Origin of the sequence: Rhodococcus sp. BP-349, assembly GCF_019835845.1 — a bacterium.
Lineage (GTDB): Bacteria > Actinomycetota > Actinomycetes > Mycobacteriales > Mycobacteriaceae > Rhodococcoides.
Genome location: NZ_JABUDR010000003.1, coordinates 804,786 through 1,253,411, shown reverse-complemented (window position 1 = coordinate 1,253,411; position 448,626 = coordinate 804,786). Strand labels below are relative to the sequence as shown.

The 448,626-nt window shown below is 69.2% G+C and carries 407 protein-coding genes, 6 tRNA genes, 1 rRNA gene, 6 pseudogenes and 2 riboswitches (1 of these 422 cut by a window edge); of the genes and pseudogenes, 181 read left to right on the top strand and 239 right to left on the bottom strand.

What is annotated here, in order from left to right:
• Positions 1–8: 8 nt before the first annotated feature.
• The 25 genes from rrf to HQ325_RS22090 all read left to right on the top strand — a co-directional run bounded on the left by rrf (position 9) and on the right by HQ325_RS22090 (position 23,912).
• Positions 9–125, top strand: a 5S ribosomal RNA gene (gene rrf, locus HQ325_RS22210).
• 119 nt (positions 126–244) lie between these two features.
• The gene (locus HQ325_RS22205) at positions 245–1,279 is read left to right on the top strand and encodes a hypothetical protein (protein WP_222632722.1); all 1,035 of its coding nucleotides are present in this window, start codon (positions 245–247) and stop codon (positions 1,277–1,279) included.
• On the top strand, positions 1,276–2,286 hold the full coding sequence (locus tag HQ325_RS22200; protein ID WP_222632478.1) for an HAD-IIA family hydrolase: 1,011 nt from the start codon (positions 1,276–1,278) through the stop codon (positions 2,284–2,286). The genes HQ325_RS22205 and HQ325_RS22200 overlap by 4 nt, the downstream gene beginning before the upstream one ends.
• A gap of 59 nt (positions 2,287–2,345) precedes the next feature.
• On the top strand, positions 2,346–2,600 hold the full coding sequence (locus tag HQ325_RS22195; protein ID WP_222631329.1) for a hypothetical protein: 255 nt from the start codon (positions 2,346–2,348) through the stop codon (positions 2,598–2,600).
• Between the two features lies 1 nt (position 2,601).
• Positions 2,602–3,435 carry a TlyA family RNA methyltransferase gene (locus HQ325_RS22190; RefSeq protein WP_222632476.1) on the top strand — a complete coding sequence of 278 codons (834 nt, stop codon included), beginning with the start codon at positions 2,602–2,604 and terminating at the stop codon, positions 3,433–3,435.
• On the top strand, positions 3,432–4,376 hold the full coding sequence (locus HQ325_RS22185; protein WP_027505467.1) for an NAD kinase: 945 nt from the start codon (positions 3,432–3,434) through the stop codon (positions 4,374–4,376). The genes HQ325_RS22190 and HQ325_RS22185 overlap by 4 nt, the downstream gene beginning before the upstream one ends.
• Positions 4,377–4,381: 5 nt before the next feature.
• A complete protein-coding gene (recN, locus tag HQ325_RS22180; RefSeq protein WP_027505466.1) occupies positions 4,382–6,151 on the top strand; it encodes a DNA repair protein RecN in 1,770 nt (589 codons plus the stop codon).
• A 111-nt stretch (positions 6,152–6,262) separates the two neighbouring features.
• Positions 6,263–7,447 (top strand): putative cytokinetic ring protein SteA, encoded by a 1,185-nt coding sequence (steA, locus tag HQ325_RS22175; protein WP_027505465.1) that lies wholly within the window; start codon positions 6,263–6,265, stop codon positions 7,445–7,447.
• Positions 7,444–8,391 (top strand): copper transporter, encoded by a 948-nt coding sequence (locus HQ325_RS22170; RefSeq protein WP_027505464.1) that lies wholly within the window; start codon positions 7,444–7,446, stop codon positions 8,389–8,391. Before steA ends, HQ325_RS22170 begins: the two co-directional genes overlap by 4 nt.
• Before the next feature lie 150 nt (positions 8,392–8,541).
• Positions 8,542–10,278 (top strand): CTP synthase, encoded by a 1,737-nt coding sequence (locus tag HQ325_RS22165; RefSeq protein WP_222632474.1) that lies wholly within the window; start codon positions 8,542–8,544, stop codon positions 10,276–10,278.
• Complete coding sequence (locus HQ325_RS22160; protein ID WP_308014750.1) at positions 10,275–10,913, top strand: NUDIX hydrolase; 639 nt, start codon at positions 10,275–10,277, stop codon at positions 10,911–10,913. The genes HQ325_RS22165 and HQ325_RS22160 overlap by 4 nt, the downstream gene beginning before the upstream one ends.
• Positions 10,903–11,829 (top strand): site-specific tyrosine recombinase XerD, encoded by a 927-nt coding sequence (gene xerD / locus HQ325_RS22155; RefSeq protein WP_222632469.1) that lies wholly within the window; start codon positions 10,903–10,905, stop codon positions 11,827–11,829. Before HQ325_RS22160 ends, xerD begins: the two co-directional genes overlap by 11 nt.
• Positions 11,830–11,935: 106 nt before the next feature.
• The gene (locus HQ325_RS22150; RefSeq protein ID WP_051613290.1) at positions 11,936–12,835 is read left to right on the top strand and encodes a ParA family protein; all 900 of its coding nucleotides are present in this window, start codon (positions 11,936–11,938) and stop codon (positions 12,833–12,835) included.
• Positions 12,832–13,680 carry a segregation/condensation protein A gene (locus HQ325_RS22145; RefSeq protein WP_222632467.1) on the top strand — a complete coding sequence of 283 codons (849 nt, stop codon included), beginning with the start codon at positions 12,832–12,834 and terminating at the stop codon, positions 13,678–13,680. The genes HQ325_RS22150 and HQ325_RS22145 overlap by 4 nt, the downstream gene beginning before the upstream one ends.
• Positions 13,677–14,351, top strand: a complete 675-nt coding sequence (gene scpB, locus HQ325_RS22140; protein ID WP_204867272.1) for an SMC-Scp complex subunit ScpB — start codon at positions 13,677–13,679, stop codon at positions 14,349–14,351. Before HQ325_RS22145 ends, scpB begins: the two co-directional genes overlap by 4 nt.
• 9 nt (positions 14,352–14,360) lie before the next feature.
• Positions 14,361–15,398, top strand: coding sequence for a pseudouridine synthase (locus tag HQ325_RS22135; protein ID WP_081821205.1), 1,038 nt, complete (start codon positions 14,361–14,363; stop codon positions 15,396–15,398).
• A gap of 29 nt (positions 15,399–15,427) precedes the next feature.
• Positions 15,428–16,120 carry a (d)CMP kinase gene (cmk, locus tag HQ325_RS22130; protein WP_222632720.1) on the top strand — a complete coding sequence of 231 codons (693 nt, stop codon included), beginning with the start codon at positions 15,428–15,430 and terminating at the stop codon, positions 16,118–16,120.
• Positions 16,117–17,562: a ribosome biogenesis GTPase Der gene (der, locus tag HQ325_RS22125; protein WP_056444408.1), complete on the top strand. Its 1,446-nt coding sequence runs from the start codon at positions 16,117–16,119 to the stop codon at positions 17,560–17,562. The genes cmk and der overlap by 4 nt, the downstream gene beginning before the upstream one ends.
• A 106-nt stretch (positions 17,563–17,668) precedes the next feature.
• Positions 17,669–17,742 (top strand) — tRNA-Pro (locus HQ325_RS22120).
• A gap of 231 nt (positions 17,743–17,973) precedes the next feature.
• On the top strand, positions 17,974–18,579 hold the full coding sequence (locus HQ325_RS22115; protein WP_308014576.1) for a helix-turn-helix domain-containing protein: 606 nt from the start codon (positions 17,974–17,976) through the stop codon (positions 18,577–18,579).
• Positions 18,580–18,662: 83 nt separating this feature from the next.
• Positions 18,663–19,001, top strand: a complete 339-nt coding sequence (locus tag HQ325_RS22110) for a hypothetical protein (RefSeq protein ID WP_222632465.1) — start codon at positions 18,663–18,665, stop codon at positions 18,999–19,001.
• On the top strand, positions 18,994–20,505 hold the full coding sequence (locus HQ325_RS22105) for an ATP-binding protein (protein WP_222632463.1): 1,512 nt from the start codon (positions 18,994–18,996) through the stop codon (positions 20,503–20,505). The genes HQ325_RS22110 and HQ325_RS22105 overlap by 8 nt, the downstream gene beginning before the upstream one ends.
• Positions 20,502–21,161 (top strand): response regulator transcription factor, encoded by a 660-nt coding sequence (locus tag HQ325_RS22100; RefSeq protein ID WP_056444417.1) that lies wholly within the window; start codon positions 20,502–20,504, stop codon positions 21,159–21,161. The genes HQ325_RS22105 and HQ325_RS22100 overlap by 4 nt, the downstream gene beginning before the upstream one ends.
• Positions 21,158–22,663, top strand: a complete 1,506-nt coding sequence (locus HQ325_RS22095; protein ID WP_222632461.1) for an SLC13 family permease — start codon at positions 21,158–21,160, stop codon at positions 22,661–22,663. Before HQ325_RS22100 ends, HQ325_RS22095 begins: the two co-directional genes overlap by 4 nt.
• 28 nt (positions 22,664–22,691) lie before the next feature.
• Entirely contained in the window at positions 22,692–23,912 is a 1,221-nt protein-coding gene (locus HQ325_RS22090; RefSeq protein ID WP_222632459.1) for a glycerate kinase, read from the top strand.
• 18 nt (positions 23,913–23,930) lie between these two features.
• Here HQ325_RS22090 and HQ325_RS22085 read toward each other — a convergent pair whose 3' ends face one another.
• A complete protein-coding gene (locus HQ325_RS22085; RefSeq protein WP_222632457.1) occupies positions 23,931–24,716 on the bottom strand; it encodes a hypothetical protein in 786 nt (261 codons plus the stop codon).
• Positions 24,717–24,950: 234 nt separating this feature from the next.
• Between HQ325_RS22085 and HQ325_RS22080 the strand changes: the two genes are divergently transcribed.
• Positions 24,951–25,247 (top strand): hypothetical protein, encoded by a 297-nt coding sequence (locus HQ325_RS22080; protein ID WP_222632454.1) that lies wholly within the window; start codon positions 24,951–24,953, stop codon positions 25,245–25,247.
• A gap of 92 nt (positions 25,248–25,339) precedes the next feature.
• Here HQ325_RS22080 and HQ325_RS22075 read toward each other — a convergent pair whose 3' ends face one another.
• A complete protein-coding gene (locus HQ325_RS22075) occupies positions 25,340–27,175 on the bottom strand; it encodes an NAD(P)/FAD-dependent oxidoreductase (RefSeq protein ID WP_222632452.1) in 1,836 nt (611 codons plus the stop codon).
• Positions 27,176–27,368: 193 nt separating this feature from the next.
• On the opposite strand from HQ325_RS22075, the gene HQ325_RS22070 reads away from it, so the two are divergent.
• From HQ325_RS22070 to gcvP, 11 genes and pseudogenes are all read left to right on the top strand, one after another.
• The gene (locus tag HQ325_RS22070) at positions 27,369–28,415 is read left to right on the top strand and encodes a 2,3-butanediol dehydrogenase (protein ID WP_222632450.1); all 1,047 of its coding nucleotides are present in this window, start codon (positions 27,369–27,371) and stop codon (positions 28,413–28,415) included.
• 79 nt (positions 28,416–28,494) lie between these two features.
• Positions 28,495–28,638, top strand: a pseudogene (locus HQ325_RS22065) (diacetyl reductase); the annotation flags it as partial.
• A 58-nt stretch (positions 28,639–28,696) separates the two neighbouring features.
• Positions 28,697–30,001 (top strand): GAF domain-containing protein, encoded by a 1,305-nt coding sequence (locus HQ325_RS22060; RefSeq protein WP_222632449.1) that lies wholly within the window; start codon positions 28,697–28,699, stop codon positions 29,999–30,001.
• A 19-nt stretch (positions 30,002–30,020) separates the two neighbouring features.
• The gene (locus HQ325_RS22055) at positions 30,021–30,629 is read left to right on the top strand and encodes a CoA pyrophosphatase (RefSeq protein WP_222632448.1); all 609 of its coding nucleotides are present in this window, start codon (positions 30,021–30,023) and stop codon (positions 30,627–30,629) included.
• Between the two features lie 46 nt (positions 30,630–30,675).
• Positions 30,676–31,296, top strand: a complete 621-nt coding sequence (locus HQ325_RS22050) for a CDP-alcohol phosphatidyltransferase family protein (RefSeq protein WP_222632447.1) — start codon at positions 30,676–30,678, stop codon at positions 31,294–31,296.
• A gap of 109 nt (positions 31,297–31,405) precedes the next feature.
• Positions 31,406–31,810, top strand: a complete 405-nt coding sequence (gcvH, locus tag HQ325_RS22045) for a glycine cleavage system protein GcvH (RefSeq protein WP_027505442.1) — start codon at positions 31,406–31,408, stop codon at positions 31,808–31,810.
• Between the two features lie 186 nt (positions 31,811–31,996).
• Entirely contained in the window at positions 31,997–32,497 is a 501-nt protein-coding gene (gene garA / locus HQ325_RS22040) for a glycogen accumulation regulator GarA (RefSeq protein WP_027505441.1), read from the top strand.
• A complete protein-coding gene (locus HQ325_RS22035; protein ID WP_222632446.1) occupies positions 32,497–33,240 on the top strand; it encodes a MerR family transcriptional regulator in 744 nt (247 codons plus the stop codon). The genes garA and HQ325_RS22035 overlap by 1 nt, the downstream gene beginning before the upstream one ends.
• Positions 33,241–33,364: 124 nt before the next feature.
• The gene (locus tag HQ325_RS22030) at positions 33,365–33,838 is read left to right on the top strand and encodes a bifunctional nuclease family protein (RefSeq protein ID WP_027505439.1); all 474 of its coding nucleotides are present in this window, start codon (positions 33,365–33,367) and stop codon (positions 33,836–33,838) included.
• A gap of 264 nt (positions 33,839–34,102) precedes the next feature.
• Positions 34,103–34,675 carry a MerR family transcriptional regulator gene (locus HQ325_RS22025; protein WP_231476295.1) on the top strand — a complete coding sequence of 191 codons (573 nt, stop codon included), beginning with the start codon at positions 34,103–34,105 and terminating at the stop codon, positions 34,673–34,675.
• 36 nt (positions 34,676–34,711) lie between these two features.
• A riboswitch (glycine riboswitch) is annotated at positions 34,712–34,830 on the top strand.
• Positions 34,831–34,998: 168 nt separating this feature from the next.
• Positions 34,999–37,860 carry an aminomethyl-transferring glycine dehydrogenase gene (gcvP, locus tag HQ325_RS22020; protein WP_222632445.1) on the top strand — a complete coding sequence of 954 codons (2,862 nt, stop codon included), beginning with the start codon at positions 34,999–35,001 and terminating at the stop codon, positions 37,858–37,860.
• 18 nt (positions 37,861–37,878) lie between these two features.
• Here gcvP and HQ325_RS22015 read toward each other — a convergent pair whose 3' ends face one another.
• The 3 genes from HQ325_RS22015 to HQ325_RS22005 are packed head-to-tail and all read right to left on the bottom strand — an operon-like array spanning position 37,879 to position 43,069.
• Positions 37,879–39,021 (bottom strand): metallophosphoesterase, encoded by a 1,143-nt coding sequence (locus HQ325_RS22015; protein WP_222632444.1) that lies wholly within the window; start codon positions 39,019–39,021, stop codon positions 37,879–37,881.
• A 31-nt stretch (positions 39,022–39,052) separates the two neighbouring features.
• Positions 39,053–40,831, bottom strand: coding sequence for a VWA domain-containing protein (locus HQ325_RS22010; RefSeq protein ID WP_222632443.1), 1,779 nt, complete (start codon positions 40,829–40,831; stop codon positions 39,053–39,055).
• Between the two features lie 42 nt (positions 40,832–40,873).
• Positions 40,874–43,069: a malate synthase G gene (locus HQ325_RS22005; RefSeq protein ID WP_222632440.1), complete on the bottom strand. Its 2,196-nt coding sequence runs from the start codon at positions 43,067–43,069 to the stop codon at positions 40,874–40,876.
• Positions 43,070–43,221: 152 nt separating this feature from the next.
• Here HQ325_RS22005 and HQ325_RS22000 point away from each other — a divergent pair, with 152 nt between their 5' ends.
• Positions 43,222–44,097 (top strand): aldo/keto reductase, encoded by an 876-nt coding sequence (locus HQ325_RS22000; protein ID WP_222632438.1) that lies wholly within the window; start codon positions 43,222–43,224, stop codon positions 44,095–44,097.
• A gap of 9 nt (positions 44,098–44,106) precedes the next feature.
• On the opposite strand, the gene HQ325_RS21995 is transcribed toward HQ325_RS22000, so the two are convergent.
• The 9 genes from HQ325_RS21995 to HQ325_RS21955 all read right to left on the bottom strand — a co-directional run bounded on the left by HQ325_RS21995 (position 44,107) and on the right by HQ325_RS21955 (position 54,922).
• On the bottom strand, positions 44,107–45,000 hold the full coding sequence (locus HQ325_RS21995) for a 3-methyladenine DNA glycosylase (protein WP_374107252.1): 894 nt from the start codon (positions 44,998–45,000) through the stop codon (positions 44,107–44,109).
• Positions 44,997–46,085 carry a hemolysin family protein gene (locus HQ325_RS21990; RefSeq protein WP_222632437.1) on the bottom strand — a complete coding sequence of 363 codons (1,089 nt, stop codon included), beginning with the start codon at positions 46,083–46,085 and terminating at the stop codon, positions 44,997–44,999. Before HQ325_RS21990 ends, HQ325_RS21995 begins: the two co-directional genes overlap by 4 nt.
• Positions 46,078–47,475, bottom strand: a complete 1,398-nt coding sequence (locus HQ325_RS21985) for a hemolysin family protein (protein WP_222632435.1) — start codon at positions 47,473–47,475, stop codon at positions 46,078–46,080. Before HQ325_RS21985 ends, HQ325_RS21990 begins: the two co-directional genes overlap by 8 nt.
• Positions 47,476–47,831: 356 nt before the next feature.
• Positions 47,832–49,268, bottom strand: a complete 1,437-nt coding sequence (locus tag HQ325_RS21980) for a GuaB1 family IMP dehydrogenase-related protein (protein WP_222632433.1) — start codon at positions 49,266–49,268, stop codon at positions 47,832–47,834.
• A gap of 58 nt (positions 49,269–49,326) precedes the next feature.
• Positions 49,327–50,190: a DMT family transporter gene (locus HQ325_RS21975; protein WP_308014581.1), complete on the bottom strand. Its 864-nt coding sequence runs from the start codon at positions 50,188–50,190 to the stop codon at positions 49,327–49,329.
• Positions 50,191–50,198: 8 nt separating this feature from the next.
• Positions 50,199–51,647, bottom strand: a complete 1,449-nt coding sequence (gene gndA / locus HQ325_RS21970; RefSeq protein ID WP_027505429.1) for an NADP-dependent phosphogluconate dehydrogenase — start codon at positions 51,645–51,647, stop codon at positions 50,199–50,201.
• Positions 51,648–51,711: 64 nt separating this feature from the next.
• Entirely contained in the window at positions 51,712–53,253 is a 1,542-nt protein-coding gene (locus HQ325_RS21965) for a DEAD/DEAH box helicase (protein ID WP_261778613.1), read from the bottom strand.
• Positions 53,254–53,536: 283 nt separating this feature from the next.
• Positions 53,537–54,490, bottom strand: a complete 954-nt coding sequence (locus tag HQ325_RS21960) for a M56 family metallopeptidase (protein WP_222632431.1) — start codon at positions 54,488–54,490, stop codon at positions 53,537–53,539.
• 42 nt (positions 54,491–54,532) lie between these two features.
• Positions 54,533–54,922, bottom strand: a complete 390-nt coding sequence (locus tag HQ325_RS21955) for a BlaI/MecI/CopY family transcriptional regulator (RefSeq protein WP_027505427.1) — start codon at positions 54,920–54,922, stop codon at positions 54,533–54,535.
• Between the two features lie 130 nt (positions 54,923–55,052).
• Between HQ325_RS21955 and HQ325_RS21950 the strand changes: the two genes are divergently transcribed.
• Together HQ325_RS21950 and HQ325_RS21945 are read left to right on the top strand one after the other, a co-directional pair.
• Positions 55,053–56,351: an alpha/beta hydrolase-fold protein gene (locus HQ325_RS21950; RefSeq protein ID WP_308014583.1), complete on the top strand. Its 1,299-nt coding sequence runs from the start codon at positions 55,053–55,055 to the stop codon at positions 56,349–56,351.
• Positions 56,348–58,951 (top strand): bifunctional lysylphosphatidylglycerol flippase/synthetase MprF, encoded by a 2,604-nt coding sequence (locus HQ325_RS21945; RefSeq protein ID WP_374107251.1) that lies wholly within the window; start codon positions 56,348–56,350, stop codon positions 58,949–58,951. Before HQ325_RS21950 ends, HQ325_RS21945 begins: the two co-directional genes overlap by 4 nt.
• Positions 58,952–58,954: 3 nt before the next feature.
• Here HQ325_RS21945 and HQ325_RS21940 read toward each other — a convergent pair whose 3' ends face one another.
• Genes HQ325_RS21940 through HQ325_RS21930 form a run of 3 tightly spaced genes read right to left on the bottom strand, consistent with a single transcriptional unit; the run spans position 58,955 to position 62,408 of the window.
• Positions 58,955–59,812 (bottom strand): ABC transporter ATP-binding protein, encoded by an 858-nt coding sequence (locus HQ325_RS21940; protein ID WP_056444458.1) that lies wholly within the window; start codon positions 59,810–59,812, stop codon positions 58,955–58,957.
• Entirely contained in the window at positions 59,809–60,876 is a 1,068-nt protein-coding gene (locus tag HQ325_RS21935; protein WP_308014585.1) for an iron chelate uptake ABC transporter family permease subunit, read from the bottom strand. The genes HQ325_RS21940 and HQ325_RS21935 overlap by 4 nt, the downstream gene beginning before the upstream one ends.
• A complete protein-coding gene (locus HQ325_RS21930; RefSeq protein WP_222632427.1) occupies positions 60,873–62,408 on the bottom strand; it encodes an iron ABC transporter permease in 1,536 nt (511 codons plus the stop codon). Before HQ325_RS21930 ends, HQ325_RS21935 begins: the two co-directional genes overlap by 4 nt.
• Positions 62,409–62,580: 172 nt before the next feature.
• Here HQ325_RS21930 and HQ325_RS21925 point away from each other — a divergent pair, with 172 nt between their 5' ends.
• From HQ325_RS21925 to HQ325_RS21890, 8 genes are all read left to right on the top strand, one after another.
• Positions 62,581–63,294: a hypothetical protein gene (locus tag HQ325_RS21925; RefSeq protein WP_156380490.1), complete on the top strand. Its 714-nt coding sequence runs from the start codon at positions 62,581–62,583 to the stop codon at positions 63,292–63,294.
• A gap of 159 nt (positions 63,295–63,453) precedes the next feature.
• Entirely contained in the window at positions 63,454–63,891 is a 438-nt protein-coding gene (locus HQ325_RS21920) for a PaaI family thioesterase (protein WP_222632425.1), read from the top strand.
• Positions 63,892–63,972: 81 nt separating this feature from the next.
• Positions 63,973–64,275: an urease subunit gamma gene (locus tag HQ325_RS21915; protein ID WP_027505419.1), complete on the top strand. Its 303-nt coding sequence runs from the start codon at positions 63,973–63,975 to the stop codon at positions 64,273–64,275.
• 10 nt (positions 64,276–64,285) lie between these two features.
• Positions 64,286–64,618: an urease subunit beta gene (locus HQ325_RS21910; protein WP_222632423.1), complete on the top strand. Its 333-nt coding sequence runs from the start codon at positions 64,286–64,288 to the stop codon at positions 64,616–64,618.
• Positions 64,618–66,339 carry an urease subunit alpha gene (locus HQ325_RS21905; RefSeq protein WP_222632422.1) on the top strand — a complete coding sequence of 574 codons (1,722 nt, stop codon included), beginning with the start codon at positions 64,618–64,620 and terminating at the stop codon, positions 66,337–66,339. Before HQ325_RS21910 ends, HQ325_RS21905 begins: the two co-directional genes overlap by 1 nt.
• Positions 66,339–67,001 (top strand): urease accessory protein UreF, encoded by a 663-nt coding sequence (locus HQ325_RS21900; protein ID WP_222632421.1) that lies wholly within the window; start codon positions 66,339–66,341, stop codon positions 66,999–67,001. Before HQ325_RS21905 ends, HQ325_RS21900 begins: the two co-directional genes overlap by 1 nt.
• A gap of 26 nt (positions 67,002–67,027) precedes the next feature.
• Positions 67,028–67,708, top strand: coding sequence for an urease accessory protein UreG (gene ureG / locus HQ325_RS21895; RefSeq protein ID WP_027505415.1), 681 nt, complete (start codon positions 67,028–67,030; stop codon positions 67,706–67,708).
• 1 nt (position 67,709) lies between these two features.
• On the top strand, positions 67,710–68,489 hold the full coding sequence (locus HQ325_RS21890) for an urease accessory protein UreD (RefSeq protein WP_308014586.1): 780 nt from the start codon (positions 67,710–67,712) through the stop codon (positions 68,487–68,489).
• Between the two features lie 169 nt (positions 68,490–68,658).
• On the opposite strand, the pseudogene HQ325_RS21885 reads toward HQ325_RS21890, so the two are convergent.
• Together HQ325_RS21885 and HQ325_RS21880 are read right to left on the bottom strand one after the other, a co-directional pair.
• Positions 68,659–69,997, bottom strand: a pseudogene (locus tag HQ325_RS21885) (NAD(P)/FAD-dependent oxidoreductase); the annotation flags it as partial.
• A gap of 78 nt (positions 69,998–70,075) precedes the next feature.
• A complete protein-coding gene (locus tag HQ325_RS21880) occupies positions 70,076–71,026 on the bottom strand; it encodes an NADP-dependent oxidoreductase (protein ID WP_222632419.1) in 951 nt (316 codons plus the stop codon).
• A gap of 90 nt (positions 71,027–71,116) precedes the next feature.
• Here HQ325_RS21880 and HQ325_RS21875 point away from each other — a divergent pair, with 90 nt between their 5' ends.
• Positions 71,117–71,992 carry an LLM class F420-dependent oxidoreductase gene (locus HQ325_RS21875; RefSeq protein ID WP_222632418.1) on the top strand — a complete coding sequence of 292 codons (876 nt, stop codon included), beginning with the start codon at positions 71,117–71,119 and terminating at the stop codon, positions 71,990–71,992.
• Between the two features lies 1 nt (position 71,993).
• Entirely contained in the window at positions 71,994–72,671 is a 678-nt protein-coding gene (locus HQ325_RS21870) for an SDR family oxidoreductase (RefSeq protein ID WP_222632417.1), read from the top strand.
• Between the two features lie 6 nt (positions 72,672–72,677).
• Here the strand turns inward: HQ325_RS21870 and HQ325_RS21865 are convergent, their stop codons facing one another.
• On the bottom strand, positions 72,678–73,718 hold the full coding sequence (locus tag HQ325_RS21865) for an AraC family transcriptional regulator (protein ID WP_261769395.1): 1,041 nt from the start codon (positions 73,716–73,718) through the stop codon (positions 72,678–72,680).
• 54 nt (positions 73,719–73,772) lie between these two features.
• On the opposite strand from HQ325_RS21865, the gene HQ325_RS21860 reads away from it, so the two are divergent.
• Complete coding sequence (locus tag HQ325_RS21860; protein ID WP_222632416.1) at positions 73,773–75,302, top strand: NAD(P)/FAD-dependent oxidoreductase; 1,530 nt, start codon at positions 73,773–73,775, stop codon at positions 75,300–75,302.
• Positions 75,303–75,407: 105 nt separating this feature from the next.
• On the opposite strand, the gene HQ325_RS21855 is transcribed toward HQ325_RS21860, so the two are convergent.
• Positions 75,408–76,232: an SDR family oxidoreductase gene (locus HQ325_RS21855; protein WP_037185420.1), complete on the bottom strand. Its 825-nt coding sequence runs from the start codon at positions 76,230–76,232 to the stop codon at positions 75,408–75,410.
• On the opposite strand from HQ325_RS21855, the gene HQ325_RS22710 reads away from it, so the two are divergent.
• From HQ325_RS22710 to HQ325_RS21835, 5 genes are read left to right on the top strand one after another with little or no spacing between them, the layout of a single operon-like run.
• Complete coding sequence (locus HQ325_RS22710; protein WP_261778602.1) at positions 76,231–76,362, top strand: hypothetical protein; 132 nt, start codon at positions 76,231–76,233, stop codon at positions 76,360–76,362. The genes HQ325_RS21855 and HQ325_RS22710 overlap by 2 nt on opposite strands.
• Complete coding sequence (locus tag HQ325_RS21850; protein WP_222632414.1) at positions 76,359–76,853, top strand: SRPBCC family protein; 495 nt, start codon at positions 76,359–76,361, stop codon at positions 76,851–76,853. Before HQ325_RS22710 ends, HQ325_RS21850 begins: the two co-directional genes overlap by 4 nt.
• 27 nt (positions 76,854–76,880) lie before the next feature.
• The gene (locus HQ325_RS21845) at positions 76,881–77,795 is read left to right on the top strand and encodes a TIGR03620 family F420-dependent LLM class oxidoreductase (protein WP_222632412.1); all 915 of its coding nucleotides are present in this window, start codon (positions 76,881–76,883) and stop codon (positions 77,793–77,795) included.
• Between the two features lie 56 nt (positions 77,796–77,851).
• Positions 77,852–78,838: an ABC transporter substrate-binding protein gene (locus HQ325_RS21840; RefSeq protein WP_222632411.1), complete on the top strand. Its 987-nt coding sequence runs from the start codon at positions 77,852–77,854 to the stop codon at positions 78,836–78,838.
• A 59-nt stretch (positions 78,839–78,897) separates the two neighbouring features.
• Positions 78,898–80,226, top strand: coding sequence for a lipase family protein (locus tag HQ325_RS21835; protein WP_222632409.1), 1,329 nt, complete (start codon positions 78,898–78,900; stop codon positions 80,224–80,226).
• A 61-nt stretch (positions 80,227–80,287) separates the two neighbouring features.
• On the opposite strand, the gene katG is transcribed toward HQ325_RS21835, so the two are convergent.
• Positions 80,288–82,468 carry a catalase/peroxidase HPI gene (katG, locus tag HQ325_RS21830; RefSeq protein WP_222632407.1) on the bottom strand — a complete coding sequence of 727 codons (2,181 nt, stop codon included), beginning with the start codon at positions 82,466–82,468 and terminating at the stop codon, positions 80,288–80,290.
• Between the two features lie 92 nt (positions 82,469–82,560).
• Positions 82,561–82,965, bottom strand: coding sequence for a Fur family transcriptional regulator (locus HQ325_RS21825; protein ID WP_261778845.1), 405 nt, complete (start codon positions 82,963–82,965; stop codon positions 82,561–82,563).
• A gap of 159 nt (positions 82,966–83,124) precedes the next feature.
• Between HQ325_RS21825 and HQ325_RS21820 the strand changes: the two genes are divergently transcribed.
• Positions 83,125–83,466 carry a nitroreductase/quinone reductase family protein gene (locus HQ325_RS21820; protein WP_222632403.1) on the top strand — a complete coding sequence of 114 codons (342 nt, stop codon included), beginning with the start codon at positions 83,125–83,127 and terminating at the stop codon, positions 83,464–83,466.
• 35 nt (positions 83,467–83,501) lie between these two features.
• On the opposite strand, the gene HQ325_RS21815 is transcribed toward HQ325_RS21820, so the two are convergent.
• From HQ325_RS21815 to HQ325_RS21795, 5 genes are all read right to left on the bottom strand, one after another.
• Positions 83,502–83,651 carry a hypothetical protein gene (locus tag HQ325_RS21815; RefSeq protein WP_222632401.1) on the bottom strand — a complete coding sequence of 50 codons (150 nt, stop codon included), beginning with the start codon at positions 83,649–83,651 and terminating at the stop codon, positions 83,502–83,504.
• Positions 83,652–83,774: 123 nt separating this feature from the next.
• Positions 83,775–83,975 carry a hypothetical protein gene (locus HQ325_RS21810; RefSeq protein WP_027505403.1) on the bottom strand — a complete coding sequence of 67 codons (201 nt, stop codon included), beginning with the start codon at positions 83,973–83,975 and terminating at the stop codon, positions 83,775–83,777.
• A gap of 5 nt (positions 83,976–83,980) precedes the next feature.
• A complete protein-coding gene (locus HQ325_RS21805) occupies positions 83,981–84,604 on the bottom strand; it encodes an FKBP-type peptidyl-prolyl cis-trans isomerase (protein ID WP_222632400.1) in 624 nt (207 codons plus the stop codon).
• Between the two features lie 15 nt (positions 84,605–84,619).
• The gene (locus HQ325_RS21800; protein ID WP_056444490.1) at positions 84,620–85,096 is read right to left on the bottom strand and encodes an SRPBCC domain-containing protein; all 477 of its coding nucleotides are present in this window, start codon (positions 85,094–85,096) and stop codon (positions 84,620–84,622) included.
• Positions 85,093–85,437: a helix-turn-helix transcriptional regulator gene (locus HQ325_RS21795; RefSeq protein WP_056444493.1), complete on the bottom strand. Its 345-nt coding sequence runs from the start codon at positions 85,435–85,437 to the stop codon at positions 85,093–85,095. Before HQ325_RS21795 ends, HQ325_RS21800 begins: the two co-directional genes overlap by 4 nt.
• A 149-nt stretch (positions 85,438–85,586) precedes the next feature.
• On the opposite strand from HQ325_RS21795, the pseudogene HQ325_RS21790 reads away from it, so the two are divergent.
• Positions 85,587–85,871: pseudogene (locus HQ325_RS21790) on the top strand (dihydrofolate reductase family protein); the annotation flags it as partial.
• 87 nt (positions 85,872–85,958) lie between these two features.
• Here the strand turns inward: HQ325_RS21790 and HQ325_RS21785 are convergent.
• The 6 genes and pseudogenes from HQ325_RS21785 to HQ325_RS21760 form a co-directional block, all read right to left on the bottom strand.
• A complete protein-coding gene (locus HQ325_RS21785) occupies positions 85,959–86,417 on the bottom strand; it encodes a VOC family protein (RefSeq protein WP_222632396.1) in 459 nt (152 codons plus the stop codon).
• Positions 86,418–86,767: 350 nt separating this feature from the next.
• On the bottom strand, positions 86,768–87,457 hold the full coding sequence (locus HQ325_RS21780; protein ID WP_222632394.1) for a hypothetical protein: 690 nt from the start codon (positions 87,455–87,457) through the stop codon (positions 86,768–86,770).
• Between the two features lies 1 nt (position 87,458).
• Positions 87,459–88,049: a YceI family protein gene (locus tag HQ325_RS21775; RefSeq protein WP_222632392.1), complete on the bottom strand. Its 591-nt coding sequence runs from the start codon at positions 88,047–88,049 to the stop codon at positions 87,459–87,461.
• A 515-nt stretch (positions 88,050–88,564) separates the two neighbouring features.
• Positions 88,565–88,888: pseudogene (locus tag HQ325_RS21770) on the bottom strand (VOC family protein); the annotation flags it as partial.
• A 10-nt stretch (positions 88,889–88,898) separates the two neighbouring features.
• On the bottom strand, positions 88,899–89,342 hold the full coding sequence (locus HQ325_RS21765) for a helix-turn-helix transcriptional regulator (RefSeq protein ID WP_222632389.1): 444 nt from the start codon (positions 89,340–89,342) through the stop codon (positions 88,899–88,901).
• 11 nt (positions 89,343–89,353) lie between these two features.
• Entirely contained in the window at positions 89,354–89,932 is a 579-nt protein-coding gene (locus HQ325_RS21760) for a TetR/AcrR family transcriptional regulator (protein WP_222632388.1), read from the bottom strand.
• Positions 89,933–90,048: 116 nt separating this feature from the next.
• Here HQ325_RS21760 and HQ325_RS21755 point away from each other — a divergent pair, with 116 nt between their 5' ends.
• The 5 genes from HQ325_RS21755 (at position 90,049) to HQ325_RS21735 (ending at position 95,802) form a co-directional block, all read left to right on the top strand.
• Complete coding sequence (locus HQ325_RS21755; RefSeq protein ID WP_222632387.1) at positions 90,049–91,434, top strand: cytochrome P450; 1,386 nt, start codon at positions 90,049–90,051, stop codon at positions 91,432–91,434.
• 25 nt (positions 91,435–91,459) lie between these two features.
• Positions 91,460–92,014: a TetR/AcrR family transcriptional regulator gene (locus HQ325_RS21750; RefSeq protein ID WP_222632386.1), complete on the top strand. Its 555-nt coding sequence runs from the start codon at positions 91,460–91,462 to the stop codon at positions 92,012–92,014.
• 91 nt (positions 92,015–92,105) lie between these two features.
• Positions 92,106–93,380, top strand: coding sequence for a lipase family protein (locus HQ325_RS21745; protein WP_222632385.1), 1,275 nt, complete (start codon positions 92,106–92,108; stop codon positions 93,378–93,380).
• A 110-nt stretch (positions 93,381–93,490) separates the two neighbouring features.
• The gene (locus HQ325_RS21740; RefSeq protein ID WP_222632384.1) at positions 93,491–94,939 is read left to right on the top strand and encodes an aldehyde dehydrogenase family protein; all 1,449 of its coding nucleotides are present in this window, start codon (positions 93,491–93,493) and stop codon (positions 94,937–94,939) included.
• The gene (locus HQ325_RS21735; protein ID WP_222632383.1) at positions 94,936–95,802 is read left to right on the top strand and encodes an oxygenase MpaB family protein; all 867 of its coding nucleotides are present in this window, start codon (positions 94,936–94,938) and stop codon (positions 95,800–95,802) included. Before HQ325_RS21740 ends, HQ325_RS21735 begins: the two co-directional genes overlap by 4 nt.
• A gap of 6 nt (positions 95,803–95,808) precedes the next feature.
• On the opposite strand, the gene HQ325_RS21730 is transcribed toward HQ325_RS21735, so the two are convergent.
• Positions 95,809–96,177 carry a hypothetical protein gene (locus HQ325_RS21730; RefSeq protein WP_222632381.1) on the bottom strand — a complete coding sequence of 123 codons (369 nt, stop codon included), beginning with the start codon at positions 96,175–96,177 and terminating at the stop codon, positions 95,809–95,811.
• Between the two features lie 142 nt (positions 96,178–96,319).
• Between HQ325_RS21730 and HQ325_RS21725 the strand changes: the two genes are divergently transcribed.
• Positions 96,320–96,664 (top strand): RNA polymerase-binding protein RbpA, encoded by a 345-nt coding sequence (locus HQ325_RS21725; RefSeq protein ID WP_027505388.1) that lies wholly within the window; start codon positions 96,320–96,322, stop codon positions 96,662–96,664.
• Between the two features lie 78 nt (positions 96,665–96,742).
• On the opposite strand, the gene HQ325_RS21720 is transcribed toward HQ325_RS21725, so the two are convergent.
• From HQ325_RS21720 to HQ325_RS21695, 6 genes are all read right to left on the bottom strand, one after another.
• Positions 96,743–110,269 carry an amino acid adenylation domain-containing protein gene (locus HQ325_RS21720; protein WP_222632379.1) on the bottom strand — a complete coding sequence of 4,509 codons (13,527 nt, stop codon included), beginning with the start codon at positions 110,267–110,269 and terminating at the stop codon, positions 96,743–96,745.
• A 338-nt stretch (positions 110,270–110,607) separates the two neighbouring features.
• Positions 110,608–112,188 carry an apolipoprotein N-acyltransferase gene (lnt, locus tag HQ325_RS21715; RefSeq protein ID WP_222632377.1) on the bottom strand — a complete coding sequence of 527 codons (1,581 nt, stop codon included), beginning with the start codon at positions 112,186–112,188 and terminating at the stop codon, positions 110,608–110,610.
• Entirely contained in the window at positions 112,185–113,774 is a 1,590-nt protein-coding gene (locus HQ325_RS21710) for an amidohydrolase (RefSeq protein WP_308014593.1), read from the bottom strand. Before HQ325_RS21710 ends, lnt begins: the two co-directional genes overlap by 4 nt.
• 43 nt (positions 113,775–113,817) lie before the next feature.
• Positions 113,818–114,369 (bottom strand): FxsA family protein, encoded by a 552-nt coding sequence (locus tag HQ325_RS21705; RefSeq protein WP_222632375.1) that lies wholly within the window; start codon positions 114,367–114,369, stop codon positions 113,818–113,820.
• 77 nt (positions 114,370–114,446) lie between these two features.
• Positions 114,447–115,109: a response regulator transcription factor gene (locus HQ325_RS21700; RefSeq protein ID WP_027505385.1), complete on the bottom strand. Its 663-nt coding sequence runs from the start codon at positions 115,107–115,109 to the stop codon at positions 114,447–114,449.
• Positions 115,110–115,119: 10 nt separating this feature from the next.
• Positions 115,120–116,325, bottom strand: a complete 1,206-nt coding sequence (locus HQ325_RS21695) for a sensor histidine kinase (protein ID WP_051613278.1) — start codon at positions 116,323–116,325, stop codon at positions 115,120–115,122.
• A 43-nt stretch (positions 116,326–116,368) separates the two neighbouring features.
• Here HQ325_RS21695 and HQ325_RS21690 point away from each other — a divergent pair, with 43 nt between their 5' ends.
• From HQ325_RS21690 to HQ325_RS21680, 3 genes are read left to right on the top strand one after another with little or no spacing between them, the layout of a single operon-like run.
• A complete protein-coding gene (locus HQ325_RS21690) occupies positions 116,369–117,136 on the top strand; it encodes a TSUP family transporter (protein ID WP_222632373.1) in 768 nt (255 codons plus the stop codon).
• Positions 117,137–117,146: 10 nt separating this feature from the next.
• On the top strand, positions 117,147–118,673 hold the full coding sequence (locus tag HQ325_RS21685) for a TldD/PmbA family protein (protein ID WP_222632371.1): 1,527 nt from the start codon (positions 117,147–117,149) through the stop codon (positions 118,671–118,673).
• Positions 118,670–120,064 carry a metallopeptidase TldD-related protein gene (locus HQ325_RS21680; protein ID WP_027505382.1) on the top strand — a complete coding sequence of 465 codons (1,395 nt, stop codon included), beginning with the start codon at positions 118,670–118,672 and terminating at the stop codon, positions 120,062–120,064. Before HQ325_RS21685 ends, HQ325_RS21680 begins: the two co-directional genes overlap by 4 nt.
• An 8-nt stretch (positions 120,065–120,072) precedes the next feature.
• On the opposite strand, the gene HQ325_RS21675 is transcribed toward HQ325_RS21680, so the two are convergent.
• The 3 genes from HQ325_RS21675 to cobN form a co-directional block, all read right to left on the bottom strand.
• The gene (locus HQ325_RS21675; RefSeq protein ID WP_222632370.1) at positions 120,073–121,530 is read right to left on the bottom strand and encodes an HNH endonuclease signature motif containing protein; all 1,458 of its coding nucleotides are present in this window, start codon (positions 121,528–121,530) and stop codon (positions 120,073–120,075) included.
• Between the two features lie 81 nt (positions 121,531–121,611).
• Positions 121,612–121,992, bottom strand: a complete 381-nt coding sequence (locus HQ325_RS21670) for a PPOX class F420-dependent oxidoreductase (RefSeq protein WP_222632369.1) — start codon at positions 121,990–121,992, stop codon at positions 121,612–121,614.
• Positions 121,993–122,011: 19 nt separating this feature from the next.
• Entirely contained in the window at positions 122,012–125,647 is a 3,636-nt protein-coding gene (gene cobN, locus HQ325_RS21665; RefSeq protein ID WP_222632368.1) for a cobaltochelatase subunit CobN, read from the bottom strand.
• 57 nt (positions 125,648–125,704) lie between these two features.
• A riboswitch (cobalamin riboswitch) is annotated at positions 125,705–125,769 on the bottom strand.
• Between the two features lie 40 nt (positions 125,770–125,809).
• Here cobN and cobG point away from each other — a divergent pair.
• Positions 125,810–126,943, top strand: a complete 1,134-nt coding sequence (gene cobG, locus HQ325_RS21660; protein WP_222632367.1) for a precorrin-3B synthase — start codon at positions 125,810–125,812, stop codon at positions 126,941–126,943.
• 15 nt (positions 126,944–126,958) lie between these two features.
• On the opposite strand, the gene HQ325_RS22705 is transcribed toward cobG, so the two are convergent.
• Complete coding sequence (locus HQ325_RS22705) at positions 126,959–127,087, bottom strand: hypothetical protein (protein ID WP_261775611.1); 129 nt, start codon at positions 127,085–127,087, stop codon at positions 126,959–126,961.
• A gap of 183 nt (positions 127,088–127,270) precedes the next feature.
• Between HQ325_RS22705 and HQ325_RS21655 the strand changes: the two genes are divergently transcribed.
• Both HQ325_RS21655 and cobJ read left to right on the top strand, forming a co-directional pair.
• Positions 127,271–127,897, top strand: a complete 627-nt coding sequence (locus HQ325_RS21655) for a precorrin-8X methylmutase (protein WP_056444549.1) — start codon at positions 127,271–127,273, stop codon at positions 127,895–127,897.
• Entirely contained in the window at positions 127,894–129,420 is a 1,527-nt protein-coding gene (gene cobJ / locus HQ325_RS21650; RefSeq protein WP_222632366.1) for a precorrin-3B C(17)-methyltransferase, read from the top strand. The genes HQ325_RS21655 and cobJ overlap by 4 nt, the downstream gene beginning before the upstream one ends.
• Here the strand turns inward: cobJ and HQ325_RS21645 are convergent.
• Genes HQ325_RS21645 through HQ325_RS21630 form a run of 4 tightly spaced genes read right to left on the bottom strand, consistent with a single transcriptional unit; the run spans position 129,349 to position 132,901 of the window.
• Complete coding sequence (locus HQ325_RS21645; protein WP_222632365.1) at positions 129,349–130,146, bottom strand: cobalt-precorrin-6A reductase; 798 nt, start codon at positions 130,144–130,146, stop codon at positions 129,349–129,351. The genes cobJ and HQ325_RS21645 overlap by 72 nt on opposite strands.
• Positions 130,147–130,173: 27 nt before the next feature.
• A complete protein-coding gene (gene cobM, locus HQ325_RS21640; RefSeq protein ID WP_222631144.1) occupies positions 130,174–130,923 on the bottom strand; it encodes a precorrin-4 C(11)-methyltransferase in 750 nt (249 codons plus the stop codon).
• Positions 130,920–132,122 carry a precorrin-6y C5,15-methyltransferase (decarboxylating) subunit CbiE gene (cbiE, locus tag HQ325_RS21635; RefSeq protein WP_222632362.1) on the bottom strand — a complete coding sequence of 401 codons (1,203 nt, stop codon included), beginning with the start codon at positions 132,120–132,122 and terminating at the stop codon, positions 130,920–130,922. Before cbiE ends, cobM begins: the two co-directional genes overlap by 4 nt.
• Entirely contained in the window at positions 132,119–132,901 is a 783-nt protein-coding gene (locus tag HQ325_RS21630; RefSeq protein ID WP_307093028.1) for an SDR family NAD(P)-dependent oxidoreductase, read from the bottom strand. The genes cbiE and HQ325_RS21630 overlap by 4 nt, the downstream gene beginning before the upstream one ends.
• Positions 132,902–132,933: 32 nt before the next feature.
• Here HQ325_RS21630 and HQ325_RS21625 point away from each other — a divergent pair, with 32 nt between their 5' ends.
• Complete coding sequence (locus HQ325_RS21625) at positions 132,934–133,335, top strand: PPOX class F420-dependent oxidoreductase (RefSeq protein WP_222632360.1); 402 nt, start codon at positions 132,934–132,936, stop codon at positions 133,333–133,335.
• Positions 133,336–133,390: 55 nt separating this feature from the next.
• Here HQ325_RS21625 and HQ325_RS21620 read toward each other — a convergent pair whose 3' ends face one another.
• From HQ325_RS21620 to HQ325_RS21610, 3 genes are all read right to left on the bottom strand, one after another.
• A complete protein-coding gene (locus tag HQ325_RS21620; protein WP_222632358.1) occupies positions 133,391–133,588 on the bottom strand; it encodes a LuxR C-terminal-related transcriptional regulator in 198 nt (65 codons plus the stop codon).
• Between the two features lie 89 nt (positions 133,589–133,677).
• Complete coding sequence (locus HQ325_RS21615) at positions 133,678–134,436, bottom strand: maleylpyruvate isomerase family mycothiol-dependent enzyme (RefSeq protein ID WP_222632356.1); 759 nt, start codon at positions 134,434–134,436, stop codon at positions 133,678–133,680.
• Complete coding sequence (locus HQ325_RS21610) at positions 134,433–135,557, bottom strand: Xaa-Pro peptidase family protein (RefSeq protein ID WP_222632354.1); 1,125 nt, start codon at positions 135,555–135,557, stop codon at positions 134,433–134,435. Before HQ325_RS21610 ends, HQ325_RS21615 begins: the two co-directional genes overlap by 4 nt.
• A 42-nt stretch (positions 135,558–135,599) precedes the next feature.
• Between HQ325_RS21610 and HQ325_RS21605 the strand changes: the two genes are divergently transcribed.
• On the top strand, positions 135,600–136,562 hold the full coding sequence (locus HQ325_RS21605) for a 5'-3' exonuclease (RefSeq protein ID WP_222632353.1): 963 nt from the start codon (positions 135,600–135,602) through the stop codon (positions 136,560–136,562).
• 1 nt (position 136,563) lies between these two features.
• Here the strand turns inward: HQ325_RS21605 and HQ325_RS21600 are convergent, their stop codons facing one another.
• The 7 genes from HQ325_RS21600 to pafA form a co-directional block, all read right to left on the bottom strand.
• Positions 136,564–137,229: a DUF4333 domain-containing protein gene (locus tag HQ325_RS21600; protein ID WP_261779022.1), complete on the bottom strand. Its 666-nt coding sequence runs from the start codon at positions 137,227–137,229 to the stop codon at positions 136,564–136,566.
• A 46-nt stretch (positions 137,230–137,275) separates the two neighbouring features.
• Entirely contained in the window at positions 137,276–140,005 is a 2,730-nt protein-coding gene (locus HQ325_RS21595) for an RNA helicase (protein ID WP_056445154.1), read from the bottom strand.
• Positions 140,006–140,117: 112 nt separating this feature from the next.
• Complete coding sequence (gene tatC, locus HQ325_RS21590; protein WP_222632351.1) at positions 140,118–141,059, bottom strand: twin-arginine translocase subunit TatC; 942 nt, start codon at positions 141,057–141,059, stop codon at positions 140,118–140,120.
• 155 nt (positions 141,060–141,214) lie between these two features.
• Positions 141,215–141,490: a Sec-independent protein translocase subunit TatA gene (gene tatA, locus HQ325_RS21585; RefSeq protein ID WP_027505364.1), complete on the bottom strand. Its 276-nt coding sequence runs from the start codon at positions 141,488–141,490 to the stop codon at positions 141,215–141,217.
• A gap of 140 nt (positions 141,491–141,630) precedes the next feature.
• Entirely contained in the window at positions 141,631–142,593 is a 963-nt protein-coding gene (locus HQ325_RS21580) for a YafY family protein (protein WP_222632349.1), read from the bottom strand.
• A complete protein-coding gene (locus tag HQ325_RS21575; protein ID WP_222632347.1) occupies positions 142,590–143,606 on the bottom strand; it encodes a YafY family protein in 1,017 nt (338 codons plus the stop codon). The genes HQ325_RS21580 and HQ325_RS21575 overlap by 4 nt, the downstream gene beginning before the upstream one ends.
• 93 nt (positions 143,607–143,699) lie before the next feature.
• A complete protein-coding gene (gene pafA / locus HQ325_RS21570) occupies positions 143,700–145,058 on the bottom strand; it encodes a Pup--protein ligase (RefSeq protein WP_197027762.1) in 1,359 nt (452 codons plus the stop codon).
• Between the two features lie 272 nt (positions 145,059–145,330).
• On the opposite strand from pafA, the gene HQ325_RS21565 reads away from it, so the two are divergent.
• Positions 145,331–146,614: a bifunctional phosphatase PAP2/diacylglycerol kinase family protein gene (locus HQ325_RS21565; RefSeq protein WP_374107262.1), complete on the top strand. Its 1,284-nt coding sequence runs from the start codon at positions 145,331–145,333 to the stop codon at positions 146,612–146,614.
• A 21-nt stretch (positions 146,615–146,635) separates the two neighbouring features.
• Here the strand turns inward: HQ325_RS21565 and prcA are convergent, their stop codons facing one another.
• The 4 genes from prcA to dop form a co-directional block, all read right to left on the bottom strand.
• A complete protein-coding gene (gene prcA / locus HQ325_RS21560; protein ID WP_222632345.1) occupies positions 146,636–147,388 on the bottom strand; it encodes a proteasome subunit alpha in 753 nt (250 codons plus the stop codon).
• Positions 147,385–148,263, bottom strand: coding sequence for a proteasome subunit beta (gene prcB, locus HQ325_RS21555; RefSeq protein ID WP_027505358.1), 879 nt, complete (start codon positions 148,261–148,263; stop codon positions 147,385–147,387). Before prcB ends, prcA begins: the two co-directional genes overlap by 4 nt.
• Positions 148,260–148,451 carry a ubiquitin-like protein Pup gene (locus HQ325_RS21550; RefSeq protein ID WP_027505357.1) on the bottom strand — a complete coding sequence of 64 codons (192 nt, stop codon included), beginning with the start codon at positions 148,449–148,451 and terminating at the stop codon, positions 148,260–148,262. Before HQ325_RS21550 ends, prcB begins: the two co-directional genes overlap by 4 nt.
• Positions 148,452–148,567: 116 nt before the next feature.
• The gene (gene dop, locus HQ325_RS21545; RefSeq protein WP_222632343.1) at positions 148,568–150,067 is read right to left on the bottom strand and encodes a depupylase/deamidase Dop; all 1,500 of its coding nucleotides are present in this window, start codon (positions 150,065–150,067) and stop codon (positions 148,568–148,570) included.
• A gap of 57 nt (positions 150,068–150,124) precedes the next feature.
• Here dop and HQ325_RS21540 point away from each other — a divergent pair, with 57 nt between their 5' ends.
• Entirely contained in the window at positions 150,125–150,655 is a 531-nt protein-coding gene (locus HQ325_RS21540; protein ID WP_222632341.1) for an NUDIX domain-containing protein, read from the top strand.
• Here HQ325_RS21540 and arc read toward each other — a convergent pair.
• Both arc and HQ325_RS21530 read right to left on the bottom strand, forming a co-directional pair.
• Complete coding sequence (gene arc / locus HQ325_RS21535) at positions 150,643–152,436, bottom strand: proteasome ATPase (RefSeq protein WP_222632339.1); 1,794 nt, start codon at positions 152,434–152,436, stop codon at positions 150,643–150,645. The two genes, HQ325_RS21540 and arc, sit on opposite strands and share 13 nt — an antisense overlap.
• Before the next feature lie 138 nt (positions 152,437–152,574).
• On the bottom strand, positions 152,575–153,456 hold the full coding sequence (locus tag HQ325_RS21530; RefSeq protein ID WP_204867433.1) for a tRNA (adenine-N1)-methyltransferase: 882 nt from the start codon (positions 153,454–153,456) through the stop codon (positions 152,575–152,577).
• A 128-nt stretch (positions 153,457–153,584) separates the two neighbouring features.
• Between HQ325_RS21530 and HQ325_RS21525 the strand changes: the two genes are divergently transcribed.
• Positions 153,585–154,472: a RecB family exonuclease gene (locus HQ325_RS21525; RefSeq protein WP_374107250.1), complete on the top strand. Its 888-nt coding sequence runs from the start codon at positions 153,585–153,587 to the stop codon at positions 154,470–154,472.
• On the top strand, positions 154,469–155,272 hold the full coding sequence (locus HQ325_RS21520) for a thioesterase family protein (protein WP_222632337.1): 804 nt from the start codon (positions 154,469–154,471) through the stop codon (positions 155,270–155,272). Before HQ325_RS21525 ends, HQ325_RS21520 begins: the two co-directional genes overlap by 4 nt.
• A 37-nt stretch (positions 155,273–155,309) precedes the next feature.
• Here HQ325_RS21520 and hisG read toward each other — a convergent pair whose 3' ends face one another.
• The 4 genes from hisG to metH form a co-directional block, all read right to left on the bottom strand.
• The gene (gene hisG / locus HQ325_RS21515) at positions 155,310–156,161 is read right to left on the bottom strand and encodes an ATP phosphoribosyltransferase (RefSeq protein WP_222632336.1); all 852 of its coding nucleotides are present in this window, start codon (positions 156,159–156,161) and stop codon (positions 155,310–155,312) included.
• A 60-nt stretch (positions 156,162–156,221) separates the two neighbouring features.
• A complete protein-coding gene (locus HQ325_RS21510) occupies positions 156,222–156,485 on the bottom strand; it encodes a phosphoribosyl-ATP diphosphatase (RefSeq protein WP_027505348.1) in 264 nt (87 codons plus the stop codon).
• A 39-nt stretch (positions 156,486–156,524) separates the two neighbouring features.
• Complete coding sequence (locus tag HQ325_RS21505) at positions 156,525–157,193, bottom strand: HAD family phosphatase (RefSeq protein ID WP_222632332.1); 669 nt, start codon at positions 157,191–157,193, stop codon at positions 156,525–156,527.
• Positions 157,194–157,309: 116 nt separating this feature from the next.
• Positions 157,310–160,879: a methionine synthase gene (gene metH, locus HQ325_RS21500; RefSeq protein ID WP_222632331.1), complete on the bottom strand. Its 3,570-nt coding sequence runs from the start codon at positions 160,877–160,879 to the stop codon at positions 157,310–157,312.
• Positions 160,880–161,077: 198 nt separating this feature from the next.
• Between metH and HQ325_RS21495 the strand changes: the two genes are divergently transcribed.
• From HQ325_RS21495 to HQ325_RS21460, 8 genes are all read left to right on the top strand, one after another.
• Positions 161,078–161,935: a PAC2 family protein gene (locus HQ325_RS21495; protein ID WP_222632702.1), complete on the top strand. Its 858-nt coding sequence runs from the start codon at positions 161,078–161,080 to the stop codon at positions 161,933–161,935.
• A gap of 16 nt (positions 161,936–161,951) precedes the next feature.
• Positions 161,952–163,085: an MFS transporter gene (locus HQ325_RS21490; RefSeq protein WP_222632330.1), complete on the top strand. Its 1,134-nt coding sequence runs from the start codon at positions 161,952–161,954 to the stop codon at positions 163,083–163,085.
• A gap of 90 nt (positions 163,086–163,175) precedes the next feature.
• The gene (locus tag HQ325_RS21485; RefSeq protein WP_222632329.1) at positions 163,176–163,523 is read left to right on the top strand and encodes a molybdopterin oxidoreductase; all 348 of its coding nucleotides are present in this window, start codon (positions 163,176–163,178) and stop codon (positions 163,521–163,523) included.
• Positions 163,523–166,009, top strand: coding sequence for a nitrite reductase large subunit NirB (gene nirB / locus HQ325_RS21480; protein WP_222632328.1), 2,487 nt, complete (start codon positions 163,523–163,525; stop codon positions 166,007–166,009). The genes HQ325_RS21485 and nirB overlap by 1 nt, the downstream gene beginning before the upstream one ends.
• Positions 166,006–166,323 (top strand): Rieske 2Fe-2S domain-containing protein, encoded by a 318-nt coding sequence (locus tag HQ325_RS21475; protein ID WP_056444601.1) that lies wholly within the window; start codon positions 166,006–166,008, stop codon positions 166,321–166,323. The genes nirB and HQ325_RS21475 overlap by 4 nt, the downstream gene beginning before the upstream one ends.
• Before the next feature lie 17 nt (positions 166,324–166,340).
• The gene (locus HQ325_RS21470; RefSeq protein WP_235578918.1) at positions 166,341–167,831 is read left to right on the top strand and encodes a TIGR02677 family protein; all 1,491 of its coding nucleotides are present in this window, start codon (positions 166,341–166,343) and stop codon (positions 167,829–167,831) included.
• Positions 167,828–169,159: a DUF2398 family protein gene (locus HQ325_RS21465; protein WP_222632327.1), complete on the top strand. Its 1,332-nt coding sequence runs from the start codon at positions 167,828–167,830 to the stop codon at positions 169,157–169,159. Before HQ325_RS21470 ends, HQ325_RS21465 begins: the two co-directional genes overlap by 4 nt.
• Positions 169,156–173,298 (top strand): TIGR02680 family protein, encoded by a 4,143-nt coding sequence (locus HQ325_RS21460; RefSeq protein WP_222632326.1) that lies wholly within the window; start codon positions 169,156–169,158, stop codon positions 173,296–173,298. Before HQ325_RS21465 ends, HQ325_RS21460 begins: the two co-directional genes overlap by 4 nt.
• A gap of 78 nt (positions 173,299–173,376) precedes the next feature.
• Here HQ325_RS21460 and HQ325_RS21455 read toward each other — a convergent pair whose 3' ends face one another.
• From HQ325_RS21455 to HQ325_RS21430, 6 genes are all read right to left on the bottom strand, one after another.
• Complete coding sequence (locus tag HQ325_RS21455; RefSeq protein WP_261778587.1) at positions 173,377–174,210, bottom strand: endonuclease domain-containing protein; 834 nt, start codon at positions 174,208–174,210, stop codon at positions 173,377–173,379.
• A 172-nt stretch (positions 174,211–174,382) separates the two neighbouring features.
• On the bottom strand, positions 174,383–175,621 hold the full coding sequence (gene mshC, locus HQ325_RS21450) for a cysteine--1-D-myo-inosityl 2-amino-2-deoxy-alpha-D-glucopyranoside ligase (RefSeq protein ID WP_027505337.1): 1,239 nt from the start codon (positions 175,619–175,621) through the stop codon (positions 174,383–174,385).
• Positions 175,622–175,668: 47 nt separating this feature from the next.
• Entirely contained in the window at positions 175,669–176,508 is an 840-nt protein-coding gene (locus tag HQ325_RS21445) for an SCO1664 family protein (RefSeq protein WP_373425285.1), read from the bottom strand.
• The gene (locus tag HQ325_RS21440; RefSeq protein ID WP_222632324.1) at positions 176,505–177,101 is read right to left on the bottom strand and encodes a DUF3090 domain-containing protein; all 597 of its coding nucleotides are present in this window, start codon (positions 177,099–177,101) and stop codon (positions 176,505–176,507) included. The genes HQ325_RS21445 and HQ325_RS21440 overlap by 4 nt, the downstream gene beginning before the upstream one ends.
• A gap of 65 nt (positions 177,102–177,166) precedes the next feature.
• Entirely contained in the window at positions 177,167–177,895 is a 729-nt protein-coding gene (locus HQ325_RS21435; protein ID WP_222632322.1) for a histidine phosphatase family protein, read from the bottom strand.
• 46 nt (positions 177,896–177,941) lie between these two features.
• On the bottom strand, positions 177,942–178,787 hold the full coding sequence (locus HQ325_RS21430; protein WP_027505333.1) for an undecaprenyl-diphosphate phosphatase: 846 nt from the start codon (positions 178,785–178,787) through the stop codon (positions 177,942–177,944).
• A gap of 161 nt (positions 178,788–178,948) precedes the next feature.
• On the opposite strand from HQ325_RS21430, the gene HQ325_RS21425 reads away from it, so the two are divergent.
• Complete coding sequence (locus HQ325_RS21425) at positions 178,949–179,878, top strand: aldo/keto reductase (protein WP_222632320.1); 930 nt, start codon at positions 178,949–178,951, stop codon at positions 179,876–179,878.
• Between the two features lie 3 nt (positions 179,879–179,881).
• On the opposite strand, the gene HQ325_RS21420 is transcribed toward HQ325_RS21425, so the two are convergent.
• The gene (locus HQ325_RS21420; protein WP_222632319.1) at positions 179,882–180,238 is read right to left on the bottom strand and encodes a hypothetical protein; all 357 of its coding nucleotides are present in this window, start codon (positions 180,236–180,238) and stop codon (positions 179,882–179,884) included.
• A gap of 140 nt (positions 180,239–180,378) precedes the next feature.
• Between HQ325_RS21420 and HQ325_RS21415 the strand changes: the two genes are divergently transcribed.
• From HQ325_RS21415 to HQ325_RS21405, 3 genes are read left to right on the top strand one after another with little or no spacing between them, the layout of a single operon-like run.
• Complete coding sequence (locus HQ325_RS21415) at positions 180,379–181,422, top strand: hypothetical protein (protein WP_222632318.1); 1,044 nt, start codon at positions 180,379–180,381, stop codon at positions 181,420–181,422.
• 48 nt (positions 181,423–181,470) lie between these two features.
• A complete protein-coding gene (locus HQ325_RS21410) occupies positions 181,471–181,689 on the top strand; it encodes a DUF5703 family protein (RefSeq protein ID WP_037185612.1) in 219 nt (72 codons plus the stop codon).
• Positions 181,690–181,744: 55 nt separating this feature from the next.
• Entirely contained in the window at positions 181,745–182,830 is a 1,086-nt protein-coding gene (locus HQ325_RS21405; RefSeq protein ID WP_308014599.1) for a quinone-dependent dihydroorotate dehydrogenase, read from the top strand.
• A gap of 11 nt (positions 182,831–182,841) precedes the next feature.
• Here the strand turns inward: HQ325_RS21405 and HQ325_RS21400 are convergent, their stop codons facing one another.
• Both HQ325_RS21400 and HQ325_RS21395 read right to left on the bottom strand, forming a co-directional pair.
• Complete coding sequence (locus HQ325_RS21400) at positions 182,842–183,372, bottom strand: YbhB/YbcL family Raf kinase inhibitor-like protein (RefSeq protein ID WP_222632317.1); 531 nt, start codon at positions 183,370–183,372, stop codon at positions 182,842–182,844.
• Positions 183,373–183,405: 33 nt separating this feature from the next.
• Positions 183,406–184,770 carry a M20/M25/M40 family metallo-hydrolase gene (locus HQ325_RS21395; RefSeq protein WP_222632316.1) on the bottom strand — a complete coding sequence of 455 codons (1,365 nt, stop codon included), beginning with the start codon at positions 184,768–184,770 and terminating at the stop codon, positions 183,406–183,408.
• Positions 184,771–184,923: 153 nt separating this feature from the next.
• On the opposite strand from HQ325_RS21395, the gene HQ325_RS21390 reads away from it, so the two are divergent.
• The 6 genes from HQ325_RS21390 (at position 184,924) to HQ325_RS21365 (ending at position 191,970) form a co-directional block, all read left to right on the top strand.
• A tRNA-Leu gene (locus tag HQ325_RS21390) sits at positions 184,924–185,009 on the top strand.
• A 78-nt stretch (positions 185,010–185,087) separates the two neighbouring features.
• A complete protein-coding gene (locus HQ325_RS21385) occupies positions 185,088–186,560 on the top strand; it encodes an SDR family NAD(P)-dependent oxidoreductase (RefSeq protein WP_222632315.1) in 1,473 nt (490 codons plus the stop codon).
• A 57-nt stretch (positions 186,561–186,617) separates the two neighbouring features.
• Positions 186,618–188,114, top strand: coding sequence for a glutamate-cysteine ligase family protein (locus tag HQ325_RS21380; RefSeq protein ID WP_222632314.1), 1,497 nt, complete (start codon positions 186,618–186,620; stop codon positions 188,112–188,114).
• Positions 188,115–188,152: 38 nt separating this feature from the next.
• Positions 188,153–189,454, top strand: a complete 1,302-nt coding sequence (locus tag HQ325_RS21375) for a trans-acting enoyl reductase family protein (RefSeq protein WP_222632313.1) — start codon at positions 188,153–188,155, stop codon at positions 189,452–189,454.
• On the top strand, positions 189,451–190,914 hold the full coding sequence (locus tag HQ325_RS21370; protein WP_222632310.1) for a CoA transferase: 1,464 nt from the start codon (positions 189,451–189,453) through the stop codon (positions 190,912–190,914). The genes HQ325_RS21375 and HQ325_RS21370 overlap by 4 nt, the downstream gene beginning before the upstream one ends.
• Before the next feature lie 12 nt (positions 190,915–190,926).
• Positions 190,927–191,970: a nucleoside hydrolase gene (locus HQ325_RS21365; protein ID WP_222632308.1), complete on the top strand. Its 1,044-nt coding sequence runs from the start codon at positions 190,927–190,929 to the stop codon at positions 191,968–191,970.
• Positions 191,971–191,972: 2 nt separating this feature from the next.
• Here HQ325_RS21365 and meaB read toward each other — a convergent pair whose 3' ends face one another.
• From meaB to HQ325_RS21350, 3 genes are read right to left on the bottom strand one after another with little or no spacing between them, the layout of a single operon-like run.
• Positions 191,973–192,983: a methylmalonyl Co-A mutase-associated GTPase MeaB gene (gene meaB, locus HQ325_RS21360; protein ID WP_222632306.1), complete on the bottom strand. Its 1,011-nt coding sequence runs from the start codon at positions 192,981–192,983 to the stop codon at positions 191,973–191,975.
• A gap of 2 nt (positions 192,984–192,985) precedes the next feature.
• The gene (gene scpA / locus HQ325_RS21355; protein ID WP_261778585.1) at positions 192,986–195,265 is read right to left on the bottom strand and encodes a methylmalonyl-CoA mutase; all 2,280 of its coding nucleotides are present in this window, start codon (positions 195,263–195,265) and stop codon (positions 192,986–192,988) included.
• The gene (locus HQ325_RS21350) at positions 195,262–197,193 is read right to left on the bottom strand and encodes a methylmalonyl-CoA mutase family protein (protein WP_222632304.1); all 1,932 of its coding nucleotides are present in this window, start codon (positions 197,191–197,193) and stop codon (positions 195,262–195,264) included. Before HQ325_RS21350 ends, scpA begins: the two co-directional genes overlap by 4 nt.
• Positions 197,194–197,431: 238 nt before the next feature.
• On the opposite strand from HQ325_RS21350, the gene HQ325_RS21345 reads away from it, so the two are divergent.
• From HQ325_RS21345 to HQ325_RS21335, 3 genes are all read left to right on the top strand, one after another.
• Positions 197,432–198,091 carry a TVP38/TMEM64 family protein gene (locus HQ325_RS21345; RefSeq protein ID WP_222632694.1) on the top strand — a complete coding sequence of 220 codons (660 nt, stop codon included), beginning with the start codon at positions 197,432–197,434 and terminating at the stop codon, positions 198,089–198,091.
• 115 nt (positions 198,092–198,206) lie between these two features.
• Positions 198,207–198,803, top strand: a complete 597-nt coding sequence (locus HQ325_RS21340; RefSeq protein ID WP_222632302.1) for a hypothetical protein — start codon at positions 198,207–198,209, stop codon at positions 198,801–198,803.
• Positions 198,803–199,384, top strand: a complete 582-nt coding sequence (locus tag HQ325_RS21335) for a hypothetical protein (RefSeq protein ID WP_222632300.1) — start codon at positions 198,803–198,805, stop codon at positions 199,382–199,384. Before HQ325_RS21340 ends, HQ325_RS21335 begins: the two co-directional genes overlap by 1 nt.
• Positions 199,385–199,387: 3 nt before the next feature.
• Here the strand turns inward: HQ325_RS21335 and HQ325_RS21330 are convergent, their stop codons facing one another.
• The 3 genes from HQ325_RS21330 to HQ325_RS21320 form a co-directional block, all read right to left on the bottom strand.
• Positions 199,388–200,617 carry an SPFH domain-containing protein gene (locus HQ325_RS21330; protein ID WP_222632298.1) on the bottom strand — a complete coding sequence of 410 codons (1,230 nt, stop codon included), beginning with the start codon at positions 200,615–200,617 and terminating at the stop codon, positions 199,388–199,390.
• Positions 200,618–201,049: an NfeD family protein gene (locus HQ325_RS21325; protein ID WP_222632296.1), complete on the bottom strand. Its 432-nt coding sequence runs from the start codon at positions 201,047–201,049 to the stop codon at positions 200,618–200,620.
• Between the two features lie 63 nt (positions 201,050–201,112).
• A complete protein-coding gene (locus tag HQ325_RS21320; RefSeq protein WP_222632295.1) occupies positions 201,113–201,961 on the bottom strand; it encodes a DUF3097 domain-containing protein in 849 nt (282 codons plus the stop codon).
• A 133-nt stretch (positions 201,962–202,094) separates the two neighbouring features.
• Here HQ325_RS21320 and HQ325_RS21315 point away from each other — a divergent pair, with 133 nt between their 5' ends.
• Complete coding sequence (locus HQ325_RS21315) at positions 202,095–202,916, top strand: hypothetical protein (protein ID WP_222632293.1); 822 nt, start codon at positions 202,095–202,097, stop codon at positions 202,914–202,916.
• A gap of 6 nt (positions 202,917–202,922) precedes the next feature.
• Here HQ325_RS21315 and HQ325_RS21310 read toward each other — a convergent pair whose 3' ends face one another.
• The 8 genes from HQ325_RS21310 to HQ325_RS21275 all read right to left on the bottom strand — a co-directional run bounded on the left by HQ325_RS21310 (position 202,923) and on the right by HQ325_RS21275 (position 211,662).
• Positions 202,923–203,975, bottom strand: coding sequence for a ferrochelatase (locus HQ325_RS21310; protein ID WP_222632292.1), 1,053 nt, complete (start codon positions 203,973–203,975; stop codon positions 202,923–202,925).
• A 71-nt stretch (positions 203,976–204,046) separates the two neighbouring features.
• On the bottom strand, positions 204,047–204,871 hold the full coding sequence (gene inhA / locus HQ325_RS21305; protein ID WP_222632291.1) for an NADH-dependent enoyl-ACP reductase InhA: 825 nt from the start codon (positions 204,869–204,871) through the stop codon (positions 204,047–204,049).
• A 68-nt stretch (positions 204,872–204,939) separates the two neighbouring features.
• Positions 204,940–205,698 (bottom strand): 3-oxoacyl-ACP reductase FabG1, encoded by a 759-nt coding sequence (gene fabG1 / locus HQ325_RS21300; protein ID WP_222632290.1) that lies wholly within the window; start codon positions 205,696–205,698, stop codon positions 204,940–204,942.
• A 108-nt stretch (positions 205,699–205,806) separates the two neighbouring features.
• Entirely contained in the window at positions 205,807–206,802 is a 996-nt protein-coding gene (locus HQ325_RS21295; protein ID WP_222632289.1) for a VWA domain-containing protein, read from the bottom strand.
• On the bottom strand, positions 206,799–207,809 hold the full coding sequence (locus HQ325_RS21290) for a DUF58 domain-containing protein (protein WP_374107261.1): 1,011 nt from the start codon (positions 207,807–207,809) through the stop codon (positions 206,799–206,801). Before HQ325_RS21290 ends, HQ325_RS21295 begins: the two co-directional genes overlap by 4 nt.
• Positions 207,806–209,044 (bottom strand): MoxR family ATPase, encoded by a 1,239-nt coding sequence (locus HQ325_RS21285; protein WP_222632285.1) that lies wholly within the window; start codon positions 209,042–209,044, stop codon positions 207,806–207,808. Before HQ325_RS21285 ends, HQ325_RS21290 begins: the two co-directional genes overlap by 4 nt.
• A gap of 95 nt (positions 209,045–209,139) precedes the next feature.
• Complete coding sequence (locus tag HQ325_RS21280) at positions 209,140–210,804, bottom strand: NlpC/P60 family protein (RefSeq protein ID WP_374107249.1); 1,665 nt, start codon at positions 210,802–210,804, stop codon at positions 209,140–209,142.
• A 288-nt stretch (positions 210,805–211,092) separates the two neighbouring features.
• Positions 211,093–211,662: a DUF6676 family protein gene (locus HQ325_RS21275; protein WP_231476272.1), complete on the bottom strand. Its 570-nt coding sequence runs from the start codon at positions 211,660–211,662 to the stop codon at positions 211,093–211,095.
• A 379-nt stretch (positions 211,663–212,041) separates the two neighbouring features.
• Between HQ325_RS21275 and HQ325_RS21270 the strand changes: the two genes are divergently transcribed.
• Positions 212,042–214,846: an aconitate hydratase gene (locus HQ325_RS21270; RefSeq protein ID WP_307806186.1), complete on the top strand. Its 2,805-nt coding sequence runs from the start codon at positions 212,042–212,044 to the stop codon at positions 214,844–214,846.
• A 134-nt stretch (positions 214,847–214,980) separates the two neighbouring features.
• Positions 214,981–215,550, top strand: coding sequence for a TetR/AcrR family transcriptional regulator (locus HQ325_RS21265; protein ID WP_222632283.1), 570 nt, complete (start codon positions 214,981–214,983; stop codon positions 215,548–215,550).
• A 6-nt stretch (positions 215,551–215,556) separates the two neighbouring features.
• Here the strand turns inward: HQ325_RS21265 and HQ325_RS21260 are convergent, their stop codons facing one another.
• Positions 215,557–217,188 carry an ABC-F family ATP-binding cassette domain-containing protein gene (locus HQ325_RS21260; RefSeq protein WP_027505305.1) on the bottom strand — a complete coding sequence of 544 codons (1,632 nt, stop codon included), beginning with the start codon at positions 217,186–217,188 and terminating at the stop codon, positions 215,557–215,559.
• A 139-nt stretch (positions 217,189–217,327) separates the two neighbouring features.
• Here HQ325_RS21260 and HQ325_RS21255 point away from each other — a divergent pair, with 139 nt between their 5' ends.
• The 7 genes from HQ325_RS21255 (at position 217,328) to HQ325_RS21225 (ending at position 223,986) form a co-directional block, all read left to right on the top strand.
• Positions 217,328–218,098 carry an SDR family oxidoreductase gene (locus tag HQ325_RS21255; protein ID WP_027505304.1) on the top strand — a complete coding sequence of 257 codons (771 nt, stop codon included), beginning with the start codon at positions 217,328–217,330 and terminating at the stop codon, positions 218,096–218,098.
• Positions 218,095–219,222 carry a lycopene cyclase family protein gene (locus HQ325_RS21250; RefSeq protein WP_222632690.1) on the top strand — a complete coding sequence of 376 codons (1,128 nt, stop codon included), beginning with the start codon at positions 218,095–218,097 and terminating at the stop codon, positions 219,220–219,222. Before HQ325_RS21255 ends, HQ325_RS21250 begins: the two co-directional genes overlap by 4 nt.
• A gap of 43 nt (positions 219,223–219,265) precedes the next feature.
• Positions 219,266–220,288 carry a Ku protein gene (locus tag HQ325_RS21245; protein WP_222632281.1) on the top strand — a complete coding sequence of 341 codons (1,023 nt, stop codon included), beginning with the start codon at positions 219,266–219,268 and terminating at the stop codon, positions 220,286–220,288.
• 183 nt (positions 220,289–220,471) lie between these two features.
• Positions 220,472–221,722 carry an SDR family oxidoreductase gene (locus tag HQ325_RS21240; protein WP_261778584.1) on the top strand — a complete coding sequence of 417 codons (1,251 nt, stop codon included), beginning with the start codon at positions 220,472–220,474 and terminating at the stop codon, positions 221,720–221,722.
• Positions 221,723–221,762: 40 nt separating this feature from the next.
• Positions 221,763–222,002, top strand: coding sequence for a hypothetical protein (locus HQ325_RS21235; RefSeq protein ID WP_222632279.1), 240 nt, complete (start codon positions 221,763–221,765; stop codon positions 222,000–222,002).
• Positions 221,999–222,799 (top strand): phosphatidylserine decarboxylase, encoded by an 801-nt coding sequence (locus HQ325_RS21230; protein ID WP_222632277.1) that lies wholly within the window; start codon positions 221,999–222,001, stop codon positions 222,797–222,799. The genes HQ325_RS21235 and HQ325_RS21230 overlap by 4 nt, the downstream gene beginning before the upstream one ends.
• A complete protein-coding gene (locus HQ325_RS21225) occupies positions 222,796–223,986 on the top strand; it encodes a GNAT family N-acetyltransferase (RefSeq protein WP_222632275.1) in 1,191 nt (396 codons plus the stop codon). Before HQ325_RS21230 ends, HQ325_RS21225 begins: the two co-directional genes overlap by 4 nt.
• A gap of 7 nt (positions 223,987–223,993) precedes the next feature.
• Here the strand turns inward: HQ325_RS21225 and HQ325_RS21220 are convergent, their stop codons facing one another.
• The 7 genes and pseudogenes from HQ325_RS21220 to HQ325_RS21190 form a co-directional block, all read right to left on the bottom strand.
• Positions 223,994–224,341, bottom strand: coding sequence for a metal-sulfur cluster assembly factor (locus HQ325_RS21220; protein ID WP_222632273.1), 348 nt, complete (start codon positions 224,339–224,341; stop codon positions 223,994–223,996).
• On the bottom strand, positions 224,338–224,808 hold the full coding sequence (gene sufU, locus HQ325_RS21215; protein ID WP_027505299.1) for a Fe-S cluster assembly sulfur transfer protein SufU: 471 nt from the start codon (positions 224,806–224,808) through the stop codon (positions 224,338–224,340). The genes HQ325_RS21220 and sufU overlap by 4 nt, the downstream gene beginning before the upstream one ends.
• A complete protein-coding gene (locus HQ325_RS21210) occupies positions 224,805–226,076 on the bottom strand; it encodes a cysteine desulfurase (protein WP_222632271.1) in 1,272 nt (423 codons plus the stop codon). Before HQ325_RS21210 ends, sufU begins: the two co-directional genes overlap by 4 nt.
• Positions 226,073–226,846: a Fe-S cluster assembly ATPase SufC gene (sufC, locus tag HQ325_RS21205; RefSeq protein WP_027505297.1), complete on the bottom strand. Its 774-nt coding sequence runs from the start codon at positions 226,844–226,846 to the stop codon at positions 226,073–226,075. Before sufC ends, HQ325_RS21210 begins: the two co-directional genes overlap by 4 nt.
• Positions 226,847–226,895: 49 nt before the next feature.
• Complete coding sequence (gene sufD / locus HQ325_RS21200) at positions 226,896–228,113, bottom strand: Fe-S cluster assembly protein SufD (RefSeq protein ID WP_222632269.1); 1,218 nt, start codon at positions 228,111–228,113, stop codon at positions 226,896–226,898.
• On the bottom strand, positions 228,110–229,561 hold the full coding sequence (sufB, locus tag HQ325_RS21195) for a Fe-S cluster assembly protein SufB (RefSeq protein WP_027505295.1): 1,452 nt from the start codon (positions 229,559–229,561) through the stop codon (positions 228,110–228,112). Before sufB ends, sufD begins: the two co-directional genes overlap by 4 nt.
• A gap of 158 nt (positions 229,562–229,719) precedes the next feature.
• Positions 229,720–230,334: pseudogene (locus HQ325_RS21190) on the bottom strand (helix-turn-helix transcriptional regulator); the annotation flags it as partial.
• Between HQ325_RS21190 and HQ325_RS22700 the strand changes: the two are divergent.
• The 5 genes from HQ325_RS22700 (at position 230,333) to HQ325_RS21170 (ending at position 235,242) form a co-directional block, all read left to right on the top strand.
• Entirely contained in the window at positions 230,333–230,488 is a 156-nt protein-coding gene (locus HQ325_RS22700; protein WP_261778583.1) for a hypothetical protein, read from the top strand. The pseudogene HQ325_RS21190 and the gene HQ325_RS22700 overlap by 2 nt on opposite strands.
• A gap of 237 nt (positions 230,489–230,725) precedes the next feature.
• Positions 230,726–232,393, top strand: a complete 1,668-nt coding sequence (gene mptB / locus HQ325_RS21185) for a polyprenol phosphomannose-dependent alpha 1,6 mannosyltransferase MptB (RefSeq protein ID WP_222632683.1) — start codon at positions 230,726–230,728, stop codon at positions 232,391–232,393.
• Positions 232,390–233,364: an ABC transporter ATP-binding protein gene (locus HQ325_RS21180; protein WP_056444673.1), complete on the top strand. Its 975-nt coding sequence runs from the start codon at positions 232,390–232,392 to the stop codon at positions 233,362–233,364. The genes mptB and HQ325_RS21180 overlap by 4 nt, the downstream gene beginning before the upstream one ends.
• Positions 233,361–234,161, top strand: coding sequence for an ABC transporter permease (locus HQ325_RS21175; protein WP_027505292.1), 801 nt, complete (start codon positions 233,361–233,363; stop codon positions 234,159–234,161). The genes HQ325_RS21180 and HQ325_RS21175 overlap by 4 nt, the downstream gene beginning before the upstream one ends.
• A 97-nt stretch (positions 234,162–234,258) precedes the next feature.
• A complete protein-coding gene (locus HQ325_RS21170) occupies positions 234,259–235,242 on the top strand; it encodes a heme A synthase (RefSeq protein ID WP_222632267.1) in 984 nt (327 codons plus the stop codon).
• Positions 235,243–235,252: 10 nt separating this feature from the next.
• Here HQ325_RS21170 and HQ325_RS21165 read toward each other — a convergent pair whose 3' ends face one another.
• Positions 235,253–235,633 carry a hypothetical protein gene (locus tag HQ325_RS21165; protein WP_027505290.1) on the bottom strand — a complete coding sequence of 127 codons (381 nt, stop codon included), beginning with the start codon at positions 235,631–235,633 and terminating at the stop codon, positions 235,253–235,255.
• A gap of 106 nt (positions 235,634–235,739) precedes the next feature.
• Between HQ325_RS21165 and HQ325_RS21160 the strand changes: the two genes are divergently transcribed.
• A complete protein-coding gene (locus HQ325_RS21160) occupies positions 235,740–236,705 on the top strand; it encodes a quinone oxidoreductase (protein ID WP_222632265.1) in 966 nt (321 codons plus the stop codon).
• Positions 236,706–236,718: 13 nt separating this feature from the next.
• Here HQ325_RS21160 and HQ325_RS21155 read toward each other — a convergent pair whose 3' ends face one another.
• Positions 236,719–237,696, bottom strand: coding sequence for a heme o synthase (locus HQ325_RS21155; RefSeq protein WP_037185372.1), 978 nt, complete (start codon positions 237,694–237,696; stop codon positions 236,719–236,721).
• A gap of 337 nt (positions 237,697–238,033) precedes the next feature.
• Between HQ325_RS21155 and tkt the strand changes: the two genes are divergently transcribed.
• The 5 genes from tkt to pgl are packed head-to-tail and all read left to right on the top strand — an operon-like array spanning position 238,034 to position 244,457.
• Positions 238,034–240,133, top strand: a complete 2,100-nt coding sequence (gene tkt, locus HQ325_RS21150; protein ID WP_222632263.1) for a transketolase — start codon at positions 238,034–238,036, stop codon at positions 240,131–240,133.
• Positions 240,134–240,137: 4 nt separating this feature from the next.
• Positions 240,138–241,259, top strand: coding sequence for a transaldolase (tal, locus tag HQ325_RS21145; protein ID WP_027505286.1), 1,122 nt, complete (start codon positions 240,138–240,140; stop codon positions 241,257–241,259).
• A 3-nt stretch (positions 241,260–241,262) separates the two neighbouring features.
• Complete coding sequence (zwf, locus tag HQ325_RS21140; protein WP_222632261.1) at positions 241,263–242,822, top strand: glucose-6-phosphate dehydrogenase; 1,560 nt, start codon at positions 241,263–241,265, stop codon at positions 242,820–242,822.
• Positions 242,819–243,724 carry a glucose-6-phosphate dehydrogenase assembly protein OpcA gene (opcA, locus tag HQ325_RS21135; protein ID WP_222632681.1) on the top strand — a complete coding sequence of 302 codons (906 nt, stop codon included), beginning with the start codon at positions 242,819–242,821 and terminating at the stop codon, positions 243,722–243,724. Before zwf ends, opcA begins: the two co-directional genes overlap by 4 nt.
• Positions 243,717–244,457 (top strand): 6-phosphogluconolactonase, encoded by a 741-nt coding sequence (gene pgl / locus HQ325_RS21130; protein ID WP_222632259.1) that lies wholly within the window; start codon positions 243,717–243,719, stop codon positions 244,455–244,457. The genes opcA and pgl overlap by 8 nt, the downstream gene beginning before the upstream one ends.
• A gap of 237 nt (positions 244,458–244,694) precedes the next feature.
• Here pgl and ppc read toward each other — a convergent pair whose 3' ends face one another.
• The 10 genes from ppc to uvrC form a co-directional block, all read right to left on the bottom strand.
• Positions 244,695–247,463, bottom strand: a complete 2,769-nt coding sequence (gene ppc, locus HQ325_RS21125) for a phosphoenolpyruvate carboxylase (RefSeq protein WP_222632257.1) — start codon at positions 247,461–247,463, stop codon at positions 244,695–244,697.
• Positions 247,464–247,505: 42 nt separating this feature from the next.
• Positions 247,506–248,819 (bottom strand): magnesium transporter, encoded by a 1,314-nt coding sequence (gene mgtE, locus HQ325_RS21120; RefSeq protein WP_222632679.1) that lies wholly within the window; start codon positions 248,817–248,819, stop codon positions 247,506–247,508.
• A 93-nt stretch (positions 248,820–248,912) separates the two neighbouring features.
• Positions 248,913–249,146 carry a preprotein translocase subunit SecG gene (gene secG, locus HQ325_RS21115; protein ID WP_027505281.1) on the bottom strand — a complete coding sequence of 78 codons (234 nt, stop codon included), beginning with the start codon at positions 249,144–249,146 and terminating at the stop codon, positions 248,913–248,915.
• Positions 249,147–249,235: 89 nt separating this feature from the next.
• The gene (gene tpiA, locus HQ325_RS21110; protein WP_222632255.1) at positions 249,236–250,051 is read right to left on the bottom strand and encodes a triose-phosphate isomerase; all 816 of its coding nucleotides are present in this window, start codon (positions 250,049–250,051) and stop codon (positions 249,236–249,238) included.
• A 3-nt stretch (positions 250,052–250,054) separates the two neighbouring features.
• Positions 250,055–251,266 carry a phosphoglycerate kinase gene (gene pgk / locus HQ325_RS21105; protein ID WP_222632254.1) on the bottom strand — a complete coding sequence of 404 codons (1,212 nt, stop codon included), beginning with the start codon at positions 251,264–251,266 and terminating at the stop codon, positions 250,055–250,057.
• A 4-nt stretch (positions 251,267–251,270) separates the two neighbouring features.
• Positions 251,271–252,290 (bottom strand): type I glyceraldehyde-3-phosphate dehydrogenase, encoded by a 1,020-nt coding sequence (gene gap / locus HQ325_RS21100; protein WP_027505278.1) that lies wholly within the window; start codon positions 252,288–252,290, stop codon positions 251,271–251,273.
• Between the two features lie 175 nt (positions 252,291–252,465).
• Positions 252,466–253,443 (bottom strand): DNA-binding protein WhiA, encoded by a 978-nt coding sequence (gene whiA, locus HQ325_RS21095; RefSeq protein WP_222632672.1) that lies wholly within the window; start codon positions 253,441–253,443, stop codon positions 252,466–252,468.
• A complete protein-coding gene (yvcK, locus tag HQ325_RS21090) occupies positions 253,440–254,471 on the bottom strand; it encodes a uridine diphosphate-N-acetylglucosamine-binding protein YvcK (RefSeq protein ID WP_308014606.1) in 1,032 nt (343 codons plus the stop codon). Before yvcK ends, whiA begins: the two co-directional genes overlap by 4 nt.
• On the bottom strand, positions 254,468–255,385 hold the full coding sequence (rapZ, locus tag HQ325_RS21085; protein ID WP_374107248.1) for an RNase adapter RapZ: 918 nt from the start codon (positions 255,383–255,385) through the stop codon (positions 254,468–254,470). Before rapZ ends, yvcK begins: the two co-directional genes overlap by 4 nt.
• Positions 255,382–257,595 carry an excinuclease ABC subunit UvrC gene (gene uvrC / locus HQ325_RS21080; protein ID WP_308014607.1) on the bottom strand — a complete coding sequence of 738 codons (2,214 nt, stop codon included), beginning with the start codon at positions 257,593–257,595 and terminating at the stop codon, positions 255,382–255,384. The genes rapZ and uvrC overlap by 4 nt, the downstream gene beginning before the upstream one ends.
• Before the next feature lie 83 nt (positions 257,596–257,678).
• Between uvrC and HQ325_RS21075 the strand changes: the two genes are divergently transcribed.
• Positions 257,679–259,637 carry a gamma-glutamyltransferase family protein gene (locus HQ325_RS21075; RefSeq protein ID WP_374107247.1) on the top strand — a complete coding sequence of 653 codons (1,959 nt, stop codon included), beginning with the start codon at positions 257,679–257,681 and terminating at the stop codon, positions 259,635–259,637.
• A gap of 6 nt (positions 259,638–259,643) precedes the next feature.
• Here HQ325_RS21075 and HQ325_RS21070 read toward each other — a convergent pair whose 3' ends face one another.
• The 25 genes from HQ325_RS21070 to HQ325_RS20950 all read right to left on the bottom strand — a co-directional run bounded on the left by HQ325_RS21070 (position 259,644) and on the right by HQ325_RS20950 (position 284,971).
• Complete coding sequence (locus tag HQ325_RS21070; RefSeq protein ID WP_222632252.1) at positions 259,644–260,102, bottom strand: PH domain-containing protein; 459 nt, start codon at positions 260,100–260,102, stop codon at positions 259,644–259,646.
• Positions 260,099–260,584, bottom strand: coding sequence for a 6,7-dimethyl-8-ribityllumazine synthase (ribH, locus tag HQ325_RS21065; protein WP_222632250.1), 486 nt, complete (start codon positions 260,582–260,584; stop codon positions 260,099–260,101). Before ribH ends, HQ325_RS21070 begins: the two co-directional genes overlap by 4 nt.
• Positions 260,584–261,855 carry a bifunctional 3,4-dihydroxy-2-butanone-4-phosphate synthase/GTP cyclohydrolase II gene (locus HQ325_RS21060; protein WP_222632248.1) on the bottom strand — a complete coding sequence of 424 codons (1,272 nt, stop codon included), beginning with the start codon at positions 261,853–261,855 and terminating at the stop codon, positions 260,584–260,586. The genes ribH and HQ325_RS21060 overlap by 1 nt, the downstream gene beginning before the upstream one ends.
• An 86-nt stretch (positions 261,856–261,941) precedes the next feature.
• A complete protein-coding gene (locus HQ325_RS21055; protein ID WP_027505271.1) occupies positions 261,942–262,544 on the bottom strand; it encodes a riboflavin synthase in 603 nt (200 codons plus the stop codon).
• Positions 262,545–262,591: 47 nt separating this feature from the next.
• Positions 262,592–263,590, bottom strand: a complete 999-nt coding sequence (gene ribD / locus HQ325_RS21050) for a bifunctional diaminohydroxyphosphoribosylaminopyrimidine deaminase/5-amino-6-(5-phosphoribosylamino)uracil reductase RibD (RefSeq protein ID WP_222632668.1) — start codon at positions 263,588–263,590, stop codon at positions 262,592–262,594.
• Positions 263,591–263,619: 29 nt separating this feature from the next.
• Entirely contained in the window at positions 263,620–264,288 is a 669-nt protein-coding gene (gene rpe / locus HQ325_RS21045) for a ribulose-phosphate 3-epimerase (RefSeq protein ID WP_222632666.1), read from the bottom strand.
• A gap of 30 nt (positions 264,289–264,318) precedes the next feature.
• Positions 264,319–265,044 (bottom strand): SGNH/GDSL hydrolase family protein, encoded by a 726-nt coding sequence (locus HQ325_RS21040; RefSeq protein ID WP_222632246.1) that lies wholly within the window; start codon positions 265,042–265,044, stop codon positions 264,319–264,321.
• A gap of 46 nt (positions 265,045–265,090) precedes the next feature.
• Positions 265,091–266,521, bottom strand: coding sequence for a transcription antitermination factor NusB (locus tag HQ325_RS21035; RefSeq protein WP_308014608.1), 1,431 nt, complete (start codon positions 266,519–266,521; stop codon positions 265,091–265,093).
• A gap of 122 nt (positions 266,522–266,643) precedes the next feature.
• Positions 266,644–267,567, bottom strand: coding sequence for a methionyl-tRNA formyltransferase (gene fmt / locus HQ325_RS21030; RefSeq protein ID WP_222632242.1), 924 nt, complete (start codon positions 267,565–267,567; stop codon positions 266,644–266,646).
• A 5-nt stretch (positions 267,568–267,572) separates the two neighbouring features.
• Positions 267,573–269,540, bottom strand: coding sequence for a primosomal protein N' (locus HQ325_RS21025; protein ID WP_222632665.1), 1,968 nt, complete (start codon positions 269,538–269,540; stop codon positions 267,573–267,575).
• A 110-nt stretch (positions 269,541–269,650) separates the two neighbouring features.
• Positions 269,651–270,865, bottom strand: a complete 1,215-nt coding sequence (metK, locus tag HQ325_RS21020; protein ID WP_222632240.1) for a methionine adenosyltransferase — start codon at positions 270,863–270,865, stop codon at positions 269,651–269,653.
• 105 nt (positions 270,866–270,970) lie between these two features.
• Positions 270,971–272,281 carry a bifunctional phosphopantothenoylcysteine decarboxylase/phosphopantothenate--cysteine ligase CoaBC gene (gene coaBC / locus HQ325_RS21015; RefSeq protein ID WP_222632238.1) on the bottom strand — a complete coding sequence of 437 codons (1,311 nt, stop codon included), beginning with the start codon at positions 272,279–272,281 and terminating at the stop codon, positions 270,971–270,973.
• The gene (gene rpoZ / locus HQ325_RS21010; protein ID WP_027505263.1) at positions 272,278–272,583 is read right to left on the bottom strand and encodes a DNA-directed RNA polymerase subunit omega; all 306 of its coding nucleotides are present in this window, start codon (positions 272,581–272,583) and stop codon (positions 272,278–272,280) included. The genes coaBC and rpoZ overlap by 4 nt, the downstream gene beginning before the upstream one ends.
• A gap of 64 nt (positions 272,584–272,647) precedes the next feature.
• The gene (gmk, locus tag HQ325_RS21005; RefSeq protein WP_056445214.1) at positions 272,648–273,217 is read right to left on the bottom strand and encodes a guanylate kinase; all 570 of its coding nucleotides are present in this window, start codon (positions 273,215–273,217) and stop codon (positions 272,648–272,650) included.
• A gap of 73 nt (positions 273,218–273,290) precedes the next feature.
• The gene (gene mihF, locus HQ325_RS21000; protein WP_027505261.1) at positions 273,291–273,611 is read right to left on the bottom strand and encodes an integration host factor, actinobacterial type; all 321 of its coding nucleotides are present in this window, start codon (positions 273,609–273,611) and stop codon (positions 273,291–273,293) included.
• 192 nt (positions 273,612–273,803) lie between these two features.
• A complete protein-coding gene (gene pyrF / locus HQ325_RS20995; RefSeq protein WP_308014610.1) occupies positions 273,804–274,646 on the bottom strand; it encodes an orotidine-5'-phosphate decarboxylase in 843 nt (280 codons plus the stop codon).
• Positions 274,643–278,047: a carbamoyl-phosphate synthase large subunit gene (gene carB / locus HQ325_RS20990; RefSeq protein WP_222632236.1), complete on the bottom strand. Its 3,405-nt coding sequence runs from the start codon at positions 278,045–278,047 to the stop codon at positions 274,643–274,645. Before carB ends, pyrF begins: the two co-directional genes overlap by 4 nt.
• Positions 278,047–279,201, bottom strand: coding sequence for a glutamine-hydrolyzing carbamoyl-phosphate synthase small subunit (carA, locus tag HQ325_RS20985; protein ID WP_222632234.1), 1,155 nt, complete (start codon positions 279,199–279,201; stop codon positions 278,047–278,049). The genes carB and carA overlap by 1 nt, the downstream gene beginning before the upstream one ends.
• On the bottom strand, positions 279,198–279,701 hold the full coding sequence (locus HQ325_RS20980; RefSeq protein ID WP_027505258.1) for a hypothetical protein: 504 nt from the start codon (positions 279,699–279,701) through the stop codon (positions 279,198–279,200). The genes carA and HQ325_RS20980 overlap by 4 nt, the downstream gene beginning before the upstream one ends.
• On the bottom strand, positions 279,702–281,018 hold the full coding sequence (locus tag HQ325_RS20975) for a dihydroorotase (RefSeq protein WP_222632232.1): 1,317 nt from the start codon (positions 281,016–281,018) through the stop codon (positions 279,702–279,704).
• Entirely contained in the window at positions 281,015–281,974 is a 960-nt protein-coding gene (locus tag HQ325_RS20970; protein WP_308014612.1) for an aspartate carbamoyltransferase catalytic subunit, read from the bottom strand. Before HQ325_RS20970 ends, HQ325_RS20975 begins: the two co-directional genes overlap by 4 nt.
• Positions 281,971–282,546 (bottom strand): bifunctional pyr operon transcriptional regulator/uracil phosphoribosyltransferase PyrR, encoded by a 576-nt coding sequence (pyrR, locus tag HQ325_RS20965; RefSeq protein ID WP_204867541.1) that lies wholly within the window; start codon positions 282,544–282,546, stop codon positions 281,971–281,973. Before pyrR ends, HQ325_RS20970 begins: the two co-directional genes overlap by 4 nt.
• A 90-nt stretch (positions 282,547–282,636) precedes the next feature.
• Entirely contained in the window at positions 282,637–283,197 is a 561-nt protein-coding gene (gene nusB / locus HQ325_RS20960) for a transcription antitermination factor NusB (RefSeq protein WP_051613217.1), read from the bottom strand.
• On the bottom strand, positions 283,198–283,761 hold the full coding sequence (gene efp, locus HQ325_RS20955) for an elongation factor P (RefSeq protein WP_027505254.1): 564 nt from the start codon (positions 283,759–283,761) through the stop codon (positions 283,198–283,200).
• 100 nt (positions 283,762–283,861) lie between these two features.
• On the bottom strand, positions 283,862–284,971 hold the full coding sequence (locus HQ325_RS20950; RefSeq protein WP_222632230.1) for a Xaa-Pro peptidase family protein: 1,110 nt from the start codon (positions 284,969–284,971) through the stop codon (positions 283,862–283,864).
• Positions 284,972–285,113: 142 nt separating this feature from the next.
• Between HQ325_RS20950 and HQ325_RS20945 the strand changes: the two genes are divergently transcribed.
• Positions 285,114–285,707 (top strand): B-4DMT family transporter, encoded by a 594-nt coding sequence (locus HQ325_RS20945; RefSeq protein WP_222632228.1) that lies wholly within the window; start codon positions 285,114–285,116, stop codon positions 285,705–285,707.
• A gap of 12 nt (positions 285,708–285,719) precedes the next feature.
• Here HQ325_RS20945 and aroB read toward each other — a convergent pair whose 3' ends face one another.
• The 14 genes and pseudogenes from aroB to aspS all read right to left on the bottom strand — a co-directional run bounded on the left by aroB (position 285,720) and on the right by aspS (position 304,130).
• Positions 285,720–286,829, bottom strand: a complete 1,110-nt coding sequence (gene aroB, locus HQ325_RS20940; protein WP_222632226.1) for a 3-dehydroquinate synthase — start codon at positions 286,827–286,829, stop codon at positions 285,720–285,722.
• A gap of 188 nt (positions 286,830–287,017) precedes the next feature.
• Positions 287,018–287,548, bottom strand: a pseudogene (locus tag HQ325_RS20935) (shikimate kinase); the annotation flags it as partial.
• 74 nt (positions 287,549–287,622) lie between these two features.
• A complete protein-coding gene (gene aroC, locus HQ325_RS20930; RefSeq protein WP_027505250.1) occupies positions 287,623–288,810 on the bottom strand; it encodes a chorismate synthase in 1,188 nt (395 codons plus the stop codon).
• Between the two features lie 12 nt (positions 288,811–288,822).
• Positions 288,823–289,374, bottom strand: a complete 552-nt coding sequence (locus HQ325_RS20925; RefSeq protein ID WP_222632223.1) for a prepilin peptidase — start codon at positions 289,372–289,374, stop codon at positions 288,823–288,825.
• 78 nt (positions 289,375–289,452) lie between these two features.
• Complete coding sequence (locus tag HQ325_RS20920; RefSeq protein WP_222632221.1) at positions 289,453–290,292, bottom strand: shikimate dehydrogenase; 840 nt, start codon at positions 290,290–290,292, stop codon at positions 289,453–289,455.
• Entirely contained in the window at positions 290,289–291,683 is a 1,395-nt protein-coding gene (locus HQ325_RS20915) for an endolytic transglycosylase MltG (protein WP_222632730.1), read from the bottom strand. Before HQ325_RS20915 ends, HQ325_RS20920 begins: the two co-directional genes overlap by 4 nt.
• On the bottom strand, positions 291,680–292,273 hold the full coding sequence (gene ruvX, locus HQ325_RS20910; RefSeq protein ID WP_222632219.1) for a Holliday junction resolvase RuvX: 594 nt from the start codon (positions 292,271–292,273) through the stop codon (positions 291,680–291,682). Before ruvX ends, HQ325_RS20915 begins: the two co-directional genes overlap by 4 nt.
• A gap of 2 nt (positions 292,274–292,275) precedes the next feature.
• Positions 292,276–294,948, bottom strand: a complete 2,673-nt coding sequence (gene alaS, locus HQ325_RS20905; protein ID WP_222632217.1) for an alanine--tRNA ligase — start codon at positions 294,946–294,948, stop codon at positions 292,276–292,278.
• A gap of 9 nt (positions 294,949–294,957) precedes the next feature.
• Positions 294,958–296,337: a replication-associated recombination protein A gene (locus HQ325_RS20900; RefSeq protein ID WP_222632215.1), complete on the bottom strand. Its 1,380-nt coding sequence runs from the start codon at positions 296,335–296,337 to the stop codon at positions 294,958–294,960.
• A gap of 7 nt (positions 296,338–296,344) precedes the next feature.
• Positions 296,345–297,517 (bottom strand): kinase, encoded by a 1,173-nt coding sequence (locus HQ325_RS20895; RefSeq protein ID WP_222632213.1) that lies wholly within the window; start codon positions 297,515–297,517, stop codon positions 296,345–296,347.
• 236 nt (positions 297,518–297,753) lie between these two features.
• Entirely contained in the window at positions 297,754–298,656 is a 903-nt protein-coding gene (locus tag HQ325_RS20890) for a transglutaminase family protein (protein WP_222632211.1), read from the bottom strand.
• Positions 298,653–301,280, bottom strand: a complete 2,628-nt coding sequence (locus tag HQ325_RS20885) for a circularly permuted type 2 ATP-grasp protein (protein ID WP_222632209.1) — start codon at positions 301,278–301,280, stop codon at positions 298,653–298,655. The genes HQ325_RS20890 and HQ325_RS20885 overlap by 4 nt, the downstream gene beginning before the upstream one ends.
• Before the next feature lie 56 nt (positions 301,281–301,336).
• On the bottom strand, positions 301,337–302,260 hold the full coding sequence (locus HQ325_RS20880) for a DUF389 domain-containing protein (RefSeq protein ID WP_222632207.1): 924 nt from the start codon (positions 302,258–302,260) through the stop codon (positions 301,337–301,339).
• Between the two features lie 49 nt (positions 302,261–302,309).
• Complete coding sequence (aspS, locus tag HQ325_RS20875; protein ID WP_222632205.1) at positions 302,310–304,130, bottom strand: aspartate--tRNA ligase; 1,821 nt, start codon at positions 304,128–304,130, stop codon at positions 302,310–302,312.
• Between the two features lie 144 nt (positions 304,131–304,274).
• Here aspS and HQ325_RS20870 point away from each other — a divergent pair, with 144 nt between their 5' ends.
• Complete coding sequence (locus tag HQ325_RS20870; protein WP_027505242.1) at positions 304,275–305,192, top strand: neutral zinc metallopeptidase; 918 nt, start codon at positions 304,275–304,277, stop codon at positions 305,190–305,192.
• Entirely contained in the window at positions 305,192–306,013 is an 822-nt protein-coding gene (locus tag HQ325_RS20865; RefSeq protein WP_222632203.1) for an MBL fold metallo-hydrolase, read from the top strand. Before HQ325_RS20870 ends, HQ325_RS20865 begins: the two co-directional genes overlap by 1 nt.
• A 9-nt stretch (positions 306,014–306,022) precedes the next feature.
• On the opposite strand, the gene HQ325_RS20860 is transcribed toward HQ325_RS20865, so the two are convergent.
• On the bottom strand, positions 306,023–307,060 hold the full coding sequence (locus HQ325_RS20860; RefSeq protein WP_222632201.1) for an Rv2578c family radical SAM protein: 1,038 nt from the start codon (positions 307,058–307,060) through the stop codon (positions 306,023–306,025).
• 131 nt (positions 307,061–307,191) lie between these two features.
• On the opposite strand from HQ325_RS20860, the gene HQ325_RS20855 reads away from it, so the two are divergent.
• The 3 genes from HQ325_RS20855 to HQ325_RS20845 are packed head-to-tail and all read left to right on the top strand — an operon-like array spanning position 307,192 to position 309,699.
• On the top strand, positions 307,192–308,469 hold the full coding sequence (locus tag HQ325_RS20855; protein ID WP_222632199.1) for an FAD-binding domain-containing protein: 1,278 nt from the start codon (positions 307,192–307,194) through the stop codon (positions 308,467–308,469).
• A gap of 39 nt (positions 308,470–308,508) precedes the next feature.
• On the top strand, positions 308,509–309,012 hold the full coding sequence (locus tag HQ325_RS20850) for a DUF3237 domain-containing protein (RefSeq protein ID WP_222632197.1): 504 nt from the start codon (positions 308,509–308,511) through the stop codon (positions 309,010–309,012).
• Positions 309,013–309,015: 3 nt separating this feature from the next.
• Complete coding sequence (locus HQ325_RS20845) at positions 309,016–309,699, top strand: TetR/AcrR family transcriptional regulator (protein ID WP_222632195.1); 684 nt, start codon at positions 309,016–309,018, stop codon at positions 309,697–309,699.
• Here the strand turns inward: HQ325_RS20845 and HQ325_RS20840 are convergent.
• From HQ325_RS20840 to HQ325_RS20830, 3 genes are read right to left on the bottom strand one after another with little or no spacing between them, the layout of a single operon-like run.
• A complete protein-coding gene (locus HQ325_RS20840; RefSeq protein WP_222632193.1) occupies positions 309,689–310,315 on the bottom strand; it encodes a hypothetical protein in 627 nt (208 codons plus the stop codon). The two genes, HQ325_RS20845 and HQ325_RS20840, sit on opposite strands and share 11 nt — an antisense overlap.
• Positions 310,316–310,317: 2 nt before the next feature.
• Complete coding sequence (hisS, locus tag HQ325_RS20835; RefSeq protein WP_222632191.1) at positions 310,318–311,607, bottom strand: histidine--tRNA ligase; 1,290 nt, start codon at positions 311,605–311,607, stop codon at positions 310,318–310,320.
• Complete coding sequence (locus HQ325_RS20830; protein ID WP_222632189.1) at positions 311,604–312,272, bottom strand: MBL fold metallo-hydrolase; 669 nt, start codon at positions 312,270–312,272, stop codon at positions 311,604–311,606. The genes hisS and HQ325_RS20830 overlap by 4 nt, the downstream gene beginning before the upstream one ends.
• A 191-nt stretch (positions 312,273–312,463) precedes the next feature.
• Between HQ325_RS20830 and HQ325_RS20825 the strand changes: the two genes are divergently transcribed.
• Complete coding sequence (locus tag HQ325_RS20825) at positions 312,464–313,336, top strand: peptidylprolyl isomerase (RefSeq protein WP_222632187.1); 873 nt, start codon at positions 312,464–312,466, stop codon at positions 313,334–313,336.
• A gap of 98 nt (positions 313,337–313,434) precedes the next feature.
• Here the strand turns inward: HQ325_RS20825 and HQ325_RS20820 are convergent, their stop codons facing one another.
• The 12 genes from HQ325_RS20820 to HQ325_RS20765 form a co-directional block, all read right to left on the bottom strand.
• Complete coding sequence (locus HQ325_RS20820; protein WP_261778578.1) at positions 313,435–315,936, bottom strand: bifunctional (p)ppGpp synthetase/guanosine-3',5'-bis(diphosphate) 3'-pyrophosphohydrolase; 2,502 nt, start codon at positions 315,934–315,936, stop codon at positions 313,435–313,437.
• A gap of 95 nt (positions 315,937–316,031) precedes the next feature.
• Positions 316,032–316,592, bottom strand: a complete 561-nt coding sequence (locus HQ325_RS20815; protein WP_027505231.1) for an adenine phosphoribosyltransferase — start codon at positions 316,590–316,592, stop codon at positions 316,032–316,034.
• Positions 316,589–318,310, bottom strand: a complete 1,722-nt coding sequence (locus tag HQ325_RS20810) for an ABC transporter substrate-binding protein (RefSeq protein ID WP_222632185.1) — start codon at positions 318,308–318,310, stop codon at positions 316,589–316,591. The genes HQ325_RS20815 and HQ325_RS20810 overlap by 4 nt, the downstream gene beginning before the upstream one ends.
• A gap of 1 nt (position 318,311) precedes the next feature.
• The gene (gene secF, locus HQ325_RS20805; RefSeq protein WP_222632182.1) at positions 318,312–319,520 is read right to left on the bottom strand and encodes a protein translocase subunit SecF; all 1,209 of its coding nucleotides are present in this window, start codon (positions 319,518–319,520) and stop codon (positions 318,312–318,314) included.
• A gap of 3 nt (positions 319,521–319,523) precedes the next feature.
• Entirely contained in the window at positions 319,524–321,347 is a 1,824-nt protein-coding gene (secD, locus tag HQ325_RS20800; RefSeq protein ID WP_222632180.1) for a protein translocase subunit SecD, read from the bottom strand.
• Between the two features lie 182 nt (positions 321,348–321,529).
• Positions 321,530–321,934, bottom strand: coding sequence for a preprotein translocase subunit YajC (gene yajC / locus HQ325_RS20795; protein WP_222632178.1), 405 nt, complete (start codon positions 321,932–321,934; stop codon positions 321,530–321,532).
• 113 nt (positions 321,935–322,047) lie between these two features.
• A complete protein-coding gene (ruvB, locus tag HQ325_RS20790) occupies positions 322,048–323,085 on the bottom strand; it encodes a Holliday junction branch migration DNA helicase RuvB (RefSeq protein ID WP_056445240.1) in 1,038 nt (345 codons plus the stop codon).
• A gap of 41 nt (positions 323,086–323,126) precedes the next feature.
• Complete coding sequence (gene ruvA / locus HQ325_RS20785; RefSeq protein ID WP_222632176.1) at positions 323,127–323,729, bottom strand: Holliday junction branch migration protein RuvA; 603 nt, start codon at positions 323,727–323,729, stop codon at positions 323,127–323,129.
• Positions 323,726–324,322, bottom strand: coding sequence for a crossover junction endodeoxyribonuclease RuvC (gene ruvC / locus HQ325_RS20780; protein ID WP_027505226.1), 597 nt, complete (start codon positions 324,320–324,322; stop codon positions 323,726–323,728). The genes ruvA and ruvC overlap by 4 nt, the downstream gene beginning before the upstream one ends.
• A 107-nt stretch (positions 324,323–324,429) precedes the next feature.
• Complete coding sequence (locus HQ325_RS20775; RefSeq protein ID WP_027505225.1) at positions 324,430–325,185, bottom strand: YebC/PmpR family DNA-binding transcriptional regulator; 756 nt, start codon at positions 325,183–325,185, stop codon at positions 324,430–324,432.
• A 41-nt stretch (positions 325,186–325,226) separates the two neighbouring features.
• Positions 325,227–325,850 carry a pyridoxal 5'-phosphate synthase glutaminase subunit PdxT gene (gene pdxT / locus HQ325_RS20770; RefSeq protein WP_222632175.1) on the bottom strand — a complete coding sequence of 208 codons (624 nt, stop codon included), beginning with the start codon at positions 325,848–325,850 and terminating at the stop codon, positions 325,227–325,229.
• Entirely contained in the window at positions 325,847–326,698 is an 852-nt protein-coding gene (locus HQ325_RS20765; protein WP_027505223.1) for an acyl-CoA thioesterase II, read from the bottom strand. The genes pdxT and HQ325_RS20765 overlap by 4 nt, the downstream gene beginning before the upstream one ends.
• A 135-nt stretch (positions 326,699–326,833) precedes the next feature.
• On the opposite strand from HQ325_RS20765, the gene HQ325_RS20760 reads away from it, so the two are divergent.
• A complete protein-coding gene (locus tag HQ325_RS20760) occupies positions 326,834–327,445 on the top strand; it encodes a hypothetical protein (protein WP_222632174.1) in 612 nt (203 codons plus the stop codon).
• A 30-nt stretch (positions 327,446–327,475) separates the two neighbouring features.
• Here HQ325_RS20760 and pdxS read toward each other — a convergent pair whose 3' ends face one another.
• The 10 genes from pdxS to HQ325_RS20710 all read right to left on the bottom strand — a co-directional run bounded on the left by pdxS (position 327,476) and on the right by HQ325_RS20710 (position 336,398).
• A complete protein-coding gene (pdxS, locus tag HQ325_RS20755; RefSeq protein WP_222632173.1) occupies positions 327,476–328,411 on the bottom strand; it encodes a pyridoxal 5'-phosphate synthase lyase subunit PdxS in 936 nt (311 codons plus the stop codon).
• Positions 328,412–328,507: 96 nt separating this feature from the next.
• Positions 328,508–329,524: an NUDIX domain-containing protein gene (locus tag HQ325_RS20750; protein WP_222632172.1), complete on the bottom strand. Its 1,017-nt coding sequence runs from the start codon at positions 329,522–329,524 to the stop codon at positions 328,508–328,510.
• Complete coding sequence (locus HQ325_RS20745) at positions 329,524–330,648, bottom strand: glycosyltransferase family 4 protein (RefSeq protein WP_222632171.1); 1,125 nt, start codon at positions 330,646–330,648, stop codon at positions 329,524–329,526. Before HQ325_RS20745 ends, HQ325_RS20750 begins: the two co-directional genes overlap by 1 nt.
• Positions 330,645–331,559 carry a phosphatidylinositol mannoside acyltransferase gene (locus tag HQ325_RS20740; protein WP_222632170.1) on the bottom strand — a complete coding sequence of 305 codons (915 nt, stop codon included), beginning with the start codon at positions 331,557–331,559 and terminating at the stop codon, positions 330,645–330,647. The genes HQ325_RS20745 and HQ325_RS20740 overlap by 4 nt, the downstream gene beginning before the upstream one ends.
• On the bottom strand, positions 331,556–332,239 hold the full coding sequence (gene pgsA / locus HQ325_RS20735) for a phosphatidylinositol phosphate synthase (RefSeq protein ID WP_222632168.1): 684 nt from the start codon (positions 332,237–332,239) through the stop codon (positions 331,556–331,558). Before pgsA (HQ325_RS20735) ends, HQ325_RS20740 begins: the two co-directional genes overlap by 4 nt.
• Positions 332,240–332,246: 7 nt before the next feature.
• The gene (locus tag HQ325_RS20730; protein ID WP_027505217.1) at positions 332,247–332,807 is read right to left on the bottom strand and encodes an HIT domain-containing protein; all 561 of its coding nucleotides are present in this window, start codon (positions 332,805–332,807) and stop codon (positions 332,247–332,249) included.
• Positions 332,804–334,867: a threonine--tRNA ligase gene (gene thrS / locus HQ325_RS20725; RefSeq protein ID WP_222632661.1), complete on the bottom strand. Its 2,064-nt coding sequence runs from the start codon at positions 334,865–334,867 to the stop codon at positions 332,804–332,806. Before thrS ends, HQ325_RS20730 begins: the two co-directional genes overlap by 4 nt.
• A gap of 137 nt (positions 334,868–335,004) precedes the next feature.
• The gene (locus HQ325_RS22910; RefSeq protein ID WP_222632166.1) at positions 335,005–335,760 is read right to left on the bottom strand and encodes a (2Fe-2S)-binding protein; all 756 of its coding nucleotides are present in this window, start codon (positions 335,758–335,760) and stop codon (positions 335,005–335,007) included.
• The gene (locus HQ325_RS20715) at positions 335,739–336,176 is read right to left on the bottom strand and encodes a TIGR02611 family protein (RefSeq protein WP_222632660.1); all 438 of its coding nucleotides are present in this window, start codon (positions 336,174–336,176) and stop codon (positions 335,739–335,741) included. Before HQ325_RS20715 ends, HQ325_RS22910 begins: the two co-directional genes overlap by 22 nt.
• Before the next feature lie 150 nt (positions 336,177–336,326).
• Positions 336,327–336,398, bottom strand: a tRNA-Val gene (locus tag HQ325_RS20710).
• Positions 336,399–336,634: 236 nt separating this feature from the next.
• On the opposite strand from HQ325_RS20710, the gene HQ325_RS20705 reads away from it, so the two are divergent.
• From HQ325_RS20705 to HQ325_RS20695, 3 genes are all read left to right on the top strand, one after another.
• Positions 336,635–336,707, top strand: a tRNA-Gly gene (locus HQ325_RS20705).
• A 49-nt stretch (positions 336,708–336,756) separates the two neighbouring features.
• A tRNA-Cys gene (locus HQ325_RS20700) sits at positions 336,757–336,827 on the top strand.
• A gap of 21 nt (positions 336,828–336,848) precedes the next feature.
• Positions 336,849–336,923, top strand: a tRNA-Val gene (locus HQ325_RS20695).
• A gap of 46 nt (positions 336,924–336,969) precedes the next feature.
• On the opposite strand, the gene HQ325_RS20690 is transcribed toward HQ325_RS20695, so the two are convergent.
• Positions 336,970–337,212 (bottom strand): hypothetical protein, encoded by a 243-nt coding sequence (locus tag HQ325_RS20690; RefSeq protein WP_222632164.1) that lies wholly within the window; start codon positions 337,210–337,212, stop codon positions 336,970–336,972.
• Positions 337,213–337,416: 204 nt separating this feature from the next.
• On the opposite strand from HQ325_RS20690, the gene HQ325_RS20685 reads away from it, so the two are divergent.
• Both HQ325_RS20685 and HQ325_RS20680 read left to right on the top strand, forming a co-directional pair.
• Positions 337,417–337,713: a hypothetical protein gene (locus HQ325_RS20685; protein ID WP_162246766.1), complete on the top strand. Its 297-nt coding sequence runs from the start codon at positions 337,417–337,419 to the stop codon at positions 337,711–337,713.
• 42 nt (positions 337,714–337,755) lie between these two features.
• On the top strand, positions 337,756–338,253 hold the full coding sequence (locus HQ325_RS20680; protein WP_308014622.1) for a GNAT family N-acetyltransferase: 498 nt from the start codon (positions 337,756–337,758) through the stop codon (positions 338,251–338,253).
• 22 nt (positions 338,254–338,275) lie between these two features.
• Here HQ325_RS20680 and zapE read toward each other — a convergent pair whose 3' ends face one another.
• Positions 338,276–339,286 carry a cell division protein ZapE gene (zapE, locus tag HQ325_RS20675; protein WP_222632160.1) on the bottom strand — a complete coding sequence of 337 codons (1,011 nt, stop codon included), beginning with the start codon at positions 339,284–339,286 and terminating at the stop codon, positions 338,276–338,278.
• Between the two features lie 34 nt (positions 339,287–339,320).
• Between zapE and HQ325_RS20670 the strand changes: the two genes are divergently transcribed.
• From HQ325_RS20670 to msrB, 4 genes are read left to right on the top strand one after another with little or no spacing between them, the layout of a single operon-like run.
• Positions 339,321–340,076 (top strand): pyrimidine reductase family protein, encoded by a 756-nt coding sequence (locus HQ325_RS20670; protein WP_374107246.1) that lies wholly within the window; start codon positions 339,321–339,323, stop codon positions 340,074–340,076.
• Positions 340,077–340,080: 4 nt separating this feature from the next.
• Positions 340,081–341,658, top strand: a complete 1,578-nt coding sequence (locus HQ325_RS20665) for an alpha/beta hydrolase (protein ID WP_261778577.1) — start codon at positions 340,081–340,083, stop codon at positions 341,656–341,658.
• A gap of 21 nt (positions 341,659–341,679) precedes the next feature.
• Entirely contained in the window at positions 341,680–342,954 is a 1,275-nt protein-coding gene (locus HQ325_RS20660) for a glycosyltransferase family 87 protein (RefSeq protein ID WP_222632156.1), read from the top strand.
• 9 nt (positions 342,955–342,963) lie between these two features.
• Complete coding sequence (gene msrB / locus HQ325_RS20655) at positions 342,964–343,386, top strand: peptide-methionine (R)-S-oxide reductase MsrB (RefSeq protein ID WP_027505209.1); 423 nt, start codon at positions 342,964–342,966, stop codon at positions 343,384–343,386.
• Here the strand turns inward: msrB and HQ325_RS20650 are convergent.
• Entirely contained in the window at positions 343,364–343,864 is a 501-nt protein-coding gene (locus tag HQ325_RS20650; RefSeq protein WP_222632154.1) for an SRPBCC family protein, read from the bottom strand. The two genes, msrB and HQ325_RS20650, sit on opposite strands and share 23 nt — an antisense overlap.
• 111 nt (positions 343,865–343,975) lie before the next feature.
• On the opposite strand from HQ325_RS20650, the gene HQ325_RS20645 reads away from it, so the two are divergent.
• Complete coding sequence (locus tag HQ325_RS20645) at positions 343,976–344,434, top strand: MaoC family dehydratase (protein WP_056444801.1); 459 nt, start codon at positions 343,976–343,978, stop codon at positions 344,432–344,434.
• Here the strand turns inward: HQ325_RS20645 and HQ325_RS20640 are convergent.
• The 5 genes from HQ325_RS20640 to hemE are packed head-to-tail and all read right to left on the bottom strand — an operon-like array spanning position 344,425 to position 350,619.
• Positions 344,425–346,722, bottom strand: a complete 2,298-nt coding sequence (locus tag HQ325_RS20640; protein WP_222632152.1) for a molybdopterin-dependent oxidoreductase — start codon at positions 346,720–346,722, stop codon at positions 344,425–344,427. The genes HQ325_RS20645 and HQ325_RS20640 overlap by 10 nt on opposite strands.
• 36 nt (positions 346,723–346,758) lie before the next feature.
• Positions 346,759–347,454, bottom strand: coding sequence for an HAD family hydrolase (locus tag HQ325_RS20635; protein ID WP_222632150.1), 696 nt, complete (start codon positions 347,452–347,454; stop codon positions 346,759–346,761).
• Positions 347,451–348,146, bottom strand: a complete 696-nt coding sequence (hemQ, locus tag HQ325_RS20630) for a hydrogen peroxide-dependent heme synthase (RefSeq protein ID WP_027505205.1) — start codon at positions 348,144–348,146, stop codon at positions 347,451–347,453. Before hemQ ends, HQ325_RS20635 begins: the two co-directional genes overlap by 4 nt.
• A gap of 38 nt (positions 348,147–348,184) precedes the next feature.
• Entirely contained in the window at positions 348,185–349,552 is a 1,368-nt protein-coding gene (locus HQ325_RS20625; protein WP_222632148.1) for a protoporphyrinogen oxidase, read from the bottom strand.
• Positions 349,549–350,619: a uroporphyrinogen decarboxylase gene (hemE, locus tag HQ325_RS20620; protein ID WP_222632146.1), complete on the bottom strand. Its 1,071-nt coding sequence runs from the start codon at positions 350,617–350,619 to the stop codon at positions 349,549–349,551. Before hemE ends, HQ325_RS20625 begins: the two co-directional genes overlap by 4 nt.
• A gap of 82 nt (positions 350,620–350,701) precedes the next feature.
• On the opposite strand from hemE, the gene HQ325_RS20615 reads away from it, so the two are divergent.
• The 5 genes from HQ325_RS20615 to HQ325_RS20595 all read left to right on the top strand — a co-directional run bounded on the left by HQ325_RS20615 (position 350,702) and on the right by HQ325_RS20595 (position 357,154).
• On the top strand, positions 350,702–351,310 hold the full coding sequence (locus tag HQ325_RS20615) for a DUF3000 domain-containing protein (RefSeq protein WP_222632144.1): 609 nt from the start codon (positions 350,702–350,704) through the stop codon (positions 351,308–351,310).
• Between the two features lie 26 nt (positions 351,311–351,336).
• Positions 351,337–352,656 carry a ribonuclease D gene (locus HQ325_RS20610; protein WP_222632143.1) on the top strand — a complete coding sequence of 440 codons (1,320 nt, stop codon included), beginning with the start codon at positions 351,337–351,339 and terminating at the stop codon, positions 352,654–352,656.
• A 65-nt stretch (positions 352,657–352,721) separates the two neighbouring features.
• Positions 352,722–353,948 (top strand): thiolase family protein, encoded by a 1,227-nt coding sequence (locus HQ325_RS20605; protein ID WP_027505200.1) that lies wholly within the window; start codon positions 352,722–352,724, stop codon positions 353,946–353,948.
• 5 nt (positions 353,949–353,953) lie between these two features.
• Positions 353,954–356,053, top strand: coding sequence for a 3-hydroxyacyl-CoA dehydrogenase NAD-binding domain-containing protein (locus HQ325_RS20600; protein WP_261778572.1), 2,100 nt, complete (start codon positions 353,954–353,956; stop codon positions 356,051–356,053).
• Between the two features lie 90 nt (positions 356,054–356,143).
• Positions 356,144–357,154, top strand: a complete 1,011-nt coding sequence (locus tag HQ325_RS20595) for an iron-siderophore ABC transporter substrate-binding protein (protein WP_222632141.1) — start codon at positions 356,144–356,146, stop codon at positions 357,152–357,154.
• Positions 357,155–357,160: 6 nt separating this feature from the next.
• Here the strand turns inward: HQ325_RS20595 and dxs are convergent, their stop codons facing one another.
• Positions 357,161–359,050, bottom strand: coding sequence for a 1-deoxy-D-xylulose-5-phosphate synthase (dxs, locus tag HQ325_RS20590; RefSeq protein WP_222632140.1), 1,890 nt, complete (start codon positions 359,048–359,050; stop codon positions 357,161–357,163).
• 149 nt (positions 359,051–359,199) lie between these two features.
• On the opposite strand from dxs, the gene glsA reads away from it, so the two are divergent.
• Positions 359,200–361,044: a glutaminase A gene (gene glsA, locus HQ325_RS20585; RefSeq protein WP_222632139.1), complete on the top strand. Its 1,845-nt coding sequence runs from the start codon at positions 359,200–359,202 to the stop codon at positions 361,042–361,044.
• A 14-nt stretch (positions 361,045–361,058) separates the two neighbouring features.
• Here the strand turns inward: glsA and HQ325_RS20580 are convergent, their stop codons facing one another.
• Positions 361,059–361,838 carry an anti-sigma factor domain-containing protein gene (locus HQ325_RS20580; protein ID WP_222632138.1) on the bottom strand — a complete coding sequence of 260 codons (780 nt, stop codon included), beginning with the start codon at positions 361,836–361,838 and terminating at the stop codon, positions 361,059–361,061.
• A 67-nt stretch (positions 361,839–361,905) separates the two neighbouring features.
• On the bottom strand, positions 361,906–362,589 hold the full coding sequence (locus tag HQ325_RS20575; RefSeq protein WP_308014625.1) for a sigma-70 family RNA polymerase sigma factor: 684 nt from the start codon (positions 362,587–362,589) through the stop codon (positions 361,906–361,908).
• A 347-nt stretch (positions 362,590–362,936) separates the two neighbouring features.
• Between HQ325_RS20575 and HQ325_RS20570 the strand changes: the two genes are divergently transcribed.
• Positions 362,937–364,061: an ATP-binding cassette domain-containing protein gene (locus HQ325_RS20570; RefSeq protein WP_261778570.1), complete on the top strand. Its 1,125-nt coding sequence runs from the start codon at positions 362,937–362,939 to the stop codon at positions 364,059–364,061.
• Between the two features lie 2 nt (positions 364,062–364,063).
• Complete coding sequence (locus HQ325_RS20565) at positions 364,064–364,909, top strand: ABC transporter permease (protein WP_056444823.1); 846 nt, start codon at positions 364,064–364,066, stop codon at positions 364,907–364,909.
• Positions 364,910–364,913: 4 nt separating this feature from the next.
• Here HQ325_RS20565 and HQ325_RS20560 read toward each other — a convergent pair whose 3' ends face one another.
• Together HQ325_RS20560 and HQ325_RS20555 are read right to left on the bottom strand one after the other, a co-directional pair.
• Positions 364,914–366,173, bottom strand: coding sequence for a class I SAM-dependent RNA methyltransferase (locus HQ325_RS20560; RefSeq protein ID WP_222632135.1), 1,260 nt, complete (start codon positions 366,171–366,173; stop codon positions 364,914–364,916).
• Positions 366,170–368,182, bottom strand: coding sequence for an APC family permease (locus HQ325_RS20555; RefSeq protein ID WP_222632133.1), 2,013 nt, complete (start codon positions 368,180–368,182; stop codon positions 366,170–366,172). The genes HQ325_RS20560 and HQ325_RS20555 overlap by 4 nt, the downstream gene beginning before the upstream one ends.
• Positions 368,183–368,305: 123 nt before the next feature.
• On the opposite strand from HQ325_RS20555, the gene HQ325_RS20550 reads away from it, so the two are divergent.
• Together HQ325_RS20550 and HQ325_RS20545 are read left to right on the top strand one after the other, a co-directional pair.
• Complete coding sequence (locus HQ325_RS20550) at positions 368,306–368,968, top strand: TrkA family potassium uptake protein (protein WP_222632130.1); 663 nt, start codon at positions 368,306–368,308, stop codon at positions 368,966–368,968.
• A 59-nt stretch (positions 368,969–369,027) separates the two neighbouring features.
• The gene (locus HQ325_RS20545; RefSeq protein ID WP_222632128.1) at positions 369,028–369,693 is read left to right on the top strand and encodes a TrkA family potassium uptake protein; all 666 of its coding nucleotides are present in this window, start codon (positions 369,028–369,030) and stop codon (positions 369,691–369,693) included.
• A 23-nt stretch (positions 369,694–369,716) separates the two neighbouring features.
• Here the strand turns inward: HQ325_RS20545 and HQ325_RS20540 are convergent, their stop codons facing one another.
• Together HQ325_RS20540 and HQ325_RS20535 are read right to left on the bottom strand one after the other, a co-directional pair.
• Positions 369,717–370,406 (bottom strand): DUF3159 domain-containing protein, encoded by a 690-nt coding sequence (locus HQ325_RS20540; RefSeq protein WP_222632126.1) that lies wholly within the window; start codon positions 370,404–370,406, stop codon positions 369,717–369,719.
• Positions 370,407–370,443: 37 nt separating this feature from the next.
• A complete protein-coding gene (locus HQ325_RS20535; RefSeq protein ID WP_027505186.1) occupies positions 370,444–370,821 on the bottom strand; it encodes an OB-fold nucleic acid binding domain-containing protein in 378 nt (125 codons plus the stop codon).
• Positions 370,822–370,960: 139 nt separating this feature from the next.
• On the opposite strand from HQ325_RS20535, the gene HQ325_RS20530 reads away from it, so the two are divergent.
• A complete protein-coding gene (locus HQ325_RS20530; RefSeq protein WP_222632124.1) occupies positions 370,961–371,662 on the top strand; it encodes an alpha/beta fold hydrolase in 702 nt (233 codons plus the stop codon).
• Between the two features lie 37 nt (positions 371,663–371,699).
• On the opposite strand, the gene HQ325_RS20525 is transcribed toward HQ325_RS20530, so the two are convergent.
• Together HQ325_RS20525 and dut are read right to left on the bottom strand one after the other, a co-directional pair.
• Positions 371,700–372,542: a DUF3710 domain-containing protein gene (locus HQ325_RS20525; RefSeq protein ID WP_222632122.1), complete on the bottom strand. Its 843-nt coding sequence runs from the start codon at positions 372,540–372,542 to the stop codon at positions 371,700–371,702.
• A gap of 2 nt (positions 372,543–372,544) precedes the next feature.
• Positions 372,545–373,012 (bottom strand): dUTP diphosphatase, encoded by a 468-nt coding sequence (gene dut / locus HQ325_RS20520; protein WP_308014758.1) that lies wholly within the window; start codon positions 373,010–373,012, stop codon positions 372,545–372,547.
• 198 nt (positions 373,013–373,210) lie between these two features.
• Here dut and HQ325_RS20515 point away from each other — a divergent pair, with 198 nt between their 5' ends.
• Positions 373,211–373,699, top strand: coding sequence for a DUF3093 domain-containing protein (locus HQ325_RS20515; RefSeq protein ID WP_308014760.1), 489 nt, complete (start codon positions 373,211–373,213; stop codon positions 373,697–373,699).
• Between the two features lie 16 nt (positions 373,700–373,715).
• On the opposite strand, the gene HQ325_RS20510 is transcribed toward HQ325_RS20515, so the two are convergent.
• Entirely contained in the window at positions 373,716–374,018 is a 303-nt protein-coding gene (locus tag HQ325_RS20510) for a DUF4193 domain-containing protein (RefSeq protein WP_222632119.1), read from the bottom strand.
• 647 nt (positions 374,019–374,665) lie between these two features.
• Between HQ325_RS20510 and cei the strand changes: the two genes are divergently transcribed.
• Positions 374,666–375,346, top strand: coding sequence for an envelope integrity protein Cei (gene cei, locus HQ325_RS20505; protein ID WP_222632116.1), 681 nt, complete (start codon positions 374,666–374,668; stop codon positions 375,344–375,346).
• 6 nt (positions 375,347–375,352) lie between these two features.
• Here the strand turns inward: cei and HQ325_RS20500 are convergent, their stop codons facing one another.
• Complete coding sequence (locus HQ325_RS20500; RefSeq protein ID WP_222632652.1) at positions 375,353–376,264, bottom strand: inositol monophosphatase family protein; 912 nt, start codon at positions 376,262–376,264, stop codon at positions 375,353–375,355.
• Between the two features lie 146 nt (positions 376,265–376,410).
• Between HQ325_RS20500 and ppgK the strand changes: the two genes are divergently transcribed.
• A complete protein-coding gene (ppgK, locus tag HQ325_RS20495; RefSeq protein WP_222632114.1) occupies positions 376,411–377,223 on the top strand; it encodes a polyphosphate--glucose phosphotransferase in 813 nt (270 codons plus the stop codon).
• 247 nt (positions 377,224–377,470) lie between these two features.
• The gene (locus HQ325_RS20490) at positions 377,471–378,847 is read left to right on the top strand and encodes an RNA polymerase sigma factor (protein ID WP_222632112.1); all 1,377 of its coding nucleotides are present in this window, start codon (positions 377,471–377,473) and stop codon (positions 378,845–378,847) included.
• A gap of 12 nt (positions 378,848–378,859) precedes the next feature.
• Here the strand turns inward: HQ325_RS20490 and HQ325_RS20485 are convergent, their stop codons facing one another.
• Entirely contained in the window at positions 378,860–379,207 is a 348-nt protein-coding gene (locus HQ325_RS20485) for a DUF952 domain-containing protein (RefSeq protein ID WP_222632110.1), read from the bottom strand.
• On the bottom strand, positions 379,204–380,151 hold the full coding sequence (locus HQ325_RS20480) for a DMT family transporter (protein ID WP_222632108.1): 948 nt from the start codon (positions 380,149–380,151) through the stop codon (positions 379,204–379,206). The genes HQ325_RS20485 and HQ325_RS20480 overlap by 4 nt, the downstream gene beginning before the upstream one ends.
• 242 nt (positions 380,152–380,393) lie before the next feature.
• Here HQ325_RS20480 and HQ325_RS20475 point away from each other — a divergent pair, with 242 nt between their 5' ends.
• Positions 380,394–380,594: a hypothetical protein gene (locus HQ325_RS20475; RefSeq protein WP_027505176.1), complete on the top strand. Its 201-nt coding sequence runs from the start codon at positions 380,394–380,396 to the stop codon at positions 380,592–380,594.
• Positions 380,595–380,707: 113 nt separating this feature from the next.
• Here the strand turns inward: HQ325_RS20475 and HQ325_RS20470 are convergent, their stop codons facing one another.
• Entirely contained in the window at positions 380,708–382,471 is a 1,764-nt protein-coding gene (locus tag HQ325_RS20470; protein WP_222632107.1) for a DEAD/DEAH box helicase, read from the bottom strand.
• A 222-nt stretch (positions 382,472–382,693) separates the two neighbouring features.
• Between HQ325_RS20470 and HQ325_RS20465 the strand changes: the two genes are divergently transcribed.
• Positions 382,694–383,800: a YihY/virulence factor BrkB family protein gene (locus tag HQ325_RS20465; protein ID WP_222632106.1), complete on the top strand. Its 1,107-nt coding sequence runs from the start codon at positions 382,694–382,696 to the stop codon at positions 383,798–383,800.
• Here the strand turns inward: HQ325_RS20465 and HQ325_RS20460 are convergent.
• Entirely contained in the window at positions 383,773–384,009 is a 237-nt protein-coding gene (locus HQ325_RS20460; protein ID WP_027505173.1) for a DUF3039 domain-containing protein, read from the bottom strand. The genes HQ325_RS20465 and HQ325_RS20460 overlap by 28 nt on opposite strands.
• Before the next feature lie 94 nt (positions 384,010–384,103).
• On the opposite strand from HQ325_RS20460, the gene HQ325_RS20455 reads away from it, so the two are divergent.
• From HQ325_RS20455 to HQ325_RS20445, 3 genes are all read left to right on the top strand, one after another.
• Positions 384,104–384,505: a DUF3099 domain-containing protein gene (locus tag HQ325_RS20455; RefSeq protein WP_222632105.1), complete on the top strand. Its 402-nt coding sequence runs from the start codon at positions 384,104–384,106 to the stop codon at positions 384,503–384,505.
• Between the two features lie 87 nt (positions 384,506–384,592).
• Positions 384,593–386,083: a class I SAM-dependent methyltransferase gene (locus tag HQ325_RS20450; RefSeq protein ID WP_222632650.1), complete on the top strand. Its 1,491-nt coding sequence runs from the start codon at positions 384,593–384,595 to the stop codon at positions 386,081–386,083.
• Positions 386,084–386,230: 147 nt separating this feature from the next.
• Positions 386,231–387,199 carry a sigma-70 family RNA polymerase sigma factor gene (locus HQ325_RS20445; RefSeq protein WP_222632104.1) on the top strand — a complete coding sequence of 323 codons (969 nt, stop codon included), beginning with the start codon at positions 386,231–386,233 and terminating at the stop codon, positions 387,197–387,199.
• A gap of 79 nt (positions 387,200–387,278) precedes the next feature.
• Here HQ325_RS20445 and HQ325_RS20440 read toward each other — a convergent pair whose 3' ends face one another.
• Entirely contained in the window at positions 387,279–390,005 is a 2,727-nt protein-coding gene (locus tag HQ325_RS20440) for a bifunctional GNAT family N-acetyltransferase/acetate--CoA ligase family protein (protein ID WP_222632103.1), read from the bottom strand.
• The gene (locus HQ325_RS20435) at positions 389,998–391,263 is read right to left on the bottom strand and encodes an acetoin utilization protein AcuC (RefSeq protein ID WP_222632101.1); all 1,266 of its coding nucleotides are present in this window, start codon (positions 391,261–391,263) and stop codon (positions 389,998–390,000) included. Before HQ325_RS20435 ends, HQ325_RS20440 begins: the two co-directional genes overlap by 8 nt.
• Before the next feature lie 162 nt (positions 391,264–391,425).
• Between HQ325_RS20435 and HQ325_RS20430 the strand changes: the two genes are divergently transcribed.
• Positions 391,426–392,112 (top strand): metal-dependent transcriptional regulator, encoded by a 687-nt coding sequence (locus HQ325_RS20430; protein ID WP_027505168.1) that lies wholly within the window; start codon positions 391,426–391,428, stop codon positions 392,110–392,112.
• Between the two features lie 65 nt (positions 392,113–392,177).
• Complete coding sequence (gene galE, locus HQ325_RS20425; protein ID WP_222632099.1) at positions 392,178–393,161, top strand: UDP-glucose 4-epimerase GalE; 984 nt, start codon at positions 392,178–392,180, stop codon at positions 393,159–393,161.
• 9 nt (positions 393,162–393,170) lie between these two features.
• Here galE and HQ325_RS20420 read toward each other — a convergent pair whose 3' ends face one another.
• Entirely contained in the window at positions 393,171–394,241 is a 1,071-nt protein-coding gene (locus HQ325_RS20420) for a DUF4192 domain-containing protein (RefSeq protein WP_222632097.1), read from the bottom strand.
• 147 nt (positions 394,242–394,388) lie between these two features.
• Here HQ325_RS20420 and dtd point away from each other — a divergent pair, with 147 nt between their 5' ends.
• A complete protein-coding gene (gene dtd / locus HQ325_RS20415) occupies positions 394,389–394,820 on the top strand; it encodes a D-aminoacyl-tRNA deacylase (protein ID WP_222632095.1) in 432 nt (143 codons plus the stop codon).
• A 1-nt stretch (position 394,821) separates the two neighbouring features.
• Here dtd and HQ325_RS20410 read toward each other — a convergent pair whose 3' ends face one another.
• From HQ325_RS20410 to HQ325_RS20395, 4 genes are all read right to left on the bottom strand, one after another.
• On the bottom strand, positions 394,822–395,508 hold the full coding sequence (locus HQ325_RS20410; RefSeq protein ID WP_222632093.1) for a trimeric intracellular cation channel family protein: 687 nt from the start codon (positions 395,506–395,508) through the stop codon (positions 394,822–394,824).
• A 4-nt stretch (positions 395,509–395,512) separates the two neighbouring features.
• Positions 395,513–396,313, bottom strand: a complete 801-nt coding sequence (locus tag HQ325_RS20405; RefSeq protein ID WP_261778565.1) for a sensor domain-containing protein — start codon at positions 396,311–396,313, stop codon at positions 395,513–395,515.
• 125 nt (positions 396,314–396,438) lie between these two features.
• Positions 396,439–397,092 (bottom strand): MBL fold metallo-hydrolase, encoded by a 654-nt coding sequence (locus HQ325_RS20400; protein ID WP_222632091.1) that lies wholly within the window; start codon positions 397,090–397,092, stop codon positions 396,439–396,441.
• Complete coding sequence (locus HQ325_RS20395) at positions 397,089–398,174, bottom strand: S-(hydroxymethyl)mycothiol dehydrogenase (protein ID WP_222632089.1); 1,086 nt, start codon at positions 398,172–398,174, stop codon at positions 397,089–397,091. The genes HQ325_RS20400 and HQ325_RS20395 overlap by 4 nt, the downstream gene beginning before the upstream one ends.
• Before the next feature lie 252 nt (positions 398,175–398,426).
• On the opposite strand from HQ325_RS20395, the gene HQ325_RS20390 reads away from it, so the two are divergent.
• The 5 genes from HQ325_RS20390 (at position 398,427) to HQ325_RS22690 (ending at position 404,355) form a co-directional block, all read left to right on the top strand.
• Positions 398,427–399,422 carry a proteasome assembly chaperone family protein gene (locus HQ325_RS20390; protein WP_222632087.1) on the top strand — a complete coding sequence of 332 codons (996 nt, stop codon included), beginning with the start codon at positions 398,427–398,429 and terminating at the stop codon, positions 399,420–399,422.
• Between the two features lie 109 nt (positions 399,423–399,531).
• Positions 399,532–400,569 carry an alpha/beta fold hydrolase gene (locus HQ325_RS20385; protein WP_222632085.1) on the top strand — a complete coding sequence of 346 codons (1,038 nt, stop codon included), beginning with the start codon at positions 399,532–399,534 and terminating at the stop codon, positions 400,567–400,569.
• A gap of 9 nt (positions 400,570–400,578) precedes the next feature.
• A complete protein-coding gene (locus tag HQ325_RS20380; RefSeq protein ID WP_222632083.1) occupies positions 400,579–403,077 on the top strand; it encodes an RNA helicase in 2,499 nt (832 codons plus the stop codon).
• 10 nt (positions 403,078–403,087) lie between these two features.
• A complete protein-coding gene (locus HQ325_RS20375; protein WP_222632081.1) occupies positions 403,088–403,777 on the top strand; it encodes a PhzF family phenazine biosynthesis protein in 690 nt (229 codons plus the stop codon).
• 47 nt (positions 403,778–403,824) lie between these two features.
• Positions 403,825–404,355: a hypothetical protein gene (locus tag HQ325_RS22690; RefSeq protein WP_261778563.1), complete on the top strand. Its 531-nt coding sequence runs from the start codon at positions 403,825–403,827 to the stop codon at positions 404,353–404,355.
• 13 nt (positions 404,356–404,368) lie between these two features.
• Here the strand turns inward: HQ325_RS22690 and HQ325_RS20365 are convergent, their stop codons facing one another.
• Complete coding sequence (locus tag HQ325_RS20365; RefSeq protein WP_222632079.1) at positions 404,369–405,061, bottom strand: hypothetical protein; 693 nt, start codon at positions 405,059–405,061, stop codon at positions 404,369–404,371.
• A 37-nt stretch (positions 405,062–405,098) separates the two neighbouring features.
• Between HQ325_RS20365 and HQ325_RS20360 the strand changes: the two genes are divergently transcribed.
• The gene (locus HQ325_RS20360; RefSeq protein ID WP_222632077.1) at positions 405,099–405,290 is read left to right on the top strand and encodes a hypothetical protein; all 192 of its coding nucleotides are present in this window, start codon (positions 405,099–405,101) and stop codon (positions 405,288–405,290) included.
• Here the strand turns inward: HQ325_RS20360 and HQ325_RS20355 are convergent.
• The 6 genes from HQ325_RS20355 to HQ325_RS20330 form a co-directional block, all read right to left on the bottom strand.
• Entirely contained in the window at positions 405,287–406,168 is an 882-nt protein-coding gene (locus HQ325_RS20355) for an SDR family NAD(P)-dependent oxidoreductase (RefSeq protein WP_308014630.1), read from the bottom strand. The genes HQ325_RS20360 and HQ325_RS20355 overlap by 4 nt on opposite strands.
• The gene (locus HQ325_RS20350; RefSeq protein WP_222632075.1) at positions 406,165–406,746 is read right to left on the bottom strand and encodes a dihydrofolate reductase family protein; all 582 of its coding nucleotides are present in this window, start codon (positions 406,744–406,746) and stop codon (positions 406,165–406,167) included. Before HQ325_RS20350 ends, HQ325_RS20355 begins: the two co-directional genes overlap by 4 nt.
• 237 nt (positions 406,747–406,983) lie before the next feature.
• The gene (locus tag HQ325_RS20345; RefSeq protein ID WP_222632073.1) at positions 406,984–407,325 is read right to left on the bottom strand and encodes a hypothetical protein; all 342 of its coding nucleotides are present in this window, start codon (positions 407,323–407,325) and stop codon (positions 406,984–406,986) included.
• 5 nt (positions 407,326–407,330) lie between these two features.
• A complete protein-coding gene (locus HQ325_RS20340; RefSeq protein WP_222632644.1) occupies positions 407,331–408,536 on the bottom strand; it encodes an aspartate aminotransferase family protein in 1,206 nt (401 codons plus the stop codon).
• 57 nt (positions 408,537–408,593) lie between these two features.
• Positions 408,594–409,250: a Pr6Pr family membrane protein gene (locus HQ325_RS20335; RefSeq protein WP_222632070.1), complete on the bottom strand. Its 657-nt coding sequence runs from the start codon at positions 409,248–409,250 to the stop codon at positions 408,594–408,596.
• A gap of 48 nt (positions 409,251–409,298) precedes the next feature.
• A complete protein-coding gene (locus HQ325_RS20330) occupies positions 409,299–409,565 on the bottom strand; it encodes a helix-turn-helix domain-containing protein (protein ID WP_027505150.1) in 267 nt (88 codons plus the stop codon).
• A gap of 79 nt (positions 409,566–409,644) precedes the next feature.
• Between HQ325_RS20330 and map the strand changes: the two genes are divergently transcribed.
• Together map and hrpA are read left to right on the top strand one after the other, a co-directional pair.
• A complete protein-coding gene (gene map, locus HQ325_RS20325; protein WP_042572627.1) occupies positions 409,645–410,412 on the top strand; it encodes a type I methionyl aminopeptidase in 768 nt (255 codons plus the stop codon).
• A gap of 20 nt (positions 410,413–410,432) precedes the next feature.
• Positions 410,433–414,359 carry an ATP-dependent RNA helicase HrpA gene (hrpA, locus tag HQ325_RS20320; RefSeq protein ID WP_222632069.1) on the top strand — a complete coding sequence of 1,309 codons (3,927 nt, stop codon included), beginning with the start codon at positions 410,433–410,435 and terminating at the stop codon, positions 414,357–414,359.
• Position 414,360: 1 nt separating this feature from the next.
• Here hrpA and nrdR read toward each other — a convergent pair whose 3' ends face one another.
• Positions 414,361–414,858, bottom strand: a complete 498-nt coding sequence (gene nrdR / locus HQ325_RS20315; protein ID WP_222632067.1) for a transcriptional regulator NrdR — start codon at positions 414,856–414,858, stop codon at positions 414,361–414,363.
• Between the two features lie 112 nt (positions 414,859–414,970).
• Positions 414,971–415,387, bottom strand: a complete 417-nt coding sequence (locus HQ325_RS20310; RefSeq protein ID WP_222632065.1) for a hypothetical protein — start codon at positions 415,385–415,387, stop codon at positions 414,971–414,973.
• Between the two features lie 263 nt (positions 415,388–415,650).
• Between HQ325_RS20310 and lexA the strand changes: the two genes are divergently transcribed.
• Complete coding sequence (lexA, locus tag HQ325_RS20305) at positions 415,651–416,433, top strand: transcriptional repressor LexA (protein ID WP_222632063.1); 783 nt, start codon at positions 415,651–415,653, stop codon at positions 416,431–416,433.
• Positions 416,434–416,494: 61 nt separating this feature from the next.
• On the opposite strand, the gene HQ325_RS20300 is transcribed toward lexA, so the two are convergent.
• Positions 416,495–417,637 (bottom strand): acyl-CoA dehydrogenase family protein, encoded by a 1,143-nt coding sequence (locus HQ325_RS20300; protein WP_042572623.1) that lies wholly within the window; start codon positions 417,635–417,637, stop codon positions 416,495–416,497.
• A 150-nt stretch (positions 417,638–417,787) separates the two neighbouring features.
• On the opposite strand from HQ325_RS20300, the gene HQ325_RS20295 reads away from it, so the two are divergent.
• Positions 417,788–418,093: a hypothetical protein gene (locus HQ325_RS20295; RefSeq protein WP_222632061.1), complete on the top strand. Its 306-nt coding sequence runs from the start codon at positions 417,788–417,790 to the stop codon at positions 418,091–418,093.
• A gap of 54 nt (positions 418,094–418,147) precedes the next feature.
• On the opposite strand, the gene HQ325_RS20290 is transcribed toward HQ325_RS20295, so the two are convergent.
• The 4 genes from HQ325_RS20290 to ptsP all read right to left on the bottom strand — a co-directional run bounded on the left by HQ325_RS20290 (position 418,148) and on the right by ptsP (position 422,290).
• A complete protein-coding gene (locus HQ325_RS20290) occupies positions 418,148–418,771 on the bottom strand; it encodes a YigZ family protein (RefSeq protein ID WP_222632059.1) in 624 nt (207 codons plus the stop codon).
• Positions 418,772–418,780: 9 nt separating this feature from the next.
• Positions 418,781–419,215 carry a hypothetical protein gene (locus tag HQ325_RS20285; RefSeq protein WP_222632057.1) on the bottom strand — a complete coding sequence of 145 codons (435 nt, stop codon included), beginning with the start codon at positions 419,213–419,215 and terminating at the stop codon, positions 418,781–418,783.
• 23 nt (positions 419,216–419,238) lie between these two features.
• On the bottom strand, positions 419,239–420,522 hold the full coding sequence (locus HQ325_RS20280) for a solute carrier family 23 protein (protein WP_308014632.1): 1,284 nt from the start codon (positions 420,520–420,522) through the stop codon (positions 419,239–419,241).
• Positions 420,523–420,595: 73 nt separating this feature from the next.
• A complete protein-coding gene (ptsP, locus tag HQ325_RS20275; protein ID WP_222632053.1) occupies positions 420,596–422,290 on the bottom strand; it encodes a phosphoenolpyruvate--protein phosphotransferase in 1,695 nt (564 codons plus the stop codon).
• A 184-nt stretch (positions 422,291–422,474) separates the two neighbouring features.
• Here ptsP and HQ325_RS20270 point away from each other — a divergent pair, with 184 nt between their 5' ends.
• The 4 genes from HQ325_RS20270 to HQ325_RS20255 all read left to right on the top strand — a co-directional run bounded on the left by HQ325_RS20270 (position 422,475) and on the right by HQ325_RS20255 (position 426,640).
• Positions 422,475–423,242 (top strand): DeoR/GlpR family DNA-binding transcription regulator, encoded by a 768-nt coding sequence (locus tag HQ325_RS20270; RefSeq protein WP_222632643.1) that lies wholly within the window; start codon positions 422,475–422,477, stop codon positions 423,240–423,242.
• Positions 423,239–424,222 carry a 1-phosphofructokinase family hexose kinase gene (locus HQ325_RS20265; protein WP_222632051.1) on the top strand — a complete coding sequence of 328 codons (984 nt, stop codon included), beginning with the start codon at positions 423,239–423,241 and terminating at the stop codon, positions 424,220–424,222. Before HQ325_RS20270 ends, HQ325_RS20265 begins: the two co-directional genes overlap by 4 nt.
• 35 nt (positions 424,223–424,257) lie before the next feature.
• Positions 424,258–426,309: a fructose-specific PTS transporter subunit EIIC gene (locus HQ325_RS20260; protein ID WP_222632048.1), complete on the top strand. Its 2,052-nt coding sequence runs from the start codon at positions 424,258–424,260 to the stop codon at positions 426,307–426,309.
• A 73-nt stretch (positions 426,310–426,382) separates the two neighbouring features.
• Entirely contained in the window at positions 426,383–426,640 is a 258-nt protein-coding gene (locus HQ325_RS20255) for an HPr family phosphocarrier protein (protein ID WP_222632047.1), read from the top strand.
• A 63-nt stretch (positions 426,641–426,703) separates the two neighbouring features.
• Here HQ325_RS20255 and HQ325_RS20250 read toward each other — a convergent pair whose 3' ends face one another.
• From HQ325_RS20250 to HQ325_RS20225, 6 genes are all read right to left on the bottom strand, one after another.
• Positions 426,704–427,750 carry a hypothetical protein gene (locus HQ325_RS20250; protein WP_261778558.1) on the bottom strand — a complete coding sequence of 349 codons (1,047 nt, stop codon included), beginning with the start codon at positions 427,748–427,750 and terminating at the stop codon, positions 426,704–426,706.
• The gene (gene hflX / locus HQ325_RS20245; protein WP_222632045.1) at positions 427,747–429,210 is read right to left on the bottom strand and encodes a GTPase HflX; all 1,464 of its coding nucleotides are present in this window, start codon (positions 429,208–429,210) and stop codon (positions 427,747–427,749) included. Before hflX ends, HQ325_RS20250 begins: the two co-directional genes overlap by 4 nt.
• Before the next feature lie 84 nt (positions 429,211–429,294).
• Positions 429,295–430,167 carry a diaminopimelate epimerase gene (gene dapF, locus HQ325_RS20240; RefSeq protein WP_222632043.1) on the bottom strand — a complete coding sequence of 291 codons (873 nt, stop codon included), beginning with the start codon at positions 430,165–430,167 and terminating at the stop codon, positions 429,295–429,297.
• Between the two features lie 4 nt (positions 430,168–430,171).
• The gene (locus tag HQ325_RS20235) at positions 430,172–431,026 is read right to left on the bottom strand and encodes an RNA methyltransferase (RefSeq protein WP_222632041.1); all 855 of its coding nucleotides are present in this window, start codon (positions 431,024–431,026) and stop codon (positions 430,172–430,174) included.
• A complete protein-coding gene (gene miaA, locus HQ325_RS20230) occupies positions 431,023–431,937 on the bottom strand; it encodes a tRNA (adenosine(37)-N6)-dimethylallyltransferase MiaA (protein ID WP_222632639.1) in 915 nt (304 codons plus the stop codon). The genes HQ325_RS20235 and miaA overlap by 4 nt, the downstream gene beginning before the upstream one ends.
• Positions 431,934–432,683, bottom strand: coding sequence for a hypothetical protein (locus HQ325_RS20225; protein ID WP_222632039.1), 750 nt, complete (start codon positions 432,681–432,683; stop codon positions 431,934–431,936). The genes miaA and HQ325_RS20225 overlap by 4 nt, the downstream gene beginning before the upstream one ends.
• 129 nt (positions 432,684–432,812) lie before the next feature.
• Here HQ325_RS20225 and HQ325_RS20220 point away from each other — a divergent pair, with 129 nt between their 5' ends.
• On the top strand, positions 432,813–434,276 hold the full coding sequence (locus tag HQ325_RS20220) for a DUF349 domain-containing protein (protein WP_222632037.1): 1,464 nt from the start codon (positions 432,813–432,815) through the stop codon (positions 434,274–434,276).
• A gap of 43 nt (positions 434,277–434,319) precedes the next feature.
• Here the strand turns inward: HQ325_RS20220 and HQ325_RS20215 are convergent, their stop codons facing one another.
• Positions 434,320–434,901, bottom strand: a complete 582-nt coding sequence (locus HQ325_RS20215) for a hypothetical protein (RefSeq protein WP_222632035.1) — start codon at positions 434,899–434,901, stop codon at positions 434,320–434,322.
• Positions 434,889–436,430, bottom strand: a complete 1,542-nt coding sequence (gene miaB / locus HQ325_RS20210; protein WP_222632033.1) for a tRNA (N6-isopentenyl adenosine(37)-C2)-methylthiotransferase MiaB — start codon at positions 436,428–436,430, stop codon at positions 434,889–434,891. The genes HQ325_RS20215 and miaB overlap by 13 nt, the downstream gene beginning before the upstream one ends.
• Positions 436,431–436,614: 184 nt before the next feature.
• Here miaB and gluA point away from each other — a divergent pair, with 184 nt between their 5' ends.
• From gluA to HQ325_RS20190, 4 genes are all read left to right on the top strand, one after another.
• Complete coding sequence (gluA, locus tag HQ325_RS20205; RefSeq protein WP_027505130.1) at positions 436,615–437,343, top strand: glutamate ABC transporter ATP-binding protein GluA; 729 nt, start codon at positions 436,615–436,617, stop codon at positions 437,341–437,343.
• Positions 437,344–437,380: 37 nt separating this feature from the next.
• Positions 437,381–438,214 carry a glutamate ABC transporter substrate-binding protein gene (locus HQ325_RS20200; RefSeq protein WP_222632032.1) on the top strand — a complete coding sequence of 278 codons (834 nt, stop codon included), beginning with the start codon at positions 437,381–437,383 and terminating at the stop codon, positions 438,212–438,214.
• A gap of 86 nt (positions 438,215–438,300) precedes the next feature.
• Positions 438,301–438,981 carry an amino acid ABC transporter permease gene (locus HQ325_RS20195; RefSeq protein WP_027505128.1) on the top strand — a complete coding sequence of 227 codons (681 nt, stop codon included), beginning with the start codon at positions 438,301–438,303 and terminating at the stop codon, positions 438,979–438,981.
• Positions 438,978–439,901, top strand: a complete 924-nt coding sequence (locus HQ325_RS20190; RefSeq protein WP_222632031.1) for an amino acid ABC transporter permease — start codon at positions 438,978–438,980, stop codon at positions 439,899–439,901. Before HQ325_RS20195 ends, HQ325_RS20190 begins: the two co-directional genes overlap by 4 nt.
• Positions 439,902–439,905: 4 nt before the next feature.
• Here the strand turns inward: HQ325_RS20190 and HQ325_RS20185 are convergent, their stop codons facing one another.
• The 9 genes from HQ325_RS20185 to pgsA (HQ325_RS20145) all read right to left on the bottom strand — a co-directional run bounded on the left by HQ325_RS20185 (position 439,906) and on the right by pgsA (HQ325_RS20145) (position 446,568).
• Complete coding sequence (locus tag HQ325_RS20185; RefSeq protein ID WP_222632030.1) at positions 439,906–440,547, bottom strand: regulatory protein RecX; 642 nt, start codon at positions 440,545–440,547, stop codon at positions 439,906–439,908.
• Between the two features lie 17 nt (positions 440,548–440,564).
• Complete coding sequence (recA, locus tag HQ325_RS20180) at positions 440,565–441,611, bottom strand: recombinase RecA (protein WP_027505126.1); 1,047 nt, start codon at positions 441,609–441,611, stop codon at positions 440,565–440,567.
• A 166-nt stretch (positions 441,612–441,777) separates the two neighbouring features.
• A complete protein-coding gene (locus HQ325_RS20175) occupies positions 441,778–441,972 on the bottom strand; it encodes a DUF3046 domain-containing protein (RefSeq protein ID WP_222632637.1) in 195 nt (64 codons plus the stop codon).
• A 35-nt stretch (positions 441,973–442,007) separates the two neighbouring features.
• Positions 442,008–443,186 carry a glycosyltransferase gene (locus HQ325_RS20170; protein ID WP_222632029.1) on the bottom strand — a complete coding sequence of 393 codons (1,179 nt, stop codon included), beginning with the start codon at positions 443,184–443,186 and terminating at the stop codon, positions 442,008–442,010.
• A 35-nt stretch (positions 443,187–443,221) separates the two neighbouring features.
• On the bottom strand, positions 443,222–443,395 hold the full coding sequence (locus HQ325_RS20165; protein ID WP_222632028.1) for a hypothetical protein: 174 nt from the start codon (positions 443,393–443,395) through the stop codon (positions 443,222–443,224).
• Between the two features lie 186 nt (positions 443,396–443,581).
• Positions 443,582–444,421 carry a hypothetical protein gene (locus HQ325_RS20160; RefSeq protein WP_261778555.1) on the bottom strand — a complete coding sequence of 280 codons (840 nt, stop codon included), beginning with the start codon at positions 444,419–444,421 and terminating at the stop codon, positions 443,582–443,584.
• A gap of 31 nt (positions 444,422–444,452) precedes the next feature.
• Positions 444,453–445,271, bottom strand: a complete 819-nt coding sequence (pspA, locus tag HQ325_RS20155) for a PspA/IM30 family protein (protein WP_222632027.1) — start codon at positions 445,269–445,271, stop codon at positions 444,453–444,455.
• 161 nt (positions 445,272–445,432) lie between these two features.
• Positions 445,433–445,783 carry a helix-turn-helix domain-containing protein gene (locus HQ325_RS20150; RefSeq protein ID WP_222632025.1) on the bottom strand — a complete coding sequence of 117 codons (351 nt, stop codon included), beginning with the start codon at positions 445,781–445,783 and terminating at the stop codon, positions 445,433–445,435.
• Between the two features lie 200 nt (positions 445,784–445,983).
• Positions 445,984–446,568 carry a CDP-diacylglycerol--glycerol-3-phosphate 3-phosphatidyltransferase gene (gene pgsA, locus HQ325_RS20145; RefSeq protein WP_308014763.1) on the bottom strand — a complete coding sequence of 195 codons (585 nt, stop codon included), beginning with the start codon at positions 446,566–446,568 and terminating at the stop codon, positions 445,984–445,986.
• 158 nt (positions 446,569–446,726) lie between these two features.
• On the opposite strand from pgsA (HQ325_RS20145), the gene HQ325_RS20140 reads away from it, so the two are divergent.
• Positions 446,727–447,305 (top strand): amino-acid N-acetyltransferase, encoded by a 579-nt coding sequence (locus HQ325_RS20140; RefSeq protein ID WP_261778554.1) that lies wholly within the window; start codon positions 446,727–446,729, stop codon positions 447,303–447,305.
• Between the two features lie 37 nt (positions 447,306–447,342).
• The gene (locus HQ325_RS20135; RefSeq protein WP_222632019.1) at positions 447,343–447,627 is read left to right on the top strand and encodes a YciI family protein; all 285 of its coding nucleotides are present in this window, start codon (positions 447,343–447,345) and stop codon (positions 447,625–447,627) included.
• Between the two features lie 78 nt (positions 447,628–447,705).
• Here HQ325_RS20135 and HQ325_RS20130 read toward each other — a convergent pair whose 3' ends face one another.
• Positions 447,706–448,626, bottom strand: the 3' portion of a protein-coding gene (locus tag HQ325_RS20130) for a TerC family protein (protein WP_222632017.1). 183 nt of this gene lie beyond the right edge of the window; the window shows 921 of its 1,104 coding nt (coding positions 184–1,104); its start codon lies off the right edge, out of view; its stop codon occupies positions 447,706–447,708.

Below are 448,626 nucleotides of genomic sequence, written 5' to 3'. Positions count from 1 at the left end.
CACAGAGTTTCGGTGGCCATAGCGGAGGGGAAACGCCCGGACCCATTCCGAACCCGGAAGCTAAGCCCTCCAGCGCCGATGGTACTGCACCCGACAGGGTGTGGGAGAGTAGGACACCGCCGAACAATCCGTTCCGAAAGGGGACCCATTCACATGGGTCCCCTTTCGTGTTTCTGCACTCCGATCGTGAGTGCGGCATGATGACACCACCGGTGACGAGCGGGAGAGCTCGGTCGCCGATCGATTGAAAGGAACCACCGTGCCGGAAGAGCCGTCATCGGAAGGTCGTGCGTCCGATTCGGACCGCCGGCCGCCCGCGCGCGACAACCGAGCACCTCGCCGCGACACCGCGGGGGACCGCGGTTCGTTCCGTTCATCGGCCCCTCGTTCCGGTGACCGTTCCGGGAGCCAGGACGAACGCCGCCACACGGGCGACCGTGGACGCTCCGGTGATCGCTCGACGTCCGGCGACCGCAGGCAGGGTTCCAGCAGGGGCCAGGCACCCGACCGCACTCGAGGACAGGGTGCACCTCCCCGCCGTCGCGGCGGTGAAGGGAGCGCCGGTCCGCGCGCCGGCGGTGGGCGAGGACCTGATTCCCGCGCTCCCCGTCCGGTCGAGCCCGATCTGCCGGACGACGTCGACGCGAAAGACCTCGAGCCCGGAGTCCGCCGAGACCTGTTGAGCCTCGACAAGAGCAACGCGGAAGCTGTTGCGCGACACATGGTGATGGTCAGTCAGCTGATCGGAGACGATCCCGCCGCAGCACTGCTGCACGCGCGAGCGGCGCGGCAGCGTGCCGGCCGCATCGCCGTGGTCCGAGAGACGGCCGGCATCGCCGCGTACCACGCAGGGGAGTGGGCGGAGGCTCTGTCCGAGCTCCGCGCTGCCCGACGTATGGCCGGTGGTCCGGGCCTGCTGTCCGTCATGGCTGATTGTGAACGGGGCCTCGGTAGGCCCGAGCGCGCCATCGAGCTCGGACGCAGCGACGAGGCTCGCCAGCTGACGGGTGACGATGCGTCCGAACTGCGCATCGTCGTCGCGGGTGCCCGCATGGACATGGGGCAGTACGACCAGGCGGTGGTGACGCTGCAGACTCCGGATCTCGAGGGAGATCGCACGGGGTCGGCGGCAGCGCGGTTGTACTACGCCTACGCCGACGCTCTCGTGGCCGCCGGTCGAGCGGACGACGGGGTGCAGTGGTTCCTCCGGGCCGCCGCCGCCGACGTCGAGGGTGAGACGGACGCCGAGGACCGAGTCGACGAACTGACCGGTCAGTGACCCGTCTGACCGACGCTCACGACGCTCTGCTGCTCGATCTCGACGGGACTCTGTACCGGGGTCCCGATCCTATCGACGGTGCCGTCGACATTCTCCGCGAGTGCTCCTCGCAGCTCTGCTACGTCACCAACAACGCCAGTCGATCTCCCGCTCAGGTGGCCGAGCACCTACGCGATCTCGGTTTCCGTGCGCCCGACGAGTCGGTGGTGACGAGTTCCCAGGCGGCAGGGCGGCTTCTCGCTCGTCTCCTGCCCGCAGGTGCGTCCGTGCTGGTCGTCGGGACCGAAGCTCTCGAGGCAGAGGTGTCCGCCGCCGGCCTGGTGCCGGTCCGTACAGCGGACCCCACTCCGGACGCGGTCGTCCAGGGACATTCCCCCGAGACGGGGTGGGCGAACATCGCCGAGGCGACCTACGCGGTCCGTGCCGGCGCACGCTGGGTGGCCACGAATGCCGACACCAGCCTGCCGACTCCTCGCGGTCTCGGGCCGGGAAACGGTGCCATGGTCGCGGCGGTCGCCGCAGCGACGGGGGCCACCCCGATCGTGGCGGGCAAGCCCGAGGCACCTCTCATGAAGGACGCGCTCGAGCGCAGCGGGTCGACCACGCCGCTGGTGGTGGGTGACCGTCTGGACACGGACATCGCGGGGGCCAACGAGGTGGGTGTGCCGTCACTCCTCGTGCTCACCGGAGTGAGCACCGTGCACGATGTGCTCACTGCCGTACCGCACGAGCGCCCCACGTACCTCGCGTCGTCCCTGTCGGCTCTGCTCGAGGAGCCGGCCGCGTCTCTCGTTCCCTCCGAGCCTTCCGACACCTGGTCGGTGTCGCTGTCCGGTTCCGTGCTGCGAGTCGAGACCACGGGCGACGGCGACGCCGACGCCGACGCCGACCTCTGGATCGAGGCACTGCGCGAAGTTCTCCCCGCGGTCTGGGCGCTCGGCGGCTTCGACACCGTCGAGGGCGCCTCCGGTGCGGCTGCGGATGTCGTCGCGCGGTGGACCGCCTGACACTGACGGTCACCACCGCCGACCGACGTAGTCGGGGGTATCGGCTAGCGTTGTCCGCGATGAGCACGCCCGTTCCCCGCCCCGGTCAGCACTTGCCGTCGCACTCCGATGTCGAGGGCACGTCCGTCGATCCCGACGCCGTCGTCTCGGCTGTCGACGCGCTGGTCGCCGAGGCGGACGTTGCGGCGTCGGCGCCGTTCGGCGAGGGTACGGACGACCCGCACGGCCTGGTCACGCTGACGCGGCAGGCCCGCATCCTCGACCGCGCGCACGAGGTACTCGTCGACGCGCTCGCGTCCGTGGACAAGAACTGACATGGCTCGTCGCGCTCGGGTGGACGCCGAACTCGTCCGCCGCGGTCTGGCCCGATCTCGGGATCACGCCTCGGAGCTCATCTCGGACGGCCGAGTGCTGATCGCCGGCACCGTGGCCACGAAGCCCGCCACCGCGGTCGAGCCCGGCACGGCGCTACGGGTCACCGAGGTCTCCGACGAGGTGTCGTGGGCCTCTCGAGGTGCACACAAGCTGCTGGGCGCGCTCGCCGCCTTCGAGCCACGCGGTGTCACGGTGGAGGGTGCGCGGTGTCTCGACGCGGGTGCGTCCACCGGTGGGTTCACCGACGTGCTGTTGTCCAAGGGTGCACGCGAGGTCGTGGCGGTCGACGTCGGCTACGGACAGTTGGTGTGGCGGCTACGGACCGACGAGCGGGTGCGAGTCCTCGACCGTACGAACGTCCGCGGCATCGACGCCGAGGCCATCGGCGGGCCGGTCGACCTCGTGGTCGCCGACCTGTCCTTCATCTCGTTGGCTCTCGTACTCCCGGCGTTCGCCGCGTGTGCCCGTCCGGGTGCCAGCATCCTCCCGATGGTCAAGCCCCAGTTCGAGGTCGGCAAGGATCGCGTCGGTGCAGGGGGAGTGGTCCGCGATCCCGCCCTGCGCGCGGACGCGGTGCTGGGAGTCGCACGCGCCGCGGCCGACCTGGGCCTGGTCACGTCCGGTGTGGAGCCGAGCCCACTGCCCGGTCCGTCCGGCAACGTCGAGTACTTCCTGTGGCTCACCGTTCCGGGTCCGGACCACGATCCGAGCACAGCCCAGTCGACGTCCGTCGAGCAACTGGTGTCCGACGCCGTGGAGAAGGGGCCTCAGTGAGCGAGTCGACCGTGCCCGAGCGCACCATCCTGCTGGTCGCGCATCCGGGTCGCCCGGACATCGAGCAGACGGCTCTGCGCGCGGCGAAGGTGTTCCACGATCACGGGATCGCTCTGCGCGTGCTCGTCGACGAGCACGACACGTCGCGGTTGGAGTCGACGTCGGGGATCGATGCGCTCTCCACACCGCAGTCCGACGTCTCCGTCGTGGAGTTCGGTCCGTCGGCGGCGGTGGGCTGCGAGCTCGTCCTCGTCCTCGGCGGCGACGGAACCTTCCTGCGCGCTGCGGAACTCGCGCGGGTGGCGTCCATCCCGGTGCTCGGCGTGAACCTGGGACGCATCGGATTCCTCGCCGAGGCGGAGGCCGACGATCTCGAGGAGACCCTGGCCATCGTGGTGCGCCGCGAGTACCGCATCGAACCGCGGATGACGCTGGACATCACCGTGCACGTCGACGGCGAGATCATCGAACGTGGGTGGGCGCTGAACGAGGCCAGTATCGAGAACGGGTCGCGGCTCGGGGTGCTCGAGGTGGTGCTCGAGGTGGACGACCGTCCGGTGTCCTCGTTCGGGTGCGACGGTGTTCTGCTGTCGACCCCCACCGGGTCCACCGCCTATGCGTTCTCGGCCGGTGGTCCGGTCGTGTGGCCGGAGCTCGAGGCGATCCTCGTCATCCCCAGTAACGCCCACGCGCTGTTCGCGCGGCCCCTGGTGACCAGTCCCGAGTCACACATCGCCATCGAGACCTTCGACGGCGGACACGACGCGGTGGTCTTCTGCGACGGCAGGCGCACCCTGCGCCTGCCCGCCGGTGCTCGCGTCGAGGTGGTGCGAGGATGTGAGCCGATCAAGTGGATCCGGCTCGACTCCGCGCCGTTCGCCGATCGACTCGTACACAAGTTCGCCTTGCCGGTCACCGGCTGGCGGGGGAGGGTGACGTAACCGACGTGTTGTCCGAAATTCGTATCGACGGCCTGGGAGTCATCGCCGAGGCGACGGCGTCGTTCTCGGAGGGTCTGACGGTGCTCACCGGTGAGACCGGTGCCGGCAAGACGATGGTCGTCACCAGCCTGCATCTGCTCTCCGGCGCGCGCGCCGACGCCGGTCGTGTCCGTGTCGGCGCCGACCGCGCGGTGGTCGAGGGGCGTTTCACCACCGACCACGTCACCGACCAGGTCCGCGGTGACGTGGAGCAGTTGCTCGAGTCCACCGGCGGTCGGCGCGACGAGGACGACAGCATCATCGCCCTCCGGACGGTCGGGAGCGACGGCCGATCACGTGCTCATCTCGGCGGCCGCAGTGTGCCCGCAGGCGTCCTGTCGGAGTTCACCGGATCGTTGCTCACGGTGCACGGACAGAACGATCAACTGCGTCTGCAGCGCAGCGATCAGCAGTTGGCCGCTCTGGACCGCTTCGCTGCGGACGCCATCGGGCCGCTGCTCGAGACGTACCGCACTCGTCGCTCCCAGTGGGTCGCTGCGGTGACCGAACTGCGGGAGCGGACGGAGAAGGCTCGCGAACTCGCGCGCGAGGCGGACCAGCTCACGTTCGCCCTGAACGAGATCGACGCGGTCGCACCGGCACCGCACGAGGACACCGACATCGCGGCGACCGTCCGGCGGCTCAGCGATCTCGACTCGCTCCGCGATGCGGCGTCCGCCGCGCACACGGCGCTCACCGGTGGCGACGACCCCGGCGACGTGTCCGTCATGGCGCTGTTGGGCGAGGCCCGCGATCGACTCGCCTCGACCGACGACGAGATTCTCTCGGCCGTCGGCCCACGTCTCGCCGAGGCTATCGCGGTGGTGACCGACGTCGGTGCCGAGCTCACCTCGTACCTCGAGGATCTGCCCGCCGATCCGGAGTCACTGGACACGCTGCTCTCGCGTCAAGCGGAGCTCAAGAGTCTGACTCGCAAGTACGCCGCCGACGTGGACGGAGTGCTCGCGTGGGCGGAGGACGCACGAACCCGCCTGACGGGACTGGACGTCTCCGCCGACGCCGTGGCAGCGCTGACCGAGCGCGTCTCCACCACCGGAGCAGCGACCGCCGAGGTCGCACGCAAGCTGTCGGCCGCGCGGGTGAAAGCTGCGGCGAAACTGTCCAAGGCGGTCAGCGCCGAACTCGCCGGCCTGGCGATGGGCAAGGCCAAGCTGGACGTCGAGGTGCGCCCCCGCGCTGCGGGTGCGGACGATCGGTCGGCGCTGTCCGTCGACGGAACCGCGCTGCACGCCGGGTCGACCGGCACCGACGAGATCGAGTTCCGTCTGTCCGCGCACAGCGGTGCGCAGTCGCTGCCGCTCAACAAGAGCGCGTCCGGCGGTGAGCTCTCCCGCGTGATGTTGGCGCTCGAGGTGGTCCTCGCGCGATCGGATGCCGGAGCGACCATGGTCTTCGACGAGGTCGATGCCGGCGTGGGTGGTCGCGCCGCCGTGGAGATCGGCAAGCGGCTGGCACGCCTGGCCAGGACGCACCAGGTCATCGTCGTGACGCACCTCCCGCAGGTCGCGGCGTTCGCCGACACGCACCTGGTGGTGAACAAGACCGACGGAAAACGTGGCGGCCCCAACAGTGGTGTGCGCACTCTGACGGATTCCGAGCGTGTCGTGGAACTCGCGCGCATGCTCGCCGGGCTCGACGACACCGAGACCGGCCGGGCACATGCCGAGGAACTGTTGCGCACCGCGACGGCGGAACGGGAGTCCGCGACCGCCTGAGAGCGATGTGCCGGTGTGACTCATGTGCCGGTGTGACTCATGTGAATGATGTGGTAGTTGTTACGGCGCGCCTCCGCCGATGCTGCCGTGTTGTTGTCCATCATCGTGTGCATGAAGATGCCGGCTCTGCTCTCGCGTAGTCATGACTCACTTCCCGGAGTCACGGGAATCGCTCGGGTCGATCGCTCCACGGCCAAGCTCCTGCGCCGTGTCGGTCCCGGAGACATCGTCGTTCTCGACGAACTCGACCTCGACCGGATCACCGCCGACCTGCTGGTGCAGGCCGGCGTGACGGCCGTCGTCAATGCCTCCGCCTCGATCTCGGGGCGGTACCCCAATCTCGGTCCGGAGGTGCTCGTCGCCAACGGCATCGAGCTCATCGACGAGGTGGGCTCCGACGTCTTCAAGAAGGTCAAGGACGGTTCGAAGATCCGCCTGCACGACGGCAACGTGTACGCCGGGGAGCGACGTCTCGCCACCGGCACCGAGCAGTCCGAGGCCGACATCTCCGACCGCATGATCGAGGCCAAGTCCGGTCTGATCGATCACCTGGAAGCGTTCTCGGGCAACACGATCGAGTTCATCCGCACCGAGTCGCCGCTGCTGATCGACGGCGTCGGAGTGCCCGAGGTGGACGTCGACATGAACGGTCGTCACGTCGTGGTCGTCGCCGAGGGCACCGACCACGTGGCCGATCTCAAGTCGCTCAAGCCGTTCATCAAGGAGTACTCGCCGATCCTCATCGGTGTCGGCGCCGGCGCCGACACGCTGTCGGAGGCGGGATATCGCCCCGACCTGATCGTCGGCGACCCGGACGACGTGAGCAGCCGCACGCTGAAGTCCGGCGCCGAGGTGGTGCTCCCCGCCGATTCCGACGGCCACGCCAAGGGCCTCGAACGCATCCAGGACCTGGGCATCGGAGCCATGACGTTCCCGGCCACGGGCACCCCGGCGGACCTCGCGCTCCTGCTCGCCGACCACCACGGCGCCTCACTCATCGTCACGGTCGGATGTGCCGCGTCGCTCGACGAGTTCTTCGACGCCAGCAAGCGCGCAGACACACCGTCGACGTTCATGACCCGACTCAAGGTCGGTCCGAAACTGGTGGACGCCAAGGCCATGGCGACGCTGTACCGCAGCCGGGTCTCCGGTGGCGCGGTGGCGTTGCTCGTCCTCGCAGCCCTCATCGCCGTCATCGCGGCGCTCGTCGTGACCAACGGCAGCGGTGCGACTCTGGACTGGGCGATCGAGACCTGGAACAGCTTCGCCCTGTGGGTGCAGGGGCTGCTTCAGTGATTTCGCTTCGTCAGCACACCATCTCGTTGATCGCGGTGTTCCTGGCGCTCGCGGTCGGAGTCGTCCTCGGCTCGGGCCTGCTGTCCGGTCGAGTGCTGTCCGGACTGCGCGACGACCGGGACGATCTGCAGACCGAGGTGAACGACCTGCAGTCGGCGAACAACGCACTCGGTGAGCAACTCAACGCCGCCGACGGTTTCGATGCGGCCGTCGCGACCCGGGTGGTCGCGGGAGCGCTGGCCGACCGCACCGTCGTGCTGGTCACCACGCCCGACGCAGACCCCGCCGACGTGGAGGGTGTGCAGCGCACCATCGCCGACGCGGGCGGGTCGGTGACCGGACGAGTGGGGCTCACCGAGGCGTTCGTGTCCGCCGCCAGCGGCGACGATCTCCGCACGCGCCTCACCAACGTGGTTCCCGCAGGCGCGCAACTGCGTACGGGATCGGTGGATCAGGGCAGCCTCGCGGGCGATCTGCTCGGTACGGTGCTGTTGCTGAACGCGCAGACCGCCCAACCGCAGAGCACGCCGGAGGAACTGGGCCTGGCCCTCGACACCCTGCGCGGCGGCGGTTTCATCACGTACGACGACGGCGCCGTGGCACCGGCACAGCTCGCGGTGGTGGTCTCCGGACAGGCCGCCGACTCGGGTGAGGACGGCAACCGCGGCGCGATCGTGGCTCGCTTTGCCGGCGCTCTGGACGGGCGCGGAGCCGGAACCGTGCTCGCGGGCCGTGCCGGTTCGGCCGAGGGTAGCGGTCCCATCGCGGTGGTGCGGTCGGATTCCGCCCTCGCAGCCGGGACCAGCACCGTCGACGACGTCGATCGCACGTCGGGGCGCATCACCGTCGCCTTGGCACTCGGTGAGCAGCTCGCCGGTGGCACGGGTCGGTACGGAACGGGTCCTGCCGCGACGGCCGTGACCGTGGGAGCGACCCCGAGCTAGATGCTCCAGCCGTCGTCGCCCGCGTGGTGTCGACCGAACTCGCGTGAAGGTGTTACCGTGAAGTCCCGTGGGTCGGCCAGGTTCCGAACCACTCGATGTTGAGCGATTCGCTCGCTGTCACCATCGGGTCGCACCGTCACGGGAGTCTCTTTGCAGTCACGCATTCACACGCGGGCCGACATCAAGCACATCTTCGTCAGCGGCGGCGTCGCGTCGTCGCTCGGCAAGGGGCTCACGGCCTCGAGCCTCGGTCAGCTTCTCACCTCACGTGGCCTTCGCGTCACGATGCAGAAGCTCGATCCCTATCTCAACGTCGATCCCGGAACGATGAACCCGTTCCAGCACGGCGAGGTCTTCGTCACCGAGGACGGCGCGGAGACCGACCTCGACGTCGGCCACTACGAGCGGTTTCTCGATCGGGATCTCTCCGGCTACGCCAACGTGACCACCGGCCAGGTGTACTCCACGGTGATCGCCAAGGAACGTCGTGGCGAGTACCTCGGCGACACCGTCCAGGTCATCCCGCACATCACCGACGAGATCAAGGCCCGCATCCTCGCGATGCGCGGACCGGATCTGCAGGGCCAGGAGCCCGACGTCGTCATCACCGAGATCGGTGGCACCGTCGGCGACATCGAGTCGCAGCCCTTCCTCGAAGCGGCGCGTCAGGTCCGCCACGACGTGGGCCGGGAGAACGTCTTCTTCCTCCACGTCTCGCTCGTTCCGTTCCTCGCGCCCTCGGGTGAGCTCAAGACCAAGCCGACGCAGCACTCGGTGGCGGCGTTGCGCAGCATCGGTATTCAGCCCGACGCGCTGATCCTGCGATCCGACCGCGACGTGCCGCAGGCCCTCAAGGCGAAGATCGCGCTCATGTGCGACGTGGACGTCGACGGGTGCATCTCCACCCCCGACGCGCCCTCCATCTACGACATCCCGCGCGTGCTGCACGGCGAGGGTCTCGACGCGTACGTCGTGCGGCAGCTCGGACTGCCGTTCCGGGACGTCGACTGGACCGTGTGGGGAACCCTCCTCGAGCGAGTGCACCAGCCTCGCGAGACGGTGCGCGTCGCCCTGGTCGGCAAGTACGTCGATCTGCCCGACGCCTACCTGTCGGTGACCGAGGCGCTGCGGGCCGGCGGTTTCGCCAACCGCGCTAAGGTCGAACTCGTGTGGGTGCAGTCCGACGACTGCGACACCGCGGCCGGCGCCAAGCTGGCGCTCGCCGACATCGATGCCGTGGTGATTCCCGGCGGCTTCGGCATCCGCGGTATCGAGGGCAAGCTCGGCGCGATCACCCACGCCCGGACGCACAAGATCCCGACGCTCGGGCTCTGCCTGGGTCTGCAGTGCATGGTCATCGAGGCGGCGCGGTCCGTCGGTCTCACCGATGCGAACTCGGCCGAGTTCGAGCCCGAGACGACACAGCCGGTCATCTCGACGATGGCGGACCAGGAGCAGGCGGTCGCCGGCGAGGCGGACCTGGGCGGCACGATGCGCCTCGGGGCCTACCCCGCCACGCTCACCAAGGGGTCGGTGGTGTCGCAGGCCTACGGCAGCGAGTCCGTCTCCGAGCGTCACCGCCATCGCTACGAGGTCAACAACAGCTACCGCGACCGCATCGCGGAGAGTGGACTGCAGTTCAGCGGCACGTCCCCGGACGGCCACCTGGTCGAGTTCGTCGAACTGCCGCGGAGCGCGCATCCGTTCTTCGTCGGCACGCAGGCGCATCCCGAACTCAAGAGCCGGCCGACGCGGCCGCACCCGCTCTTCGCGTCGCTGATCTCCGCTGCGCTCTCGTACAAGTCCGAGGAGCGGCTTCCCGTCGACGTCCACGGCGACGAGTCCGACACGGCGCAGCCGGCCGAACCCGCCGCGACGAAGGCCTGACCATGGCCGATCGTCACGAGTTCGAGATCCTCGAGTCGTCCGTCGAGTACCAGGGTGCGATTCTCGCGCTCCGGCTCGACCAGGTGACGATGCCCGGCGGTCGAAGGGCCGAACGTGAGGTCGTCGAGCATCACGGTGCGGTCGCCGTGGTCGCGCTGGACGACGACGAGCGCATCGTGCTGATCAGCCAGTACCGGCACCCTCTGGGGCGTCGCCTGCTCGAGCTTCCCGCGGGTCTGTTGGACGAGCCGGGGGAGGATCCCGTCGAGGCCGCGAAGCGTGAGCTGACCGAGGAGACGGGGCTCGCCGCGACGTCCCTGTCGTTGCTGGTCGACGTGGCGGCGTCACCCGGGTTCACGGACGAGACCGTTCGGATCTACCTGGCCGACGAGGTGACCGAGGTCGATCGACCGGAGGCACACGACGAGGAGGCCGACATCGAGCTCGTCCGCGTCCCGGTGGACGAGGCGGTGTCGCGCGTGTTCAGCGGCGAGATCGTGAACGCTTCGGCGGTGGCGGGCATCCTGGCGCTGGCGGCGGTGCGGTCACGCTCGGTTCCGTTGCGGCCGAGCGATGCACCCTGGCGTGATCGACCCACCGCCTTCGAGAAGCGCAAGGGCGCGCATGGCAGCTGACTCGCCGGGCGAGGTGATCGCGACCTATCTCGATCACCTCGCCGTCGAGCGCGGGTCAGCTCGCAACACCATCACCTCGTACCGCCGCGACCTCTCGCGCTACGCCAGCCATCTGGATGAACTCGACCGGAACAGCCTCCGCGACGTCACCGAGGTGGACGTCGCGGAGTTCGTGACGGCCCTCCGGTCCGGCAACGAGCTGTTCCCGCCGCTCGCGGCGAGCAGTGCCGCGCGCACGGTCATCGCCGTTCGCGGAGTCCACCGCTTCGCGCTGGCGGAGGGCATAGTCGACGTCGACGTCGCTGCCGGGGTCAAGCCGCCGGCGCCGGGCCGCCGGCTCCCGAAGTCGCTCTCAGTGGAGCAGGTGTTCGCGCTCCTCGATGCCGTCGCCGGGGAGGCTGCGGACACCCCGCGCGGTCTTCGCGACCGGGCGCTGCTCGAGCTCCTCTACTCCACCGGTGCGCGCATCTCCGAGGCCGTGGGCCTCGACGTCGACGACATCGACTCCGACTCGCGGTCCGTGGTCCTGCACGGCAAGGGCGGCAAGGAGCGCATCGTGCCCATCGGCCGTCCCGCACTCGACGCCGTCGACGCGTACCTCGTCCGTGGTCGACCCGCACTGGTGTCACAGGGCACGCCCGCGCTTCTGCTGAACGTGCGGGGCGGCCGGTTGTCACGCCAGAGCGCGTGGCAGGTCCTGCAGACCGCGGCGGAGCGCGCCGGGATCGGAGCCAGCGTCTCCCCGCACACGCTGCGGCACTCCTTCGCGACCCACCTGCTCGACGGCGGCGCGGACGTACGTGTGGTGCAGGAACTTCTGGGTCACGCCTCGGTGACCACCACGCAGATCTACACACTGGTCACCGTCACGACGTTGCGCGAAGTGTGGGCCGAGGCGCATCCGCGCGCACGGTAGCGTGTCCGCACGAAGCTGCACCCGACACGCGGTAGCGTTCAGAGGAACTGCAGCACGAGGTGAGGATGGAGGTCCGGTGGTGTCAGCGGCGCACGACGACGGAGCACTGTTCCGCACTCGTCAGCCCGAACCGGAACATCCCACGCTGGCCCACCCGTCGGGCATGGGTCCGACGGGCCGCCCGTATCGCGACATCCCGGATCCGCAGCCGCTGTCCTCGCACGGACCGGCGACGGTCATCGCGATGTGCAACCAGAAGGGCGGCGTCGGCAAGACCACGTCGACCATCAATCTGGGTGCGTCGCTGGCCGAGTACGGACGCCGAGTCCTGCTGGTCGACCTCGATCCGCAGGGCGCGCTCTCCGCGGGTCTGGGTGTGCCACACCACGAGTTGGACCTCACGGTGCACAACCTGCTGGTGGAACCGCGGGTGGCGATCGACGACGTCCTCATGCGTACGCGGGTGGACGGGATGGACCTGCTCCCCAGCAACATCGATCTCTCCGCGGCCGAGATCCAACTGGTCACCGAGGTCGGCCGCGAGCAGACGCTGGGACGCGTGCTGCACCCGATTCTCGATCGCTACGACTACGTCCTCATCGACTGCCAGCCGTCGCTCGGCCTGTTGACGGTCAATGCCCTCGCGTGCGCCGATTCCGTGCTCATCCCGATGGAGTGCGAGTACTTCAGTCTGCGCGGACTCGCGTTGCTCAACGACACCGTCGACAAGGTGCGCGATCGCCTCAATCCGCGGCTGAAGCTCGAGGGCATCGTGGTCACCATGTTCGACGCCCGCACGCTGCACTCGCGAGAGGTCATGAATCGCGTGGTCGAGGTGTTCGGCGACGTCGTCTTCGACACCGTCATCACGCGCACCGTGCGTTTCCCGGAGACGAGCGTCGCCGGCGAGCCGATCACCACGTGGGCGCCGAAGTCCGCGGGTGCCGACGCGTACCGGTCGTTGGCCCGCGAGGTCATCCACCGGGACACCGCACCCCAGTCTTGACCGACGGGACGGTCGTGACGGACACGACGGTCGGGGACGCGCCGACGCCCACCGGATTCCAGGTGCGGCTCACCAATTTCGAAGGACCGTTCGACCTGTTGCTGACCCTGATCGGGCAGCACCGACTCGACGTCACCGAGGTCGCACTGCACACCGTCACCGACGACTTCATCGCGTACACCCGCGCGATGGGCGCGGAGATGGGTCTCGACCAGACCACCGAGTTCCTGGTGGTCGCGGCGACCCTGCTGGACCTCAAGGCCGCCCGCCTCCTGCCGTCGGGCGAGGTGGACGACGCCGAGGACCTGGCACTGCTCGAGGTGCGGGACCTGTTGTTCGCGCGGCTGCTGCAGTACCGGGCCTACAAACAGGTGGCGCAGTTGTTCGGCGAACTGGAGAACGCCGCGCTGCGGCGCTATCCGCGATCGGTCTCGCTCGAGGACTCGTTCGCGTCGTTGCTGCCGGAGGTGTTGCTCGGTGTGGATCCGCGCCGCTTCGCCGAGATCGCCGCGGCGGCGTTCACCCCGCGCGAGGTGCCGACGGTCGGTCTCGGCCATCTCCACGCGTCGGCGGTGTCGGTCCCGGAACACGCGCGAGCGATCCTGGCGATGCTGCGCGACCGCGGAGTGGGTGAGTGGGCGACGTTCGCCGACCTGGTCCGCGACTGCGAGGTCACCGTCGAGGTGGTCGCACGGTTCCTCGCGCTGCTCGAGTTGTACCGCGAGAAGGTCGTCGCGTTCGACCAACCCGAGGCGCTGGGCGATCTCGCGGTCACCTGGACCGGGGACGACGACGCTGCCGACATCGACCGGATGGACGTCTCGAGGATGGAGGACTACGGATGACAGCGAGCGAGGACGCTCCCGACGCCCTGTCGGACACCGAGGTGCGCGCGGCGCTCGAGTCGGTGCTGCTCGTCGTCGACACCCCGGCGTCCGTCCCGCAGCTCGCCTCGGCCCTGGACTGTGACGAAACGCGCATCCGGCAGGCACTGACCGCCATGGCCGCCGACCTCACCGCCCGCGGCAGTGGCATCGACCTGCGGTTCGCCGGTGACGGGTGGCGTTTCTACACCCGCACCGAGTACGCGCCCTACGTCGAACGGCTCCTCCTCGACGGTGCGCGGTCCAAGCTCACCCGAGCGGCACTGGAAACCCTCGCTGTGATCGCCTATCGTCAACCGGTTACCCGCGCACGAGTCAGTGCTGTGCGCGGAGTGAACGTGGACGGCGTGATGCGCACTCTCCTCGCGAGAGGTCTCATCGCCGAGGCGGGTCCCGACCCGGACTCTGCGGCGACGCAGTACGTCACCACGGAAATGTTCCTCGAACGGTTGGGGTTGGCGTCACTGTCCGACCTCCCCGAACTTGCTCCGCTGCTTCCGGGCGTGGACATGATCGACGACATCAGCGACAGCATGGACTCCGATCCGCGGGTCCTGCGTGCCGAGCGTCGACGAGAGAACACCGAGTCGAACTCGACCACCGAGTTCGGCACCGACACCACAGACGAATAGGTAAGAAACGTGAACGACTCCGCTCGCCGTGATGGCACACCGGACCGGGACGGCGCATCCGACGCCTCCACTCCCGAACGACAGAAGAAGCGCCCCAACAAGAAGGTCGCCGCTGCTGCGTACAGCAAGCGCACCGAGAGCCGTAAGCCCGGCGGCAAGTCCGGGTACCCCCGGGTGGCTCCCAAGAACAGCGGCTCCAAGCCCGGCAAGTCGCCGAAGCCGGAGCGCAAGACGACGGCTGCTCCGACCATCAGCAACGCCAAGCCCGCCCGCCACCAGCACACCGACGGCCCGCGGCCGCACGTGGCTCCGGAGGACGGTGTGCGCTTGCAGAAGGTGCTCGCCCAGGCGGGCGTCGCCTCCCGTCGCGCCGCCGAGCAGCTCATCGACGAGGGACGCGTCGAGGTCGACGGTCGCATCGTCACCGAGCAGGGTGTCCGCGTCGACCCCGAGGTGGCGGTCGTGCGGGTGGACGGCACCCGTGTGGTCATCAAGGCCGATCTGGTCCACATCGCGCTGAACAAGCCGCGCGGATGGCAGTCCACGATGTCGGACGACCTCGGTCGGCCCTGCATCGGCGACATCGTCTCGGAGCGGGTCCAGGCAGGGCAGCGGCTCTTCCACGTCGGCCGACTCGATGCCGACACCGAGGGTCTGATCCTGCTCACCAACGACGGCGATCTGGCCCATCGGCTGATGCACCCCTCCTTCGAGGTGTCCAAGACGTACCTCGCCACGGTGCAGGGTGTCCTGGACCGCGATGCGGGCAAGAAGCTGCGTTCCGGAGTCGAACTCGACGACGGACCGGCGAAGGTGGACTCCTACGCGGTGCTCGACGTGAACGAGGGCAAGACGCTCGTGAAGGTCGTGCTGCACGAGGGTCGCAAGCACATCGTGCGCCGACTGTTCGACTCGGTCGGGTTCCCGGTGAAACGCCTGGTGCGCACCGACATCGGGGCCGTCGCCCTCGGCGACCAGCGACCCGGCACGCTGCGGGTGCTCGGTCGCGGCGAGGTCGGCAGCCTGTACGGGGCGGTCGGCCTGTGACCGCGTCGGAGGATCGACTGATCGTCGCGATGGACGGCCCGTCCGGTACCGGCAAGTCGTCCGTCTCGCGCCTGTTGGCGACCCGGCTCGGTGCGTCCTACCTCGACACCGGTGCGATGTACCGCGCGGCGACGGCATGGGTGCTGACGAACGACGTCGATCCCGGAGACGCCGACGCCGTCGCTGCGCTCACCGAGTCCATCGACCTCTCCATCGGCACCGATCCCACGGGGGAGCAGGTCGAGGTGTCGGGCGAGGACGTCACCGGTCCGATCCGCGGGTCCGCCGTGACGGCGGCCGTCTCCGCGGTGTCCGCCGTGCCCGCTGTGCGCGAGAAACTCGTTGCGCTGCAACGAGAGATCGCGGACTCTGCCGGTCGGATCGTCGTGGAGGGTCGCGACATCGGCACCGTCGTCCTCACCGACGCACACATCAAGATCTATCTGACCGCGTCCGCGGAGACGCGCGCCACGCGTCGTAACGACCAGAACATCGCCGAGGGCCGCGGGGACGACTACGACGCCGTGCTCGCCGACGTCCAGCGTCGGGACCACGCGGACTCCACGCGGGCAACGTCCCCGCTGCGACCCGCGGACGACGCGGTCACCGTGGACACCAGCGACCTCGACAGGGACGCGGTGATCGACGAATTGATGCGTCTGGTCACCGAGCGTCTGGACATCGGGCGTCCGACTCATGCCCCGGAAGGAGCACGCTCATGAGCGACAACACATTCGACACGCTCGACGCAACCGAGGTCTACGCCTCGGACGGCATCTGGTCCGAGGAGTCGGACTGGGAGGACATCGACTTCGAGGGTGACGGCGAGGCCGAGGCCGAGGTCGCCGTTCCCACCCTCGCCGTCGTCGGTCGGCCCAACGTGGGCAAGTCCACGCTCGTCAACCGCATCATCGGCCGCCGCGAGGCCGTGGTGGAGGACGTTCCCGGCGTCACCCGCGACCGTGTCTCGTACGAGGCCAACTGGTCCGGACGCCGATTCATGGTGCAGGACACCGGCGGTTGGGAGCCCGACGCCAAGGGGATGCAGCAGTCGATCGCCCGGCAGGCCGAGATGGCGATGCAGACGGCGGACGCCATCCTGCTCGTCGTCGACGCCGTCGTCGGTGCGACGGCGACGGACGAGGCCGTGGCACGAGTCCTGCGTCGGTCGAAGACGCCGGTCATCCTGGTGGCCAACAAGGTCGACGACGAGCGCACGGAATCCGAAGCGGCACTGCTGTGGTCGCTGGGTCTCGGTGAGCCCCGTCCGGTCAGTGCGACGCACGGTCGCGGTACGGGCGATCTGCTCGACGACGTCCTGGCCGTCCTGCCCGAGACGCCCCGCGAGGGAACCGGTGTCGCCGGCCCTCGTCGTGTCGCCCTGGTCGGCAAGCCGAACGTGGGCAAGTCCAGCCTGCTGAACAAGCTCACCGGTGACGAGCGATCGGTCGTGCACGACGTCGCCGGCACCACCGTCGACCCGGTGGACTCACTGGTGGAACTGGGCGGCAAGGTGTGGCGTTTCGTCGACACCGCGGGGTTGCGCAAGCGCGTCAGTCACGCCAGCGGCGCCGAGTTCTACGCCTCGCTCCGCACCAAGGGCGCCATCGACGCGGCCGAGGTCGCGATCCTGCTCCTCGACGCGTCCGAGGTCATCTCCGAGCAGGACCTGCGGGTGCTCTCGATGGTCGCTGATGCCGGCCGCGCGCTGGTCATCGCGTTCAACAAGTGGGACCTCGTCGACGACGACCGTCGTGGGCAGCTCGAGAAGGAGATCGACCGGGACCTGATGCGCGTGCCGTGGGCGCAGCGCGTCAACGTCTCCGCCAAGACCGGTCGTGCGGTGCAGAAGCTCGTGCCCGCCCTGGAGACGTCGCTCGCGTCGTGGGACAAGCGCATCTCGACCGGTCAGCTGAACTCCTGGCTCAAGGAGGTCGTGGCCGCGACGCCGCCGCCGATGCGTGGCGGTCGACTGCCGCGCGTCATGTTCGCCACCCAGGCGAGCACGCGCCCGCCGACGTTCGTGCTGTTCACCACCGGTTTCCTCGAGGCCGGTTATCGCCGGTTCCTCGAGCGCCGACTGCGTGAGGAGTTCAACTTCGACGGCAGTCCGGTGCGGATCTCGGTGCGTATCCGGGAGAAGCGGGACCGCAAGAAGAAGTAGGCGACTGCCCCGGTGGTGCTGCTGAGGCGATTGGCGTCCAGCGTCGCCACTGGGGTAGTGTTTGCTCGTTCCCTTCGGGGCACACACGATCCCTTTCGAGGGATCGCGGGCTGTGGCGCAGCTTGGTAGCGCACCTGACTGGGGGTCAGGTGGTCGCAGGTTCAAATCCTGTCAGCCCGACACAGAAATGGCTCCGGACCGTTGTCCGGGGCCATTTTTCATGTTCGCGTCCAGTGTCGCGGGCGCACCGCACGTCGATCAGCGCAGGATGCAGCGTGCGCGGAGGACCGTGCGGTGCGCGCGGAGGCCGCGCCCGTGGTCGTCGACTTCCTCGGCAGCTGAGAAAGCCTCCCGTGGGAGAATGACGGGAGTACATCACCTGTCAGGAGAGCGCGAAGGAGGGCAGTGGCGGTGTCTTCCTCCCCGGCGATGAGTCGTCGAGAACGGAACAAGCAGGACAAGCTCGACCGCATCACCACGGCGGCGCGCGACCTCTTCGCCGAGTACGGCGTGAGTGAGGTGACCACACAACAGGTGGCCGACCGCGCCGACGTGGGAACCGGAACCGTCTTCCTGTACGCGAAGAACAAGGGTGAACTGCTTCTCCTGGTCCAGAACTCGGACTACGCGAACGCGCTCGAGCGGGGCATCGCCGCTGCCGCCGACGTCGTGGATCCGGTCGAGGCTGTCATGGCCGTCCTCATGCCGGTCGTCGAGTGCAACCGCAAGCAGATCGAGAACGGCCGGACCTATCAGCGAGAGGTCGTGTTCGGTGACGACACGGAACCTCATCGTCGTGAAGCGTTGTCACTCGCCGCGCGGACCGAGGCGGTCGTCGCGGAGATCCTCGGCCGCGACGACGACGACGCGACGCACCACCCGGACCGGCAGGTGCAGGCCCACATCGTCTCCGCCATCCTGTTTCTCAGCATGGCTCTGACGGCGAACGCGACCAAGAGTGTCGCGGACGTGGCGGCAGAGATCGAGATACAGATCGGTGTCCTGCTCGGCCGTTGACGCCACTCACGGCGTGTCGAACATGAAGGAACCTTCATCGTCGTCTCATGGGACGGTCATGGACCCCCGGCATAGTTGCTGTCATGCGCTCCTCCCGCCCACTCGCCGCGGCCGCCGTCCTGGTGGCCATCGCGTGCGTTCTCGTCGCCGGGGTCCTGGTGACGCGATCACCGGCGCCACGCCTCGACCCCTCGCCCGTCGTGGTGAGTGTGGCGCCGGAGCCGACGCCCGAGGTGATCGCTCCCACACCTGATGTCCCGCCCGCCTCTCCCGCGCCCGCGCCGGCCGCTCCCGCTCCGATCACACCGCCGCCAGTTCAGGCTCCCGTGCCGGCGCCGCCGATCGTCGACTTCTCCGACGACGACGCGGACGACGGGGACGACGGCGCCGACGACGTCGACGGCGGTGACGACGATGAGTGACGCCGCCGGTGTCCCGGCTCGCCGCGGATCGGCTCTTCCGGCACGGTGGAAGATCACCGCCTGGATCATGTTGACGACCCTTCTTCTGTTGGTGGTCGTGCTGGTGACCGCCCGCAATCTGCTGTTGCGCGACGTCGACGTGCGCGCCAACGGGGACGTCGCGCAGGAAGCCGAGGAGTTCCGGACCTTCGCGTCCGAGGGGGTCGATCCCACGACGACGCAGCCGTTCGTCTCGGTGGAGCGACTTCTCGAGGTGTACCTCGCCCGGCAGTCGGCCGGCACGGGTGAAGTGATGTTCGGCGTCGTGGACGACTCGGTACTGACTCAGCCCGGCGTCGATGTGCCGACCGTGCTCGCACCGGGGTCACCGATCCTGACGACGGTCGTGCAGTCGGCCGAACCCGCCGGAGTGCTGGACACCGACAACGGCGAGATGCGGTGGGGGCACGTCGTCATCGACGACGCGACCGGCCGCGCCGGCACGTTCGTCGTCACGGCGTTCACCGGTGCGAACCGTGATCTCGTCGATCGGACCATGCGAACCATGGCAGTGGTCAGCGCCGTCGGACTGCTGCTGACGACAGGAATCGCGTATCTCGTCGCTGGTCGCATTCTCGCTCCCGTCCGCACGGTGCGCACGGTCGCGGCCGAGATCGGGGAGACGGATCTGACCGCGCGCGTCCCGGTCCACGGGCGCGACGACATCTCCGATCTCGCCGAGACGTTCAATGCGATGCTCGACCGGCTGGAGCAGGCGTACACCACCCAGCGACAGTTCGTCGACGATGCCGGACACGAACTGCGCACGCCGATCACGATCGTCCGGGGGCATCTCGAGCTCATGTCGGAGGACCCGGAGGAGCGGCGGCGTACGTTGGCGCTCGTCGACAGCGAGCTCGCCCGCATGGGGCGGATCGTCAGCGATCTGCTCATGTTGGCCAAGGCCGAGCAGCCCGATTTCGTCGTGCCCGCCCCCGTCGATGCGGCGCAACTCGTCCTCGACATCGAGTCGAAGGTGCAGACGCTCGGCGATCGGCAATGGTTGCTGATGCAGGTCGCGGAGGGCTCGTGTGTTCTGGACGCCCAGCGCGTCACGCAGGCCATGGTGCAGCTCGCGGCCAACGCCGTCGGGCACACGGAGGACGGGAGCCGCATCCGGCTCGGATCGACCTTCCACGACGACCGGGACGCTCGACGATTGTCGCTGTGGATCGCCGACGACGGGCCCGGCGTCCGCCCCGAGGACGCGCCCGTCATCTTCGACCGTTTCCAACGCGGATCGCCCGCCGACCGGACGTCACCGGCAGCGCGGTCGGGAGCCGGCCTCGGACTCGCCATCGTCCGTGCCATCGCCGACGCCCACGGCGGCTCCGCCTGGGTGCGCAGTGTGCACGGCGAGGGGGCGACGTTCGGCCTCGACCTCCCGGCTCCGGGCCACAGCCCGCGGTCCGAGACCGGCCCGACGCTCACGACAGACGATGCACTCACGAAGGAGATCCGATGAGCCGAATCCTGATCGCTGAGGACGACATCCACATCGCCTCCTTCGTCGGCAAGGGTCTGCGGGCCGCCGGGTACACCACCGAGCACGTCGCCGACGGCGAGACCGCGCTCATGATGGCGCGTGGCGGCGGCTTCGACATGGTGGTGCTCGACATCGGCCTGCCGGCGATGGACGGGTTCACGGTGCTCCGACAGTTGCGCGGCGAGGGTGTGTCGACACCCGTGGTGGTCCTGACCGCTCGGGACAGCGTGCGCGACACCGTTGCCGGGCTCGAGGGCGGCGCCAACGACTACATGACCAAGCCCTTCCAGTTCGCCGAGCTCCTCGCACGGGTGCGCCTGCGGTTGCAGGACGACACCGCAGGTTCGGCGGACAACTCACTGACCTCGGGGGACCTCCGCCTCGATCTGCGGTCACGCCGTGTGCACGTGGGGGAGTCGGTGGTCGATCTGACGGCGCGCGAGTTCGCTCTGCTCGAGACGTTCCTGCGCCACCCCGACCAGGTGCTCTCCCGTGAACAGATTCTCGGGCAGGTGTGGGGATACGACTTCGATCCGGCCTCGAACGTGGTCGACGTCTACGTGCGTGCGCTGCGCGCGAAGATCGGCGCCGAGCGCGTGGAGACCGTGCGCGGGATGGGATACCGCGTCCGATGACCGTCACCGAGTTCGCGACGACGCCGCCCGGGCGGCGCACTCCCACCAGTCCTGTCCCGACCCGGACGCCGCGGCGAGTTCCGACCCCGTCGCCGCGGACCGTCGTCAGTGCCGTGGTCCTCGCGGTGCTCGCCGTCGGTGTCGTCCTGGCGGGAGTGGCCGGCGATCTGACCGCACACGGGACCATCACGGTGCTGGTCTTCCTCGTCGCGGTGTGGATGTGGATCTTCTCGCCCCTCGACGACACCCACGTCGCTCTGGGCGCCGCTCTGACGTTGGTGATCCTGGGTCCCGTGTCCACCGAGACCTTCACGCGCACACTGGGTGACACCGTGATCTGGCTGTTGGTCGGGTCGTTCGTCGTTGCCGCGGCGGTGACGGCCAGCGGCCTGTCCGCGCGAGTGGCGGCGCGCGTGTTGTCGGTCGCCCGGTCACCGCGGCAGCTCGTCCATCTGGTCACCCTCGTGCTGCTCCTGACGACCTTCGCGATCCCGTCGACGTCGGGCCGGGCCGCGCTCGCGCTGCCGGTGTTCCTCGCTCTGGCGACCGTTCTGCGTGAACGGCCCCGAGTGGTGCTGACGCTGTCCCTGGTCTTCCCCGCGGTGATCCTCTGCTCCGCGGTCGGGTCACTGCTGGGGGCCGGAGCACACCTCATCACCAGCGAGATCGTGCGGACGACGACCGGATCGGGCATCGGGTTCCTGCAGTGGGCGATCCTCGGACTGCCGCTCGCGATCGTGTGGTCGCATCTCGCGGCGGAGATCGCCCTGTCCCTGTTCACCGATCGAGCGGAACGACGCCGACCGCTCTCGGTGACACGCGACGCGTTCGGCGGGTCCGCCGGACCACTCACCGTCCCGCAGAAGCGTGTGCTGCTCGTCCTGGTCGCGGTCGTGACCCTGTGGTGCACCGAGCCGGTGCACGGTGTCGAACCGGCCATCGTCGCGATGATCGGTGCCCTGCTCGCGTCGGCACCGTTCGTCGGGGCCACCACGCTGCCTGCCGCCGTCCGCACCATCCCGTGGAGCCTGCTGCTCTTCATGGCCGGAACACTGTGTCTCGGAATGGCGTTGACCACGACGGGTGCGGCGGAGTGGTTCGCAGACCTGGTCTTCGGGCCCATCAGCGCGCTCGGGTCGTCCGCCGCGACCGTGTTCGTGGTCGCGCTAGTGCTGGTGTCGCTGCTGTCCCACCTCGTGGTGCAGTCACGGTCCGCCCGCTCCGCGGTGCTCGTCCCCGTCATCGTCGCCACTGCGCCGGTGCTCGGCATCGATCCCGCCGCCGCGGCGTTCGCGTCCACCGCTGCCGCCGGCTTCTGCCTCACCCTCACCAGTTCGGCCAAACCGGTGGCGATGTTCGCCGCGAGCGACTCCGTCCCGGGGTTCTCGGCAGGCCACCTTCTCCGCCTGTCCGCCGCGGTCGCCCCGGTGTCCGTCGCTCTCGTTCTCGTCTGCTCGGTCTGGCTGTGGCCTGCCCTCGGTCTTCCGCTGTACCTGCCCTGACTGCTCCCACCCCTATCTCAGGAGAACCATGTCCACACGAGTTCCGCAGCGCATCCTCGTTGCCCCCAGCGGTTTCAAGGAGAGCCTCTGCGCCGAGTCCGTCGCGTCCGCCATCGCATCAGGGGTGCGGCGCGCACTACCCGGAGTTCGGGTCGACACCGCGCCCATCGCCGACGGCGGTGAGGGAACGGCACGCACGCTGGCGGCCGCGACACGCGGCACCCTCCACGAGACGACGGTCGTCGGACCGGTGGGGGAGCCGGTGGCCTCGCACTGGGCCCGACTCGGTGGCTCCGAGCGCTCCGTCGCCGTGGTGGAGATGGCGGCTGCGGCGGGGCTCTCCCTCGTACCGCACGATCGGCGCGATCCCGGCGCGACCACCACCTACGGTGTCGGCCAGCTCATGGCCGCGGCGCTCGACGCGGGCGCGGACACGATCCTGGTGGGGTGCGGCGATTCCGGCACCTGCGACGGGGGAGCCGGGGCACTGCAGGCGCTCGGCGCCCGGATCCTCGACGTGCAGGGCCGTGAGATCGGCCGCGGCGGTCGAGAACTGATCCGTGCGCACCACCTCGATCTGACGGCGCTGCATCCCCGTCTCGCCGAGGTCGACGTCGTGCTCGCGTGCAATCCGCACAACGTGCTGTGCGGACCCAGCGGTGTCGCCCGCGTGTTCGGACCGCAGAAGGGGGCGTCCCCGGATCAGGTGGACGAACTCGCCGCCGCCCTGGACAACTGGGCGCGCGTCCTCGAGCGGGACGGTGTGGCCACCGGCGATGTGGCGACCGGAGCGGGCACGGGAGCGTCGGGCGGACTGGGTGCAGGACTCGCGGCCGGGGTCGGGGCGCAGTTGCGGTCCCGCTTCGATGCGTTGCTGGACTCGGGCCTGTCGGGAATCGACCTCGACCGCCGAATCCGCAAGGCGGACCTCGTCATCACTGCCGAAGGGTCCATCGACTTCCAGACCCCGCGTGGCAAGGTCCCGGCGGAGGTGGCGCGGCGCTGCCAGCAGTTCGGCGTGCCGGTGATCGCGTTGGCGGGATCACTCGGTCGAGGAGCGCCGGCGGTGCACGACGTCGGCATCGCTGCCATCGCGTCCATCATCACGGTGCCGATGCCGTTGTCCGAGGCGGTCGCGAACGGCGAGCGGTTGCTCACCGACGCCGCCGAACGGACCATGCGCATGATCCTGCTCGGTGGTGCGGTCTCCGCTCGATCCGGTAATCGGAGTCGTAAGAAGTCGGCGTGAGGCCGGTCGGTGCCAGTGTCAGCGAATGCCGAGGATGGCGTCCAGCAGCGACGGAACACTCGGCGCGGTCACGATCGCCGGGGTCGCCAGATCGAACGCCCCGAGCGCGGTGCGTACGTCGTCGCTCTGGGTCGCCGCGCCGCCGTAGGTGTTGGCCGCGACCGTGAAGTCGTCACCGATGGAGGCCGAGGCAACGACGCTGGACCCGTCGTCCGCCCAGCCCCACTTCGTTCCGGTGGCGGCGGCGAGTCGACCGGTGCCCCAGTCCTGGACCGTGCCGTCGGCCGCGACCGGTAGCGCCGTGGTCATCCACGTGAGGACGGGGCTGCCGGGATCGGTGCGCTTCTTGGTGTCGAGGAAGCGCACAGTGTCGGCCGTGCTGGTGTAGGAGTCGCCCCAGAAGCTGCCTCGCGACGTCGCGGTCAGTCCGTACTCGCGCGCCGCGGCGTCGATGGCGCCGGGGTACTTGCTGTCGAGCAGCGAGGCGGCCCAGTCGTCGCTCACCTGGATCATGCGAGCGGCGAGGTCGCGGTCCTCGGCAGACGAATCGCCGTGTCGGAGCACGTGATCCGCGAGGTAGAGCTTGACCGTGGAGAGTCCCGGCCGTGCCTCGTTCTCGTTGGCAGTGCCGACGTGGACGCCCGTGGAGAGCGAGGTGTACGACAGGGAGGTCCGCTCCGGGACGCCGGAGAAGTCACCCGGTGCGGGGGCGGCGCTCGCGGGGGCCGCGAGGGCGGTGACCAGTGCGACGCCCACTGCCGCGGTCGCGAACCAGGTGGCCGGTCGTCTGTGTCGAACGTTCATCGTGCTGCCCCTCCGGCGGTCGTGCCGCCGACGAGCGACGAACACCGTCGAATCTATTGCCTCCGCTACCGGAACGGCGGACGACGCCGCGGTGGCGTGGTGGGGATCACATACCCACACACGCCGGTGTTCACGCTGTCCCGAAGCGCACAGCCGCTGAGAAATTGCTGTGACTCGTCGGCATGTTCATCGATCCGTCACCGCAGTGTCGGATCGATGGGCAATACTCTCGTCGTGACACGCACACCCTTCCCCGCCGCCTCCCGGTCGACGACGCCCGGCGCTGCACCTCTGGCCACCGATCCGACCGATCCGTCGGAGACCGACCTCGCGATGGTCGCCTTCCTGCGGCGGTGGTACGTCTACGGCGGAGGCCGCGCCGAGGACATCCTCGTGGAGTTCGGGCTGGCACCCCTCGAGTTCTTCGGTCGTGTGAAGGTGTCGCTCGAGAACGGCGTTCGGGTCACCGACCGCGCGCTGGTCGAGCCCATGCTCGCCGTCTGCCGAAAGCGGCTCTGGCTCGGTCAGTGACGACCTGCCTCACACCGACCGTGGAGTGATTTCTCTCGCTCCGACGACCACCGTGTGCGTGTCCAGGGACACGCACACGGCGCACGCGTCGGTCAGCGCAGGTGATGGACCTCCTGCAGCCCGTACACGGGGGTGTCCAGGCCTTCGTACCGAGCCTTCAGCTGCAGGCCGAGGTAGAGCGAGTAGTGCCGCGACTGGTGCAGGTTGCCGCCGTGGAACCACAGGTTGTCCTGCTGCGTCGGCTTCCACATGTTGCGCTGCTCGCCCTCCCACGGGCCGGGGTCCTTGGTGGTGTCGGAACCGAGACCCCAGCACTTGCCCACCTTGTCGGCCGTCTCCTGGTCCACCAGGTCGGCCACCCAGCCGTTCATCGATCCGTAGCCCGTCGCGTACACGACGAGATCGGCCTCGAGTTCCGTCCCGTCGGACAGCACCACCGCGTTCTCCGTCAGGTGGTCGACCTGGCCGCCGACGAGGTGGATGCTGCCGTCCGCCACAAGCTCCGAGGCGCCGACATCGATGTAGTAGCCGGAGCCGCGCCGCAGGTACTTCATGAAGAGTCCGGAGCCGTCGTCTCCGAAGTCGTGCTGGAAGCCGGCCTTCTCGAGGCGGTCGTAGAAGTCCTTGTCCTTCTCCGCGATCTGCTGGTACACCGGGATCTGGAACTCGTGCATGATGCGGTACGGCAGTGAGGCGAAGGTGAGATCCGCTTTCTGCGTGGTCATTCCGGATTCGACGGCGCGCTCGGAGTACAGGTCGCCCAGCGCGATCTCGCACAGCGAGTCGGACTTGACGATGTGAGTGGACGATCGCTGGAGCATCGTGACGTCGGCGCCCGTCTCGAACAGCGCCTTGCAGATGTCGTGCGCCGAGTTGTTCGAGCCCACCACCACGACCTTCTTGCCGACGTAGGCGTCCGGACCGGGATGCTGACTCGAGTGATGCTGCTCGCCTCGGAAGACGTCCATTCCCGGGAAGTCGGGGATGGAGGCCTTGCCGGACATGCCCGTCGCCATCACCAGCTGCTTCGGTCGCAGCGTCACCTCCTCGCCGTCACGATCGACCACCACGGTCCATTCCCCGTCCGCCTCGTCGAAGGTCGCCGACAGGGCAGTCGTCTTCGACCAGTACGGCACCTCCATGACCTTCGTGTACATCTCGAGCCAGTCGCCGATCTTGTCCTTCGGGGCGAACACCGGCCAGTTGTCCGGGAACGGCAGGTAGGGGAGGTGGTCGTACCAGACCGGATCGTGGAGGCACAGCGACTTGTAGCGCCCTCGCCACTGGTCACCGGGACGCTCGCCGCGATCGACGACGATGGCCGGGACGCCCATCTGACGCAAGCGAGCGCCCAGAGCGATGCCGCCCTGGCCGCCGCCGACGACGAGGGCGTAGGGCTGGATGCCGTATCCCAGTTCCTTCTCCTCCGACTCGCGTCGCTCGGCCCAGGTCTTCGTCTCCTTGTTGGAGCCGTGCACAGCCCCCATCGGTCGCGCGTGCCCGCGCGGTTCCTCGTACCCCTTCAGTTCCTGCATCGTCGTGAGCAACGTCCAGGCGAGCGACTGACCGGACTCCGCGTCGGTGCGTAGCCGCAGATGTCCCTTGCCGCGTGCCGTCGCGGTCTCGAACTCGATCCATGCGGAGGTGACACCGTCGGCCTCGTCGGGTGTCTCGGTCGTGCGGAAACCCTGCGGACCGACGTCGGCGAGCCGTGCCGTCAGCATGTCGGCGATACCGTCGCGTCCCTCGACCGTCTTGAGGTTCCAGGTGAACGTCACCAGGTCGCGCCAGAAGCTGTCGACGGCGAACATCGCGACGACTCGATCGATGTCCCGCGCAGCGAGCCCCGCTTCGAAATCGGCCAACCATGCGTCGACTCGCTGCTGCGGCGAGATGCTCTGCGTGGGTGGCTCGAGGGTCTGGGTCATGACAACTCCGTCTTCGTCGTTCCGTGGTCGTGCTCGTGTGATGCACAGCACACGCCGTGGACGCGGTCCGAGGAAGAGTTGCAGCGGGTTGCAGTCGCAGGTGCAACCGACTGCAACCCTGTCGGGCTGTGCCGCGTGTCACATAGAACGGTGATCACGGCCGTCGCTGGGACGGCCGGTGAGGAGTCGAACGATGCGCGCAGCGGTGTACCACGGGCCCGGCAAGGTCGAGATCGCCGACGGCCCGGAGCCCGATCCGGGACCGGACCAGGTGAAGATCGCCGTCGGGGCGAACGGCATCTGCGGTACCGACCTGCACGAGTACTACGCCGGTCCCATCTTCATTCCCACCGAGCCGCACGCCCTGACCGGTCAGCAGATGCCGCTGATTCTCGGCCACGAGTTCTCGGGCACCATCACCGAGATCGGCGCGGGAGTGACGGGGTGGTCGATCGGCGACCGTGTCGCCATCGAACCGCTGTACCGCTGCGGGCACTGTGGTCCGTGTCGAGCCGGCAACTACAACGTGTGCCAGTCGATCGGCTTCCACGGACTGATGTCCGACGGCGGTATGGCCGAGTACACGGTGGTGCCGACCGACATGCTGCACGCGCTGCCGGACTCCGTGTCCCTCGATCTGGGTGCGCTGGTGGAGCCGATGTCGGTGGCCTACCACGCCGCGACTCTGGGTGAGGTGCGCGAAGGCGACACCGCGATGGTGTTCGGGGCGGGACCGATCGGCATCGGGCTCTGGTTCGCGCTGCGCGGCAAGGGGCTCGACGACATCCTCGTGGTGGAGCCGTCCGCGACCCGGCGGGCGGCGATCGAGGCGCTCGGTGCACGCACTCTCGACCCCGCGTCCGTCGACGTCCCCGCGTTGGTGGCCGACGAGACGGACGGGCGCGGCGCCGACGCCGTGTACGACGCGGCCGGTGTCGCGCCGGCGGTGGCGACCGCGCTGGCGTGCGTGGGGTCGCGCAAGCCGATGGTCAGCGTGGCGATCTACGAGAAGCCGCTCACCACACCGCTTCTCGATCTGGTGATGAAGGAGGCCCGCATCCAGGGGTCGCTCTGCTACACCTCCGCCGACTACGACGCCGTCATCGCTCTGATGGCCGACGGCGTGTACGACCCCACCGGGTGGGTGTCGCGCATCGGGATGGACGCGGTGATCGACGACGGCTTCGAGGCACTGCACGCCGGCACGAAGATGAAGGTCCTCGTCGATCCGTCGCTCTGACCTCCGTCCCCACCCACGATCACACGAGAAGGAGACACGCATGAGCATCGACGGACAGGTCGCACGGGCGCACCCCCACGAGACGTTGGTGGGCGGTATCGCGTCGGGCCGAGCCGAGGCTCGCGACGACGTCGCGGGACACGTCTCCTATCTCGCCGGACCCGACGCGGCGTACATGACCGGTCAGGCCGGTCTCATCGACGGCGGACTCGTCTACCGATGACCGATCGGGACAGACCCGGGGATGACGCGCACTGTGATGTGGAGCACAATCGGTGTCGATGACTCGAACCTCCGAACCCGAGCCCGCCGTCGCGGCAGGTGAGGACCCACGTCGGTACGCGCAGCTGCTGTCCGCCGTGTACGACGCGACCATGTCGGGTGCCCGCGCGCCGGCTCGCCCCCGCGACGTCATCGGTGACTCGTGGCAGCGCGTGATGAACCTGGGTGTCGACCCGGAGAACCGCGGACCCGCCGATGCTGTCGACGCCGCGGCACTCGAGCAGATGCGTCGGGACTCGGGGCTCGTGGAGATCCTGCCGGAGCTGACCGGGAGCCTGCGTTCGGTCCTGCAGGACTCCGACAACCTACTGGTGGTCGCGGACCGGCTCGGGCGGGTGCTGTGGCGCAGCGGGGCGCCCTCGGTGCTCGACCGCGCCGATCGGCTCGGCTTCGTCGAGGGGGCCGACTGGGCCGAGGACAGTGTGGGAACCAACGCCATCGGCACGGCACTGGTCTCGCGCTCGGCGGTGCAGATCTTCTCCGCCGAGCACTTCGTGCGCACTCACCACGCGTGGACCTGTGCGAGCAGTCCCATCAAGGATCCGCGTACCGGCCGGGTGCTGGGCCTCGTCGACGTCAGCGGACCCGCAAGTTCGGTGCACCCGACCACGCTGGCGCTGATCGATGCCGTGTCTCGACTCGCCGAAGCGCAACTGCGCGAACAGCATCGACGCACGCTCGACAACCTGCGCTCGGTGGCCGCGCCGATGCTGGCTCGGTCGGAGACGCCCGCGCTGGCCGTCGACGGGCACGGGTGGGTCGCGGCGGTGGCGTCGGTCCCGGTGCGCAATCGGGTGCTGCTCCCCGACGAGGTGGCGCCGGGCCGACTGTGGGTACCGACGCTCGGCGTGTGCGATCTGGAGCCGCTGCCCGGTGGCTGGATGGTGCGACCGGCGTCCTCGCAACGCGACGGAGTGGTCGACGGGGAGTCGACGCCGACGAACATCCGCATCGACGTGTCCGACCCCTCGCGCACCCTGGTCGAGGTGTCGAGTCCCTTCGGAACCTGGTCCCACGAGCCGACACCTCGGCACGCGGAGATCCTCTTCCTGCTCGCCGCGAGGAGGGACGGGCGCACCGCGGCAGAACTCGCGACGGAACTGTTCGGCGACAACGGCCGTGCCATCACGGTCCGGGCCGAGATGTCACGGCTGCGCAAGGCCTTCGCCGGCGTGGTGCTCGCGCAGCCGTACCGGATCGACGAGTCCGCTGTCGTGGAGCTGGCCCTTCCGGCGGATCGCTCGCGCATCCTGCCGTACTCGGCGGCGCCGGCCGTGCGGGCGCTGCGCGCACCCGCCCGGTGAGCCTGGTTACTGTCGCCTGATGGACACGCGCCTCGAACGTGCAGAGATCGTGCGGACGCTGGACGGTTTCGAGAGTCGACTCATCGAGGGCGGTGACGAACGACGCGCCTCGGTCGTGGTGGCTGTCGGCGGGGAGGTCGGAGATCGCCACGTGCTGCTGACGAAGCGGCCCTCCCGGATGCGCGCGCATCCGGGCCAGTTCGCGCTGCCCGGCGGGCGTGTCGACGACGGCGAGACACCGGTCGAGGCCGCCCTGCGCGAACTCGACGAGGAGATCGGCATCCGAGTCGGGCCGGACTCCGTGCTCGGGACGCTCGACGACTATCGGACCCGCTCCGGCTACGTCATCCGGCCGTTCGTGGTGTGGATCGCGGACTGGACCGGGGACGCGGTGCCCAATCCGGACGAGGTGGAGTTCCTCTACCGCGTCACCGCGGACGAGCTCGACGTCGACGCCCGGTTCGTGTCGATCGCCGAGTCGCCGCGACCGGTGGTGCAGTGGCCTTTTCGCTCGAGCCTGGTGCACGCGCCCACGGGCGCGGTGGTGCACCAGTTCCGCGAGGTGGTGCTCGGTGGGCGGCACACCCGCGTGCACGACTACGAGCAGCCGGTCTTCGCCTGGCGGTAGCGGCTCGTCGGGTCCGGACGGCGCGCCCGTGTGGAAAGCTCGGGGGATGACCGATCCGGCGTCCGACAGCCCTCGCGACGTGGTCGCCGGTGTCGTCGGCGATCGCATCCTGACGGTGCCCAATGCTCTGAGTGTCGTTCGTCTGCTCGGGGTGCCGGTGTTCCTGTGGTTGCTGCTGGGGGAGCAGGCGTACGGCTGGGCGCTGGTACTGCTCCTGCTCAGCGGGGCCACGGACTGGTTGGACGGCAAGCTCGCCCGGCTGCTCGACCAGTCGTCTGCCCTGGGTGCTCTGCTGGATCCGTTCGTCGATCGCCTGTACGTCGTCACCACACTCGTGGGGTTCGCCCTCGCGGGCATCCTCCCGTGGTGGGTTGCCGTGGTCCTGATCGCGCGGGACGGCATCCTCGCACTCACCCTGCTGCTCTACCGGCGGCGGGGACTCGCTCCGCCCGAGGTGATCTACCTCGGCAAGGCTGCGACGTTCGTCCTGATGAGCGCACTGCCGTTCCTCCTCGCCGCGAGGGTGGACTGGGTCGGCGCCGATGTGATCGCGGTTCCCGCGCAGGCTCTGCTGGTGTGGGGGACCGCGCTGTACCTCTACACGGGCGCGCTGTACCTCGGCCTGGCGCTCGGTCCGGTCCGACGCCTCCCGCTCGCCGCACGATGAGCCGGGGAGCGCCCGCCTTGCGGAGGCGGAAAGCTCGCCAATACGCTCAGCGCGAGTGCGGTTCTCCTCGTCCGCACCGCGACAACGCCTGCGAAAGGACCCGGTTCACGTGAGCCAGACCGATATCCCCACCGAGTTGCGGTACACGGCCGAGCACGAATGGGTCCAGCGGACCGGCCCCACCACCGTGCGCGTGGGCGTCACCGACTACGCACAGTCGCAGCTCGGCGACGTCGTCTTCGTTCAGCTGCCCACCGAGGACGATGCGGTGTCGGCCGGTGAGTCGCTCGGCGAGGTGGAGTCCACCAAGAGCGTCTCCGATATCTACGCCCCGCTGTCGGCCAAAGTGGTTGCGGTCAACGGTGAACTGGACGGCGACCCCGAACTGGTGAACAGCGATCCGTACGGCGCCGGCTGGCTCGTGGACCTGTCCGTCGACTCCGAGAGCGATCTCGACGACGCCCTCGAGGCGATGATGGACGCCGAGGGGTACGCGTCGATCACGACCACGTAACAGCCGTGCCCGGCGGGCGGGCAAGCACGCCCGGGCGACGGTGTGTGCAAGGTACGGTCGGTAAGGTCCTCACGTGGTTCGGCGGCACCCCGGTCGGGGAACCGCGGAACCGTTCAGACAAGCGTGACAAGAGAATGTGCTGAATCGCCTCGTGGGTGAGGGGCGATCAGATCGAGGAGGAGAAACGTGAGCGATAACGGCAACGACGGCGTCTACGGAGAGTCCCCCGCGGAGACCACCTCGGTCTTCCGAGCGGACTTCCTGAACGAGATCGATTCCGCAGCGGCGCCCCAGGGCTCCTCCGACGCACCGGTCTCCGGGGTCGAGGGTCTGCCCGTCGGTTCCGCCCTGCTCGTCGTCAAGCGTGGCCCCAACGCGGGCTCGCGCTTCCTGCTGGACCAGCCCACGACGTCCGCGGGACGCCACCCGGACAGCGACATCTTCCTCGACGACGTCACCGTGAGCCGTCGCCACGCGGAGTTCCGTCAGGACGACGAGGACTTCCAGGTCGTCGACGTCGGCAGCCTCAACGGCACCTACGTCAACCGTGAGCCCGTGGACTCCGCCGTTCTGGCGAACGGCGACGAGGTGCAGATCGGCAAGTTCCGCCTCGTGTTCCTGACCGGCCCGAAGGGCCAGTCCGCAGGCGGTCAGCTCGGCGAGACGTCTGCCGGCGCAGGTAGCTGATGACGGCAGTCGGGCAGCAGTCCGGTGGCGGCATGTCGATCGGGTCCGTACTCGATCGACTGCGCCCGGACTTTCCCGACGTCACCATTTCGAAGATCCGTTTTCTCGAGGCCGAGGGACTGATCTCCCCGGAACGAACGGCGTCGGGTTACCGGAGATTCTCCGTCGAGGACTGCGAGCGTCTGCGCTATGTCCTCACGGCGCAGCGTGATCACTACCTTCCGTTGAAGGTCATCAAGGAACAGCTGGACGCTCTGGACAACGGCATCCGTGCCGTGGGTCCCGACGGTGTCACCACGTCACCCAAGGGTCCACGCGTCCTGGCTCTGGCGCCCGGAAGTGTCTCGCCCACCGAGTTTCTCGGGGAGCGGCGCGTGCGGATGAGTCGTGCCGACCTGCTCGAGCGCACGGGCGTGGACGAGCCGTTCCTGCTCGAACTGCAGAAGAGCGGCCTCGTCTCGGCGGGTCCGGCCGGCTTCTACGACGAGGAAGCCGTGGTGCTCGTGCGCACCGCGTGGGCGATGGCGCAGTACGGGCTCGAGGTGCGGCATCTGCGCGCGTTCAAGCTCGCGGCGGACCGCGAGGCGAACCTGCTGGCTCAGGTCGCCGGGCCGGTGGCCCTGGGCCGTGACGCGGGCGCGCGCGACCGCGCCGAAGAGCTCGTCCGAGAGCTGGCCGCGTTGTCGCTGTCATTGCACACGTCGTTGGTCAAGTCCGCGGTGCACGGGATACTGGACAAGTAGTCCCGAGGGCGTGCGTCGGCCGCTCGCACGGCCGGTCGTCGGCGCCGCGGGTCAATACACTGGAGAGCACGTCCGCCCCGTCGAGTGCGCGGGCGACGAGTCACAGCAGCTGGGAGGCGGCGCGATGGGCGAGATGCGCGTGATCGGTATCCGGGTGGAGCAGCCACAGAATCAACCTGTTCTGCTGTTGCGGGAGTCGGACGGCGAACGGTACCTGCCGATCTGGATCGGCCAGACGGAAGCCACGGCGATCGCACTGGAGCAGCAGGGCGTACAACCGCCGCGTCCGCTGACCCACGATCTGATCGGTGACATCGTCACGGCCCTGGGGCGATCCCTGAAGGAAGTCCGGATCGTCGATCTCCAGGAGGGCACCTTCTACGCCGATCTGGTCTTCGACCAGGACGTGCGCGTCTCGGCGCGCCCGTCGGACTCGGTCGCCATCGCTCTGCGAGCCGGCGTGCCGATCTTCGCGGAGGAGCCCGTTCTGGCCGAAGCGGGTCTGGTCATGCCCGACGAACGCGAGGACGAGGTGGAGAAGTTCAAGGAATTCCTGGACACCATCTCGCCGGACGACTTCAAGGCGACCGACGGTTAGGTAACGATCGAGTCTCACCCTTGAGTTGAGGTTGAGGCTTACCGCGTGGCGCGTTGCCTCACGGCTCCGCGGTCCATAGCGTTCGGGTCGATGAAGGACGTGCCGCTCACCGCGGCGAGGGCGTATTCTCGACCTCGCCGAGCGTCACGGATGTCATCGTCGTTCTCACCGCGCATGCCGAACAGGTTCGCGGACGAGGACTCCAGGCGGACCATCCGAGAGGGAGAGAAACACGTGGCAGATCAGCCGCAGGAGCCGGAGCAGATGAGCCTGCTGGCATCGAACGACGTGGACGAGGTGCAACCCGGTCTCTTCCCCGACGATTCGGTTCCGGACGAGTTGGTCGGCTACCGCGTTCCCAGTGCGTGCCAGATCGCCGGCATCACCTATCGGCAACTCGACTACTGGGCCCGCACCGGCCTCGTGGTGCCGTCCATCCGCGGCGCGGCTGGATCCGGCAGCCAGCGGCTGTACTCCTTCAAGGACATCCTGGTCCTCAAGATCGTCAAGCGACTGCTCGACACCGGCATCTCGCTCCAGAACATCCGCGTCGCCGTCGACCACCTCCGTCGTCGGGGCGTGGCGGATCTGGCCCGCATCACGCTGTTCTCGGACGGCACCACCGTCTACGAGTGCACGTCCGCCGAGGAGGTCGTCGACCTGCTGCAGGGCGGACAGGGCGTCTTTGGGATCGCGGTCAGCGGCGCCATGCGCGAACTGACCGGCGCCATCGCCGACTTCCCCGCCGAGCGTGCCGACGGCGGCGAGAGCCAGCCGACGCCCGAGGACGAGCTCGCCTCCCGCCGCAAGAATCGCGCGAGCCGCAAGACCGGCTGACCCGCCGGCGTCCGCTCCCATATACTGAGGAAGCGTCGACGCCGCACGGGAGAGCTTCGCCGGGACACGGTCAGTCACAGGACCGAGCCCGACGAGCGCCGAAGGAGCAGCACCTCTCCGTCAATCTCTCAGGCACCCGGGACCGTGCGGGCTCCGACGCCTCTGGAAAGTGGTGGAATCGTCCACCCGCCCACGGGGAAAGGCGCCGTACGCGGCGGCCGAATCTCTCAGGCGCCCGGTGGTCTCGGGCATCACGACAGAGGGAGAGGGGCGTCCCTCCCTGCGTGTGGGGCGTGCACCTCGCCACCACCACGGGAGATCACGTGACCGCCGAACACCGCTCGACCTCCGGACTCCGTATCTTCGTCGACCGCCACATCGGGCCCGACGCGGAGCAGACCGCGCGACTCCTCGACGTCATCGGTGTGGCGAGCCTGGACGATCTCGCTGCCGCCGCGGTTCCAGCCGACATCCTCGACGCGGCCGTCGACGGCATCGCGGACGGTCTGGACGCTCTGCCCGCGCCGGTCTCCGAGCACGAGGCACTCGCCGAACTGGCCGCGCTGGCCGCGAGCAACACCGTCGCGACGTCCATGATCGGCCAGGGTTACAGCGCCACGCTCACTCCGCCCGTCCTGGTGCGCAACATCCTCGAGAACCCGGCCTGGTACACCGCGTACACGCCGTACCAGCCCGAGATCAGCCAGGGCCGGCTCGAGGCACTGCTCAACTTCCAGACCATGGTGTCCGACCTGACGGGCATGGACATCGCCAACTCCTCGATGCTCGACGAGGGCACCGCCGCGGCGGAGGCCATGACGCTGCTGCGCCGAGCCGGCAAGTCCAAGTCGGCCCGCCTGGTCCTCGACACCGACCTGTTCCCGCAGACCCGCGCCGTCATCGCGACGCGCGCGGAGCCGCTGGGCATCGAACTCGTCGACGCCGACCTCGCGACGGGCCTGCCCGACGGAGAGTTCTTCGGCGTCGTGTCGCAGACGCCGGGAGCATCGGGCCGCATCGTCGACCTGACGTCGGTGATCGCCGAGGCGCACGACCGGGGCGCCCTCGTGGCCGTCGGCGCGGACCTCCTCGCCGCCACTCTCGTCACGTCACCCGGCGAGCAGGGGGCCGATGCGTGCTTCGGCACGTCGCAGCGGTTCGGTGTCCCGATGGGCTTCGGTGGACCCCACGCGGGGTACCTGGCCGTGCGCACCTCGCACGCTCGTCAGTTGCCAGGCCGACTCGTCGGCGTCTCCGTCGACGCCGACGGATCGCCCGCCTACCGCCTCGCTCTGCAGACACGTGAGCAGCACATCCGCCGAGAGAAGGCGACGTCCAACATCTGCACCGCGCAGGTGCTCCTCGCCGTCGTCGCCGCGATGTACGCGAGCTACCACGGTGCCGACGGTCTCACGGCCATTGCGCGCCGCGTCGCCGGCCACGCGGCCTCGCTGGGTGCCGCACTGCGCGCCGGTGGCGTCACCGTGGTGCACGAGGACTACTTCGACACCGTCCTCGCCCGTGTGCCCGGCCGCGCGGCCGAGGTGGTCGCCGCCGCGAAGACGACCGCGGCGATCAACCTCCGCTTCGTCGACGACGACCATGTCGGCATCTCCTGCGACGAGGCCACGATCGACGCTCATGTGGAGGCCGTGCTGCAGGCCTTCGGTGTCGAGCCGGCCTCCGGCTCCGCGTCGATCGCCGTTCCCGACGCCCTCTCCCGTACATCGGAGTTCCTGACGCACCCGGCGTTCACGCGGTACCGCACCGAGACCGCCATGCTCCGGTACCTCCGCGCGCTGTCCGACAAGGACATCGCCCTCGACCGCAGCATGATCCCGTTGGGCTCGTGCACCATGAAGCTCAACGCCACCGCGGAGATGGAGCCCATCACGTGGCCGGGCTTCAACGCCCTGCACCCCTTCGCGCCCGCGGACGATGCTCCCGGGATGGCGCGCATCATCACCGACCTCGAGGAGTGGCTCGTCGCGGTCACCGGCTACGACGCGGTGTCCCTGCAGCCGAACGCGGGCAGCCAGGGCGAGTACGCAGGCCTGCTGGCGATCCGCAACTATCACCGCAGCCGCGGGGACGACGCACGCACCATCTGCCTCATCCCGTCCAGTGCCCACGGCACCAACGCGGCGTCCGCCGTGATGGCCGGGATGAAGGTCGTGGTGGTGGCGTGCCGCACCAACGGTGACGTGGACGTCGACGACCTGCGTGCCAAGGTGGCCGAGCACGCCGAGTCGCTGGCCGCCATCATGATCACCTACCCCTCGACGCACGGCGTCTACGAACACGAGATCGGCGACATCTGCGCCGCGGTGCACGACGCGGGTGGCCAGGTGTACGTCGACGGCGCGAACCTCAACGCTCTGGTCGGCGTGGCGCGCCCCGGTCGCTTCGGCGGCGACGTCAGCCACCTGAACCTGCACAAGACGTTCTGCATCCCGCACGGCGGTGGCGGCCCCGGCGTCGGTCCGATCGGCGTCCGCTCCCACCTCGCGCAGTTCCTGCCCGGACATCCGTTCGTACAGGGTCTCGGTGAGACCGGTGCGATCTCGGCCGCGCCGTACGGTTCGGCGTCCATCCTGCCGATCACGTGGGCCTACATCCGCATGATGGGTGCCGCCGGTCTACGGCGCGCGACCCTCACCGCGATCGCGTCGGCGAACTACATCGCCCGCCGACTCGACGAGTACTTCCCGGTGCTCTACACCGGCGATCGCTCGATGGTCGCGCACGAGTGCATTCTCGATCTGCGGCCCATCACCAAGCGCACCGGGGTCACGGTCGACGACGTTGCGAAGCGGTTGGCCGACTACGGTTTCCACGCACCGACGATGAGCTTCCCGGTGTCGGGCACCCTCATGATCGAGCCGACCGAGAGCGAGAATCTCGACGAGATCGACGCCTTCGTCGACGCCATGATCGCCATCCGTGCGGAGATCGAACGAGTGGCGTCGGGCGAGTGGACCGTGGACGACAACCCGCTGCGGGGCGCTCCGCACACGGCGCACTGCCTCGTCACGGACTGGACGCACCCGTACACGCGCGAGGAGGCCGTCTACCCGGCCGGCACCTCGCGCGCCAAGGTGTGGCCGTCGGTGCGGCGGATCGACGGCGCACACGGCGATCGCAACCTCGTGTGCTCGTGCCCGCCGATCGAGGCCTTCGCCTGACCCACTGACGCGACGTGATCAGCGCGCCGTCCGGAGCTCCAGCAGGGAGATCTCTGGCGGCGCGCCGATGCGCACCGGGGGACCCCAGGCGCCGACGCCGCGGGTGGTGTAGAGCGTGGTGTCGCCGATGGTGTCGAGGCCCTGGACCGAGGGCTGTTGCAGCGGTACGAGATACACGATCGGCCAGATCTGTCCCCCGTGGGTGTGGCCGGAGACCTGCATGTCCACACCGAGATCGGACGCTTGCGTCGCCTGCTTGGGCTGGTGCGCCGAGAGCAGCTGGAAACGGGCCGGGTCGGTGCCCTCGAGGGCTGCCGCCAGATCCGGCTCGTACGGTTCCGGCGCCGTGAGGTCCTCGATGCCGACCAGGTCGATCGTGTCGACGCCCCGGGTGAGCGGGACCGTCTCGTTGCGCAGGACCCGCAGTCCCAGCGAGTCGTACAGGTCGAGCCACGCGCCGCCGTCGCCGGCATAGAACTCGTGGTTGCCGCTGGTGACCACGACACCCAGCGGCGCCGACAGTCCGCTCAGCGGAGCCAGAGCCGGGCCCACGAGGTCCACGGTTCCGTCGACGAGGTCCCCGGCGATGATGACGAGATCCGGCTTCTCGGCCATGAGCGTGTCGACGACCCCCTGCACGAACGCCTCGCCCCGCGCCGGCCCGACGTGCAGATCCGACACCAGGCCCACTCGCACACCGTCGAACGACGCCGGCAGTGCGGCGAGTTCGACCGTCGTCCGGGTCACCTTCGGGGTGGCGGCAGCGACGACTCCGTACGCGACGGCCACCACGGTGCCGAGGACGAGAACGGCGGTGGCGGGACGCACGAAGGTGCGCCGTGCGGACACCCCGTCGCGGTGGGCGACACGCGCTCCGATCCGCACCACCAGGGCGCCCACGGCGATCAGCAGGGAACCGAGGCAGAGATACAGGAGTGCGGCGAGCCAGGTCAGACCCGGGTACGCGATGTAGCGGGCCCACGAGGGATCCAGTACCTCACCGCTGCCGATCCCGACCACCGCGGCGGCCCAGAACGCCACGAGAACGGCATCTGCGGCGAGGCGCGCGGCACCGGTGAGTCCGGTGGCCACCACCAGACGGCGGTGCAGGACGAACGTCACGATCGCCAGGAGCACGGCGAACGTCAGCATACGAATCACGGGGAAGCCCTTCGGCATTCGGTGGAGATCGTCACCGGTCGGAGGACAATCGGTCGAGCGTGGCGGTGAGTGTGGGGTCGGAGGAGGACACCTCGACGAGGTCGCCTCCGGTCTGGCCAACGAGGCTGCGCAGCGTCGCGATGTCCGAGTTCTGGGTCAGCGACACCACGTCGATGCGGACCGGACGCGCAGGGTCCGACGCGGCAGCGATCGACTGGAGGAAGGACGCGGCGGAGATCGAGGTGTCGTCGTTCGGGCCGTCGGTGACGAGAAGAACCGAGTTGGTCCCGTCGCCCGACCAGTTCTGCACGGCCGATTCGTAGGCTGCCTGCACGGAGGCGTAGGTCGACGTGGCGGTGGCGGGGGACAGACCGGCGAGAGAGCTGTCCAGTGCGGCGCGGGACTCGGAGTCCGCCTCGGTGATCGGTACCTCCACCCGGTAGGGCCGGGATCCGTCCAGTGCCCGGCTGTACGTCCACAGGCCGATCCGGCTGGTGTCCGGAACCGAGCCGACCACCTGACGCAGGGCGGACGTCACGTTGGTCAGGCGCGTGGCGGACCCGTCGATCGACTCCATCGACCCGGACACGTCGAGCAGGACGGTGGTGCTCGACGGGCGGGTGGGGGACGCCAGGGTGTCGAGCACCGCCGTGCGCGCCGCCGGTTCAGGCGATGCGGCGGGCTGACCGATGGCAGGGAAGGTCAGTCCCGCCACCGGCGAGGGTGTCGCTTCTGCCGTTGTGTCGGCGGAGGGAACGCGGAATCCCTGCTGCAGGAACGCCTGCTGCTGATCGGCTCCGCGGGCGAACTCCGCGAACTCGGCCGCAGCCGCGCGTTGGGTCGCATCGCTGTCCGAGAGCACCACCGCGGGATGGTCGGCACTCGGCGTCGATCCGGCCGGGCGGAAGGCGGCCAGTTGCTGGCCCTCGGTGATCCGGCCGTACAACTGCTGTTCGGTGACCGGGACGGCGTGGACCGTGGCGACCGCGGGGTCGCCGCCCTGCACCATTGCATCGAGAGCGGCCGCAGCGTCGGCGGGTGGGGTGGGACTCGCGTCCGTCGCCGCGCGGGAGAGCGCGGAGATCGCCGACACGACGGGAGCGGACGTGGCCTGATCGGCTGTCAACGACGCGGTGGAGGCGGTGGGATCGGCGACCGCTGCAGCCACCGACACCAGAGCGGCAGCGGTGGTCGACCCGGCCGGTAGAGCCGGTCGCAGGGATCCCCAGCCCGCGGCGCCGATGGCGTCGAGCGACTCGGGGGTGGCGGCGAGACGAGGCAGATCGGCCCACCCCACGGCCGCCGCTCCCAAGGTGTCGGCGAGCGCCGGTGCGACACCGAGGACGACGGGACTGGTGGCGAGAGACCGGGGGGTGCTGTCGACCCGCCGCGCGTCGATCAGCGGCGCCGCATCCGCCGAGGTCGCCGGGATCCACAGCGACGGACGAGGACCGGCCGCCGCGTCGTACGGATCGGCCGCGAGCGCCGCTGCCGCGACGTCCGACGCCGTCTCGGTCACCGTCGTGGTGACGCAGTGATCGCGCACCACCGGCGCCGTGGCGTCCCACGCCGCGGCGACCGTACGCACGGCGTCGGCGATGTCGGGATCGGCCGTGACGGCCAGTACGGCGTCACCCTCCACACAGGCCTTCGCGGCCTGCTCACCCTCGTCGGTGATGCGATCGCGCAGGGCGAACCAGCCCAGGACGGCCGCGACGAGCAGCACGAGAACGACGACGACCACGACGGGTCCGCGGCTCACACCGCGACGACCACCCGACGTGGACGCGGTGCGACGATGCTCTCCCACCCTCGGGACCCGTCCTCTCTCGTGCTGCTCCCGGCCTCCCTGTCAGGATGCCTGGTTCGCAGCCTGGTTCTCAGCAGCCTTGTACTCGCGACGGCGCGCGTGGAGGATCGGCTCCGTGTACCCGTTCGGCTGCCGGGTTCCCTCGAGGATGAGGTCCTTGGCGGCGTTGAAGGCGATGTTGGAATCCGAGTTCTCCGCGAGCGGTCGGTAGGTCGGGTCGCCGGCGTTCTGCCGATCGACCACCGGCGCCATGCGCGTCAGGGAGGCGACGACGTCCTGCTCGGTCACGATGCCGTGGCGGACCCAGTTGGCGAGCAGCTGGCTCGAGATGCGCAGCGTCGCACGGTCCTCCATGAGCGCGACGTCCTCGATGTCCGGAACCTTGGAGCAGCCCACGCCGTGGTCGATCCACCGGACGACGTATCCCAGGATCGACTGGCAGTTGTTGTCGAGCTCGCGCTGCTTGTCCTCGTCGCTCCAGGAGGTGTCGGCAGCCAGTGGGATCTCGAGGATGTCGTCGACCGTGGCGCGGCGAGCCTTCGCGATCTCCTCCTGGCGGGCGAAGACATCGACCTGGTGGTAGTGGGTGGCATGCAGCGTGGCCGCGGTGGGCGACGGGACCCAGGCGGTGTTCGCACCCGCGCGCGGGTGGCCGATCTTCTGCTCGAGCATGTCGTGCATGAGATCGGGCATCGCCCACATTCCCTTGCCGATCTGCGCCTTGCCCTCGAGGCCCGCCGCAAGACCGGTGTCGACGTTCCAGTCCTCGTAGGCGGCGATCCACTTCTGCTTCTTCATCTCGGCCTTGCGCACGACGGCTCCGGCCTCCATGGAGGTGTGGATCTCGTCGCCGGTCCGGTCGAGGAAGCCGGTGTTGATGAACACGACGCGGTCCTTCGCCGCGAGGATGCAGGCCGCGAGGTTGACCGTCGTACGACGCTCCTCGTCCATGATGCCGACCTTGAGGGTGTTGCGGGGGAGGCCCACGACGTCCTCGACCCGCGCGAACAGCTCGTTCGTGAAGGCGACCTCGTCGGGACCGTGCATCTTGGGCTTCACGATGTAGAGCGAGCCGGTGCGGCTGTTGCTCAACGCGACGTCGTCCCGCAGGCTGTGCTTGCCCGTCAGGGACGTCATGATGGCATCGAGAATGCCCTCGGGGATCTCGTTGCCGTCCTTGTCCAGGATCGCGTCCGTGGTCATCAGGTGCCCGACGTTGCGGACGAACAGAAGCGACCGGCCGTGCAGCACGAGGTCCGAGCCGTCCAGAGCGGTGTAGACGCGATCCGGATTCATGGTGCGGGTGAAGGTCTTCCCGTTCTTCGACACCTCCTCTGCCAGATCGCCGCGCATGAGGCCGAGCCAGTTGTGGTAGCCGAGCACCTTGTCGTCGGCGTCCACGGCGGCGACGGAGTCCTCGAAGTCCATGATCGCGGTGACCGCGGACTCGAGCAGCACGTCCTTCACGCCCGCGGCGTCGGTGCTGCCGATGGGACTCTCGGCGTCGATCTGCAGTTCGAAGTGCAAGCCGTTGTGGACGAACAGGATTCCGGTCGGCGCGGACGGCTCACCCGTGTAGCCGAGCAGCGCTTCCGGTGACGCGAGACCGACGGTGTCGCCGGAGGACAGGGTGACCGCCAGGGCGGACCCGTCGACGACGTACGACGTGGCGTCCGCGTGCGAGCCGGACGTCAGCGGCACCGCGTCGTCGAGGAACGTGCGAGCCCACGCGATGACCTTGTCGCCGCGCACCTTGTTGTAGCTGGTGCCCTTCTCCGCGCCGCCGTCCTCGGAGATGGCGTCGGTGCCGTAGAGCGCGTCGTACAGCGAGCCCCACCGGGCGTTGGAGGCGTTGATCGCGAAGCGTGCGTTGAGGACGGGGACGACCAGCTGCGGGCCGGCCGTCGTGGTGATCTCGGTGTCGACGCCCTCGGTCGTGATCGCGAACGCGGCAGGCTCGTCCTGCAGGTACCCGATCTCCTGCAGGAACGCCTTGTACTGCGCGCGGTCGTAGCCGGCTCCGGGGTGCTCGGAGTGCCAGGCGTCGAGCTTGCCCTGGATCTCGTCGCGGGCCTCGAGGAGCGCCCGGTTACGGGGCGCGAGATCCTCGAGGAGGGACTGCACACCCGCCCAGAACGCATCCTGATCCACACCCGTGCCGGGCAGAGCCTGCTTCTCCACGAACTCGTGCAGCACTGCCGCCACCTGCAGATCGCCGACCTGGACGCGTTCCGTCATCACAGCCCCTCACTTGACTCTCGCCTGTCGCGGCGTCGTGCCGCGCTGGATCGCCCCGATGTTACCCAGTGGTAGTACGGAGCCCGCCGGTGGTGGCGCGCGGGACGACCACGAGCAGGAATACCTGCGACCGCCACGGCGTCGTACTCGCCATGACGACATCGACGACTTCCCGCCCCGCCGACGCGAGCGGCACCTTCCTGCTCGGTGGAGACCTCGAGATCACCCGGCTCGGTTACGGCACCATGCAGCTGCCCGGAGAAGGCGTATGGGGGCCGCCGCGTGACCGGGACGAGGCGATCCGCGTGCTGCGGCGATCGGTCGAGTTGGGCGTGACCTTCTTCGACACCGCAGACAGCTACGGCCCCGAGGTGGCCGAGGACCTGCTCGCCGAGGCGCTGCGTCCCTACGCCGACGACGTCGTGATCGCGACCAAGGCCGGGCTCACCCGGCAGGGCCCCGGGCAGTGGACCCCGGTCGGTCGTCCCGCATACCTCCGCCAGCAGGCCGAGTTGTCGCTGCGCCGTCTCGGTGTGGACCGCATCGACCTGTTCCAGCTGCACCGCATCGACCCGGACGTCGCGCTCGAGGATCAGGTCGGCGAACTGAAGGCGCTGCAGGACGAGGGCAAGATCCGGCACATCGGCCTCAGCCAGGTGTCCGTCGAGGAGGTGACACAGGCGCAGAGGGTCGCTCCGATCGTGTCCGTCCAGAACCTCTTCAACCTCACGGACCGCTCCTCCGAGGAGCTCCTCGACTGGTCGACCGAGCAGAACATCGGCTTCATCCCGTGGTTCCCGCTCGCCACCGGAAAGCTCACCGGCGAGGGCAGCCCGCTGACTGAGCTGGCCCAGCGGCACGGCGTCTCCGCGTCGCAGCTCGCCCTCGCGTGGCTGTTGCGTCGATCCCCGGTGATGCTGCCGATTCCCGGAACGTCGTCGGTGTCCCATCTCGAGGACAACGTCGCCGCCGCGAGCATCGAGCTCAGCGACGAGGAGTTCGCCGAACTCTCGGCCGTGGGCGTCTGACCCGAACCGTCAGCGCAGATCGGCGAGCAGGCCGCCGATCGCGACTCGCAGAGCGGCTCCTCGTTCCGCGATCGACGACTGGGCGCGCACGTACTCGGCGCGCCCGGTCGGGGTCTCGACACGCACGGGGGAGTAGCCGTACGCCGTGAGGTCGTACGGGCTCGCCCGCATGTCCAGTTCGCGCGCCGTCATCGACAGCGCGAAGCAATCGAGCAGCAGTTCGGACGGCAACAGCGGTCCGAGCTTCGCCACCCACTTGTACAGATCCATCGAGGCGTGCAGGCAGCCCGGCTGTTCCGTCAGGAGCCGGTGCTCCGGCGTCAGCTCGAGCGCGTTCCGCGGGACCGCGTCCGGGGTGAAGAAACGGAACGCGTCGTAGTGGGTGCAGCGCAACGGCATCGACTCCACCACCGCGTCGGTGCCCTCGTGACCGAGGCGCAGCGGCACGTCGTGACGCAGAGCCTCGTCCCCGCCGCGGTAGACCATCGCCCACTCGTGCAGACCGAAGCACCCCAGCTGCGCGGGGCGGGTGGCCGTCCGGCCGATCAGGGTGCTCACGAACTCGATCGCGGACGACCGCCGGTCGAGGAACTCGGACGACACCGTGACGCCGGGTCGCCCGCCCACGGCGACGTCCACGTACCCGGAGCGTCCGCGGTAGTCCTCGATGCCCGCCCCGGTCAGTACCGAGCCGTGACCGGGGTGCCACCGGCGCAGATGGCCCGGCTTGAGGCTGTAGTAGGTGAAGAGGAAGTCGAGCACCGGATGCGGCTCGCCGACCGCGCGCCGCTCCAGGTAGGCACCGATCATCTCGTCCACCCGCTCGCCGTGAGCGTGCCGCCGAGGATGCCACCCGTCCGGTCCGAGAACGACGAGATCGGTGTCCGACACGACGGACGTCACGGCGCGTCGGGTCCGGGGACGACGTCCTCCACGAGGTGGGTGCCGTCGCGCACCGTGCCGACGAACTCCTCGACGAGGTCCTCGAGAGCGACGATGCCGATGGTGCCCTTGCCCGTCTCCACCACGGCGCCGAGGTGACTGCGGCGGCGGCGGAGACCGGCCAACGCCTCGTCGAGAGGGGTGCGCGCGTCGATGATCGGCAGAAGGCGGACGTCCGAGCGCGGGATGATGGTCTCCGAGTCGGCCAGCGGGTCCGCCATCAGATCGAGGACGTCCTTGATGTGGAGATACCCGATCATGCCGTCGGTCTCGTCGCGGACCGGGTACCGCGAGAAACCGGTCTCGCGGACGGCCTTCTCGATCGCACCCAGCGTGGGTCCCTTGGGTCCGCAGACCACCGTGCGGGCCTTGTCCAGCGGGATGAGGACCTCCCGCACGGTGCGACCCGACGTCTCGAGAGCCTGCGTCAGCCGGCGGTGCTCCTCCTCGTCGATGAGTCCCTCCGAGCGGGACTCGCCGATCATGTCGGAGAGCTGGTCCGCCGACACCGACGAGTCCAGCTCGTCCTTCGGCTCGACGCGCAACAACCGCAGTGTGCCGTTGGCGCACAGGTTGTAGAACGAGATCAGCGGCTTCGCGACGCGCAACCACCACAGATGCACGGGCACCAGCAACATCGCCGTCGCTTCCGGTCCGGCGATCGCGATGTTCTTCGGCACCATCTCGCCGATGAGGATGTGCAGGATCACCACGATGCCCAGGGCGAGGGCGAACCCGATGGGGTGCAGCAGGGAGTCGGGTACGCCGAGCAGCTCGAACGGACGCTCGATCAGGTGGGCCACGGCGGGTTCCGCCACGCGCCCGAGCAGGATCGAGCAGATGGTGATGCCGAGCTGCGCGGCCGCGAGCATCATCGACAGGTTCTGACCGGCCTCGATGACCGTCTGAGCCCGTTTCTTGCCCTGCACCACCAGACTCTCGAGGCGGTCGCGGCGTGCCGAGATCAGAGAGAACTCGGCACCGACGAAGAAGGCGTTGAGGAGCAGGAGGACGACCGCGAGGCCGACGGCGAGAAGGTCACCCATCGAGGGCCTCCCGGTCGTGCTCGCGGACGGTCTCGGCGCGCAGGCGGACGATCTCGTCCTCCGCGGCCGGGCGTACGAGGATCCGGTCGATCCGGCGCCCGTCCATCGCGTCCACGCGCGCGACCCAGCCGCCCTCGTCGGACTCGAGGTCTCCGCTCGGGGGCGGCAGGATGACCTGGTCGCCGGCGTCGGGGATGCGTTCGAACTGTGTCAGCACCAGGCCACCGAGGGTGTCGTACTCGCCCTCGGGTGCCGCGTACCCGGTGAACTCGGTGACCTCGTCGATGCGCAGGAGTCCGGAGCAGAGCCACCCGTCGGCGACGCGTTGGACGTCGACCTCGCGGGTGTCGTGCTCGTCGCGGACGTCGCCGACGATCTCCTCGATGAGGTCCTCCATGGTGACGATGCCCGCGGTGCCGCCGTACTCGTCCACCACGATTGCGACCTGCATGCCGTCGGCGCGCACTCGTTCCATGACGGTGTCGCCGTCCAGGCTCGAGGGGACGTTGGGGACACGCTGGGCGAGGGAGCTCACCGTGGTGCCGGCGCGGCGCTCGGCGGGCACGGTGAACGCGTGCTTGATGTGGACGATGCCCACGGTGTCGTCGAGATCGCCGTTGACGACGGGGAACCGGGAGAACCCGGTGCGGGCCGCGGTGTCGATGAGGTCGGCGACCGTGTCGTCCGCGGCGAGGGTCTCGATCTTCACGCGGGGGGTCATCAACTCCTCCGCCGTGCGCTCGCCGAACTGCAGCGAGCGGTCGACGAGGAGAGCGGTGCGCTGGTCGATGGAGCCGTGTTCCGCGGAGGAGCGCACCAGCGACCCGAGTTCCTGGGGCGAGCGCGCCGAGCGCAGTTCCTCCGCGGGCTCGACGCCGAGGCGGCGGACCACCCAGTTCGCGGAACCGTTGAGACCGTTGATGGCCCAGCGGAAGACGAGGGAGAACCCTGCCTGCAGGCCGGCCGTCGCCCGCGCCACCTTCATCGGATTGGAGATGGCCATGTTCTTGGGCACCAGCTCGCCGAACACCATCGACGCCGACGTGGCGATGACGAGCGCCAGCACCAGTGACACGGCGCCGGCGAGCGAGTCGGACGCACCGAGCGCCGTGGCGGCGGGGGTGATGAACCGCGCCAGCACCGGTTCGGCGATGTAGCCGGTGATCAGCGTGGTGATGGTGATACCGAGCTGCGCACCGGAGAGCTGGAACGACAGCGTCTTGTGCGCGTGCTGGACCTGGCGGGAGCGCATGTCACCCTCGCGGGCCGCCGCGTCGACGGTGCTGCGCTCGAGTGCGGTGAGGGAGAACTCCGCGGCGACGAAGATCGCTGTGCCCGCCGTCAGCGCGACGAAGCCCACGAGGGACAGGATCGGAACGAGAACGGTCACGAGGGACACACCTCGCTGCGACTCGAGGTGGTCATCGGGGAAGCGCCGGGTGAGCCCGGCGACCTAGAGGAGCCCTCCGGAGAGAGACCGCCGGACGACTCCCCGTCGGGGGAGGGGCGGTCTCGGGACGGTCGGTCCGGGGACGGAGTGCCGGACCCGGGGGTCGGCGTCGTCGTGGGTGCCTCGGGCACCGGTGTCCTTCCTGTCGTGTGGCGTTCGCGTGGAGGCGACGCCTGCGCCGCAGAATCGGCGCGTGTCACAGCAGTACCCGCTCGGGGGCGCCGCTATCGCACACATCGTATCGTCGCCGACCCGGAATCACCGAGTCGGCGGCGTGAGCACGAGTGCGGCCGAGATCACCACCCGGACGGGAGCGGCCGCCCCTCGGCGAAGCCCGCCGCGGACTGGATGCCGAGCACGGCATCCCGATGCAGCTCCTCGAGCGAGCGCGCACCGGCGTACGTGCAGGTGCTGCGCACACCCGCGCAGATGTGATCGATGAGGTCCTCGACACCGGGCCGCTCCGGATCGAGGCGCATCCGCGAGCTGGAGATGCCTTCCTCGAACAGGCCCTTGCGCGCCTGGCCGAACGCGCTGTCCGCCGCGGTGCGTGCGGCCACGGCTCGCTTCGACGCCATGCCGAAGCTCTCCTTGTAGGCAACCCCGGCGGCGTCGACGCGGAGATCTCCGGGCGACTCGTGGGTGCCGGCGAACCAGGACCCGATCATGACGTTGGAGGCACCCGCAGCGACGGCGAGCGCGACGTCGCGGGGATGTCGGACCCCGCCGTCGGCCCACACGTGCTTGCCCAGCTCGCGCGCCGCGGCGGCGCACTCCTCGACGGCCGAGAACTGCGGACGGCCCACGCCGGTCATCATGCGGGTGGTGCACATGGCACCGGGGCCCACACCGACCTTGACGATGTCCGCGCCGGCCTCGATCAGGTCACGCGTACCCGCTGCGGACACGACGTTGCCGGCGACCAGGGGCACGCCCAGATCGAGTGCCGCGACGACGGCCAGAGCATCGAGCATCTTCTGTTGGTGGCCGTGGGCGGTGTCGAGCACCAGGACGTCGGCGCCGGCCTCGACCAGGGCGGCGGCCTTCGCGCCCACGTCACCGTTGATGCCGACGGCGGCGGCGATGCGCAGGCGTCCGTCGGCGTCGGTGGCGGGACGGTAGATGCCGGCGCGCAGCGCACCGGTGCGGGTGAGCACTCCCGCGAGTGCGCCGTCCGGTCCGGTCAGCACGGCGAGGTTCTCGTGCCGGGCCTCGAGCTGCTCGAAGATCTCGCGGGGACTCGTGTCCACGGAGGCCGTCACGAAGTCCTCGTCCATCACCGTCGAGAGGCGCGCGAAGCGATCGACGTCCGTGCACGCCGCCTCGGAGACGATGCCCACGGCCGTGTCACCGTCCACGACCACGACGACGCCGTGGGCACGCTTGGGCATGAGGGCGAGAGCGTCGGAGACCGAGTCCTCCGCCGTCAACACGACCGGGGTGTCCGCCACCAGGTTCCGGCTCTTGACGAAGGAGACCGTCTCGGCGACGGCTGCGGTCGGCAGGTCCTGCGGGATGACGACGATGCCGCCACGCCGCGCGACCGTCTCCGCCATCCGGCGGCCGGCCACGGCGGTCATGTTGGCGACGACGATGGGAATGGTGGTCCCGGAGCCGTCGACACTCGCCAGATCGACGTCGAAACGGGACGTGACCGTCGTGTGGTTCGGGACGAGGAACACGTCGTCGTACGTCAGGTCGTAGGGCGGGCGCTGGTCGCGAAGGAAATGCACGGGACGCCAGCGTACGCGACCGACGGATATATCTTGCGGCGGCGACGTCGAGGGTGGGTCAGACAACCGGGGCGGCGTCGTCCGCGCGCCCCTGCTCCCGCGAGAGAACCACGGTGGTCACGATCATGACGATCACGGCGGAGGCGACGACCACGCCGCGCAGTCCGTCGAGGCGGAGCCGTTCGTCGAGCACCACGATGCCGAGGAACACCGCCGCCAGCGGCTCGCACACGGTCACCGCCGGCAGCGACGCCGCGAGCGGACCGGCCTGGAAAGCACGCTGCTGCAGGTAGAAGCCCGAGACTCCCGCGGCGATCAACGCGTACGTCTGCCACGCGGTGAGGGCGCCGAGCAGATCGGACTCCACCAGGTCGGTGACGTACTTGGTGAAGGCGACGGCGACGCCGAACAACAGCCCACCGCCGATTCCGAGCAGCAGCGCCGCACGACCGGGCTCGCGCGTGAGCACACCGGCGACAGCGCCGACCAGCGCCACCGCCACCACGGCGGCCAACGGCAGAGCCCACACCGACAGCGGCGCGTCGGCGGTGCCCTCGGTGGGATCGCCGACCGCGACGAACGCGACCAGGGCGACCGTGAGGCCCACGGCCGAGATCCAGGTGGCGCGCCGCATCCGCAGACCGGAGTACTTCGCGGCGAGGGGGAGCGCGAAGAGCAGCATGCTCACGAGTAGCGGCTGGACCACCGAGACCGATCCGACCGCCAGGGCCGCCACCTGCACCAGGTAGCCGCCCAGATCGCCGACCACCCCGGCCCACCACCGCGGGCTGCGCACGAGGCTCGAGATCAACGAGTCCCCGTCCGCGACCGCCGACGCCGCCGTCTGCTGAGCGACGGCGGCGCAGGCGAAGAGGAATGCCGCGACGAGCGAGAGCCCGACCGCGAACACGGACGAACTCACGGCGGAGGTCAGGCCTCGATCTCGGACCTGTCCTCGCTCCACAGCGTGTGGAACTTGCCGTCGGCGTCGATGCGCTCGTAGGTGTGCGCTCCGAAGAAGTCGCGCAGACCCTGCGTCAGCGCGGCGGGCAGACGCTCGGCGCGCAGTCCGTCGTAGTACGACAGGGCGGAGGCGAAGCCGGGCACCGGGATTCCGAGGAGTGTCGCGGTGGACACGACGCGACGCCAGCTGTCGACGGCGTTCTCGACGGCGTCACGGAAGTACGGCGCCAGCAACAGCGCGGGCAGTTCCGGGTTCTCGTCGTAGGCGTCCTTGATGCGGTTCAGGAACCGGGCCCGGATGATGCATCCTCCGCGCCAGATGGTGGCGAGATCGCCGGGGTGCAGATTCCAGTCGTACTCGGCCGAACCGGCGGCGATCTGATCGAAACCCTGCGAGTAGGCGACGACCTTGGAGGCGTACAGCGCGGAACGGATGTCCTCGGTGAAGGTCTCGATGTCCTCGGGCTTCGCCGAGAGCGTTCCCGACGCCAGACCCTTGGACGCCTCGCGCTGGCCGCGCGCGCCCGAGAGTGCTCGGGCGAACACCGCCTCGGCGATGCCGGTGACGGGGACTCCGAGATCCAGCGCGGACTTGACGGTCCAGCGACCGGTGCCCTTCTGCTCGGCGGCGTCGACGATGACGTCGACCAGCGGCTTCCCGGTCTTCGCGTCCTTGTGGGCGAGCACCTGCGCGGTGATCTCGACGAGGTAGCTCTCGAGGTCGCCCTCGTTCCACTGCCGGAAGACGTCGGCGACCGCGTCCGGATCCATGCCCAGCGCGTCGCGCAGCAGGTTGTAGGCCTCACCGATGAGCTGCATGTCGGCGTACTCGATGCCGTTGTGCACCATCTTCACGAAGTGCCCGGACCCGTCGGGGCCGATGTGGGTGCAGCACGGGGTGCCGTCCACGTGCGCCGAGATCGACTCGAGCAGGGGCCCGACCGACTCGTACGACTTCGCGGGGCCACCGGGCATGATCGAGGGGCCGTTGAGTGCACCCTCCTCGCCGCCGGAGATGCCGGCGCCGACGAAGAGAAGGCCGCGGTCCTTCAGCGAGGACTCGCGGCGGATGGTGTCCGTGTAGAGTGCGTTGCCGCCGTCGATGATGATGTCGCCCTCGTCCATGACGCCGGCGAGTTCCTCGATGACCGCGTCCGTGGGATCACCGGCCTTGACCATGATGACGACCTTGCGTGGCTTCTCCAGGCTGGCCACGAAGTCCTCGATGCTCTCCGACGCGACGAAGGTGCCGTCACTGCCGTGCGCGTCGAGCAGAGTCTGTGTCTTGGAGTAACTCCGGTTGTGCACCGCGACCACGTGTCCGTGGCGGGCGAAGTTCCGCGCCAGGTTGGACCCCATGACAGCGAGGCCGGTGACACCGATCTGGGCGAGAGGTGAAGAATCCGAGGAAGTCATTCCCCCAGCTTTCCCTGCCCGGCCCCGACGCGAAAGTCGGGGCCGGACAAGGACGGGAGAGCTGTCAGTCGCGCGCGGTGCCCGCAGCACGGCTGCGGAACCCGCCGGTGCGCGAAGCCGTTGCGCCCGTGCGGTTCTCGTCGCGGCCCTTGTAGCCACCGGTGGACTCACCGCCGCGGTAGCCGCCGGTGCGGTTCTCGTCGCGGCCCTTGTAGCCACCGCTCGACTCACCGCCGCGGTACCCACCCGTGCGGTTCTCGTCGCGACCCCGGTATCCGCCGGAGTCGCCGCCGCGGTAGCCACCGGTGCGCGGGGATCCCGAGGCGCCGAAGCGCGAGGGGCCACTGGGACGCTCGCGACGCGGTGCCTCACGCACCGGCTCGCCGGACGGAGCCTTGGCTCCGGTGATGGAACCGAGCTCCACCGAACCGGGGGAGACGTCCACCGAGGTGACCTTCACCCCGGCCTGGCCGGTCAGCCGGCTGATGATGCGGCGCTGGTTGGGCAGCGCGATGGCGACGACGGTGCCCGCCGCACCGGCACGTGCCGTACGGCCGGCGCGGTGCATGTAGTCCTTGTGATCCGCGGGCGGATCGACGTGCACGACCAGGTCGATGCCGTCGACGTGGATGCCGCGTGCGGCGACGTCGGTGGCGACGAGCACGGGGGTGCGGCCGCTCTTGAATCGGTCGAGCACGCGGGTGCGCTGGTTCTGAGCCTTGCCGCCGTGCAGCGACTCGGCGTGGATGCCGACGGCGCGCAGGCGATCGGTGATGCCGTCGCAGCCGAGCTTGGTGCGGGCGAACATGATGGTCCGGCCACCCTCGCGAGCGGCGATCTCGGACAGGACGATGTCCTTCTGTCCACGGCCGACGTTGAGGATGTAGTGATCCATCGACTCGACGGCGGCCTTGCTGTCACCGGTCGAGTGCTGGACGTGGTCGGCCAGGAACTGGCGGACCAACGACTGGACCTCGCGGTCGAGCGTGGCGGAGAACAGCATGCGCTGGCCACCGTTCGCGGTCTGTCCGAGGATGTCGCGCACCTCGGGCAGGAAGCCCATGTCGGCCATCTGGTCGGCCTCGTCGAGTGCGGTGATCTCCACGGCCTCGAGGACACAGGTGCCCTGACGCAGGTGGTCGCCGAGGCGACCGGGGGTGGCGACGAGCACGTCGACGCCGCGGCGGAGCTGATCGGCCTGACGGCCGAAGGGGGTGCCGCCGACGGCGGGGCGCACGCTCAGCCCGAGGACGGTGGCGTACGACTGCAGCGAGTCGACGACCTGGAAGGCGAGCTCGCGGGTGGGGACCAGCACCAGTGCGCGGGGACGCTTCGCGGCGGGCTTGGTGCCGGTCGACGCCAGGCGCGCGAGCATCGGCAGGCCGAAGGCGAGCGTCTTGCCCGATCCGGTCTGTGCGCGGCCGAGGACGTTACGGCCGGCGAGGGCGTCGGTGATGGCCATCTTCTGGATGGGCGAGGGAACGGTGATGCCGTTCTTGGCGAGTGCCGCGACGATGGCCGCGGGAAGTCCGAGATCGGAGAACGTGGTCTCGGATGCATCGGGAGTGCTGGTGGCAGAAGCAGAAACGGGGGTGGCGCTGGTCAACGCGGTGGTACCTCTCGGGTTGCAGGCGCGTCGGTGCACAGCAACGATGAATCACCGCGCAGCGTGACGAGCCAGGGCACACATCACCTGGTCATCGATGCGCAAGCGGAGCTCGGGCGCAATGTGAGGTGTCTTGTCACCGGTACGACTCCATGGCGTCCACGAGGGAACGGATCGGAGCGACGGCGAAATTTGTGCCATATCGACTAACGGATGGTTCTCTTGAACCACTGGTGACACTACGCGACGTGTGGTGCGGATGCCGACTCGTGTGAGCCAGTAGTCACGAACCGTGTCGCGCGAGGCGCGTCAGCTCGGTCAACCACGGCACTGCGACGTAGATGGTCGGCACCACGAGGATGGCTGCCGACGCGAGATAGGCGAGAGCCGCCACACCGGGGGTGGAACCGGGAGTGGCCAACCGGCGCACCCGCACCAGCGTGCTCGGCCCACCCGCGGCCAGCGCTCCCCGCGGCGCCGACGATCCGGAGCAGGCCACGAGAGCGCGGGCGAGGGGGCGAGGACCCGTGACGCGCACCGCGGAATCGTCCGCGAGCAACTCGACCAGCAGCTGCACCGACCCCAGTGCGGACCGGCTGCGTACGACGTGCGGGAACGCCTGGTTGACGGCCATGAACGCCTCGAGAACGAGATCGTGCCGCGCGCGCAGGTGAGAGCGTTCGTGGGTCAGGATGGCCGCCAGCTCGTCGTCGTCCAGGTTGGACAACGTGCCCTCGCTGACCACGACGCGTTGCCGCAGTCCGGGCAGGCAGTAGGCGATGGGGTCGAGGCTCTCGAGGACCCGCACGTCGGTTCCGTGGGCGCTGGTCTCACCCGCGCTGCGATCGAGGATGTCGACCAGCGTGCGGTGTCGCGCACGCCGTCGCCGGGTCTTGATGGCCACCAGGGACGTGGCCCAGACGAGTCGCGCACCGATGACGAGGGTGATCGCGAGCACCGTCACGTAGAGGATCCACAGCGGGAGGCCGAGGGCGTCGATCTCGGCCGTCGGCGCCGTGGTGGGCCGGCCGTCCGGTCCGGGGACGAGCAGCTGGCTTGCGATCGCGAGACCGGAACTGAAGGCCGAGAGCACCGCGGCGAGTGCGATCGCCTGCCACAGCACCAGGGCGGCGCGCGGTGTCCGGTGCGGCCACGTCGCACGGGACAGCATCGCGGGAACCGGTCCCGTCAGGATCAACGCGAGTACCGCGAAGACCAGTGCTGTCGGTGCGTTCATGTCCTCACCGTCGTGTGGGAGGGAGTGTCGAGGGTCGAGAGGTCAGGCGTTGGAGGAACCGTCGTCCTGCGTCTCCAGTGCCGCGAGGGCCTCCCGGAGTGCGGCGGCCTCGTCGGCACCGACCCGACCCACGAAGTGGACCAGGGCCGCAGCCCGTCCGCCGGAGCGGTCGGCCTGCTGGAGGGCGTCGACCATGAGGCTGGCGACAAGCTCTTCGCGCCCATGTACCGGAGCGTACCGATGCGCGCGGTCGTCCCGCTGCTGGGTGACGAGCTTCTTCTTCGCCAGACGCTGCAGGACCGTCATGACCGTCGTGTAGGCGAGTTCACGCTTCGACGCCAGGGCCTCGTGGACCTGGCGAACGGTCTGCGGCTCCGAACTCGACCACAAATGTTCCATCACTGCTCGTTCGAGATCGCCCAGGCCTGCCATTCGACAGATGATACGGCCCCTCCGACGCAAATGCGTACTACACGACGTAGCAGCGGGTCGTCGCACGTGGGCGCGCCTGACCCGGCACGGAACCACGCGTCGAGAAGCGCCGCGCGGCTACTGTTGCGCCGTGGCATTCCTCGACACGTCGTTGGTCAGTGGACCGGTCCCGATCGTCGTCACGGTCGTCGGAGTGCTCGGACTCGTCTGGCTCGTGCTCGCGCGGCGTCGGCGGCACCTCACCCGCGCGGTCCCGGTGGCCGTCGCGGTGGCGGCCGTCCTCACGGTGGCGGCGTGGTTCGGTATCGAGAAGATCTGGCAAGTCTTTCCCGATCCCGTCGAGACGTCGGTGTACGTCTGGGTCGGTCTCGGAGTCCTGGGCCTGTTTCTCGTCGTGCCGCGAATGCTGGCCGCGACGCGGTGGTGGACCCGCGTGGTGACGGTGATCGCGACGGTGGCCGTGGTCGCGACGTCCGCGGTGCAGGTCAACCTCGTCTTCGACGCGTACCCCACCGTCGGCACCGCCCTGGGGATCTCGTCCGTGCAGGAGGTGAACGTCGACGACGTCACCGGCCGCACCGCCGACCCGATCACCGGTACACCTCTCGCGAGCGCGTGGACCGCCCCCGCCGACATGCCGACCGGTGGTCGCATCCTGGACACGCCGATCCCGGGCACGGAGTCCGGTTTCTCCGCCCGGAACGCGAAGGTCTATCTGCCGCCCGCGTACTTCACCGAACGCCGGCCGCTGCTGCCCGTCCTCGTGCTGCTCGCCGGCCAACCCGGAGCGCCCGACGACTGGCTCACCGGCGGCCGGTTGGTCCAGACGATGGACGCCTTCGCCGCCGATCACGCGGGTCTCGCACCCGTCGTGGTGGTGGCGGACGCGACCGGGTCCACCATCGCCAATCCGCTCTGCGTCGACTCTCCGCTCGGCAACGTGGCGTCCTATCTGGCGAAGGACGTGCCGGCGTGGGTGAACGCGACCCTGCAGGTGGACACCGATCCGGCGCACTGGGCGATCGGCGGGCTCTCCTACGGCGGTACCTGCGCGATGCAGATGACCACCAATTACCCGCAGCTCTACCCGACCTTCCTCGTTCTCTCGGGGCAACTCGAACCGACGTTGGGGGACAAGCAGCGCACGCTGGACGCGGCGTTCGGCGGAAGCGAGGCCGCGTTCGAGGCCGTGAACCCGATGAACCTCATGGCCACACGCCAGTACCCCACCAGCGCCGGCGCCTTCGTCGTCGGCGCCAGTGATCCCGATTATCAGAACTCGGCGAAGCAGCTGCTCGCCGCCGCACAGAAAGCCGGAATGGACGTGCGCTATGCCGAGGTCCCGGGTGGACACAGTTACGAGACGTGGTCTGCGGGCCTGAAGCTGGAGCTGGACTGGCTCTGCACTCGGCTGGGATTGACGTCGTGACCGCTCCGTCCGCCGAAGGATCTCCCGCACCGGGTCCGGTCGCCCGTGCGCGGACCGACGTCGCCGCGTGGTGGGGACGAACCCGTCGCCAGGGCGCCCGGTTGTGGTCCACGATCGCCTACGGCGCCAAGGGAGCCCCGGTCAGCCTGGCGCTGCTGGCCGTCATGTGGGTGGGCCTCGTCGTGCTCTCCCTCACCACGCGCAGCTATCGCAGCTTCCTCGACCACCACACCGCGCTGGGCATCGTTCCGATCGAGAACCTGCGGCTCTGGACCCCCGTCACGTCGGGGCTCTTCGCCGTGGGGGTGGCCGCCTTCGTCGTCGCCACCGCGTTGTTCCTCGTCGTGGCCGCGCCGATCGAGCACCGGATGGGTACCCGGCGCTTCGCGGTCGCCGTCCTGGTGACCCAGGTGGGCGGCTCGCTGCTGGGTCTCGCGCTGGCCGGTCTCGGGCAGTTGCTCGACGAGGGGTGGGGCTTCCAGCTCCATCTCGGTGTCACCTCGGGCCCCACGGCCTGGATCCTCGGCACCTTGATGGTGGCCAGCGCGAACATGGGAACGCTCTGGCGTCGGCGGGTGCGGGTGGGCCTCGTGGCGCTGACCGTCGTGATGGCCCTGTTCGGTGGCCATCTCGCCGACATCACCGCGCTCGGCTCGGTCGTGGTCGGCGCAGTGGCGGGTCCGTTGATCGTCGGACGATCCTCTCGCGCCACCCATCTCGCCGGTACCCGCCGCGAGGGTCGGGTGCTGGTGGCCCTCATCGTCGCGGCGTCCGCGATCGGCCCGATGATCGCTGCCTTCTCGCCCAATGCGGTGGGCCCGTTCGCCGTCCTGCGCGAACTGTTCCGCAGCCAGGAGTGGACGCTCGACGAGGTGAACCTGGTCTGTGGTGCAGATCCGGGGTCCACCGACTGCCGACGCGGGCTGCTCGATCTCCGACTCGGCGGAGTGGGACCGGTGCTGGCCAGCGTCATGCCCTCGGTCTATCTGCTGGTCCTCAGCGACGGACTGCGCCGCGGGCGTCGGTTCGCCTGGATCGGTGCGATGGTCTCGCAGGTAGTGCTCCTGGCCCTGGCGCTCGCCAACTACCTGATCCGCTTCGCCGATCTGGACAACGGCGACACGCTGTTCTACGGCGTCGCAGATCCGACGCTCTACCGCACCGCCGTCCCGTTCGTCGTCCCCCTGGCGGTCATGGCACTGCTGGTGGTCACGCGCACGAACTTCGACGTGTCCGCGCCTGCCGGTACGTACACGCGACTGTGGGCCACCGTGGTCGGGGCCGGCGCGGTTCTCGCCGTTCTCTACGTCGCCGTCGGCGCGCTGATCCGGTCCGGCTTCGACGGCAGCCCGGGAGTGCTGACGCTGCTCGGCGACTTCCCGCAGCGGCTCGTGCCCCCGGTTCTGCTGCAGTGGTTCGACCCGCCCTTCCTGCCGACGAGCTGGCTCGCCACCGTGCTCTACGAATGGACCGGCATCGTGTTCTGGGCGGTGCTGGTCGTCGCGACCGCGGGGTCGTTCGTGAGACCGGCGTACGGCGTGGAGACCGACGCCACCGAGCGCGCCCGGGCGGTGCTGACGAGCAGCAGCGGCAGCGCCCTGTCCTGGATGACGACGTGGCGCGGCAACCGGTACTGGTTCTCGCCCGACGGTCACAGTTATGTCGCGTTCCGGGTGATCTCGGGCATCGCCCTCACCACCGGCGATCCGGTGGGTCCGCCCGCGGACCGGGAGGCGGCCATCGTCGGCTTCTCCGAGTACGCCGCCGCGAACGGATGGTCGCCCTGCTTCTACTCGGTGACGCCGGACGTCGCGGCGATCACCGGCGCTCTGGGTTGGGAGAGCATCCAGGTGGGGGAGGAGACCGTGCTCCCGCTCGCGGATCTCGCGTTCACGGGCAAGAAGTTCCAGGACGTCCGCACCGCGGTGAACCGGGCGAAGAAGGCCGGTGTCGAGGCCGAGTGGATCTCGTTCCCGACGGCGCCGCTGGCGATCACGGACCAGATCACCGCGATCTCCGAGGAATGGGTCGCCGACAAGGGCATGCCCGAGATGGGCTTCACGCTCGGCGGCCTGGACGAGGTCGACGATCCGCAGGTCCGGTGCCTCATCGCCGTGGACGAGCAGCGCACCGTGCACGGCATCACCTCGTGGATGCCGGTGTACCGCGACGGCGTCGTCGTGGGCTGGACCCTGGACTTCATGCGCCGTCGGTCCGAGGGCTTCCGGCCCGCGATGGAATTCCTCATCGCGTCCGCCGCACTGTCCCTGCAGGAGGAGGGCGCGCAGTTCCTCAGTCTGTCGGGAGCGCCGCTGGCCAAGGTGGGCGATCCGACCGAGGACACGGCACAGACGTCGACACTCTCGGGGATGCTCGAGCGTCTGCTCGACGTCGTGGGCCGCACGCTCGAACCGGTCTACGGCTTCCGGTCGTTGCTGGCGTTCAAGTCGAAGTTCCAGCCGGTGTACGAGCCGATGTACATGACGTTCCCCGATCCGGCTGCGCTACCGAGCATCGGCAACGCCATCGGACGGGCCTACCTGCCGGACGTGTCCTTCGGTCAGAGTGTCCGGCTCGTGAAGACGATGATCGACCGCTGACCGTCAGGCCGGTCGGATGCCGGCGCCCGCCCGGACGTGGCGGGTGCCGATGGGCACGATCAGCGGACGATCGGAGACCGGGTCGTCGATGACGGCCGCGGACAGGCCGAAGACGTCGAAGAGCATCTTCTCGGAGATGACCTCGGACGGCGTACCGCTGGCGACGATCGCTCCCTCGTGCATGACCACGAGACGGTCGCTGTAGCGGACGGCCAGGTTGAGGTCGTGCAGCACCATCACCACGGTCCGGCCCATCTCGTCGTGCATCCGGTCCACCAGGTCGAGGACCTCGATGGAGTGCGCGAGATCGAGGTAGGTGGTCGGCTCGTCGAGGAGCAGGACGTCGGTGCCCTGCGCCAGTGCCATGGAGATCCAGGCACGCTGGCGCTGTCCTCCCGAGAGCTGGTCGACGGGACGTTCGGCGAGATCCTCGATACCGGTGAGCTTCAGCGCACGCGCCACCTCGGACTCGTCGTCGCGGGACCACTGCCGGATCCAGGACTGGTGGGGATGGCGGCCTCGTGCCACCAGGTCCGCCACCGTCAGCCCCTCCGGAGCGATCGGCGACTGCGGGAGCACCCCGAGAGTGCGCGCGACGTCGCGGGTCTTCATGTGGCCGATCGCCTTGCCGTCCAGCGTCACCTGGCCCTGGCGCGGGGACAGCAGGCGGCCGAGAGCGCGCAGCAGAGTCGACTTGCCGCAGCCGTTGGGTCCGATGACCGTCGTGACGACGCCGGTGTGGATCTCGAGGTCGAGCCCCTCGATGATGATGCGGTCGCCGTAGCCGACCGAGATGTTCTCCGCGGCGAGACGGTGCGGAGGTGTGGCTCCGGTGATCTCCGGATGCGCGTGCACGCTCATACTGTCGCCTTTCGGTTGACTCGGACCAGCAGATAGAGGAGGAAGGGTCCGCCGAGGACGGACGTGACGATGCCGACGGGGAGCTCGACCGGCAGAATCGTGCGCGCCACCAGGTCGGAGCCCACCACGGTGACGGCGCCGGTGAGGGCCGAGGCGATCAGCGGAGGCTCGGCGCACCGGGTCAGCCGCAGAGCGATCTGCGGCGCGGCGAGGGCCACGAATCCGATCGGGCCGGCGACGCTCGTGGCGATGGCGGCCATCGCGACCGAGATGACGAGCAGGACGGCCTGGGACCGCTGCACGTCCACGCCCAGCGAGCGGGCGGTGTCCGGTCCGAGCCGCATGGCGGACAGTCGGAACGACATGATCACCGAGCCCGCTCCGAGAACGACCACGGCGGCGGTGACGGGCCACACCTGCGACCACGTGGCGCCGGACAGCGTCCCGGTGAGCCACAGCTGGGCGCGGGTGACGTCGGTGATGTCGGCGTTGACCAACATCCAGCCGATCAGCGCGACCATCATGGCGTTGATCGCGATGCCCACGAGCACCAGCCGCATGCCCTGCACTCCGCCCCGCCACGACAACAGGTACACCAGCGCCGCGGTGAGCAGCCCGCCGACGAGAGCGGCGAGGGTCACGCCGAGCGTCGCGAACAGGCCTACGGCCGTGCTGGTGCCGCTCAGGACGATCAGCGAGATGGCGGCGACGCTCGCGCCGGACGTGATGCCGAGGATGTCCGGGCTCGCGAGCGAGTTGCGGGTGATCGACTGCATCAGCGCGCCGGAGACAGCGAGCGCCGCGCCGACGAGCGCGCCCGTGAGGGCACGCGGCAGGCGGAGGTCCATGACGACGAAGCGCTCGATCCGCGAGCCGCCGCCCACCAGCACGTTCACGACGTCCGGGATCGACAGCGGATAGTCGCCGCGCCCGACGTTCAGACAGAACACGAGGAACAGCACGATCGCGAGGCAGAGGGTGACGAGCACCCGAGCGGGGCGACGCACCGTGGACAGCGGGCCCAGGCGGAAGGCCGGGCGACCCGCCACCGACGGCGCGGTCACAGCGACACCAACGTCCGACGGCGTACCAGGGCGATGAAGAACGGCGCGCCGATCAGCGCGAGCACGATGCCGACCTGCAGTTCACCGGGCCGCACGACGACGCGACCGATGACGTCGGCGAGTACGAGCAGGACACCGCCCAGCGCGCCGGCGAACGGGAGCAGCCAGCGATAGTCCGGGCCGGTGATGGCACGCGCGATGTGGGGCACCACCAGTCCGACGAAGGCCACGGGCCCACACGCAGCGGTCGCCGCGCCGGTCAGAAGTGTGATGGCCACGATGCCGACGACGCGCGTGAGGGTGATGTTGGTGCCCAGTGAGCGGGCGACGTCGTCACCGAGGCTGATCGTGTTGAGGGCGGGCGTGCCCGCCACGGCGATGATCAGCCCGATGACGATGAACGGGAGCACGGTCCAGAAGATGTCCGGCCCGCGTCCCGAGACGGAGCCGACGACCCAGAACCGGTAGCTGTCGAGGGTGGTCTGATCGAGCAGCACCACCGCGTTGGTCATGGCCTGCAGGAAGAACGCGATCGCGGCTCCCGCGAGGGCCAACGACAGCGGGTTGGCCCGCGCCCCGCCCAGAGACGCGGTACCGAACACGACGATGCTGGCCGCGGCAGCGCCGGCGAAGGCGAACCAGAGGTAGCCACCGGGGGACGTGATGCCGAAGAGGTAGATCGCCATGACGACGAAGAAGGCGGCACCGGCGTTGAGGCCGAGCAACCCGGCATCGGCGAGCGGATTGCGGGTGTGGCCCTGGATCAGGGCGCCGGCGACGCCGAGTGCGATGCCCACGACGAGTCCGAGGATCGTGCGGGGGAGGCGTAGCGACCGGACGATCACGTCGGTGTCGGTCCCGGTGGCGGAGAACAGCGCGTGGAAGATCTCGGCGAAGGTGAGCGGCCGCGCACCGACGGCCACGCTCATGAGCGCGACGAGCACGATGGCGGCGACGAGGATGATCAGTCCGGAGGTGCGCCGTCGACGGGTCGCTGCCGAGGAAGTGTCCGGAGCGACCGGTGCGAAGTCCTCCGCGACCGCGACGGTGAGCCGGACGGTCTCGACACCGGGCTTCCGACGCAACGTCAGAGCAGGTCGGACGCCCACCGCGTCACCGGTCTCGGCGCCCCGCAGCACGAGGGCGAACAGGGACTTTCCGACGCTCTGTCCGGCGCGACCGTCCCGGAAGCCACGGTTCCACACCAGCACACCCGCAGCCGCGAGCACGGCGATGACGCCGAAGACCGCGCGGTCGACCTGGCCGCCGCCGTTGTCGTCGGCGAGCGATCGGACGACGACGAGGCCGAGCACGAGGGGGAGCAGGACGACACCGACGTCGACCGCTGCGGCTGCCGCGACGGTCACCCGGCCGGGCGCCCGCCGATCCGCGTCGGCGATCGAGTAGTCGCGATCGGGACGGACCGTGGTGCCGGGCTCGGGGAGGTCGTTCGAGCCGGGGTGAGATGCGAGAGGTCCGGACGCGGTGTCGGTCACGCGGTCCTCCTCGATCGGTGTGGTGGTGTCTCTCATGGAAGGTTACGCAAGCCTAAGCAGTCGTGTGGCGGCGCGGTCTCGCGGTGATGCGAACCACACCCGGTTGTGTTCGATGTGTTGGTTAGGCTTACCTTATGATTCGACCGGCCATGTGGATCGGTCGGTGTGTGTCACCGCCCGGGCACCCAGAGACGAGGAGTTCCATCCGATGACAGTCACGATCGACACCGTCGTCTCACCGCACGATCGTCGCGCCGCGGTGTCCACCGCCTTCCGGCACACCATGACCGCTCTGCGACACCTCGATCCGGAGGCCCCTCGCGTGTACGCCGTCGCGGACATGGCCGAGCAGAGCAAGCGTCGCTGGTGGTCGTTCGCCACCGGGCTCGAGTCGGGCCGCTTCGAGGCTCTCCTCCGCCGGTCGTCGCTCGACCATCCGGACCCGCGTCGTGCGGTGGACCAGGTGGCGGCCGCACTCGTGCACGCGGTCGTGGGACGTTCGGCCGCGGCGTTCGTCGGATGCGGACGCGTGTGGGATCCCGGCCCCGAGAATCTCTGGATCCATCTCGACAGCGACGTGGGCATCGACTGGGCGGGCGTGCGGGACACGGCGCTGCGCTCGGTGTCCGGCTCGGGCGCGACCGCGGGAACGGTGGTCATGCCGTGCGACGAGGCGCTCGCGGCCTGGACCGCGCATCGCGCCGCTCGCTCGCTCGAGGTCGCCGCGGCAGGGTTGTCCGCGCTCGGTCCTCTGGACGCCACGCAGATGAGCCGCATCGTGGGCGAGTCGGTCCTCGGCGCCTCGGCACGAGTTCCGTTGCTGGGTGGCGTGTCTCGTGACGGCGGCTGGCGCAGGGGGCAGATGCTCCTCGATGCGTTCGTCGACGCGGGGTGGCGCGTTCGGTTACGGCGACCTGCGTGACTTAGGCAAGGCTATCCTGTATAGTTCGAGCCACACCAACTTCGGATCGTGCCGACGTCCTGAGGGCTGCAGCGACGTCGGCGTCCGTGCCCCGGCGGGCCTCGCGACACACTGCGAGGCCCGCCGCTTCGTGTCCGTCCGCGTGATTCACTGAACGCCATGAGCGATGTGTCACCGTCGGTGTCGGACGAACTTCGAGAGCAGCTGGACAGCGGTTTCGGGAAGGTGCTGGGTCTGCAGTTCCGCGAACTGGGACCCGATCGGGTCACCGCGGAGTGGACCGTGCGCCCGGAACTCCTGCAGCCGTTCGGAATCGTGCACGGCGGCGTGCACTGCGCCGTCGTCGAGTCGCTGGCGAGCACGGCGGGCGCCCTGTGGTTGGGAGATCGCGGCCACGTCGTCGGAGTCAACAACACCACCGATTTCATCCGCGCCGCCCGCGAGGGCGTGCTCACCGCCGAGGCACTGCCCGTGCACCGAGGGCGGACTCAGCAGATCTGGACCGTCACCATCACCGATGCAGCGGACCGTCTCATCGCCCGCGGCCAGGTCCGACTGCAGAACATCGAGGACACGGGGCGGATCGGCGCGTCCTGACGCGCGTCCGGCGAGCGCGACGGCCGAGGTCGTGCCAGCATTGCCTGTCGCCGTCGTTCGCCGCGAAGGGAAGTGTCCCCCATGAGGTTGTCTCCGCACGAGCAGGAGAGGTTGCTGCTCAGCTACGCCGCGGAACTGGCGCGTCGCCGGCAGCAGCGCGGACTCCGGTTGAACCATCCGGAGGCGATCGCGCTGATCACCGACCACCTGCTCGAGGGCGCACGCGACGGGCGGTCCGTGGCGGAACTGATGTCGTCGGGCCGTGAGGTGCTGACCCGCGCCGACGTGATGGACGGCATCCCGGAGATGCTGCACGAGGTGCAGGTGGAGGCCACGTTCCCGGACGGCACCAAGCTCATCACCGTTCATGACCCGATCTCGTGAAGGAGTGCGCGTGATTCCCGGAGAGATCATCACCGAGGACGGGTCGATCGAGCTCAACGCCGGTCGTGCGTCGCTCACTCTCGACGTCGTGAACGACGGCGATCGGCCGGTGCAGGTGGGCAGTCACGTCCATCTCACGCAGGCCAACGCGGCTCTGACGTTCGATCGAGTCGCCGCGCACGGGAAGCGGCTCGACATCCCGGCGGGCACCGCGGTGCGGTTCGAACCGGGTATCGCACAGGAGGTCGTGCTCGTCGACATCGGCGGTCTCCGCGAGGTTCACGGCATCTCACTCTCCCCGCCCGGCGCACTGGACGACACGACGCCCCGGGACGGTCACTGATGGCGTACCTCGATCGTTCGCGCTACGCGGAGCTGTACGGACCCACCACGGGTGACCGGATCCGCCTGGCAGACACCGACCTGCTGATCGAGATCACCGAGGACCGCAGCGGTGGGCCGGGTCTCGCCGGCGACGAGGCCGTGTTCGGCGGCGGCAAGGTGATCCGCGAGTCGATGGGACAGTCGCGGGCCACGCGGGCCGACGGTGCGCCCGACACCGTCATCACCGGTGTCGTGGTGCTCGACCACTGGGGCGTGATCAAGGCCGACGTCGGACTGCGTGACGGACGGATCGTGGCGCTGGGCAAGGCCGGGAACCCGGACACCATGCCGGGAGTGCATCCCGGTCTCGTCATCGGGCCGTCCACCGAGATCATCGCCGGCAACGGCAAGATCCTGACCGCCGGCGCCATCGACTGCCACGTGCACCTCATCGCCCCCCAGCTCATGGAGGAGGCGCTCGGCGGTGGCATCACCACCATCATCGCCGGTGGCACCGGCCCCGCCGAGGGCACGAAGGCGACCACTGTGACCCCGGGTGCCTGGCATCTGGCGCGGATGCTCGAGGCCATGGACGGGTGGCCGCTGAACGTGGCGCTGCTGGGCAAGGGCAACACCGTCTCACCCGACGCGATGTGGGAGCAGTTACGTTCCGGCGCATCGGGATTCAAGCTGCACGAGGACTGGGGCTCGACCCCGGCCGCCATCGACGCGTGCCTGCGGGTCTGCGACGAGGCCGGTGTGCAGGCGGCGCTCCACTCGGACACGCTGAACGAGGCGGGCTTCGTCGAGGACACCCTCGGCGCGATCGCCGGTCGCGGCATCCACTCATACCACACGGAGGGTGCGGGCGGCGGGCACGCGCCGGACATCATCACGGTCGCCTCGCAGCCCCACGTGCTCCCGAGTTCGACCAACCCGACTCGGCCGCACACGGTCAACACACTCGACGAGCATCTCGACATGCTGATGGTCTGTCACCACCTCAGCCCGTCCATTCCCGAAGACCTCGCCTTCGCCGAGAGCCGCATCCGCCCCTCGACCATCGCGGCCGAGGATCTGTTGCACGACATGGGTGCCATCTCGATGATCGGCAGCGACTCGCAGGCCATGGGACGCATCGGTGAGGTGGTCATGCGGACGTGGCAGACGGCCCACGTGATGAAGAAGCGTCGTGGCTTCCTCGCCGGTGACCACCGTGCGGACAACAACCGCGCGATGCGGTACGTCGCGAAGTACACGATCTGCCCGGCCGTGGCGCACGGACTCGACGGCGAGGTCGGATCCGTCGAGCCCGGCAAGTTGGCCGACCTCGTGCTGTGGGAGCCGGCGTTCTTCGGTGTCCGGCCCCATCTGGTGATCAAGGGCGGCATGATCGCGTGGGCCACCATGGGCGACGCCAACGCCTCGATTCCGACACCGCAGCCGGAACTGCCGCGACCGATGTTCGGTGCGGCACCCAAGGCGGCGGCCGCCACGTCCGTGCACTTCGTCGCGCCACAGGCGCTCGAGGACGGGCTGGCCGATCGGCTCGACGTCGCGCGTCGACTCGTTCCCGTCGGGAACGTCCGCGGCATCGGGAAGGCACAGATGGTGAACAACGACGCGGTTCCCCGCATCGAGGTGGACCCGGACACCTTCACCGTCCGCATCGACGGCGACGTCTGGACCGAGCAGCCGGCGACGGAGCTGCCGATGGCGCAGCGGTACTTCCTGTTCTGATGGCGATTCCGCATTCCGGTGTCGGCCTCGCCACGTTGCTCACCCTCGCCGACTCACGGCTCCCGATCGGTGGGCACGTGCACTCGGGGGGAGTCGAGGAGGCGATCACCGAGGGACTCGTCCGGGACCTGCCGACCCTCGAGGCGTATCTGCTGCGGCGCATGCGCATCAGCGGCGCCGTCGCGGCGTCGGTCGCTGCCGCCGTGGCTGCCGGTGTCCTGCCCGCGGACACCGCCGATCGCGAGACCGACGCTCGCACGCCGTCTCCTGCGGCTCGCGCCGCGTCCCGCGCCCAGGGGAGGGGGTTGCGTCGCCTCGCCGAGACGGTATGGCCGGACCACGACTGGACGGCGGTCGGACGGCGCCCGCACCTGCCCGTCGTGGCGGGAGTCGTCGGTGCCGTCGCCGGCGCGGGACCGTACGAGACGGCGTCCGTGCAGATCTACACAGCCATGACGGGCGCCGCCATCGCGGCCCAGCGACTTCTCGCGTTGGACCCGGGCGCCGTGGCGGGGTGCACCGTGGCGCTCGCGGCCGAGTGCGACCGGATCGCGGCCTCGGTCGCACGCGCGCTCCCGGCTCTGTCCGACGAATCGGATCCGCTGCTGGACCACCTCGGCGAACGTCACGTCCGGCGCGAACGCCCCCTCTTCGTCTCCTGATCACCCCACAGAAAGAGAGAACACCCATGCCTCCGCATCTCATCGACGGCGAGCCCCACTCCCACGCCCTGGACCGGCCCAAGCGCGTCCGCACACCCGGAGAGGCGCTGCGCGTGGGTATCGGCGGGCCCGTCGGATCGGGCAAGACCGCTCTGGTGGCGGCGCTGTGCCGCCAGCTGCGCGAAGAACTGTCGCTGGCCGTGCTGACCAACGACATCTACACGACGGAGGACGCCGACTTCTTACGCCGTCACGCAGTTCTGCCGGACGAGCGCATCACGGCCGTGCAGACCGGCGGCTGCCCGCACACGGCGATCCGCGACGACATCACGGCGAACCTGGATGCCATCGACGACCTGGTCGACGCCAATCCGCCGCTCGATCTGATCCTCGTCGAGTCGGGCGGCGACAACCTCACCGCGACCTTCTCGTCCGGGCTGATCGACGTGCAGATCTTCGTCGTGGACGTCGCCGGCGGCGACAAGGTGCCGCGCAAGGGCGGTCCCGGCGTGACGTTCTCGGATCTGCTCGTGATCAACAAGACCGACCTCGCCCCCATGGTGGGTGCCGATCTCACGGTCATGGAGAACGACGCGGTCCGGGTACGTGAGGGTCGTCCCACGGCTCTGATCTCGCTCACGGAGGATCCTGCCGCGACGGTGGTGCTCACCTGGGTGCGCGAGCAGCTCGCTGCCGTCGCCGCCTGACGTGACGACGCACGGCGCCCTGCGCTCGACGGTGCTCGTCGTCGCGTCGCGGAGCAGGTCACCGCGCATCGAGGCGGTGGGTGGACTCGCCGTGCGGCGGACCGGTGTCGATCGGGTCCACCTCGTCGGCTCGGCTGCGACCCCGCTGGGTGGGGACACCATCGACGTCCGGATAGTGGTGGAGGCGGGGGCGCGGCTGCACGTGTGCAGTGTCGCCGCCTCCGTGGCGTTGCCCGGGCGCTCGACCGACGTGTCGCACGCGTCGTGGACCGTGGAAGTCGAGGACGGCGCCGAGGTGATCGTGGACCCGGAACCCACTATCGTCGCCGGATCGGCGGACCACCGATCGTCGGTGTCGCTGCATCTCGGTGACCGGGTACGCGCCGCCGTGCGCGAACGGATCCAGATCGGCCGCAGCGGGGAAGTGGACGGCCGGTGGTCGGGTCTCTTTCGAGTGGACGGTGCTGCCGGTCCGGTGCTCCGCCACCGACTCGACCTGGGTAGGGGCGCCGCGGGGCACGACGCGCTCTTCGCGCCGACCGCGTCGATCAGTACGTTGACCTGGCCGGAGTGTCTGGCGGAGAACCCTTCCGGAGACACCGTGACCGGTCTGGAGACGACGATGCCGATGGCCGGAGGCGGAACACTGTCCACCTGGCTCGGCCATCGGCTCCCGGTCACCCGGTCGGTCGCTGCGCTCTCGGCGCGGGAAGGTCAGCCCGCGCGCTTGGCCTCCGCAGTCTCTGCCACTCCGTCGTTCGCGGACGGTTCCTCACCCTGACGCTCCGCCGGCGTGGGTGAGGCACCGGAGGCGGCCCGCTTCTCCGTGCTGTCGAGCTGCTTGCTCTGTTCCGCTGCGTCGGCCGTGGCACCGGACTCGCGGTCCGCCGCCTTCGAGGTCGCCTCGACCGTGCGGGTGGGGATCGCCACGCCGTCGACGCGGTTCTCCTGCTCGAGAGTGTGGAGTTGCTCGATCGCGAGGCGCGCGAACACCTGCTGTTCGGTGGACGCCATCTGCGCCCGACCCTTGCCCAGGAAGGTGACGAACCAGGAGATCACCGTCGTCAGACGGTTACGGTATCCCACCTGGTAAAAGAGGTGGAGTCCGAGCCATGCGACCCAGGCGATGAATCCGCCGAACTCCAGCTTGCCGACCTTGCACACGGCGCTGAATCGCGACACGGTGGCCATCGATCCCTTGTCGAAGTACGAGAACGGCTTGCGCTCGGTCGGGTTCTGCCCGTCTAGTGAGGCCTTGATCTGCTTCACCGCGTACTTGGCGCCCTGGATCGCGCCCTGCGCCATACCGGGAACGTCCTTGACCGACATCATGTCGCCGACCACGAACACGTTGGGGTGGCCCTTGACGGTCAGGTCCGGCTCCACCACGACACGTCCCGCGCGGTCGACCTCGGTGCCGTCGGACTGGTCGGCGAGCTGCTTGCCCAGCGGGCTGGCCTGCACGCCGGCGGACCAGACCTTGCACTGCGCCTCGATCCGGCGCTCGGTGCCGTCCTTCTCCTTGACGGTGAGGCCGTCGTTGTCGACGCCGGTGACCATCGCGTTGAGCTGGATGTCGACGCCGAGCTTGGTGAGGCGCTTCGCGGCCTTCTCGCCCAGCTTCTTGCCCATCGGGGGGAGCACGGCGGGCGCAGCGTCGAGCAGCACCACCTTCGCGTCCTTGGCGTCGATGTTGCGGAAAGCTCCGTCGAGTGTGCGCGTCGCGAGCTCGGAGATCTGGCCCGCGAGCTCGACGCCGGTGGGGCCGGCGCCGACCACGACGAACGTCATCAGGCGCTCGCGCTCGGCCGGATCGGTGGACAGCTCGGCCTGCTCGAACGCGCCGAGGATGCGTCCGCGCAGTTCCAGGGCGTCGTCGATCGTCTTCATGCCGGGTGCGAACTCGGCGAAGTGGTCGTTGCCGAAGTAGGACTGCTGTGCGCCCGCAGCCACGATGAGGCTGTCGAACGGCGTCACGGTCTCGCGCTCGAGCAGCCGCGAGGTGACGGTCTTGTTCGTCAGGTCGATGGTCTCGACGTCACCCATCAGGACCTCGGCGTTCTTCTGCTTGCGCAGGATGACGCGGGTCGCGGGGGCGATCTCGCCGACCGAGAGGATGCCCGTGGCCACCTGGTAGAGCAGTGGCTGGAACAGGTGGTGGGTGGTCCGCGCGATGAGCGTGACGTCCACATCGGCTCGCTTGAGGGCCTGTGTGCCGAAGAGGCCACCAAAGCCGGAACCGATGACGACGACGCGGTGGCGCTTCTTCTCGTTCGTCTCGACGCTCATGTATCCGCTCCTAGATGTCTATGCGTTCTGAGCTCAACGGTAGTCTCCCCACCCCCGCGCGTCTCCGCGAGGCCGTCGTCAGGGGACGAGGACGTACTTGCCGCGCGGGTGGTGCGTCTGCAGTGCGCGGTGGGCGGTGGCCGCCTCCGTGAGGGGAAACGTCCCGGCCACCGTCACGGTGATCACCGATCCGGCCAACTCGAGCAGAGGTAGACGCGCCTCCTTGCGACGTGCGGCGCTCTCGCTGTTCCCGCCGCCCGCGGATCGGAAACCCTCGTCGGCTGCCCGACCGAAGGCAGTGATGGTCACGATGCGCGTCCGGTCCTGCACCACCGCCAGGGACACGTCGATCGCCTCGTCGGTGCCGGCCGTGTCCAGCGCGGCATCCACGCCGTCGGGCGCCGCGGTGCGTACCCGCTCGAGCAGACCGTCGCCGTACGCGACCGCGACGGCGCCGAGGGCGCGCACCGCGTCGAGGTTGCGGGGACTCGCGGTGCCGATCACCTGTGCTCCGCGGTGCAGGGCGAGCTGGACCGCCTGCGAGCCGACGGCGCCGGATGCTCCGTGGACCAGGACGCAGTCGCCCTCCCCGACGCTCGCGAGCTCCGCCATGTCGTAGGCGGTGGCCGCAGTGAGGGAGTACCCCGCCGCTTCCTCCCAGCCCAGCGCCTGCGGTTTCGGCAGCACCGCGTCGGCATCGACGAGAAGGCGATCGGCGTAGGCGCCGTCTGCCAGAACGATGACCTCGTCGCCGACACGGACGGGACCCGCCGGTCCGACGGCATCGCGCCCCACCCCGGACACGACGCCCGACGCCTCGCTGCCGAGGTGCAGCGGGAGTGTGCTCTCGTCCGTCCCGAACGCGCCGCTGTAGAGCTTGTGATCGAACGGATTGACGCCGGCGGCGCGAATGTCCACGACGACCTGTCCGGGACCCGGTTCGTCGACCACCTCGTCGCGGATCGCCAGGACGTCGGGTCCACCGAAGGCCGTGGCCACCACGGTGCGTGTCGTTCTCGGACCAGTCATACGAGGACCAACGGTGCCCGGTGCTCCGAATGTTCCCCGGGAGCGCCCCGCGTCGGCGGAGTGCTGATCCGACCATCGAGGAGAACCATCGTGCAGTTGGCAGTCCACTATCCCTACTTCACCCTTCCGGGTGGCCCCACGGCCACGGCGGGACTGCTCTCCGACTCCGCGCGCGCTGCGGAGGACGGCGGGTGCACGCTGTTCACGCTCATGGACCACTGGTTCCAGATGGAGAATCTGGCGACCGCGCAGGACCCCATGCTCGAGGGCTACACCTCGCTGGGCTTTCTCGCGGGCCGGACCGAGAGCATCCGCCTGGGTCTGCTGGTCACGGGCGTGACCTATCGGCATCCGGGGCTCCTGGCGAAGACGGTGACGACCCTGGACGTGCTCTCCGGCGGTCGAGCGATGCTCGGCATCGGCGCGGCCTGGTACGAGCGCGAGCATCGCGGTCTCGGTGTGCCGTTCCCGTCGACGTCCGAGCGGTTCGAGCGTCTGGAGGAAACGCTGCGCATCTGCAGACAGATGTGGAGCGACGACGACGGACCCTTCGAGGGCACGCACTACTCGCTGGCCGAGACGCTCTGCGAGCCGAGGCCGTTGCAGAATCCGGGTCCGCCCATCATGGTCGGCGGGTCGGGGGAGAAGAAGACACTCGCGTTCGTCGCGCGGTACGCCTCGCTGTGCAACCTCTTCGCTCCCGACCAGGAGACCGTGGCACACAAGCTCGACGTGCTGCGCGGTCACTGCGAGCGCGAGAACCGCGACTACGCGGAGATCGAGAAGACCATCATCACCTCGCTCGACCCGGTGGCCGACGAGGCCGGCTTCCTCCGGGAGATGGAGGGGTTCGCCGCGCTCGGAGTCGACACCGTGTGCGTGAGCCCGCAGGGACAGGACCCGGTGACCTGGACCCGGTCCGCCACCGCAGCCGTGGTCGACACACTCGCAGGATTGGAGAACTGACATGGACCTCGCGGGCAAGCACTTCCTGGTGACCGGCGCTTCCGGCGCTCTCGGATCGCGCATCACTCGCCGCCTGCTCGACGCCGGCGCCACCGTCACCGCGTCCGGCCGCTCGGAGCAGACGCTGGCAGGTGTCGACCTGGGCAGCGCGCACCTCGTGGCGTCGGACCTGTCTCACCCCGCGGCCCCGGCCGACCTGATCGCGGCGGCCAAGAGCCACACCGGAACGCTCGACGGCGTTGTGATCGCCTCGGGCGTGGTGGCGTTCGGACCCGCGGCCGAGGTGGACGACGACACCGTCGACGATCTGCTGCTGGTGGATCTGCTGGCGCCACTGCGGCTGGTGCGATCGGCACTCACCGAGGTGGAGTCCGGCGGCGTCGTCGTCAGCATCAGTGGGGTGATCGCGGAGAAGCCCGTCGGCGGGATGGCGGCGTACTGCGCGGCGAAGGCCGGCATCAGCGCGTTCGTCGAGGCGGCTCGACCGGAAGCGCGTCGGCGGAAGCTGCGGGTCGTGGACGTACGTCCCCCGCACACCGAGACCGGTCTGGCAGGGCGCGCGATCGCGGGTACGGCGCCCACCATGCCGGACGGTCTCGATCCGGACGCGGTCGCCGACCGGATCGTCAAGGCCGTCGTCGACGACGAGAAGGACCTGGCATCGACCGACTTCGGCTGAGTCGGGTCAGAGAGCGCCGCGGCGGACGGTGGTGGGTGTCGCGTTCCACCACCGTCGGCACGCGCGAGTGAAGGCGGACTGCTCGGACAGTCCCACCGCGGCCGCGATCTGGCTCATCGGCAGCGACGTCGTCGTGAGGTACCGATGGGCTTCCGTGCGGCGCACCTCGTCGACGATCGCGGCGAACGACGTTCCCTCCCCGGCCAGTCGGCGTTGCAACGTCCGCGGGTGCAGGTTCAGCAGATGTGCGGCACCGTCGATGTGCGGTGGCGTGGTGCCGAGGGACTGCTGCAGGATGGTGCGCACCCGCGGCGCCACCTCGGTGGTGGGTCCGGCACCTTGTCGGGCGAGGAAGGCGAGGGCCAGCCGTTTGAGGTTCGAGTCCCCGCCGTGGAGCGGTCGGTTCTGGAGTGTGGCCGGGACCCGGAGGACGGCAGCGGGACGGCCGACGCTGACCGCGACGCCGAAGAAGTTCTCGTAGACCGACACCGGAGCCGCCGGCACGTAGGGGAGCTCGACAGAGCGGAGCCCGTACGACCCGCCGACCAGTGCGATGGTGGCGCGGTGGAGGAACCCGAGCCCCATGTCGGTGCCCTGGACGGGCGCGACGACCCCGGGCTTCGTTCCGTACCGCAGCGCGACGATCCCCGGCGTCCCGTACGGGTCGGGTTCGGCACGCAGGCTGAGCGACTGGGCATGGATGAACAGGTAGTGCTCGGTGCACTCGAGTGCCTCGCCCACGGTCGAGGAGTTCTGGATCGCGAGTGCGAGCGGCCCGAGCATGCCGAGATCCTGGCGCCGTGCGATCCGCAACCCCAGATCAGGGCACGCCAGCTCCGCCGCGGCGATCTCGAGAACCGCGGCCATGGCAACGTCCTCGACGAGGAGGTCGTCGGCGTCGAGCGCGTCCACGGGCAGCCCCGCCGCGACCGCGTACGCCTCGGCGTCCCCGCCCAGTTCGGCCACGGTCGCGCGGAAGCCGCGGAGACCGGCGGAGCGGATGGCGGGCACAGCGCTCACCTTGGGGTAGCTGTCGTCTGAAGTCAACTAGTTGTCGTGTGGTGTCAAGCCATCGGGTGGTGGCACGAGGACACTGGAGTCATGACGTCCACCACCGATCGACTCGACTCGTCCCCGACCGACACCACCCTCGAGCATCTCGACGTGATCGTCGTCGGCGCCGGGCTCTCCGGCGTCGGTGCGGGCTACCGCCTGTCGACGGAGCATCCCGGCAAGTCGTGGGCCATCCTCGAGGCGCGGTCCTCGATGGGCGGCACCTGGGATCTGTTCCGCTACCCCGGTGTGCGCTCGGACTCCGACATGTACACGCTCGGCTACCAGTTCAAGCCGTGGCGCGAAGCGAAGTCCATCGCCGACGGGCACTCGATTCTGTCGTACATCGAGGAGACCGCTGCGGAGTTCGGGATCGACGAGCACATCCGGTACGGGACCCGCGTCGTCGGCGCGGATTTCTCCACCGCGGAGGCTCGCTGGACCCTGACTCTCGACGTGACCGACGAGTCGGGCACCTCGCAGCAGCAGATCACCTGCGGCTTCCTGTACTGCTGCTCGGGCTACTACGACTACGCCAAGGGCTACAACCCCGACATCCCGGGGCTCGACACGTTCGAGGGCACCGTGGTGCATCCCCAGTTCTGGCCCGACGATCTTGACTACGCCGGCAAGAACGTCGTCGTGATCGGCAGTGGCGCCACCGCGGTGACTCTCGTGCCGTCGATGGCGCGCGACGCCGGTCACGTCACGATGCTGCAGCGTTCACCCACCTGGATCAGCGCGGTCCCCGGACGGGACAAGCAGGCGGACAAGATTCGTGACCTTCTCCCGGCTGGTCTGGCGCACAGCGTGATCCGGGTCAAGAACATTCTGTTCAGCACCGGCTTCTATCAGTTCTGCCGGCGTCGTCCGCAGGCGGCACGGAGGCTCCTCACCAACCTCTCGACCAAGATCCTGGGTGACGAGAAACTGGTGGCCGAGCACTTCACGCCCGAGTACAACCCGTGGGATCAGCGACTGTGCGCCGTCCCCGACGCCGATCTGTTCAAGGCGATGAAGAAGGGGAAGGCGTCGGTGGTCACCGACCGCATCGCCTCCGTGCGCCCCGACGGCATCGACCTGCAGTCGGGCGCCTCGTTGCCCGCCGACGTGATCGTCACGGCGACGGGGCTGCAACTGCTCGCCTTCGGCGGCATCGAGCCCAAGGTGGACGGCGTGACCGTCGATCTGTCGAAGCAGTTCGTGTGGCAGGGCGCCATGATGACAGGTGTGCCCAACTTCGCCATCTGCATCGGATACACCAACGCGTCGTGGACTCTGCGCGCCGATCTGACGTCGCGTCTCGTGTGCCGCGTGCTCGGCTACATGGACGACAAGGACTTCGCGTCCATCGTCCCGCAGCCCGACGGCCCGCTCGAGGAGCGTCCGCTGCTGGACCTGCAGTCCGGCTACGTCCAGCGCTCGATCGACGCCTTTCCCCGGCAGGGCGATCACGGCCCGTGGCTGGTGCGTCAGAACTACATCCTCGACTCCATCACCACGCTGCGGGGCGACCTCGGCAAGACCCTCTCGGGTACGCCGCGTCGGTCGGTGCGACGCGCCGCCGGGGTCGCCTGACCTCGACGCGCAAATGACTCGTCGTCGACGCACAGTGACGACGGGTCGAGTGGAGACCGACCCCGCTGCCGCTCTCGATCTGTCCTGAGAGCGGCAGCGCGTCCGTCACATGCCGCGGCGCATCACGGCGTAGTAGGCGGACGGGAACACGCGGGCGAGGATGTCGACGGTGTGGGCACTCGCGGCGATGAGGACCCGTCCCTTGCGCTTCTCGACCCCGTCGAGGATGCGGAGTGCAGCCTTGTCCGCGGGATAGGTGAGCAGTTTGGCGAAGGTGGCCTTGCCGTCCGCGATCTCCTTGTCCGTCGCTCCGGCGGCCGAACCGGCCGTCTCGGCGATGCGGGTCTTGATGCCGCCGGGGTGCACCGACGTCACGCCGATCGTCGGCGCCAGTTCGTGGCGCAGGCACTCGGTGAACCCGCGGATGGCGAACTTCGACGACGAGTAGGCGGACTGCCCCGGAGGCGCCACGATGCCGAACAAGCTCGACACGTTGACGATGTGCGCGCCCGTGGATCGGCGCATCGTCGGCAGCAGACGACGGGTGATGTCCACCGGCGCATGGAAGTTGATGGTCATCACCGAGTCGAAGTCCTTGGCGGTGAGTTGCTCGAACGAGCCGCCGAACGCGATACCGGCGTTGTTGATCAGCAGGTCGATGCGCTCGTGCCGCTCGATCACACCGTCGATGACCACGCCGAGCGCGTCGAGGTCGGAGAGGTCCGCGACGACGACGTCGACGCTGCGTGCCGGTGAGGCGGACTCGATGGCGCGTGCGACGTCGGCGAGCCGATCGGCGTCCCGGTCGAGCAGGATCAGATCCGTGCCGCGTCGCGCGAGCTCGTGGGCCATCTGCTCACCCATGCCACTGGCGGCGCCGGTGACGAGCGCGGTGGCGCCGGGAAAGCGGAAGGGGGGCAAGGACGACATGACAACTCCTGAGCTCGGCGGTACCAACGTCTCGATCATCGCCGACATCCTGCTGCCGTTCTTGACTCCAGGCGACACCGTCGTCGATCGCCCGTATCGAGGCGGTCGGGTCGCTACGGTGCATCGATGACGCCCGACTCGACCGCTCCGCTCGCGTCCGGATCCGTGACGGTCCGCGCCGACGCCGCCGATGTGTACGCCCTCCTGACCGATCTCGACCGGCTCGCCGATCTGGCGGACGAGACGCACTCGATGCGGTGGGTGGGGAGCTCCGGCGCCCGTCCCGGTGCATCCTTCGTCGGTCGGAACCGCAACGGTCTGCATCGATGGTCGACCACGTGCACCGTGACCGCCGCCGATCCCGCATCGGCGTTCGCTTTCGATGTGCACTACGGCCCGTTCTCGCTGCCGATCGCGCACTGGCGCTACGACATCGACGGCGCCGGCGACGGCGGCGAGACCACGGTGACCGAGCGGATGTGGGACCGGCGGCCGCGGTGGTTCGTCGGCGTCGGCGGCCTCGCGACGGGTGTCCGCGACCGCGCCACCGTCAACGGCGATCACATCGCGGCGACACTCGAACGGCTCCGGCAGACCGTCGACAGTCCCCGGGATTCGTAGGGTGCGAGTGCGGGCACACTGGACGCCATGACTGGACACGCGACGATCGGCATCTGGACCGGAACGCTCGACGGGGTCTCCGCCTCCGCGGTTCCCGACGTGGTGGGGGAGGTGGAGTCGCAGGGCTGGCACTCGCTGTGGTTCGGCGAGGCCTACGGCCGCGAGGCGCTCACCGCCGCGCAGATGTACCTCGGCGCCTCGTCGTCGCTGATCGTCGGTACCGGCATCGCGAGTATCTACGCCCGAGACGCGGTGGCCACCGCATCGGCGGCCCGTACCCTGCACGCCGTCTCGGGTGGTCGGTTCGTGCTGGGACTCGGCGTGTCGCACGCTCCGCTGGTCGAACGCATGCGCGGTCACAATTACGGCAAGCCAGTCGCGGCGATGCGGGAGTATCTCGACGCACTCGACAACGCACCCGCGGCAGTGGCAGGGGAGGAGCAGAACCCGCCACGACTGCTGGCGGCGCTGGGTCCGAAGATGCTCGAGCTGTCCCGCGATCGCACCGCCGGGGCGCATCCCTACCTCGTCACACCGGAGCACACGGCGATGGCCCGCGAGATCCTCGACGCCGGGGACGGCGAGAAGCGCCCGGAACTGGTCGTCGAGCAGGCGGCGGTGGTGGACCCGGTCGCCGACACCGACGCGGAGGTGTGGGCCGAACGCGCGCACGCGCATCTGAACATCTATACCGGGCTGCCGAACTACCGGAACAACTGGGAGCGTCTGGGTTTCGGGCAGGACGACTTCGTCCGCGGCGGCAGCGCGAAGCTCGCCGAGGCGATGGTGACGCGGGGACTGGACGCGACCGTGGCCCGAGTGCGCGAGCACATCGAGGCAGGGGCGACCAGCGTCCTCGTCCAGGTCCTCGGATCCGCGATGAACGTTCCGCCGGTGGACGACTGGCGTCGACTCGGTGAGGCCCTCGAGCTCTCCCGTTGAGCTGAGGGTAGCCTTACCGCAAGCCTGCTCCACCAGCCGTCCTCGAAAGGTTCTTCATGCGCGTCTCCGTCGGTGTGTCCGTCGCGGCCACGGTTCTACTTCTCGGCACGGCGGCGTGCAGCTCGTCGGACACCGATTCCGCACCGACAGAGTCGAACGGTGCCTTCCCGGCTCAGATCACCGACAAGTTCGGCACCGTGACGGTCGACGCCGCGCCGGAGCGCCTGGTGACCGCCGGGTACAACGACCAGGACTTCGCGCTCTCGCTGGGCGTCACGCCAGTCGCCACGCGCGGTTTCTCCGGGTACGACTACGCGACCCGTCCGTGGGCGCAGGACCAGCTGGCCGGCAACACCATCACCGAGGTCGGCAGTGACACGCTCGACGTCGAAGGCGTCGCGGCGGCCGAACCGGACCTGATCATGGCCACCTACGCGTACCTCGAGGAGCCGGAATATCAGCAGCTCGGTCGGATCGCGACCACGGTGGGCGATATCGCCGGTTCGGACGGGTCGGAGACACCGTCGTGGCGGGATCAGCTGGCGGCCTACGGAACTGCGCTCGGCAAGACCGCCGAGGCGGACACCGTGCGCACGGAGGTGAACGCGAAGTTCTCCGACGCCACCGCGCAGAACCCGTCGTTCGAGGGTCGCACCGCCGCGGTCGCTCTGTACCTCGACGGCACGTTCTACATCCTCGACAGCGGAGATCCCCGCAACCGCTTCTTCACCGACCTCGGATTCACCACTCCGGAGACCACCGGACTCGTCAGCGCCGAGCGCTACGACCTGCTCGATCAGCAGACACTCGTCCTCCTCGGTGTCACACCCGAGGACGTCGCGGGCAACGCGTTGCTGCAGAGCCTGAACGTCGTGAAGGACGACCGGACGGTGTACGTCGGTGAGTTCGGCACACCGGTACCCGCTGCGCTCGGCTTCGCGAGCCCGCTGAGCCTCCCGTACGCCGTGGATGCACTGGTTCCGGTGCTCGCGCGGGCTTCGGACGACGATCCGGCCACCCGCGTCGGCACCGTCGAGGGCTGATCGGTCCTGCTCACGGGTCGGGAGGTTAGTGTGACCCGACGACAGGGGTAACCGTGGGCATGAGCATCGAGCAGCACGACGAGGACGCGGGCGGCCCGCCCGAGACCGAGCACTGGTCGGAGGGTCCGGTCACCACCCCGGAGCGGGATCCGTTCTACGTCGCACCCGACGGTTTCGAGAGTGCCGCGTGCGGCGACGTTCTGCGTACGAGGCCCGTGCGCATCGGCGTGTTCGGTCGGGTGCGGCAGCGTGTGCAGGCCTGGCAGTTGCTGTATCGCACCGAGGACCTCGAGCGCGTGCCGCGCGTGAGTGTCACCACGGTGCTGCTTCCTGCCGGAGCCGTTCCCGACGCGACGCGTCCGCTCCTGTCGTATCAGTGCGCCATCGACGCCGTCTCCGGTCGATCGTTCCCGTCGTACGCGCTCCGGCTCGGGTCACGTGCGCGCGGCACGGTGCCGCAGTACGAGTTCCTGCTCGTCCTGCACGCCCTGCGCTTGGGTTGGGCGGTCTCGATCCCGGATCACGAAGGTGCCGAGGGGCATTGGGGCGCCCCGCTCGAGCCCGGGTACTGCACTCTCGATGCCGTCCGGGCCGCGCTCTCGTTCGACGAGCTCGGTCTCGACACGACCACACCGGTCGGACTGTGGGGATACTCGGGTGGTGGGCTCGCGTCGTCCTGGGCGGCAGAGGCCGCGGAGGAGTACGCACCCGAGATCGATGTCGTCGGAGCCGTTCTCGGGTCGCCGGTGGGTGACCCGGCGTCAGCGTTCTTCCGGCTGAACGCCACCCGCTACGCCGCGCTGCCGACTCTCGTCATAGAGGGGCTGCGGCGTACCTACCCGGCCCTGGACGACGTCATGCAGGAGTTCGTCACCGAGGAGGGTCTCGAGCTGCTGGCGTCGACGAACAAGATGACGACGATGCAGGCCATCATCGCGCTTCGCGGATTCGACCTCGACGACTACTCGACCATTCCCATCGCCGACGTCATGGCTCGTGCGGAGATGGTGACGATCTTCGAGGAGATCCAGCCGGGCCGCTCGGCGCCCGGGTTCCCGCTGCTCGTCCTGCAGGCGACGCACGATCAGATCATCGCCGTGGACGACGTCGACGGGCAGGTGACGCGCTACCGGGACGAGGGTGCCTCCGTGCAGTACATCCGAGACCGGACCAGCGAACACATCACGCTGCTGCCGCTGTCGGTCCCGCTGACGCTGCGATGGCTCGACGACCGGTTCGCCGGGCGTCGACCGGGACCCGCGGCCACCAGGACCGTCTTCTCGGTGGCGGCGTCGTGGCGCAGCGCCGCGGGCTATCTGGCCATGGCAGGCTCGGCGGCGAGAGCGCTGACCGGGCTCCCCATCTCCGTCCGCCGCACCCGACGCTGAGACGACACCACCCCCGCACCGAGGATTCGGTGCGGGGGTGGTGTGGTGTTCAGGAGCGAGATCAGGCCAGTTCGAAGCGATCCAGCATCATGACCTTGTCCCACGCGGCGACGAAGTCCCGGACGAACTTGTCCTTCGCGTCGTCGCAGGCGTACACCTCGGCGATGGCGCGGAGTTCGGAGTTCGAGCCGAACACCAGGTCGTTGCGGGTGCCGGTCCACTTCGTCTCACCGGTGGCAGCATCCTTGGCCTCGTAGATGCCGTCCTCCGACGTGGGAACCCACTCGGTGCCCATGTCGAGAAGGTTCACGAAGAAGTCGTTGGACAGTGTGCCGACCTTGTCGGTCAGAACGCCGTGCGACGAGTTCTGGTAGTTGGCACCGAGAACACGCAGACCACCGACGAGGACCGTGAGCTCGGGTGCGCTGAGCGACAACAGGTTCGCCCGGTCGACGAGGGAGTACTCCGCCGGCAGCTTCTGGCCCTTGCCGAGGAAGTTACGGAAGCCGTCGGCCTTCAGCTCGAGGTCCGAGAACGAATCGACGTCCGTCTGATCCTGCGTGGTGTCCATGCGGCCCGGGGTGAACGGAACGCTGACGCCCGATGCCTTCTCGAGCGCCGCGACGCCGCCGAGGACGACGAGGTCGGCGAACGAGACCGTTCCGGAGAACGACTCCTGGATGCCCTCGAGCACGCGGACGACCTGTGCCAACTCGTCGGGCTCGTTGACCTCCCAGCCGGCCTGCGGCTGCAGGCGCAGGCGACCGCCGTTGGCACCGCCGCGCTTGTCGCTGACGCGGAAGGACGACGCTGCGGCCCACGCGGTCGAGATGAGCTGCTCGGTGCTCAGACCGGACTCGAGGATCGTGGACTTGAGCTCGGCGATCTGTGCGTCATCGATCAGCTCGTGGTCGACGGCCGGGATCGGGTCCTGCCACAGCAGGGTCTCCGACGGCACCTCGGGTCCGAGGTACCGGCTGACAGGTCCCATGTCGCGGTGGGTGAGCTTGAACCACGCCTTCTGGAACTCTTCTGCGAGCTCCTCCGGGTGGTCGAGCCAGCGACGGGTGATCTGCTCGTAGATCGGGTCGACGCGCATCGCGATGTCCGAGGTGAGCATCGACGGGTGGCGACGCTTCGTCGGGTCGGCGGGGTCGGGAACCAGGTCCGCACCCTCGCCGTTCTTCGGACGCCACTGGTGGGCGCCGCCGGGGCTCTTGTAGAGCTCCCACTCGAAGCCGTAGAGGGTCTCGAGGAAGGTGTTGTCCCACTGCGTCGGGGTCGGGGTCCAGATGACCTCGAGACCACTCGTGATCGCGTCTGCGCCGACACCGCTCTGGAAGCTGTTCTTCCAGCCGAGGCCCATCTGCTCGATCGGGGCGCCCTCGGGCTCGGCACCGATGTGCGCGTCGGGATCGGCTGCACCGTGGGTCTTGCCGAAGGTGTGTCCGCCGACGGCCAGTGCTGCGGTCTCGACGTCGTTCATGGCCATGCGGCCGAAGGTCTCGCGGATGTCCAGTGCGGACTGCACGGGATCCGGGTTGCCGTTCGGGCCCTCGGGATTGACGTAGATCAGACCCATCTGCACGGCGGCCAGCGGGTTGTCGAGGGTCGTGCGATCACCGTTGTAGCGCTCGTCACCCAGCCAGGTCTGCTCGGGGCCCCAGTAGACGTCCTCGTCCGGCTCCCAGGCGTCGACGCGACCGCCGGCGTAGCCGTAGGTCGGCAGTCCCATGGACTCGATGGCGACGTTGCCGGTGAGCACGATGAGGTCGGCCCAGGAGAGCTTGCGGCCGTACTTCTGCTTCACGGGCCAGATCAGGCGACGGGCCTTGTCGAGGCTGGCGTTGTCCGGCCAGCTGTTCAGCGGTGCGAAGCGCTGCATGCCGGCTCCGGCCCCGCCGCGTCCGTCCTGCTTGCGGTACGTGCCGGCAGCGTGCCACGCCATGCGGATGAAGAAGGGGCCGTAGTGGCCGAAGTCCGCGGGCCACCAGGGCTGCGAGTTCGTCATGACGGCTTCGATGTCGCGCTTGACCTCGGCGAGATCGAGCGAGTTGAACTCGGCCGCGTAGTCGTAGTCGGCGCCCATCGGATCGCCGACAGCGGGGTTCTTCTTCAGAATCTTGAGGTTCAGCGCCTTGGGCCACCACTCGTGGTTGCTGCCACCCTCGACCGGCATCGGCATCTTGTCGTGCATGACAGGGCAGCCGCCGGATGCGTCCTGCGGCTGGTCCTGGTTCATCTCTTTTTCGCGTGTTGTGTGGTCCTCGGACACGAGTTTCCCTCCAAGAGAAGATGAATGAACTGATTCCGCGGCGCCTTCGCGCCTCGAGATCAGGGGCTGACGCTGGTGGAGCAGTTCTCGCACACGCCCCAGTAGATGACCTCGGCTTCGTCGACGACGAAACCATGGGCCTCCGACGGAGTGAGGCACGGAGCCTCGCCGACGGCGCATTCCACGTCGGCGATGGTGCCGCACGCGCGGCACACGACATGGTGGTGATTGTCGCCGATTCTGCTCTCGTACCGCGAGACCGAGCCGGACGGCTGGATGCGCCGTACCAGTCCTGCGGTGGTGAGAGCGTGGAGCACGTCGTACACAGCCTGGCGGGAGACATCGGGCAGGGTGGCCCGAACGGCTCCGTAGACGGTGTCGGTGTCGGCGTGCGGATGTTCGTGCACCGCGTCGAGCACCGCCAGACGGGGGCGGGTGACTCGGAGCGCGGCACCACGCAGCATCTCCGGGTAGTTCGACGATGGGCTCACGTCGAACAGTATGCACGACTTTTCTGGAATGAGTCAGGAAACGGGGCGCGAACACCGGTCGAACGGCGTGTCGTCCGGCCCCCGCGGGGGCATGATGCGAGGCGACATCCAACGCTCGCAGGGGGTACGAAGATGACCGCGTTCCAGACCGTCGCCAACGCCGCGAACCAGGTCGTTCGACCGCTGATGCGACTGCCCGTGTTGTCCGCCGTTCTCGGGCGTGGCCTGGCCACCATCACCTATACCGGTCGACGGTCGGGCCGTGCGATCTCGCTGCCCGTCTCCTACCGGCGATCGGGCGAGACGGTGACCGTGATGGTCGCAGCACCGAGTCAGAAGGCATGGTGGCGCAACTTCCATCCCGATCCCGCCCCGGCGACCGTCGACATCGCGGGGGACCAGCATCGGGGGAGCGCACAGGCGGTGGTCTCCGACAAGGGGGGCGTGCGTGTCGTGATCACCCTCGACAGCTGATCAACGGAGTACGACGAGCTGCTGGGTCGCGCGGGTCATCGCCACGTAGCGATCGACGGCGCTGTCCGCACGGCCCAGAGGTCGGCGACGAGATCGGGAGCATCGATCACCGTCCACGACGACTCCACTCGGTCGCGAAGCTCGTCGATCTCACGCAGCGACGACGCCAGCTCGCCGGCCGGCACGTTCGCGACGAGGCGGTCGACGAGGATCTCGCCCAGAACCGCCCAGATCTCCTCTCGCGCATCGTTGTGCGGAGTCTCCGCCTGCGGTGCCGCAGTGCCGCGTCGATTCTGGCGAGGTTCCCCTCATCGCCGATCGTCGCGTGCCTCGGCCAACCGCCTGATCGCGGACGGCCCCACTCCGTGTAGCGCGGACAAAGTCGCGAGGTTAGCCGGGAGGTCGTGCACCGTGCGATACCCCGCGTCGATCAACGCACCGGTCGCCGGCCGGCCGATGCGGACACCGTCGAACAGCGGTCCGCGGTCGACCGGCACGTCCCTCGTCATCTTGCTCAGCTGACTCCGAGAACCTTGATCGCGAAGATCAGAGAATCGCCCTGCTGGATGCCCGCGCGCGGCTGACCGTTGGGGTAACCGTCCGCGGAGGTCACCGCGACGCCGATGGTCGATCCCACGGTCTGGCCGGCGATGGCCTTCTGGAAACCGGCCACGACACCGTCGAGGGGGAATTCGACCGGGGCGCCGCGCTCGTAGCTGCTGTCGAAGGTGGATCCGTCGCGTCCGTTGACGCCCATGTAGCAGACGGAGACGGTGGCGTCCGCCGCGACGACGGGGCCGTCGCCGGCCTGCAATGTCTGCACCTGCGTCTCCGCGACGCTGAAGGGTGCCTCGACGGTGACCAGGGGAGCGGCATCGTCGGTGGACCCGGTCACCGCGATGCTGCCGGTGTCACCGTCGAGGTTCCACTCGGCCGCGGCACCGGACTCGGGCGCCGCGGTGGGGCACGACTCGGCAGCTGCGGTCGACGACGACCCCGCGGACGAGGATGCGGCGCTGGAGGAAGTGGCGGCAGATGGCGTGTCGTTGTCGGAGCTGCATCCGGACAGCACCAGGACGAGCGACGCGGACGAGGCCAGCAGGACACCGAGGGTACGAGAGGAGTTCACGCCCGACACGCTACAGCCGCCCGACTACTCGACCAGCCGGGCGAGTGCTGCGGTGACCGAGCCCCACCCTTCGGCGAACCCGAGGCTCGCGTGACGATCGCGTGTCGTCGGATCTCCGTGACGGACGACGGCCCGGTATGCAGTGCCGCGCGGGTGGTCGGTCAGGGTGATCTCCGCTGACATCGCGACCGGCTGCGGCGACGCGGGGCGCCACCCGCTGTCGAGAGTGTTGGTGAACACCAGCCGGGTGTCGGGCTCGACGACGAGGAATACGGCGTCGGTGTGGGGCACGAATGTCGTTCCGTCGTCGCTCATCTCGGTGACGAACGCCCCGCCCGGTCGCACCTCCAGGTGGTCCACCCGAGTGACGGTGGGTGCCGGTGTCCACCACTGTGACAGCAACGACGAGTTCGTCCATGCCTCCCAGATGCGGTGACGAGGAGCCGCGATGACGCGATCGAGTACGAGGTCGAGGGCAGGATCGATCGGGAGCGCGGTCATGAGTCTTCTTCCGTCGGAGTCGGGGAGGTGACGAGTTGTTCGAGCCGATCCGTGCGGCTCTCCCAGAGGTGTCGTTGATCGTCGAGCCAGTCCTGGACGAGGTCGAGTCGTTCCCTGTGCAGAGTGCACGTCCGGACGCGTCCTACTTTGGCCGTGCGAATGAGCCCGCTCGACTCGAGACTGCGGACGTGTTTGAGGAAGGTGGGAAGCGCGATCGGGAACGGCGCCGCCAGTTCACCGACGCTTGCCGGGCCGGCACCGAGACGCCGGACGACTGCTCGCCGCGTCGGATCTCCGAGGGCGGTGAGCACGGCGTCGAGTTCTGCCGTATGGTTAGCCATAAGGGTAAGTATTACAGGCGATCCGGGGTGTGGCGCAACCGATGACTTTCGACGTGTGCGTCGGTCGGAGTGTTCGTGGGCCGACCAGCGCCCACGGGGAACGAAGGAGTGCACATGCGCATGTTGATCGTCACCGCGTTCGTCTCGCGCGGCTCGTCACAGGTGACGCCGTGGCGGAGATCGTCCGTCTGAAGGCCGGCGACGGTGGCCCGATGGACATCGGCGGCGCCACACTGGCCGCGGCGGCGATGCGGGCCGGGCTGATCGCCGAGTACGTGATCATGACGCATCCCGTTCTGGTGGGCGCCGGTACGCCGTTCTTCACGGTGCTCGACGAGTGGGCGGGCCTGGAGTTGGCGGAGACGCGGACGTTCTCGGGGGGACTGCGCCTGACGAGGTACCTGACGCGGCAAGGGGCGGGAGATTCACGATAGTTGACATAATGTCGATTATCGGCACTTACTGTCGATACCGATTATCTCCATCGGACGTCGCCCTTCCTGCGCAACCCGGCCTCGTCGTCACTGCGGTGGCTCCATGAATTCGATGGTCTCGCCATCCGGGCCCACTGCGTATACGACTCGGGTGCCCACCTTGGTGCCGCCGGCGATCGGTTGTGGAGTTCCCTGCGCCCTCCATCCGAACTCCGCGATACGCGTCAGGACCGCATCGATGTTGTCCACCTCGAAAGCGAGATGTGCGAAACCCGGATCGTAGGGTCGAGACGACCCCCGCTGTCCCTGCACGTTGCGATATTCCAGCAGCTCGATCGTCTGACCCGCAATGGAAACCACCGCCATCCGGACTGCGGCCCCGTGCGCTCCGGTGACCTCTCCGAGAAACTCTCCACCCATCTCACCGATGCGTTCGAGGGTCGCTCCGAGACCGTCGATCCAGAACCGAAGGGCGTCATCGAGGAAACCGACGGAGAATCCGACATGGTCGGAACGGTGCAGTCGAAACGACGTCGTATCAGCCATGGAACCGATTGTGGCCCAGATCGATTGTGCCGATAGCGCCGGGTCTTGAGACCACGGTGAGGCCTTCGCGTGGTGCGCTCACGAGTTGCGCTTCTGTTCGGCTCGAATCAAGCCGCCGCCGATGATCGACTGCTCGATCCCTCGACCACGATGCGGACGGACGGCCCGTCCTGAGTGATGACGGCATCCACTCGCTGCCAGTCGGTATCGCAGAGAAAGGCGGTGTGGATGCCCGCAAACTGCGTCTGGGGCGTCAGTCTGCCGGGAGTGAACCCCTCCCAGAATCGTTTGCTGGTGGCGAGCGACCAGGGCCCGACAACCTCATGGACGGTCTCGAGTCGAGTCATGGATCAGGCCTCGTCGCGTCGAGTGCCGGCATAGCCGTCCGACCGTTCCTCGAAAAGCATTGCCTCCCCGTCGGAATAATGGCTGTTCACGCTCATGTGCTCGGCGAAGCGCGCATCGTTGAACGCGGCGGTCAGGTCGGCAGCTGAACGCCATTGCACGTACTCGACGATTCGATCGCTCCGGAGATCGCGGAAGAAGCTCGCCGAGACGAAGCCCTCGAGATGGCTGATGTGGTCGCGCGTTTCGCTTTCGTTGTACTCGCCGACCCATCCTTGTTTGCCGTTCACGGGTGCCATCCTGATGATCTCGTGGGCCTGGGCGTCCTGAGTGCGCACCCGGGTCGCTTCGTCGGGGTTCGCGGTGACCGTGGCGCTGAAGCGATAGATCCCGTCGTCTACTGCGACGCCGTCGAACTCGCTATTCTGTTGCGTGCGAGTCAGTTCCGCCGCGAACGCCTCGGCGTCGCTTCTACTGCGCCAGAAATGCAGTCCCATGAGCACTTCGGTGTCCGGGGTGGAGGGCGGTCCGAGCACTCGGCCATGCGCCAGCCAGACGGCGCCGCCGTACCCTGCCCGCGACCGCGCCTCTGCGGACCTCACGAGGCCGGTCGATCCAACCCCTGCGTCCCCGGGGTCCACGGCTGCGCTGACCGCAACGACGAAAGGAGACTTGTCGAAGTCGGTGTCGTCCATCTCAGCGATCTCCAGCTGTTTCTGTGACCGCATCATCGTCATGGTCGTGCAGCAGACGGGCCGTGATGTCGAGCTCGATGGAGATACGGTTTCCCGCCAAGACTCCCTGTCGATCCAGCGGAACTCCGAAGCGGACCCCGAAGTCCTGACGGTTCACCTGCCCCGTCGCACGGAATCGAACGTCATGGCGTCCGTCGGCGTCGCGCTCGAATCGAAGCTGCGCCGCCGTCAGCACTACCGGGCGGGTGACGCCGCGAATGGTGAGGGTTCCGTCGACTCGAACGTCCGAATCGCTCGGTCTGATCGCGGTCGACGTGTAGGTGACAGCTGGATGGTTCTGCGCATCGAAGGGGTCCTTGGCGAGCGTCCCCTCGTCACGTCGGGCATTGTGGGTATCCATCGAGCGCACCTGGACGCTTGCCTCGACGGAAGATTCGGTGACGTCGGTACGAGTCACGATCCGGCCGTCGAACTCGGTGAACTCCCCCGGCACTGTCATGACGATCAGGTGGCTGATCGAGAACTTCACCGCACTGCGGTGCGGATCTATCACCCACGTGCCCACCACGTAGTCGTCCAATGTTCGTGTCATATGTCTAGGCCTCCAGGTCGTTCGGCACGTGCCGCTCTGATCAACCGGACCGCACCCGCGGCCCGGATCACTCGTCCCACGGTAGCCATGGACGTACTCGCGACCGACCGCCGCTGCGACCGCATTTGCGCTGATCACAGGGTTGCAAAACCGGAAAATGTGTGAGCTAGGAGCGGCCGGACACTTCGAGTTCGACTAGTCCACGACTATCGATATTCGTTGCGGCACAGCGTATTCAGGTTCTTCAGAAGGTCATGACGGCTCATCGCCCCACCTGTGAGTTACGACGCCCGATCGGCGAATTCGACCCCGTTGCACACAGGACGCTTTGCCTGTCCTGCTTTTCGAGCGCGATAGATGTCATAGAGGCGACACACGCGGCGAGATCGTTCTGCGCGCATTCAGACTCCGTTCGACTCGTTGTCGTCATGGACGACGTAATCCTCCACGCCGCGACACGAACCGGGCACGACCGATCTGTACTCGGGGACGGTGAGTTACATTCCGATCTCGCGCTGGGATTTGTCCGCGTCGGCGGCCTGCAGCGCGTCGAAGGTCTTCTCGAGGTCGTCGCTCGCGAGCAGGATGCCGCCGTACGTGCCCTTGGCCATCATCTCGGTGATGGTGCGGCGCTCGTCCTCGGTGATGGCGGGGTCGACCGCGGGCGGTGTCAGAACGATGGCGGTGTCCGGCTGCCCGGGCGGGCCGACGGTGAGCCACCGCAGGTTCTCGTACCCGACGTCGAGGCGGACCTCGAAGCCGAGAAGGTCGCGGTAGAAGGCCAGTGCGGCCTCCGGATCGTCCTGCGGGAGGAAGCTGGAGGCGATGGTGAGTGTCATGGCGACGACACTAGGTTCGCCTGGCGCGGTCCGCTTCTCGATTCCTGATCGGTCGGGTGACCACCTTCTCGACACACGACGGCGCGCCGGCCTCCGTGGACTGGTTCTGCTGCCGATACGCGGACGGGGACAGTCCGGTCAGTTCGGAGAACCGGGTGCTGAAGGTGCCCAGTGAGGAGCACCCCACGGTGAAGCAGATCTCCGTCACCGACCTCTCCGACCCCCGGAGCAGCGCCATGGCTCGTTCGATGCGCCGCGTCATCAGGTACGCGTAGGGCGACTCTCCGTACGCGGCGCGGAACTGCCGGCTCAGGTGCCCCGCGGACATGTGCGCGTCGCGCGCCAGGGTCTCGAGGTTCAGAGGCGTGGCGTACTCGCGGTCCATTCGATCCCGTACTCGACGGAGACGACGCAGATCGTCGAGGTGTCGCGAGTCCGCACGGGTGTCGGTCACGCGTCCTCCTCTCAGGAATGCCGCAGCAGTCCGTGCAGTGCGCGCATGCAGAGATCATGCACCTCGTCGGCCGAGATCGACTGCCGGTCCACCCAGTCCACGCACACGGCGCGAACGAACGACACCCACCCGGCCACGGCGACCCGAGTCACCTCGTCCGCGCCCTCGTCGGGTCCCAGAGCCGCCAGGATCCGCTGCTGCTGCGTCTCGAACTCGGCCGTGAGGATCGCCTGGATACCGACGTCGCCCGACATCGTTCCTCGATTGATGGCCCGTAGTCCGTGAGCGTGATCGGTGGAGTAGCGGATGTAGGCGCGCAGTCCGGCGGACACCTGGTGCTCGACGGGCAGCGTGGTGTCGGGAGCCGTGATCTCGACCATCCGAGCGGATTCGAGCCGGATGATGTCGGCGAAGAAATCCCTCTTGGACGAGAAGTAGTGATACATCAGCCCACGCGAGACGCCGGCCAGGTCGGCGACCTCCTCGATCCACACCTCGTCGTAGGGCCGTTCCGCGAACAGTCGTGACCCGATCTCGAGCAACTGGTGCCGACGCTGATCGGGTGACAGGCGTCTGCGGGGAGTGGTCATGACCTGCGCCATGCTACGGGACTGCTCGTGATACTTGACACGCGTTCAGTAGGGGGTACCGTCCGCTGTTGTATCCCGGTTCAGTACGCCGGCCACCCACGCGAAAGGGTCCGACCGTGGTCACCACGATCTCGTCCACTTCTCCGCTTCCCCATCCCCCTCGACGACTCCCGGTGCTGGGCGACGTGCTGGGCGTACACGCGAGCACCCCGGTGCAGGACTCGGTGGCGCTGGCCGCGCAGCTGGGCCCCATCTTCGAGCGGGTGGTCCTGGGGCGCCGGTTCGTGATCGTGTCGGGCGCCGATCTCGTGGAGGAACTCAGCGACGAGTCGCGGTTCGTCAAGCACGTGGCACCCGCGGTCGCCGGACTGCGATCGATCGGCGGGGACGGACTGTTCACGGCGTACTCGCACGAACCGAACTGGCGCAAGGCCCACGATCTCCTCCGGCCGGCGTTCACGCAGTCGGCCATGCGGAGCTACCACGACATCATGGTGGACGTCGCCGGACAGCTGGTGTCGCACTGGTCGTCCCGTGATCGGGTCGACGTCTCCTCGGACATGACCAAGTTGACGCTCGAGACCATCGGCCGTACCGGGTTCAGCTACAGCTTCGACTCGTTCACCCGTGCCGAGACGCACCCGTTCGTCCGGGCCATGGTGCGGACCCTGCAGCACAACCAGCGCCGCGCACTGCTGCCGCTCCCGGTCGTCGGCGACTTGGTGTTCCGGCGTCGCGAACGGCGGAACGACGCCGACAAGGCCTTCATGGCCGAGCTGCTCGACGACATCGTGAGGGCCCGCCGCGACGGCGAGACGAGTGGCGACGGCGATCTGCTCGACATCATGCTCCAGGCGGCACGCGACGGAGATCCCAACGCGCTGGACGAGGTGAACATCCGGCACCAGATCGTCACCTTCCTCATCGCCGGACACGAGACCACCTCCGGCTCACTGTCGTTCGCTCTGTACTACCTGTCGAAGCATCCCGAGATGTGGGCTCGTGCGCGTGCGGAAGTGGACGAGGTGTGGGGTGCGGACACGCCTGCCTTCGAGCAGGTGGCGAAGCTGCGTTTCGTCCGCCGTGTTCTCGACGAGGGACTGCGCCTGTGGCCGACTGCGCCCGGCTACGCGCGGGAGGCACGCCACGACACGACGGTCGGCGGGCGTCCCATGGCCGCGGGCGACTGGGCCCTGGTGTTGATCCCGGGTCTGCATCGGGATCCCGTCTGGGGACCGGATCCGGAGGTGTTCGACCCGGACCGCTTCCTGTCGGCGAACGTGCGGGCCAGGCCGCCGCACGCCTACAAGCCGTTCGGCACCGGCGAGCGTGCCTGCATCGGGCGCCAGTTCGCTCTCCACGAGTCGCTGCTGGTGCTGGGTACGATCCTCCAGACTTTCGACGTCGCTCCTGATCCGGCCTACGACCTCGCCATCGAGGAACGCCTCACCCTCATGCCGGCCGGGTTCGAGCTCGAGGTGGCTCGGCGCGACCGCAGCTGACGGAAAGATCCCGCACACTGGTCCCATGCGATCGCGCGGCAAGATCATGGAGGCCACCCTCGAGGTGATCGCGGAGCACGGTTTCGACGGCGTCACCATCGCGGGTGTGTCCACCGCCGCCGGGGTCTCCCGGCAGACCGTGTACTCCATCTTCGGCACGCGCGAGGTGTTGGTGACCCGCACGATGGAGCACCTGGCGGTCGAGGTGATGACCGAGATCCGCTCGCGCCTCGACGGCCCGGAGACCGTGCGCGACTACGTCGTGGAGATGGTGATCGGTGGCCGGCGGGCGGTGCGCGACATTCCCGCGATGGCAGCTCTCCTGCGGTTGCACGGCATCAACCCGGTGCTGCATCCCGATGTCGTCCAGCACGCCATTCCCGTCGTGCGAGATCTCCTCTCCCCGCTGACCGCACTCGACCCCCGGGTCGCGGAGGTGTTGGACGACATCGTCCTCATCACCACTCGTCTCGGACTGTCCGTCGTGTTGTTCGACGATCCGTCGATCGCGGACGACGACGACCTCCGCGCCTTCCTCCTGCGGTGGCTCCCGGCGTCGATGACCGTGCCGCCGGAGTGACGGGCTTCACCTCGCGACCTTGACACCTGGTGCCGGAACTGTCTAACTTCAGGGCGCTTGCCGGGGGGTCCGCGCAGCGGAGAGGGAGTCGATGACAGTGTCACGCAGTCTGATCGTGGGAGCGGTGCTCGTGGCACTGGTCGGTGCCGCACCCGCGCACGCAGCGCCCGGTGACGACTTCTACCTCCCGCCGACGGAGATCGCGGGTGCGCCGGGCACGGTGCTCCGCACCGAGCCGATGTCGCTCTTTCTCGCCGCGCCGGGAGTGGACGGTCGCTACCCCGCCACCGCGCAGCGCGTCATGTACACCTCGCGGACCGAGAACGACGAGCCCGTCGCGGTGACCGGAACGTTCATCGACTCGGCCGTTCCCTGGCGCGGCGCCGGCCCCAGACCCACCGTCGTGGTCGCTCCGGGGACGGTGGGGCAGGGCGACCAGTGCGCGCCGTCGCGGGCTTTCCCGCTCGGGCTGAACCTCACGACGGACCCGCTGTCACTCTCGGCGAACCAGGAACTCGTGTCGTCGACGCTCTGGGGGTCGATGGGCGCGCGCGTCTTCGTGACCGACTACATCGGTCTCGGCACGCCGGGGTTGCACACCTACGTCAACCGGCCGGAGGAGGCGCACGCGGTGCTCGACGGTGCGCGAGCGGCGAACGCGCTGGCGGGCGACCCCGACTCCCCCATCGGTCTCTGGGGCTATTCGCAGGGCGGCGGCGCCACGGCCGCCGCGGCCGAGTCGGCGGCGAGTTACGCACCGGAACTGAACATCAAGGGCACCTGGGCGGGCGCACCGACGGCCGACCTGCTCGACGTGCTGAACACGGTGGACGGCACTCTCATCGGTGGCGTCATCGGGTACGCACTGAACGGAGTCCTCGAGCGGAACCCGTCTTTGCGGGCCCGCGTCGAGGAGCGCGTCTCCGATCACGGCAAGGCGGTGCTGAACGACCTGTCGACCCAGTGCATCGCCGACACGATCCTCACGTACCCGTTCCTGCGCACCGAGACGCTGACGAAGGACGGGCTGTCGATGTCCGAGAACCTGCGGTCCGTTCCGGAGGCAGGCCCCATCTTCGACAAGCTGCGCACGGGCACCCTGCGGCCGTCGGCCCCGGTGTTGATCACCAGCGGCATCAACGACGACACGGTGCCGTACGGACAGGCGCGGACCCTGGCGGACGAGTGGTGCGGTCAGGGTGCGTCGGTGACGTTCCGGTCGAACCCGCTACCGCCGATCCTGCCGGGTGCGGTGCTGCCCAACCACTTCGGTCCGCAGATCATCGACGGCTACGGCGGTGCGGCCGCGGCGTATCTGATGGATCGGTTCGCCGACGTCCCCATCGCCGGGTGCGACATCGCCTGACGGTCGGTTCGGGTCACCGACCACGGTCGGCTCGGTCATTGTCGTGGACGGCGATCAGCCATAGTGTCACCGATCACAGTGGATCATTCGGCTGACTGAGGGGTACACACATGACCGTCCAGCACTCTCCGGAACGCACCGCGGCACCGACGCCGTCCGACGGAGAGGTGCACGCGGCCGTCGCCCGCGCGCGTGACGCGGCACTGTGGTGGGGCGCTCTCGATTTCACGGATCGCAAGGGGTGGCTGCTCGAGTTCCGATCCACGATCGCCCGGACGTCGGCGTCGCTCGTCGACACCGTGCGCGACGAGACGGGTAAGCCGAAGGACGACGCCCTGCTCGAGGTCATGCTGGCGGTGGAACATCTCACGTGGGCCGCGAAGAACGCCCGCCGTGTCCTGCGGGAGCGGTCCGTCTTCCCGGGTCTGGTGAGCATCAATCACGCTGCCTCCGTGCGGTATCAACCGATGGGTGTCATCGGCGTGATCGGCCCGTGGAACTATCCGGTCTACACGCCGATGGGGTCGGTCGCGTACTCGATGGCCGCCGGCAACGCCGTCGTCTTCAAGCCCAGCGAGCTCACTCCCCGCACCGGTACCTGGCTGGCCGACGCCTGGGCGTCGCTGGCGGCGCCGCACCAGGTGCTGCAGACCGTCACTGGTGACGGTCGGGTCGGCGAGTCGCTGTGCCGCTCGGGAGTGGACAAGCTCGCGTTCACCGGGTCCACCGCGACGGCGAAGAAGGTCATGGCGGTGTGCGCGGAGACGCTGACGCCGATCGTGGTCGAGGGCGGCGGCAAGGACGCACTCATCGTCGACGCCACTGCCGACCTCGAGGCCGCGGCGACCTTCGCCGCCTTCGGCGCCATGGGCAATGCGGGCCAGACCTGCGCGGGCGTCGAGCGCATCTACGTGGTCGAGGAGGTCGCCGATCGTTTCGTCGACATCCTGACCTCCCGCGTACGCGGCCTCCGGGTCGGCGACGCGGACGATGCGCAGTACGGACGCATGACGTTGCCGAAGCAGGTCGACATCGTGCGGGACCAGGTCGAGGACGCCCTGGCTCGCGGTGGTCGCGCCGTCGTCGGCGGACTCGAATCCGTCCGGGCGCCGTACGTCGATCCGATCGTGCTGCTCGACGTGCCGGAGGACAGCTCGGCCGTCGCCGAGGAGACCTTCGGTCCGACCGTGGTGGTCAACCGCGTCCGCGATCTCGACGAGGGCATCGAGCGTGCCAACGCGTCGAAGTACGGGCTGGGTGCATCGGTCTTCACCGCGTCGAAGGCTGCGGCCGAGCGGGCGGCGGACCGGCTGCGCGTCGGCGTGGTGACCGTCAACTCCGTGTTGGGTTTCGCGGCGGTGGGCGCACTGCCGTTCGGCGGAGTCGGCGACTCGGGCTTCGGACGGATCCACGGCGCCGACGGGTTGCGGGAGTTCTCCCGGGTGAAGTCGGTGACGAAGCAGCGCTTCGCCGCCCCGCTGGGCCTGGTGACGATGACGCGCAAGCGACGCGACGTCGCGGTCGCACGACTGTTGCTGACCAAGGTCTACGGGCGATGACCACCCTCCCCCGACCGCGCTTCGGGCGGTTCGGGTGGGTGCGGGTGATCGACGAGCTGGATCCGGTGGCGGACGCGGCCACCGTCCTCAAGATCACGGCGGGCTGCGAGTTCCCCTGGGACTATCAGCGCGCGTTGGAGTTCGCGTTGTTCCGCACCTATTGCGTGCCCACCATCTCGGCGTTGCTCCGCAAGACAGGTGAGTTCGAGCACCGCCCCCAGAAGCGGTACGACGACACCGCGCTGCTCATGTCGGAACTCGTGGAACACGGGTACGACTCCGAGCGCGGACGGGCGTCGCTCCGTGCGGTCAACCGCATGCACGCGCGCTACGACATCTCGAACGACGACATGCTGTACGTGCTCTCCACCTTCGCGTTCGATCCGCTGGACTGGATCGACCGCTACGGGTGGCGGCGCCTGCATCCGCACGAACGGATCGCGAGCGTCGCGTTCTACCGCGAGGTCGGGGTCCGGATGGGCATCCGGGACATCCCGGCGTCGACAGCGGACTTCCACGCCTTCAAGGTGCGGTACGAGCGCGAGCAGTTCGTCTACTCCGACGACAACAGGGCCATCGGCGAGTACACCCGCGACCTGCTGGCGTCGTGGTACCCGCGCCCGGTCCGCTCGGCGGTGCGCGGTGCCGTGCTGTCGATGATCGATCAGGACATGACCCGCGCCTTCGGGTTCGGCGACCCGGTGCCCGCCGTGCGCCCGGCGCTCGAGTCGGCGCTGCAGGCCCGAGGCCGCGTGGAGCGTCTGCTGCCCAAGCGGACGGCATCGCGGTCGGCGCAGGATCCGCGCAACCGGACCTACCCCGGCTACCCACAGGGCTACCACCCGAGCGACCTGGGTGTCTGATCAGGATCAGCGCAGTCGTTCGGCGTCCTTCGCCAGGGTGACCAGTCGGTCGCAGAGCTCGGCGAGCTCGGCTGCGTCGGCGCCCTCCGCGACGGCCGTGGCGACGTCCTCCGCGGCGCACCGGACTCCGAACGCGCGATCGGCGGCGGCACCGGCCTCGGCCTCCGTGAGCACCACGGCGTCGTCCGCGACGGCGGTGTCCTTCAGCGACGTCCGCTGTTCGTAGGCGCGCTGACGGCAGGACTGGCGGCAGTACCGTCGGCGCCGACCCGCAGCACCCTCGACCACCGGCCGACCGCACCACAGACACGTGCTCGGGCGCCGTGCGCGGGACCGACCGACCCCACCGCTCACCGACCCGAATTCACCCCGCATCGACCCGACGATACCGACGTGCGCGGACCCTGCCGCATCACCGGTTAGAATGGGGCGTTCGCGTGCGGGAACGTTCCGCGCACCACGCGCGTTGAATCCAACGGACGCGACATGCGTACCACGATCGAGAGAGGACTCCACCATGGCAGATCGCGTTCTACGAGGTAGTCGACTCGGAGCGGTGAGCTACGAGACCGATCGCGACCACGACCTCGCACCCCGGCGCATGGCTCGCTACCGCACGGACAACGGCGAGGAGTTCGACGTTCCCTTCGCCGACGACGCCGAGCTGCCCGGCACCTGGCTGTGCCGCAACGGTCTCGAGGGCAGTCTGATCGAGGGCACAGCGCCCGAGGCCAAGAAGGTCAAGCCCCCGCGCACCCACTGGGACATGCTGCTCGAGCGGCGTTCGGTGGAGGAGCTCGAAGAGCTGCTCAAGGAGCGGATGGATCTGCTCAAGGCGAAGCGTCGCGGCGCCGGAGTCTGACCGCCTCTCCCCTGTCGTCACCGAGGGCCCCGGAGCATCTGCTCCGGGGCCTTCGGTCTGTCTCGGGTCCGACCGAGGTCAGCGCAGGTGCTGCGCGACGATCGGTCCGATGATCGCGAGTGCCTGCGGATCGGTCATCGCGGAGTGTGCGACCGGCACCGCGTGATCGTGGATGGCACCGCGGACGTGTCGACGCCACGCCGAGGCCGTCCGCCGTACGTCGTTCCGGTTCACCTCGTCCTCGGTCGCGGTGAAGAACTGCACGTCGCAGTCCACGACTCCCGGTGAGTACCCGTGCGCCAGCGAGGTCCCGTTGACGTAGCCCGCGTACAGCCGCTCGAGGGTGTCCACGGTCATCGCCGCCATCGGACCGCCCTCGGACTGCAGCGCGGCGGCGGCCTCGGCTACGGTCGGCTCCACGCCGGCCGGCAACTCGCGGCCGGTGAACTCCTCGATGAGGTCGCGTACCGACGGCGTCGACTCGAGGTACTCGTCGGCGAGCACGTAGCTGTCGAGCATGGTCAGCGTCGCCACGCGCTCCCCCACCCGCTGCAGCTCGACGGTCATCGCGTGGGCGATGAGGCCGCCGAGCGACCAGCCCAGCAGGTGGTACGGACCGTGCGGCTGGATCGACCGGATCTCGCGGACGTAGTACCGCGCCAGCTCCTCGATCGTGTCGAACTCCTCGGTGCGTCCCGAGACGACGGGTGACTGCAGGCCGTACACCGGTTGATTCGAGTCGAGGTGGGCGAGCAGACCGCTGTAACTCCAGGAGAGTCCGAACGCCGGATGGATGCAGAACACCGGTGACGCGGAACCCTGCGGGCGCAGCGGCAGCAGCATGTCCAGTGACGCCGTGGCCGTCGCCGCGACCTCGTCCGCCGACAGGTGCGCGGTGTCGTCGATGCGCGCGGCGAGAGCGCCCGGCGTGGAGTCGGTGAACAACCACTGCATCGGAACCGTCGTGGCGAGGGTCTCCTCGAGTCGGGCCACCACGCGCGTCCCCACCAGCGATGTGCCGCCGAGCTCGAAGAAGCTGTCGTCGAGTCCGATGCCGGTCACCCCCAGGATCTCCTCGTAGACAGCGCAGACCGCGAACTCGGTCGCGGTGCCCGGGTCGCGATGCTCCCCGGTGACGGCGAACTCCGGAGCGGGCAGCGCCCGCCGATCGAGCTTGCCGACGGAGGTCAACGGCAGCTCGTCGAGCAGCATGATCGACTGCGGCACCATGTAGCCGGGCAGGCGCTCCTGCAGATGACGACGCAGTGACGCCGTGTCGATCGACGACTCCCGGTGCGGCAGCACGTAGGACACCAGCACGGTGTCCCCGGACGGCCGGACGTGGCCCATCGTGGTCGCGAAGTCCACGCCGTCGTGCACGTCGAGAGCGGCGTCGACCTCACCCAGTTCGATGCGGAAGCCGCGGATCTTGACCTGGTGGTCGGTGCGGCCGACGTAGGACAGAGTCGGGCTGCCGTCGGCGGATTCGCGCCAGCGCACCAGATCACCGGTGCGGTAGAGGCGCTCACCCGGCTTGCCGTGCGGATCGGCGACGAAACGCGACGACGTCAGCGCGGTGCGCCCGAGGTATCCGCGAGCGAGTTCCGGTCCGGCCAGGTACAGCTCGCCGACGACGCCGAACGGCACCGGTTGCAGCTGCCGGTCGAGTACCTGCGCCGCGACACCGCGGATCGGTCCACCGATCGCGACCTGACCCTTGGGCACCATCGGCGCACTCATCGTCGTGACGATGGTCGTCTCCGTCGGCCCGTACACGTTGTACAGCGAGCGTCCCGGAGCCCAGCGCTCCACCAGTTCCGGTGGGCACGCCTCGCCGCCGACGAGGATGTGTCGCAACGACGTCGCGCTCGCCGGGTCCGCGGTCGACAATGCCGCGGTCGTGATGAAGGCGTGCGTGATGCGTTCCGATCCCAGCAGGTCGCCCAGTTCGCGGCCGCCGTACACCCCGGGCGGGGACACGACGAGTGTCGCGCCGGATCCGTACGCGAACAGCTGATCCATGACGGCCGCGTCGAAACTCGGTGTCGCGAAGTGCAGCACGCGCGCCGTGTCGTCGACCTCGAATCGATCGCGCAGCTCGCCGGCGAAGTTCGACAGGCCGGCGTGGGTGACCACGACGCCCTTCGGTGTGCCGGTCGACCCCGAGGTGTAGATGACGTACGCGGGGTGCACGAGGCCGGTGGGTCCGAGAAGCTCTGCGGGTGTGAGGGGTTCATCGGACGTACGAGCGAGCTCGGCCAGGGTGTCCGCGTCGTCGAGCACGAGCCACCGTGTCGACGAGACTCCGTCCACGGCCGCCAGGTGCTCCGCGGTCGTCAGTCCCCACGTGGTCGCCGAGTCCGTCAGCATGTGACGGACGCGGTCGGCCGGGTAGTGCGGGTCGACCGGGACGAAGGCGCCGCCGGCCTTCGCTACTGCCAGCACCGCGACGAGGGAGTCGAAGGATCGCGTGAGGCCCAGGGCCACCAGCGATTCCGGTCCGACGCCGCGCCGGACGAGTGCTCGGGCCACCGTGGTCGAACGCCGATCGAGTTCGCCGTAGGTGATGTGGGCGCCGAGGTACTCCGCCGCGATGCTGTCGGGAACCCGGCGTGCGGTCTCCTCAAACACCTCGGACAGGGTGAGCGACGGATCGGGATCGGTCTCGCCGCCGTGCACGGGCACCAGATGGGCTCGCTCCTGCGAGGTCAGCATCTCGACGCTGCCGACGCTGCGGTCGGGTTCGGTGGCCAGGACGCTCAACACGCCCACCAGACGTTCGAGCATGGTGGTCACGGTGGCGGCGTCGAACAGATCTGTCGCGTAGTCGGCGGTGACGGTCAGCCCCGCCGGCTCCCGGTCGTCGGTGCGGCGGTCGGTGACCGTGAACTGGATGTCGAACTTGGCGACGGCGACGTCCACCTCGGCCGCGTCGACGGCCACCTCGCCCATGCGAGCGGTCGTCGGAACGTCGTCCTGCAACGACAACATGATCTGGAACAACGGGTGATGGCTCGTGTTGCGCTGCGGGTGCAGCACGTCCACGAGACGTTCGAACGGAACGTCGGGGTATGCGAACGCGTCCAGATCGACCGCACGCACGTGCTGCAACGCCTCGGTCAGCGACGCGGTCGGGGAGACCCGCGTGCGCAGCACCAGCGTGTTGACGAACATTCCGACCAGGGCGTCCAGCGCCTGATCGCCGCGGCCGGCGATCGCGGTACCGACGGACGTGTCGAAGCGGCCGGCGAGTCGACCGAGCACGACGGCGAGGGCGGTGTGGACGGCCATGAACAGCGTCGCGTTCTCCCGCCGTGCGAGCTCGACCAGCCGGCGGTGCGTGTCGACACTCACCGTGATGGTGGCCACCGCGCCGCGGTGGGACGGCACGCTCGGCCGCGGGCGGTCGGTGGGGATGTCGATACGGTCGGGAGCTCCGGTCAACGCGGCCGTCCAGTACGCCAACTGGGTCGAGACGAGGCTCGACGGGTCGTCCTCGGAGCCGAGCCGGTCACGCTGCCACAGCGTGTAGTCGGCGTACTGCACCGGCAGTGGTTCCGTCGCGGGTGCCGTGCCGGTGGACCGCGCGGTGTAGGCGGTGAGCAGGTCGGCGGCGAGCGGCGCCAGCGACCAGCCGTCCGCGGCGATGTGGTGCAGGGTGACCACGAGGACGTGCTCCTCTCCGGCCGTCACCTCGAGCAGGTCCACCCGCAGCGGTGCCTGCGTGGTCACGTCGAACCCGCGGGCAGCGCTCGTGACGACCGCGGCCGTCACCGCGGAGGGCTCGGTCACGACGGGCTCCAACACCACCGGCACCTCGTGCGCCGGCAGGATCACCTGGTGCGGGCCCTCGGGCGAGTCCGGGTACACGGTCCGGAGCACCTCGTGGCGTTCGACGAGGTCGCGCAGCGCGGCCTCCAGCGCGGCGATGTCGAGCGGTCCCGTCAGGCGCACCGCGAAGGGCACGTTGTACGCCCCCGACGCACGGTCGAACCTGTTGAGGAACCACAGGCGTTGCTGCGCCGAGGACAGCGGGATCCGGTCGGGTCGAGGCCGTGCCTCGAGAGCGGGGCCGGCGGACTCGGCCAGCCCGTCGACGTGCGCGGCGAGGGCTGCGACCGTCGGGTGCTCGAAGAGTGCCCGGACCGGAACCCGAACGCCGCGAGTGGAACCCAGGCGGGACGCGACCTGTGTGGCCAGCAGGGAGTTGCCACCGAGTGCGAAGAAGCTGTCGTCGCGTCCGACCTCGACGTCGAGGTCCAGCACTGCCGCGACGATCTCGGCGACGGTCCGCTCGGTCTCGGAGGCCGGCGCGTCGTGAGTGCGGTCGACGGCCACGACGACGGGGGCGGGAAGCGCCCGCACGTCCAGCTTGCCGACAGGAGTGAGAGGGATGCGCTCGAGAACCGTCATCGATGCCGGCACCATGTGGCCGGGCAGGACGGAGCGGACGCCGCCCGTGACCGCGTCGACATCGATGTCGTGTCCGGTGGCGGCGACGACGTAGGACGCCAGCGAGGCGCGACCGGAGGCATCGGTGTGCACCAGAGTGTGCGCGAAGCCGACGGACGGGTCCCTCGTCAGTGCGGCGTCGATCTCACCGAGCTCGATGCGGAATCCGCGGATCTTGACCTGGGTGTCCGAGCGTCCGACGTAGTCCAGCCGGCCGTCCGCAGTCCACCGCACGACATCGCCGGTGCGGTACATCCGCTCCCCCGCGGTGCCGTACGGATCGGCCACGAACCGGCCCGCCGTCAGTCCCACGCGGTCGAGGTAGCCGCGAGCGACGCCGACACCCGACAGGTACAGCTCACCCGTGACGCCGACCGGCACCGGACGCAGACGCGCGTCGAGCACCACGGCGCGGACTCCGGCGATGGGTGTACCGATGGTGACCGGTTCGTCGGCACGCAGTTCCGCGATGGCGGCGACGATGGTCGCCTCCGTCGGGCCGTACCCGTTGTACAGCGAACGTCCGACCGACCAGCGCCGCACCAGGTCCGCGGAGCACGTGTCGCCGCCCACCACCACGGTGGTGAGACTCGGCAGTGATCCGGCGGCGACGTCGACGGTCGCGAGCGCGGCCGGGGTGACGAAGGCGTGCGAGACCGACTCGCGGTCGATCAGTTCGGCCAGTTCCGCGCCGCCGTAGACGTCGCTCGGGGCGACGACCACGGTGGAGCCGGCGCCCATCGCCATCAGGATCTCGAGCACCGACGCGTCGAAGCTCGGCGAGGCGAAGTGCAGGGTCCGCGATGTTCCGGTGATACCGAACCTCGTGCGCTGCACCTCTGCGAACGAGGAGAGTCCCGAGTGCGTCACGGCGACGCCCTTGGGCAGTCCCGTCGATCCGGAGGTGTAGATGACGTAGGCCGGATGGTCGACCCGCAGCGTGGACGTCCGGTCACGGTCCGTGACGGGTTCCGTCGACCGGGTCGCGATGTCGGCGACGGTGGCCGGGTCGTCGAGCACGATCCAGTCGACGTCCCGTCCTGCCGCCGGGCGGTCGGCCGCGGTGCAGACACCGAGGTCGGCCCCGCTGTCGGTGAGCATGTGGTCGATGCGGTCCGCCGGGTAGCGCGGATCGACGGGGACCCAGGCCGCGCCTGTCATCGCCACGGCGATCATCGCAGCGACGGACTCCGCCGACCGGGTGAGCGCCAGGGCGACGACACGCTCGGGTCCGGCTCCGCGTTCGAGGAGGACCCGAGCGAGACGAGTGGCGTCGGCATCGAGCTCGGCGTACGTGCGCGACAATCGAGCCGTGACGTCGACGCCGTGGGACGGATCATGCACCAGCGCAGTGGTGTTCGCGTTCTCCCGCGCGACGGCGGCCCACAGGTCGGGCAGCAGTACCGGTGCGTCGGGACGCTCGCCGGCCCGTGTCGTCAGCTCGCGGGACTCCTGATGGGACAGGAGATCGATGTCGCCCACGGTCACCGACGGGTCTCGGGCCACCGTGGTGAGCACGGCGCTGACACGGTCCGCGAAGGCGGCGATGGTGCGCTCGTCGTAGAGATCGCGCGTGTAGGTGACGCGGAACCGCCACGACCGCTCGCCGTCGGCGTCGGTGCTCTCCGTGACGGCGAGCTCGACGTCGAACTTGCTGCGCTGCAGGTCGATCTCCGACGCGGTGACGGTGAGACCGTCGAGTTCGCCGCTGGTGACACCGTCGGACTGGAAGGCCAGCACGACCTGCACGAGCGGGTGCCGACCGGCCGTCCGCGACGGCGACAGAGCGTCGACCAGACGCTCGAACGGCAGGTCCGCGTGGGCGAACGCGTCGAGATCGGTGCTGCGGACCCGGCCGAGAAGGTCGGCGAAGGTGTCGGACGGCGCCACGTCGGAGCGCAGGACCAGGGTGCCGACGAACATGCCGACCAGCTCGTCCAGCGCGCGATCGCGTCGGCCGGCGATCGGGGTGCCGATCACCACGTCCCGAGTGTCGGCGAGCCGAGCGAGTGTGACCGCGAGTGCGGCGTGCATCGCCATGAACGTGGTGCCGCCCCGGCGCTCGGCGACGGCCGACAGTGCGGTCATCACGGCCGGATCGACGGCGAATTCGTGGACGCCGGCCCGGTGAGACGGCGCCGCCGGGCGGACGCGATCGCCGGGCAGGGTGCACTCGTCCGGAAGGTCGGCGAGAGTGTCGGTCCAGAAGGAGAGTTCGCGGTGTGCCCGGCTCTCCGGGTCGGCCTCGTCTCCGAGCACGGCTCGCTGCCACAGCGTGAAGTCGCTGTACTGCACCGGAAGTGGGGTCCACTGCGGGGCAGCTCCGCGGGTACGGGCCGCATAGGCGACCATGACGTCGCGGGTCAGCGGTCCGAGGGACCACCCGTCCGCGGCGATGTGGTGCACGACGAGACCGAGCACGTGCTCCGTCTCGGAGATCGACAGAAGAGTGGTGCGCAGCGGGGTCTCGACCGTGAGATCGAACCCGCGACGGGCGAACCGGGTCAGCGCGTCCGCGACGTCGCCGCGGTCCACGACTGTCGTCGTGAGCGGTGCGGGTGCTGCCGGTGCGACGACCTGGTGCGGTCCGTGATCGCTCTCGGGAAACACGGTCCGCAGGCTCTCGTGCCGTTCCACCACATCGGCCAACGCCAGTGCCATCGCGGGGGTGTCGAGGACGCCGTCCAGGTGCACCGAGAACGAGATGTTGTAGGCGTCGGAGGTCGGGTCGAAGCGGTTGAGGAACCACAGCCGTTGCTGCGGTGACGACAGCGGAATCCGGTCCGGACGGCTCGCCGCCGGGATCGCGACGAGCGGGATCCGCGATGCCGCAGCGCTGTCGGCGTCGAGGTGAGCCGCGAGCGCCTCGACGGTCGGGGCCTCGAAGAGAGTGCGCACCTCCACCTCACGGCTCAGCGCGGCGCCGATCGCACTCGTGACACGGGTAGCCATCAACGAGTTGCCACCGGCGTCGAAGAAGCTGTCGTCCAGACCGACCCGGGGCACCGTCAGGACGTCCGCGAACACGCGGGCGACGGTCCACTCGGTCTCGGTGCGGGGCTCGCGGTACGCCGTCTCCGCCGTCTCCGGTGTGGGCATCGGCAGCGCACGGCGATCGAGCTTGCCCGACGGGGTGAGGGGCACCTCGTCGAGCACGACCACCGCGGACGGCACCATGTACCCGGGCAGGGTGCGGCGGGCGTGCTCGAGCACCGGCTCGGTTCCGGCGGTGCCCGGCGCGAGCGTGAGGTGCGAGACCAGGCGGGCGTCGGCCCGGCCCGCGTTCTGCACGCTCGTGACGGAGAACGTGACCGACGGATGACGCTGGAGCACCGCGTCGATCTCGGCGAGTTCGATGCGGTGACCCCGCACCTTGACCTGGTCGTCGGCTCGGCCGCGGAACACCAGTTCGGTTCCCGCGGTGGTGGTCACGGCGGCGACGACGTCGCCGGTGCGGTACATACGGTCACCCGGCGTGCCGAACGGATCGGCGACGAAGCGGGTCGCGGTCAGCGGCAGGCGCCCGAGGTACCCGCGGGCCAGCGCCGGCCCGGACAGGTAGAGCTCGCCGGGAACTCCGGGGACCACCGGGCGCAGACGACGATCGAGCACCCGCACGTCGACACCGCGGCGCGGGGCGCCGATGGTGACGGGCGAGCCTGGCGCCATCGGCGGTGTCAGGGTCGCGACGACGGTGGCCTCGGACGGCCCGTACAGGTTGAGCATGCGGCGGCCGGGCGCCCACCGTCCGACGAGGGCGGGACTGCAGACGTCGCCGCCGACCCCGACGAAGGTGAGAGCGTCGAGGTCCGCAGGGTCCACCGTCTCGAGAGCAGCAGGGGTGACGAAGGCGTGGGTCACCCGCTGATCACGCAGCAGTGCGGTGAGGCGGTCGCCGCCGTAGACGTCGGTACCGGCGACCACGACGGTCGCGCCCGCGGCGAATCCCATGAGCAGTTCCAGGATCGAGGCGTCGAAACTCGGCGAGGCGAAATGCAGTGTGCGCGATAGCGGTCCGACTCGGTAGGTCGCCACCTGCTCGCGGGCGAAGTCGGCGAGGCCGCGGTGCGGCACCACGACCGCCTTGGGGGTGCCCGTGGATCCGGACGTGAAGATGAGGTAGGCCGGGTTCTCCGGGCGCACCCGTACGGGCAGTGCCGCCGAGGACTCGTCGGATCGGTGATCGACGGTGACCCACCGGACCGCAACGGGCAGTGCGGCTCCCGCGGCAGCGATGCCGAGGGACGCGGCGACGTCGGTGACCATGCGCTCGATGCGGTCCGCCGGGTAGCGCGGATCCACCGGGAGGAAGGCGGCGCCGGTCTTCGTCACGGCCCAGGTCGCGACGATCGAGTCGATCGAGCGCTCGAGGCACACGGGCACGATCGATTCCGGGCCGACTCCCTCGGCGATCAACGCGTGCGCCAGCAGGTCCGACGCGTCGTCGAGTTCGCCGTACGTGACGCAGCCGTCCGCCGTGACGACGGCGGTGGCGGACGGATCGCGCCGCGCGGCCGAGACGAGGATGTCGGCGAGCGACGAGGTGGGCCCGGCTGCCGCGCCCACGAGGACGGCAGGAGCGTCGGTGGACGTGGACAGGTCGATGTCGCCGATCGCTCGGGTGGGATCCGCCGCGACCGATCGCATGACGGACACCAGTCGCTGCGCCATCGTCGCTGCTGTCGCGTCGTCGAACAGATCGCGGGCGTAGCCCAGGCGCGCATCGACCGCGTCGGGCCGACCGTCGACCGTGGTGCGCTCCGAGAGCTGCAGTGTGAGGTCGAACTTGGCGGTGCCGGAGTCGATCTCGGCGACCTCGACATCCAGTCCGGCCATCTCGACGCGGACCGGCGCGAGGTTCTCGAAGGAGAGAACGACCTGGAACAGCGGGTGGCGCGACGTCGAGCGTTCCGGTGCCACCGCGTCGACGACACGCTCGAACGGGACGTCCGCGCGGGCGAACGCCTCGAGGTCGTGATCGCGTACCTCGCGGAGGAGGTCGGTGAACGGGACGTGCGGCGCGGGCGTCGACCGCAGCACCAGTGTGTTGACGAACATGCCGACGAGTCCGTCGAGCGCGCGGTGGCCGCGACCGGCGATGGGCGACCCGATCGCGACGTCGTCCGAGTCCGCGAGCCGTCCCAGCAGCGCGGACAGTGCCGCGTGCAACACCATGAACAGGCTGGCCGAGGTGTCCGATGCGAGCACGAGGAGCTGTTGGTGCAGATCGGCGTCGATGTGGAAGTCGTGGGCGCCGCCGCGGTGCGACGGTGCAGCGGGACGGGGGCGATCCGTCGGCAGCTCGAGCGTGTCGGGCAGGCCGTCCAACCGCGCGGTCCAGTAGTCGATCTGACTGCGTAGGATCGAGGTCGGATCGTTCTCGTCTCCGAGTGCGGCGTGCTGCCAGAGCGTGAAGTCCGCGTACTGCACGTCGAGCGGTGCCCACAGCGGCGCACTCCCCTGCGTCCGCGCAGCGTAGGCGGTCATGACATCGGTCGCGAGGGGGCCGAAGGAGAACCCGTCCGACGCGATGTGGTGCAGCACCACGGCCAGCGTGTGCGACGTCGGCGAGGTGCGGAACAGGCGGACACGGACCGGGTGCTCCCGCGTGACGTCGAATCCGTGAGACGCGAACTCCCGCACGGTGTCGGCCAGCGCCGAGTCGTCGGTGTCGATCGGCGCGAGGTCGTGGTGCGCGGGGTCCTGCACCACCTGGTGCGGACCGTCGGCGGAGTCGGGATACACGGTGCGCAGCGTCTCGTGGCGCTCCAGGACGTCGGCGAGCGCGACACTCAGAGCGTCCGCGTCGAGGTCGCCGTGCAACGTGATGGCGAACGGCATGTTGTACGCCGGGGACGCCGAGTCGAACCGGTTCAGGAACCACAGTCGCTGTTGGGCGAGCGAGAGGGGAATGCGATCCGGGCGAGGTCCTGCGACCAGCGGCGGCCCGGTGGTGACCACGGGCGCATAGGCGACGCGATCCGCCAGACGTGCCACGGTCGGCGCCTCGAAGAGGTCCTTGATGCCCACGTCGGCACCGAGCTCGGCGCTGATGCGCGAGACCACGCGCGTGGCCAGCAGCGAGTTGCCGCCGATCTCGAAGAAGCTGTCGTGGACACCGGGAACGGGGACGTCCAGCACGTCGGCGATGGTCTCGGCGATGCGTCGCTCGACCTCTGTGCGCGGTGGGACCGAGGGCACGTCGGCCCGGCGGCGCACCGGTTCCGGCAGTGCCTTGCGGTCGACCTTGCCGTTGGCGCTCAACGGAAGTGCGTCGAGAACGATCACCAGCGACGGCACCATGTAGGACGGGAGGCGGTCGGCGACGGTCGCGGCGACAGCGCGGACCTCGATGCTCGCCGCGTCGGTGCCGGGCTCGGGTGCGACGTACGCGACGAGCGTGGTCTCGCCGCGCTCGTCGACGTGGGCCACGGCCACCGCGTGGTGCACGGCGGGATGCGCGACCAGAGCCGCCTCGACGTCGCCGAGCTCGATCCGCAGTCCGCGGATCTTGACCTGGAAGTCGGTGCGGCCCAGGTACTCGACGGCGCCGTCGGCCCGCCAACGCGCCAGGTCGCCGGTGCGGTACATGCGGGTGCCGTGCGCCGACAGCGGGTCGGCGACGAACCGGTCGGCGCTCAGATCGGGCCGACCGACGTAGCCACGGGCGAGCTGGTCGCCCGCGAGGTAGAGCTCGCCCGCCGTTCCCACCGGAACCGGCTCGAGCCGGGCGTCGAGGATCTGCAACGCGGTGTTCCACACCGGCCGTCCGATCGGCACCGTGACGGCGTCGGCGTCGGTCACCTCCCAGTAGGTGACGTCGACTGCGGCCTCGGTCGGTCCGTAGAGGTTGTGCAGCGCGGACCCGGTGAGCGAGCGGAATGCCGATGCCGTCTCCGCGGTCAGTGCCTCACCGCTGCAGAACACCTGACGCAGGTCACCGAGCCGGGCGTCGGACGCGCGCAGTTCAGCGACGAAGGCGCCGAGCATCGAGGGTACGAAATGTGCCGTGGTGACGCGTGATCCGGCGATGATCGAGGCGAGGTAGCGCGGATCGCGATGCCCGTCGGGCTCCGCGATCACCAGGCGGGCGCCGACCTGGAGCGGCCAGAAGAACTCCCACACCGAGACGTCGAACGTCGCCGGAGTCTTCTGCAGCACGGCGTCGTCGGCGCCGAGGTAGTACTCGTTCTGCATCCACAGCAGTCGGTTGACGATCGCCTGGTGCGACACCCCGACACCCTTGGGGCGGCCCGTGGAACCCGACGTGAAGATCACGTACGCCAGCGAATCGGGTCGCAGAGTCGCCGTGCGCTCACTGTCGCCGACCGGTGTGTCGGCGAGGCCGGCGAGATCGAGCATGTCGACGTCGACGCGCGCAGCGGTGTCGGGCAGGACGACACCCTGCGTGGACACCGTCAGCACGCATGCGGGCCGGGCGGTGTCGAGGACGTGGCCGAGACGCTCGGCGGGATGATCGGGGTCGAGCGGTACGTAGGCGCCGCCGGCCTTCTCGATCGCGTACATCGCGACGACGAGGTCGAGCGAGCGCTGCATGGCCAGGCCCACGAGCATGTCGGGTCCGACGCCGCGGGCGATCAACGCCCGCGCCAGGCGGGACGAGCGACGATCGAGTTCCGCGTACGTCAGTGCGGTGCCGGCGAACTCCAGGGCCGTCGCGTCCGGGGTGCGCCGCACCTGTGCGTCGAACAGCGCGGGCAGCGTGGTCCGCGGAACGCTCACGGCTGTGTCGTTGAACTCGGTGACCACACGGTCGTACTCGTCGGGCAGCACGACGTCGAGACCGGAGACGCGAGTTCGTGCCCCGCGTCCCAGGAAGTTCTCGAAGAAGGCGAGGAACCGCCGATGATGGGCGGCGAGGGTGTCCTCGTCGTACAGCGACGGGTTGCCCTCGAAGTCGATGTTCAGCGAGTTGCCGCCGCTGTTGTAGACGTTGAAGGTGAAGTCCTCGATGGGACCGCTGGAGAGCAGGTGCAGCCGGCCCACCAGATCGCCCAGACCGACGGTCCAGTCGAACAGCATGATGTTCACCATGGGTCCGAAGAACCCGCGGTGCATGGTCGAGCTGCCGTGGTCGCGGCGGATGTCCTCGTGGCGGTATTTCTGGTGGCGCAGCGCACCAGTGATCTCGAGGGTCACCGACGACACCAGGTCGCCGATGTTCATGTCGGGCGAGATGTGCACGCGGATCGGTACGACGTTGGACACCATGCCGCCCGAGCGGCGCAGCGCCGCGGTGGTGCGGACGGACACCGGCAGACTCATGACGACGTCGGCGCGCCCGGTGACCCGGTGCAGGTAGGCGGCGAAGGACGCGGCCACGACGGCGGCGGCACTGGCGTCGAATCGCTCCTCCGCGGAAGTGAGCATGTCGCCGACGGTCTCGTCGGTGACACCGTTCAGTCGGAGGCGACTCGGCGCGGCCGGGGCGGTGCGATCGGCGAGGGAGAAGGTGTCCGGCAGACCCTCGAGCGTGTCCTGCCAGAAGGCGCGGTCGGTCTCGAACCTGGTGGAGGTGCGGTACGCGCGTTCTGCCGCGTACAGCGTGGCCAGGTCGCCGGCCTTGCTGTCCGGGGTGGGAACGCCGGCCTGTTCGTTGGTGTACAGCTCGGCGACGCGCTTCATGGCGGTGACGGCGCCGTATCCGTCACCGGCGATGTGGTGCATGCGGGTGTACCAGAAGTAGCGGTGGTCCTCGACGCGGAAGACGACGTTGACGGTCAGCGGATCGCGGTCCAGATCGACCGGGGAGCGCATCTCCTTCTGCATCCAGTCCAGGGCCGCGGCGATCGGGTCCGCCTCGGACCGGACGTCGAGCCGAGTGGTGCGTACGGTGGCTGCCGGATCGACGACCTGATACGGCTGACCGTCGATCTCCACGAGCCTGATCTCGCCGGACTGGAGTTCCGCGGCCGCGCGGGCACCCACGCGCTCGAGCAGGTCGATGTCGAGGTCACCCTGCACGTCGACGTACTGCGCGACGGTGAGGGGAACCTCGGGAGCGAGCTTCTGGGCGAACCACAGGCTGGCCTGCGCCGGGGAGAGCGGGAAGGGATCGGCCGCTGTCCGGTTCACGGTAGGTGCCGTGTCGGCCGGTTCGGTGGTTCTCGGTGCGCTGTCCGACGTCGTCATCGTTCGCTCCTCCTCGTCGGTCCCGTGGCCGAGGAGCGGTCCTGCTCCCCGGGCTGTGCGAGACGACGCACACTTCCACCGAACGGACGCAGAGAGCATCGACGCCGCGGCCGATCAGGCCGCACGTCTATGTGCTGTGTGTGACTTCCGGTGTCCCCGACCGTGGTCGCACTCTGTACTAAGCTGTATGTGGCATTCGCTCAACCACCCGCCGTGGATGGGTGAGACTTACCAACTTCTCGGTTTGCGGACCCGAAACGTTACGTCCATCGCGGTGACAGATCACGAAAAGTGCGGAAAGACCGCCCCGACCAGCGGACGCGGAGCCGTGTGCCCGGTCAGCGGGCCCGGCGCCGTCGAACGTTCGGTATCGTGGCGCCGATCACACTCAGGACGCCGAGGGCCACGAACACGTACTCGACGGTGGATCCCAGCCGTGTCGCGAGTGTGGTGTCGGTGCGCAGACCCACCGTGGCGACCAGATGGTCGGCGTCGAAGAGAGCGGTTCGCGAGGTCACGGAACCGTCGGGCGCGATGACGGCGCTGACCCCGCTGGTGGCGGCGACCACGACGGTCCTCGAGTGCTCCACCGCCCGGACTCGCGACATGGCCAGCTGCTGGTAGGTCATCTCCGTGTCGCCGAAGGTCGCGTTGTTGGTGGGCACCGCGAGAATCTGGGCGCCGGCGCGCACCGCCTCGGTGGGTGCGCGGTCGAAGGCCACCTCGTAGCAAGTCGCGACTCCCACGGCGAGAGCCCGCTGCTCGCGATCCGTGCCGGCGGGCACGTGCACGACGCCGTCGCCGTCGCCGGGCACGAAGTTGCCCGCCGAGTCGGCGTACGAGGAGAACAGCCGGAAGAAGCTGCGGTACGGCAGATACTCCCCGAACGGTTGGACGATCTTCTTGTCGTGGCGCTCCCCCGGTCCGGCGGCTCCGTCCCAGGCGATGACCGAGTTGGTGGAGGTGCCGTCGGCATTCGACAGCACCGCGCCCACGAGAATCGGTGCGTCGATCCGGACGGAGGCGGCCGTGATCTCGGCCGCTGCGGTCGCGTCGCGGGTGGGATCGACGTCCGACGCGTTCTCCGGCCAGATGACGACGTCGGGCTTCGGGGTCCGCCCCGCCTCGACCTCCTCCGCCAGCCGGAGAGTCTCGTTCACGTGGTTGTCGAGCACCTGGCGGCGTTGCGCATTGAAGTCGAGGCCCAGCCGGGGAACGCTGCCCTGGATGGCCGCGACGGTGATCGTGTCGTCACCGTCCTGCGGACCCGCGAGCGTGGGGCGCACGACGAGCGCGACGACCGGCGCCACGGCGGCGAGCGCGACCAGCCCGGCGACCGAGGTGACGGCGACGCCGGTGCGCAGCGTCCTGCACAGCAGCGTCAGGCACACACCGATCAGTGCCACCGCGGCGCTGAGCAGCGGGGCGCCGCCGAGTGCGGCCAGCGGAAGCAGGGGTGACTCGGACTGACCGAAGGCCAGACGGCCCCAGGGGAATCCGCCGAACGGGACCGTGCTGCGCAACCATTCCGTCAGTGACCACACCATGGTGATCCACACCGCGGCGAACGGCAGGCGGGACACCACCACGGCGAGCAGTCCGAACAGACCGAGGAACAGTGACTCCGCGACGGCAAGCGCGATCCACGGCAGCGGTCCGACGTACACGCCGATCCACGGGAGCAGCGGCAGGAAGAAGCCGAGGCCGAAGGCGAACCCGTACAGGAAGCCGCCCTTCAGCGACAGGGCGCGCGCCGGATCGTCGACCCGCCGCTCGGTCAGGACGAACGTGACGAGCGCCAGGGCGACGGGCGCGAGAAACCACAGTGATCGCGGTGGGAACGACGCGAACAGGAGCGCGCCGGCGCCGGCCGAGAGAGCGAGCCGCGCCGGCGCGACAAGTCGAGCGGGAGCGCTCACGCGCGGAACACCGTGGTGCCGCGGTGCACGGTCTCGAGGCACACCGGGTCCGGCGCGTCGGGATCGAGGCGAGGCAGGGCCGGAACCCGTGACCGCGGGTCGGTGGACCAGCGCTGCACCGAGTCCCGTGGTGCGCTCACGACCAGTTCCGCGGCGTCCCACAGCGCATAGCTGGCCAGCGCGCCCGGCACCAGCGTGCCGGCCAGGCCGTCGCGCACTCCCCCGGCGCGCCAGGCGCCGCGCGTCGCCGCGGAGAATGCGGCGCGGGGCGAGACGGCACTGCCCGGTGTGCGGTGGTTGACCGCTCCGCGGACACCGCGCCACGGCTCGAGCGGCGTGACGGGCGCGTCCGACCCGATGGCCAGCGACACCCCGGCGGAGGCCATCATCGCCAGCGGGTTGAGTGCGCGAGCGCGCTCCGAGCCGAGTCGGGTGGCGTACAGGCCCTCCTCACCGCCCCAGTAGGTGTCGAACACCGGTTGCACGCTCGCGATCACACCCCACGCCGCGAGGGCGTCGGCCTGCTCGGACGACACCATCTCGATGTGCTCGAGGCGATGGCCGCGAGACGCCACGGCGGGGCCGCCGAGCTCGGACACGACCCGTCCGAATGCCTCGACCACAGCACTGGTGGCGGCGTCGCCGATGACGTGGAAGCCGGCCTGGATCCCGGCGCGGGTGCAGGCGGAGACGTGCGCCGCGATCGCGTCGACGTCGAGATACGAACGGCCGCAACCGGAGTGGTCGGCGTAGTGGTCGTGCAGCCAGGCGGTGTGCGAGCCGATCGAACCGTCGACGAAGAGGTCGCCGCCCAGGGCGTGCGCACCGGTCGCGGCCAGGAGTGCCGTCGCCTCGTCCGGGGTCGAGACGGCTTCGCCCCAGTAGGCGCGCACCTCGACGCCGTGCTCGAGGGCGAGGAGTTCGGCCAGGTCGACGCGGCCGGAGATGTCGGGGCCGGCGCACTCGTGCACGGCGGCGACCCCGTGCGCGGCAGCATGATCGAGCGCGGCGACGCGGGCGCGGTGCCGGCCCGCGGGGCTCAGCAGGTCCAGCGCCCGGGTGCGCACGGCATGGTGCGCCTCCGCGATGAGCGGCCGTTGCGGATCTGCGGTGGCGACCACGTCTCCAGCGGCGCGACGCAGCACCGTCGAGCACGCCGCGGAGTGCGCGTCGATGCGCGAGAGGTACACGGCCCGTCCGGGTGCTGCGGCGTCGAGCTCCGCGGTGGTGGGGCCGCGCCCCTCCGGCCACGTCGACTCGTCCCAGTTCTGCCCCCAGATCAGGGTGCCCCCGTCCTCGGCCGCGTACGCCGCGAGAGCACGCAGGCACTCGTCGAGAGACCGAGCGCCGCTCAGATCGAGTCCGATGAGCGCCAGACCGGTGGCGGTGGTGTGGACGTGGGTGTCCACGAACGCGGGAGTCACGAACTCCCCGTTCAGTTCCACCACCTCGGCGTCGGGATGCAGCGCCCGCGCGGGGCGATCCTCACCGATCCAGACGACGGTGCCGTCGGTGACGGCCATGGCTGTTGCGTCGGGCGCGGACGGGCTGTAGATCCGTCCGCCGACCAGCAGATGCGTACTCACGCTCGCCAGTGTGCCCGGTGTGGGGCGGCCGGGGTGTCGGGGGTCAGCGCTCGTCGCGGCCGGTGGTGCCGTCGATCACACCGCGGGTGTCGCGAGGGGCCGAATTCCCGCGGTCGGGCATCACGTCGCCGTCGATGACCACGTGACCGGCCCCGAATCCCCGCGGCCCGAATCCCCGCGGCCCGAATCCCTGCGGCCCGAATCCACCGGGCGGGAACGTACGGCCCGAGGCCACGGCCGTCTCGACGCGCCGGGCGGCGGACCGCGCGATGACCGGACGCAGCAGCGCGCGGGTCAGCGGGATCATCAGCAGCAGGCCGAGGACGCTCGAGACGAGACCGGGGATCGTCAGCAGGACCGAGCCGAGGGCCACGAGCGCACCGTCCGCGACCGCGCCGCCGGGTGAGCGGCGTCCGGCGTTGGCCGAGCGCAGTTCCGAGAGCACGCGCCGACCCTGGGAGCGGATCGCGACCATGCCCAGAGCGGACAGTGCGATCACCACGAACACCGTCCACAGGATGCCGATCGCCGAGCCGAGCCACACGAGGGCGCTGATCTCGACGACGACGTAGAGGAAGAAGTAGAGCAGTGGCATCGCGGGAGTCCTTTCGGCGACTGGTCGAACCCGTCTGCCGTGTCAACGCGCGACCGCCTCGTTTTTCTCCCGGCCGGTCAGGCGCCCGGAGTGACCAGTCCGAGCTCGTAGGCGAGCACGACGGCCTGGACGCGATCGCGCAGCCCGAGCTTGGTGAGCATGCGGCCGACGTGGGTCTTGACGGTCGCCTCGGACAGGAACAGCTCGCCCGCGATCTCGGCGTTCGACTTGCCGGCGGCGATGAGCAGCAGCACCTCGCGCTCACGGTCGGTGAGCGACTCGACGGCGGCAGATCGTCCGGGAACGTCGCGCGGCTGCCCGGCGACGATGCGGGACAGGAGGCGCCGGGTGACCCGCGGTGAGACGACGGCGTCCCCTGCCGCCACGCTGCGGATCGCGGACACGAGGTCCTCCGGAGGCGTGTCCTTGAGGAGGAATCCGCTGGCACCGGCACGCAGTGCGCCCAGGGCGTGTTCGTCCAGGTCGAAGGTGGTCATGACGATGACCCGCACCTCGGGTTGAGCCGCAATGATGCGTTCGGTGGCCGAGACACCGTCGATGCCGGGCATGCGGACGTCCATCAGCACGACGTCCGGTTCGAGGCGCGCGGCCGCGGCGATCGCGGAGGCGCCGTCGGGCACGTCGCCCACCACGTCGATGTCGGGCTGCGCGCCGAGAACCATCGACAGGCCCATGCGCATCAGTTCCTGATCGTCGACCAGGAGCACCGAGATGGACACGGGAGACAACCTAGCGGTCCGGGTGGTCCTGGTCGACGCCCAGCGCGGCCTTCAGTTCGAGGGGCAGCGTCGCGGCCACGCGCCACCGGCCGTCCGGCAGCGGACCGGCGCGGAGCTCTCCGCCCAGCACGGCGACACGTTCGCGCATGCCGATGACGCCGAAGCCGCTGGTGGTGGGTGCGGCGTGGATGTCGACGGCCGGGCCGGTGTCGTCCGAGGAATTGATCACCGACACCGTCACCGCGGACGGTTCGCGGCGCACGGCCACCACGGCTCGGGGCCGCTCACCGCCGTGGCGCAGCACGTTGGTGAGCGATTCCTGCACCAGCCGGTGCACCCCGAGCGACACCGCCGGCGGCAGGTCGTCGAGTTCGCCCGTCTGCTCGATGGACACCCGCAGCCCGGCGGCGCGCATCAACTCCACGATCTTGGCGAGGGCCGCGGTGCCGTACTCGGGGTGGGACTCGGACGACTCGTCGGTCCGCAACAGCGACACCGTGCGTCGGAGTTCGGTGAGTGCGGTGCGGCCGGTCGCGGAGATGTTCGCGAGTGCCGCCGCGGCCCGCTCCGGGTCCGACCGCAGCGCGTAGGACGCCCCGTCCGCCTGCACGATCATGACGCTCACCGCGTGGGCCACCACGTCGTGCAGTTCGCGGGCGATGCGGGTGCGCTCGGCGGACACCGCCTCGACGGCGCGTCGGTCACGATCGGATTCGGCGACGGCGAGCCGTGCGCTGACCTCGGCGACGTAGGCCCGGCGAGTCCCGAGGAACTCCGCCGTGATGTAGGCCAGGGCGTAGAGGAGGACGAAGAAGATGGTGGAGGTCCAGTCGGACCCGAGCACGAGTCGCACGACGACGATGTCGGCCGCGAGGCCCAGCGCGAAGAGGAGGGTCGTGCGCCGGTCGGTGTACACGGCCAGCGTGTAGAGCATCACCACGAAGCCGAGCTGCCCGGGCGGCAGCGTGCGCGGTTCCTCCGATGCCCACACCATCAGAGTCGCGACCTGACCGAGTGCGAGCGCCGTCCAGGCGGCGGCCACCGGGTAGCGGCGGCGCCAGGCGATCGGCGTGGACACGGCGACCGCCATCGCCACGTAGACGAGTGGCTGCTCCACGGCAGCGACGGCCGTGAGCTCGATGAGGAAGAGTGACACCGCCAGCGCACAGTCGACCGCGAACGGACGGTGGCGGAGCCATTCGCTGAATCGGCGCATCGTGGTCGAAGCGTAACGCGAGTGCTGTGATCGAATGTCCGCCATGGGTGCTGGTGACTGGTCGGTGTTGCTGGCTGCCGCATTGGCGGCGGGCTGGGTGGACGCCGTGGTCGGTGGCGGCGGGCTCATCCTGCTGCCGGCGCTCCTGTTGGTCACGCCGGCCGCCACGACGCAACAGACGGTGCTGGCGACCAACAAGCTCGCGTCCGTCGCCGGCACCACCGCCGCGGTGCTGACCTTCTCCCGCAAGGTCCCGATGAACTGGCGTCTCCTCGCTCCCGCCGGAGTGGTGGCCGCAGTCGGCGCGGCGTTCGGCGCCGCCACGGTCAGCCTCATCGACAAGGACCTCTTCATCCCGATCGTGCTGGTCGTGCTGGTCGGTGTCGCCGTGCTGGTGACACTCCGACCCACAGTCGGCGTCGTGGTGGGTGATCCGCCGACGCGGCGCCGCATCACCATCGTGGTGGTGGTGGCCGCCGTCGCCATCGGGTTCTACGACGGCATCCTCGGCCCGGGCACCGGCACCTTCCTCATCATCACGTTCGCCACCCTGCTCGGCACCGAGTTCGTGCGCAGCGCAGCGATGGCGAAGGTCCTGAATCTGGGATCCAACATCGGCGCCCTCCTGTACTTCTCGGCGACCGACGACATTCTCTGGTTGCTCGGCCTCGCCATGGCCGTCGCGAACGTCGCGGGGTCGCTGGTCGGCTCACGCATGGCGATCTCACGTGGTGCCGGGTTCGTGCGCGTCGTGTTGTTGGTGGTGGTGTTCGCGCTCGTCGTCCGACTCGGGTGGCAACAATTCGGCTAGCGTCACCGGTGTGAGAGACGTCGACAGCGATTTCGTCGCCCTGCCGCTGCATGCGCTCGCGGACGCGGCACTGACAGCGGCACGCGCGTCCGGTGCCACGCACGCGGATCTTCGCGTGCATCGGCTCCGGACTCAGTCGCTCGCGCTGCGCGACGGTGAGGTGCAGTCGAGTGTCGAGGCGACGACGCTGGGCTTCGCGGTCCGGGTGGTCGTCGACGGCACCTGGGGCTTCGCATCGGGAGCCGTGCTGTCGGTGGACGAGGCAGTCTCCGTCACCTCGCGCGCCGTGCTCGTCGCACAGGCGTTGCGAGACCTGAACCGAGACTCCGTCGTGCTCGCCTCCGAACCGGTGTACGAGAACGTGTCGTGGGTGTCGGACTACGAGATCGATCCCTTCGACGTCCCCACCTCGGACAAGGTCGACCTACTGGGCGAGTACTCCGGTCGTCTGCTGACCTCGGACGGCGTCGATCACGTCAGTGCCTCTGTGCTGCAGGTCAAGGAGCAGACGTTCTACGCCGATATCGCCGGGTCACGCATCACGCAGCAGCGGGTACGGCTCCACCCGCAGATCGACGCCGTGTCCGTCGATTCCGCGTCCGGTGGCTTCGACTCGATGCGCACCCTCGCTCCCCCGACGGGACGCGGCTGGGAGTACCTGACCTCCGACGGGACCGGCGCCGACGGACTGTGGGACTGGGACGACGAACTCTCGCGCATCCCCGACTGGCTCGCCGAGAAGACAAAGGCCCCCGGCGTGGAGCCCGGGCTCACCGATCTGGTGATCGACCCGACCAACCTGTGGCTCACCATCCACGAGTCCATCGGCCACGCCACGGAGTACGACCGTGCGATCGGGTACGAGGCCGCCTATGCCGGAACGTCCTTCGCGACGCCCGACCAGCTCGGCACGCTGCGCTACGGCAGTGAGTCGATGCACGTGACCGCCGACCGCACCGAACGCCACGGGTTGTCCAGCATCGGGTGGGACGACGACGGCGTGGCGTCGCAGTCGTGGGATCTGGTGCGTGACGGTGTTCTCGTCGGCTACCAGCTCGACAGGGTGTTCGCCCCCCGCCTCGGGCTCGAGCGGTCGAACGGGTGCTCGTACGCGGACTCGCCCCATCACGTCCCGATCCAGCGGATGGCCAACGTCTCGCTGCAACCGGACCCGCACGTCGATCGCAGCGTGGACGATCTCATCGCCGACGTCGAGCACGGCGTCTATGTGGTGGGCGACAAGTCGTGGTCGATCGACATGCAGCGCTACAACTTTCAGTTCACCGGCCAGCGCTTCTTCCGCATCGAGAACGGGGCTCTCGCGGGCCAGGTCCGGGACCTGGCGTACCAGGCGACGACCACCGATTTCTGGGGCTCGATGGAGGCGGTGGGCGGACCGTCCACGTGGCGTCTGGGCGGCGCGTTCAACTGCGGCAAGGCGCAGCCCGGTCAGGTGGCGGCGGTGTCGCACGGCTGCCCCGCTGCTCTCTTCCGTTCGGTCAACGTCCTCAACACACGAACGGAGGCGGGTCAGTGAGCGTCAGCACTCCCCTCGGCGGCCACGATCTGGTGGAGCGTGCGCTGTCGTACGCCACCGTCTCGGACACCGTCGTGATCGTCGCCGACATCTCGGAGGCATCCCTGCGGTGGGCCGGGAACTCGATGACCACCAACGGCGTGGGTGACTCGAGGTCCTGGACCGTCGTCTCGATCGTGCGGGACGGCACGGCGGCGCGGGTGGGAACGGTCTCGTCCACGAGCATGGATCCGGATGATGTCGCCGGCGTCGTGGCAGCCGCCGAGGACGCCGCTCGTGCGGCTCAGCCCGCCACCGATGCGATGCCCCTCGTCGAGGGCGCCCCGACGCCGGACTCCGGCTGGGGCGACGTCCCGCTCCGCACGGGGATCGACGTGTTCGACTCCGTGGTACCGGGCCTGGCGCGGGGATTCGACGGAGCCGATGCGTTGTACGGCTTCGCGCATCACACGGTCCGCACCGTGTGGCTGGGCACGTCCACCGGGGTACGGCGGCGCGTCGTCGAACCTGTCGGATCGCTCGAGATCAACGGTAAGAGGGGTGGTCTCTCGGGCGGTGCCAGTGCCTGGGTGGGCACCGGTACCCGAGACTTCCGCGACATCGATCTGGATGCGTCCCTGGCCGAACTGACGCGCCGGCTCGACTGGTCCGCCCGGACCGTCGACCTTCCCGCGGGACGCTACGAGACGATCCTCCCACCGTCCGCGGTCGCCGATCTGATGATCGATCTGCTGTGGTCGATGGACGGCCGGGGCGCGCAGGAGGGCCGCACCGCCCTGTCCGCTCCCGGCGGTGGCACCCGCGTCGGTGAGGTGCTCGGACACCTCGGTCTCACGCTGTACTCCGACCCGTCCGAGAACGGCCTCGAGTACGCCCCGTTCGTGGTCACCGGATCCTCGAGCGACGCGGTGTCGGTGTTCGACAACGGAATGGACGCAGGCCGCACCGACTGGATCCGCGACGGTGCAATCACCTCCCTTGCCTACCCACGTTCCGCCGCAGCAGAATTCGGGGCAACACCCACTGTGCCCGGTGACAACCTCGTCATGGTGGGCGGCGCCGGCGGTTCCGTCGACGACCTCGTCGCGCGCACCGAACGAGGACTGTTGCTGACGACCCTCTGGTACATCCGCGAGGTGGACCCGACGACCATGCTCCTCACCGGGTTGACCCGGGACGGCGTCTACCTGGTCGAGGATGGCCGAGTCACCGCTGCCGTCAACAACTTCCGGTTCAACGAGAGCCCGCTCGACATCCTGCGCCGCGCGACGGAGGCGGGTACGACCGTTCCCACCCTGCCGCGTGAGTGGTCGGACTGGTTCACCCGCGCAGCGATGCCCCCGATGCGGATCCCCGACTTCCACATGTCGTCCGTGAGCGCGGCCCAGTAGGAGGAGCCTCACTCGCCGGGTGCGGTGAAGTAGTCGGTGCCGTGAGAGTCGCGGACATGGACGATCCCGTCCCGGAGCATGCGGTGGTGCCACTGCCGCCGGGTTTTCAGGCCGTGGTGTCGACGGCACAGCGGCGCGAGGTTGCCGGTCACGGTCCATCCGCCTCTCCGGGGGTCGGTGTGGTCGAACGGGACGACGTGGTCGAGGTCGCAGTCCTCGCTGGGCACACCACATCCGGGATGGATGCACGTCGGATACAGCGCCGTCACCAGGGCGGCGACCGCCTCGGACGGCCGGTACGTCAACGCACCCGTCGGGGGTACGGCGAAGCCGCCGTGCCCGTCGGGGTTGGCGACGGCACGGTCCACCGCAGAGGGTGGGAGCGCGCGAAGGTACTCGACCTGCTCCCGGAGTTTTCGGTTTTTCGTCCTGCCCAGTTTCCCCGTGGTCGGTGTCCAGCCTGCGGGCATGCGGCGGGTGCGGCGAACCTCCCGACCGTCGATCGGCACGGGCGGGGCCGGTGAGTCGGGGATTGTGGGTGGGTCGTGCTGCGGGCATGGGCAACTGCACCCCGCCCGCGGTTCGGGGACCGTCGCGGCGGTGATGAGTGCCTGCCACGTCGCATCCCCGGCGATTCTCCGGGCCACATCGGCAGGAACCGGACCCCAGCCGACGAGATGACCGGGCTCCCCCGCCAACCCCGCCGCCGTGGCCGCATCGAGCACGATCACCGCAGTGGCCTCGGTACAGGAGACCGTCTCCCGCCGTTCGCAGTCCTGGCCAGCACATTCACACGCGACAGCTCCGCCGGCGAGCACAGCGTGAGCCGCATCGAACGACCGCGCCGGCAGCGGCCGCGGATCCGTCGCGCACACCCCCCGCGCCGCCTCGACGATGGCCCGCTTCATCCCGGCGATCTGCTCTGCGGGGCCACGAACCTTCAGCTCGGCTTGACCTCGCGGCAGCTTCCTGACAGAGACGTACCGTTCCGTCGTCGCGCGCTCCCGAGCCTTCCGGTGCCACTCCGCGTCGAACTCCGCGAGAATTCGATCGACCGCCACGACGACCGCACCCGGAGTGCAACTCGACGCGGCAGCGATCACCCGCTGCAGCAGTGCCTCGGTGGCGTCCGGGACCCCGGCCACCGACCTGCACACCGTCCGGAACGCCGCATACGCCAACCGGCCCGCATCGAACGCCTCCGCCACCGCAGGATGCGCGGTGCGGGTCAGGAACAGCCACTCGGTCACCGTGCGCGTCGACACCGCCAACGCCGCCGCGACCTCCGCCACCGCACAGATCTCAGCAGCCTCGGCATCGAACACCCCACCCGGCCCCAGCACCGCCGGCCGACGCGAGGACTCCTGCACGTACGCACACGACGCCGACACGGTCCGGGCGAACGACGCCTGAGCATCGACCTTCGACGACACCAATAGATCCGTCGAAACCACTGTGTCGTACACGAATTCACCCCCCGGTGATGCCCCGATCAGACCGCCCCCCGACGACCTGAACAGACAGTAACGGACACCACCGACACGGAATCAGGCCGCGCGCAACGCCAACCCGACGGTGCTGCTCTTACCCTTGAAGAGCGAGCTCATCGTCACCACGATGCGGCCGGTGATGCCGTACTTCTCGATCACCACGTCGCGAGCTCGCGCGGTGCCCGCGTCGTCGAGCACTTCGGCAACAGCGTCCATGGCCGGGCCCACGTTCTTTCCACTGCGATCGCAGGTGGCCACCGTGACGCGCGGCGTGTTGCGGATCCGCTTGACTTTCCACGACTCCCGTTGCGTCCACATGAGGAGCCGGTCCCCGTCGAGCGCCGCCCAGATGGGTGTCGGCTTGGGGGTGCCGTCCTTGGTGAACGTGGTCAGGAGGACGTACTTCGCGGTGCCGACGTCACCGAACGGGTTGCTCATACGAGACAGGATAGGCCGGTCAGTCGCCCTCGAGCTCGCCTTCGCTCTCGAGGTAGGCCGCACGGAGGTCCGCGAGCACTGCCGGGTCCGGTTCCGCCCACATGCCGCGTTCCACGGCCTCGAGCAGTCGCTCGGAGATTCCGTGCAGCGCCCAGGGATTGGACGTCGACATGAACTTCCGATTGGTCTCGTCGAGGACGTACTCCTGCGTGAGCTTCTCGTACATCCAGTCCTGCACGACTCCCGTAGTGGCGTCGTACCCGAACAGGTAGTCGACCGTCGCAGCCATCTCGAATGCGCCCTTGTACCCGTGCCGCCGCATCGCGTCCATCCAGCGCGGGTTGACGACGCGCGCACGGAACACGCGGGACGTCTCCTCGTGCAGCGTGCGGGTGCGCACCGATTCCGGGCGGGTGCTGTCGCCGATGTACGCCTCGGGAGACGTGCCGGTGAGCGCACGCACGGTCGCCACCATGCCGCCGTGGTACTGGAAGTAGTCGTCGGAGTCGGCGATGTCGTGCTCGCGGGTGTCGGTGTTCTTCGCCGCCACCGCGATGCGCCGGTAGGACGAACGCATGTCGTCCGCTGCCGGGACGCCGTTCAGTCCGCGGCCGTACGCGAAGCCGCCCCACGTCGTGTAGACCTGCGCCAGATCCTCGTCACTGCGCCAGCTCTTGCTGTCGATCAACTGCAGCAGTCCGGCGCCGTACGTGCCGGGCTTGGATCCGAAGATGCGGGTGGTGGCCCGGCGGTCGTCGCCGTGCTCCGCGAGATCGGCCTGTGCGTGCGCACGCACGTAGTTCTGCTCGTCGGTCTCGTCCAGACCGGCGACCATGCGGACGGCGTCGTCCATCATCGCGAGCACGTGCGGGAACGCGTCGCGGAAGAAGCCGGAGATGCGGACCGTCACGTCGATACGCGGCCGTTTCAGCTCGTCCAGAGCGATCGGTTCGAGGTGCGTGACGCGGCGCGACGCCTCGTCCCACACGGGCAGCACGCCGAGCAGTGCGAACACCTCGGCCACGTCGTCACCCGAGGTACGCATGGCGCTGGTCCCCCACACCGACAACCCGACAGAGCGCGGGTACTCGCCGTGATCCTGCAGGTAGCGGGCCACGAGCGACTCTGCCATCGCCTGGCCGGTCTCCCACGCGAGCCGCGACGGCACCGCCTTGGGGTCGACCGAGTAGAAGTTGCGGCCGGTCGGCAGCACATTGATGAGTCCACGCAGCGGCGACCCGCTGGGACCGGCCGGGATGAACCCGCCGTTCAGCGCATGCAGCACACGGTCGATCTCCTGGTCGGTCCCGCGCAGACGCGGAACCACCTCGGTGGCCGCGAAGCGAAGGATCTCGGCGACCGTGTCGGGCAGTCCCGCGGCGATGCCGTCGACGGCGTCCACCGACCAGTCGGCGCGATGCAGCGCGGCCACCAGATCGCGTGCCTGCTTCTCGACGGCATCGACCGATGTCCGAGCCTCGTCGCCGTCCTCGCTGAGACCCAACGCTTCCCGCAGACCCGGAACGGTGCGCTCCCCGCCCCACATCTGACGAGCCCGCAGCATGGCCAGGACGAGGTCGACCTCCGCCTCACCGCGCGGAGCCTGCCCGAGCACGTGGAGCCCGTCGCGGATCTGCACGTCCTTGATCTCGCACAGCCAGCCGTCGACGTGCAGCAGCATGTCGTCGAACACCTCTTCGTCGGGGCGTTCCTCCAGGCCGAGGTCCTTGTGCATCTGGGCCGCGGTCATGAGCGTCCAAATCTGCTGACGGATTGCCGGCAGCTTCGCCGGGTCCAGAGTCGAGATGTTGGAGTGCTCGTCGAGCAACTGCTCGAGGCGGGTGATGTCGCCGTAGCTCTCGGCGCGGGCCATCGGCGGGATGAGGTGGTCGACGAGAGTCGCGTGCGCGCGGCGCTTGGCCTGTGTCCCCTCACCCGGGTCGTTGACCAGGAACGGGTAGATCAGTGGCAGATCGCCCAACGCGGCGTCGGTGCCGCACGAAGCGGACATGCCGAGAGTCTTGCCGGGCAACCACTCGAGGTTGCCGTGCTTGCCGAGGTGCACGACGGCGTCCGCGGCGAAACCGCCGTCCTCCTCCGGGGCCGCGAGCCAGCGGTAGGCGGCGAGATAGTGGTGGCTGGGGGGAAGATCCGGATCGTGGTAGATCGCCACGGGGTTCTCGCCGAACCCGCGAGGCGGCTGCACCATGAGGACGACGTTGGAGAAACGCAGTGCGGCGATGACGATCTCGCCCTCCGGATCCGCCGATCGGTCGACGTACAGCTCGCCCGGTGCCTCGCCCCAGTGTTCGACGACGCCGGATCGCAGGTCCTCCGGCAGCGTGTCGAACCAGCGTCGGTAGCGCGCGGCGGAGATACGGATGGGGTTGCCCTCGAGCTGCTCGGCGGTGAGCCAGTCGGCGTCCTGTCCACCGGCGGCGATGAGCGCGTGGATGAGGGCGTCGCCGTCCTGCGCGGCGAGGCCGGGCACCGCGTCGTCACCGTCGACGGGTCCGATGTCGTAACCCAACTCGCGCATCCGCGTCAGCAGACCGATCGCCGACGCCGGGGTGTCGAGACCGACCGCGTTGCCGATGCGGGCGTGCTTGGTCGGGTACGCGGACAGCATCAGCGCGATGCGCTTGTCGGCTGCGGGAATTCGGCGCAGTCGAGCATGCCGGACCGCGATGCCGGCGACACGCGCACAGCGCTCGTGGTCGGGTACGTACGTGCTGAGGCCGTCGGCGTCGATCTCCTTGAACGAGAACGGAACGGTGATGATGCGACCGTCGAACTCGGGCACCGCGACCTGGGTCGCGACGTCCAGCGGGGACATGCCGTCGTCGTTCGCGTCCCACATCGCGCGGGAGCTGGTGAGGCACAGGCCCTGCAGGATCGGCACGTCGAGCGCGGCGAGCTCGGCGACGTCCCAGGCCTCGTCGTCGCCACCGGCGCCCACGTTGGCGGGACGGGTTCCGCCGGCCGCGAGCACGGTGACCACCATGGAGTCGGCTTCGCGCAACGCCTCGAGCAGTTCGGGTTCCGCGCTGCGCAGCGACGCACAGTAGATCGGGAGCGCTCGGGCGCCCTTCGCCTCGATGGCGTCGCACAGGGCATGGATGTAGTCGACGTTGCCCGCGAGGTGCTGGGCTCGGTAGTACAGGACGGCGATCGTGGGCTCTGCCCCCGTGCGCCTTTCGCGTACCTCTGGATGTGCAAAAGGCGCACGGGTGCGCAGCACACCCCAGGTGGGGAGATGGGCGGGCGGCTCGAATCCGTGACCGGTGAGCAGAACGGTGTCCGACAGGAACCACGACAGCTCGCGGAGATTGTCCGCGCCACCCTCGGCCAGGTACTGGTGCGCCTGCGCTGCCACATTCGCGGGAACCGTCGACAGTTCCATCAGCTCGGCATCAGGAGCCTGCTCGCCGCCCAGCATGACCACCGGAACGGGGCCGCGGAGCACCGCGTCGATACCGCTCTCCCACATCCGGCGCCCGCCGAGAATGCGCACGACCACCAGGTCGACACCGTCCATGAGCGTCGGCAGATCGGCGTCGACGAGGATGCGGGACGGGTTGGCCCAGCGGTACTCGGCGCCGGACGCACGTGCGCTCAGCAGGTCGGTGTCGGATGTCGAGAGCAGCAAGATCACGGTGGTGGAGCCTTCCCTGGGGTTTTCGCGCCCCGTCGGCGTCGGTGTGCACCCCAGGTCTGACTTCTCCGGAGACGCTGGAGTCACAGTGGCGCGACCGCGCCGGAGTCTCACCGGCTTCCGGGGTGCTTCGCGATGATCGTACGTCGTAGCCTGGACTGCATGAGTGATGCCGGGGACAGGAGCAGACGGGACGCCTGCCCCGGGGCGCTCCAACTGCACGAGGCGAAGGACGGCTTGCTGGCTCGGGTGCGTTTGCCCGGCGGCGCGCTCAGCGCCGAGCAGATGGGTGTGCTCGCGGCGGCGTCGACAGATTTGTCCGACGGTGAGTTGGTGCTCACCTCCCGGGGGAACGTCCAGCTCCGCGCGGTACGCGATCCCGACGACCTGGCCGACCGACTCGCGGCCGCGGGACTGCTGCCGTCGGAGACCCACGAGCGGGTCCGCAACATCCTGGCGTCGCCACTCTCGGGTCGTCTCGGCGGAACGGCCGACGTCCGCGACCTGGTGTCCTCGCTGGACACCTCGCTCACGAGTGATCCTGAGCTGGCCGACCTGCCGGGTCGGGTGCTCTTCTCGGTCGACGACGGCCGCGGCGATGTGACGGGTTTCGGCGCCGACATCGGCGTCCACGCCGTCGACGAGGACTCCTTCGCCCTCATCCTCGCGGGCGCCGACAGCGGCGTCCGGGTCCCGCGGGCCGACGCGGTCGCGGTGATGCTCGACGCAGCGCGCGGGTTCCGCCGCGAACGGCAGGGGCACTGGCGCGTCGCGGAGATGCCGAACGGCGTGGAGGCCGTGCTCGGTCACGTCGACCACGCTGTCGGCGACCACCCTCGGGTCGCCGTCGAGACGTCGGTGGAGCCGCCGATCGGATGGTTCGTGCAGGACGACGCCACGGTCGCACTCGGTGCCGCACTCGCCCACGGCGTGCTGCCGGCCCGCACCGCCCTCTTCCTCGCGGCGGTCGAGAAGCCGATCCACGTCACGCCGTGGCGCGGCATCGTGCTCCTCGATCTCGACGAGGGCGTCGCCGAGCAGGTCGTGCGTGTGTTGGCCCCGATGGGGTTGATCTTCGACGCGGAGTCACCGTGGGTGCGGGCCAGCTCGTGCGTCGGCTCTCCCGGCTGCGCGAAGTCGCACTCCGACGTGCGCGCCGATCTCGACGCCGCCGTGGAGAACGGCGAGGTGGGCGACGGCCGGGAGCACTGGGTCGGGTGTGAGCGCCGATGTGGCCGACCCCGCGGTGAGGTCACCGACGTGGTCGCGACCGAGAGCGGTTACCAGCGCTCCTGAGCCGCCTGCATCCGATCAGGAGCCCGGTGCGGTCACGATCAGGTAGTACAGCGTGGCACCGATAGCCAGTATCTGTTGGCCCGGGAAGGCGTAGTTGTCGACCAGCCAGTGGCCGGCGAGGTCGAACAGATCGCTCGGAAACATGGTTCGGCTCCGTTCTCGTCGACGACCCCGCGGTCGTTCGTCTCGGCAACGTTACGGACGATGCAGCGCGACCGGAACAGACCGAGCGTCACGATTCGGTGTCGATCCGTGGTGCCTCTCCCCCGTGCCGCGGCGCCGGACCCTGGCCGACCGCGGCGCCTCATCGCTCCCTATCGTGGAGCCATGCACGACTACATTCGCGACGGCGACGAGATCTACCGGCGCTCCTTCGCGACCATTCGCGAGGAGGCCGACCTGTCAGCCTTCTCCGATGATGTGGCCCAGGTCGTCGTGCGCATGATCCATGCCTGCGGCGAGGTGAACCTCGCGCAGTCGATCGCGTCCACGCCCGACGTCGTGGCCAAGGGTCGCGCGGCACTCCGCGCCGGGGCCCCGGTGCTGTGCGACGCGACGATGGTCGCGTCCGGCATCACCCGCCGACGGCTCCCGGCCGACAACGAGGTGATCTGCACCCTCAACGCACCGGACGTCCCGGAGATGGCGCGCGAGCGCGGCACCACCAGAACGGCCGCAGCGGTAGATCTGTGGGTCGACCACCTCGACGGCGCCGTCGTCGCGATCGGCAACGCACCCACCGCACTGTTCCGGCTCATGGAGTTGATCCAGCAGGGCGCTCCGCGCCCGTCCGCGATCCTGGGTGGGCCCGTGGGCTTCATCGGCGCCGCGGAGTCGAAGGACGATCTCGTCGCCTCCGGTCTCGGCCTCGACCACCTGCTCGTCCTCGGCCGCCGCGGTGGCAGCGCCATCGCCGCAGCCGCCGTCAATGCCATTGCGACGGAACGCGAATGAGCGGCAAGCTCTGGGGTGTCGGTATCGGCCCTGGTGATCCCGAGCTGGTGACGGTCAAAGCCGCGCGGGTCATCACCGCCGCCGACGTCGTCGCCTTCCACAGCGCCCGGCACGGCAAGAGCATCTCGCGCCGCACCGCGGAGCCGTACCTGCGCGAGGGGCAGATCGAGGAACACCTGGTCTACCCGGTGACCACCGAGGGCACCGACCATCCCGGCGGGTACGACGGCGCGCTCGCGGACTTCTACGTCGAAGCGTCCGAACGTCTGGCGGCGCACCTCGAGGCCGGGCGCTCGGTCGCGCTGCTCGCCGCCGGCGACCCGATGTTCTACAGCTCGTATCAGCACATGCACGTTCGTCTCGCGCACCGCTTCGACACCGAGGTGATCCCCGGCGTCACGTCGGTCAGTGCCGCGTCCGCGGCGGTGGGGGAACCGCTCGTCGAGGGCGATGAGGTCCTGACGATCCTGCCGGGAACCCTGCCTCGCGCCGAGCTCACCCGGCGACTGAAGGACACCGACTCCGCCGCGATCCTGAAGCTGGGCCGCACGTATCCCGCTGTGCGCGAAGCCTTGCGCGACAGCGGCATGATCGACCGCGCCCGCTACGTCGAGCGCGCGAGCACCACCGGCGAACGCGTTCTCGCCGCCGACGACGCGACGGACGTTCCGTACTTCTCCATCGCCGTGGTCTCGAGCCCGTCCTACGTGGTCACCGAACCCGCTGCGTCGGGCGAGGTCGTCGTCGTCGGACTCGGGCCCGGCTCCGCCGAGTGGACCACGCCGGAGGTGCGCGATGAACTGCTCCGCGCCACCGATCTCGTGGGCTACACCACCTACATCGACCGGGTGCCCGTTCGAGCGGGCCAGCGTCGACACGCGAGTGACAACCGAGTCGAATCGGAACGTGCCGAGATGGCACTCGATCTCGCGTCTCGCGGCGGTCGGGTCGTCGTCGTGTCCTCCGGCGATCCCGGCGTGTTCGCCATGGCCGCAGCGGTTCTCGAGGTGGCGGCGCAGGACCGATGGCGCCACGTTCCCGTGCGCGTCTGCCCCGGGGTCACGGCCGCCAACGCGGTCGCGAGCCGCGTCGGCGCTCCCCTGGGCCACGACTACGCCGTTCTGTCCCTGTCCGATCGCCTCAAGCCGTGGGACGTGGTCGAGCGCCGCATCCGCGCGATCGCGGCGGCCGACATGGCGTTCGCCGTCTACAACCCGGCCTCGCGCTCGCGGACCTGGCAGGTGGAGGCGCTCAAGACGCTCGTGCTCGAGCACCGTGGCCCGGACACTCCCGTCGTCGTGGGCCGCGACGTCTCGGGACCCGAGGAATCGGTGACCGTCGTCCGGCTCGGGGATCTCGACCCGGCCACGATCGACATGCGCTGTCTGCTCATCGTCGGAGCGTCCACCACGACGGTCGATCACACCGCGGACGGCCCGCGGGTGTTCACGTCACGGCGTTACGACACCGTCGATCCCATCGCCCGCGTCGGGAGCGGCGCGGGGAGTGCGTCGCTTCAGTAACCAGGTCACGCACTTGTCGGCAGTCGGCACCACGGGCACGTCGTCCTGAACGGGCGGCCGTTCCACCATGACGACGGGGATGCCGCGCTCGCGGGCGGCCTGAAGCTTGGCCGACGTGAGCTTGCCGCCGCTGTTCTTGCTCACCACCACGTCGATGCGGTGCTCGTCCAACAGCTCGCGCTCGCCCTCGAGGTCGAACGGCCCGCGTGACTCCAGAATGCTCGAGTGCGCGGGGACCTCACCCTCGGGCGGATCGATGCACCGCACGATGAAGTGCCGGTCGTCCAGGGACGCGAAGTGGTGCACGCCCTGTCGGCCGATGGTGAGCAGGACGCGGGCGAGAGCGGGTCGGTCGGCGAGTGCCTGCGCTGCCGCCTCCATCGACGGCACCGTGATCCAGTCGTCCTCGGCCAGCGGGCTCCACGGCGCGCGACGCACCAGCACCAGCGGCACGTCGGCCGCCGTGCAGACCTCGACCGCGTGCGCCGTCATCGTCGCGGCGTAGGGATGCGTGGCGTCGACGACGTGCGTCACCTCGTGCTCCGTGACCCACTCGCGCAGACCGTCCACTCCACCGAAGCCGCCGATCCGCACCTCCCCCACCGGGAGCACGGGATCGGCCACTCGGCCGGCGAGCGAGGAGGTCACGGTGGTGCCGTGCAGTCCGTCCAGCTTGATCGCGAGCTGACGTGCTTCGGACGTGCCACCGAGAACCAGAACATGCATTGGGGCGACCTTACCGGCCCCGGACGGTCAGTGATCGAGCCGTCGCCGGGCCGCCGAGTACAGGAAGCTGTCCGGGAAGCCTTGGGCCGACAAGACGCGGCCCACGACCACGACCGCCGTCTTGACGATGCCCGCCGCCACCGTCGCGTCCGCGAGATCGGCCAGGGTGCCCCGCACGATCACCTCGTCCGCGCGGCTGGCGAAGGCCACCACCGCTGCGGGACAGTCGGATCCGTAGTGCGGCACGAGTTGCTCGGTGATGCTGTGGATCTGGCGCGCACCGAGATGGATGACCAGTGTCGCCCCGCTTCGTGCCAACGTGGGCAGATCCTCGCCGTCGGGCATGGCCGTCGACAACGTCGACACCCGCGTCAGCACCACGCTCTGCGAGATCCCGGGCACGGTGAGTTCGCGACCCAGCGCGGCCGCAGCCGCGGCGAACGCCGGAACACCCGGCACGATCTCGTAGTCCACGCCCGCCGCGTCGAGCCGTCGCGCCTGCTCGGCGACGGCGCTGTACAGCGACGGATCGCCGGAGTGCACGCGGGCGACGTCGAGGCCGTCACACGAGGCGGTGACGAGTTCGTCGACGATCGCGTCGAGCGTCATGCGAGCGGTGTTCACGACGCGGGCGTCTGCCGGGCACGTGTCGAGCAGTTCGCGTGGCACCAGCGACCCGGCGTACAGGCAGACCGGGCTCGACGCGATGATGCGGGCTGCGCGGACGGTCACGAGATCGGCTGCACCGGGTCCCGCGCCGACGAATCTGACGGTCACGCTGTCTCCTTCTCGTTCTTCGCGACGCTCCACTGCGTCACCGGCATCTGCGGACGCCACCCGGTGAATCCGCCGAGCGGTTCGCCGCGATGCACCTGCAGTCGTCGCAGCAGACCACCGTGCCGCTGATACCACTGCAGGAGAAGCGATTCCGACTCGGCGGTGACGGCATTGGCCACCAGCCGCCCACCCTCGGGCAGGGCGTCCCAGCAGGCGTCCATGACTCCGGGTTGGGTCGCGCCGCCCCCGACGAACACGGCGTCGGGTTCGGGCGCACCGGACAAGGAATCGGGTGCCGCGCCGCGGACGACGAGCGACGGAACGCCCAGGGCGACAGCGTTGGTCCGGATGGTCGCGGATCTGGACTCGACGCGCTCGAACGCGATCGCGGAACATGCCGGATGCGTGCGCATCCATTCGATCGCGATGCTTCCCGACCCGCCGCCGACGTCCCACAGACGTTCACCCGGTGAGGGCGCGAGGGCGCTGAGAGTCAGCGCCCTGACCTCGCGTTTGGTCAGCTGACCGTCGCCGACGTAGAGCGCGTCGTCGAGTCCGGGTGCGCGCGAGACGGTGTGGCCCCGCACCTCGAGCGCGACGACGTTCAGTGAGTCGACGTCGCGCGCGTGCACCCAGTCGGTGACGGGCAGCGCACGCACCCGCTCGCGCGGTCCCCCGAGTTGCTCGAGCACGGACATGGCACTGGAGCCGAGGTCACGGCTCAGCAGCAGAGTCGCGAGTTCGGCTGCGGTGCTGTCGTTCTCGGCGAGCACGAGGACGCGGCGTCGGTGTGTCAGGGCGGGCAGTACGGTCTCGATCGGCCTGTTCACCAGGGACACCACCTCGACGTCGTGGAGCGCCCAGCCGAGACGGGCGCACGCGAGCGACGCCGACGACGGGTGCGGAAGGACGCGCACCGCATCGGCGCCGAGGAGCCGCGTCAACGTCACGCCGATCCCGTGAAACATCGGGTCACCGCTCGCGAGCACGCATCGCCGCGTACCGGCATGCTCGTCCAGCAGACCGGTCAGAGCAGGCAGCATCGGGGTGGGCCACGCGATTCGCCGAGCCGCGGTGCCCGGCACCGCGTCGAGTTGACGCTCGGAGCCGAACAGGACGTCCGCGGATTCGACGGCGTCACGGGAGGTCGGCGACAGCCCGGCCCACCCGTCGGCGCCCACGCCCACGACGTCGATCATCGCGGCATCCGGCGCCAGATCGGACGTGGGAGGACGCGCATCAGGGCGACGAGTAGGCGCAGACGGCCGGGCACCCACACGACGTCGGTTCGCGAGCTCAACGCGCGGACCACCGCGTCGGCCACCTGGCCGGGTGTGCTCGACATCGGTGCGGGAGACATCCCCTCGGTCATCCGGCCGATGACGAAACCCGGTCGGATCAGCAGCAACCGCACGCCGGTCCCGTGCAGCGCGTCGGCGAGACCGGACGCGAATCCGTCCAGTCCGGCCTTCGCCGACCCGTAGACATAGTTCGCTCGGCGGACCCGAGCGCCGGCGACGGAAGAGAAGACGACGAGCCGGCCGGATCCCTGCTCGCGCAGCGCCGTCGAGAGATGTGTCAGCATGCTGACCTGCGCCACGTAGTCCGTGTGGACGACGGCCACCGCGTGCGCCGCATCCGTCTCGGCGCGCGTCTGATCGCCGAGGATGCCGAAGGCCAGGACCGCCGTGTCGATCGGCCCGTGAGCCAGAACCGACGTCACGAGACCGTCGTGCGACGCCAGGTCGTCGGCGTCGAACTCGAGGGTCGTCACCCGGCTCGCGCCGGCCGCGCGCACTCGTTCCGACTCGGCGACCAGATCGTCGGACCGCCGGGCGGCGAGGACGACGTGGCGGCCGCGCGCGAGGCGCTCCGCGATCTCGAGACCGATGTCGCTGCGACCACCGAGGAGCAGCAGAATGCCGGTGCTCGACTGGTCGGGTGTGGTCAGGTCACGGCCGGCCGGTGGGTGGGTCACGGCGTCCAGTGTCCTCGATTATCGTGGCGGTCATGCCCGCCACCCCCTCCTCGCTGAACGCCGACGCCGGAACCTTCCTCACCGAGCGTCATCTGGCAACGCTGGCCACGAAGCGTCAGGACGGCACACCGCACGTGGTGGCGGTGGGATTCACGTGGGATCCGGAGGCAGGTCTGGCGCGAGTGATCACGCGGGACGGATCGCAGAAGGTGCGCAACGCCGAGCGCGGCGGCTACGGCGCCGTGACTCAGGTCGACGGGGCGCGATGGCTGACCCTCGAGGGGCCGGCGCGCATCCTGCGCGAACCCGATGCCGTGCATGATGCGGAGAACCGGTACGCCCAGCGCTACCGGACGCCGCGGGAGAACCCGGAGCGCGTGGTCATCGAGATCACCGTCACCCGGGTGATGGGCTCCCAGTCGTTGCGGGACTGAGCAGTCGGACGGCGGCCTCCGGGACGAGCCACCACCAGGTGTGCGTCGACCTCTGTCAGACCAGCCCGAGTTGGTGAGCGACAATGGCGGCCTGCACGCGATTGGTTGTGTCGAGCCGAAGGAAGATCGACGCGACGTGGGTCTTGATGGAGCTTTCAGCGAGGTGCAACTGATCGCCGATCACGGGTATCACCACAGGCCGTATCGGACGAGCGCTGGTGACTGCACTCGCCGTGTGGATGATCGCGCTCACGCCGCACATGCTGCGAGCGTTCTCCTAGTCTGGTCGGCCGAGGCTGTGGTGACACCCCACCCTCAGCTGAACAGCCTCGTGACCTGACGTCAGAAGCGGGACGCGTCCAGCAGTGACTCCGCGACCGAAGTGTCACCGAAGACGGTGAGCACGTCGAGTGGTCGACGACGGCAGAGCACCAGCAGCAGGTGCTCTGCCGTACCTCGCAGTGCCACATCGGCTTTCCCGTGTCCGCGCGCACTGGTGAGGCCCTCGGCCCCGAGCGTGAACGTCCACTCCAGGTCGTCCACGTCCGTACCGTGCACGTGTACGGTGCGCCCGATCGACTCGGGCGTCAGGCGGTCGAGGAGCAGTCGGTGCGGATACTGCACCTCCGTCAGCTCGGCCACGGCGTCCGCGGCCGCATCGGGATCGAGCGCCTCGGGCGCCACTCCCCCGGCGGCGCGCACGGCGTCGGCGGCGTCGATGCGATGCACGGCGACCTCGTGTGCCTGCCGTCGGAGCCACCACGCGGCCGTGCGTGCGCCGACGAACGTCTCCACGACCGCCTCGGGATCCACCGACTCGAACGTGGCGACCATCGCCTCCAGCGACGACCGGTATGCGGGGAGACACTCCGGGCCCTTGGGCAACGACTCGACCTGCTGTTTCGCCACCGCTCCCGTGTCCGCACCCGGGCCCGCGAGGATCACCGCGTTCGCCCACCGGTGGACCTTGCCCGTGTGTCGGACCACGTGCTCGAGCGTCCATCCCGGCACGGTGGGTACCGGAGCCGTCAGGGCGTCGACAGGCATCGACGCGAGGCGGTCGCCCTCGCGTCGCAGTGTGGCGAGGAGGTCGAGGCTCATCGCACCGGAAGCACGGTGAGACCGTGCGGGCGCGTGTTGACCGACTCGCAGCCCTCCGGGGTCACGATGACGATGTCCTCGATGCGGGCGCCCCACTCGCCGGTGAAGTACACCCCCGGCTCGATGCTGAAGGCCATCCCCACCTCGAGCGGAATGTCGTTGCCCGCCACGATGTACGGCTCCTCGTGCACCGAGAGGCCGATGCCGTGCCCGGTGCGGTGCACGAACACGTCGCCGTAGCCGGCGTCGACCAGGATGTCGCGCGCGGCGGCGTCGATCGTCTCCGCGGTGACTCCGGGACGGACTGCATCGACGGCTGCCTGCTGCGCGCGCTCGAGGACCGCCACGGTCGCAGCGACCGAGTTCGACGGCTCGCCGATGCTGTAGGTCCGGGTGGAGTCCGAGTTGTAGCCCGGCTCGACGGGGCCGCCGATGTCGATGACGACGACGTCGCCCTCCTCGATGACGCGCTCGGACACCTCGTGGTGCGGGTCGGCGCCGTGCGGTCCGGAGCCGACGATGACGAACGCCGCCTCGGTGTGCCCCTCCTCGAGGATCGCGGCCGAGATGTCTGCAGCGACCTGAGCCTCGGTACGTCCCGCGGCGAGGAACTCACCCATACGGGCGTGGACGCGGTCGATGGCCGCGCCCGCCGTGCGCAACGCGCCGATCTCCGCGTCGTCCTTGGTCATCCGGAGCTCGCGCAGGACCGCCGTCGCCAGGACGGGCATCGCGCCGAGCGCCTCGGTCAGCGGAACGAGATGCAGGGCGGGCATGGCGTCGGTGACAGCCGTCCGGGCCGGGCCGGGAAGCAACGCCGCGACCGCCTGATGCGGATTCACGCCGTCGACCCAGTCTCGCAGCTCGATTCCGAGGTCGGCCGCAGCCGAGTCCTTCAGCGCCGCCAACTCGATACGAGGCACCACCACCGATGCGGGCGTGCCGCCCGCCGGGACGACGAGGCAGGTCAGTCGCTCGAACGACTCGACTCGCGAGCCGAGCAGGTAGCGCAGGTCGGGTCCGGGCGTGATCAGCAGCGCGTCGAGACCGGCCTCGGCGGCGAGAGCCGCCGCGCGGTCGAGGCGGGTGCGATACACGGAGGAGGGAAACCGAGACGTCATGACGCCAGGCTATCGACTCCGGTGCCGCCCACATGCGGCAGGATGTGGCGCATGACGGCCGAGAGCAGAGACACGGTACTTCTCCTCGATGCGGCGAGCCTGTGGTTCCGGGCCTTCCACGCGTTGCCCGAATCGATGACGGCGCCCGACGGTCGGCCGGTGAACGCGGTGCGTGGTTTCACCGACATGGTCGCGTCCCTCATCACGCGGACGGGTGCGTCCCGACTGGCCGTGTGCCTCGACCTCGACTGGCGTCCCACCTTCCGGGTCGATCTTGTGCCGTCCTACAAGGCGCACCGGGTGCTCACCGAGTCCGCCGCGGGCCCGGACGCAGAGGAGGCACCCGACGCACTGGGTCCGCAGGTGAACCTGATCCTGGAGATTCTCGAGGCCGCGGGCATCGCGACGGCCGGAGCGGAGGGTCTCGAGGCGGACGACGTGTTGGGCACGCTCGCCGCCACCGAGCGCGACGGCACCGTGGTGGTGGTCAGCGGAGACCGCGACCTGTTGCAGGTCGTCTCCGACGATCCGGTTCCAGTGCGCGTGCTCTACGCGGGACGCGGACTGGCGAAAGCCGAGCTGTTCGGCCCCGCGGAGGTGGCCGCGAAGTACGGGGTGCCGGCGGACCGGCCCGGGCCGGGCTACGCGGAACTCGCTCTGCTGCGCGGTGATTCGTCCGATGGGCTGCCGGGGGTCAAGGGTGTCGGGGAGAAGACCGCGGCGTCTCTCATGCAGAAGTTCGGCTCCCTCGAGGCGTTGCTCGACGCCGCCGACTCGGGCGATCCCGAGATGTCGGCCGGGGTGCGCGCGAAGATCCAGAGCTCCCGCGACTACATCGACGCCGCACTCCCAGTGGTACGGGTGGTGACCGATGCGGACATCATCTTCTCGCGCCCCGACGTGCTGCCGCACGAACCCGTCGATCCGGAACGCCTCGCCGCACTGGCCGAGGAGCTCGGCGTGCAGAACTCCGTCGGCCGTCTGCTCACCGCGATGGCGCGGTGATCTACTGGGGCCGGCCGACCTCGTAGGTGCCCTGGTCGTCCTTGACGGTCACCGTCACCGAGCGAGCCTCACCGTCCACCGTCAGGTCGCAGGAGAAGGTCGTGTTCGCCTCCACCTTCTGGCCCGACGGGCAGGACACCGCGGAGACGTCGATCGCGCCGTAGGACTCGGTCACGATCTTGGCCACTCCGCTCTGCACCGCGGAGTTGTCCAGAGTGTCGCCGCCCAGCGACGTGGCCGCGTAGATCCCACCCGCCACGACGATCGCAGCGATGACGACCCCGCCGACGATGAACGGCACCTTCGACTGCTTCTGCGCCGGCGCGGCGTTCCACTGCTGGTTGCCCTGCGGGTAGCCCGGCTGACCGTAGGGCTGCTGGCCGTACGGGGGCTGTTGGCCGTACTGGGGCTGCTGGCCGTAAGGCGGCTGCCCGTACTGGGGTTGCTGGCCGTAGGCCTGCTGGTCGTAGCCCGGCTGTTGACCGTAGGGCTGTTGACCGTAGGGCTGTTGACCGTAGGGCTGTTGACCGTAGGGCTGCTGACCATAGGGCTGTTGACCGTAGGCCTGCTGGTCGTACCCCGGCTGCTGCCCGCTCGGGTACTGGCTGGTGGGCGTGTCCTCACCGGCCGAGGAACGGTCGTCGGGGTTGTACGGGCCGCTCATCATCGCCTCCGGTGGGTGCCTGTGGTGACTGCTGTGACTGTGGTGACCATCATGCGGCATCGACGGCGACGACTCCGCGCCGTATCGCCGAGATCGCCTTCGTGGCGGTCGCGGTGACCTCGTCGTCGGGGGACGCCGAGCGGATCTGGTCGAGCAGATCGATGACCTGGCGGCACCACCGCACGAAGTCTCCGCCGGAGAGGGCGCGGCCGTGCTGACCCGCGGCGAACAGCACGTCCTCGAGCGACTCCTTGCGAGCCCACTTGTAGACGGCCACCGCGAACCCGGTGTCGGGTTCCCGCGTCGGAGGCAGCTTCAGTCGGATCTCGTCCGCGCGGAGCTCGTGCCACGCGGCGACGGTGCGGGTCAACGCGTGTCGGATGTTCCCGGTCGGGCCCTGCTCCGCGCTCTCACCCTCCTGGCGCGACTCGTACACGACGGTCGAGACCACGGCGGCGAGCTCGGCCGGCCCGAGGCCGCGCCAGATTCCCTCGGCGAGGCACTCCGCGACCAGCAGGTCCGACTCCGAGTACAGACGTCCGAGCTTGGCTCCACGGTCGGTGACCGCGACCTCGCCGTCAGGACCGGCGGCCAGATAGCCGCGCTCGGTGAGCAGCGCCAGGATGCGATCGAAGGTACGGGCCAACGAGTTGGTGGTCGCGGCGACCTTCTGCTTCATCGCATCGGTGTCACGTTCGAGCCGGCTGTACTTCTCGGCCAGCCGGGCGAGATGCTCACGATCCGGCCAGGTGTGGCACGGATGCGAGCGGACGGCGCGGCGCAGCACTCCGAGCTCGCGATCGTCGCCTGCCGACGACTGCCGGCGCCGACCGCGTCCCGGCGCGCTGATCCCCGTTCCCCGGAGCGCGGACGCCAGGTCCCGACGGGTCTGCGCCGTGCGGTGATCGACGTGGCGGGGAAGGCGCATGTGGCCGAGAGCCGACACCGGTGTGGGGAAGTCCGCCGACGACACGCGCCCCGCCCACTTGTCCTCGGTGAGCACCAGCGGCCGCGGGTCCACCGAGTTCGCGTCGGTCTCCAGGACGACAGCCAGTCCGGAGCGTCGACCGGACGGGATGGAGATGACGTCGCCGCGCCGCAGCGACACCAGCGACGTGACGGCATCGTTGCGACGATCCGTGCGACCCTGACGCTCGAGCTCGCGTTCGCGCTCCTTGAGGCGCGCGCGCAGGGCGGTGTACTCGACGTAGGGCGAGTCCTCGCCGCCCAACTTGCCGAGCAACTCGCGCCGAGCCACGGCGTTCTTCTCGATACCGCGCACCAATCCGACGACGGACGCATCGGCCTGGTACTGCGCGAACGACCGTTCGAGCAGCATCCGGGACGCGTCGACACCCATCCGGTCGACCAGATTCACCGCCATGTTGTACGACGGGCGGAACGAACTCCGCAGGGGGAACGTACGGGTGGAGGCCAACCCGGCCACCTCGGTCGGCTCGACACCCGACTGCCACAGCACCACCGCATGACCCTCGACGTCGATACCGCGACGACCGGCGCGGCCGGTGAGCTGCGTGTACTCCCCCGCCGACAGGTTGGCGTGCGCCTCACCGTTGAACTTCACGAGGCGCTCGAGCACCACCGTCCGCGCCGGCATGTTGATTCCGAGGGCGAGGGTCTCCGTCGCGAAGACCGCGCGGACCAGACCGCGGACGAACAGTTCCTCGACCGTGTGCCGGAACACCGGCAGCATTCCTGCGTGATGCGCGGCGATGCCCCGCTCGAGGGCGTCGCGCCACTCCCAGTAGCCGAGCACCTCGAGGTCGCTGCGCGGGATCTCGGCGGTGTGGCGTTCGACGACCTCGGTGATCTCGCGCGCCTGCTCCTCGGAGGTCAGCCGCAGTCCCGATCGAAGACACTGATCGACGGCGCCGTCGCACCCGGCGCGGCTGAAGATGAACGTGATGGCGGGGAGCAACCCCTCCTCGTCGAGGAGCTTGATGACGTCGGGCCGCGGGATCGGACGAGATTCCGGCCGGCCGGGGCGGCCACCCGACCGACCCGACCGCGGGCCACGGCCGCGTGGGGCCTCCCAGGCGCCCATGCGCTCGGCCTGCACTCGTTCCTTGACGTACCGGACGAGGTTCTTGTCCACGACCACGCCGCCCGGAGCACCGTTGTTCGCCTCGACGTCGAAGAGGTCGAACAGGCGGCGACCGACGAGGATGTGCTGCCACAGCGGAACCGGGCGGGTCTCGTCGACGACGACGGTGGTGTTGCCCCGCACCGTCTCCATCCAGGCGCCGAACTCCTCGGCGTTGCTCACCGTCGCCGACAGGCTGACGAGCCGGACGTCCTCGGACAGGTGCAGGATGACCTCCTCCCACACGGCGCCGCGGAACCGGTCGGCGAGGTAGTGCACCTCGTCCATCACCACGTGCGAGAGTCCGCGCAGCGCAGGCGATTCCGCGTACAGCATGTTGCGGAGCACCTCGGTGGTCATGATGACGATCGGTGCGTCCGAGTTGATGCTCTGGTCACCGGTCAGCAGGCCGACGTAGCCCTTGCCGTAACGCGCGACGAGCTCGGCGTACTTCTGGTTGCTCAGTGCCTTGATGGGGGTGGTGTAGAAACACTTCGCGCCGCTGGTGAGTGCGAGGTGGACGGCGAACTCGCCGACGACGGTCTTGCCGGCTCCGGTCGGCGCGCACACCAGTACGCCGTGCCCGTCCTCGAGGGCCGAGCACGCACGGATCTGGAAGGGATCGAGCGGGAACGGAAGCGACGCCGCGAACTCCGTCAGCTTCGGCCCGTCCACGAGCCGAGTCCGGATGTCCGGGTTCTGCACGTCCTGCTGCCCGCTGTGATTGGCCACGACTCCAGATTAGAGGGTGTCCGCGAATGGGGGTCACTCAGACAGCGTGGGCGACTCAGAGAGTGTCGGAGTAGTCGGCGTCGGCGTCGTGACGCACCGGGACGGGACTGCCGACCGGGGCGGCGGAGGTGTCGAGAGGCGACGCCTCGTCGTCGGAGACGTTCCCCCACTCCTCGGTCTCGCGTCGTGCGCGCCGTCGATCGTTGACGCGGGCGATCTGGATGGCGAACTCGACGAGGATACTCAGCGCGAGTGCCAGCGCGGTCATCGAGAAGGGGTCACCGCCGGGCGTGACCACGGCGGCGAAGGCGAACATCGCGAAGATGAGCCCGCGGCGCCAGCCGCGGAGCTTCTCGTACTTCAGAACGCCGACGGCGTTGAGCGCGACGATCAGGAGCGGGATCTCGAAGCTGACGCCGAAGATGACGAGCAGGTTGATGACGAAGCCGAAGTACTCGGCGCCGCTGAGGGCGGTGACCTGGACGTTGTCGCCGATGGTCAGCAGGAAGTGCAGGGCCTTCGCGACGACGATGTAGGCGAGGACGGCGCCGGAGACGAAGAGCACGGCCGCCGCCGTGACGAACGAGATGGCGTAGCGCCGTTCCTGGCGGTAGAGGCCCGGGGTGATGAACGCCCACACCTGGTAGAGCCAGATGGGGCAGGCGAGCACGACACCCGCGGTGATGGCCACCTTGAACCGGAGCATGAACTGCTCGAACGGTCCGGTGGCGAGCAGCCGACACGTGCCGTCGTCGGTGAGCTCGGCTCTACTCTCGGACGGGAGCGAGCAGTACGGCCCGCGGAGCAGGTCACCGAGCGACTCGATGCCCAGCAGGGAGTGCGAGTACCAGAAGAACCCCACGATCGTAGTGAGGACGATGGCCAGCATCGACCACAGCAGTCGCGTGCGGAGCTCGTAGAGATGCTCCACCAACGACATGGTGCCGTCGGGATTGACGCGACGCCTGCGCTGTCGCGGATCGAACGGTATGCGCACGGTGACTCTTCGCCTGTCGACTGCGGTGCCTGGACTGAAGACTGTGGTTCGCGGTGACGGGTACCGAGGGGCGCACGCCGCTGCGGGCGCGAACCTCGGTCACCACCCACGAAACGGCCGAGGCGACATCGCCCCGACCGTGGTGCCTGCGAGTGTCAGGCCGAGCGCGGGTGCTGCTCGTGCGTCGGTTCGGTCGACGCGACGGTCGGGGTGACCGTGTTCGGGGACGGCAACTGCGACTGCGGTGCCGGCGCCGTGTTCGTGGTGGTGTCCGGCTTCTTGCCGTCGTTCTGCATCTCCTGCACTTCACTCTTGAAGATGCGCATCGAGCGTCCCAGGCCACGTGCGGCCTCGGGCAGCTTCTTCGATCCGAACAGCAGTACGAGCACGACGATCAGGACGATCCAGTGCCAGGGTTGTAACGCACCCATGAAAACCTCCCAGTTTCGGTGGACTCGATGCTACCGGACCGGAGGTCTCGCACCCGGCGTCCGGTGGACCCGCGTACCGACCGTTCGCCGAGAGTTCACCGGACGAGTCCTGCGGGTCTCGACTACCAGAGACAAGCCGGTCAGTCGCTGGAGACGGCGCGGTAGACGTCGAGGGCGTCGCGCGACCGGGCGGTGACCTCACGGACCAGTGCGGGCGGTCCGAGCACCCGCACTCCCGAGCCCAGACCCAGTGCCAGGCGGCTCATCCAGTCGAGGGTCGCGAACCGCATCGAGACCTCGATCGAGCCGTCGTCGTGCGCGGCGGTCTGCGTCATCGGGTAGTAGTCCAGGATCCACACGTGGTCGGGTGCGACGACGAGCCGTGCGAGCGGCAGCGACGGATCGTCGTGGAAGAGATCGAGTGCGTCCCCACCGGTCCGGGCCTGCTCGGGCGGTGCGGACGGCTCGTCCAGCTCGGTCGCGGCGTCGATGCGGTCCAGCCGGAACAGCCGGACGCCCTCCGCGTCGCGGCACCAGGCCTGCAGGTAGCTCTGATCGTCGACGAGGACGATGCGCAACGGATCGACGGTCCGCTCGGACACCACGTCCCGCGATGCCGAGTAGTAGGTGATGTGCAGCGCGCGACCGTGGGCGAGGGCCCCCCGGACGGTCGTGACACTGGGACTCTCCTGCGGCTCGGGCGTGTCGTCCGGCCCCTCGGCTGCCGCGACACCCGCAGCGGCCTCGATCTTGGCGATGGCTCGGTACGCCGCGGACGGGTCCACCATGCCGGGCATCTCGACGAGTGACCGCAGCGCGATGAGCAGCGCGGTCGCTTCCGTGGACGTCAGGCGCAGCGGCCTGTCGATACCGGCGGAGAACGTGACCTCGATGCTGTCCTCGGAGAACGACAGGTCGATGAGATCGCCCGGACCGTATCCGGGCAGTCCGCACATCCACAGCTGGTTCAGGTCGTCCATCAGCTGTTTGGTCGTGACCCCGAGCTCGGCCGCGGCGTCGGCCGCGCTGATACCCGGATTGGCGATGAAGTACGGCACGAGGTTGAGCAGCCGGGCCAGCCGCGAGGACAGGCGAACACTCATGAGTTGCTCCCGGGCGAGACGGCGTCGGTCGGCGCGCGGTGCGCGCTCACGGACAGGGTGCCGACGACGATGTCGCGGAGTTCCGTCGGCGACAGCACGATCGCGTCGGCGCCGTGGCCGGCCACCACCCGGGCGATCCACTCCCACGACCGCACCGGGATGCGGACCACGGAACCGCGGCGCCCCACGAGATCACGGGTTTCCACCTCGGTGCCGAGTCGGCGCAGCTCGAGGCCGCGTCCCTCCGACACCCAGACGTCGGCGCTGCCCGCGACGTCACCGCTGGCGGCGGCCCGAGCCACGATGACACCGAGATCGACGTCGTCGGGCTTGCGCACCGCTCCCACCGGTCCGAAGGCCACGACGTCGTCCCCGATCCGCGACAGGCGGAAGGTACGGACGGCGTCGCGGTCGGTGTCGTGTCCGACGAGGTACCAGCGGCCGGAGTGGGTGACCACTCCCCACGGCTCGACGGTGCGTTCGCGGAAGGGAGCGGCCGGGGTGGAACGATGCGAGAACCGCACGGACCGGCCGGCGTCGATCGCGGCGAGAAGCTTGCCCAGTGCAGGCTCGGAACCCCGGCTGCGGGACGGAACAGCGGTCACGGCGGCCGGCGAGTTCTCGGTGTCCACCTGCACGCCCGCGGCGCGCAACTTCAGCATCGCGCTCTGGGCGGCGGAGGTGAGCTCGGGTGACTCCCACAGCTGGACGGCCACGGCGACCGCCGCGGCCTCGTCGCTGGCCAGATCGATGTCGGGGAGTTCGTACCGATCGCGGTTGATGCGGTATCCCTCGACCGTGGAGAAGCGGGTGACCTGACCGGTTTCGAGCGGGACGCCGAGATCACGCAGTTCGTTCTTGTCGCGCTCGAACATGCGACTGAAAGCCTCGTCGCTGGCCGAGTCCTCGTATCCGGCGACGGACTCGCGGATGCGCTCGGCGGTCAGGTACTGCCGTGTCGAGAGCAGGCAGATGACGAGGTTCATCAGCCGCTCGACTTTGGAGATCGCCACCGACCCAGCCTAGTGGCTGCGCGGGTCCCCACCCGCGCGCATCGCCGGGGTGGGGAGAACGTGCCACCTGTGGAGAAGGAGGACCGTCGGCCTCTACATCGACGCGATCAGGCGCTCCACACGCTCGTCGACCGAGCGGAACGGGTCCTTGCACAGCACCGTGCGCTGGGCCTGATCGTTGAGCTTGAGATGCACCCAGTCGACGGTGAAGTCGCGGCCCGCCTCCTGCGCGGCGCTGATGAACTCCCCGCGCAGCTTCGCGCGCGTCGTCTGCGGCGGCGTGTTCACCGCCTCGTCGATCTGGTCGTCCTCGGTGACGCGCTTGACCAGACCCTTGCGCTGCAGCACGTCGAAGACGCCGCGGCCGCGCTTGATGTCGTGATAGGCCAGGTCGAGCTGGGCGATCTTCGGGTCGGACAGGTCCATCGAGTACCTGTCCTGATAGCGATCGAACAGCTTGCGCTTGATCACCCAGTCGATCTCGGTGTCCACCTTGGCGAAGTCCTGCGCCTCGACGGCGTCGAGGGTGCGACCCCACAGGTCGACGACCTGCTCGATCTGCGCATCGGGCTCGCGGTTGCGCAGGTGCTCGACGGCGCGGGCGTGGTACTCGCGCTGGATCTCGAGTGCACTGGCCTGGCGTCCCCCCGCGAGACGGACGGGGCGCCGACCCGTCGAGTCGTGGGACACCTCGCGGATGGCGCGAATAGGGTTGTCCAGGGCGAAGTCTCGGAACGAGACGCCCGCCTCGATCATCTCCAGGACGAGCGCTGCGGTGCCGACCTTGAGCATGGTCGTCGGCTCGGCCATGTTGGAGTCGCCGACGATGACGTGCAGGCGACGGTACTTCTCGGCGTCGGCGTGCGGTTCGTCGCGAGTGTTGATGATGGGCCGTGAGCGGGTGGTCGCGGACGACACGCCCTCCCAGATGTGCTCGGCGCGCTGCGACAAGCAGAACGTGGCGGCCTTCGGTGTCTGCAGGATCTTGCCCGCGCCGCAGATGAGCTGGCGGGTGACCAGGAACGGCAGCAGCACGTCGGAGATGCGGGAGAACTCACCGGCGCGCACCACGAGGTAGTTCTCGTGGCAGCCGTAGGAGTTCCCGGCGGAGTCGGTGTTGTTCTTGAACAGGTAGATGTCTCCGCCGATGCCCTCCTCGACGAGACGCTGCTCCGCGTCGATGAGCAGATCCTCCAGAACACGCTCGCCGGCGCGATCGTGCGTGACCAGCTGCAGGAGGCTGTCGCACTCGGCGGTGGCGTACTCGGGATGAGAGCCGACGTCGAGGTAGAGCCGCGCACCGTTGCGCAGGAACACATTGGAGCTGCGACCCCAGGACACGACGCGCCGGAACAGATACCGGGCCACCTCGTCCGGGCTGAGTCGACGATGCCCGTGGAACGTGCACGTCACACCGAACTCGGTCTCGATCCCCATGATTCGTCGCTGCACACTTCGACAGTACAACGGCTTCGACCGCGGCATCGGCTACCAGGGCCGCTGGCAGCCGTAGTGTGGCGCAGGTGAATCCCCGATCGCTGCGCGGCCGTACCCGTTCCGTCGATCTGGCGCTGGTGAAGGCCAGTTTCGCGTCGCGACCGTCGGGGTTGGACCCGGCGCTGCGCACGCTCACCGGGCTCGCCGATCACAGCGTTCTGTGGGCGATCGTGGCGTCGGCGCTCGCCGCGTCCGGCGGCCCCCGACGACGCGGTGCCGTCCGCGGCATGCTCGCCGTCGTCGGCGCCAGCTCGCTCGCGAACGGGGTGCTCAAGCCGCTGCTCCCCCGCGATCGTCCGCCGGCCGCGTCGGTCCCCGCGCTCCGGCGGATCATGACACCGCCCGTGTCGTCGTCGTTCCCGTCCGGCCATGCCGCCTCGGCCGCGGCGTTCGCGACGGGCGTGGCGCTCGAGGCTCCGCTCGCCGGGCTGCTGGTCGCCCCGCTGGCCGCGACGGTCGCGTACTCGCGCGTGCACGTCGGTGTGCACTGGCCGTCGGACGTGGTGGTGGGCGCCGCCCTCGGGGTCGCGGTCGCGCTGTCGACCCGGCGCTGGTGGGCCGTGCGCTCCACCGAGTCGGCCGAGCTGGGCCCCTCGGGTCTCGCACCCGCCCTGCACGAGGGTGAAGGGATGCTCGTGCTGGTCAATCCAGGCGCGGGCACCCACAACTCGGAGGTCGTCGCCGACGTGGCGAAGGCTCTGCCGAGGGCGCGGTTCCTCGAGCCGGACGCCGACGACGACTTCACCGCGCAGTTCGTCCGCGCCGCAGGATCGGACGCGCTCGCGCTCGGAGTCTGCGGAGGCGACGGCACGGTGGCCGCCGCCGTCGCTGCCGCGGTGCAGACCGGGCTCCCACTCGCGGTGTTCCCCGGCGGCACGCTGAACCACTTCGCTCGGGACGTCGGCGCGGTCGAGGTGTCGGTCACCGCCGAGGCCGTCACCCGGGGCGCATCCAGCCGGGTCGATCTCGGTGGGGTGAGCATCGACGGGGGTGAGGAGATCCTCTTCGTCAACACCGCCAGCATCGGGGGTTACCCGGATTCCGTTCGGCTGCGGGACAAGTGGAGCTCACGCATCGGCAAGTGGCCCGCGGCCGCGGCGGCGATGGTGGCGGTCCTCGCGGTGGCCGAACCGATGCGTGTGGAGATCGACGGACGCCGCGACTCGGTCTGGATGATGTTCGTCGGCAACGGTATGTACACGCCGGGCGATCAGGTGCCCATGTCCCGGCCGTCGATAGCGAGCAGTGTGCTGGACGTGCGGTTCCTGCGCGCGCACATGCGGTTCTCGCGCACCCGCCTCGCACTCGCCGCGATGACCGGGACACTCGGCACCTCGCCCACCTACCGGCATCTTCGGGTGCCGGCGGTCTCGGTGCAGAACCTGCAGACCACGGTCGCGGTGGCGGTGGACGGGGAGGTGGCGGGCGAGGGCCGGGCCTTCGACTACCGGGCCCGGCCCTCGCTGCTCACGCTGTACGGGACGGGCACCGCCGACGCGCCGCGCGCGTGACGGTGCCCCGCAGCCGGCAGGTCAGGTGCCTGCCGGTTCCGTACCGGGAGGCAGCAGCGCCTGGAGCGCCGCTCCGGAGATCCGCCGGAACGCACGCCTGGGCCGCGTCTGTTCGAGAACGGCCACCTCCAGGCTCGTGACCTCGAGGACGCGCTTCTCCGCGGGCTCGCTCGCGGCACCGGTGGTCGGCGGCGTCGACGTGGAGTCCTGGAGCGCACCGACTGCCAGCGCGACCGCCGCGTCGAGATCGAGCCCCGAGCGGTACTTCTCGCGCAGGACCGTCGAGATCGGTTCGGTGGCACCGCCCATGACCACGAAGTCGACCTCGTCGACGATCGAGCCGTCGTACGTGATGCGGTAGAGCTGGGACCGGGGGCTCTCGTCGACGGCACCGACCTCGGCCACGCAGATCTCCACCTCGTACGGCTTGAGCTGCTCGGTGAAGATGGTGCCGAGCGTCTGCGCGTACGCCTTGGCCAACGATCGCCCGGTGACGTCTGCTCGGTCGTAGGTGTAGCCCTTGGTGTCGGCGTGCACGATGCCGGCGCGGCGCAAGTTCTCGAACTCGTTGTACTTGCCCACCGCGGCGAAGCCGAGGCGGTCGTACAGCTCGCTCACCTTGTGCAGTGCGGAGGACCGGTTCTCGGCGACGAAGAGCACGCCGTCCGCGTAGGTCAGCACGACCACGCTGCGACCGCGAGCAATTCCCTTGCGCGCCAGTTCCGAACGATCGCGCATGATCTGTTCGGCGGACGCGTAGTACGGCATCGTCATCGGCGCGCACCCCCTTCTTCCGATCGGTCCTGCAGTACCGCACGGGCCAGAGCCTCGATGCGGTCCGATCCCACCAGGTTCGCTCCCCCGGCACCGATGGCCACCGCCGTCGGGTAGATGCCGCGGGTCAGGTCCGGTCCGCCGGTCGCCGAATCGTCGTCGGCAGCGTCGTACAGCGATTCGACCGCGACGCGCAGTGCCTCGTCCTCGGTCATGTCCTCGCGGTAGAGCTTCTTCATGGCCGACTTCGCGAACAGCGATCCCGATCCCACCGCGTGGTAGCCGGACCGTTCCTCGTAGCGGCCACCGACCACGTCGTAGGACACGATGCGCCCCGCATGGCGGGCGTCGGCGGCGTCGAGGTCGTAGCCGACGAGCAGCGGGACCACGGCCAGACCTTGCATGGCCGCACCGAGATTGGCCCGCACCATGGAGGACAGCTTGTTGGCCTTGCCGTTGAAGGTGAGGGAGACGCCCTCGATCTTCTCGTAGTGCTCGAGTTCGACCGCGAACAGCCGCACCAGCTCGATCGCCATGCCCGCGGTACCCGCGATGCCGGCGGCCGAGTAGTCGTCCGTGACGTACACCTTGTCGACGTCGCGACTGGCGATGAGGTTGCCCATCGTCGCGCGGCGATCACCCGCGAGGATGACGCCGCCGTCGAAGGTGACGGCCACGATGGTGGTGCCGTGCGGTGCGATGTCGGACTGCATCGTCGCCTCCGGGGACAGAGCGAGATCCGCACGAAAACGGTTCTCGGGCAACAGGTGCGGTGCGTAGGCCCGCAGGTGTTCACTGAAGGAGGAGAACGGCGACCCGTAGCGCAGGGTGGTGTCGCTCTCGTGGGGACGGGGAACGGAGTTCGCGTCCGTCACTGGCCGCCCTTTTGCACGTAGGCGCGGACGAAGTCCTCCGCGTTCTCCTCGAGCACGTCGTCGATCTCGTCGAGGAGATCGTCGGTCTCCTCGGCGAGCTTCTCGCGTCGTTCCTGACCCGATGCGCCCTCGGCCGAACCGTCGTCGTCATCGCCACCGCCGGAGCGTGTGGTCTGCTCTTGTGCCATAGCCGACCTCCTCGTCACGAACCGCGTGTTCTCTCGACACGCAGCGAAACTTCACCCTACCGAGCATGCGCCGTCACAGGGCGACAACCCACCGTACGTCCGGCACGGGCGGACCGTCAGGTGGTGAGCTGGTCCACCAGTTCTGCGGCCGAGTCCACCGATTCGAGCAGAGCACCGACGTGGGCCTTGCTCCCCCGCAGTGGCTCGAGGGTGGGGATACGCACCAGCGAGTCCCCACCGAGGTCGAAGATGACCGAGTCCCAGCTCGCGGCCGCGATGTCGCGGCCGAACTTGCGGAGGCACTCGCCGCGGAAGTACGCGCGGGTGTCGGTCGGGGGGTTCGAGACGGCGTCCATGACGTCCTGCTCGGAGACCAGCCGTTCCATCGATCCGCGCGCGACGAGCCGGTTGTAGAGACCTTTGTCGAGGCGGACGTCCGAGTACTGCAGGTCCACGAGGTGCAGTCGCGGCGCCGACCAGCCGAGTCCCTCGCGGTTGCGGAACCCTTCGAGCAGCCGCAGTTTCGCCGGCCAGTCGAGGAGGGACGCGCAGTCCATCGGGTCGCGCTCGAGCTTGTCGAGGATCATCGCCCACTTCTCGACGACGTCGGCGGCGCGCGGATCCTTCTCGCCCTGTGCGTCGAGATGCGCGGAGACGCGCTCGAGGTAGATGCGCTGCAGTGCCAACGCCGTCAGCTCGCGACCGTCCGCGAGCGCGACCGTGCGGCGCAGCGTCGGGTCGTGACTGATATGGTGCACCGCCGTCACCGGACGGGCCAGCTGCAGATCGGACAGGTCCACGCCGGCCTCGACGATGTCGAGCACCAGGGCCGTCGTTCCGACCTTGAGATAGGTCGCCATCTCGGCGAGGTTGGCGTCACCGATGATCACGTGCAGGCGCCGGTACTTGTCGGCGTCGGCGTGCGGCTCGTCGCGGGTGTTGATGATGCCGCGCTTGAGCGTCGTCTCGAGACCCACTTCGACCTCGATGTAGTCGGCGCGCTGCGAGAGCTGGAACCCTGGCTCGTCGCCGGACTGACCGATGCCGACGCGGCCCGAGCCGGTGAACACCTGCCGGGAGGCGAAGAACGGCGAGAGCCCGGCGATGATCGCGGAGAACGGTGTCTCGCGAGACATCAGGTAGTTCTCGTGGGTGCCGTAGGACGCGCCCTTGCCGTCGACGTTGTTCTTGTACAACTGCAGGCGCGGGGCGCCGGGCACGCTCGAGGCATGGCGCGCAGCCGCTTCCATGACGCGCTCCCCCGCCTTGTCCCAGATGACGGCGTCGAGCGGATCGCGCACCTCCGGTGCGGAGTACTCCGGGTGGGCGTGGTCGACGTAGAGACGAGCGCCGTTGGTGAGGATCATGTTGGCCGCGCCGACCTCGTCGGCGTCGATGATCGGCGCCGGGCCACTGAACCGGCCCAGGTCGAACCCGCGTGCGTCACGCAGCGGGGATTCCACCTCGTAGTCCCAGCGCGTCCGCTTGGCCCGCGGCACACCCGCCGCGGCGGCGTACGCCAGCACCGCCTGGGTGGACGTCAGGATCGGATTGGCGGAAGGCTCGGTAGGAGAGGAAATTCCGTACTCGACCTCGATGCCGATGATGCGCTGCATGCTCTCGACCCTAGGCTATCGACCCTGTGACCCCTGATCGAGTGGGAGCGGTGACGCATGCCTGACGACGAGATCGTGGCCGTGTACGACGAGCGTGGCCACGTGGTGGGCGCGGCGCCGCGCACCGAGGTGTACGAGCGCGGCCTGTGGCACGCGAGTGCCGGCGTGCTGGTGCGATCCACCGACGGGTCACGCGTGTACGTCCACCGCCGCACGACGACCAAGTCGGTGTTCGCGGGGATGCACGACGTTCTGGCCGGTGGGGTCGTCGATGCCGGGGAGGACCCTCGACGGACCGCCTCGCGAGAACTCGCCGAGGAGCTCGGCGTCGTCGCGGACGTGACGGGCGACCCGGTGGTCGGCCGCTGGACGGGGCGATCCGGCGCTGCGACCGTGCGCTGCCACCTGTTCGCGTACGAGGTGCGCCACGACGGGCCGATGCACCACCAGCCGTCCGAGATCGCGGACGGCTGGTGGTGGTCGGACGTCGAGGTGCTGACACACCTGGACGATCCCGCGTGGCCCTTCGTTCCGGACACCCGCGTGATCGTCTCGGCGCTGCTACCGGTGGGCGGTCAGAGGTACTGACCCGTGTTGGACTCGGTGTCGATCGAGCGGCTCGCACTGGCGTTCTTACCGGTGACGAGCGTGCGGATGTAGACGATCCGCTCACCCTTCTTGCCCGAGATGCGGGCCCAGTCATCGGGATTGGTGGTGTTGGGCAGATCCTCGTTCTCGGCGAACTCGTCGACGATGGAGTCGAAGAGGTGTCCGACGCGCAGACCCGGTGTCCCGGTGTCGAGCACCGACTTGATGGCGTACTTCTTCGCGCGGTCGACGATGTTCTGGATCATCGCGCCCGAGTTGAAGTCCTTGAAGTACAGGACCTCCTTGTCACCGTTGGCATAGGTGACCTCGAGGAATCGGTTGTCGTCGCTCTCGGCGTACATGCGCTCGACGACGCGTTCGATCATGCCGCGGATGCAGGCGGCGCGATCGCCGCCGAACTCCGCGAGATCGTCGGCGTTGACGGGCAGCGAGTCGTCGAGGTACTTCGAGAAGATGTCGAGCGCGGACTCGGCGTCCGGCCGCTCGATCTTGATCTTCACGTCCAGACGGCCCGGGCGCAGAATGGCCGGGTCGATCATGTCCTCGCGGTTGGACGCACCGATCACGATGACGTTCTCGAGGCCCTCGACACCGTCGATCTCGGCCAGCAGCTGAGGAACGACGGTGGTCTCCACGTCGGACGAGACGCCCGACCCACGGGTACGGAAGATGGAGTCCATCTCGTCGAAGAACACGATGACGGGAGTGCCCTCGGACGCCTTCTCGCGAGCCCGCTGGAAGATCAACCGGATGTGGCGCTCGGTCTCACCGACGAACTTGTTGAGCAGCTCGGGGCCCTTGATGTTGAGGAAGTAGGACTTCGCGTCGCGTGCGTCCTGCCCCCGTGCCTCGGCGATCTTCTTCGCCAGTGAGTTGGCGACTGCCTTGGCGATGAGCGTCTTGCCGCACCCGGGAGGCCCGTAGAGCAGCACACCCTTGGGCGGGCGCAGCGAGTACTCACGGAACAGATCCTTGTGCAGGAAGGGCAGTTCCACGGCGTCGCGGATCTGCTCGATCTGCCGCCCGAGGCCGCCGATGTCCTCGTAGCCGACGTCCGGGACCTCTTCCAGCACGAGATCCTCGACCTCGGCCTTGGGAATGCGCTCGAACGCGTAGCCGGCCTTGGTGTCGACCAGCAACGAATCGCCGGGCCGCAGGCGACGCGACGGCCCGTCCGGGTCCTCCGGTGCCTCGTCGTCGGCCATCTCCTGCAGCGGCGTCGCCAACCAGACGACACGTTCCTCGTCGGCGTGGCCGACGACGAGTGCGCGCTTGCCGTCCTCGAGGATCTCGCGCAGGGAGCTGATCTCGCCGACGCGTTCGAACTCGCACGCCTCGACGATGGTGAGGGCCTCGTTCAGACGCACGGTCTGGCCGGGCCGGAGTTCGGTGGCGTCGACGTTCGGTGAGCACGTCAGGCGCATCTTGCGGCCCGAGGTGAACACGTCCACCGTCGAGTCGTCGTAAGTGTGCACCAGGACGCCGTAGCCGCTGGGCGGTGCGCCGAGGCGATCGACCTCCTCGCGCAGGGCGATGAGCTGCTGTCGCGCTTCCTTGAGCGTCTCCAGGAGCTTGGTGTTGCGTGTGGACAGCGAGTCGACGCGCGACTCGAGATCACGCACGTCGGAGTTGCGGGTGTCCGCCGACGGCGACCCCCCACGGGAAGCGTCGAGTTGTCGGCGCAGAACGGTGGCCTCGGCTCGCAGGGCATCGAGTTCGGCCAGGACTGCGGACTGGTCCGGGTTGTCTGTAGGGCTCATGCAGGACTCCTCCCAAAGCGATTTCTCAACGCTACCGGGCGAAACGCAAACGTGTGTGACGACCGTGGTCAGACACTGTCAGGGACCACCGACAGACTTCGGGCGAACGACACACGGTCGGTGCATGAACCGCGGGTGTCAGGCGGGTTCGGTGGGAGTCTTGCCGGCCCGTCGCTGCGGCTTCGGGGTGACGGTGCCCTCGGCGAGACGACGCGCACTGACCAGGAACGCGGTGTGGCCCTGCATCCGGTGCTCGGGTCGCACGGCCAGCCCGACGACGTGCCACCCGCGCACGATCGACTCCCACGAGCGCGGCTCGGTCCAGCACTCCTGGGCGCGCAGGGCCTCGACGACCTTGGACAGCTGCGTGACGGTGGCCACGTACACGATGAGCACGCCGCCGGGAACCAGCGCACCGGCGACGGCGTCGAGCGCGTCCCACGGTGCCAGCATGTCCAACACCACCCGATCGACCATGCCCTCGTGACGCGCGACGTCGAACGCGGCGACGTCGTCGATCACCAGGTCCCAGTTCTCGGGCCGCTCGCCGAAGAAGGTCTCGACGTTGCGCACCGCGTGCACGGCGTGGTCCTCGCGCACCTCGTAGGAGATGACGCGACCCTGCGGGCCGACGGCACGCAGCAGCGAACACGTCAGGGCGCCGGAACCGGCACCGGCCTCGAGCACGCGGGCACCCGGGAAGACGTCGCCCTCGTGCACGATCTGGGCGGCGTCCTTGGGGTAGATGACCTGCGCGCCGCGCGGCATCGACAGCACGTAGTCGACGAGGAGCGGACGCAGGGCGAGATACGGGGTGCCGTTCGTCGACTTCACGACGCTGCCCTCGTCTACACCGATCAGGTCGTCGTGCCGGATTCCGCCCCGGTGGGTGTGGAATTCCTTGGCCGCGTCGAGCACCACCGTGTAGTGCCGCCCCTTGGCGTCGGTGAGCTGCACGCGATCGCCGACGCGGAACGGTCCGCTCGCGCGCGGAGACGTGTCGGTGTCGGTCGGTTCCACGGGTGGTCCTCTTTCCGGTGCACTCTGGTCCCGCCCACGAAGCGGGGCGCTCTCGGGGCGCGACGCGCCCCGGGGAACTGTAGGGCAGATACCGGATCGTGTCGGTGAGCGGGCATAGTGTCGGCGCCGTGAGCATCTCGACCGAAGACCCCGTCGTCACCGACGTCGCTGCGGCGGCACCCTCAGCGGAACCCGGCCGTCCTCGCCGTCGCCCGGCGCTGTCGCCCTCGCGCGCAGCGGATTACAAGCAGTGCCCCCTGCTCTACCGGTTCCGGGCCATCGACCGCCTGCCCGCACCGCCGTCGAGGGCGCAGTTGCGCGGCACCCTCGTGCACTCCGCCCTCGAGTCGCTCTACGCGCTGCCTGCGGCGGACCGGGTCTCGACGCGGGCCGGCACCCTCGTGCAGGAGGAGTGGGACGCGATGGTCGTGTCGCACGAGTACGCGGCCGATCTCGTCGAGGAGCACGAGCGCGAGCAGTTCGTCGCCGAGGCGCAGTCGCTCGTGGCGTCCTACTACTCGCTCGAGGACCCCACACGGTTCGACCCCGAGTCGTGCGAGCAGCTCGTCGAGACCGAACTGGACGACGGCGTGCTGTTGCGCGGCTACATCGACCGCATCGACGTCGCGCCCACCGGGCAGCTGCGCGTCGTCGACTACAAGACGGGCAAGGCGCCGCGCGAGATCGCCGAGGCCAAGGCGTTGTTCCAGATGAAGTTCTACGCGGTGGTGCTGATGCGCACGCGCGGCATCGTTCCCGCGCAGCTGCGCCTGCTGTTCCTGAAGGACAGCCAGATTCTCACCTACGCCCCGGACGAGGACGAGCTCCGCCGGTTCGAACGGACGCTGTCCGCCATCTGGACGGCCATCCGGTCCGCCGGCGAGACGGGCGACTTCCGCCCCAAGCCCGGAAAGCTGTGTGGGTGGTGCGACTTCCAGGCCCTGTGCCCGTCCTTCGGCGGCACTCCGCCCGAGTACCCGGGCTGGCCGGGCGAGCCGACGGAGGTCACCGCGTGAGCGAGGATGCCCTCTTCGTCCCTGTCGAGGAAACCGGTCGCTATCGCGCCACCCGGCTGACGACCAGTGTGTGGGCGGAGACCATGCAGCACGGCGCTCCCCCGTCCGCGTTGCTCGCGCGTGCGCTGGAACAGTGTTCGCCGATGCCGGGCACCCGCCTCGCGCGGGTGACGATGGAGATCCTCGGGCCGATACCCGTCGGAGAGCTCGCCGTGCAGGCTCGCGTCGAGCGCCCCGGTCGCCGGGTCGCCATGCTGTCGGCCGACCTCGTCGCGGATCTGCCCGACGGGTCCACCAGGGCGGTCGCGCGTGCCACGGCCTGGCGCGTGGCGATGACCGACACCTCGGCGGCCGGACAGACTCTCGATCCACCGCTGGTGCCCGGTCCGGACGAGTCCGAGGCCGGGTGGGCCTTTCCGGACCACTGGCACGGCGGGTTCCTCGACAGTCTCGAGTTCCGGGGTGCCCGGCCGGTGACGGCGTCCGAGCCCGGTCGGGTGTGGGCACGTCCGAAGTATCCCGTGGTGGCGGGCGAGAAGACGTCGCCGATCGTCGGACTGTTCGCCGTGGCCGACATCGCCAACGGCGTCGCGGCGCTTCTCGATCCGACGGAGTGGACGTTCCTCAACACCGATCTGACGGTGCAGATCGTGCGCGAACCCGTCGGCGAATGGGTGGGTGTGCAGGCCCGCACCGCGATCGGCGACGACGGCATCGGGCTGTGCACCTCGACGTTGTACGACGCGACGGGGTCGGTGGGCCGCACGTTCCAGACACTCGAGGTGCGCGCCCGCCCCTGACGTCGGGGTGGGGGTAACGAGACCGAGACGTGCAGACTCAGAACGCGCGACACGACCGGATGTCGGACGCCAGGATCGCCTTGGCACCGAGCTCGGCGAGCTCGTCCATCACGGCGTTGTGTCCCTTGCGCGGAACCATGGCACGAATGGCCACCCACGCCTCGTCCGCGAGCGGGGACAGCGTCGGCGACTCGAGTCCGGGCGTCACCTTGACGGCGTCGTCGAGGATGCTGCGCGGGCAGTCGTAGTCGAGCATCAGGTACTGCTGGGCGAAGACGACGCCCTGGACACGCGCGATGAGCTGGTTGCGCGCCTTGTCGTCGACGGGCGAGCCCGCCTGCTCGATGAGCACGCCCTCCGAGTCGCACAGTGATTCACCGAACGCCACCAGGTTGTGTTGGCGCAGTGTGCGTCCCGAGCCCACGACGTCGGCGATCGCATCGGCGACACCCAACTGGATGGAGATCTCGACGGCTCCGTCCAGACGGATCACGGTGGCCTCGAGGCCCCGCGCCGCGAGGTCCCGGCGGACCAGGTTGGGGTACGACGTGGCGATGCGGAGCCCGGCCAGATCGTTCGGGGTCCACTCCTTGCCGGCCGGCGCGGCGTAGCGGAAGGTGCTGTTGCCGAATCCGAGTGCGAGCCGCTCGGTCACGGGTGCGCCCGAGTCGAGCGACAGATCCCGGCCGGTGATGCCGAGATCGAGCTCACCCGAGCCCACGTAGATAGCGATGTCCTTGGGGCGGAGGAAGAAGAACTCGACGTTGTTGGCGTTGTCGAGCACGGTGAGATCGCGGGAATCGGCGCGGCGGCGGTAGCCGGCCTCGCTCAGAATCTCTCCGGCGAGCTCGGACAGGGAACCTTTGTTGGGGACGGCGACGCGAAGCATGGTGAGACTCCTGGAGTGCGGGGAGGGTGGTGGTGCTGGAGGTGGTGGGTGGTGGTCCGCTCACAGATGTCGGTAGACATCCTCGAGGGAGAGGTTCTTCCCGACCATCAACACCTGGATCCAGTACAGGAGCTGGGAGATCTCCTCCGCCAGCGCTTCGTCCGTCTCGTGCTCCGCGGCGATCCACACCTCGCCGGCTTCCTCGAGGATCTTCTTGCCCTGCTGATGCACACCCGCGTCCAACGCGGCGACGGTGCCCGAGCCCTCGGGCCTGGTGGCAGCGCGGTCGGTGAGCTCGGCGAACAGGGACTCGAAGTTCTTCACGGGTGTTGATTGTTCCACGACGCGGCCCGCGGACCGCTATCAGTGTCCCCCGGCGCGCGCAGACCGGAGATCGTCGAGGGTGAGTCCCTCGAGAGTGGTGCGGAACGTACGGCCCGGCCCGTCGGGCACCTGCACCTCCGAGGGCACCACGACGACGGCACACCCCGCCGAGACGGCGGACTCGGTGCCCGTGGGCGAATCCTCCACCGCGACACACGAGGCCGCGTCGACGCCGAGTAGCTCTGCACCCCGGCGGTACGGATCGGGCGCCGGCTTCGCGTGCGTCACCTCGTCGCCGCACACGGTGGCATCGAAGCGGTGGCGGCCGAGAGTCTCCAACGCGATCTCCGTCAGCATGCGCTCGGTGTTGGTGACGAGGGCGCACCCCAGACCGGCCGACTTCACCAGATCCAGCGCCGCCTCCGCACCTGGACGCCACGGCAGGCCGCCGGCGAACAGCTCGACCACACGGCTGTTCAGCCAGGCAGCCGACTCCGCCAGGTTCTCCGGCGACGCCTCCCGTCCCACGTGCGCGTAGACCTTCGCCAGCGCGCCCATCATGGAGTTGCCCAGGGTGGACTCCCGCACCTCTGGTGTGAGTTCGCGCCCCAGGGACTCGGAGAGCTCGTACACCGCGATGTCCCACAGGCGCTCCGAGTCCAACAGCGTCCCGTCCATGTCGAACAGAACGGCGTGCAGCTCAGCCATCCGACCGGCCTCCGGCCTTCCCGCTAGACATCCGCCCGGCCTCCGGCCTTCCCGCTAGACATCCGACCGGCCTCCGGCCTTCCCGCTAGACATCCGCCCGGCCTCCGGCCTTCCCGCTAGACATTGAAGTACTTCGCCTCCGGGTGGTGCAGCACGAACGCATCCGTCGACTGCTCGGGGTGCAACTGCAACTCGTCGGACAGATCCACCCCGATGCGCTGGGGTTCGAGCATCGCGACGAGCTTGATGCGGTCCTCGAGATCGGGGCACGCGCCGTACCCGAACGAGTACCGGGCACCGCGGTACTCGAGCTTGAAGTACCCCTCCACGTCGGACGGATCCTGATCCACCAGGGAGCGGCCGCCGGGCAGCACCAGTTCCTCGCGGACGCGGCGGTGCCAGTACTCCGCCAGCGCCTCGGTGAGCTGCACGCCGATGCCGTGCACCTCGAGGTAGTCGCGGTACGCGTCCGCCTTGAAGAGCTCGTTGGCGAAGTCGGCGATGGGCTGACCCATCGTCACCAGGTTCATCGGCAGGACGTCGACCACCCCGGTCTCGCGGGCGAGGTCTCGCGACCGCACGAAGTCCGCGATGCAGAGGAACCGGCCGCGGTCCTGGCGCGGGAAGGTGAACCGGAAGCGCTCTGCCGCATCGGGTTCCGGAGACTCGAGGACCACCACGTCGTCGCCCTCGGACAATGCCGGGAAGTATCCGTACACCAGTGCCGCGTGCGCGAGGATGCCGTCGGTGCTGAGGCGATCGAGCCAGTACCGCAGGCGCGGACGGCCCTCGGTCTCCACCAGGTCCTCGTAGGAGGGGCCCTCACCGGCACGTGCGCCGCGCAGACCCCACTGACCGAGGAACAGGGCACGCTCGTCCAGGAGCCCCGAGTACTCGGACAGCGAGATGCCCTTGACGATTCTGCTGCCCCAGAACGGCGGTGCGGGCAGATCCTTCTCGACGGAGACGTCGGAGCGCTCCGGAACGACGACCGGTGTCTCCTCCGCCTTACGCTTCTCGGCGATACGCCGGGAGCGCTCGTGCCGTTCCTTGCGTTCCGCGGTCTTCTGCGCGGCGGCGAGTGCCTCCGCACTGTCCGCAGCCGGCGCCACACCGCGTTTGGTGTTCATGATCGTGTCCATCAGGCGCAGGCCCTCGAACGCGTCGCGCGCGTACGACACCTCACCCTCGTAGACCTCGGCGAGATCGTTCTCGACGTAGGACCGGGTGAGCGCTGCGCCACCGAGCATGACGGGGAACTTCTCGGCGACGCCCTTGGCGTTGAGCTCGAGCAGGTTCTCCTTCATGACCACGGTGGACTTCACCAGCAGACCGGACATCCCGATGACGTCGGCACGCTTGTCCACCGCGGCATCGAGGATTGCCGAGATGGGCTGCTTGATACCGAGATTGACCACCTCGTAGCCGTTGTTGCTCAAGATGATGTCGACGAGGTTCTTGCCGATGTCGTGGACGTCGCCCTTGACGGTGGCGAGGACGATGCGACCCTTACCGTCCTCGTCCGACGCCTCCATGTGCGGCTCGAGATGTGCCACAGCGGCTTTCATCACCTCGGCGGACTGCAGCACGAACGGCAGCTGCATCTGCCCGGACCCGAACAACTCACCGACGGTCTTCATGCCGGACAACAGCGTCTCGTTGATGATCGCGAGCGGCGGCTTCTCCTGCATCGCCTCGTCGAGATCGTCGCCCAGGCCGGCACGCTCACCGTCGACGATGCGACGCTCGAGGCGATCGAACAGGGGAAGGCCGGCCAGTTCCTGCGCCCGCGACTCGCGTGCGGACGCCGCGGAGACGCCTTCGAACAGCGCCATGAGCGCCTGCAACGGGTCGTAGCCCTCGCGGCGACGGTCGTACACGAGGTCGAGCGCGACCTGGCGCTGCTCCTCGGGGATACGCGCCATGGGCAGGATCTTCGACGCGTGAACGATGGCCGTGTCCAGCCCGGCCTCCGTGCACTCGTGCAGGAAGACCGAGTTGAGCACCTGCCGCGCAGCAGGATTGAGGCCGAACGAGATGTTGGAGATACCCAGCGTGAAGTGCACGTCGGGATGGCTCTCGTGCAGTCGACGGATGGCCTCGATGGTCTCGATGCCGTCCCGCCGGACCTCTTCCTGGCCCGTCGAGATGGGGAACGTCAGGGTGTCGAGGATGATGTCCGATTCCGGCAGACCCCAGTTGTCCCGGATGTCGGCGATGAGCCGCTCCGCGATGCGGATCTTCCAGTCCGCCGTCCGGGCCTGACCCTCCTCGTCGATCGTCAGCGCGACGACGGCCGCACCGTGCCGCTTGACCAGCGTCATGATGCGCTGGAAGCGCGAATCGGGCCCGTCGCCGTCCTCGTAGTTGACCGAGTTGACAGCGCTGCGACCGCCGAGGTGCTCGAGACCGGCCTCCAAGACCGCCGGCTCGGTGGAGTCGAGCATGATCGGGAGCGTCGACGAGGTGGCCAGGCGCGAGGCGAGAGCCGACATGTCGGCGGCACCGTCGCGGCCGACGTAGTCGACGTTGAGATCGAGCATGTGTGCGCCGTCGCGCGTCTGGTCCTTCGCGATGTCGAGGCACTTCTGGTAGTCCTCGGCCAGCATCGCGTCACGGAACGCCTTCGAACCGTTGGAGTTGGTGCGCTCGCCGATCATGAGGATGCTGGCGTCCTGCTCGAACGGCACCGCGGCGTAGAGAGACGAGACACCCCTCTCCGGCTTCGGATCACGCACTCCGCGGCGTGCGTCGTGCACCGCGTCGGCGACCTGGCGGATGTGCTCCGGCGTGGTGCCGCAGCAGCCACCGACCAGCGAGAGGCCGAACTCGGTGACGAAGCCGCTGAGCGCCTCGGCCAGCTCGTCGGGGCCCAGCGGGTACTCGGCACCCGTGGGGCCGAGCTGCGGCAGGCCGGCGTTGGGCATGACGGAGACCGGCACGGTGGCATGCCTGCTGAGGTGACGCAGGTGCTCGCTCATCTCGGCGGGGCCGGTGGCGCAGTTGAGACCGATCAGGTCGACCCCCAGCGGCTCGATGGCCGTCAGTGCCGCCCCGATCTCGCTACCCAGCAACATGGTGCCGGTGGTCTCGACCGTCACGTGCGTGATGATCGGGATGCGGATACCCAGCTGCTCCATCGCGGCCTGACTGCCGAGGATGGCGGCCTTCACCTGGAGCAGGTCCTGGCACGTCTCGATCAGGACGGCGTCGGCGCCACCGTCGATCATCCCCAGCGCGGCTTCGGCGTAGGCGTCGCGCAGCGCCCGGAACGGGGCGTGGCCGAGGGTGGGCAGCTTGGTGCCCGGCCCCATGGACCCGAGCACGAAGCGGCCCATGCCGTCTCGTCCGGTACCCATCTCGTCGGCCACCTCGCGGGCCAGGATCGTTCCCTTGTACGACAGCTCGCGGATGCGATCCGAGATGTCGTAGTCGGCGAGGTTGGGGAGGTTGCACCCGAAAGTATTGGTCTCGACGGCGTCCGCGCCCGCCTCGAAGTACTCCCGATGGATCTGACGGAGCACGTCCGGACGCGTGTCGTTGAGAATCTCGTTACAGCCTTCGAGGCCCCGAAAATCGTCCAGCGTCAGGTCCGCGGCCTGCAGCATCGTTCCCATGGCACCGTCGCCGATGACAACACGCTGGGACAGCGCATCGAGCAGGCGTGATCGGAATTCGACAGGCATGCCCCCAAGCGTAGTGGTCTGTCCCGACAACTCTGGTCGTAGGCTGGGTGGGTGAGTGCGCCAGAAACGCCCGAGGGCGATCTCCCCGTGGTCCAGGACCCCCCGACAGACCTCGCCGCCGGCGTCGCTGCCGAGCTGGTGGCCGGTGTCGGAGCGGACGATCAGGACTCCGCGACGGACGAGTCCGAGCTCGACGAGATCCTGCCGACGCTGCGCAGCCCGATCCTCGTCGCGGCATTCGAGGGATGGAACGACGCGGGCGACGCCGCGAGCGGCGCGGTAGAGCATCTCGAGCTCATCTGGGACGCGACTCCTCTGGCGGAGCTGGACTCCGAGGACTACTACGACTACCAGGTCAACCGGCCCACCGTGCGTCAGGTCGACGGTGTGACCCGGGAGATCGAGTGGCCGTCGACGCGGTTGTCGGTGTGCTCCCCTCCCGGCAGCGACCGTGACGTGGTTCTCCTGCGCGGTATCGAGCCCAACATGCGCTGGCGGAGCTTCTGCGACGACCTGCTCGAGTTCATCGACCAGCTCGGCGTCGACACGGTCGTCATTCTCGGCGCGCTGCTCGCCGACACACCGCACACCAGGCCCGTTCCGGTGACCGGCACCGCGTACAGCACCGAGTCGGCTGAGCAGTTCAACCTCGAGCAGACCCGGTACGAGGGCCCGACCGGCATCACCGGTGTCCTGCAGGACGAGTGCGTCAAAGCGGGGATCCCGGCAGTCTCCCTGTGGGCGGCGGTCCCGCACTACGTGTCCCAGCCGCCGAACCCCAAGGCCACGGTCGCCCTGCTCCAGCGTGTCGAGGACGTCCTCGACATCGAGGTGCCGCTCGGCGAACTTCCCTCCTTGGCCGAGGACTGGGAGGAGTCGGTCACCGAGATGACCAAGGACGACGACGAGATCGCCGAGTACGTGCGCACCCTCGAGGAGCGCGGCGACGCCGAGGTCGACATGTCCGAGGCCGTCTCCAAGGTGGACGGTGACGCACTGGCCGCCGAGTTCGAGCGCTACCTGCGCCGACGCGGGCCGGGCAGCTTCGGGCTGTGACGCGCGCTCGTCACCGGTGAGCGCGCGACTCGCACGGCTCCGCATCGGCGCTCTGTACGCCGGTGGCTTCCTCGGCCCGTTCGGCGGCGGAGTGGTGTCGTCCATGCTGCCCGAGATGGGCACCGATCTGGGGGTGTCCACCGGGTCGGCGGCGTCGACTCTCAGCGCGTACCTGTTCCCGTTCGCGCTGGCCATGCTCGTGTCGGGCACCCTCGGCGCACGGTGGGGCCGGGTGCGCACGGTGCGTCTCGCCTACCTTCTCTACGTCGTCTCGTCCCTCTTGTGCGCGGTCGCGCCCACGCTCGACCTGTTGCTGGGTGCGCGCGCTCTGCAGGGCATCGGCAATTCCTTCACGACGCCGCTGCTCCTCGCGTCACTGGCGGCCGTGACTCCGCGCGAGCGCCTGGGACGGGTTCTGGGTACCTTCGGTGCACTGCAGGCGGCAGGTCAGACCAGTGCGCCGCTGGTCGGTGGCCTCGCCGCCGAGTTCGACTGGCGGTACGCGTTCGTCGTGCTGGCCGTCGTCGCTGCGATCCTCGGACTCGTCGGACTCCCCGCGGCGACCCCGCCGTCAACCCCCGGCTGTCGTCCCGAACGCCTGCGCGACGCCCTCACCGTCCCGGTCCTGCGCGTGGCGGTGGTCGCGCTCCTCGGCTGGGGCGCCTTGGGCGGACTCAACTTCCTCGTCGCCTTCCGTGCGGAGGACACGTTCGGTCTGTCCTCCACCCAGCGCGGACTGCTGCTGACCGTGTTCGGGGTCGCCGGAATCCTGGTGGCGCGACGCGTCGGTGGACTGATCGACCGCATCGGGTCACGCCGAGCGATCGTGGGCGCTGCTCCTGTCGGCGCAGTCCTCGTCGCCCTCGCCGGCACGATGCCCAGCCTGGTGGTCGTCGGCCTCGTCTGGGCGGCAGCGGGTGTCGCGAGCCAGTTCATCCTCGTCGGCGTCAACGCCGCTGTCCTCGGCTCGTCGGGGGCGAACCGCGGTGGCGCCGTGTCGGTCGTCCAGTCGTTCCGGTTCTCGGGGGCGGCCTTCGCTCCTCTCGCGCTCACCCCGCTGTACGGGGTGCACCCGATGTCGGCCTTCGTCATTCCCGCCGTCCTGCTGGCAGTGGTCGCGCCGCTGGTGATGACCGGGCGGAAGACCTGACACTGCGGCGGCCGCGCTCGAGAGTGAATGATGACGCCGCCGTAACACAGGCGCAGCAGTGCCGTCACCGCGTGCACGGACAGTCGTCCCATGGCCAGCACTCCGAAGTTCATCCAAGGCGTCTTTCCCTTCGTCGGGCACGGCCTGGGCAAGTCCGAGCTTCTCGACGCCGCCACGGCGTACACCGTTCCGTCGGGCCTGACCGCGCAGCCGCTCTACTTCCGCGGCGGTAACTCCTCCGACGAACTGGTCGTCGTCACGCTCACGCGCGACGGAGAGTCGATGCGTGTGTTCCCGATGGGCGCGAAGGCGAGCGTCAACGTTCCCCTGCGCGTCGTCGAGGACGTCGATCCCGACTCGGTTCTCGAGCTCACCATCGCAGCGCCCGACGGTTGCAGCGGCGAGGTCGTCGTCGACTTCGGGATGATGATCTTCTGATGTCGCCTGCAGCGGAACGGCACCGGCTGCTCGTCGTCGGCAACGGAATGGCGGGGGCTCGCACCGTCGAGGAGATCCTCGGCCGCGACCGTGAGAAGTTCGACGTCACGATGATCGGCGACGAGCCGTACGGCAACTACAACCGCATCATGCTCTCGCACGTGCTCTCGGGCGAGTCGTCCATCGACGACGACGATCTGATGCTCAACCCCATGGCCTGGTACCGGGAGAACGGCGTCACCCTCCACGTCGGAGACCGGGCGGTGGCGTTGGACCGCTTCGCCAAGAACGTGACGTGCGAGAGCGGACGCGTCGTCCCCTACGACACCGTGATCATCGCGACCGGGAGCACGACGTTCTTTCCCAACATGGACGGACTGCGTGAGGCCGACGGCAGACTGGCGCGCGGCGTCTTCGGTTTCCGGACGATCGAGGACACCAACGGCATGCTGCAGATGGCGTCCTCCCGCGACGGCATCCGCGCCGTCGTCATCGGTGGCGGCCTGCTGGGCCTCGAAGCCGCCTACGGTCTGCGCACGCAGGGCATCGACGTGGACGTCGTGCACTCCCCCGGTCACCTGATGAACCAGCAGCTCGACGAACGTGGTGGACGCGTGCTGCGCAACAAGATCGAGGATCTCGGCGTCGGCGTGTACACGTCCAAGCGCACCACGGCTGTGTTGCGGGACGAGAGCGGTGCCGTCACCGGGGTCGCGTTCAACGACGGCCCCACCCTGCCCGCGGACATGATCGTCGTGACGGCCGGCATCCGCCCCAACGTCGACCTCGCGCGGCGGGCCGGACTGGTGATCGAGCGCGGCATCGTCGTCGACGATCAGATGCGGTGCGAGGACGAGGGAGCGATCCACGCTGTCGGGGAATGCTGTCAGCACCGCGGTGAGGTGTACGGCCTCGTGGCCCCGCTGTGGGAGCAGGCGTCGGTCCTGGCCGACGTGCTGACCGGCGCGAATCCGGCTGCGGCATATCATGGTTCGAGGCTGACGACGAAGCTGAAGGTCGCGGGCGTCGACGTTGCGGCCATGGGCGTCAAGGGTCCCGAGCGGGACACCGACGAGTTCGTGCAGTTCTACGAACCCCGCAGCGGCACCTACAAGTCGGTGGTCGTGCGCGACAACAAGCTGATCGGCGCGATGCTGCTGGGCGACATCAGCAAGGTGAGCTTCCTGACTCAGGCGTTCGACGAGAAGGTACCGCTTCCCGACGAGCGCATCAGCATGCTGTTCGACATGGGTACGCCGAGCACGGAGACCGGCGCCGCCGAACTGTCCGACGATGTCCAGGTGTGTAACTGCAACGGGGTCACGAAGGGCGACATCGTCGCCTGCGTGCAAGGCGGGGCCACCACCGTCTCCGAGGTCGTGGGAAAGACCCGTGCGGGCAAGGGATGCGGATCCTGCAAGGGCTTGGTCGCCGACATCGTCGCCTGCGCCGCCGGTGGAGCGCTCGCGGTCGATCCCGCGGCGGACTGGTATGTCCCCTGTATCCCGATGTCCAAGCCCGAGCTGATCGAGGCCGTCCGCTCGCAGAACCTCCGGTCAGTCTCCGCAGTCTTCGATGCGTTGGCCGACGCCGAGGACGCGACCGCGAAGATGCCGCTGGCCTCGCTGCTGCGCGTGGTCTGGGGACCCGACTGGGTCGACGAGCGAGGCGCGCTGTTCATCAACGACCGCGTGCACGCCAACATCCAGCGAGACGGCACCTTCTCCGTCGTTCCGCAGATGAAGGGCGGCGTGACCACCCCGGACCAGTTGCGGCGCATCGCCGATGTAGCCGACAAGTACGGGGTCCCGCTGGTCAAGGTCACCGGTGGACAGCGCATCGACCTGCTCGGAATCAAGAAGGAGGACCTGCCGAAGGTGTGGGGCGATCTCGACATGCCGTCCGGGTACGCGTACGGCAAGAGCATGCGCACCGTGAAGACCTGTGTCGGTAGCGATTTCTGCCGTTTCGGACTCGGTGACTCCACCGCACTCGGCATCGCGATCGAGGAACGGTTCCAGGGTCTCGAAACACCCGCGAAGCTCAAGCTGGCCGTGGCCGGATGCCCCCGCAACTGCTCCGAGGCGCTCTGCAAGGACTTCGGTGTGGTGGCCGTCGGCGACGGCCGCTGGGAGATCTACATCGGCGGCGCGGCCGGCGCACACATCCGCAAGGGCGATGTCCTCGCGACCGTCGACTCCCCCGAGGAGGTCCTCACCCTCGCGGGCCGGTTCATCCAGTACTACCGCGAGGAGGCGAAGTGGCTCGAGCGGACCTACGCCTTCGTCCCGCGGGTCGGCCTCGAAACGTTGCAGCGACTGCTCGTCGACGACGCCGAGGGTCTCTGTGCAGGACTCGACGAGCGCATCCAGATATCCATCGACGGCTACACCGATCCGTGGAAGGAACGCGCGGCGCCGCGGTCACCGGCACAGTTCGCGCCCTCCCTCCCGCTTCTCCCGCTGCCTCAGGTGCCGGTTCGATGACGACGGCACAGGCGACCGTGGTGGGAACCGTCGACGATCTCACTCCCGGCGAGGGCCGGACCTATGTGGTCGACGGGCGACAGATCGCCGTCTTCCTCCTGACCGACGGGACGGTCCGCGCCATGGACGCGGTGTGCCCCCATCGCGGCGGGCCGCTGGCGGACGGGCAGATCGACGGGGCCGTCGTCGTGTGTCCCCTGCACCAGTACCAGTTCTCACTGGACACCGGCCGGTGCACCACCGACGGCATCGGAACGGTCGCGACCCACCGTGCCGACGTCGTCGACGGGCAGGTGGCCGTCCGACTGTCCTGACCGCCTACCCTGTTGCAGTGACCGAATCCGCCGACTCCTTCGTGGTGGACGACAGGCTCCGGCTCTTCTCGTTCGCGACAGCCGAGAAACGGGCCGACTACCTGCGGGTTCTGCGCGCTTTCGAACATGCCCGCACCGGCTATGTCGTTCTGCTGCACGCCGGCGAGGTGGCCGAGATCCTGGCCCGCACCGACGGCGGCGACACTCTGACCGGCGTCGAGATCGGCCCGCTGCTCGAACAGTTGCACACGTGGGGCGTCCTCGAACGCAGCTACGACGGCACCCGCGCGGCCACGCTCGCCGAGTACCGCAATCGCCACTACGTCTACCAGTTCGGTCAGGTCGGCTACCAGGCCTACCGCGCCGTCGAGGACGTCCTGGCCGCCCGCCCCGAGGACGCCTCGCTCTCGCGTCTGGTGTTGCCCGAGCTGCTCGCCGACCTGGAGGATCTCGCGGCGGCGAACCTCGCCGGGGACGCCGACCTGGTGTACCGCAAACTCGATCGGCTCGATACCGCTCTCAACGACATGGCCACCCGCGCCGCGCACTTCTACTTGTCGCTGGGCGACCTCGTCCGCACCACGGACGTCACACCCGAGTCGTTCCTGGCACACAAGGACGCATTGCTCTCCCACATGCGGGAGTTCTCCCTCGACCTCGCCCGGTTCGGCCCCAAGCTCACCGCCGCCATCGAACGGGTGGACGCCACCGGACTCGACTCGCTGCTCGACCGGGTGGCAGCCAGTGACGAACGCGTCTTCCTCAGCCGCGAGGAGCGCCGCGCCGACTGGGCGGGCCGGTGGACCGGTCTCGTGCACTGGTTCACCTCCACCGACGGCGAGCTCACCGAGTCGGATCGTCTGCGGGAGGGCACCATGAGCGCCATCGCCGCCGTGCTGTCGCTGCTGCGCCGCGTCACCGAGACCCGCAGGGGCGGAGTCAGTCGCGAGTCCCAGCTGCGACATCTGGCCGGGTGGTTCGCGTCCGCTCCCTCCGAGGAGTCCGCCCACGCCCTGTTCGGTGCCGTGTTCGGCCTCGGCCGGCCTCGTCACCTGTCGATGGTCCACCCCGACGACGACATCATTCCCACCACGCGATCGTGGTGGGACGCTCCGCCCGTCGAGATCTCGCGCACGCTCGCCGAGACCGGTCGGCCCCCCGCCGCCGGTGCTCCTGCCAGGGTGCACCGCAACGACGCCGGTGTCCGGCGTCTGCGCGAGGAACAGCTGAGCGTGCAGCGTCGCCGCGCTCAGGCCGCGCGATCACTCGCCGAACACGGTGTGTACGAACGGGATCTGACCAACGAGGAGACCGACGTGCTGCTCGGGCTGCTCAACGCCGCCCTCACCGCACGCGTCCCGGTCAGCGGCCGCGTGGGCAGCTCGACCGGATCCGAGGGTGGCGTCACCCTGACACTGGCACCGCACGAGCAGTCCACCGTGGTGCGCACCGAACGCGGTCTGCTGCACCTCGAACGGCTGTCACTCACCATCGGCGCGCGGCGATGAGAGCACGCACCATTCCGAGCCTGGCACTCGACTCCTACCAGCGCGCCGCCCGAGTCGTGTTGTCCCACCACCTGATCACCCGCACCTACCCGGACCGCATCGCCCTGCCCCTGGTTCGCCGATGGGCCACGGAACTGCGCGAGGACATGCTCGATCTCTTCGGATACCGACTCGAGGTCACGGAGACCACGGCCCGGCTCTACCCCGTACTCGACCGGTTGGACGCGAGTCGACCGGCCCGCACGACCTCCGACCGCGTCTTCGACCGTCGCCGCTACGCATTCCTGGCGCTCACCCTGGCGGCACTCGGTCGCGCGGGTGACCAGATCACGTTGTCCGAGTTGGCGGTTCAGGTCGCCTCCGACGCCGGACGGGTGGTCGGGGTCGACCTCGACACCGAACGCGCGACCGACCGGGACGCCTTCGTCGACGCCGTCGGCTGGTTGTCCGTTCGCGGTGCGATCACCCTGGCCGACGGCGATGCCGGCGGGTGGGCGCACAACCCCGACGCGGGAGAGGCCTTGTACGACATCGACCGATCCGTCGTCGTGGCCCTGTTTCGTCCACCGCGCGCGCTCCAGCATCTGCGCAGCACGGCACACCTGCTGCACAGCACCACGGACGACCCGGCCGATCGCGCTCGCCGTGCCCGCCGTGCGCTCGTCGAGCAGCCCGTGGTCCACGGCCCCGACTCGGTGCCGGACGACCGGTCCGTCGAGGATGTCCGGCTGCTGACCGGACTGTCCGTCGAACGCCGGGCGGAGGGCATCGCGCTCATCGACACGTCGGGACGCTTGTCGGACATCAGGTTTCCGTCCACCGGCACGGTCGCGCAGGTCGCCCTTCTCCTCGCCGGTGAGATCGCGGAGCGGGTACTCGATCCCGATGCCGACGATCGGACCACGCTCGAGGCGGACATCGATCCTACCGACGCGCTGCTCGCGGCCCTCGACAGCGCGATCCCGGACGGCGGCGTCGTGGACGACCTGGTCGACGACTCGGTCGCCCCGGACACGGTGGAGGCGTCGGACGAGACGATCCGGCACCCGTTCGTCGCGGACTCCTGGCTCGACGAGACCGTCGGCGCCCTCGTCGACGCCTACGGCCGCACCTTCGCCGCTCAGTGGCAGGCGGACCGTGCCGGGGTTCGCGCGGCCGCTGTCGCACTCCTGACGAACCTCACTCTGGCGGCACCGGTACGCGGGGGCATCGTCGCGTTGCCGGCCCTGGCGCGCTATCGGGGAGTGGTCGTCACCGTCCGAGAACAGGCGTCCAACGGCCTCTTTCCCACCGATCACACGAGCACCCTCGAGGAGCACACCCCGTGACGCGCAGCACCCGATTCCGGCCCACGCGCGCCGGCATCATCAATCTCTGGGACTACCGCGATCAGGAGTTCTCGTTCGCCGACGGTCGGCTGGTATTGCGTGGCCCCAACGGATCCGGCAAGACCAAGGCACTAGAGGTGCTGTTCCCGTTCGTGTTCGACGGCCGGATCGAGCCGCGTCGCCTCAATCCGTTCGCGGGTGAGGAACGCACCATGAAGTCCAATCTGCTCTACCGCGGCCAGGATTCGGCGCACTCGTACGTGTGGATGGAGTTCGCACGTGGCGATCGGGACGAGCCCGAAGCGGTGACCGTCGGCATCGGCATGCGTGCGACACGGTCGGCGGACAAGGTGACGCGCTGGTACTTCGTCGCCGACGGCCGCGTGGGCGTCGACTTCTCGCTGCTGGGCACCGACGACAGGCCGCTGACGAAGAAGCAACTGGCCGAGCAGATCGGGACCGACGCCATCGTCGATCGGCCGGTGGACTACCGCGCCGCCATCGACGCGCGACTGTTCGGTCTCGGCGCCGAGCGGTACGACCAGCTCATCACCCTGATTCTCACGCTGCGACGCCCGCAGTTGGCGAAGAACCTCGACCCGAAGGGCTTGTCCCGTGCGCTGTCCGACGGACTGCGCCCCCTCGACGAGCACCTCGTCCTCGAGGCGGCGCGCTCCTTCAGCGACATGGAGGAGGTGGGCCGCGCCCTCGAGGGACTGGTGCAGGCCGACCACGCGTCGAAGAGGTTCGTCGAGGTCTACTCGAAGTACCTCGCCGTCCAGGCGCGCACCGACGTCGATCAGGTCGGTCGACGTCTGGAGGCCGTCGACCACGCCACCGTCGCCCTCTTCGCCGCCAAGGGCTTGCGTGAACGACGACGGGTCGAGCGCGTCGAGGCGGAGAAGAGGTACGAGGCAGCCGAGCGCGCACTCGATCTCGCCGTCGCCGACCAGCAGACCCTGCAACGTTCCACCGCCTACGAGGGCAAGCAGCAGCTCGACGATCTCGCGGATGCGGTCCGCAAGCTCGAGGTGTCCACCGCGCAGCAGCGCGACAAGGCTCGCAAGGCGACGGAGGCCGTCGACGTCCGGCGACGAGAGGCAGACGAGGCCGCAGTGGCGCTGCGGGAGTCGACCGCGTCGATCGTCCGCGCCGAGGACGAGCTCCTCGCGGCCGCCGAGGACGCCGGCATCGCCTGGACGCCACTCCCCCGCGACGCCCGTACAGACCAGATCACGGCAGCGGTACGCGGTCATGCCGAGGAGCGGGACGGGGACGTCCGGGCCGTACGTGCCGCGCTGTCCGTCGTCGACCGTGCCACCACCGAGCGTGCCCGTACCGAACGGGCCGCCGACCGCGCCCACACACTGCACGACGCCGCGGTGGCCTCCGTCCGCGAGGCCGAGGCCGCCGTCGAGTCGTCCCGTGCCGCGACGGCGGAAGCGCTGCGCGCGTGGTGGGCCACGCACGCCTCGGTGCTGGACGACGGCAAGATCCTCGAGTCGTTGCACACCGCGCTCGCACGCATCGGCGAGGACGACGCACCCACACTCGGCGAGGTACTCGGCGACGGAGTTCGCGAGCTGCTCGACACGGTGCGGGACCGACGGAGTGCTGCACTGCAGGACCGGGACGACGCGGCGCGCACCATCACCGAGTCGACGGCCGAGCGCGCGTCGGTCGCCGCCGAGCACGACGACGCTCCCCCGGCGCTGCGCACCCGTACCGGCGACCGTGCGGGTCTCGACGGCGCACCGTTCTGGACACTCGTCCGCTTCGCCGACGACGTCAGCGCCGACGATGCCGCAGCCCTCGAGGCCGCGCTCGACGCGGCCACCCTGCTGGACGCGTGGGTCGCCGACACGGCTCCGACGGGGCTCGTCTCGGATCAGTACCTGACCGCCGGCGCACCGGTGACCGGGCGATCGCTGGCCGACGTCCTCGTCGTCGAAGACGACATCCCCGTGCAGCACAGCACCGTGCGGGCGATCCTCGACTCGATCGCTCTGGACGACGTGGGCAGTTCTGCGGGGGTCGGTCGGGACGGGAGCTTCGCGCACGGTCTCGTGCGCGGCGCGCATCACAAGGACGCCGCCGAGTACATCGGCGCGACGGCTCGGGCTGCACGGCGCACGTCCCGCATCGCGGAGATCGACGAGGCCCTCGAGGTGGCCACCGCGCGGCGCGACGAGGCCGTTCGAGTCGCCGAGCAGTGTCGAGAACGTCTCGACTCGATCCGCGCCGCCGTCTCGACGGTTCCTCGTACGTCGGAGGTCACCGCGGCGCTCCGGGCGGTCACGTCGGCCGCCGGCGCTCTCCGATCGACGACCGAGTCGGTCGCGTCCGCCGACCGAGAACTGGACCACGCGATCGCCGAACTGTCTGCCGCTGAACGACGTCTGCGGACGGACGCCGTCGCGCGGCGGGCCCCGTTCACGCCGCGAGACCTCGACGCGCTCGCGGCGGCGATCCGCCACTTCGAGAACACCGGTTCCGCCATCCTGCGCCACCGCGGCGACGCGGACCGGTCCGCCGAGCGCGACCGGGAAGCTGCCGGGCGCCTCGACGAGGCCATGATTCTGGCCGAGGAGTACGCGGAGGAAGCGGCCATCGCCGAATCCGACTACGAGCAGCAGCATGCCAAGTTGGAGATGCTGCGGGACTCGCTCGGTGCGAGCGCCGAGAAGATCGACGCCGAACTCGACGCGATCAGGATGCGCATCGAGGCGTGCAAGACCGAGCAGCGCGCCGCCACGAAGGCGGACCGTGAATCGGGCGAGGCCATCGGCAAGGCGGAGGGTGCGCACGAGACGGCCGTCGCCGGACTGACGACCGCGTTGACCGAAGCGCTCAGCGACGCCGCGCGACTGGCTCCGTACGCGCACCGCGATCTGCTTGCTGTGCTCGGTGCGGCGCGCGACTGCTCCTGGCCGGCGAGCGACGCGGCCTGGTCGACGGTCGAGCAACTGCTCTACCGAACCGACACGGCTGCCGGGCCCGACGAGGCCCCGGACGTGCTGCCCCCGGAAGTGCACCGACTGCACACCGAGCTCACCGAGGCAACGACGCAGGTCAAGGTCAGCGATGCGAGCCGCCGTTCCACACGCAGCGCACTGACGGCGGCGTTGCAGGAGTTCGACGCTCAGCTGGCCGCGTCGGGTCAGGATTTCCGGCTCAGTTGGGACGCGGCCGACGGGGTCACCGTGGTGCGGGTGCAGGACGAGCAGGGCCACTCCACCATCGCGGACTTCGCGGATCGCATCGACGCGGCACGACGCGACCAGGAGACGCTGCTCACCGATGCCGAGCGCAGGATCCTCGAGGACGCTCTGCTCACCGGCCTGGCGCAGCAGATCCACGAGCGCACGGTCGACGCCCGCGAACTGATCGCCCGCATGGGATCGGAGATGAAGCAGCGCCGCATGTCGTCGGGCAACACCATCGGCGTGCACTGGGTGCTCGCGGACAACCTCGACGACAGCACCCGTGCCGTGTCGAAGCTGCTCGAACGGGACGCCTCCGCACTCGGGCCCGAGGAACTGGCCGAGATGCGAGTGCACTTCGCAGCGCAGATCCGGACGGCGCGAGCGCAGCATCCCGAGCGCTCGTACCCCGAGATCCTGAGTGCCGCACTGGACTACCGGCAGTGGCGCGTCTTCGCGTTCACGCTCATCTCCGGTGACGGCTCCGAGGACAGGCTCACCGTCGCACGCCACAGTGCGCTCTCGGGCGGCGAGCAGTCGGTGTCGCTGCACCTCCCGCTCTTCGCGGCGGCGCACGTGATGCTGTCGTCCGCGGACCCGCACTCACCGCGCTTGCTCGCACTGGACGAGGCGTTCGCGGGTGTCGACGACAACGGCCGCAGCGAGCTCCTCGGCCTCAGTGTGCAGTTCGACCTGGACTTGTTCATGACCGGCTACGACCTCTGGATCACGTACCGCGACGTGCCCGGGTGCGCCCACTACGACCTCGCGCACTCGACGGTCGAGAACACCGTCAGCGCAGCGCTTCTCGTGTGGGAGAACGGGGAGTTGCTCGCGGAGCACGACGGGTCCGACCTGGCGGCGGCACTGGGCTCGCCGTTGAGCCGCCGCGTCGACCTCCCCGCGGAGGGTGGGCTGGACTTCGCCGAGGTGTGATGGTGGGTGTGGTGTTCCACTATCGGGTGTTCTCGGCGGGAACCCGCCCGCTCAGGCCGGCAGTGGTACGGGACTCCCTCAGCGACGAGCGTGCCGACGCCTTCTGACCTCGTGGGCGATCTGTCGAGCGATGCTGTCCGGATCACGCAGCACATCGAATGCCGCGTAGCGGAGCACACGGAATTCTGCCAGGACCAGCATGTTCTGGCGCACGCGATCTCGTCGGAAGACATCCCCGTCGATGTGGAACTCCCGGCCGTCCACCTCGATGATCACCCGCGACGCCTCGTCGTAGAAGTCGACGATGAACGCCCCTACCCGCGCGTTGACCTTCAGGCGCAGCCCGACGGCGATGAGGGCACGGTCCAGAACCCGTTCGGGCTCGGATGCGAACCTCGTCGAGGCAGATCTGAGTTGCTCGGTCAGGCGAGCGTTCCCCGAGCGCCCCGGTGCCGACGCGACGAGTCGCCGAACGGAATCCCGTGTCATGCCCGCGGCCAGCCGATGATCGACGAGTCGACCCGCGGCACGAGGTTCCATGATCGCGACGCAGTCGAGTAGTGCCTGCTCCTCGGTGACGACGGGGAGGTCGTCGACCCGTGTGACGACATCGTCCGCCAGATCGCGTCGATGGACAATGAGCCACGTCGGAGTCCGGCATTTCCTCATCCGCGGGACAGTGGCCTCGACGATGAGCGGCTCGTCGATCCACCCGTGCAGCCTGGCTGCCGTTCTATGACTGAGGACGGAATCCGGTCGCCACAACGAGACGGCAGCGCACCGTCCGATCCAAGTCGGTTCGACGAGGGAATAGATCTGGGGCAACACGCGGTGGTAGTCCCGCGAGATGCTGCTGCTCGAGATTCCTGCCGCCAGTAATCGGCGACGCCTCGTCATTCCATGCGTGGTCATGCTCGAGATCGTGGACGAGTGTGCGCGACCGTCAGCTCAGACGACCAGGGCCGATAGAGAAGCTGTGGATCGTGCGGCCCTGTGGACGACGTGGGCGTGGTGTTCCACTCGATCGGTCACAGCGCGGAGAACCGCGTCCATGACGCATGAGTGGAACACCACTCCCGGCGAGCTAGAGCTTCACACCCAGCAGCGCGTCCACCGCCAGCGACACCAACCCCGGCGCTGCGGGGTCGGAGCCGCCGAGCGTCACGGCGTCGTGTGCCCACGCATCGATCGCGTCGAGTGCCTTGGCGGAGTCGAGATCGTCGGCCAGGTGCTGGCGCACGCGGGCGACGGTGTCCTCGGCGGACTGTGCCGACTCGAGTGCGACGGCCTTGCGCCACAACGCGAGTCGGTCCTGTGCAGCGGCGAGGATCTCGTCGGTCCAGGTGCGGTCCTGCCGGTAGTGGCCGGCGAGGAGACCGAGGCGGATGGCACCGGGATCGACACCCGCAGCGGTGAGCTTCGAGACCAGGACGAGGTTGCCCAGCGACTTCGACATCTTCTCGCCGTCGAGGCCGATCATGCCGGTGTGCACGTAGTGCCGCGCGAAACGGTCTGCACCGGTGAGAGATTCGGCGTGGGCGGCGGAGAACTCGTGGTGCGGGAAGATGAGGTCGCTGCCGCCGCCCTGCACGTCGAAGCCGGATCCGATGCGGTTCAACGCGATCGCCGCGCACTCGATGTGCCAGCCGGGGCGTCCCGGGCCGAACGGCGAGGGCCAGGACGGTTCGCCCGGGCGCTCGGCCTTCCAGACGAGGGCGTCGAGAGGGTCGCGCTTGCCGGGCCGGTCGGGATCTCCGCCGCGCTCGGCGAAGAAGGTGTCCATCGTCGCCCGGTCGTACCCGGACTCGTAGCCGAACTGCTCGGTGGCGTCCGCGCGGAAGTACACGTCGGGGTACTCGGCGTCGTCCACCACGTAGGCAGCGCCCGAGGCGACGAGCTTCTCGACGAGCTCCACGACCTCGGTCACGGACTCGACCGCGCCGATGTAGTCGCGCGGCGGGATGACGCGGAGCGCGGTCATGTCCGACCGGAAGAGGTCGGTCTCGCGCTGTCCGAGCGACACCCAGTCGTCGCCGTCGCGCGCCGCGCGCTCGAAGAGCGGGTCGTCGACGTCGGTGACGTTCTGGACGTAGTGCACGTCGTGGCCGGCGTCGCGCCAGACCCGGTTGACGAGGTCGAACGTCAGGTAGGTGGCGGCATGGCCCAGGTGCGTCGCGTCGTACGGGGTGATGCCGCAGACGTACATGGTGGCGGTCGAACCGGGCGCGACGGGACGCACGGCGCGATCGGCCGTGTCGTACAAACGGAGCGGCGGGCCCTCGCCCGGCACGCTGGGAACGTCCACTTCGGGCCACGACTGCATGGGTGAAGACTATCCGGTCGGGCCGGAGCCGCCGCCGCGTGCCCGGTCTAGAACGCGGGCCAGGGAATGGGCCTGCTGGAGTCGGGCGCCGGCATGACCGGTTCCGCGAGCAACCGCGACACGCGACCGGCCAGCGCCTCGATCTCCTCGTCGGTGATGTGCGGCGCGAGGGTGTCCCCGAAGGCACCGCGCAGGTCGCGGGAGAAGTCGACCAGGTCGGCCACCAGAGCGGCGTCGACGGGTCGACCGGCCCACCCCCACAGCACGGTCCGCAGCTTGTTCTGCCGGTGCAGGGCGATGCCGTGGTCCACGCCGTACACGGAGCCGTCGAGTGCCTCGAGCACGTGTCCGCCCTTGCGGTCGGCGTTGTTGATGACGACGTCGAGGACGGCCATCCGGTGCAGCCGCGGATCGTCCGCGTGCACCAGTGCCACCTCGTCGCCGGCATCGTCGTAGGCCCGGAGCACGGGGATGTAGGACGAGGGCACGAGGTCGGGGCGGCAGAGGTCCACCATGTCGTAGCCCTCGCCCTTCTCGGGGAGGCGCTCGACGGTGTCGATCCACCGCTGCACCATGCCGACGCCGAGCGGGCCGTCCCGTAGCACGGTCGTGGGCACGACGCCCCAGCCCAGTGCGTCGGAGATCAGGTAGGACGAGATCTCGCGGCCCGCCAGCGTGCCGTCGGGGAAGTCCCACAACGGCTGTTCCCCGCGCACCGGCTTGTAGACACAACGCAGTGCCGGCGCCGGATCCTCACGCTCGATCTCGCACACGAGCGTCGCGTTGGACGCCTGCACCACGCGACCGACGATGGTCATCTCGCCGTGCGCGAGCAGGTCCGTGTCGTCATCGGTCCAGGGCGCGGTGGCGTCGCCGGCGGAGGTCAGGACTCGTCCCCGAACTCGGTGGTGTCGCTTCCCAGCACGGTGCCGCGCCGGTACCCGTTGGTCCGCACGCACATGTGACCACCGGGCGCGAGGGGCTCACCGCAGAGCGGGCACGGGGGCCGACCGGCCGCGATGACGCGCTCGCTGCGCGCGGCGAACTCACGGGCCTGCTCCGGACTCAGGAACACCCGCACGGCGTCCGGACCCTCGTCCGTGTCGTCGAGCACCACCGACTCGTCGATCTCGGTCTCGGTGATGGCGAGCAGCTCCACCACGACCGCGCCGGCGTCGGCGTCCCAGCCCAGACCCATGGTCCCGACCCGGAACTCGGCGTCCACGGGCATCACCAGTGGGTCGACGTCGCTCGGATCGGCTTCCTCGGGTGGCACCTCGGTACCGAAGCGCCTCGCCACCTCGTCGAGCAGGAGCCCGACACGGTCGGCCAGGACCTGAACCTGCTGCTTCTCGAGCGCTACCGACACCACTCGGGCGTCGTGCACTGCCTGGAGGTAGAAGGATCGATCGCCGGGCTCACCCACCGTTCCGGCGACGAACCGGTCGGGGGTGCGAAAGACGTGAATCGCGCGTGGCATATCTGCACCTCCAAAGATCGCGCCGCCGAACTGCCGCGGCTGTGACTCTCATTATCCGCGTGTTGTCACTGTCCGGTGGAACCACCGGGGACGGCGTCCGATTCCGACGCGGTCGGAGCCTGGTCGGACGGGGCCTCGGCAGTGGTGTCCGTCTCGGCGGGCGGCGTCGGAACGAACTGCGTCAGATCCCCACCGAGATCGCCGAGACGATGGACGAACGGCCGCGTCTCGGTGTACCGGACGACACTGATCGACGCCGGGTCCACCACGATGCGCTGGAACTGGTCCAGGTGCGACCCCAGAGCATCGGCCAGGACGGACTTGATGACGTCGCCGTGCGAGCAGGCCACCCACAGCACGTCGGAGCCGTGCTCGGCGGCGAGCCGCGCGTCGATCTCGCGGATCGCGCGCACCGCCCTGATCTGCACGTCGGCGAGGCCTTCACCCCCGGGGAAGACGGCAGCGGACGGGTGCTGCTGCACCACCTTCCACAGCGGCTCCCCCACGAGATCCTTGATCGGCTTGCCGGTCCACTCGCCGTAGTCGACCTCGAGCAACCGATCCTCCACGACGGGGTCGAGCGCGCGCGCCGCAGCGAGGGGCGCGACCGTCTGTTCGCACCGGAGCAACGGTGATCGCACGATCGCCGCGAGCGGAAGCACCTCGAGACGGGCGACGACACGCTCCGCCTGCTCCCGACCGAGATCGTCGAGTTCCACGCCGTCCGACCTGCCCGCGAGCGTGCCGGCCGTGTTGGACGTCGAGCGTCCGTGGCGCAGAAGTATGACCGTCATGACCTCAGCCTAGTGAGGCGCCGGCACCGTCCCCGTCGCGGTGGCGTCAGTTCGCTGCGACGACGCCGGTGGCGAGGAGGCCGAGAACCGCGACCCCGACGACGATGCGGTACCCGACGAACCAGTACAGCGAGTGGTTCTCGACGAAGCGCAGCAGCCAGGCGATGGAGGCGTACCCCAGTACGAAGGCCACGAGCGTCGCCACGACGAGCTGCGATCCCGATGCCTGCAGACCTTCGCCCGCCGGTTCGAAGGCATCCGGCAAGGAGAAGAGTCCGGACGCGGTGACGGCCGGGATCGCGAGCAGGAACGAGAAGCGGACCGCGGCGGCACGCGTCAGGCCCATGAACAGACCGGCACTCGTGGTGGCGCCGGATCGGGACACGCCCGGGATGAGCGCGAGACACTGCGCGGCGCCCATGACGAGGCCGTCGCGGGTGGTGAGCTTCTCGATCGGTCGCGTCTGTCGGCCGACCTTCTCCGCGACGGCGATGACCACGGCGAACACGATGAGCAGCGTCGCGATGATCCACAGGTTGCGCGCGCCCGTCCGGATCGCGTCCTTGAAGACGAAGCCGAGCACGCCGATCGGGATGGTGGCGAAGATGACGTACCACCCCATGCGGTAGTCCAGCGTGTCGCGCTGGGACTTGTCGGCGATGCCGCGGAACCACGCCGCGACGATGCGCCCGATGTCGCGGGCGAAGTAGAGCAGGACCGCGGCCTCGGTACCGAGCTGCGTCACCGCGGTGAACGACGCGCCGGCGTCGTCACCGAAGAAGACCTCGGAGACGATGCGCAGGTGTGCCGAGGAGGAGATGGGGAGGAACTCGGTCAACCCCTGCACGGCGCCGAGCACGAGGGCCTGCACCCAGGACATCGATTCCGCGATCATCGCTGTTCTCCTGCCGTCCGATTCCGCGGCGCGCAGACGCCACCGACGAGGTTTCCTGTCGAAGTCACGAGGCACGACCGTACTAGGGTCGTGCCTCGACCACCGTGTCGGCAGGACGGGACACGGACGGAACACGGCGAAACGGATGCACTGCCTTCATGAAGCACAGAACGGTCGGGAGCAGCGGGCTGCGGGTGTCACGCCTGGGGCTCGGAACGGGTGAATGGGGACGCGGAGTCGACGGTGACGACGCCGCGGCACAGGTGACGGCGTTCGTCGACGCGGGCGGGACCCTCGTCGACGCGTCCGCCTCCTATGGAGACGGACGCGCGGTGCGGGTGTTGGCCGAGATCGTCGACGACGTGGTTCCGCGCGGTGACCTGGTGCTCAGCATCGATTCCGGCGTCTCGCGTCCGGACACCTCGGGGCACTGGACCGTCGACTGCTCGCGGCGCGCGCTCCTCGCAGACCTGGACAGGACACTGCGCGAGCTCGGCACCGATCACCTCGATCTCTGGAGCGTCGGCGCGTGGGATCCGCAGACCCCTCTCGGTGAGGTGGCGGCGACTCTGGAGCACGCGGTCTCGTCCGGGCGGGTCCGCTACGCGGGTGTTCGCGGCTTCACGGCGTGGCAGCTGGCCACCGTGTCGGCGGCCGTCGACATCACCGCGGCGCAGGCGGAGTACTCCCTGCTCGCGCGCGGCGCCGAGGACGAGCTGTTCCCTGCGGCCGACCACCACGGCGTGGGCATTCTCGCGGTGTCGGCTCTGGCGAGCGGCGTGCTCACGGGCAAGTACCGGGACGGTGTGCCCGCGGATTCACGCGGCGCGGACGATCACCGACGCCACGCGCTCGCACCCTTCCTCGGTGAGGACGGCGGGAAGGTGGTCGAGGCCGTCATCACGGCGGCCGACGGTCTGGGCACGTCGCCGCTCGCGGTGGCTCTGGCGTGGGCTCGAGATCGCCCCGGTGTCGCGTCCGTCGTGGTCGGAACGCGAGACATCGGTCAGCTGACGGGCGTGCTGGCCGCCGAGGAGGTCGCGCTCCCCTCGGCCATCACCTCGGCGCTGGACGACGTCAGTTCCTGACCGTCATGACGGGTCGATCGCGTTGCCCAGCCGCCCGAGCAGCGATCGCAGGAGCGTGGTGTCGGGCGGCTGCGGCGAGTCGAGCGGACGGACGTCGGCGACCGCGTCCCGGACCGCGGCGACGATCGAGCGCTCGTCCGAGAGGTCGACGTCCGTGACATCGCGCTCCGCGACCGCATCGACGTCGAGATCGTCGGGAACGGCCTGCGTCAGGTCGGCGCGGTAGACCTCCACGCGCAGCGACTTGCCGCGTACCCGGAAGGCGAAACTCCGCCCGTCCGGAGTGGACCCGAACCCGTGGGCGTGCGCCCCCACCGACACGTCCTCCATCGAGAACTCCGCATTGCTCGGCCCGCTCATGCGCCCTCCCTCGTTCCCTCTCGTCGACAGGCACTCGTCGAAACGTACAGCCGCGTCATGGCGGCCACATCCCTCCCCTGTGCTCGCGCCGGGACGGCGAGATGATCGGATGAGAGAAGACCTGAAGGAGAATCACCCCCATGGCACCCCGACCGACCAGTGCCCACCCGGCACGACGCAGCAGTACCCGTTTCGTCCTTCTCGGCATCGCCCTGGTGACGACGGTCACAGCAGGATGCGCGAACTCCGACGATCCGGAGCAGCTGAACACGCGTGAGCCGGAGGTCGCCGCGGTGTCCCCCGACACGACCGTCACGCCGGCGGGCGTCACGGCCGACCCGCGCTTCGGCGGTCCGGCCACCGTCGACGGCCTCGCGATCGAGCCTCGCGACCGGATCGCCGGGATCCTCACCGACGACGGTACGACGCTGCTGCTGACCCCGCTCGACTCGGAGGAGGATCCGCGCTCGGTGCGACTCTCCGCACCCGGCACGTCCGTCTCCGCCGGTAGGGACGGCGAACTGCTGGTCACGACGTCGTCGGGCATCAGCCGGGTGGACGCGCAGTCCGGTGCGACGACGGACGTCGCGGTCGACGGCGGCGCCGCCTCGGTGACGCCGTGGGACGACGGGTACGCCGTCGGGACGCCGACCGGAACCGTCGCGATCACGGGAGCCGACGGCTCGGTCGAGAGCACCGTCACCGGTCAGGCGTCGGTCGACGGTCTCGTGCGCACGGGAGACGATCTGGTGTCCCTGGACACTCGGCAGACGTCGGTGACGTCCGTGAACGTCGGCGCCGAACGTCTCGGCGCCGCGCTGCGCGCAGGCGACGGGGCCACCCGCATGACCGGGTGCGCCGACGGTGCCGTCGTGGTCGCGGACACGACCGACGACGAACTGCTCGTCTTCACGGGCGACCCCGATCTGATCATGCGTCAGCGCTACCCCGTCGCCGGTTCCCCGTTCGCCGTCGCGTGCGAGGACGACGGCACCGTGTGGGTGACCGTGACTGCACTCAACGAGGTGGTGGGATTCGACATCACTTCCGGAATTCCTGTCGAGTCGGCACGGTTCCCCACAGTGCGCCAGCCCGATTCGCTCGCCGTGGACTCGCAGTCCGGCGAACTTTTCGTAGGCTCGAACAGTGGCGCCGGGGTCCAGGTGATCCCGACCCGGGCGTGAGAACCCGCGAGGACGAGAGCGAGATCCGTGAACCGGAACAACCGTGCGATGCCCGTCGGCTGGGAGACCCAGTCGGACGACTGGGAGTACGTGCCCATCAAGCTGCCGCCGGACGTCACCCGAGTGACGGCCTCGATGCGGCTGGCCATCTCCGCCGAGTTCGGTGGGTGGGAGCTCTCCCGGGTCCGGCTGTACACCGACGGCAGCAGGCGAGTACTTCTCAAGCGACGCAAGACCGCGCACCACGTGCCCGATCCCGGTCTCTGACCGAGTGGCGGCGCCGCACCACCGACGAGATTCCCCGACGAGAGGTTTCCAGGCTGTGAGCCCGTACCGGCTGCTGCTCCGCGCGATGTTCCTGCTCCCTCCGGAACGCATTCATCACCTCGCATTCGCGGCGATGGTCGCGGTGACTCGTTTCGCGCCCCTGCGTGCGCTGGTCTCGCGCGTGCTCTCGGTCCGAGATCCGGTACTGCGGACGACCGCCTTCGGCGTGACGTTCCCCACCCCGGTCGGCCTGGCCGCCGGTTTCGACAAGACCGGTGAGGGTGTCGACGCGTGGGGTCCGCTGGGGTTCGGTTTCGCGGAGGTCGGCACCGTGACCGCGCAGGCGCAACCCGGGAACCCACAGCCTCGACTCTTCCGGCTTCCCGCCGACCGAGGCCTGCTCAACCGCATGGGTTTCAACAATCCGGGTGCGGCGGCCGTGGCCGAGCGTCTGCGCGGACGACGCGGGGACATCCCGGTCGGCGCCAACATCGGCAAGACCAAGGTGGTTCCCGCGGCGGACGCCGCGATCGACTACACGGAGAGTGCGCGGCTGCTCGGCCCGCTGTCGGACTTCGTCGTGGTCAACGTGAGTTCGCCGAACACCCCCGGACTGCGGGATCTGCAGGCGGTGGAATCGCTGCGGCCTCTGCTGGCCGCCGTGGCGAGCGTTGTGACGGTGCCCGTCCTGGTGAAGATCGCGCCCGACCTGTCGGACGACGACGTCGACGCAGTGGCAGACCTGGCCATGGAGCTGGGATCCGCCGGCATCGTGGCGACCAACACGACCATCGGACGCGACGGGCTGAGGACGGCCGGGGCCGCGAATCTCGGAGCGGGTGGCGTCTCCGGCCCGTACGTCGCGGACCGATCACTCGAGGTGCTGCGCCGACTGCGTGCACGCGTCGGGGACTCGATGACGCTGATCTCGGTCGGCGGTGTCGAGACCGCAGACGACGCGTGGGAACGCATCCTCGCCGGTGCCACCCTCGTGCAGGGGTACACCGGCTTCGTCTACGGCGGTCCGTTCTGGGCGCGCCGCGTCGCCGTCGGCCTGGCTCGACGAGCCCGGGCCGCGGGATTCGCCTCGGTGGCCGACGCGGTCGGCACGGAGACGGTCCCGCGGCCCGGACCGCGCTGACTCAGGTCTCGTCAGCTCTGCTCGTACGTGCCCACGATGACGGCACGCGCGAGGGCGTGGCTGAAGAGGTTGAATCCGAGGTACGCCGGTGACGCACTCTCATCGATGTCGAGCTTCTCGACGTCGACGGCGTGCACTGCCACGAAGTAGCGGTGCGGTCCGTGCCCCTGCGGGGGTGCGGCACCGATGAATCGCGCCAGGCCCGCGTCGTTGCGCAGAGTGATGGCCTCGTTCGGCAGTCCGGTCGATCCGTCGTCGCCTGCGCCGGTGACCAGGGTGGTGGTCGAGACGGGGATGTTCGCGACGGCCCAGTGCCAGAAGCCGGACGCCGTCGGCGCGTCGGGATCGTAGGCGGTGACGGCGAAACTCTTGGTCTCCTCCGGGAATCCCGACCACGACAGCTGCGGAGAGTTGTCGTGGCCGCCCGCGCCCATGATGCCGCTGACCTGGTCCTCGTGGAGCGGCTGACCGTCGGTGACGTTGTCCGACGTGAGCTCGAACGACGGTAGTGACGGAAGTGCGGCGTAGGGATCGTGTGACATGAGGTCCTCTCGGGGGTGGTCTGTTCGGATGAGTCAGCTGTGCAGGAGGAAGTGCTCGAAGACCTTGGTACCGAAGATCAACGACTCGACGGGTACCCGTTCGTCGACGCCGTGGAACAACGCCGCGAAGTCGAGTTCCGGCGGCAGCTTGAGCGGAGCGAATCCGAAGCACCGGATGCCCAGCTTGGCGAACGCCTTGGCATCGGTGCCGCCGGACAGCATGTACGGCACCGTGCGCCCGTTCTCGTCGAACGCCAGGATCGCGTCGTTCATCGCGTCGACGAGGTGCCCGTCGAACGTGGTCTCGTACGGCTCCAGGTCGGTGATCCAGGACCGTTCGACGTGCGGACCGATGAGCGCGTCGACCTCGCGCTCGAACTCGGCCTTGCGTCCCGGCAGGACGCGGCAGTCGATGGTGGCGGAGGCGGTCTGCGGAATGACGTTGGCCTTGTACCCGGCCGAGAGCATCGTCGGGTTGGCCGTGTCGCGCAGTGTCGCGCCGACGATGCGGGCGATGCTGCCGAGCTTGGCGAGGGTGCCGTCGATGTCGGGCGACTCGGGGTCGAAGGCCAGTCCGGTCTCCGAGCTCACGGCGGCGAGGAACTCGGTCACCGAGTCGGTCATCACCAGCGGGAACTGGTGGTTGCCCAGTGCTGCAACAGCTTCGGCGAGGTATGTCACGGCGTTGTCCTCGTGCAGGAACGATCCGTGACCGGCGCGGGCCTTGGCCGTCAGACGCATCCAGGCGAGGCCCTTCTCGGCGGTCTCGACGAGGTAGAGGCGACGCTCGTCGCCCTCGGGGGTGGACACCGTCAGTGAGAAGCCGCCGACCTCGCCGACAGCCTCGGTGACACCCTCGAACAGATCTGGCCGGTGCTCGACGAGCCAGTGCGACCCGTACCTGCCGCCGGCCTCCTCGTCGGCCAGGAACGCGAAGACGAGGTCGCGGGGCGGGACGGTGCCGGCCGACTTGAACTGTCGGGCCAGCGCCAGGGCCATGCCGACCATGTCCTTCATGTCGACGGCGCCGCGTCCCCACAGGTAACCGTCCTCGACGGCACCCGAGAAGGGATGCACGCTCCAGTCGGCGGGCTCGGCCGGAACGACGTCGAGGTGGCCGTGCACGAGCAACGCGCCGCGTGAGCTGTCGGCGCCGGCCAGTCGGGCGAAGACGTTGCCGCGGCCGGGCGCACCCGACTCGACGTACTCGGTCTCGTATCCCACGGCCTCGAGCTGGCGCGCCACCCATTCGGCGCACTCCTTCTCGCCGGCGGTGGTCTCGAGCTCCCCGGTGTTGGAGGTGTCGAAGCGGATCAGCGACGAGACGAGGTCGACGACCTCGTCCACGGCCACGGTCTGCTTCTCGGTCTGGTGGTCGTTCTCTCCTGTTGCGGACACAGCTCGTTCCTACCACTCGTGGCGTCTCGGCAGGTGCTCCGACGTGCGGTTTTGGTCCAGGGCGCGGTATCGGCTAGATTTAGCGACCGCACCGAGAACACGGGTGCGACGTGCTCGTGAACTGCGTATGGCCAGCAGTGTGTGACGCGTGATGTCCGAGTGGCGGAATGGCAGACGCGCTAGCTTGAGGTGCTAGTGTCCTATTAACGGACGTGGGGGTTCAAGTCCCCCCTCGGACACCGAAGACAGACCGACGAGAGCCCCGATTCCTCACGGAATCGGGGCTTTCGTCATGACACGGGAGCGTGGAGGCGGCGATGACGGAGCACAGCGTGACGGGCATCGACCCCGACGAACTCGCCGCATGCCTGCGCGTACTGGACCGCGCCGCAGCCCTGGACGACGACCACCCCGACGCCGTGACCGTGCAGCGCGCCACCGCCGGCATGTTCAAGGCCGCGAAGAAGCGTCGCCGCCTCGAGTCGCGCGCCCGGGTGGCCGACGCCGACCGCGCCGTCGTCGCCGCCACGGCGACCGGGTCACCCGACCGCATCGACGACGAGACCGCCGGACTGGCGCTCACGTCGGCCACCACCACCGAGACCGCGGGCACACTGCAACGCGCGCGTCCCTGCTACATCTGCAAGCAGCGGTACACGACGGTGGACGCGTTCTATCACCAGCTCTGCCCCGAGTGCGCCGCCCTGAACCACGCGAAGCGGGACGCCCGCACCGATCTCACCGGCCGCCGCGCGGTGCTCACCGGCGGGCGCGCGAAGATCGGGATGTACATCGCGTTGCGCCTGCTGCGCGACGGTGCTCACCTGACCATCACGACGCGCTTCCCCGCGGACGCGGTGCGCCGGTTCTCCTCGATGTCCGACAGCCACGACTGGATGCATCGACTGTCCGTCGTCGGCATCGACCTGCGTGATCCCGCGCAGGTGGTCGCGTTCGCGGACGCCGTCGCGGCGGAGGGCCCGCTCGACATCCTGATCAACAACGCCGCTCAGACCGTCAAGCGGTCCGCCGGCTCGTACACCGCCCTCGAGGACGGCGAGCACGGCGCCGATCTCGCAGCGCTCGGGGTGCGCACGTTCGGCGCGACGAGCGATGCCCACCCGGCCGCGCTGGTGGGGGCGTTCGGCGAGACCGACGGCGACACTGTCGCGCTCGACACCGCCGTCATGGCGAACATGGGGCCGTCGCAGGTGACCTCCATGGCCCTCGTCGCCGGTTCGGCGTCCCTGCAGCGCATGGCTGCCGGAACGGCGATCGACGCGGGTGGGCTGGTACCCGACGAGGCGCCGACCAACAGCTGGGTGCACACCGTCGACCAGGTGGATCCCGTCGAGCTGCTCGAGGTGCAGCTGTGCAACTCGGTGGCGCCGTTCATCCTTGTCTCGCGCCTGCGCGCCGCCCTGGCGGCGTCGCCGCATCGCCGTTCCTACGTCGTCAACGTCTCCGCGATGGAGGGCCAGTTCGGCCGCGGCTACAAGGGACCGGGGCATCCGCACACCAACATGGCCAAGGCCGCACTGAACATGCTGACGCGCACCAGTGCGAACGAGATGCTCGACGACGGCATCTCGATGAGCGCGGTGGACACCGGCTGGATCACCGACGAACGCCCACACCCCACGAAGATCCGCCTCGCCGACGAGGGCTTCCACGCGCCCCTGGATCTGGTGGACGGCGCGGCCCGCGTCTACGACCCCATCGTCCAGGGTGAGCTCGGTGTCGATCTGCACGGGAAGTTCCTCAAGGACTACGCGGCCTCGCCCTGGTGACACCGCCGAACCCCCGTGTCGTGCGCCTGGCGGCCGCCCACGTGGTGCAATGTCGTGATGGGCGACGAGGTCGAGCAGCGCACGTTCAGCCGTAAGGACCGGCAGATGTTCCGGCACAAGGTGCAGGAGTGTCTGGACGCCCTGGCGGCGATGTTGGCGGACGACACCTTCCGGGTGGACGAGCCGCGCCTCGGCATGGAGATCGAGCTCAACCTGGTGGACGAGTCGATGCAGCCGGCCATGGCCAACGCGGCCGTGCTCGAGGCCATCGCCGATCCGGACTTCCAGACCGAGCTGGGCCAGTTCAACATCGAGATCAACGTGGCCCCGGAACCGCTGGCGGGCGACCGGATGCGCATCCTGGAGGACGGATTACGCACCTCTCTGGACACCGCGGACGCCCGTGCTCGTGAGCAGGGATGCGCCCTGGCGATGATCGGGATGCTGCCCACGCTGGGCAAGGATCACTTCGCCCACCAGTGGTTGTCCAGCAATCCGCGATACGACCTGCTCAACCAACAGATCTTCGCGGCGCGTGGCGAGGACATCGAACTGTCGATCACCGGGGTCCCGCTGCCCGGCAGCCACGACATCGAGTCGTTGAACGAGATCTCCGACACTATCCTCCCCGAGGCCGCGTGCACCTCCGTGCAACTACACCTGCAGGTCTCGCCGACGGAGTTCCCCGCGCACTGGAACGCCGCGCAGGCGCTGGCGGGAGTGCAGGTGGCACTGGCCGCCAACTCCCCCTTCCTCGCCGGCAAGGCACTGTGGCACGAGACCCGGATCCCCCTGTTCGAACAGGCGACGGACACGCGCCCCCAGGAACTCAAGAACCAGGGAGTACGACCCCGCGTGTGGTTCGGCGAGCGCTGGATCACGTCGATCTTCGATCTGTTCGAGGAGAACTCGCGGTATTTCCCCGCGCTGCTTCCGGTCGTGTCCGACGAGGATCCGATGGCCGAACTCGCGGCGGGCCGAGCGCCCGGCCTGACCGAGCTGAAGATGCACAACGGCACCGTCTACCGATGGAACCGTCCGATCTACGACACCTCGAACGGCGAGCAGCACATCCGCCTCGAGAACCGTGTTCTTCCCGCGGGGCCGACCGTTCTGGACGTCCTCGCCGACGCGGCGCTGTACTACGGCACCCTGCGGTCGCTGGTCGACGCGGATCGGCCGGTCTGGACGCAGATGTCGTTCGACGCCGCCGTGGAGAACCTCCACTCGGCGGCGCGCGGCGGATTCGACTCGCGGCTCTACTGGCCGGAGGTCGGCTGGATCTCGCCGCAGGAGCTGGTCCTGCGCCGACTGCTGCCCATGGCGGAGGCCGGTCTCGCGTCGTACGGCGTGGACACCGAGGTCCGCGACCGCTACCTGCGGGTCATCGAGGGTCGATGCCTGCGCCGGCAGTCCGGATCGGTGTGGCAACGCAATGCCGTCGTCGCACGCGAGCGTGCCGGAGAGTTGCGCGAGCGCGCCGTGGCCGGCATGTTGTCCGACTACCTGCAGCTCATGCACGAGGGCGAGGCCGTCCACACGTGGTCGTGGTGAGTGGTGGTGGGTCACAGGAGCGCTTGTAGGCTCGGGTGATGGCCGAGACTTCCGCACCTGACCCATCCGAACTCGACACTGCGTCCGATCTCGACACGGCAGGGGATCGCGAGTTGGACGTCGTCGTCTACGGCGCCACCGGTTTCGTGGGCGCGCTCACCGCCGAGTACCTGGCGAATCACGCCCCGCAGGGCACGTCGATCGCACTCGCGGGCCGGTCCCGATCCAAGCTGGAGTCGACCCGTCGCGGTCTGCCGTCCCGCGCCGCCGACTGGCCGCTGCTCGTCGCGGACGCGGACGACGAGGCCGCGCTCACCGACATCGCTTCTCGCACACAGGTCGTCATCACCACGGTCGGGCCGTACGCGAAGTTCGGACGCACGCTCGCGCACGTCTGCGCGGCGCAGGGCACGGACTACGTCGACCTCACCGGCGAAGTGCTGTTCGCTCGTCTCAGTGCCGACCAGAACCACGATCTCGCACACTCCACCGGCGCTCGGATCGTGCACTCCTGCGGCTTCGACTCGGTGCCGTCCGACATCGGCGTGCACGCGCTCTACTCCAAGGTCCACGAGGACGGAGCAGGCGACCTGACCGACACCACCCTCGTCGTGACGTCGATGAGCGGCGGGGTCAGCGGCGGCACCATCGACTCGCTGCGCGGCCAGATCGACGAGATCACGAAGGACCGCGCCGCGGCGAAGATGGCGGCGAGCCCCTACTCGCTCAGCCCCGACCGCTCGATCGAGCCGGATCTGGGACGCCAGAGCGACACCCCCATCGTCAAGGGCGCCGACATCCACCCCGATCTCAAGGGGTGGAAGGCACCGTTCGTGATGTCCTCGTACAACACTCGGGTCGTGCGCCGCACGAACGCGCTGCTCGGATACCCGTACGGCAAGAACTTCCGCTACAGCGAGGTCATGAGCGTCGGCTCGTCGCCCGCCTCCCCGGTGATCGCCGGTGCCGTGCTCGCCGGGCTGGGCGCCTTCGTCGCGGGCATGGCCTTCAAGCCCACCCGTTTCCTCCTCGACAAGGTCCTGCCCAAGCCGGGCGACGGTCCAAGCGAGAAGACCCGGCAGAAGGGGCATTTCACGATCGACGTCTACACCACCACCAGCAGCGGTGACCGGTACGTCTCGCGCGTGAAGGCGAAGGGAGATCCCGGCTACGCGGCCACCGCCATGATGCTGGGCGAATCGGCACTGGCGCTCGCGCTCGACCGTGACGCACTCCCCTCCGTCGGCGGCGGCGTGCTCACCCCGGCATCCGGCATCGGTGACGCGCTGATCCACCGACTCCGCGGCGCCGGCATGGAGATCTCCGCGCGCAAGGTATGACCGACCTGCTGCACCGGTACCAGGCCGACCTGGGTCTCGCTCAGGCCGCCGACATCACCGTGCGACCCGTGTCCGAGGGCGTGTTGTCGTCGACCCTGCCGGTGGCCGCGCTGGCCGTCGGTGCGGTCGCTGCACTCGGTTCCGCGGTCGACCGGTTCCGCGTCGTTTCGGGGCTGGCCGCTCCGTCACCGCGCGTGGTGGTCGGCGACCGGGTCGCCGCGTCGTTCGCGGGAGACAGACTGTTGCGCATCGACGGGCGGCCGGTCGCAGGGTTCGCCGCCCTGTCCGGCTTCTTCCGCACCGCGGACGGGTGGGTGCGCACCCACGCCAACTACCCGCACCACCGGGCGCGACTGCTCTCGCTCCTCGAACTCGCCGACGACGCCGACCACACCGCCGTCGCGGCCTCACTCCTGCGCCACGAGGCTCTGGACGTGGAGGAGCGTGCAGCAGAGCTCGGCGCGCTCGTCGTGGCGGTGCGGACCCCGGACGAGTGGTTCGGCTCGGCGCCCGGCCGTTTCACGCGTTCCGGCCCCATCGTCTCGTCCACCGTGCGTCCCGACGGTCTGCCGTCGCTCCCCGAGCCCCCGACCGACCCGATGCGACCGCTGGCCGGGGTGCGCGTGCTGGATCTCACGCGGGTCATCGCCGGCCCGGTCGCCACGCGCGATCTGGCCCTCCTCGGTGCATCGGTACTGCGGGTCGACTCGCCCCTGCTCCCGGAGATCGAAGCCCAGCACCTCGACACCGGCGCGGGCAAGTACTCGACCCTCCTGGACGTCCTCGTCGACGATGACGACGAGCGACTGACGGCGCTGATGTCGTCGGTGGACGTGGTGGTCGGCGGCTACCGGCCGGGCTCCTACATCGACGAGCACCTCCGCACGCACCGGCCGAGCGGAGCGATCATCGGGACGGTGAGTGCGTGGGGCGGCCGGGGGCCGTGGGCACGGCGGCGCGGATTCGACAGCCTGGTACAGGCGGCGTCCGGCATCGCGCACATGTGCGGCGGGAAGGCCGGAGGCCGGTCGGATGACGGCGGGAAGGCCGGAGGCCGGTCGGATGACGGCGGGAAGGCCGGAGGCCGGTCGGATGACGGCGGGAAGGCCGGAGGCCGGTCGGATGACGGCGGGACGACCGGGGTTCCGGAGGCGCTGCCGGTGCAGGCGCTCGACCATGCGTCCGGCCACCTGCTGGCGGCGGGAATCATCGACGCTCTGACCCAGCGCCTCGACGGTGGCATCGGTAGGACGGTGTCGGTCTCGTTGGCACGCACTGCCGCCTGGCTGCTCGATGCCGACGGCAGGGTCGACACTCCGGCCGACCCCGTGCTGCCGACGGACGAGCACACCGTCCTCCACGACGACGTGCGCACGGCCCGACCGGCGCTCGCGGAGTACGACGATCACCCCTTCCCGGCCCGCCCGTGGGGACGCGACGAGCCGCGCTTCCCGTCCTGACAGGATGGCGGCATGACCGACGTCGACTCCCCCGCCCGCACTCGACTCCTCGTCGACGTCGACACCGGAATCGACGACTCCCTCGCTCTGGTCTACCTGGCGGCGAGTCCCGAGGCCGAGATCGTGGCCGTGTGCTGCACGGCGGGCAACGTGCCCACCGCGCAGGTGACACGGAACACGCTGTCCTGGTTGGAGATCTGTGGTCTGACCGACGTGGAAGTGGCGGTCGGCGTCGACGCACCGCTGGTCGCCCCGCTGATGACGACGGAGGACACGCACGGTCCGCTGGGAGTGGGCTACGCGGATCTGCCGGCCCCCACCATGACCGTCTCCGATCGGACGGCGGCGCAGGCGTGGGTGGATCTGGCGCGCGAGAATCCGGGCGAGCTGGTCGGGCTGGTGACCGGTCCGATGACGAATCTGGCTCTGGCACTGCGGCTCGAGCCCGCACTGCCCGTACTGCTGAAGCGTCTGGTGATCATGGGCGGCAGCATGGATCACCCGGGGAACACGACGCCCACCTCCGAATGGAACGTGGCGGTCGACCCGGAAGCCGCGAAGGAGGTGTTCGACGCCTTCGACGCGGTGCCCTCGGGACGGGAGCCGATCGTGTGCGCCCTGGGCCTGACGGAACGGATCGAGATGCATCCGTCGCACGTCGTGCGTCTCGCAGAGATCGCGGGATCCGTTCCGGTGGAGCACCTCTCGATCGACGAGGTGGGCGCACGTTCGACAGCGTCCGTGCCCGTGGTGCGGTACCTGACCGACGCGGTGCGGTTCTACATGGAATTCCATCACGCACAGGGTGAGGGATACCTGGCGCACATGCACGATCCGTTCGCGGCGGCCGTCGCACTGCACCCGGAGATCGCCGAGTACGCCCTGGCCACCGTCGACGTCGAACTCGTCGGGACACTCACGCGGGGAATGACGGTGGCCGACCGGCGCTGTTTCTGGGGACGCCGCCCCAATGCCGCGATCGCCGTGTCGACCGATCCGGACTCCTTCTTCGACCACCTGCTCGAGACGGTCGGGGCGTTCGCCGCCGGGCGCTGAGGTCAGCCGTCGAAGGCGGTCAGAATCTCCTGCGCACCCAGAGCCGCGGTGAGCGACCCGTCGGCCACGCGCCTCTCCACGTCGGCGCGGACGGCGGTCACGGCAGGGTTCGACGACAGCCGGCGCATCAACTGGTCCTGCACCATCGTCCACACCCACTGCACCTGCTGGTCGCGGCGGCGGGCATCGAAGTCGCCTGCCGCGGTGAGGACGTCGCGGTGGCGGCACACGGTGTCCCAGAACTCCGTGAGCCCGGTCTCCTCGATCGCGCTCATCGTCAACACGGGCGGGGTCCACAGCGCGTCGTGCGGGTAGATCAGTCGGAGCGCTCCGGCGAGTTCGCGCGCAGCACCCTTGGCGTCGCGGAGATGATTGCCGTCGGCCTTGTTGACGGCGACCACGTCGGCGAGTTCGAGGACGCCCTTCTTGATGCCCTGCAGCTGATCTCCCGTGCGCGCGAGCGTCAGGAAGCAGAAGGTGTCCACCATGCCCGCGACCGTGATCTCGGACTGCCCGACCCCGACGGTCTCCACCAGCACGACGTCGTACCCGGCCGCCTCGAGCAGCACGATCGTCTCGCGGGTCGCCTTCGCGACACCGCCGAGGGTGCCCGACGTCGGGGACGGCCGGATGTACGCCTCGGGCGCGACCGTGAGCCGTGCCATCCGCGTCTTGTCCCCGAGGATGGAGCCCCCGGTACGGGTCGACGACGGATCCACAGCGAGAACCGCGACGCGGTGGCCCTTCTCGATGAGCGTCATGCCCAGGGCGTCGATGAACGTTGACTTGCCGACTCCCGGTACGCCCGTGATGCCCACCCGATGTGACCCCCCGGCGTGCGGAAGGAGCTCGAGCAGCATCTGTTGGGCGAGGTCGCGATGGTCGTCGCGGGTGGACTCGACGAGCGTGATGGCGCGCGCCAGCCCGGCACGCTCTCCGGCCCGCACCGAGGCCACGAGCGCGTCGAGATCGATCGCCGGACGCGTGGGACGTGCTGCGGTCGCGTCGGACATGCTCAGGCGTTCGCTCCTGCGTCCGAGACGGCCGCGCCGTGACCCAGGCTCTCCGCGAGCTGGCCGATGAGATCGACCGCGGCGTCGGCGATCACCGTGCCGGGCGGGAAGATCGCGGCCGCCCCGGCCTCACGCAGCGCGTCGAAGTCGCCCGGCGGGATGACGCCGCCGACCACGACCATGATGTCGGACCGGCCGACGGCGGCGAGTGCTTCCCGCAGCGCCGGAACCAGCGTCAGGTGACCGGCGGCGAGCGACGACACCCCGATGACGTGGACGTCGTTGTCGGCGGCCTGGTTCGCCACCTCCTCGGGGGTCTGGAACAGGGGGCCGACATCGACGTCGAAGCCGATATCGGCGAACGCCGTCGCGATGACCTTCTGCCCGCGATCGTGTCCGTCCTGCCCCATCTTCGCCACCAAGATGCGGGGTCGGCGGCCCTCCGCCTTCGCGAACGCCGTCGCCAGCTCGCCTGCATGCACCATGTTCGTGGCCTTCCCCGCCTCGTCCCGGTAGACACCGCTGATCGTGCGGATCTCGGCGCGGTGCCGTCCGTAGACCTTCTCGAGAGCGTCGGAGATCTCGCCCACCGTCGCCATGGCCCGCGCCGCGTCGACTGCGAGGGCGAGCAGGTTGTTCTCCATCCCGCCGTCGGTGGACGCGGCCGCCGCCGTGAGAGCGGACAGCGCCGCCTCGACGCGGCCGGGGTCGCGCTCCTCGCGCAGCCGCTCCAGCTTCTCGATCTGCTCGGTGCGCACCCGCGAGTTCTCGACCTTGAGCACCTCGATGGCGTCGGGCTCGTCGGGAACGTACTTGTTGACGCCCACCAGCGGCTGCCGACCGGAGTCGATGCGCGCCTGCGTCCGCGCCGCCGCCTCCTCGATGCGGAGCTTCGGGATGCCCTCGCCGATGGCCTTGGCCATTCCGCCGGCCTCCTCGACCTCGGCGATGTGCGCGCGGGCCCGATCGGCGAGCTGGTGGGTCAGCCACTCCACGTAGTACGAGCCGCCCCACGGATCGATGGGCCGCGTCGTGCCGGACTCCTGCTGCAGCAGCAGCTGGGTGTTACGGGCGATGCGCGCGGAGAAGTCGGTCGGAAGTGCCAACGCCTCGTCGAGCGCGTTGGTGTGCAGTGACTGCGTGTGTCCCTGCGTCGCGGCCATCGCCTCGATACACGTGCGGGAGACGTTGTTGAACACGTCCTGTGCCGTCAGCGACCAGCCGGACGTCTGCGAATGTGTGCGCAGCGACAGCGATTTCGCGCTGGACGGGTCGAACTTCTGCACCAGCTCCGCCCACAGCAACCGGCCTGCGCGCAGCTTGGCGACCTCCATGAAGAAGTTCATGCCGATGGCCCAGAAGAAGGACAGCCGCGGGGCGAACGTATCGATGTCCATGCCCGCGGCCAGCCCGGCGCGGATGTACTCCACCCCGTCGGCGAGGGTGTACGCGAGCTCCAGATCGGCCGTCGCGCCGGCTTCCTGGATGTGGTAGCCGGAGATGGAGATCGAGTTGAACTTCGGCATGTGCGTCGAGGTGTACGCGAAGATGTCGGAGATGATCCGCATCGACGGCTCGGGCGGATAGATGTAGGTGTTGCGCACCATGAACTCTTTGAGGATGTCGTTCTGGATGGTGCCGGCCAGCTTCTCCGGCCCGACGCCCTGCTCCTCCGCCGCGACGACGTACAGCGCCAGGATCGGCAGCACGGCGCCGTTCATGGTCATCGACACCGACACCGACCCCAGGTCGATCCCGTCGAAGAGTTGGCGCATGTCGTAGATCGAGTCGATCGCGACACCCGCCATGCCGACATCGCCCTGCACGCGCGGGTGGTCACTGTCGTAGCCGCGGTGCGTCGCGAGGTCGAACGCGACCGACAGCCCCTTCTGACCGGCCGCGAGGTTGCGTCGGTAGAAAGCGTTCGACTCCGACGCCGTCGAGAACCCCGCGTACTGACGAATCGTCCACGGCTGGTTGACGTACATCGTCGGGTACGGCCCCCGCAGGAACGGAGCCGTGCCCGGGTAGGAGTCGAGCGGGTACCCGGCCTCGGCCGCCTCTGCCCGATCGGCGCCGGTGTACAGGGGACGGACGTCGATGCCCTCGGGGGTGGACCACACCACCTGCTCGGGCGTGTAGCCGTGAGCCGACGCGGCGGCCTCGACGTGTGCGCGCGCATCGTCGGCCGCCGGCGCTGCCGCCTGCGCGCCGTGGGGGTCGACGAGCGGAACGTCCGCGAAACTGCCCACGGGGCCCATGTCACCAGCGTCGTCGGTCATGCGGTGTGTCCTTCCGTACGAGCCTCGCCGGTGAGTGCATCGAGGAGAGCACTCAGTTCGGCGACGGCATCGATGGTGAGCGTGAGATGTCCGTCCGGGGTCTGCTCCGGCGACGCGTCTGCGAAGGCCGAGGCACCGCCGGCGACCAGCACCGTCCGCACCCCCGCCGACCGCAGGGCGGCGACGGCGTCCGCACCCTCGGCGGCGTAGCGCTTGTCGGTGCCGCACAGCACGGCGATCGGCGACGCGGTCTCGCGCGCCACCGCGGCGAGATCTGCTCCCGCACCGGGGTTCACCGCCTCGATCCCGCCCGACGCCATGAGGTTCGCCGCGAACGTGGTGCGTCCGTTGTGTTCCGCGACGCTGCCCAACGGCGCCAGCAGCACCACCGGGCGACTGCCCTTGTCCGCCAGCACCGCGTCGCTGCGATCACGCAGCGCCTCGAACTCGGCGGCATACCGCGCTGCGGGACGTCCGGCGACGGTGCCGTTCCCCGAGGCCGCGGGCGACGGCTCCTGCAGGTTCGGGAACTCGTTGACACCGGTGACCGCGGTGCGTCGGTGGGCGATGTCGCTCGCACGAACAGCGCGGGTCTCCTCGACCCGGCGCGCGATCTCACCGGACTCCAGCGCGGCGCGGTAACCGCCGGCCGCCTCCACCGCCTGCAGTACCGACCACGCCGAGTCCGCCAGTGCGTCGGTGAGCGACTCGACATACCAGGACCCACCGGCCGGATCGACTACCCGACCCAGGTGGGACTCCTCGAGCAGGAGCAGCTGGGTGTTGCGCGCGATCCGTGCGGCGAAGGTCTGCGAGACGTCCGCGGCGCCGCCGGGAATCGCGGCGTCGAACGGCAGGACGGTCACCGCTTCGGCTCCGCCCACACCGGCGCCGAACGCGGCCAGCGTCGTGCGCAGCATGTTCACCCACGGATCGCGCTGCGTCATCATCGCCGCCGAGGTGACGGCGTGCTGGGGGGCCCCGCCGTGCCCCGGCGCCCCGAGGACCTCGGCCACCCGGGCCCAGACCCGACGGGCGGCGCGGAACTTGGCGATGGTCTCGAATTGCTCGTCGGTGGCCGCGAGGCGGAACTCCACCTGTCCCAATGCCTCGGCAGCGGACAGTCCCGCCGAGGTGAGCGCACGCAGGTATTCGAGTCCGGCCGCGGCGGCCAGGCCGACCTCCTGCGCGTCCGCCGACCCCGCGGCGTGGAACACGGTGCCGTCCAGCGTGATCGCGCGCACCCGCTCGGTGCGCGCCGCTGCCCGCACCGCGAGATCGATCGCGTCCTGCTCGCTCGCACCCGCGATGTCCGCGAATCGATCCGTCAGCGGCGACGCCCCCAGTCGGACGTCGGCGGCGGCGCCGCGCTCGTCGAGGAGCGCGAACAACGCGTCGGCCACCGCTGCGACGTCCGCACCCGCGTCCAGCGTCAGCGGCGCGAGGTCGAGCAGGACCCCGTCGAGTACACGGGCCAGGCCGTCGGCGCCCACGGATGCGGTGTCGAGCCACAGCGCGCTCGTACCGTTCTGCAGCGCGTCCAGGAGCTGGTCGTTGAGCGTCGCCACGTCGGTCTCGCGACCGGCAGGACGGCCGAACCGGCCGGCGACGAGCCACCCGACGTTGACGTCGCGATGCGCGTCCGTGCCGCGCGTGAAGGGGAAGGTGCCGGGCAGCGGCGCCTCGGCCGTCTCGTCCAGCGGGCCGTACAGGGGCCGCACCGTGACCCCGTCGTACGTCGTCACCTCGAGCAACGTCTCGGGGTGCTCGGGGAGCTCCGAGACGTCCACCCGCCGAGCTTTGGCCAGCACACCGGCCACACCGCGCCGCCAGGTCGCGAAACCTTCCTCGGCGCTGCTCACCGGTACGGCCGCGCCGACGTCCTCGGCTGCGACGGAGTCCGGTGTCCCGGTGTGTGACGTGGCCATGTGTCCCTTTCGCGCCTGCGGATGCTGTGATGTTAACCGCACTCCGGGCACGCTATCCCGAGTCCCATCACAGTGCCCTGAGACAAACTTCACACTACTAGGGCGTCCGAGCATCGGTCCTCCTAGTGACCGCCCCGACCACGTCGACGAGCACCGCTCGCGGCGCTCTTCGGTAGCGTGAGCGGACGTGACGACCCCCGACACCGAACCGCACGACACCGTGCCGTCGGAGGAGTCGATCGTCGTCGGAAGTCGCCGCGCGCTCGCGCTGCGCGTCGCCGCGACCGTCACCGTGCTCGCCGCCCTGATCGTCGTGGCGCTGCTCGTCCCCCTCCCCACCATCGACCGCGTGCGGGAGTGGGCCGTCGCCGTCGGGCCGGCCTTCCCCCTCGTCTTCTTCGCGGCGCACGCGATCATCACGGTGGCGCCGATCCCCCGCACTCTGTTCACGGTGTCGGCGGGTGTGCTGTTCGGACCCGTGACGGGGGTCGGTGTGGCGGTCGCGGCGACGACCGTGAGTGCGGTGTTCGCGTTCCTGCTGGTCCGAACACTCGGCCGCGACGTGGTGACCGCACGCTGGGACCATCCGGTGATCCGGGCCGTCGATTCTCGTCTCGCGCGACGGGGATGGTTGGCGGTGGGGAGTCTTCGACTCATCGCGCCGGTGCCGTTCTCGGTGGTCAACTACTCCGCCGGCCTGTCCTCGGTGGCCGTGGTGCCGTTCGCGCTGGCGACGGTGGTCGGGGTGATCCCGGGGACGGTCGGCATCGTGTTGCTCGGCGACGCTCTGGCCGGTCACGGCGATCCGATCCTGCTCTCGATCTCGGGGGTCTGCATCGCCGTCGGCGTCGTCGGATTGATCCTCGACGCGCGGATGCCGGTGGTCGGCGACCGGTGAGGTCAAGGTCATGGACTTGATATGGGCAGATCAAGCCTGTCGGCACACGTCAGCCTGCGCGCGAAGTCAAGACTTGAGGCTTGATTACGGAAGATCAAGCTTCTAGGGTTGATCGATGTTCGTTCTGACCGTGGACCAACGAGGAAGTCGACGTGACATCGACCGTGTCGCCGACATCCTCGACCGTGCCACCGACCTGACGCGCCCGTTCGAACGCACGGCCGGCGACGAGGTCCAGGGTGTGACCGACGACGCGTCGGTGGCACTCGACCTCGCACTCGACTTCCTCGAGGACGGGCACTGGAGCGTCGGGATCGGGGTGGGCGCGGTGGAGGATCCGTTACCGCGCTCCACCAGAGCGGGACGGGGCCCGGCGTTCGAAGCCGCCAGAGACGCCGTCGACAGCGCCAAGAGCGCCGTCGCCCACATCGCGGTCCGCGGCGGTGACGCCGAGTCCGCCGGCGATGCCGACGCCGTCGTGGCGCTGCTCGCACTGCTCTTGGTCCGGCGCACCGAGCAGGGTCGCGCCGCGGTCGACAGCGTCCGCAGACTCGGATCGCAGACCGCCGTCGCCGAGGAACTGTCCATCACACCGCAGGCCGTGTCCCAACGACTGGCCGTCGCGGGATGGCAGGCCGAGCGTGCGGCACGACCGGTCGTCGCGCGGATGCTCGCCCTGGCCGATCTGCGCGCACGCGGAACGGCCGCCTGATGGCGGCCGCCCTCGCGCTGCTCGCGCTCATGCTCTCCGCCGGAGCAGCACTCCTGCCCGCCCGACCGGTGCCGACGATCCCACCGACGGCTGCACCGGGACGACGCGTCCGGTGGCTGCCGCCGCTGCGCTGGTGGTGGGTCCCGCCACTTCTGTCCGCCGGAATGCTCGCACTGGCAGGTCTCGCCGCCGCGATCGTCGATGCACCGGTCACGGGGCCACCACTCGTCGCCGCGCTGGTCCTGGTCGTCGCGGTCGCCGTCACCGGCGGCACCGTCGTCGTTCCCGCGGTCTTCCACCTCGCGCGCCGACGGCCCGAGCCCGGAGACGGCGATGCCGACGACGAGCGCCCCGTCCTGCGTGGGGGGCTCGTCATCGGCACACTCGAACGCATCGCCGTCGTGGTCGCGGTGCTCACGGGATGGCCCGAGGGCATCGCCGTGGTCCTCGCGGTCAAGGGACTCGCGCGCTACCCCGAACTCCGCGACCCGCGGGCATCGGAGTACTTCATCATCGGCACCTTCACCAGCGTGCTCTGGGCTCTCGCCGCGGGCGGCGTGGGCGTGGGTCTGGCGGCCTGACCGTCAGCGGTCCAGTTCGCGCGCTGTCTCGTCGCCCGCCCCGGACCCGTCCGGAGTGGAGGCCTCGACCGCCTTCGCGGGCTCCGGAGCCGAGTTCCTGGCCGGGTTCGGTGCGGCGGCCAACGACGTGTCGACAGGCTTGCGTGCCACGGCCTCGGCGTCGGCGACCGCCCGAGCGATGGCCGGGTCCGTCTTCGTGTCGAACCAGTCGGCCACCTCCGCGGAGTCGTCCTCCGGCTTGGAGTGCGTCTCGCCCTGGTCGCTGGGCTCGAAACGGAAGACGCCGTCGTCGCCCGGCGCGCCGAGATTCTTGGCGAAGCCCTTCAAGGCATCACCGAAGTCGGACGGCACCACCCACATCTTGTTGGCATCACCCTGCGCCATCTTCGGCAGCGTCTGCAGGTACTGGTAGGCGAGCAACTCGGGCGTCGGCTTGCCGGCCTTGATCGCCTCGAACACCTTCTCGATGGCCTTCGCCTCACCCTGCGCGTTGAGGTACTTCGCCGCCCGCTCACCCTGCGCACGCAGGATGCGGGACTGACGCTCGCCCTCGGCGGAGAGAATGGCGGCCTGCTTGGCACCCTCCGCGGACAGGATCTGGGACTGCTTGTCACCCTCGGCCGTCTTGATGGACGACTCACGGTGTCCCTCGGCCGTGAGGATGGTGGCGCGCTTCTCGCGGTCCGCCTTCATCTGCTTCTCCATCGACTCCTGGATGGAGGGCGGCGGATCGATGCTCTTGAGCTCCACTCGGGCGACACGCAGGCCCCATCGACCGGTGGCCTCGTCCAACACCCCGCGGAGCTGGCCGTTGATGGAGTCACGCGAGGTGAGCGTCTCCTCCAGTGTCATGCCGCCGACCACGTTGCGGAGCGTCGTCGTGGTGAGCTGCTCGACACCGACGATGTAGTTGCTGATCTCGTAGACCGCGGCCTGCGGGGTGGTGACCTGGAAGTACACGACGGTGTCGATGGACACCGTCAGGTTGTCCTGCGTGATCACCGGCTGCGGCGGGAAGGACACGACGCGCTCGCGCAGGTCGACCTTCGCTCGGACACGGTCGACGAACGGCACGAGGAACGTGAGCTGCCCGGAGACCGTCTTGGAGTACCGGCCCAGGCGCTCGATCACCGCGGCCTCGGCCTGCGGCACGAGCGTCACCGACTTCGCCACCACCACGGCGACGAACAGCACCACCACGGCAAGGGCGATCAAGGCGGCATAGTCACCCATCTAGGGTCCTTTCCACACGACGGCCGTGGCGCCGTCGATCTTCATCACGGTCACGGTCGTTCCGGCCGTGTACACCTCGGTGGGATCGAGCGGACGAGCCGTCCACACGTCACCGTCCAGCCTCACCGTGCCGGAGTGCTGATCGATGGCATCGATCACCTGCGCGGATCGCCCGGTGAGCGCGGCGATCCCGGTGGGAGTCGGCGGGGGCGTCGAGAACCGGCGGGTCAGCACCGGCCGGACACCCAGGATGAGGGCTCCGGACAGGATCGCGAACACGATCGCATCGCCCCACACGGGGAAGTCGGTCAGCGCCGAGATGCCCGCGGTACCCAGGGCTCCACCGGCCAGCATGAGAAGGAAGAAATCTCCGGACAGCGCTTCACCCGCAGCGAGAATCACCGCTCCGACGAGCCACAGAAGTGCAACCACGAACTCCACAGTAGCGACGAACGACGAGCCCGTGGGGTGCGCGCGACCGTCGTGGGGAGATCGTTACCGACCTGTCTCCCCGTTCTCGTCACCCAGGGTGACGAAGTCGACGAGGCGCTCCACCGCACCGATGAGCGGCGCCTCGAGATCGCGAAAACTGGACACCGCACCGTAGACCCGGCGCCACCCGTCCTGCGGTGTGCCCCAACCCAACTCGCGGCAGATACCGGTCTTCCAGTCGGTGCCGCGCGGGATTCGCGGCCACGCCTCGATGCCCACCGCGCCGGGCTTCACCGCTTCCCACACATCGATGTAGGGGTGTCCCGTCACCGTCACGTACGGGCCGAGCGACCGCGTCAGACGGTCCTCCTTCGAGCCGTCGACCAGGTGGTCGACGAGGACCCCCACCCTGCGCCCCGGTCCGGGCCCGAACTCCTGCAAGCGGTCTGCCAGGTTGTCGAGTCCCTCGAGATGCTCGACGACCACACCCTCGACCCGCAGATCGTGGCCCCAGACCCGTTCGACGATGGCCGCGTCGTGGATGCCCTCCACCCAGATACGGCTGGGCAGAGCCACTTTCGCTCGTACGTTCTCCACCCGCGTCGACCCGGAGGCCGAGCGGGTCGGAGCGACGGCACGGGTCGGTGCCGGACGCGTCAGCGTCACCGGGCTTCCGTCGACGAGGAAGGCGGCCTCGCGCATCGCGAAGAGCCTCCGTACACCTCGGCCGTCCTCGAGTCGGACGAAGTCACCGTCGTACGTGCGCTCGAAACCCACCACGGCGCCGCAGAATCCGGTCGCCGCGTCCTCGACCACCACATCCCGTTCGGCCGCCATCGTCGGGACCACGCGTCGCGCTCGCCTCGCGTGCCCGGCGAAGATGTCGCCGCCGTACCGGTTGTCCGCTGTCATCGTCTTCCCTCGCCCTCCGCGCCCACTCCCGGGACAGGACTGTCGGGTCACCGGGCCGTCCCACGGTATCGGCGCCGCGCACTCCCCGACCGCAGCCACGCCGGTCGCCTCCGACGCCGCCTATGATCGGACGGTGTCGTCCCCATCCTCGAGCCTCGCCATCTGGTGCGGCGCCTGGCTCGCCGGAGCCGCGCCACCCGACGACGTGATCGATGCTCTCACCGAGTGGGCACCGTTGGCCCTCGTCGTCGCCGCCGATCCCGAGACGGCGGAGCGGCACGACCTCCCGTGGCCCACTCCCCGCGACGTCGGCATCGCCCAGTTGCTCCGCGTCGTCCGGGCCGCGGCGCCCGTCGGCGAGCGCGAGGTGACCGTCGACATGGTTCTTCCCGCTCCCGGTGACGTCGCCGGGCTGCCGACCGACTCCACGTTCTCCTCCGCCGCCGTGCTCGCGGGGGAAGGCGTCGTCATCGGCGTACCGGGGCGGACGGGTGTCGGACTGGTCCCCACCGACGAGGGCCCCGACGTCATGCGGTGGACGGTGTTCACCGTCACCGTGCCGGTCACCTACCAGGAGCTGGCGCTCGGGGAGATCGAGTACTCGATGCGGGACACCGTCCGGAGTGCGGCCGAGGCCCTCACCTCGGTGCAGACGGTCGACACCGGCCGTTCCGGCGGCGACCCGCACACGATGATCGCCGAGCGCCTCGCCATCGCGAGCCGCCACCGCTATCCGCCGCTCCCCGAACGCACCACCCGAGTTCTCGACACGGCCGACAGGGTGGACGCCATCCTCGCGGCGGCGCAGACGTCGGCGCCCTCGGAGGCACCCAGCAGCAGCGGCGCCGAGGCCCGCGAAGCAGTGCTTCGACCGTTGCGTCGCGCCGTGCGCGCCGCGCGACGCGCCGCGGTGCGTGCCGCCGTGGACGGGTACCTGTCCCCCGATCGCCGCTGACTCGGATCAGGCCGGGCGGCGACGCACCGGGGGCTCGCAGCAGCCGGGATTGCACGGCGTTCCGTCGACGGTCGTCCCGAAGGCGGGCTCGGAACCCAGACGCAGCGGCGCCGTGCCCGCAGTGCGTTCCTCGACCAGCGTCCGCACGAGCCGGGCGAATCGGGGGTCCGCACCCGGCGTGCCTGCGCGCTCGAGAGCGATGCCCAGTTCCCGCGCCTTCTCGACGGCCTCGGTGTCCAGGTCCCACACCACCTCGAGGTGATCCGAGACGAAGCCGACCGGGCAGATCACCACGGCGTCGACCCCCGTCTCCGCCAGTGCTTCGAGGTGATCGCAGATGTCGGGATCCAGCCACGGGATCTGCGGCGGTCCCGACCGGGACTGCCACACGACGTCGAAGTCGTCGACACCGGCTGCGGCGGCGCACAATCGGGACGCCTCGGTGACCTGACGGCTGTACAGGTGACCGCCCGCCGACGGCGGACCTGCGGCCTCGTCCGCCGAGACGGGCACCGAGTGCGCCGTGAAGACCACGCGAGCACTGGCCCGGCGATCCGCCGGAAGCCGGCCGATCGCAGCGCGGATCGCGTCGGCGAAGGCATCCACCATGAGCGGATGGTCGTAGTACTGACGCAGTTTGGTGAGCTGTGGAGCGCCCTCCCCCGCGGCGGCACGGGCGCGGGCGATGTCCTCGTGGTACTGCCGACAGCCGGAGTACCCGCCCCAGGCCGAGGTGGGGAACACCAGGGCGTTGCGTACGCCGTCGGCCTGCATGGCGGCGACGGTGTCCTCCGCCATGGGATGCCAGTTGCGGTTGCCGAAGTACACCGGCAGATCGATACCCGTGAGGGCGAACTCGGTCTCGACCGCGGCGATGATCTCGCGGTTGAGTCGGTTGATCGGCGACACCCCACCGAAGTGGTGGTAGTGCTCGGCGACGGCATCGAGGCGCTCGGGCGGGATTCCACGGCCACGGGTGACGTTCTCCAGGAACGGCCGCACCTCGTCCGGCCCCTCGGGCCCACCGAAGGACAGCAGCAGAAGCGCGTCGTAGTTCATGGCGCCATTGTGCCGGAACCCGTTTCGGTGGACCCGAGAGGATGCTCGGACCGAGTCCGAGTGTCAGAGAATCAGAGGTTCTCGGGGAGCCAGGTGTTGTGGCTCGCGCCGCCGTCGACGTAGATGATCGATCCGGTCGTCGCCGGCAGCCAGTCCGACAGCAGCGCACAGATCGACTTGGCCACGGCCGTCGGGTCGTTGAAGTTCCAGCCGATCGGGGATGCGCCGTCCCAGTACTCGTTGAGCTGGTTCATCTTGTCCGCGTCACCCGTCGCGGTACCTGCGATGGCCTTGGCGGCGAGCGTCTTGATCGGACCCGCGGCGACCAGGTTGGAGCGCACCTTCTTGGCCTCGCCGACCTCGCGGGCGACGTAGCGGTTGACCGACTCGAGCGCGGCCTTCGCCACACCCATCCAGTTGTAGAACGGCATCGCCGTGCGCGGATCGAAGTCCATGCCGACGATGGATCCGCCCTCGTTCATGACGGGAAGCACGGCGCGGGCGAGTGAGGCGTAGGACCAGGCGGAGATCTGGAAGGCGGCGGCAGCGTCGGGACCCGGTCCCTCGAGGAACGGCTTGGACCCCGGGCCCATCAGGGTGCGCGGAGCGAACGCGATGGAGTGCAGAACGCCGTCGATCCCCTCCGGAGCGACCTCGGAGATACGACCGGCGAGTGCCGCGAGGTGCTCCTCGTTCGTCGCGTCGAGCTCGATCGCCGGCGGCACGGGCTCCGGCAGACGCTGGGCGATCCTGTCGATCAGTCGCAGCCGGTCGAACCCGGTGATGATGACCTTGGCGCCCTGCTCCTGCGCGACCTTGGCCGCGTGGAACGCGATGGACGCGTCGGTGATGATCCCGGTGATCAGGATGGTCTTGCCTTCGAGCAGTCCGCCCATGTGCGTGTGCCTTTCGTGTGAAGTCTGGTGTGCCCGAGTCGATCGGGCAGGAGTCGGGACCAGGTGGGTTAGTGGCCCATGCCCATACCGCCGTCGACCGGGATGATCGCGCCCGAGACGTAGCTCGAATCGGGTGACGCGAGGAAGCTCACCACCGCGGCGACGTCCTCGGGAGTGCCGAGACGCTTGAGCGGGATGTACTCGCGTGCGGTGTCCCGGAGTTTGTCGTCGAGCTCCGCAGTCATGTCGGTCTCGATGAAACCGGGGGCCACGACGTTCGCGGTGATCGAGCGCGAGCCGAGCTCACGAGTGAGCGAGCGCGCCATGCCGACGACACCCGCCTTGGAGGACGCGTAGTTGATCTGGCCGGGTCCGCCGGCCTGACCGACGACGGAACCGAGGAAGACGAACCGTCCGAAGCGTGCGCGCAGCATCGAGCGGCTCGCGCGCTTGGCCACCCGGAACGCGCCGGTGAGGTTGGCGTCGATGACGGAGGTGAACTGCTCCTCGGTCATCCGCATCAGCAGGGTGTCGTCCGTGATGCCCGCGTTGGCGACGAGCACCTCGACGGGGCCCTGATGCTTCTCCACCTCGGTGAACGCGGCATCGACGGACGCGGTGTCGGTGACGTCGCACTGCACCCCGAACAGTCCTTCCGGTGCACCCGAGCTGCGGTGCGTGACCGCGACCTTGTGGCCGTCCGCGGCGAGTCGGCGGGCCACGGCCAGGCCGATGCCCCGATTACCGCCGGTGACGAGCACGGACCGGGAGACGAATCCCCCGCCGGCCGTCGCGTCGGGTGTCGCGGACTCGGGCGCAGAGGACATACGGATGAACCTTCTCTCTCGGGGGTGCTGCTCGCAGCAACGGCCAGTCGGTGGGCGATCACGGACGTCGTCGATCGCCTCGACCCGCGCGTACTTTACCGATGTGCGTCAGGGGACTCGCTGGCGTAGGGACAATGCTGTGACAAGTCCCGCCGACACGAACAGCACTCCGGCTATCAACCAGGGCCGACTCGCGTCACCACGGGTGGTCTCGTAGCCGATCTGCTCCTCGAGCGTGTCGTACACCTCGGTGAGCTCTTCGAGACTCGACGCCGTGAAGAAGGTGCCACCGGACAGGCGTGCGATCTCCTCGAGCGACGGGTCGTCGACGGGCACCGCGACGCGCTGGGTGTCGCCCTGCTCGTCGGTGATGTCCACCGTGCCGTAACTGGTGCCGAACGAGATCGTCGAGACCGGAATGCCCTTCGTCTCCGCTTCGCGGGCAGCCGTGTACGACCCGCGCGGGTCGTCCTCGTTCTCGGGCACGGTCTGCTTCCCGTCGGACAGCAGCACGATGCGCGCGGGCGGCGCCGCGTCCGATCCACCGAGCACCGCGCCCAGTGTCTCGATCGACTGCATCGCCGTGAAGATGGACTCGCCCGTGGCGGTCCGCTCGGCCAGCTGCAGCCGATCGATGGCCGACTTCGTCGCCTCACGATCGGTGGTCGGCGAGACCAGCACCGATGCCGTGCCCGCGAACGCGACGAGGCCGAGGTTGATGCCGGGGGTCAGGCCGTCGGCGAACTGCTTGCCGGCCTCTTGCGCCGCTGCCAGTCGCGTCGGCTGGACGTCGGTGGCCTCCATCGACAACGACACGTCGATGACGAGCATGACGGTCGCCCGATTACGCGGAACCCGTTGATCGGACGTCGGTCCGGCCAGTGCGACGGTCAGGAAGAGAAGCCCCACGAGCACGAGCGCCGTGGGGACGTGGCGCACCAGCCCGGGGCGCTGCGGTGCGACGCGCTCGAGCAACTCCATGTTGGTGAAGCGCATGGTGTTGCGCTGACGGCGGCGCTGGGCGAGCACGTAGGCGACCACCAGGCCCGCGACGACGAGGAGGAAGAGCAGCCACCAGGGTGACGAGAAATCGGACAGGCTCACCGCGTACTCGCTCCCATGCTCGCGCCGTGGCGTCGTCGGGACACGAAGCGGACGACGTCGGCGATCCAGTCGCCGTCCGTCCGCAGGGTGAGCCGAGGCGCGTTGCAGCCACGCAGAATCTTCTCGACGTTCGCGCGGTGCGCTGCGGCGGCCGCCGCGAAGTCCTCGCGCAATCGGGGTGTCGTGCTGAACTCCCGCGTCCGTCCCGTCTCCGGGTCGTGCAGCACCACGTCACCGACGTCGGGCAACTCGAGGTCGCGAGGGTCGACGACCTCCACCGCCAGCACGTCGTGGCGCGCCGCGAGGGCTCGGAGCGGACGCTCCCAGTCCGTCGGACCGAGGAAGTCGCTGACGACGACCACCATGCCGCGTCGACGTTCCGGCCGTCGCAGAGCATCGATCGCGCCGACGAAGTCGCCGCGAGTGCCGTCGGGTGCGTGCGGTGTGGTGGCCACGGTGCGGAGCAGGGACTGGATGTGCGCCCGACCGCCCCGAGCGGGAACCCGGACGACACGCTCGCCCGTCGCGACGACGGCGCCGATGCGATTGCCACCGCCGCTGGTCAGGTGCGCGATGGCCGACGTGGCCGCGACGACGAGATCCCTCTTCTCGCACCCTGCGGTGCCGAAGTCGAGTGACGCCGACAAGTCGATCGCCATCCACGTCTCGAGCTCGCGGTCCGCGACGCTCTGACGGACGTGGGGGTGCGTCGTCCGGGCGGTGACGGACCAGTCCATCTGACGCACGTCGTCGCCCGGCTGGTACTCACGTGCGTCGCCGGGTTCCGATCCCGGGCCCGGTATGAGACCCAGATGATCGCCGTGCAACACACCGTCGAGTCGGCGGCGAACGGTCAGCTCGAGGGTGCGCAGCGCAGCCGACAACCGGGGATCCTCCAGCGACCCCGAGGCAAAGGACGGAGGCGCGCCGCGCAACGACTGTTGCACGGCGGGCGCGCCGAACACCGGATCACCGGGCCGGCCACCCGTGGGTGACGCCATGGTCACCGCGTGGGATCGGTCGCGGAAGTCTGCTTCTGCATCCACGGCGCCGGGCCACCCTGCTGGGGACCGTTCTGCTGAGGACCACCCTGCTGAGGCGATGCGTCGGGACCGGGCTGGAACTGTTGCGGTCCGCCCTGCCCCTGCCCCTGCCCCTGCTGCTGGGGCCCGGTCTGCTGGGGCCCGTTCTGCTGGGGCCCGTTGTGCTGGGGCCCGTTGTGCTGGGGAGCCTGCGGCTGGATCGGCTGCGCGCCGACCTGCGGCAGGCCCACGGTCTGGAGTATGCGCGTGATGATCTGCTCGGGCGTGATCTCGTCGGCCAGGGCGTCGTACGAGAGCACGAGACGGTGCCGCAGCACGTCCGGCACCACGTCGAGGACGTCCTGCGGCACGACGTAGTCCCGTCCACGCAGGAACGCCAACGCACGGGAAGCACTGATGATGCCGAGGGTCGCTCGGGGCGACGCGCCGTAGGCGATCCAGCCGGCCACGTCGTCGAGGCCCACGTCGCGCGGAGTACGGGTGGCGGCGATGACGCGCACCACGTAGTCGACCAGAGCGTGATGGACGAACACGGAGGCCGCGACGTTCTGGAGGCGCACCAACTCGACCGGATCGAGGATCTGCTTGGGCTTCGGTGCCGCGACGCCCATGCGGTAGACGATCTCGCGCTCCTCCTCGACCGTCGGGTAGTCCACGACGATCTTGAACAGGAAGCGGTCGCGCTGCGCCTCGGGGAGGGGGTACACACCCTCGTTCTCGATCGGGTTCTGCGTCGCCATGACCAGGAACGGATCCGGCATGGGATACGTGTGACCACCGATGGAGACGTGGCGCTCGGCCATGACTTCGAGGAGAGCCGACTGCACCTTGGCCGGAGCGCGGTTGATCTCGTCCGCGAGCACGAAGTTCGCGACCACTGGGCCGAGCTCGGTGTCGAACTCCTCCTTGCCCTGACGGTAGATGCGCGTTCCGATGAGATCGGTGGGCACCAGGTCGGGCGTGAACTGCACGCGGGAGAACGAGCCGCCGACCACTGTCGCGAACGTTTCCACCGCCAACGTCTTCGCCACACCGGGAACACCCTCGAGCAGGACGTGCCCGCGTGCGAGAAGCCCGACGAGGATGCGTTCGACCAGTCGGTCCTGACCGACGATGACGCGTTTGACCTCGTAGACGGCCTTCTCGAGCGTCTGCACGTCCCGAGAGATGTCGGTCGTGTCGGTCTCTCGTGACGTCACCTGTGGAACCACCGCTTTCTACCCGGACTCTGCTGCCGAGCACCACTATTGCAGGTGGCGAGGACACATGACGTTCTACCTGCTCGGACGGGGTGTCACTCCACCATGCGGACGGCGTACGGCGTCATGCCGTCGAAACGCACGGGCGACACCTTCACCACCGATCCCGACTGCGGGGCCTCGAGCATCTTGCCGTCACCGAGGTAGAGGGCGACGTGCTGCGAGGCGCCCGGACCGTAGAAGATCATGTCGCCGCGGCGCATCTGGGACGACGGCACCTGCTTGCCGGCCGTGTACTGGTAGCCGGTGTAGTGCGGGAGCGAGATCCCGAGACCACCGAAGGCGTACATCATGAGGCCGGAGCAGTCGAAGCCCACCTTGTTGTAGTCGCCGTAGCTGTCGGCGACACCGCCGTCACGGATGCCCTTGGTCGGTCCGTTCTCGTTGCCGCCACCCCACGAGTAGGGGGTGCCCAACACGGACATGCCGCGGTCGATGACGAGTTCGATGGCCGCGGACCCGGTGAGCGACGGATCCTTCGTGGCGGTCCCGCGACCGCCGCCGGACGTGCTGCCAGACGACGTGCTGCCCGACGACGTGCTGCCCGACGACGTGCTGCCCGAGGACGAGGTACCAGACGACGAGGTACCGGAGGACGTGCTCCCCGACGACGTACCGCCCGACGACGAGCTACCCGACGAGCTACCCGACGACGAGCTACCCGATGACGTGCTCCCCGACGAGGTGCCGCTCGACGTCGATCCGGTCAGGTCGGTGTGGTCGCGCTCCCCGTCCACCAACGCTGCGGCACGATCGGCGGCGGCCTGGTTCGCGGCCACCCGGGCGGCCGCGGCCACCGCTGCCTCCTGCGCTGCCTGCGCGGCTGCCGCGGCGGCGGCTTCCTCCGCCTGACGCTGCTGGTCCCACTGCGAGTACGCGTCGCGCTGTCCCTCGAGCCCCGCGGCGTCGTTGCGCGCCTGCTCGAGCTCGGCGGAGGCGCTGTCCCGCTGTGCCTCGACGGCCGCCTTCTGCGCTGCCTGCTCCTGCTGTGCGGACACGGCCGCGGCGATGGCCTGTTCCGCCTCGTCCTTCTTCGCGTCCGCTTCCGCGGAGGCACGGTCGGCCTCGATCTTGCTCTGGCGTGCGGTGGAGTCTCGGTTGGCCTCCTCGGTACGCGCCCGCTGCAGGCTGTCCAGGGTGGCGTTCTGCTTGGCGGACAGCATCCGCAGGATCTGAGCGCGATCGAGCACGTCCTGCGGCCCCTGCGCGTCCAGGAGTGAGGAGACACCGGCGGACCCGGTGCCCTTGACGTAGTCGGTGACGGCGAAGGCGTCGAACTTCTTCTGCGCGTCGGAGATCATCTGGCCGGCGTCGCGGAGGGCCTGTTGCGCGATGCCGACGGCCGCGGCGGCGGCGTCGGCGACGGTACGAGCGTTCTGCAGGTCGACGAGGGCCTTGTTGACGTCCTCGCGCTTGACGGCCACCTGCGCGTCGATCGCGGCGAGTTGCTGGTTGGCCGAGGCGACCTGGTCGATGAGTCGACCGACTCGTCCGAGCTGGTCCCCCACGCGCGCGCCGGCGGCGGCGATGTCGGAGTCGGAGGGATTGGGCGGGGGCGGCGGCACGGCGGACGCGAGACTCGGTGCGAGGAACCCCGTCCCGGACAGCAGCAGCGTCGTCGCGACGACGGCGCCCCCGATCGTGCGACGCAGAGCCCGCGATCGACCGACGTGCCGTCGACCTCCGGAGTATCGCTTCACCTGTTCGTCTCCCTCACGTCCGCAGTGCGGATTCACCCACCGCACGCGTGGGGAGGACACGACGCAGCGTGACAGGATCCCGGACCACAGCCGACAACGGCCGACCCGGGAGCAACGATCAGCCCCTCTGCGACACTTCTTCCCCAAGCAGTGCCATGCGAACCGTACGACACTTCGAACGCTTAAGGAACTCCAGTCACAAATGACACATGTGTCATTCCGCCGACCGCATCCGCGCTGATCAGGACGTTGTCCGAGAAAGATTCGTTGAGACTTTTTTGGGAACGGTCACTGCCCGTCGGGCGTGACGGCCTCTCGATCGGTGACATCTCCCGAACGATGGCGGCGTTCGTTCACCCACCAGGTGCCGCCGAGCACGGCGACGACCACGAGAACGAGGCCCAGAGTGATGCCGGTCCACGGTGGGCCGGGCTCGACGAGCACGTCGAGGAAGTTGTCCGCGGACTGCACCGCGTTGCCGGTGTACGCCTGATCCTGACCCGCTTCGAGCGTCACGCGATCGATCGAGTCGCTGAACGTGCCGACCTGTCCCGGACCGATCACGAGGACCGTCCCACCGTCGGTGGCACCGACCGACGTGGCGAGATCGCGGAGCTGCGAATCGAGCGGCGCCGGCGCGTCGAGCACGACGATGCTCAGGTCGATACCGTGCTCGCCGGCGCGCGCCACGACACCCTCGAGCCCGACGACGTCCTGACCCGGCGCGGCCACCCCGTCGTCCGCGACGTCGGCGAGGGTCGCCTGCAGGTCGACGAACGTCGGCACCTCGCTGATCATCGGGAGGGCGACCAGCGGCTGATCACTCAGCGGTAGGGCCGGGAGAGGAGAGAGAGACATCGTCCGTCCGTTGTCGTCGATCGCGAGGCGATGCGGTGGATCGCGAGGCGATGATGGTCGAAGTGTGTGCGCCGTCGAGCGGGACCCTACGGGACGGAACCGTCGCCGAGTCCGAGGCGCACCGAGGTGCACGGAGGCAGCCCTTCGTTGCGCCCGGAACGCTGCCGGGGAACGATGAGTGCGCACCACGGTGAGAGCGACACGGCGATTCGGCCACTCGTTCTCACAGGACAAGCGTACTGTTAGAATCGAAACACCGAGACTGCGGCGGCCTCGACGCCACCCGGGTGCACCCTCACCCACGGCGATGTCCGCCCGCTCTCGCCACGCCGTCGACACAGCCCCGTCGACGGCAGCCCAGAAGACGAGTGGAGCTGACGTGACCGCAAGTATCGATTCGTTCGGCGCCAAGGGAACGCTGGAGGTCGGAGAGAACTCGTACGAGATCTTCCGCCTGAAGGCCGTCCCCGGCACCGAGAAGTTGCCCTATGCCCTCAAGGTCCTCGCGGAGAATCTCCTGCGTACCGAGGACGGCGCGAACATCACCAAGGACCACATCGACGCGATCGCCGCGTGGGACCCGTCCGCCGATCCGAGCATCGAGATCCAGTTCACGCCGGCCCGCGTGATCATGCAGGACTTCACCGGTGTCCCCTGCATCGTGGACCTCGCGACCATGCGTGAGGCCGTCACCGCTCTCGGCGGCGACCCGGAGAAGGTCAACCCGCTCGCTCCGGCCGAGATGGTCATCGACCACTCCGTCATCATCGACGTGTTCGGCCGCGCGGACGCCTTCGAGCGCAACGTCGACATCGAGTACCAGCGCAACGGCGAGCGCTACCAGTTCCTGCGCTGGGGCCAGGGCGCGTTCGACGACTTCAAGGTCGTCCCCCCGGGCACCGGCATCGTGCACCAGGTCAACATCGAGCACCTCGCCCGCACCGTCATGGTCAGGAACGGTCAGGCGTACCCCGACACCTGCGTCGGCACCGACTCGCACACCACCATGGTCAACGGCCTCGGCGTGCTCGGTTGGGGCGTCGGCGGCATCGAGGCCGAGGCTGCCATGCTCGGCCAGCCCGTCTCCATGCTCATCCCCCGTGTCGTGGGCTTCAAGCTCAGCGGCGAGATCAAGCCCGGCGTCACCGCGACCGACGTCGTGCTCACCGTCACCGACATGCTGCGCAAGCACGGCGTCGTCGGCAAGTTCGTCGAGTTCTACGGCGAGGGTGTGGCCGAGGTCCCCCTGGCCAACCGCGCGACGCTCGGCAACATGAGCCCCGAGTTCGGTTCCACCGCCGCGATCTTCCCGATCGACTCGGAGACCGTCGACTACCTGCGCCTGACCGGACGCTCCGACGAGCAGCTCGCGCTCGTCGAGGCGTACGCCAAGGAACAGGGCATGTGGCACGACCCCGAGAACGAGGCGACGTACTCCGAGTACCTCGAGCTCGACCTCGGCGACGTGGTGCCGTCCATCGCCGGACCGAAGCGTCCGCAGGACCGAATCCTGTTGTCGGAGTCCAAGATCGCGTTCCGCAAGGACATCCACAACTACGTGGGTGGCGAGGACGTCGACGCCACCCCGTCGAAGCTGGACGAGGCACTCGACGAGACGTTCCCGGGCTCGGATCCGGCCACGCTGTCCTTCGCCGACGACGATGCGGCTCCGCTGCACTCCGCCGCCGGCAACGCCGAGGGTCGCCCGACCAACCCGGTGCGCGTCGACTCGGACGAGCAGGGCTCGTTCGTCCTCGACCACGGCGCCGTCGCCATCGCGTCGATCACCTCGTGCACCAACACCTCGAACCCGTCGGTCATGCTCGGCGCTGCCCTGCTGGCCAAGAAGGCCGTCGACAAGGGTCTGACCAGCAAGCCGTGGGTCAAGACCTCGATGGCGCCGGGCTCACAGGTGGTCACCGACTACTACGACAAGGCCGGCATGTGGCCGTACCTGGAGAAGCTCGGCTTCTTCCTCGTCGGATACGGCTGCGCCACGTGCATCGGTAACTCGGGACCGCTCGATCCCAAGATCTCCGAGGCCATCCAGGACAACGACCTCACGGTCACCGCGGTCCTGTCCGGTAACCGCAACTTCGAGGGTCGCATCTCCCCCGACGTGAAGATGAACTACCTGGCGTCCCCGCCGCTCGTCATCGCCTACGCGCTGGCCGGCACCATGGACTTCGACTTCGAGCACGACGCTCTCGGTCAGGACAACGAGGGCAACGACGTCTTCCTGAAGGACATCTGGCCCTCGCCCAAGGAGATCCAGGACACGATCGACTCGTCCATCTCCAAGGAGATGTACACCAAGGGCTACGCCGACGTCTTCAAGGGCGACGAACGCTGGCGCGGACTGCCCACCCCGGACGGCAAGACGTTCGAGTGGGACCCGCAGTCGACCTACGTGCGGAAGCCCCCGTACTTCGACGGCATGCCCAAGGACCCGGAAGCCGTCACGGACATCTCCGGTGCGCGCGTGCTGGCGTACCTCGGAGACTCGGTCACCACCGACCACATCTCCCCCGCCGGCAACATCAAGGCAGGAACGCCTGCTGCGCAGTACCTCGACGAGCACGGTGTCGAGCGCAAGGACTACAACTCCTTCGGCTCGCGTCGCGGCAACCACGAGGTCATGATCCGCGGAACGTTCGCGAACATCCGGCTGCGCAACCAGCTCCTCGACGACGTCTCGGGTGGCTACACCCGCGACTTCACGCAGGACGGTGGCCCGCAGGCCTTCATCTACGACGCGTCGCAGAACTACCAGAACGCCGGCATCCCGCTGGTCGTCCTGGGCGGCAAGGAGTACGGCTCCGGATCCTCGCGTGACTGGGCTGCCAAGGGCACCCGCCTGCTCGGCGTCAAGGCCGTCATCACCGAGTCGTTCGAGCGCATCCACCGCTCCAACCTCATCGGCATGGGCGTCGTCCCGCTGCAGTTCCCCGCCGGCGAGTCGGCGGCGTCGCTGAAGCTCGACGGCACCGAGACCTTCGACATCTCGGGCATCACCGAGCTGAACGAGGGCCGCACGCCGAAGACGATGCACGTCACCGCGACGAAGGAAGACGGCTCTGCCGTCGAGTTCGACGCCGTGGTCCGCATCGACACCCCCGGCGAGGCGGAGTACTACCGCAACGGCGGCATCCTGCAGTACGTGCTGCGCAACATGATCGGCTGATCACCGCAGTGATCACTGCCCCGTGAGGGGAGCAGAACGCGCACGACCGCGCCGCGATACCGCGTGTATCGCCGGTTCGGTCGTGCGCGTTCTGCGATCAGCACGATGTCCCCAGCACACGACAGGAGCACCGAGTGCCGAAGGTCAGTGACGACCATCTCGCGGCGCGCCGAAGTCAGATCCTCGACGGCGCGCGCCGCTGTTTCGCCGAATACGGTTACGAGGGCGCCACGGTGCGGCGACTCGAGGAGGCCACCTCGCTCTCGCGAGGAGCGATCTTCCACCACTTCAAGGACAAGGACGGGCTGTTCCTCGCGCTCGCCCGCGACGACGCGCGCCGCATGGCCGACGTCGCCGCCGAGCAGGGGCTCGTCCAGGTGATGCGGGACATGCTGGCCGCTCCCGACCAGTTCGACTGGCTCGGTACACGTCTGGAGATCGCCCGACGGCTCAAGACCGACGCCGAGTTCCGGGCCGGGTGGTCGGAGCGCTCGGTCGAGCTGCAGGACGCCGTCCTGTCACGTCTCGAGCGTCAGAGGTCTGCGGGCCGACTGCGGGACGACGTGCCCACCGCCGTACTGCTGGGATACCTCGACCTCGTCATGGACGGTCTCGTGACCCGCATCGCATCGGGCCAGGGCACCGAGAACCTGTCGGCCGTCCTCGATCTGGTCGAGGAGTCGGTCCGTCGCGATCGGCCGTGAGCCGACTCAGGCGAGCGTGATCAGGTCGAGGTAGTCCTGCGACCAGTGGTCCTCGTTGCCGTCCGGCAGGAGGATCACTCGTTCGGGAGAGAGTGCCTCGGCCGCACCCGGATCGTGCGTCACCAGCACGACGGCGCCCTTGTAGCTCCGCAGCGCCTCGAGGACCTGCTCACGCGAGATCGGGTCGAGGTTGTTGGTCGGCTCGTCGAGGAGCAGCACGTTGGCCGCCGACGAGACCAGGCCGGCGAGCGCGAGTCGCGTCTTCTCACCGCCGGAGAGAGTGCCGGCCGGCTGCTCGAGCTGCGGGCCGGTGAACATGAACGCACCGAGCAGCGACCGCAGCTCCTGCTCCGGGGTGTCCGGTGCCGCGTGCCGCACGTTCTCCCAGACCGACGCCATGTCGTCGAGGGTGTCGTGTTCCTGGGCGAAGTAGCCGATGCGCAGACCGTGACCGGGCTCGATCTGGCCCGAGTCGCTCTTCTCCGTGCCCGCGAGGATGCGCAGCAGCGTCGTCTTGCCGGCGCCGTTGAGTCCGAGCACCACGACGCGGGAACCGCGGTCGATGGCCAGATCCACACCCGCGAAGATCTCCAGCGACCCGTACATCTTGGTGAGATTCGACGCCATGAGCGGCGTCTTGCCGCACGGTGCGGGCTCGGGGAAGCGGATGTGTGCCACCCGGTCGGACACGCGTTCCTCGTCGAGGTTCGCCATCAGCTTGTCGGCACGCTTGGCCATGTTCTGGGCGGCCACGGCCTTGGTGGCCTTCGCACCCATCTTGGCGGCCTGGGCGCGCAGAGCGCCGGCCTTCTTCTCCGCGTTGGCACGCTCGCGGCGACGACGCTGCTCGTCCGTCGAGCGCGCGTCGAGGTACTTCTTCCAATTCATGTTGTAGACGTCCGGCTCGCCGCGGACGGCATCGAGGAACCACACGCGGTTCACGACGTCGTTCAGCAGCTCCACGTCGTGACTGATGACGATGAGCCCACCCTCGTGGCTCTGCAGGAAGCCGCGGAGCCAGGTGATCGAATCGGCGTCGAGGTGGTTGGTGGGCTCGTCGAGCAGCAGCGTGGTGGCCGAGCGACCACCACTGCCGTCGGACGCCGCGAACAGGATGCGTGCCAACTCGACGCGGCGGCGCTGACCGCCGGAGAGGGTGCGCAGGGGCTGCGCCAGGACACGGTCGGGCAGTCCGAGGCTGTTACAGATGCGCGCCGCCTCGCTCTCGGCCACATAGCCGCCGAGCGAGGCGAAACGCTCCTCGAGCTCGCCGTATCGTCGGACGGCCTTGTCGAGGCGATCCTCATCGGCCACCTCGGCCATGAGCGCCTGCTGCTTCTCCATGTCGTGCAGCAAGGTGTCGAGTCCGCGGGCGGACAGGACACGATCCTTGGCCAGCAGGTCGAGGTCGCCCTCCTTGGGGTCCTGCGGCAGGTATCCGATGTCTCCGGTGCGGGTGACCGAGCCGGCGTAGGGCTCACCCTCACCCGCCAGGATGCGGAGGGTCGTGGTCTTCCCGGCGCCGTTGCGGCCCACGAGGCCGATGCGGTCGCCGGCCTGCACGCGCAGGGCGGGCCCGGGGGCGGACAGAAGAGTACGCACGCCAGCACGAACCTCCAGGTCGGTGGCGGTGATCACGGTGCGAACTCCTCGATCGTCGTAGTTGTCCGGTGGCAGACCGGGCGCAGCGGGACTCGACTGCGCAGCAATCCCTCATTTTAACGCCTCCACGGGCTCCCACGGTCCATGCAGACGTGACTCCGCTAACGTTCGACGCATGGAGAAGGAACAGGATCTGCAGGGGCGTGTCGCCGTGGTCACCGGTGCGAGCCGCGGAATCGGTCGGGCCATCGCGGCCGACCTCCTCGCTCGCGGCGCCGCCGTGACGGTGACGGCCCGCAAGAAGGAGCAGCTCGACGCCACCGCCGAGGAGTTGCGCGCCGCGGTACCGGGGGCCACCGTGCTCGCCATCGCCGGCAACGCAGGGGACGAGGAGTCCCGCCGCGAGACGGTCGACCGCACGGTCGCCGAGCTCGGCTCACTCGACATCCTGATCAACAACACCGGCATCAATCCGGTGTACGGATCGCTCATGGAGGCCGACCTCGCCGGCGTCCGCAAGATCTTCGAGGTCAACGTCGTCGCGACACTGGGCTTCATCCAGGAAGCGCACCGCGCGTGGATGGGCGAGCACGGCGGCTCGGTCGTGAACCTCGCCAGCGTGGCGGGAATCCGATCCACCGGAGTCATCGCCGCGTACGGCTCGTCCAAGGCGGCGCTCATTCGGCTGACCGAGGAGCTCGCGTGGCAGCTCGGACCGTCTATCCGCGTGAACGCCGTGGCCCCGGGCGTCGTCAAGACCAAGTTCGCCGAGGCACTCGTCGCCAACGGCGAGGAGGCGGCGGCCGCCGGCTACCCGATGAAGCGGCTGGGAACGCCCGAGGACGTGGCCTCGCTCGTGGGGTTCCTCGTGTCCGACGCCGCGTCGTGGATCACCGGTGAGACGGTGCGCGTCGACGGCGGACTGCTGGCGACGGGAACGTTCTGACCGACGTCCTCGTCGTCGGCGCCGGCCCGTCCGGTCGCGCTGCGGCACATCGCTGCGCGGCCGCGGGCGCAGCGGTGACTCTCGTCGACCCGCATCCGGATCGTCGCTGGATCAACACGTACGGGATGTGGACCGACGAGATCCCGGACTGGGTGCCGGAGTCGACGCGCGCGACCACGTCCGGCTCGCCCGTCGTCGTCGGTACACGCCGACACGTGGTGGACCGGGAGTACTCAGTGCTCGACACCGGACGACTGCAGGACGGCCTCGCACTCGACGGAGTGTCGGTGGTCGCGGAGTCCGCGGCGGAGGTCACGTCCACGTCGGTGACCCTGCGGAACGGCACCTCCCTGTCCGGCGGCACGGTGATCGACGCCCGCGGCTCGGCGGTCGGACCCGGCGTTCCCGAGCAGACGGCCCACGGGGTCGTGGTCGACGAGGACACCGCCGCGCGCGCCTGCGGCGGCGAGTCCGCGGTGATCATGGACTGGCGGCGGGACAACGGTGCGGACGCGGACGCGGTGCCGTCCTTCCTGTATGTGGTGCCGCTCGGCGGCGGCGCGGTCCTGCTCGAGGAGACCTGCCTGGTCGGTCGGCCCGGCCTCACCTCACCCGAGCTCGCGCGTCGGCTGCTCGCACGGCTGGCTGCGCGGGGTGTGACTCTCCGCGGCGACGAGCCCGTCGAACGGGTGCGCTTCGCGATGCGTCCGCCGACCCGTCCGACGCGCGGGGTCGTCACCACCGGGACGCGGAGTCCGGCTCTGCACACCGCCACCGGGTACAGCGTCGCTGCCTCCCTGCGCCGAGCGGACGTCATCGCGTCGGCCGTGCTGCACGGCGGCGGCGTCGACTCGGCGGGATCGCGGGCGGTCACACGGCTGCGGTCGGTGGGCGCGGACGCTCTGCTGTCCTTCCCGCCGGATGCCCTCGCGCCGTTCTTCGACCGCTTCTTCGAGATGCCGTCGACGCTGCAACGGGCCTATCTGTCGTCGGACGACGACGTCGCCGGCATGTCCCGGGCGATGCTGACGCTGTTCTCCCGGATCGGATCGTCGGACCGCCGCGTGATCCTCGGAGCGGTGCGTCGGGCGATGTTCTCCGCGGCGGTGGGGACGCGTTCGTGACGGGTGGTGGAAATGTGACCGGGCGTACCCCAAGATTGGACACATGCGATCGATCTGGAAAGGCTCCATCGCCTTCGGCCTGGTGAACGTCCCGGTCAAGGTGTACACGGCCACCGAGGACCACGACATCAAGTTCCATCAGGTCCACGGCAAGGACGGCGGTCGCATCAAGTACGACCGGAAGTGCTCCGTGTGTGGTGAGTCGGTGCAGTTCGCCGACATCGACAAGGCCTACGAGACCCCCGACGGCGACCGGGTGATCCTGACCGATCAGGACTTCTCGTCGCTGCCCGCCGCCGAGAAGCACGAGATCCCGGTTCTCGAGTTCGTGCCGACCGACCAGATCGATCCCATCCTGTTCGACAAGAGCTACTACCTGGAGCCGGACTCGACGTCCCCGAAGGCCTACGTGCTCCTGCGGGAGACCTTGTCCACGACCGATCGCACCGCACTGGTGCACTTCACGCTGCGACAGAAGACGCGCCTCGCGGCCCTACGCGTGCACGACGACGTTCTGATGATCCAGACGCTGCTGTGGCCCGACGAGGTGCGGGCGGCCGAGTTCTCCTCGCTCGACGACGTCACCGCGCCCCGCCCCAACGAACTGAAGATGGCGGGGGCACTCGTCGAGAGCATGTCGGGCGACTTCGACCCGTCGGAGTACACCGACGACTACCAGATCGAACTTCGCAAGGTCCTCGACGAGATGATCGAGAACGGCGGCGAGAAGGTGGTGCACGCCGAACCGGAGGACGCCGACTCGGGCGAGGACGCCGAGGTCGTCGACCTGGTCGCCGCACTCCAGCGCAGCGTCGAGGCGGCCGGCCGGTCCGGCCGCGGTCGTCGCGGCGACACCGACTCGGGATCGACGAAGGACGAGTCGGGGAACGAGGAGTCCGCGACGAAGGCTCCGGCGAAGAAGGCGGCAGCCAAGACAGCACCGGCCAAGAAATCGGCCGCGAAGAAAGCACCCGCCAAGAAGACGGCCGCGAAGAAGACGGCCGCGAAGAAGGCCGGGAGCGGCACGTCGTCCGGCGACGATGACCAGCAGCGCAAGGGAGCGTGAGGTCTCACGACCACGTCGTGCGCGCGCGCACGGCCCTCACAATCAAGTGCCCACGGAACCGTATGTCTCACAACGCCAAACGTGGTTGATCACCCCGCGGATGCTCTTAAGGTCTCTGGAGAGACACAGCGAGTCGTCCCGGTCACACCCGGGACGGGTGCCGCATCCATCGGGGGAGATCACATGTTCGACGATTACACGTTCACCACTGTCGCCAACGACGCGCACCTGGTCAGCCCGGTCGTCGCTCTGACGGGCGACGCTCCGTCGCTGTTGTTCCCGCGCAAGTACGCGGACGTCGCGGCACTGTCCGCCGGCGACCACGAGTTGCTGCGACCGATCGTCGATCCGAGCACCGCCGAGCAGGTGCGCTCCATGGCGCCGCCCGCAGACGAGGTCGCACTCGTGTTCGGCGCCAACGGTTTCGTCGGAGCGCATCTCGTCGCAGAACTCTCCCTGCGACCGGGCATCACGACGGTCTACGCCGGCGTCCGCTCCGCCGGCGACTCCACGGCCACCGAGCGTTTCGAGGAGACGGTGGCCCAGTACTCGATCACCGGAATCGATCTCGGGAAGATCGTCGTCATCGAGGCCGTTCCGACCCAGTCGAACTTCGGTCTCGACGAGGCCACCTACCTGCAGCTCCGCCGCACCGTGGACCAGGTGTTCAACTCGGCCAGCTCCACGGACTACGACTCGAGCTACCTCGAGCTGCGACAGGACTGGTTCGTCTCCCTGCTGCGCGTGGTCCAGTTCACCCTGGAGGATCGCCGCAAGCACCTCACCTACATGGGGTCGATCGGCGCCTTCATCTACACCAGCCCCGAGGACTTCCTGCGTCCCGATTCCTGGTGGTACTCGGGCTACTGCCAGATGAAGTGGATCAACGGTCAGCTCCTGGGGTGGCTCGCGCGGGACGGCGTCGCATCCGTGACCCTGGTCGAGTCGCCGTACGTGCTCGGCAGCACCACCGTCGGCAAGGACCCCGGTCGCGTCTACAGCTTCTGGCGTGCGATCGAGCTCGCCGACAGTGTCGGTGCGATGTGGGACGGCCCCGGCATGAACTATGCGCCTGTCGACGTGCTCGCGGCCGTGCTGGCGGACAACGCTCTGGGCGACGGCACGCTCCCCCACCTCGTGCCGTCCAATCCGGTGCCCTACAGCAACGCCGTCCTGGCATCGGCTCTCGGCCTGGACCTCGTGCCGTGGGCGGAGTTCAAGGCGATCGTCGACAGCAAGATCCCGGCGGAGAAGACCGCGTCCCTGCTCGGGTCCGACGTCAACGACCTCATCCGCCGTTCCAACGCACCGTCGCTCATGCCGCCGTCCTTCGACGCCTCCACGTGGGACCACGATGTCCTCTTCGCGCTGTACCTGTCGGTCATCCAGTTCCGCGACGCGACCGCTCGTCGACCGCGACTGGTCACCGCGTGAGCAGCAGCGCACAGACCCGCGACGCCCCCGGTCGTGCACGATGAGTCGCGTTCCACCGCAACCGATGTTCCTGGAATCCGGCACGCGGTACCGGGTGCGAGTCTTCCTGGGCGACTTCGTGAACTTCACCCTCGGCATCGTCTACTACGTCGCCTGCGCGACCCTCGGGGTGCTCGCCATCGCCGTCGACGCCATGCTCCGCACACGTCTGTACGACGCGTTCATCGCCCTGGTCGAGCGGATCGACCACGGCAAGGAGACGGTGGTGGAGCCGTCGTGACCAGAGCAGCCACCACCGCCGGAACCGTGGCTCTCGCCGCGCTCGTCGGTGGGTACTCGTACTGGCGCAGCGCCGCCTTCCTCCGCGATCCGGATCGATCGGTGCCCCCGGACCCGTCGTCCATCGTGTCGGCGGCCGACGGGTACGTCACCTACGTCAAGCGCGTCGAGTCGGGGCAGATCCCCATCGCCGTGAAGAAGCGGCGCACCATCCGGCTGTCCGAGTACGCCGGGGTCGACTGCGACGCCAGTGGGTGGCTGATCGGCACCTACATGACGGAGCACTCGGTGCACCGCAATCGCACGCCCGTGGAGGGCGACGTGGTGTTGCGAGAACACCGCGGTGCGGCGCCGTTCAATCGGTCGATGGCCCGTATGACGGCCAACCTGTTCCTGCACCGCACACCCTACGACGAGGGCTGCGAGTACCTGCTGACCAACGAGCGGCTCACCATCGGTGTGCGACACGCCGGCGGTTCCACGGTGTTCGTGACGCAGATCGCCGATCTGTGGGTGGACCGGATCGTCGCCCACGTCGAGGTCGGTGACCACCTCGCCCGCGGCGAGCAGTACGGACTGATCCGCTTCGGATCGCAGTGCGACGTGTTTCTTCCCGATGCTCTGCTCGACGGCGGCCGCGACGCCGTCCTGGTACGTCCGGGGCAGTACGTGTGGGCCGGCGAGTCCGTTCTCGCCCGGTCCGTTCTCGCCCGGTCCGTTCTCGCCCGGTCTGTCGAGAACCTCGCTCCGACTCCCCCGAGTCCGATCCACGACGACCTCGAGGAGGCCCTGCCGTGACTGCACGTACGGATTCCCGTCCCGTGACCACCGACGCCGTGACCGTCACCGCGGTCCACACCCGTCGCGACTGGTCCGCCTTCGCGAAGGTGCCGTTCGTCGTCTACCGGGACGACCCGAACTGGATTCCCGGCGATGTCGCCGACGTCGGGTCGACGCTGCGTCGGCCGTCGGAGAAGACGCGGAGCCGGATGTCGAGTCAGGCCTTCCTCGCGTATCGCGGTCGGCGACTCGTGGGCCGGATCGCGGCCATCGCCGACCTGGTCTTCATCTCGCACTACGAGGAGCCGACCGCGTACTTCGGCTACTTCGAATGCCTCGACGATCCCGAGGCAGCACACGCCCTCCTCGACGCCGTGGCCGACTGGGCACGCGACCGGTCGCTGAGCACGGTGGTCGGACCGATGAGCCCGTCACTTCTGTGGAGCGCCGGAGTGCTGGTGCACGGCAACGACATTCCGCCACTCGTCGGCATGCCGCACAATCCGGCGTACTACGAGAGACTGCTCGAGTCGTGGGGCATGACCGGCATCAAGGAGTTCCACAGCTTCTTTCACGAGGACCCGCACTCTCTGGTGCAGACGCCACAATTCGCACGGAAGTACGCGTTGGGCCAACGGTGGAAGGAACGCTCGTCGGTCGTCGTCCGGCCGATGAATCCGGCCACGTTCGACGAGGACGTCACGAAGCTGCGCGTGCTCTACAACGCAGCGTTCGCGTCGTTCTGGGGTTTCACCCCGGTGGAACGGGACGAACTCGACGCACTGGTCGCGACGATGCGTCCGATCCTGGACCCGGAGATCGTGCTGTTCGCCGAACTCGACGGGGAGGTCGTCGGTTTCGTCATGGGAATCCCCGATGTGAACAAGGCGGCCCTGGGGGCCGTGCGCTCGCGGTTCGGCATCGTGCGCGATCTGCACACGATCGCGCGGTGGCGTGGGCCCGGCGGACGGAGACGTCGCACGCACGTGCGGCTCGACATGATGTTCGTGGACCCGGCCTGCCCGGACAAAGGCACGTCGGCGCTGCTCATCTTCGAGCTGTTCCAGCGCATCCAGGACCAGGGCTACGCCTCGGTGGAGGCGGCTCCGGTTCTCGCGGACGGCGGATGGTTCCGATCGGTGCGGTCGTCCTACCCGGTGGACCCGAGCAGGACGTACCGCATCCTCTCACGCGAGATCGGGTGAGCCGGCTCTAGACGGTGAAGCCGAGCGCGCGCAGCTGCTCGCGGCCGTCGTCGGTGATCTTGTCCGGTCCCCACGGCGGCATCCAGACCCAGTTGATCTTGAGGTCCTCGGCCAGACCGCTGCGTACGAGGGCCGTACGGCTCTGATCCTCGATGACGTCGGTCAACGGACACGCCGCTGACGTCAGCGTCATGTCGAGCGTGACCACGGCCTCGTCGTCGATGGTGATGCCGTACACCAGGCCGAGGTCGACGACGTTGATGCCGAGCTCGGGGTCGACGACGTCACGCATGGCCTCCTCGAGGTCCTCGATGACGGAATCGGGCGCCGCAGCGCCGTTGTCGGTTTCGGTCATGATCGTCCTCCACTGTTCGCGTGCTCGTCCTGAGTCTCCACAGTACGAACAACGGCGTCCTTGAATGCCATCCATCCGAGCAGCGCGCACTTGACGCGTGCCGGGTACTTCGCCACACCCGCGAAGGCGATGCCGTCGCCGATGACGTCCTCGTCACCCTCGACGGTTCCGCGGCTGCCGACCATCGCCGAAAAGGCGTCCACGGTGAGAAGGGCGTCCTCGACGGACAGTCCTACGACCTGGTCGGTGAGCACCGACGTGGCCGCCTGACTGATGGAGCACCCCTGCCCGTCGTACGACACGTCGGCCACGACACCGTCGGCGACATTCACGCGCAGCGTGACCTCGTCACCGCACGTGGGGTTGACGTGGTGCACCTCGGCGCCGAACGGCTCGCGCAGCCCGCGACCGTGCGGGTGCTTGTAGTGATCGAGGATCACTTCCTGGTACATCTGTTCCATTCTCACGCGGCACCACCGGCGACGCCGAAGAACGACTGCGCCGTACGGATCGCGTCGCGGAGCGCGTGCACTTCCTCCACCGTGTTGTAGACGGCGAACGAGGCGCGGGCCGTCGCGGCGACGCCGAAACGACGGTGCAGCGGCCAGGCGCAGTGGTGCCCGACTCGGATGGCGACACCCTCGTCGTCGAGAATCTGGCCCAGATCGTGCGCATGGATGCCGTCGACGACGAACGACACGGCTCCCCCGCGGTCCTGTGTGTCCGTCGGCCCGATGATGCGGAGCCCGTCGATGGTGGCCAATTCCGACAGTGCGGCAGCCGTGAGCGTCTGCTCGTGCGCGGCGACGGCGTCCATCCCCAGCGCGTTCAAGTACTGCACGGCGGCACCCAGACCGACGACCTGCGACGTCATGGGAACACCGGCCTCGAACCGCTGCGGGGGCGGGGCGTAGGTGGTCTGTTCCATCGTCACGGTCTCGATCATCGAGCCGCCGGTGATGAAGGGAGGCATGTCGGCCAGCAGGGCCGCCTTGCCGTAGAGCACACCGACTCCGGACGGTCCGAGCATCTTGTGCCCGGAGAACGCCGCGAAGTCGACGTCCAGCGCGGAGACGTCCACCGGCATGTGCGGTACCGACTGGCACGCGTCGAGGACGACCAGCGCGCCGACCGCCCGAGCACGGCGGACGAGTTCCTCGGTGGGAGCCACCGCGCCCGTCACGTTGGACTGATGCGTGAACGCGACCACGCGCGTGCGGTCGGTGAGCTCGAGCGAATCGAGATCGATCCGGCCGTCGTCGGTGACTCCGTACCACCGGAGCGTCGCACCGGTCCGACGTGAGAGCTCCTGCCACGGAACGAGATTCGCGTGGTGCTCGAGTTCTGTGATGACGATCTCGTCGCCGGGACGCAGCGACCGCGCGAAGCGGTCGTCGCCCAGGACGTGCGTCACGAGGTTCAGCGACTCGGTCGCGTTCTTGGTGAACACGATCTCGTCCGCACGGGCGCCCACGAACGCTGCGATGCCGGCACGGGCGCCCTCGTAGGCGTCCGTGGCTTCCTCGGCCAGCTGATGCGCCCCGCGGTGCACGGCTGCGTTGCAGGTGGTGAGAAAGTGCCGCTCGGCATCGAGCACCTGTACCGGGCGCTGCGAGGTCGCGCCGGAATCGAGGTAGACGAGTGGCTTGTCGTCGCGCACGGTACGACCGAGGATCGGGAAGTCCTCCCGAAGCCTCGCGACGTCCAGGGCGCCGACCGACGCGACTGCCGTCATGCGCCCGCGGTGGTCTTCGTGAAGCGCTCGTATCCGTTGGCCTCGAGCTCGTCGGCCAACTCGGGTCCACCGGACTCGACGATGCGGCCCGCAGAGAACACGTGCACGTGATCGGGCGTGATGTAGCGCAGGATGCGGGTGTAGTGCGTGATCAGGAGGATGCCGCCGTTCTCCCGCTCCTTGTAGCGGTTGACACCCTCCGAGACGACGCGCAGAGCATCGACGTCGAGGCCCGAGTCGGTCTCGTCGAGAATCGCGATCTTGGGCTTGAGCAGCCCCAGCTGCAGGATTTCGTGGCGCTTCTTCTCGCCACCGGAGAAACCTTCGTTGACACTGCGCTCGGCGAAGGCCGGATCGATGTCGAGCTCGGTCATCGCCTCCTTGGCCTCCTTGACCCAGTGCCGCAGCTTCGGGGCCTCGCCGCGCACGGCAGTCGCCGCAGTGCGGAGGAAGTTGGACATGGAGACACCGGGAACCTCGACGGGGTACTGCATCGCGAGGAACAGGCCGGCGCGAGCACGCTCGTCCACGGACATCTCCTGGACGTCCTCACCGTCGAGCAGGATGGTGCCCGACGTGACGCGGTACTTGGGGTGGCCGGCGATCGCGTAGGAGAGCGTGGACTTGCCCGAGCCGTTGGGGCCCATGATGGCGTGCGTCTCGCCCGACGAGACCGTCAGATCGACGCCCTTCAGGATCTCGATCGGCTGCGCGGCGTCGTCGGTGTTCGCGACGTCGACGTGCAGATCGCGGATTTCGAGAGTGGACATGATGTTCCTTGCCTGTCTGTGAATCGGGAGAAGGTGGTCGCGCGAGGGGTCAGACGCCGGTGATGGCGAGTTCCGCCTCGACCGCGTCGGAGAGACGCTCACGGATCGACGCGACCGGGATCTTCGCGATGATGTCGTGGAAGAAGCCGCGCACGACGAGCTTGCGTGCCTGGTCCTCCGGGATGCCGCGCGCACGGAGGTAGAAAAGCTGCTCGTCGTCGAAGCGACCCGTGGCACTCGCGTGACCGGCCCCGACGATCTCGCCGGTCTCGATCTCGAGGTTCGGCACGGAGTCCGCGCGAGCGCCGTCGGTGAGAATCAGGTTGCGGTTGAGCTCGAACGTGTCCGTGCCCTCCGCCTTCGCACCGATGACGACGTCGCCGACCCACACGGTGTGGGTATCGGGCTTCTTCGACGCCGGGTCGCCCTGCAGGGCGCCCTTGTAGACCACGTTGGACTTGCAGTGCGGTGCGGTGTGGTTGACCAGCAGGCGCTGCTCGAGATGCTGACCGTCGTCCGCGAAGTACAGGCCCAGCAGCTCGGCATCGCCACCCGGACCGGTGAAGTTCACCGTCGGGGTCAGACGCACCAGATCGCCGCCGAGGCTGACCGACACGTAACGCAGGACGCTGTCGCGGCCCACCTTCGCGTGATGCGACGCGACGTGCACCGCGTCGTCGTCCCACTCCTGCAGCGCGACGACCGTGAGGTGTGCGCTGTCCGCCACGACGAACTCGACGTTCTCGGCGTAGGTTCCGCTGCCGCGCTGCTCGAGCACGACGGTCGCCTTGGCGAACGCCTCGACGCGGATCTGGACGTGGCCGTAGGCGACGACGTCCGCTCCCGGACCGTCGACCGTCACGATCAGCGGATCCGCGAGCTCTGCCTCGGTGGCCACCGTGACGACGGTGGCCGAGTCGAAGGACGAGTACGCCTGTGCGGCGACGCGATCGGCCGGCGCACCGGCGGTGCCGAGCCGCGTGTCGTCGCGACCGACGGTCTCGACGCGCACGGACTCGGGCGCGTCGGAGACCGTCACGGTCGCGGAGCCCATGGCCACGGCCGTGCCGTCGTGGAGACCGCGCAGGCGACGCAGCGGTGTGAAGCGCCAGATCTCGTCGCGGCCGGACGGCACCTCGAAGGCGGCGACGTCGTAGGACGAGAACTGCGCGCCCTTGTTCGCGACGATCGCCCGCTTGTTCTCGGTGGTGGGGTTCTCGCCGGTGACGGCAGCCTTCACCCCGGTGTCGGTGTGGGGCAGGGTCATCCGACCGATCCCTCCATCTGCAGCTCGATCAGGCGGTTGAGCTCGAGGGCGTACTCCATCGGGAGTTCCTTCGCGATGGGCTCGACGAAGCCGCGCACCACCATGGCCATCGCCTCGTCCTCGGTCATGCCGCGGCTCATCAGGTAGAACAGCTGATCGTCGCTGACCTTGGAGACGGTGGCCTCGTGGCCCATCGTCACGTCGTCCTCGCGGATGTCGACGTACGGGTAGGTGTCGCTGCGGCTGATCTGATCGACCAGGAGTGCGTCGCACTTGACGGTGGACTTCGACCCGTGCGCGCCCTTGTTGATCTGGATAAGGCCGCGGTACGACGCCCGGCCGCCGCCGCGAGCGACGGACTTGCTCACGATGTTGGACGACGTGTTCGGCGCGAGGTGGAGCATCTTCGAGCCGGTGTCCTGGTGCTGGCCCTCGCCGGCGAACGCCACCGACAGAACCTCGCCCTTGGCGTGCTCACCGGTCATCCACACGGCCGGGTACTTCATCGTGACCTTCGAGCCGATGTTGCCGTCGATCCACTCCATCGTCGCGCCGGCCTCGGCCTTCGCGCGCTTGGTGACGAGGTTGTAGACGTTGTTCGACCAGTTCTGGATGGTGGTGTAGCGGCACCGACCACCCTTCTTCACGATGATCTCGACGACCGCCGAGTGCAGCGAGTCGGACTTGTAGATCGGCGCGGTGCATCCCTCGACGTAGTGCACGTAGGCACCCTCGTCGACGATGATGAGCGTCCGCTCGAACTGACCCATGTTCTCGGTGTTGATACGGAAGTACGCCTGCAGCGGGATGTCGACATGGACGCCCGGCGGCACGTAGATGAAGGACCCACCGGACCACACCGCGGTGTTCAGCGCGGAGAACTTGTTGTCACCGGCCGGGATCACCGAGCCGAAGTACTCCTGGAACAGCTCCGGGTGCTCACGCAGACCGGAATCGGTGTCCAGGAAGATGACGCCCTGCTCCTCGAGATCCTCGCGGATCGAGTGGTAGACGACCTCGGACTCGTACTGAGCGGCGACACCCGACACGAGGCGCTGCTTCTCCGCTTCCGGGATGCCGAGGCGGTCGTACGTGTTCTTGATGTCGGCGGGCAGATCGTCCCACGTCGCGGCCTGCTTCTCGCTGGACCGCACGAAGTACTTGATGTTGTCGAAGTCGATGCCGTCGAGGTTCGAACCCCAGTTCGGCATGGGCTTGCGCTCGAACGTGCGCAGCGCCTTCAGTCGTGCCTCGAGCATCCACTCGGGCTCGCTCTTCTTGTCCGAGATGTCGCGGACGACGGCGTCGCTGATGCCGCGCTTGGCGCTCGCACCGGCGACGTCGGAGTCGGACCAGCCGTATCCGTAGGTCCCGAGAGACGCGATGGTCTCGTCCTGCGTGAGTGTCGCGGGCACCGTGGGGGTCACCTGGTCTGGTGTGACGGTCATGCGGGCTCCTTCCGGAGACGATCGAGCGGGCTGTTCGGGCTGGAGCTGGTGGAACGGGCCGAATCAAGTTCTGCGCGGCCGCGGTGGGCCGTGCCGCTGTCGGCGGCATCACTGCGTGCAACGCCGACATCGTCGTCGGTATTGCCTGATTCGGCAGTCGAGGGTGTGCGAAGGGGCACATGGGTGGTGCACGCGCAGTCACCGTTGGCGATGGTGGCGAGACGTTGCACGTGCGTTCCGAGCAGGTCCGCGAACGCTTCACGCTCGGCGGTGCACAGCTCGGGGAACTCGGCCGCGACGTGCGAGACCGGGCAGTGGTGCTGGCAGATCTGCACCCCGTTGCCCACCGGGCGGGTCGAGGCGGCGAAGCCGGACTCGGTCAGCGCCTCGGCGATGGCGTCGGCCGTCTCCGAGACGGACTGCTGCGACGACGTGTCGGCCGGCTCGACGTCGCCGACGATCGACTGGATGCGGCGGCGAGCGAACGTGCGCACCGCGTCGTCGCCACCGATCTCCCGGAGTTGCCGCATGGCGGCACCGGCGAGATCGTCGTAGGAATGCCCGAGCCGAGAGCGGCCGTGCGCGGTGAGGGAGAACAGTTTCGCGGGGCGACCACGGGTGCGGGCACCGGGGCGCGAGGTCATCGTGACGCGCGCGTCGCCGGCATCGATGAGAGCATCGAGGTGGCGGCGCACGCCGGCTGCGCTGATCCCGAGACGGGACCCGACCTCGGTGGCGCTGATCGGACCCTCCTCGAGCAGGAGCGTCACGATGGACGACCGCGTGCGGCCTTCCGACGTTGCCGAGACTGACGTTGCCGAACCCGACGTTGCCGAAGTCGGGGTGACGGTGACCGACGCGACGTCGGCGCGGGCGCGGATGCGCTCGCCGGAACGTTCGGTAGCCGTTTTCACAACACCAGTGTGACCGAATTACCGCAGAGGTTCCAGCAAGGGCACCCTGGGTAGCAGGGCCGATGCTGCGGCGACGTTCGTGATCGGCGCCGGTGTCGATACGCTCCGTTCTGTGCCCGCACCTGCCGACGACTCCGCGCCCGCCGCGCCGGTGACACCGTCCGACGCCTCGGCGACCTCCGCGGACGGCACCGACGACGTGGTCACAGTGGGTACGTCGGGACCGACCGGTTCCGGCACGGCCGCCAGGATGCGCGCGACGGCACGTCGCGCGACGCGTCGGGTGCTGGGGCTCGAGGGGTCTCCGCGCAGCGACCGCGTGGCGTTCCTGCACGACAACGAACCCGAACGCCCCGAACTGAACGCCGCCGAGGTGCGCGATCTCGCACGGATCCGCCGCTTCGGTGCCATCGGCGCCGCGATGATGGCTCTCGGCGCACTCGGCGCCGGAGCCCAACCGGTCCTTCAGAACCCCGTCCAGGGCGTTCGTGTTCTCGGGCTCTTCGCTCGCGCGCTCCCCGCCGCACTCACCATCACGATGATCGGCACCGCCGTCGTGGTGCTCGCGTGGCTGCTCCTCGGTCGCCTCGCCGTGGGGTCCTTCGGCACGCAGTCGTCGCCGCGCCGGATGTCTCGGTCCCAGCTGGACCGCACACTCGCGCTGTGGATCGTGCCGCTGTGCGTCGCGCCACCGATGTTCAGCAAGGACGTCTACTCGTACCTCGCGCAGAGCGAGATCACGGCCCGCGGACTCGATCCGTACGCCATCGGTCCGCAGGCCGCACTCGGCGTCGACCATGTGCTCACCAGGACCGTGCCGACCATCTGGCGCGACACTCCGGCGCCCTACGGACCGTTCTTCCTGTGGATCGGTCGGGGCATCACCGCGCTCACCGGTGACGACATCGTCGCCGGGATCTTCCTGCATCGCATCGTCGCGCTGATCGGCGTCGCGCTCATCGTGTGGGCTCTCCCCCGCCTCGCCGCCCGGTGCGGAGTGTCCAGCGTGGCGGCGCTGTGGCTCGGTGCCGCCAATCCGCTCCTGCTCTTCCACCTCGTCGCCGGGATCCACAACGAGGCCGCGATGCTGGGCCTGATGCTCGCGGGGCTCGAGCTGTCGTTCCGTGCGGTCGAGTCCGCAGCACCACTGCGGGGCCGTACCGGCGTGCTACTGCTCGCCGGCACGGCGGTCATCGCCTTGTCCGCGACGATCAAGATCCCGTCGGTGCTCGCGCTCGGATTCGTGGGCATGGCCCTGGCCCGTCGATGGGGTGGTCGGCCCCGCGACGTCGCCGCCGCCGCCGCCCTGCTCGGCGCGGTGACCGTCGCCGTGATCCTGGGCGTCAGCGCCGCGAGCGGGCTCGGATTCGGCTGGCTGGACACCCTGGGCACGGCCAACGCCGTGCGCAGCTGGATGTCGTTGCCCACACTGCTCGGCCTCGCCACGGGAGGCGCCGGCGTCCTCCTCGGCATCGGCGACCACACCACGGCCGTGCTGTCCCTCACCCGCCCCATCGCCTCCCTGGTGGCCGCGCTGATCATCGTGCGGATGCTGGTGTCGGTCCTGCTGGGTCGGCTCCACCCCATCGGAGCCCTCGGCGTGTCGCTCGGGGCACTCGTGCTGCTCTTCCCCGTGGTCCAGCCCTGGTACCTGCTGTGGGCCGTCACCCCGCTGGCCGCCTGGGCCACCCGACCGGCGTTCCGGGTGCCGGTGATCGTCTTCTCCGCGTTCGTCTCGCTGATCGTCATGCCGACCGGCGGTGAGGTCCAGCCCTTCGTCATCGTCCAGGCGGCGGTGGCGACAGTCCTGACGATCGCCGTGCTGTACGCCTCGACGAGGCGACTGCTGCCCTGGCGGGCACGCGATGGGGCGGCGGCGCCGGACCGTCCGTCGGACGCCTACGCTGGATCATCGTGACCGCCCGACCTGTCCCTCCGCCCACGGCGTCCGATGCCGGGACGCCGACGGACTCTCCGGCGGTGTCGCTCCGCGGTGTGGTCAAGCACTTCGGTGACGTCGCGGCCGTCGACGGACTCGACATCGAGCTGCAGCGCGGCCGGGTGCTCGCACTCCTCGGTCCCAACGGGGCCGGCAAGACCACCACCGTCGAGATGTGCGAGGGCTTCCACACGCCCGACTCCGGTGAGGTCCGCGTACTGGGGCTCGATCCCATCGTCGACTCCGACCGTCTCAAGCCGCGGATCGGGGTCATGCTGCAGGGCGGCGGCGCCTACCCCGGCTCGCGTGCGGGCGAGATGCTCGACCTCGTCGCCGCGTACTCGGCCGACCCGCTCGATCCCGCATGGCTCCTCGGACAGTTGGGGCTCACCGATGCCGTCCGCACGCCGTACCGACGACTCTCCGGAGGTCAGCAACAACGCCTCTCGCTGGCCTGTGCGCTGGTCGGCCGCCCCGAACTCGTGTTCCTCGACGAGCCGACCGCCGGGCTCGACGCACAGGCCCGGCTCCTCGTGTGGGACCTCGTCGAGGCGCTGCGGCGCGACGGCGTGAGCATCCTGCTGACCACCCACCTCATGGACGAGGCCGAGCACCTCGCGGACGACCTCGTGATCATCGACCACGGCCAGGTCGTCGCCTCGGGGACGCCCACCGAGCTCACCCGACGGGGCGCCGAGGGCCAGTTGCGCTTCTCCGCGCCCTCCGGCCTCGACCTGTCGTTGCTGCAGATGGTGCTGCCCGAGGGGTTCGATCCGGTCGAGAGTTCGCCGGGCTCGTATCTGCTCGAGGGGACCATCGACCCCCAGGTGCTCGCGACGGTGACCTCGTGGTGTGCTCGACTGAACGTGCTGGCCACCGATCTCCGTGTGGAGCAGCGCAGCCTCGAGGACGTCTTCCTCGACCTCACGGGGCGGGAACTGAGAGGGTGAGCGTGACATCACGGTCCGAACGTGCGTCCGACCGATTCGCACCGGGGACGTTCACACCGGATCCCCGGCCCGCACCGCGCCGCCGCATGCTGCTGGCGCAGAGTCGCCTCGAACTGCTTCTGCTGCTGCGCAACGGTGAGCAGCTGCTGCTGACGATGTTCATCCCGGTGACCTTGCTCATCGGCCTCACGCTGCTGCCGTTCGGCGACTTCGGCACCGAACGCGTCGGCACCGTCGTGCCCGCCGTGATGACCGTCGCGGTGATGTCGACCGCGTTCACCGGTCAGGCCATCGCCGTCGGCTTCGACCGGCGCTACGGCGCTCTCAAGAGACTCGGCGCCACCGCTCTGCCGAAGTGGGGCGCGATCGCCGGGAAGTCGATCGCCGTCCTCCTCGTGGTCGTGCTGCAGTCGGTACTGCTCGGCGCCATCGGCCTCGCCCTCGGGTGGCGTCCGACTCCCGGCGGACTCGTGCTGGGCGCGCTGGTCATTGCTCTGGGCACCGTCACCTTCGCCACGATGGGCCTCCTGCTCGGCGGGACGCTGCGGGCCGAGATCGTGCTCGCCCTCGCCAACATCGCGTGGTTCGTGATGCTCGGCATCGGCAGCGTGGTGTTCGCGAACGAGGCACTTCCCGGCGGCGTCCGCATGATCGCGCGACTGATCCCGTCGGGCGCGATGGCGGAGACACTGGAGCAGGCCGTCGTGGGGCGAGCCGATCTGTTCGGCATCCTGGTCCTCGTCGTGTGGGCGGCGATCTGCGGCTTCTGGGCGACCCGCAAGTTCTCGTTCACCTGACACCGAGGCCGCAGGCCAACTACCCGAAGCCGCAGGCCAACTACCCGAAGCCGCAGGCCAACTACGCAGCGTAGGAGATGCCGTCTACCATCGACGTGTGCTCTCCCGTGCGTACTTCTCCGTGGTCGACCGCCTCCCGGTCCCCTCCGTTCGCGTCCAGCGAATCATCGCGTTCGTCGTGATCCTGACGCAGGGCGGTATCTCGGTGACGGGCGCCGTGGTCCGGGTGACGGGCTCCGGGCTCGGGTGCCCCACGTGGCCGCAGTGTTTCCCCGGCAGCTTCACGCCCGTCGGCGTGTCCGAGGTGCCCGTCCTGCACCAGGCGGTCGAGTTCGGCAACCGCATGCTCACCCTCGCCGTGGTCCTCACCGCGGCTGCCATCGTCCTGGCGGTGACACGGGCACGGCGCCGCCGCGAGGTGGTCGTCTACGCGTGGCTCATGCCTGCGGGCACGGTGCTGCAGGCCGGCGTCGGCGGCATCACGGTGCTCACCGGGCTGCTGTGGTGGACCGTGGCGGTGCACCTCGTGATCTCGATGCTGATGGTCTGGCTCGCGACGTTGCTGTTCCACAAGATCGGTGAGAAGGACGAGGGCGTAGCGGTACCCGCCGTGCCCGCGCCGCTGCGGTGGTTGACCGTGCTGTCTGCGGCCCTTCTCGCCGGAGTTCTGGTGGCGGGCACCATGGTCACCGGCGCGGGACCGCATGCCGGTGACGCGGACGTGGCTCGGCTCGAGGTGGAGATCGTCACGCTGGTGCACCTGCACGCCGAACTTCTGGTGGGGTACCTCGCGCTGCTGGTGGGGCTCACGTTCGCCGTCTACGCCGTCAGTCCGTCCGGAGCCTCGGCCATCAAGAAGCGTCTGCAGGTGGTCATCGCGATCGTCGTCGCCCAAGCGTGCGTCGGCATCGTCCAGTACTTCACCGACGTCCCCGCGGCCCTCGTGGCCGTCCACGTCGCCGGTGCTGCCGCGGCCACGGCCGCCACGGCCGCGCTCTGGGTGTCTCTGCGGGAGCGGGAGACCGTGCCGGCAGCCGAGGACACCGACGTGACCTCGCCGCGGCTGGCCCGCGCGGACTGATCGGACGCGGTCAGAGACCGTTGCGCGCCTTCGGGAAACGCGACTGACGCGCCACCCATCCCGCCATCTGCGCGAAGTGACCCTTGCGCGGGGTGACGATGCTCGTCAGCTCGCGGTCCCAGTCACCGAGGGTCACGGAGTCGAGCGAGTCCACCACCGCGTGCGCGATGCGGAGATTGCCGGCGACCCGGTCCCCCAGGATCCCGTCGGCACCGACCAGGGTCATGCGGACACCGGCGCGGCCGAGCGGCTGCAACACCACCGTCGCGGACCCGCCGTGCGCTGCGACGAACGACTCGATCGAGGACACCAGGTTCGACGGCGGGGCCGCCGTCTCGGTGCTCTGCCCGGAGTCACCCTTGGGTGCGTTCTCGATGCTCTCGGTGCTCATGATCGTGAGAATACCCGGTCCGTCCCACGCGTCCCTACTGGCCGGTAACTCAGCGGTGGGTCTGCCACCGCCCCCGCTGTCGCGGGCGCGGTGGCAGACTTTTCCCATGCGCGCTGTACTCGTGACCAGAACCGGCGGACCCGACGTCCTCGACGTGACCGACGTCCCCGATCCGGTACCCGGCCCGGCCGATCTACTGGTCCGGGTCCAGGCCTCCGGGATCAACTACATCGACACGTACTTCCGTAGCGGGTCGTACCCGCGGGACCTGCCGTACGTCCCCGGCGACGAGGGCACCGGCGTCGTCGAGCAGGTGGGCTCGGAGGTGTCCGAGTTCTCGGTCGGCGACCGCGTCGCATGGGCCGCGGCGCCCGCGAGCTATGCCGAACTCGTGCGGGTCCCGGCCGCCTCCGCCGTCGCGGTGCCGGCGGGTGTGGATCCCCCTCAGGCGGCGTCCGTGCTGCTCCAGGGCATGACGGCGCACTATCTGATCGAGTCGACGTACCCCGTGCAGTCCGGCGACGTGGTGCTGGTGCACGCCGGCGCGGGCGGAGTCGGGCTGATCCTCACGCAGCTCGTCAGGGCGAAGGGCGCGACCGTGATCACCACCGTGTCCACCGACGAGAAGGAGGCGTTGTCGCGCGAGGCAGGCGCGGCTCACGTTCTCCGCTACGACGACGACATCCCGGCACGCGTGCGCGACATCACCGACGGTGTCGGCGTCGCGGCGGTGTACGACGGCGTCGGCGCCTCGACGTTCGACGCGAGCCTCGCGAGCGTGCGCATCCGCGGGACCGTGGCCCTGTTCGGCGCTGCCAGTGGGCCGGTACCGCCGGTGGATCCGCAGCGCCTCAACACGGCCGGTTCGGTGTTCCTCACCCGTCCCACCCTCGCGCACCACATCCGCGACCGGGCAGAGCTGGAATGGCGCGGCGGAGACGTGGTGCGCGCGCTGGCGAACGGAACGCTGACGGTCCGCGTCGAGCATCGCTATCCGCTCGAGCAGGCCCGGCAAGCCCACATCGACCTCGAGAGCCGACGGACGGCGGGATCGATCGTGCTGGAACCCTGACGCGGAGCGGGTGTCAGGAGAAGAAGTCGGAGACCGTGGACATCCCGAGCACGGAGTCGACAGCGAGACCGATGAAGACGACCGCGAGGTAGTTGTTCGACTGCAGGAACAGGCGCAGCGGCTTCACGGCCTCGCCGCGTCGCACGCCCGAGTAGAGCTGGTGCGCCATGAGGAGGAACCAGGCACCCGCCGCCAGGGCGACCGCGGCGTAGACGACACCGGCCGCCGGGATCAGCGCAGCAGTGGCCGCCACCGTGGCCCAGGTGTAGAGGACGATCTGCCGGGTGACGACCTGCTCGGTGGCGACGACGGGCAGCATGGGCACGCCCGCCGCCTTGTAGTCGTCCTTGTAGCGCATGGCCAGCGCCCACGTGTGGGGCGGAGTCCAGAAGAAGATGACGAGGAACAGGACGATCGCCTGCCACCCGACGGTCCCCGTCACGGCGGACCATCCGACGAGTGCGGGCATGCATCCCGCGGCACCGCCCCAGACCACGTTCTGCGATGTCCGGCGCTTGAGCACCATCGTGTAGACGAGGACGTAGAACAGAATCGTCGCGACGACCAGAACTCCGCTGAGGAGGTTGGCCGCCCACCAGAGCCAGAGGAACGATCCGACTCCGAGGAGCGCGCCGAAGACGAAGGCGTGCGACGTCGGCACCGCCTCGCGGGCCAGGGGCCTCCGCGCGGTGCGCTTCATGACCTTGTCGATGTCCGCGTCGACGACGCAGTTCAGCGTGTTGGCGCTGGCCGCACCCATCCACCCGCCGAACAGCGTGGCGAACAGGAGCGGGAGGTTCACCGTGCCGCGGTCCGCGAGAAGCATCGTGGGGATGGTCGCGACCAGGAGAAGCTCGATCACGCGCGGTTTCGTCAGCGCGATGTAGGCGGCGGGCTTGGCCGTCAGCCGGCCGAGTCTCGACGTGGGAGCGGTCGACACGTCCCGGGTCGGACTGTCGGTGAACCCGTGTCCGCTCGGGCTCTGCCGCATACCCACTCGAATCTCCCTCTCGCACCGTCCGCTCCACCACCCGGCCCAGTTACCGAGCGGAATGGTGCTACTACAAGCGATGGTAGACGCCGCCTGTGTCATCACCCCAATCGGCGGGTAGTCGGATGGCTCGGGCGTCGCGTGACGGATCGGCGGCGGACCACCCGCCGCGGAACCAGCGAGGCGTCCCGGACGGAACTAGGCTCGACCGTGAACCGGGTATCCCCGACCGATCCGCCGGGGAACTAGGCTCATCACGCGCGGAGCGGCGACGAGTGCGCCGCGTCCGTGCACTACTGGCCACCCCCACCCCGACAGTGTCAGGAGATCTCCACCCGTGTCGATCACAGACGACATCACCGTTCTCACCAGCGCGCACCATCCGAGCGACTGGACCGATCTGGACACACGGGCGGTGGACACTGTGCGTGTTCTCGCTGCCGACGCGGTGCAGAAGGTCGGCAACGGCCACCCCGGAACCGCCATGAGCCTCGCTCCCCTGGCGTACTCGCTCTTCCAGCGCACGATGCGCCACGATCCCACGGACACCACGTGGATCGGCCGCGATCGCTTCGTGCTCTCGTGCGGCCACTCGAGCCTCACGCTGTACATCCAGCTCTACCTGGGCGGCTTCGGCCTCGAGCTCGCTGATCTCGAGGCGCTGCGCACGTTCAAGTCGAAGACCCCCGGCCACCCGGAGTTCCGCCACACCAAGGGCGTCGAGATCACCACCGGCCCGCTCGGTCAGGGCCTGGCCTCGGCCGTCGGCATGGCCATGGCGTCGCGCCGTGAGCGTGGACTCTTCGACCCCGAGCCCGCGTGGGGCGACAGCCCGTTCGATCACTACGTCTACGTCATCGCGTCCGACGGCGACATCGAGGAGGGCATCACCTCCGAGGCGTCCTCGCTCGCCGGCACGCAGCAGCTCGGCAACCTGATCCTGTTCTACGACGACAACAAGATCTCCATCGAGCACTCCACCGACATCGCGCTGTCCGAGGACACCGCCAAGCGCTACGAGGCGTACGGCTGGCACGTGCAGGTCGTCGAGGGCGGCGAGAACGTCACCGCCATCGAGGAGGCGGTCGAGGCGGCCAAGGCCGTCACCGACAAGCCCTCGATCATCGTGCTGCGCACCATCATCGGCTTTCCTGCCCCCACGATGATGAACACCGGCGCCGTCCACGGTGCCGCTCTGGGTGACGACGAGGTCGCGGCCGTGAAGAAGGCGCTCGGCTTCGATCCCGACAAGACGTTCGAGGTCACCGACGAGGTCATCGAGCACACCCGTGGTCTGCAGGCGCGTGGCCGCGCGGCGCACGAGGCGTGGAGCAAGGACTTCGACGCGTGGAGCGAGCGCGAGCCCGACCGTCGCCGCCTGCTGGACCGTCTGACCGAGGGCACGCTGCCCGACGGATGGACCGACGTGCTCCCCACCTGGGAGCCGGGAGGCAAGGCCATCGCGACGCGCGCCGCGTCCGGTGAGGTCCTCAGTGCCGTCGGCCCGGTCCTGCCGGAGCTGTGGGGCGGCTCCGCCGACCTCGCCGGCAGCAACAACACCACCATGAAGGGCGCCAAGTCCTTCGGCCCGACGTCGATCTCCACCGACGACTGGGACGCGGAGCCCTACGGCCGCACGCTGCACTTCGGAATCCGCGAGCACGCGATGGGCGCGATCCTCTCCGGCATCGTCATGCACGGACCGACGCGTGCGTACGGCGGCACCTTCATGCAGTTCAGTGACTACATGCGTCCCGCGGTGCGCCTCGCGTCCCTGATGGACATCGATCCCATCTACGTCTGGACCCACGATTCCGTCGGTCTCGGCGAGGACGGCCCGACGCACCAGCCGGTCGAGCACCTCGCGGCGCTCCGCGCGATCCCGAACCTCTCGGTCGTGCGCCCCGGCGACGCGAACGAGACCGCCCACGCCTGGCGCGCGGTGCTCGCGCGCTCGTCGAGCAGCGGCCCCGTCGGCCTCGCGCTCACCCGTCAGGGCATCCCGATTCTCGACGGCACCAGCTACGAGGGTGTCTCCAAGGGCGGGTACGTCCTGGTCGAGTCGTCCAAGGCCGCACCCGACGTGATCATCGTCGCGACCGGTTCCGAGGTGCAGTACGCCGTGGAGGCACAGAAGCTTCTCGAGGCGCAGGACATCGCGGCGCGCGTCGTCTCGATGCCGTGTGTCGAGTGGTTCGAGAGCCAGGACCAGAACTACCGCGACCAGGTCCTTCCGCCCACCGTGAAGGCCCGTGTCTCCATCGAGGCCGGCATCGCGATGCCCTGGTACAAGATCGTCGGCGGCTTCGGCGAGATCATCTCGCTCGAGCACTTCGGCGAGTCCGCGGACGCGGCGACGCTCTTCCGCGAGTACGGCTTCACGGCCGAGGCCGTCGTGGCCGCAGCTCAGCGCTCCATCACCAACGTGAAGGGATGACAGCATGACTCAGAACCAGAATCTCGCAGACCTGTCCGCCGCCGGAGTCTCGGTCTGGCTGGACGACCTCTCCCGTGACCGGATCTCCTCGGGCAACCTGAAGGACCTGATCGACTCCAAGTCGGTCGTCGGCGTCACCACGAACCCGTCGATCTTCCAGGCCGCCCTGTCGAAGGGCACCTCGTACGACGAGCAGGTGAACGAGCTCGCCGCTCGCGGTGCCGACGTCGATTCCGTCATCCGCACGGTCACCACCGACGACGTCCGCAATGCGTGCGACGTGCTCGCACCGGTGTACGAGGCGACCAACGGAGTCGACGGACGGGTGTCCATCGAGGTCGATCCCCGCCTGGCCCACGACACCGACAAGACGGTCGCGCAGGCGATCGAGCTGTGGAAGATTGTCGACCGGCCCAACGTCCTGATCAAGATCCCCGCCACCGAGGCCGGCATCCCCGCCATCGCCAAGGTCATCGGCGAGGGCATCAGCGTCAACGTCACGCTCATCTTCTCGGTCGAGCGCTACGAGGCCGTCATGAACGCCTACCTCGAGGGACTCGAGTCGGCGAAGGCCGCGGGCCATGACCTGTCGTCGATCCACTCGGTCGCGTCGTTCTTCGTCTCGCGCGTCGACACCGAGATCGACAAGCGTCTCGACGCCATCGGAACACCGGAGGCGACCGACCTGAAGGGTAAGGCCGCACTGGCCAACGCACGCCTCGCGTACGTCGCCTACCAGCAGGTGTTCGAGATCGGGTCGCGTTTCCAGGGCATGCTGACCGACAACGCCCGGCCGCAGCGCCCGCTCTGGGCCTCCACCGGTGTGAAGGACCCGACCCTGCCCGACACGCTGTACGTGTCCGAGCTGGTCGCCCCGAACACCGTCAACACCATGCCCGAGAAGACGATGGACGCCTTCGCCGACCACGGCGAGGTCACCGGCGACACCATCACGGGCAAGGGTCAGGAGTCGCAGGCCGTCTTCGACGCCATCAGTGCACTGGGTATCGACCTGACCGACGTCTTCCTCGTGCTCGAGAACGAGGGCGTCCAGAAGTTCGAGGCGTCGTGGGGCGAACTGCTCGACGCCACCTCCGAGCAACTCTCCGCCGCGTCGAAGAGCTGAACCGTGGCGACGGAGTCAGCCACACCCTGGGTGAATCCGCTCCGTGACAGCAGAGACAAGCGTCTCCCGAGGATCGCCGGGCCCTGCAGCCTGGTGATCTTCGGTGTCACCGGCGACCTGGCGCGCAAGAAGTTGATGCCGGCGGTGTACGACCTCGCGAACCGTGGGCTCCTACCGCCCGGGTTCGCGCTGGTCGGGTTCGCCCGGCGTGAATGGTCGGACCAGGACTTCGGCACCATCGTGCACGACGCGGTCCGGGAGCACTCCCGGACGCCGTTCCGTGAGGACGTGTGGGAACGGTTGTCGGAAGGCATCCGCTTCGTGCAGGGGTCGTTCGACGACGCCGCGGCATTCGATCAGCTCACGCGCACGCTCGCGGAACTCGACGTCGAGCGCGGAACCGGTGGGAATCACGCGTTCTACCTGTCCATCCCGCCGGGTGCGTTCCCGACGGTGCTCGAGCAGTTGTCGGCGTCCGGCCTCGCCACGGGACCGGAGTCCGAGGACGAGGCTCCGCGGCACTGGCGCCGGGTGGTCATCGAGAAGCCGTTCGGCCACGATCTCGAGAGCGCGCAGGAGCTCAACGCGATCGTCAACCGGGTGTTTCCGGAGGATCGTGTCTTCCGCATCGACCACTACCTCGGCAAGGAGACGGTCCAGAACATCCTGGCGCTGCGCTTCGCCAACCAGCTGTTCGACCCGATCTGGAACGCCCACTACGTGGACCACGTGCAGATCACGATGGCCGAGGACATCGGCCTGGGGGGTCGAGCCGGGTACTACGACGGCATCGGCGCTGCGCGCGACGTGATCCAGAACCACCTGTTGCAGTTGCTCGCCATCACCGCGATGGAGGAGCCGGTCAGCTTCAGCCCCAGCGAACTGCAGAGCGAGAAGATCAAGGTCCTCTCGTCGACGCGCCTGGCGGAGCCGTTCGCGCAGACCGCTGCCCGGGGGCAGTACACCTCGGGGTGGCAGGGCAGCCAGAAGGTGAAGGGGCTCAAGGAGGAGGAGGGGTTCGACGCGGAGTCGAACACCGAGACCTACGCGGCCATCACCCTCGAGGTGGACACCCGGCGGTGGGGCGGCGTGCCGTTCTACCTCCGCACGGGAAAGTCGCTCGGGCGGCGCGTGACCGAGATCGCGATGATCTTCAAACGCGCACCGCACCTGCCGTTCGACGCCACGATGACCGAGGAACTGGGCCAGAACGCACTCGTCATCCGCGTGCAGCCCGACGAGGGCGTCACGCTGCGCTTCGGATCGAAGGTGCCGGGGTCCAGCATGCAGGTGCGGGACGTCAGCATGGACTTCAGTTACGGCCAGGCCTTCACCGAGTCGTCGCCCGAGGCGTACGAGCGGCTCATCCTCGACGTGCTGCTCGGTGAGCCGTCGCTCTTCCCGGTCAATGCCGAGGTGGAGCTGTCGTGGAAGATCCTCGACCCCATCCTCGACTACTGGGCGTCCGGAGGCGCGGCCGATCCGTACGAGGCCGGCACGTGGGGCCCCGACTCGGCCAACGAGATGATGCAGCGCACCGGACGCGAATGGAGAAGGCCGTGATCGTCGATCTGCCCGCCACCACCACCGGTGCCGTCTCGAAGAAGCTGGTGGAGCTCCGCGAATCGGGCGGCGCCGTCACGCTGGGGCGAGTGCTCACCCTGGTGGTCGTCATCCGTGATCCGGCGAAGTTCGAAGCCGCCATCGAGGCGGCCAACGAGGCCAGCCGTGAGCACCCGTGCCGTGTCATCGTGTTGGCCCGCGGCGACCGCGACGACGACGACGTGCTGGATGCGCAGATCCGCGTCGGCGGCGACGCGGGCGCGTCCGAGGTCGTCTTCCTGCGGCTGCGAGGCGAGCTGTCGGAACACGAGCAGAGCGTCGTCCTCCCCTTCCTGCTGCCGGACACCCCCGTGGTGGCCTGGTGGCCGAGCGGAGCACCGGCAGTCCCGAAGGAGGACCCGGTGGGCCGGCTCGCCATTCGCCGGATCACCGACGCGACCAATTCGCCCGACCCACGCGCCACCATCTCGTCACGACTCGAGTCGTATGCGGAGGGCGATTCCGACCTCGCCTGGTCGCGCATCACCTATTGGCGTGCGCTGCTCACCACGGCACTCGACCAGCAGGCCGAACCGGTGCGATCGGTGACAGTGTCGGGTCTGCGCGAGGAGCCCGCACTGGACATCCTCGCCGGGTGGTTCGCCGCCCGCCTCGACGTGCCCGTGGTGCGCAAGGTCGGCGACTTGCGTGTGGAAATGGTGCTGGCCGACAGCACCGTGTCCATCAGCAGGCCGCAGACCGGCACCACGGCCACCCTCATCCGCACCGGACAACCGGACACGCTGGTCTCACTCGCCCGGCGGGAGACCCGCGACTGCCTCGCGGAGGAGCTGCGTCGACTCGACCGTGACGAGATCTACGAAGAGGCCCTCGCCGGCCTGACGAAGGTGACCTATGAGTGAGACACGACCGGAGATCCACCGTTCCGACGACACGGCGGCGCTCGCCCGCGCCGCAGCCGAGCGATTCGTGTCGGTGGTAGTCGACGCCCAGCGAGCACGCGGTACCGCATCCGTCGTGCTGACCGGTGGCGGCACCGGTGTCGCCACCCTGGCGGCCGTCCGCGAGCTCGGCGGCGACATCGACTGGTCCGCCGTCGACGTCTTCTTCGGTGACGAACGGTTCCTCCCCGAGGGCGACCCGGAACGCAACTACGTGCAGGCCCGCGACGCCCTGCTCGATCACGTCGGGGTCGATCCCGATCGCGTCCACGTCATGGCGCCGTCCGACTCGCCACTGGGCGACGACGTCGAGGCCGCGGCGGTGACCTACCTGCAGTCGGTGGCAGCCTTCGCACCGGAGGACGGACCCGCCTTCGACATCCACCTGCTCGGCATGGGCCCGGACTCGCACGTCAATTCCCTCTTCGCGAACGGTGACGCGGTGCAGGAGGAGTCACGCTGGGTCGTGGCCGTGACCGACTCCCCCAAGCCGCCTCCCGTGCGCATCACACTGACGCTCCCGGCGGTGAACAGGTCTCGGCACGTGTGGTTCCTCGTGTCGGGCGAGGGCAAGGCCGATGCCGTGGCCGCCTGTGTCGGGGGCGCGGATCCGATCGAGCATCCGGCGGCCGGCGCACACGGACTCGAGTCCACCGTGTGGTTCCTGGACGCGGGGTCGGCGTCCCGCCTCTGAGCGACGCGGGGTCGGCGTCCCGCCTCTGACGTGACTGTCAGGCCGGCGGGCGTCCCGGCTGACCGTCCTTCGGCCGGACGGGCACCGAGGCCGCTGCTCGACGCCGGGGCACTCCCCTGCGCCACGCGGATCCGGTTGCAGTGCAACGGTGTTCGTTTTGCGGAGTCATGACGGAGGTCCTCCCGGCGTCGAATGGGTCTGTTCTGTTCGACGCCGGAGAGGTCCCCGCGGTTCCCTCTACCCGCTGTTGCGCAGCGCGGTCGCGAGCCCGTTCATGGTGAGCAGGATGCCGCGCTTGACCTGTTCCCGGTCGTCTCCCGCCCGCAGCTGCTTGAGCAGTTCCACCTGCAGGTGGTTCAGCGGTTCGAGGTACGGGAAGCGGTTGAACACCGACCGCGCCAGCGCCGGGTTGTCGTCGAGCAGCCCGTCGTGGCCCGTGATCTTCAGGTACATCGACACCGTCTTCGCGTGCTCGGTCGAGATCATGTCGAACACGGTCTTGCGGAGCTGCTCGTCCGGAACCAGTTCGGAGTACCGGGCGGCGAGCCCCAGATCCGACTTGGCCATGACCTGCGCCATGTTGGAGAGCACAGTCCGGAAGAACGGCCACCGCCGGTACAGATCGGTCAACGTGGCCAGCCTGTCCGCGTCGCCGCCGACCCACTCCTCGAACGCGGTACCCACTCCGTACCAGCCGGGCAACATCACGCGCGACTGACTCCACGACATCACCCACGGGATCGCCCGCAGGTCGTACACCGAGTTGGTCGGCTTCCGCGACGCCGGACGGCTGCCGATGTTGAGCTCGCCGATCTCGGCGACCGGTGTGGACATCCGGAAGTACTCGACGAATCCCGGCGTCTCGTGGACCAGTGCCCCGTACGCGGCCTGGGCGCGTGCCGCCAGATCGTCGAGCAGCGCGTAGGCCGGCTCGGCGTCGTCCCCGAGCCCCTCGACGTCGAGCAACGTGCTCTCGATGGTGGCCGCCAACAGCGTCTCGAGATTGCGGCGCGCCAGGCGGGGTTCCGCGTACTTCGCCGCGATCACCTCGCCCTGCTCGGTGATCCGCAGCGAGCCGGTGACCGCGCCGGTGGGCTGCGCGAGGATGGCGTCGTAGCTCGGGCCACCGCCGCGGCCCACGGTGCCACCGCGGCCGTGGAACAGTCGCAGCCGGATCCCGGCGGCGCGTGCGGCCTCGACGAGATCGAGTTCGGCTCGGTAGAGCGCCCAGTTCGCGGCCAGGTAGCCCCCGTCCTTGTTGGAGTCGGAGTACCCCAGCATCACTTCCTGGTTGTCCCCACGGGACGTCACCAGCGCGCGGTAGACGGGGATGGACAACGTCGCGGTGAGGGTCGCCGCACCCTGCTGGAGATCGCCGATCGTCTCGAACAGCGGCACCACACCGACGGGTGAGGACGGGGCCGTCCCGGCGTCGCCGGGATCGAGGATGCCTGCCTCCTTGAGCAGCACCGCGGCCTCGAGCATGTCGCTCACCGACGTGCACATGCTGATGATGTAGTTCGGCACCGCGCCGCCGCCGAAGGTGCGCACGGCGTCCGCGGCGGACTCGACGATCGCCAGCTCCTTGGCCGTCTGCTCGCTGAACTCCGCGCGGGGACCGATGAGGGGACGCCGCGTCTCGAGCTCGGCGGACAGGATCGCGACGCGCTCGTCCTCGGACAGTGACGCGTAGTCCGCATGAACGCCCGCCCAGGCCAGCAACTCCGCCACGACCTGTTCGTGAATCTCCGAGTTCTGCCGCATGTCGAGTCCGGAGAGGTGGAACCCGAAGGTCTCGAGCGCCTGCCGCAGCGTCGCGAGTCGGTCGTCGGCGATGACGCCGTTGGCCGTACGGCGCAGCGAGCGGTCCAGCAGGTCCAGATCGTCGAGCATCTCCTGCGGAGCCGCGTAGGGCTCGAGTTCCGGCGAGTCGAGGGTGTTGTCGGGTACCACGTCCAGCATGCGGTGCGCCGTCGCCGACAGTCGCCCGCGGATACCGCGCACGGCTCGTCGGAAGGGCTCGTCCGCACGGAACGCCGACTCGTCCTTCGATGCGTCGGCCAGGGCCTGCAGGTCCGCGTCCACGTCGATGAGCCGAGCCGACATGGACAGCTCGTGCTCGAGACCGACGAGATCGGCGAGGTATCGGGTGAACGCGACCTGCGCGGCGCGGTTGGTCGCGCGGTGGACGATCTCCCCGGTGACGAAGGGGTTGCCGTCCCGGTCGCCGCCGATCCACGATCCGGGACGCAGCATCGGCCTCGTCAGCAGGTCGGCATCCGGCCAGCGGCTGCGCAGCGCCGCACGGAGTTCGGTGTTGATGCGCGGGATCACGTCGAAGAGCGACATGTCGTAGTAGCGCAGTCCCACCTCGATCTCGTCCTGGATCCGCAAGCGGGACAATCGGATCAGTGCCGTCTGCCACAGGGCGAGGATCTGCCGCTCGATCTTCGCGTCGGTCTCCGCGATCTCCGTGTCGTCCAGTTCCGTGCGCTCGCGGAAGCGCATCAGGTCGGTGATGCGGCTCTGGATCTCCGACACCGTGCGGCGACGCGTCTCGGTGGGATGCGCGGTGATGACCGGCGACACCAGCGCGTCACGGAGCAGGTCCTCCACCGTGGCGGCGTCGAGGCGTGCTGCATCGAGCTTGCTGTAGGTGGAGGCAAGGCTGCTGTCCTGCGGCGGCTCCCCGGCGCGCACGTGCACGGCGCGGCGGCGCTCCCGGTGAATGTCCTCCGCGAGGTTGGCGAGCAGGGAGAAGTGACTGAACGCCCGGATCACCGGGATGGCCCGCGTGATGTCGATGCCGTCGAAGAGCTGAGCGAGCTCACCGCGGTCGATCTCCGACCGCCGCACCCGGAACGACTCCACGCGGGCCTGCTCGACGAGGTCGAAAGTCTGCTCTCCCTCGTGGTCCCGAACGACGGAACCGAGAATTCCGCCGAGGAGCCGAATGTCCTCGCGCAGAGGTTCGGTGGCGGGCAGACCTGGATCCACGACTGTCATGGGGACAGTATCGTCGGCGCCCCCCCGGATCGCAGCGCGGGGCTAGAGCCCCAACACCGCCCGCGCGATGAGAAAGTAGACGATCAATCCGGTCGCGTCGACGAACGTGGTGATGAACGGGTTCGAGAACACCGCCGGGTCCACCCGGACGGCCTTGCCGATCAGCGGCATCGCTCCGCCCACGGTCGCGGCCATCGTGCAGATGCTCAGCAGGGTGAGTCCGATGACGGTGCCGATCGACGTGTCGTAGACCAGGGAGGCGACCGCGAACCCGACACCACCGAGAAGCAGGCCCAGACTGACACCGACACGCATCTCGCGTCCGACGACGGCGAGGATGTCCCGCGGCCGGACGTCGTCGAGTGCCAGGGCCCTGGTCACGGTCGTCGCCGCTTGGTTTCCGGTGTTGCCGCCCGTGCCGATCAGCAGCGGCACGAACAGCGACAGCACCACCTTCTGTTCGAGCGTCGCCTCGAAGATCTCGAGCACGTGGACGGTCAGCGTGGCTCCGATCGCCAGTACGAGAAGCCACACCACCCGGGACCGGACGACCGACAGGACCGGTGTCGCGAGGTAGGGCCGCCGCAACGGCTCGTATCCACTCAGGCGCGCCTGGTCCTCGGACTCTGCCTCCTCGAGGATCGCGAGGGCGTCGTCCACCGTCAGGATGCCGACGAGCCGGGCCTCGGCGTCGACGACGGGCAGCGCGAGCACTTTGCGGTCGGCGCAGCGTCGTGCCGCGGATTCTGCATCGTCCGTCGCGAGCGCCGAATACGCCTCGTGCACGAGTTCCTGCACCAGCGCATCCGCGGGTGCCACCATCAGGTCGCGCAGGCTGACGACGCCGATCAGGCTGCGGCCCTCGTCCACGACGGGCAGCGTGTAGACCGTCTCGGCATCGGCGACGCGGGCGCGTACTCGGTCGAGGCACTGGGCTGCCGTCATGTCCGGCCTGCACGAGACGTACTCGGGACTCATGCGTCGTCCGATGGACCCGGCCGGGTAGCCCAGCACCGCTGCGGTGAGGTCACGCTCGGCCGGCGGGAGTCCGAGCATCAACCGGGTGGCGACCGAGGCGGGGAGCTCGTCGAGGAGTCCGACCCGATCGTCGGGATCGAGTTCGGCGAAGACCGACGCGACATCCTCGTCGCGAAGTCCGCGGACGAGGTCGCTCTGCAGCGTGCCGGGCAGGCCCTCGAAGACGGCGAGGGCACGATCTTTCGGCAACAATCGGAACACGAGTGCGCGGTGCTTCAGGCTCAGGCGCTCGAGGAGATCGACGGCCTGGTCCACCGAGACCCGGGACAGCCCGACCGTGACGGCGGACAGATCGTGATCAGCGAGGGCGCGATCGATGCGCGCGGAGACGTCGTCGGGAAGAGACGTGTCCGGGTCAGGCGTGTCGGGGGGTACGAGACATCGCGGTCGACCGGGCCTCACGTCACCTGATCAGGCGAACTTGATCTCCAGGCCGATTCCCAGGATGCAGATGAGCCACACGACACCGGTGAAGACGGTGACACGGTCGAGGTTCTTCTCGACGACGCTGGACCCCGACAGAGACGACTGCACGCCACCACCGAACAGGCTCGACAGGCCGCCGCCCTTGCCGCGGTGCAGCAGGACGAAGACGAGCAGGCCGATGCTGGTGACCACCAGCAGGATGTCCAGGAACGTGCGCATGATGGGCAATGTTACAGGCCGCGCGCCGCCGAACGACGAAGGGCACGTCGCGTGTGCGACGTGCCCTTCGATCGGTGATGCGCGGTGGGTCAGGGAAGCGGTCCCCCGGCGGCGATGGCACACAGGGTGGCGAACTCGTCCGCCTTCAGCGACGCTCCGCCCACCAGTGCACCGTCGACGTCGGTCTGGCCGACGATCTCGCCCACGTTCTTCGAGCTGACCGATCCGCCGTACAGCACACGGACCGCCGCCGCGGTGTCGACGTCGGCGAGCGACGCCAGCTCCTGACGGATGGCTCCGCAGACCTCCTGCGCGTCCGCGGCACTGGCCACGCGGCCGGTACCGATGGCCCACACCGGCTCGTACGCGACGACGATCTTCCCGATCTCCTCGGCACTCAGACCCGCGAGGGACCCGCGGAGCTGCTCGACGTTGAACGCGACGTGCTCGCCGGCCTCGCGCACCTCGAGACCCTCACCGATGCAGACGATCGGCACGAGTCCGTGCTTCAGTGCGGCCTTGGTCTTGGCGAGCACCGTCTCGTCGGTCTCGCCGTGTCCGGCGCGACGCTCCGAGTGACCGACCACGACGTACGTGCACCCCAGCTTGGCCAGGAAGGCACCGCTGATGTCGCCGGTGTACGCGCCGGAGTCGTGCGGCGAGAGATCCTGTGCGCCGAACGTGAGCAGGAGCTTGTCGCCCTCGATCAACGTCTGGACACTGCGGATGTCGGTGAACGGCGGGATGACCGCGACGTCGACCTTCTCGAAGTACTTCGCGGGCAGGGAGAAGGCGATCTTCTGTACCAGCGCGATGGACTCGAGGTGGTTCAGATTCATCTTCCAGTTGCCGGCGATGAACGGGGTTCTGGCCTTACGGTCGAGCGAAGCTCGTGGAGATGTCATGGTTCAGCCCTCCAGTACCGACAGGCCGGGGAGCTGCTTGCCCTCGAGGTACTCGAGGGAGGCACCGCCACCGGTGGAGATGTGCGAGAAACCGGCGTCCGGGAGGCCCAGTGTGCGCACGGCCGCGGCGGAGTCGCCACCGCCCACGACACTGAACGCGCCCTTCGTGGTCGCCGCGATGATCGCCCGGGCGATACCTTCGGTGCCCTTCGAGAACTTCTCGAACTCGAAGACGCCGGCGGGTCCGTTCCAGAAGATGGTCTTGGCGTTGCTCAGCACCGCCTCGAACCGGTCCACCGAGTCGGGTCCCACGTCCAGACCCATCCAGCCGTCGGGGATCTCCGACGCCTTCACCGTCTTCGACTCGGCGTCGGCGGAGAAGCTGTCGGCGACGACGACGTCCGTCGGAAGGTGGATGACGTCACCGAAACGCTCGAGCAGGTCTTTGCACGTCTCGACGCGATCTTCCTGCAGCAGCGACGTGCCCACCGAATACCCCTGCGCTGCAAGGAAGGTGAAGGCCATGCCGCCGCCGATGACCAGCGTGTCGACCTTCGGCGCCAGCGCCTCGATGACACCGATCTTGTCGGACACCTTGGAGCCGCCGAGCACCACGGCGTAGGGACGCTCGGGGGTCTCGGTCAGCTTCGTCAGGACGTCGACCTCGGTCGCGACGAGCGTGCCCGCGTAGTGCGGGAGCAGCGTCGCGACGTCGTAGACCGACGCCTGCTTGCGGTGCACCACACCGAAGCCGTCGGACACGAACGCGGCGTCGTCGCCGGCCAGCGTGGCCAGTTCCTTCGCCAGCGCCAGCCGCTCGGCATCGTCCTTGCTGGTCTCGCGCGGGTCGAAGCGGATGTTCTCCAGCAGAAGAACGTCTCCGTCGGTCAGACCCTCGGCGCGAGCCTCGGCGTCCTGACCGACGACGTCACCGGCGAGCTGGACGTGGCGTCCCAGCAGTTCGCCGAGCTTCGCCGCGACCGGAGCCAACGAGAACGCGGCGTCCGGCTTGCCCTCCGGCCGGCCGAGGTGCGCGGTCACGATGAGCTTGGCACCCGCCTCGAGCAGCGTCTTCAGCGTCGGGAGAGACGCCTCGATACGGCCGGCGTCCGTGATCTGCCCGTCGTCGAGCGGGACGTTGAAATCGGCACGGACGAGCACGCCGCGTCCGTCGACGCCCTCGTCGATGAGATCCTGCAGTGTCTTGACGGCCATCGGGTCAGAGCGACTTTCCGACGAGTCCGATAAGGTCGACGAGACGGTTGGAGTAGCCCCACTCGTTGTCGTACCAGGAGACGATCTTGACCTGGTCCTCGATGACCTTGGTCAGACCCGAGTCGAAGATCGACGACGCCGGGTCGGTTACGATGTCCGAAGAGACGATCGGTGCGTCGGTGTACTTCAGGATGCCCTTCAGCGGGCCCTCGGCTGCTGCCTTCATGGCGGCGTTGATCTCCTCGACCGAAGCGGTCTTGCGCACCTGCGCGGTGAGGTCGGTGACCGAGCCCGTGGGGATCGGGACGCGCAGCGCGTAGCCGTCGAGCTTGCCGAGCAGCTGCGGGAGCACCAGGCCGATGGCCTTCGCGGCGCCGGTGCCGGTGGGCACGACGTTGAGCGCGGCGGCGCGGGCGCGACGCAGGTCCGAATGCGGGCCGTCCTGCAGGTTCTGGTCCTGGGTGTACGCGTGGATCGTCGTCATGAGGCCCTTGACGATGCCGAACTCGTCGTCGAGCACCTTGGCGATGGGGCCGAGGCAGTTGGTGGTGCACGAGGCGTTGGAGATGATGTTCTGGCTGCCGTCGTACTTGTCGTCGTTGACGCCCATGACGATGGTGATGTCCTCGCCCTTGGCCGGCGCGGAGATGATGACCTTCTTGGCACCGGCGTCGATGTGGCCCTGAGCCTTCGACGCGTCGGTGAAGATGCCGGTGGACTCGACGACGACGTCGACGCCGAGGTCTCCCCACGGCAGGGCGGAGGGGCCTTCGCGCAGCGAGAGCGCCTTGATCTTCCGGTCGCCGACGACGATGGTGTCGTCGCCCTCGAGCGAGACGTCGTGCGGGAGGCGACCGAGGATGGAGTCGTACTTGAGCAGGTGAGCGAGCGTTGCATTGTCGGTGAGGTCGTTGACCGCAACGATCTCGATGTCGGTGGTGCCGAGCGCCTTCTGCGCATCGACCGCCCGGAAGAAGTTACGTCCGATACGACCGAAGCCGTTCACGCCAACCCGAACCGTCACTGTTCGCTCCTTTGTGTTGAAACTCGTGTTCCGCGTCGGTGCACGGGTCGTGCACCGCTTTCCTCTACCGCACGTGATGGTGCGGACGTGTCCGTCACGGGCGCCCGGGGCGCTCCGTGACCTGTGATCACCCTAATGGTTCCGGGTGATGCAGTTCTCGGTCAGGCACTCGAGGTCACGCCTCGTCGAGCAGGTCGGCGGTGACGGCCGACTCCGTGTCCGGGATACCCGAGTCCTTGGCCTTGCGGTCGGCCATGGACAGCAGTCGACGGATCCGGCCCGCCACCGCGTCCTTCGTCATGGGCGGATCGGCGAGCTGCCCGAGCTCCTCGAGCGACGCCTGGCGGTGCTGCACGCGCAGGTGACCCGCCGCGGCGAGGTGGTCGGGAACATCCTCGCCGAGAATGGCGAGCGCCCGCTCGACTCGCGCCGCGGCTGCGACGGCCGCCCGTGCGGAGCGTCGGAGATTGGCGTCGTCGAAGTTCGCGAGACGGTTGGCCGTGGCCCGCACCTCGCGGCGCATGCGGCGCTCCTCCCACGTCAGTCGGGTGTCCTGGGCACCCATCCGGGTGAGCAGGACACCGATGGCCTCGCCGTCACGCACGACCACGCGATCGGCGCCGCGCACCTCGCGGGCCTTGGCCGACACACCGAGCCGGCGGGCAGCGCCGACCAGTGCGAGGGCTGCCTCGGGTCCGGGGCAGCTGACCTCGAGCGCCGACGACCGGCCGGGTTCGGTGAGCGAGCCGTGCGCGAGGAAGGCGCCGCGCCAGGCCGCCTCGGAGTCGGCGACGGTGCCGCCCACCACCTGGGCGGGGAGTCCGCGCACCGGCCGACCACGCATGTCGAGAAGCCCGGTCTGGCGCGCGAGAGCTTCGCCGTCCTTGGCTACCCGCACGATGTAGCGGGTCGACTTGCGCAGACCGCCGGCGCCTATCGAGTGCACGTCCGCGTTGTAGCCGAACAGATCGAACACCTCACGCTTGAGCCGTCGGGCGATGGACAGCTGGTCCACCTCCGCCTCGACGACGACGCGACCGGCCACGATGTGCAGCCCCCCGGCGAAGCGCAGCAACGCGGCGACCTCCGCCTTGCGGCAGCTGACCGCCGTGATGGTGAGGCGGCTCAGTTCGTCCTTGACATCGGCTGTCATGGCCACGACGTCGATCCCTTCCTGCTGTCGATGCTGCTGTCGAGGTCGGCCCGATCGGCGCCCTCGAGAACAGCGGCGAACACGGCCGCGAGCTTGCTCGGGTCGTGTGCGTGTGGTGTCGCCCCCGCGACGTCGGCGTGGATCACGTCGGCGCCGAACACCGCGGCGGCCCTCGCGAGGTGATCACGCTCGGACCCCGGTGGCACCGACGTCGAGTCGACCACCACGTGATGCACCCGAAAACCCGGCGCGTGTTGGGACAGTACGTGCAGATGGCGCTCCGCCGAGAATCCCGTGGTCTCCCCCGGCTCCGGCCCGAGATTGAGCACCAGCACCTTGCGGGCCTCCGTGGCGCGCAGCGCCGAGGCCAGCTCGGGCACGAGGACGTGCGGCAACACGCTGGAGAACCAGGACCCGGGTCCGAGCACGACGAGGTCGGCGGCACCCACGGCGGTGACGGCCTGCTCGGTGGCCGGCGGATCGGACGGTCGCAGTCGGACGCGCCGCACCTTGCCCGGGGTGGTGGCAACGGCCACCTGTCCGCGGATGACGCGACTCACCCGGGGATCGGATTCGAGTCCCGACACGTCCGCCTCGATGTCGAGGGCGATGGGCGACATCGGCAGCACCCGACCGTCGACACCGAGTAGCCGCGCGGCCTCGTCGAGTGCGGCGACCGGGTCACCGAGCACCTCGGACAGTCCGGCGAGCAGAAGATTGCCCACGGAGTGTCCGGCGAGCGCGCCGCTGCCGCCGAAACGGTGCTGCAGGATGTCGGCCCAGAGTCTGCCCTGCGGCGTCTCCGCGGCCAGCGCCGCGAGCGCCATGCGCAGATCGCCGGGCGGGATCATGCCGAGCTCCGCGCGTAATCGGCCGGACGACCCGCCGTCGTCGGCCACGGTGACCACCGCCGTCACCCGGGTGGAGAGCGACCGTACGGCGGAGAGAGTGGCGTAGAGGCCGTGTCCGCCGCCGAGCGCGACGATGTGCGGAGCGTCGTCGTCGCCGCGTCCGCCGTCCGCGCTCACTCTCGACCCAGGTCGCGGTGCACGACGCGGACACTGGTGTCGGCATCGGCCCGCAGCCGTTCGGCGAGCGCCTCGGTCATGGCGACGCTGCGATGCTTGCCGCCGGTGCAGCCGACCGCGACGGTCATGTACCGCTTGCCCTCGCGCCGGTAGCCGGCGAGCGTCATGTTCAGCAGGCGGTGGTACAGCTCGAGGTACTCCTCGGCGTCCGGCTGGCCCAGCACGTAGTCCCGCACGCCGGCGTCCTTGCCGGTGAGCGGGCGCAGCTCGGGGATCCAGTGCGGGTTCGGGAGGAAGCGCATGTCGCACAGCACGTCCGCGTCGAGCGGTACCCCGTACTTGAAGCCGAAGGACTCGACGGTGACGGCCACGGTGCCCACCACGTCGTCGCCGAACGCCGCGGCGACGCGATCACGCAGTCCGTGCACGGAGAGCGAGCTCGTGTCGATGACGATGTCCGCGGCCTCCTTGACTGTGGCCAACCGTGCCCGCTCGTCCGAGATGCCCTCGGTGAGGGTGCCGTCCACGCCGTAGTTCTGCAGTGGATGACTGCGGCGCACCGACTCGAATCGCCGGATCAGCACGTCGTCGGACGCATCCAGGAACAGCACCCGCGGGCGCACCCCGTCGGCGGCCAGATCAGCCAGCAGGGTGCCGACGTCGCCGTTGAACAATCGGCTGCGGACGTCGACCACCAATGCGAGTCGCTCGATGCCCGGGTCCGACGTGCGACCGATCTCGATCATGCGAGTGATCAACTCCGGCGGCATGTTGTCGGCGACATACCAGCCCAGATCCTCGAGGACCTTCGCCGCCGTGCCGAGCCCGGCCCCGGACAGCCCTGTGACCAGAGCGACGTCGATGTCGGAGTGCGGTCGAACGGGGTCACCCACCTGCTCTCGCTGCACGTTCACTCGTCCCGGTGTCCTGTTCCTCGATGCGCGGCCACCGACAGCGGCTCACCGGACGATGCCGGCATCTCGTCACGGTCGCTGCCGTCGGTGCGTTCATCATGTCGTACCGGGGCGCTGTCCGCTTCGTTGTCGGGGACCGCGGTCGGTTCCGACGAGACCGCGGCAGCCGGCGCGTCCTGGTCCTGTGGAACTCCCAGTGCCTCGAGGACGGCGCGTGCCGTCGTCTCGCCGATACCCGGCACCTTGACGATCTCGGACACCTCGGCCTGCTTGAGGTTGGCCACCGAGCCGAAGTGCGTCACCAACGCCGTGCGACGCGCCTCGCCGAGCCCGCGCACCGAGTCCAGCGCGGACGCCGTCATGCGCTTGGACCGCTTGCTGCGATGGAACGTGATGGCGAAGCGGTGCGCCTCGTCGCGAACCCGCTGAAGGAGGTACAGCGACTCGCTGGTGCGCGGCAGGATCACGGGGTCGCTCTCCCCCGGCACCCACACCTCCTCGAGTCGTTTCGCGAGACCCACTACCGCGACGTCGGTGACACCCAGCTCGTCGAGCACCTCGGCCGCAGCGGCAACCTGCGGAGCGCCGCCGTCGACGACGAAGAGGTTGGGCGGGTAGGCGAAGCGGCGGGGCCGACCCGTCTGCGGGTCGAGGGAGGCCTCGGGAGCCAGATCGCCGCCGGAGTCCTTGCCGTGACGCAGGAACCGTCGGCGTGTGACCTCGGCGATGCTCGCGACATCGTCCGAGTGACCGTCTCCCGCAGCCTCCTTGATGGAGTAGTGGCGGTAGTCGCTCTTGCGCGGCAACCCGTCCTCGAACACCACCAGCGACGCGACCACGTCGGTGCCCTGGACGTGCGAGATGTCGATGCACTCGATGCGCAACGGTGCACTGTCGAGGTCGAGCGCTTCCTGGATGCCCTGCAACGCTGCGGAGCGCGACGTGAAGTCGCCCGCTCGCTTCATCTTGTGCTGCTGGAGCGCTTCGACGGCGTTGCGATACACCGTCTTGGCGAGCTCCTTCTTGTCGCCGCGACGAGGCACCCGTAGCTGCACCGCGGACCCGCGCAGCGAACTGAGCCACGCCTGCACCTCGTCGGCGTTCGGCGGCAGCACCGGAACGAGCACCTCGCGGGGTACGGCGTTGGCAGCGGCGTCCTCGGTGGACGACGACAGCGAGGCCTGCTCGCCGTAGAACTGGGTGAGGAACTGCTCGACGAGCGCCGGCAGATCGGACGCCGCCTCCGCGTCCACCGGAGCGTCCTGCGCCTCGGCACGGTCGTCGGCCCCGGCGGACGTCGCCTCGGCCGCGACCGCGGCGTCGATCACCTCGCCTGCCTTCTCCACGACCCACCCGCGCTGGCCGCGCACGCGACCGCCGCGGACGTGGAACACCTGGACCGCCGCTTCGAGATCGTCGCTCGCGAAGGCGACGAGGTCGGCGTCCGTGCCGTCGCCGAGCACCACGGCCTGCTTCTCCAGCGCGCGCCGCAGAGCCCCCACATCGTCGCGCAGCCGAGCCGCCGTCTCGAAGTCCAGGTCCTCCGACGCCTTCTGCATCCGGTTCTCGAGCTCGCGGACGAGCTTGTCGGTCTTGCCGGACAGGAAGTCGCAGAAGTTCTCGACGGTCGCACGGTGTTCGGCCGCCGACACGCGTCCGACGCACGGCGCCGAGCACTTGTCGATGTACCCGAGCAGACAGGGCCGACCGATCTGGTTGTGCCGCTTGAACACTCCAGCGGAGCACGTCCGCGCCGGGAACACCCGCAACAGCAGGTCCAACGTCTCGCGAATCGCCCACGCGTGCGCGTACGGGCCGAAGTAGCGCACACCCTTGCGCCGAGGCCCGCGGTAGACGAACAACCGCGGGTACTCCTCGTTCAGCGTGACCGCGAGCATCGGGTAGCTCTTGTCGTCCCGGTACCGGACGTTGAATCGAGGATCGAACTCCTTGATCCAGTTGTACTCGAGCTGGAGCGCCTCCACTTCGGTGGTGACGACGGTCCATTCGACGCCGGCAGCCGTGGTGACCATCTGACGAGTGCGCGGATGCAGGCCGGCGATGTCGGCGAAGTAGGAATTGAGACGGCTTCGCAGGCTCTTCGCCTTGCCGACGTAGATGACGCGGCCGTGCGGATCACGAAATTTGTAGACCCCTGGCTCGACCGGAATGGTTCCGGTGGCCGGGCGGTACGTAGCGGGGTCGGACACACCTCCACGGTAGTCGTCGTGACCGACAGTCGAAATCCGCCGTTCGGGCTGCGAACCACGCGAGGACGCGGTGTCATGGAACGGTGACTCCCCGCCGATCACTGACCCGTCCTCTCGCCCTCGCGGCCGTCGTCGCCCTCACCGCCGTGTCCTGCTCCTCGGGCGGCGGTGACGACGCTGCCGACTCGACCCCCTCGTGCGTCGCGGGCGGAGGCGGCACCCCCGTCATCGCGGACGCGGGCACGGGACCGGACGGTGCGCCGGAGGTCGCCACCGGCTACCGCACCGGAATGACCGCGGTGCGCACCGCCACGTACGCGGTGTCGACCGCCAACCCGGTGTCGACGGAGGCGGCGTGCGAGGTGCTGCGCGACGGCGGCACCGCGGCCGACGCGCTGGTCGCGGCACAGACGGTGCTCGGACTGGTCGAGCCGCAGAGCTCCGGTATCGGCGGCGGCGCCTTTCTCCTCTACTACGACGCGGAGTCGAGCAGTCTGCGTGCCTACGACGGCCGCGAGACGGCGCCCGCTTCGGCCACCGCGAACTATCTGCGCTTCGTCGACGACACGGCTGCCCCGGGTGCGCCCGCCGATCTGTCCGTGCCGAAGCCCGATGCCCGGTCGAGCGGACGCGCGATCGGCGTCCCCGGCGTCGTGCGCATGCTGGACGACGTCCATCGCGATCACGGCAGCAAGGAGTGGCGGTCACTGTTCGATCCGGCCATCGCGCTGTCCGACGACGGCTTCGAGATCAGTCCGCGGATGGCGTCGTCCATTGCGGACTCGGCGCCGAAACTCGCACTCGACCCCGCCTCGCGTGAGTACTTCCTCGAGCCGGACGGCAGCCCGAAGGCGGCGGGGACGACGCTGACGAACCCCGCGATGGCCAAGACGCTCGGCGCGATCGCCACCGAGGGTGCCGACGCGTTCTACACCGGCGCGCTGGCGCAGTCGATCGTCGACGCGACGGCGGACACGACGGGCGGGCGCACGCCCGGCCGGCTGACACTCGACGATCTCGCCGGATACGAGGCGAAGGAGCGGGACGCGGTGTGCGTGCCGTACCGCGACACGGACGTGTGCGGCATGCCGGGCCCGTCGTCGGGTGGTATCGCGGTCGCGTCCACGATGGGCATCCTGTCCCACTTCGACATGGCGCAGTACGCACCCGCCTCCCCCGATGCCGACGGCGGAGTCCCCGACGCGGAGGGCGTCCATCTCATCGCCGAGGCGGAGCGCCTCGCGTACGCCGACCGCGACAAGTACGTCGCCGATCCCGACTACATCCCCCTGCCCGGCGGCAGCCCCGCCGCGTTGCTCGATCCGGACTACCTCGAGCAGCGCGCCCGCATCATCGATCCCGCCCGCAGCATGGGCACGGCTCAGCCGGGCGACTTCGGTCCGATACCCCTGAGCAGCTACGCCGGACCGGAGGCAGGGACCAGTCACCTCAGCATCGTGGACAGCGCGGGGAACGTCGCGTCGATGACCACCACGGTGGAGTCGGCGTTCGGCTCCTTCCACATGACGGAGGGCTTCCTTCTCAACAACCAGTTGACCGACTTCTCCGCCGCACCCGAGGGGCCCGACGGAGTGCCCGTGGCCAACCGTGTCGAGCCCGGCAAGCGTCCCCGCAGTTCCATGGCGCCGACGATCGTGTTCGACCGGGGGGACGACGGCGCGCGAGGCGACGTGCGACTGGTGACCGGATCACCCGGCGGTTCGGTGATCATCCAGTTCGTCGTGAAGAACCTCGTCGGCATGCTCGACTGGGGTCTCGATCCGCAGCAGGCCGTGTCCGCCGTCAACGTGGGTGCGGCCAACGCCCCGACGACGAACGTGGGCGGCGAGCATCCGAACATCGACGCGCAGAACGACGGTGCCGCGGACCCGCTGGTGTCGGCTCTGCGGTCGATGGGCCACCAGGTGTCGGTGGCCGATCAGTCCAGCGGCTCGAGTGCGCTCGTCCGAACGGACGACGGCTGGATCGGCGGCGCCGATCCCCGACGCGAGGGCGTCGTCATGGGAGACGGGATCGGGTGAGCGCGGTCAGCTCGCTGCGGCGTACTTCCGCTCGAGAGAGCGGAATGTACGCGCGGCGTGCACCGCGTACTCGCGATCGTTCGACTGGATCGCCATGACCGGCACGTACTCGTCGTCGGGTAGTTCCACGCGAGCCCAGCTCGATCCGGGCGAGAAGGACAAACCCCGCACCAGGTCCCACGGGATCAGTTTCTCGGTGACGAGGTTGCGCACCAACACGCCCTGCGCGCCGACCTTGATCCGGGGACGAGTGAGCAGCAGCACGCCCGCAGCCATGCCGCATCCGATGGCGATCATGGCGAACTGATCCACGCGCTGGAAGAACACGCCGGTGTTGCCGGTCCGCAGCAGGATTCCCAGGGTGGTGTGCACGATGACGAGGAGTGCGGCGACGCCGACGGCGTACTTCGCGCTCTTGCGCGGCCGCGCCTCGAGTTCCCACTGCGGGCCCGACGGTTCGGTCACGACGGACTCCCGTGACGCAGCCCCTTCAGCGTCAACGCCGTGTCGACGGCCGCTGCGACGGCTTGCGCACCCTTGTCCTCCTTGGACCCCGGAAGACCTGCGCGATCGAGTGCCTGCTGTTCGTCGTTCACGGTGAGCACCCCGTTGGTGACCGGAGTGGACTCGTCCAGGGACACTCGGGTCAACCCGGCGGTCACCGCGTCGCACACGTACTCGAAGTGCGGGGTCCCGCCCCGGATCACGACGCCCAGTGCGACCACCGCGTCGTGCGTGCGAGCGAGCTGCTGTGCGACCACGGGGATCTCGATGGCTCCGGCGACGCGCACGAGTGTCACGTTCCGCAGCCCCACCTCGTCGGCCTTACGGAGTGCGCCGTCCACGAGTGCGGCGCTGACCTTCTCGTGCCACTGGCCCGCGACGATCGCGACCTCGAGATCCTCGGCGCCCGAGAGCTGCAGCACGGGTTCGCCCTCGCCGCTCATCAGAGGCCACCCGCGTCGGGGGTGACCGCCGGTGTCTCGAAATCGTCGAGTCCCACGAGATCGTGGCCCATCCGGTCGCGCTTGGTGCGCAGGTAGGTGAGGTTCTCGGCGTTGGCACGCAGCGGCATCGGCACCCGCTCGGTGATGTGCAGGCCGTAGCCGTCGAGGCCGACCCGCTTGGCCGGGTTGTTGGTCAGCAGACGCATCGACGAGATGCCCAGGTCGACGAGGATCTGCGCTCCGATGCCGTAGTCCCGCGCGTCGGCGGGCAGACCGAGCGCGAGGTTCGCGTCGACGGTGTCGGTACCGGCGTCCTGCAGCTGGTAGGCCTGCAACTTGTGCAGCAGGCCGATGCCACGGCCCTCGTGACCGCGCATGTAGAGCACGACTCCGCGACCCTCCTGCGCCACCATGTCCAGCGCCGCGTCCAACTGCGGACCGCAGTCGCAGCGCAGGGAGCCGAACACGTCACCGGTCAGACACTCGGAGTGGACACGGACCAGCACGTCGCTGCCGTCGCCGTCGGGTCCGGCGATGTCGCCGCGCACCAGGGCCACGTGCTCGACGTCCTCGTAGACGCTCTGGTAGCCCACCGCGCGGAACTCGCCGTGCGCCGTCGGGATGCGTGCCTCGGCGATGCGCACCACGTGCTTCTCGTGCTTGCGCCGCCACGCGATGAGGTCGGCGATGGAGATGAGTGCGAGGTCGTGGTCGTCGGCGAACACACGGAGCTCGTCCGTCCGGGCCATCTCGCCCTCGTCCTTCTGCGACACGATCTCGCAGATGACGCCGGCCGGGCGCAGATCCGCCATCCGGGCGAGGTCGACCGCGGCCTCGGTGTGGCCGGGGCGGCGCAGCACGCCGCCCTCCTTCGCCCGCAACGGGACGACGTGACCGGGACGGGTGAAGTCGTTCGCGCCGGTGTCGGGATCCGCGAGCAGACGCATGGTCGCGGCGCGGTCCGAGGCCGAGATGCCCGTACCGATACCGACGCGAGCGTCGACGGTCACGGTGTACGCGGTGCCGTGCTTGTCCTGGTTCGTGGAGTACATGGGAGGCAGGCCGAGGCGATCGCAGTCCTCGCCCGACAGGGGAACGCAGAGGTATCCCGAGGTGTACCGCACCATGAAGGCCACCAGCTCCGGTGTTGCCTTCTCTGCGGCGAAGATGAGATCGCCCTCGTTCTCGCGGTCCTCGTCGTCGACGACGACGACGGCCTTGCCGGCGGCGATGTCGGCGACAGCGCGCTCGATGGTGTCGAACCTGGTCACGCCGTGCGCTCCCCACGTCTGCTGCCCGCAGTGTCGGGCAGATCCTGTGTTCTCAAGACTACGACCCCCGCTGCGGGGGCCGATGTTCAGTCGACCTTCTGCAACCGCTCGACGTACTTGGCGATCACGTCGACCTCGAGGTTGACCTGCGTTCCCGCCTCGGCCTCGCCCAGTGTGGTGAGCGACAGGGTGGTAGGAATCAGGGAGATCTCGAAGTACTGATCGTCCTTCTCGCCGCCCAGTGCGGACACCGTCAGCGACACCCCGTCGACCGTGATGGACCCCTTGTGCACGACGTATCGCGCGATGTCACGGGGCAGCGAGATGCGTACCACGGTCCAGTTGTCCGACGGGGTGCGCGAGAGCACCACCCCGGTCCCGTCGACGTGGCCCTGGACGAGATGCCCACCGAGCCGCGACGCGAGCGAGGCGGCACGCTCGAGGTTGACCGGTGACCCCACGGCCAGGGACTGCAGTGACGAACGGTTCAGTGTCTCCTGCATCACGTCGGCCGTGAACGCGCCGTCCGCTACCTCGACGACGGTGAGGCACACACCGTTCACGGCGATCGAATCGCCGTGCGACGCATCGGAGGTGACCAGCGGGCCACGCACGGTGAAGCGAGCCGCGTCCGCCAGATCCTCCTTGGCGGTGACACTGCCCAGTTCCTCGACGATTCCGGTGAACATGCTCGTCATCCTCTCGGCACCAGCTGGTGCAGTGATCTCTGTTCGGCTCAGTGGTCGGACGACCGTAGCGGAGCCAGTTGGACGAGCAGATCGTCGCCCAGCGTCTCCACCGACTCTCGTCGGAACCTCAGCGCGTCGGCAATTGTTCCGACACCTGTCCCCCGCACGGCGGTCGGGCCCTCACCCAGCACGACGGGGGCGATGTACGCCGTGACGCGGTCGACGAGGCCCGCCGACAGGAACGCTCCGGTGAGGGTCGATCCGCCCTCCAGCACCACGTCGGTCAGATCCGCGAGGGCCTCCATCACCGCGAGCGGGTCACGGGTCCGCACGATGCGGGTGGGGGCGGAGTCGTCGAGGATCCGAGACCCGGCAGGGATGTCGCGAAGCCCGACGACCACGCGGACCGGCTGGTGTGCGGCGAGCGACCCGTCGGGCAGTCGCGCCGTCAGCACCGGATCGTCGGCGAGCACGGTCCCGGTACCGACGACGACGGCGTCGACCCGGGCGCGCTCGGCGTGGACGTGTGCGCGAGCGATCTCCCCCGTGATCCAGCGGCTGGTGCTGTCCGGTGCCGCGGTGCGGCCGTCGAGCGTGGCGGCGTACTTCCACGTGAGCATCGGCCGCCCGGTGCGCTGCCGATGCAGCCAGGCACGCATCGGCCCGGCCGCGACGAGATCGGCGAGGACGCCGGACCGTACGTCGACGCCGGCACGGCGCAGCGTCTCCGCGCCGCCCGACGCCACCAGGTTCGGATCGCGGAGCGCGTGCACGACGCGGACGACACCCGCACGCAGCAGCGCCTGCGAGCACGGGCCCGTGCGCCCCGTGTGGTCGCACGGCTCCAGCGTCACCACGGCGGTGCCGCCGCGCGCGCGTTCGCCCGCCTCCGCGAGCGCGGCGACCTCCGCGTGGGGGCCGCCCGGTGTGGCGGTGGCGCCGACCCCGACGACCAGCCCGTCCCGATCCAGGACGACGGCGCCGACGGGAGGATTGGGAGTGCTGACACCGCGGGCGGCGACCGACGCCTCGATCGCCCGCCGCATCGCGGAGTCGATCGGGTCGAGGCTTTCGGTCACCGGCCGGACAGGTGGGGCGACGCGCTCGCGGCGGACTCACGCAGCGAACGCACGGCACCCGCGGGGTCACTGGTCGAGTACACCGCCGAGCCCGCGACGAAGCAGTCGATGCCCGCGGCAGCGGCCTGCTCCACGGTGTCGGCGTTGATGCCACCGTCGATCTCGATCACCAGCGTCAGTTCACCCGAATCGACCAGCCGGCGGACGGCGCGAGCCTTGTCCAGCACCTCCGGCATGAAGCTCTGGCCGCCGAATCCCGGTTCGACGCTCATGATCAACAGCGTGTCGAAGTCCTTCAGGACCTCCAGGTACGGCTCGATCGAGGTACCGGGCTTGACCGACAGCCCGGCCTTCGCGCCCGCCGCCCGGATGTCGCGAGCGACGGCGCGCGGATCGTCGGTGGCCTCGGCGTGGAACGTCACGTTGTACGCGCCGGCTTCGGCGTAGGGCGGCGCCCAGCGGGCCGGGTCCTCGATCATGAGGTGGCAGTCGAGCGGGATGTCGGTCGCCTTCAGCAGGCTCTCCACCACGGGCAGACCCAGGGTGAGATTCGGGACGAAGTGCGCGTCCATCACGTCGACGTGCAGCCAGTCGCTGCCCGCGACGGCCGCGGCCTCGTCGGCGAGCCGCGCGAAATCGGCGGACAGGATGGACGGTGCGATCATCGGGTGCTGCGGAGTCGGGGCCACGGGCGATCAGCCTAGTAGGTCCGGATCCAGCTGCATCAGAGCGTCGTCGATGTGACCGGCGAGGAGGTACTGACCCTCGTCGGTCGGGTGATCACCGTCGTCCTGGATGATCAGCGGGTCGGCCAGCCACTCCTGCGGCAGCGCGTCGACGTAGTCCAGCCCGGCCGACACCGCGGCGGCGGAGACCGCGGCGTCCACGTCCCACATCTCCTCGCTCACCGGCTCCCCGCTCCAGATCGGTCCGATGACGACGATGCGGGCCTCGGGTGAGCGCTCGCGCAGCGACGCGTACAGGTCGGTGGCGTCGGCGAGCACCTCCGCCGGATCCGCGTCGACGTCGTTCTCGCTGCCGACCACGAGGATGACCGTCGGGTTCTCCTCGGTGGCGTAGGCGACCTGGTCCGCGAAAGTGCCGAGATAGTCGTCGCCCGCCTCGTAGCCGGCGCCGCCCAGGCTCGCGTTGGTCACCTCGAATCCGTGTTCCTCTGCCAGGACGTCCGGCCAGACCACGTCGTTCATGGAGCCGGCGGAGAACGAGTCGCCGATCACCGACACGCGGACCGCGCTCCACTCCGACTCTGCCGCGACCACCCGCTCCGCGTCGGCGGTCCGCGCCGAGGCTGTCCCTGCCGTCACCGACGGGGACAGCGAGCAGCCACCCAGCACCGCGACCGAGGCGAGGGCGGCCACCGCTGCCCCGGCCGCGCGGTGTCGAAGGAGTCGCGGAGTCACGTTCCTGTTGTACCCGCGAGTCGTTGCCGACCGGTAACGAGCGCGGTCAGGAGGCATCCTTGCGCAGCGCGGCGAAGAACATCGCGTCCGTTCCGTGCCGGTGCGGCCACAGCTGCACCGACGTTCCCGAGGCCGCCCGCGGTACGCCGGGGGCGAGTGTCGCGGTGTCGAGCGCGGTCAGACCGTGACGTCGGACCGCATCGGCCACGACGCCGACCGTCTCGGACAGATGCGGCGAACACGTCGAGTAGACGACGACTCCGCCCGGCCGCACCAGCTCCACTGCTGCGGCGAGCAACTCGCGTTGCAACGTCACCAGACCCGCCACGTCGCTCGCCTGACGACGCCACCGCGCCTCGGGGCGACGACGGAGTGCGCCCAGGCCCGTGCAGGGCGCGTCGACCAGGACGCGGTCGTACCCGGCGTCCAGTCCGCTCGCGCGGCCGTCCACCGCGTGCACCGTGACCGGGAGATCGCGCACCGTCTTGCGCACCAGCTCGGCCCGATGTTCGGACGGTTCCACGGCATCGACCTGTGCACCGTCGATCGCTGCGATGGCGCCGAGCAGCGCGGCCTTGCCGCCGGGACCGGCGCACAGATCCAGCCACCGACCTCCGTCCGGCCCGTCGAGCTCCGCGAGCGTCAGAGCCCGAGCGACCAGCTGACTGCCCTCGTCCTGGACGCCGGCCAGCCCCTCACGCACGGCGTCGAGACGACCCGGATCACCGCCACTGTCCAGATGCACCGCATAGGGCGACCACGGTCCGGGCTCACCGCCGGTGATCGACGCGAGCTCGTCCGCCGAGATCTCGCCGGGCCGCGCCACCAGGTGCACCAGCGGGCGGGCGTCGTCGGCGGCGAGCGCCTCGTCCAGCTCCGCAGCGTCCGCTCCCAACGCATCGTTGAACGCCTGTGCGATCCAGGCGGGATGCGCGTGCCGGAACGCCGAGTGGCCCACCGGGTCTCGCTCCGCATCGGGAGCCAGCAACGCGACCCACTCTGCTTCCGTGCGCTCGGAGACCCGGCGCAACACGGCGTTGACGAATCCTGCCTGCCCCTGCCCGGCCTCGCTGCGCACCAGGTCGACCGACGTCGCCACCGCCGCGTGCGGGGCCACCCGCGTGCGCAGCAACTGGTACGCACCGAGCCGGAGGACGTCCAGCAGTCGACCGTCGATGTCCGATACCGGACGCGAGGCCGCGTGTTCGACGACCGCGTCCAACACTCCCTGTGCGCGGGCCGCGCCGTACGCCAACTCGGTCGCAAGTGCCGCGTCACGCTCGTTCAACCGGCGGTCCCGGAGCAGACCCGGAAGCACCAGGTTCGCGTACGCGTCACGCTCCCGCACCGCGCGCAGGACGTCCCGTGCCGCGATCCGGGCGGGGTCCAACCCCGCCTCGGCCGGATTCGGGCGACCCGGCTGCTTCGGGCGCGAATTCCCCGAGCGCCCACCAGCCTTGCCCGAACCCCCGGCCACCCCCGGCCGGCCTCCGGCCTTCCCGCCATCCGGCCGGCCTCCGGCCTTCCCGCCATCCGGCCGGCCTCCGGCCTTCCCGCCACGCTTACGAGGACCGCCGGACCCTGGTGTCTGCTCACCGCTCATCGTGCAGTCGCTCCGTTCACATCGCGGGCGCCGCGCGCCCAGTCGGTCGCTGCCATCTGCTTCTTTCCGTGCGGCTGCACGAGCCCGAGCGACACGGCCGTCGTCGCGGTACCCACCAGGACCGACTTCTTCCGTACCTCGACGAGCCCGGGTTCGAGCTCCTCGTCGGTGATCGTCACCGGACCGATCTTGACGCGGACGTCGCCGATCTCGGTCCACGCTCCGGGTGCCGGTGTCACACTCCGGACGTGCCGGTCGATCAGGTGCGCCGCGCGACCGAAGTCGATGCGGGCCGATTCCACGGTCACCTTGGGCGCGTGTGACACGCCGTCGCTCGACTGCGGAACCGCCTGCAGTGCACCGTCGTCGATCCCGTCGAGGGTGGAGGCGAGCAACTGGCTCCCGCTGTCCGCGAGCCGGGTCAACAGATCTCCGGCGGTGTCCGTGGGGCGCACCCTCTCGGTCACGACGCCGTACACCGGACCGGTGTCCAGCCCCTGCTCGAGGAGGAACGTCGACGCGCCGGTGACCTCGTCACCCGCGGCGATCGCGGCCTGCACCGGCGCGGCCCCGCGCCAGGCCGGCAGCAGGGAGAAGTGCAGATTGATCCAGCCGTGTCGCGGGACGTCGAGCACCGGCTGCGGCAGCAGCGCGCCGTAGGCGACGACGGGACAACAGTCCGGTTCCAGCTCGCGGAGCGCGGCCATCGCCTCGGGGTCGGACGGCTTCGCGGGCTGCAGCACCGGGATGCCGTGCTCGTCGGCCAGCATCGCGACGGGCGATCGCACGACCTTGCGCCCTCGACCGGCCACCGTGTCGGGTCGGGTGAGCACACCGACCACCTCGTGACGGGAGGAGTCGAGCAGTCGCCGCAGCGACGGGAGAGCGGGGTCGGGAGTACCGGCGAAGACGAGGCGCACGCCGTTCACCCTATGCGGAGCGGGTCGACCTGGATTCGCAGCGCCGACGCGGTCTTCTTCGCCCCCACGACGGCCCGTGCCTCACCGAGTGCGCGGGAGAGGGCGGCACCGGACGATCGCGGGACGCGGACCAGCATCCGCTCGACGGGCGCGGACGAGTCGGCGTCGATCTCGCTGCCGAACGGCAGCCGCTCGCCGGGTGGCAGGTCCACGGGTCCCAGCGTGACGGCGTCGTCCGGGAGCCGCGCCGAGTCCAGCAGGGCGCGCAGCGATTCGGTGGTGCCGTCCACGGCGGCGATGTGCACCGCGGGTGGAAACCCGACCTCGGTGCGTTCGGAGAGTTCGGTGCGCGCGTGTCCGACGGGGTCCCACCGCACCAATGCCTGCACGGTGGGCAGTCCCGAATCGGCGACCACGACCACCTCACCGCCCTCGGCCGACGGGCGCACGAGGGTGGCGGCGGCCATCCAGCGGCGAAGGGTCTGCTCGGTGGCGCGCAGATCCGCTCGACCCAGCAGCGCCCACCCGTCCAGCAGCAGCGCGGCACCGTAGCCGCCGTCCGCGACGGGTTCGGCGCCCACGGTGGACACGACGATGGCCGGGCCGGCCGGCACCGTGTCGAGCACCGAGGTGCCGCCGGACTGTCGCACGGTGACGCCGCTGAACGCCCGGCCCAGCTCCTCGGCGGTTCGTCCCGCGCCGACCACGACGGCGCGCAGTGCTCGTGAACCGCACGTGGGGCACGAGTACGACGGGTCGGCGGTGCCGCACCACTTGCACGTGGGGCTGCCCGCGCCGTCGGCGCCGGGCGCGGACGGCAGCGCCAGGGGTCCGTGGCACCGTCGGCACCGGGCGGGCGTCCTGCACTTGGAGCAGGCGAGGGAGGGCACGTACCCGCGCCGCGGGACCTGGACCAGCACGGGGTGCCCGGCGGTGAGCGACGCTCGGGCCGCCGCGAAGGCGATGGCCGGGAGTCGCGCCGCGCGCGCACCGGGGTCGCGGGCGAGCGCGTGGTCGCTGTCCGCGAGAGCGGTCACCCGTGGAACGCGCCCACGGACGGTGTCACGGGTGGCCACGAGATCGTGCGCCCACCCCGTCTCGACCAGAGCCTGCGCCTCCGCCGTCCGGGAGAATCCGCCCACCACGGCGGCGCACCCGGCTCGGTGCGCACGCAGCAACGCGACCTCACGGGCGTGGGGGTACGGCGCACGCGGCTCCGACAGCGAGTCGTCGCCGTCGTCCCAGACGACCACCAGTCCCGGGTCGTGCACCGGGGCGAACACGGCGCTGCGCGTGCCGATCACGACGCGAGCGCGGCCCCGCGCAGCAGCCAGCCAGCGTCGGTAGCGTTCGGCGGGACCGAGTCCCGCGGCGAGCGCGACCACCGCGTCGTCGTCGAGGACGGCTCGGCAGGCCGTGTCCACGCGATCGAGATCGCGCTGGTCCGGGACGACGAGAACGGCTCCCCGTCCCGACGACACGGCCACGGCTGCCAGGTCGGCGAGCCGGGCGGCCCAGTCCTCCCCCGGCAACGCCTGCCAGACCGCCCGCGGCGCCCGACCGCCGCCGAGCGCGTCGAGGAACTCGGTGCCGTGCCGGTACGCGGACCACTCGTCGCGGCGAAGGACGGGGATCGACTGCACACCGGAGGCGAGGGATTCGTTCTCCACTCGTGCGTGTCGGGGTGGAATCGCGAGACGAAGAACGTCCGGACGGGTGCCGGCGTAGCGCGTCGCGACGGCGTCGACGAGTCCGAGCAGTTCGGGGCCGAGCACCGGCTCGGCGGAGACCACCTTGTCGAGGAAGCCGAGCTTTCCCGGGTGGTCGCTGGTGTCGAGGCGGGCGAGCAGGAACCCGTCGACCAGACGCCCGGCGAAGCGCACGCGGACACGCACGCCGGGTTGCGCCACGTCATCGAGTTCGGCGGGGACGACGTAGTCGAAATCACGATCGAGGTGGGACAACGGGAGCATGGGAAGCACGCGGGCGATGGGCCTGGTGGGGGCCGGTGAGCGCACACCGGATGCGGTGGCACTCACCGACCGACCCCTTTCAGACGATGATCACGAAGTGGAGCGAGACGTCACAGACCTGCGGCGGACCGCAACTTCTCGGCGCGATCGGTGTTCTCCCACGGCAGATCGATGTCCGTGCGCCCGAAGTGGCCGTACGCCGCGGTGGGCGCGTAGATCGGACGCAGCAGGTCCAGATCGCGGATGATCGCGCCGGGACGCAGGTCGAACACGTCGTTGATGGCGGACTGGATCTTCAGCGGATCCACGTTCTCGGATCCGAACGTCTCGACGAAGAGACCGACGGGAGCGGCCTTGCCGATGGCGTAGGCGACCTGCACCTCGACGCGCTCCGCCAGGTCCGCGGCCACGACGTTCTTGGCCACCCACCGCATCGCGTACGCAGCGCTGCGGTCGACCTTCGACGGATCCTTGCCCGAGAACGCGCCGCCGCCGTGGCGGGCCCAGCCGCCGTAGGTGTCGACGATGATCTTGCGACCGGTCAGGCCGGCGTCGCCCATCGGCCCGCCGAGGACGAACTTGCCGGTGGGGTTGACGAGCAGGCGTACCGACGAGGTGTCGAGCGAGTCGTGCCCGAGCTCGGCCAGTACGGCCTCGAGGACATGGGTCCGGATGTCCGGGGTCAGCATGTTGTCGAGATCGATGTCGGCCGCGTGCTGCGTGGAGATGACGACCGTGTCGAGGCGAACGGCCTTGTTGCCCTCGTACTCGATGGTGACCTGGGTCTTGCCGTCGGGACGCAGGTACGGCAGCACCTCGGTCTTGCGCACCTCGGTGAGGCGACGCGACAGCCGGTGCGCCAGTGCGATCGGCAGCGGCATGAGCTCGGGCGTGTCCTTGATGGCGTAGCCGAACATCAGGCCCTGGTCGCCGGCACCCTGACGGTCGATCTCGTCGTCGGTCAGACCCTCGACGCGGGACTCGTGCGAATTGTCGACACCCTGGGCGATCTCGGGCGACTGCGCGCCGATGGCGACGTTGACCCCACAGGAGTTGCCGTCGAAGCCCTTGGCCGACGAGTCGTAGCCGATCTCGAGCACCTTCTCGCGCACGATGTGCGGGATGTCGGCGTACGCGGTGGTGTTGACCTCACCGGCGACGTGAACCTGCCCGGTGGTCACCAGGGTCTCGACGGCGACGCGTGCGCGCGGATCGTCGGTCAGGAGCGCATCCAGGATGGAGTCGCTGATGGCGTCACAGATCTTGTCGGGATGACCCTCGGTGACGGACTCGCTGGTGAAGAGCCGACTGGCGGACGTGCTCACAGATGTTTCCTCTCGTACACGCATGAATGTGTCGACATGATCGAACCGCTCCCCGAGACGCCAGTCGACGATAGACGGAGCCACCGACGTCTCGAGTACTGCGGGTCACCGCGAGTCGTCGGCGCTCGTACACTCCTGCGACGTCGGTGACGGTTGACGCACGCGCAACAGGGGCACCAACGCATCGATCACACGAGACGACATGAGCGCCTTCGATCCGTGTTCGAGCGCCAGCTCGGTCCCGTCCGCGGACAGGATCCAGCCGTCGTTGTCGTCCATCTCGAATGCTTTACCCTCACCGACCGCATTCACAACCAGGAGGTCGCACTTCTTGCGTTCCAGCTTGGCGCGGGCGTGCGTCAGCACGTCGCCGTGCTGGTCGCCGGTCTCGGCCGCGAAGCCGACGATCGCGGCGTCGGCGGCCAGGTCACCGGCATCGCGTGCGGCCACGAGCCCCGCCAGGATGTCGGCGTTGCGCGTGAGCGGGATGGTGTCCGGCTCGTCGGCACCCTTTTTGATCTTGCTGGTGGCGAGCGTCGTCGGCCTGAAATCGGCGACGGCGGCGGCCATGATCACGGCGTCGGCACCGACGGCGGCGGCCGTGACCGCGGTGCGCATGTCCTCGGCGGTGCGGACCGTCTCGACGCGGACACCGGCAGGAGTGGACAGGTCGCTGGTGTAGCCGGAGATCAGCAGCACGTCGGCACCGCGCTGGGCGGCGACCCGCGCGAGCGCGTAACCCTGCTTGCCGGAACTGCGGTTGCCGAGGAACCGCACCGGGTCCAACGGCTCGCGCGTGCCGCCGGCGGAGACGACGACGCGCCGCCCCTCGAGGTCACGAGGCAGCGCATCGGGTCGTTCGAGCAGCAGCTCGGCGATGCCGGCGATCTCGTCCGGCTCGGGCAGACGGCCCGCTCCGGTGTCCTTGCCGGTGAGCCGACCCGAGGCCGGCTCGATGACCGTGACACCGCGGCGGCGCAACGTCGCGACGTTCTCGACGGTCGCGGGGTGGTCCCACATCTCGGTGTGCATGGCCGGCGCGAACACGACCGGGCACCGCGCGGTGAGCAACGTCGCCGTCAACAGGTCGTCGGCGCGTCCGGCAGCAGCCCGTGACAGCAGGTCCGCCGTGGCCGGGGCGACGACGACGAGGTCGGCGTTCTGACCGAGGCGGACATGCGGTACCTCAGGCACGTCGGCGAACACTCCGGTGTGCACCGGGTTCCCCGACAGCGCCTCGAAGGTGGCCCGACCGACGAACTGCAACGCGGACTCGGTGGGGACGACGCGGACGTCGTCACCCGCCTCGGTGAAGTGGCGGATCAGCCCGCACGCCTTGTACGCAGCGATCCCTCCCCCGACACCGACCACGACGTGACGCCGCCCCGTTGTGTCCGAGGGAGACAGGGAACTCACTCGCCTTCGACGTGCTCGAGAAGGTCGGCGTGGATCTCGCGCATGGCGATGGACAGCGGCTTCTCCTGCAGACCCGGCTCGACGAGGGGGCCGACGTACTCGAGGATGCCGTCACCGAGCTGGTTGTAGTAGTCGTTGATCTGACGCGCGCGCTTGGCGGCGTAGATGACCAGCGCGTACTTCGACGACGTCCGGTCCAGCAGCTCGTCGATGGGCGGGTTGGTGATGCCCAGCGGGGTGTCGTACGTCGCCACGTCGATGCGGGAGAAGGAATCGGACACGTTCGCCAAGGGACTACTCACAAATGCTCCTGAAGATTCACCGGGGCGGATGCCTCGGAAGAGAAAACTGGTGTTACCTGTGCGGTCACGCGGTCCCGAACTCACCGTTCGGGACGCCACCGACCAACAAGGATACCAACTCCGCGCACGCTCGGTCGACATCGTCGTTCACGATGACCGTGTCGAACTCGTCGGAGGCCGCCAATTCCTCGCGCGCGGTCTCGAGCCGACGCTCGATGACGTCCTGCGGTTCGGTGCCGCGGCCGGTGAGTCGACCCACCAGCACGTCCCACGACGGCGGCGCGAGAAACACGAGCAGAGCCTCCGGGGCGGCGGCACGGACTGCGCGCGCACCCTGCAGGTCCACCTCGAGGAGAACCGGTTCACCGGCAGCGAGCGCGCGACGCACGGGCTCGGCGGGCGTACCGCTACGGTGCAGGCCGCGGTGGATCTCCGCCCATTCGAGCAGATCACCCGCCTCGATCATGCGATCGAACTCCGCGGCGTCCACGAACCGGTAGTCCTGTCCGTGCACCTCGCCGGGGCGGGGATCGCGCGTCGTCGCCGACACGCTGAAATACAGATCGGGAAGTTGCTGACGCACCTTCGCGACCACACTGGACTTACCGACGGCGGAAGGGCCGGCCAGTACCACCAGCCGGCCCTTCCTGAGCGAGGAGTCCTCGCTCGACACTGCCGTCGACTCGTTGTCGGTCGACACGTCGCTGTCAGGCCTCGAAGTCGAACCTGGCGAGAAGCGCCTTGCGCTGACGATCGCCCAGTCCGCGCAGACGGCGGGTGGGTGCGATCTCCAGCTCGGTCATGATCTCCTGCGCCTTGACCTTGCCGACCTTGGGCAGAGCCTCGAGCAGTGCGGACACCTTCATCTTGCCGAGGATCTCGTCCTCTTCGGCGTCCTTGAGGACCTGCTTGAGGTCCGTTCCGCCCCGCTTGAGGCGTTCCTTGAGCTCAGCCCGGACACGACGAGCTTGTGCCGCCTTCTCCAAGGCAGCAGCGCGCTGCTCATCGGTCAACTGGGGAAGGGCCACGGTTCCTCCGTCTCATCGGTGAATCTTTGTCGAGAAGTGCATTCCGTACCCGCGTCACGCGATGTGCGCGAGCCGTCCGTTCTGGTACATCCAGTCACTGCCACCGGATTGACCAGCGGCGATAGCGACCGTACCCGGGCAGGGCGCCGATTGCGAACTTGCCCCCCGCCGTCGTGTCGCCTCGATGGTGGTCTATGCGAGGGCGTGCTCGACGGTGTCGCGAGCGACGATCGCCGCCTGCCGCAGAGCGGCCACGTCCGGACCGTGCCGCAAGACGTCGCGGGAAGAGTTGGGCAGCAACAACTCTGACGAGCCCTCGAACAGGGACGGCAGGTCCTGCGCGGTGGCACCCTGGGCGCCGAGTCCGGGCGCGAGGATCGGCCCCGAGAACGTCCGCAGATCGAGACCGTGTCCGCGTGTCGCACCCACCACGAGACCCATGACGTCGTCGTTCGCCTGCAGATTGACCGCCGCGGCCTCGTCGACCACGTCCTGCGCGACGCTCGCACCAGTGGAGGTGACCGCCTGTTGCAACATCGCGCCCTCGGGATTCGACGTGCGTGCGAGGACGAACAGGCCGCAACCGTGCTCAGTCGCCTGCTCGACGAACGGCGCCAGCGCACCCACCCCGAGGTAGGGCGAGACCGTGACGGCGTCCGAGGCGAGTGGTGAGGACGGGTCCAGCCACGCCCGGGCGTACGCCTCGGACGTGGAGCCGATGTCCCCCCGCTTCGCGTCCGCGACGACGAGCACCCCCGCGGAGCGCAGGTCGGCGATGGTGCGCTCGAGCACGGCGAGTCCCCCGGACCCGAAACGCTCGAAGAACGCCACCTGCGGCTTGACCACCGCGATGTCCGACGCGAACGCCTCGACGCAGAGCCCAGCGAAGCGGTCGAGGCCCGCCACGGTGTCGTCGAGGCCCCACGACGCGAGGATCGCCGCGTGCGGATCGATGCCCACACACAGGCGTCCCCGAGACCGGACGGCCGCGGTCAGCGTCCCGCGCCAGACGCCGGCCTCCGGACCACCCGTCACCGAGGGGTGACCGGTTCGGTCGTGGCCGTCGGACCGGTGCCCGCTCGCAGGTACGTCGTGAGCGAGCTGTGCAGATCCTGGAGCGACTGCACTCCGATGTCGCCGCGGATGCTCGCCTCGATCCCCTGCACCGCGGCCGCGGCACCCTGCACGGTGGTGATGCACGGGATGTTGCGCGCCACCGCGGCGCTACGGATCTCGTACCCGTCGACGCGCGGGCCGGAGTTGCCGAACGGTGTGTTGAACACCATGTCGACCTCCCCTTCGCGGATCAGGTCCACGATGGTCCGCTCACCGTCCTCGAGCACGTCGGAGTGCTTGCGCACCACGTCGCTGCTGATGCCGTTGCGGCGCAGCATCTCCGCCGTTCCCTCGGTCGCGAGGATGCGGAAGCCGAGATCGGCGAGCCGCTTGACCGGGAACACCATCGACCGCTTGTCGCGGTTCGCGATGGACACGAAGATCGACCCCGTCGTCGGCAGCGAGCCGTACGCGGCGGTCTGGCTCTTCGCGAACGCGGTACCGAAGTCCGCGTCGATTCCCATGACCTCGCCGGTCGACTTCATCTCGGGGCTCAGGAGGGTGTCGACGCCACTGCCGTCCGCCTTGCGGAACCGGTTGAAGGGCAGCACGGCCTCCTTGACCGCGACCGGTGCATCGAAGGCAGCGTGCCCGCCGTCACCGGTGGGCGGCAACACGCCGTCCGCCCGCAACTCCGCGATGGTCGCGCCCAGAGCGATCCGGGCCGCGGCCTTCGCGAGCGGCACCGCCGTGGCCTTGGAGACGAAGGGCACCGTGCGGCTCGCACGAGGGTTGGCCTCGAGCACGTAGAGCACGTCGTCCTTGAGGGCGTACTGCACGTTGAGCAGCCCGCGGACCCCGATCCCGAACGCGAGCGCCTCCGTCGATCGGCGGACCGCGTCGATGTCGGTGCGGCCGAGCGTGATCGGGGGCAGCGCGCACGCGGAGTCGCCGGAGTGGATGCCGGCCTCCTCGATGTGTTCCATGACGCCGCCGAGGTAGACCTCGGTGCCGTCGCACAGGGCGTCGACGTCGATCTCGATCGCGTCCTCGAGGAACCGGTCCACCAGCACGGGGTGCTCCGGCGTGAGCTCGGTGGCGCGGGAGATGTAGTCGTCCAGCGACGCCTCGTCGTAGACGATCTCCATGCCGCGTCCGCCCAGCACGTACGACGGACGCACGAGCACGGGGTAGCCGATCTCGCTCGCGATGCGCTTCGCGCCGTCGAACGTGGTGGCCGTGCCGAACTTCGGCGCGGGGAGACCGGCGGCGACGAGCACCTCACCGAACTCCTTGCGGTCCTCCGCCAGGTCGATCGCCTCGGGCGACGTGCCGACGATCGGCACACCGGCGTCCTGCAGTCGCTGCGCGAGACCGAGCGGCGTCTGCCCACCGAGCTGGCAGAGGACACCGACGACACCGGGTCCACCCTCGCCCGACTCCTTCTCCGCCAGATACACCTCGAGCACGTCCTCGAACGTGAGCGGCTCGAAGTACAGACGATCCGCCGTGTCGTAGTCGGTGGAGACGGTCTCGGGGTTGCAGTTCACCATCACGGTCTCGTAGCCGGCGGCCGAGAGCGTCGTGGCCGCGTGCACGCACGAGTAGTCGAACTCGATGCCCTGGCCGATGCGGTTGGGACCGGAGCCCAGGATGAGCACCTTGCCGAGCGTCGTCTGCGGGGCCACCTCGGTCTCCGCGCCGGGATCGAGCTCGTAGGTGGAGTAGTGGTACGGCGTCTTCGCCTCGAACTCCGCGGCGCACGTGTCGACGGTCTTGAACACGGGCCGCACTCCCAGCCGGTGGCGCAGCGAGCGCACCCCGTCCTCCCCCGCGAGCTCGGGACGCAGTGCCGCGATCTGCCGATCGGACAGGCCCGAGTGCTTCGCCCGGCGCAGGAGGTCCTCGTCGAGAACCGGAGCGTCGAGCAGCCGGGTCCGCAATTCCACCAGACCGGCGATCTCGTCGATGAACCACGGGTCGATACCGGACGCGGCGGCGACCTCCTCGACGGTGCCGCCGAGGCGCAGTGCCAACTCGGCGTCGTAGATGCGTCCCTCGGTGGGGACCTTCAGGTCGGCGAGCACCGCCTGCAGATCGTGCGCCCGCTCCCCCGCCAGCACCTCGTCCGACGTGGTCCAGAACCCGGCGGCCTTGGTCTCGAGCGACCGCAGCACCTTGCCGAGCGCCTCGGTGAAGTTGCGGCCCAGGCTCATCGCCTCGCCGACCGACTTCATCGTGGTCGTCAGAGTGGCGTCGGCTCCGGGGAACTTCTCGAAGGCGAAGCGCGGGGCCTTGACGACGACGTAGTCCAACGTCGGCTCGAAACAGGCCGGCGTCTCGCCCGTGATGTCGTTGACGATCTCGTCGAGGCTGTAGCCCACCGCGAGCTTCGCCGCGATCTTGGCGATCGGGAACCCCGTCGCCTTCGAGGCGAGTGCACTCGACCGCGAGACGCGCGGGTTCATCTCGATGACGATCAGACGACCGTCCTTCGGATCGATCGCGAACTGGATATTGCATCCGCCGGTGTCGACACCGACCTCGCGCAGAATGGCGATGCCCAGATCGCGCATCTTCTGGTATTCGCGGTCCGTGAGCGTCATCGCCGGAGCGACCGTCATGGAGTCGCCCGTGTGCACGCCCATCGGGTCGACGTTCTCGATGGAGCACACGATCACCACGTTGTCGCGGTTGTCGCGCATCAGCTCGAGCTCGTACTCCTTCCACCCGTGGATGGACTCCTCGATGAGCACGTTCGCGGACGGCGACGCAGCGAGTCCGCCGCCGGCGAGACGCTCGAGATCCTCGGTCGTGTACGCCATGCCGGAGCCGAGCCCGCCCATGGTGAAGCTGGGCCGGATGACGACGGGCAGGCCGAGTTCGGCGACGGTGTCGTGCACCTCGGCCATCGTGTAGCAGACCCGCGACCGGGCGCTCTCGCCGCCGACCTTCGCGACGATGTCCTTGAACTTCTGGCGATCCTCACCGCGCTGGATGGCCTCGAAGTCGGCTCCGATGAGCTCGACGTCGTACTTCTCGAGGATCCCCTGCTCGTGCAGAGCCACCGCGCAGTTGAGCGCCGTCTGGCCGCCGAGGGTGGCGAGCACCGCGTCGATCGGATGGCCCTCGGCCTTCTCCTTCGCGATGACCTTCTCGACGAACTCCGCCGTGATGGGCTCGACGTAGGTGGAGTCCGCGAACTCGGGGTCCGTCATGATCGTCGCCGGGTTCGAGTTCACGAGGCTGACCCGCAGGCCCTCCTCGCGGAGCACCCGGCAGGCCTGCGTTCCGGAGTAGTCGAACTCGCAGGCCTGACCGATGACGATCGGTCCGGATCCGATGACCAGGATGTGCTGGAGGTCTGTGCGCCGTGGCATTACTGGCCGGCTTTCTTGTCGAGGAGCTGCAGGAAACGGTCGAAGAGGTACTCGGCGTCGTGCGGACCGGCCGCGGCCTCGGGGTGGTACTGCACCGAGAACGCCGAGTCGTCGAGCAGGCGGACACCTTCGACGGTGCCGTCGTTCGCGCACGTGTGGCTGACGATCGCCCGGCCGAACGGGGTGTCGAACTCCTCGCCGGCCTCGCCCTCGAGCGCGAACCCGTGGTTCTGGGCCGTGATGGAGATGCGGCCCGTGCCGTGTTCGATCACCGGGATGTTCATGCCACGGTGACCGAAGGTCATCTTGTAGGTGGAGCGGCCGAGTGCGCGGCCGAGGATCTGGTTGCCGAAGCAGATGCCGAACAGCGGGGTGCCGTCGCCGAGCACCTGCTCGGTCAGCCGCACCACGGAGTCCGCGGTGGCCGGGTCGCCCGGTCCGTTGGACAGGAACACGCCGTCCGCGCCGAGTGCCCGCACCTGGTCGATGTCGGCGTTCGCCGGGACCACGTGGACCCGGATTCCCCGCTGCGCGAACATGCGCGGCGTGTTCGACTTGATACCGAGGTCGACCGCGACGACCGAGTACCGGGGCTCGCCCTCGGGGTCGACCGTGTAACCCTCGGTCGTGCTCACCTCGCCCGCCAGATCCGCACCCACCATGCTCGGCTGACTGCGCACGGTCTCGATCAGCGCGTCGACGTCGGTGAGGGCCTCACCGGAGAAGATGCCCGCCTTCATCGACCCGCGGGTGCGCAGGTGGCGCACCAGCGCGCGGGTGTCGATCTCGGCGATGCCGACGACGTCCTGCCGCTCCATCTCCTCGCCCAGGGTGCCGGTCGAGCGCCAGCTCGAGCTGCGGCGGCTGGGGTCGCGCACAGCGAACCCGGCGACCCACATCCGGGAGTCGTCGGCGTCGCCGGTGCGACCGACGGACTCGTTGTCCTCACCGTTCCAGCCGGTGTTGCCGATCTGGGGGGCCGTGGCCACCACGATCTGACGGTGGTAGCTCGGATCGGTCAGCGTCTCCTGGTAGCCGGTCATGCCGGTGCAGAACACAGCCTCGCCCAGGGTCGAACCCCGAGCTCCGAACGCGGTGCCACGGAAGATGCGCCCGTCCTCGAGGACCAGTGCCGCGGCGTCCTGGGTGCTCACGCGGTCTCCTTCTCGTCACTGCTCGTGTCGTCCACCCACTGCGGGTAGACCGTCTTGTCGTCGGCTCGGAAGCCGGTGTCGATCTCGGTGCCGGTGGGCAGTTCCCAGCGGACGACCAGCAGGCCGTCCCTGGTCATGACCTTGCCGGCGAGGCCACGCTCGGTTCGCACGGCGCGGAGCGAGTCGGCGGGCATCCAGATGTCGGACTCGCCCGTGCGCTCGAGCAGGATGCCCGTCTCGTAGCGCGTCAGCGTTCCGGTGGCGCGATGGCCCATGTCGCCCACGGCGATCCGGTTCTGCCAGCTCGGGGCCAACGTCGATCCCACGTACAGACCGGTGCAGGCCGGGGTGACGACGGCGCCGAGCTGCTCCGGCACGGCCGGGAGGGTTCCGATCGCGTCGGCCTGACGCTTCTGACGGTTCTTCCAGCCCCAGATGATCAGGCCGATCATGGCGACCCAGAACACGAGGAAGCCGACCACCAACAGCACTCTGTCCATCTAGTTCATCCCTTCCGATGGCGCTGCCGCGATTCCGTCGCGGCTGGTGAGCCGTCCGCGCAGCAGCGTCGCGGTGACCTTCGCGGGCAGCTCGAGCGACTCGTACGGGGTGTTGGCGGACAGCGAGGCCAGATCCTTCGGGATGACGGTCCACCGGACGTCCGGGTCGACGATCGTCAGGTTGGCTGGCTCTCCGACCGCGATGGGCCGACCCTGGTCGGTGAGCCCGACGATCTCGGCCGGGCGCTCGCTCATGACCCGTGCGACGCCGCGCCAGTCGAGCAGACCGGTCTCCACCATGGTCGTGACGATCACCGACAGGGCGGTCTCGAGGCCGAGCATGCCGGGTCGGGCCTGCGAGAACTCGCAGCACTTGTCCTGCTCGGCGTGCGGCGCGTGATCGGTGGCCACGCAGTCCACGACACCCGAGGCCAGAGCCGCGCGGAGCGCCTGGACGTCGGAGGCCTCCCGCAACGGCGGGTTCACCTTGTTCACGGCGTCGTAGGTCTCGAGACGCGAGTCGTCCAGGAACAGATGGTGCGGTGTCACCTCGGCCGTGATGGCGATGCCCTGCTTCTTCGCCCAGTCGAGGAGCTCGACGGTGCCGGCGGTGGAGGCGTGGCAGATGTGGACGCGGCTGCGCGCGTCCCGCGCCAGGATCGCGTCGCGGGCGACGATGGACTCCTCCGCGGACCGGGGCCATCCGGTGAGACCCAGGCGCGCTGCGGTCGGACCCTCGTGTGCGACGGCACCTTCGGTGAGCCGCGGCTCCTCGGCGTGCTGGGCGATGAGCACTCCCAGACCGGCCGAGTACTCGAGGGCGCGGCGCATCAACAGCGGGTCGGCGACGCAGTGACCGTCGTCCGAGAACATCCGGACCGCGCCGACACCGGCGTTCATGGTGGCCATCTCCGCCAGGGCCTTGCCCTGCAGGCCCACCGTGACGGCGCCGACGGGATGGACGTCGACCAGCCCGACCTCCTGGCCGCGACGCCACACGTGGTCGGTGACCACCACGGAATCCGCGACCGGCGAGGTGTTGGCCATGGCGAAGATGGCCGTGTATCCGCCGAGAGCAGCTGCGGCGGAACCGGTCTCGATGGTCTCGGTGTCCTCGCGGCCCGGCTCCCGGACATGGGTGTGCAGATCGACGAAGCCGGGCAACAGAACGCCGCCGGCACCCTCCACGATCTCGGCACCCTCGGGAACGGTGGCATCCGCGCCGATCGCCTCGACGACTCCGTCGGAGACCACCACGTCCACAGGATCGCCCTCGCCGTAGGGGCGCACCGAGCGCAGCACCACGGTCCCGCTCATCGCGCGAGTCCCGGTGTCGGATCAGACCCGATGAGCAGGCGGAACAGCACTGCCATACGCACGTGCACTCCATTCTGGACTTGTTGCAGGACGGCGGTCTCGGGTGCATCGGCGACCGAGAAGCCGATCTCCATGCCGCGCAGCATCGGACCGGGGTGCAGCACCACCGCGTGATCGGGAAGCAGATCGAATCGCTTCTGCGACAACCCGTATCCGATGGAGTACTCCCGCGCCGACGGGAAGAAGCCGCCGTTCATGCGTTCGGCCTGGACGCGCAGCATCATGACGGCGTCGAGCGCCGGCAGCTCGGAGTCGAGCGACGGTGCCACGGTGACGGGCCAGGTCTCGATACCGACCGGCAGCAGAGTGCGCGGCGCGACGACCACGACCTCGGCACCGAGGGTGGCCAGCAGGAACGCATTCGACCGGGCGACGCGGCTGTGCAGGACGTCACCGACGATGGCGATGCGGCGGCCCTCGATTCCGCCGAGACGCTGGCGCAACGTGAGCGCGTCGAGCAGAGCCTGGGTGGGATGCTCGTGCGTGCCGTCGCCGGCGTTGATCACGGCCGGACCCGATCCGTCGGGCAGGGCCGTCCACTGAGCGATGCGGTGCGCCGCACCGGACGCGGGGTGCCGCACGATCAGGGCGTCCGCGCCGGCGGCTCGCAGTGTGAGAGCGGTGTCGCGCAGCGACTCGCCCTTCGACGCGGACGAGCTGCTCGCGCTGACGTTGATGACGTCCGCGCTCATCCACTTGCCCGCGACCTCGAACGACACCCGGGTGCGCGTCGAGTTCTCGTAGAAGACGGTCATGACCGTCTTGCCGCGCAGAGTGGGCAGCTTGCGCACGTCGCGACCGAGCAGCGCCTGCTCGAAGCGTTCCGCCTCGTCCAGGATGTCCGTCGCGTCGTCGCGGCTCAGGTCCATCGTCGACAGCAGGTGCCGGGTGCTCACGAGAGCTCCACCCCGTCACGACCGTCGTGCTCGTCCAGCAGGACCGAGACGTCCTCGGTGCGCGCGGTCGGCACGTTCTTGCCCACGTAGTCCGCGCGGAGCGGGAGTTCGCGGTGGCCGCGGTCGATGAGCACCGCGAGCTGCACGGCCCGCGGACGCCCGAGGTCGCGGAGAGCGTCGAGCGCGGCGCGCACCGATCGGCCGGAGAACAGCACGTCGTCCACGATCACGACGAGAGCGCCGTCCACGCCGGTGTCGGGCATCGACGTGCGCTCGAGCGCACGATGGGGCTTGCTGCGCAGATCGTCGCGGTAGAGCGTGATGTCCAGAGACCCCACCGGCGGTCGGAGGCCGGAGTACTCCTCGATCCGCGCCGCGAGGCGAGTGGCGAGAGTGGAACCGCGAGTGGGGATTCCCACGAGAACCAACGGGGCGGCGTCGGCCGAGCCGAACGCGGTCTTCTCGATGATCTGGTGGGCCATCCGCGCGATGGTGCGGCCGACGTCCGCGGACGACAACAGCTCGCGGGACTGGCCTGCTGAACCGGGGGTACCGGGCTCGTCTGAGGACACGAGAACAGGTGACCTCCTTCTCCGCCTCACTGGACGGATCGTTAAAGGATGTCTGACGCGGTGACTATACCAACCACGCCGGGCTCGAACTCAGCTCGAGGCGGGTGGTACGGCGTCGTCGGCGGTGTTCTCCGTCACGGGCCGACTCTGCGCCGCCGGACGCGCCGCAGCGGCAGCGCGCACCTGGGGTGCGACGAGCACGATCTGGCCCAGCACCCCGTTGACGAAGGACGGCGAGTCGTCGGTGGAGAGTTGCTTGGCCAGCTCGACCGCCTCGTCGACGGCCACCACCGGCGGGACGTCGACCGCGTTGAGCAGTTCCCACACCGCGACGCGCAGGATCGCGCGGTCGACGGCGGGGAGACGGTCGAGAGTCCACTGGTGCAGGTGGTCCCCGATGACCGAGTCGACGCGGTCGAGGTTCTCGGCCACGCCGGTCACGAGAGTCGTGGTGTACGCATTGACCGGCGCCACCGTCTCCTCGTGAGCCGACAGCTCGCCGCGCTCGGTCGCGAGCACCACGGGATCGAGATCCCGAGCCTCGGCCTCGAAGAGGAAGTCGACGGCGCGCTTACGCGCCTTGTGCCGTGCTCCGAGCTTCTTCGCCGCCGGCTTGCCCGGTGCGGCAGGGTTCTTGGAGGGCTCGCTCACTCAGGAATTCACGCGCCCGAGGTAGTTGCCGTCGCGAGAATCCACCTTGAGCTTGTCGCCGGTGTTGATGAAGAGGGGCACGTTGATCTCGGCGCCCGTCTCGAGGGTCGCCGGCTTGGTGCCACCGGTGGAGCGGTCGCCCTGCAGACCCGGATCGGTGTGCTGGACGATCAGCTCGACCGTGACCGGCAACTCGACGTACAGCGGCAGACCCTCGTGCATCGCCACCTGGACCTTCATGTTCTCGAGCAGGAAGCGCGAGACCTCGCCGATGGTCGCCTCGGCGACGGAGATCTGGTCGAAGGTGTCGCCGTCCATGAAGACGTAGTCCGAACCGTCGTGGTAGAGGTACGTCATGTCGCGTCGGTCGACCGTCGCGGTCTCGACCTTGACGCCCGCGTTGAAGGTCTTGTCGACGACCTTGCCCGACGTGACGTTCTTGAGCTTGGTGCGCACGAAGGCCGGTCCCTTACCAGGCTTGACGTGCTGGAACTCGATGATGGACCACAACTGGTTCTCGATGTTGAGAACGAGTCCGTTCTTGAAATCACTGGTGGAAGCCACTTGCTTCGCGTCTCCTCGTCGACTGTCGTCTCGGTCTCTCGGCACCCGGACGCCGCGCACGGCCTCCGGGCCTGACAAGTACTGGTCGGCAGGCCCTCGCCTACAGAACGGTGAACTCTTTGCTGGTGAGCGTCAGCAGTTCCGGCTCGTTCTCTCGAACGATGAGCGTGTCCTCGATCCGTACGCCTCCGCGACCGGAGAAGTACACGCCGGGCTCGACTGTCACCGCAGCACCGCAGAGCAGTGTACCGGTGCCGGTGGCACCGATTCCCGGCGCTTCGTGGATCTCGAGTCCCACGCCGTGGCCGAGTCCGTGCAGGAACTTGTCCCCGTGCCCCGCGTCCACGATGACCGAGCGAGCCGCTCCGTCCACCGCCTGCACGTCGGCGCCGGGGAGGACGGCCGCGCGTCCGGCGGCCTGGGACTGTTCGACGAGGGCGTACAGCTCGCGCTGCCAGTCCGCGGGGGTGCCCAACACGTAGGTCCGCGTCATGTCGGAGTGGTACCCGTCCACCTCCGCGCCGAAGTCCAGCTTCACCAGGTCACCCTGCTCGAGCACCGCACCGGTGGGCCGGTGGTGCGGCACCGCCGAGTGTGCGCCCGCGGCCACGATGGTCTCGAACGAGATGGCGTGCGCTCCCAGCTCGAGCATGAGGAACTCCAGATCGATCGCGACCTGCTTCTCGGTCCGTCCTGCGCTGATGCCGCCCCGCTCGATCAACGCGGCCAGCGCGGCGTCGGCGACACCGCAGGCGCGTCGCAGCGCGTCGATCTCGCTCTCGTCCTTGATCATCCGCAGCTTCTCCACCAAGCGCGGCATGCGCTGGAGCGAGAGCGCGGACGCCGCGTCGGACCATGCCTGATGCTCGTCGACGGACACGACGTGCGATTCGAATCCGACGGTCTGCCCGCCCCGCGCACCACCCGCGTCCTGCAGCAGACGTACGGGACCCGCCCGGTCGATCACCGCCGCGAGATCGGGCACCTGCTCGGCCACCTGGGTCACGTACCGACCGTCCGTGCACACCACGGTGCCGGACTCGTCGGAAGCGGAGTCGTGGGCGCTCAGCAGCAGCGCGGCATTCGAACCGGTGAACCCCGTGAGGTAGCGGACATTGAGCAGATCGGTCACCAGGAGCGCGTCGGCCTCCCGGTCGCGGACGAGTTCTCGGAGGGCGTCGCGCCGTGCGGCGCGGTCGGAGGACGGCATCTCTCGAACCTACCGTCGCCGTCACCGACGGCCGCGACACCGCTCCGACACCGCTCCGACACCGCTCCGACACCGGCGACACCACACCCGGATATGTGGGCAGAAGCACACGCGCCCGACCGGGGTGATTACTGTGTGCAGCATGACTGGGTGGGTGGTTCGCGGTGTGGGGATGGCGCTGGTTCATGTGGTGGCACGAGTGCTGCTCGCACTGGCGGTCTCCGCCTGGCCCGCGCAGGGGTCCGTCCTGCGCATGATCACGCTGGCCGCGGTGATTCTCGTGGCGGTCGTGTGGGGCGGGATCGACGGCATCAACGCGCATCGCCGCGGTGATCACGGCGAGGACCGGACCGACTACACGATGCTGTGGCTGAAGGCGTCGGTCGTGGCCGGTGTGCTCGCCGGGCTCGTCTGCTGGGTGTTCTCGGCGGTGGCGAACCTCGCGGTCAGCAGCAACTCCCTCTTCTTCGAGGTCACCTCCGGCGCTGCCTTCACGATCCTGCTCGTCTTCATCCCCACGGTCATCGCCGTCACGGTGGGCCGGTGGCTGGCCGGACGCGGCGACGACAAGCAGGAGGACCTGCGGCCGGGCAAGAAGGAGGACGCGACCGAGCGCGATCGCGTGACCTCCGGCGCTCCCGCACAGGGCCAGTCGGACGCCGACACCGAGGTCTTCGCGCCGGTCCGGGACTCCGATCAGCGCCCGAACCTCGCGAAGGGCGACCGCTCCTCCTGACCGACCCCGTCGTCAGAGGAAGATCGACGACCCCGTCGTCGGCTCCTCACGTGCCACCGCGGAGTACGCGGCGGCCAGGAGCGCCGGATCCGGGCCCTCGAGGCGCCCCGGCTTGGCCAGTCCGTCGAGCACGACGAAGCGCAGCAACCCGTTGCGGTTCTTCTTGTCGGTCTGCATGCCCGACAGCAGGTGGGCGAACGCGTCCGCGTCGTAGCTGACGGGCAGCCCCACCGCCTGCAGGATGCTGCGGTGCCGGTCGGCGACGTCGTCCGACAACCGCCCCGCGAGACGTCCGAGCTCGGCGGCGAAGACCAGACCGACGGACACCGCGGCGCCGTGCCGCCACTTGTACTTCTCGCGACGCTCGATCGCGTGCCCCAGGGTGTGGCCGTAGTTCAGGATCTCCCGAAGATCGGACTCCCGGAGGTCGGCCGCGACGACCCGAGCCTTCACCTCGATGGAGCGACGGATCAGCTCCGGCAACACGTCACCCGTCGGATCCAGCGCGGCAGCGGGATCCGCCTCGATGAGATCGAGGATGACCGGGTCGGCGATGAAACCCGTCTTGATCACCTCGGCGAGACCGGCCACGATCTCGTTGTGCGGCACCGTCTCGAGTGTCGCCAGATCCACGAGAACGGCCGCGGGCTCGTGGAAGGCACCGACGAGGTTCTTCCCGGCGTCGGTGTTGATGCCGGTCTTGCCTCCCACGGCTGCGTCGACCATGGCGAGCAACGTGGTGGGCACGTGCACGATGCGGACACCGCGCATCCAGGTGGCCGCGACGAAGCCGGCCAGATCGGTGGCCGCGCCGCCGCCCAGGCTCACCACGGCGTCGCTCCGCGTCAGACCGATGCGGCCGAGCACCTCCCAGCAGAAGCCGGCGACGGCCAGTTCCTTGCCGTCCTCGGCGTCCGGGATCTCGATGCGATGTGCGTCGATCCCGTTGTCCGCCAATGCGGCTCGGACGGCCTCGGCGGTCTCGGCGAGCGGAGGCTGATGGAAGATCGCGACCGTTCGAGTGCCCGCGAGCTGCTCCACCAGGTCGGTGAGCAGACCGCGACCGATGATCACGGGGTACGGGTTAGCAGTCCGGACGTCGATACGAACAGGTTCTGTCACGAGAGCGTCTCCTGTGCTGGGGGTGGGTCCTGCGGTGGTCGGGTACGGCCGGTCCGTGGTGCCGGTTGCCGCGGCAACGGTCCCGGATCGGTGGGGATCGGACGTCCGCCCTTGCGCCGGATCCGACGCCGCGGCGAGGCCCGCTGCGGTGCGGCCGGCGTGGGGACGCGGTCGGCGGGGGCGACACCGAGACGGCCGAGGACCGCGGTGACGACGCGAGCGGGGCTACGGCCGTCCGTGCGGACACGGATGGTGGACACCTCGCGGTACAGCGGACGCCGAGTACGCATGAGCTCGCGGTACTTCGCCCGCGGATCCGAGCCTGCCAACAGCGGTCGCGAGGCGTTGGCGCTGGACGCGCCGGTACGCCGCAACCCCTCGCCGACACTGATCTCGAGGTAGACGACGATGTGACCGCGCAGCGCCGCACGGGTACGCGGCGACAGGATCGCCCCACCGCCCAGAGACACGATGCCCGGGTACGTGCGCAGCGCGTCGAGCACGATGCGCTCCTCGATGGCCCGGAACTCCGCCTCACCACTCTCGGCGAAGATCTGCGGGATGCTGCGGCCGGTGTCCTCCTCGATGGCCACGTCCGTGTCGTACACCTGGGTGCCCAGCGCTCGAGCCAGCCGTCGGCCGATGGTGGACTTCCCGGCACCGGGTGGCCCGATCAACACCGCCCGCGGCGGACCGGAGACTTCCCCGGTTCCCCCCACCCCGGCCTGCCCGGGCTCCTCCGAACGGCCTCCGGCCTGCCCGGCATTCTGCGACCGGCCCCCGGCCTGCCCGGTCATCGCGGCGGACGGGCTTGCGCGTTCTCCACGTAGCGGCGCACGTTGCCGGCGGTCTCGGCGACGGAGTCGCCCCCGAACTTCTCCAGCGTGGCGCGGGCGAGCACCAGAGCCACCATGGTCTCCGCGACGACACCCGCGGCCGGCACGGCGCAGACGTCGCTGCGCTGGTGAATGGCCACCGCACCCTCGCCGGTGGACATGTCCACCGTCGCCAGGGCACGCGGAACCGTGGAGATGGGCTTCATGGCCGCACGCACCCGCAGCGGGGCGCCGTTGGTCATGCCGCCCTCGATGCCGCCGGCGCGGTTGGTGGTGCGGACGATCCCGTCCGGGCCGGGAAGAATCTCGTCGTGGGCAGCGCTGCCGCGGCGGCGCGCGGTCTCGAACCCGTCGCCGACCTCGACACCCTTGATGGCCTGGATGCCCATGAGTGCCGCGGCAAGCTGTGCGTCGAGCTTGCTGTCACCGGTGACGAACGAGCCGAGTCCCACGGGAAGGCCGTGGACGACCACCTCGACGATGCCGCCGAGGGTGTCACCGTCACGCTTGGCCGCTTCGATCTCGGTGATCATGGACTGCTCGGCCACGGCGTCGAACGCCCGCACGGGGCTGGCGTCGATCGCCTCGATGTCTCCCGCCGACGGCTCCGGGCCCTCGTACGGGTCGGACGCGCCGATGGAGATGACGTGCGACAGGACATCGACGCCCAGGACCTGCTTCAGGAACTGTCGTGCGACGGTGCCGACCGCGACGCGGGCGGCGGTCTCCCGTGCGCTGGCGCGCTCGAGCACGGGCCGGGCGTCGTCGAAGCCGTACTTGAGCATGCCCGAGTAGTCGGCGTGGCCGGGGCGCGGACGCGTCAGCGGCGCATTGCGCGCGAGGTCGGCGAGCACGGCGGGATCGACCGGGTCGGCCGCCATGACGGTCTCCCACTTCGGCCATTCCGTGTTGCCGATCTCGATGGCGACGGGGCCGCCGAGCGTCGAGCCGTGCCGGACGCCGCCGATGACGGTCACCTTGTCGGCCTCGAACTTCATGCGGGCGCCGCGGCCGTAGCCCAGGCGTCGTCGGGCGAGCTGAGCTCCGATGTCCTCGGAGGTCACCTCGACTCCGGCCACCATGCCCTCGAGAATGGAAACCAGGGCAGGGCCGTGAGATTCTCCGGCAGTGATCCATCGCAACACGGGTCGATCTTTTCACGTCCCGGCGTTCACCCACGCCACCAGGGTCGCCGCGCACAGAGCGGGTCCGTGCGGAATCCCCGCCGCTCCCCCGGTTCGTGCCGTCATCGCCGCCAGCACCAGCGTCGTCGTCGGTGCCAGCACGGCGGCCACCATCCACGTGGACGGCCCCGAGGTCGCGCCCAGCCCACCGAGCGCGAGACACAGCTTGACGTCACCGCCACCCATGGATCCCGATGACACCACCGACCCGACCAGATGAACGGCGGCCAGGGCCAGGCCGCCGAGAAGCGCCACCTGACCGCCGCCCTGGTGGGCCGCCGCCACGAGCACCGCGGCCGCGGCGGGCAGCGTCAGGTCGTTCGGCAGGCGGTGTCGGTTCAGGTCGACGAGAGCGACGGCACACGACCACGCCCCGACCGCGAGGATCGCCACCTCGTCGGTGACCGCGCCGAGCGCGGCGCCGACAGCGGCGGAGGCGAGCAGATCGGGCACCGTCGGCGTCACCCACCGACCGACGGTGAGAACAGCGAGGCAACACAGCGCTGAGCCGAGGAGGACGGTCATGGAGTCACAGTGGCACCGACGAATCCGAAGACTCGGGCCACGGAGAGCACCCGGGGATGACGACGCACCCGGGGATGGTCAGGACTCCCGCAGGGCTCGCTCCATCGCAGCACGCGGGGCCGGCTGACCGGTGAACTGCTCCACCTGGCCGAAGGCCTGGTGCAACAGCATCTCGAGGCCGCCGACCACGACGCCGCCGGACTCCTCGACCGCGGCGGCCAGCGGCGTGGGCCACGGATGGTAGATCGCGTCCAGCAGCACGCGTGCCCCCCGCAGTGCGTCGATCATCGCCGCGCCGCCCTCGGGCGGAACGGTGGACACCACGGCTTCCGCGTCCGCGACCGCTCGGGGCAGCGCCGCGTCGTCCGGCGCGCTCCACCGGGCGGTCAGACCAGCGTCGCGAGCGCAGGCCAGCGCTCCCCCGGCCCGTTCCTCGTCCCGCGAGACGACCGTGACCGCGATCGCTCCCAGACCGCGCAGCGCGATCAGCGCCGGGCGCGACGTTCCGCCCGCCCCGACGACGACCACCGACGCACCCGGCAGGTCACGGACACCGACCGTGCCGAGGGCGCCCGTGACACCGTCGACATCGGTGCAGTCGGCACGCCAGCCCGAGTCCGTGCGCACGAGCGTGTTCGCCGAGCCGACGGCGACCGCGCGCTCCGTCCGTTCGGTCGCATACGCAAGGGCCGCGAACTTGCCCGGCATCGTCACCGACAGTCCTACCCACTCGGGTCCGAGGCCGTCCACGAACTCGGGAAGCTGTTCCGCGCGGCACTCCACCCGCTCGTAGGTCCACCCGGCGAGCCCGAGCTCCCGGTACGCCGCCGCGTGCAGGATCGGTGACCGCGAGTGCGCCACCGGGGACCCGAGAACGGCCGCACGCCTCGGCGACGAGGCGGACGGGACGGAGGTCACCGGCCGCTGTCGAGGAACCCGCCCTCGACCTTCGTGATGTTGTCCAGATGCACCTGGTAGTCGTCGGTGAAGAGCGTCTCCCCGGCGGCGTTGATGGTGACGAAGTAGAGCCAGTTACCGGGCTCCGGTGCCTCGGCGGCCTGCACCGCTGCCACGCCGGGAGAGCAGATCGGTGTCGCCGGCAGCCCCTCCTTGGCGTACGTGTTCCACGGTGTGACGTTCGCGCGGTCGGCGTCGGTGGTGGCCACCTCGGTGGTGTCCAGCGAGTAGTTGACCGTGGAGTCGAACTCCAGTCGCTGCCCGATGGCGAGCCGATTGAGGATCACACGCGCCACCTTGGCGAAGTCCTGGGGCAACGCCTCGCGCTCGATGAGGGACGACGCCACCAGCACCTGGTACGGATCGAGTCCCGAGGAGGCGCCCGCCTCGAGCAGACCGGTGTCCTCGTAGATCGCGGCACTCTCGGACACCAGCTGACGCAGGATGTCCGTCGGTGCGGCACTGGGGTCGAAGTTGAAGGTGCCCGCAGCGATGAGCCCCTCGAGCTGACGATCGCGATCCGGCACCTGCCGCACCGCGTCGGTCGCCCAGTCGGCGACACCGAGTGCGGACGGGTCGTCCCCGGCACCCGCGAGGTCGAGATCGTCGTACGTCACACACGGAAGACCTTCTCCGACAGCGCAACTGGCCTCGGAGATCAGCGTGTAGATGCCCTTGCGGACGGCGCCGGTGTTGACGTCGGTCGAGTCGTGCAGCTGACGGCCCTCGGCGATCTGGATCTGGCCGACTCGCGATGCCGGGTCCACCAACGCGGAGACGGCGTCGGACGCCGCCATCTGTGAGCGCATCCGATAGAAGCCGGGCTGCACGGAGGTCATCGCGGTGTTCTGGACCGCAGCCTCGTAGAAGGCCGCCGAGCTGGCGGTGACGTCCTTGTCCGCCATCTCGGTCGCGATCTCCTGCGCGGTGTCGCCGGAGGCGACCTGAACCACCACGGCGTCGCCGCCGGGACCGGGGTAGTCCTCCGCGACCGCGGCGCCGCCGCCGGTGAACTTCGACACTCCCCACACACCTCCGACGGCCACGAGGCCGACCAGGACCAGCACACCGAGACCGCCGATGATGCGCGAGCGACGTTTGCGACCGACCGCGGCGCGGTCGCGTCGGGTGTCCGCACGGCTCGCGCGGCTCGGGCGGTCACCGGGACCCGACGCCACTCGGGCGGGGCGGGCGCGGCCGTCATCGGCCGATGCACCGCGCTCGGATCGACGTGGCGCGCGGCGGTCGTCGGCGAGCGGCTGACGGCGTAGGTCGTCGACGGGAAGGTTCAGCTCGTCGGTGTCCCACTCGTCGCGCCGGCCGGGCCGCTGTCCACGACCGTCGTCCGTCACGGGGTCGTCCCCGGTGTGTTCGACCCCGCTGTGTCCTGCTCCGGACCGTGATTCTCGGGCACCGTTGCCCCCTCCTCGTTCGCCTGTGCGCGAACCGCTCGCTCCAGAACACTGCGGCGCTCGTCGAGCCACCCTTGCAGGATGGCGACCGCCGCCGCCTGGTCGATCATCGACCGTTGGTCTCTCGCGCGGACGCCGCTGTCTCGAAGACCACGCGCGGCACTCACCGTAGTCAAGCGCTCGTCGGACAGCCGCACCGGCACACCGGGCAGCGCACGGTGCAGAACTCGGGCGAAACGGACAGCCAGCGTGGCGGCCGTCCCGCGCTCGCCGCGCAGCGTGCGCGGCAGACCGACGATGATCTCGACGGCCTCGTACTCCCCGGCGAGCGCGACGATTCGCTGGACGTCGGCCGAGTCGGTGTGTGTCTTCGCCGCGCGCGGGACCGTTTCGACGGGTGTGGCGAGGGTGCCGTCGGGATCGGAGGACGCCACTCCGACGCGCACGCTCCCGACGTCGATCGCGAGTCGCCGCCCCCGCCCCGGGTCGTCGGCGCCCGGCCGGTCGGGCGCGGAGCTGCCGGCGGCCACCGTCAGGAGTTCCCGGCGATCTCGGTGACGCGAGCGAGCAGGGCGTCGATCGCCGCGGGAATGCCGGTCGCGTCGGATCCGGCACCCTGAGCGGTGTCGGCCTTGCCGCCGCCTCGGCCACCGATGCTCGGACCGAACGCTCCCACGAGTTCGCCGGCCTTCACGCCGAGTTCCTGCGCTGCCTTGGTCGTCGACACGACGAACGGCACCTTGCCGTCGACGTCACCGAACAGAGCCACCACCGCGGGCTGCGTTCCGAACCGGCCGCGAACGTCGCCGACGAGGGTGCGCAGATCGGCGGCACCGACGCCGACCGGCGCGGGCTCCGCGACGACGAGCAGCGATCCGACCCGGCGCGCCGTGTCGACGTAGGACCCGGCGGACGAGAGCACCGCGGCGGCGCGAGTGGCCTCGAGCTCCTTCTCGGCGACGCGGAGCCGTTCGACGAGGTTCTCGATCCGCGCGGGCACCTCGTCGGTGGGCACCTTGAGGGACGAGGCGACACCGGCGAGCAGCGCGCGCTCCTTGGCGAGGTACTTGTACGAGTCGAGGCCGACGAAGGCCTCGACGCGTCGCACGCCCGACCCGACCGACGACTCGCCGAGGAGCGTCACCGGGCCGATCTGCGACGAGTGCTGGACGTGGGTGCCGCCGCACAGTTCCATCGAGAACGGTCCGCCGATCTCCACGACTCGGACCTCGTCGCCGTAGTTCTCGCCGAACAGCGCCATCGCTCCCATGGCCTTGGCGTCGTCGAGATCGGTGACGAAGGTGTTGACCGCGAAGTCGGATGCGACCGCGTCGTTGGTGACGGACTCGATGTCCTCGCGCTGCGACTCCGACAGCGCACCCTGGTACGTGAAGTCGAATCGCAGGTAGCCGGGCTTGTTCAGCGATCCGGCCTGTACCGCGTTCGGGCCCAGGATCTGGCGGAGTGCGGCGTGCACCATGTGCGTGCCGGAGTGTCCCTGGGTGGCGCCGCGGCGCCACTGCTGATCGACGTGCGCGGTGACGACGTCGCCCTCGGTGAGCTGCCCCTCGTCGACAGTGACCTTGTGCACCCACACGGTCTTCGCGATCTTCTGCACGTCGCCCACGGTGACACTCAGACCCGGGCCCGTGAGGGTACCGATGTCCGCGAGCTGTCCGCCGGACTCGGCGTACAGCGGGCTGCGGTCGAGGATGACCTCGACCTTCTCCCCCGCAGCGGCGGTGGGCACCCGCACGCCACCGGCGATGATCGCGAGAACCGTTGCCTCGCTGTCCAGCTCGTCGAAACCGGTGAACTCGGTGGGACCACGGTCGACGAACTCCTTGTACACCGTCAGGTCGGTGTGCGCGTGCTTGCGCGACTGCGCGTCGGCCTTCGCGCGGTTGCGCTGTTCCGCCATGAGCGTGCGGAATCCGGCCTCGTCCACCTGCAGGCCCGCCTCGGCCGCCATCTCGAGCGTGAGGTCGATGGGGAAGCCGTACGTGTCGTGCAGGACGAAGGCCTCGTCTCCACTGATACGGGTGCCGCCGGACGCGGTCACGGCCTGAGCAGCGTTGTCGAAGAGACGCGATCCGGACGTGAGAGTCGCGAGGAACGCCTTCTCCTCGCCGACGGCGACCGACTCGATACGCGCGAAGTCCTCGACCAGTTCCGGGTACGACTCGGCCATCGTGTCGCGGACGACCGTGACGAACCGCGCCATCGAGGGATCCTCGGCGCCGAGGAGTCGTGCGCTGCGCACGATGCGGCGCAGCAGACGCCGCAGCACGTAGCCACGGCCGTCGTTGCCCGGCGTCACGCCGTCGGCGATGAGCATGACCGCGGTGCGGGCGTGATCGGCGATGACGCGGAACCGCACGTCTGCGTCGTGGTTCTCCCCGTACCGACGGCCGGACAGCGCCTCGGCCTCGGTGATGACGGGGCGGACCAGATCGGTCTCGTAGACGTTGTCGACGTCCTGCAGCAGGAACGCCACGCGCTCGACACCCATGCCGGTGTCGATGTTCTTGCGCGGCAACGGTCCCAGGATCTCGAAGTCGTCCTTCGACGTCCCCTGTCCGCGCTCGTTCTGCATGAACACGAGATTCCAGATCTCGATGTAGCGGTCCTCGTCCGCTTCCGGACCGCCCTCCTTGCCGAACTCGGGTCCGCGGTCGTAGTAGATCTCCGAGCACGGCCCGCAGGGTCCGGGAATGCCCATGGACCAGTAGTTGTCGGCCATGCCTCGGCGCTGGATGCGCTCGTCGGGCAGACCGGCGACGTCCTTCCAGATCCGGATGGCCTCGTCGTCGTCGAGATACGCTGTGGCCCAGATCCTCTCGGGATCGAAGCCGTAGCCACCGTCCTCGACGGACGAGGTGAGCAGTGACCACGCGAAGCCGATGACCTCGCGCTTGAAGTAGTCGCCGAACGAGAAGTTGCCGGCCATCTGGAAGAACGTGTTGTGGCGGGTGGTCACGCCCACGTTCTCGATGTCGCCGGTGCGCACACACTTCTGGACACTCACGGCTCGCGCGAACGGCGGGGTGCGCTGCCCGAGGAAGTACGGGACGAACTGCACCATGCCGGCATTGATGAACAGCAGATTCGGGTCGTCGAGGACCAGCGAGGCGCTGGGGACGGGGGTGTGTCCCAGCTTCTCGAAATGGTCGAGGAAACGACGGCGAATCTCGTGAGTCTGCACGGAAACACCCTAGCGCGCGAGAGCACGCACGATTCTGCGGAGCTTGCCGACGCGCGTCTCGAGGTCGCGCTCCGCTCCGTGGTGGGTGGGCCGGTAGTAGTCGGTGCCCACCAGCTCGTCGGGCGGGTACTGCTGGGCGAGCACACCGTCTGGGTCGTCGTGCGGGAACTTGTAGCCCACCGCGTTGCCCAGGGAGGCGGCTCCCGTGTAGTGCCCGTCGCGAAGGTGCGGCGGCACGGTGCCTGCCTTCCCCGCCGCGATGTCGGCCATCGCCGCGGACAGCGCACTGGTGACGGCCCCGGACTTCGGTGCGGTGGCGAGGTGGATGGTGGCCTGGGCGAGGGCGAGCCGCGCCTCGGGCATCCCGATCGTCTGCACCGCCTGCGACGCCGCCGTGGCGACCAGCAACGCGGTGGGGTCGGCCATGCCGATGTCCTCGCTGGCGTGCACCACGAGCCTGCGGGCGATGAAGCGTGCATCCTCACCGGCGGTGATCATCCGGGCGAGGTAGTGCATGGCCGCGTCGACGTCGGAACCGCGAATCGACTTGATGAACGCGCTGATGACGTCGTAGTGCTGGTCACCGTCCCGGTCGTACCGCACCGCGGCGCGGTCGACACTCTTCTCCACGGTCTCGAGATCCACGGTGCCGCCCGCACCCGCCGTGTCGGCGGCCGCCTCGAGCGCTGTCAGACCCCGTCGAGCGTCACCGCCGGCCAGCCGCACGAGGTGTCCGAGCGCCTCGTCGGTCACCGTCACCGACCCGCCGAGACCGCGCTCGTCCGCCAAAGCCCGCGTGAGCACCTCGCGGATGTCGTCGTCGGTGAGCGATCGGAGCTGCAGCACCAGGGACCGTGACAGCAGCGGCGACACGACGGAGAACGACGGGTTCTCCGTCGTCGCGGCGACGAGCAGCACGATCCGGTTCTCGACGGCGGCGAGCAGGGCGTCCTGCTGGGTCTTGGAGAACCGGTGCACCTCGTCGATGAAGAGGACGGTCTGCTCGTTGTTCAGCAGCCGGCGACGCGCCAGATCGATGACGGCCCGGACGTCCTTGACGCCCGCGGAGAGCGCGGACAACGCCTCGAACTTGCGGCCGGTGGCACCCGAGATCAGGGATGCGAGCGTGGTCTTGCCGGTGCCGGGTGGGCCGTAGAGCATGACCGACGCTGCCCCGGATCCCTCCACCAGGCGGCGCAGCGGGGCACCCGGGGTGAGGAGGTGGCCCTGGCCCACCACCTCATCCAACGACCGTGGACGCATCCGCACGGCCAGCGGCGCACCCGGTGTGCTCGTATGCGGGGACGGGACGAACGCGTCCCCGTCGGGAGCAGCGGTGTCGTCGTCGAAGAGGGAGTCGTCGGCACTCATCGGACGGTCGGCGCTCATCGGACGGTCAGGACGCGGCGGCGGGCCACCGCGCCGCGAGTGCCTGCCGGACACCGCCCGCGAAGTCCGCGAGATCGTGGTGCCCGACGAAGCGCGCGTACTCCGAGAGGATGGACCACCTCGTGGTCAGCGCGGCGGCGCGGGGCACCGAGAGGTGGTGCCGACGCAGTGCGGCGTTGCGGGTGTCGTCGTCGGGAAGGAACCAGTGCGTCGTGAGCCAGGCCCACACCAACTGGGCGTCCAACAACTTGGCGTGCAGCACGTCGTCGTCGGCGAGGTGCGGCCAGATTCCGACCACCTCGGCGCGCCACGCATCGACCATGGCCTCGGCGCGTTCCGGCGTGAGATCGAGACGGCACAGGCAGCCGGGATAGGACAGGAGCGTGTACGCGACGTCGAGAGTGGCGTCCCGGAAGCCGCCCCACTCGTAGTCCAGGAATCGCACGCCCTCGTCGTTGACGATGATGTTGTCCGGGCACAGGTCCGACGGACTGAAGGCGCGGTGTCCGCCGGAACCGAAGAGTTTGGCCGCGCGGGCGACGGCGGCGGCGACCGCGGGCGGCACCTCGATGCCGAGATCCGCCGCGAGCATCGCCGGGACGTCCGACTGGGCCACCGCGACCTGATCGGCCAGACCGTCTCGGGAATCGGCGACGCCGGCGCGCCCGAGGAGCGCCCCGAAGTCTTCCTCGCGACCGAACGTGGCGGCGTGCATCCGCCCGAGTGCCTGGGCGAGCGCCATGAGCGAGTTCGTGACGGCGGACGGATCGGGGTTCGCGATCAGACTGGTGAACGGCGCGGCATCCCCCAGGTCACTGAGGACGAGGAGCCGTTCCTTCAGGTCGTACGCGATGAGGGACGGGCCCGGACGGGTGTGCGTCGCGAGGGCGGTGGCGAACTGGTATGAGACCGCTTCGCGCAGGAACGCCGTGTGGTCGCCGGCGCCGAGCCCCGTACGGGACACGGACTCCGTCGTCGTCTCACGGACCTGCTTGATCACGAGCGTGCGCGGCAGTTGGAACGGGTTCTCGGCCACCCGGACACGGATGACCACGGTGCGACCGCTGCCGCCGAGATCGACCGGATCGACCAGGGTCACCGACGCTCCCGTGCGTCTGGTGAGGAGTTCTCGTGCTGCTGCCACTGCTTCGGTGACCGGATCTGCCAACATTGCCGTCATCGATTGTCCGACCCACCTCGTCCGTGAACGGGCAGGTCATTCCTCGTTTCCGTACTCGCGCCGGCCCTTCGCGGACCGGCTGTGGTGCTGTGTGCGTACTGCAGGAGCAGGATCGGGTTCCCCGCTCCGCAGCCGATGAAACGGGCTCGCTGTTCGGTTTCTCGACCCTATCGCACTCGCCTGACAGCTCGGGGCGCCAGCAGGACGGCGGCGCTCCCGAGCGGGAACGACCGAGGTCAGACGGCGCGGACGATCGGCGCGACGTCGACCGACACGGCGATGCGGCTCCCCGCGGACTCCGTGTAGATGATGCCGCGCAGCGGTGGGACGTCGTCGTAGTCACGGCCCCACGCCACCGTCACGTAGCGCTCGTCGACCCACTGGTCGTTGGTCGGGTCGAAGGCCAGCCACGAGCCGTCCGGGACTCGCACCGCGGCCCACGCGTGGGTGGCGTCCACGCCCACCATGCGTTCCTTGCCCGGCGGCGGCTGCGTCGCCAGGTATCCGGAGACGTAGCGTGCGGCGAGGCCGTGCGAGCGCAGGCACGCGACGGCGACCCGCGCGAAGTCCTGACACACACCGGTCCGGGCGGCGAGGACGTCGGCGACGGTCGTCGAGATGGTCGTCGACCCCGACAGGTAGGCGAAGTCGGTGTGGATCCGGTGGTTGAGGTCGAACACCGCCTCCACCAACGGGCGGCCCTCGGTCAGCGAGAGCGCGGCGTACTCGTGCACCTCGTCGGTGATCTCCGGTGGCACCAGATCGAGCACGAAGTCGACGTCCAGGGCCCCGTCGATCCCGGTGGGGCGGGCACTCTCCCACGCCGTCGTCGCAGCCCGGGTGGTGAGGCGAGCGGGGTCGGGAGGGTCCACGGCGACCAGGGCGCGCGCGGTCACGCACAACCGGTCGTGATCGGTGGTGACGTGGAAGTAGACGTCCTCGTTCCCGAAGAGGTCGACACCGGTGGACCGGTCGGTCGGCGTCGGCGTCACGGTGACGGAGGCGTCGAGACACCGCTGCTCCGAGGTCGAGCGCGGGAAGAGGTGGCCGCGGCCGTACGACGAGGACACGGTGCCCTGATAGACGTACTCGGTGCGGTGGGTGATGGCGTACCACCGCGCACCCTCGTGATCGGTCACGACAACACCCGTCCGCCGCCGCGTCCCCACAACGGCTGCGTGCCGCCGGGCAGCGTCAGGTGCGCCGCGGTGATCGAGTCGGAGAGGTCGAGCAGATCGGTGTGCACCGACCTGACGACGTCGTCGAACTCCGACCGGGTCCCGGTGGCGTCGACGTCCTCGAGATCGGACGGGTCGACTCGGCGCAGTGTCGCGACGATGCGCTCGAGCGCCCGATCGGTGCGGGAGGTCCCCGTCGAACCGGGCAGCGACGCGAGGTTCACCGCGGCTCGTTCCACCGAGTGGATGACCGAGCGCGGGTTGCCGCCGTCGAAGAGCACGAGCTCGGCCACGGCACCCACCTCGGGAGCACCGCGATAGCGGCGCCGGTAGGTGACCGACGAATCGGCGGCGTTCAGCACGGCCCCGAGCACGGCCTGTTCGACGGCCGGCGGGCGTGCGGTGCCCACGGTCTCGGCGAGCAGGGCGGTGATCTGCAGAGCACGTTCGATCCGCTTGCCCGTGTCCATGAGAAACCAGCCCGGATCGTGCACCATCGACTCGGCCGACAGACCGGCGACGGCGAGCATCGACCCCACGACACGGCTCTGCGTCGACCAGAGTCCCGCCTCGTCGGACGCCGGCGACGCCGCACACTCGGCGAGCGCGGTGTCGAGTCGGTTGAACACCGCCCAGGTGTCCTCACCCAGTTGATCCCGTACCGCGCGGGCGCACGTCTGCAACGCCGCCACGGCGTGTGCGAGCGACCCGGTGCGGCGCGTCCGCACCGTCAGGGACCGGAACTCGGCGAGCAGGTCCGCCCGCGTGGTCGCAGCACGGAAACCCGGCGCCGTCGCGGTCACCGCGGTCACCGCGTCGAGCACCACGGCCAGGGCGACGTCCGCATCGGACCGCGCCTGTTTCCCGAACGGCGTCTCGCCGCGATGATCGCGGACCATCTGGTTCGCGGCCACCAGCAGGCGGGCCGTCGCCTCGGCACGCTCGCCGTAGCGACCCATCCAGTACAGGTCGTCGAGCACACGCGGCGTGCTCACCGAGTCGATGACACGGGGACGGCGTCCACCCATCGGACGCGGTGCGTCGACGGCGCTCGACACGTCCGGCTGATCCGACCGGCCGCGACGCTCGGCCAGCACCCACACGTCCTTGGCAGCGGTCGTGGCCATGGGCTCCGACGGCGGATCCGTGACCAACACCTGGGCGAGACCGCCCGTCATCGGGGTGTAGCCCCGGCGCCCGGCCACGTCGAACAGTCGGATGCCGACGGGCCTCGGCAGCACGGCGGCGTCGTGCCGGCGATGACCGACCGGCCCGACGGGCGACGTCGCCAGGTCCGGTATCGCCCGCGCCGCCCACCCCGTCGGGTCCGCCCCGATCCGCCGCACCAGCTCGTCCCGTTCGCGCATGGACAGCGCGGGACCGACGACGCTCTCGTGCGAGCCGATCGCGTACACCACGAGCGAACCGATGCGAGAGACGATGTGCGCCAAGCCTTGTGGATCCCCCGCCCAGAAGGCCGGGACCGAGTCGAGCAGGGGCTCCTCACCGAGCAGCGCCCGGCCGAGCTCCGGCAGCCGTCCGAACAGCGCCGCGTTCTCGAGGACGCCGCTACCGATCGTGTTGACCACGGTGACGGCTCCGCGCCGCGCGACCTCGAGCAGTCCCACGACCCCGAGGCGTGACTCGGACCGCAGATCGAGCGGATCCACGTAGTCGTCGTCGACGCGGCGCACCACGACGTCGACGCGGCGCAGGGTGCCGAGCGAGCGCATCCACAGGGCGCCGTCGCGGACGACCAGATCGGCGGACTCGACCAACGGGAATCCGAGCACCGAGGCGAGATGCGCCTGATCGAACGCCGTCTCCGACCAGACACCGGGACTGAGCACCACGACGAGCGGATTCTCGGCGGCGGCCGGCGCCACCTCGACGAGGGCCACGCGCATGGCACCGACGTACGTGCTCGCGGGACGAGGCGCCACCCGGCCGAAGACAGCCGGTACCGCGCGCGCGACGATCGACCGGTCCGCCAGGGCGTAGCCGGCGCCCGACGGTGCCTGGGTGCGGTCGGAGAGGACTCTGAACTCGCCGTCGGTGCATCGGGCGACGTCCGCCGCGTGGAAGAACAGCTGATGCGGGCCGGGGATGGTGATGCCGTGCGCGGCGCGGAGGTAGCCGCGATGCCGGAAGACGATCTCCGGCGGCAGCAGCCCGCGGCGGATCAGGGTGCGCTCGCCGTACAGATCGGTGAGCACCGCGTCGAGGATGCGCGAGCGTTGCAGCATGCCGGCCTCGAGCCGGTCCCAGTCCGGCGCCGACACCACCGTCGGCACCACGTCGAGTTCCCACCGCGCACCGGACTGCGTCGACGACGGTGTCTCGGGCGACGCGTCCGCCGTGTCGTTGTAGGTGATACCGGAATCGTCCACGAGACGGCCCACACGCAACTGCGCGGCGGCGAGGTCGGAAGCGGTCACGTCCTCGGTGCCGACGAGCGTCGCCCACCGATCACGCAGTCGCGGGCCGCCCTCGACAGGGTTCTCCACGAGATCGTCGTGGCCGTCCGGGCGCATCTCCTCGAGGTACCCCGCGAGCACGGGAGATGTGGCCTCACCCTGCTGCACGCAACTCCCCCTCCGCAGACGACCGGCACCGCGCTCGGCGCACGTCCGCGAGAAATCTACCTGTCCGCCTGTGCCCGAGCCGATCGCCGGTGCAGGGAGAGCACGAAGGTCGCCGCGACGACGATGCCGAGGAGGTTGATACCCAGCTGTCCCGCGGACAGAGCGGCGATGCGCCAGCTCCCCACCGTGGCCGCGACGACGGCGAAACCTGCTGCCGGAACGGTGGTCACGGAGATGAAGACCCCGACCAGGGCGGCCGATTTCGCCGACACGAGCGCGAGCATGCCGGCGGCGCCGGCGAGCAGAGCCACGACGAGAGAGAACGGACCCACCTGGTAGATGAAGTCGACCTGCTGCAGGTCGTCCATCGCCTCCGGTCGGATCCATCCGAGGGCCTCGGCCCCGAACGCCCCCAGCGCCGTGATGACCATCGCGGTCGGGAAACCCACGAGCAGCGCCAGCAACGATCGACGGATCAGTGATCGCTGACGACGCACCAGGCCGACCGACAGCGCTGCCAGCGGACCGAACTCGGGTCCCACCACCATCGCACCGACGATGGTGACCGGCGAGTCGGTCACGACGCCGATGGCCGCCAGCAGCAGCGCGATGGTCAGGAAGGCGACGAACGTCAGGGTGAGGGACGATTCCTCCCGCGTACGTCCGACCAGTTCGTCCCAGACGATCGAGTCGTCCGGGTCACCGGGCGCGTCCTGTTCCGCGGTGCGCGCCGCGTCCGACAGCACCGTCTCCACGGGTTGCATGGTGATGGCTCCGTCGTGGGTCAGGCGCAGCGAACGCAGACCGTCGAGAACCTTATTCGCGCACTCCCGCACGACGACGGCGTCCACGACGTCGCCCTCCGGGCGCACGGCGGCACCGCGCAGAACGACGACGTGTGCGACGCCGGGAGTCTCGTCGAGCACCCGCAGCACCTCGTCGGTCCGGTCCGCCGGACTGACCACCCTGAGGTTCTGCATGCACTCTCCGTCCGCGCGTCGTCGACGCGTGACCGGCGACGCCTCGACCCTAGGTCGTGGGGCCCCCCGACGCGGGCTTCTCGCCCGATGCGCCACCCGGCGTCTGACGAGGAACCGGCTTGGCGTCGATACCCGACTCCTTGCGCTGCGCCGGGGTGATCGGAGCCGGCGCGTCGGTCAGCGGATCGACGCCGCCGCCCGACTTCGGGAATGCGATGACCTCACGGATGGAGTCCACCCCGGCCAGCAGGGCCGTGATGCGGTCCCAACCGAAGGCGATACCACCGTGGGGCGGCGCACCGAAGGCGAAGGCGTCGAGGAGGAAGCCGAACTTCTCCTGCGCCTGCTCCGCGTCGATGCCCATGATCGCGAAGACGCGCTCCTGGATGTCCTTGCGGTGGATACGGATCGAGCCGCCGCCGATCTCGTTGCCGTTGCAGACGATGTCGTACGCGTAGGCCAGGGCGTTGCCGGGGTCGGTGTCGAAGGTGTCCATCGACTCGGGCTTCGGCGAGGTGAAGGCGTGGTGCACGGCGGTCCACGATCCGGAGCCCACCGCCACGTCACCGCTGGCGGTGGCATCGGACGTCGGCTCGAACAGCGGCGCGTCGACGATCCAGACGAAGGCCCACTCGTTCTCGTCGATGAGGCCCTGCTTGCGGGCGATCTCACCACGGGCGGCACCGAGCAGCGCGCGCTGCGCCTTGGCGGGGCCGGCTGCGAAGAAGACGCAGTCACCGGGCTTCGCGCCGACGTGGGCGGCGAGTCCGTCGCGCTCGGCGTCGGACAGGTTCTTGGCGACGGGACCACCGAGGGTGCCGTCCTCCTGGACCAGGACGTACGCGAGACCCTTGGCTCCGCGCTGCTTCGCCCAGTCCTGCCACGCGTCCAGCTGACGACGCGGCTGCGACGCACCGCCGGGCATGACGACAGCGCCGACGTACGGCGCCTGGAAGACGCGGAACGGCGTCTCGGCGAAGTACTCGGTGCACTCCACGAGCTCGACTCCGAAGCGGAGATCGGGCTTGTCGGAACCGAAGCGGCGCATCGCGTCCGCGTAGGTCATGCGCGGGATGGGTGTGGTGATCTCGTGGCCGATCAGGTTCCACAGCGAGGTGAGGATCTCCTCGGCGAGGACGATGACGTCGTCCTGCGTGACGAAGCTCATCTCGACGTCGAGCTGGGTGAACTCCGGCTGCCGGTCGGCGCGGAAGTCCTCGTCGCGGTAACAGCGGGCGATCTGGTAGTACCGCTCGATGCCGCCGACCATGAGCAGCTGCTTGAACAGCTGCGGGCTCTGCGGCAGCGCGTAGAAGCTGCCGGGCTGCAGTCGCGCGGGCACCAGGAAGTCGCGTGCGCCCTCGGGGGTGGACCGCGTGAGGGTGGGGGTCTCGACCTCGACGAACTCGTGGTGCGCGAGCACCGACCGCGCCGCCGCGTTGACCTTGGAACGCAGGCGGATGGCGTGGCCCGGTCCGGGGCGACGCAGGTCGAGGTAGCGGTACTTCAGGCGAGCTTCCTCGCCCGGAGTCTCGTCCAACTGGAAGGGCAGCGGGGCACTCTCGCCGAGCACCTCGAGTTCGGTGACGTTCACTTCCACGGCGCCGGTGGGAATCTCGTAGTTCTGGTTGCCCTCGGGCCGGATCTCGACCGTGCCGGTGATCTTCACGCAGAACTCCGCGCGCAGGCGGTGCGACTGCTCGGCGGCCGGACCGTCGCGGAACACGGCCTGGACCACTCCGGAGGCGTCACGCAGGTCGATGAAGATGACTCCGCCGTGATCGCGCCGTCGAGCGACCCAACCGGTCAGGGTGACGTGTCGGTCCGCGTGCTCGGCTCGAAGCGAACCGGCGAGGTGCGTGCGCAGCACAGGAGTCCTTCCAGAAGTAGACGAATACAGCTGGTGATCCTACGGACCATCCGAGCCCACCCCGACGCCGGGAGAAACAGCGCTGTGTCGGCGGCGGCCACGTGCGAAGCTGTGATCCGCACACGCCGACGAAAGTGGTGACTCATGACGTTCGACCCCGACGCCAGGATCGACTCCTCCCGGGTTCGACGGTCCTCCGGTGGCCGCGGCAAGGGCATCGCCGTCGGCGGCGGTCTCGGCGGCATCGTCATCGTGGTGATCACCCTGCTGCTCGGTGGCGACCCGTCGTCGGTGATCGGGCAGCTCGGCGGCGGTGAGGCCACGTCGCAGGACTCGGGCAGCGGTGCCATCGAGAACTGCGACACCGGAGCCGACGCCAACGCGAACGTCGACTGCCGGGTCACGGCCACCGTGAACAGTCTCGATCAGGTGTGGGACGCCGAACTGGCCGCGCAGACGGGCGTGCCGTACGAGCGTCCGGAGGTCGACATCTTCTCCGGTCAGGTCTCCACGGGGTGCGGCGCCGCGACGTCCGACGTCGGCCCGTTCTACTGCCCCGCGGACTCGACGGCCTACTTCGACACCGGCTTCTTCCAGGTGCTCGTCGACCAGTTCGGTTCCAGCGGCGGCCCGCTCGCGCAGGAGTACGTCGTGGCCCACGAGTTCGGCCATCACATCCAGAACCAGCTGGGCGACATCGGCCGGGCGCAGGCCGACCCGAACGGGCCCGAGTCCGGCGCCGTGCGCACCGAGCTCCAGGCCGACTGCTACGCCGGCGTGTGGGCGAACAAGGCCGACGACGTTCCCGCACCCGGCAGCTCCGAGCCGCTGCTCGATCCGCTCACCGACCAGGACGTGTCCGACGCATTGTCGGCCGCGTCGTCCGTCGGCGACGACCGGATCCAGCAGGCCTCGACGGGCCGCGTGAACCCGGAGGGCTGGACGCACGGCTCGTCCGACCAGCGACAGGCGTGGTTCGACGCCGGTTACCGCACGGGAGCGGTCGCCGCCTGCAACACCTACGACGCGTCGGACCTGAACGATCCGTCGTCCGTCCGCTGATGTCGTCGCGCACGGAGCTGCCGGTCTGTGAGACGTGCGGGGTGCAGTTCGACCGCGTCGATCCGGACGAGTGCCCGATCTGCACCGACGAACGACAGTACGTCGGACGCGACGGGCAGCGATGGACCACCGTCGCCGAGGTGTCGGCCTCGCATCGGACCGTGGTGCGCGAGGAGTACCCGGGCCTGTGGGGCATCGGCACCGAGCCGACCTTCGCGATCGGTCAACGTGCGCTGCTGGTCCCCGGCGACGGTGGAAACCTGCTGTGGGACAGCGTCACCACGATCGACGACGCCGCGATCGCCCGTGTCACCGAACTGGGCGGCGTGTCGGCCGTCGCTCTGTCCCACCCGCACTACTACAGCGCGATGGTCGAGTGGAGCGAGGCCTTCGGCGACGTGCCGATCTACGTGCACGAGTCCGACCGTGCGTGGTTGCCCCGCGCCGGCAACATCCGCACCTGGTCGGGCGACTCGCTGGAGATACTGCCGGGCCGGACACTGATCAACACCCGGGTGCACTTCGCCGGCGGTTCGGTGCTGCACTGGCCGGGCACCGACGGCCGCGGCGCGCTGTGCACCGGGGACATCGTCCAGGTGGTGTCCGACCGCCGATGGGTCTCGTTCATGTACAGCTACCCCAACCTGATCCCCGAACATCCCGACACGATCCGCCGGACGGTCGCCCTGCTCGAGAACGTGGCCTTCGAGCGCATCGTCGGGGCGTGGTGGGGCCGGGTGGTCGAGGAGGACGCGCACGGCGCGGTGGTCCGCTCGGCTCGGCGCTACCTCGAGCACATCGGCGTCACCCCCGGCTTCTGACCGGTCGACTCAGAACAGCGTCATGGCCGGTTCCGGAGCGGGCTCCGCGGGGGCCGCCCTGGCCACGCGCCGCGCACCGGCCGGATCGAGTCCCGTCAGAGAGTGCTTCTCTCGCAACGGTTCCACTTTGTCGCGGAGCCACTCCTTGTACTCCGGGCTGACGTACGCCCCGCGGCCGTACAGCACCCGATAGCGGCGCACGAGAGCCGGATGATGCTCGGCGAGCCAGCTCATGAACCACTCCTTGGTGCTGGACCGCAGGTGCATCGGCAGCGCGGTCACACCGGTCGCGCCGGCTTCCTCGAGGGCCGCCATCAGGGCGCCGAGGTGTTTGGGGCTGTCGGTCAGGAACGGGATGACGGGCGCGATGAGCACGTGGCACGACAGACCCGCATCGGTGATGGCGCGGATCATGTCGAGGCGAGCGCGCGGTGACGGCGCCCCCGGCTCCAGCGACTTCTGCAGATCCTCGTCGTGAAAGGCGAGACTGACACTCACCTGCACGTTCACCTGCTGGGCGGCGAGGGTCAGCAGCGGCAGATCCCGCCGCAGCAGCGTGCCCTTGGTCAGAATCGAGAACGAGGTGCCGGACTCGGTGAGCGCCCGGATGATGCCCGGCATGAGCTCGTAGCGACCCTCCGCGCGCTGGTACGGGTCGGTGTTGGTGCCCAGGGCGACCGGGTCACGTTTCCACGAGGCGCGGGCCAGTTCCTTGCGCAGCACCGAGACGATGTTGGTCTTGACCACGATCTGCGAGTCGAAGTCGCGGCCGGCATCGAGGTCGAGGTACTCGTGGGTCGGCCGGGCGAAGCAGTAGCGGCACGCGTGCGAGCACCCGCGCGCGGGGTTGATGGTCCAGCGGAACGGTAGTGCCGACTCCTCGGGCACCCGGTTGAGGGCGCTCTTGCAGAGCACCTCGTGGAAGGTGACGCCCTCGAACTCGGGCGTGCGGACGGTGCGGACCAGACCGGCACGCACCAGCCCGGTGCGCTCGAGGCCGGGAAGCGCCCCGTCGGGAGCGTCGAGTGTCTGACCGTCCCACCGCATGACCCCTCCTGTTCTCCGGCGACCCTGTTCTCCGGCACGCCGATGCCTCGAACACACGATCGATCGACGAATCGCAGACAGTCGAACATCCGTTCTATCGAGGTGTCAACTCTTCGGTAGTGTCGGTGGACATGGCCCTCCTCCCGTCTCCCCCGTCACCTGCGGACGGCGCCCGGTCCGACGACGTCGTCGCCTGGGTCGCCGAGCACCTCGGTGACCTCACCCTCGAACAGCCCGAGGAGATCCGGGCGGGCGGTCTGCGCGGCGGACAGTCGGCGGCCGACGCCGCTCTCGCGAGCCTGGACATCACGGGCTACGCCCGGTCCCGCAGCACGGTGGAACCGCCGTCGCGGCGCGGGGCGAGTCGCATGTCGCCGTACATCCGGCACGGCCTGCTCACGCTGAGCGAGGTGTGGGATGCGGTGGCGGACGCGCCGACCCGCGACCGGTCGCGCTACCGCGACGAGTTGCTGTGGCAGGAGTACGCCCGCCACCTGTACGCACGGGTGGGCTCGCACCTGGGGGCGTCACTCACGCGCGAGCAGCCCCGTCCGACCGTCTCGGCGCACGACACCTGGTCCGACGATCCGTGGCCGGCCCGGATGCGCTGCATGGAGTCCGTCGTCGACGAGCTGCACGAGGACGGGTGGCTGGTGAACCAGACGCGCATGTGGCTGGCGTCGCAGTGGGCCGTGCGGGCCGGCGCGACGTGGCGGGACGGTGAGGACGAGATGTTCACCCATCTCCTCGACGGCTCGAGGGCGGCCAACCGACTCGGCTGGCAGTGGACGGTCGGTACGGGCAGCGGCAAGGTCTACGGGTTCAGTCGCTGGCAGGTGGAGAAACGCGCACCCAGCCTGTGCCGATCGTGCGCGCTGTCGTCCGCGTGTCCCATTCAGGACTGGCCGACGGCCGCGCTCGGCCCGTCGGTCGACGGACCGAGCCTGGCTACCGGCGACACCCCGGCCGGCCCCGCGGAGACCGTGGGCGAGGGCGGCGACGAGGTGTGGCTGACGGCGGAGTCGCTCGGCAGCGCGGATCCGGCCCTCGCGGCCGACGACGCCCGTCCCGCGGTGTTCGTGTTCGACGAGCCGCTGCTCCGTCGGTTGCGGTTGTCCGGCAAGCGGCTGGTCTTCCTCGCCGAGACGCTCGGCGAGCTCGCCGCCGTCCGGCCTCTGGAGGTACGGCGCGGACGGGTCTCCGAGGAGCTCGCCGGACGGCGCCTCGCCGCGACCCATGCCCCGGTACCGGGGTGGGCACGCATCGCGGCCGCCCTCGATCCGGTGGAGGTGCACCCGTGGCCGTGGTTGGTGCGTCCGACCCGATCGTCGGTGCGGTCGTTCAGCGCGTGGCGCCGGGCGTCGGAGCGTGGGTCGGAGCGTGGAGGCCGGAGGCCGGCCGGAAACTAGGCGGGGAAGACAGTAGGTGGATCGGATACGGTCGAGCGCGTGACCGAACCCACGGACCCGTCCGCGTCGATCGAACCGACCGCTCCCACGCTCGAGCCGCTGCTGCGCATCGTGCTGCGCACCGCGGATCCGGTGCAGCTCGGCGATACTCCCGTCGGCGCGGAGTCCGTGGCACCCGTCGTGGGCGGTGTGCTGAGCGGGCCCGGAGTCGAGGCCGTGATTCGCGCCGTCGGTACCGAGCACGCCCACGTCCGTGCGGACGGGTCGACCACGTACTCCACCGATCTGTTGGCCGACGTCGAGTCGGACGACCCGGGCGCCGTGATGCGGTTGACGCTGCACTCCGTCCGCTTCGGATCGGCCGAGGTCATCGAGGCCCTCGATCGCGGGGAGGACGTCGAGTCCGCGCTCTACTACTTCCGCGGCACCCTCACGGTGTCCACGTCGATCCGGACGCTCGCCTACCTGAACAGGGCCGTGATCGTCACCTCCGGTTCGCGTCAGGGCACCCAGTCCGTGGTCGACGCGTTCCTGGTCACGTAATCGATGACCACCACCGGTGCCGGGCGTCCCCGTCTCACCACTCGCAAACGACCGGGAGCCACGGCGCGGGAGGAGATCCTCGACGCGGCGGCAGAGCTGTTCACGACGCGGGGGGTGACCAGCACGTCGACCCGCATGATCGCCGACGCGGTCGGGGTCCGGCAGGCGTCGCTCTACCACCACTTCGCGACCAAGGACGACATGCTCGCCGCGCTCCTGGTGGGGACCGTCGATGCACCCCTCGCCTGCGCGCAGGCGCTGCGCGATGCCGCGGCCGACGCGCCGAGCACGCTGCATGCCCTGGTGTTGTTCGACGCGGACCAGCTCATGACCTCGCGGTGGAACCTCGGCGCGCTGTACCTCGTCCCCGAACTGCGCAGCGAACGCTTCGAACAGTTCCGCACCCGACGGTCCGACCTCATGGCGCTCTACGCCTCGCTGTCGCGGGACGCTCTCGTCGACATCGGCACGCTGGCGGTCTCCGACGAACTCACGCACCTCCCGTTCCGCATCGTCGAATCGGTGATCAGTGCCCGCTCCGATGCGGAATCGACGCGGCAGTCCCTCGCGACGCCCGACACGATCGCCGACGCCGCGGTGCGCGTGCTGGGGTGGACGGGGTCGACGACGCCGCTGCGTGACACGGCGACGACTCTGCTCGACGCCGCTCGGCCGATCAGTCGGTGAGGGCCGCGACCTCGGCATCGGTGAGCACGGTCGCCGGGGCGCGCCCGGACGTGCGGACCACGTCGATCGCCCGATAGAGCGGGCGTTCCGACAGCCCGGCCTCGCGTGCCTCCGCGCGCAGCTGGGTCACCAGCACCGACGACAGCGCCAGAGCCGGGGCGAGCGGGGACGAGGCGAGTCCGTCCGCCACCGCGCGCAGCGCGATCGGCTGCAGTTCGCGACCGCCGTCGGACGTGTACATCGCCACGCCGACCGTGACGTCGCCGGACGAGTCGCCGACACGGATCAGCACCTGGCTGACGCGCGCGACCCGCACGAGAACCTCGACCTTCGTCGCGTCCGAGAGGTTGACCCGTCGCACGCGGAACGACCCGCGCCGGCTCACCACACCGTGATCGATCCACACGCGTCTGCGGCCGCCCGACACGACGGCGAATCCGGCCGTGGCGACGAGCGCAGCACCCAGCGCGACACCGACGAACGGCGAGATCAACAGTCCGGCGACGACACCGAGCACGGCACCGACGACGGCGAACACCGCACCGGCGACGCGGAGCCGCGGAACGATGAGCTCCGGTGGCACCAGATCGAGCGCCACCAGCCCTCTGTCGGCCATGATCAGCCCACTGGCGACAGCGTGGCACGCACGCGAGCGGTGGCCTCGGACAACGGGATCGACGACTGCTCGCCGGTGGCGAGGTCCTTCAGGCCGATCTCTCCGGCCTCGAGATCGCGATCACCGAGCACGAGTGCGAGGCGAGCACCGGAACGGTCGGCAGCCTTCATGGCACCCTTCATTCCGCGGTCGCCGTAGGAGAGGTCCACGCGGACGCCGGCGGCCCGCAGTTCCCGGGCGATCACCGCGAGACGCAGCTTGGCCTCCGGGCCCATGGGCACGCCGTACACCTCGCACCGGGCCGTCGACGCGGGCGCGACGCCCTCGGCCGCGAGAGCGAGCACCGTGCGGTCCACGCCGAGACCGAAACCGATCCCCGACAGGGGCTGCCCGCCGAGCTGCGCCATGAGGCCGTCGTACCGTCCACCGCCGCCGATGCCGGACTGCGAGCCGAGACCGTCGTGGACGAACTCGAAGGTGGTCTTGGTGTAGTAGTCGAGACCGCGCACCATGCGCGGATTGACCACGTACGGCACGCCCATCGCGTCGAGATGCGCACGCACGGTGTCGAAGTGGACGCGTGCCGACTCCGACAGATGGTCCATCATCAACGGTGCGTCGGCCGTCATCTCACGGACGTGCGGTCGCTTGTCGTCCAGGACGCGGAGCGGATTGATCTCGGCGCGGCGACGCGTGTCCTCGTCCAGCTCGAGACCGAACAGGAAGTCCTGCAACAGCTCCCGGTACTGCGGGCGGCAGGTCTCGTCACCCAGCGAGGTGAGCTCGAGCCGGAAACCGGTGAGGCCGACGCTCCGGAACCCATGGTCGGCCACGGCGATCACCTCGGCGTCGAGGGCTGGATCGTCGACTCCGATGGCCTCGACGCCGACCTGCTGCAGTTGCCGGTACCGACCGGCCTGGGGGCGCTCGTAGCGGAAGAACGGGCCGGAGTAGCTGACCTTCACCGGGAGCGCACCACGGTCGAGGCTGTGCTCGATGACCGCGCGCATCACGCCGGCAGTGCCCTCGGGTCGCAGCGTGACGCTGCGGTCACCCTTGTCGGCGAAGGTGTACATCTCCTTGCTCACCACGTCGGTGGACTCACCCACGCCGCGCGCGAACAGCCCCGTGTCCTCGAAGATGGGGAGCTCGATGTGGCCGTAACCCGCGGCGCGAGCGGCGGCGGTGAGACCGTCGCGCACGGCCACGAAGGTCGCGGAGTCGGGCGGCAGGTAGTCCGGAACGCCCTTGGGGGCAGCGAACGGCTGGATGCGCGGTGCGTCGCCGGTCATCGCACACCACCGAGTCCCACGAGGAACGGGTTGCTGCCGCGTTCCGCGCCGATGGTGGTGGACTCGCCGTGTCCGGGCAGCACAGCGGTCTCGTCGTCGAGGCACAGCAGGTGCTCGGCGATCGAGGCGAGCAACTGCTCGTGATCGCCGCCGGGCAGATCGGAGCGGCCGATCGATCCCGCGAACAGCGTGTCTCCCGAGAAGATCACCTGCTGCTCGCCCCCGTCGAGACGGAAGACGACGGAGCCGCGGGTGTGGCCGGGCGTGTGCGCGACGGTGACATCGAGTCCGGCCACGTCGAGAACGTCGCCGTGCTGCAGTTCCACCACCGTCGCGGGCTCCTCGAAGGTGGAGTGCGCGATCAGCGGCGCCAGGACCGGGCCGATACCGGACGCCGGATCGGTGAGCATGTGCCGATCGTCGGGATGCACGTAGAGGGGGATGTCGAAGCGCGCGCACACCGGCGTCGCGTCCCACATGTGATCGAGGTGGCCGTGAGTGAGGAGCACCGCGGTGGGCGTCAGCCCGGCGTCGTCCAGAAAAGAGTAGAGCGGCGCCGCGGCGTCCTGGCCAGGATCGACGACGACGCAGTCCGTCCCCTCGTCCCGACTGACGACGTAGCAGTTCGTCTGGAACATGCCGGCGGGGAATCCGGTGACACGCACAGTGAAGGACTCCTCATGCTTTGCGGTGCAGCGATCCGCGATCGGACGAATGCCCCCAGCGTAGGCGGTGCGATCGGGTGACTCGGAACGTGGGGCACGCACCTCGGCCGTCCACCGGGTCAGGTGCCTCTCAGGGAAGCCTGGCACACTTCTGCTGCTCACCCGCTCCAGCGAGAAGAGGAACGCCAACCGTGCCGACGAACGAACAACGACGTGACGCTGCCAAGCGCAAGCTCGAACGCCAGCTCGAGAACCGCGCCGCTCGGGCGCGACGACGCAAGCAGGCGACCATCGCCGCCGCCGTCATCGGACTGGTCGTCGTCATCGGCGGCGTCGCTGTCGCCATCGGTGTGACACGCAGCGACGACGACACCGCCGTCGAGGCCTCCGACTCCCCCACCAGCGAGAACGCGACGCCGGAGGGCATGCTGCCCGCCGGCCGCTCGGAACCGCTCCCCGAGACCGTGAGCTGCTCCTACCCTGCCGGCGGCGCGGCCGCGAAGCCGGCGAACGCTCCGCAGACCGAGAACGTGCCCACCACGGACGACAACGTCAGCGTCAGCATGGACACCTCGCAGGGGCCGATCGGCCTGTCGCTCGACGCCACGAAGGCGCCCTGCACCGTGAACAGCTTCGCCTCGCTGGCCGGGCAGAACTACTACGACGCCACTCCCTGCCACCGTCTGACCACGGCCGACAGCCTGAAGGTCCTGCAGTGCGGTGACCCGACCGGCGCCGGAACGGGCGGCCCGGGCTACCAGTACGCCAACGAGTTCCCCACGGACCAGTACGCCGACGATCCGGCCGCGCTGCAGTCGCCCGTCCTGTACCCCCGCGGAACCATCGCGATGGCGAATGCCGGCGCCGACACCAACGGCAGCCAGTTCTTCCTCGTCTTCGGCGATTCGCAGCTGCCCCCGAACTACACGGTGTTCGGCACGATCGACGAGACCGGTCTCGCGACGCTCGACAAGATCGCCGCAGCGGGTGTCGAGGGTGGCGCGCAGGACGGCGCGCCTGCTCTCGCGACCACCCTGAACACGGTTCAGCTCGACCTGGCCTGACGGCTCACCCCGCACACTTCCGCGAGTACGCCCACAGTGTCGTGATTCCGGACGGGACCACGACACGTCGAACGTACTCGCCGGGGGTGTGTCGAGCTCTAGGCCGCCGAGGTCAGGCGGTACACGTCGTACACGCCCTCGACGTTGCGCACCACGTTGAGCACGTGGCCCAGATGCTTGGGATCACCCATCTCGAAGGTGAACTTCGAGATGGCGACCCGATCGCCCGAGGTGGTCACCGACGCCGACAGGATGTTGACCTTCTCGTCGGCCAGCGCCTTCGTGACGTCGGAGAGCAGACGGTGGCGGTCGAGCGCCTCGATCTGGATCGCGACGAGGAACACCGACGACGGCGACGGTGCCCACTCGACCTCGATCAGCCGCTCCGACTGCGTCTGCAGCGACCCGGCGTTGGTGCAATCGGTGCGGTGCACGCTCACCGAGCCACCGCGGGTGACGAAGCCCATGATGTCGTCCCCGGGAACCGGGGTGCAGCACTTCGCCAGCTTGGCGACGACGCCGTCCGCACCCGACACCATGACGCCCGCGTCACCGACGCGGCGCGGACGGGTGGGGATGGTCGACGGGGTGGACCGCTCGGCCAGTTCCTCCTCGACATCGCCGACACCGCCGAGGTGAGCGACGAGACGCTGCACGACGTGTTGCGCCGAGACGTGGTTCTCCCCCACCGCGGTGTAGAGAGCCGAGACGTCGACGTACCGCAGCTCGTGCGCGATGGCAGACATGGACTCGCCGTTCATCAAGCGCTGCAACGGAAGTCCCCCGCGCCGCACCTCCTTGGCGATGGCGTCCTTGCCGGCCTCGAGCGCTTCCTCGCGGCGTTCCTTGGCGAACCACTGGCGGATCTTGGTCTTCGCACGCGGCGACGCGACGAAGGTGGCCCAGTCGCGGCTCGGCCCGGCCGTGGGGGCCTTCGAGGTGAAGACCTCGACCACCTCGCCGTTGTCGAGCTGACGCTCCAACGCGACGAGGCGCCCGTTGACGCGGGCACCGATGCACCGGTGTCCCACCTCGGTGTGCACGGCGTAGGCGAAGTCCACGGGACACGATCCGGCGGGCAGCGTCACCACGTCGCCCTTGGGGGTGAAGACGAAGATCTCCTTGACCGCGAGGTCGTACCGCAGCGACTCGAGGAACTCCCCCGGATCCGCGGCCTCCCGCTGCCAGTCGAGCAGCTGGCGCATCCACGCCATGTCGTCGAGCTCGGTGGCGTCACCGGAGTGACGACCCTTCGTCTCTTTGTATCGCCAGTGCGCGGCGATGCCGAACTCGGCGGTGCGGTGCATGTCGCGGGTGCGGATCTGCACCTCGAGAGGCTTGCCCTCGGGACCGACGACGGTGGTGTGCAGCGATTGGTAGACCCCGTAGCGCGGCTGCGCGATGTAGTCCTTGAAACGTCCGGCCATCGGCTGCCACAGCGAGTGGACCACGCCGACGGCGGCGTAGCAGTCCCGGATCTCGTCGCACAGGATGCGTACGCCGACCAGATCGTGGATGTCGTCGAAGTCGCGACCCTTGACGATCATCTTCTGGTAGATCGACCAGTAGTGCTTGGGCCGACCCTCGACCACGGCACTGATGCGGGAGGCCGACAGGGTCGCGTTGATCTCGGCGCGCACCTTGGCGAGGTAGGTGTCGCGTGAGGGTGCCCGGTCGGCGACGAGGCGCACGATCTCGTCGTACTTCTTGGGGTGCAGGATCGCGAATGCGAGGTCCTCGAGCTCCCACTTGACTGTCGCCATGCCGAGGCGGTGCGCGAGCGGCGCGATGACCTCGAGGGTCTCCTTCGCCTTGCGCGCCTGCTTCTCCGGCGGCAGGAACCGCATCGTGCGCATGTTGTGCAGCCGGTCGGCCACCTTGATGACCAGCACCCGCGGATCCCGCGCCATCGCGATGATCATCTTACGGATGGTCTCGCCCTCGGCGGCGGTGCCGAGCGCGACCTTGTCGAGCTTCGTCACGCCGTCGACGAGATGGGCGACCTCGTCGCCGAACTCGGTGCGCAGCTGGTCCAGCGAGTAGCCGGTGTCCTCGACCGTGTCGTGCAGCAGCGCCGCGACGAGCGTCGTGGTGTCCATTCCCAGTTCGGCCAGGATGTTGGCGACCGCGAGCGGGTGCGTGATGTACGGGTCACCCGACTTGCGCATCTGCGTGGCATGCCGCTCGTCGGCGACGTCGTACGCGCGCTGGAGCAACCCGAGGTCGGCCTTCGGGTACATCGACCGGTGCGTGCCGGCCAACGGCTCGAGCACGGGCTTGACCGTGGTGTTGCGCTGCGCGGTGATGCGGCGGGCCAGCCGCGCACGGACGCGTCGGGACGCGGACGACGGCGCAGTGGGGGTGGCGGAGGAGGGTGCGGGATCGGGCACGGGCTCCGCGGCGGGTGCGACCGGCTCCGGTGTCAGGGCATCGGTCCGCGCGGTCGGATCGGCAGGCTCGACCCCGGAGGGCACGGGCTCCGTATCGGCCTCCTCAGCAGCTGCGTCGGCAGGCAGGACGGCGTCGGACGGCAGGGACTCCCCCGCGGCAGGCGGCACTGCTGCGGACTCCTCGGCGGTACGACCGATGTATCGCGTCATGATCGACACCTCCTCAGCTGCTCGAGAGACCCGACTCTATCCGCCGTCACCGGAGCGCACAGCGCACGCCCTCACATCTTCTCGAGGTCGGATGCTCAGACGACGCCCAGTGTCGTGAGCGGTCCATGCTTCCAACGCTCGCGGCCGCCCAGAACTTCCACCTCGAGAACGACGGCGGCACCCACCACGATCGCTCCGCACCGCGTCAACAGTTCGGCGGCGGCCTCCAGTGTGCCGCCGGTAGCGAGCACGTCGTCGACGACGAGTACGCGGCGCCCCTCGAGCGCGATGCCCTCGGCGGAGATCTCGAGCTCCGCCGTGCCGTACTCGAGTTCGTACGACTGCCGGTGCACCGGCGGGGGCAACTTCCCCGCCTTGCGGACGGCGATCACGCCGGTGTTCAACGCCAGCGCGACGCCGGCACCGAGCAGGAAGCCGCGCGCGTCGATACCGGCCACGACGTCGGCGTCACGGCCCGCCTCGGCGAGCGAGTCCACCACGGTGCGCAGCCCCTCCGCGTCGGCGAACACGGGCGTGAGGTCGGCGAAGCGCACGCCCGGCGTGGGGAAGTCGTCGGCCCAGCGCGTCAACCGGGCGACGACGTCCGATCCACCGGGTGCGCTCGTGGTGGGGCTGCTCGATCCGGGTGTACTCATCCGACGAGTATCCACTTGTCCATGTTCCAGCCCGCACCCGCGACCGTCGGGTTCGTCTCCACACCGCGCATTCCGGCCGCCACCGCGGTGACGCGTGGAGCGTTGTAGAGCGGCAGGGTGGGCATGTCGGTCCACAGGATGTTCTCGGCCTCGACGGCCGCCGAAAGCACGGTGGCGTCGGACTGATCGACGGCCAGGCGATCGATCAGCTCGTCGAGACGCCCGTTGGCGTAGCCGCCGACGTTGACGCCCTGGCCGCCGCGCAGGGCGAAGCGGCCGGGATCGGCGGAGGACGTGCCGGACGCACCCGCCTGTCCAGCGGTGGAGGCCAGGACGGCATCGACCTCCCCGGCGCGCAGAGCGAGCGGCGTGAAGGTCGGCGACGACGCGTCCACGATCTCGATACCCAGGGGTGCGCAGGACGACGCGATGGCGGCGACGACGGCCGCACGGCGCTCGTCGGGCCCGAGGTAGCCCACGCGGACGACGGGGTCGGTGAGACCTGCCTCGGCGAGACCCGCGGTCACCCCGGCGACGTCCGCGGTGCGGTACCGCTCCGCCGCGGTGGCCGCCACCGAGCGGTAGGGCAGGGTCGACGGGAGGGTCGTCCGGCTGTCGACGATGCCGGACCCACGGCCGGTCTCCGCCTCGTATTCGGGGTGGCCGTGCTGTGCGTACAGCTCGCCGCGGGGAACGCACGCAGCGAAGGCGCGGCGTGCGGCCGGATCGACGAAGACACCGGACGTGGCCATGATCAACTGCTCGACGCCGAAGGACGGCTGAGCCGTCGACGTGAAGCCGTCGGGAGTCGCCGTGCCGCCGTCGGCGTCGACGACCTCGATGTCACCCGATGCCGCCTTGGCCGCGATGTCGGCGCCCTTGGGCCACACGACGACACGATCCGTGGCGGCGGGAACACCCCACCACCGTTCGTTGGGAACGAGCGCGAGACCGTTCGCGACCGAGTACGACTCGATGCGGAAGGGCCCGGACGACACGAAGACCGCCGGGTCGACGGTTCCGACGTCCTCCCCCTCCGCCGGGGTGAGGTTCCATCCGGTGTTCCAGACGTCCGCGACACGGCGCAGTGCGTCCTGGTCGCCGCCCGCGAGGGTGCTCACCACGTCGGGCACGCCGGCGATACGGGCCGCGACGTGTGCGGGCATCATCGTCCCGGCGCCGAAGAGGGACTGCCACTCGACGTACCCGCGTCCCGAGCGGAACGTCACCGTGGCGACCTTGTCCGAGGGAGCGCAGTCGATGCGCTCGATGTCGGTGTAGCCGGCGGTGGACGCGGCGTCGAAGAGCGGCGCTCCGTCCGTGGCGGTGCGACCGCTGCGTGCCGCCCACGCCAGCACGAGGTCGTCACAGGTCATCGGCACACCGTCGGACCACATCGCGGGCTCGGCGAGCGTGTAGGTGACCACCTGCTGCTCGCCGGGTACCTCCACGGCCGTCCCGATGTCGGTGTCGCTCACGGCGCCGCCGCTCGGAGCGGTGAGTGCGAACCCGGGCAGAACTCGCGAGAAGGCCTGCGGCGCAGCCGAGACCGATCCGGCGGTGGTTCCGCCGTTGTACGTCGTGACGGTGTTGTCGACGGCATAGCCGATGGACGGGATGCGGGTGTCCTCGTCGCCGCACGCCACGAGTGTCGTGGCCGCGACCGCTGCGAGAGCCGCCGCTGCTACGCCTGTCCTGACCCCTGACGACGCGCGCATGTCAGCTCCTCCGCTTGCCGCGCTTACCCGTCGGTCGCGCGCCTGCGCGAGGCGCTGCGGCCGCAGTGGGTGCGGTCCGGGCCGGAGCATCCGTGGCCGTGGCCGTGACGGTCGCGGTGGCCGTGGCGCCGGCCGGAACCGCGCTCTCGGCGCGCGGACGCGTGGTGCCCTCACGCTTCGCGAGCACCTTCTTCGTGTGCGCGGCGACCGGACCCCACCGTTCCTTCAGCGTGACCACCAACGGCGTCGCGAAGAAGATCGACGAGTAGGCACCGATGACGATGCCGACGAGCTGGACCAGCGCGAGGTCCTTCAGCGTTCCCACACCCAGCAACCAGACCGCGATGACGATGAGGGCGATGACGGGGAGCACGCTGATGACGGTGGTGTTGATGGAGCGCATCAGTGTCTGGTTCACCGCGAGGTTGGCCTGCTCGGCATAGGTTCGCCTGTTGAGGTGCAGGATGCCGCGGGTGTTCTCCTCGACCTTGTCGAACACCACCACGGAGTCGTACAGCGAGAAACCCAGAATGGTCAGCAGTCCGATGACGGTCGCGGGGGTGACCTCGAACCCGACCAGCGAGTAGACACCCGCGGTGACGAGGATGTCGAAGAACAGGGCCGCGATACCGGCGAGCGCCATGTCCCGCTCGTACCGGACGGCGATGTAGATGCTCACGATCACCAGGAACACCACGAGCGCGATCAGCGCCTTGTCGGTGATCTGGGAACCCCAGGTCTCGCTGACATCGGTGAAGGAGACGGCGTCACGCGTGGTCTCGCCCTCCGCGTTGGCGGGCTGGAACGCGTCGAACAGGGCCGTCTGCAGCGCGGACGCCTGACCCTGGTCCAGCGCCTCGGAACGGATCTGCACGGTGGCGCCGGACCCGGTGCCCACCGTCTGCACGGCGACGGCGTCCTGACCGAGGGCCTCGGTGTAGATCTCCTCGACCTGCGCGGTGTCGACGCCCTGCGGAGCCGGGAACTGCACGCGCGTGCCGCCCTCGAAGTCGATGCCGAGCGTGAAGCCGCGGACGGCGATCGACAGCAGCGACACGAGCACGAAGGCCGCAGTGACGCCGTACCAGAGGCGACGGCGTCCGATGATGTCGAACGCTCCGGTGCCCGTGTACAGCCGCGACAGCAGTCCGCGTCCCGCCTCGGCCGCGTCGGGAACGGTGTCCTCGGTGGTGGTGGTCGTCTCGGCCATGGGTCAGGCCTCCTTGCTCGGGCCGGCTGCCGCGGTAGCAGCATCGCGGGTGGTCTTGGCGGCGGCGCGTTTGCGTGCGCGAGCGATCTCCTGGACCGCACCGAGACCGTTGATCGACGGCTTGGACCAGAACTCGGACCGCGAGGCGAGGTTGACCAGTGGCCACGTCACGAGAATCACGATGACGATGTCCAGCAGGGTCGACAGGCCGAGCGTGAACGCGAAGCCGCGCACCTGACCGACGGCGAGCACGTACAGCACCGCGGCCGCGATGAAGCTCACCGCGTTGCCGGACAGGATGGTGCGCCGCGCCCTGGCCCAACCACGTGGAACCGCCGAGCGGAAGCTGCGGCCCTCGCGTATCTCGTCCTTGATGCGCTCGAAGAACACCACGAACGAGTCCGCCGTCATACCGATACCGATGATCAGACCGGCGATCCCGGCGAGATCGAGCGTGAAGGAGATCCATCGACCGAGCAGTACGAGGATGCCGTAGATGGCGACCAGCGACAGCACCAGCGACAGCGCCGTGAGGATGCCGAGCATGCGGTAGTAGAGGAGGCAGTAGATCAGGACGAACACGAGGCCGATGGCGCCGGCGATGAGGCCTGCCTCGAGCGACGCGAGTCCCAGCGTCGCCGACACGGTCTCCGCCTCGGAGGCGGCGAACGACAACGGCAGCGATCCGTACTTCAGCGTGTTGGCGAGCTCGCGGGCACTGTCGGCGGTGAAATTGCCGGTGATCTGTGTGGCGCTGCCCGCGGGGGTCGCGCCCTGGATGACCGGTGCGCTGACGACCTTGGAGTCGAGCGTGAACGCGGCCTGCTTGCCGATGTTCGCCGACGTGAACTGAGCCCAGGTGTCGCTACCCTCGGTGGTGAAGCTCAGGGAGACGACGTTGCGGGACTGCTGGGTGTCGAACTGCGAGCTGGCATCGGCGATCTGCTGTCCGTCGATGATCGACGGCTCGAGCACGTAGACGGCGGTGCCGTCCGTGGAGCAGGCGACGAGCGGAAGGGCCGGATCGTCGTTGCCCTGCAGGGGGTCGGGAGCGGAGCAGTCGATCGTGGCCATGGCTCGTTGCTGCACGGTCGGGTCGGTGCTCTGTCGCTGCGCCTTCGCCTCGGCGATGGCATCTGCGGTCTCGTCCGCCGACGACGCGGGCGGGGCGGCACCGGGCTCGGAGGCGGAGGTGTCCGACGGCGCGGGTGTCTCGGACGGAGCAGATGTCTCCGACGGGGCAGATGTGTCGGACGGAGCGGGGGTGTCCGTGGGGTCCTGCGCCGGGAAGGGGCGGTTCTGCGGCGCCGGTGTCGCCGGAGCCGTGGTGGCCGCAGGGTCGGCAGCCGCGGGGTCGGCTGCCGCGGGGTCGGCAGCCGCGGGGTCGGCAGCCGCGGGGTCGGCAGCGGGATCGGTCGCCGCGGGAGCGGGAGTGCCCGCCGGAGTCGGGGCCTGGGACGTCAGCACCGGGCGGATGTACAGCCGGGCCGTCTGACCGAGTGTGCGTGCCTGCGAGCTGTCGTCGCCGGGAACCGTGATGACCAGGTTCTGACCGTCGACGACCACCTCGGAGCCGGAGACACCGAGACCGTTGACGCGGGTCTCGATGATCTGCTGCGCCTGACGCAGGCTCTCCTGGCTCGGGGCGCTGCCGTCGGGCGTGCGCGCGGTGAGCGTGACGCGTGTTCCACCCTGCAGGTCGATGCCCAGCTTGGGAGTCGGGGACTTGTCACCGGTGAAAAAGACCAGGACGTACACGAGGGCGATGAAGACGCCGAACACGGCGAGATACCGCACCGGATACGAGGATCCGCTGGATGGGGCCACGGTGAGTGCTTCTCCTGAGTGAGACGGACCGGCTGGAGGAGACGGACCTGCTGCTGGTCGGACGGGGGTGGATCACGGCGGCGGCGGGCGTCACGGACGGCCGGAGCCTGACCGACCGTACCCTCTCCACAACGACGCACCGCCCCCGAGGACGACCTCGGGGGCGGTGTATCCGCTTTGTCTCACTCCTTGGTGAGCCGTGCCTGCGATCGGCCGTCGTCCGCGCCGCCGAGGCCGTTCTCCAGGCTGTCGACGCGCGATCCAGCGTCGCTGTGGTCCTCGAAGTCGCTGGTCGGACCGGCGTTCTCCGCACCCGACTCGTCCAGCTCGTCCTCGTCGGGCAGCACGTCGCGCACGACGGCACGCGACCAGGTGGTGATGATGCCGGGAGCGATCTCCAGGTCGACGGTGGTCTCGGTGAGTCCGTCGACGAGACCGTGCAGCCCGGACGTGGTCAGGACGCGATCGCCGATGGACAGCGCTTCCTGCAGCTCGACCGTCTTGGCCACCTCACGCTTCTGACGGCGGATGCCGAGAAACATGGGCACGAGCAGGGCGAGAACGAGAAGCGGAAACAGCAGTTCCATCAGAAACGTCAATCCTTAGATCTTGGGACTCGGAACCTTCAGTGTGCCACGTTCGGTCGGACGATCGGGCGTGTCGACCGCCCGAAACGCCGCGATCGTCCGGATCTGGCGACTCAGGTCTCGTCGAAGAGCGTGCGTTGCGGTTCGTTCGTCCGCACCGAGATGCCGCCGACCGCGAGATCCGGCGGCGGTGTGAGACCCATCCGCTCCCACGCGGCGGCCGTCGCGACGCGACCGCGCGGCGTCCGCGCGATCATGCCCGCACGGACGAGGTAGGGCTCGCACACCTCTTCCACGGTGGCCGGTTCCTCCCCGACCGCGACCGCGAGCGTCGAGACACCCACGGGTCCGCCGCCGAAGCTGCGGACGAGTGCCCCGAGCACGGCTCGGTCGAGGCGATCGAGACCGAGCTCGTCCACGTCGTAGACCTCGAGCGCCGCACGGGCGACCTCGAGCGTCACGCGGCCGTCGGCACGCACCTCGGCGTAGTCCCGCACCCGGCGCAACAGGCGGTTGGCGATACGGGGTGTGCCGCGCGATCGTCCCGCGATCTCCGCGGCAGCATCCGCCTCGATGCGCACTCCGAGGATTCCCGCAGACCGCGTCAGGATGCGCTGCAGTTCACGGGGGTCGTAGAAGTCCATGTGCGCGGTGAAGCCGAAGCGGTCGCGCAGCGGGCCGGTGAGGGCGCCGGACCGGGTGGTGGCACCGACGAGCGTGAACGGTGCGACATCGAGGGGGATGGAGGTGGCGCCCGGCCCCTTGCCGACGACCACGTCGACGCGGAAGTCCTCCATCGCCAGGTACAACATCTCCTCGGCCGGCCGGGCGATGCGATGGATCTCGTCGATGAACAACACGTCACCCTCGACGAGGTTGCTCAGCATCGCCGCGAGGTCTCCCGCTCGTTCGAGAGCCGGCCCGGACGTCAGGCGCAGAGCCGAGTTCAGCTCCCCCGCGATGATCATCGCCATGCTGGTCTTGCCGAGTCCGGGCGGGCCGGACAGCAGTATGTGGTCCGGTGTGCCGCCGCGTTGCGTGGCGCCCTGCAGAACGAGCTGCAGTTGCTCCCGCACGCGGGGCTGACCGATGAAGTCGTCGAGCGACTTCGGCCGCAGACTCGCATCGAGATCGCCGTCGTCCGGCACCATCTCGGCGGTGACCAGGGACTCGTCCGTGCCGTCCGGGTCCGTCACCGCGACCTGCCCAGGCTCACCAGGGCCGAGCGCAGAGCCTGTGCCGTCCCGATGGCGGGATCGTCGGCCAGCACGGCATCGACGGCGGGCTCGGCCTGCTTGGCCGGGAACCCGAGGCCGAGGAGTGCCTCGACCACCTGATCACGCACGGGACTCGACGAGTGACCGGGCGCCGCGGCACCGGCGGGACCGGACACCACCGCGTCCACCTTGTCGCGCAGTTCGACCACGAGACGCTCGGCGCCGCGCTTGCCGATACCCGGTACCCGCATCAGGGCCGTGACGTTGCCGTCGGTCAGCGCGGTGCGCAGCGCATCGGGTTCGAGCACCGCCAGTACGGCCATGGCCAGCCGGGGACCGACGCCGGACACCGTCTGGAGCAGACCGAAGAGATCGCGCGACGTGGCGTCCGCGAAGCCGTACAGCGTCATGGAGTCCTCGCGCACGATCATCGAGATGACCAGTCGCGCCTCGGTTCCGCGAGAGAGACCGGCCAGGGTCGCCGGCGTCGCGTTGACGCGATACCCGATGCCTGCCGCTTCCACCACCGCGTGGTCGAGGGCGATCTCGAGCACCTCGCCCCGTACCGAGCTGATCATCGCGGCTGCGCTCCCGTCCTCGCGGCGGCCCGTACGGCCGCGCGCTGCTGCTTCAGTTTCTTCTCGTACGCGGCCTTCGCCGCGGCTGCCTGCGCCTCGGCGGCGGCCATCCGCGCCATCATGGGTGCCCGCCAGCAGTGACAGATCGCCAGGGCGAGAGCATCGGCGGCGTCGGCGGGGCGAGGAGCCTGCTGCATGCCGAGGATGCGGGTCACCATCGCCGTCACCTGAGCCTTGTCCGCGGTGCCGTTCCCTGTCACCGCGGCCTTGACCTCGGACGGAGTGTGGAAGGCGACCGGAATGCCGCGCCGGGCGGCGGCGAGGGCGATCACTCCCCCGGCCTGCGCGGTGCCCATCGCGGTGCGCACGTTGTTCTGGGAGAACACCCGCTCGACGGCCACCACCGTCGGCCGGTGGGTGTCCAGCCAGTACTCGGCGGACTCGGCGATCAGGAGGAGTCGCTGCGCGAGCTCCATGTCGGCCGGTGTCCGCACCACGTCGACATCGAGCGCCGTGACCGCTCTGCCTGCCCCGGACTCGACCAGACTCAGTCCACACCGGGTCAGCCCGGGGTCGACTCCCATGACACGCAACGTCCACTCCCTCACCGGATTCGGCCGCTCCGGACCTTCGAACACCTAGAACTGTTGTTCGATACCTTAGCGGCGAGCCGGTGACGAGCGTGGGCGGCGCGCTGGTGTCAGTCCTCGTCGAGCTGCGCGAGCACCTCGTCGGACAGATCGACGTTCGACCACACGTTCTGCACGTCGTCGCTGTCCTCGAGGGCGTCGATCAGCTTGAACACCTTGCGCGCTCCGTCGACGTCGACGGGCACGCTGACCGACGGCTGGAAGCTGGCCTCGGCGGAGTCGTAGTCGATGCCCGCCTCCTGCAGCGCGGTGCGCACGGCCACCAGGTCGGTCGGCTCGGAGACCACCTCGAAGGTGTCGCCGTTGTCGTTGACCTCCTCGGCGCCCGCGTCGAGCACAGCCATCAGGACGTCGTCCTCGGACTGACCGTTCTTCTCGAGCGTGACGACGCCCTTGCGGGAGAACAGGTACGACACGGAACCCGGGTCGGCCATGTTGCCGCCGTTGCGGGTCATCGCGACACGGACCTCGCCTGCCGCGCGGTTGCGGTTGTCGGTGAGGCACTCGATGAGGACGGCGACACCGTTGGGCCCGTAGCCCTCGTACATGATGGTCTGCCAGTCGGCTCCGCCCGCTTCTTCACCGGCGCCGCGCTTGCGTGCGCGCTCGATGTTGTCGTTGGGGACCGAGGTCTTCTTCGCCTTCTGGATGGCGTCGTACAACGTGGGGTTACCGACGGGGTCACCACCACCCGTGCGCGCGGCGACCTCGATGTTCTTCACCAATTTGGCGAAGGACTTCGATCGGCGGGCGTCGACGACAGCCTTCTTGTGCTTCGTGGTCGCCCATTTGGAGTGGCCGCTCATCGGCAATAGCCCCTTTCGTACCGGCAGAGAACGTGCCCAGCTTACGCGGGCGTGGACAGGGTTCTTCGCTCCCGCACCATGTCGGCGAACAGGGCGTGGACCCGGCGGTCCCCCGTGACCTCGGGATGGAACGACGTCGCGAGCACGTCGCCCTGCCGTACGGCGACGACGCGGCCCACCGCGGGACCCTCCGGGACGGTGGCCAGTACCTCGACTCCGTCGCCGACCCGCTCGACCCACGGTGCCCGGATGAACACCGCGCGCATCGGCTCGCCGCCCACCCGGGCGACGTCGAGGTCTGTCTCGAAGGAGTCGACCTGACGCCCGAACGCGTTGCGTCGCACCGTGATGTCGAGGCCGTTCAGGTGCACGGCATCCGGTGTGGTGTCGAGGATGTCCGAGGCCAGCAGGATCATTCCGGCGCAGGACCCGTAGGCGGGCATGCCGGCGGCGAGGCGCTCGCGGAGCGGATCGAGGAGGTCGAAGATCCGCAGCAGCTTCCCCATCGTGGTCGACTCGCCGCCCGGCAACACCAGACCGTCGACGGCGGCGAGCTCCTCGGGACGGCGCACCGTCACCGCGCTCGCACCGGCGGCGGTGAGCGCCTCGAGATGCTCCCGCACGTCACCCTGCAGAGCGAGCACTCCGATGGTCGGAGCGATCACCGCGACGTCTCGAGGCCCGGCGTGTGCTGCGCCGAGCGGTCGTAGCGCATCAGACCCTCCTGCGTGACGGCCGCGACCATCCGACCCTGACGGTCGTAGATCCGCCCCTGGGTCAACGCGCGGCCGAGGCCGGCGGAAGGCGACGTCTGGTCGTACAGCAACCACTCGTCCGCACGGAACGGGCGCAGGAACCACAACGCGTGATCGAGCGACGCGGTCTGCGTGGCGACGTCCTCGTGCGGGACCTTCGCCGAACCCAGCAGCGTCATGTCAGACATGTACGCCAGAGCGCACACGTGGAAGACCTGGTCGTCCGGCAGCGGGTCGCGGTAACGGATCCAGACCTGTTGCTGCGCAGCAAGACTGGAGCTTCGAGTGATGCGGTCCTGCGGGACGAGCCGCACGTCCCACCTGTTCCACTCCTTGTAGAACATCTTCTGCCGCAACGCCTCGTCCTCGGCGACGTCGGGAAGGTCCTCCGGACCCACCACTGCCGGCATCCGGTCCTGATGCTCGATGCCCTCGTCCTCCACGTGGAACGACGCCGACATCGTGAAGATCGCCTTGCCGTCCTGGATGCCCGTGACCCGACGCGTGGCGAACGACCGACCGTCGCGGATGCGGTCGACCGTGAAGACGGTGGGCTCGTTCGGGTTTCCGGGGCGCAGGAAGTATCCGTGCAGCGAGTGCACGCGGAACGCTGGATCCACCGTCTTCGCCGCGGACACCAACGACTGCCCGGCGACCTGGCCGCCGAACGTGCGCTGCAGCTGACTCGGGACGGAACTCCCGCGATAGATGTCGTTCTCGATGCGCTCGAGCTCGAGGATCTCTTCGATTCCGGCCATGATCACCCTTTCCGGTCGGGACAGACGGGACCTGCCCCGCGAGTACGGCAGAAGTGTCGCAGAATCGGGCCCCGGAACGACACTTCGGCCGTACTCGCGGGGGGCGGAGGCGGCGCGTCGGGCAGGATCGAGGCCGTGCCCCGCTTCTCCCCCACCACTCCCGACGCGGTGGTGGACCACGTCGTGGACCGCATCGACGCCGTCGACGGACGATGTGTCGTGGCAGTGGACGGTGCGGACGCCGCCGATCCGGTGGCCTTCGCGCAGCGCGTCGTCGCCCGGCTCCGCGCGAACGGCCGCGCCGCCGATCTCGTCTCCCTGCACGACTGGGTGCGGCCCGCGTCGCTGCGACTCGAGTACGGGCACGAGGACGAACTCTCCTACCGCACCCTGTGGTTCGACTACGACGCACTGACGCGCGAGGTGGTCACGGCGGTGCACACGCGCGATCAGTGGCTTCCCGCGCTGTGGGACGAGCGGGCCGATCGCTCCGCTCGCGCTCGGCCGCGATCGGCGGCGCAGAATCAGGTGGTGGTCGTCGCGGGCCCCATGCTGCTCGGGCGTGGCCTCGATCTCGACGTCACGGTGGCGCTGACGCTCACCGAGCGCACCGCGTCGCGCCTCACCCCGGAGGACGAGCGCTGGACGGTGCCTGCCCTGACGGCGCACGCGGAGCACGGCGAACGGGCGGACGTCGAGGTGCGGATGGACCACCCCGACCGCCCGGCCCTGCTCGTCGAGCGCTGACCACCCCCGCAGACCGGAGGTGGCGTCAGATCACCAGCCGCGCTCGGCGAGGCGGTGCGGCTGCGGGATCTCGTCGACGTTGATGCCGACCATGGCCTCGCCCAGGCCGCGGGAGACCTTGGCCAGCACGTCCGGGTCGTCGAAGAAGGTGGTCGCCTTGACGATGGCGGCCGCACGCTGTTCGGGGTTGCCGGACTTGAAGATGCCGGAGCCGACGAAGACACCCTCGGCGCCGAGCTGCATCATCATCGCGGCGTCCGCCGGAGTGGCGATGCCGCCGGCGGTGAACAGAGTGACGGGGAGCTTGCCGTTGCGGGCGACCTCGACGACCAGATCGTAGGGAGCCTGCAGCTCCTTGGCGGCGACGTACAACTCGTCCTCGGGTAGCGACGTCAGGTGGCGGATCTGGTCACGCAGGGTGCGCATGTGCGTGGTCGCGTTGGACACGTCGCCGGTGCCGGCCTCGCCCTTCGAGCGGATCATGGCCGCGCCCTCGGTGATCCGGCGCAGCGCCTCGCCGAGGTTGGTCGCACCGCAGACGAAGGGGACCGTGAACTTCCACTTGTCGATGTGGTTCGCGTAGTCGGCGGGGGTCAACACCTCGGACTCGTCGACGTAGTCGACGCCGAGGCTCTGCAGGATCTGAGCCTCGACGAAGTGGCCGATGCGCGCCTTCGCCATGACGGGGATGCTGACCGAGGAGATGATGCTGTCGATCATGTCGGGATCACTCATCCGCGAGACGCCGCCCTGTGCGCGGATGTCCGCGGGCACCCGCTCGAGGGCCATGACGGCGACGGCGCCGGACTGCTCGGCGATCTTCGCCTGCTCGGCGGTGACCACGTCCATGATGACGCCACCCTTGAGCATCTCTGCCATGCCGCGCTTGACGCGGGCGGTTCCGGTGGACGGCGTGGCGTCCTGCTCGGACGGGAGGGTGGTGGTCACGGTGGTCTCCTCAGGCATGCGGGAATGGGTGCACCGCGAGCCTAGGCTCGGCTGGACCTCGTCGCGATAACCACTTCGACCACACTGGCCCGCTATGGCCGCCATCACACCAGGTCAGTGAATGGCGCGCACGTCCGGATCGGTCCGCAGAGCCAGCACCGTGTCCGCCTCGTCGAGCAGTTCCGCCATCGCGCGCGGATAGACTGCGTCGCCCGAGGCGGCCAACGACCGGATCTCGTCCGCAGTGCACCAGCGGTGTCCGGTGACGACGCGTCGCTCGAGCTCGGTGAAACCTGTGCGCACCGGTTCGAACGCCTCGGCGCGGAGCGCGAAGAACAGCTCCTCCGACCGGATCACGACGCCGTCGAAGGAGAACGTCGCGGTCCGACGCCACATGGGCCCGCGCAGGTCCTCCGCCGAGGCGACCATGCCGGTCTCCTCTCGAAGTTCTCGAACGGCGGCGTCGCGCAGCGTCTCCCCCACCTCCACGCCCCCGCCGATGGTGAACCAGAAGTGCACGTCGGGCACCGACGGATCGTGACCCCGCAGGAGCAGCACGCGGCCGCGCCCGTCGAGCAGCACGACGCGCGCCGAGGTCCGGGTCGACGCTCCGTCGACCTCCTCGAGCGTCGCCTCGCGCTCGGTGAGCTCGAAATAGGTGGGCATCGGAGCCGTCCCGCCGAGACGGAGCAGACGCACGGGTCGCCGCGATCGCAGTGCGACGGTGTCGCGGACCGCGTCGTTGTGGAACCGCCGGGCGATCTGCACCCGCGCCTCCGCGTCGGCGAGTTCGGAGATCATCTGCGGGTTCAGCCGGGCGAGGTCGATACGGCCCAGCGCGACGGACACCGCGTTCTCGGCGCGCTCCCGGTCGGCGCGCTCTGCTCGTTCCGCGCGATCCGCGAGCGTCGTCAGGGTGCGGCTCTCCACCGATCCCGGCGCGTCCAGGGCGGCGGCGACCGCACGTGTCACCACCGACCGACGGGCCAGGGCGGCCTCGAGCGACTGCCAGGACCGGTCCGAGCGCACGTGCAGCCGGTCGAGACGGTGCGCCGTCGAATACGCCCACAGGCCGAGGAACAGGACCAGCAGTGCCACGACCACGACAGCGGCGGCCACCCAGAACGTCATCAGTCGATCACCTTCACCGTGCGACCGGCCACCGCGACCGCTTCGTACACCCGGACGATCTGCTCCGCGACGACCGGCCAGTCGTAGGACACGGCGGCGCGGCTGGCCTGGCGCACCAGCTCGGCTCGCTCGTCGTCGTTCGACAGCACGCGGATCACCGCGTCCGCCATGGCCTCGGAATCTCCCACCGGGAACAACACGCCGGCCGTGCCGTCCCGCAGCACGCGGCGGAACGCGTCCAGGTTGCTCGCGACCACGGGCGCGCCCGCGGCCATGGCCTCCACCAGCACGATGCCGAAACTCTCGCCGCCGGTGTTCGGGGCGCAGTAGATGTCGGCGCTGCGCAGTGCCGACGCCTTCTCCGCGTCCGTCGTCTGGCCGAGAAAGCGGAAGTGCTTCGCCAGATCGCCGGCCTCTCGGCACAGCTTCTGCTCGTCGCCGCGGCCCACGACCAGCACCTCGATGTCCGGGAACACCGCGGCGATGGGCCGGAGCGCGGCCAGCAGGGTCTGCATGCCCTTGCGGGGCTCGTCGTAGCGGCCGATGAACACCAGCGTCCGGCCCGGCCGGGGATACCCGGGCAGCAGGGGCGCCGTCGCGAACGCGGGGACGTGGACCCCGTTGGGGATCTCCACCGCATCGGACCCCAGAGCCTCCACCTGCCACCGTCGCGCCAGTTCCGAGACGGCGATGCGCCCGGCGATCTTCTCGTGATAGGGGCGCAGCACACCCTGAAAAGTGCTCAGCAACAACGACTTCGTGGTCGAGGCGTGGAACGTGGCCACGATCGGACCGTCCGCGATCTTCAGCGACAGCATCGACAGACTGGGTGCGTTCGGCTCGTGGATGTGCAGGACCTCGAACTCACCCTTCTCGATCCACGCCCGGATGCGGGTGTAGGTCACCGGACCGAATGCCAGGCGCGCCACCGAGCCGTTGTACGGGAAGCTCAGGGCCTTGCCCGTCGAGACGACGAAGTCGGGCAGCGCCGTCTCGTCGCTCGCCGGTGCCAGGACGCTGACACGGTGACCGCGCTGGATCAGTACCTCGGCCAGTTCCGCGACGTGCGCCTGCACACCACCCGGGACGTCGAACGAGTACGGGCAGACGATGCCGATCTTCACCGGTCGGCCTCACCGGTCATGCGGTCACGCCGGCCCTGCGAGAGGTCGTCCCACCACAGCGGCTGCAGCATGTGCCAGTCGGCCGGATGCGCGGCGATGTTGGCGGCGAAGTGGTCGGCGAGCGACTGGGTGGCCTGCTCGACGCCGGCGGAGACGTCGATCGGGGGCTCGACCGAGAAACCCCAGCCGGTGGGGGTGAACCAGCAGTGCACCGGGAGCAGAGCCGCACCGGTGTCGATCGCGAGGCGCGCGGGTCCGGCCGGCATGCGCGTCGGCTCCCCGAAGAACGTGACGGGCACCCCGTGGCGGGCGAGGTCGCGCTCACCGAGGAGGCACACGACCTTTCCGTCTCGCAGGCGCTCGGAGAGTTGCTCGAACGGCGGGCGTTCGCCGCCGCTCAGCGGGAAGATCTCGAACCCGAGGGACTCGCGGTACGCGACGAAGCGTTGGTAGAGCGACTCCGGCTTCAGTCGTTCGGCCACCGTCGTGAACTGGCCGCGGGTGCGCGTGAGCCAGACGCCCGCCATGTCCCAGTTCCCGCTGTGCGGGAGCGCGAGCACGGCGCCGCGGCCGGACGCCAGCGCCGCGTCCAGATGTTCCTGGCCGACGACGGCGTCGTCGATGGCCGCGGCCTGTGCCGCGAGATCCATGGACGGCAACCGGAACGCCTCGCGCCAGTACCGCGCGTAGGAGCGCACCGACGCCTGCACGACGTCGTCCGGTACCGCGTCCGCGGTGGTGCCCAGCACGCGGGCGAGGTTGCGGCGCAGCTGCTCCGGGCCACCGTTGCGGCGCGCGGCGAGATCGGCGCCGGCGTCGAAGAGTCGAGTCGCGACGCCGTCGGGCAGCGCCCGGACGACCCGCCATCCGGCGATGTATCCCGCGGCGCCGAGCCGCTCCGACAGACTCATCCAGCCGTGCTGTCCGGCTCGATCCGGTTGGCCTTCGGCTGGATCGGGATGATGTCGCGGGCGCCGGCGGAGTTGCGGACGGCCAGAACACGCTGGAACACCGTGACGATGCTCGCGGCGGCCAGGAAGTACGTCGCGACGGGCAGCGCGAATTGCAGCCAGGCGAGATCGGCGAGTTGGCCGATGCCGGTGAGCCCGGATCCGACGAGGACGATCACCAGGCGGTCCGGACGTTCGATGAGCCCACCGTCGGCGGACAGTCCGCTCGCCTCGGCACGGGCCTTGGCGTAGGAGATCACCTGCGACGTCACGAGGCACACGAGCATCGCGACGAAGAGTGGCCGATCGTTCTGGTGGAAGACCGCCCACCACGACAACCCGGCGAAGATGGCGCCGTCGGCCACGCGGTCGCACGTCGCATCGAGCACGGCGCCGTACTTGCTGCCGCCGCCCCGGGCACGTGCCATCGCACCGTCGAGCATGTCGAACATGACGAACAGCCAGATGACCAGCGTGCCGATGAACAGATGGTCCGTGGGGAACAGCGTGATCGCGGCGACGACGCTCGCGACGGTGCCGATGATGGTGACGGAGTCCGGCGTGAGACCCGTGCTGTTGAGGGCGCGGCCCAGTGGCGCGGTGACCTTGGACGCCGATGCCCTACCGAAGATGCTCAGCACGACGGAGTCAGTCCTTCCACGCGGCGGCGAGCAACGCGCGAGTGTCTCGGAGGAGTTGCGGCATGACCTTCGCACCGCCGATGACGGTGATGAAGTTGGCGTCACCGCCCCATCGCGGGACGACGTGCTGGTGCAGGTGCTCGGCGAGCGAACCGCCCGCGGGCGCACCGAGATTGAGCCCGACGTTGAACCCGTGCGGGCGTGAGACACGCTTCATCGTGCGGATCGCGTGCTGCGTGAATCGCATCAGCTCCACACTCTCCTCGTCCGTGAGGTCCTCGAGGTCGGCCACCTTGCGGTACGGCACCACCATCAGGTGACCCGGGTTGTACGGGTAGAGATTCAGCACCGCGTACACGTGCTCTCCGCGCGCGACGATGAGCCCGTCCTCGTCCTCCAGCGTGGGGATCTGGGTGAACGGCTCCGACGCCATCTTGTCGTCGACCTTCGGAGCCGTCGCGATGTAGGACATCCGGTGCGGCGACCAGAGCCGCTGAAGGCGGTCCTCGTCACCCGTCCCGGTGTCCACGATGGCTCCCGCGTCGGCGGTGGCGTCGTCCTCGCTCATGCTCCGTCACTCCCGCCGGGGATGGTGTCGAAGGTGTCCGCCGTCGGGGACTCGTTGCGGCGCTGCGCCACCCAGGAGGCGACCGCCGCGACCGCGTCGTCGACGGGGACACCGTTGATCTGGGTGCCGTCGCGGAAACGGAAGCTCACCGCACCGGCATCCGCGTCGTTCTGCCCGGCCAGCAGCATGAACGGCACCTTCTGCGTGGTGTGGTTGCGGATCTTCTTCTGCATGCGGTCGTCACTGGCGTCGACCTCGGCGCGGATGCCCGCCTTCCGCAGCGCGGCGTTCACACCGAAGAGGTGGTCCGCGTACGCCTCGGCGACGGGGATGCCCACCACCTGCACGGGGGCGAGCCACGCCGGGAAGGCGCCCGCGTAGTGCTCGGTCAGCACACCGAAGAAGCGTTCGATGGAACCGAACAGTGCGCGGTGGATCATGACCGGGCGCGTCTTCACACCGTCGCTGCCGGTGTACTCGAGGCCGAAACGATCGGGCAGGTTGAAGTCGAGCTGAATGGTCGACATCTGCCACGTCCGGCCGAGCGCGTCCTTCGCCTGCACCGAGATCTTGGGTCCGTAGAACGCGGCGCCGCCCGGATCGGGAACGAGGTGCAGCCCGGACGCGGTGGCCACCTCGGCGAGGGTGGCCGTCGCTTCCTCCCACACCTCGTCGGAGCCGACGGACTTGTCGGGGTTACGGGTGGAGAGCTCGAGATAGAAGTCGTCGAGGCCGTAGTCCTTCAAGAGTCCGAGCACGAAGTTCAGCGTGTTCGTGAGCTCCTCGTGCATCTGCTCGCGAGTGCAGTAGATATGAGCGTCGTCCTGCGTCATACCGCGCACACGGGTCAGGCCGTGGATGACGCCCGACTTCTCGTAGCGGTAGACCGACCCGAACTCGAAGAGCCGCAACGGAAGTTCGCGGTACGAGCGGCCGCGGGAGTCGAAGATCAGGTTGTGCATCGGGCAGTTCATCGGCTTCAGGTAGTAGTCCTGGCCGGGCTTGCGCACCGTGCCGTCCTCGGCCAGCTCCGCGTCGAGATGCATAGCCGGGAACATGCCGTCCTTGTACCAGTCGAGGTGACCGGAGACCTCGTACAGCGTGCTCTTGGTGATGTGCGGTGAGTAGACGAACTCGTAGCCCTGCTCGACATGGCGCTGGCGCGAGTAGTCCTCGAGCTCCTTGCGGACGATGCCGCCCTTCGGATGGAACACCGGCAGGCCGGATCCCAACTCGTCGGGGAAGCTGAACAGGTCGAGCTCCGACCCCAGCTTGCGGTGATCGCGACGCTCGGCCTCCGCGAGGAGCTCGAGGTACGCGTCGAGCGCCTCCTGCGACTCCCAGGCGGTGCCGTACACGCGCTGTAGATCGGCCTTCGACTGATCGCCGCGCCAGTACGCGGCCGAGCTGCGGGTGAGCTTGAACGCCGGGATGTACTTGGTGGTGGGCACGTGCGGTCCGCGGCACAGATCGCCCCACTCGCGATCGCCGGTCCGCGGGTTCAGGTTGTCGTAGGCGGTGAGCTCTCCCCCGCCCACCTCCATGACCTCGGGATCGTCGACCGAGCCCTTGTCGTCGACGAGTTCGAGCTTGTACGGCTCGTCGGCCAGCTCGGCCTTGGCGGCGTCGAGGGAGTCGTAGACGCGCCGCGAGAACCGCTGACCACTCTTGATGATCTGCTTCATCTTCTTCTCGAGCTTGGTCAGGTCCTCCGGCGTGAACGGGTTCTCCACGTCGAAGTCGTAGTAGAAGCCGTTCTCGATGGGCGGGCCGATGCCCAGCTTCGCGTTCGGGAACATCTCCTGGACCGCCTGGGCCAGCACGTGCGCGGCCGAGTGGCGGATGACGCTGCGGCCGTCCTCGCTGTCGGCGCGCACGGGCTCGACCTCGGTGTCCGCCTCGGGCGCCCACGACAGGTCGCGAAGTCGACCCTCCTCGTCCCGGACCACCACGATGGCGTCCGGCCCCTTGTTGGGAAGGCCGGTGTCGCGCAGCGCCGTTCCGGCGGTCGTCCCTGCGGCCACGCTGATGCGAGGTGCGAGGACAGCGGAATCGGGCATGCTCACGGTGTTGCGCTCCTACGGACGTGGGTCGGTGCCGCCCGGGTGGGGCGGCGGCGACAGGGGTGGGTCGGGTGTCGTGCACAGCGTATCGGCATCGGGGACGCGGCAGACACCTCGCCCGAGCGCCTGGCGCGTCAGAGAAGGGCCGACCACCGTCGGGCTCTGTCCTCGGGGGTGCGGCGCGGGCAGCTGACACACATGTCGACCCCGGCCTCGAAGACCAGACAGCACGATCCACGACGGACGACGCGGCGCGAGTGCACATCCGGCGCACTCTCGGTCGCCGGTGTGACGATCGCGTCCGCCGTCACGTCCACGAAACGCGGTTCGGGGAACCGATGCGTCCGAGCCTGCGACGTGAGGAGCCGCGCCACCGCGGTGGCGTCGGCCACGCGTCCGAGTGCGGAGGCCACGTCGAGCACCCGGTTGGCCACGGAGTCCGAGGCGATCGCCCACAGGCTCGGTGCGGACAGCCCCGGCACGCGCTGTGCGAGCCCCCGGACCAGGCGCTCGACCAGGTCCGCCATGGCTGTGTCCGCCGACGTCGACACCGTGGGCGACGTCAGTGCGGCAACGGTCCCGGTGTCGCCGATCGCCACCACCGCATCGGGATCCGACGGGTCGACGCAGTGCCCGGTGACGAGCATCTGAGCGCCGAGGACCAGTGCGAGCGTCGAGCTGGAGCCGTACCACCACAGCGTCGCGCACGTGGTGTCCGAGACGTCGGGCCACCGCGCGGCGGACCGAGCCAGTGCGACGTCCAGCAGCGCTGGATCGGGGATGTCCCACCCGTCTCCGGTCGGGACCACCATGAGGTTCGCCGTCCACGGCAGCGCCCGCGCGGTGCGCGTGACGACGTCCGCGGCGGTCAGAGTGGGCTCTGCAGCCACGCCCAGTCCAGGCCCACCCAGCCGGCGACCAGCTCGAGGGCGCCGAGCAGCCACAGCGTGGCGAGCACGACCACGGTGGTCAACAGTGCGCCGAGTCCCTTGACGACGATGTTCTGCCGACCGAACCACTCCATGAACGTGTCGTACCGGGCCCGCACCCAGTGCAGGACGGTCTTGGCCCACGCGAACTCCGAGGCGAGGATGCCGAGACCGGCGAACACGATGAGCCAACCGGGACCGGGATACGGGATGGCGACGATGCCGAGGGCGAGGACGACGGTTCCCACCGCGGCCACCGCGATGCGGTAGGCACGATCCACGGTCGGGCGGGAGGCGATGCCGTCACGCCACTCGCGGTACCGGCTGCGCTCCTCGCGTCCGCGGGTGCCGCCTCGGCGCGATCCGGAGTCCGTCACCGCGGACGGGTCGGCAGTCGCTGCTCGCTCTGCGGGGGCGACCCTGTCTGCGGGGGCCTTGTCGGTACTCACCAGGTCACCATACCCAGGAGCACCGACCTCGGAACGGCGAAAGGCCACCGCTGCAGCGAGGGCCTGTCGTCTTCTCTGTGGTCCCGGCTGGGATCGAACCAGCGACCTTCCCGGTGTGAACGGGACGCTCTTCCACTGAGCCACGGGACCGGGCCGCGTGCGAGCACGCCGTCCGAACGAGGGGAAACGTTAACACGTCTCGGAGGGTGCTCCCAACACGGACCCCGACCCGCGCCGGCCACCACTCGGGCCGATCGACCCTGCGGCGGTCGTGACAGGAGTGACGGTAGGGAAACACGGTGTGAACAGCGGATTTGTGACTTCCGGCCGACGTGGGCTAATGTTTCGAACCGCACCACGGAGGCGGAAACGCCACCGAGGAGTGTGCGGACGTGGCGCAGCTGGTAGCGCACAACCTTGCCAAGGTTGGGGTCGCGGGTTCGAATCCCGTCGTCCGCTCGAGGGTATCGAGTCCCCGGTTCTCACGAGCCGGGGTTCTCGTCACCACGGTGGAGTGGCCGAGTGGTGAGGCAACGGCCTGCAAAGCCGTGCACACGGGTTCGATTCCCGTCTCCACCTCGTCACCCGTCACCGGGTCCCGCGCGATTAGCTCAGCGGGAGAGCGCTTCCCTGACACGGAAGAGGTCACTGGTTCAATCCCAGTATCGCGCACCATCACACGAAGCCCCCGTCCTCGGACGGGGGCTTCGTGCATTCCGCCTCATCCCACGCGGTACCGCTCGAACAGCTCGTCGAGGTGCCGCGTCGTCGTCTCGTCATCGACGTAGTCCACGTCGTCGCGCGTCGTCACGTGCACGTGATCGTGGGCGTACTGGATCCACTCGAAATCCGCCACCAGCTGATCGCTGCCGTACGCGCCGGCCTCGTCGACTGCCTTCTGGACCGCCGCCTTGACCCGGTCCACGCGACCCGTGAAGTACTGCACCGTCATCTGTTCACTCATGTCGATCCTCTCGTCGTCGCCACGCTGCGGCGTCGTGACCCTGCGCCGCCGTTCGTCCGTTCCGTCGTCATCCTCCGCCTACCCGGTCGACTGGTGTCGTGAACGACACGTCTCCGATGTCGGGAGTGAGAAGACACAACGGCGATCGCCCGCCGATCACCCGAATCGCCGTGTGCGTCCGGCGCAGGGTGATTGACTTGCCTCATGCCTACCTGGGGTTGGTTCGTCGTGGCTCTCGTGGTCATCGATCTCGCCGTCGTCGTCACCTGGTTCGCGCTGCGACACCGCACCGCCGCCGCACGGACGGAGACCGTCGACCGTCATCCCGTCGACGCCGAGACGCACACCGCCGTGGCCGCTCTGGTGCACGCGCGCAAGCCGGCGCAGGCGATGTCGCTGCTGCGCGATCGCACGGGAATGCCTCTGCGACAGGCGAAGAACGTGGTGGACGCCGTGGAGGCGACGGACCGCCCCCACGCCGCCCACCCTCGATCGGCCTGACGGGTGGCGACACAGCCCACGAGACGCGCCACGCACGCCGACGTGCCGGCCCTCGCCGATCTGGCGGGACGGACCTTCCCCCTGGCGTGTCCACCCGGAACGCTGCAGGAGGACATCGACCACTTCGTGGCGACCGTGCTGTCGGAGTCGGCGTTCCGCACCTACCTCGACGACGACGAGCGCATCGTGCGGGTGGCGCCTCAGGGCACCGCGTTGGTCGGGTACACGATGCTCATCCTGTCGGCGTCGACCGACCCGGACGTCTCGAACGCCCTCACGGCCCCGGACGCCGTGGAGGTGAGCAAGATGTACAGCGACCCCGCGGCCCACGGCACGGGAGTTGCTGCGGCGCTCATGGAGTCGGCCGCCGACGAGGCTCGACTGCTCGGACGCAGCGCGCTGTGGCTGGGAGTGAACCAGCAGAACGCCCGCGCACTGGCGTTCTATCGGCGCAGCGGCTTCCGACAGCTGGGAGAGAAGCGTTTCGCGCTGGGAGCCGTGCTGCACGAGGACTTCGTCATGCAGCGCGACCTCACCTGACGCCGACTCGGACGGTAGCGACTCAGACGGAGGCGAAGCGCGAGAGCGCCAGCAGACGCGACGTCGCGCGCAGGTACTTCTTCCGGTATCCGCCCTGGAGCATCTCCTCGGTGAAGAGCTCGTCGAGCTTCGCACCCGACACGGTGACCGGCGTACCCGCGTCGTACAGGCGGTCGGCCAGCACGACGAGGCGCAGGGCCACGGACTGGTCGGGGGCCGCGTGGACGTTCTCGATGAAGACGGCCGTGACACCGTCGATCAGCTTCCCGTAGCGCGACGGGTGCAGGGTGCTCAGGTGCTTCACCAGCGCATCGAAGTCGTCGAGCGTCGATCCCTCGACGGCTGCCGCGGCGGCCTCGATCTGGTCCGCGCCGATCGGGTCCGGAGCCGGAGGCAGGTCGCGGTGCCGGTAGTCGGGACCGTCGACACGAATGGACTCGAAGATCGAGCCCAGCTTCTTGATCTCACGCAGGAAGTCCTGAGCGGCGAAGCGACCCTCACCCAACTGGCCGGGCAGCGTGTTGGACGTCGCGACGATGGAGACGCCCTTGGCGGCCAACTCGGTGAGCAACCGCGACACCAGCATCGTGTCGCCCGGATCGTCGAGCTCGAACTCGTCGATGCACAGCACGCTGTGACCGGACAGCTCGTCGAGTGCCTTGGTGAACCCCAGTGCTCCGACGACGTGCGTCAGCTCGACGAAGGTGCCGAACGCCTTGGGCTCCGGCGACGCATGGAAGATCGACGCCAACAGGTGGGTCTTGCCGACGCCGAATCCGCCGTCGAGGTACAGACCTGCACCGGAGGCCGGGGTCTTCTTGCCGAACAGTCCGCGCTTGCCGCCGGACCGGATCTTCGCGACCTTGCCGGCGAACTCCTCCGCCTTCTGCACGGCCTCGGCCTGCGTCGGCTCGTTCGGGTCCGGGATGTAGGACGCGAAACTCACATCGTCGAACATCGCCGGCGGCACCATCTGGGCGATCAGTTGGTCGGCGGGCACCACGGGATCGCGGTCGACGAGGCGTTGCGGCATGGGACGAGGTTAACGACGTGGTGTGATGGCTTTTGTGCAGCGTATCGATAATGGGACCTACCTCACAGTGACCGATGACGATCTCACCGATCTCTACGCGTATCCGGCGGAGCTCCACTCCCCCTGGATCCGCGTCAACTTCGTGGCGGGCATCGACGGTGCGGTGTCGCAGGACGGGGTGTCCGGTGGTCTGGGGACCCCCGCCGACAAGGCTGTCTTCGGCGAACTGCGCGCGCTCGCCGACGCCGTCCTGGTGGGATCGGGCACTGTCACGGCCGAGAACTACGGCGGCGTCGAGGTGTCCGACGCGGTGCGCGCCGCGCGCACCGCGCGGGGTCAGAGCGAGGTCCCCCCGATCGTCGTGGTGACCGGCTCGGCGAACGTCGATCCGGAATCGGCGGTCGTCACGGGCGCGGAGGTGCCGCCGATCGTGCTGACCACCTCGCACGCGCCCGAGGACAAGGTGCAGCGGCTGCGCGACGCCGGCATCACGGTCGTCCGCGCCGACGGCGACCTCACCGGCGACGTCGTGGTCATGCTGCTGCAGGATCTCGGCCTGCACCACGTGCTGTGCGAGGGCGGTCCCGGCCTCTTCGGATCGCTGCTCGCAGCAGATGTCGTCGACGAGGTCTGCGTGACCACGTCACCGACCCTCAGCGCCGGATCTGCGGGCCGGATGGCCACGTCCGACGCCGCCGTCGACCGCCCGATGACCCCGGGCCACATCCTGCTCGACGACGACGGAACCATCCTGGTGCGCTGGGTACGTGCGCGCGAGATGGCACGCTGAACGTATGCAGATGTCGAGGTTCGGGTCACGGCTCGCTGCCCTGACGGCCGTCGTCGTGGTCGCCGCAGCATGCGGGGCCGGACCGTCGACGCGTCCGGACGTGGCGATCGAGGGAGGATCGGCCGGATCGGACGGTGGGCCCGCGACGACCGAACCCACCGACGAGGGGCCGCTCCCCCTGGAGGCACCGGTCACCGACCTGAACTGGACCGACTGCACGGCCCGCACCACCGCGGCTCGCGGAGTCACGGCCGCGCCGGGCGTGCTGGTGGACTGCGCGACGTTCCCCGCTCCGATCGACCGCACCGTTGCCTCCGACGGCACGTTCGAACTCTCCGCGGTCCGCGTGCGCACGGCCGCCACGCCGGCGGACGCGGCGCCGCTGGTCTACACGTCCGGCACCGATCGACCGTCGTCCGCGGACATGGCGGCGCTCGCCGCGCAGCCGGACACCGCGCTCCTCGACGCCCACCCGATCGTCGGCGTCGATCGGCGCGGCATCGGCAATTCCGCGCCGTTCGACTGCTATTCGGGTGCCACGTCCACCCGCGACGCGCTGACCGACCTCGGGCAGTACTCACCCGGCACCGACGCCGCGGACAAGCTGGCGACCCTCGCCCGCGACGCGACGATCGCGTGCACCGACTTCCTGCTTCCCGAGGCACTCATCTTCGGGGTCACCAACAGCGCCGACGACCTCGAGGCGCTCCGGGAGGCATGGGGAGTGCGGGCCCTGTCGCTCCTGGGGTCGGGCAACGGCGCCCTCGTCGCGCTCGGGTACGCGGCCGCGTACGGCGACCACGTCGCTCGGGTCGTCCTCGACTCCCCCACCAGTGTCATCACGGACGCCGTCACCACCGCCGAGCAGACCGTGCGCGGCGAGGAGGCCGCCCTGACGGCGTTCGCCACCCGATGCTCGGCCGTCGGATGCTCGCTCGGGGCGGATCCGCGGTCACAGGTGGTGGAGCTGTTCCGCCGCGCCGACGCCGGTGATCTCGCACCGTTGTCCGGTGCCACCGTTCGACAGGCAGTCGTCCACCTGCTGGCGTATCCGTCCACCGCCGACGGCGCCGCGCGGGTGCGCTCCACGTCGGACGTGGTGGCAGGTGCGCTCGCCGGGAACACCACCGCACTCGACGACGCGGTCGACGAGGTGCGTGCCCTGACCGAGACCGACGGTCATTTCGTGAGCCGCTGCACCGACGGCCAGCAGTGGCCCGCGCCCGACCGGGTCCGCGAGCTGCAGACATCGTGGTCCGGCCAGTACCCGGCCTTCGGTGCGACGGCGGCGCTGAACCTCCTCACCTGTTCGGCGTGGCCGGCGACCACCCCGCCGCCCGTCCCCTCCACGCTGGGGCTGCCGGTTCTGGTACTCAGCGGGAACGCCGACGCCGTCACCGGTACGGAGCCACTCCCGGCGGTCACGGGAGCGTTGGGCGCCGCCGGCGCGGCCACCACGACGATCACCTGGGACGGCATCGGACACCCCGTGTCGGTGGGCTCGGGGTGCGGGCGCGCGGCCGTGGCGGCGTACCTCGAAACGGGCGACGTGCCGGACGGCGGTAATGCGTGTCCGGCCTAGTCGCCGGGGTACCGTCTCCGGGTGTCGTTCCGTCATCTCGAACCGCGAACAGGTGAGACCACCGCGCAGGTGATCCGTTTCGCGTTGTGGCCCATCGCCATCCTGACGGTCCTCAACCGCGTGATCGTCAAGGCCGTCAACGGCAACATCACCGACGATTTCCGCCCGGTCTACAACGCCGCGTTGGCATTCCTGAACCGACGCGAGGTCTACACGGCGAACTTCGACTCGGTCGATCCGCACTATCTCTACCCGCCGAGCGGCACGCTGATCATCGCGCCGCTGGCCGTGCTGGACCCCGAGCGCTCGCGCTGGTTGTTCATCGGGGTCAACGCGATCGCCGTCATCGTCGCGCTCTACCTGCTGCTGCGCATGTTCCAGCTCGGCCTGTCGTCGGTGGCCGCACCCGTGGTGCTGCTCGCCGCGTTCTCCACCGAGACCGTCACGAACACACTGATCTTCACCAACATCAACGGCCTGATCCTGCTCGGCGAAGTGCTGTTCATGATGCTGCTCCTGAAGCGGCATCCGTACTGGTCAGGCGCCGCCATCGGCCTGACGATCGCCGTCAAACCGACCCTCGCACCGCTGCTTCTCCTGCCGCTCGTCCGCAAGGAGTGGCGCGTCTTCGTCACCGCCGTCGGTATCCCGGTGGTCCTGACGTTGCTCGCCCTCCCGCTGTCGGTCGACCCGATGGCCTTCGTCTCCCACACGGTCCCGTACCTCCTCGAGACACGGGACTACTTCAACAGCGCGATCGTCGGCAACGGCCTCTACTACGGACTGCCCACCGCATTGATCCTCGTACTCCGGGTCGTCTTCGCGGCCATGGTGCTCGTGTCGCTCTGGCTGTTGTGGAAGTACTACCGCCACGACGAACTGTTCTTCGTGACCACCGCGGGTGGGCTGCTGCTGGTCGCATCGTTCCTGCTCGCGTCGCTCGGCCAGATGTACTACTCGATGATGCTGTTCCCGCTGATCATGTCGGTGGTGCTGCGCAACTCGGTGATGCGCAACTGGCCGGCGTGGCTCGCCGTGTACGGGTTCCTCAGCTACGACAGCTGGCTCGTCGGCCGCTTCCCGGAGTTCGGACGCTCCATCGAGTACCTCCGCACGACGTGGGGTTGGTCGCTGATCATCGTCGTGATCTTCGCCGTGCTCGTCGGTCGCTATCTCACCGCGCGCCGCGAGGGCCGGCTGGACGGCGGCATCGATCCGGCGTTCCTGCTCGACGAGAACACGACCTCACCGAAGCCTGTACCTGCGACGACAGCGGGAACCGCGGCCACGCATTAGCGTGGAGGCATGAGTTCCGCACCAGAGAAGAAGCCCACGTTCGAGTTGTCCGACGACGAGTGGCGTACCAAGCTCACCGCAGCCGAGTACGCAGTGCTGCGCAAGGCCGGCACCGAGCGGCCGTTCGTCGGCGAGTACACCGACACCACCACCGAGGGCGTCTACAAGTGCCGCGCCTGTGACGCCGAACTGTTCCGCAGCACCGAGAAGTTCGAGTCCCACTGCGGGTGGCCGTCCTTCTTCGATCCCAAGGACACCGACGCCGTGATCCTGAAGGTCGACCGGTCGATGGGCATGAAGCGCACCGAGGTCCTGTGCAGCAACTGCCACAGTCACCTCGGCCATGTCTTCGAGGGCGAGGGCTACCCCACCCCGACCGATCAGCGGTACTGCATCAACTCGATCTCGCTCACGCTGGAGCCGAAGGGCTGAGTGAGCCGTAGTACCCACACTGGGACGGGTGGTAGTCGTCGAAGGACGGCGACCACCCTTCCGTGTGTGTGGAGACCAGCATGTCGAGGTAGTACTCCCATCCCGGGCCGATGTCCACGAGGCCGTCCGTCGTCGTCAGGTGGTGCCGGAACGTCAACGTGGTCCCGTCTCCCGTGGTCCTGAGCGTCACGTCGAACGTCCACCCGTCGGACTCCAGTGCGAGATACCTCGGTGCGTCACACGCCAGGATCGTCAGGTCGGAGGCGGGTGCGTTCTCCTCGAACCCCATCGTCACCCGCACGGTGCTGCCGGCTCCGGGCGTTCCCTCCCAGCTGCCGTACCACCGCGCGGTGCGCTCACTGACGGTGAGACTGTCCCAGACGTCGTCGATCGGTACGTCCAGGACGCGCTCCAGCACGAGATCGACACCCGTCTCGGCGCGTTCGAGCCGGCCGGTGGGTTCCGGATGTGATGTCATCGGCGCATCGTACTGCGCTCCGCCTGCACACAGGCCGGGTCCGCAGGGCCGGATGTGGCGCCCCGACAGAGGTTCTGTGCAGAACGGCTCGCCGCCGCTAGTGTCGGCTCCATGCGTACCTTCACCTCCGCGGACGACATCGTGTCCGCCCTCGGCGAGACCATCGGCACCAGCGACTGGCTGGAGATCACGCAGGAGCGCGTGAACCAGTTCGCCGACGCCACCGGCGACCACCAGTGGATCCACGTGGATCCCGAGCGCGCCGCGAAGGAGAGCCCCTTCGGTGGGCCCGTCGCCCACGGGTACCTCACGCTGTCCCTGTTGCCGGCCCTGTCGTGGCAGACCTACACGGTCGAGAACTCCACGATGGGAGTCAACTACGGCAGCAACAAGGTTCGCTTCGTCAATCCCGTGCTCGTCGGGTCGCGCGTTCGTCTGACGGCCGTCCTCGCCGCAGCAGATCGGCTGGACGGCGGAGCGGTGCAGATGACCGTCGACTCGACCATCGAGATCGAGGGTGCGACGAAGCCCGCACTGGTCGCCCAGGTCATCAGCCGCGTCTACTTCTGACGCACGTCCCCACGATCGACGAACTCCGGCTGATCGTGCGCGCGGATCGGCGGCAGTTCGCCGGTCCACTTCTCGACGTCCACCAGGACGTGCTGGCCGGTGGACCCCTGCGCGAGCGACGACGTGCCGCGGTCGGCGGTGAGTACGTTGGGGTTGCCGTGCACGCACATCGAGCGCGGGTCCGACGGATCGAGCGGGTCGTACCAGGCGCCGGTCGACAGCTGCACCACGCGCTCGCGCAGGCGGTCGTCGACGACGAGCCCCGCGAGGCACGAGCCACGGTCGTTGAACACCCGCACCACGTCGCCGTCGCGGAGTCCGCGGGATGCGGCGTCCGCGGGATGCATCCGCATCGGCTCCCGGCCCTGGATCTTCGACGCGAGGCTCGCGGCGCCGTGATCGAGTTGGCTGTGCAACCGGGTCCGCGGTTGATTCGCGATCAGGTGCAGCGGGAACGCCTGTGCTCGTTCACCGCCCAGCCACTCGTCCGGTGCGTACCACCGTGGGTGTCCCCCGCAGTCGGCGTAGCCGAACGACTCGATGTCGGCCGAGAAGATCTCGATGCGCCCGCTCGGTGTCCGCAAGGGGGCCCGCTCGGGATCGTCGCGAAAATCGGACAGCAGCGTGAGACCGTCCTCGGTGTCCATCCGGAACGTTCCCTCGGTCCAGAACTCGTCGAACACCGGGGGCGTCACCCGTCCCGCATCGGACACGAAACGTCGCCACTGGTCGTAGAGGTGCCGCAGCCAGTCCGCGGACGAGCGCCCCTCCGTGAATTCGTACTCGACGCCGAGCTCTCGCGCGAGCAGCGCGAAGGTGTCGTAGTCGTCGCGGCTGTCGGCGAAGGGCGGGACGGCGGCCTGCATCGCCACGAGCAGCGGGTCGTTGCGGGTGCAGCTCAGGTCGTCGCGCTCGAGGGTCGTCGTCGACGGCACCACGAAGTCGGCGTGCCGTGCCATCGGTGTCCAGTACGGCTCGTGCACCACGACGGTCTCGGGGCGAGCCAACGCGGTGCGCAACCGGCCGATGTCCTGGTGGTGATGGAACGGGTTGCCGCCGGCCCAGTGCAGCAGCCGGATGTCCGGATACGTCGACGCGGTACCGTCCGCGTCGTACTGCCCACCCGGGTTCAGCAGCATGTCCGAGATCGCGGCGACCGGAATCGACGTCGACACAGCGTTGAGGCCCTGGGGCAGCGTGGGCAACGGATACGGCACGGGCGCCAGGCCAGGTTCGTTCATCGAGCCGTAGCCGTGGCCGAAGCCCGCGCCCGGCAGACCGACGCCGCCGAGCATCGCGGCGAGCGTGAGACCCATCCACGGCGCCTGCTCCCCGTGGCGGATGCGCTGCAGTGACCAGGTGACGGTGACCAGCGTGGTGGCGCGAGCCATGCGCCGCGCCAGGGCGGTGATGTCCGACGCCGGGACGCCCGTCAGACTCTGCGCCCAGTCCGGCGACTTCGGGACGCCGTCCGTCACGCCGAGCAGGTAGCGCTCGAAGACGTCGTACCCGGTGGTGTACCGCTGCAGGAACGCGGTGTCGTGCAACCCCTCCGCGGCGAGCACGTGCGCCAACCCCAGCATGAGGGCGACGTCCGACCCGGGTACGGGCGCGATCCACTCCGCCGCCCCGTCGGTGTCGTCACGCAGCGGTGAGATCGAGACGATCCGGCCGCCGCGGGCACGGAGGCGGTGCAGCGCGTCACGTGTCGGATGATCGCTGGTGCCACCGTGATTGACCGATGTGTTCTTCAGAGGAACCCCGCCGAAGGCGACCAGCAGATCGGTGTGCTCGGCGATCACGTCCCACGAGGTGGAGCGGGAGAACATCTTCCAGTGCGTCCCCATGACCCGTGGCATGATCGTGCCCGTGGCGCCGAGGGAGTAGCTGCCCACCGACCGCGTGTATCCACCCAGGGTGTTCAGGAACCGGTGAACCTGACTCTGCGCGTGGTGGAACCGGCCCGCGCTGCCCCACCCGTAGGACCCGCCGAAGACGGCCTCGTTGCCGTGCTCGCGCACGACTCGACGGAGCTCACCGGCGAGCAGGGGGAGGAACTCGTCCCACTCCATCTCGACGAACGCGTCGGCGCCACGCACGGTGGACGGTCCGGGGCCGTTCTCGAGCCAGCCCCGACGCACCGCCGGTCGACGGATGCGCGAGCGATGGGTCACCGACCCGGGAACGTTGCCCAGGATCGGGGACGGATCGGCGTCGCCCGTCGGCGGACGGACCGCGACCACGTCCCGGCCGTCCGTGTCGGCGGTGTACATGCCGAAGTGGGCCATGTGCTGCACCCCACGGCGCGCGGACGTCACGGCGCCCTACGCGAGCGCGAGACCGTGCGCCGCCACGGCGTCGAGCAGCGCCGACGGTCGTTCGGACGTCGGCAGTGGATCGAGCAGCGCGAAGGACATACCGAGTGCCCGCGCTCCGCCGTCGGCCTCCTCGCTGTCGCCGACCATCAGGCACGAGGCGGGGTCGACGCCCATAGCGTCCACGGCGGAACGGAAGATCGCGGCATCGGGTTTGACGGCGCCCACCTCGAACGACAGTGCGTAGTGCGCGACGGTGTCGTGCACGCCGAGCAGATCGAACGCCGCGCGCAGGTCGAACGCGATGTTGCTGACCACCGCCACGGGAACGCCGCGGTCGGCGAGGCCGTGCAGCACTCGCGCCGTGTCGGGGTACGGCGTCCACGAGGACGGGTCGATCACCTTGTCGTACAACGCCTCGGCGTGCTCGACGCGGTGGACCCCCGACGCCTTCAGCACTGCCAGGTAGGCGGCCCGGTGCATCGCGGGGTCGAGATCGCGAGCCTCCCAGGCCCGGTGGCCGTCGTCGTCCAGGGTGACCACCGACCCGACGGGCTGGGTCATGCGGCGCATCAACTCGGCCTGGAGATGACCGTCGATCTGCTCGTCGTCGCCGACGCGCAGATCGGTGAACCAGCTCTCGTCCTCCTCGAGACGGAACAGCGTGCCGGAGAAGTCGAAGAGCACCGCGGCCGGCGTGGTCACGGAAGTGACTCGACGAGCGCCTCGACCGTCACCCGGGGTCCGCTGAAGAACGGAACTTCCTCCCGCACATGACGTCTGGCCTCGGTCGCACGCAGATCACGCATCAGGTCGACGATGCGGTCCAGCGTCGGAGCCTCGAACGCGAGAATCCACTCGTAGTCGCCCAGGGCGAACGACGGGACGGTGTTGGCGCGCACGTCCTTGTAGCCGCGTGCCGCCTTGCCGTGGTCGGCGAGCATCGTGCGACGCTCCGCGTCGGGCAGCAGGTACCAGTCGAGCGAGCGGACGAACGGGTACACGCAGATGTAGGCGCCCGGCTCCTCGCCGGCGATGAACGCCGGGACGTGCGACTTGTTGAACTCCGCGGGGCGGTGCAACGCGGCGTTGCTCCAGAACGCGTCGCACGCGCGGCCGAGAGCCGTGGACCGACGGAAGCGCGCGTACGCCGCCTGCAGGTCCTCGATCTTCTCCGCGTGCCACCAGATCATGAAGTCGGCGTCGGCGCGCAGTCCGGCCACGTCGTAGATCCCGCGCACCACGACGTCGGTCTCGTCGAGACCGTCGAAGAACGCGCGGGCCTCGGCGAGCACCGCCTCCCGATCCTCACCGAGGGCGCCCGGCCGAGCCGTGAACACCGAGTGCATCGAGTAGCGCAACGTGGAATTGAGTGCTTCGAAATCGAGACGTGCCATGACACCCATCGTGCCACCCGGCCGTCCCGATCGGGCCGTCAGGCCAGCGCCTCCGCCAGCCGGGCCGCCGCCGCGGATGCCGTCGCGACGCACGCGGGAACTCCGACGCCGTGCAGGTACGCGCCCGCGAGTTCGAGTCGGCGCACCGCCGAGGCGGCGTCCTCGACGCGGGCCACGAGGTCGGTGTGGCCGGGGCGGTACTGCGGCAGTCCGCCGTGCCAGCGTTGTACGAACGTCGTCGTCGGCTCCTCGTCCACACCGAGCACCTCACGCAGATCCGTGCGGGCCGCCGACACCAGGTCGGCGTCGGGCCGGTCGACGATGTCCGCGTCCCCGAAGCGTCCGAAGGAGACCCGCACCAGCTGGCCACCGCGCTCGGCGAGATGCGGCCACTTGCGGCTCGACAGCGTGAAAGCTTTGGCGCGCAACGGGACACCGGAGGAATCGAGCTCCCCCGTGGCGACCAGGACACCCGAGTTCTGCGGTAGTCCCCCGTCCTCGAACCCGAGGGCCACTACCGCCGACGAGGCGAGTTCCACGTCCCCGAGTTCCCGCGCGAGTGCCGGCGCCGTGTCGAGCAGCATCGAGACCGTCTGCGGTGCGGGCGCGGCGAGGACGACGCCGTCCACCACCCCGACGCCGTCGACGTGCCACACGCCGCGGTCGTCGGACGTCACGCGCCGCACGTCCGCGGCGACGAGTTCGGCACCGGAAGCGGCGAGCAGCGCGTCGAGAAGCACGCCGTAGCCACCGCGCAGTCCGCCGAACACCGGTCCCGGCGCCGGCGTCGGGCGGGCGCGCTCGACGGCGTCCACCAGCGAGGGGGCACCGGCGTCGAGGGCCGCGGCGAGCGTCGGCACCGCGGCCCGGATGCTCGTGGAGACAGCGAGTCCGGAGTAGACGCCGCCCAGCAGTGGGTCGACGCTTCGCGCGGTCACCTGGGGGCCGAACCGCTCGGACACCAGGTCACCAACCGACGCGTCGTCGCCGGGTGTCCACCGCAGTGGCCGGTCGCGGTCTGTGTCGATGCGGCGGCACGTGGCGTCGTCGACCAGGGACCGCACCGACTCGGACGTGGCCGGGATGCCCATCAACGTCCCGGTCGGCAGTCCGTGCAGCATGCCCCCAGAACGCAGGAGCGGGCGGGCGGCGGGCGACGGCCGCACGAGCTGATCGGCGAGTCCGAGCTCGTCGAGCAGAGCGGGAACCTCGGGACGACGCGCGATGAACGCCTCGGCACCGACGTCGACCGGGCCACCCGCGAGGTCCACCGACCGGAGTTTGCCCCCGATGCGCGGCGCCTTCTCGACCAGCACGATCCGCGCGGCGGGTCCCAGCGACTGCCGCAGCCGGTACGCGGCCACCAGTCCACTGATGCCCGCTCCGACGACGGCGACCGAGGTCACAGCGAGTGCACCAGCTCCACCACCGACGTCACCACGTCGGGATCGGTGGCGGGCAGGACCCCGTGGCCCAGGTTGAAGATGTGCCCGGTGGCGCCGGCCGCGAGTGCGGCGTCCGCTTCGCCCACGATGCGGGTGACCTCGCGGCGCACCGCGTCGGGGCCCGCGAACAACACGGCGGGATCGAGATTGCCCTGCAGAGCCTTGCCCGGACCAACCCGACGAGCGGCGACGTCGAGCGGGATCCGCCAGTCGACACCGACGACGTCCGCGCCCGCCTCACCCATCGCACCGAGCAGCTCGCCCGTCCCGACGCCGAAGTGGATGCGCGGCACCCCGGCCGACGCCATGGCCTCGAACACTCGGCTCGAGTGCGGGAACACGAACTCGCGGTACTCGGCGAGGGACAACGCCCCGGCCCACGAGTCGAAGAGCTGGACCGCGTCGACGCCGGCATCGGCCTGCGCGGTGAGGAAGGCGATGGTCATGTCGGCCAGCGACGAGAGCAACGCGTGCCACGTCTGCGGATCCGAGTGCATGAGCGCCTTGGTGCGCTCGTGGTTACGACTCGGACCGCCTTCGACCAGGTAGGACGCCAGCGTGAACGGTGCGCCCGCGAAGCCGATGAGGGGCACGTCCTTCAACTCGGCCAGGAGCAGGGAGATGGCCTTCGCGACCGGCTCGATCTGCTCCGACTGCAGGACCGGCAACGACTGCACGTCGGCCACGGACCGCACCGGGTTCGCCACGACGGGACCGGTGCCGGCCACGATCTCGAGGTCGACGCCGGCCGCCTTGAGCGGCACGACGATGTCGGAGAACAGGATCGCCGCGTCGACCCCGTGCCGCCGGACCGGCTGCATCGTGATCTCGCAGACCATCTCGGGGTCGAAGCACGAGGCGAGCATGGAGGTGCCCTCCCGCAGCTTGCGGTACTCGGGCAGCGACCGACCTGCCTGACGCATGAACCACACGGGCCGACGCGACGGCGTCCGTCCCGTCGCGGCCGCGAGGAAGGGAGCTTCGGGCAGGCTTCGACGCGGGCCGACGGCGTCAGGGGTGGTGTTCATCGGCGTCCATGCTGCCAGAGACGCACACCTGCCCGGCGCGCCTCCTCCGCTGGGCCGACGGTCGCGGCTAACGTCCGCACACGTGACCACGTCCGAGAGCGCCTCGCAGCCTGCGCCCTTCCGCGCCGCCATCGACGCGATGCACCGGGCGACGGTCCACCCGAACATCGAGGTCGGGCCGATCCGGCCTCCGCAGCGCCTGGCACCGTTCAGTTACGCACTGGGGGCCGAGGTGCGCCACTCCGAGACGGAGTCGGTGCCCGAGCAGAGCGAGGGTGACGCTTTCGGGCGCCTCATCCTGTTGTACGACCCGGACGGCGACGAGGCGTGGAACGGCACCATGCGCCTGGTCGCCTACATCCAGGCCGACGTCGATGCGTCGCTCGCGTCGGATCCGCTGCTGCCCGAGGTGGCGTGGAGTTGGCTGGTCGACGCGTTCGAGGCGCGGTCCGAGCCGCTGACGGCGCTGGGCGGCACGGTCACCTCGACGAGTTCGGTGCGGTACGGGGACATCGCCGGCCCGCCGCGTGCCCACCAACTCGAGCTGCGGGCATCGTGGACCGCGCTCAGCGAGGAACTGTCGGTGCACGTGGAGGCGTTCGGTGAGGTTCTCGCCTACGCCGCGGGCCTGCCCCCGGCGGGCATCACGGCGCTGGGTGCACGCGCCGACTCGGGCAGCTCCGACGCCTGATCGTCGGACAGCCTAGAGTTCGAACAATGCCCGACACGCCCGACTCGACTCCTGCCTTCTCCGGCGACACCGCCGTCGAGCCGGAGGCGACTCCCCTTCTCGCTCCACGCGAGGGGGTCCCGCCGTTGACGGACACGGCGGACGCGGTGCGAGCGGCCGCGGAGCTGCTGGCGTCGGGAACCGGACCGTTGGCCGTCGACGCGGAACGCGCATCGGGTTTCCGATACTCGGCTCGCGCGTATCTGCTGCAGTTCCGTCGCCGGGGTGCGGGCACCGTCCTGCTCGATCCGATTCCGGTGGTCCGCGACGGTGGTGTCGAGGCGCTCGCCGGCTTCGCCGCCGTCGTGAACGACATGGAGTGGGTACTGCACTCCGCCGATCAGGATCTGCCGGGGCTCGCCGAGCTCGGCATGACGCCCGCGTCGCTGTACGACACGGAGCTGGCGGGCCGACTCGCCGGCTTCGACCGTGTCGGTCTGGCGGCCATCGTCGAACGGACGTTGGGCCTGTCGCTGCAGAAGGGTCACGGTGCGGCGGACTGGTCCACCCGACCGTTGCCCGACACCTGGCTCAACTACGCGGCACTCGATGTCGAGGTGCTCGTCGAGTTGCGTGACGCCATGGCCGAGGAGCTCGAGAGCCAGGGCAAGACCGACTGGGCCGCACAGGAATTCGAGTACATCCGCACCGCACCCCCGGCGCCTCCCAAGCCCGACCGCTGGCGCCGCACCTCCGGTATCCACACCATCAAGAACGCACGGACACTCGCCGTCGTCCGCGCTCTGTGGACCGCCCGCGACGATCTCGCGCGCCGCCGCGACATCGCGCCGAGCCGCGTCCTGCCGGACTCCGCGATCGTCGCCGCCGCGCAGAGGAACCCCGCCACGGTGTCCGAGCTGAACGCGTTGCCCGTATTCGGCGGACCTCGTCAGCGTCGCCAGGCGCGTGTGTGGATGGACGCGATCGAGCACGCACGCGCACTTGCCGACGACGCGCTGCCCCCGGTGACCCAGCCCTTCGTCGGGCCTCCGCCGGTCAGTCGGTGGGCGCGGCGCGATCCGGAGGCCGCCGGGCGTCTGTCCGCCGTCCGCGACGCGCTGGCCGCCCTGTCCGCGGAGGTCGCCGTTCCGGTCGAGAACCTGCTGACTCCCGATCTCGTCCGTCGCATCTGCTGGGACCATCCTGCTCTCGTCGCGGAGTACGGGACGGACGAGGACGTGCTCGTCGACCGCCATCTCGCGGCGCACGGGTCGCGGCCCTGGCAGCGCGAGGTGGCGGGTCCCGCCGTGGCAGCGGGCCTGCGGACCGCCGCGGAGTCGACGACGGCCGAAGTTACCGACGAGTAGGCACGGGTTAGAGTGGGCGCGCGAGCCGGGCGTCCGGCTCGTTCCAGCGCCTGCCGGAAGGAACCATGTCTTCTCCGAAATCCGCTCCCGCTCGATCCGCGTCCAGTCGTGGCGTCGCGTTCGTCGACGGTGTTCGTACGCCGTTCGGCAAGGCCGGCCCCAAGGGTATGTACGCGGACACCCGAGCGGACGACCTCGTGGTCAAAGCCATCCGTGAACTTCTCCGCCGCAACCCCGAGCTGCCACCCGAGCGCGTCGACGAGGTCGGCATCGCCGCCACGACGCAGACCGGTGACCAGGGCCTGACCATCGGCCGCACGTCGGCACTGCTCGCCGGGCTCCCCCGCAGCGTGCCCGGCTTCGCCGTCGACCGGATGTGTGCGGGCGCGATGACCGCGGTGACCACCACCGCGTCGGGCATCGGCTTCGGACAATACGACGTGGTCATCGCCGGCGGCGTCGAGCACATGGGCCGGCACCCGATGGGCGAGGGCGTCGACCCGAACCCGCGCTTCCTGGCCGACAAGCTCGTCGATCCCAGCGCGCTCGTCATGGGCAACACGGCCGAGAACCTGCACGACCGCTACCCGTCCATCACCAAGGACCGCACGGACGCCTACGCCGTCGCGAGCCAGGAGAAGTACGACGCGGCGAAGAAGGCCGGACTCATCGGCGAGACGCTCGTTCCCGTTGCGACCAAGTCCGCCGCCGGGTGGGGCCTCGCCACCGAGGACGAGCCGCCGCGCCCCGGCACGACCCTGGACGATCTGGCGAAGCTCAAGACTCCGTTCCGGCCCGCCGGACGCGTCACCGCCGGCAACGCCGCCGGACTCAACGACGGTGCGACAGCGGCGATCCTGGCCGGCGAGGACACCGCCGCGGAACTCGGCCTGAAGGTCGGGATGCGCATGGTGGGCTTCTCGTTCGCCGGCGTCGATCCGGCCGTGATGGGCATCGGTCCCGTCCCCGCCACCGAGAAGCTGCTCGGACGCACCGGCCTGTCCATCGAGGACATCGGCCTCTTCGAGATCAACGAGGCCTTCGCCATCCAGGTCCTCGCGTTCACCGAGCACTTCGGTATCGCCGACGACGACGCCCGGATCAACCAGTGGGGCGGCGCCATCGCCTGCGGCCATCCCCTCGCGTCCTCGGGCGTTCGACTGATGACCCAGCTCAGCCGGCAGTTCGCCACTCGCCCCGATGTCCGCTACGGCCTCACCACCATGTGCATCGGCCTCGGCATGGGCGGCAGCGTCATCTGGGAAAATCCCGCCTACGACGGAAGCAAGTGATTGCCATGACTTCTGCCTTCTCCGATGAAGTGGTGACCCACGCGTTCACCAGGATCGTCACCGTGCCCGGCCTCGACGGCCCGGTCGCCATCGTCACGCTCGACAACGGCTTCGACCACACCAAGCCGTCCACCTTCGGACCCGCCGGACTCACCGAGCTCGATGCGGCACTGGACGCGGCCTACGCGGCGAATCCGGTGGCCGTCGCGGTGACCGGGAAACCGTTCGTCTTCGCCGTCGGCGCAGACCTGAACGGCGTGCCGAACATCTCCGACCGGGCGGTCGCCCTGGAGATCGGCACGCTGGGACACAAGGTGTTCCGACGTCTTCGCGAGTCGACGGTTCCGACGTTCGCGTTCGTGAACGGCGCCGCTCTGGGCGGTGGACTCGAGATCGCGCTGCACTGCCACTACCGCACCGTCGCGGACAACGCTGCGGCTCTGGGGCTCCCGGAGACATTCCTGGGTCTGGTTCCCGGCTGGGGCGGAACTCAGTTGCTGCCCAACCTGATCGGGCCGGCCAATGCCGTCACCGTGGTGATCGAGAACGCACTCAACCAGAACCGGATGCTCAAGCCTGCGGACGCGCTGAAGCTCGGGATCGCCGACGAAGTCTTCGGCGGCGCCGATTTCCTCGAGCAGTCCCTGCTGTGGGCCGCGAAGGTCGTCTCCGGGGACGTCACCCCCGCCCGCCCCGAGATCGACCGCGGCCAGGGCTGGGACGACGCGATCGCGCGCGCGAAGGCCATCGTGTCCGGCAAGACGGGAGACCACGCACCGGGACCGGTGCGCGCCGTGCAGCTGCTGGAGCTGGCCAAGTCGACCGACATCACCGACTCCGCGTCGCTCGACGCCGCCTTCGCTGCCGAGGACGAGGCGTTGGCCGACCTTCTCATGGCCGACGAACTGCGGGCCGGGCTCTACGCATTCGACCTCGTGCAGAAGCGTGCCAAGCGGCCTGCCGGAGCGCCCGACAAGTCGCTGGCTCGGAAGGTCACCGGCGTCGGCATCGTGGGCGCCGGCCTCATGGCCAGCCAGCTCGCCCTGCTGTTCGTACGTCAGTTGAAGGTGCCGGTGATCCTCACCGACATCGACCAGGAGCGCATCGACAAGGGCGTCGGGTACGTCCACGCCGAGATCGACAAGCTGCAGGGCAAGAAGCGACTCTCCCCCGACGCGGCGAACCGTCTCAAGGCGTTGGTGTCCGGATCGCTCGACAAGTCCGCTTTCGCGACGACCGACTGGGTCATCGAGGCCGTCTTCGAGAACCTCGACGTCAAGAAGAAGGTGTTCGCCGAGCTCGAGGAGTTCGTGTCCCCCGAGACGATCCTCGCGACGAACACGTCGTCGTTGTCGATCACCCGAATGGCGGCGGAGCTGAAGCACCCCGAGCGGGTCGTCGGATTCCACTTCTTCAACCCCGTGGCCGTTCTTCCGCTGTTGGAGATCGTCCGCGGCGACAAGACCGACGACGCCACGCTGGCAACGGCATTCGCGACGGCCAAGTCTCTGCGCAAGTCCGCGGTCCTGATCGCCGACAAGCCCGGCTTCGTCTTCAACCGCTTGCTCACCCGCGCCCTCGGCGAGGTCATGAACGCGATCGACGAGGGCACGCCCTTCGACGTCGCGGACAACGCCATCAGCGAGCTCGGCATGCCGATGAGCCCGCTCACGCTGCTCTCGCTCGTCGGCCCCGCCGTCGCACTGCACACCGGCGAGACCATGGCCGAGTATTACCCGGAGCGGTTCCACGACTCCCCCGGCCTGCAGGCGATGGTCGCGAACAAGAAGTCCGCGGTGTGGACCTACGGCGCCGACGGAGCCAAGACCGTCGACCCCGAGATCGCCGATCTGTGGCCGCAGGGCGACTCACCGTCGACGGCCGAGCAGGTGCTCGATCGCACCCGCCGCGCCTTCGCGGAGGAGATCGACATCATGCTGCAGGAGGGCGTCGTCGCAGCCGCCCAGGACATCGACCTCTGCCTGATCCTCGGCGGCGGATTCGGGTTCTGGAACGGCGGCATCGTGCCGTACCTCGATCGCACGGGCACCTCCGAGGCCGTCACCGGTCACCGGTTCCTCGACAAGGGTGTCGCGAGCGTCTGATCGGGCTGCGCCCTCGTGCGCCCTTTGCGCATCCCTGGATACGCGAAGGGCGCACGGGGCCGGAGGCCATACATAGGTTAGGCTAACCATGTGAAACGCTCTCGCCTTCTCCCCGCCGTCGCGGCCACTGCCGCGCTCGCCCTCGTCGCCGGATGTTCGTCCGATGCCGACTCCGACGCGCCCGCCGCCGCGTCGGGTGGCGCGTTCCCCGTCACCATCGATCACGCCTTCGGTTCGACCACCATCGACGCCGCACCGGAACGCATCGTCACGATGGGCTGGAACGCACAGGACATCCTCGGCGCCCTCGACATCACGCCCGTCGGCCAGCCGAAGTACACCTACGGTGCCGACGAGAACGGCGTGATGCCGTGGGCGCAGGAGTTCTACGACGCGGACGCCACCACCCTGTACGAGGATCCGGCTGCGGGTGAGCCCGACGTCGAGGCCCTCGCGACCCTGGCGCCCGACCTGGTGCTCGCGCCCTACGAGGGTTTCCCGCAGTCGTATTACGACACGTTGTCCGCTGTCTCGCCCGTCGTCGCCTACCCCGGTGAGGCCTGGCAGACGACGTGGCAGGACCAGACCACGATGATCGGTGAGGCAGTCGGGAAGCCCACGGAGGCACAGGCTCTGATCGACGGTATGGGCCGGCGGCTCGCCTCGGAAGCCGAGGCCAATCCGGAGTTCGCCGGCAAGACCGTCGCGGTGGTGAACCTGGACACGGACGCCGGTCAGGCGAACGTCTACATGCCGTCCGATCCTCGCGTGCAGGTTCTCAACGAGATGGGCTTCGTCAACGCCCCCGGCGTCGTGGCACTCGACGAGGCCGACTCAGCGGACACCTTCTTCTCCACCGTGTCTCTGGAGAACGTGCAGAGCTTCGACGCCGACGTGATCGTCGCGTTCACTCCGGAGGGCTTCGACCTCGCCTCGGTCCCGGCTGTGGCGACGCTGCCCGCGGTCGCCTCCGGATCCGCGGTCGCGCTCAGTGACGAGCAGGTCATCGCCGGTCTGAGCAACGTCAACCCGGTGAGCACCCCGTGGGTACTCGACCGGATCCTCCCGCAGTTGAAGGACGCCGCCACCAAGGCGACGTAGCGACCGTCAGATGTCGCCGGGCCGGTGTGCGATCCATCCGCGCACCCGGCCGGCGATGTCCGACGGGGTGAGGCCGATGTCGGCGTGAATCCGATCCCGCGAGCTGTGATCCAGGAACTGCTGCGGCACACCGAGATCCCGACAGGGAACATCGACGCCGCCGGCGCGCAGGGCGGCGGACACGGATGCACCGATACCGCCGTGCAGACCGCTGTCCTCGAGCGTGACCACCAGACGGAAGTCCGCGGCGAGCTTGACGAGCGAGTCCGGAACGGGCAGCACCCACCGGGGATCGACGACCGTGGCCGAGACACCGTCCGCGGCGAGCTCTCTCGCCGTGTCCAGTGCCAGCGACGCGAACGGCCCGACAGCGACGAGGAGCACGTCCGACTCCCCCTCGGACTCGTGCAGCACGTCGACGGAGTCGTCCAGACGCCGCACCGCCTCGATGTCGTCGGGGATGGCGCCCTTGGGGAAGCGCAGCGCGGTGGGTCCGTCGGACACTGCGAGCGCCTCGGCGAGTTCCTCGCGCAGTGTCGCTCCGTCGCGGGGGGCCGCGACGCGCATGTTCGGCACGATGCCGAGCAACGACATGTCCCACATGCCGTTGTGACTGGCGCCGTCCGATCCGGTGACCCCGGCGCGATCGAGCACCAGGGTGACCGGCAGGTTCAGTAGTGCCACGTCCATCAATAGCTGATCGAACGCCCGATTGAGGAACGTCGAGTAGATCGCGACCACGGGGTGCAGACCCCCGAGTGCGAGACCGGCGGCGGACGTGAGCGCGTGCTGCTCGGCGATGCCCACGTCGAAGAAACGATCCGGGAACACCTCGCCGAAGGCGGCGAGCCCGGTGGGTCCGGCCATCGCGGCGGTGATGGCCACGACGTCCTCGCGGTCGGTTCCCAGGGCGATGAGTTGACGGGAGAATTCCGACGTCCAGTCCGGAGCCGCGACGCTGGTCGCCAGGCCGGTGAGCGGGTCGATGACGCCCGTCGAGTGCATCTGGTCGGCGACGTCGTTCTCGGCGAACGAGTAGCCCATGCCCTTGCGCGTCACGGCGTGGACGATGACCGGCCCGCCGAAGGCCTTCGCACGGCGCAGCGCCGATTCCAGAGCCGCCTGATCGTGTCCGTCGACCGGGCCGAGGTACTTGATGCCCAGATCGGTGAACATGACCTGCGGGCTGATCGCGTCCTTGAGGCCGGCCTTCATGCCGTGCAACATGGCGTACGCGGCCGACCCGACCACGGGCAGGTTCTTCACCATGTGACGGCCGGTGTCCAGCGCGCGCTCGTAGTTGGGCTGCAGGCGCAGCGTCGCGAGATGGTCGGCGAGGCCGCCGATGGTCGGCGAGTAGGAGCGACCGTTGTCGTTCACGACGATCACGACGGAACGATCCTTGCCGGCCGCGATGTTGTTGAGCGCCTCCCAACACATGCCACCGGTGAGGGCGCCGTCCCCGACGACGGCGACGACGTGACGATCACCACGACCGGTCAGCTCGAAGGCCTTGGCGAGGCCGTCGGCGTAGGAGAGGGATGCCGACGCATGCGAGGACTCGACCCAGTCGTGCTCGCTCTCGCTGCGGGACGGGTAGCCGGACAGGCCACCCTCCTTGCGCAGGGAGTCGAAGCGGTCCGCGCGACCGGTGACCATCTTGTGCACGTACGCCTGGTGGCCGGTGTCGAAGATCACCGGGTCACGAGGGGAGTCGAACACGCGGTGGATCGCCAGAGTCAACTCGACGACACCGAGATTGGGTCCGAGGTGGCCACCCGTGGCAGACACCTTCTCGACCAGGAACCGACGGATCTCGTCCGCCAGTTCGGCCAGCTCCACCGGGCCGAGGGCACGCAGGTCGCTGGGCTCGTGCACGCCGTCCAGAACACCCAACGAAATCGCTCCCCTCCGAAGATTGCCTTGTCGTCCGTCGTGCCGTGGGGCACTCGGACAGGCCAGTTCGGACAAGTCTACGTGGACGCGGATCGGCGGGTTACCGTACGAGCGCCGAGCCGCGGCCCAGAATCGAGAGAGTGGTGACGATGACCGACGTCGTGCAGGAGATTCTGGAGGAGGTCCACGCACTGTGTGTGGCGGACACCTCCGGTGGCGTCGCCGATTACATCCCCGAACTGGCGGCCGCGAACCCCGATCGCTTCGGTATCTGCCTGACGACGGCCGACGGCCACGTGTACCAGGTGGGCGACACGGACGTGCCGTTCACGATCCAGTCGGTGTCCAAACCGTTCACCTACGCCCTGGCTCTCACCGATCGCGGCGAGTCCGCGGTGGCCCGCAAGATCGACGTGGAGCCGTCCGGTGAGCCGTTCAACGAGATCAGCCTCGACCCCGTCACCGAGCGCCCGCGCAACCCGATGATCAACGCGGGCGCCATCACCTCCGCGTCGCTGGTGCGGGGCGCGACGCCCGACGAGCAGTTCGAACGGATCCGGGCCTCGTTCTCGCGGTACGCGGGACGCGAACTCGCCATGAACGCCGCCGTGCACGCCTCCGAATCGCGCACCGGCCATCGCAACCGCGCCATCGGCCACATGCTGCGCTCCTTCGGCATCGTCGAGGGGGATCCGGACGCGATGGTGGATCTGTACTTCCGTCAGTGCTCCCTGGACATCACGTGCCGCGACATCGGCGTCATGGCGGCGACCCTCGCCAACAACGGCCTCAATCCGTGCACCGATGTCCGAGCCCTCGAACCGGTGCTCGTCGAGCGTGTGTTGAGCGTCATGACCACCTGCGGTATGTACGACGGAGCCGGCGACTGGGTCAACCGCGTCGGGCTCCCTGCCAAGAGTGGTGTCGCCGGTGCGGTGCTCGCGGTCCTGCCCGGCCAGCTCGGCATCTCGGTGTTCTCCCCCAGACTCGACACTCACGGCAACAGCGTGCGCGGGGTCAAGGCGTGCCGCGAACTGTCGTCGCGCCTCGAACTGCACTTCCTCCACGTCGGCCGGGCCGCGCGCAGCGCTGTGCGTGCCGAGTACACCGTCGCCGACTCCCCCTCACGTCGGCGGCGCAACGCCGCCGAGCAGGAGACGCTCGCCGCCCGGGGACGCCGAGTGCGCGTCTTCGAACTGCACGGCGATCTGCTGTTCTCCGCCGCGGAGAGCGTCGTGCGCGCGGTGTCCACGGCCGTCGACCACGGCGCCGACGACGGCAGCGCCCTCGACGGCGTGATCCTGGACATGCGTCGAGTCGACGAGGTGAGCGACGTCGCCCGCTCGATGCTGGACACGCTCGCCGCCGGGCTCCGCCGACAGGGCTGCGCCGCCGTCCTGGTCGATCCACGAGCTGCGATGGCGCACACCGTGTCGTCCCTGTCCGAACACGACGGCAGCGGCCGGGTGTTCGACGATCTGGACTCCGCGCTGCGCTGGGGCGAGGACACCGTTCTCGACCGATGGTGCGGCGGCGCACGGCAACCCACGGAGGTCACGGTCGATCAGCACCCGATCATCACCGCGTTGGACGAGGCGTTCCGCGACGCGGTCACCTGCCGCACGACGGACGGGCAGTACCGCGCGGGCACCGTCATCGCCGAGGTGGGTGACGTGTCACTGGGTCTGGTGATGGTGCTGTCCGGCCGCGTCGCGGTGGACTTCATCGGCGCGGACGGCCGTGCCCGCGCCGTGTCGACGCTGTCTGCCGGCATGAGTTTCGGTGAGATGCCGTTGGTCCGTCGCTCGCGCTTCGGGCTCCGCATCACCGCGGTGAAGGACACCACGGTCGCGATCCTCGGCCCGAAGGATTTCGACGCGCTGACCGAGAGCAACCCCCATGCGAAGACAGCCTTGCTGGAGGTGCTTCTCGATCGTGCGTACGAGCAGGCCGAGTCGATCGTCGCCGCATTGCGCCGTTCCGGAGTCGTCTGAGACGCCGGCTGCGCTCAGGCGTCCAGCGTGACCGCGGCGATCGGCGTGGTGGTGGGTGCGTCCGAACCGCTCTCGGGTTCGACCGTCACCGCCCACGTGGTCGCATCGCTCAACCCCGTCACCACGTGCTCGCGAGCGGGCGTGGCGGCATCGGCAGGAACGAGACCGGCCGGGCGAGGCGCGGGATCCTCTCCGATGAGCCACATCTCGAACACCTTGCCGTCGCCGGGCTCGGCGAGTCCGTCGAGCGTGACCACGGCGGCGTCCTGCGAGCGCGACCAGCGCACGGTGGCGGTACCGCCGCCCTCGACCTCGACGGTGCTGGTCCTGATGTCGCCGGCGGCGAGCACCTGGGATGTGGGCGACGACGGTGCGTCCCCCAGTTGCTGCGTGACGACGGCGCCGCCCACTCCGACGATCACCACCGCGGCCGCCGCAGCCGCGAGAACGCGCAGACGCGTGCGTCGACGGTCGTCGAGCGACACCACCGGCGCCACCGGGGCGTCGTCGATCGGATCGGCGAGTGGCTGGGAATCGCCCTGCGGAGTGCTCTCCACCGCGGCGAGGATGCTCGCGCGCAACGACGATGGTGGTTCCGCTGCCGTGGTCGACGCGCTGAGCGCCATCGTCTCGTCCACCGAATCGACGATGCTCTCGAACCACGACCGCGTCGCCGCGTCCGACTGTGCGAGCCTGCGTTCGATGTCCGCCCTCTCGGCGGGATCGATCGCGTCCAGTGCGTAGGCGTAGGCGTCGTCCACCACGCTGTCGTTCATCTCGTTCACGTCCTGCATCGCACTCTGCCCCGACACGTCATCGGATGCGGACGTGTCGTCATGGCGGCGATGGCGACCTTCTCCGTCACTCACCGGTCTCCACCCCCAGACAATTCTTCAACTTGATCAGACCGTCCCGGATCCGGGACTTCACGGTGGGAACGGCCACGCCCAGGCGCTCGGCCACTTCCCGATAGGTCAACCCGCTGTAGTACGCCATCCGTACCGACTCGCGCTGCGTCTCCGTCAGGGTGTCCAGGCATCGAACGACCGACTCCGACTCCAGGGTCTGGGTGACCGATTCGAGAACCTCGTCGTGCGCGGGACTGTGCGTCGAGGAGCCGTAGAGCGCCTCGCGGTCCGTGCCGGACTGCTCCGACCGGACGCGGTCGACGGCGCGGCGATGAGCCAGCGTCATCATCCAGGCGAGTGGGGACCCCTGCGCGGGATCGTATCGATCGGCGGTCTTCCAGATCTGGAGGAACACCTCCTGCGCGGTCTCCTCGCTGAAACCGGGGTCGCGCAACACGCGCAGAACCATGCCGAACACCCGAGACGAGGTCGCGTCGTACAGATCGGCGAATGCCCGGCGGTCACCGGTGGCGACACGGGCGAGCAGCGCCCGCAGTTCGTCGGCCTCCGCGACACGTCGACGCTTGAGGTCGGGATCGGGGACGGGGCACGACGGGTCGGCGGCGTCCTCCTGAGCGCGTCGGTGCCGAGGCTCGCCGGCACTCGGGTCGGCAGCGCTCGTTCCTCCGGCACTCACAGGCCCCCACCTCGCTGCGAGACGTTCATCGTCGAGTTCATCGACCATGAGACTAGTGGCCATCGTCGTCATATCCTCACCCCCTCGGCGATCGAGCTCCTACGCGTCGTGTCCTGGCGCCCACGCCACCGCGTCCTGACGCCCACGCCACCGGGCAATGGCGCCCACGCCACGGCGCGAACATCGTGCAGGAATCATTCGTCACCGGGGCGTGAGTGGATCGGTGACCGCCGTCTTCGGCGAAAAACCCGTTGCGGACCTGCGGTGACTGCGCGACGCTCGTCGCACCGGATCGGACGATCCGGACATACCGATGAGATCGCGGCGGATCAGGAGTCAGCACTCACATGACGACACATGACGGGAAGGCCGGAGGCCGGCCGCCGACGGACGGGAAGGCCGGAGGCCGGCCGCCGACGGACGGGAAGGCCGGAGGCCGGCCGCTGGGGATCGGGAAGGCCGGAGGCCGGCCGCTTGCAGACGGGAAGGCCGGAGGCCGGCCGCCGACGGACGGGAAGGCCGGAGGCCTGGCGATCGAGGCGGTCGGTCTGGTGAAGAGGTTCGGGGACACGGTGGCGGTGGACGGTGTGGATCTCGCTGTCCCGCGGGGCGGGGTCTACGGGGTGCTGGGGCCGAACGGGGCCGGCAAGACCACGACGATGCGCATGTTGGCGACGCTGACCGGCATCGACGGCGGGTCGGCCCGCGTGCTCGGCCACGACGTGGCGACGGAGTCCGACGCGGTGCGGTCGACGGTGGCGCTCACGGGCCAGTTCGCCTCGCTGGACGAGGACCTGACGGGAGTGGAGAACCTGGTGCTCCTCTCGCGGCTGTACGGGTTCTCGCGCCCGGCGTCGCGGGAGCGTGCCGATCTGCTGCTGGGCGTCTTCGATCTGGTGGAGGCAGGTGGCAAGCAGGTCAAGGCGTACTCCGGAGGCATGCGGCGCCGTCTCGACATCGCGGCGAGTCTGGTGGTGACACCGGAGCTGATGTTCCTGGACGAGCCGACCACGGGTCTCGATCCCCGAAGCCGCAACCAGGTGTGGGAGATCGTGCGCTCCCTGGTCGCCGGCGGCACGACGGTCCTGCTCACCACGCAGTACCTCGACGAGGCCGATCAGCTTGCCGACCGGGTGGCCGTCATCGACCGGGGCCGCGTGATCGCCGAGGGCACCACCGGTCAGCTCAAGGCGTCGGTCGGCTCGGGGTCACTGCACGTCCGCGTCGCGGAACAGTCGCGCCGCGACGACGCCGCCGACGTCCTGCGCGCGACCCTGCACACCGACGTGACTCTCGAGTCCGATCCCTTCGCCGTCACAGCGCTGGTCGACGACACCGCGCTGGTGGCCCGCGCACTCGCGACGCTGTCGGACGACGGCATCGGCGTCACCACCTACGCCCTCGGGCAACCCAGCCTGGACGAGGTGTTCCTGGCACTGACCGGACGAACGACAGAACTGGAGGCGTCCTGAGAATGACCACCACCAACTCCCCCACTGCCGCGACCGGCACCGCGCAGCCGACCATTGCCGAGTTGCTCCGTGACTCCGGTCCCCGTCCCGATCGACCGTCGTCGATGTCGGCTGCGCTCTCGTTCGGGTGGCGGGCACTGCTGAAGATCAAGCACGTCCCCGAGCAACTGTTCGACGTGACCATGTTCCCGGTGATGTTCACGCTCATGTTCACGTTCCTGTTCGGCGGCGCGCTGGCGGGGTCGACCAGTGCCTACATCCAGTTCCTGCTGCCGGGCATCCTGGTGCAGACCGTCGTCATGATCACCATGTACACCGGTCTGACCTTGAACAAGGACATCGAGAAGGGCGTCTTCGATCGATTCCGGTCGCTGCCGATCTGGCGGCCCGCGCCCTTGGTCGGCGCCCTGCTCGGAGACGTGGTCCGCTACACCCTCGCCTCGACGATCGTGCTCGTCCTGGGTCTGGCGCTCGGTTTCCGGCCGGCGGGCGGCGTGCTCGGCGTGCTGGCATCGGTGGCGCTGCTGCTGGCGTTCTCGTTCTGCGTCTCGTGGGTGTGGACGATGTTCGCGCTGATGCTGCGCAGCGAGACCGCGGTGATGAGCGTGTCCATGCTCGTGCTGTTCCCGCTGACCTTCGCCAGCAACATCTTCGTCGACCCGACGACGATGCCCGGGTGGCTGCAGGCGTTCGTGTCGGTCAATCCGGTGTCGCATCTGGTGACGACGCTGCGCGGCTTCGCCGACGGCGTGCTCGAGACCGACGCGCTCATGTGGACCGGCATCTGGTCCGTCGGACTGCTGGCGGTGTTCGGACCGATCACGATGCGCCTGTACAACGCCAAGTGACGCGTCAGTCCCGGACGAACGATCCGATGCACTCGACGTGGCTTGTCATCGGGAAGGCGTCGAACGCACGGAGATTCTCCAGGCGGTAGCCGTGCGAGAGGTAGAGCCCCGCGTCCCGCGCGAAGGACGCGGGGTCGCACCCGATGTGGACGACGCGATTCGGGTGCGCACCGGCGACCGCCGCGATCACCTGTCTGCCGGCGCCGGATCGTGGCGGGTCGAGGACGACGACGGACGGCTGCGGCGGCAAGGATCCGATCGTGCGCTCGACGGGCGCCGCCTGCATCGACAGCTGCGGCAGGTCCGTCACCGCCGCGCGCCCGTCCACCACTGCCCGGTGAGAGAACTCCACCGCGGCGACGGTGCCGCCCGGTCCGACCGCCTCGGCGACGACGGACGCGAAGGTTCCCGCTCCGGCGTACAGGTCCCAGGCCGTGTCGCCCGGCCGGGCACCGGACCACTCCCGGACCACCTCGGCATACTGCGTGGCAGCCGCCCGGTGGGCCTGCCAGAACCCCCACGAGTCCACGGTCCACTCGCGCGTCCCGACGCGTTCGACGGCCCGTCCCGAACCTTCGCGCACCCGATGCGCGCGGTCACCGGACTTCGCGGCGCGGCGCGAGGAGGCGCCGCGGCGACCGGTGTCGGCGCGCACGCGGCGGTCGACGGCAGGAGCGATCTCCACGACGTGGCGGGTGCCGTCGGAGTCGACGGCCACCGCGAGATCGGCGCCCGGCGTCCACGACCGAGCCGCCACCCCGTCGTACATCCCCGGCACCGCTTGCGGACAGGCCAGTTCGGTCACGATGTCGGCACTGCGGAGTCGGTGGAAACCGGGCCGTCCCTCGTCGTCCACACCCAACCGGATGCGCGTCCGCCAGCCGGTCTGATCACCGAGCGACTCCACCTCGACGGTGCGATCGATGCCCCCGACGCGGCTCAGCTGCTCGGCGACCACGGCCGCCTTGATCTCGCGTCCCGCTTCGGCAGTCGCATGGGAGAAGTCGCAGCATCCCGACCCACCGGGGCCGGAGATGGGACACAGCGGCGCGATGCGGTCGGGCGAGGCCTCCAGGATGTCGACGGCGTCCGCGCGGCAGAAGGACTTGCCGGTGTCCTCGGTGACCATCGCGTTCACCAGTTCGCCGGGAAGGCTGTGCCGGACGAACATGACGCGTCCCTCGTGCCGTGCGACGCAGAAGCCCCCGTGTCCCGGCTTGCCCACGCGAACCTCGACGACGGTGCCGAGCCACGAGTCGGTCATCGTTCGGACCGCCGTTCGGCCGAGGTGGGTTCGTACCCACGACGGGACGAGCCCGGCGCGTTCTCGAGGCTCTCTCGCTTCGCACGCTCGGACGAGTTGAGCTGCCAGGGCACGCTGGTGACCATGACGCCGGGCTGGAAGAGCAGGCGGCTCTTCAGTCGCAACGCACTCTGGTTGTGCAGTACCTGCTCCCACCAGTGGCCCACCACGTACTCAGGGATGAACACGGTGACGACGTCGCGCGGTGAGTCCCGCTTCACCCGGCGCACGTAGTCGAGCACGGGCTTCGTGATCTCGCGGTACGGCGACTCGACCACCTTGAGCGGGACGCTGAGGTCGCTCTTCTCCCACTCGCGCACCAGGGTGCGCGTGTCCGCCTCGTCGACGTTGACCGTGATCGCCTCGAGGGTGTCCGGCCTGGTCGCACGGGCGTAGGCGAGGGCGCGCAGCGTCGGGCTGTGCAGCTTGGACACGAGCACGATGGAGTGCGTGCGGCTGGGCAGCACACCGTCCCACTCGACGTCGGCGAGCTCGGTGGCCACCGAGTCGTAGTGCTTGCGGATCAGTTTCATCAGTCCGAAGATCGCGAGCATCGCGATGATCGCGATCCAGGCGCCCGCGAGGAACTTGGTCAGCAGGACGATCACCAGGACGGCGCCCGTCATGGCCAGGCCGATGCCGTTGACGACACGCGAGCGCATCATCGACCGGCGCTGCGCGGGGTCGGTCTCGGTCCGCAACAACCGCGTCCAGTGCCGCACCATGCCGGTCTGACTGAGCGTGAACGAGACGAACACACCGACGATGTAGAGCTGGATCAGCTTGGTCACCTCGGCGCCGAACATGACGACGAAGAAGATGGCCGCGGCAGAGAGGAACAGGATGCCGTTGCTGAACGCGAGCCGATCGCCTCGGGTGTGGAACTGGCGGGGCAGGAAGCGGTCCTGAGCCAGGATCGACCCGAGTACGGGGAACCCGTTGAAGGCGGTGTTGGCGGCCAGCACCAGGATCAGCGCCGTCACGATGGTGATGAAGTAGAAGCCGGGTGTGAAGTGCCGGAAGACGGCTTCGGCCAACTGCGCGATGAGCGTCTTCTGCTGGTAGTTCTCGGGAGCCCCGATGAGCTGAGTCGCGGGGTCCGCCGCGTACTTCACCCCGATCTTCTCCGCCAGCAGGATGATGCCGAGCAGCAGCGTGATGCCGATGGAGCCGAGCAGCAGGAGTGTCGTGGCGGCGTTGCGCGACTTCGGCTTGCGGAAGGCGGGCACGCCGTTGGAGATGGCCTCGACACCCGTCAGCGCCGCACACCCGGACGAGAACGCCCGCGCCAACAGGAACGCGAACGCGATGCCGTAGAGGTGACTGTCCTCCGCCTGCAGGTCGAAGTCCGACGACTCGGCCGACACGTCGTCACCGAGGACGTACACCTGCACCAGGCCCCACACGAGCATGACGACCATGCCCACCATGAAGGCGTAGGTGGGAATCGCGAACGCGGTGCCGGACTCGCGGACACCGCGCAGGTTGATGGAGGTGATGAGCACGATGGCGGCGACCGCGAACAGCACCTTGTGCTCCGCGACGAACGGCAGGGCGGACCCGATGTTGGAGGCGGCGGCCGAGATGGACACCGCGACCGTGAGCACGTAGTCCACGAGGAGGGCACTGCCGACGGTCAGACCCGCGGTCGGCCCGAGGTTGGTGGTGGCCACCTCGTAGTCGCCGCCGCCGGACGGGTAGGCGTGCACGTTCTGCCGGTAGCTCGCCACGACCACCGCCATGACGACGGCGACGGCGAGTCCGACCCAGATGGAGAACGAGTAGGCCGAGATACCGGCGACCGACAGCACCAGGAAGATCTCTTCGGGCGCGTAGGCGACGGACGACATGGCATCGGACGCGAACACCGGGAGGGCGATGCGTTTGGGCAGGAGCGTGTGTCCGAGCGTGTCGCTACGGAACGGCCTACCCAGCAGCAGCCTCTTGGTGGCCGTCGAAAGCTTGGACACATCGCAGAGCGTAGGCCGTACCGGGCTCGACCGTGGTGCAGGGTGACCGATAGCGTTGCGCGAAGTCCCTCCCGGCAACGATCACCTGGGCACCGTCCTCTCGACTCCCGAACGGAGCGTCTGTTGTACGTAGTCGTCATGGGGTGTGGCCGCGTCGGCTCCGCCCTCGCGGGTGCACTCACCCGCATCGGCCACGAGGTCGCGGTCATCGACCGCGATCCCACCGCGTTCCACCGACTCGGCCCGAACTTCACCGGACGCCAGGTGATCGGTATGGGGTTCGACCGCGACGTGCTCGTCGAGGCTGGTATCGAGAGGGCCGATGCGCTGGCCGCGGTGTCCTCCGGTGACAACTCCAACATCATCTCCGCGCGCGTCGCCCGCGAGACGTTCGGCGTCGAGCGCGTCGTCGCGCGTATCTACGACGCCAAACGCGCGGCGGTGTACGAACGGCTCGGCATCCCCACGGTGGCCACGGTGCCGTGGACGACGGATCGATTCCTGCACACGCTGATCCACGACAACGAGCTCACCAAGTGGCGCGATCCGTCGGGCAGCGTCGCGGTGGCCCGCCTCGACATCGGCGAGGGATGGGTGGGCAAGGGCGTGACCGCTCTCGAGAGTGCGACCAAGTCCCGAGTGGCCTTCATCATCCGCTTCGGTGCCGGACTCCTGCCCGACCGCAAGACCGTGATCCAGGCCGACGACGAGGTGTGGATCGCGGCGGTCGACGGCATGGTCGCCGAGGCCGTGGCGCTCGCGAGCAACCCTCCGCCGGAAGACTGACGGCTCCTGCCACATCTCGTGTCCGTCCCCGCACCAGAACTGTCACCGAAGGATCCGTCATGAGAGTCGCCATCGCCGGAGCGGGAGCCGTGGGCCGTTCGATCGCCCGCGAGCTCCTCAGGTCCGACCATCACGTCCTGTTGATCGAGCGCAAGGCCGACCACGTCGACCCGGCGTCGGTGGAGTCGGCCGAGTGGATCCACGCGGACGCCTGTGAGCTCGCCACCCTGGAGGGCGCCGGCATCGAGTCGTACGACGTGGTCATCGCCGCGACGGGCGACGACAAGGCCAACCTGGTCCTGAGCCTGCTGGCGAAGACCGAGTTCGGCGTCGACCGGGTGGTGGCCCGCGTCAACGACCCGCGCAACGAGTGGCTGTTCGACGCGTCGTGGGGCGTCGACGTCGCCGTGTCGACACCGCGCATGCTGGCCTCGCTGGTCGAGGAGGCGGTCTCGGTGGGAGATCTGGTGCGCTTGATGACGTTGCGCCAGGGAAAGGCCAACCTCGTGGAGATCACGCTGCCGGCCAACACACCGCTGGCGGGCAAGCCGGTGCGGCGCATCACGCTTCCTCGCGACGTCGCGCTGGTCACCATCCTGCGCGGTGGCCGCGTCATCGTCCCGGAGAAGGACGACCCCCTCGAGGGCGGCGACGAGTTGCTGTTCGTCACCACCGTCGACGTCGAGGACGAGCTCCGAGAGGTGCTGGGACTCTCCCAGCGTTGACGGTCAGGACCGGCTGACAGCCGTCAGGGCTCGCTGCGGTCCGCGTCCACGACCTCGGCGGTCTCGGTCTCCCGGTGCATCGCGGCGGCCACGACGGCGTCGGCTCGTCGCACGGCCCAGAACGTGACGGCGAACGCGACCGCCGCGAGCGGCCAGCCCATCGCGATGCGGGCGACCGCGAGCCACCCGGTCTGGTCGGAGTCGTAGAGCTGCGACTGCACGACGTAGCGCGCGACGAACACGAGAACCCAGGCGAACGTCGCGATGTCGTACGCGCGGACAGCGGCCCGATGCTCGCGCCAGGCCTTGCCGGTGCCGTTGAGGTAGCCCCACACGATGCCGACGAGCGGCCGGCGGGCGAGGATCGAGACGAGGAACACGCCGCCGTACGCGAGCGAGGTGTAGATCCCGAAGAGGAAGTAGCCCTTGGCATCTCCGGTGCGGTAGGCGATGAACGCGCACACGGCCACGCCGAAGAATCCCGACACGGCCGGCTGGATCGGATCCCGCTTCACGAGTCGCCACACCAGAATGGCCACGGCCAGACCGAGGGCGGCCCAGATGGCCACGGTGAGACCGGCGAGAGAGTTGACCGGAACGAAGACCAGCACGGGCAGGGTGGAGAACACCAGTCCGCTGACCCCACCGAGCTGGGAGAGAATCGTCTCGGGAGGCGCGTCCTCGGTGGGCTGACTGTTCGGTGACTCGCTCATGCAGTTCAGGGTGCCAGACGATGCGGCTCCCGAAGAACTAGTCCTCGGTGCGCAGCTCGTAGTAGGGGTTGTAGATGACCTTGCGGCCCTCGCGCTCCCCCACCCGACCACGGACGAGCAACTGCGTTCCGGACTCGATCCCGGCGATCTTGCGCCGGCCGATCCAGATCAGCGAGATGGTGTCGGTGCCGTCGAAGAACTCGGCCTCCACGATGGCGTTGGCAGCTTTGCTGCACGTCTCGACGCTGCGGAGCCGTCCGACCATGGTGACCTCGTCACCGCGAGTGCAATCGCATGCTCGTTGGGCGCCGGACGCCTTCGACGTCGACTCCAACTCCTCGGCATCGAGTTGGTCGATGTCCTCGGTCAACTTCCGGGCCATGCGGCGGAAGTATCCTGCGGCAGCGGGTGCCATGAGTGCTCCTGGAGCGGTTCGCGCGGGCCTTCCGCGGCGGATGTTCTGCTTCTGTCAGCGCCACTGTAGACCTTTCCGAGCACGCCCCACCACACCCGGCCGGTCGGGTCGGTGAACGTCACGGGAAGATGCGGACACCATGGAGACAACCACCGTCGTACTGCTGCCCGGCACCGGCTCGGACGCGTCGTTCGTCGAGGGAGCCTTCGGTGCGGCCGTGGCAGATCTCGGCTGGTCACTGCGGGTCATCGACCCCGAACCCGCCGACGTCGTCGGGGGCTACGTGCGAGCGCTCGACCACGTACGAGGCGCCGTTCGGGGGGAGCTGATCGTGGGCGGTGTCTCACTCGGCGCGGCGGTCGCGGCGCGCTGGGCGCTCGACCGTCCTGGCGCCGCGCAGGGGGCGATCCTCGCGATGCCGGCGTGGACGGGATCTCCGGGCGACTCCCCCGCAGCGGTCGGTGCCGCCGCGACGGCGGCGACGCTGCGGGCCCGCGGCCTCGACGCATCGGTGTCGGCGATGGCGCAGTCGAGTCCGCGGTGGCTCGCCGAGGCGCTGACGCGGTCGTGGCGAGCACAGTGGCCGCAGCTGCCGACGGCGCTGGACGACGCCGCCCGGTACGTGGCACCCACCCTCGACGACTTGCGCTCCCTCACGATGCCGGTCGGCGTGGTGGCCGCGGTCGACGACCCCGTGCACCCACTCCGTGTCGCGCAGGACTGGTGCGCGGCACTTCCCGCGGCGCGCCTCGACACCTTCGCGCTCGACGTCCTCGCCACGTCGCCGAGCGAGCTCGGCAGGCTGGGCGTCACCGCGCTCCGGCGTGCGACGGGCGGGTAGTGGGTCCGGTCGAGCTGATTCTCAGTCGAGCTGATCCTCAGTCGAGTTGCTGCATCGCCGAACCGGAAGGCCCACGCCGACGCTGCGCCTCGGCAGCGGCGTCCGGATCCGGTACCTGCTGCTGGGGTACCTGCTGCTGGGGTACCTGCTGCTGGGGTACCTGCTGCTGCACCGCGGCCTGAGCCTGGGCCTGTGCGGCGGCCATCTGCTGCTGCTGCGCGGCTGCGAGCTGCTGAGCCAGTGCCGGCGGCAGAGTGATGGGCAACGGCGTCCGCACCGGGTGCGGATCCGAGCCGCGATCGACCACGGTCGCCGCCACCACGGCGCGCGCCTGCTCGACCAGTGGTGACCCGGCTTCGACACTGCCTGCCGGTCCGCTGGCCACACCGCGGATCATCCAGCGGTACCCGTCGACGCCGATGAAGCGCAGATCCCCGCCGGCTGCGGAGCCCACGACTTCACGGCCCCACGGGCCGGTCTCGGTGGCCACCCGGGCGTTGTCGCGGCGCAGCGTGTCGGCTAACTCGCCGGCGACGTCCCGCCACTGACCGGGCGACTTCGGAGCAGCGAAGGCCGCCACGGTGATGCGCCCGTTGGGAGTGACGATGTGGACGGCCTGGGGTGCGCCGGCCTGCGTCATCTCGACCTGCAGTTGTCCACCGGCGGGAAGCATCAGCAAAACCGACCCCAGATCGAGGCGTCCCTCGGCGATGCTCTCGCGGTCGCCGTCCAGGTCGTCGATCGACCACGGCCCGGTGGTGTCGTCCGCCGTACCGTCCACCTCGTCGACCTCGTCCGTCTCCTCGATCTCGACGTCCTGTGCGGAGTCGAGATCGGTGGCGTCGATGTCGTCGCGCCCCTTCTTCTTGCGTCCGAACATGCTCAGTTCTCCTTCTCGCTGGCGGTGACGGCATCCAGAACCGCGTGTCCGCCGCTGGAGCCGTAGCCGCCGACACCGCGAGTGGTGTCGTCCAGCTCGGCCACCTCGACGAAGTCGGGCAGTTCGACCCGCTGCACCAGCAGCTGGGCGATGCGGTCCCCGCGCCGCAGTTCGATGGGGGTGCGTGGATCGTGGTTGATGAGGCAGACCGTGATCTCGCCGCGATAGCCGGCGTCGACAGTTCCCGGCGTGTTGACCACGGACAGTCCGGCTCGCGCGGCGAGGCCCGATCGGGGATGGATCAGTCCGACGGTGCCGATGGGAAGCGCCACGGCGATACCGGTACCGACCATGGCACGTTCGCCCGGCTCGATGACGATGTCGGCGGTGGAACACAGATCCACACCCGCGTCACCGGCATGCGCACGCACGGGGAGTGGGATGTCCGGGTCGAGTCGTCTGACGGCCACCGTCTCGACGGCCGCTGCCGATCCCTGGTCTCCGTGGGTCGTGCGTGTCGCCGTCTCGGCCGTCAGATCGCTCACACCGGTCGAGATTACTCGTCGATGCACCGCCGACCTCCCGCCCGTCCGACCCTCTACTCTGGAGAGGTGTCCGACGCAGCTCCGAGAGAGACCTCAGCAGATCAGGCCACCCGGACGTCCGGTGTGGGGAACGACGCCGGGGGTGAGACCGTCCTCTACAGCGAACGACTTCGGGTACCCGTCTGGTACTGGGTGGCCGCGATCGGCGTCGCGGCGATCCTGTCGGCCGAGGTGCACATGGGATCACCCGGCGTGATGGCCTGGCTGCCGTACGTGGTGTTGGTGCCCTTCGCGATCTGGGTGGTCACGTACCTCGGCCGGATGCGCGTCGAGGTGACGGAGCAGAACGGCGAGCGCATGCTGCACGCCGGCAAGGCCCGGCTCCCCGCATCGGTGATCGATCGGGTGGCGGTCGTGCCGGGGACGGCGAAGAGTGCCGCCCTCGGACGCCAGCTCGACCCCTCCGCCTTCGTGCAGCATCGTTCGTGGGTCAAGCCGATGGTGTTGGTCGTCCTCGACGACGAGAACGATCCGACACCGTACTGGTTGGTGAGCACCCGCAACCCGGATGCAGTGGCTGCGGCTCTGACTCCGCAGCCACCGACCTCCTGACGGAGGCCTCCTCGGATCAGGCTGCGCAGTCGCGGCAGACCAGCACGCCGCCGCTGTCGGAGGACAGTCGCGAGCGGTGATGCACGAGGAAACAGCTCGAGCACGTGAACTCGTCGGCCTGCTTCGGCACGACACGCACGGACAGTTCCTCACCGGACAGGTCTGCGCCCGGCAGTTCGAAGGACTCCGCGGTGTCCGTCTCGTCGATGTCGACGACGGCGGACTGCGCCTCGTTGCGGCGTGCCTTCAGTTCCTCGAGCGAGTCCTCCGACACGTCGTCGGACTCGGTACGGCGTGGTGCGTCGTAATCGGTGGCCATGGTGTTCCCCTTACCTTCCTGCCGAGACCGGGTGTGCCCGGTCTCCTTCGATCGCCTTCATGGGGGATGTTCAAGACGTCGACCGCTTCTTGTTCGACGAACTCGTCCTCTGTCGGACTCACACCCTCGGATCCCGATGCAGGTCGTTCGTGTTTCTCGTCTGCTGTTCGTGGCAGAACATCGATCCGGTCGGACTTCTTCCCGACTTGCGCCGGGAGGATCTCCGTCCTTCTCGCTCACCTATTCGCAGCCGTCGTCCTGACGGATGACGGCCGGCGTTCGGGTGAGCCGACTGTGCCCGAATCCCCGTGACGGGAAACATTCTCTCGCTGCGGGCGTGCAGGCCCGAAGAGCCCGACCGGCCGTGAGTTCGATCCGCCGGGCCGCCAGACAATAGCCGACGACGAGCCGATGTGGAAAACACCCTGCCCACCGCGGTGTGTCGTGGCGTGAACGGTTCCTCCGGGAACCGCATCCTCCCTGTTCATCCCGCCCAACGCCGCCGACAGCGCAGACGTTCCCGCACGCCGTGCGTCGCGCATCACATGCCGACGCGGGCCACTACAGTGAGCGAGTCACCGCCCGTGACACGTCTGCACGACACCGAACAGCAGACGCGACACGTATCAGCAGAAGGGCACGCTCCCGTGGTCTCACTCATCACTCACGGCTCCTCGACCGACGACAAGGGGCGGCCGTACGCGCGGCGTCGGGCCTTCCCGATCCTCGTGGTGCTCGTCGTGCTCGCGCTCGCCGGTGCAGCCGTGTGGGTCAACGTGCTGACCACGACCGAGACCGGTACCGACGCCGTCGCCTGCAACGCCCCCCAGCCCGCATCCGACCCCGCGGCTCCCGCTGCGGCCGAGCCGGGCGACGTCGTGGACGCCGACGTGGTCACGGACACCCAGCCCGCCCCGTTGTCCGCCACCCGCGTGCGCGTGTTCAACGCGAACGGACAGGGCGGCCAGGCCGCCGAGATCGCCGCGAATCTCAGTGATTTCGGCTTCGCCAGCGCACCGGACGTACAGGTGGGCAACGATCCCGTCTACGTCGACCAGAACATGCAGTGCATCGCGCAGATCCGTTTCGGCGCGGCCGGAGTGGCCGCCGCGGGCACCGTCGCACTGGTCGCACCGTGCGCCGAGTTCGTCCAGGACACCCGCGAGGACGACACCGTCGACCTCGCGCTGGGCACCAATTTCCGTGCGCTGGAACCGAACACCGACGGCGAGGAGGTCATCCGCTCGCTCGCGGACGTCGCTCCGGGCGCCGCGGCACCCAACCTCGACGTCGATCTGCTCGCCGCCGCGCACCGCGTCAACTGCTGACCCGGGTCACGCTTTCGGAATGGCGGCGACGCCACCCAGACGGTCGAGGACGGACAGGAACCCGTCGGCCACACCCCCCGCGACGGCGATCGTGACCTCGCCGTCGTCGCTTCGGGAGTGCGGCGACGGGGTCACCACCCGCGCACCAGCCTCCGCCGCGACGAGGGCCCCGGCCGCCCAGTCCCACGGGCTGAGCCCGTGCTCGAAGTGGGCGTCGACTCGCCCGGCCGCCACCATGCACAGATCCAGTGCTGCCGAGCCGATGCGACGAACGTCCCGCACCTCGGGCAGCAGAGCCGCGATCAGCGCGCCCTGACGGCGACGACGCGCCGCGTCGTAGCCGAATCCCGTGGCCACCAACGTGAGTGCCACGTCGTCGATGTCGTTGACGCGCAGGCGCACCCAGTCTCCGCCCGCGTCCGAGCACCACGCACCGCCACCGAGCGACGCCGCATAGGTGCGATCCCCCACCACGTCCTCCACGGCGCCTGCCACCGACGCGCCGTCGATCTGCGCGGCCACGGAGACCGAGTAGGCCGGGATGCCGTAGAGGAAGTTCACGGTGCCGTCGATCGGATCGAGGATCCACCGGACCCCGGACGGGGCGATGTCCTCCCCGCCGCCCTCCTCACCCAGCACCGCGTCGCCGGGGCGCAGCCGGCTCAGCAGATCCCGGATGACGTGTTCGGTCTCGGTGTCCACCACCGTCACCGGATCAGTGGGTGTCGACTTCGACCGGACGGCATCCACCGCCGCACCGCCCGCGCCGAACACCTCCGGCCGACGCCGGCGTACGTGACGTCCCGCCTCGCGTGCGACGTCGACGGCGATGCGGCGCAACATCTCCGGGTCGAGCGAGCTCGTCGAGTCGTCCTGCGGCAGATCGTCATGAGAAGTCACCCGGCTATCCGAACACATCGGGCGTCGGAACGGTACGGCGCGCCACTCGCCGCGGTGCCGCGCGACCGGGAACGCCACCAGCAACTAGGGTGACGTGCGCGCACCAGATCTCGCACGAACGCGCCGATCTCCGACGCGGGAGTACGCCACCAGGAGGTTCTGCCATGACGAACGACCACACCGAACCCGGCCCGGTCTCCATCGCCGGGAAGACGGGCTCGCACCCCGAGGGCCGAGGCTTCGGTGTCGACGTCGGTGGCAGTGGCGTCAAGGGTGGCGTGGTCGATCTCGCGACCGGTGAACTGATCGGTGAGCGCTACAAGATCGAGACCCCCCAGCCCTCGACCCCCACCGCGGTGGCCGAGACGGTCGCGGCGATCGTCGACCACTTCGAGTGGACCGGGGACGTGGGCATCACCCTCCCCTGTGTCGTGACCGGTGGCGTGGCGCAGACCGCCGCGAACGTCGACAAGGGCTGGATCGGAACCGACGCGGCCGCGTTGTTCCGCGACCATCTCGGCGGTCGCTCGGTGACGGTGCTGAACGACGCCGACGCCGCGGGCATCGCGGAGGACAAGTTCGGCGGTGGCAAGGACTCCAAGGGCGTCGTCATCCTGCTGACCTTCGGCACCGGCATCGGATCCGCGATCCTGCAGAACGGCGTCCTCCTGCCCAACACGGAGCTCGGACACATGGAGGTGGACGGCAAGGAGGCCGAGCACCGTGCCGCGTCGTCGGTCAAGGACGACAACGGACTGTCGTACAAGGCGTGGGCCAAAGAGGTCTCGCGCGTGCTCGAGCGCATCGAGGATCTGTTCTGGCCGGACCTCTTCATCGCCGGCGGCGGCATCAGCCGCAAGGCCGAGAAGTGGATCCCGCTGCTCACCAACCGCACCCCAGTGCAGCCCGCGACGCTGCGCAACGCCGCCGGAATCGTCGGCGCGGCCCTCGCCGCCCAGTCCGGTGTGGCGCCCTGATCTCTCCGAAGGCGTACCTGCGCCCCTCCTGACCTGCGCCGCACCGGCCCGCTGATGCACGATGTGACTCACACCGCACTGCCGGTGGGCCGGGAACCTCGGCGTCCTCCCGCGCGTTGGCGCTGTGCACTCGCGGCGGTCGTTACAATGGTCCACGCCCCGGTTTCACGCCGGGAAATCCACAGACCTCTCCGCCGGATCATCACTCTGGCGTGACGCCGCACGACACCGTCACGAAAGGGCGTACGTGGCAGCCATCGATATTCGTCAGACCGCGGACACCGCGCCGGCAGTCGACAGCACTCCGGCCGTCGACACCGCGTCGGCCGACGGCACCGCCTCCGGCGCCGTCGGAACCGCACCCGCGAAGGCCCCGGCCAAGAAGGCGGCCCCGCGCAAGGCAGCAGCCAAGAAGGCCGCGCCGCGCAAGGCCGCAGCGAAGAAAACAGCAGTGAAGAAGGCGACGTCTCCTGCGTCCGGCTCCGGCGACGACGAGCCCACCGCCGACATCGAGGACATCGATGTTCCCGAGGGCGAGCTCGCCGCCGAGTCGGACGTCGTCGAGGTCGTCGCCGTGGGCGACGAGGTCGAGGACGACGCGACCACCGAGCCGACGCCGGAGGACAAGGCGTCGGGCGACTTCGTGTGGGACGAGGAGGAGTCCGAGGCGCTGCGACAGGCCCGCAAGGACGCCGAGCTCACCGCCTCCGCCGACTCCGTCCGCGCCTACCTCAAGCAGATCGGCAAGGTCGCCCTCCTCAACGCCGAGGAGGAGGTCGAGCTCGCCAAGCGCATCGAGGCCGGTCTCTACGCCGTCCAGCTCATGGCCGAGTCCGCCGAGAAGGGCGAGAAGCTCCCCGTGGCCCAGCGCCGCGACATGACCTGGATCTGCCGCGACGGCAACCGGGCGAAGAACCACCTGCTCGAGGCCAACCTGCGCCTCGTTGTCTCACTGGCCAAGCGCTACACGGGCCGCGGCATGGCGTTCCTGGACCTCATCCAGGAAGGCAACCTCGGTCTCATCCGCGCGGTGGAGAAGTTCGACTACACCAAGGGCTACAAGTTCTCGACGTACGCGACGTGGTGGATCCGTCAGGCCATCACCCGCGCCATGGCGGACCAGGCCCGCACCATTCGTATCCCGGTGCACATGGTCGAGGTCATCAACAAGCTCGGACGCATCCAGCGTGAGCTCCTGCAGGATCTGGGTCGTGAGCCCACTCCCGAGGAACTCGCCAAGGAGATGGACATCACGCCCGAGAAGGTGCTGGAGATCCAGCAGTACGCGCGCGAACCGATCTCCCTCGACCAGACCATCGGCGACGAGGGCGACAGCCAGCTCGGCGACTTCATCGAGGACTCCGAGGCCGTCGTCGCCGTCGACGCGGTGTCGTTCACCCTCCTGCAGGACCAGCTCCAGTCGGTTCTCGAGACCCTCTCCGAGCGCGAGGCGGGTGTCGTGCGGCTGCGTTTCGGCCTCACCGACGGCCAGCCGCGCACGCTCGACGAGATCGGCCAGGTCTACGGGGTCACGCGTGAGCGCATCCGACAGATCGAGTCGAAGACCATGTCGAAGCTGCGGCACCCGAGCCGGTCGCAGGTTCTGCGCGACTACCTCGACTGAGAAGTCCGTACCTCACCCGACGGCGACGAACGTCCCGTCGTCGTCGGGCAGGTAGGGCTTCACCTGGACCACCGCGGTGAGCGGGACCGGTCCGTAGAGGTGCGGGAACAGCATCGAACTCGGATCACCGGGTACTCCCGGCTCCCACTCCAGCCGGTCCTTCAGCCGAGTGGGGTCCAACGACAGCAGCACGATGTCCCGGCGCCCGGCGAACAGCCGGTTGGCCGGCAGATGAACCTGCTGCGGCGTCGACAGATGGACGAACCCCTGCTCGGCGAGCGACGCGGGTGCCACCTCCCCCGCGGCCACACTCGCCTCCCAGTCCGCCGCCGGGCACATGTGCACCAGGATCTCGGTCATCGGCCGTCCTCTCGAATCGGGTTCTGCAGTCGCGTCGTGTCGGCCGGCGGCGCCGGTCGTGCGCGTCGTTCCACACCGCCCAGCGCGACGGCGACGATCACACACAGGATGCCCGCGAGTTCGGCGATCGAGGGCACCTGCCCCAGCACCACGACGCCGACCACCGTCGCCGTGGTGGGCAGCAGCGCGAGCAACAACGCGAACCGTGCCCGTCCGACCGTGCGCAGGACGACCTGGTCGAGCGCGTAGGGGATCACGCTCGACAACACACCCACCCCGACACCCAGCAGCCACGTGGACGGCGCGGCGAACACCGACGGATCGTCGAGGACCTGGGGCGTCAGCGCGAGCGGGGCGAGGATCACCGACGCCACCGCCATGCCGACGGCGAGGGAGTCCAGCCCGTCGCCCGCCGTCGCGACCGATTTCCCGAGCACCACGTAGCCGGCCCACAATCCGGCGGCGAGGAGTGCGAAACCGACCCCGACCAGGCCCACGTCGAATCGCGCTCCGGCCACCAGCGCGACTCCCGCGACCACCAGGACGAGTGCGAGCACGTCGCGAGCGCGCCGCGATCCGAGTGCGGCGACGAGGACAGGACCGAGGAACTCGATCGCCACGGCGGTGCCCAACGGGATGCGGGCGATCGCCTCGTAGAACGCCAGGTTCATTCCCACCGTGACGACACCGAACCCACCGGCCACCGCGATGGTGCGGGCCGTCCATCGCGTGCGCCAGGGACGACGCCAGGCCAGCAGAACGGCCGCTGCGCCTGCCGCGCGCAGCCACGCCACGGCCGCCGGCGAGATGGTGTCGAACAGATGGACGCCGATGGCGGCACCGAGATACTGCGCGAGCGCTCCGACCACGAAGACGAACGGCACCGACCACGGCGGGAACGAACGCCCCACCGACGCGAGGCCGCGCGCGTCCACATCCGTCATGGTCGAACCGTATCCACCGGTCGCGACACGGGCGCACAGGGGCGGGTGCGTTCTGCCGACAGCGAACGATGCTCGGGAGGGACGTGGTTCACCAGCATGTTTCGTGTCTGTGACAACACACGGCCATCCGCGTGGGAACAACGCACGAACCCCATACGTCTGTAAGAGTGAACGAACCGCGTCGAACCGACGTGGCGGACCGACCCCAGGACCGTGGTAGTCACGGTCAGTACGGAGGAGTCATGCCCGAATTGTTGACCGACACCACCCTCACCGCTGCCGACAGGTGTGATCGTTGCGGAGCAGGAGCGCGGGTGCGTGCCGTCCTCCCCACCGGCGGAGAACTGCTGTTCTGCCGTCACCACGCCAACGAGCACGAAGCGCGTCTCCTCGAGATGAACGCCACCATCGTCGCGGACGCGGATTCCGACGCCATGGCGTGATGACCGGGGCACTCGGTCCCACAGCATCAGCACTCGACTCCTGACACCACGAAGGGCGACCACCGATCCGGTGGTCGCCCTTCGTCGTGCGCGAGGCTGAGGCAGTCGTGCGATCACCACGAACGCAGGGCCGAGATCCTCTCGGTGAGCTGCTCCGCCGTCGCGATCGCGGTGGGCGGCCCACCGCAGCTCCGTCGGAGTTCGCCGTGGATGATGCCGTGGGCCTTGCCGGTGCGGTGATGATGCATCGCCACCAGGCCGTTGAGCTCCTTGCGTAGATCGGCCAGCTTCGCGGCGTCCGCGGACCGCCCGGCGGGCGGGAGGGTGACCGGAGCCGGAGTCTCCGTGGGCGTCGCCGGGCGCGCCAGCTGCGTCTCCTGCCGTTTCCGCAACAGCGCGCGCATCTGGTCCCCGTCCAGCAGGCCCGGCAGGCCGAGATAGTCCGCCTCGTCGTCGCTGCCCGAGAACGTCGCGGTGCCGAAGGAGGAGCCGTCGAAGATCACCTGGTCGAGCTCGGCGTCCGCACCGAGCGAGGTGAACGCCTTCTCCTCCTCGCCGGGCTCGTCCTTCTGCTGGTTCGCGTCGATCAGCAGGTCGTCGTCGAGACCGTCCTTCTCCCGGTGCGGCTTGCCGATGACGTGGTCGCGTTGCGCCTCGAGCTGGCTGGCCAGGTCCAGGAGCACCGGCACCGAGGGCAGGAACACGCTCGCCGTCTCACCCTTGCGGCGAGAACGCACGAAGCGCCCGACGGCCTGGGCGAAGTACAGCGGTGTGGAGGCGCTCGTCGCGTAGACGCCGACCGCGAGGCGCGGGACGTCCACGCCCTCCGACACCATGCGCACGGCCACCATCCAGGTCGACGTTCCCGCGCCGAACTCGGCGATGCGGGCCGAGGACCCGGGATCGTCGGACAGCACGAGCGTCGGGGTCTCCCCCGTCGCCGCCTCGAGAATTCCCGCGTAGGCGCGCGCGGTGGTCTGGTCCGACGCGATGACGAGGCCACCCGCGTCGGGAATGCCGCCCTGACGGAGTTGGTGCAGGCGGGTGTTCGCCGCGGCGAGCACCGACGGGACCCACTCACCCGACGGGTCGAGGGCGGTGCGCCAGGCCCGCGCCGTCTGCTCTGCGCTGAGCGGCTCCCCGAGACGGGCGGCGAACTCCTCGCCCGCACTGTTACGCCAGCGCGCCTCGCCCGAGTACGCGAGGAAGACGACCGGGCGCACCACGCCGTCCGCCAGCGCGTCTGCATAGCCGTAGCTGTGGTCCGGGCGCGACCGGGGCAGGCCCTCGTCGTCCGGTTCGTAGTTCACGAACGGGATGGGGCTGTCGTCGCTGCGGAAGGGCGTTCCGGTCAGTGCCAGGCGACGCGTCGCGTCGCCGTAGGCCTCGCGGATGCCCTCGCCCCAGCTCTTGGCGTCACCGCCGTGATGGATCTCGTCGAGGATCACGAGCGTCTTGCGGTTCTCGGTCCGCACTCGGTGGCGGGAAGGGTGCGACGCCACCTGTGCGTACGTGACGACGATGCCGTGGAAGTCGCTGGAGGTCTGCCCGGTGCTGTTGGAGAAGCGGGAGTCGAGCGCGAGTCCGACGCGCGCCGCCGCCTCCGCCCACTGGTGCTTGAGATGCTCGGTGGGAGCGACGACCGTGATCTGGTCCACGGTGCGGTCGCTCAGCAGCTCGAGGGCCACGCGCAGCGCGAACGTGGTCTTGCCGGCTCCCGGAGTGGCGACGGCCAGGAAGTCGGTCGGACCCGCCGACAGGTATTTCGTGAGCGCTCGCCGCTGCCAGGCACGCAGCGGCGGCAGGCTGACTCCGGCCGGTCCTGTCACAGGGAGACCTCCTGCGCTGTCGACCTTCTCACCGATCTCGGCCGTCATGAAAGGACCTCGTCCCGGGCCGTACGCCCACCTGACAGGATGCGAACCACCCGTGGCATGAAACTCCCGTTCGGCTCGTCTTCTCGCGTGCACATCCGTCGATCAGACTATCGCGGACGTCGGCGCGCCCACCAATGCGCACGTCGCCGCCGGTGCCCGCAGCAGCGACACACCGGGCGCGGACGTGCCCGAGCGACGCCGGTGGGCCATGCTGGAGTCATCATGAGCGCACCCGCCGACAACACACCCGAGACGGGGACCGGTCCGGTCGCGGGCCGACCGCTGAGAACGGCCTGGCGCGTCGTCGCCCGGACTGCCGACAAGGCGTGGGACGACTCCATCTTCGGCAAGTCCGCCACCGCCGCCTTCTGGCAGACCCTGTCGTTGCCGCCACTGGTGCTGGCGCTTCTCGGCAGTCTCACCTACATCGCGGGCTGGTTCGGACCGAACACCCTCGACATCATCGAGTCGAAGATCGTCACGTTCAGCTCCACCCTCTTCAGCGACAACGTCGTGGACGAGATCATCGCCCCCACGCTGACGGACATCCTCAACAGCGGACACGGTCCCGTCGTGTCCGTGGGCTTCCTGCTGTCGTTGTGGGCCGGCTCGTCGGCGATCTCGACCTTCGTCGACTCCATCGTCGAGGCGCACGGTCAGCAGGACGCCCGCAATCCCGTGTGGCAGCGCATCTTCGCTCTGCTGCTCTACGTCGCGTTCCTGATCGTCGCGGTGTTCATCCTGCCCCTGGTCGCGCTGGGGCCCACCATCATCGGTCAGGTGCTGCCGTCGTCGTGGTTCGAGATCGGCTCGCAGGTGATCGACATCGCGTACTACCCGGGTGTCGGACTGCTGCTCATCGTCGGCCTGACGACGCTCTACAAGGTGGCTCTGCACACCTCGCTGCCGTGGCACCGCCTGCTCGGCGGATCGCTGCTGGCCGGAGTGTTCTTCATGCTGGCGAGTGCGGTGCTGCGGACGTACCTGTCCTGGGTCACCGGAACCGGCTACACCTACGGTGCGCTCGCGGCGCCGATCGCCTTCCTGCTCTTCACGTTCTTCCTGGGTTTCGCGGTGGTGCTGGGGGCGGAGTTCAACGCCACGGTGCAGGAGTTCTGGCCGGCGCGCGCCACTCGCATGGACCAGGTCAAGGGGTGGATTGCCGAGAAGGCGGCCGATCCGGGGGCCGGCACGGTGGGTGCACTCGGCCGACTGGCCACCGGCCCGATCCGCGTCTCACGGTCGGATCGGGACGGCGACGAGTCGCCGCAGAAGCGGCAGACCCCGAGCGATCGGCGGGATCACTCGCCCTTGCGCAAGCCGTCATAGACCTTCTTGCAGTCGGGGCACACCGGCGACCCCGGCTTGGCCGACTTCGTGACGGGGAAGACCTCGCCGCACAGTGCGACGACGTGAGTTCCCATCACCGCGCTCTCGGCGATGCGATTCTTCTTCACGTAGTGGAAGAACTTGGGTGTGTCGTCATCGGTGGTCTCGTCGGTGCTGACGTCGGGACGTTCCTTGGTCTGCGTGCTCATGCATCGATTATGACGGTTGTTCCCGACGCGCGCGTCGCACATCTCACCACCTCCAATTACTGCACACTTCGTTCAGTAGTGACACAGTGGAGTCATGGCACAAGACGGCACCTCACCCCGCGACAGTGTTCGCGAGGCCGTACTGATCACCGAGGCACGAACGTCGGTCGAGGAACAGCACCGAGCGCGCGTGCGCAAATACCTCTTCATCATGTCCTTCCGTATCCCGGCGCTGGTCCTCGCGGCGCTGTCGTACGGCGCGTGGCAGAACCCGTGGATCGCCATGGCCATCGTCGGCGTGTCCATTCCTCTCCCGTGGATGGCAGTCCTGATAGCCAACGACCGACCGCCGCGGACTGCGGACGAGCCCAGCCGCTACGGCTGGCGGGCGACCGACTCCACCGCGCTGGAGGCCCGCAGCCACCCGGTGGTGAACCTCGACGAGGAACCCGATCTCGACCGCCGCGCGATCTCGAATCCGCGCGCCACGTCCTGAGACGGGTCCGTCCCGAGATCGGTCTGCTGACACACTGACGCGGTGACCGACTCGAACCACCGCACCTCGCCTCCCCCGTCCGTCCCGGTGGACGCGGACCGCCTCGTCGACCTCGCGTCCACGTTGCGGGTCGCGTTCGACCGAGCGGACTTCACCGCGGACGGGATCCTGGAGGCCCTGGGCGAGTCGGTGCATGCCGCGTTGGGACGTGGCGAACCCGCACCGGTGCGTCGCCGCTGCGGAGAACTCGGTCCCCTCGGCACGCTGGTCCGACTGTTCCTGCTCTCCGACGACGTGGCGATCGACGCCGCGACCAGCGCCCTCGCGCCGACGACACTCGACGGGGCGGTCGCTGCCGGCCTCCTCGAGACCGGCAGCGACACCGTGCGCAGTCTGCTCGACATCCGCCCCCTCGATCTCGGCACGGGCACGCGGTGGGTGGTGTCCGACATCGACGGCAGCATGCGCGACGTCCGTATCGGATCCGATCACGTGCTCGGCGTCGGGCACGCGTCGCTGTCGCTGGTCCGCGGGACACCCACCCGTGTCGACGGGAGTCCGCCCACCGTCCTGGATCTCGGTACCGGCTGCGGCATCCAGGCGCTCCACGCGGCGCCGTACGCCCGGTCGATCACCGCCACCGACGTCAGTGATCGGGCCATCGCCCTCACCCGCATGACGGCTGCCCTCAACGGTCTGGACTTCGAGACGATCGCGGGCTCGTGGTTCGCACCCGTCGCGGGGCGGACCTTCGATCGCATCGTCGCCAACCCGCCCTTCGTCGTCGGATCGGGCCGAGTCTCCCACTCCTACCGCGATTCCGGCCTGGACCTCGACGGTGCCAGCAGCCTCGTCGTGGGAGCGGCACCAGAGCATCTCGCTCCCGGCGGGACCGCCTCGTTGCTCGCCTCCTGGGTTCACGTGGACGGTGAGGACTGGCGGTCACGGGTCGCCTCCTGGCTGCCGGACCACGGTGTCGACGCGTGGATAGTGCAGCGCGACATCGCGGATCCCGCTCTCTACGTGGGCACGTGGCTGCGGGACGGCGGACTCGATCTGCGAGACCCCGCCGTCGACGAGACGGCTACCGCCTGGCTCGATCATCTCGACGCGGCCGGCGTCATCGGTGTCGGCTTCGGCTTTGTGTACCTCCGCCGGACAGACCGGCCCACCAGCGTCCTCGCCGAGGACCTCATGCACGGGTACGAGGATCCCCTCGGCGACGAGGCACTCGACGTCCTGGACCGGCTGGACTGGCTCCGCACACACGACCTGCTCGACGAGCGCCTGGTCGTCGCGCCGACCACAGCGCTCGAGGAGGTCGCCACCCCCGACCCGGACGGTGGGTGGACCACGGTCGTGCGCCGGGTCCACCGGGGCGACGGGCCCGCGTGGTCCCACGAGATCGACGCGGACGGGGCGGCACTCCTGGCCGGGATGCGCGCAGGCGGACTGACGGTCGGCGACCTCACCGAGCTTCTCGCGGCCGCACGAGACGTGGACGCCGCAGAGCTGACGGACTCGGTCGTCGCATTGGTCGCGGGGCTCGTCGTGCACGGGTTGGTGATCCCCACCTGAGCCGAGCAGTCGTTTCTCTCAGCAACTTCTCAGGGCTCAGGTGGTGAAAGCGCAGCTCAGAGTGTTTGACGGAGGTGGGGTTCGGGAACTTTTCGGACGTGTCCCGGCGTTGTAGCCAGTGAGACACCACCGATCAGGAGGCACGTCATGACCAGCCCCACCACCATTCGCCCTCGACCGAGTGATGCCGACCTCGACGCACAGAGCCCGGCAGCAGACCTCGTTCGCGTCTACCTCAACGGTATCGGCCGCACCGCACTGCTGACGGCCGCGGAGGAAGTCGATCTGGCGAAGAAGATCGAGGTGGGCTTGTACGCGACCCATGTTCTCGCGACCGGCAAGCGCCTCTCCCCCGTCAAGAAGCGTGACCTCGCGCTCGTCGTCCGCGAGGGTCGGTCCGCTCGGGCACACCTCCTGGAGGCCAACCTCCGTCTCGTCGTCTCCCTCGCCAAGCGCTACACAGGCCGCGGGATGCCGCTGCTGGACCTCATCCAGGAGGGCAACCTGGGTCTGATCCGCGCGATGGAGAAGTTCGACTACGCCAAGGGCTTCAAGTTCTCGACGTACGCCACCTGGTGGATCCGTCAGGCCATCACACGCGGCATGGCGGACCAGAGCCGCACCATCCGGCTCCCCGTCCATCTGGTGGAGCAGGTGAACAAGCTCGCGCGCATCAAGCGTGAGCTGCACCAGCAGCTCGGCCGCGAAGCCACGGACGACGAGCTCGCCGAGGAGTCCGGCATCCCGGTCGAGAAGATTGCGGACCTGCTCGATCACAGCCGCGACCCGGTGTCCCTCGACATGCCGGTCGGCAGCGACGAGGAGGCACCGCTGGGCGACTTCATCGAGGACTCGGAGGCCACGTCCGCCGAGAACGCCGTGATCGCCGGTCTGCTGCACACCGACGTGCGCAGCGTGCTCGCCACGCTCGACGAGCGTGAGCAGCAGGTCATTCGGTTGCGCTACGGCCTCGACGACGGTCAGCCGCGGACCCTCGACCAGATCGGCAAGCTGTTCGGCCTCTCGCGTGAGCGAGTGCGCCAGATCGAGCGTGAGGTCATGGGCAAGCTGCGTCAGGGCGACCGCGCCGAGCGACTGCGGTCCTACGCCAGCTGATCGTTCCGCACTCCAGGACAGGCCCCCGGCTCTCGCCGGGGGCCTGTCGTCGTTCCGGGGGCTGTCGCTGTTCAGGGGCTCAGCGCAGGCGCCGCGGGCCCAGATCGATGCGGCTGGGCTCGGGTCCGATGCGGATCCGTGCGTCGGTGGTCTCGGCGCCGCTCGGTGATACGAGCACCGGGTCGCACACCAGCTCGCGCACCTCGGACAGATCGTCCGCCAGCGTGGAGACCCGCAGGACGACGTCGACCAACGCGCCCTTGTTCACCGGGGACGCGGTGCGGTACCCCGACAGCATGGGCGCCGCACGCGGCGCGTCGATCAACTCCGCCGCCTCCCTCTCGGTGAGTGGGAGGACGCGGTACGCCCTGTCTCCCAGCAGGTCCGACATGATGCCGGACAACCCGAACGACACCAGCGAGCCGAACGACGGATCGTCCTGGACCCGCACCAGGCACCCGATTCCCTTGGTGGCCATCCGCTGCACCTGCATCACCGGGGTGCCCGATGCCTCGAACAGATCCCGGTACGCGCGGGCCACGGCGTCCGGCCCCATGACGTCGAGACGAACACCGCTCAGATCGGGGCGGTGTCGCCACAGATCGCCGGTGGCTTTCACCGCGACCGGGCCACCCAACTCGCGTGCCGCCTCCACCGCCTCGGTCTCGTCCGTCACCGTGCGGAAGCCGGCGATCTCCACGCCGTAGCACCGCAGCAACTGCTCGGACTCGACGTCGGAGAGCCACCTGCCCGACGGACTTGCTGCCATCCAGCCGGCCACCAGCGCGCGCGCCGCGTCGGCGTCGACGCCGCCGGGCCGCACCACGCTGTCGGCCGGACGATTCAGCCACGAGGCGTACCGCCACGCCTTCTGCAGCGCGTAGACCGCCCGCGCCGGGTCGGGATACGACGGCACCGATCCGCGGATCGGCGTTCCGTCGTCGCCGCGGACCGCCAACACGTCCGGAATACCCTCGGCGGCGAGGAAGGTCGTCAGCACCGGCTTGTCGGCGCCGCGGACCGCCGCGCCGAGTGCCTCGGCGTAGGAGGCGACACGGACGGCGACCGGAGGGACGAAGACCGCGAGGACGGTGTCGACGTCGTCCGACCGCAGCGCCGTGGTGACCGCGGCCGCGAACTCCTCGGGCGTGGCCTGCGCGCCCACGTCGACCGGGTCCGGCGCGGTCATGCCGCTGTCCCGCGCGGCGTCGACGGCGAGGACACCGAGCGCCGTCGAGTTGCCGACCACCGCGACCCGCGGACCTGCCGGCAGCGGTTGATAACCCAGCAGGATGGCGCAATCGAACAGTTCGGCGATCGAGTCGACCTGGATCACCCCCGCCTGCTCGAAGAGTGCACGCACGATCGTGTCGTCGATGTCGGTGCCGGTGGCCAGGGCCGGCGGCACGGCCCCGCGCCCGCTCTTGACCGCGACGATCGGCTTGGACCGCGCGACCCGGCGCGCGATGCGCCAGAACTTGCGGGCGTTGCCGAAGCTCTCGAGGTAGAGCAGGACCACCTCGGTCGCCTCGTCCTGGTCCCAGTACTGCAGCAGGTCGTTGCCGGACAGATCGGCCCGGTTACCGGCGGAGACGAACGTCGACAGGCCCAGGAGCCGTTTCGACGCCTGCGCCAGGATGGCGATGCCCAGGGCACCCGACTGGCAGAAGAAGCCCACGCGTCCGCGACCCGGGAGGTCCGTCGCCAGCGTGGCGTTGAGCGACACCGCGGGATCGAGGTTCGCGACGCCGAGCGCATTGGGTCCGACCAGGCGCATGCCGTGCGCACGAGCGGAATGCACCAGGCGCCGTTCGTTCGCGCGCCCGTCCTCTCCCGTCTCGCCGAACCCGGACGAGACCACCACCAGCGCCTTCACACCCTTCGCGAGACAGTCGTCGAGCACCGCGTCGATCTGGTCCGCCGGCACGGCGGCCACCGCGAGATCCACCTCGTCGGGAATGTCCCGCACCGTCGGGTACGCGCGTACTCCGCGTACCGACGTGTGTTCCGCGTTCACGGGATAGACCGGTCCGGTGAACGACCCGCGCAGGAGATTGGTCAGCACCGCGTTGCCCACCTTCTCCGGGTCCGTCGAGGCCCCGATGACGGCGACGGAGCGTGGGCCGAGCACGTTGCGGACACTGCGGGCCTCGGCCGCGCGCTCGCGGGAGTTGCGCACCTGGACCAGCGCGTCGCTGGGATCGATGTCGAAGTCCAGGTTGAGCACGCCGCCGTCGAAGCTGCGGCTGACCTGGTAGCCGGCCTGCCTGAACACGGTGACCATGTTGCGGTTCTCCGCGAGGACCTCGGCGACGAAGCGGCGTACCCCGTTCTCGGCGGCCGCCCCCGCCAGGTGCTCGAGCAGGATCGGACCGAGTCCGCGACCCTGGTGCGCATCGGCGACGACGAAGGCCACCTCGGCGGAGTTGCCGTCGCCCTGCGGCAGGCGCTCGTACCGGCCCACGGCGATGATCTCGTCGCCGAGCGTCGCGACGAGGGCCACCCGCGACGTGTGATCGACCGTCGTGAAGTTGAGGATGTCGCGCTTGGGCATGGTGGGGTACGGGCCGAAGTAGCGCAGGTACCGCGTCCGCTCGGACAGCTTGCCGTGGAACTCGACCAGGGCGTCGGCGTCACCGGGCACGATCGGCCGCAGGTGCACCACACGGCCGTCGGACGCGAGCACGTCTGCGGCCCAGTGCCGCGGGTAGTTCTCGGCCCGTTGCCTCTCGAGCTCCTTGGGATCCGCCTGCGCTGCCGGTGTCTCGGGTGCGGGTGTCTCGGTGGCGGGTGTCTCGTCAGTCACGCGGATCCTCCGGGTCGAGTCCCCACAGCGGGTAGACGGCGCGGCGGGTGGCCACGATGGCGGTGTCGATGCGTTGAATGGCGCGATCGACGTGCTCGACGCCCGACTCCGGGGAACCACCCGGCCCGTCCCACGGCGGGTAGTCCACGTCGCCGTCGTCGCTCATCGTGGACGGCAGGTCGATGCTCGGCGCGGCGAGCCGCACCTTCTCGTGCCACTCGTCCGGGATGGACGTCGTCGGATCGAGATCGCGGTCGAGCACCGCGGCGATGAGATGGGTCCAGGCACGGGGCACCACCCGCACCAACCCGTATCCACCACCACCCACCGCGAGCCACCGACCCTCGCAGACCTGGTCGGCGAGGTCGCGCATCGCACGGAACGCGGCGCGCTGCCCGTCCACGGTGAGTCCGAGATCGGCGAGCGGATCCTCACGATGACTGTCCACGCCGCACTGGCTGATGATGATCTGCGGCTTGAACGCCGCCACCGCTCCGGGCACGACCGCGTGAAATGCTCGCAGCCACAACCGATCTCCCGTGCCGGGCAGAACCGGCACGTTGACGGAGGTGCCCTCCGCTGCGTCGGCGCCCACCTCGGTGGACCATCCGGTGTTGGGCCACAGCGTGGCCGGGTGCTGGTGCACCGAGACCGTCATGACCCGGGGATCGGCGAGGAACGCCGCCTGGACACCGTCCCCGTGATGAGCGTCCACGTCGATGTAGGCAATGCGGTCGTACCCGTTGTCGAGCAGCCACGAGATGGCGATGGCCGCGTCGTTGTAGACGCAGAAGCCCGACGCCCAGTCCGCCATGGCGTGGTGCATGCCCCCGCCGATGCTCACCGCGCGACGCGACCGTCCCGAGGCGATGGCCCGAGCGGCAGTCAGGGTGCCACCCGCGATCACCGCGCTCGCCTCGTGCATGTCGGGGAACACCGGGTTGTCCTCGGATCCGAGACCGTGCAGCACCTCGGACGCCCGCGAACCCAGCGGCAAGTCACGCGGCGCGCGCTTGACCGCCTCGACGTACCCCGGTGTGTGCACCCGCAGCAGCTCACTGTCCGACGCGACCTCCGGCGGCAGCAGCTCGGTTCCCTCGAGCAGACCGATCCCCTGCGCCAGATCCATGGTCAACGCGAGGCGGGTGGGATTCATCGGGTGGTCGTCGCTCCACCGGTAGTTCAGGTAGTCCGCGCTCCAGACCAGAGCGGGCTGCCCCGGAGGCGACTGCGATGCCGAGGACGACTGCAGAGTCATGGCCCTCAACCTACGTGTCCGATTCGGCGTTCGTGATCGACTCGCGCACACGTGCTCGACGGGTCGTGGCAGGGCCGACGCACCGCGGCTCACCACGCCGCACCTGGACCCACCGGTGAACCGTCCGTACCGGTAGAATCCACAACGACGAAGGGTGTGATTGTGAAGGATCTGGTGGACACCACCGAGATGTATCTCCGGACCATCTACGACTTGGAAGAAGAAGGGGTCGTTCCCCTGCGCGCCCGCATCGCAGAGCGCCTCGAGCAGAGCGGACCGACCGTGAGCCAGACCGTGGCTCGGATGGAGCGCGACGGGCTGCTCCTGGTCGCGGGCGACCGCCATCTGCAGCTGACGGAGAAGGGCCGCGAGCTCGCGGTCGCCGTGATGCGCAAACACCGACTCGCCGAGCGCCTGCTCGTGGACGTGATCGGCCTGCGCTGGGAGGACGTGCACGCCGAGGCCTGCCGCTGGGAGCACGTCATGAGCGAGGAGGTCGAACGTCGCCTCGTCGAGGTGCTGGACAACCCGACCACCTCGCCGTACGGCAACCCGATTCCCGGTCTCGCACTGCTGGGTTCGTCCCGGCCGACCGAGCAGCCGGAGGATCTGGTGCGCCTCAGCGACATCGCGCCCGGAACGCCCACCGCCGTGGTGGTGCGCCGCCTCGCGGAGTACGTGCAGTCCGACCCCGACACGATCGCGCGCCTGCGCGAGGCCGGGGTCGTCCCGGACGCACGCGTCACCGTGTCCGTCACGCCGGGCGCGGTCACCATCACCGTGCCGGGCCACGACGACGTCGATCTGTCCGAGGAGATGGCGCACGCCGTTCAGGTCAGAACCATCTAGCTGCTCGGACCCCTCGCGGCGTTTGCCAGACACAGGAGTTCCAAGACACAGGAATCGGAGTTCGAGTGAAGTTCGTGGTGACCGGCGGCGCCGGCTACGTCGGCAGCGTGTGCGCGGCCGTGCTGATGGAGAACGATCACGACGTCGTCGTGGTCGACGATCTGTCCACCGGCAACGCCGACGGGGTGCCCTCGGGTGCGGAGTTCGTCGAGGGTCCCGTCGCCGAGGTCATCTCGTCCGTGCTCGGACGCGAGAAGGTCGACGGTGTCCTCCATTTCGCGGCGCAGTCTCTGGTCGGCGAGTCGGTGGAGAAGCCGGAGAAGTACTGGCGCGGCAATCTCGGTGCGGCGCTGGAACTGCTCGACGCGGTCGTCGAGCACCAGGTTCCGCGCCTCGTGTTCTCCTCGACGGCCGCGACGTACGGGGAGCCGGAGCGCACCCCGATCACGGAGGACTTCCCCACTCGGCCCACCAATCCGTACGGGGCGAGCAAGCTCGCGATCGACCACGCGATCACGGGATACACCGCAGCGCACGGGTTCGGGGCCACCAGCCTCCGGTACTTCAACGTGGCCGGAGCACACGCCGGTCTCGGTGAGAACCGTGTCGTCGAGACCCACCTCATTCCTCTCGTCCTGCAGGTCGCGCTCGGCCACCGTGAATCCATCTCGGTGTTCGGCACCGATTGGCCGACCCCGGACGGCACGGCGGTCCGTGACTACATCCACGTTCACGACCTGGCGGACGCGCACCTGCGCGCCCTGTCCCAGAGCGTCCCCGGGACACACCGGATCTTCAATCTGGGTAGCGGCGAAGGGTTTTCGGTGCGCGAGGTCATCGACGCGTGCCGCCGCGTCACCGGCATCGACATCGCCGTCACGGACGCGCCCCGGCGAGCCGGCGATCCGGCAGTGCTCGTCGCGTCGAGCGAGAAGGCCATGGCCGAGCTCGGCTGGAAGCCCGAGCTCACCGATCTGGACGTGATCGTCGCGGACGCCTGGGCGTTCCTGCAGTCCCTCGGCGACAGGGCGCATTCCGCCCGTCGGTGACCCCGGACCTCACACCGCGTCCGGCGGCAACTCGACCCCGAGATCCTCTGCCAGTGACCGCGCGGACAGCACGAGCTCACGCACCACGGTGGGTCGCACACCGTTCTGCAGCGCCGTGTCCAGCAGCTGCGCGAAGTGGTATTCCGGATCCGCGGTCAACGCCGTCTGCAGCGCCACCCCTGCGAGCGGTCCGTCTCCGCGCAGGTACGCCCATGCCCCCAGCATCGTCGCGGGGTGTGCCCGGTCCGGCCCGCTGACCCGCCGAGTCAGTTCCACCCAGACCGCCTCGGCCGTCGGGCCCAGCGCCGTCGTCGCCAGTCCGAGAAGGCCGTCCCGCACCGCGATCGTGCTGATCGCCACCATGATGCGCGCCGCCGTGAGGTGGTCGAGCTCGTCGGAGGCGTGCAGTGCCTCGAGGAAGACGACCGTGTCCGCCAGCAGGTCCGAGTGACTCATCGGCCCGTCCTCCAGCTCGACCCGCAGGCGGCTGTTGCGGAAGCGTTCGCACTCGGACTCCGGAACGGGCTGCAGCAGTAGCGCGATCTCCGACCGGGACGTGCGGATCTGCCGTCCCGCCATCACGCGGGACGCCGCGACCTGCGACGAGCCGGGGTCGGGCAGCGTGCCGCACCGCGGATCACCACCCAGGCTGCGCCAGCGCTGACCGACTGCCAGGTGGGACACGTGATGCACGCCGAACAGGTCGACGCCGAGTGGATCGAGCGTGTCCCGCAAGGCATCGGCCACCACCTCGTACGGCACCGTGAATTTCGACCCGGTGATCAGCACGGCCACGACCGCGTCCAGACCCTCCCTCGTGCACACCTCGCCGCACCGCTCGATCACGTCGGCGAGCTCGGGAGAGTCGACCCGATCGGAGAGATCCTGCCGCATGCACATCTCCACGACGGTGGGGCTGCCGGTGCTGAGGCAGATGAGCACGATGGACCGCTCCGGCACGAAGCCGAGCAGAGCCGGAACGGCGGCGATGAGGTCACCCACCGACGTCACGACGGGATGGTCCGCCGTCGCGGACGACGGGGATCGGTGGCGGGGAACGGGGTACGGGCGTCGAGTCATGAGGAGGACTGTCCGCGTGCAACCGACACCTCGTTCGGGTCCGACCTGGGCCGATGGATCCGCCTGTGGATCGACCCACGCCCGGGGATGGAGGCTCGCGGGGCTGCCACACTCGTCAGGACAGGACGACATGACGGGGAGGTGACAGTGCGCGCAGTGATTCAGCGAGTGAGCGGAGCGACCGTTCGAGTCGACGGCGTGGTGGTCGGGAGTATCGGCGCCGGACTCCTGGCCCTGGTAGGGGTCTCACCGTCGGACGGCGCCGCGGACGTCGAGCACATCGCCCGCAAGATCGCGGATCTGCGGATCCTTCCGGACGAACGATCGGTCTCGGACGATCCCGAGGCAGCCGAGGTCCTGGTCGTGTCCCAGTTCACGCTGTACGGGGACACGCGCAGGGGTCGTCGGCCGTCGTGGAACGGTGCGGCGTCGGGCGACATCGCGGAACCGCTGGTCGATGCAGTGGTGGCCTCGCTCCGCGCACGCGGTATCACCGTCGCGACAGGCGTGTTCGGCGCACACATGGCGGTGCAGTCGGTGAACGACGGGCCCGTCACCGTCCTCGTCGACAGCCCCTGATTCACCGGCCCCGTCGGCGTCGCGGACGGCGCGGACGGCGCGGACGGCGCGGACGGCGCGGACGGCGCCACACCACTTCCTCCGGCAGCATCCACCCGCGACGGCGCGCGAGGAGACACAGTGCCGCGCCGACCACGGTCGCGGCGATCAGAGCGATCGTCGGTTGCCCCGCAGCCTGCACCACCACGAGGGTGGCGCTCGCGATCAGTGCGCACGACGCGTAGAGCGTGTTGCCGCCGAAGATGGTGGGAATGCGCCCCACCGCGACGTCGCGGATCGCACCGCCACCCACCGCGGTGACGGCGCCGAGCCCGATGGCCGGAAGCCACCCGAGTCCCACGCCGAGGGTCTTCTGGGCTCCCGCCGCGGCCCAACAGCCCAGTGCCAGCGCGTCGACGTACGGGAAGACGCGGTCCCACCCACGCCCCTCGAAACGCACGGCGAACGCGACGACGGCACCGATCAGTGCCACCGTCAGGTAGCGGTAGTCGGTGAGCGCGACGGGCGGCCCGGCCTGCAGCAGCGTGTCGCGGATGATGCCGCCGCCGAGCCCCGACACGATGGCGAGAACCGAGAACCCGACCAGGTCGAAGCGGAAGGCCCGCGCGACGGCACCGCCGAGCAGCGCATTGGCGAAGACACCCGTGAGGTCGAGGACCCGGAACAGCTCGGGTACGGCCAGTGACATGGGGTTATCCCCCGGCCTTGACCTTCTGCACCGCGGCGGTGAACGTGCGGTCGAGCGTGGCGGAGTCCGGCGTCAGTTCCCCGAAGGACATGTACGTCGCCGTGACGCGGACGTCGTCGACCTGGGCGAGCAACGACAGCATGGACTGGGTGACCTCGCCCGCCTGGCCACCGGAGGTGACGGTGCGACGCAGCGCGAGGGTGTCGTCGGCACCGATGGGCGGCGGCGGGACGATGTCGGTGGTCACCAGGCTCGTCACTCCGGAGGAGGTGGCCTCGACCTCGGAGCACTGCTCCCACAATGCCTTTCGATCCTCCAGCGTCGTGTCCACCCGCGACAGCTCGATGGAGATCGTGGCCCGGTTCTCGGGATCGGTCGCGACGAGCAGTGCCGTCGAGTCGGGATCGGACGATCGGGCCTCCGGCTTGCATCCCGCCGGTTCGACGGACGCGTCGGCGGCGATGCCGTCGAGGTCCTGTGCCGCCTGCGCCACGGCCTGCGGTGGCAGCACCACGGCCTGGTACGGCGCCGTGAAGGTACTGGGATCGAGGAGCAGGGCCGAGAGCGATCCCGCCGCGTCGGGACTCGCCGAGGTGCTGGACGGAGTGCTGGACGGGGTCGTCGACGACGATCCGGGTGCACTCGACGGAGCGGCGGAGGGCGGCGGACCACCGACCTCCGGCGTCCCGCTCACCGTGGAGCCGCCGCATCCCGCCAGCACGGCGGCGGCGAGAGCGACGAGCGCACCGGCACGCACCGCGGACACTCTGCTGGTGGCACCGGTACTCGTCGCTCGCGTCTGCATGTCTCCCCTGTCGGTGAGGTCCCCGGGCGTCCGGTGACCGTGCGTGGCCTCGACGCTGCCACACCGGTGCCCGCACGCCCGCGGGCCACACCGAGGGGTGTCCGGTTCGTTACCCGGCACTCGGCTCAGGATCCGCGTGCGATCCATTCCTCGAGATGGGGTGATTCGTCGCCGATGGACGTCCCGTCCCCGTGTCCGGTGTTGACCACCGTCTCCGGTGACAGGGCGAACAGTCGTTCCCGGATGCTGCCGATGATCGTCGGGAAGTCCGAGTAGGACCGCCCGGTCGCACCGGGCCCGCCGGAGAACAACGTGTCGCCGCTGAAGAGCTGACCGGCCTCGGGGAGGTACAGGCAACTCGACCCGGGTGAGTGACCCGGCGTGTGCAGAACCTCGATCTCGGTGCCGGCGACCGAGATCCGGTCCCCGTCCGCCAGATCTCGGTGAGCCAGTCCCGGGTGCGTCTGTTCCCAGAGCACATCATCGGCCGGGTGCAACAGAATCGGTGCGTCGAGCTGCTCCGCGAGCTGCGGCGCGACCGTCACGTGGTCGTTGTGTCCGTGCGTGCACACCACGGCGACGACCTTTCGGCCACCGACCGCGTCGATGATCGGGGCCGCGTCGTGCGCCGCGTCGACGATCACCACCTCGGAGTCGTCGCCGACGATCCAGATGTTGTTGTCGACGGCCCAGGATCCGCCGTCGAGCTCGAACGTGCCCGAGGTGACGACCTTCTGGACCCGGAAGCCCTCGACCCGGGAGCCGGGGGTCGTGGTCACAGGACCACCACCGAGCGCAGGACCTGACCCTTGGCCATGGTGTCGAACGCCGCCTCGACGTCGTCCAGCGCGATGCGCTCGGTGACGAACTTCTCCAGCGGCAGGCGACCCTGCTGGTACAGGTCGACCAGCATCGGGAAGTCGCGCTCGGGAAGGCAGTCGCCGTACCACGACGACTTGAGCGAACCGCCGCGACTGAAGAAGTCGATCAACGGCATCTCGAGCGTCATGTCCGGCGTCGGCACGCCGACCAGGACGACGGTGCCGGCCAGGTCACGGGCGTAGAAGGCCTGCTTCCACGTCTCGGGACGTCCGACGGCGTCGATCACCACGTCGGCACCGAAGCCGCCGGTCAACTCCTGGATGGCCTCGACCGCGTCCACGTCGGAGGCGTCGACGGTGTGCGTGGCACCGAGGCCCGTCGCCCACTCCAGCTTGCCCTTGTCGCGGTCCACCGCGATGATCGTGCCCGCTCCTGCCAGCCGGGCACCGGCGATGGCGGCGTCGCCGACACCACCGCAGCCGATCACCGCGACCGAGTCGCCGCGACCGACGTTGCCGGTGTTCATCGCCGCACCGAGGCCTGCCATGACGCCGCAGCCGAGCAGTCCGACGACGGCGGGGTCGGCGGAGGGATCGACCTTGGTGCACTGGCCCTCGTGCACGAGGGTCTTGTCGGCGAAGGCACCGATTCCCAGTGCGGGCGAGAGTTCCGTGCCGTCCTCGAGCGTCATCTTCTGCGACGCGTTGTGCGTGTCGAAGCAGTACCAGGGCTCACCGCGCTTGCACGCACGACACTGACCGCACACGGCGCGCCAGTTCAGCACCACGAAGTCGCCGACCTCGACGTGGGTGACCGCGTCGCCGACCGTCTCCACGACGCCGGCCGCCTCGTGGCCGAGCAGGAACGGGAACTCGTCGTTGATGCCACCCTCGCGGTAGTGCAGGTCGGTGTGGCAGACGCCGCAGGCCTGCACCCGCACGACCACATCGTTGGGGCCCGGATCGGGGATGACGATCGTCTCGAGGGACACCGGAGCACCCTTGCTCCGGGCGACGACGCCGCGGACCTGCTGTGGCATGTGTTGCCTCCATCTGTCGGTAGTGCCGAGTGCTGCGAACCTGACCGTCACCCTAACGATGCACAGGTGCGAACTGCTGCATCAGCGGACGATGCGCCTCGTCACCGCGCCGCCGGGGAATGTCCGGATCCCCGCCGTCGTTGGGAGGAGAAACGGGTGAAGCCCGGTCGCGCAGGGTCGCTGTGGGAAAATGGGGTAACCGCACAGTGGTGACCCGGCAGGACACGCACGGCGACGAGGAAGGACACCGGCATGGACGAGAAGTCGAGAATGTACGAGCTGGAGTTTCCAGCGCCCCGAGTGTCGTCCGAGGACGGTGTGGGCCCGGTACTGGTTCACGGCCTCGAAGGTTTCTCCGACGCGGGTCACGCGGTCAAGCTGGCCACCACGCATCTGCGCGAGACGCTCGAGACCGAACTGGTGGCGTCCTTCGACGTCGACGAGCTGCTCGACTACCGCTCGCGTCGCCCCATGATGACCTTCTCCGCCGATCACTTCTCCGACTACGACGAGCCGCACCTCAATCTCTACGCGGTGCAGGACGCCGTCGGCACCCCGTTCCTGCTGCTGGCGGGTCTCGAACCCGATCTGAAGTGGGAGAAGTTCACCACCGCGGTGCGTCTGCTGTCGGAGCAGCTGGGAGTGCGCCGCACCATCGGCCTCAACTCGATTCCCATGGCGGTGCCGCACACCCGGCCGCTGGGCGTCACCGCCCACTCCAGCGACACCGACCTCGTGGGCGAGCACCACAAGTGGTCGGGTGAGCTGCAGGTTCCGGCCAGTGCCTCGTCCTTGCTCGAGTACCGCATGGCTCAGCACGGCCACGAGTCGATGGGCTTCTCGGTGCACGTGCCGCACTACCTGGCGCAAACGGCGTACCCGAGTGCGGCGGAGACGCTTCTCGAACTGGTCGCCGAATCGTCGAAGTTGACCATCCCGCTGAACGCTCTGACGGAATCGGCGGCGCGGGTGCGCGAGCAGGTCGACCAGCACGTCGAGGGCAACCCCGAGGTCCAGTCGGTGGTCCAGGCACTCGAGCGTCAGTACGACACCTTCGTCACGGCGCAGGAGCAGCAGTCGACGCTCCTCGCCGCGGACGAGGAACTGCCGAGTGGTGACGAACTGGGCGCCGAGTTCGAGAAGTTCCTCGCGGAGCAGACCGAGTTCGTCGAGGACGAGCCGTCGCCCGAGACGCACGACGGTCCCGAGACCCACGGGGGTCCCGAGGACGGAACAGACCGCTCCTGACGTCACGAGTTCTTACCCAGCCGTAACCCCGCGGCTGTGTGAACGGAGACGATCCCGGTTTACGCTCGGTCGGCGACACACACGGTGCCGCCGATCGAGAGGGGCCGGGATGTCCGACACACGGCGCCGCGCCCTGCGTCCGGTTCCCGACGCGGAACCGCGGCTGCACTTCCGTACGGTGCACGGTTACCGACGGGCCTTCCGGATGGCGGGAGAAGGACCGGTCCTGCTGCTGATCCACGGCATCGGTGACAGCTCCGAGACCTGGCTCGACGTGCTCCCCCATCTCGCGTCGAAGTACACCGTCATCGCGCCGGATCTACTCGGCCACGGACTGAGCGACAAGCCTCGTGCCGACTATTCGGTGGCCGCGTACGCGAACGGCATCCGCGATCTGCTCGTCACCCTGAACATCGACGCGGTGTCCGTGGTGGGCCACTCGCTCGGCGGCGGTGTGGCCATGCAGTTCGCGTACCAGTACCCGGACATGGTCGAGCGCCTCGTCCTCGTCTCGGCGGGCGGCGTCACCAAGGACGTCCACCCGGCCCTGCGACTGATGTCCACGCCCATCGTCAACGAGGCGTTCAAGCTGTTGCGCCTTCCGGGAGCCATGCGCATGCTGCGCATGGCGGGCGCTGCGATCGATCAGTTGGACGGCACTCCCCTGCATCCGGGAGCCGTCCTGCACGACACGCCCGATCTGGTCCGGGTCCTCGGCAACCTCCTCGACTCCACCGCCTACGACGCCTACCTGCGCACGCTGCGGGCCGTCGTCGACTGGCGCGGGCAGGTGGTCACCATGCTCGACCGGTGTTACCTGACCGAGAACCTGCCCGTGCAACTCATCTGGGGTGATCAGGACACGGTCATCCCCATCGCCCACGCGACGCTCGCGCACGCTGCGATGCCCGGCTCCCGCCTCGACGTCTTCGCCGGCGCCGGCCACTTCCCCTACCGGGACGATCCGATGCGCTTCCTGGAGGTCCTGGAGAACTTCCTCGGTACCACGATGCCGCTGAAGTTCGACGAACAGCGATGGCGGCAGATGCTCGTCTCCGGTGTCGGCGAGGACGCCATCACCGGCAGCGCGACGACGAGGCAGGCGGTCCTGGGTGCCATGGGGTCGGACGAGAGGTCGGCTACGTAACCTGTAGTGATGCTGCTGACCGAGATGGTTCCTGACTCCGCGTCGGCCGACGATCTGTACGACGCGTTCACCACCTGGGTCTCCGATCGTGGACTCGCGCTGTATCCACTGCAGGACGAGGCGGTCATCGAGCTGGTCTCCGGCAACAACGTGGTGCTCGCCACCCCTACCGGGTCGGGAAAGTCGATGGTGGCCATCGCCGCTCACTTCGCGGCGTACGCGGCCGGCATCCGATCGTTCTACACGGCGCCGATCAAGGCGCTCGTCAGCGAGAAGTTCTTCGCACTGTGCGAGATCTTCGGTGCGGACAAGGTGGGCATGGTCACGGGCGACGCCTCGGTCAACGCGTCGGCACCCATCATCTGTGCGACAGCGGAGATCGTCGCCAACATGGCACTGCGAGAAGGACCGGACTCGTCCATCGGCCAGGTGATCATGGACGAGTTCCACTACTACTCCGAACCCGATCGCGGCTGGGCGTGGCAGGTGCCGCTCATCGAACTCCCCCACGCCCAGTTCCTGCTGATGTCCGCCACTCTCGGCGACGTCTCCTTCTTCCGCGACGACCTGACCCGCCGGACCGGACGGGTCACCACCGTCGTCGAGGGCTCCGAACGCCCTGTGCCCCTGATGTTCTCCTACCGACTCACACCCGTCGTCGAGACCATCGAGGAACTCGTCTCCACGCACCTCGCACCCGTCTACGTCGTGCACTTCACGCAGGCCTCGGCGCTGGAACGCGCGCAGGCACTCACCTCGATCACCGTCGCCTCCAAGGAGACCCGTGCGGCCATCGCCGAGGCCATCGGCGGGTTCCGGTTCACCACCGGCTTCGGTAAGACGTTGTCCCGCTTGGTCCGTCACGGGATCGGCGTGCACCACGCGGGCATGCTGCCGCGCTACCGGCGGCTCGTCGAGAAGTTGGCGCAGGAGGGCCTGCTCGCCGTCATCTGCGGAACGGACACTCTCGGCGTCGGGATCAACGTGCCCATCCGCACCGTGCTGCTCACCGGACTGACGAAGTACGACGGTGTCCGCACGCGCCAGTTGCGCGCCCGCGAGTTCCATCAGATCGCCGGTCGCGCAGGCAGAGCCGGGTACGACACCCTCGGCACCGTCATGGTGCAGGCACCCGAACACGAGGTGGAGAACGCCCGGTTGGTGGCCAAGGCCGGGGATGATCCCAAGAAGCTCAAGCGGATCCAGCGCAAGAAAGCACCCGACGGTTTCGTCTCCTGGGGCAAGCCCAGCTTCGAGCGACTCGTGGCGGCGAGCCCGGAGCCGCTGACCTCGAAGTTCTCGGTGAACAACTCGATGCTGCTCAACATCATCGCCCGCCCGGGCAGTTGTTTCGACGCGATGCGGCATCTGCTCGAGGACAACCACGAGACCAGGGCGAACCAACGGCGGCACATTCTCCAGGCGGTGCGGTTGTACCGGGGTCTACGCGACGCCGGCATCGTCGAGCAGCTTCCCGAGCCGGACGAGGACGGGCGCACCGCACGGCTCACCGTCGACCTGCAGCGCGATTTCGCTCTCAATCAGCCGCTGTCGCCGTTCGCCCTCGCGTCGTTCGAGCTGCTCGACCAGGAGTCGCCGTCCTACGCGCTCGACGTGGTGTCCGTCATCGAGGCCACCCTGGACGACCCCCGACAGATCCTGATGGCCCAACAGCACGCGGCGCGCGGCGAGGCGGTGGCGCAGATGAAGGCGGACGGTCTCGAGTACGAGGAGCGCATGGAGCTGCTCGAGGAGGTCACGTGGCCCAAGCCGCTGGCCGATCTTCTGGGCCCCGCCTTCGAGATCTACCGCGGTGGGCACCCGTGGCTGTCCGAGTTCGGCCTCTCCCCCAAGTCCGTGGTGCGCGACATGATCGAGAAGTCGATGACGTTCACGGAGCTGATCTCGCACTACGGTCTCTCCCGCTCGGAGGGGTCCGTCCTGCGGTACCTCGCCGACGCGTATCGCGCTCTGCGACAGACGGTTCCGCCGGAGGCGCGCACAGAGGACGTCCAGGACATCACCGAGTGGCTCGGCGAGACCGTGCGCCAGGTCGACTCCAGCCTTCTCGACGAATGGGAGAACCTCACCGATCCGACGTTCGAGGAGGACGGCACTCCCGTCGTCGCGTACGGAGCCGACACACCGAAACCCATCTCCGCGAACCCCCGAGCGTTCCGGATCATGGTGCGCAACGCCCTGTTCCGACGCGTCGAGCTGGCGTCCCGTCGGCGCTGGGACCTCCTCGAGGAGCTGGGCGACGAGGTCGATTGGCAGGACGAGCTCGAGCCCTACTTCGAGGAGTACGGCGAGATCGGTATGACACCGACCGCCCGCGGACCGCACCTGTTCTCGTTCGTCCAGACGCGCGAGGAGACCACCGCGCGTCAGGTTCTCGACGATCCGGACGGCGACCACGGCTGGTCGCTGGACGCGACGGTGGACGTCGAGGAGTCCGACGCCCTCGCCGAGATCGTGTTCGACGACATCACCGTCACCGCAGGCTGAGAGGAAGACCATGTCATTCGACGTCCATGTCGTGCGGGTGTTCACCGACGACCAGGGTCGGTGGGGCAACCCCCTCGGCATCGTCGATGCCACCGCCGTCGCCCCGTCCGACCGCCAGTCCGTGGCGCACGACCTGCAGTACAGCGAGACGGTGTTCGTCGACATTCCCGAGGGCCCCGTCGACTCCGCCGCCCTCCGCATTCACACGCCCGCCGTCGAGTTGCCGTTCGCCGGGCACCCCACCGTGGGTACTGCGGCATGGCTGGCCGGCCGGGGCAATCCGGTGGAGACGTTGCTCGTCCCCGCGGGCGAGGTTGCCGTCCGAGTCGCCGGCGACACCACCTACGTCCGTGCACGGCCCGAGTGGGCACCACAGTTCTCTTTCCGTCACGTCGACAGCGCAGACGACGTTCTGGCCGTGGACCCCGCCGAGTTCACGACGGGCCACCACTACGTCTGGGCATGGGTGGACGAGGAGCGCGGGGCGATCCGGTCACGCATGTTCGCCCCCGACATGGGCGTTCCCGAGGACGAAGCCACGGGCTCGGCCGCCGTCCGCGTCACCGAACTGCTCGGTCGCGACCTGAGCATCGTGCAGGGTCGAGGCTCGGTGCTGTCGACCACGCTGTCCGACGACGGGTGGGTGGAGCTCGGCGGACGGGTGGTGGTGGACGAGTCGCGTACCGTCGGACACCACTGAAACAGACCGACCGTAACGGAACGGGTGGATGCCGACGATGACACGGCATGAGAACATTCCGGGCCGCGCTCCTCGCCTGCACCCTCATCGTTCTGTCGTCCTGCGGTGCCGAGAACAGTGCGCCGACGGAGCCGAGCGTGACGCCGTCGACGACGATCTCCACGCAGACCACGACGACTGCCGCCGCACCACCCCCCGCCGGCGCGCAGACGGTCACCGAGACAGTCGACGTCGAACCGATCTACACCGAACCCGTCCAAGCGGAACCGGTCATCATCGACTGCCAGACAGGCCTCGGACCGGTCACCACGTACTGGTCGGACGGAACGGTGACGGGGTTCAGCGACTACTGCCAGTCGGTTCACGATCAGGTCCTGCAAGGTGAGGTCGCCGCGAACACGCCGACGTGCGATGGTTCCGTCTGTACCTATCCGAACGGCGCCTCGTACCCGGATCCGAATGCGGTGCCCGACGACAGGTGCACGAACCAGATCGACTACGCCGGCGACCCGAGATCGAACGCGGAGATCAACTCGCTCGGAGAAACGAACGGCGTCTGTCCTGCACCGATCGCGTGACAGATCGAAACAACTAGTCGAGCACGACCGCGATCTCACGCCCCAGTTCGACGCCCTCCGCCAAGGGAAGGTGATCGCCGCTCCAGAACCGGCCGGGGTCGTACCAGTTGGCCCGTCGGCGCGGCGGTTTCAGTCCTACCCGGTCGAAGGGCTTCAGCGGCGTCGGTGATTCGCGCGGATCGAGTAGACCCATCGCCTCGTACGTCAGCGCCACCACCTCGGCGCAGTAGGCGGTCTCGAGTCGACGGTCGTCCTTGGCCGACACGGCTGGGAGCCGCCCCGCGAACCATCTACCCGCCAGCTTCGCGGTGGTCGGGAACGCGGTGCCGTCGAGCCGCGCGATGGTCCGCATCAGCTCGTCTTCGTGTTCACGCGTGATCGGCGACTGCAGTTGCCGGAACCAGCATTTCTGGTCGTAGCGTTCGCCCCAATGAGTGACGGCGTCGCGTAGGTCGTGCAGCTGCACGCCGCGCTGATGGCGCCCGGTCCACATGTCGGGCAACGATTGCCCCAGCTCCGCATGCCACATCAGGGGCGGCAGGTCGTCGAGGACCACGGCCATTCCCACGTGGTTGACCGGGCTGTTGGTCAGCGTCTGGATCGCTCGATCCGCCGCCGACCGGCCGCGGAAAATCCAGAGATCGCCTGTCCGCGTGGTCTCCACGGCAGTGGCGAGGTTGACTGAGGACACTCCGTCGACGCTCATCGACGACGAGCCTAGTTCGTGACGCTAGCCTCGACGCATGGCTGTCGGCTCCCGAAAGATCTCCGCGCGATCACTGCTGAAGGTCGCAGGTCTCGCCGGCGCCGTCGGCGTGGCAGCGTCCGGCGTCCTCGTCGCTCGCAACGAGCGTCAGCGTCGCCAGTACGAACCGGACGAGGTGCGCGAGCGGTTGCACCAGCGGCTGGCCGTCGCCACGTCCACGAAGCGCTAGCGTTCGATCGTCCCCTCGTGGCCGATCGGCGTGGTGATCGAGCGAGCGAGCGCAGTCGCGGGAAAACGCTCGTCGCGCCGGTAGTCCCCCAGTCGGCGTGCGAGCGCCTCGGCAACCTGTCCGGGCGCGTCATCGCCGACCAGCAGTCGCAGCCTGTCGTCGCCGGGGGCGCGGACATGATCGACGATCGCCGCCGCGGCGTCCGCGGGCGCCGACCCACCGCCCGTCCCCTCCCGCGGCCACGGCACGTCGGGAGTGCCGAACACTGCGGTCCGCAGATCGTCGTAGTCGGGAGACGGGGAGCTGAATCGCATGCTCCCTGTGCCCCACTGGGTGTCGACCGCGCCGAGCTCGGCGATGCTCACGCGAATCCCGAAGTCCTTCACCTCTGCTGCCATCGCCTCACTGAACGCTTCGAGCGCCCACTTCGACGCGGCGTACAGGCCCAGAGTCGGCATCGTGCCGACGGCTCCGACGGCTCCGACGGTCGAGATCTGCACGATGTGGCCGGACCGCCGAGGCCGCATGACCTCGACGGCCGCCTGACTGAGCCAGAGCGCACCGAAGAAGTTCGTGTCGACGATGTCGCGGGCCTCCTGCTCCGTCGTCTCCTCGATGGCACCAACCGCCCCGTGACCGGCGTTGTCGACCAGTACGTCGAGGCGGCCGAACTTCTCGACGACGGACGAGACGACCGCCCGCGCCGCACTGCGATCGCGCACGTCCAGGTGATCGACGACGAGTCGCTCGTGAGCGGGAAGGTCTGCCTCGCCCCTCACGGTCGCGATCACCGTGTCCCCCACGTCGAGCACACGGTCCACCAGCGCGCGACCGAGCCCTCGACTCGCACCGGTGATCAGCCACACCCGGCCGCTCACGTTCCGGCCCCCGCTCGACGGGTGTACTCGGCGATGACGACTCCGGAGTCGAACGCCCGCAGTCGGGTGCGTTCGAACGATCGATCCGCGTAGGACGCGCCGCCGAACAGTGGCACTCCGTCGCCGAGCACCACGGGATTGATCTTCAGGATCAGCCGGTCGACAGAGTCGATCAGCGCTCCCGCGAGAGCGCCGCCGCCCGCCGACCAGATCCCGGCGCCCTCCTCCTCGCGGAGCTCGCGGACAGTGGCGACGGGATCCGCGGTGACCGTCACGTCCGGCGACTCCGTCTGCCGGTGCCGGGAAGCCACGAACTGCCGCAGGTGCGGGTACGGGCTGACGATGCCGGCGTCCAGCGCCGCTGCGTACGTCGTCCAGCCCATGATCACCGTGTCGAACAGCGTTCCACTGGAACGGATCCCGAGCGCGTTCTGCACGTGACCGGGAAGAGTGTCCGCGTACTCGTCGACCAGCACGTCCATGTGATCGCCCTCGTCGAGAAACGCACCCCATGTCCCGTCGGGTGCTGCGATGCGCCCGTCGAGGCTCGTGGCGACGTAGTAGGTCAGTTCTCGCATGGGCGAACCCCTCTCGGTCGGCCCTTGCACGGTAGGTGCTCGACCAGCGAGCGCGCGATCCTTTTTCCGTGGTGGCTGAGGCTGGGGCGCGCCTGACGCCACATGATCGCGACACATTCTGCGGATCGGTGGTCATCGTGACAATCGTGTGGCAGAGGGGTCGAGTCCACACACGCTGACGTTCTCGGGAGTCGCTGATGCTGCAAGATCCACCACTCCCGGTGACGTCCGCGGGAATTACGGCGACTCGGCCAGCTCCGGCCCCGCGGGGAAGTCGAGCACGAACTCCTCGCCCACATCACCGACAGCATCGGACGCCGCGGTCGTCACGACGATGCGGTGGTCGTCCAGTGACCGGATGCGCACCGTGCGCTCCTCGAACCGGAACCTGTTCATGAGGAACCGCAGGCCGCGGCGCTCCAACGCCTCTTCCGCATCGGGCCACTCGGACACCGCCGACAGGGGACGGCCCAGCCGGTCGATCGGGATCAGATCCGGTGCCGCCGTGTGCATGTCGATCCACCCGATTACCTCGCCGTCCTCGCGGGCGTGCGGGATCCAGTGGTCGGGAACTGCCACGACGCTCAGCTCACCGTGGCGTCCAGCGCCCGCGCGGTGGCGGATGCCATCTTTTCGACCTGCTCGTCGGTCATCACGAATGCCGGCGAGAACTGGATCGCGCCGTTTCCGGCCGCCCGCGCGGAGACACCTTCGCGGCGCAGAGTCTTGACGAATGGCATCGCGTAGGACGGATCGGCGAACTGCACTGCGGCGACGACACCCATTCCACTGCGGACCTCGCTGACCAGGTCGTGCGCGGCCAGGGGCGAGAGATGCTGATGCAGCGTGGATTCGAGGCGCGACGCGTGCGTCAGCAGATCCTCGTTCTCGATGATGTCGAGGTTGGCCATGGCCGCGGCTGCGGCACCGGCATGACCGCCGTACGTGTAGCCGTGACGCCACCAGGCGCCGCCCTCGTAGAACGGCTCCGCGACGCGCGGGGCGACGAAGACTGCACCCATCGGCACGTAACCCGACGTCAGACCCTTGGCGGTGCACATCATGTCGGGCTCGAGGCCCAGCTTCGACGACGCGAACCACGCTCCGCCGATACGACCGAATCCGGTCACGACCTCGTCGGCCACGAACAGGATGTCGTGGTCGCGGCAGATCTGGCGCACCTCGTGCAGGTAGCCCTCGGGCGGCAGGTAGACCCCACCGGCACCGATGATCGGCTCGGCGAAGAACGCGGCGATGGTGTCCGCGCCCTCCTTCTCGATCAGCTCGAGCAGCGCCTTGCCCTCGTCCCACGCGACCGTCCGCGCGTCCGTCATCAGCTCGCCGTAGTTCTCCCGGTTCAGCGGCAGCCCGGACAGTGCGGTGCCGGCGACGTGCATGCCGTGGTACGCCTTCTGGCGGCCGACGACGACGGTCTTGCCGGGCTTGCCCATCTGATGCCAGTAACGCCGGGCCAGCTTGGCAGCGGTGTCGATGGAGTCGGAACCGCCCGAGGTGAAGAAGATCTTGCTGCCCGCGACGGGCGCGATCGCCGCGAGGCGGTCGGCAAGTTCCAGCGTCACGTCGGGAACGACGTCGCCGAACGTCGAGTAGTGCGCGAGCGTGGACAGTTGCCGCGCCACGGCGTCCGCGATGGCGGTGCGGCCGTGGCCCACGTTCGTGAACCACAGACCCGCGGTTCCGTCGAGGTACTCGGTGCCGGCCGTGTCCCAGATGCGCGCGCCCTCACCTCGGGCGACGACGAATCGGCCGCCGGACTCGACGGTGTGCATGTCGGCGAAGCCGTGCCAGAACGCGGAGGACGTTCGCTGGGGAGTGGTCACGAGAGGTCAGCCTAGGCCACTCGTGGCGTGCTTCCGCGACCGGCGGGACGCTGCCAGCTCCCCCACTCTGTCGACCGCCAGGGCGATGAGCAGGAACGCCACGACCAGGACGGCGAGCCCGATCGCGAGGGGGCCGTACCCCCGCTCCCGTGGGTCCAGGAACGGATACGGATACCAGTCGACGACGGGGCCGCGAATCAGGCTGTAGACGCCGTAGACCACGGGAAACGCCAACCACAGCACCGGCCCGCTCTCCGCGCTGCGCCGACGGGGCGGCGCCAGGATCCAGTCGAGAACGATGAGGACGGGCACGATCCGGTGCAGGACCGCATTGGTCCACGCGTCCTGGATCTGCACGTCGACGTTCGACAGCAACACCGCGTACACGATCCCGGTGATCACCATGTATGTCGTGGCCGCCCCGCGGATCTTGTCGAAGGTCTCGGAACGGGGATCGACGACCCCGCCGACCAGGAAGACCACGACAGCCAGCACGTTGCTCAGCACGGTGAAGTAGCTGAAGAAGTTGGCGAGCGAGAACCCGGCGACGTCCGCGGACCGGACAGGGATCCAGATCAGCGCGGCCAGCCCGAGCAGAGCGGCGACGACACGGAATACGCGCAGCGCGACCGGGGTGTCGACGCGAGCGTCCGGCGAGGTCATGAAGCGATCCTCACACGAGCGCGGTCCTCCGCGCCGAGCAACGGAACACTAGATCGCGACGCGGTGCTCCCTGTCGCCCTGCCACGCGTCCACCGCGTCGGACACCGGCAGTCCCAGTGCCGCACAGATCTGCAGCACGGTCCCGAAGCTAGGGCTCGCAATCCGCCCCACCTCGATCTTGCGGAGCGTCTCGGGTGAGATGCGGGCGTCACGGGCGACGATCTCGGGGTCTCGTCCCGCTCGTGCGGCGCGCAGGACGGCGCCGAGACGACGACCGGCCTCGACCTGCTCGGGACTCAGAGGAATACGGACCACAGGGTCAGCATAGCGGTATTCTTGTACCGGTCTGCTACCGTTCGTTGGTATTGAAATACCGACAGGAAGCGATGGACGGATGATCGAGCTCAAGGGCCCTGCCGAAATCGACAAGATGGCGGTGACCGGCGCGTTCGTGGCCGAGACACTGACGACGCTGTCGGAGCAGGCGCAGCCCGGCGTGAACCTGATGGATCTCGAACATCACTGCCGCGACCTCGTCGCCACCCGCGGCGCAGTGTCCTGCTATTGGGACTACGCCCCCGAGTTCGGCAATGGGCCGTTCCGCAACGTCATCTGCCTGTCGGTCAACGACCGTGTGCTGCACGGCCTCCCGTTCGACCACACGCTCGCGGCAGGTGACGTCCTCAGTCTGGACTTCGCAGTGTCCATCGACGGATGGGTCGCCGACTCGGCACTGACCGTCGTCGTCGGCGACAACCCTGATCCTGCGGATGTCGAACTGATCGAGAGCACCCGGCGTGCGCTGGATGCCGGCATCGCCGCGGCCGTCGTCGGTGGGCGACTCGGGGACATCTCGGCGGCGATCGAGAACGTCGCGCGCGAGACCGGAAAGCAGGTCAACACAGATTTCGGTGGTCACGGCCTGGGCCGGACGATGCACGAGGACCCGCACGTGGCCAACGTCGGTCGTGCGGGATCGGGATTGAGACTCAGGGCCGGGATGACCCTCGCGCTGGAACCGTGGTGGTCGCGCGGAACGGCGAAGCTCGTCATGGACCCGGACGGATGGACCCTCCGGTCGGCCGACGGAACCATGACCGCCCACTCCGAGCACACCATCGCGATCACGGACGACGGGCCACGCATCCTGACGCAGCGGTGACGGATAAACTGGCGTGAGCCATGTCGACATCTGCTCCCCCGTCCTCCGGACACACCCGCCGAGACCTGACGGCCCGCCTGTCCGACCTCACCTTCCGTGATGCCCACAGGCTGCGCCGTCGTCTCGACCGCAGCCGCAAGACCGCCGAACTCGAGTCGATCGCTGCCGAGATCGGCCGCGCCGAGGCGACGATCGCGTCGCGTCGCGCCTCCGTTCCCGCGATCACCTACCCGGAGGCGCTGCCCGTCTCCGCGCGCAAGGACGACATCGCCGCCGCGATAGCCGAGAACCAGGTGGTCATCGTCGCCGGAGAGACGGGATCGGGAAAGACGACGCAGATTCCCAAGATCTGTCTCGAACTCGGTCGCGGCGTCCAGGGAGTCATCGGACACACGCAGCCCCGGCGACTGGCGGCCAGGACGGTCGCGGAACGTATCGCCGACGAGCTCGGGCAGGAGATCGGCGACGCCGTCGGTTACACGGTCCGCTTCACCGACCACTCCAGCGACAACACCCTGGTCAAGCTGATGACGGACGGCATTCTGCTCGCCGAGATCCAGCGAGACCGGCTGCTGCGTCGGTACGACACGATCATCATCGACGAGGCGCACGAACGCAGTCTCAACATCGACTTCATCCTGGGATATCTCGCCCGGTTGCTCCCCCAGCGTCCCGATCTGAAGGTCATCGTCACCTCCGCCACCATCGACCCGGGCCGCTTCGCCCACCACTTCGCGGTGAACGGCGTCGACGCGCCGATCGTCGAGGTCTCGGGCCGGACATTCCCCGTCGAGGTCCGCTACCGTCCGCTCACTGTCGAGAACGGCGAGCAGACCATCGAACTCGACCCGGTCGACGCCACGTGCGACGCGGTCGAGGAGCTGCTCTCCGAGCCCGAGGGTGACGTGCTGGTGTTCCTGTCGGGCGAGCGCGAGATCCGCGACACCGCCGATGCGCTGAAGGATCGCCGACTGCGCAATGTCGAGATTCTCCCGCTCTACGCCCGGTTGTCCGCCGCTGAGCAGCACCGCGTCTTCACCGGCCACACCGGTCGACGAGTCGTGTTGTCCACCAACGTCGCCGAGACGTCGCTCACCGTGCCGGGCATCCGGTACGTCGTCGACCCCGGCACCGCGCGCATCTCGCGCTACTCGCTCCGCACCAAGGTGCAGCGTCTGCCGATCGAACCCATTTCGCAGGCATCGGCTCGTCAGCGGGCCGGCCGATGCGGACGTGTCGCGGACGGCATCTGCATCCGGCTGTATTCGGAGGAGGACTTCGAAGCCCGGCCGGAGTACACCGATCCCGAGATCCTGCGCACGAACCTCGCATCGGTGATCCTGCAGATGGCCTCGCTGGGACTGGGCCGCATCGACGCGTTCCCGTTCGTCGAGGCACCGGACCCGCGCAGCATCCGTGACGGCTTGGGACTGCTCGACGAGCTCGGAGCGCTGGAGTCGCAGGGCGAGGACGGGCCCGTGCTCACCCCGCTCGGCAAGGAGCTCGCCGGGCTCCCCGTCGATCCGCGCATGGCGCGCATGCTGGTCGAGGCCAACCGCAACGGATGCCTGCGGGAAGTTCTCGTCATCGTCTCGGCGCTCTCGATCCAGGACGTGCGCGAGCGGCCCGCCGAGCATCAGCAGGCCGCCGACGAGATGCACAAGCGCTTCGTCGTGGAGGGTTCGGACTTTCTCGCACTGTGGCAACTGTGGACGTATCTGGGAGACCAGCGACGAGAGCTGTCCTCCAACCAGTTCCGGCGCATGTGCCGATCGGAATTCCTGCACTACCTGCGCATCCGCGAATGGCAGGACCTGCACGGTCAGCTGCGCCAGATCACGCGCGGCCTGGGCTGGACCATGCCTGATGCAGGCGACTCCTCGGAGCCGAACCATGCCGTGATCCACCAGGCACTGCTGCCGGGACTGCTGTCGCACATCGGTCTTCGCGAGGGCGACAAGAAGGATTTCCTCGGGGCACGTGGGTCGACCTTCGCCGTCTTCCCGGGTTCGAGCCTGTTCCGCAAGCCGCCGCGCTGGATCATGGCGGCCGAGCTCGTGGAGACCAGCCGACTCTGGGCGCGCATGGGTGCGCGCATCGAGCCCGAGTGGGCCGAGAAGCTGGCCCCGCACCTGGTCAAGCGTCAGTACTCGGAGCCGCACTGGTCGACGAAGCGCGAAGTGGCGATGGCCTACGAGCGCGTCACGTTGTACGGGATTCCTCTCGCCGCCCGGCGGCCCGTCACTTTCAGCGGTATCGATGCCGAGGTCTCGCGCGACCTGTTCATCCGCCACGCCCTCGTACAGGGCGAGTGGCGCACGCACCACCGCTTCTTCCACGCCAACCAGGAGATGCGCAGCGACGCCGAGGAACTGGAGTCGCGCGCCCGCCGACGCGACATCGTCGTCGATGACGACACCCTCTTCGCCTTCTACGACGAGCGTGTACCTGCGACCGTGGTGTCGGCTCGTCACTTCGACCGGTGGTGGAAGAAGGCGTCCCGCACGACGCCGGACCTGCTGGACTTCGATCGCGCCACCGTCGTCAACCCGGACGCCGCCGCGGTCGTCGAGGGCGACTATCCCGACGCCTGGCGTCAGGGCGAGGCGCAATTCCCTCTGACGTATCAGTTCGAGCCGGGCACGGAGGACGACGGCGTCACCATCACCATCCCCATCGCCCTCCTCCCCCGCGTCGCCGACGTCGGATTCGATTGGCTCGTCCCCGGCATGCGCGTCGAGTTGGTGACGGCCCTGATCAAGACTCTTCCGAAGGAGTTGCGTCGCAACGTCGTCCCAGCACCCGACCACGCGGTGGCCGCCGTCGCGGCGATGCGTCCGAGGACGGAACCGCTCCTGGTCGCACTGTCGCGTGAACTCACCCGCATGGGTGCCGTGCCGATCGCACCGTCGGATTTCGAGCCGTCCGCGCTGCCCCGCCACCTGAAGATGACGTTCGTGGTGGTCGACGATCGCGGCCGTCGACTGGACAAGGACACGTCCCTCTCCGCCTTGCGCACCCGACTCGGTGCCGCCGCGGCCGCTGCGGTCGGCGTCGCCGCCAAGGACTCGGAGAAGGCTCCGGTGACACGGTGGACGTCCGAGACCATCGGCACACTCGAGCCCACTGTCACCCGAACGGTCAACTCGCAGAAGGTGACCGGCTATCCCGCTCTGGTCCCGGAGAAGGGCGGAGTCGCCGTTCGTGTCCTGGGCACCGCCGCCGAGCAGCGAGCAGCGATGCGCGAGGGCACCCGACGCCTCCTGCTCGACGCGATGCCGTTGTCGACGAAGAACCTGCTGACCGGACGCTCCCCGGCGCAGCGGCTGGCGCTGGGTCAGAATCCCCACGGGAGCATCGAGGCGTTCGTCGAGGACTGCCGCACCCTCGCCGCCGACGAGCTGATGATGAAGCACGGCGGCCCGGTGTCCACGCCCGAGGCGTACGCGGCGCTGGAGAAGGCGGTTCGGGGTGAACTCGCCGGCCGGACGGCCGCGGTGCTCCGCACGGCGGAGCCGTCTCTCGGTGCCGCGACAAGGGTCCGCCTCGCGCTCGACGACGCGACCGGTGACGCCGCGGACGACGTGCGCCAGCAGCTGGACGGGCTGATCTTTCCGGGGTACGTCTTCGAGACCGGCGAAGCGCACCTGCCGCATCTGCCGCGCTATCTCGACGCAGCCGAACGCCGACTACGCGCATTCCCGTCCAGCGCTCGCCGCGACGCGGCGGGGATGGACGTGCTGGACCGCGTCTACGCGGACTACGACGCCCTGCTCGGGTCGGTACCGGACTCGGTGGGCCGCAGCGATGCCGTGCGGGAGATCGCCTGGATGATCGAGGAGCTGAGGGTGAACTTGTTCGCTCAGACCCTCGGAACGCTGTACCCCGTGAGCGAGAAGCGGGTGCGCAAGGCGATCGACGACGTCCGACGCACAGTGCGACGGTGACTCACCGCTGAGCAGCGGGCTCCGCGTCCTCGGCGGGGGTGTCATCGTGCTCGGCACGATGGCGACGAAGGTCCTCGATCTCGCGTTCGAAGTCGTCCGCACTGCTGAACGAACGATAGACGGAGGCGAACCGGAGATAGGCCACCTCGTCGAGATCGCGCAGTGGCCCGAGGATGGCGAGTCCGACCTCGTTGCTGGGAATCTCGGCCGACCCGGAAGCCCGTACCGTGTCCTCGACCTGCTGGGCGAGCAGAACGAGCGCGTCGTTGTCGACCTGGCGGCCCTGGCAGGCCCGGCGGACTCCCTTGACCACCTTCTCGCGGCTGAAGGGCTCACTGACACCACTGCGCTTCACGACGGACAGCACCGCTGTCTCCACCGTGGTGAACCGTCGACCGCACTCGGGGCAGGAACGCCGTCGCCGGATCGCCTGGCCCTCTTCCGCTTCCCGCGAATCGACGACGCGTGAGTCGGGGTGGCGGCAGAACGGGCAGTGCATCGGACAGAGACCCCTCGATGGCTCGGGCAATTCCCGAGCGCCACGGCGGCTCTCGGTGTGTCCAGCGTACCGGGGCGGGCTCCGTCGGCCCCGGGGACGTGCCCGGTCGGTGTCAGCGTCCGGCGACGACGCCCATCTCCGCCTGCTGCGAGACGGACGGCTGTGCCGGAACGGCGGCGGAGCGCATGTTCGCCAGTCCCACCAGCCCCAGAGCGGACACAGCTGTGATCAGCGCCACAGCGACGGACGTCGCGAATCCGTGTCCACGACGAGTGCGGTGTTCGACCTGCGAGACACCGTTCGAGCGGCGACGGTAGTCGACGGCGCCGCCGTCGGGCCGGCGGGAATCACGCGGAGCGGGGCTGCGACGGACCGTCGTGCGCTCGCGGAGGTCGGTCATCGTGGACCCGGCCGCGCGGTCGGTCACACCCCAGTAGGAATCGTCGTCGCAGGTCCAGCGTGTGCGGCCGGGTGCGTGCATGTCGATGGAACGTGCGGTGCCGACAGTCAGCAGGTCACTTCGAGTCATTGCAACCACTCCTCGTGGATAGCCGGTGGCCGTCCGCGTCGCCGATGCACCGAGGTGTTCGAACAACACATTCGCCCACGCGTTCGAATGAACGCATGTTCGATGTATAGCAGTCCGGTCCGACAAAGTGCATCGAACACGCGACACGCTTCGAACAGGTGTTTGATCCGAGTCCCGTTTCGGTTTAGGTTCGACACACGCACAACGGACGTGACACCAGCACCACCTGCCCCACGTCCACTGCTACCGATGGAGGTATCTCGATGAAGGACGACAGCTCATCCGGCACGGTCGGCGGGCGCGCGTCAGCGACCGGCTCGGCCACGACCGCCGACACCGAGTCCGGTCTCACCGAACGTCAGCGGCGAGTGCTCGAGGTGATCCGTGCGTCGGTGGTCGAGCGCGGCTATCCCCCGAGCATCCGGGAGATCGGTGACGCCGTCGGGTTGACGTCCACCTCGTCGGTCGCGCACCAGCTGCGCACCCTCGAGCGCAAGGGATTCCTGCGCCGCGACCCCAACCGTCCCCGCGCCGTCGACGTACGTCTGCCGGGCGAGAACGGGCGCCCCGAAGAGGTCTCCGCCGTCGCGCAGGACGACCTCGTCGCCGCGGATACCACGAATCACCTCGACAGCGCGGACGCACCGTCGTCGGACGACGATCGCCTGCCCGCGCCGACTTTCGTCCCCGTCCTGGGGCGCATCGCCGCGGGTGGTCCCATCCTCGCGGAGCAGGCCGTCGAGGACGTGTTCCCGCTTCCGCGCGAGCTCGTCGGGTCCGGCTCGCTGTTCCTTCTCCGCGTCGTCGGTGAGTCGATGATCGACGCCGCGATCTGCGACGGAGACTGGGTCGTGGTCCGCCAGCAGAACGTTGCGGACAACGGCGACATCGTTGCCGCCATGATCGACGGCGAAGCCACGGTCAAGACGTTCAAGCGCACCGGTGGCGACGTGTGGCTGCTCCCCCACAACGACCTGTTCGAACCCATTCCCGGTAACGACGCCGTGGTCCTGGGCAAGGTCGTCACGGTGATGCGCAAGCTCTGATCCACGACAGACGAAAGCCGGCGCTGGACATCCAGCGCCGGCTTCGTCGTGTTCGGTGTGGTTACAGATCCAGCCCGCGGCCGATGATCTCCTTCATGATCTCCGTCGTACCGCCGTAGATGGTCTGCACGCGAGAGTCCATGTACGCCTTGGCGATCGGGTACTCCTTCATGTAGCCGTAGCCACCGTGCAGCTGCAGGCACCGGTCGATGAGCTTGACCTGGTTCTCGGTGGTCCACCACTTGGCCATGGCGGCTTCCTGCACCGACAGCTCGTTCGCGTTGAGCTGCTCGATGTACTTGTCCACCATGATGCGGACGGCAGTCGTCTCGGTCGCGCACTCGGCGAGCACGAAGCGTGTGTTCTGGAACTTGCCGATCGGCTTACCGAAGGCCTTGCGGTCCTTGCAGTACTGAATGGTCATCGCCAGCGCCGACTCCATCGCGGCGGCCGCGACGACGGCGATCGACAGACGCTCCTGCGGCAGGTTCTGCATCAGGTAGATGAAGCCCATGCCCTCCTCGCCGAGCATGTTGGCGGCGGGAATGCGAACGTCGGTGAAGCTGAGCTCCGCGGTGTCCTGCGCCTTCATACCGATCTTGTCGAGGTTGCGGCCGCGCTCGAATCCGGGCATGTCGCGCTCGACGACGAACAGGCTGAAGCCCTGCGCGCCCTTCTCCGGATCGGTGCACGCCACCACGATGATGATGTCGGCGTTGATGCCGTTGGTGATGAACGTCTTGGAGCCGTTGAGCACCCAGTCGTCACCGTCCCGGACGGCCTTGGTCTTGATGCCCTGCAGGTCGCTGCCCGTACCGGGTTCGGTCATCGCGATCGCGGTGATCAGCTCGCCGGAGCAGAAGCCGGGCAGCCAGCGCTGCTTCTGCTCGTCGTTGGTCAGCTCGATCAGGTACGGAGCGACGACATCGTTGTGCAGCGTGAACCCGATGCCGCTGTACCCGCCGGCCGTGGTCTCCTCGGTGACGATGGCGTTGTAGCGGAAGTCCTTGACTCCGCCGCCGCCGAACTCCTCCGGCACTGCCATGCCCAGGAAGCCCTGCTTGCCGGCCTCGACCCACACGCCGCGGTCGACGATGTTCTGCGTCTCCCACTCGGCATGGTGCGGCGCGACATGCTGCTCGAGAAACTTCTTGTACGAGCTGCGGAAAAGGTCGTGCTCGGCCTCGAACAACGTGCGCTTCATGGTTCTCCTCGTCAGACGTACTGCGGATCTCCTTCGACAGTAGAACCCTGTCCATTCCGGGTCGATGACCAGTGCGAGCGCGTTCGGTGACCTCGGCGTCAGCCCGATATCGCCTGGCCCGTCCGCGATCGGCTCCGTAACCTCTGCGCGATGCCGCTCCACTTCCATGTCTCATCGTCACGCAACCGCGACTCGATCTCGCGGTTCGGGCTGGACTGGCAGCGCATGGGTGCGGCACGGGGCATCGCAGGCAGCAATGAGCCCGAGCAGCAGGGGTGCTTTCTGGCGCGGGACGAGTGGGAGTGTCACCGGTTCGTCCGGATGAACAACACCGGCGGGCCGGTCGATGTCTGGGAAGTGGCAGGTATCCGTTCATCCGATCTCGTCGAGTCGCCTCACCACTACTTCTATTACCCCGGCGTCATTCCGCCCGCGCAGCTGACACGACGTCACTGACTCGAATCGGGTGTGCTGAGCCGCGGCATCCGCGGCTCAGCACACCCGGCCGTCTCAGAGCCCGAGCACCCACCGGTGCCCGACGCGCTCGGCGATCACACTGCCGCTGGTCGCCGATGCGAGGACACCGTCGAGGCGGGCACCGTCGCCGATCACCCGGAGCCGCACGTCCGACCCGTAGGTCACGTCGTCGACGGCGAATCCGTGCACTCGCAGAACGCCCTCCACCCGGCCGGCAACGGCATGTGGCAGGGCCATCTCCAGGACGTCGACGCGCACGAGCTCACCGACCTCCGCGCGGTCGAGCGCCGCACTCACCGCGCCCGAGTAGGCGCGCACCAGTCCACCGGCGCCGAGCTTGACGCCCCCGAACCACCGACTGACGACGGCCACCACGTCGACCAGGTCGCGGCCGGTCAGCACGCCGAGCATCGGAACGCCTGCCGTACCGCCAGGTTCGCCGTCGTCCGATGCGCGCTGACGACGGAGCTCCTGATCTGCGCCGACGACGAAAGCCCAGCAGTGGTGGCCCGCATCGGGAAACTCTGCCGACACCGCAGCGACCACGTCGAGCGCCTCGGACTCGGTGTGGACGCTGACCACGCGGGCGAGGAAGCGGCTCCGCTCGATCACCGTTTCCGCATCGACGTGTCGGGTCGAGACGAGGGCATGCGGCACGGAGCCAGCCTAGATCCGGCGGTTGTGCCGAGCCTGCAGAACGAGGGGCGGCAGAACCCAGACGACGAGCGCCGCGGTCACCCACCAGTACCAACCCGGAACGGCATTCAGCGCCAAGGCCCCGACGAACAGAGCAGACCCACTGCAGCTGTGAAGCAGGTCGACGTCACGGCGACGCACCGCGGGGCCGCGCAACCAGGAGATGCGCTGGTCGCCGCTCTCGCGCACGGTCCGCCTCGTCGACGCAACAGCGAGAACCACAGCAACGATCAGGGCAACAGCCGCAACGGACGCACGAGCAGCAGTGTTCGGCAGCGCGAGCGTCGAGGCGGCTGCTACAGCCGAGACAGCCATGAGCGCCGGCACCTTCCACGCCGGCGTCGACGGCCACTCGTCGGGCGCGAGGCGCACGGGTCGCATCGGGTCGAGAGGTGGGTGACTCACCACCTCAGCGTGACACAGACCGTTCAGTCTCGTCGGTGCTCCGACAGTGCGCGCAGCACCGGATACGCGATCAGGATGCCGACCGAGCCCCACACGATGCCGCCGAGTTCGACGGATCCGATGGTCAGCGTCAGGTCACCGACACCGGCGACGAGCGCGGCGGCTGCGACCATGAGGTTGAGCGGCTTGGTGAAGTCGATCCCCGCTTCCTGCCAGATGCGCACGCCGAGCAGGCCGATGAGGCCGTAGAGCACCAGCGTCGCGCCGCCGATGACGCCGCTCGGGACCGTGAAGATCAAGGCGCCGAACTTCGGCGAGAACGAGAGCACCAGCGCTGTCGCGGCGGCGACCCAGTAGGCAGCGGTGGAGTACACGCGGGTGGCGGCCATGACGCCGATGTTCTCCGCGTACGTCGTGGTGCCCGAACCACCGCCGGCGCCGGCGAGCACCGTCGCCGCGCCGTCCGCCATGAGGGCGTCACCCGCGACGTCGTCGAGCGATCGACCTGTCATCGCCGCGACCGCCTTGACGTGCCCGACGTTCTCGGCGACGAGCACCACCACGACGGGTAGAGCGACGAGAATGACGGAGAGCTGGAACGAGGGGCCCGTGAACTCGGGCAGTCCGATCCACGATGCGCTGCCGAGTGCGTCGACACGCACGGGATCCAGGGCGCCGGACACCGCACCGAACACCCACCCCACGACGACGCCGACCAGGATGCCGAGGCGACCGATCAGGCCCGGCACCGCAACGGTGACCAGCAGGACCACCACGAGGGTCACCGTCGCCACCAACGGCTGAGCCTCGTAGGAGGTCGCGGCTGTGGACGCGAGATTGAGACCGATGAGCGCCACGATCGCGCCCGTCACCAGCGGCGGCATGACGGCGTCGAGGACACGACTTCCCGCGAGCCGGACGAGCAGACCGACGAGGAACAGCACCGCGCCGACCACGAGCACTGCCCCGAGCTGCGCTGCGGGGCCGTCGCCCGCCGTGGCTGCCAACGGTGCGATGAAGGCGAAGGACGAGCCCAGGTAGCTCGGGACCCGGCCACGCGTGGCGAGCAGGAATATCGCTGTGCCCAGACCCGAGAAGAACAGCGTCGTCGTGACCGGGAACCCGGTGATGGTCGGCACCAGCAGCGTGGCGCCGAACATCGCGACGACGTGCTGCATGCCGATACCCACCGTGCGCGGCCACGAGAGCCGTTCGTCGGGAGCGACGACCGCGTCGGGGGCCACGGTGCGACCGTCGCCGTGCACGGACCAGCGAGGGAAGAACTGCCTGGATCGAGTTGTCGTCACGGCGGACATGATGTCATGCGGGAAGGCCGGAGGCCGGAGGCCGGTCGGAGGACGGTCGGAGGGCGGGAGCGCGTCACCCGAGCAGGCCGGCGGCCACCTCGCGTGCTTCGGCCGGGCTGGAGGTGGAGAGCACGGCCTCGGCCGCAGCCTTGCACTGCTCCAGCGTCACGGTGCCGAGCTTCGCGCCGACACCGGCCACGGCGGCCGACGCAGCCGAGAGCGACGTGACGCCGAAGCCGACGAGGACGCAGGCCAACAACGGGTCCGCGGCGGCCTCTCCGCAGACTCCGACCGGCTTGTTCACCGCTGCGCCGGCCTTCGCCGCGTGGGCGACGAGCGTCAGCACGGCGGGCTGCCACGGATCTGTCAGTGCGGCCAGATCGGCGGACATGCGGTCGGCCGCCATCGTGTACTGCGCCAGGTCGTTGGTGCCGATGGACAGGAAGTCGACGTGATCGAGGATGCGGTCCGCGAGCAGAGCTGCCGCTGGTACCTCGATCATGACGCCGGGCGTGAGTCCACGCTCGCGGACGTCGGCGGCGAAGGCCTGCGCCTCGGCGGACGTGGCGATCATCGGGGCCATCACCCACGGGGACGACTCGGTGGAGGCCGCGGCGGCGGCGATGGCGTCGAGCTGGCGATGCAGGATGCCGCGATTGCCCTCGGCGATACGGATGCCGCGCACACCGAGGGCCGGATTGGACTCGTCGGCGTGGCTCGCGAAGCGCAGCGGCTTGTCCGAGCCGGCGTCGAGCGTGCGGACGACCACCTTGGTGCCCTCGAACGCGGTGAGCACCTCGGCGTAGATCGAGGCCTGCTCGTCGACGGTCGGCTCGACGTCCCGGTCGAGGAAGCTGAGTTCGGTGCGGAAGAGTCCGACGCCGTCGGCCGCGGTCGACCGGGCTGCGCGAGCGCCGGCACCGTCCTGCACGTTCGCGAGGATGTCGACGCGGTGACCGTCGGACGTCCGGCCCGGTCCGCTCCAGTCGGCGACCTCGGCCAGATGAGTGGCCGATTCCTCGACAGCTGAGCGTGCCGTGGACGGGTCCGGCTCGATCTCGATGCGGCCGGTGGTGCCGTCCACCATGACCAGCGTCCCGGCGGCGACGTCGTCGAGGCCCGTGGCCGCGACGATGCACGGGATACCGAGCTGGCGGGCGATGATCGCGGTGTGGCTGGTGGGCCCACCGAGCGACGTCGCGAGCCCGACGACCAGCGTGGCGTCGAGTCCTGCGGTGTCCGCGGGTGCGAGGTCCTCGGCGAGAAGAATCGACGGCTCCGACGGGGTGGGCACGCCGGGCTCCGGGAGATCGGACAGCTCGGCGATGACGCGGTCGCAGATGTCCATGAGGTCCGTGATGCGCTCGGCCATGCGTCCGCCGAGCTTGGCGAACATGGCAACGAACTGGTCCGTCGCGGTGACGGCGGCGTACGCGGCGTCGGAACCCTTGCCGATGGCCTTGACGCCGGCGCCGATCCACCCGCGGTCCTCGGCCATCGCGGCGTTGGCGGCGAGCACCTCGGATGCGGAGCCGGTTGCCAGGGCGGCGCGGGCCTGCAGACGTCGACCGACCTCGGCCGCCGCGGCGCGGAAGCGCTCCTTCTCGGCGTCGCGCGCGTCCTCGGCGATCTCGACGGCAGTGTCGGGGCGCGAGGGGCGCGGCGCAGGGCGGATCGCGGGGCCGTAACCGACGCCGGGCACCACCGGCGTGCCCTGCACCGCGTGGGCCGTCGGCTGTGCCTCGTTCGCGGTGAGCGATCCCGTCATCTGCTTCCTCCTGCTGCGCGGTGGTGCGGGGGCATCATCTCGCCTACCCGCTGTGCATCGCGTCTCCCGCGATGGCTCTTGTGACTCAGATTACTCGAACCTCTTGACATGTCAACAGAGACGGGCGTAAAACAACATAATCCAACAGTGAAACAATGGATCGGACGGAGGGGCGGTGAACACGATGTACGCGGAGGAGCGCCAGAACGCCATCGCCGGACTCATCGGTCAGCGCGGTCGCGTCTCCGTCGCCGACCTGGCCGACACGTTCGGTGTCACCACCGAGACCGTCCGCCGTGACCTGGCCTCGCTCGACCGCATGGGCGTCGTGCGACGGGTTCACGGTGGCGCGGTTCCCGCCACGTCGGTCACTGCGGTGGAGCCCGGCATGGCCGAACGCGAACACACCCGCGCGAAGGAGAAGGACCGCATCGCCGCTGCCGCCCTCTCCTACCTGCCGGCACCCGGCGGATCCATCGCACTCGATGCAGGCACCACCACCGGTCGCCTCGCCGCGCTGATCCCGGTCGAGTCGGATCTGACGGTGGTGACCAACTCGCTTCCCATCGCGACGCGGCTCGCCGCGGTTCCGTCCCTCGATCTCCACCTGCTCGGTGGCCGTGTCCGCGGTGTCACGCAGGCGACCGTCGGCGAGGACACCCTGCGAGTGCTCGGGACCGTGCGCGTCGACGTGACGTTCGTGGGCACCAACGCGATCAGTGTCGGCCACGGTCTCTCGACGCCCGACACCGACGAGGCCGCCGTCAAGCGCGCGATGGTGACTGCCGCGGACCGCGTGATCGTCGTCGCGGACTCGGCCAAGATCGGCCTCCAGTTCTTCATGTCCTTCGCCGCACTCGACTGTGTGGACGTCCTCGTCACCGACGACGGCATCACCGACACCGACTGCACCCGTCTGCAGCAACACGGATTGGAGGTGGTGGTCGCATGATCCTCACCCTGACGGCCAACCCCAGCATGGATCGCACGGTCTCCCTCGACGTGCCGTTGGTGCGCGGATCGGTGCATCGCAGCGCGACGACCACGACGGAACCCGGCGGCAAGGGAGTGAACGTCGCACGCGTCGTCACCTCCGCCGGACGGACCGCCACCGCGGTGCTCCCGTGCAGCGGTTCCGATCCGCTGCTCAGCGCACTCGGCACTCTCGGAGTCCGGTACCACGCCGTGCCCACGTCGGGTGTCGCGCGCACGAATCTGACCATCAGCGAGCCCGACGGCACGACGACCAAGATCAACGAGCCCGGCGCCGGACTCGCACCCGAGACGGTCGACGCCCTCATGGCGTCCGTCCTGGAACTCGCGCAGCGCGCCGACTGGGTCGTCCTGTCCGGATCGATTCCGCCCGGAGTCGACGCCACCTGGTACGGCCGCCTCGTCACCGCGCTGCACGGGGTGTCGGCCAAGGTCGCCGTGGACACGTCCGACGATCCGCTCTCCGCGCTCGCCGCGGGCTTTCCCGCCACGGCACCGGATCTGATCAAGCCGAACGCGGAGGAACTCGCACACCTCACCGGACACGACGGGGCGACGCTCGAAGCCGCTGCCGCACAGGGTGATCCGTACCCGACGGTCGACGCCGCACGCGTGCTCGTCGATCGCGGGGTGGCTGCCGTCCTGGCGACACTCGGCGGATCCGGTGCCGTCCTGGTGACCGCGACCGGGTCCTGGTTCGCCACCCCTCCCCCGATCACCCCGCGAAGCACCGTCGGCGCGGGCGACTCGTCGTTGGCCGGATACATCCTGGCCGATCTCGACGGCGAGGACGGTGCCGGTCGACTCGCCCGGGCCGTCGCCTACGGATCCGCAGCCGCGGCCCTACCCGGGACCCGGTTGCCGACGCCGTCCGACGTCGACGTCAGTGCCGTCCCCGTCCACACCCTCGACTCGTCACCCGCCGTACCCCAGTCCTGAACCCCCAGCTCCACTCCACTCCCAGAGGAAACGACATGTCCAGTCCCACCACGGCTCGCGATGCCGAGCCCGGCATCATCGCCGAGGACCTCATCCTGCTCGACGCCGACCTCGGCTCGACGAAGGACGACGTCATCGCCCGCCTCGCTCGCGTCCTCACCGACGCGGGCCGTGCGTCCGATGCCGATGCCCTGCGCGACGCCGCCCTCGCCCGGGAAGCACAGTCCGCCACCGGCCTGCCCGGTGGCATCGCGATCCCGCACTGCCGGTCCGCTGCCGTCACCACGGCATCGCTGGGCTTCGCCCGGCTGAACCCGAAGGTCGAGTTCGGCGCACCCGACGGCGACGCGGACCTGGTCTTCCTCATCGCCGCACCGGACGGCGCAGGCGCGGAGCACATGAAGTTGTTGTCCTCGCTCGCTCGCGCACTGGTCAAGCCCGCGTTCGTGACATCGCTGCGCGAGGCCGCCACCCCCGCCGACGTCGTCGCACTGGTCGAGGGCGTTCTCGCCCCCCGACCTGCAACTTCCGGGGCTTCGAAGGCCGCTGCCCCCGTCACGACCACGAAGACCGCGCCTCCCGCTCCGACCGCCACGGCGGACGCTGCCAAGCACATCGTCGCGATCACCGCGTGCCCCACCGGCATCGCCCACACCTACATGGCTGCCGACTCCCTCAAGGACGCCGGCGACCGTGCGGGCGTCACCGTGCACGTCGAGACGCAGGGCTCGAGCGGCTCCACGGCGCTCGACCCGGCACTGATCGCCTCGGCCGAGGCCGTCATCTTCGCCACCGACGTGGGCGTCAAGGGCCGCGAGCGCTTCGCGGGCAAGCCCGTCATCGAGTCCGGCGTCAAGCGCGCGATCAACGAACCCGACAAGATGGTCGCCGAGGCTCTGCGCGCCGGCGGTGACCCGAGCGCCGCACGTGTGTCCGGCACCGCACCGGGAGCGTCGGCCGCCGCCGCGGCCGGTGGACTCGGCTTGGGCACACGCCTGCGCCAGATTCTGCTGACCGGCGTCAGCTACATGATTCCGTTCGTCGCGGCCGGCGGACTCCTCATCGCCCTCGGCTTCCTTCTCGGTGGATACGAGATCAAGGGTGTCGCCGAGGGAATCATGCAGAACAACAGCCTGACCAACCTCCCCGACGGTGGGCTCCGCATCTTCATCGGTGCGGTGCTGTTCCAGCTCGGTGGACTGGCGTTCGGCTTCCTCGTCCCCGCCCTGTCCGGTTACATCGCCTTCGCCATCGCGGACCGCCCCGGTATCGCTCCCGGTTTCACCGCCGGTGCCGTGGCCCTGTTCGTCGGCGCCGGCTTCATCGGTGGCCTCGTCGGTGGTCTCATCGCCGGCTTCGTGGCTCTGTGGATCAGCCGGATCGCGGTGCCGCCGTGGCTCCGTGGTCTGATGCCCGTCGTCATCATCCCGCTCGGTGCGACCCTCGTCGTCGGCGGTCTGATGTTCCTCGTGCTGGGCCGCCCGCTCGCCGCCATCACCACGGGCCTGACGAACTTCCTCAACGGCCTCTCGGGCTCGTCGGTCATCATCCTCGGCATCATCCTCGGCCTCATGATGTGCTTCGACCTCGGTGGACCGGTCAACAAGGCCGCCTACGCCTTCGCCACCGCGGGCCTCAGCGTCGACAACGAGGCATCGCTGCGCATCATGGCCGCCGTCATGGCCGCCGGTATGGTTCCTCCGCTCGCCATGGCTCTCTCGTCGACTCTGCGCCCGAAGCTCTACAGCGAAGCCGAGCGCGAGAACGGAAAGGCCGCATGGCTTCTCGGAGCTGCGTTCATCTCCGAAGGTGCAATCCCGTTCGCCGCGACCGACCCGCTGCGCGTCATCCCCTCGATGATGGCCGGTGGCGCCGTGACCGGTGCCCTGATCATGTCCTTCGGCACCACGCTCAGCGCGCCGCACGGCGGACTGCTGGTGTTCTTCGCGATGAACAACTTCTTCCTGTTCCTGCTGGCCCTGGCCATCGGCACCGTGGTCTCCGCGGCGCTCATCACCGCGGCCAAGCAGTTCGCCGGCAAGAAGCCTGCGGAGATCGTCGACGAGCCTGTTGCCGTCGCAGCCTGACACCCACGTCACCACCCCCACAGCTGGCAGTATCGACACCAGCACTCACCTGACGAAGAAGGAGATCACCACGATGCCCAGCACCACGGTCGCAGTCGGATCCGCCATCGGCCTGCACGCCCGTCCCGCCGCCGTCATCGCCGAGGCGGTCGCCGACTCCGGCGTCGACGTCACCCTCGAGGTGGAGGGCGAAGAAGCCGTCGACGGCGGCTCCGCGCTCATGATCATGACGCTGGGGGCCACCAAGGGCACCGAGGTCACGATCACCAGTGACGATCAGGCCACGCTCGACAAGGTCGCCGCTCTGGTCGCCTCGGACCTCGACGCCTGATCTTTCACGACCGACGACGGCCCCCACACAGTGTGGGGGCCGTCGTCGTCTGCGCTGCTGCGTCTACCGCGAGCGGAACAGTCGACGGACGAAGAACAGCGTCAGCACCACGACCACACCAACGGACGCCGCGGCGGCGATCAACGGAACGAGGATGGACCCGGTGGGTTCGGCAGGCGCCTCGGAGTCCGCGGTCCCGGTGACTTCCGGGACGGCCTCGATCGAGGCCGCCACGTCGCGCATCACGAGGACGGCGGGACGAGCTGCGGCGGTGTCCACACCCTGCTCGGACCCGAGCAGCACCTCGCTGTCCGAGGTGAACGCGATCGATTCCCCCTGCGGCTGCGGCGGGAGCGCGACGACGCGGGCGGGAGCCGACGCGAAGGCCGCGGCCACGTCACCGTCACGTACGGACCAGAGGTACAGATCGGTGTAGGTGCGCACGGCGGCCACCGACCCGTCGGCGCTCACGGCTCCCCCGGTGACCAGACGGCTGCCGTCCAGCAACGGCGGACCCCCGGATGTGGACGTCGTGGACGGCGCGAAGTCGGCCACGCGGCGCAGCGGAGTCGGGCCGGGGCTCGGAAGATCGGACACCGCCACGTCGGCGGTGTACACCGCGCCGGTGCCGAGGCCGTCCTTGGTGACGATCACAGGGCGGCCGTCCGGCCCGATGAGGAGCGCCTCGGCGTCGTGTGGACCGTCGGGATAGGTGAGCCGGTGGAGCTCACCGGCTCCGCCGGCCGCGGGATCCATCCGGGTGAGGGCCACCGCGTCGCGTCGACGATCGTTGTCACCGATGTCCGCGAGCCACAACGACCCCTCGAACGACGAGAGATCCTCGACGTCGTACGGATCCACCGGATTCGGAAGCCACTCCGCGACAGCACACTCGGAGTCGAGGCGCGCGACACGGTCGTCGGCGCCGCTGTCCCCGATGGCGTACGCCGTCCCGTCGAGCACCGTCATGCCCGAGAGTTCGGACAGTCCCGGATCGGTCGGCACACAGTACGGCTCCGCATCCGGTGGCTCGGTCTGCGCCGCCGCGGGAGACGCTGCCACGAGCGCCACCACGGCAGCGCCGAGCACCGGCGCGAAGCGACTGCTCACGCGCTGTGGGCGTAGCGAGTGAGAATCGAGGCCAGTGCCGTCGGCACCGTCGCGTCGATGCGCGTGCCGCCGCTCTCGTGGGTCGTGTTCGAGATCCGGCCGTCGGCATGGATGCGCGACACCAGATCGCCACGGTCGTAGGGCAGCAGCACGCTCACCGACACCTCGGGCGGGCGCACCAGCTCGCCGAGCCGCGTGCGCAGCTCCTCGATGCCCTCACCGGTCTTCGCGGACACGAAGACCGCACCTGGCAACAGGCCGCGCAGCTGGGTCAGCGTGACGGGATCCGCGGCGTCGATCTTGTTGACCACGATCAGCTCCTCGGGCGCCGCCGCGTTCTGCTCGCGGACGACCGAGACGATGACCTCTCGGACCGCTTCGATCTGCCCGATCGGAAGCGGATCGGACCCGTCCACCACGTGCAGCAGCAGGTCCGCGTCCGTCACCTCCTCGAGCGTGGAGCGGAACGCCTCGACCAACTGGGTCGGCAGGTGGCGGACGAAGCCGACGGTGTCGGTGAGCACGCACTCGCGCCCGTCTTCGAGCGTCGCCTTGCGCGTGGTCGGATCCAGGGTCGCGAACAGTGCGTTCTGCACCAGGACGCCGGACCCGGTCAGCGCGTTGAGCAGTGACGACTTTCCCGCGTTGGTGTAGCCGACGATGGCGATGGACGGAACGTTGCCCTGCAGCCGACGCTCACGCTTGGTGTCGCGGGCCTGCTTCATGCCTCGGATCTCGCGACGCAACTTCGCCATGCGCTCGCGAATGCGTCGACGGTCGGTCTCGATCTTCGTCTCGCCGGGACCACGCAGACCCACACCGCCGTTGCTGCCGGCGCGGCCACCCGCCTGACGCGACATGGACTCACCCCAGCCGCGCAGACGCGGGAGCATGTACTCCATCTGCGCCAGTGCGACCTGCGCCTTGCCCTCACGGGAGGAGGCGTGCTGAGCGAAGATGTCGAGGATCAGGGCGGTGCGGTCGATGACCTTCACCTTCACGATCTTCTCCAACGCCGTCAGCTGTGCAGGCGTCAGTTCACCGTCGCACACGACGGTGTCCGCGCCGGTCGCGATGACCACCTCGCGCAATTCCTTCGCCTTGCCGGAGCCGATGTAGGTGGAGGCGTCGGGTCGGTCGCGACGCTGCACCAGCCCCTCGAGCACCTCGGAACCCGCGGTCTCGGCCAGAGCCGCGAGTTCGGTCATGCTGGACTCCGCCTCTTCCGCGGAACCGCTGGTCCAGACACCGACGAGCACCACGCGCTCGAGCCGCAACTGGCGGTACTCGACCTCGGTGACATCGGTGAGCTCGGTGGAGAGTCCGGCCACGCGGCGCAGAGCGCTGCGATCGTCGAGCTGCATGTCGCCGGTGGACCACTCGGCGTCCTGCTCGAACCCGTCGCTGTGGGAGGGACCTGTCGTGTCGGCCCTGTCGGCCGCTGCATTCGTTGTCGTCATACGAGACCCATGATCCACGAGAACGCCCTGACGTGCACTGTCATTTACGCAACCGTGTCGCCGGGAATACCCGCACCCCGGCCGTCACGCTTCCAGCCCCGCCCACCAGGTCTCCGACAACTCCCCCGACGCCACCAGCACCGACGGCCCCCGCATCGACGCGGAACCGTTCGCCACGCGCACCGACACGACACCACCGGGCACGTGGACGGCCAGTTCACCGTCGCCGGACCCGTCGAAGCGCAGCGCGGCGACCGCGGCGGCGACGATGCCCGTGCCACATGATCTGGTCTCCCCCACGCCCCGCTCGTGGACGCGCATGCTCACCGCGCCGTCCTTCGGCACGGTGACGAACTCGATGTTGACCCCGTGCGGGTACACCGCACCGTCGAAGGCGGGCTGCGCCGTGAGGTCGAGGTCGCGGAGGGTCCCCGCATCGAGATCGGCGGACACGCAGGCCAGGTGCGGATTGCCGACGTCGACTCCGATGCCCGTGAAGGACCTGCCGTCGACCTCGGTGTCGGAGGTCTCGAAGACCCGAGGGGTGCCCATCTCGACCGTGACCACGGCGTCGGTGGCATCGTGCGAGTGCACGGTGACCGGCTTCCCGCCGGCACGCGATCCGACGACGAACTCGTCCGAGTCCACGAGACCGGCCGCACGAACGTAATGGGAGAACACCCGGACGCCGTTGCCGCACATCTCCGCGACGGACCCGTCGGCGTTGCGGTAGTCCATGAACCAGTCGGTGGCGCAGACGCCCTCGGGCAACGCGTCGAGCACACCGCGGTCGACGAGGGCACCGCTGCGGGCGACGCGCAGTATTCCGTCCGCTCCGAGCCCTGTGCGGCGGTCGCACAGCGTGGCCACGCGGTGTGCGCTCAGATCGAGGAGTGCGTCCGGATCCGGCAACACGACGAAATCGTTCTGGGTTCCGTGCCCCTTGGTGAACTGCATGGGATCAGTCTCCCACCGGCGCGGACGGTCGAGCGGTCAGCCGCTGACGGGTGATCTCGTACAGCCCGACGGCACCGGCGGACGGCGCTCCGAGGGAACTCGCCGCGCCGCCTGTCGGGATGGACACGACGACGTCGCAGGCCTCCCGCCACGCGGCGCTCATGCCCCGCGTCTCGTTGCCCACCACCAGCACCGTTCCTCCGGTGAAGTCGTGCTCGTGCGCTGCCACCGTGCCGGTCTCGTCGGTGCCGACGATCGTCATGTCCGTGCCCGTGAGCCGCAGCCTGTCCACCATCGCGCGGACCTGCTCCGGACCTCCCACCTGCCCCACGGGGAGTGCGAACAGGGACCCGGTGGTAGCGCGGACGCACGCGGGATCGAACGGATCCGCAGCATGCCCGCTGACCAGTAGGCCGGCGGCACCGAAAGCGTCCGAGGAACGGATCAGGGTGCCGAGATTGCCTGGCGACGTCGGCCGATCGAACGCGACCACGATCGGCGCCTCGCCCGGCGGAGTCCACTGATCGGGGTCCAGGAGCTCGGAGCGCGCGAGCAGCAGGACCTCGGGCGGTCGATCGGCGCGTTCGCCGAGCTCCGCCATCAACTCCGGTGCGACACCCACGACGGACACGCCCGCGGCTCGGCAGCGGTCCACGGTCGACGTGGCCCAGGACGACAGGGTGTCACCGGTTCGGTGGAGCACGGACTCGAGAGGCCACCCGTGATTCACGGCGAGCGTCACCGGCCGCACTCCCTGCACGAGGAAGACCCCCGCCCTGGTGCGCTTGCCGCGGGTGACGAGGTAGGACTGCCACTGCTGGAACCGTGCGTTCCGCGACAGGACGAGCGCATCGCTCATCGGTGTTCTCCCCTCGTGCGCAGTGCGGCGTCCCGCAGGTCCGATGCTCCCCCGCGCAGCCAGTGCACGCGGGGATCACGGCCGAACCAGGACCGTTGGCGGCGAACATAGCGCCGGGTACCGACGAAGGTCGCCTCCCGCGCCGCCGCCTCGTCGATCTCGCCGTCCAGCAGTTGCAACACCTGCGCGTAGCCGATCGCTCTCGGGGCGGTGACCCCCTCGCGCAGGCCCTGTCCCACGAGGGTCTCGACCTCGGCGACGAACCCCTCGGCGAACATCGCGTCGGTGCGTGCCGCGATGCGCGCGTCGAGCTCCTCGGTGTCACGGTCGATGCCCAGGATGACGGTGTCCCAACGCGGCTCGCCGATGGTGGGCGCCGACGCGGCGAACGGCTTCCCGGTGAGTCGGCCCACCTCGAGCGCGCGGACGATGCGTCGACCGTCGGTCGGCAGGATCGACGCCGCGGCCGCCGGATCGGACTCCGCGAGTGCGCGGTGCAGGGCCGCGACCCCCTCGGCGGCGAGCCTGGCCTCGAGTTCGGCCCGCACCGCGGCATCGGTGGCCGGAAACTGCCAGCGGTCCAGCAGAGCCTGGACGTACATCATCGATCCACCGACGACGACGGGCACGACGGACCGCTCGAGCAGCTCCTCGATCTCCCGCACGGCGGCGTCCTGGTACGCCGCCACCGTCGCCGTCTCCGTGACGTCCAGGACGTCGAGTCGGTGGTGCGGGATGCCGCGACGCTCCGCCACCGGCGTCTTCGCCGTACCGATGTCCATGCCGCGGTACTGCTGCATCGCGTCGATGTTCACGATGTGCCCGCCGAGGTGTTCGGCGAGATCGAGCGCGAGGGCCGACTTGCCCGTGGCGGTGGGTCCGATCACCGCGACCGGTGTCGGCGTCGTCACAGTGACCACGAGGCGACGTGGTATCCGACTCCGTAGGGGGCACCACGAAAGAGACTGTGTGGCACCACTCGTGTGGGTCCGATCAGCGCGGCCGCGACCTGCCACGCCACGCGCCCGTCGACACCGAGGGCGTCGCAGAGTGCGGGGTCCAGCGATGCCAGCGCATCGACGTCGGCTCTGCCGAGCGCGTCGTCGATCGAGTGCTGCACCGACTCGGCGCGCTCGTCGAACGCACCGGGCGCCTTGTCGGTCAGCGTCGTCGCCCCGTCGCCGACGACGAGCAACCCCACCGGCCCGGGCGTGGCGTCGACGCGGGTCCGCAGGTCGAGCGCCACGGCCGCCACGTCGTGGACACTCGCGTTCCGAGCGACGAGCTGTACGGGGACCGACCACTGCGGCACCGACTGCCCGCGGAGCAGCCCGACGGTCAGCGCGGCCAACTCCATCGCACGATCGATCGGCCCGCGATCCGGGGCGAGACCGACCACGACATCGGCACCGAACCCCACGTACGTACCCGCGGCGGCACCGTCGATCCAGGTCGTGGACGCACCGACACCGACCCCGATCCAGCTCCGACAGGACTGCCCGAGGTCGTCGCACGCCTCGCGCACGGCCGATCGCAGATCGTCCAGTTCGCCTGCGGCGGCACCGGCGAGCTCCGCGAGCAACAACGGAGGCGACGGGACGAAGACGAGGGCGGACAGCACGGACGCCACGGTAGTCGACCGTTCGAGTGCGTCCATTTTTCCGCGCGTCCCTCGGGGTTTGCATGGTCGCCGACGCGAGGAAGGGGTTGAATGGGCCGGGAACGACCGGGCAGAGAATTACGTAGCGCCAGGCAGCCGTGACGCGCGGCAGAGACGGAGAGAACCATGACCGAGCACGAGACGACCGAGAACGCCCCCGCCGAGGCTCAGGCGAGCACCACCCCGCCCCGGCCCGGACCCCGACCGGGCCCTCGGCCCGGCGGCGCACCGCGCCCGGCGCCGACCCGACCCAGTGCCCCGGCCGATCCGTCCGCACCGCAGTCGTCCACACCCCCGGTCGACGGGGAGTCGCACCCGACGCCGCATCCGGCCGCGCACCACGTGCCGTCGACCCCCGCCGTCGTCCCTGTCGTCACCGACCCGTCCCGCTGGGGCCGGGTCGACGAGGACGGCTCGGCGTGGGTCCGCACCGCGGACGGAGAGCGGCAGGTCGGTTCCTGGCAGGCCGGCGACGCGGCCGAGGGCCTCGCACACTTCGGGCGCCGCTTCGACGATCTCGCGACCGAGGTCGCACTCCTGGAGGCGCGGCTCGCCTCCGGCGCCGGCGACGCCAAGAAGACGAAGAGCGCCGCCGTCGCGCTCGCCGAGACCCTGCCCACCGCTGCCGTGATCGGCGACACCGAGGCACTGGCGACCCGTCTGCAGGCCGTCATCGAGCACTCCGACGAGGTCGCCGCCGAGCATCGCAAGCGCAAGGACTCGGAGCGGACGGAGTCGACCGCACGCAAGGAGGCGCTGGCTGCCGAGGCCGAGACGATCGGCAGCGAATCCACGCAGTGGAAGGCGGCGGGTGACCGTCTGCGCGTCATTCTCGAGGAGTGGAAGACCATTCGCGGCGTCGACCGCAAGGTGGACGACGCCCTCTGGAAGCGCTACTCCAAGGCACGTGAGGCGTTCAACCGCCGCCGCGGCGCGCACTTCGCCGATCTCGACCGCGAACGCGGCGCCGCCAAGGTGCGCAAGGAGGAGCTGGTCGCCAAGGCCGAGGAACTGTCGTCGTCCACCGACTGGGTGGGCACCGCGCAGGTGTTCCGCGATCTGCTGACCGAGTGGAAGGCCGCGGGCCGGGCTCCACGCGACGCCGACGACTCGCTGTGGCAGAAGTTCAAGGGTGCCCAGGACGTGTTCTTCGAGGCGCGCAACGCCGCGCAGTCCGAGCAGAACGCAGAGTTCGAGCAGAACGCCGAGGCCAAGGAGCGGTTGCTCGCGGAGTCCGGTCACATCGACCCGTCCAAGGACATGGACGCAGCCAAGGCGGCTCTGCGCACCCTGCAGGACAAGTGGGACGCCATCGGCAAGGTCCCGCGCGAGAAGATGCACGATCTCGAGGGCAAGCTCCGCGCGATCGAGAAGCGGGTCCGCGACGCCGCCGATTCCGAGTGGCGACGCACCGATCCCGAGGCGATGGCGCGCGCGGCTCAGTTCCGCGAACGGGTCGCGCAGTTCGAGGAGCAGGCCCAGAAGGCCGAGGTCGCGGGCAAGGCCAAGGACGCCGAGAAGGCCCGTGCGCAGGCACAGCAGTGGCGCGAGTGGGCCGATGCCGCCGACAGCGCCGTCGGCGGTCTGTGACTTCGGGCGGTCTGTGACTTCGGGCGGTCTGCGAGTTCGGGGATCAGCTGTCGCGGCGCCGGGACGTGTCCAGCACGTTCTCGCGCCGCGCCTCGTCCATCACGGCCGCGTCCCGGCGGGCGGCGGCGGCCGCCCACTGAGCGTTGGAGCGGTTCCACACCACCTTGAACCAGTGGAACGCCAGCACGACCACGAGCACCCAGCCGAGGACCAGGCCGAGACCGGGGCCGGCCCCGGTGAGACCGACCGGAACTGTCTGACGTGACCAGATGGCCAGGATGCCGAGCACCGTCGCCACGCCGGACCCGTAGAGCGCGACCCAGGCCAGCGCCCAGCGTTGAGTGACCAGGGCGAGGGCCGAGAAGCCGACCGCGAACACGAGGGTCAGCCACACGAAGATGCGTGACGGCAGTGCCACCGACTCCGCCACCGCGTCCTCGTCGTGCACGAGCACGTCCCACGCGTTGGCCGAACCCGTATGCGGCAGTGCGAAACTGAGCAGCAGCAACAACACGACCACCGCCACGACGACGGCGCGGACCCCCGGGTCGATTCGCCCCGAGATCTGCTTCTCGGCGGCCGCCGGGTCTGATCCGGTCGTCGGCTCGGTACTCACAGTGCACATCCCATCGTCGTGACCGGCTCGGGCGCCGGGGCGCCGACGGACGGCAACCCCAACCCGACACCGACCGGTGCGGTCCGGGGCATCGTGCCCCGCTCGTGTCGGTCGCCGGCCGTGGTGCGCCGGTGCGAGCGCACCGGGACGTCGGCGACCAGGTGGTACGGCTTCGCGTCGGTCACTGTGGTGACGACGACGTCGCCGGGCCGGACGGCTCGGTCGATCGCACCCGTCGGGGTGAAGTGCACGAGTCGACCGTCGCGGGTGCGGCCACTCATCCGCTCGGTGGCCGCGTTCTTGCGTCCGGCACCGTCTGCGACGAGCAATTCGACCTCGGAGCCCACGACGCGGCGGTTCTCCTCGTGAGAGATCTCCTCCTGCAGAGCGGCGAGCCGTTCGTACCGCTCCTGCACCACGGCCTTGGGCACCTGGTCCGCCATGTCCGCGGCCGGCGTTCCCGGTCGCTTGGAGTACTGGAACGTGTAGGCGCTGCTGAAGCGCGCGCGGCGCACGACGTCGAGGGTCTCCTGGAAGTCCTCCTCGGTCTCGCCGGGGAACCCCACGATGATGTCCGTCGTCAACGACGCGTGCGGGATGGCAGCGCGCACCCGGTCGATGATGCCGAGGAACTTCTCCTTGCGGTACGAACGGCGCATGGCACGCAGTACCCGGTCCGATCCGGACTGCAGAGGCATGTGCAGCGTCGGGCACACGTTGGGCGTCGACGCCATCGCCTCGATGACGTCGTCGGTGAACTCGGCGGGATGCGGCGAGGTGAACCGGACGCGCTCGAGCCCGTCGATCTCCCCGCACGCACGCAGGAGGGACGCGAACGCACCCCGGTCACGGGGCTGCTCGGGATCGGCGAACGAGGCGCCGTACGCGTTGACGTTCTGTCCGAGCAGCGTCACCTCGAGTACGCCCTCGTCGACCAGTGCCTGCACCTCGGCGAGGATGTCGCCCGGCCTGCGGTCGACCTCCTTGCCGCGCAGAGCGGGCACGATGCAGAAGGTGCAGGTGTTGTTGCACCCCACCGAGATGGACACCCACCCGGAGTAGGCGGAGTCGCGCTTGGCAGGGAGAGTCGAGGGGAACGCGTCCAGCGACTCGAGGATCTCGACCTCGGCGCGCTGATAGTGGCGCGCCCGGTCGAGCAGCGCCGGCAGGGACCCGATGTTGTGAGTACCGAACACCACGTCCACCCACGGCGCCTTGGTGACCACGACGTCGCGGTCCTTCTGCGCGAGGCACCCGCCGACGGCGATCTGCATGTCGGGGTTCTCGTCCTTCGCCGGCCGGAGCTGGCCGAGGTTGCCGTACAACTTGTTGTCGGCGTTCTCGCGTACCGCGCAGGTGTTGAAGACGACGAGATCGGGGGACGAACCCGAGTCGGCCTTCTCGTAGCCGGCCTCCTCGAGAAGGCCGGACAGTCGTTCGGAATCGTGCACGTTCATCTGGCAGCCGTAGGTGCGCACCTCGTAGGTGCGCGCAGTCCCGGACCGCGCAGGCAGAGTCTGGGTGTCGATCGTGTCCACCCCTCCAGGGTACGGCGGCGCTCGTACCCGACCCACCGAGCGGTCCGAGTAAAGTTTCCATTACATATACGCGGTCCCCGCACCAAAACGAGCAGTGGCGGAGGAAACTACCTCTAGGGTCATCGCCATGACCCACCCTGACGGCGAGCGCGCACACAGCTCGCCCACAGCATCGTCTGCCCCCATGATCGCGATGCACGGCGTTCAGAAACATTTCGGTGATCTGCACGTCCTCAAGGACATCGAACTCGACGTTCCCAGCGGCCAGGTCGTCATCGTCCTCGGCCCGTCCGGGTCGGGTAAATCGACGTTGTGCCGCACGATCAACCGACTCGAGCCCGTCGACGAGGGAACCATCGAGGTCGACGGCAAGGCGCTTCCCTCCGAGGGCAAGTCGCTCGCCGCGCTCCGCGCGGACGTCGGCATGGTCTTCCAGTCCTTCAACCTCTTCGCGCACAAGACGATTCGCGAGAACGTCATGCTCGGGCCGACCAAGGTCCGCAAGATGAAGAAGGACGAGGCGGAGAAGACCGCGCAGCGTCTGCTCGAACGCGTCGGCATCGCCAACCAGGCCGACAAGTACCCGGCGCAGCTCTCCGGCGGCCAGCAGCAACGTGTCGCCATCGCCCGCGCACTCGCGATGAACCCGAAGGTCATGCTCTTCGACGAGCCGACCTCCGCGCTCGATCCCGAGATGGTCAACGAGGTGCTCGACGTGATGACGTCGCTGGCCAAGGAGGGCATGACCATGGTGGTCGTGACCCACGAGATGGGCTTCGCCCGCCGCGCCGGTGACCGCGTCATCTTCATGGCCGACGGCCAGATCGTCGAGGACACCGACCCCGAGACCTTCTTCACCACACCGAAATCCGATCGCGCCAAGGACTTCCTCGGCAAGATCCTGAGTCACTGATCTCCCACCCGCTCGTCACAACTTCTGGAGGATCTCGATGAGAATCACCCGTACCGCTCGCGTCGGCGTCGCCGCACTCGCGCTCGCCTTCGCCGCTACCGCGTGTGGTGGCGACGAGGCGACCAGCGCGTCGTCCAGCGCCGAGAGCGGCAAGCTGACCGTCGGCATCAAGTTCGACCAGCCGGGCCTCGGCCTGCGCACCCCCGACGGCTCGTTCAGCGGCTTCGACGTCGAGGTGGCGAAATACGTCGCCGGCAAGCTCGGCGTGACGCCCGAGAACATCACGTTCAAGGAGTCGCCGTCGGCGCAGCGCGAGACGCTGATCGAGAACGGTGAGGTCGACTACATCGTCGCCACCTACTCGATCACCGACGCTCGCAAGGAGAAGGTCGACTTCGCCGGACCGTACTTCGTCGCCGGACAGTCGCTACTCGTCGCCGATGCCAACACCGACATCACGGGCCCCGAGTCGCTCAGCGGCGGCAAGCGCCTCTGCTCCGTGTCCGGCTCCACCCCCGCGCAGAAGGTCAAGGACCAGTACGCACAGGACGTGCAGCTGCAGGAGTTCGACACCTACTCCGCCTGTGTCGAGGCACTGCGCAACGGCGCCGTCGATGCGGTCACGACCGACGACATCATCCTGGCCGGCTACGCGGCTCAGTATCCGGGTGAGCTCAAGGTGGTCGGCGAGCCGTTCACCGAGGAGCGCTACGGCATCGGCCTGGCCAAGGGCGACGACGAGACCCGCACCAAGGTCAACGACGCGATCGACGCCATGATCGAGGACGGGTCGTGGCAGAAGGCGTTCGAGGACACCGTCGGACCGTCCGGGTACCCGCTGCCCGCACAGCCGACCGTCGATCGCTACTGATCACCACTCTCCGCGAGACCCGAACGGGCGGTTCACACCGGTGAGCCGCCCGTTCGACTCGTCACCGCTCTCGGAAGGAGTCGCCGGTGGACATACTGAGTGACTACGCGCCCGAACTCCTCGACGCGTTCTGGATGACGATCAAGCTGACGGTGCTCTCTGCCATCGGCGCTCTCGTCCTCGGCACCCTGCTCGCGGCGATGCGGGTCTCCCCGGTCCCCGTCGCGCGGTGGATCGGTGCCACCTACGTCACCATCTTCCGCAACACCCCGCTCACGCTGATCCTGTTGTTCTGCGCGTTCGGCCTGTACCAGACCCTGGGCGTCACACTCGCCGATCAGGCATCCCCGACCGGCCAGGCGGACAACAACTTTCGGCTCGCCGTGCTCGGTCTGAGCATCTACACGGCCTCGTTCGTGTGCGAGTCGCTGCGGTCCGGAATCAACACGGTGAACGTCGGGCAGGCGGAGGCCGGGCGATCGCTCGGTCTGACGTTCTCGCAGAACCTGCGTTTCATCGTGCTGCCCCAGGCGTTCCGTGCGGTCATCGGCCCGCTGGGCAGCGTGCTCATCGCCCTCACGAAGAACACGACCGTCGCCGCGGCGATCGGCGTCCTCGAAGCGGCCATCCTGATGAAGGAGATGATCGAGAACGAGGCGGCGATCTTCGTCGTCGGCGGCATCTTCGCGCTCGGCTTCGTCATCCTGACCTTCCCCACCGGCCTCTTCTTCGGCTACCTCGGCAAGCGATTGGCGGTTGCCCGATGACCACAGCGAACGCACCTCTGAGCACCGAGGCACCGCCCAAGAAGGTCGCCTCCGCCGAACGCGCCACCGTTCTGTACGACGCGCCGGGCCCCCGCGCCAAGGTGCGCAACCACATCATCTCGGCCGTGGTTCTGGTCGTCGTGCTGCTGGCGGCGTACGTGGTGTACGCGAAGCTGGACGAGAAGGGCCAGCTGACGTCGGAGAAGTGGAGTCCGTTCGTCGAGTCCTCGACCTGGACGACGTACCTGATCCCCGGCATCCAGGGGACGCTGATCGCTGCCTTCCTCTCCATCGTGTTGGCACTGATCCTCGGCGCGGTCCTGGGTATCGCTCGCCTGTCCGACCACCGGCCGGTGCGCGTGGTCGCAGGCTTCTTCGTCGAACTGTTCCGCGCCATCCCGGTGCTGATCCTGATGATCTTCCTGTACCAGTTCTTCGCCGAGTACCAGGTGTTCAAGTCTCGTTACCTGGCACTGGCCGCGGTGGTGACGGGCCTGACGCTCTACAACGGCTCGGTCATCGCCGAGATCGTGCGGTCGGGCATCCAGTCCCTGCCGAAGGGTCAGACCGAGGCCGCCATGGCCATCGGCCTGCGTAAGGGCCAGATCATGCGCATGATCCTGCTCCCCCAGGCCGTGACCGCGATGTTGCCGGCCATCATCTCGCAGATGGTGGTGGCGCTGAAGGACTCCGCACTGGGCTACATCATCGGCTACGTCGAGGTGGTTCGGTCGGGACAGCAGGTCGGCGCTTTCTACGGCAACTTCCTGCCCGCCCTGATCATCGTGGCCATCATCATGATCATCCTGAACTCGTTGCTGACGTACCTCGCCACCAAGGTCGAGAAGCGATTGCGGCGGGGAAAGAAGAGTCCGGTTCCTGTCGATCAGGGCGCCGCCATGGGCGGCGCGACGATCTGACGTTCTAGTACTCGAGGCCCTCGGAATGGTTTCCGAGGGCCTCGAGTTCGTCTTTGACCACCTCGAACGCCATGCCCTGGGCGAACCCGCGCCGCGCGAGCATCGACACCAGCTTTCGGACGACCTTGTCGCGTTGCGCGCGGCGTTCCCGCGGATCCTCGATCTCCTCGTTCAGAGCGGACAGCAGAGCGGGTGCCCGGAGCTTCTTGACGACCAGTTCGCGGGCGCGCTCCCGCTCGTCCTCGGGCTCGATCGTGTCGAGTGCCTCGGTGGCCAGCACCGGGTCGATGCCTTTGGTGCGTAGTTCTGTGCGCAGCGCCTGCTTGCCTCGGCCCGAGTACGTGTGTCGCGAGCGCACCCACTGATGGGCGAAGTCACGATCGTCGACCAGCTTGATCTCGGTAAGCCTGTCGAGCACGGACGTGATGATCTCGTCCGTGAATCCTTTGGCGGCCAACCGCTGTTCGAGCTCGGCGCGGCTTCTGGCGCGATCGGTGAGCAACCGCAATGCGGCATCCTTGGCCTGCACCGCCGTGCCCCCGCCCGGGGGCGGCGTCTCACCCGATCCGCGGCCGGAACGGGACCGGGCGCCCGACGTACGTCGGGCGCCCGGTCCACGCGAGTCCGGAAACTCGTCGTCGTTCACAGTCGAGAGACCTGCTGTCAGAAGTCGACCGGAGCAGCGACGGCCTCGTCGGGCGTACGCACGTCCGCACCGATGCCGAGCTTCTCCTTGATCTTCTTCTCGATCTCGTCACGGATGTCGGTGTTCTCGAGCAGGAACTTGCGCGCGTTCTCCTTGCCCTGGCCCAGCTGATCACCCTCGTAGGTGAACCAGGAGCCGGACTTGCGCACGAAGCCGTGCTCGACACCCATGTCGATGAGCGAGCCTTCCTTGCTGATGCCCTTGCCGTACAGGATGTCGAACTCGGCCTGCTTGAACGGCGGCGACACCTTGTTCTTGACCACCTTGACGCGGGTGCGGTTACCGACTGCGTCGGTTCCGTCCTTGAGTGTCTCGATACGACGGATGTCGAGGCGCACCGATGCGTAGAACTTCAGCGCCTTACCGCCCGTCGTGGTCTCGGGCGAACCGAACATGACGCCGATCTTCTCGCGCAGCTGGTTGATGAAGATGACCGTGGTGCCGGACGAGCTGATGGCGCCGGTGATCTTGCGCAGGGCCTGGCTCATCAGGCGGGCCTGCAGACCGACGTGGCTGTCACCCATCTCGCCCTCGATCTCGGCACGGGGAACCAGGGCTGCCACGGAGTCGACGACCAGGATGTCGATGGCACCGGACCGGATCAGCATGTCCGCGATTTCGAGCGCCTGCTCACCGGTGTCGGGCTGGGAGACCAGCAGTGCGTCGGTGTCGACACCGAGCTTGGCGGCGTAGTCGGGATCGAGGGCGTGCTCCGCGTCGATGAACGCGGCGATGCCGCCAGCGGCCTGTGCGTTGGCGACCGCGTGGAGCGCGACCGTCGTCTTACCCGAGGACTCCGGGCCGTAGACCTCGACGATGCGGCCGCGCGGGAGTCCGCCGATGCCGAGCGCGACGTCCAGCGCGATCGATCCCGTGGGGATGACGGCGATGGGCACACGGGCCTCGTCGCCGAGACGCATGACCGACCCCTTGCCGAAGTTCTTGTCGATCTGCGCGAGCGCGAGATCGAGCGCCTTGTCCCGATCGTATGCAGCTGCAGCCATCATGGTCTCCTTCTCGAAGTTCTTGTCCCCGAAGCGTCTGTACCCCGTCGATCTGTCGCCAAGGTAGAGGGGGGTACCGACAGGAACCGCTGCCGTGCGATTCCCGTCGACTCTGAAGACGACTATAAGCGAACAGGTGTTCGATACCCAGCGACACGCCGGAGGTTCACCATCGCGATCGGGGAACGTCGAACTCGACGCACAGTGCGCGCCACACGTCCTTCGGATCCTCGCCGTCCTCGACGGCCTGCGCGGCGGTGCGGTTCCCCAGGCTCAGCAGCAGGTGGTCGACCAGCATCGAGTCTCCGGTCACGGTTCCGAACTGTTCGGCGACACGGTCGTGGAAGTCGGTCAGGCGCACCATGTCACCGTAACCCGGGACGTCCGCGCTCCAACTCAGCGCGGGCGGGAGTCGACGATCACGCTGCGGCACACCGCGACGGGATCCTTCACCGCAGCCGCCGTCGCCGCGGCACGAGCTGCCGCGGCCGCGTACGTCGGGTCGCCCAGCACCCGGTCGATCGCGTCCGCCACGGCGTCGGCGGACACGGGGCGCACGATCGCGGCGCTTCCCTGCCGCGCCGCGCGGTTGGCCAGCTCCCACTGATCTCCCCCGCCGGGGATCACGACCACCGGGACACCGGCGGACAGCGCCTTCGCCAGCATCCCGTGGCCGCCGCCGCACACCACGACCGACGCCCGCGGCAGCAGCGCGTCCTGGCGCCCCAGTCCGCCCACCGCCCAGGACGGTAGACCGGCCGGAACGTCGTCCACCGTGGTGATCACCAGTCGACGACTCCGGCCGCGCGCACGTGAGGCCGCCATCGCCTCGACAGTGGCCTCGACCATGGACACGACGCCGGTCGCGGCCGTCGACGGTGCCAGCAGGACCAGCGGTTCGGTCCCGGGCGGTGGTTCGAGGAGAGCGGTCGTCGGCTCCCACAGCAGTGGACCGACGACCCGAGCCTCGGCCGGCCAGTCCGATCGCGGCACCTCGAGAGCCGGGATCGTCGCGATCAGGCGGCGCTCGGGTCCGGGGTCGAGCGAGGGCAGACCGACACCCTCGCGCGCCCTCGCACGCTGCGCCAGTCCGGCGCGGACGGAGCGGTCCGTCAGAGCCCGCATCACGGTGTCCCGCAGCCGTCCTCGCACTCCCGTTCCCGGCGCGAGACCACTCCCGATCGGGGGCAGCGAGACGGAGGGCCGGTAGAGCGGGTGCGGAGCCAGTTCCACCCAGGGCACTCCCAGCCTCTCGGCGGCGAGACCGCCACCGGCCGTGAGGATGTCCGAGACCACCAGATCGGGAGCCGGCGCAGCGAGCACCGGAAGCAGCATCGAGGACATGTGGGCCGCCCGCTCGTGAATTCTGCGGCCGGCGTCCGCGTCGTCGTCCTCGGGCCGCGGTTCCAGTCCCGGCAACACGCGAGTGTCCACCCCGTCCGCTCGTGCGGATTCGAGCCACCGTTCGCCGGTGTAGACCACGGCCGTGTCTCCTGCGGCCGTCAGCGCCTTCGCGAGTGCGATGGCGGGAAACGCATGCCCGGCATCAGGGCCGGCGACCACCGCGACGAGCATGGGCGAAGCCTAGGTCAGCCCTGCACCGGGCGGCGTCAGAAGGGTGACTTCGCCGAGTCGCGGTCGCCGCTCATCGCGCGGAACAGGAAGTAGAGACCCGTTCCCACCACGGCCAGTGCCAGCAGGGGGAACAGCGCCTTCAGCAGGGCGCCGAGAACGACGATGCCGATCCACACCAGAACGATCGCACCGAGAATCTTCCAGAACATGTCGAACTCCTTCTCGTCGGGGACTCCCGTCGCCGGCCGCGGTGGACTTCACCGGCGATCCGTCGACGAGTTCGACACTGCCAGAACCACACTGGGACAGCACCGGTTCGTCGCGGAGTTCAGGGTGAAGATCGGGGTCGACCCCGAGGACCGTGCGTCGATCTCAGGGTCGGAGCGCCGCCGAGGTCAGGGCTTCTGCAGGTGCTCGAGGCCGAATGCCCAGCCCTCGAGGCGATCGGACGCGAACTGAAGAGCGTCCCGTCGCGCGTCGAGTGCGGTGAGCGAGCCGGAGGAGCCCGGCGCGGTGAGCAGGGCGGCCGCGGCGACGAGACCGTCGTACTGGTGCACACCGTCCGCCAACCGGGCCGCAGTGGACTCGACGGACCCGGACAGATGGACCGCGGCAGCCGGACTTCCCAGCGCTGCTCTCTCCATCGCGACGATGTCGTGAGCGACCTCGGTGAGGGCTGCCGACGCGGCCGCGGCGATCCGGGTCGTGTCCTGCACGTCCTCGGCCGCGACGGCCCCGGACCGGGCGAGGATGCCCGTCAGCTCGTGCAGACTGCGTTCGGCGGCCGCGAGACGTTCGATGGGCTCGCGAGCGGCGGAGCCCATCGGCGGCAAGGCGCGGCGGACCGGCGTCGCCGGCGGCAGCGGCTGACCCCGAAGGCGCCGGTACGCCGCCGCCGCAGCCACGGCTGGTACCGCGAACAGCAGCGTGGTGCCCGATCCTCCGACGACGATCCAGTCGGGTGCCGAGGTGGCCGCCACCGTGACGGTGGCGACGCCCATGGACCCGGACGCCGCGCCGAGGAGAGTGGCCCGCCGACGAGTCCGACGGATTCTGCGTTCGGCCTTCTTCCGCGGGTCGTTCCACGACTTCGCCGCGTCGAGGAACGGCCGAGTGACGTCGACGACGCCCCGAGCCCGAGCCCGCACCATGTCGGCAGCACGCCCGGCCTCGGCCGGCGCAGCGGACCGCTCGTGCCACGCAGGCCGTCGGTGCGGGTCGCCGTGTACGGACATCAACGCTCCGTGGGGGTCTCGGGCAGGCGGATCAGTTGGCCTGCGGAGGCTCGGGGGTGGCCTGCGGGGACGACAGATTCTTCTGGGTGGAGACGCCGTCCGCCGAGGGGCCGGCGGTGAGCGAGTCGCCCGCCATCGAGGCGCGGATCTGCTCGAGGCGGCTGTGTCCGGCCATCTGGACGCTGGCCTGCTGGACCTCCATCATGCGGCCCTGCACCGAGTTCTGAGCAAGTTCGGCGGATCCGAGCGCATTTGCGTAGCGCCGTTCGATCTTGTCCCGCACGGCGTCGAGGCTCGGGGTGTTGCCGGGCGCCGACAGAGTGGAGTCCATCGAGCGGAGCGACTCGCTGACGCGCTCCTGCATCTTGGCCTGCTCGAGCTGGCTGAGCAGTTTGGTCCGTTCGGCGACCTTGGCCTGCAGCGTCATGGCGTTCTGCTCGACGGCCTTCTTGGCCTGCGTAGCCGCCTGGAGTGCCTGATCGTGCAGAACCTTGAGGTCCTCCACGCCCTGCTCCGCAGTGACCAGCTGCGCGGCGAACGCCTCGGCAGCGTTGGTGTATTGCGTGGTCTTCTCCACGTCGCCGGCCGCGTTCGCCTGATCCGCCAGAGTCACGGCCTGACGTGCGTTGGCGTTGAGCTTCTCCACCTCGTCGAGCTGGCGGCTGAGCTTCATCTCGAGCTGTCGCTGGTTACCGATGACCGACGCGGCCTGCTGCGAGAGCGCCTGATGCTGGCGCTGGGCGTCCTCGATGGCCTGCTGGATCTGGACCTGCGGATCCGCCTTCTCGTCGATCTTGGAATCGAACAGAGCCATCAGATACTTCCAGCCCTTGACGAAAGGATTGGCCATCGGTTCTTCCTGCCTCCATGAGGTCCGCCGCGTTCGCGACCCGGCTGGCGACCGTCACCGCCGGTGATGCTGCGCGTGTCCGGGACACGCGGTCTGTCTGTGATCGGTACCCGCCATTGTCCCATGCCGAACCACGGATGGTCGGAAACGGGACGCGAAGATCAGGCAGCGGCGAGTGCCCGCGCCGTCGGGGCCGGAATGACCACGCGAGTCTCGTCGGAGATGTGGGCCGCACCGCGCTCGGCGGCAACCCCCGTCGCCGCGGCTGCACTCGCCATCGTGTCCGTCAACGACTCGCTCACGTCGAACAGGACGTCCGACAGCGGGACCTCGAGGGCATCACAGATGGCGTTGAGCAATTCGCTCGACGCCTCCTTGCGGCCACGTTCGACCTCCGAGAGATACCCGAGGCTGACGCGCGCCGTGTTGGAGACCTCGCGCAACGTGCGGCTCTGAGCGACCCGTGTGCGGCGAAGACTGTCGCCCAGTGCCTCACGCAAGAGCAGCGCCATGTGGCCCCTCCTTCATCGTGTTCGAACTACGTCGTGGTCGGCGTTCGGCCACCTCTCGGTGATCTTTGCGACGACCCTCGTCCACCTACAACGCCGGAACGGTCCGATCGGTTCCCGCGCCGAGAGTGGACTCCCGTCGGAACGGGTGAGAGAACCCTAACCCCCGCCCGCGATCCGCACGCGTCGGAGCACCGGTCGGCTCATCGTCCGTCGTGCGAGTTCCGCACCCGCGGCCGCGCCGCCTGGACCACGTAGTCGAGTCCCGTGATCACGGTCAGCGCGACGGCGAGGATCATCAGCACCATGGCGGCCGGGATCACCGCGTCGGGCAGCGGCAGCACGTAGACCCCGATGGCCACGCTCTGGACGAGGGTCTTGAGCTTGCCCCCGCGTCCCGCGGGAATGACACCGTGTCGCAGGACGGCGAAGCGCAGGAGCGTGATGCCGATCTCGCGGGCACCGATGACGAGGGTGATCCACCAGGGCAGGTCCCCCAACATGGACAGTCCGACCAGGGCCGCCCCGATCAGCGCCTTGTCGGCGATGGGGTCCGCCATCTTGCCGAACTCCGTCACGAGACCGTGTTTACGCGCCAGTTGACCGTCGATGCGATCGGTGATCGCCGCGACGACGAAGATGCCGAAGGCCGCGAGCCGCCACCCGGTCTCCTGGCCGCCGTCGGCGAACAGGGCCCACAGGAACACCGGGACCAGCGCGATACGCAGGACCGTCAGGACGTTGGCGATGTTGAGCAGAGGAGCCGGGGTGAGCGGGCCCGAACCCACGACGGCGTCCGGCGTCGGCGCGGACGCGTCCCCGGGGCCACGACCGACGTCGTACTGAGCGCTCACGTCGACGAGCCCGCTCTCGGGACGTGACGTGAGTTACCGGCGCGGGACACACGGTCACAATATCGGTACGCCCGATGACTACTGTTCACCCCATGACTTCCGACCTCGATCCGGAGACGGACTCCCGGGCGGCGCAGGATCGCGCAGACGTCCGGACCACGTCCGGGTCCACCACCGAGCGCGTGCAGCTGCGCCGGGCCCGCACCTCCGACATCCCGGAGATCAAGCGACTCATCGACATCTACGCGGGCCGGATCCTGCTCGAGAAGAATCTCGTGACCCTCTACGAGGCGGTCCAGGAGTTCTGGGTCGCCGAGGTCGACGGTGTCGTCGCCGGCTGCGGCGCGCTGCACGTGCTGTGGGCAGATCTGGGTGAGATCCGCACGGTCGCCGTCGACCCGTCGGTCAAGGGCCACGGCGTGGGCCACCTCATCGTGTCGCGCCTGATCGACGTCGCCCGCGAACTTCAGCTCTCGCGCATCTTCGTGCTCACCTTCGAGGTGCCGTTCTTCGCCCGGCACGGTTTCTCGGAGATCGACGGAACCCCGGTCACGGCCGAGGTCTACGCGGAGATGTGCCGCTCGTACGACACCGGTGTCGCCGAGTTCCTCGATCTCAGCTACGTCAAGCCGAACACTCTCGGCAACACCCGCATGCTGCTCACGCTCTAGTTCACCCACAACCCGCTCACAACGCAGGAGAACATCGATGGCCCACTTCCTCGTCAACTACACGTACTCGTCGGCCACCGCCGGGGGACGCGACCGCGTCCGCGCCGAGCACCGCGACTGGCTCCGAGATCTGCTGGCTCGCGACATCGTGGTGGTGGCGGGCCCGTACGCCGACGACAGCGGCGCCACCATCATCGTCAAGGGTGAGAGTGCGGACCAGGTGGGCACGCTGTTCGCCGAGGACCCGTTCGCGGTGGAGAAGCTCGTCGACGCCGTGGCGATCCAGGAGTGGAAGCCGGTGATGGGCGTCCTCGCGGAGTGACCCTCGCCCCCGCACCCACCGGACACAGCGAACAGCCCGGCACCTTTCGGTGCCGGGCTGTTCGCTGTGCGGGACGGGTCAGCGCGAGTCGCGCTCGGTGTCCGTGACGCTGGTCGACGTGGTGCCGGTCGACGTGGTGCCGGTCGTGGCCGTCGTGGTGTCGTCGCCGAGAACCGGCGTTCCGGTCTCGTCGTCCTTCGCAGCAGGCTTCGCGTCACCGCGGGTCTTGAGCAAGCTGGCGACCGTGGTGACGATCAGGATGCCCATGATCACGGTGAGCGAGAGTCCGGTGCTGATCTCCGGCACCGGAAGGTGTTCTCCGCCGTTGATGAACGCCAACTCGTTCTCGTGGAGCGCGTGCAGCACCAGCTTGACACCGATGAACGCGAGCACCAGCGACAGTCCGTAGGACAGGTAGACCAGGCGATCGAGCAGTCCGCCGATGAGGAAGTACAGCTGACGCAGACCCATGAGGGCGAACGCGTTCGCCGTGAAGACGATGTACGGCTCGGTGGTCAGGCCGTAGATGGCAGGAATCGAGTCCAGGGCGAACAGGATGTCGGTGAAACCGATGACGACCAGTGCCAGCAACATCGGGGTGACCACGCGCTTGCCGTCGATCTTCACCGTCAGACGATCACCGTGGTACTCGTCCGTGGTGGGGAGGATCTTCTTGGCGAACTTCATGATCTTGGTGTCCTGCTGGACCTCGTTCTCCTCCTCTTCCCCGGCCTCCTTGATGAGCTTGTAGGCCGTGTAGATGAGGAACGCACCGAAGAGGTAGAAGACCCAGCTGAAGTTGTTGATGGCTGCGGCACCGAGGGCGATGAAGCCACCGCGCATCACGAGCGCCATCACGATGCCGATGAGCAGCACCTTCTGCTGGTACTGACGCGGTACGGCGAACGTCGTCATGATGATGAGGAAGACGAACAGGTTGTCGACGCTGAGCGCCTTCTCGGTGACGTACCCGGCGAAGTACTCACCGCCGTAGGTCGC

What these genes read in the sequence shown, in the direction of transcription:
- HQ325_RS22195 (WP_222631329.1), top strand. Translation starts at nt 2,346, where the DNA reads ATGAGCACGCCCGTTCCCCGCCCCGGTCAGCACTTGCCGTCGCACTCC.
- HQ325_RS22190 (WP_222632476.1), top strand. Translation starts at nt 2,602, where the DNA reads ATGGCTCGTCGCGCTCGGGTGGACGCCGAACTCGTCCGCCGCGGTCTG.
- steA (WP_027505465.1), top strand. Translation starts at nt 6,263, where the DNA reads ATGAAGATGCCGGCTCTGCTCTCGCGTAGTCATGACTCACTTCCCGGA.
- xerD (WP_222632469.1), top strand. Translation starts at nt 10,903, where the DNA reads ATGGCAGCTGACTCGCCGGGCGAGGTGATCGCGACCTATCTCGATCAC.
- scpB (WP_204867272.1), top strand. Translation starts at nt 13,677, where the DNA reads ATGACAGCGAGCGAGGACGCTCCCGACGCCCTGTCGGACACCGAGGTG.
- cmk (WP_222632720.1), top strand. Translation starts at nt 15,428, where the DNA reads ATGGACGGCCCGTCCGGTACCGGCAAGTCGTCCGTCTCGCGCCTGTTG.
- der (WP_056444408.1), top strand. Translation starts at nt 16,117, where the DNA reads ATGAGCGACAACACATTCGACACGCTCGACGCAACCGAGGTCTACGCC.
- HQ325_RS22110 (WP_222632465.1), top strand. Translation starts at nt 18,663, where the DNA reads ATGCGCTCCTCCCGCCCACTCGCCGCGGCCGCCGTCCTGGTGGCCATC.
- HQ325_RS22105 (WP_222632463.1), top strand. Translation starts at nt 18,994, where the DNA reads ATGAGTGACGCCGCCGGTGTCCCGGCTCGCCGCGGATCGGCTCTTCCG.
- HQ325_RS22100 (WP_056444417.1), top strand. Translation starts at nt 20,502, where the DNA reads ATGAGCCGAATCCTGATCGCTGAGGACGACATCCACATCGCCTCCTTC.
- HQ325_RS22095 (WP_222632461.1), top strand. Translation starts at nt 21,158, where the DNA reads ATGACCGTCACCGAGTTCGCGACGACGCCGCCCGGGCGGCGCACTCCC.
- HQ325_RS22090 (WP_222632459.1), top strand. Translation starts at nt 22,692, where the DNA reads ATGTCCACACGAGTTCCGCAGCGCATCCTCGTTGCCCCCAGCGGTTTC.
- HQ325_RS22085 (WP_222632457.1), bottom strand. Translation starts at nt 24,716, where the DNA reads ATGAACGTTCGACACAGACGACCGGCCACCTGGTTCGCGACCGCGGCA.
- HQ325_RS22075 (WP_222632452.1), bottom strand. Translation starts at nt 27,175, where the DNA reads ATGACCCAGACCCTCGAGCCACCCACGCAGAGCATCTCGCCGCAGCAG.
- HQ325_RS22070 (WP_222632450.1), top strand. Translation starts at nt 27,369, where the DNA reads ATGCGCGCAGCGGTGTACCACGGGCCCGGCAAGGTCGAGATCGCCGAC.
- HQ325_RS22060 (WP_222632449.1), top strand. Translation starts at nt 28,697, where the DNA reads ATGACTCGAACCTCCGAACCCGAGCCCGCCGTCGCGGCAGGTGAGGAC.
- HQ325_RS22055 (WP_222632448.1), top strand. Translation starts at nt 30,021, where the DNA reads ATGGACACGCGCCTCGAACGTGCAGAGATCGTGCGGACGCTGGACGGT.
- HQ325_RS22050 (WP_222632447.1), top strand. Translation starts at nt 30,676, where the DNA reads ATGACCGATCCGGCGTCCGACAGCCCTCGCGACGTGGTCGCCGGTGTC.
- HQ325_RS22035 (WP_222632446.1), top strand. Translation starts at nt 32,497, where the DNA reads ATGACGGCAGTCGGGCAGCAGTCCGGTGGCGGCATGTCGATCGGGTCC.
- HQ325_RS22030 (WP_027505439.1), top strand. Translation starts at nt 33,365, where the DNA reads ATGGGCGAGATGCGCGTGATCGGTATCCGGGTGGAGCAGCCACAGAAT.
- HQ325_RS22025 (WP_231476295.1), top strand. Translation starts at nt 34,103, where the DNA reads ATGAGCCTGCTGGCATCGAACGACGTGGACGAGGTGCAACCCGGTCTC.
- HQ325_RS22005 (WP_222632440.1), bottom strand. Translation starts at nt 43,069, where the DNA reads ATGACGGAACGCGTCCAGGTCGGCGATCTGCAGGTGGCGGCAGTGCTG.
- HQ325_RS22000 (WP_222632438.1), top strand. Translation starts at nt 43,222, where the DNA reads ATGACGACATCGACGACTTCCCGCCCCGCCGACGCGAGCGGCACCTTC.
- HQ325_RS21990 (WP_222632437.1), bottom strand. Translation starts at nt 46,085, where the DNA reads ATGGGTGACCTTCTCGCCGTCGGCCTCGCGGTCGTCCTCCTGCTCCTC.
- gndA (WP_027505429.1), bottom strand. Translation starts at nt 51,647, where the DNA reads ATGACTTCCTCGGATTCTTCACCTCTCGCCCAGATCGGTGTCACCGGC.
- HQ325_RS21960 (WP_222632431.1), bottom strand. Translation starts at nt 54,490, where the DNA reads ATGAACGCACCGACAGCACTGGTCTTCGCGGTACTCGCGTTGATCCTG.
- HQ325_RS21955 (WP_027505427.1), bottom strand. Translation starts at nt 54,922, where the DNA reads ATGGCAGGCCTGGGCGATCTCGAACGAGCAGTGATGGAACATTTGTGG.
- HQ325_RS21940 (WP_056444458.1), bottom strand. Translation starts at nt 59,812, where the DNA reads ATGAGCGTGCACGCGCATCCGGAGATCACCGGAGCCACACCTCCGCAC.
- HQ325_RS21930 (WP_222632427.1), bottom strand. Translation starts at nt 62,408, where the DNA reads ATGAGAGACACCACCACACCGATCGAGGAGGACCGCGTGACCGACACC.
- HQ325_RS21925 (WP_156380490.1), top strand. Translation starts at nt 62,581, where the DNA reads ATGACAGTCACGATCGACACCGTCGTCTCACCGCACGATCGTCGCGCC.
- HQ325_RS21920 (WP_222632425.1), top strand. Translation starts at nt 63,454, where the DNA reads ATGAGCGATGTGTCACCGTCGGTGTCGGACGAACTTCGAGAGCAGCTG.
- HQ325_RS21915 (WP_027505419.1), top strand. Translation starts at nt 63,973, where the DNA reads ATGAGGTTGTCTCCGCACGAGCAGGAGAGGTTGCTGCTCAGCTACGCC.
- HQ325_RS21905 (WP_222632422.1), top strand. Translation starts at nt 64,618, where the DNA reads ATGGCGTACCTCGATCGTTCGCGCTACGCGGAGCTGTACGGACCCACC.
- HQ325_RS21900 (WP_222632421.1), top strand. Translation starts at nt 66,339, where the DNA reads ATGGCGATTCCGCATTCCGGTGTCGGCCTCGCCACGTTGCTCACCCTC.
- ureG (WP_027505415.1), top strand. Translation starts at nt 67,028, where the DNA reads ATGCCTCCGCATCTCATCGACGGCGAGCCCCACTCCCACGCCCTGGAC.
- HQ325_RS21880 (WP_222632419.1), bottom strand. Translation starts at nt 71,026, where the DNA reads ATGACTGGTCCGAGAACGACACGCACCGTGGTGGCCACGGCCTTCGGT.
- HQ325_RS21870 (WP_222632417.1), top strand. Translation starts at nt 71,994, where the DNA reads ATGGACCTCGCGGGCAAGCACTTCCTGGTGACCGGCGCTTCCGGCGCT.
- HQ325_RS21860 (WP_222632416.1), top strand. Translation starts at nt 73,773, where the DNA reads ATGACGTCCACCACCGATCGACTCGACTCGTCCCCGACCGACACCACC.
- HQ325_RS22710 (WP_261778602.1), top strand. Translation starts at nt 76,231, where the DNA reads ATGACAACTCCTGAGCTCGGCGGTACCAACGTCTCGATCATCGCCGAC.
- HQ325_RS21855 (WP_037185420.1), bottom strand. Translation starts at nt 76,232, where the DNA reads ATGTCGTCCTTGCCCCCCTTCCGCTTTCCCGGCGCCACCGCGCTCGTC.
- HQ325_RS21850 (WP_222632414.1), top strand. Translation starts at nt 76,359, where the DNA reads ATGACGCCCGACTCGACCGCTCCGCTCGCGTCCGGATCCGTGACGGTC.
- HQ325_RS21845 (WP_222632412.1), top strand. Translation starts at nt 76,881, where the DNA reads ATGACTGGACACGCGACGATCGGCATCTGGACCGGAACGCTCGACGGG.
- HQ325_RS21840 (WP_222632411.1), top strand. Translation starts at nt 77,852, where the DNA reads ATGCGCGTCTCCGTCGGTGTGTCCGTCGCGGCCACGGTTCTACTTCTC.
- HQ325_RS21835 (WP_222632409.1), top strand. Translation starts at nt 78,898, where the DNA reads ATGAGCATCGAGCAGCACGACGAGGACGCGGGCGGCCCGCCCGAGACC.
- katG (WP_222632407.1), bottom strand. Translation starts at nt 82,468, where the DNA reads ATGAACCAGGACCAGCCGCAGGACGCATCCGGCGGCTGCCCTGTCATG.
- HQ325_RS21825 (WP_261778845.1), bottom strand. Translation starts at nt 82,965, where the DNA reads ATGCTGCGTGGTGCCGCGCTCCGAGTCACCCGCCCCCGTCTGGCGGTG.
- HQ325_RS21820 (WP_222632403.1), top strand. Translation starts at nt 83,125, where the DNA reads ATGACCGCGTTCCAGACCGTCGCCAACGCCGCGAACCAGGTCGTTCGA.
- HQ325_RS21810 (WP_027505403.1), bottom strand. Translation starts at nt 83,975, where the DNA reads ATGACGAGGGACGTGCCGGTCGACCGCGGACCGCTGTTCGACGGTGTC.
- HQ325_RS21800 (WP_056444490.1), bottom strand. Translation starts at nt 85,096, where the DNA reads ATGACCGCGCTCCCGATCGATCCTGCCCTCGACCTCGTACTCGATCGC.
- HQ325_RS21795 (WP_056444493.1), bottom strand. Translation starts at nt 85,437, where the DNA reads ATGGCTAACCATACGGCAGAACTCGACGCCGTGCTCACCGCCCTCGGA.
- HQ325_RS21785 (WP_222632396.1), bottom strand. Translation starts at nt 86,417, where the DNA reads ATGGCTGATACGACGTCGTTTCGACTGCACCGTTCCGACCATGTCGGA.
- HQ325_RS21780 (WP_222632394.1), bottom strand. Translation starts at nt 87,457, where the DNA reads ATGGACGACACCGACTTCGACAAGTCTCCTTTCGTCGTTGCGGTCAGC.
- HQ325_RS21775 (WP_222632392.1), bottom strand. Translation starts at nt 88,049, where the DNA reads ATGACACGAACATTGGACGACTACGTGGTGGGCACGTGGGTGATAGAT.
- HQ325_RS21760 (WP_222632388.1), bottom strand. Translation starts at nt 89,932, where the DNA reads ATGACCACTCCCCGCAGACGCCTGTCACCCGATCAGCGTCGGCACCAG.
- HQ325_RS21750 (WP_222632386.1), top strand. Translation starts at nt 91,460, where the DNA reads ATGCGATCGCGCGGCAAGATCATGGAGGCCACCCTCGAGGTGATCGCG.
- HQ325_RS21745 (WP_222632385.1), top strand. Translation starts at nt 92,106, where the DNA reads ATGACAGTGTCACGCAGTCTGATCGTGGGAGCGGTGCTCGTGGCACTG.
- HQ325_RS21740 (WP_222632384.1), top strand. Translation starts at nt 93,491, where the DNA reads ATGACCGTCCAGCACTCTCCGGAACGCACCGCGGCACCGACGCCGTCC.
- HQ325_RS21735 (WP_222632383.1), top strand. Translation starts at nt 94,936, where the DNA reads ATGACCACCCTCCCCCGACCGCGCTTCGGGCGGTTCGGGTGGGTGCGG.
- HQ325_RS21730 (WP_222632381.1), bottom strand. Translation starts at nt 96,177, where the DNA reads ATGCGGGGTGAATTCGGGTCGGTGAGCGGTGGGGTCGGTCGGTCCCGC.
- HQ325_RS21725 (WP_027505388.1), top strand. Translation starts at nt 96,320, where the DNA reads ATGGCAGATCGCGTTCTACGAGGTAGTCGACTCGGAGCGGTGAGCTAC.
- HQ325_RS21720 (WP_222632379.1), bottom strand. Translation starts at nt 110,269, where the DNA reads ATGACGACGTCGGACAGCGCACCGAGAACCACCGAACCGGCCGACACG.
- HQ325_RS21705 (WP_222632375.1), bottom strand. Translation starts at nt 114,369, where the DNA reads ATGCCACTGCTCTACTTCTTCCTCTACGTCGTCGTCGAGATCAGCGCC.
- HQ325_RS21695 (WP_051613278.1), bottom strand. Translation starts at nt 116,325, where the DNA reads ATGCGCCGATTCAGCGAATGGCTCCGCCACCGTCCGTTCGCGGTCGAC.
- HQ325_RS21690 (WP_222632373.1), top strand. Translation starts at nt 116,369, where the DNA reads ATGGGTGCTGGTGACTGGTCGGTGTTGCTGGCTGCCGCATTGGCGGCG.
- HQ325_RS21670 (WP_222632369.1), bottom strand. Translation starts at nt 121,992, where the DNA reads ATGAGCAACCCGTTCGGTGACGTCGGCACCGCGAAGTACGTCCTCCTG.
- cobG (WP_222632367.1), top strand. Translation starts at nt 125,810, where the DNA reads ATGAGTGATGCCGGGGACAGGAGCAGACGGGACGCCTGCCCCGGGGCG.
- HQ325_RS22705 (WP_261775611.1), bottom strand. Translation starts at nt 127,087, where the DNA reads ATGTTTCCGAGCGATCTGTTCGACCTCGCCGGCCACTGGCTGGTCGAC.
- HQ325_RS21655 (WP_056444549.1), top strand. Translation starts at nt 127,271, where the DNA reads ATGCACGACTACATTCGCGACGGCGACGAGATCTACCGGCGCTCCTTC.
- cobJ (WP_222632366.1), top strand. Translation starts at nt 127,894, where the DNA reads ATGAGCGGCAAGCTCTGGGGTGTCGGTATCGGCCCTGGTGATCCCGAG.
- HQ325_RS21645 (WP_222632365.1), bottom strand. Translation starts at nt 130,146, where the DNA reads ATGCATGTTCTGGTTCTCGGTGGCACGTCCGAAGCACGTCAGCTCGCG.
- cbiE (WP_222632362.1), bottom strand. Translation starts at nt 132,122, where the DNA reads ATGATCGACGTCGTGGGCGTGGGCGCCGACGGGTGGGCCGGGCTGTCG.
- HQ325_RS21625 (WP_222632360.1), top strand. Translation starts at nt 132,934, where the DNA reads ATGCCCGCCACCCCCTCCTCGCTGAACGCCGACGCCGGAACCTTCCTC.
- HQ325_RS21615 (WP_222632356.1), bottom strand. Translation starts at nt 134,436, where the DNA reads ATGAGCCTCGACCTCCTCGCCACACTGCGACGCGAGGGCGACCGCCTC.
- HQ325_RS21610 (WP_222632354.1), bottom strand. Translation starts at nt 135,557, where the DNA reads ATGACGTCTCGGTTTCCCTCCTCCGTGTATCGCACCCGCCTCGACCGC.
- HQ325_RS21605 (WP_222632353.1), top strand. Translation starts at nt 135,600, where the DNA reads ATGTGGCGCATGACGGCCGAGAGCAGAGACACGGTACTTCTCCTCGAT.
- HQ325_RS21600 (WP_261779022.1), bottom strand. Translation starts at nt 137,229, where the DNA reads ATGATGAGCGGCCCGTACAACCCCGACGACCGTTCCTCGGCCGGTGAG.
- tatA (WP_027505364.1), bottom strand. Translation starts at nt 141,490, where the DNA reads ATGGGTGCGTTACAACCCTGGCACTGGATCGTCCTGATCGTCGTGCTC.
- HQ325_RS21580 (WP_222632349.1), bottom strand. Translation starts at nt 142,593, where the DNA reads ATGAGTGTTCGCCTGTCCTCGCGGCTGGCCCGGCTGCTCAACCTCGTG.
- HQ325_RS21565 (WP_374107262.1), top strand. Translation starts at nt 145,331, where the DNA reads ATGCTCGCCGTCGTCGGCGCCAGCTCGCTCGCGAACGGGGTGCTCAAG.
- prcA (WP_222632345.1), bottom strand. Translation starts at nt 147,388, where the DNA reads ATGACGATGCCGTACTACGCGTCCGCCGAACAGATCATGCGCGATCGT.
- HQ325_RS21550 (WP_027505357.1), bottom strand. Translation starts at nt 148,451, where the DNA reads ATGGCACAAGAGCAGACCACACGCTCCGGCGGTGGCGATGACGACGAC.
- dop (WP_222632343.1), bottom strand. Translation starts at nt 150,067, where the DNA reads ATGCAGCGCATCATCGGCATCGAGGTCGAGTACGGAATTTCCTCTCCT.
- HQ325_RS21540 (WP_222632341.1), top strand. Translation starts at nt 150,125, where the DNA reads ATGCCTGACGACGAGATCGTGGCCGTGTACGACGAGCGTGGCCACGTG.
- arc (WP_222632339.1), bottom strand. Translation starts at nt 152,436, where the DNA reads ATGAGCCCTACAGACAACCCGGACCAGTCCGCAGTCCTGGCCGAACTC.
- hisG (WP_222632336.1), bottom strand. Translation starts at nt 156,161, where the DNA reads ATGCTTCGCGTCGCCGTCCCCAACAAAGGTTCCCTGTCCGAGCTCGCC.
- HQ325_RS21505 (WP_222632332.1), bottom strand. Translation starts at nt 157,193, where the DNA reads ATGGCTGAGCTGCACGCCGTTCTGTTCGACATGGACGGGACGCTGTTG.
- metH (WP_222632331.1), bottom strand. Translation starts at nt 160,879, where the DNA reads ATGCCTGTCGAATTCCGATCACGCCTGCTCGATGCGCTGTCCCAGCGT.
- HQ325_RS21485 (WP_222632329.1), top strand. Translation starts at nt 163,176, where the DNA reads ATGGCCAGCACTCCGAAGTTCATCCAAGGCGTCTTTCCCTTCGTCGGG.
- nirB (WP_222632328.1), top strand. Translation starts at nt 163,523, where the DNA reads ATGTCGCCTGCAGCGGAACGGCACCGGCTGCTCGTCGTCGGCAACGGA.
- HQ325_RS21475 (WP_056444601.1), top strand. Translation starts at nt 166,006, where the DNA reads ATGACGACGGCACAGGCGACCGTGGTGGGAACCGTCGACGATCTCACT.
- HQ325_RS21465 (WP_222632327.1), top strand. Translation starts at nt 167,828, where the DNA reads ATGAGAGCACGCACCATTCCGAGCCTGGCACTCGACTCCTACCAGCGC.
- HQ325_RS21455 (WP_261778587.1), bottom strand. Translation starts at nt 174,210, where the DNA reads ATGACCACGCATGGAATGACGAGGCGTCGCCGATTACTGGCGGCAGGA.
- mshC (WP_027505337.1), bottom strand. Translation starts at nt 175,621, where the DNA reads ATGCAGTCGTGGCCCGAAGTGGACGTTCCCAGCGTGCCGGGCGAGGGC.
- HQ325_RS21440 (WP_222632324.1), bottom strand. Translation starts at nt 177,101, where the DNA reads ATGCCACGCGCGATTCACGTCTTTCGCACCCCCGACCGGTTCGTCGCC.
- HQ325_RS21435 (WP_222632322.1), bottom strand. Translation starts at nt 177,895, where the DNA reads ATGACGGTCATACTTCTGCGCCACGGACGCTCGACGTCCAACACGGCC.
- HQ325_RS21425 (WP_222632320.1), top strand. Translation starts at nt 178,949, where the DNA reads ATGAAGCACAGAACGGTCGGGAGCAGCGGGCTGCGGGTGTCACGCCTG.
- HQ325_RS21420 (WP_222632319.1), bottom strand. Translation starts at nt 180,238, where the DNA reads ATGAGCGGGCCGAGCAATGCGGAGTTCTCGATGGAGGACGTGTCGGTG.
- HQ325_RS21415 (WP_222632318.1), top strand. Translation starts at nt 180,379, where the DNA reads ATGGCACCCCGACCGACCAGTGCCCACCCGGCACGACGCAGCAGTACC.
- HQ325_RS21410 (WP_037185612.1), top strand. Translation starts at nt 181,471, where the DNA reads ATGCCCGTCGGCTGGGAGACCCAGTCGGACGACTGGGAGTACGTGCCC.
- HQ325_RS21400 (WP_222632317.1), bottom strand. Translation starts at nt 183,372, where the DNA reads ATGTCACACGATCCCTACGCCGCACTTCCGTCACTACCGTCGTTCGAG.
- HQ325_RS21385 (WP_222632315.1), top strand. Translation starts at nt 185,088, where the DNA reads ATGACGGAGCACAGCGTGACGGGCATCGACCCCGACGAACTCGCCGCA.
- HQ325_RS21380 (WP_222632314.1), top strand. Translation starts at nt 186,618, where the DNA reads ATGGGCGACGAGGTCGAGCAGCGCACGTTCAGCCGTAAGGACCGGCAG.
- HQ325_RS21375 (WP_222632313.1), top strand. Translation starts at nt 188,153, where the DNA reads ATGGCCGAGACTTCCGCACCTGACCCATCCGAACTCGACACTGCGTCC.
- HQ325_RS21370 (WP_222632310.1), top strand. Translation starts at nt 189,451, where the DNA reads ATGACCGACCTGCTGCACCGGTACCAGGCCGACCTGGGTCTCGCTCAG.
- HQ325_RS21365 (WP_222632308.1), top strand. Translation starts at nt 190,927, where the DNA reads ATGACCGACGTCGACTCCCCCGCCCGCACTCGACTCCTCGTCGACGTC.
- meaB (WP_222632306.1), bottom strand. Translation starts at nt 192,983, where the DNA reads ATGTCCGACGCGACCGCAGCACGTCCCACGCGTCCGGCGATCGATCTC.
- scpA (WP_261778585.1), bottom strand. Translation starts at nt 195,265, where the DNA reads ATGACCGACGACGCTGGTGACATGGGCCCCGTGGGCAGTTTCGCGGAC.
- HQ325_RS21350 (WP_222632304.1), bottom strand. Translation starts at nt 197,193, where the DNA reads ATGGCCACGTCACACACCGGGACACCGGACTCCGTCGCAGCCGAGGAC.
- HQ325_RS21340 (WP_222632302.1), top strand. Translation starts at nt 198,207, where the DNA reads ATGTTCGTTCTGACCGTGGACCAACGAGGAAGTCGACGTGACATCGAC.
- HQ325_RS21335 (WP_222632300.1), top strand. Translation starts at nt 198,803, where the DNA reads ATGGCGGCCGCCCTCGCGCTGCTCGCGCTCATGCTCTCCGCCGGAGCA.
- HQ325_RS21330 (WP_222632298.1), bottom strand. Translation starts at nt 200,617, where the DNA reads ATGGGTGACTATGCCGCCTTGATCGCCCTTGCCGTGGTGGTGCTGTTC.
- HQ325_RS21320 (WP_222632295.1), bottom strand. Translation starts at nt 201,961, where the DNA reads ATGACAGCGGACAACCGGTACGGCGGCGACATCTTCGCCGGGCACGCG.
- HQ325_RS21310 (WP_222632292.1), bottom strand. Translation starts at nt 203,975, where the DNA reads ATGAACTACGACGCGCTTCTGCTGCTGTCCTTCGGTGGGCCCGAGGGG.
- inhA (WP_222632291.1), bottom strand. Translation starts at nt 204,871, where the DNA reads ATGGGCGGACTGCTCGAAGGCAAGACCATCCTGATCACCGGGATCATC.
- fabG1 (WP_222632290.1), bottom strand. Translation starts at nt 205,698, where the DNA reads ATGTCCTCTGCGCCCGAGTCCGCGACACCCGACGCGACGGCCGGCGGG.
- HQ325_RS21275 (WP_231476272.1), bottom strand. Translation starts at nt 211,662, where the DNA reads ATGTCTCTCTCTCCTCTCCCGGCCCTACCGCTGAGTGATCAGCCGCTG.
- HQ325_RS21255 (WP_027505304.1), top strand. Translation starts at nt 217,328, where the DNA reads ATGGAGAAGGAACAGGATCTGCAGGGGCGTGTCGCCGTGGTCACCGGT.
- HQ325_RS21245 (WP_222632281.1), top strand. Translation starts at nt 219,266, where the DNA reads ATGCGATCGATCTGGAAAGGCTCCATCGCCTTCGGCCTGGTGAACGTC.
- HQ325_RS21240 (WP_261778584.1), top strand. Translation starts at nt 220,472, where the DNA reads ATGTTCGACGATTACACGTTCACCACTGTCGCCAACGACGCGCACCTG.
- HQ325_RS21235 (WP_222632279.1), top strand. Translation starts at nt 221,763, where the DNA reads ATGAGTCGCGTTCCACCGCAACCGATGTTCCTGGAATCCGGCACGCGG.
- HQ325_RS21220 (WP_222632273.1), bottom strand. Translation starts at nt 224,341, where the DNA reads ATGACCGAAACCGACAACGGCGCTGCGGCGCCCGATTCCGTCATCGAG.
- HQ325_RS21210 (WP_222632271.1), bottom strand. Translation starts at nt 226,076, where the DNA reads ATGACGGCAGTCGCGTCGGTCGGCGCCCTGGACGTCGCGAGGCTTCGG.
- sufC (WP_027505297.1), bottom strand. Translation starts at nt 226,846, where the DNA reads ATGTCCACTCTCGAAATCCGCGATCTGCACGTCGACGTCGCGAACACC.
- sufD (WP_222632269.1), bottom strand. Translation starts at nt 228,113, where the DNA reads ATGACCCTGCCCCACACCGACACCGGGGTGAAGGCTGCCGTCACCGGC.
- sufB (WP_027505295.1), bottom strand. Translation starts at nt 229,561, where the DNA reads ATGACCGTCACACCAGACCAGGTGACCCCCACGGTGCCCGCGACACTC.
- HQ325_RS22700 (WP_261778583.1), top strand. Translation starts at nt 230,333, where the DNA reads ATGGACGACCGCGTGCGGCCTTCCGACGTTGCCGAGACTGACGTTGCC.
- mptB (WP_222632683.1), top strand. Translation starts at nt 230,726, where the DNA reads ATGCGCGCGACGGCACGTCGCGCGACGCGTCGGGTGCTGGGGCTCGAG.
- HQ325_RS21165 (WP_027505290.1), bottom strand. Translation starts at nt 235,633, where the DNA reads ATGAGCACCGAGAGCATCGAGAACGCACCCAAGGGTGACTCCGGGCAG.
- HQ325_RS21160 (WP_222632265.1), top strand. Translation starts at nt 235,740, where the DNA reads ATGCGCGCTGTACTCGTGACCAGAACCGGCGGACCCGACGTCCTCGAC.
- HQ325_RS21155 (WP_037185372.1), bottom strand. Translation starts at nt 237,696, where the DNA reads ATGCGGCAGAGCCCGAGCGGACACGGGTTCACCGACAGTCCGACCCGG.
- tal (WP_027505286.1), top strand. Translation starts at nt 240,138, where the DNA reads ATGACTCAGAACCAGAATCTCGCAGACCTGTCCGCCGCCGGAGTCTCG.
- pgl (WP_222632259.1), top strand. Translation starts at nt 243,717, where the DNA reads ATGAGTGAGACACGACCGGAGATCCACCGTTCCGACGACACGGCGGCG.
- ppc (WP_222632257.1), bottom strand. Translation starts at nt 247,463, where the DNA reads ATGACAGTCGTGGATCCAGGTCTGCCCGCCACCGAACCTCTGCGCGAG.
- secG (WP_027505281.1), bottom strand. Translation starts at nt 249,146, where the DNA reads ATGCGCACGTTCCTGGACATCCTGCTGGTGGTCACCAGCATCGGCCTG.
- tpiA (WP_222632255.1), bottom strand. Translation starts at nt 250,051, where the DNA reads ATGACATCTCCACGAGCTTCGCTCGACCGTAAGGCCAGAACCCCGTTC.
- pgk (WP_222632254.1), bottom strand. Translation starts at nt 251,266, where the DNA reads ATGGCCGTCAAGACACTGCAGGATCTCATCGACGAGGGCGTCGACGGA.
- whiA (WP_222632672.1), bottom strand. Translation starts at nt 253,443, where the DNA reads ATGACAGCCGATGTCAAGGACGAACTGAGCCGCCTCACCATCACGGCG.
- ribH (WP_222632250.1), bottom strand. Translation starts at nt 260,584, where the DNA reads ATGAGCGGCGAGGGCGAACCCGTGCTGCAGCTCTCGGGCGCCGAGGAT.
- HQ325_RS21055 (WP_027505271.1), bottom strand. Translation starts at nt 262,544, where the DNA reads ATGTTCACCGGAATCGTCGAGGAACTGGGCAGTGTCACCGCCAAGGAG.
- ribD (WP_222632668.1), bottom strand. Translation starts at nt 263,590, where the DNA reads ATGCGGCGGGCGATCGAGGCGTCGGTCGCCGCCCGCGGTGTCAGCACT.
- rpe (WP_222632666.1), bottom strand. Translation starts at nt 264,288, where the DNA reads ATGATCGCACCGTCCATCCTGTCCGCCGATTTCGCGCGGCTCGCCGAC.
- HQ325_RS21025 (WP_222632665.1), bottom strand. Translation starts at nt 269,540, where the DNA reads ATGCTCCCGTTGTCCCACCTCGATCGTGATTTCGACTACGTCGTCCCC.
- carB (WP_222632236.1), bottom strand. Translation starts at nt 278,047, where the DNA reads ATGCCACGGCGCACAGACCTCCAGCACATCCTGGTCATCGGATCCGGA.
- HQ325_RS20980 (WP_027505258.1), bottom strand. Translation starts at nt 279,701, where the DNA reads ATGGACAGAGTGCTGTTGGTGGTCGGCTTCCTCGTGTTCTGGGTCGCC.
- HQ325_RS20975 (WP_222632232.1), bottom strand. Translation starts at nt 281,018, where the DNA reads ATGAGCGGGACCGTGGTGCTGCGCTCGGTGCGCCCCTACGGCGAGGGC.
- HQ325_RS20950 (WP_222632230.1), bottom strand. Translation starts at nt 284,971, where the DNA reads ATGCCGTCCTCCGACCGCGCCGCACGGCGCGACGCCCTCCGAGAACTC.
- HQ325_RS20945 (WP_222632228.1), top strand. Translation starts at nt 285,114, where the DNA reads ATGACTGGGTGGGTGGTTCGCGGTGTGGGGATGGCGCTGGTTCATGTG.
- HQ325_RS20925 (WP_222632223.1), bottom strand. Translation starts at nt 289,374, where the DNA reads ATGACCGTCCTCCTCGGCTCAGCGCTGTGTTGCCTCGCTGTTCTCACC.
- HQ325_RS20900 (WP_222632215.1), bottom strand. Translation starts at nt 296,337, where the DNA reads ATGAGCGCCGACCGTCCGATGAGTGCCGACGACTCCCTCTTCGACGAC.
- HQ325_RS20895 (WP_222632213.1), bottom strand. Translation starts at nt 297,517, where the DNA reads ATGACGGCAATGTTGGCAGATCCGGTCACCGAAGCAGTGGCAGCAGCA.
- HQ325_RS20880 (WP_222632207.1), bottom strand. Translation starts at nt 302,260, where the DNA reads ATGCAGAACCTCAGGGTGGTCAGTCCGGCGGACCGGACCGACGAGGTG.
- HQ325_RS20870 (WP_027505242.1), top strand. Translation starts at nt 304,275, where the DNA reads ATGACGTTCGACCCCGACGCCAGGATCGACTCCTCCCGGGTTCGACGG.
- HQ325_RS20865 (WP_222632203.1), top strand. Translation starts at nt 305,192, where the DNA reads ATGTCGTCGCGCACGGAGCTGCCGGTCTGTGAGACGTGCGGGGTGCAG.
- HQ325_RS20860 (WP_222632201.1), bottom strand. Translation starts at nt 307,060, where the DNA reads ATGCGGTGGGACGGTCAGACACTCGACGCTCCCGACGGGGCGCTTCCC.
- HQ325_RS20855 (WP_222632199.1), top strand. Translation starts at nt 307,192, where the DNA reads ATGGCCCTCCTCCCGTCTCCCCCGTCACCTGCGGACGGCGCCCGGTCC.
- HQ325_RS20845 (WP_222632195.1), top strand. Translation starts at nt 309,016, where the DNA reads ATGACCACCACCGGTGCCGGGCGTCCCCGTCTCACCACTCGCAAACGA.
- HQ325_RS20840 (WP_222632193.1), bottom strand. Translation starts at nt 310,315, where the DNA reads ATGGCCGACAGAGGGCTGGTGGCGCTCGATCTGGTGCCACCGGAGCTC.
- hisS (WP_222632191.1), bottom strand. Translation starts at nt 311,607, where the DNA reads ATGACCGGCGACGCACCGCGCATCCAGCCGTTCGCTGCCCCCAAGGGC.
- HQ325_RS20820 (WP_261778578.1), bottom strand. Translation starts at nt 315,936, where the DNA reads ATGACGCGATACATCGGTCGTACCGCCGAGGAGTCCGCAGCAGTGCCG.
- HQ325_RS20815 (WP_027505231.1), bottom strand. Translation starts at nt 316,592, where the DNA reads ATGAGTACACCCGGATCGAGCAGCCCCACCACGAGCGCACCCGGTGGA.
- HQ325_RS20810 (WP_222632185.1), bottom strand. Translation starts at nt 318,310, where the DNA reads ATGCGCGCGTCGTCAGGGGTCAGGACAGGCGTAGCAGCGGCGGCTCTC.
- secF (WP_222632182.1), bottom strand. Translation starts at nt 319,520, where the DNA reads ATGGCCGAGACGACCACCACCACCGAGGACACCGTTCCCGACGCGGCC.
- yajC (WP_222632178.1), bottom strand. Translation starts at nt 321,934, where the DNA reads ATGGAACTGCTGTTTCCGCTTCTCGTTCTCGCCCTGCTCGTGCCCATG.
- ruvB (WP_056445240.1), bottom strand. Translation starts at nt 323,085, where the DNA reads ATGGTGCCGGACGACGGCGATCTCGATGCGAGTCTGCGGCCGAAGTCG.
- ruvA (WP_222632176.1), bottom strand. Translation starts at nt 323,729, where the DNA reads ATGATCAGCTCGGTACGGGGCGAGGTGCTCGAGATCGCCCTCGACCAC.
- HQ325_RS20775 (WP_027505225.1), bottom strand. Translation starts at nt 325,185, where the DNA reads ATGAGCGGCCACTCCAAATGGGCGACCACGAAGCACAAGAAGGCTGTC.
- HQ325_RS20765 (WP_027505223.1), bottom strand. Translation starts at nt 326,698, where the DNA reads ATGGCCGGAATCGAAGAGATCCTCGAGCTCGAGCGCATCGAGAACGAC.
- pdxS (WP_222632173.1), bottom strand. Translation starts at nt 328,411, where the DNA reads ATGCCTGAGGAGACCACCGTGACCACCACCCTCCCGTCCGAGCAGGAC.
- HQ325_RS20750 (WP_222632172.1), bottom strand. Translation starts at nt 329,524, where the DNA reads ATGACGTTCTGGGTGGCCGCCGCTGTCGTGGTCGTGGCACTGCTGGTC.
- HQ325_RS20740 (WP_222632170.1), bottom strand. Translation starts at nt 331,559, where the DNA reads ATGAGTCTGTCGGAGCGGCTCGGCGCCGCGGGATACATCGCCGGATGG.
- HQ325_RS20730 (WP_027505217.1), bottom strand. Translation starts at nt 332,807, where the DNA reads ATGAGCGAGGACGACGCCACCGCCGACGCGGGAGCCATCGTGGACACC.
- thrS (WP_222632661.1), bottom strand. Translation starts at nt 334,867, where the DNA reads ATGCCCGATTCCGCTGTCCTCGCACCTCGCATCAGCGTGGCCGCAGGG.
- HQ325_RS20690 (WP_222632164.1), bottom strand. Translation starts at nt 337,212, where the DNA reads ATGAGTGAACAGATGACGGTGCAGTACTTCACGGGTCGCGTGGACCGG.
- HQ325_RS20685 (WP_162246766.1), top strand. Translation starts at nt 337,417, where the DNA reads ATGCCTACCTGGGGTTGGTTCGTCGTGGCTCTCGTGGTCATCGATCTC.
- zapE (WP_222632160.1), bottom strand. Translation starts at nt 339,286, where the DNA reads ATGCCGCAACGCCTCGTCGACCGCGATCCCGTGGTGCCCGCCGACCAA.
- HQ325_RS20665 (WP_261778577.1), top strand. Translation starts at nt 340,081, where the DNA reads ATGCAGATGTCGAGGTTCGGGTCACGGCTCGCTGCCCTGACGGCCGTC.
- msrB (WP_027505209.1), top strand. Translation starts at nt 342,964, where the DNA reads ATGAGTTCCGCACCAGAGAAGAAGCCCACGTTCGAGTTGTCCGACGAC.
- HQ325_RS20650 (WP_222632154.1), bottom strand. Translation starts at nt 343,864, where the DNA reads ATGACATCACATCCGGAACCCACCGGCCGGCTCGAACGCGCCGAGACG.
- HQ325_RS20645 (WP_056444801.1), top strand. Translation starts at nt 343,976, where the DNA reads ATGCGTACCTTCACCTCCGCGGACGACATCGTGTCCGCCCTCGGCGAG.
- HQ325_RS20640 (WP_222632152.1), bottom strand. Translation starts at nt 346,722, where the DNA reads ATGGCCCACTTCGGCATGTACACCGCCGACACGGACGGCCGGGACGTG.
- hemQ (WP_027505205.1), bottom strand. Translation starts at nt 348,146, where the DNA reads ATGGCACGTCTCGATTTCGAAGCACTCAATTCCACGTTGCGCTACTCG.
- hemE (WP_222632146.1), bottom strand. Translation starts at nt 350,619, where the DNA reads ATGAACACCACCCCTGACGCCGTCGGCCCGCGTCGAAGCCTGCCCGAA.
- HQ325_RS20610 (WP_222632143.1), top strand. Translation starts at nt 351,337, where the DNA reads ATGCCCGACACGCCCGACTCGACTCCTGCCTTCTCCGGCGACACCGCC.
- HQ325_RS20605 (WP_027505200.1), top strand. Translation starts at nt 352,722, where the DNA reads ATGTCTTCTCCGAAATCCGCTCCCGCTCGATCCGCGTCCAGTCGTGGC.
- HQ325_RS20600 (WP_261778572.1), top strand. Translation starts at nt 353,954, where the DNA reads ATGACTTCTGCCTTCTCCGATGAAGTGGTGACCCACGCGTTCACCAGG.
- glsA (WP_222632139.1), top strand. Translation starts at nt 359,200, where the DNA reads ATGACCGACGTCGTGCAGGAGATTCTGGAGGAGGTCCACGCACTGTGT.
- HQ325_RS20580 (WP_222632138.1), bottom strand. Translation starts at nt 361,838, where the DNA reads ATGCAGGACGTGAACGAGATGAACGACAGCGTGGTGGACGACGCCTAC.
- HQ325_RS20570 (WP_261778570.1), top strand. Translation starts at nt 362,937, where the DNA reads ATGACGACACATGACGGGAAGGCCGGAGGCCGGCCGCCGACGGACGGG.
- HQ325_RS20565 (WP_056444823.1), top strand. Translation starts at nt 364,064, where the DNA reads ATGACCACCACCAACTCCCCCACTGCCGCGACCGGCACCGCGCAGCCG.
- HQ325_RS20560 (WP_222632135.1), bottom strand. Translation starts at nt 366,173, where the DNA reads ATGACCGACTCGTGGCTCGGCACCGTCGTCGAGGTTCGCGTGGGCAAG.
- HQ325_RS20545 (WP_222632128.1), top strand. Translation starts at nt 369,028, where the DNA reads ATGAGAGTCGCCATCGCCGGAGCGGGAGCCGTGGGCCGTTCGATCGCC.
- HQ325_RS20540 (WP_222632126.1), bottom strand. Translation starts at nt 370,406, where the DNA reads ATGAGCGAGTCACCGAACAGTCAGCCCACCGAGGACGCGCCTCCCGAG.
- HQ325_RS20535 (WP_027505186.1), bottom strand. Translation starts at nt 370,821, where the DNA reads ATGGCACCCGCTGCCGCAGGATACTTCCGCCGCATGGCCCGGAAGTTG.
- HQ325_RS20530 (WP_222632124.1), top strand. Translation starts at nt 370,961, where the DNA reads ATGGAGACAACCACCGTCGTACTGCTGCCCGGCACCGGCTCGGACGCG.
- HQ325_RS20525 (WP_222632122.1), bottom strand. Translation starts at nt 372,542, where the DNA reads ATGTTCGGACGCAAGAAGAAGGGGCGCGACGACATCGACGCCACCGAT.
- HQ325_RS20510 (WP_222632119.1), bottom strand. Translation starts at nt 374,018, where the DNA reads ATGGCCACCGATTACGACGCACCACGCCGTACCGAGTCCGACGACGTG.
- HQ325_RS20500 (WP_222632652.1), bottom strand. Translation starts at nt 376,264, where the DNA reads ATGTGTTCGGATAGCCGGGTGACTTCTCATGACGATCTGCCGCAGGAC.
- ppgK (WP_222632114.1), top strand. Translation starts at nt 376,411, where the DNA reads ATGACGAACGACCACACCGAACCCGGCCCGGTCTCCATCGCCGGGAAG.
- HQ325_RS20485 (WP_222632110.1), bottom strand. Translation starts at nt 379,207, where the DNA reads ATGACCGAGATCCTGGTGCACATGTGCCCGGCGGCGGACTGGGAGGCG.
- HQ325_RS20480 (WP_222632108.1), bottom strand. Translation starts at nt 380,151, where the DNA reads ATGACGGATGTGGACGCGCGCGGCCTCGCGTCGGTGGGGCGTTCGTTC.
- HQ325_RS20475 (WP_027505176.1), top strand. Translation starts at nt 380,394, where the DNA reads ATGCCCGAATTGTTGACCGACACCACCCTCACCGCTGCCGACAGGTGT.
- HQ325_RS20470 (WP_222632107.1), bottom strand. Translation starts at nt 382,471, where the DNA reads ATGACGGCCGAGATCGGTGAGAAGGTCGACAGCGCAGGAGGTCTCCCT.
- HQ325_RS20465 (WP_222632106.1), top strand. Translation starts at nt 382,694, where the DNA reads ATGAGCGCACCCGCCGACAACACACCCGAGACGGGGACCGGTCCGGTC.
- HQ325_RS20460 (WP_027505173.1), bottom strand. Translation starts at nt 384,009, where the DNA reads ATGAGCACGCAGACCAAGGAACGTCCCGACGTCAGCACCGACGAGACC.
- HQ325_RS20455 (WP_222632105.1), top strand. Translation starts at nt 384,104, where the DNA reads ATGGCACAAGACGGCACCTCACCCCGCGACAGTGTTCGCGAGGCCGTA.
- HQ325_RS20445 (WP_222632104.1), top strand. Translation starts at nt 386,231, where the DNA reads ATGACCAGCCCCACCACCATTCGCCCTCGACCGAGTGATGCCGACCTC.
- HQ325_RS20435 (WP_222632101.1), bottom strand. Translation starts at nt 391,263, where the DNA reads ATGACTCTGCAGTCGTCCTCGGCATCGCAGTCGCCTCCGGGGCAGCCC.
- HQ325_RS20420 (WP_222632097.1), bottom strand. Translation starts at nt 394,241, where the DNA reads ATGACTCGACGCCCGTACCCCGTTCCCCGCCACCGATCCCCGTCGTCC.
- HQ325_RS20410 (WP_222632093.1), bottom strand. Translation starts at nt 395,508, where the DNA reads ATGTCACTGGCCGTACCCGAGCTGTTCCGGGTCCTCGACCTCACGGGT.
- HQ325_RS20405 (WP_261778565.1), bottom strand. Translation starts at nt 396,313, where the DNA reads ATGCAGACGCGAGCGACGAGTACCGGTGCCACCAGCAGAGTGTCCGCG.
- HQ325_RS20395 (WP_222632089.1), bottom strand. Translation starts at nt 398,174, where the DNA reads ATGCCACAGCAGGTCCGCGGCGTCGTCGCCCGGAGCAAGGGTGCTCCG.
- HQ325_RS20390 (WP_222632087.1), top strand. Translation starts at nt 398,427, where the DNA reads ATGGACGAGAAGTCGAGAATGTACGAGCTGGAGTTTCCAGCGCCCCGA.
- HQ325_RS20385 (WP_222632085.1), top strand. Translation starts at nt 399,532, where the DNA reads ATGTCCGACACACGGCGCCGCGCCCTGCGTCCGGTTCCCGACGCGGAA.
- HQ325_RS20380 (WP_222632083.1), top strand. Translation starts at nt 400,579, where the DNA reads ATGCTGCTGACCGAGATGGTTCCTGACTCCGCGTCGGCCGACGATCTG.
- HQ325_RS20375 (WP_222632081.1), top strand. Translation starts at nt 403,088, where the DNA reads ATGTCATTCGACGTCCATGTCGTGCGGGTGTTCACCGACGACCAGGGT.
- HQ325_RS22690 (WP_261778563.1), top strand. Translation starts at nt 403,825, where the DNA reads ATGAGAACATTCCGGGCCGCGCTCCTCGCCTGCACCCTCATCGTTCTG.
- HQ325_RS20365 (WP_222632079.1), bottom strand. Translation starts at nt 405,061, where the DNA reads ATGAGCGTCGACGGAGTGTCCTCAGTCAACCTCGCCACTGCCGTGGAG.
- HQ325_RS20360 (WP_222632077.1), top strand. Translation starts at nt 405,099, where the DNA reads ATGGCTGTCGGCTCCCGAAAGATCTCCGCGCGATCACTGCTGAAGGTC.
- HQ325_RS20350 (WP_222632075.1), bottom strand. Translation starts at nt 406,746, where the DNA reads ATGCGAGAACTGACCTACTACGTCGCCACGAGCCTCGACGGGCGCATC.
- HQ325_RS20340 (WP_222632644.1), bottom strand. Translation starts at nt 408,536, where the DNA reads ATGCACACCGTCGAGTCCGGCGGCCGATTCGTCGTCGCCCGAGGTGAG.
- HQ325_RS20335 (WP_222632070.1), bottom strand. Translation starts at nt 409,250, where the DNA reads ATGACCTCGCCGGACGCTCGCGTCGACACCCCGGTCGCGCTGCGCGTA.
- map (WP_042572627.1), top strand. Translation starts at nt 409,645, where the DNA reads ATGATCGAGCTCAAGGGCCCTGCCGAAATCGACAAGATGGCGGTGACC.
- hrpA (WP_222632069.1), top strand. Translation starts at nt 410,433, where the DNA reads ATGTCGACATCTGCTCCCCCGTCCTCCGGACACACCCGCCGAGACCTG.
- nrdR (WP_222632067.1), bottom strand. Translation starts at nt 414,858, where the DNA reads ATGCACTGCCCGTTCTGCCGCCACCCCGACTCACGCGTCGTCGATTCG.
- HQ325_RS20310 (WP_222632065.1), bottom strand. Translation starts at nt 415,387, where the DNA reads ATGACTCGAAGTGACCTGCTGACTGTCGGCACCGCACGTTCCATCGAC.
- lexA (WP_222632063.1), top strand. Translation starts at nt 415,651, where the DNA reads ATGAAGGACGACAGCTCATCCGGCACGGTCGGCGGGCGCGCGTCAGCG.
- HQ325_RS20300 (WP_042572623.1), bottom strand. Translation starts at nt 417,637, where the DNA reads ATGAAGCGCACGTTGTTCGAGGCCGAGCACGACCTTTTCCGCAGCTCG.
- HQ325_RS20295 (WP_222632061.1), top strand. Translation starts at nt 417,788, where the DNA reads ATGCCGCTCCACTTCCATGTCTCATCGTCACGCAACCGCGACTCGATC.
- ptsP (WP_222632053.1), bottom strand. Translation starts at nt 422,290, where the DNA reads ATGACGGGATCGCTCACCGCGAACGAGGCACAGCCGACGGCCCACGCG.
- HQ325_RS20270 (WP_222632643.1), top strand. Translation starts at nt 422,475, where the DNA reads ATGTACGCGGAGGAGCGCCAGAACGCCATCGCCGGACTCATCGGTCAG.
- HQ325_RS20265 (WP_222632051.1), top strand. Translation starts at nt 423,239, where the DNA reads ATGATCCTCACCCTGACGGCCAACCCCAGCATGGATCGCACGGTCTCC.
- HQ325_RS20260 (WP_222632048.1), top strand. Translation starts at nt 424,258, where the DNA reads ATGTCCAGTCCCACCACGGCTCGCGATGCCGAGCCCGGCATCATCGCC.
- HQ325_RS20255 (WP_222632047.1), top strand. Translation starts at nt 426,383, where the DNA reads ATGCCCAGCACCACGGTCGCAGTCGGATCCGCCATCGGCCTGCACGCC.
- hflX (WP_222632045.1), bottom strand. Translation starts at nt 429,210, where the DNA reads ATGACGACAACGAATGCAGCGGCCGACAGGGCCGACACGACAGGTCCC.
- dapF (WP_222632043.1), bottom strand. Translation starts at nt 430,167, where the DNA reads ATGCAGTTCACCAAGGGGCACGGAACCCAGAACGATTTCGTCGTGTTG.
- HQ325_RS20235 (WP_222632041.1), bottom strand. Translation starts at nt 431,026, where the DNA reads ATGAGCGATGCGCTCGTCCTGTCGCGGAACGCACGGTTCCAGCAGTGG.
- HQ325_RS20225 (WP_222632039.1), bottom strand. Translation starts at nt 432,683, where the DNA reads ATGGACGCACTCGAACGGTCGACTACCGTGGCGTCCGTGCTGTCCGCC.
- HQ325_RS20220 (WP_222632037.1), top strand. Translation starts at nt 432,813, where the DNA reads ATGACCGAGCACGAGACGACCGAGAACGCCCCCGCCGAGGCTCAGGCG.
- HQ325_RS20215 (WP_222632035.1), bottom strand. Translation starts at nt 434,901, where the DNA reads ATGTGCACTGTGAGTACCGAGCCGACGACCGGATCAGACCCGGCGGCC.
- gluA (WP_027505130.1), top strand. Translation starts at nt 436,615, where the DNA reads ATGATCGCGATGCACGGCGTTCAGAAACATTTCGGTGATCTGCACGTC.
- HQ325_RS20200 (WP_222632032.1), top strand. Translation starts at nt 437,381, where the DNA reads ATGAGAATCACCCGTACCGCTCGCGTCGGCGTCGCCGCACTCGCGCTC.
- HQ325_RS20190 (WP_222632031.1), top strand. Translation starts at nt 438,978, where the DNA reads ATGACCACAGCGAACGCACCTCTGAGCACCGAGGCACCGCCCAAGAAG.
- recA (WP_027505126.1), bottom strand. Translation starts at nt 441,611, where the DNA reads ATGGCTGCAGCTGCATACGATCGGGACAAGGCGCTCGATCTCGCGCTC.
- HQ325_RS20170 (WP_222632029.1), bottom strand. Translation starts at nt 443,186, where the DNA reads ATGCTCGTCGCGGTGGTCGCCGGCCCTGATGCCGGGCATGCGTTTCCC.
- HQ325_RS20165 (WP_222632028.1), bottom strand. Translation starts at nt 443,395, where the DNA reads ATGTTCTGGAAGATTCTCGGTGCGATCGTTCTGGTGTGGATCGGCATC.
- HQ325_RS20160 (WP_261778555.1), bottom strand. Translation starts at nt 444,421, where the DNA reads ATGTCCGTACACGGCGACCCGCACCGACGGCCTGCGTGGCACGAGCGG.
- pspA (WP_222632027.1), bottom strand. Translation starts at nt 445,271, where the DNA reads ATGGCCAATCCTTTCGTCAAGGGCTGGAAGTATCTGATGGCTCTGTTC.
- HQ325_RS20150 (WP_222632025.1), bottom strand. Translation starts at nt 445,783, where the DNA reads ATGGCGCTGCTCTTGCGTGAGGCACTGGGCGACAGTCTTCGCCGCACA.
- HQ325_RS20140 (WP_261778554.1), top strand. Translation starts at nt 446,727, where the DNA reads ATGACTTCCGACCTCGATCCGGAGACGGACTCCCGGGCGGCGCAGGAT.
- HQ325_RS20135 (WP_222632019.1), top strand. Translation starts at nt 447,343, where the DNA reads ATGGCCCACTTCCTCGTCAACTACACGTACTCGTCGGCCACCGCCGGG.